This window comes from Niallia sp. 03133, from assembly GCF_052663225.1.
Map to the genome: position 1 here is coordinate 1 of NZ_JBQTCY010000001.1, position 461,373 is coordinate 461,373.

Here is a 461,373-nt window from a genome sequence, read left to right on the forward strand (position 1 = left end):
TGAGTGAAAGAGCTGACGAAGAAATTTGATGCTTAGCGAAAGTCGTAAATTAAGGCTCAGTAGCTCAGTCGGTAGAGCAAAGGACTGAAAATCCTTGTGTCGGCGGTTCGATTCCGTCCTGAGCCACCATCTAAAGATGGAGGGGTAGCGAAGTGGCTAAACGCGGCGGACTGTAAATCCGCTCCTTCGGGTTCGGCGGTTCGAATCCGTCCCCCTCCACCATTTATGATATAGGGGTATAGTTTAAAGGTAGAACAGAGGTCTCCAAAACCTCCGGTGTGGGTTCGATTCCTACTACCCCTGCCAATAAAATTATGGCGGATATGGCGAAGTGGTTAACGCATCGGATTGTGGCTCCGACACTCGTGGGTTCGATTCCCATTATTCGCCCCATATTTTCATAACAATACTTAAATAGTTGAATATATTATTAGTGGGCTATAGCCAAGCGGTAAGGCAACGGACTTTGACTCCGTCACTCGTTGGTTCGAATCCAGCTAGCCCAGCCATTTCGCGGAAGTAGTTCAGTGGTAGAACACCACCTTGCCAAGGTGGGGGTCGCGGGTTCGAATCCCGTCTTCCGCTCCAATTGTTTTATGGCGGCATAGCCAAGTGGTAAGGCAGAGGTCTGCAAAACCTTTACCACCGGTTCGAATCCGGTTGCCGCCTCCATTATTTGCTTATAAAATTATTTAAATAGTATTACGCCGGGGTGGCGGAACTGGCAGACGCACAGGACTTAAAATCCTGCGGTAGGTGACTACCGTACCGGTTCGATTCCGGTCCTCGGCATTTTAGACATTTTTAAAAATTATAAGCGCGCCGGTGTGGCGGAATTGGCAGACGCGCACGACTCAAAATCGTGTTCCTTCTGGAGTGTCGGTTCGACCCCGACCACCGGTATCAAATGGTCGAAAACCCAATTAAGTCAATGCTTTGAGCAATCAGAGTATTGGCTTTTTTGTTGTTTAAAGGACTAAAGTGGGTTGCAAATCGTGTGGACAACAACTTCGATTATTAAATGCCTTTAAGAATTTAAATATCTTAAAGGGAGTGTTATTGTAAATGGCTAAGATTCGATTACAAAGAGGAAAATATGAGAAATCGGTTAAAGAGTTATATGACGATTTTCAGTTAGAAAATAAGGTGAAGAACTTATCAGAAATGACGATTCGTTTCTATGAGCAAAACCTAATTCATTTTCTTCGCTATTTAGAGGGAATTGGTATTAGCAATGTAGGCGAAATCGAAAAAAAGATTGTTGATAGATTTATTTTGTTTTTAAAGAAAAAGGAATTAAAGGCTACAACAATTAACACCTATATGAGAGCTACACGAGCATTTCTTTATTTTGCAATGAGAGAAGATTATCTCAGGCAGTTTGAGATTAGCCTTATAAAAGCCGAAAAGGAACAAAAAGAGCCATACTCAGATGATGACATTAAGAAGTTAATTCAGAAGCCAAATATAAGAGAATGCGGCTTTGTAGAGCATAGGAATTGGGTGATGGTTAACTACCTACTAGAAACAGGCAATCGTTTGAATACTGTTCTAAATGTAAAGGTAGAAGACATTGACTTGGAGAATGGTATGGTAGTCTTAAATACAACAAAGAATCGAAAAGCACAGTACAATCCGATAAGCGAGTATATCGTCAAAGTCTTAACTGAATACATTAGAACATACAAGTTTCAAAAAAGAGATTTTCTTTTTATTAATGAGATAGGTGAACAAATGACAAGGAACTCCATGCAGCATACTATTCCTCGATACAATAAAAGAAGAGGAGTAGAGAAGACTTCTATTCATGCTTTTAGGCATACATTTGCAAAGCACTATATAACTAGCGGAGGGGATGCTTTTAAGCTTCAACGCTTGCTCGGTCATGCAACATTGGATGTTACTTTTAATTATGTAAACTTATATGCAAAAGATTTAAAAGAAGGATTTGAACAACATAGTATATTAGCAAATTATTCAAGTAACCCTAGAATGAATAGAGGAAGAAGAGGATAAGCATCATTATACAACACAGAAGGGCAAATATAACACCAGTTGGTTTTATCAGCTTTATTACTATAACTAATGAATGTTTTAGATATAGGGAGCCGTCTTCTTCTTAGAAAGCGGCTCCGGTTTATATAAATTATCGAAGAGTAATATAAATTGTTAACAAATTACTCCATGCCAATTGAAGGTGAGCTGGACTTACGATTATTCATTGTCCTCTAAATCCGGTTCTTCTGAATTAAAGTTTAGTACAGTGTCAACCTCTCTCATTAGTTTGTCTAACTCCTCTTGTTCCTGTGGAGTCCGTATCTTAGCTTGAAATTCGCTGCTTGTTGCTACTTCACTTAGTCTCTTCTGAATCTCCTTATGTTCTTCAAAAGATGGTATCATAGCTTGCTCTTGTTCCTTCTCTAACTTCTTCTGTTCATCCTTCCGCTGTTTTTCTATTTGTACTGTTGCTGTTTATGGGCAAGTTCTTCTCTTACCAGAACCAGATTGTGTGTTTCTAGGAAGGCCTGTCTTGCATAGTCGATGTCAGCTTTCAAATTATTTGTTACACAGGTGTGATGAACTGTACGGTAGTATTCAACATCCAACCATCTAGCCATATCTGTCAAATATACTTTCTTAATTTCAGCTCTAAATATGTGCATTGGTATCTTCTCGGCTGACGGGTAAATCTCCTTATACAGAGCAAGCTTATAGTTGATGAAGCTAGCCCATTGAGCGCGTGCCTGCTTGTCATACATGAAGGCTCTCTCTCCAGTTATCCAGCCCCCATCCCTTGTCTTCTTAACTCTATGGCTCTTCTTGTCCTCCGTACTTAAATAACTACAATCAAAAAGGTGTTTACGTACTCTTTTACATGTAGTATTTACAGCTTCTACGTTCATTCTGTGTTTCTCAGCCAGCTCACTTGTAATTTCAGTACTAAATCTAACAATAGTGTCATCATGTGTTTTCATTAAATCTCTGCGTTCAATTAGATAGTTAATGTAGTCTGCGCATACGGCTGTATAAGACATGGAGGGAATGAGCAGCAATCTCCAGAACTCAGGAGGGATAAGGAATGTGTAGATAGTCTTCTTTCCTTTTCCACTAGATATAACTTCCTACATCCCCATATTTGTAAGCTTATCTATTCTATCTTTAGCTGTCTGCTTTAAAGCATGGCGTTCACTCCAGCCGGTAAAATTCAGGTATGCTTCATGCATTAATGTTACTTTGTCCATTCTATACCTCCTAGCTTCTTTCTACAAAATCCCCCTTAGTTTGACCTGGATAGGCTACACTTAGTTGGACAGGTATTTTAAGGTCAAGTAGAATACGAATAAGACAATAAGAGGAGAATCTACTATGACCAAAAGAGCACGCCGAATTTTTACAGCGGAATTCAAACAACAAATGGTGCAACTATATCTGAACGGAAAACCAAGAAAGGATATTATTCGTGAATATGAGTTAACCCCTTCTGCGTTAGACAAATGGATTAAGCAACATCAAACATCTGGCTCATTCAAGGAAAGTGATAATTTAACTCCTGAACAACAAGAATTAAATAAACTTCGTAAAGAGCTAAAACAGCTACAGATGGAGAACGATATTTTAAAGCAAGCAGCGCTGATACTAGGACGAAAGTAAATGTGATCAAAAACAACCAGCACAAATATTCGATATCAGCAATGTGCAAAGTCCTGCAACTTCAAAGAAGTACCTATTATTATGAGACGAAAGAAAGGCTATCAGAAGACGAGATAACAACAAAAATCATCGAAATCTTTCACTTAAGTCGTCAAAACTATGGCACTCGCAAGATCAAGGTGGAGTTAAAAAAACAAGGATATAAGGTTTCCAGACACCGAATTGACCGTATCATGAAAGAACAAGGTCTAGTATCTTCCTATACAGTAGCACAGTTTAAACCGCAATCTACTAAGTGTAACGAGGCTAGCCAGCAAAACGAATGAAACCGTGAATTTGATCAAGAGAAAGAAATGACAGTGGTTGTAAGTGATCTAACATACGTAAGAGTAGATGGAAAGTGGCAATACGTATGTGTATTTGTTGATCTCTTTAATCGGGAAATTATTGGTCATAGTTGTGGTCCAAACAAAGATGCATCACTGGTTTATCGCGCCTTTTCATCGATCAAGAAAGACTTGCGTAAAATTCAGTATTTCCATACGGATCGGGGAAATGAGTTTAAAAATAAATTAATAGATGAAGCATTAGAAACATTTAATATTAAACGATCATTAAGCATGAAAGGCTGCCCTTATGATAACGCAGTAGCAGAAGCTACATTTAAAATCATCAAAACAGAATGTATTCGAAAAAGGCATTTTACTAGTTTAGAAGAATTATCTAGGGAATTATACGACTATGTGAATTGGTTCAATTACATACGAATTCATGGAACATTAGGATATTTAAGCCCAATTGAATATAAACTTGAACACCTTAAAAAAGTTGTCTAGTTTTGTGTTGACATACCAGAGACAAAAAAATAGCTCAAATTTCTCTGAGCAATAATGTAGTTGTGAATGGTTCCAACGACGTTACGAACCTTAGATCCACAAGGGTAAAGGGTGTAGTGGAAGCACCTAATTTGGTTCTTAAGTGTACATACAATCAAGTTATGAGAGCCCTAAAATCACAATATAGCATTCTACCTAAAATACAAAATCCTTACTACATTTCTAAAGAATTTAATAGGTTTCTTAACTCCTGAATAGATTTGTGAAACTCATCTTCTTTTCCATCTTCATAAAAGTCTTTCTTGTCCACCGTTTCAAGTAGAGCCTTTACCGCCTCGATTTTTAAATCATGTTTCCAGAATGCCATATCTGAAGTGCCTTCTACAGAAACACTCAATGTATTACCTTGTTCGTCAGACGATTCCATTTTAAAAGCTGTCTTTTCCGCCATATTAAAACCTCCATATATTTAGTGAAATCTCTATAATCAAACCTTAATTTAATAAACTCCGCTTGTCCATATGGAAACTAGAAATAATTTCACTATATAGGCAAAAAAATAGCTCAAATTCCTTAGGGCAGTAATATCCTTCCGAAAGGTTCGGATGACGTTTCATGCCCACCCCCCTCTCTGTAAGAAGCGAGTCGCAAATATGAGACACATTAAAAGGAGCAGCTAATCTGCTGCACAATATAAGAGCGTCAAATATGGCGTCCCTTTGTAAGCCTTCGGTTGGCCTTCGGCTTCTCACCATGCGCCATATGTAGAGAGTATTCGCTTATTCAGCACACACGCAAAAACCATAAAGGCGATAAGAGAAGCACATACCACAAGCCAGTCAAGGGTTGCTCGTACCTCGCAAAACTTTTTCAAACCGCTTCGCTGAAAAACTTCAAGCCCGTTGACAGCCTTGCCCTTTCCCGTTGTTGTCATCTTACCGACGGACACCAACTCAATAGGCAGTTAATAAGGCTTCCGTCAGTTCTTCTATTGTAACGGGAAAGGGAAGAGAGAGGACATACAAGGCTATTCCTTGCCCATATAAAACCTTGGGCTCTGCCCAAACCCGACCTCTGGAGCTTCCCCCTCAATAGGTAGGAAAAAACATTAATCACGCAGCAACCCATTAGGAGTAATGGAATAGCCATGTGCTAAGCGTTGTTGTACTGCATCATAAAAGACTGTTTTAGTCTTTGAAGGTTTTTCCCTATGGAGCATTTCAAGCCACATACAACGAAGCTCATTGGCTTCTCGTTGGCTTTGTGGGAGGTCAGGATTCATGTTTTGCTGTTTTAAGCGTTCAATTATCTGTTTATGGTCAGTCATTGTTAATCATCCTTTCTTATTTGTGCCATGTTTGGGCTAGTATTTTAGCTTCTCCACCTAATGCAGAGCGAGCATTCATCTTACTTGATTCAATGGCTTGTACCGCGGCTTGTCTCATTGTTAAGGCTCTTTGTGTATCCATGTAGTTACCGCCAAGTGTGCCTTGCAAGTGCTGCATATTCCATTGGTTAACCTTCTGTCTGTGAGTGTTATATAAAGCATCTCCTGCCATTGGTAATGTAGTAGCAGCTAAATGAGCCCCCATAACCCATGGAGCAAAAGCCCATAAAGCAGCACCAGCACCAGCTTTTAAGGCAGCCGTTCCAAAATCATCACCAGCACTCATATTCATAGCTGTGTCAAAAACAGCAAAAGCAGTGTTAGCCTTTGCAAATTTACTCATAGATTGCCTATTCATTGATTGAGTACCAGCAGGATTGCCGCCATGATGTTGTCTCCAGTTAGCCATTATTGCTCTATTTCTCCTACAAACTGTTTATCATGGTACATCTCATGGTAAAGGTAGGATTTTACACGCTCCAAGTATTTGTAAGGAACGCGGCGGCGGTTGTTCTCTATTTCCGATAGAGTAGAAACACCCATACCGAGAATGGCAGCCAATTCAGTTAAATTGAAGTTATCGTGAACTCGTTTAATTTTTAAACAGCGGTGTAATGGTAAGCCATCACAATACACTAAAACATGTTTGATTTCCAAAGCCCTAAGAAGGCTTTCTCTTTCTTCTTGAGTAATCATATATCATCATCCTTTACGGTAATTTATTAGGAGTTGCCGCCCCGTTAAGGATGGCTAGAGAGAGGAAACGAGGGGAGACCTCGACATAATACCTTGAACACTTGTAACATAACCACTTGATGACTGACTGTAAAGGGTTTTCTTCTACTTTTTAGAAATTTTAGATTAAATAAATTCTGATAAATGAAAGGAGGCGGTTGGCTCAAATATTACAATTGGATAGCAAAGAAGTTTCTGAATAAAAGGAGGTGATGCTATAAACGAAAGGCATAAAAAGGAATTCAAACACGTAATAAGGGGGTGTAATGCAAAAGGAAAGTAAGTGATTGGAGGAAAGTGAATGTTTGGTACAAAGAGCATATTTAATTGGAGCACTTGAATGCATTACGGCACTCTAAGGGCTGTTTTTTTTATGTGAAAAAAGATGAGCCGCAGGAACGAACTCATCAATAAAAAAATCAACTAACTACATCATACAGAAAAAGCTTATATCAATCAATTGGATGGACACTTTGTCTCTCCTTTTTTTATTTCAATTAAATGGAGGATTTAATAATGACAAACCAATAAGATAAATTAACTTTCAAACTTTTACTTGCTACTACGATCCGTGAAAAGGACGACAGCTATATTGTTAGTAAAATTTTCAGCCGCTTCCCATCAATTCAGGAGTTATTGGATGTTACTGAGGAAGAACTACTGTCTATTAAAGGTATCGGTAGAGTAAAAGCTCAACAGATTACCGCTGCATTAAGACTGGCGAGATTAAATCCAACCACAGCAGAAGAACGATTTGCTATCAGAAGCCCAAGGGATGCTTACAATTACCTTAAAGACATGCAGTATCTAAATCGTGAAGAATTTGTTTGCCTAGGACTTAACACCAAGAATGAAATTTTGTTTAGACAAACCATTTTCACAGGTTCATTGAATGCAACCATTGTGCATCCAAGGGAAACTTTCCTACCATTAATCAAGAGATGCTGTGCCAGTGCTATCTTAGCTCATAATCATCCTTCAGGGCAGCCAACTCCTTCAAGAGAAGATATAGAGGTTACCAAGCGGCTTGCGGAGGTGGGGAAAATAGTCGGCATAGAAGTCCTTGACCACGTAATAATCGGGCATGAAAAATACATCAGCTTAAAGGAAAAAGGGTACCTATAAGCAGTGCTGAGGGACTACCTGAATGGGTTTGTCCCCTTTCTATATATTCATTTAAGTATACTTTTACGAACAGTAAAGAAGGCATATAAAAACAGCGTTTTTCTTGTTCGTTAATGTTCAAAAATACTTTACGACTATTCACTAAGTTATAAGTACATTTTTGAATAGTTTATATAAATTAATAATGAAAATGGGGAGGAAAAGAAAATGAACATAAAAAAGTTTGGATATGTCCGTGTAAGCAGCAATGACCAGAACGAAGGCAGGCAAATTGAATCCATGAAGGCACAAGGCATTGAGGAAAGGGATATATTCATGGATAAACAGAGTGGGAAGGACTTTAACCGTGAAAAGTATCAAGCATTGAAACAATGTTTAAGGGAAGGCGATATTCTCTATATCCATTCATTAGACCGTTTCGGAAGGAACAAGGAAGATATACTCAACGAATGGCAACACATCACCAAGAATATTAAGGCAGATATTATTGTTTTGGATATGCCGCTTCTGGACACTACCAAGCATAAAGACAGCATGGGAACGTTTATATCCGACCTTGTTTTACAAATCCTTTCATGGATGGCAGACGAAGAACGGGAACGCATAAGAAAAAGGCAGCGTGAAGGCATAGACGTAGCTTTAAAGAATGGTACTCAATTCGGCAGACCTAAAGCGGAGCCAACAGATGAATTTTACCAGGCATACGGAAAATGGAAAGTAGGAATGAAGCGGACAACCTTTTATAAGATAGTTAGGGAGATTGAAGCGAAGGAGCAAGGAGCATGAAGCCGTTAAATCAAATAAATAAGGAGTATGAGGAGATTATTCAAGGGCAAGTAAAGGAGCCATACAGAAGTCGCAAATCGGCTGATTTATTGGATGACATGGCAACGTACCAGCAGCAAGAAATAAAGCATGAGAAAGCCAAAATAAAGTAGTTAAAGCCCAATATAGGAAAATCAGTATGAACAGGGATGTATTAACAACACTTCTTCTAGTCTCACTGACACTAACACACACCTAACAGAAAATGGATAAGCCCTTTAGTCATAAATGTAGTGATATCAATGGTTTGAGGGCTTATTTATCCTTGTGAGCACTTTATTTATGGAATACACCTGCTGATTCATCCTTGAGGGAATAGCGATAAAAAATCAAATTGTATAGAATCCTTGAAGGGATAACTTTGTAAGACCTCGAATGTAAAACAGGGTAAAGAGGTGAGAAAATGAACATTTTCCAGTATCAGGGGCAGGAGGAAGACCATTATACAAATATTTTAATGTGCATCTTAAAATATAAAAATTATTTAATCCTTCCCCAGTTTATTTATGGAGTAATACCAGAGGAATCCAGGGATTTTCAGTTTGCTAATTCATTGATACAAACTCGGACAAAAAATTGTCCCCAGCCACAAAAGCCTTATGAGTATATAATCGGGATTGCCCCTTATAAAAGCGGGATAACACACTCCGAGTTAGAAGACAACTCAGGTTCAATTCCAGACGCTTGGGTTTGCGGGAGCAACTTTAATTTACTTTTTGAATTTAAAATACGAGGTACATTGGACGAAGCACAAATATCGGCCCATAAGAGACTAATTAATAAAGAAAATATAGAGGTTATTCGCCTTACTTGGGATAAAATTATGGAAACCGTGGCAGCCATTCAAACTAATGATGAAGTACTTCGATTTCTTTTGCAAAACTTTTTGGAGCTTAAAAACAAATTTAAGTCTAAAAGGCGTTCTTCTGGAATGCCTAAAGAGATTATCAGCCATATAAATAGAAGTAATGAGCTTCATTTTATCATTACAGGAAGCAGAGTACATATGCCATACAAAGTTGAGATGGTATTTAATGAAAAAAAGGAATTACTAAGAGCTGATTTTACGGGCATTACTGCGGCTCGGAAATTTATTTCGCAATATGTATATCAAAATTGGAATTCACTTCCCATGGATTACATAGGAGATATTACTGAGATAAGTGATTATTGTGTTGCCCCTGGAAGAGCCGACAAAAAGAACCAATGGAATCAATGGAGGTTGGGTTCATATTTAAGTGTTTGTTGATTCAATAAGGGTGTTATAAAGAGCATTTAGTATAATATAAAGCAAAAAAAATTATTAATTTATGCTTGACCTTGCGGAATGAACTGGTTATTTTTCTTAAACCAGCTCAACGGAGGTCAATAATAATGGGATTATATAAACACGGATTATCAAAAACACGTATACATGCATTATGGAGAAAAGTTAGAGACAGGTGCAATAATCCAAATGCTTCGAATTACCAAAATTACGGAGGGCGGGCAATATCAATCTGTGATGAGTGGAATGGTGATTTCCTATGCTTTTATTCTTGGGCAATGTCCCATGGTTATCAAGAAGGATTAAGTCTAGAACGTATTGATGTAAATGGAAATTATGAGCCTGCAAATTGCAAATGGATAGAACCACGTGAGCAAAGCAGGAACAAGAGAGACACAATATATGCAGACATAAACGGTGTAACCAAGCCCTTGATTGAATGGTCTGAAATATATGAAGTACCATATAAAACTATAATGACCAGATGGTACAGGGGATGGCGAGGGACAAACCTCATTAAGCCATCAAAGGCAACAAGTAATGCATCTTGATTAACAATTACGAGCTTATCGAGGCCATCAAATAATTGATTGCTTTATATAGAAGTTATTTTTTGAAATTTTTCTGACTCGCAAGGTATATTCATTTATAAAGATTCACAGATGTTTGGCGGCCACCCCCTCTTTTTAAGAGGGGATTTTTTATTTACTAACTTGGAAAGGAGGTGAGATAAATGATTCGTCGAACCAAAAGGGCAATAATCGCAATAATTAAGAACAAAGGTGAATGGACAGGATATCTTGCTGTAAATAAAGTGCACCCAGCACATATTATCGAGTTAAATGTTTCTATAGTGCATCCAGGTGAAACATTTTTACCTTTAATAAAAATGTAGTTGTGCAAGTGCCAAAGTAGCACATAACCATCCTAGTGGGCAGCCAAATCCAAGTCGTGAGGATGTAGAAGGAACGAACCATCTAGCAGAGGTGGGAAGGTTGTCGGTGAAGAACTCCTAGACCATGTATAATTGGTCATGAAAAATACATCAGCTTAAAAGAAAAAGGATACCTTAAAAATTTAATTAAGAGTCAGTCAGATTTTGAATGTCTCCCGCAATGCAACTTTAAAACCATCGAGTAATGGAAATCTCTCTCCTTTGTGTATTAAAAGCATAATTTGAAAATACTTTACAGGTAAAACTAGTAAAGAAAAATAGATAAATAAAGTTTTTTGGAAATATTGTATTAAATTTCTAGTATTTCAATTAATATATGTAATAATTTACTAGTAGGAAGAAAAAATTATTATATGAGGTATAAAACAATGATTAAAACTAAAACTATTAAATCAAAAGAATTGCCATTATGGCTCCTTAATAATGTTAATGAGACAAATGATAAAAAGTACAGACATCGCTTACTAAAAGAAAATAATATAAAGCGAGTAGATGCAATTGAGGAACTTAGAGGGATTTTCGAAGAAGCTCATAATGATGCTAGATTACGCCTAAGAAAAGTGTTAAGTATATCTCTGCACCCACTTGAAAATGAAGAAAGTTTTGACCCCGCTGAGGGATATCCAGAACTATTTGATATGACTACCCTTAAAGGTTATTTTGGAGAAGTTTTTGCAGGTTTAATTGCTGAGAATTTCTTTCCATTTGAAGAGAAGGGATGGAGAGTCCCCGCTTTTTCATTTAGATACCATGAGATTGCATTTGACCAATTGGAAATGTACAGGCTTACTGGAAAGAAACTTAATACCATTCCAGGTAGAACTGGTGACGACTGTTTAGCCTTTGTTTTGGATAACAAAAACAAGATTGTTAAAGTGCTTTTTTGTGAAGCTAAGTGTACAGCCAGTCATCATGAAAGCATGATTTCAGATGCCCACAATAAAATAAGTAGCGAAAATCTAATACCAGTGGAAATCAGACGAATAATTGACATTTTGAGTGACTATGGTGACAGTGAATCGTTAATATGGATTCAATCATTACGCGAACTATATTTAAATGGTCAACAGTGTGAAAGATATGACCTAGTGAGTTATGTTTGCGGGCAGTCTCCTGTGAGACCTAAAACGAGGAAAAGTTGGATTCCGTTAGATACACCTCACCAAAAATACCTGGGGGAAAGGAAACTGGAAGCTGTTGAAATTCATTTAACTGACGTGGAAGACTTGATTAAAGAAATTTATAGAAAGGTTGATTAACTAAATGGCGAAAAATGATGATGAAGTAAGAGACTTATTTAGGGAAATTAGACATCAAATTAATAAAAATATACTTCCTCCTTCTGTTGCCAAATTATATAGTCAATTTACTAGACTTAGTATGAAACAGCCAGGATTAAAAGGGTGGAAAAATGAAGAGGAATTTTCCAATCGTTTAAATGATGCTGTGTCTCTAGTTGATGCAGGCTTATTCGAAAAAGATTCCGATGGTCAAGAGTGGAGAGGACTATTAAAAAGAGCTGGTGAAATATTAGAATGGTTATCTCATCCAACATTAAATTCTAATCAGTTACCACTTAGATTGCTGTCAGCATCAGCTTATCAATTAGCAGGGTATCCTGCTCTTGCTATGGGCTTATTAAAAACAAATTCGATTGAAACAAATGAATCCCTTTTGCTTGGTGCTCTATTAAAAGCTGACTTCCAAGAGCTAATGAACCTGCTAATAAAGTATTGGGAATCTGAAAAAGATGAAATAAAGCCAATAGATAACTATTCTATGAGTATCCATCATTGGATAATCAATGAAACTGTCAGAACTCTTGGAATTATTGCTGCTTACATACGTTGGGGTGATGACGGTAGAGTTGAAAAAGCTAAGGAAAAATTTATAGCAATAACTAATGTAGCATTGGATGGAAAAGACCCTTATTCATGGTTACTAGCAAAATTGTGTGGTGAAGTAATCTTAGAATTTAGCAAAAATTCATTGAGACGTCATGTAGGAGAGCTTTCTATTAATACACAACAGGCGGGACGAGAGGCTTTTCAAAGGTATTTGCGAAATAATTACTTAGAGGGTAAGTCATTAGCGTGGTATTCACAGATTAAAGGAATTGAGAGATTAAAGAAAGACGAATCTTTCGCTCTTTGTACTCCAACAGGTTCAGGGAAAACAACAATAGCGGAATTAGCGATTATTCAAAGTTTGTTTAGGCCTAAAAAGAACAATGTCGACACACCAACCGCAATTAATATTATGCTAGGGTCTGCTCCTATAGTAATGTATTTAGTACCTTCACGAGCACTTGCAACAGAAGTAGAAAATAAAATGGCAAAGGTACTTAATAACCTTAGTGAAAGTCCAATAAAAGTAACAGGATTATACGGTGGTCTTGATTGGGGGCCTACTGATGCATGGATAACTTCTGATGAACCAACAGTGCTGATATGTACATATGAAAAAGGAGAAGCATTACTAAGATTTTTAGGTCCATTATTCTTAAATAGGGTTTCATTAGTTGTAATTGATGAAGCACATTCTGTTCAATTTGATGGAAGATATGAAACTTTAATCACGACAGATAATCGTGGGTTACGTTTAGAAATGCTCGCTAATCGATTAATCTATAATCTGGAACAAAGGAAAATTATTGCCTTGTCAGCGGTAGCTGATGGTGGGATTCAAGAATTATCAAACTGGGTATCAGGAGTATTGGACTCAGAACCTGAAGTTACTCCTTATAGAAGTACGAGGCAATTAATTGGGCGACTTGAATGGATATCAACTGGTAACTTTGAAATTAGATATGACCTACTTAACGGAAGCAATTTAAATTTCTCTGAAAAGGGAGAAACAAATGATGTTCCTTTTATTCTAAATCCATTTGATACTTTCCCTAAATTATTCAGTGAATTACCAAAAAAGTATACAAATCAAACTGTTGGTAAAAGACAACGTCCATATTTATTTTGGGCTGCATTACAAATGGTTAATCCTGACGACCAAGGAAATCAACACACAGTATTAATCTCAATACCTCAGAACATAAGTGGCTATGCAGAAGACTTTGTATTTTTTTTTGAAAAAATATTGAAGGGAATAGAAATTCCAAAATTTTTTACTCCTCCGACCGAGCAGAACAAAGCTATGTTATGGGAAAAATGCATACGGTCATGTGAAGATTATTTTGGAATAGATTCATTTGAATACAAACTTCTGCAAAGAGGTGTTGTAGTACATCATGGAAATATGCCTGGTTTAATGTCTAGGCTTCTAATTGAAGTTATTAATGAACGGATTGTACATTTAGCTTTAGCAACTTCAACACTTTCTGAAGGAATTAATCTCCCCTTTGAAACAGTCATTATACCTACAATCATAAGGAACGGAGAACCACTTGGTGTTTCAGAATTTAAAAATCTGGTAGGAAGAGCGGGACGCCCTGGTACGGGAACAGAGGGAAAGAGTCTAGTAATGTTAGAAGCAGCTGGCTCAGATTATAGTTCACAAAATGCACGTAGGCAATATAATGCCATTATAAATGAATTAACTAACAATAATAAGCAAATTAACTCGGGTAAAAGTAAAAGTCCTCTTGCAGAATTAATTAGATACCTAGCAGAAAACTGGGCTAAACTAACTAAATCTAAGTCTATAGATGAGTTTTTAGATTGGTTAGAAGTTACAAGTCCCTTGAATAATGAATCTCCTATAGAAGTAGAAGGAGAATCATTATTCATGTCTTTGGATTCTTTAGACAGCATATTACTTCCAACAATTGTGGAATTTGAGCAGATGGAGAACATAGAAGGTAATATAGTTAAAAGGAGTCAAATTGAGGAGCATCTTAAAAGTGTATGGCAGAGAACTTATGCGTATTTTACTAATTCAAAAACCGAAGAAATGAAAAATGTTTTTTCTAGGAGAGGCGGAGCAATTTTTGAAAAAATATACCCTGATGAAAATATAAGACGGCGTTTTTACCGTACCAGTTTATCGCCACGAAATGCTAATCAATTAATAGAGGAGTATCAGAATATTAATGAACATTTAAAGGATGGGATTGATTATGCAGGATGTTCATCTGAAGAGAAAATTGCTTATATCTCAACAACAATAGAAAAAATTACAAAATTAAATAAGTTTCAAATACCTAGTAGCGAAGGAAAAATAGACTATAAAGAAATACTTCATTGGTGGTTAAGCCCAAGTACTACAAATAGTAAACCAAATAGTAAGCAAAAATCTAAATGGATAAGATATATAAAAAGGAACTTTGAATACATATTTAACTGGGGATTAGGGAGCGTTATTTCTTTATCAATTGATGATGCGCATGGAAATTCGCTGAGAGAAACGAAAATTGAGGATTGGCCAGAGACAGGATTACCTTGGATTGTTTTTTGGTTAAAAGAATTAATTGTATGGGGTACATTAGACCCTGTTGCAGCCTATTTAATGGCTCATGGAATAGACTTTACTCGTTCTGATGCAGAGGAAAGGGCATTGGATTATTATAAAAATGTTTCTGTTTTTGACTCAACAGATGATGTATTAAACGCTTCTAAAATTAGAACATGGGGAGAGGGCTTTATTTCAAAAAGTAAAAATAAGAGTCCATTACGAGTACAACGTAATATCAAAGCAGTGTTATCTCAAAACTTTAATAAAGCTCAGAAAAAAGAATGGAGAGTGCTTCCTTTACTTGTAGGGGAAATGATTAGTTGGATAGACCCAGCAGGCTATGAGTTAGCAACATCTTCAATTCCTGAAAACTGGACTAATGATGTTTTGGAAAAATACGATTTTGTATTAGATACTAGTGAATCTATTATTATTACTTCAAATTATATATAATGAGCATCATTCAGTATAATCCCAATTCAGATGGAACATATGAAGATAAGGCTTATTAATAGGGACATTTAATATTGCAAACTATACGATACGCAAACTATAATAAAACTGTAGCGACTACGATAAAACTGAACTAGATAACTTGATAAATCCGTTTGGGAGTGAAGATAAACGTTGATTTGCGGGCTTTCTTGCGATTGTGTACCCATTTGAATTAACGATACAGTCTTCAAAACCGCTGAGCACATAATTATTATAAAAAGATTAAACAGCGGGTATATAAGGTAGCTCAGCTGGATAGAGCAACGCCCTTCTATGGCGTCGGTCACTTTAAAAGCAATAGTGACTTGCTATAATTAAATAGATTTATTTACAAAAAAGGAGAATTGCCAAAAGAAAAAAGAATACCATTCAGAACTTTTGATAAATCTTGCTATTGCAAGAAAAGAGAGGGTTACTCCCTAGCTAATGCTGGTGAGGTAGCTCTTTCTTTTTTTATATTAAAAATATTACACCTTCCTTCTATATGCGTTCATTTATGTTATAATGTAAAATTTCGCTAGTTTTATGTTATCTTTAATATTAAGGTGAATTTTTTTTGAATAGGAGAGAAGTCATGCAAAATCTATTAAATGAGTTTATTCAAGTAATTAAAAGTGATGAACGCTTGGTAATTGATGGATTAGTGAATAAAGCTAAAATTGAGGATTTAGCACTAAACCTTGATTCAGCTTTCTTAAATTTGTTATTGGAACATGATGGACTTAAAAAGCACTTCTTCCAAGAAGTAGGTAGTGTTTTGGTGTTTGATAAGGTGAAATTTCAACGCTTTATTACCAATAAGTCTTTCCTTTCAGATAGTTACACTTCTTACAAAAATAAAATTGGCTTACTTAACACAGAAAACCAATTCATATCTCAGTCTAAAAATGTTTCATTAGTGTTTCCTCATAAGGATTGTGTTCTTGAAGGTGGACAGTCTGAAGAGGAAGCAAAGAGAAGCGAAGTTTTTTGGAATGAGCTTCTTGCTCCAGACCAGATTGACCAATTATTAGCACCAAAGGTATTGACCAATTTCAAGAGATATGACGAAAACGGTATTCATGAGGTCGAAAATATTTCAATCAAAGATAACTTTTTAGTAAGAGGAAATAACTTATTAGCTTTACATTCTTTGAAGGAAGTTTATGCTGGACAAGTAAAAGTCATATATATTGACCCTCCATATAATACTGAGAATGATACTTTCATGTATAACGATACTTTTACTCATTCTACATGGCTCACTTTCATGAAAAATAGACTGGAAATTGCTAAAAAGCTTTTAAGACCAGATGGAGTCATATTTATAAATACTGATGAAATAGAGCACGCTTATTTAAAGGTTCTTTGTGATGAAATTTTTGATAGGGAAAACTTTGTTGGCGACCTCATATGGAAGAAAAGAAAAGGTGGGGGTAATGATTCAACTTACCTAGCTTTAGACCATGATTATATTCTTGTTTATGCAAAAAACAAAAGTAAAGATGTTCATAAGAAAAAGTGGAGGGTTCCATACACCCCAGAATACTTAAAGAGATATAGAGAAACAGATGAAAATAATGGTCGGAGATTTTACTGGGATACCCTTTCAAGAGACGGATTACAAAATCCTATTGTTGTAGAGGTTGAATGTCCAGACGGAACTATGATTACTATAAATTCTCAGAAGTCAGCTAACACGATTAGGGAAGAGCGAGAGAGTGGTTTAATTAGGGTTATTGAGACCAGAAATGGTTGGACAGTTCATCACAGAGTCTATGAGCCAGAAGAGGGAAAGGTTTTACGTTCAATATTAGATGATGTAGGCACTAATAAAACAGCTAAAGACGAGATAGAAGCATTGTTTAATGATGATAAAGCTTTTAAACACCCTAAACCAGAACAATTATTACAAACACTTATAGCTTTAGCTTCAGAAGAAGGCGACCTCGTTATGGATTTTTTTGTTGGTAGCGGAACCACAGCTGCTGTCGCTCATAAGTTAAAAAGACAATATATTGCAGTAGAGCAGTTAGATTATATTGAAGATATTACAGCTAAAAGATTGCAAAAAGTTGTTGAAGGAGAACAAGGTGGCATTTCAGTAGAATTTAATTGGAGCGGTGGAGGTTCTTTTATTTACTGTGAACTAAGAAAACTAAACCAGCTCTGGGTAGATAAGATTGCGGAAGCTAAACAAGAAAATGAATTACTTGATACATGGCACAAAATGCAAGAAGAAGCTTTTTTAAGCTATAAAATTAACCCAAAAGATATTGATGAAAATATAAATGATTTTGAAGAGCTTTCATTTGATGACAAAAAGAAATTCTTAATTGAGGTTCTTGATAAAAACCTTTTATATCAAAGTTATTCAGAAATTGAAGATGAGGATTTTGAAATTAGTGAGGAAGATAAAATACTAAATGAAAAATTCTACTCATTAAAAGACTAATGATATTAGGGAAGTTAGGAGTTAAAAAATGAGTAATGAGCAATTTGAGCTATTAAATAATCTTAATTCGTTAAAAAAAATGGACATGCTCCCTAAAGAAATACCAGATTCAATTCTTCAAAATATTAACCCTAAATTTGAATTGAGAAAATATCAAAAAGAAGCTTTTTCACGATTTATGTTTTATATGGAAAAGTACAATAGACGAGAAAAGCCTTCCCAATTACTTTTTCAAATGGCTACTGGGAGTGGAAAAACACTTATAATGGCAGGCTCTATTTTATATCTATACGAGCTTGGTTATAGGAATATTATTTTCTTTGTTGATAGTACAAATATAATAGAAAAAACTAGAACGAATTTTTTAAATGAAGAGTCAAGCAAATATCTTTTTAATAACCGTATAAATATTGGAAGTAGAATTGTTACTATCAACGAGGTGGATAATTTCCAAGGGGTTAATGAGAATGAAATAAATATTCATTTCACTACTACACAAGGCTTACACACAAGAATGAATAACCCTAAAGAAAATTCAATAACCTATGAGGATTTTATTGACCAGAAAATTGTCATGCTTTCAGATGAAGCTCACCATTTGAACGCAGAAACAAAAGCGGTAAAGAATAAGAAGCTTACTCAAAATGAATTTAGGGAAGTATTGAGCTGGGAAGGTACTGTAAATAGAATTTTCATGTCAAATAAAGAAAATTTACTATTAGAGTTTACAGCCACAGCGGATTTGTCCGAGCAAGTTATAGCTAACAAATATAAAAATAAGCTTATTTATGATTACAACTTAAAAAAGTTTTATTTGGACAAGTTTTCTAAAGAGGTTAAGGTTCTCCAAGCTAACTTATCTACAATAGAAAGAGCTTTGCAAGCGATAGTTTTAAGCCAGTATAGATATAAGCTTTTTGCTGACCATAACAAAATAATTAAACCAGTCGTTATGTTTAAAGCAAATTATGTCAATCCACCAAAAAGACGAGACGAAAATACAATTGTCTCCTCAGAGTTTAAAGAGGAGTTTATTGAAAAAATCGAAAATCTAAATGTGACTGATTTGCAAAAAATTAGAGATAACGCTGAAGAGGATTCAATTATAAAGAAAGCATTTAATTATTTTGACCAAAGTGGTACAACTCTTGAAAATCTCGTTATACAGCTCAAAACAGCTTTCTCTGAGGATAAATGTATTTCTGTTGATAGCTCTTCAGAAAACAAAAGCAATCAAATTATTATTAACTCATTAGAGGATAACGATAATCAAATTCGTGCTGTGTTTGCGGTAGACGCATTAAATGAGGGTTGGGATGTCTTAAACCTTTTCGATATAGTTAGACTTTATGACACTCGTGACTCAAGAAATGGACAAGTAGGCAAAACAACTATGGCTGAAGCTCAGTTAATTGGTAGGGGAGCGAGAAATTGTCCATTTCAAATAGATAGCTCACAACCCTTGTATAAACGGAAATATGATGATGATTTAAAAAATTCACTTAGGGTATGTGAAGAGCTTTATTACCATAGCTCACACAACCCAAGGTACATACAAGAATTGAATAAAGCACTTGATACGATTGGTATTAAACCTTCAAATACTGTTGAGCGAAATTTTATATTGAAGGAAGAGTTTAAGAAAACCGACTTTTATAAACTAGGTGTCATTTGGGTGAATGAGCTTAAAATAAGGGATAACTCAGAGATTGTTGGATTAGCAAATAAAATCAAAGAGAAAACCTTTAAGTTATCATTAAACACTGGTTTCACTTCCGAGGTTATTTTAATAAGGGAAAGCGAAGAACTTGAGCAAGATTATGAGGTAGTTGAAAAAACTGAAAAGGAACTAGGCTGGTTTGGAAAGTCGATAATCCGAAAAGCATTACAAAGAAATTCTTTTTATAAGTTTTCCAACTTGAAAGGTCATTACCCTAACTTAAAATCCATTAGTGAATTTATAAGCTCAAAGGAATACCTTTCAAAACTTAGAGTTGAATTAACTGGAACGAAAAAGCAATTTATAAATTTAACCCCAGAACAGAAGCTTAATATTGTTTCAAACGTTCTTGAAGATGTTTCAAAAGATATTGGTAAAGAAACAAACAAAAAATATGGTTCCAAAACATTTATTGCTCATGGTATCAAGCATGTTTTCAAAGATAAAATATTAAACTTCAATTTGTCAGATGGTGAAGATGGTGAAACCGGCTTTCCAATGAAAGCTCCAAAAGTAGCTTCAAATTATTTAGATTTAAGTACAGAAGAGTGGTACGCATTTGAGGAGAATTTTGGCACTTCAGAAGAGAAAAAATTGGTGCTGTTTATTAAGTCAGCTTATGAGGAATTAAAGAAAACATACTCAGAGATTTATTTGTTAAGAAATGAAAGACACTTTAAATTATACAGATATTCAGACGGTAAAGCAGTAGAGCCAGACTTTGTACTATTCTTATCTAAGAAAGATGATAACAAACAAATTATATATCAAGTCTTTATTGAGCCAAAGGGTGGTCATCTTTTGGAAAAAGACGCTTGGAAAGAAGAGTTTTTACAAGAAATTAAAAATGATTATGAGGTAAAGACAATTTTCCAAAATAAAGATTATAATTTAATTGGCTTACCTTTTTATAACTCTGAAGATGTGAATAAAAGAGACGAATTTAAAAATGAATTTAACAACCTATTGAGTTAGCTTAATGCTAGCTCTCTTTTTTTTATAAAATCAGAGCCACCTCAAAGGGTGTCGCAGAGAAGCTCTCTGTTGCATTTATCTTTTATGGGGTGGATAACAAATCTCAAAATCATGTTCTAGTACCGTGGGATAAGTGGACCTGTGTTAGACAGGTTAATAAAATGGCGTCGGCCAATATTTAGGGACCTTTTAAAGAGGGTCCTTTTTTGGTTGTAGGAGAAATATAAGGGAGTATTAGTCGCTTGGACAACGGCGGGCGGGATAAACTCATAGTTGATTCATCTTCTTGTGTGTCAAATACACAGATGCTTTAGTTGTTGAATTACAAAGAATGTGCCATTATAATAGAAAATAAGTCAATCGGTCTAAGTTCGAAAAGTGACCGTTATACATAAAGGCTAATAAATAGCGTCAGTCTCAGTAGCACAGCTGGATAGAGCAACGCCCTTCTAAGGCGTCGGTCGGGAGTTCGTATCTATCCAGCAAGGCTTTCATTAATAAGGTTGATATATAATAATGATTATTGACAATAGTTTGGAATTTTGATTAACTTCATATCAAAGGTATTTAATAATCGTATGGACAATTAGATAATTAGCATTGACTAAAACTACTGTAAACATTGATATACCAACTGTGTGGCGGAAGTGGCAGACGCGCACGACTCAAAATCGTGTTCCTTCTGGAGTGTCGGTTCGACCCCGACCACCGGTATCAATAAATTGCTTGCCAATGCGATGAAATCAACGTTTCTTACACTTTGTAAGAAACGTTTTTTATTTATTTCAAATACGATTCTTATAAAAATATCGTGTACATAAAATCGTGTGCGTACCCTGTCATAAATAAGGAGGAATTAAAATATGGCAAGGCGTACAAATGAATTATCAATTAAAGAATTATCCGTTAACAACTCACCAAAGGTTGTAAAAGAAATTGATTTCAAAACCGCTTTTTCCTTATTTGTTGATGATTGCCAAATCAGAAATCTAAGACCGCAAACAATCCAATATTACAGAAATGAATTATCTGTATTCTTCAAATTCCTAAGAGAACAAGGCATAAATCCCTCATTAGACACCATTACAAAAGAGCATATTAAGCGTAATGTCATTCTTTTTATGAAAGAGATGGGATTGCAGACCGTCACCATTAACACTCGTTTAAGAGCCATTAGAGCATTCTTTAATTTCCTTCAACGTGAAAGACACATAAAAAACAATCCGCTTACCGATATTCAATTACTCAAAGACCGTAGAAAAGTAGTTGAAACCTTTACACACGAAAAACTTCAAACGCTTTTTAATCAGCCGAATTTGCGTTCCTTTGTAGGTGTGAGGGATTATACACTTTTATGCTTTTACTGCTTGAAACGGGCGTGCGTGTGAGCGAATTGGAAGGGGTTTGTGTACAAAATATTTTATGGAACGAATCTAAACTTCATATTCGGAATACAAAGTCGTATAAAGAGCGTATAGTACCGATACAAACCAAAATGAAAACGCAATTACAGAAATATATACAAATTCGTGGTGTAATGGAAACCGATTCTTTGTTTGTCACACTTGATGGTGAGCCGATGTCAAAAAGGCAATTCCAGAACAGAGTGAAATTTTACGGAAAACAAGCGGATATAAAAGGGGTTAGATGCTCCTGCCATACGTTTAGACATACTTTTGCAAAGTTGAGCGTTAAGAATAGAGCAGGAATTTTTGAGTTACAACAAATTTTAGGGCATACAAGTATGGAAATGGTAAGAGTGTATGTGAATCTGTTTAGTGACGATGTAATGGATAAACATAGACCCTTTTCACCTTTAATAAATTTAAAAATAAGGATGTAATGGTGTATAATAATGATTTATTATTTTATTTCCTTTGTTATAATATTCAAACGATGGTATAATTTTCTACAATTGATGAAAAGGAGAGGGATAACATGGAGCTAAATTCTTATAAAGAAAACTAATTATGGTGGTTATGCCTTTCAATAACCACCAATTTTATAAGATAGGTGGTTGGTAAAAATGACTAATAAAAATTATGAAGTTGTTAATCGTCCCCCAACTGTTGAGGAACATAAATTTTTGTGGGAATCCGTAGGATGGGGAACAGTGGATATATATAGCAGTAAACATTCAATTGAAAATTCTGTGTATGCTGTTGTTGCAATTAAGAACGAAAAAGTTATTGGCATGGGGCGTATTGTTGGTGACGGTGCGATGTACTTCTATATTCAAGATGTTGCAGTATTACCAGAGTATCAAAACAGTGGTGTAGGTAAAAAAATAATTGAACGGTTACTAGAATATATAAATAATATTAAGTCTGGTGCAGTTTTTGTTGGTCTTTTCGCATCACATGGTACGGATAATTTTTACGAACAGTTTGGATTTAAAGACCATTCTCCAGAGATGACAGGTATGTTCACTGTTTTTAGTTAAATAAATTGGTTTTCAATCCTTCATTAATTAAATGGAGAAGGATTTTTTTGTGTTTTTTGTAAAGAAAGACCATGCTTACACAAAAAATAATTGATTTTAGGATAAAGAACAGATATGTGTTTTAATATATACATTATCTTAGGAATATGTTGTAATTTGTATTTATATTAACTATAATTTAGTAAATTTTAATAAAATTTGTAATTTACTGGGGGTTATAGAAGTGCTTTCTTTTGTGATAATAATCACAGTAGCTATTATATTTTCTATCATATGCTCTATAGGATTAAATGCATTAAATAAAAGTATGTTAAAGTTATTTCTTCCAATTCAAAGATTAACAAGTAAATTTAAGAGAAAAAAGTTATTAAGTAACATAACTTTAATTATGTTTATTACTATTAGTATTGGTTTAAGTGATTACTATAAATTAAGTGATATTAGTTATGGGTTGTTATTAGGTTTCTTTTTTGCATTGAAAGATATAATTTTTGATAAATTAATATTGGAATAGATATAAGAATAGAGTAGGATAAGGCGGCTAACCTTTGACCACAATTTAGTTTTTATTCTGTTTTATTCGGTGCTTAATTCTGATTTTGATTTTGGCAGTGAGGTAAAATAGACTGGCGCACACGATTCAAAATCGTGTTCCTTCTGGAGTGTTGGTTCGCCCCGACCGGTATCAAAGAATAAGATTTTAAACCGTTTCTCATTTGTGGGAACCGGTTTATTTGTATATAAATATTTGCACGTATTAGAATATCCGCATAGTGTGTATGTACGTAGATTCTAGCACTAAAAAAGAAACATCACAAAGTACTAATAATCCCTCTATCCGTATGAATAACAACCGGGGTTGCAACAGAAACTTTATTTGAAAATATCCACCTTCTTCCTAGTGGTCCTAAAATAATGAAGGCCCCTTCTTCATACTCACCCATAAAATTCAAATAAGTGTCATAGTATAGCTGCCTGTTATTGCGGACAGGAATCCCCAGGGTTTGAATTTGTTCTGCGTATTTTTCCAGTTCATTAGTGGATAAGCCGATTTCGCTTATTGATAAGACATTACTGGTTGAAAATACTTTAGCAGCTGATGTAGGTGAAGTCTCTACTCTAGCAATATACTCCACTATATTTCCAGCTGGATCTTCCAAATAACATGCATTTGCTTTTGTTATTCCTTCAAAATAGACCTCATCTTCCCTATCTTCTTTTAACAGTTCCACCCGTTCTGCGAGCCATGTTTTTGCCTGTTTAAACAGGTTGCTATGTATATTAAAAGCGAAATGATAATAGTGATTATTCATTTCATCTTTATGAAATTCGAGTACACTTTCACCGATTTGAAAGGAAGCGCTGTTGCCAACATAGGATATTAGCTTGAATTGAAGTGTTTGTTCATAAAATTGAACCGTTTTTTCAAAGTTTGATATATATATTTCCACTTTGTTAATTATCATTAAAATTCCTCCTTATGAAAATTATGACAAAAATTTGATTGTTACACCATATATTTGCTTTCCAATACGAAGGGAACTGCCCTCTACCCTCTATCCTCATTCAAGAAGCTAGAAAACTCGCACTTAGTCGATATGAGGACTGGAAAAAGAATCAGAAAACGAAAGGCTTTCCTTCTTTTCACAGAAGAATATCCATTCTATTTAATAACCAGAATTGGAGGTTAAGACAGGATAATGGTTATCTTAAGTTGGGGATTCCTACCATGGAGAAAGGGAATCTTACAATAGATAAATACGTTCCTTTAAAGACCAATGCGTATACTCTTTTTTGGATTGGTTTTCTTTTGACGGGAGAAATGGACAAAACCTCTTCCTTCTTTCAAGCATCCTATGACAATATTTCTATATTGCCATTATAGTAACTAGGGTAAGCAACAGGAATTATCTGTTGTTGAGAAAACCAATGATTACACAAGGATCATTGGTTTTCTCTTTACAGCTTTCCTGTGAAAATTTGGGCTTCTCCTAAACCGAAGCTCCAATCGCTTTCACTGTTTTCTGTGATGGATACCATTAGGTCTTCCGGTGAGATGCCGCATTCTTCTTGCAGCTTTTCAGCTAATAGACGGTATAATGCTTGTTTTTGTTCAGGTGTTCTTTTTTTGCTTGTGACGCTTATTAAGACAAGGTCTTTGCTTCGGATAAACCCTAAGCCTGTATCCTCAATAATCATTTCATGTTCAGGATGTTGATGGACAATTTGATAACGATCTCTTTCTGGAACGCTAAATGCCTCCAGCATTGCTACATGAGCAGCATCTAATAATTTTTTAAGCTCTTCTTTGCTGCGGCCTTCTATTAAATCAAAACGTAATAATGGCATATAACAACATCCTCTCTTAATAAATCATCTACACTTAACTATTATTTTACCTATAAATGCCTTTTGTAATAGAATGAGGAGAATATCACTTTAAAAATTTTTGGCTTTTGTTTTACAATAAATAAAAACGGTTCCGACCATCACCTAAGGGAATGTTTTAATGGGTAAAGAGAGGTACAAGCACTTTTTGAAAAGCTGGAGGCAGATAATAAAGAAGTGCAGTATGAAGCATTAATGGAAATTCTGGAAAATACATAATTTAATAGAAAAAAAAGAGGATGCAAAGGATAAAAAGAAATATTCTGCTGTTTGGAAAAAAGCTTAAGGAAAAAATACATATTTCAAAGGAAAAGCGGAGGAGCTATGAGAACAAAATCACTCGTTATATTTTTAACCGTTATGGTTGCTTTTTTTCTAGCATCACCTAGCAAATCAGGTGTTATGGCGCAGGAAACGGTGCTATTTAAAGGGGAAACAACAGCAAGTTATTTAAATGTCAGAAAGGCTCCAGGCACCCAATCTAAAATAATTGGATCATTAAAAAAAGGATCCAAAGTAGAGATAGTGAAGGATGGCAGCTGGTTTAAGATAAAATATAAAACAACTTATGGTTACGTTTCGGCTAAATATGTGAAAAAAGTAAGTGTGCTGACATCAAAAGCGGAAAGCGAAAAAGCAGTAAATAAGATGAAGACAGTTGGCAAAAATCAGCAGTTTATTTTAGTAACAACCATTGGGGAAAAGGAAACAAATGCTTTGATTCAAACTTTTTCGAAAGATAATAATGGAAAATGGAAGCGTGTTTTATCTGTAAATGGAATTGTAGGAAAAAAAGGAATACAACAGCAGATTTCGGAAGGCTCACAAAGTACACCGGCTGGTAGATATACGATAACGACAGCATTTGGAAGACAGAAAAATCCGGGAACAAAACTTTCTTATCATCGAATTACAAGTGATGACGTATGGGTGGATAATATAAATTCCAAGTATTATAATACACTGCAGTCGAAGAAGAAAACGGGCGAAAAAAGTGAAGGCATGAATATCCCTCAGTACGATTATGGTTTTGTTATTGACTATAATACAAAAAGAGTAAAAGGGAAGGGCAGCGCGATCTTTTTTCATATTGCAAAAGGAAGCTATACATTAGGATGTACAGCGGTTAGCAATGATAACGTTGTATCGATTTTAAAATGGCTTGATCCTAAAAAGAAACCAGTGATTATCCAAACAGTTGAATCGGACATAAGCAAATACTGAATGAACATGAAAAGGTTTGTCAAATCAGCAGCAGATACGCTGATTTGGCAACCTTTTCTTAAAAGATAAGAAGTATAAGTTTTCTGAAGTCTGACAAGTGTCTAGCTCCAGCACCCTATCGACTTCAACACTTCCCTCACCTCGTCTACGATAAGTCAACATCGAATCACTACGTTCTTCGTGTTTCCTTTATCTCACTCGATTCAGTCCAGCTTATTCTGTCGATGAGCAAGGGCGCTTGCGCTTTTTTTCTTAATGTAAAAAATCGGGCTCTCCTTGTTTCAAAAGAATGTTCAAATATTTTCATCGAATTAACGATGGTCATATTTATATAAAATTTGTTCTTTCGATATTGAAGTAAGTAAAAAGATTGGTTTGCTGACTCCTGGTAAGATAAAAATGCATTTTATCAGCATACTTGTTGGCAGTGATAAATGTCGCAGTAAATATTTTTGTAGGCGGAGAGAGAATTATTATGATATTAGAAAAATAACCTTTCCTATTATATCCATGAAAAGAACTATTCGCAATTACATCACGTGAATTCATGATTTATAGTGATTCATTGTGAAAATAAAAAGAAAAAAAGAGCAAAAATAAAATTGCTTTTTTTTTACAAAAATGTAGGAAGAATTACTAGGATACAAAGTATGATAGCGTTTTCATAACAAATGTTATAAACTATGATTGTATCTATGCAGAGTAAATAAATTATTCTTATAAAACATCTCCAGTATTCAGATGTTGAGAGAGTAGTTGGTTTTTTAAGTTTAAAGAAGGGAGTGGTGCAATTAGCAAAAGTTTTATGAAATTCGTGATGTCCATTACTTGAAAAAATAAGAATTCATCATTTAAATGAAAGAATTTATCCATTTAATTAGCATTTTTCTCTTTGTGGTGCATTACTAGTCTCCGTATGAACAAAATACTTAAATGGGACTATTACTGCCGTCGGCAAACATAAAGATACGATGCTGGTTGCTCATTTATTATATAAAAAATAAGCTCGAAAAGAGTTTATCGAGCTGTTTTCTCCTTTATAAAAATGAAAGAGGGAATAAAATGAAAAAGAAATCGATCGTAATCAGCATATTGTTTCTTTTCATTATTTTGCTGCCAATGGCTTCTCCTGCAAGGGCCGCTGATACAGATTATTATAATGAAGAATACCGTCCTCAATATCATTTTACACCAGAAGCGAATTGGATGAATGATCCGAATGGAATGGTGTACTATGCAGGAGAATATCATTTATTTTATCAATACCACCCCTATGGTTTGCAATGGGGACCAATGCATTGGGGGCATGCAGTCAGCAAGGATCTTGTCCACTGGGAACAGCTTCCTATAGCATTGGCTCCAGATGATAATGGAACCATTTTTTCTGGAAGCGCTGTAGTAGACTGGAATAATACGAGTGGTTTTCAAACAGGAACAGAAAAGCCATTAGTAGCCATGTATACACAAGATAAAAATGGAACCCAAGTTCAGAGTATAGCTTATAGCAATGATAAAGGCAGGACTTGGACGAAATATTCTGAAAATCCGGTTATTCCCAACCCGGGGCTAAGTGATTTCCGAGATCCAAAGGTTTTTTGGCATGAAGATTCACAAAAATGGGTGATGGTTCTTGCCGCAGGTGACAGAATAAAAATCTATACATCTACCAATTTAAAACAATGGACATTTGCAAGCGATTTTGGGCAAGGACAGGGAAGCCATGGAGGAGTATGGGAATGTCCGGACTTATTCCAGCTACCCGTCGATGGAAGTTCGACTCAAAAGAAATGGGTGCTGCAAATCAGCTTAGGCAATGGAGCTGCTGCTGGAGGATCCGGCATGCAATATTTTGTAGGTACCTTCAATGGAACGACTTTTGTAAATGATAATGATGCCAGCAAGGTGTTATGGACAGATTATGGAAAAGACTTCTATGCTGCTGTTTCTTGGTCTGATATTCCAGCTTCTGATGGTCGGAGAATCTGGCTGGGCTGGATGAGCAACTGGCAATACGCCAACGATGTTCCTACAAGCCCTTGGAGAAGCGCCATGACGATTCCTAGAACGTTGGAGCTTAAGACGCTTTCTGAAGGAATTAGGCTGGTTCAAACACCAGTAACGGAGCTGCAATCGATTCGAGGAGCCGTAAATACATGGACAAATAAAACGATAACTCCTACAAGTAGCAATTTACTGACAGGTGTTACAGGAGACGCAGTGGAGATTAATGCAGAGTTTGATGTAAGCGGATCCACTGCGACGGAATTCGGATTTAATGTCCGCAAGGGAGGCAGCCAATACACAAAAATAGCTTATGATAAAAATACAGCACAGCTGTCCATTGACCGGACTAATTCTGGCAATGTAAGCTTTAATCCGACTTTTACAGGGAAGCATAATGCGACGATGCAGCCTGTTAACGGCAAAATAAAGCTTCGCATCTTTGTAGACCGTTCTTCCGTTGAAGTGTTTGGAAATGACGGCCAAAAAGTGCTGACAGATATTATCCTTCCAAACCTGTCCAGCAAGGACTTGGAGGTATACGCTGTAAATGGGAGTGCGAAAATCAATTCTTTAACTGTACACAAATTAAATAAAGTGTGGGGAACGACTCCATTTCAGTCTAATTTAACTGGCTGGACTACGGTTAATGGATTATGGGCAGATACGATAGAGGGAAAACAAGGACGATCCGATGGAGATTCCTTTATCATATCTTCAAAAACAGGCACGAACTTTACGTATGAATCGGATATAACAGTGAAAGACGGCAATGGAAAAGGTGCTGGCGCCCTTGTATTCCGCTCCAGTGATGATGCAAAAAACAGCTACCTTGCAAATGTTGACGCAAAAAACGATGTCGTCAAATTCTTTAAATTTGTAAACGGGACAGCAACCGTGTTAGCTGAATATCCAACTACGTTAGATGTAAATAAAAAGTATCATTTAAAAGTAGTGGTAGTTGGAGATAACTTTAAAATCTATTTAGATGACCGTTTAGTTATTGATAAAAATGATACGTCTTTCCAATCAGGAAAATTTGGATTGAATGTCTGGGATGCTACTGCTGTATTCCAGAACACACGACAAAAAAACTCTACATTGGAATTAACGAATCATGATTTTGAAAGCGGCAATTTGGACGGTTGGACGATCGTTGCTGGAAATGCGTTTAGCAATGGAGATGCAGCCTCGGATACTACTTTCTGGGGAGGACCATTTAATCAAAACGGAACATTTCATCTTTGGGGTTTTAAAGATGGAGGAGATGATCAAACAGGAACATTAAAATCTCAAAATTTTATTTTAGGTGATGATGGAAAAATTGATCTTTTGGTTGCTGGAGGAAATGATATCAGCAAATTATATGTTGCATTAGTCAGAGCTTCTGATGGCAAGGAGATTTTTAAAGAGACTGGAGCCAATACAGAAACCTATGCAAGAAAATATTGGGATGCTGCTGCCTATATTGGAACAGAATGTTATATAAAAGTCGTGGACAATGGGTTGGGAAGCTGGGGGCATATTAACCTCGATGATGTTAATGTTCCTGTTCAAAGCTTAAAATAATCAGTAAAAAAAGGAGATCTTAACTGCTTAGGCAGATAGGATTCTCCTTTTTTTTCTTATTACTTTTTGTTTTCTTCTTCCTCTAAATCCATAAAAGGTTTATTAATGAAGTAATACATCACACCCATAAAAAATACGCCGCCGATTAAATTCCCAAGTGTAACAGGAATGATATTTCGTATAACGCTGACAAAGTTAATAGCTGGATCCTGATCCAGTACTAAAGCAATTGCGAAGGTACACATATTGGCAATACTGTGCTCATAACCAGAGATGAAAAAGCAGAAGACAAACAGTACCATGGCAAATAATTTTGGTCCGTCGCCCTTTAAGGTCATTGGAATAAAGAAGGCTAAACAGACTAGCCAGTTACAAAGAATGGCACGGAAAAACAGTTCAGAAATTGGTGCATGCACTTTATGTTCTGCCACATATAATAAAAAGCCGTTCACATCCGGTGAATTAAATAATCCGGTCAAATAAATTAAAAGGGCAAAGCAGACAGCACCTAAAATATTGCCGATATAACTTGTCCCCCAAACTTTAACCACTTCTGACCACCTTATTTTTTTTCGGAGTGCGGCGTAAGTGAAATAAAAAGTATTTCCTGTAAATAAATCTCCTCCGCCATATGCAATAAGAATGATAGCTGCTCCAAAAACGATGGCTGCCATTGGATAGGCCATTGGAGATTGTACCATATAAAAGAAATTTCCAGTTTTAAATGCAACAATTACACCGAAACCAATAAACATACTAGCAACCATAGATCGAAGTATAGAGCGGAGACGGCTTTGTTTATAAATTTTCAGCTTTTTTAACGCCAAAGCTTCTACTTCTGTTAAATATTTTACTTCCAAAATGATACCTCCTGAACTAAAGACTGATTGCACCAGTGTTATGATTGCGCAAAAATTTGCTAAAGGGTGATAAAAGCTGCAATCCGTATTATTAGAATAAATTATGTCTTATATAGTGTACAAAATCTGTATGAATTTAGCTATGTAATTTTTAAAAAACAAGTTGTGATTATGTCTAATTTATGTCTGTATATTCATACAAAAATGAAAAAGAGAAGCGCATAATTAGAAACGATGTACTATTCCTTATACTTTCCAGTTTTAAATAAAATTATTTTACTGCGTGGAGGGGTGGAATTGTAAGAAAATATGCATAATTTTATGCAAGAATTTTCTGATAAATTAAACGATTTAATTTTTTATTCTAAAGATATGGAACGTATAAAGCTGTGATATAGCAAGGAATTTTCAGCTGGAAATTAACAAATAATTTTTAATGTTATATTTTCTTACAAATGTATAGACTTTATAATTATTCAATCTTACAATGTAAGTAAGTACTTTTTTGTCTAAAAAAGGGAGTGGAGCGCTTCATGATGTCAGTATATCGTATCTCGATGCTTGTCAAGGATCAGCCGGGAGTGTTAGCACGTATATCCAATTTATTTGTCACGCACAAAGTAAATATAGAACAAATTACAACAAAAAAATACAAAAAAGAAGAAATTTCAAGGATTCGAATTGCAAGCTGTGCTGAGGAAGGACAAGTGCAAAATCTTGTTATCGGCCTACAGGAACTAATGGAAGTGATGGAGGTGGATACAGCACAGCGATCCGCCTTTCAGCAAAAGCTAATCCATAAAGCAGATGCTATACAAGAACTTAGAGATAAGAAAACACTAAGTAAAAAAGTATCCTTTTGGCTCGTCGCATGCAGTTTATTTCTTACACTGTTTGGAACAAATATCCCAGCTTCTCTTTATACGCTGTATCGCCAAGAATGGGGCCTTTCATCTGGCATGATAACATTAGTATTTGCTTTTTATGCCTTTACCGTTATCCCAGCTATTGTTGTTGCGGGACAGTTGTCTGATCAGATAGGAAGAAAAAAAGTTCTTATTCCTGGGATCTTCTTTGCTATTATAGGCACTGCGTGTTTTACGATGGCAAACGGAGTAGGAATGCTGCTTATAGGAAGATTATTTCAAGGGCTATCTGTTGGAGTTTTAAACGGTGTTGCAGTTGCTGCACTCACGGAGTTGGATGAAAGGAGAAATAAAAAGAAAACGGCATTAATTTGTGCGTTGGCTGTAACCTTGGGAAATGCAATTGGACCGATTGTTTCAGGAGTATTAGGAGATTTTGCTCCATTTCCAACAAGGTTGTCTTATTATGTTCATTTACTTTTTATACTCCCATGTTTTGTTGGACTATTCTTTTTAAATGAAAATGTCCGCCCAGGGTTACGTCCAGTTCAATTGAAAAAACCTTATGTTCCAAAATCAATTATGAAACCATTTTTATTAGCAACAGGTACTTCTTTTTTAGCATGGTCTATTATCAGCATGTTTATGTCGGTTATCCCATCGAATTTATCAAGTTTTACAAATATAAGCAGCTTAACAATATCAGGAGTGGTTGTCGCTTTAGGACTTATTGCTGCAGCAGTTAATCAAATACTTGTTAAACAATTGTCGTTAAAAACAATGATCAGCATTGGATATATTTTATTATCAATAGGCCTTATTTTATTAGTGATAACATTAAGCACAAAATCACTGATTTTACTGTTGCTGTCAGCCATTTTAATAGGAGCAGGAAATGGTCCTGCATATGCTGGAAGTCTTGCTTTATTAAATGAGGCGGCACCTAATCATATCAAAGGAAATATTATATCGACCTTTTTTGTTTTTACTTATTTAGGTGTTAGTATTCCCGTCATTTGTCTAGGATTTTTATCTCAAATAATAGGGGTTGCAGCTGCAGTTAATTGTTATGTTTCACTGCTTGGAGTAATGATAATGTTCATTGTGATCTATGGAATAAAAGAGCAAAAAAATATTTTTACCAATTAATGAAAAGTATTTCTATCAAAAAAGGATGTCCCCTGGGACATCCTTTTTCATTAATTCTTATTCAATTTACGTGCCAGCACATTTCCAAATGACTGAATGCATTGAACAATAATTACTAGAATAAGAATAGTTGTATACATAACAATAGGCTCAAAACGTAAGTGACCATATTGATAAGCCACATCTCCTAATCCACCAGCACCGACTAATCCAGCCATTGCAGTGGCACCGATTAATCCGATTGTTGCGATAGTAAGACCAAGTACGATGGAGGAGCGTGCTTCTCTTATTAGTACACTCCAAATAATTTTGAATGTCGATATACCCATTGATTGATAAGCCTCAATTACACCACGGTCTACTCCAAGGATAGAAGATTCCATCAATCTTGCTATATAAGGTGCAGTATACACAACAAGAGGGACAATAACCCCTTCTACACCAATGGTTGTACCCGCTACAAGCTTTGTAAAAGGAAGAATAAAGAACAATAAAATAATAAAAGGAATCGAACGAATAACATTTATTATGGTGTTCATAATCGTATAAAAAACAACATTTTCAGCTTGCCCGCCTTTACGAGTCAATACAAGTAGAACACCTAAAGGCAAGCCAATAACAATAGAGATTAAAAGGGATATGCTTGTCATTTGTACTGTTTGCCAAAATGCCTCTTGAATGACTTCTCCCCAATTTTCCCAGAATGTACCCATATTATTGATTCACCTCTTCTACTAAAATATTTTTCTCGTTAAGGAAGTTAATAGATTTTTCTACTTCCGATGCTTCTCCATCGATATGAACAATTAATTTGCCGACTGATTGATCTTTTAATTGATCAATACCACCTGCAAGAATACTTGGAAGTACATCAAATTGTTTTGCTAATAAAGCTAAAAAAGGATCTTTTGATGATTCGCCGATAAAAGTTAAAGAAACAATCTTTCCGCTTTTTGGCAATTTATCTACAAAATGATTAGGTACTTTAATTCCTGCTTCACCATATACAAATTGTTTTGTCCGCAAGTGTTTTGGATTGGAGAAAATATCGAGAACTTTTCCTTCTTCTACAATTTCTCCATTTTGCATGACAGCTACACGATCACATATACGTTGGATTACATCTAATTCATGGGTGATTAAAAAGATAGTGATGCCAAGTTCTTTATTTACTTGAAGCAATAAATCAAGAATGGATTCCGTTGTATTTGGATCAAGTGCACTTGTTGCTTCATCACTTAATAAGATTTCTGGTTCATGCGCCAATGCCCGTGCAATTGCCACTCTTTGTTTTTGACCGCCTGATAATTGTCCTGGATATACATGATGCTTTTCACTTAACCCGACAATGTTTAAATATTTTTCTACTCTTGTTATTATTTCTTCTTTAGGCACACCTTCTAGTCTAAGCGGAATCGCAATGTTTTCATAAACAGTTGCGGTTTTTAACAAGTTGTACCCTTGGAAAATCATCCCGATTTTTTGGCGTACTTTTTGCAGCTCTTTTTTATTAATGGATGTGATATCCACATCATTAATAAGAACCTTTCCACTAGTTGGTCTTTCTAATAAATTGACACAGCGGATCAATGTACTTTTTCCAGCACCGCTGTATCCAATAACTCCAACAATTTCACCCTTTTGAATCGTAAGGGAAACGTCTTTCAACGCTTCCACTTTTTTCTTTCCAACATTAAATGTTTTTGATACATGCTGTAGACTTATCATGCTAGAACCTCCTTACCAGCTTGGAACAATAGATCCGTTAAATGTTTCTTGAATAAATTGTTTTACTTCGTCATTTTGGTAATATTCTTTTAATTTTTTAACTACTTCATCGTTTTTATTAGCATCACGAACTACTAAGTAATTAGAGTATGGGTTGTTTTCTGCTTCTTCATGGAAGATTGCATCCTTTTTAATCGTTAAACCTGCTCCCATTGCGAAGTTTGTATTGATTGCAGCTGCTGCAACTTCTCCTAATTGGGAAGGAAGCTGTGCAGAATCCAATTCTAAAATTTCCAGATTCAATTTATTTTCCACAACATCTCTTTTTGTTGCTTTTTCGCCAGTGCCTTCTTTTAATTTAATTAAACCAGCAGCTTCAAAAAGTTTAAGTGCGCGGTACTCGTTGCTTGGATCATTTGGAACAGCAATTTTATCGCCTTTTTTAATCTCGTCTAAACTTTTAACAGATTTAGAATAAATGCCCATTGGGAATGTTAGAGTTTTAAATACTTCACTAATCTTATAATCTTTATCGGCTTTTACGGCATCTAAAAACTGTTTTGTTTGGTAGCTGTTGATGTCAAGATCACCATCTGCTAATGCTGTATTTGGTGTATTGTAGTCGTTGAATACTTTAATTTTAATAGTAAGACCATCTTTTTTTGCAACTTCTGCTACTTTCTGCATTACTTGCTCATGAGGTCCACCTGTAACACCAACTTCTATTTCTTTTGTACTAAGTGCTTTTGAAGAATCTTTATCTTTTCCACAAGCTGCTAATACTAAAACGAATGATAATAATAATGCAAATAATGTAAATAATTTTTTCACTTTTGTTTCCCCCTTAATAGTAACTTATTTTAGTAGTCTTTTAAACCTATACGAAAAACCCCTTCTCCAGGAAGAGAAGCGGTACTTTTTAGTAAGTAACTTCTCTTATCTTTACAAAACATATTTGTTTTGTAGGAATTAGCACCAGAATTTATCATTTGGTTGCCGGGTTTCATAGGGCCTGTCCCTCCGCCGCTCTGGATAAGAATTAATTTGTATAAAGTTTAAGTTCAAACGATTAGTTAAAATATATATTTCTTATAAAAAAAAGTCAATGGTTTTTTCAGGAAAGTAAGAGGTGGAAAATAATTGCTTATTCAATATAGGGGGATGGATTAGTCTGTATTTTTCTTGAATGAGCGGAATGGGTAAGATGCGTTTCTATTTGTCCAGTCAAATCGTTAGAAAATTAAAATGGAGTAGCTAACATAAATTTCCTCTTAATATAATGGCTCTGTTAAATTTCAGTGTTGATTTATAATGGTCAGGAAATTCAATTGCTTTCCGCGGACGAACTGGCAAGCCCTCCTCGGTCGTACCTCCCTGCGGGGTCTTTCCAGCCCGTTTTTCCACAGAAGTCTCGCAAATTTCCTTCCAAAATCAACATTAACGTTTAACAGAGCCTATATAATAGTAAATGTTTTTAAAAGACAAGATTAGTTAATTGCGAAAAGTAAAAATAGCAAAATAAAAAGAAAAGTTTTTGTCATTCAAAAGAAAAAAATGTCGAAAAGTAGTTGCATTTTTAATATAACGGATATATAATAAAAAACGTGCTAAAAAAACAAGAAAAAATTAAATATGCGGGTGTAGTTTAATGGTAAAACCTCAGCCTTCCAAGCTGATGTCGTGGGTTCGATTCCCATCACCCGCTCCATACATAATTGGTCACAACGCAGTGTTTCGGTTCAACTAAAGAACGAAGCATTGCGTTTTTTATTGTGCCTAATTATGAATTTTTTTACTTCTTCTTCTGCTTCGCAGTTTTTATTTGCTGAAACTTTTTAAAGCAGAAGTTTTAGAAGCAATTAGTTAATAATTTGAAATTCGCCTTCTCCACCATGAACTTGTATAAACATATTCATTAACGACTCAACCATTTTATTGGCAGTTTCGATTGAAGTGGAAGGCTGTAAATATACGATTTGTACGGCATTTTTTGTCTCGAATGTAACTGGTGCGCGGTTAGAGTCGACAAAGGGGCTTCCGAATGGACCACTGTTATCTTCACTGATAATCAAATGTTCAATAGAATTAATTCTTCCGTTTAAGCCGGTGTATTGTTCCTCGTCTTTCCCAATGCGGATGTTTAGATTGCCGGAAAGATTGGCACAATCATAAATACCGATTGGTACACCAAATTGAAGGGAAAAGAAATTATTAAGGTCGATGCTGCTGTTTATTGGCTGCAGATAATTTTGTTTTTTAACCCGTCTAAATAGTGCTTCTGCCGAGTGGCGGTATCTGTTTGGATCTTTTCCTGTCGCCTTGAAAATTTGGCGCCACTCTTTAATAGAAGGAATATCGTTCACATTAGCATTTTCTAAATCAAAATAAGTCGATTCTTGAAAAAGCTGCAGGCGGCCTTTAATCATTTGTGGGGAAGGAATTACTTCGATGTTTTTATAAATTATTTGCCCGATTTTAAAATCTGGAATAACGCTTTTAAGCTCTTTATCAATCGAAATATACACTGTATGTACCTCCAAAATTATTATGTTATAGATGATGAAGTTTCTATAAGTCTTATTTTATCCCATTCTTAACGCGCAGTAAAACCCCCACCTCGGGGATGCTGAGAAATCGAGGAAGCAAGGTGGGGGATAACTGCCCGTAAAGATCCGATAAGTTTAACTAACCATAAGTGGGGGATGAACAAAACCCCCACTTATGGAAGATTCACTTTATCTTATTTAATTTTCAAATCCAATGTATAAGGAGGGGAATTCCGTGAACTATGATCAGTTAAAGCAGGATATTATTCAATACAGCCGAACGATTGGAATCGATAAAATTGGCTTTACGAATGCTAGTACTTTTGAGGAAATGAAAATACGATTAATTCAACAACAAGAATTAAATTATCAATCTGGTTTTGAAGAAAAGGATATTGAAAAACGTGTCAATCCATCCCTCCTGTTGGAAAAACCAAAATCTATTATTTCCATTGCCTTAGCATACCCATCAAAAATGAAGGAAAGAGTGGTAAGCAAAAAAGGAGAGAGAAGAGGGATTTTTTGCCGGGCATCATGGGGAACGGATTATCACGTTGTGTTAAGAGACAGGCTGCAGAAGCTGGAAAAATATATTATGGAAAGAGTTCCCGATGCACGTTGTAAATCAATGGTAGATACAGGTGAACTGGTAGACAGGGCAGTGGCTCAAAGAGCAGGCATTGGCTGGTCAGGTAAAAACTGTGCCATTATTACACCTGAATTTGGTTCTTACGTTTATTTAGGAGAAATGATAACTAATCTTCCGCTAACTCCCGATGCACCAATGGAAGATCAATGCGGAACCTGTAATAAATGTGTGGAAGTTTGTCCAACAGGAGCTTTAATACAAGGGGGACAATTAAATGCACAACGCTGTATTGCGTTTCAAACACAAACAAAAGGTTTCCTTGCAGAAGAATTTAGAGAAAAATTAGGAAACCGTATATATGGCTGTGATACATGCCAAACTGTTTGTCCAAAAAATAAGGGCATGGATTTTCATTTGCATGAAGAAATGGAGCCTGATCCAGAGATTGCCAAGCCTCTGCTTTTACCTTTATTGCAAATCAGCAACAGGGAATTTAAAGAAAAGTATGGACATATTTCAGGTTCTTGGCGTGGAAAAAAACCAATACAACGAAATGCCCTCATTGCACTTGCACATTTTAAAGAAGAACGTGCAGTGGACGATATAATAGAGGTAATGAATAAAGATCCAAGACCTGTCATTAGAGGAACGGCAGCATGGGCATTAGGGAAAATAGGCGGACAATCAGCAAAAGAGGCATTGGAAAACAGCAAGATAAGAGAAACAGATGATGAAGTCCAACAGGAAATAACGAATGCAATAGAAAGATTATCCTAAGGGATGACTATGATAAAAACACTTGGAAAGAAGGACAAGCGCTCCTTCTTTTTTTTGTGAAGAAAAGCGAGGTTTTTACATATCTATAGTAAGAGAAAGTATTGGTGGAAATAAGGGGGATGGCGAGAAAAAGGGATGCGACGGCGAGAAAAGGGGTGCGGCGGCAAATAAGCGGTCGCCTCAGCCGAAAAAAGCAGCATGTTGGTGGAAGGAGTGAATGAATTGAAACAGCAGCTACTCGAATTACTTCAAAAAAGAATGGAGCAATATGTCTCTTCCAAAAGAACTCCTACAACAGATGATAAAATAGCGAGGAAACAGACTTTATGTCAAAAGAGAAATGCAGACATTTTAAAGGTCAAAGCAAAAGGCAACATTACCTCAGTAAGAAAACTGTTTGAAACAGATGAAGTGTTTTATCAAACCCATTTACAATATCTTATAAAACAAAAGGAATCCTTTTATATGGAAGAAGAAATAGAACGAAGAAAAGCGGTTTTTTATAAAGAGATACTTATTGAAGATAAAGAAATGCCTGTTCCTTTTCTGGACGAAGTAGTTCCTTTTCTAGATAATTTTGAAATAGAAGCCGATCACAAAAGGGAAAGAAATTATACGTATAATCGATTAAAAGCTGTTCAGTATGCAGAAAAATGGTGGAATAGCTACAACCCTGCTTATAAAACATTTGAGGTAGATTGCACCAATTATATTTCACAATGTGTGCGTGCCGGCGGGGCGCCAATGCGGGGATATCCAAATCGAAATAACGGCTGGTGGATGCAAAACAATAATTGGAGCTACAGCTGGGCAGTGGCAAACGCATTTCCGAAATATTTGGCCACGTCGACAAGAGGCTTTAGAGCAAAGCAAGTAGCAAATGCATCAGACCTGCTGCTAGGGGATGTCATCTGCTATGATTTTCAAGGAGATGGAAAATTTGATCATACAACCATTGTAACCGCTAAAGACGAAAACGGAGAGCCGCTTGTTAATGCTCATACATATAATAGCAGAAATAGGTATTGGGCATATGAAGACTCGACTGCATATACACCGAATATTAAATATAAGTTTTTTTCCATAATAGATGGTTAAAAGAGGAATTCAATTAATACATTATTGTTTTCGGCAAACAAAGTGTATAATAGTCACTGAAAGCAATTATATAGAGGTGACATAGTTTTGGCAGTACATATTGTATTATATCAACCACAAATCCCATCTAACACTGGAAATATTGCAAGAACATGTGCAGCAACAGATACCAGTCTTCATTTAATCCGACCTTTAGGGTTTTCAACAGATGATAAAATGTTAAAACGTGCCGGTCTTGATTACTGGGAATTCGTAGATATTCATTATTATGATTCAATCGAAGACTTTTTCACAGAAAATGAAGGAGGAGAATTTTTCTTTTTAACTAAATTTGGAAAGAAAACATATTCATCCTTTGATTACAGTGATAAAGAGAAAGATTACTATTTTATTTTTGGAAGAGAAACAACTGGTCTTCCAGAAGAAATTAGAGAGGCAAATAAAGACCGGGCATTACGCATTCCGATGAATAATAATGTTCGTTCACTGAACCTTTCCAATACTGCCGCAATTCTTGTATATGAAGCATTGCGCCAACAAGATTATAGGGACTTATTGAAATAAACCATCTGTAGGGATGGTTTTTTCCATTTTTAAAGCGAAATACTAAACTAATATTTATATTTTGACTATAATGTGGGTAGATCAATATAATAAGAGGAGTGTACAAAATGAATGAAGTCATAAAAACTTTGTTGGAACATCGATCCGTTCGCAAATTCAAAGAAAAAGAATTAACCAAAGATCAAGTGAAACAAATAGTAGAATCAGCTCAAAGTGCATCTACTTCTAGCTTTATTCAGGCATACAGCATCATTGGGGTGACAGATAAAGAGAAGAAGGCAAAACTTGCTGAATTAGCAGGCAATCAATCCTATGTGGAAAATAACGGCCATTTATTTATCTTTTGTGCAGACTTTTACCGTCATCAAGTAGCAGCGGAGATGGAAGAAAAAGATGTTTCAGCAACGTTGGAAACAACCGAAAAATTTATGGTTACCGTAATTGATGCTTCACTTGCAGCACAAAATGCAAGTATAGCTGCAGAATCAATGGGTCTAGGCATATGCTATATTGGGGGATTGCGGAATAATTTGCCGGAAGTATGCAACCTTTTAAAAACCCCTGAACGTGTTATTCCACTATTTGCTCTTGTTGTCGGATATCCAGATCAGCAGACTGAGAAAAAGCCAAGAATACCATTTGAACATATTTACCATGAAAATGAGTACGAGCAAGATGCTGCAGCATATAAAAAAGAACTTGATGTATATAATGAGACGATTTCCGCTTATTATAAAGAAAGAACAGGAGATGCACGACAGGATACATGGACTGCCCAAATGGCAGGAATGTTAGAAAAAAAATCCCGTTTATATATGAATGAGTTTGTGAAAAGCAAAAAAATGAATTTGGATTAAATGGAGAAAGCAGGGGAAGTCCCTGCTTTTTTTTTGAGGATCGCTCTTAAGAACAAACTTGAGTGTTTTTTTAGAAAAAAGGTAAAAGAAAAGGTCCCCTTATGGACCCAACTGGAAGTAAACCCAATAAAAGGTAAAAGGAAAGCCCCCTGAAGACTCCAACTACAGTTAAAACCAAAAATATGGTCTTTGAAAGATCCCTTTAAGCCCCCCGACTACAGCCAAATATAAGAATAGGTTTATGAGCAGTGTTTTTAAGGCCAAAACCTGATTTTCTTCAAAAAACAGTCCATGAACCTCACTCTCAAGGACAAAGGTACTTTTTCTATTGCCGCATATATACCATTCATCGGATTTCGAACCTTCCTTATATGAAATTAGAAAAAAATAAAAATTAGTCTAATAATATAGAAAGCAGCAGCATAAGTTTAAACAAAGGCTTATCCATCTTCTTAAAAACTACCAAAGTTTTGCTGAGGAGTGATGCTTTTATAAAGAAAGGATTTTTGCTTTATAAGCAAGGCTTTAGAAAAAACTATTCTTTCTTTTCAGCATGTTCGTACACAGTAGTGCATACATTATATTAATCGTCTCTGATAATGTGACAGGGGAGGTCCATATGAATATATTAAAAAAAATCGAGATGTATAGACAAGAAGAAGAGTTGCTTAAATGGGAAGGGACATTTGGTGAGTACTTGGAAATCTTAAAAGAGAAGCCTTGGGTAGCCCAATCTGCACATTCACGAGTGTACAACATGATTAATGATGCAGGTATTGATGAAGTCGGCGGGAAAAAGATTTATAAATTTTTCTCTGATCAACTGTTTGGTCTAGAAGAGCCATTAGAAAGATTAGTAGAAGAATATTTTCATCCAGCAGCCAAGCGTCTAGATGTCAGAAAACGCATCCTGCTTCTAATGGGGCCGGTCAGCGGCGGTAAATCAACTCTTGTAACCATGTTAAAAAGAGGATTAGAAGCATATACGTATACAGAAAGAGGAGCAGTTTATGCAATTAAAGGCTGCCCAATGCATGAAGATCCGCTTCATATGATTCCACATAATCTTCGCAAAGATTTTTATGATGAGTATGGAATTCGAATTGAAGGCAATTTATCACCGCTTAATTTAATGAGGCTGCAAGAAGAATATAATGGAAGAATCGAAGATGTATTAGTGGAAAGAGTATTTTTTTCTGAAGATAAACGTACAGGGATAGGGACATTCAGCCCGTCTGATCCAAAATCGCAGGATATCGCCGATTTAACAGGAAGCATTGATTTCTCTACTATTGCAGAATATGGATCTGAATCAGATCCGCGCGCCTATCGTTTTGATGGGGAATTAAATAAAGCGAATAGAGGAATGATGGAATTCCAAGAGATGTTAAAATGCGATGAAAAATTCCTTTGGCATTTGCTGTCTTTAACACAAGAAGGAAATTTCAAAGCAGGCAGATTTGCCCTTATTTCAGCAGATGAATTAATTGTCGCTCATACGAATGAAACAGAGTACCGTTCATTTATTTCCAATAAAAAGAATGAAGCGTTGCATTCTCGCATTATCGTCATGCCTGTTCCTTATAATTTAAAAGTGACAGAAGAAGAACGTATTTATGAAAAAATGATTTTTGAAAGCGATGTTTCAGATGTTCACATCGCTCCGCATACATTAAAGATTGCTGCCATCTTTACGATCCTCACACGCTTAAGAGAGCCGAAAAAAGGGGATATTGATCTAGTTAAAAAAATGCGTCTTTATGATGGTGAAAGCGTGGAAGGATTTAGTTCAGCAGATGTAAAAGAACTGCAAAATGAATACGCAGACGAAGGAATGAGCGGCATTGATCCACGCTATGTGATTAACCGCATCTCTTCTACGATTATCCGTAAAGATATCACAAGCATTAACGCATTGGATGTTCTGCGCTCACTAAAGGATGGATTAGATCAGCATTCTTCCATTACGAATGATCTGAAGGAAAAATATTTAAACTGCATTTCTTTAGCACGAAAAGAATATGACGAAATTGCGAAAAAAGAAGTGCAAAAAGCATTTGTCTACTCCTATGAAGAAAGTGCTAAAACATTAATGGATAATTATTTGGATAATGTGGAGGCATACTGCAATAAAAATAAACTTCGCGACCCGCTGACAGGGGAAGAAATTAATCCAGATGAGAAGCTGATGCGTTCTATTGAAGAACAAATTGGCATCTCAGAAAATGCGAAAAAATCATTCCGTGAAGAAATACTAATCAGAATTTCTGCATATGCACGAAAAGGAAAAAGATTTGATTATAACTCTCATGACCGCCTTCGTGAAGCTATCCAGAAGAAATTATTTGCGGATTTAAAAGATGTTGTGAAAATTACAACATCTACAAAAACACCAGATGAACAGCAGTTGAAAAAAGTAAATGAGGTAGTTGCTCGTCTTATTGATGAACATGGCTACAATTCAACTTCTGCAAATGAGCTGCTGCGTTATGTAGGAAGCCTATTAAATCGATAAGCATAAAACAAAGGGGGGAACGAGCTAAGCATGTCGTTTCCCTCTTTTTATCCTACTCTTAACTGGCAGTAAGACCCCCACCTCGAGGATGCTGAGAAATCGAGGAAGCTAGGTGCTGAAACTCGCCCGTAAAGGTCCGATAAGTTCAACTAACCATCAGTGGGGGATGAAGAAAACTCCCACTGATGGAAAGGTTCACTTTATCCAAAAGTTAGTCTGATTTTGGATTTGAAAAAACAGTTAAAAACAAACGTGCCTAATTGCAAAAAGAATTATTAATTAATTATCGAAATAATTTGTAAATAATTTTTCTATATAGCATATGATAGAGTAATCACTATTTTTTTAGATGGATGTTACCCGAATTAGTGTATGCAGTATATAACTAATAGGTGCAATAAAACTTTTTTGAAAATTTTTATAGGAGGGGTAAGTATTGACAAAGCATGAGAATAATCATCAATTTGTAATTTCCCAAGAAGATTGGTCCCTCCATCGGAAAGGTCATGACGACCAACAACGTCATCAGGAAAAAGTGCAGGAGGCTATCCGCAATAATCTGCCGGATTTAATTACCGAAGAAAATATTGTGATGTCAAACGGAAGAGAAGTAGTGAAAATTCCGATTCGCTCCTTAGATGAATATAAAATCCGTTATAATTATGACAAAAACAAACATGTTGGGCAAGGAAATGGGGATAGCAAAGTTGGCGATGTAGTGGCCCGAGATGGAGATGGAGGACAAAAAGGACCAGGAAAAGGCCAAGGTGCAGGCGATCAGCCTGGAGAAGATTATTTTGAAGCAGAAGTTTCATTAATGGAATTGGAAGAAGCATTATTTAAACAGCTGGAGCTTCCCAATTTAAAAAGAAAAGAACAAGATCAAATTGTTGTAGAGAATATTGAATTTAATGATATTCGCAAAACAGGATTAATGGGGAATATTGATAAAAAAAGAACGATGATGTCTGCATTTAAACGAAATGCGATGACAGGAAAATCTGCCTTTTATCCCATTTATCCTGAAGATTTAAAATTTAAAACATGGAATGAAATCATAAAGCCGGAATCAAAAGCAGTTGTCCTTGCCATGATGGATACGAGTGGTTCAATGGGTTTATGGGAAAAATATATGGCAAGAAGCTTCTTTTTCTGGATGACCCGATTTTTAAGAACGAAATATGAAACGGTTGAAATAGAATTTATCGCCCATCATACGGAAGCGAAAGTAGTATCAGAGGAAGACTTCTTTTCTAAAGGAGAGAGCGGCGGAACTATTTGTTCATCCGTATATAGGAAAGCGCTTGAAATAATTGAAAGCAAATACGATCCAGGACGTTTTAATATTTACCCATTCCATTTTTCCGATGGAGACAATTTAACATCTGATAATGCAAGATGTGTAAAGCTTGTAGAAGAACTGATGAAGGTTTCCAATATGTTTGGCTATGGAGAAGTCAACCAGTACAACAGGTCATCATCTCTCCAAAATGCGTTTAAGAATATTCAGGATGAGAAGTTTAGAAGTTATGTGCTGCGGAGTAAGGGGGATGTGTTTAATTGTTTGAGGGCTTTTTTTTCAGAGACGAAAAGGAAAGAAGTTTTTATTTAATCAGAATGCCTTTCTTTTTGTGAGAAGGGCATTCTTTTCTTTTTAAATGAGGGGTGGTCTGAGATATAATATTAAATTGTATTGCAATCTCTATTTACTTATAATTAGGCTTTAGGGTTAAGATCGTTAAAAACATCTCATTAGAAAATTATTAAATTAAAATCTAACATAACTTAAATTCTATATAGGGGATGAACATTTATTAATGAAATATTTTACATATGAACTACTCACTTCATTAAACAATGACAGTTTAAGTGAAGAACAACTGCAAGTTATAGAAAAACAATGGGAAAATAATGGATTATTATATAGTAAAGTTTTTAAAGGGTTGCTGGGGAGAATACCAAATGAAATATTCACTAGTTTTATGAATAATGAATTTCATGATTATCTATTAGAAAAGATACAGGTTGAGCATACCAGTTTGCTTCATATGAATATCCATTTCATACTAACAAATAATGAAGACTCTTGGAAGCTTTCTTTTACAAATATCTCTTCATTAAGATATAACCATCTTAATGATTCTCCATTTCCAATTTTTAATCCAGAGGTTGATGTTTGGGTTAAAGAAGAGTTATTACCATTAGATGATAATAACTTATCTTTTGAAGTATTATTATCTTCTGGAGCAAATATACAAGTTTCTTTTAAAAATAAAAACATTCAATTGCAAAAATTAAAATAAGATGGGTAAGTTTTTTTAGAAAATTACTAAAAAAACTACTTTTTTAAGATGACTTATAAGCTGTTAAAGAAGCGGGATACATTCTTAAGGGACAAATCTCGCTTCTTTTCATTTTTTTATAAGCAACCATAGATTATGAGTCAGTCATATTTTTAAATGTACCTTTAATTCAAACTGATCTCTCTCTTTCCAATCTTTTTTTCTAAGAAAGGTAGCTTTTTTTATAATTGATTTTAATAGACGATTTTTCTTTTCTACATTGTCTGTTAAGTAATAGGACTGAATTACACTCTTTAATTTTGGTATGAAAGTATTTTGATTGTGAAGGCTATTTTTATATTTAATTAGATCATTTTCTACCTCTTGTATTTTTGTATCCATAGTATTTATTTTATCTTTAATGATCTGCTGCCGTTCCAGAAATGTCTTTATATCATATACCTTCTGCTCAAGAAAATCATGAATTTGATTATTTTGTAATTGTATAGTTTCTTTTTCTTTTTGTAATTCCAGTAGTATTTTTTCTTTTAATTTAATGTCATTTTTTTTATTTGGTTGAAGCTGTTTTGTAGGTATTTCTAATTGTTTCACAATTTCTTCTAATGCGATTAGTAATCTTTGCTCCACTAATGAAAAACCACAACCCATTTGTACTCCTTTACACTGATGATTTAAGCAACGAATAGCATCATCTGGACGATTTTTTCTAGGCTGCAGCACCATGGATTTTCCACAAATTTCACAAAAAAGGATTCCTGCCAATGGATTAGTAAGCTTTTTATTATTCACTACATGTGGTTTCCAGCGTCCTTTCATGGCTTCATTTGCCTGTTCAAATATTTCAACAGGTATAATAGCTTCATGGGCGTTCTCATGGATCTGCCATTGTTCTGGTGGCATTTTTTTTCGAATATATTTTCCATTTACTTTTTTGTATTTTAACTTTCCCCATATTATTTTTCCTGTATAGACTTCATTGTGAATAATGGAGGAAATGGTGCTAGGATCCCATGAGTCTTTTTCAGGAGGTTTAATATGCATTCTGTCTAGTTCTTCTGCTATTACCCTTCTGCCATGTCCTTCTATGACTTTATTAAAAATCATTTCTACAACCCAGTTCGTTTCTTGATCTGGATGAAGCTTTAAGTTATCGTCACGTGTATAGCCATATGGAGGCTTCCTACTAATGGATTTACCTTCTTTGGCGGATTGTCTTCTGCCTCGCTGCATCCGTTTTACAATGGATTTTAGCTCTTCTCGGGCAATTAGTGATTTTATGCTGAAGGTTAGTTCTTGGTTCTCATCTTGGGGATCTATTACTTCTGATGGGGTAACGATAATGGTTTCCGAGTTTTTTAGTATTCTATATAATGTTCCTTGGTCCACCATATCTCCACGGCCCAGGCGATCTAAATCCATGCACAGCACAGCATCTACCATGCCATTTTCAATTTCACGCAGCATTTTTTGCATTTGTGGACGTTCGGAAATATATTCACCAGAAACAACTTCTTCATAAATTCCCCTTACATGTAGCTGCTTAATTTTTGCAAGTTCAAGCAGCTGACTTCTATGGCGATCTAGCGTATCATATTCATTTCCCTGTTCAGCTTGTTTTCGTTCTTCTTCCAGGTCTTTCCTACTTTTTCGAAGGTATATGTAGGCATCCATGTTTGCAAGCAAAGAATCACCCCGTTCTTTTATATAACTATTATATTCCGAATAATTGACTATTTGTCCATTTTCTCATGCTTGATCTTTTCTGTTTATTTCTATGGATATGATTGATACGTTCCTGGCAAATGTCTTCGGAAATATGAAAGATTTTAGACATATCTTTTACAAGCGTAGGACTCTTCCAATCGAGGGTTTTTAACATATGAAAAGGAATAGCAGCATAGCGAGTAAAATGAGCAGCATCCCATTCTTGGAGATCTTTAAACGCTTTAGGCATATTATGTGATTGATTCCCAAAGTGTCGTAATATATGGCATAATTCATGGAAGAACACTTCTCTTTGTTCCATCTTATTAAGACTTGTATTTATATTGATTAGTTGAAATCTGCCTATCTTAGTAGAATAGGAGCGTTTTTCAGAGAAGGTTAAATGTATTCGGTAGAAAAATGCAATTTTTCTTATATCAATGTCTTCTGGTTTATCTATATTCATTAAATTATACATTCTTGTCACTTGTTTTTCGATTGAAAATGGTTGGTAAATATAGGACAAATGAATCACCTCATACATAAGTATAGGAACATTTGTTCTTTTTATCAATGGTTATTTTGAAAATAAAAAAAACAGGTTGTATTTAACAACCCGTTTAATAAGTATTATCCAATTTTTCTTTTAAGCGCTTCTTGTTCTCGCCAGCGCAATATTTTATTTTCTATCCAATCTTTTGAATAGCATTTAATGTTAAATTTATCTGCTTCTCTTAAAGCAGCATTTGTATAAGAAGAAGTGGTGATAAAGTCTGCAAGTATACAGTTATGGTTTTTCTTTGCTGTGGCCAATTCTCGGATATGTTTAACGGTTATTTGATTGCCATTTGCATATTTTTTTATTTGAATGGCAATATCTGTTTGATGATGCTTATTATATATGATAAGATCTACTCCACCATCAGCACCTTCTTTTGTTTCCCTAGGTTTGTATCCTTTTGCTTTAAAGTATAGGTAGCATAAACGTTCAAAATCTCTCCAAGTTAAGTCCTCAAAAGGTAATTTTATTATTTCATCATCATTATGTAATAAAGCATGTTTACTTGAATTGTTCTTTGTATTAGTAATTTTGGTTGCTGGGACATTTGTATTAGTTTTCTTGACTTTCTTTTTCTTAGAAGAAACTTTCTTTTTTTGTCCTGGAATTAAACTAATAATGAATAATCCAATAAATATGCTAATAAGTATTGATCCAAAAAGATAAATAATCGCATTATCAAAGATTGGGGAAATATTAATAACACTTTCCCTAATACTCCAAAGTCCAACAAAAATTAGTAATGCTATAAACGAACCTATAGCCTGTTTATCTTTTTCTTTCATTATTTCTTCCTTTCTTGCTCAGATTTCCATTTTACATAGTTGATATGACTTTTTATGTCCTCGATTTCTTCAACTGTTAATCCATCCATATCAAAAAAGAAGAGATTCCCATTATCGGTGTTTGTATTAGTGTTATCTCTCCCAGTTAGTAAATAATCAATTGTCACTTCAAAAAAATTAGCTATTCTCTTTGTGATCTCAAAAGAAGGTTCTCGTTCATTTCTTTCATACATACCAATAGCACTTTTACTAATATTTAGTTTTAAAGCTAAGTCTTCTTGTTTCAATTTTTTTTCATTTCTTAAAACCTTCAAACGCTCTCCAAATGTAGTCATAAAGCACACCTTCCTTGAAAAAATAATAACACATAATGTGTGAAATTTTAAAAAAACCACAAAAAGTGTTTACAAGACACGTAATGTGTTTTATAATCAAAAATATAGAAACACATTATGTGGTTTTGGGGGAGTTATCTATTGTATGGATAAGAAAAATATTGCTAGAAAACTATTAGATTTACGTGGTTCTAAGTCTAGAGAAGAAGTCTCTAATGAACTTGGAATTAGTGTTAGTGCACTTCAAATGTATGAAAATGGTCAGCGAATTCCTAAAGATGAAATTAAAATCAAGATCGCTAGCTATTATAAAAAAACAGTGCAAGAAATTTTTTTTGATTATTAAAACCACGTATTGTGTTTTTTGAGAAAGGAGGTTCCAAGATGTCATATGTAATACCAGCACATTTATCGAAAGATCGCTACTGGGCATCACTAATTCATTTATTTAAAAATCATGCCAAGTTGAAACAAGTTTTTACAACAAAATACTTTGATATGGAAGGTGAAACGGTCAGCATGCAGGCTTTAAAGCGAAATAGTGGTTCCTGGTCCCATTCGGAAAAAATCATGCTGAATTTGGCGCTGCATCTGTTTAATGAACGAAACAAATTTAATCTAACGGATATTGATTATTTGGACAGCAATAATAGGAAATTAGCTTTTGAAGCAATTCGCATCCGATTTTATGGATAAAAAATAGGGTTGTCCTTTCGTGTTTGACGCATATGTATAACTAATCAAAGGGAGGGACTGACATGAAAAAAGAATATGTTTTTGGTAATGCAAAAGTCATTGTTTATTCTCCATTAACTCAAATGACAACAGAAGAACAAAAGTCATTTTTTGAAAATGAATGGAAGAAAGAGAATCCCATTTTAAAAGATATTGCTCAAGCTGCATATGACTGCTTAATAGATAACGTATTAGAAAAAAAGCAGGCATAATTTTTCCCTAGTAATAACCATACCATTTAATAAGGAGTGTATTTGTCGAAATGTGCCAACAATCTAATTTTTTAGTCGAAGAAGAGAATCTAAAAACGAACGTACTTAAAACGATCTTTTATTTATTTGATTCAGTATGTGAGGAAGATTATGAAACAGTTGATTTGGAATTGGAAGAATTAAATGCTGCTGTTAGTAGATTAAGAGATTTCCATAGTAAGAGAGATAGAAATCACAAGCTCGTGGATCTGGTGGAAGAAATGAAGGAAAAGGGGATAAAAATTGATTTTGCCAAACGAGCTTTCTTTTTACATGATGAGGCGAAAAATGCTGCTGAATCTGGTCGAACGATTCATTTAGATAAAAAAAAGCAGCAAGCCTAGGGAGCTTACTGTTCAAAGAAAAATATTTGTATTGCTAGTATAGCAAAATCTAAAACGAAAGGAAAGAGTCGATGCTTGCAGCAGAAACACAAAAGAGAGAAACGGTCGAACTCGATCGGCTGTTTCCTTCTTCCAATATAAAAGTCATTAAGCTATTAGGCTATTCGTCCAATAATAGAGAACAAGATTACGAGAAGAGATATAGCATAGCAAAACGTCCATTTACGAATGGATGGCAGCATATGGACAAGCCTGGATTATCCAGAAGCGAAGAAAATACTTGGATCAATCAAGGAGGATGGACAGGCCTTGTTATACCGTCGGGATACATAGTTGTCGATATTGATGATCCACAAGAAGGGGAGCTGCTTTTTAACGCACTGCTTCATGACAAGTTAAGCTTTCATGCGATTAAAACGGTTCGAGGCTACCAATTCTTTTTCAAAGACAATAAACGAGTAAGAAAGCAAAATGCTTTGGTCCTGATGGCATGCGGCTGCGTAGGAGATTATCGCTTAGCAGAGAAAGGGCAGATTGTTCTTCCATCCAGTAATACAAAAGGCAGGGAATGGATTCATTTAGTAGATGGACAACTATCTGAAATGCCGATTTATTTTGATCGATTAAAAAATCTTAACAAAGAAGCGCGTCCTTTTCCAGTTCCCATGATGGAAGGTGGAAGAAATAACGCATTGTACGCCCATGCTTGTCGCTTAGTTGAGTTTGGATATGAACAAGACGAGATTCATGAGATTACTAGCTTTACGAATAAATATTTATTTCAGCCCTCATTAGAACATAGAGAGTATATAGCTACATACAAAAGTGCTTTGCAAAAAGTTGCGAGTGGAAAAGTGTATGGTGCCCCACCAAGTCCACCAGTTCAAACGAATCAGCCACAAGAACAGGAACCAACATTTAACCTAACGGAAATGGGAAATGCGGAAAGATTGGTTCATCGCAATGGAATGAACTTGCGGTATTGCATGGAATTTGATTCCTGGATGATCTGGAACGGCAGGACTTGGAAAGAGGACTACAAACGGCAGATTGAACGTATCGCAATTAAAACCTTTAGAGAAATGTATGGGGAAGCAGCCAAAGAAGAAGACGATAGACGAAGAAATGATCTAGTCAAATGGGCAAAAACGAGCGAAAGAAGTTCTGTCTTTCTAAACAGCATTAATCGGGCAGAAGCAATGCTTCCTATCTCCCAGGACGATTTAAATAAGGAAAAATACTTATTGAATTGTACGAATGGCTATATCGATTTACGAACAGGCAAGCTTCATCCACATGAAAGACAGCTATTTATGACAAAAAATACAAATATTCCTTATGATCCGACTGCTGCATGTCCCACATGGATGAAATTTTTAGAAAGTGTTTTTACAGAAAAAGAGGAAGTGCAGCATGAAGTAATCGACTTTTTACAAAAATCCATCGGCTATGCCCTTACTGGTGATACAAGTGAGCAAGTAGTTTTCTTTCTTTGGGGAACTGGTCGTAATGGGAAATCCACTTTTATTAATACGGTCAAAACACTTTTTGGAGATTATGCAAAGCAAACGAACAGTGAAACCTTTACGACCAAGTACAATGATTCAGGCATCAATAATGATGTTGCGAGATTAGTAGGCAGTCGGTTTGTTTCAGCAGTCGAAAGCGAAGATGGACAGCGTTTAAGCGAATCTCTTATTAAACAATTAACAGGTGGCGAGCCTGTAACAGCAAGATTTTTACGAAAAGAATTTTTTGAGTTTTTACCACAATTCAAGATATTTTTCACAACGAACTATAAACCAGTCATCAAGGGTGACGACGAAGGGATCTGGAGGCGTATTCGGCTGGTTCCGTTTAATGTGACGATTCCAAAAGAAAACATCGATAAGCATCTACCAGAGAAGCTGCAGGCGGAATTGCCTGGGATATTACGATGGGCAGTAGAAGGCTGCTTGAAGTGGCAGAAAGAAGGCTTAGGGGAGCCGACAACCATTAAAGATGCCACAGATGCCTATAAGGATGAAATGGACTTATTAAGTAATTTCATTAATGATACTTGTGTCGTTCATCCAGAAGCAAAGATCAAGCTGAATGACCTTTATAAAGATTATTTGGCTTACTGTGAGGAAAACAGTGAAACGCCACTGAAGAAAGTGAAGTTTTCCAATCGTCTTGTAATGCGTGGCATTGAAAAAAGAAAAAGTACAGGAAATCAGACTTTCTTTTTTGGAATTGGTCTTTTATCCAATCATAGTTACTTAGTTACCTCCAGTTACTCAAAATCCGGTAACTCTCCTATAGAAGAGAATATGGAGGAAAACAGGAAAACTAGTAACTTGAAAGTAACTAGTAACTCTGTTATTGAGGAGGATATTTAATGATAAATAACCTTTTAAATATAATGTATCACTTAAATATAGAAATAAAAATAATAAATAACAAAACAAAACTAATCTATCAAAATACCATTGATGAAAAATTAAAAGCAGAAATAAAAAAATACAAGTTTGAAATTCTACACCAGCTAAGAGAAAACGAAACAGCAAAAGAATTGGGCTTCCTTGTGTATCAGCATGGATTATTTTACGAATATCGATACGGAAGGGGGGCGTATCTCTTCATAGAACGCTATCCAAACGGCAGAGCAACAGCCTGGAGGGAAAACCACCGACCAGATCAAAACGGAGCGTATAAGACGAAAATAATCGTTCAAAATGTCTTGTTTGAAAGAGCATTTAAGGAAGCAGCTGGATTTATTGAATGGCTGCATAAAAGGCAGGGGAAGAGAGTAGGTTAATACTTGCTCTCATCCTTAATAAAGGAGGATTTACGTTGTATATCGATTTTGCACGGCTCATATGGGGAGTTTTAAATATGTTTCCTTATCCAGAATATATACTGATTGCCGCATTTGATATTTTCTTTTTCATCATGTTTTATCTCGTTTCTAGTTTATTAACTAGGGATAGGGGAGAAGAAATAGCTGATGATACGAAATGGAATAGAGTTCTTTTAAAAGCTTTCAATCTGATTAAGAAATTCCATGTACACACTGTTTTGTCCATCTGTTTAGCATTCTTAATGATTAATAGTCTGCTAGCTCAAGTCGGAGATCTCCTGGTCAATCAGAACATGACCTATTTACAAAAGGTCTTCATGATTAATCTTTCGTTTGTTGTGATAGGGATATTATTTCTCCTTATTTTCTTTGAGAAAATTCGACTGTTTAGAAAGGATGATTGATAAAAATGAAAAATCAATTCGGCAAAAAAGTAGTACCTATTCCTATTGAAGTGGATCTGCTGCTAGAGATACAGCGGCTGTCTGAAAACACGAATGAAATTTATGAGGATCAACCTGCAGAACATTTTGTTCACAATATTTTAAATATGGAACGATTGAGACTGCAAAAGCTCCAGAAGCCAGTGGAGCCTACCTATGAACAGGTTAAAGTGAAATTTTTAGAATTTGTACAATCCTTTTTATCTGACAATGAAATTATGGACAAGCATCATCTGGTAATGGAGCAGCTTACAGCAGGCGTAAAGGCATTTAATATAAACACTACTAATACTCAAACGATAAATCTAAAAAAAGGAATATGAAGGAGAGATTATAAATGTTAATCAGATATACATGTGAATTCTGTAATGAACTGATTGGATTGGTTGAAAAGGATTCGGAGCAAGAAAATTTCATTAAACAAGAACTGACTTGGGAGGATCTAGTCCTATGTAAGGAATGTCTTGATATGGGCAATGAACAGAAATTAGCTTTTCTAGAAGAAGCAGAGGAGCAGTTATTGGAATACTCAGGAGCACTGGATAATGCAGCACTAAATTGGTCCGAGCAGGTTTTTATAGATGAATTTGGTATGAATCTTGAATTTTACTATGAAACATACAGTAAAAAGATAAATGAAGATTTGGAGTATATAGAAGCATTGAAAAAGACAGTAGCAGAAAAAAATAATAGAAAAGAAGGGATAGGATGGCGTATTTAAGCCAAGTAAGATCAAATGGATATCAGTACATCTATTTAACTGAATATTGCAGAAATAGTGGCTATGGAATGAAGCTAGAGCGCCATATCTTTTCATTTGGAAACAGTAAAAAAGTGTTAGGGAAAATGCATGGGTGGCTAAATGATTTTGAAAAGAGTTTCCCAGCAGAGTTAAAAGAGAAAGGATACACAAAAGAAGATCTAAGTGGATGGATCAAAACATTAGAAACAAGAAGAACCGGACGAGGGAAAATTTTTAAGTTTGATTATGCTGGATGAAAGAAAAAGGGTGCGGTAATTTAATATAAATATATATTTTATTATGCACCCGGAAATTATCATAGTTCATAAATGTAATTTCTGATGATCAAAGCAATAAATGTTGCCTTTAAATCTTTTTTTATTTGAAAGACAAAATGTAGTAACTTTTTCAGATACTGTCTTACCACAACTTGCACAAGTTGTTTTTGATGTGGTTTCATTATATTTTTTTTGTAATTGTTCAACATGTTTTACTCTAACTTCTTGGGAAGTAACATTAGCCTTTTTTAACTGATCAAATAAAAATTGTATTTTATCATCTGAATATATTGGTCTTGGATTTTCAATCCTTAATACATTACACTTTCTTTTTATGTAATCCGATAATTCAGTGTCATATACAATTAAATCATTAGATTGTATTTTCCTTAGTTCTTCATTTACTTTAAATGTACATCTACGAGTAAAAGAAACGATAGAAATAAATCTAGTTAGATTATTACTTTTAAGAATACTTTTTATTGCTTGTATATGACCATAATTTTGATTATATGGGTTCATCATCGGAAATTTTCCGTTAAGATTCCACTGAGGTCTTTGTCTATCACCATATACAGTTCCATTGAAATTTTTTGTTTCGATAACAAAGATTGCATATGGAGTTAATACCACATGATCTATTTGCGAATAACCTGACTTTGCATGAGTATTAGCAATGACCAAATCACTAAGATATCTAAAGTTTTTTGGTAACTGATCAAGTTGAATATTAATTTTGTATTCCCCTAATTCTCCGATTCTTGACGGAGTTGGAGAGCTTTTTTTCTGATTGGATTCTTTTTTAATTATAATTTGCTTTTCGTTATTTGTTCTTTTAGAAAAAACTTTTAGTAATTTAGTTAGTAGCATTCTGTACTCCTTCCAAGAAGCAACACCTTTTAATAATTTATGTATTCAATATTTTAATATTTTTATGGGTATCTTTAGTTGAAATGAGTGTTTGGTTAATAATTTTTGGGATACAAATACTTATAAGACAGTAGTATAGTGAGAATTAAGAAGAGCAAATAAATATCGTTGCAGTCTTACAAAGAGCGCCAACTCTTTGTAAGGATCACTAGGTATTGGAGTACCGAGCAACCGATTTCTCACTACAACGATACTGTCATTATATCGATGATAGTTTCGTATGTAAATAGAAAAAGGGATAGGTACGTCTTTCACTTAGTGGAAAAACGTACCTATCCCTTTTTGCTTTTTCTTGAAGAAAGGAGAGTGATCTCATGAATGAGAATGACGTAACTATCACCAGTCCTATTGACCCAAGGGAAATGACCGTTTTTGAAACGGAAAAAGGCAGTATACATATTATTCATGAGATCACTTTAGGCGATTTGCTGATATCCACTTTGCTTGCTGCAACCCTTATTTTCTTAGTTATTACGAAAGTGATAAGGAGGTAGTCGCAATGTATGACATGGTTTCTTATACACCGAAAGAAATTATCTTGATGTATATCGTGTTCATGGGTGCCTGTGTGCTGACTTATCCGATTGTCGCTTTACTGATAAGTGCAGTTAAAAGGGGTGTTAGCAAATGGAGATAGGCGGCCTGATGGCTTATGCATTTAAAGTCTTCTTAGGGAATCCCGACATTATGGCAAGCCTGATCACGTGGACTGTTTTAATCACTTTGTTTTTTTCTATTTTAGAATTCTACAAAGATTTAAAGCAGTGAAGGGAGGACGAAGTCTTTGAATTTAAGTGGCGTGTGGGATTGGACTTTCTTCTGGAACTCTTTCGGCTACTTCTTAAAAACGGTGGCAGCATTTGTAATGATTATTGTTGCAATTTATGCAGTAGGTATTTTGTTGAATGCAGTCATTTCAGCTGTTAGGAGCAAAGGGAGTTAGGTGATTCCATGCCAAAAATCAATTTTTTTACAGAAGCAAGAATGAATGAGTTTTGGGAGTATGTGAAGATGCTGCTTTCAACGGCTTCACCAATGGTTTTGATCATGGTTGCAGTGTCAGCAGCAGGATTGCTGATTACGATTTTAGTGAGAATCTTTCGAAAGGCTGCAGCCGACGAGGAAGATAACGATGATTATGAGGTTAGACATTATTAACTTCTAGCTTTGCTAGTTTGAATAAAAAATAAGGAGGGCTTTCATTATGCCTGTATTAGGAGCAGCGATTGATTTCGCAGGAGTAACTTTACCATTTGATGTAGGTGATCTAGTTGGATCAGGTAGTGCATTACTAGGTTTAGTTGGATCATTTGTACTATTAGGATTAGCATTTAAATTCGTACCAAAACTAATCGGTTTAATTGCAGCAGCATTTAAAGGTGGAGCAGGAAAAGGTGCTTAAAAAAGAAATAATTCAGAATTAATAAGTAAATTTTATCATTATGAGGAGGGCGTTTATTATGCCGGTATTAGGAGCAGCAATTGATTTTGGAGGAGTAACTTTACCATTTAGTGTGTCTGATCTAGTTGGATCAGGTAGTGCGTTGTTAGGATTAGTTGGATCATTTGTGCTATTAGGATTAGCATTTAAGTTTGTACCAAAACTAATCGGTTTAATTGCAGCAGCATTTAAAGGCGGAGCAGGGAAAGGCGCTTAATAGTCAACTTAAAAAAAGAGTAGTTCAGACTACTTCTTTTTTTAACAAATAGGGGTGAGGTTTATTAAATGATAAGAAAGATAAGCGTCTTATCCTTGATCATAGCAATCTTTGCACTTCCGTTAAATACTTTTGCAGCCCAGAAAAGTTACCAATTATATGAATATACAGGAAATATATTCGAAAAGAGTTCAACACAACCAAACATAGATGCAAGCACTAATGGATACATGGCAAAGTATCTATCGACTGCAAATGTTGTAAAACATCATATTAAAAAATACAATTTGAATTTTTCTACAAAAGAAAGTGAATTTGATCAATCTGCAAGTGATTTTGGTTGGGAGAAGTTTTCTGGTATAGAATTCACCATAAATTATGCTTATGAAGTATGGATGTATGATAGCGCTGGGAATGAAGTAGGGTACATTAAAATTCGTTCCATGGATGGTACGGTACCAATTCCGCCAGATCCTGAACCAGAACCCGAGCCGGAACCAGAACCAGAACCAGAACCAGAACCAGAACCAGAACCAGAACCCGAGCTAGATCCACCGACTTGTACAATCGATTCTTGTGCAATATTTGAGTGTCCTGGGTGGGATGAGTATATGGGGAAGATTAGTGAGATTGCAAGTAACATACCCAAAATGCCAGATATAGAATCTATGTTAGGCAAGGCACCAGATTTGCCGAGTATACCGGAAATGCCGACGATACCCGGAAGTGATATGGATTTAGATCCACCAGAGGGGCAAGAAGCAGAAGGATTAGAAGATTCTACTTTCTCCAGTGATGATATAAAAAATGAAGCAGTAGAAATACAGGAAAGAGAAGATCCGACGGGAGGATTTAAGATCAATAATCCACTCGATAGTATAGAAGACCCTCCAATCAATACACCGTTTGAATTAGAAACTAGCGGTTCGTTTCCTAAGGATGAAGGAGTAACAGCGTCGTTTCCGAAAGACGAGGGGGCAGCAGCACCGTTTCCGATAGAGGAAGGAGCAACGGCACCCATACCAGAAGATAACGGAGCCAGTGCGCCAGTCCCAGAAGACACAGGAGGAAATGCTCCAATACCAGAACAACAAGGCGGAGCAGCACCAATCCCAAGTGGTGATAATTCGGCACCACCAATACCACAAGAAGATAATTCCTCCTTTCCAGTTCCAGCTCAAGATGGAGGCTCTGGACCAGTTCCGAATAGTAATTAAAGTAGGTGATAATTTTTGATTAAAAAGATCGTTTTAGTTTTGGGTTTGCTTTTTATGTTGGTTCCTATTAGTGGTGCTTTTGCAGCTATAACATCGGGCTATTCGAGTCCTGTTATAAATAATTATGCTGCTACTGCAAATATTCAATCGACTATTGATAGTAATTTATCAACATACTCAAATTTGCAAGGCAATGGTTATGTGGAATTTAATATTCCTCCGGCTCAAACTTTGAATTTTTGGACTGGTAATTCTGCGTCAGGTTCAGGAAATGCTTTATATAAGTATTCTTTTTATGATTCTAGTAATAAACTTATTTCTACTTCTGGTGATGTGATTACTATAAAAAATGTCAATAAAACAACTGTTACTATTCCAGAAGGGTCTACTAAATTTAGGATTGAATCTAAATCTTCTATTGATTCTTTTACTTATTATAATTTCTGGTTGTATGAAATAGAAGTTAGTGCACCAATAATAAAACATGATGAAATTTCAAATTTAAATGTAGAATCTAGTGGATTGAAAAACCAAATTACTTGGGGGATTCCGTCGAATAATAGTGGTTTTATTGGTTCTAAAATATATAGAAATGGCGAATTGATAAAAACTATTAATGGACAAACAACACAGTACAGCGATGAAAATGTGCAATATTCCACAACTTATAATTATAAAGTTACTGCGACGTATAGTGATGGATTTGAAACACAAGGTATTTCGAAAGATTTTACAACCGTACCTGAACCAGTTCCAGCTGGTGATGTTACCAATGTAAAAGCATCTACCACTTTTGAAAAAGTTAATATATCTTGGGTTCTTCCGACTGATGAAACTTTTAAGCATGTCAATATATATCGTGAAAAGTTAGAAGAAGATCAAACTAGCATGCTTGATAAATTGATTTTTGGTACAAAAGTATATGCTGCGGAGAAAACTAAGATTTTTGAAACAAACGGAACTTATTTTAATGATTTAACAGTTGAACCTTCTACGACATATGAGTATAAATTGACAACGTATTCTATTGATAATTTGGAAAGTGAAGGGGTTATAGTTCAAGCGACAACGGAAAAAGAGCCACCACCAAAAATAACAAAAGGAGGAATACAACAGCAAGAAAATGGTGACTACAAATATACTTGGGAAGAACCAACAGAAGGAACCGTAAAAATCATTGTTGGAGATAAGGAATACACTGCCAATGCAAGTGATAAAGAAATTGTGATTCCAAAAGAAGATATGAAGTATAACGGCATGGGTGATCCTGATATTCAAGCGATCCCTGTCTCTAAATATGGAAAAGAGGGAATTGTGGAAAAAGCTCCCTCCCTTACTTTAAGCGAAATTAAAATACCATTTCAAACGAATGATCTTATTTCTTCTGGAACACAACTTCTATGGCTTGTTGGTCCATTTGTATTATTAGCATTATCCTTCTTACTGGTACCGAAATTAAGAAAATTAATTGTACGAGCCTTTAAAGGTAAGGGAGATAGGGCGGATATTTCGGAAAGAAGGACTAAGTCGGAGAAAGTGAATAGTGCTGAAAATGGTTCGTCTTCCAGTGAGCGTATCCGTAAAAATAGGGAAACGCATAGCAATTCAAAAGGTCTTTCAGCAGATATTAGACAAAAGAAACCGAAAGAACCAAGAGAAGTAAAGATAAGAGAAAGGCAGATAAAAGAGCCGAAAGCAGCAAGAGAACATCCGGTACGGGAACGATTGGTAAAGGAGCCAAAACTAAGACGTGAACCAAGACAAGAGAGAGAACCGAGAGTGTTCACTCGTTCCAGTAGGATACCAAGGGAAGTAAGAAAAGGGAGGTAATCAACATGTCAAATGAACTTTTACAAGGAATGATAGATATTGTATTTAAAGGGAATTTGCTTTATTTATCTCCTATTCTCTTTATTCTAATGGTTGTATTGTTTTCAGAACGTATAATATCACTCATTTCACATGCTATAACGCCTAATGAAAGGCGCCGTTATTGATGGGCATTATTGGAGATGCTTTCGGAAAGCTGTTTAGTATCATATGGCAGGCTGTGCAATGGATAGCAAATTTCTTTGTCCAAATTTTCCAGAATCTATTTAAAGCTATAAAAGCTATTTTTGATTTTATTTTCGCTTTGGTGGATGCTGTCCTTTATTTGCTTTATATGATTGGATTACTTGCGGTTAAGTTGTTTCTCGTCATATTTAATGCAGCGAAAATTTTATGGTCGTTAGTAGTTGGTTTTGGAAGAACGTTAGGTAGCCTTCATTATTCTCCAAGGGGCGGAAGTGGAAATGGATATAGTGAGATTTTTGGGAAACTTTTTAATAGCTTAAAAGTGCTGCAACTAGATTCTGTTGCCTATATATTGCTGTTTGTTTTATGGTTTATCACAGCGATTACGGCGATTAAATTAATCAGTTCAATAAGGGTAGGTGGCGATTAATATGGAAATGAAAGAAGTCTTTCGCAGTTTTCTAGATAAAATATTTCAGCCACCCATCACTTTTTTAGATTTAGCGATTGAGAAATTAAGAGAAGTTCAATTAGTGACAGCGCAGGGATTGAATATAGGGAGCTATTTTTCGATATTCGGGGATTTGCCAACTTCATGGCAGCTAGTTATTTCGTCCATTTTAATCTCAACAGGACTATTAGGAACATTATTGATTTTTCGATCTGTTATGAGAATGTACTATAGCGTGAAAGAAGGTGTTAAGTGGTGGTAGATGCATTTATGTATATGTATATAGTGGGAGCAGGAACGGCATTTGGAGTGGCAACAGTAGCTTTTATTAGTTGGAAAATTGTAAAACGTTCGAACAATAAAAACAACAGAAGAAAAGGAGCAGTGGCAAGATGATGTTTAAAAAAAGGAAAGAGGATGACGAGTATTTATTTGAAACTAGAGATATATTAATAGTTTTTGATCATGAACAAAAAACGTCAGATATTTGTACGATTACGAATATTGATCAAGATAGTATCATAGCTGCTGGAAAATATAAAATCCCTTTGCTTGATTGTGTGGTCACAACCGGTTTAGATGGACGGAATTATTTTTATAATGCACCAACGCAATCTATCGTAGAAACAAGAAGATTAGCAGAATTAGAAAAGAATATGGTCTTGGAGCAAATTACTGCGTATCGTCCACCAATCCCGCCAGCAAGCATGGACTGGACAAAAGGATTATTGTTTGTTGGATTGTTCCTTTGTGTAATCGGGTTGATATTTTCTTAATTGGAGGATTGGCTAAATGAGTAATGAAACTATCAATAAACTATACGAGTTAAAAGGAATTATAAGTGCTGCTGAAAATTTAGTGAATCACGATTCGGAATTTGATCATCCATTAATAGAAGAGATTGCCGGGAAAATGCGTGAAGTAATCGGAATGATAGAAAACGAAAAATAGTGTGTTGGAGAAACGTTCTACAACGAAATGAAAAATAATTTAATGGGGAGTTGGTCACTAAATGCAACAGAATAACGCTGAAAAATTACAGTCTGCTATAGGAGATGATCTATTTCCGACGGTGTAGCATGTTTCCGATGTAAAGCAAGTTTTAGAAGAAATGAAAAGTACAGCTCAAAGTTTACGAGAGCCACAAATAAAGGCGCTGCTTCTTTTGAAAAACATGGGAGAAAACAAATATATACATCCAGGTGAAAATCCATATAAGAAGGTAATTGAATTTGTCATGGAAGGAAAAGTACATGTAGCTTCACCAGACTATTATTTAGATGCAATCGAAGCATTGATACCAAAACCACCAAAACCAATTATCATGGCTGAAAAAGGAGCGATGAAAAAGTAATGGCACATCATTTCGTAATACAAGGTGCTCTAGGTTCTGGGAAGACATTCTTAGCTTCTACTTTAGCGCATTGGTGGAAGTTGAAAACGGAAAGAAATGGCGGTCGTGTAGAGCTGTTTTCTAATTATGATCTACATGACAGCAGACCTATGACACATTTTACAGACTGGTACGAAGTTGCCAAGGCACAAGGAAGCATTTGCGTATGGGATGAAGCATATATAGCTTTTTCGAATCGGAAATGGACAAAGTATGGACAGGGGATTTTAACAGATGTGCTTATGCTCACCAGGAAGATGAAGTCCGTACAATTTTACTGTACACCTTCTATTAATTTTGTAGACTCTAGGGTACGACAGATTGCTGAAGTACTAATTACAGCAAGAAAAGTAGGGGACAAAGGGTTCTCATATCATTTTCAGGATTTTCAAACAGGGGAATTTATGATGAAACAATTTTTGCCAATGGGGAAAGCGAAAAAAATCATGGCATGCAAATTGTATGATACGGAAAATATGGTTCAATACTTTCCTGTTCCTCAGACGGAAAGAGAAGGAGACAAATTCTTTACAGAGTTAGAGGATATTCACGATAAGGCACGAGGTAAAGAAAGGAAGCTGGTTATATGAGTATTTGTTTGGATACTTTTTCATTAATTCCAATTGATTATAAAAAAGCAGATCCTAGAGGATTGCTTTATCTATATCCTAATTCGATTAATATAGTAGCTTATGCTCGTAAAATGCAGCAGTTTTCTTATTATCAGTCGTTAGAGATTGCAGAGATTTTAGCAAAAAGACAAGGATTTATTTTGTTACCATGGTCTTGTATTCACTGGAAGCGAGCGAAAAAACTTGGCAATGATCGAAAAATAAAAATCGGAAGAAATTCATTTTTTCTTATCAAGATCAATGAATTGACAAAAAAAGAAGAAATAAAGCTTCAATGCTATTTAGAAGAAATGAAACAAGATGAGAGAATAGGTTAATGGTTAATAAGTTATCGGTAGTATCGATTCTAACTATGATCCTTTTGTTTTTAGGGCAGGAAAAAATAGATGCTGCTTCTTTATCAGAATTAGAGCAAACAAAGCAGCAGATTGAAGAAGAACGTTACAACATAAAAATGGAACTGAAAAGAAAAAATACACCAGAATTAGTCATGAAAAATAGCAAACTAGTAGCAAAAGAGAATGCATATAAAATGGCAATAAAGTACTTAGAGGATGATGTGAAGAGAACAGAGTCAGAATCTTCTGTAATCAGAAGGGTAAGTATTAATCCTGGAGAGATACCAGAACCATATATTCCAATTTACCAAGTTGCTGCAGGAAGGTATGGAGTGGATTGGACAGTATTGGCAGCTATTCATCAGATTGAAACAAGATTTTCTACCATCAAAACAATGATAAGTAGTGTAGGTGCAATTGGGCATATGCAGTTCATGCCAGTAACCTTTGCAGCATATGGGGTGGATGGCAATGGCGATGGGAAAATAAGTCCTTGGAACATGGAGGATGCCATTTATTCGGCTGCCAACTATTTAGCGGCAAATAACTTCTCTCATGATATAAGAAAGGCAATATGGCACTATAACCATGCAGAATGGTATGTCAATGAAGTATTAGCAACAGCAGCAAGCTTTTCAATAAAAAATAATTGAGGTGATGAGAATGGAATTAATTTTAACAGGAGCACAAACGGAAGTATTATTAGTGCATTTACATGTGATGAGAAAAAGTATCAAAAAAGTTTTAAAACGCAATTATGGATTAAGCGAAGGGAAAAGGCTGCTAAAGTTATACGACAGGATAAAAGACGGCTTAAAAGCTGAAATAGAGAGTTTAACAGCAGATGGAACATTCCCTTTTCATATCAATAAAGAAGAACTAGCTATGCTGCATTCGTTTCTTTTTATGTTCTTTCAAAAGGTAGAGGAAGAAATAAAAGGAAAGGTTGGCATCAAACATGAGCAGGAACAGGTGAGAGAAAATATGCAGCTTGTTTTATTGGAAGAAGTGCAAGTAAAAGTTACCGGATTATATGCAATCGAAATAGGTGAAGAAAATGTACAGTAAGCAAGATATGATGATAGGAACCTTAATTGATGACACTACTGCTGTACGTTCTTATAACCAGCAAGTATTAAATAAAATTAAAAATTTGTATTTAAAAAGAAAAATCGATCAGTACGAATACAGCCATTTCGTTAATATATTGACTTGCGCTGATTTAAAATTCGACCAAATCAAAGGGAAGTTGAACGATTTTATCGATAAAAAAGAGACCAGGTTATCCAGTATCGATATAAAAATATGAAATGAATATGGAAGGAAAGGTGTATAATCAATGAAAAAAATTATCAAATCTCTTTTAAAAGCACTTCGAAATAAAAAACCTAAAGTAATCAATAACTTTTAGTGGAAAAAAGTTTAATTGTACAGTCGATTACCTTACCAAAAACGAACGTTTATGAAAAGAAAATAAGCAAGTCAAAAAATCGGTCTAAACAGCCGATTTTCTTTTATCAAAACTATTCTCAAAATCAAATTATCAAATGATGCAGAAATAACCGTTTTTGAAAGGAGAAAAGGATGATTATAGGGTATGCGAGGGTATCTACAACAGATCAAAATTTAAATTTGCAAATTGATGCTTTAGAGAAATACGGATGTGAACTGATATACCAGGAGAAGGTCACTGGAACTAAAAAAGATCGTCCGCAGCTGGCAGAGTTAATGACTATTTTAAGACCTGGAGATAAAGTTGTCATTTATAAATTGGATCGGATAAGCAGGAGTACGAAGCATTTAATTGAGCTCAGTGAGTTTTTTGAGAAAAAAGGAGTGGAGTTTGTTTCTATACAGGACTCTATTGATACCTCCACTCCGATTGGTAGGTTTTTCTTTAGGATTTTGGCGAGTATAGCAGAGTTGGAAAGGGACATCATTAGTGAGCGGACTTTAGCGGGATTGAAAAGTGCTAGAGCAAGGGGGAAGAAGGGAGGGAGACCAAGAGTGCCATTAGAAAATGTAACTATAGCATTGAAGATGTATAATTCTAAACAATACTCATTAAATGAAATTGTGAAAACAACAAATATTTCAATCTCTTCTCTATATAGGTATCTCGAGTACTAATCAATAGGGCTTTAGAAATAAATAAGTTTCTTTTGAAAAAGGGGTGTGTTATTAATTTTGATTTATATTAAAATTGCTAATTCGTATAAATTATCTGAAATTTACAAAAAATTATTAACCAAATTTTGTAAATGGTATAAACTATTAAAAGGTAAATATTTCATAAAATAGGTTAATAAAATATCTAATAGTAGGGGGAAAAAAATTGCGATTTAAAGCTTTTCTATCAATTGTTCTATTCTTCTTTGTATTATCTGTTGTAAATCCAAGTCATAGTCTAGCTGCTGAAAAGAATTTATCTGTACAGAATTATAGTCAAGAAAAATCCAATTGGTGTTGGGTAGCTGCTTCACAAATTGTAGCTAGGTATCTTACTGGTTCTTATACTTCCCAATGTACTTTTTACAAAGCAGGTAAACAAGTGTCTACTTGTTCAGGTAATCTTGCTGGTTCTTTCTACTCTGATGTAGCGAGGGCATTAGAAAAGGAAGGAGTATACACTGGAACTGTTGGTTATACTCTACCGCCAATGTACATGATAACTGATGAAATAAATGGGGGGAGTCCACTGCTTTCTAGGATTGGTTGGAAGAGCACAGATCTTGAAACAGGTCATATGTTAATTATATATGGATATAATACATCAGGTAGTTACGTAAGATATGTTTATCCTAAGCAATCTACATATGCTACAGACAAAACCTCACAGTATCGTATTTCTACTCATAGTTACTTGGAAGAAAATTCTTCGTGGAAACTAACTCATACGAGATATAATTTAGATTAGGAGGAATTTTATCATGCAGACAAGGTATATCTTTGGATTTATTTTTACTTTCTTAACCTTTTTTTACATGAACTTAAATACTTATGCTGCAGAAAATAATGTATCTAATTCAGCACAGCAGTATGCAGATAATAATTTTAAAAATATTGTCTTAGATATCGTTAAATCAGAAGAATCAACCACCTATAACTTATCAAAAAGTGAAAATATTACTTTCAGTAAGTTATACAGAGTAAATGTATTATCATCTGATTTTGTTACAACAAATGATGAAATTAACAATAGTAATAAAGGTATCGTTCCTAGTGATGAGTGGATTGCTGTAGTATATCAAGAGGAAAAGCCGGTAAATGTTATAGGGACTTTTAAAAAGGAAAATGGAGAGTTTGATTTATCAACATTTGGTTATGGAAAAGATTTAGCAGAAGCTATAGATAATAAGCAACCGAATGGAGGAAAACTAATTTATGAATTACCTACCGATTCTTGGTTTTTATTTAGTAATGGAAGGGTTTCAGCGGTAAATACTGCAGCTAAAGCAATTCTAAAAACAGATGTTAGTCTAGGGGAATTTCGTAAATTTGTAAATGAACGATATAAGAATCAAGAAGTTATATATGAAAATGGGGAAGCCGTTTCTGTTGGTGGGAATTACGCTATCCCATATAAAAAAGATTCTAACAGTAATTATTATTTTATTGGATTAGGAGTATTAGTTCTTGTACTTTCCATAATTGTTTTAATAAAATTAAAATCAAAGAAATTAAAACGAGACTAATATATTCAAGGTTGATAGTGTGTATATGATGGAGAAGTCAACCAGTACAACCGCCACAGCACCTTAATGTCAGCCTATAAAAATATTGAAGATGAAAAATTCCGCTATTATTTATTAAGACAAAAATCAGATGTTTTTAATGCGATGACGAGCTTTTTTAGAAAAGATGAAGAAGGACAATTGTATGCTTGAACTAAAATCCCCCAAAATGGGGGGTTTTTTCAGTTTATCGACAAATGCTTGATTTAGTAAAAGCAGCGTCAGTGAAAAAGTAGCAGATATCTATTGATTCTGTCCGCGATTCAGAAGCAGTTTTAAGTATATTTTGATAGATTAGTACGTAGGATAATGCAGAAGATGTTCTTCTTATCAACTTAACTCTTTGAAACATAAAAGATAAAATAGCTAGTAATAGATTTTAGTTAGGTACCAGTCTGGCCATATAAATTTCTATATTGAGCGATGTTATTTGAACAAAGCTCACTCCATATTCCTAGGTTTTATTATAATTGTGAAGGAATGTCTATATTTACATACTTGTAAGGTGCCTTTTTTGTAATAAGATATGTATAAACACACGGATGAGAGGAGATTTTCTTTGAAGCCTTTTTATAGATGGATTCATATTACGCTGGGAACAGTCTTTTTAGGAATCGGCATTGCCGGAATATTTCTGCCTTTATTGCCTACAACTCCGTTTCTATTGTTGACTTCTTATTTTTATACAAGAGGATCGGATAGAGTCAATAATTGGTTTCGATCCACTGCATTTTATAAAGAATATGTAAAGGACTTTAAAAGAGGCGGTTTAACTAAAAAACAGAAAATAAAAATCCTTGTTACTGGCTATTCCTGTTTGGCGATAAGCGCTTATTTTGTAGATCATTTTTATGCACGGATTTTTTTAGGATGTATTGCAATCGGCCAGCTGGCATCCATGTTTATAATAAAAACAAAAACAGAAGAGCCAACAGAAGCAATAATGAAAAAGTAGGCAGCAGTAAGCTGATAGCTGTTTCTTAAATCGAGATGATCATTTGGAAATAATAGAAATGGAGGGATGAAAAATTAATAGCTGGATGCCTGAATGGGTCGTTACAATAGAACTTGCAGTCAAATTAATTAATAATCAATTCCCGCATGTATCTTTGGAATCCATAGAGGAGTTCGGTGAAGGATTTGATAATACCATTTTTCTTGTAAATAAAAAATTTGTTTTTCGGTTCCCTAGGAGGGGAATTGCTCAGAAGCTATTGCAAACAGAAGCAAAACTATTGCCTTTATTGGCAGATGCATTGTCTTTGAAAATTCCTGAGCCTATCTATTTTGGAAGTGAAAGCAAGGAGTATCCATGGAGCTTCATTGGATATAAGCTTGTAAATGGAGATGTTCCCAAGCGGATAACTGCTGCTCAACGAATGGCTATGGTAAAACCGTTGGCGCTTTTTTTAAAGAAATTGCATGAAACACCATTAAATATAGTAAAACAAATTCAGGTTCCTTATGATGAACTTTTCCGTTTGGATATTAAACAAAGAAAAATAAAACTAGTAGAACATCTAGCATTGCTGAAATCCTATGAAAAGGCGGAGTTGTATAAGCGTGTAGAAAGTTATACATCTTCATTAAAACCAATACCCCAGGAGAAAATAGAGGTATTGACACATGGAGATCTGCATATCCGTAATATACTAGTAGATGAAAAGGGGAAGTTGACTGGAGTTATTGATTGGGGTGATGCACATATTGGTCACCCAGCAGTAGATTTATCCATTGTATATAGTATGCTTCCAGCTCCTGCAAGAACAGAATTTTTTCGACTATATGGAGAAGTGGATGGAAAGATACTCAATTTGGCCAGGTTTAAGGCGGTTTATACAACAGTTCTTCTTCTGCGTTATGCACTTGATAAAGGGGAGGCTGATTTATATATGGATGCAAAAGAATGCTTAAGTTATGCATTAAGTGAATAAAAGTACAGGCTGTCGACAAACGTTCGATTTCTTCGGTGTTCGCCTCACTCGGGTGCTCATTACTGGGTAACAGAGGATGAACGACTAAGTAGTTATGAAAGGAAAATCAACTAACTTCGCCACGGCCTTATGTCTTCGTCGATTGACTTGCATCCTTCAAGCCTTTGACAACATCGTTCTGACCAACTTCCTGCCGCCGCCGCTCCTCTCAAGGCTTCAAACCTCGAAATTCAAACGTTTTCGATAAGCCGTAAGTTTGTGCAATTAACATTTTGTCTATACTCTAAAATAAAAGTAGTTTTATCTCCGTTGAAGGAAGAATAAAGGGTTTTTCGAGAAGGAAAGGGCAATTATTTGACTGAAAGCGCTTAATAAACTATAATAGTATAAACAGCTAATGAACATAAACAGCTAATGAACATAAACAGCTAATGAACATAAACATCTAATGAACATAAACATCGAACTAATCGACAATTAAATAACATCACCTTTGATAAAAGGGGAGTAACAGTACAGTAAAGTCGTCAATACAGGTTTTGTTTACCTCGGCTTTATTGGCAACTTGTGTTGTTTGTGAGACCTTTGCCATTTATTTGGCGAGGTCTTTTTGGCTTTAAAATATGGCTCTGGTAAATGATCATGTTGTTTTGGGAAGGGAATTTGCGAGACTCCTGCGGAAAAACGGTTTGGCAAGCCCCGCAAGATTGGAACTTTTTCAGTAGGCTCACGGGTACGAGCGAGGAGGCTTGCCGGTTCGTCCGCGGAAAGCGAGTAGATTCCTGGCTATTCAATAATCAACAATGAAAATTTAACAGAGATTAAAATAAAAAAGTCCAAAATATATTAACGAAAGGAAGATGAATATGTCGTTAAAAAAGACGATAAAACAACTAATTAAAAAACAAGGAGTAAAGCTTTTAAAAGAGAAAGGACTGCCAATTATTAAAAAAGAGCTGGCAAAAAGAAAAGGCAAAAAATAAAGGAGGTACTATTTATGAAAAAATGGCTGTTAGCTATACCGATGTTTATTTTATTATTAGCTGCATGTTCTCCCCTTGAAAATACAAAAAATACATTAACTTATGTAAATAAAGCAACCGAATATATAGAGGATGCAAACCAATTTGCAAATGAGCTACCGACACTAACGCAAAAAGCGGTATCGGATGAAAAAGCAGCACAAGAATTGGAGGCAGAACTAAAGACTTTTCAAGAAAGTATTCAACAATTTAATGAGTTAGAAGCACCGAACATGATGCAGGATTTACATGAGCAAATTATAGAACAAAACAAGAATCTGGAAAAGGGAATAACACTCTATCTAGATAATATAGAGAATGGAAAATTAAATGCAGAAGTACTGGAAAACAATGAGTTAATACAGTCTATTCAAGAGATTCAAAGTATATATAATCAAATAAAGGAATTAGGAAAATAGATTTAGATAGGTGAATTTCACTGTAAAAATAAACTCCCATCAGTAAAAACACATGCTGATGGGAGTTTTTATCATTATTTAGAGATACGGTTACGATACTGATATTGTTTCCATTGAAAACGAATAAAGCATCCAATACAGAAGCCTAAAATAGCAACAATGGAAGCGAGGCTTACCATCAAGGTGAAAATATAACCTAAAACAGTCCAGCCTATTAAAAAGGAAATAAGTCCTCCTCCTAAACAAATAACTGCAATTACTTGATTAAACTGCTGTTGATCGAAATCTTCCTGTATATATGTTTGTAGATTTTTCTTTAGAAAAAGCTTGGCAATATTCATAATTGGATTCCAATGAAAAAGGAGACCGAATAAACCAGCAATTAAAGGAATAGCTAATATCCAATATTGCTTCGATAAGAGACTAATAATTGTTGCGGAAAAAATAAACCATTGATTTGTCCGAACGAGCGGGAGAGGAATTGTTTTTAATACGGCTGTCATTTAAACCAACCTTTCTTATAAGAATTATTATATATTATACTCCTAATTATCCTTCTTGTTAAGATTGATGCTTTGGTTAAATAATAGGTATAAAGTGAACCTTCCATCAGTGGGGGGGTTGTTCGTCCCCCACTGATGGAAGGTTGAACTTATCGGATCTTTATGGGCAAGTTATCCCCCACCTAGCTTCCTCGGTTTCCCAAGCATCCCCGAGGTGGGGGTTTTACTGCCCGTTAAGTGTGGGATAAATAAACTGCAGAAGTAAATCAATAGTAGTATTTTTTTACAAAGTTATGGAAATGTTGGTTCAAATAGACTAAAATAAAAATGTATTAAAACAGAATTTCTTTCGATAATGGCAAACCTATTGAAAAATAGGGACGCAAAGCTATGGGTCTAAAGCAGTATAGATAAAACTGCCATGACTGCCAGGTTACCGAAAAAGGAGATTATAGGAGTAATAATCTACCTTTATTTGGGTGGATTTTTTTGTTTTTTTAAAGAAAGGATGTGAAACCAATATGTTGGGAAATGCAAAGTTTAGCGGAATTAGTACTTTTCATCCAGAGCAAGCATATGATAATGATTTTTTTGTTCAGCATTTTAAGGAGCTTGGATTGCAAGCTGATGGTTTAATGAATCATTTAGGCAGAAAAACTAGATATTTAGTAAACCCAGAGAAAGAAAATACGATTACACTAGCGATAAATGCAGCCGAAAAAGTGCTTAAACAAACGAATACAGCACCTGAAACGATTGATATGCTTGTATTTGTTTCCGACACACCGGAGTATACATATCCAAGTAATGCACTCTTTCTTCATCAGAAGCTAAAAACAAATAATGCCCATATCGTATATGACATGAATGCAAATTGTATTGGATTACTTTCAGCTATTGATCAGGTAAGCACCTATGTAAAAGCACACCCTTCTGTTAAAAAAGCATTAATAATAAGCAGTGTACATATAAGCAATATTGCCCGAAAAGATGATACAATTACTCTTCCAAATTTTGCAGATGGTGCAGCTGCCCTTATTTTAGAAAAAACAGAGGAAAACGTGGGCTTGCTTTCATCTAATTATTATACAAATTCTAAGCTGTTCGAAACAGTAATGTATCCAACTGGAGGGTTTTCTTCTTTATATGAGAAAACAGGTATTGCATTAGAAGAGAAAAAACTAACGTTTATTCCTCATGATGTCAGTTATTTTTCAGATGATTGGAAAAGGTTGATTATTGAAATGCTAGAAAAACAAGGTTTAGAAGCAAATTCCATTAATCATTGGATTTTTTCTCAATTCTCCCGGCCGGAAATAGAAGAGACATTAACGAAGCTTGAGGTCGGTTTAGACAAATATACATTTGTAGGAGAAGATTATGGCTATACGGGAGTGACAAGCCCGTTATTTGCTTTAGAAGATGCATTATTAAAAGGAAATATTAAACCGGGAGATAAAGTAGTGTTATGTTCAGTTGCAATCGGATATAGCATGGCGGCGCTATTATATCAATTTTAAAGGAGAGAGAACGATGTTTACATTTGAAAAAAATCAAGTGAAAAAAGAATTGTATATTACCGTAAGTGGATTTATTAAAGAATCAGAAGGAGAAGCATTTTTAGCTGAATATCATCAGAATGTAAAGCAAATTGTTCCTTCTGCCTATACACTGATTGTTGATTCTACTAATCTTTCAGTATCTAAAGCAGATATGCTTCCAGTATTAGAAGGTTGTTTTAAACTTTATATGTCCAATAGATTTAAAAAGATTTTGATGATTAATCCATCTTCTGTTATTGCAAGAACACAAATGCAAAAACTGGCACAAAATATTAATTATACTGGTGTTTTTGTAGATTCTCTTGCTGAAGCAAAAAATCTATAATTTATAAATAAAAGCTTGTGCGAACTGAAACAAGCTTTTATTTATCCCACTCTTAACGGGCAGTAAGACCCCCACCTCGGGGATGCCGAGAAGTCGAGGAAGCAAGGTGGGGGATAACTGCCCGTAAAGGTCTGATAAGTGCAACTAACCGTCAGTGGGGATGAAGAAAAACCCCCACTGATGGAAGTTTACTTTATTTTTCCTTCTTCTTGGATAAAACTCCATAAATCCAAAACGTTAACTAAATACGTATTCCTCTTTCAAAAAAATTCGCATAAATTTTCTTCCTTAATACACATGTTCCAAAAATTAATTATCCAAAAACTATTATACTAAGCCAACGAAATATAAAGTTAATTCATTATTTTTAACATAATGGTGTTTTTTTCATTGATTTTGGGAAAAAGAAGGGAAAGATGCAGAAAAGAGGTTTTAGGATGAATAGTATGTTATTAGTAGGAATTATCCTGCTTATTTTATTTTTAATTGGTGTCACTTCAGTAAAAACATTAAATATACCTGACATTATTGTTTATATTTTACTAGGTGTAGCAGTTAATCTGACTGGATGGAACATTGAGAAAGAAGTCATCAAACAAATAGGTGAGATGGGACTCGTATTACTTTTTTTTATACTGGGCATGAAATATTCTATTAAACAATTGAAAAAGAATGGAAATAGAGTCTGGAAAGCGGGAATTTTAGATATCGGTTTAGCAATAGTGGTGACACCTGTGATTTGCTATTTGTTTGGATTATCCTTTATTGCCTCTTTATTTGTTGGTGGATTGGTTTTTGCCACCAGCTCTTCTATATCGGTAAAATTTCTAGAACACCATAAATTATTAGAAAACAAAGAATCAAAATTTATTTTAGCATTATTAATTTTTGAAGATTTAGTAACACCGATCATTATTACCGTTTTAATGGGACTGACTGGCGAGGGCTTAACGGTAGGTAAATTTGTATTATTGTTTATTAAGCTGGTTGGTTTAATTGTAATAGCATTTATTCTTACAAAAGTGGTTCACCATTATCAAGATAAATTAAAGCATATCATTAAGGAAGATGTTTTTATCTTTTTAATTGTAGGGATGGCTCTCGCATATGGAGGTTTAGCTATTTTTTTGGGATTATCTGAAGTAATGGGTGCTTTTCTTGGCGGTATGATGCTTGCAGATACAGGATGGAAGGAAAATATAAGTAAAAAGTTAACGCCTGTTAGAAACTTATTCCTGCCATTTTATTTTCTCTATTTTGGTTTGTCGATTGAATTTACTAAACAAATCCCTCATTTAGGCTTGCTTTTGGTTGTTTTGGCATGGTCTGTTCTATATAAAGTAGTTGTAGGATATATGGGCGGCAAATGGTATGGAGTGGATGGCCGGACTTCTTTTAAGGCGGGCATGATCTTAACGCAAAGAGGAGAATTTTCAGTCATTATTGCAGGTCTTGCTGCAGAGGCGCTGCAAATATTTTCAAGCTTGTATGTGCTTTTATCTGCTTTAGTTGGATTTTTGCTTTCCCATATTAGTGTGAAATATGTCCAATCAAAAAAAACTTCTTAATAGATGTATAAGAACTTGCTTTTCCAGATGAAAGATGAAGTTTGCACACCGGGCGGAGCAACGATTGAAGCAATTTGAACATTAGAACGAAAACAATTTAGAGGGACAATTCTGAAGCAATGAAAGTTGTGACAAGAAGAATCTATTTCTGGAAAAAAGATAATAAAGTAAAATTGTTCAAAAGATGGAAATCTATTTTCCATCTTTGTTTCATTGGCTATGCTAGAAAAATGTGTGATTCCATGTTTTAAGTGGGAATTTACTGTTAATATTTACATTTAATAAATGGCGAATATTAGTGAAAAGTGTTGCTTTTTTTAAAAGAAAAAAGTATGGTAAAATGGAGATATAATCAGCAAGGATGAAGTATCATTTATCCCACTCTTAACGGGCAGTAAGACCCCCGCTGATGGAAAGGTTCACTTTATCTTTCTGATAATTTGGATAAAGCAAAATGATGTTCATTAATTAGTTTGCATTTAAAGTTCATTATTAACGATGAGTGCAACCGGCCAAAAGTTTATGGGCTGGTTTTTTTGCATGAGAAAAAGTTTTTAAAAGCTAGAGCGCCACGTTTTTTTTGAGAGCCAACAATCGTGGGAAAGCGTTCCGGCTAGAAGTTTCACTTTATAATACATGCCATCTTAGAATAAAACATAAATAGTGAATTGTTTAATGGGGCTTTTTACTGCATGACTATTAACAAAGTAAAAATATAGTCTATATAATTGTTTGAATCGGAAACAAAGCCATAAGGAATAATTTTTTCTATTTCACTTTTGCCATGGGCGTAAATAAATGTTAAAGTAAAGCAATTTATCTGTTGGAGTATTTACATAAAGAGGTGCGATTTAATGTCGTTAGGAAAATATAGAAGCTTACTGATAAAAAAAATGAAAGAGCAAATGATGAATTGGCTTGAAAATGAAGATAAACCAATAATTGAAAACAAAGAAGTCTACCAATTTCTTCATTCGATAAAAGGTACATCTGGAACACTTGAATTAGATTTAATATACGTATTGTCTTCCAAATTGCTTCATAAAGCTGAAAAGAGAACAAAAGCATGGACTATTGAGGAGTTAAGAGATTTTCTTTTTGAATTGATGGAGCTTAGCTTTGAGTTTGAACATTTATCATTAGGGGTATCACAATCTGCAAGAGAACGAGTCATAAATGTCCCGCTTATTCAACTTATAGATGATGATATATCTATTTTAATTTATTTAAAAGATCAGCTCGAAAGCAAAGGTTGGATGGTCATTGCTAGTACAGAAGCTGATAAAGCGATTGATCAATATTATAATATGCATCCGGATTGTATTATTATTGATATAAATTTGCCAAAAAAATCTGGATTTGAAGTTCTTTATGATATACAGCAGCATTCCAATCGTTTTTTTATTCCAAAAATAATGTGCAGCATCAAAACAGATCGTTCTACACGTTTAAGTGCATATAAAATGGGGGCAGATGACTTTATCAGCAAACCGATCGATATTGAGGAATTTTTAATACGTGTTGAACGTCATTTGGAAAGGAAAAGAATATTTGATCAATCAGTCATTATTGATGAACTTACTCAAGCATATAACCGTAAGTTTTTGCAGGATTCCTACAACCGGTTTGTCAGTGATATAGCAAGAACCAATACTGTAGGTACACTTGCTATTATCGATTTAGATTATTTTAAAAAGATTAATGATACTTACGGCCATATTGTCGGTGATAAAGTATTAGCGGAATTTGCTCAATTTATGAAAAAAAGCATTAGGAGTACAGACATTCTATTTCGATATGGAGGAGAAGAGTTTGTTATTCTATTTCAGCGGGCAGTGGAAGCAGAAGTAAAAGAAGTGTTAGTCAGAATGCTGGAAGGATTTTCGAACATTTCCTTTAAAGAGGGGGAAAAGTCTTTTTCATTAACATTTTCTGCAGGAATTTATTGCATTGAACACCCTGACATTAATTTGCAAACAGCAATAAAAACGGCTGATGAAGCGTTATACTTAGCAAAAAATAGCGGAAGAGCTCGAATTGAAAGTGCAAATAAAATGCAGATCGGTCGAGCAAAAAAAGTTCTCAATATTTCCATTGTGGATGATGATGCCTTAATCCGGTCAATTTTAATAACAACCATTAATGGCATGTCATTTGATAATTTAGCAGTTAATGTTCAAGCGTATGAAGATGGCGTGCAATTTTTATCATCCGATCGGTTGGCGCATCCAGGCTTGCATTTTTTAATATTAGATGGAATTATGCCGGTTATGGATGGATTGGAAATTTTGCAGCAGGTGAAGAAAATAACGAATATTCAAGAAGTCCATGTGTTAATGCTGACAGGGAGAAAAAGTAAATCAGATATTGCACAAGCTTTAAAATATGGTGCAGACGATTACTTAACAAAGCCATTTAATATATCAGAGCTTGAAGCAAGGATAATGAGATTAATTAAAAGAATGGTTCGATAAAGTTATTCCAATCTGATAGAGGTAATTAAGCCATATTTACTCTAATCTTTGTGTTTATTAGCTGAAAATTATATCCGTGCAACCGATATAAAGGATGTACAAGTAAAACGATAAATGTCTCAACTATAAATAAATCTTGGGAGAAAATATGAAAAGAATATTATTAGCAGACGATGAAGATATTTTAAGAATGTTAATTATTGATACCCTTGAAGAGGAAGATTTTATTGTCGATGAAGCACAGGATGGAGAAGAAGCGCTAAGGCTGATTGGCCAACATGAGTATGATCTCCTCATATTAGATTACATGATGCCGGTCTTAACAGGATTGGAAGTAATTGAACAGGTTCGCAAAGGGGATCGGCATAATCTGAAAATTTTGATGCTAACCGCAAAAAGCCAAGCATTTGAACAAGAACATATTTTTAAAGCTGGTGCAGATTATTTTATGCCAAAACCATTCAGTCCGTTTGAATTGCTAAAAAAAGTTGAGGAAATTGTAAATGAAGATTAATTCCTATATTAAAGAAAGCATATCAAGGCAATTTGTAGCCTTAATATGCTTTTTCATTCTATTGTTTGTAGTAGGTGCAGCGGTCCTTGTTGGGTTTCAAAAATCTTTAAATGACAATTATATTAGCAACCGCGAAAAATTAGTTGCAAAAAGAACAGTGGTTCAAAATATTGAAATGCATTTTAACAACTCCGTTTCAAATGCAAGGGGGTATTACGCATTTAATAATGAATCGTTAAAAGAGCTTGCTCAAAATGACCAAGAAAAAACAAAAAAGCTTATTCAACAGTTTGATAAAATAACAAGAACAGACGATGATCGTTTTTTATTAAATGAAATGAATGATTTTTATACGTTTTATTTTGAGGAAACCATGCCAAAAGCTATTGCTTTTCATGAAGCAGGGAATTATAAAAAAGTAATGGAAATAGCCAATACTGGCGGAACTGCAAAAGTAGAAGCTTTTAAAGCACAGATAACAACCTATTTGGATGAGCTGAATAAGGTACTGGAACAAAAAGTGACCAACCTTTCTAATTCTATAACGAAAATACAGATAGGCTTCCTTTTTTATACAATCATTTTATTAATCCTTGTTACGGTAATAGGAAGAATTATGGTGAAAAGAATAGGAAAGCCATTGTCTGATTTTGCCTATGCTGCAAATGAGATAGCAAAAGGCAATGAGGCAGAAGTAAAAATAGAGAAAACACGGAAGGATGAATTGGCAACACTATCGATTGCTTTTTCCCGCATGTACCAAAGCATTCAGGAAAAAGAGAACGACTTGTTAACTCAAAATGAAGAGCTGATTGCGCAGCAGGATGAATTATATGCACAGCAGACCCAGCTAGAAGATGTACTTAAAACGATAAGATACAATGAGGAAACACTTTATCGCAGAAATCGATTAATAAATGATTTATCTAGTTCTTTTAATAAGGAAAAAGTGTTGGACAGCATTATTAAGAATATGTGTAATCTAATGCACGCAGATAGAGGCATTATTGTCATGATGAAGGAAGAGGCATACGCCGGATTTGGCATATCCATGAAAGGTGCTCAGCAGTTCAAGGATTATCTCTATTCAGATATGTATAATCGATTAGAGGAACAGCGAATACCAATTATCATTAAACGTCATCTAGAGATTCAGGAAAAAGGATATCATGAAGAAGATGGCTATGTGTATGATTTATATATTCCTGTGTTTTCTGCAAAAAAAGAGATTATTGCAATTATGATGCTTAGCCGCTTTAGCGACCGATTTACTGAATTTAAAATAGACGAATTTATTACGTTGGCAAAACAAATAGGGATTTCTTTAGATAAGATTCACTTATTTGAACAAACAGAAAAAGACAAATTATTAAATCAAGAGATACTAAATAATGTGCAAGAAGGGATACAGCTAGTAGGTATTAATGGAGAAATTTTACAAGTCAATAGCAAATTTTGCGATATGATGGGTTATCATAAAAATTTAGAATCGCTGGCAGGAAAGAGCTGGCATGAATGGACGAATCAATTAGCATTATTCCTAGAAGGGGATGAAGCTTTGATTACTTTTATAGAAAACTCACTTGGGAAGCGTTCCAATAGCTCCTTCAATACTTATCCGATTAAAAAAGAAAATAAAGTAATCAATGTTTATGCTGAAGGCTTATACAGGAACGAAGAAAAATTTGGGACCGTTTTTGTATATAGAGATGTAACAAAAGAATTTGAAGTAGATAAAATGAAATCGGAATTTGTCAGTACGGTAAGTCACGAACTTCGCACACCTTTAGCGAGTATACTAGGATTTACTGAGTTGATGATCAATCGTGAATTAAAGGAAGAGAGACAAAAAAAATATTTATCTACCATTTACGGAGAAGCAAAAAGGTTAACGGATTTAATAAATGACTTTTTAGATGTACAAAGAATGGAATCTGGAAAACAGACCTATGAAAAGAAATATATAGAAATTTTGCCGATTATCGAAAAAATAGTAGAAAACCAGCAAATCAATGCACCTAACCATGAAATAAATATCGTGTTATCTATAGACAATACCTGTATTGTAGGAGATAAGCTAAAAGTAGAACAAGCATTTACAAATATTATTAGCAATGCTATTAAATATTCACCAAAAGGCGGTCCGATTGAAATAACGATATATAAGGAGCAAGACAAATTAAATGTTTCCGTTAAAGATTGTGGACTAGGGATCCCTGAGGAAGAAATAAATAAGCTTTTTTCCAAATTTTATCGTGTGGATAATACAGATAGAAGAAAGATAGGTGGAACAGGACTAGGATTAGCCATTGTTCAAGAAATTATGAAGGCTCATGGAGGAGAAGCGTCTGTAAAATCAAAGCTCGGAAAAGGGAGCACTTTTACTTTATCTTTTCCATATGTTTCTGTTCAGTTAGATGATTCTACTCAGGATGGCCACATGGATAAATTTATTTCGTATAAAATAATGGTCGTTGAGGATGATTATAGTTTAGCCGAATTGATGATTCATGAGTTAAAGGATTTTGGTTTTCAAGTGCAATACTTTAAGAGTGGGAAAGAAGCATTAGAGAAAATAGGGCAGCAGATTCCTGATGCCATCGTTCTTGATATTATGCTGGAAGAGGATGATGTGAACGGATGGGAAATCATGAAGCAATTAAAAAAGAGACAGGAAATTAAAGATATACCAATCGTTATCTCCACTGCATTAGACGAAAAAGAAAAAGGATATTCGTTAGGGGCGATGGATTATTTAGTGAAACCATATCGACCGAGTGAATTATCGAGAACCATTATGCAGACTTTATTAAAAATGGGGAAAATTGGACAGGTTCTTATTCCAGATGCCCGAAAAAAAGATCCGAATTCAGAAAAATAATGTAAACTTCCAAACAAAGAAGAAGCTAAAAAATTAGCTTCTTTTTTGATCTTCATTTCTTTTTCCAGTTATTAATGTCGTAAAGATAGCCACAAACACAATGGTAAGAAAAGAAAACAGGAGTCTTTCAAATCCTACAATATTTATTCCACTAACTAAAATGAATCCATCGATAAAAAAGATGATTAAGCCAACATGAATGGAAGAAAAATTCGAAATAATTTGTGCCAATAAATCTGTTCCTCCCGTGCTTGTTTCAAAACGAAGCATGGTGCCAATGCCAACGCCAATAATTATGCCGCCAATAATTGAACTGGGGATCAGGGACAATGAAAAAGAATTTCTTAAGAAGGAAAGACTATCAATCATAAAGGATGAGGTAATAAAACCGAAAATTCCATAGAAAAAATACTGTTTATTATAAAACCATACAAATAGATAAAGAGGAGTACTTATTAAAATCATTGTCATGCCTGTAGGGATATGATAGTGATAATGAAGAATTAAACCAATGCCGATAATCCCTCCATCTAAAAGGTGATGAGGAACTAAAAAACCGTTGACTCCAATGCCGACAAGCATGCTTCCGATAAAAACAACTGCTAACTTTTCTGCCATTCCCTCATCACCCTAACTTGTCCATACTAGTACATATTTATGTCAGCAATATAAAATTAGAATCAAGACAGCTAGAAAAAATGTGGGGGCTAGCAAGAAGAGGAAACGTGTGTCTACTAAACTCCTTAACCGACTATTGCATCTTCTTGATTATTATTTGAATAAACAGAAAAAGTATTGTAAGACAAGCTCTCTAACCGCTAAACTTAATATAGTAGCTTGAGAAGAGTAGGGGATGAAGACGATGTATGATCAACTAAAGAATTTATCAATGCATAATCAAATTGAATATATAACAAAAACACTTGTACAAATGAAAAGCTATAATGGTACAGAAGGGGAAAAAGAAAAAGGGGAGTTTCTTTATAAAGCAATTCAAACTTTTCCCTACTTTAAAGACCACGAAGGTAATGTGTGGAAACAAACATTGGAGGATAATAGAATAAATGTATTTGCTTTTGTAGAAGGCACAAAAAAAACAAAAAAAACGGTTATTTTTCATGCACATATCGATACTGTTGGAATTGATGATTATGGGAGCATTACAGAAATTGCTCATGATCCAGATAAGCTGGAGGCTTTTTTTTCTACATATGAAGCAGATCGTGAAGTGCAAAAAGATGCTTTATCAGGCGAATGGATGTTTGGGCGAGGTACACTGGATATGCAAAGCGGCATCGGTATTCATTTGGCTAATCTTTTCTATTATTCTAGAAATCTTGAACAATTGGAAGGAAATATTTTAGTTCTTTTTAATGCAGACGAGGAAAACCAACATATAGGAATAAGAGGGGCTTTAAATGAACTCATGCGCTTAAAAGAGGAAAAAGGATTGCAGTACATTGCTGCAATTAATAATGATTTTATTTCTCCATTATACGAGGGGGACCCTCATAAGTATATTTATTGCGGAGGAGCTGGAAAGCTTTTGCCATGTTTTTCTGTTTTTGGAAAAGAAGCACATGTAGGAGAAAGTCTTGTAGGATTGGATCCGACATTAATCGGATCAGAAATAAATCGTGCTGTTAATCAAAATTTCTCCCTTGCCGAAACATTGGAAGATGAACTCGTTTTACCGCCAAGCTGTTTGTATTTTAAAGAAAATAAAACCAGTTATGACGTTCAAACCCCTGTTAGTTTAAGAATGTATTTTAACTATTTTATTTATAAAGCTAGTCCGAGTGATGTACTGGAGAAATTAAAAATGATAGCTGAACAAGCATCCGAAAAAATAGAAAAAGAGCTCTCTGCTCATTATCAGGCATATTGTAAAGCAAATAAGCTTCCAGAACGTGCTTTAGACTGGAAAACAGAGGTTCTTACATTAAAAGAATATATCCTACAGCTAAAAGATAAGAAGGTAGATCCCGATAAGAAAATGAACGAGATATTAGATAAAGCAAAAGCAGCTGCAGCCGATGACAGGTTAATAGCGTTTGAAATGGTAGAGGCATTGCAGCAAATGGATCCAGAGAAAAAGCCGCGGGTGATTGTTTTTTTTGCACCACCCTATTTGCCATCTAATACACTGCAAAAAGATAAACAATCTGTAAAAATAAAACAGATTGTTGAAAAGGTATTGAAAAACAGCAGCAAAAAGTATAAAGAAACATTTTCTTTTCGAAACTATTTTCCTTATTTATGCGATGGAAGTTTTTTGGCTTTTCACGGAGATACATCCGAAATAGAAACAGTGAAGGCTAATTTTCCAGGAATGGATCTTTTATTTCCATTAGCTTTAGAGAAAATGAAAGAGTTGAATATTCCGGCATTAAACATGGGTGTATATGGGAAAGGTGGTCATAAATGGACAGAAAGAGTGTATAAACCATATACATTCCACACGCTGCCATTAATCATTAGGGAATTAACAGAGAAGTTATTAATACCTGGAAAATAATACTTTCTTTTTCCTAATTAAAAAAGAGTCCGACCATTTAGAAAAATGATCGGACTCTTTAATAGAATATCTTTGCACCCACATGCACGGTGTTAGAAAATAAGATTTAATATATAATAAACAATTGCTGCACAAGTTGCTGAAATCGGCAATGTGATAACCCAAGTAATTAACATTCTTTGAGCTGTTCCCCACTTCACGCCTTTTAATCGATGGGAAGCCCCTACCCCTAAAATAGAAGAAGAAATAACATGTGTTGTACTAACTGGAAGATGAATAAATGTTGCACCGAAAATAATCATTGCTCCAGTAATATCTGCTGCTACTCCATTAACAGGACGAATCTTCATAATATTGCCGCCAACTGTTTTGATAATTTTCCAGCCGCCAACAGAAGTTCCAAGTCCCATTGCTGCTGCACAGGCAATTTGTACCCAAAAAGGAATATCTGTTGTAGAAACATAGTTATTAGCAATTAATGCCATTGTAATAATCCCCATTGCTTTTTGAGCATCGTTTGTACCGTGGGTGTATGCTTGCAAAGCAGCAGTGAAAATTTGAAAAATACGGAATCTGCGATTCGTTTTTGTTAAATTTAAATCCCTAAAAACAAACTTAAAGATTGTGTAGACTAAAAAACCAATAACAAATGCAATAATCGGTGACAAAATAAGTGCTTGAAGAATTTTTATAAATCCATTGTAATTTAAGGAACCAAATCCTGAAGAAGCAATGGCAGCTCCGGCAATGGATCCAATTATAGCATGAGAAGAACTGCTTGGTATTCCATAATACCATGTTAAAAGATTCCAAAAAATTGCTGCAATAAGTGCTGCTAAAATAACAAGTGAACCATTATTTAAAGTAAAAGGATCTACAATATCTTTTGTAATCGTTTTTGCAACCCCAGTAAATGTCATGGCACCTATAAAGTTCATAACAGCTGCCATAATAATGGCATGTCTAGGTTTTAAAGCCTTGGTTGAAACCGCAGTTGCAATCGCATTGGCCGTATCATGAAATCCATTGATAAAATCAAATGCTAAGGCAAAAAACACAATCAAGATCGTAATTATTAGAATAGTATTCATGAGTTAAAACTCCTTAAGCGTTCTTCATAATGATACTTTCAAGCGTGTTTGCAACACTTTGACAGTAATCAGCAATGTCTTCCAAGTTTTCATAAACTTCTTTATATTGAATAATACGAATAGGATCTTTTTCAACTGAGAATAAATGTTTAATGGATTGACGAAGAATACCATCGCATTTAGATTCAGTATCTTTAATTCTAATAGCATATTCTCTGATTTTCGGTAATTTTTTTGTAGATAAAAGCTCCACTGATTTTTGAATTTCAAGTGCACAGCTCTTAATGGCTTCCACAAAACGAAGCATGTATTCATCTGCGCTGATGATATTGTACATTTCAAGCAAGGCAGAGCAATGTTCCAATCCATCTAATACATCATCCATACTCATCGTTAAGGCAAGAATATCTTCACGTTCAATTGGTGTGATAAATGCTTTATTCAATTCAGTAATAACATCATGAACATATGTATCGCCTTTTGTTTCAATTTCTTTTATTGTTTCAGAAAAAGTTTTTAAATCACTGACGTTTTTAATTTTGAAATCTGCAAAATAATCAGCACCTTCTTTTAAATTGGATGCAATATTATTTAAAAGAATAGCAAATTTATCCTGTCTTTTGAAAACCATATTTGTAACCCCCATTTTTTAAACTAAGCCTTCCATATTGTAGCGAAACATTGTCGAAGTTAACAGCTTTTTATCGAAAAATTTACAAAAAATTAATATTTAATTTACAAAACTTTAAAATTAGTATGGTGCTTTTCAGTATTTTATCGATATTTTTCATTTATCCCACTCTTAACGGGCAGTAAGACCCCCACCTCGGGGATGCTGAGGAATCGAAGAAGCTAGGTTGGGAATAACTGCCCGTAAAGGTCCGATAAGTTCAACTAACCATCAGTGGGGGATGAAGAAAACCCCCACTGATGGAAAGATTCACTTTATTTTCCCTATTTTTAGTTGGCACATGTGATAAAGTTTTTCCATATTTGTTGTGTCTATTTTTCTATAATAGAATAAATTAAATATAAAAATAAGTTTGAGGTGAAAGTAGTGATAGAAAACAGCACCATTTTAATACGCAGGACGTTGGAAAGTGATCTTTCTTATATCATTACCACAGAATCACACAAAGATAACATTCCATTTATCATTCAATGGTCAAGGGAGGATCATTTACAAGCAATCCAGCAAGATGATAATTTATTGCATTTAATTGTCATGGAGAAAAAGGAAAATAAACCTGTTGGCTATTTGCTTATTAATGGTATAAATAGTAAGGATGAGAGTATTGAATTAAAAAGAACAGCATTTTCCGATAAAGGGAAAGGGTATGGCCGGCAAATGCTCCAGTTAATGAAAAAATGGGTATTTACAGAAAAAAAGGCAAATCGATTTTGGCTGGATGTTGTGGATCATAATAAAAGAGCAAAAGCATTATATGAATCAGAAGGATTTGTAGAAGAAGGACTCCAAAGAGAAGCAGTAAAAATAAATAATAAGTTTGAATCAATTTACTTAATGTCTATGTTAAAGAAAGAATACTTTACAAAATAGTAGTATAAGGGGAAAAAAAATTGAAAAAAGTAGTCGTGATAACAGGAGCAAACAGCGGTTTCGGTTTATTAGCTGCATTGGAGTTTGCATCAGAAGGATATCAAGTTATTGCAGCAATGAGAAATCTAAAGAAGGGCTCATCATTAATGGAGGAAGCAAAAATAAGAGCAGTAGATTCCTATATAGCCCTGTTTCCTTTGGATGTTACTTGTAAGGATAGTGTGGAAAATTTTCATCACTATATCGATAAAATTGGAAAAATTGATATTTTGATTAATAATGCTGGATATGCTGGAGCCGGATTTGTTGAGGAAATTCCAATTGAAGAATATAAAAATCAACTAGAGACGAATTATTTTGGAACGATAGCCATTACTCAAACGGTATTGCCATTAATGAGAAAGCAAGGATATGGGAAAATTATTATGATGAGCAGCATCAGCGGAAAAATAGGTTTTCCGGGACTTTCCCCGTATGTTTCTTCTAAATTTGCTTTAGAAGGATGGAGTGAATCATTGCGGTTAGAATTATTTCCCTTTTCTATTTATGTATCTATCGTAGAGCCTGGTTCCTACCACACAAATATTTGGAGCACAGGAAAGATGATAACGAAAAAATCCCGATTAGAAACATCTCCATATTTTTTATATATGAAAAAATTAGAAGCTTATCTAGAAAAAAGCAGCAAAAAGTATGGAGATCCAATAAATGTGGCGAAAAAATTAGTGCATATCGCTCGAAAAAGAAAGCCTGCTCTTCGGTATACGATTGGACAAGGGGTAAAACCAACCCTGATCCTTAAAACACTGCTGCCATGGAAATGGTGGGAAAAAATAGTTCTATTTTTGTTGAAAAAATAATACATATTTTTTATATCCTTAATGAAAATTAGAAAATATTGGTCGGTATTAACAATATGGACATAGGTTAAACAACGCTTTTTATTGGATTATCGATCATAGAAAATGATAATATATAGATAATTCAAAAATTTGGAGGTGTTTTTTTAATGATTAAAAGCATCGAAAATAAAGTAAAGCTACATAATGGAGTAGGAATTCCACAATTTGGATTAGGTGTTTATAAGGTGGATGAAGGAAAGACGATAGTTGAAACGGTAAAAACTTCAATTGATTTAGGCTATCGTTCCATTGATACAGCAGCATTTTATGCAAATGAAGAAGGAGTAGGCCAAGCTATAAAAGAAAGCGCTATCTCTAGAGAAGAGCTTTTTATCACAACTAAACTTTGGAATGACGACCATGGATATGATGCAACTCTTCACGCTTTTGAAACGAGTTTAAAAAAGCTCAATTTAGATTATCTTGATCTATATTTAATCCATTGGCCTGGAAAAGACAAATACCTTGATTCATGGAAGGCGTTTGAAAGATTATATAATGAAGGATTAGTAAAGGCAATTGGTGTAAGTAATTTTCATGAACATCATTTAGAACGCTTAGCAGCTTCTGCAAATGAAAAGCCGACAATCAATCAAGTAGAGCTACATCCAAGATTGGCACAAGAAAAATTAAGAGAGTATTGCAAAGTAAAGGATATTAAAGTAGAAGCTTGGTCTCCTCTAGCTAGAGGAAGAGTATTAAATGAACCGACCATAAATTATGTAGCAAAAAAACATGGTAAATCACCAGCCCAAATTGTTCTTAGATGGCATTTGCAGCATGATATCATTGTTATTCCAAAATCAGTATCTCCAGCAAGATTAAAAGAGAATGCCGATATCTTTGATTTTCAATTAAGCATGGAAGAAATGAATCAAATCGATCAATTAAATATGAATGAACGGACTGGAAAGGATCCAGATGAAGTAATATTTTAGATAACTAATAATGTTAAAAAAATAGGGGGAAATCTAACATTGTTTTTCAGCAGAATAAGCATGTTAGATTTTTTTTTGCATACCAATTTAGTATTCCATTAAGAAAAGCACAAGCGAACTGAAGGACAAAAAATAATGCATTCTCAAGAATAATTTTTAGAAAATTTAATCTTTTGTTCTCGATTTACAGTTTTGGTTTAAAACGAATAAATGGTGGTAAATATAAAGTACAAGCAGATAGTAACAACCAAGTAAGGATGTACATGATGCTGCAGCATTAATTGGTTAGAACTATCTTATATATAGTAATACTGTTAAACATAAAAAAAGGAGTGTTATATATGGGATTTCTATGGTCATTAATTATCGGTGGAATTATCGGGTGGATTGCCGGGTTAATTGTTGGAAGGGATATTCCTGGAGGCGTAATTGGTAATATTCTCGCAGGTTTTATCGGTGCATGGTTAGGATCATTAATTCTTGGAGATTGGGGACCGTCCATTGCAGATTTTGCAGTTATTCCAAGTATTATTGGTGCAGTAATTCTCGTGTTTGTATTAAGTTTAATTATGAAAGGCATGCGTAAAACAACATAATAAGAATATAAAAGTGGACGAAGCTATTGCTTCGTCCTTTTTAAATGGAATAAATATCAATAGAAGGAAAAATAGCAGGATCATCTAAAAAGGGAGCATAACATTCTATTTTTTCTTCTGTAATTGGATGGGTAAACTGTATTTTTACTGCATGCAAAGCTTGTCTTGGAAAAACGGCTTTGCCTCCGTACAATGTATCACCAGCTAATGGATGGTTGATTGAACTTAAATGAACACGTATTTGATGGGTTCTTCCTGTATCGAGTGAGCATGTTATCAGTGATAAATTATCTTTTTTTAATTGTTGTAACACTTTATAATGGGTCGTTGCGTTTTGTCCATTCACAGAGATTCTTCTTCTTGTTCCATGATGGCGATCGCGCCCGATGGGTTTATTAATGGTTCCAAATTTTGCTGAAAAAAATCCATGAGCCATGGCGACATAAGTCCTTTTTATTTTTCGTTCTCTCAGCATTTGATCGAGTATATTTCCAATTAGTTCGTGCTTCGCAAATAAAATGCATCCAGACGTATTTTTATCAAGACGGTGAATATGTTTAACTTGCCGTTCTTCCCCATTCATTAATACATGAAATACTACTCCATTCAGCAAGGAAGAATGGTCTTCAGGTGCATTTGGATGTGTATCGATGTATGCAGGCTTATTAACGACCAGTAAAAAGTCATCTTCATATAAAATAGGCAAATCCATATAGGTTGGCTGAATAGCTGTTGCATCATCATTAAATAATTTGATCTTTATAAGATCCTTCGTTTGCACAGTTGTTTTCCAGTTTTCATATCTATCATTTAACATCACTTTTTTTCCCATTTTAAACAAATGAATTTGTTTTTTAGAAGCGTATAAAACTGTATGAAAAATTTCTTCAATGGTCATTCCATTCCATTTAGAAGGAATATGAATAAATAGCCATTCTCCTTTTCGTTCTGTTTTTAGCATGTTTTTCTCCTTTCCTTATTAAATGGGCAAGTGGTAAACCCCCACCTTAAATCTTGAGGGCAGCAAGATGAATGGGTGGGAAATAACTGCCCGTAATGGTCCGATAAGTGCAACTAACCATCAGGGGGATAAGGAAAAATACCCACTGATGGAAGTTTACTTTATAAAATTTAGGCTCTTTTCGTATAGGTTGTTGTTATTTAATCCACAGCCTGAATACACTTCGCTTTCCGCGGGGCTGCGCCTGAGCTGCTTCGTCGTTTCACTCCTGCTTTCTTCTCTCCTGTTTCTCTAATCCGTAATGAGAGTTCTCCGTGTATTTAAAAAGCAACAAACTTTTAGAAAACAGCTAAAATTTAAAATTGGAAATATGTATTAAAATTACCCAAGACCTCATATCATGGTTTTAATTACCACGGAAAACAGCAGCTCTGTATGTTATCCTATTGATATTACTTTAAGTAAAAAAAACTAGCAACAAAAAATAAAGGGTGGTCCGTTTAAATGAAAGTAGTTTACGCATCAACACCTACACAGGCAGATAAAATTAACGAACTTATACAAACATTTTATTCCACGATTTTTCCATACTATTTCTCTGATGATGAAATCCAGCATTTTAAAAGTTTAAATGTGCTAAATCCCACATCTGAGCAAATGGATAGTATGGGTACATTAAAAACTTCTTATCAAGTTATTGCAAGCTTGCAGACAATTATTTCTATTTTGGAAGAACCTCAAAATAAAAACAGATACAAACAAATATTTGAAAAAAATGTCCGTATATTGGAAGAATTTGAATTGTTTTTTCCATTTAACTTGGAAAATTTTAATGAGGAAGAGGATTTTAATGGAACCAGTTTAAGCATTTTTTCTGGATCTGCTAATACATTTTTAATTTAATGACATAATAAAAACGGACTTCGGCATCTGTATGTCGAAGTCGTTTTTAAGTTCCCATCTGTCACAAACCGGGCACTTGCACTTATCTTATGAGATAAGAAAGTATAAGCTTTCTGAAGTCTGACGGGTGTCTAGCTCCAGTGCCTATTGCCTATCGAACTTCAGGTCATCTCCCTACGATAAGTCAACATCTACGCTTGCGCTCATCGTGTTTCCTTTATCTAAGCCCTTCCAGTTCGTACGGCAATGAGCAAGGCGCTTGCGCTTTTCTTATTTAAGGGTGTTTTCTTGGAACCATTTCTTAAATGTTTCGCTTTTCTGATAGCCGACGATTCGTTTTGTTTCTATTCCATCCTTATATTGAACAATTGTTGGAGTGGATTTAATATGATAATCATCCCAGCCTTGTTCAAATTCTAATAAATTATATTGAACAAGATCTATTCCCATGTCTTTTGCTACAGGATTAACAATCGGTGTGGTTTTCTGGCAGTGTATACAGGTCGGGCTGTAAAAATAAACAGTCGCATCTTTCTTTGACTCAATTTTTTCCTTTAAATCCTGCGGTTTAATGATGTTTTGATAATTAGTATCATCTAACTGTTCAATTGTTGCTGCATCTAAATTGCTTTTTCCGTACGGGTTATCCTCTGAAGCTTTTTCTTTTTTTAGATGAGATAAATAGGCAACACCAGCAAATAATAAAATAATGAATAGCAGAAAAAATAACACTTTTTTCATCTGTCAAGGTTCTCCTTTGTTTTTTTCCAAATAATCAAGCTGCATACAAAGATAATAATAAAACCAATTAAAGCAAGGAAGGGGATGGTAATAAAACCATACCAATTTATATATTCTCCCGAACAAGGTACTCGTCCGCATGATGGGGCAGAATTAGATAAAAGACTAAATTTCTGCAGAGAGTAGTGATACAAAGAAGTGAAACCGCCAATTGCAGAAATAATCATTGTATAAAAAGTAATTCGGTAATCTTTGCGGATGACAGCAAGTCCTAAAATAATAACAAAAGGATACATAAGAATTCGTTGGTACCAGCATAATGTACACGGTTCAAATTCTTTAATTTCAGAAAAATACAGGCTGCCAAACATACTGATGACAGCAGCAATCCAAGCAAGAAATAAAATATTCTCACGAGAATCTGTTTGCTTCTTATTTTTTTTATCCATAGAAGTCTCCTTTAGTCCAATTTCTTATAAAAAGTATAATGAAATTAATGGGTACTGTAAATAAAATTGGTTTAAACCTTATTTGATCTTTCTTCCTTTACTACCATGTTCTTTATCATTTGAATAAAACTTGAGAACGTGTAATAAAACATAAAATTAGCTATTTGGCTAATGCTTCCAAAAGAAGTTAAGATATAAGTACATCAAAGAGATTACTTTTTAGGAAAAAAGGGAATTGTAATGAAAATATTCAAAAATAAGGGGAGTAAAAGGTATGACAAAGTTGGATTTATCAAAATTTGAAAAAAAACTGATGATCAGAAATATGGAGTACCGTGACATTGACAATATTTTAGCGCTGCAGGCCATTTGTTTTCCTGGAATGGATCCATGGAAAAAGGAGCAGCTTGAAAGTCACTTGTACTTATTTCAAGAAGGGCAAATTGTAGCAGAATATGATGGAGAGGTAATTGGCTCCTGCTCGAGTCTTATTATTAATTTTGATGAATATGATGATAGGCATACATGGGATGATGTAACAGACAGCGGTTATATCACGAATCACAATCCTGATGGTTATAACTTATATGGGATTGAGGTAATGGTTCATCCAAAATTCAGAAGAATGAAAATTGGACATCGCTTATATGAGGCTAGGAAAGAATTAGTGCGCAGGTTAAATTTAAAAAGCATTATCATCGGCGGCAGAATTCCCAATTATTATAAATATGAAAATAAAATGAGTGCAAAAGAATATGTACAGGAAGTCTCCCATCATAAAATTTATGATCCGGTTCTTTCTTTTCAATTAATAAATGGTTTTACGCTAATGCGTTTAAATCCTAATTACATGCCAGATGATATTCAATCCAAAAAATATGCAACACTGATGGAATGGAATAATGTAGAGTATTTGCCACAATCGAAGCGCTTCTTCAAAAGCAGCTACCCTGTTCGAATATGTGTTGTGCAATATGCAATGAGGCAAATTGCAAGCTTTGATGATTTTGCCAATCAAGTCGAGTACTATACAGATGTAGCGTCAGATGCAGAATCAGATTTTGTTGTTTTTCCAGAAATCTTTACAACCCAGTTAATGTCGTTCCTAGATGAAAAAGTCCCAAGCATTGCTATTAGAAAAGTAACTGAATATACGGAGCAGTATATTGAATTATTCACTAATTTAGCCATTCGCTACAATATTAATATTATCGGCGGCTCTCATTTGGTAAAAGAAGATGATGATGAAATTTATAATATTGCGTATCTTTTTAGAAGAGATGGAACGATTGAGAAACAATATAAATTACATATCACACCGAATGAACAAAAATGGTGGGGAATCAACAAAGGAGATCAAATAAAAGTTTTTGATACAGACTGTGGAAAAATAGCTATTCAAATTTGCTACGATATTGAGTTTCCTGAATTGGCAAGAATAGCGACAGATATGGGAGCTAAAATTATTTTCACACCATTTTGTACAGAAGATAGACAAGGATATTTGCGGGTGCGCTATTGTGCACAAGCACGAGCTGTTGAAAATCAAATATATACAGTTATCGCAGGTACAGTCGGAAATCTTCCTCAAACGGAAAACATGGATATTCAATATGCTCAATCTGCTATTTTTGCACCATCGGATTTTGAATTTGCAAGAGATGGAATTGTAGGGGAAACAAACCCTAATATTGAGATGGTGATGATAGGTGATGTTGATTTAGAGATTTTAAGAAGACAGCGCCAGGATGGAACCGTGAGGCAGTTAAAAGATAGGAGAACGGATATATATCAAGTTCAATATAAAAGATAACAAAAACTCCAATTAAAAAGGGTGCCCATCATGGGACCCTTTTTTTGGTGGAATTCTACTTTTTAGCTTAAGTGTGTGTGAATCATTTCATCCATTGCAAATTCGTTGGCGTGTTCGATATAGCGCAATAGTGAATACAAATGATTTTCTATCACAGAATAATCATGTTCAAAGTTATAGGCATGCAGGAAAAGTTCTATTTTTTTCGATAAAAAATTGTCTTTTGTGCGTACCATTAATATTAGCAAATTGTCCCATTCGGAACGATGTGTATAATACAGGGCGCGATCGTAATCCATCTTATTCAATTTAGTGCCTCCTTTATTTGAAGGAGATGATAATAGTATATGAAGGATTATTAAAACGTTGCACCCTAAAACTTGGCTATGTTGATATAGAGGGATTATCATCTTTTACCTGTATATTTTTAGTTAGTTGAACTTATCGGACCTTTACGGGGAGTTATCCCCCACCTAGCTTCCTCGATTTCTCAGCATCCTCGAGGTGGGGGTCTTACTGCAATGTCATCAAGCTAAACTTCAAAAAAATGGAAAATCATTTAAGGAGTAGGGATAAGTGTTAGGTTTTCCGTGGCTTACCACTCGCTTTCCATGGGGCGAGCGCCGAGCCTCCTCGTCGCAGACGCTCCTGTGGGGTCTCGCCTGTCTCGCAATTCCCATAGGAGTCGAGCGGACGCCTCTCCAAACGAACAATTTTTATATTAATACAATTTATGGATTCTTAAGTTGATGACATTGGGTCTTACTGCCCGTTAAGAGCAGGATAAAAGACGCTTGACTTTCGAGATAAGCATGCTTATTCCGTTGTTCTAATGAATAAAATTTTCCGTATTCCACATGATAAGGGAAAAAGGTGTTTAAGATGAAAAAAATAATTGTTCTAACGAGTATATTGCTGCTGTTTTTTCCCTTGGGAACAAACGCAGAAGAAAGTATAATCGATAAAACAGAGCCTTATTCGTTTATTGAATTTCAAAATGATGTTTGGCGATTAAAAAATAAATTCAAAGCAAGCATCCAAGTCCAAACAATAGGAACATCCGAATATGGGAGAAAGCTATATGCAATAAAAGTTGGCGATGGCAGCAAAAATGTGTTAATGATTGGTGCACATCATGGAAGAGAATGGATTACTTCTTTGTTATTAATGAAAATGATTGAAAACTATGCAAATGCTGCGACTCTCCATCAAAATTTTGACGATGTATCCATTTGGTTTGTACCCATGTTGAATCCTGATGGAGTGACAATTCAACAAGGCGAATTATATAAATTCCCTTTTTTTGCGAAAAGAAATATAAAAAACATGAATAATAATTCTTCTGATTTCTCTCGCTGGAAAAGCAATGCAATGGGCATTGATTTAAACAGACAGTATCCAAGTGGATGGAATGAATTGAAAGAAACGAGCAAAATGCCTTCATATAAAAATTATAAAGGAAAGCAGCCGTTAGAGGCTAAAGAAGTGCAAGCAATCGTTCAGTTTACAAAAAAAATCAAGCCGACCATCGCTGCGTCTTACCATTCTTCAGGCCAAGAAATATTTTGGCAATACAAAAATGAACAAAATGTAAGCCGGGATAAACAAATTGCCGAAAAAATTGCCATTGCTACAGGGTATAAACTTAGTACCCCAAAAATAGATGCGATTGGAGGAGGCTACACGGACTGGTTTATTGACCATTACCATTTGCCTGCGGTAACGATCGAAATTTGTCCTCTAATTGAAGAGACAAGTCCGCCTCTGTCCACTTTATCTAAAGAATGGGAAAAAAATAAACAGGTTGCAGATATTTTAGTAAATCAAGCAAAAGAGATAGAAAATGCACATAAAAATTAGGAAGAAACAAATAATAGGAAAAAAACAAGCAGGAGGAAGTTATGAAAAATCGTTGCTTTCCTATTTTAGTTGCAAGTATTTTATTAATGGCAATTTTGTTTCCATCACATAATATTGCCGTACAAAAATTGGATTATGAAAAGTATGGAAAAATTGCTATTGCTGTTGTAAAAGCTGATTATCCAAAAGAAAATGTAACGGATTATGAATATTTAGGAAGAAAAAAAATCTCTACAATGGAAGTGCAAGATTCCTTTAAATTTATAGTAAAAGAAAATGGAAAAGAAAAAGCAGTAATTGTAACGATAAACCATAATATTAAAAAAGAAAAATTTTTATCTTTAGTAGTGAAGGAACAAGAAGATACAAATAAGAAATAAGGAACAGAATAAGACTGCCGTATGAGTAAATATATTAGTGAAAGTATACTCAAGCGGCAGCCTTTTACTATCAAATAGCCATTTTTAATACACCAGAAAGTATAAGTTTTTGGAAGTCTGAGAAGTGTCTAGCGCAAGCGCCCTATCGACTACAACGCTTCCCTCACCTCGCTTGCGTAGTCAACATCGAATCACTACGTTCTTCGTGTTTCCTATATCTATGAAAGGTACATAATCTAAAACCGCCACGTCCTTATGTCTTCGATTGTGTGATCCACATCCTGTGGACCTCACCTTATTCCGTCGATGAGCAAGGGCGCTTGCGCTTTTCTTAATATATATCTCGTTTTGTAAAAGCAAGAAAGGAAACTAACAAACTGGCAATGCCCCAAACAGCCAAAACGGTTAACGAAAAAGGAAGAGACATTCCTTCAATAGGTGGAAGATTTCCTTGTAAATAATCGGTTAAACGCAAATTTACCATAAATAAATATTTAGCTGCTTCCCATGAAGAAGAAATAGCGCTAATAATAGTTCCAGATATTAAAAATGCAAGCATGACGCCCATTCCTGCTGCAGTGCTTCTTATCAAGACAGAAAACATAAACGAAAGAGTGCCAACAACTAATGATACAAACCAGGCAAGTCCAAATACCATTAGTATATATTCCCATTGAGGAATAAGATGAACCCCTGCTGTATTTAATTCTCCTGCTTTTACAGTAAAGCCTGTTAAGATTGGAGCTGTCCAGCCTGCATAACCAAAAAATAATCCGGAAATAGCGTAGGAAAACAGTCCAAACATAAATAAGATCAAGGAAACAGATAAAACCAGCGTAATATATTTGCTGAATAATATTTTCCATCGTCTTACGGGCCTTGTGAGCAGCAGTTTGATCGTTCCGATGCTTCTTTCAGATGAAACCAGATCTGCTGAAACAATCATAACCATTAATGGGAGCAGCAATTGCATGGAATTATCAAGAAATACACGTAAAAAAGTGGGGGCCCCAGGATCCTGCGGATTAATATTATGGTCCAAATAATATTGAGACTGGCTGATACGGACTTTTATTTGATTTCTCCATTCATCAGAAATTCCGCTTGACCCTATTCGATTTTGCATATCGATGATTGATTGTTGCAATGTAGTGCGCCAATCGGCATCTCCCATCCGTTTTTTTACATTTTCTATTTCTCGATACTGAGCATATGTAAACATAGAAATCATCACGGAAATGATTAGGATAATAACAATTAACCTTCTGCTTTTAACTAATTTCAGCATTTCATTATAGATAAGCTTACTCAATGGATTCACCTCCAGTTAATTCTAAGAAGAGGTTTTCTAATGACGGAATCTGTCTATTCATTTCTGTTATTTCTACTCCTGCTTCGAAAAGTTTCCTGCTCCAATTGCCAACCTCGTTTTCAATATAAGGTGTTTCTACATATTCACCGTCTGCTTTAACTTCAGAATTCACTTGTTTAAGTATAGCTAAGCCTTTTTCTAATGGAGTAAACCGCCAAATTAGTTTTTCTTGTTCTGCCAACAATGTGTGCACATGTTCTGTATGAATAATTTTTCCGTTTAAAATAATGGACACACGATCACATAAAAGTTGGATTTCACTTAAAAGATGGCTGGAAACTAACACACTCAACCCTTCTTCTTTTGCTAAATAACGTATAAATTGACGCATTTCCCTTATTCCTGAAGGATCTAGTCCATTTGTTGGTTCATCCAAAATAAGCACTTTCGGGCTGCTTAAAAGGGCTTGTCCTATTCCTAATCTTTGCCTCATGCCTAAGGAGTATGTTTTCACTTTATCGTGAATCCGTTCTTTTAACCCGACTAATTCTACAACTTCCTTTATTCTGCCGTCATCCACATTTGTTAACATTCGGGCAAAAAACGTTAAATTCTCCCACCCTGTTAAATAAGGATAAAGCTCAGGATTTTCCACAATGCAGCCTAAACGTTCCATTGCTTTGGAGAAATGGGTTTTGACATTATACCCGCAAATATGAATCGTGCCGGAGCTTGGCTTAATAAGTCCAACTAACATTCGGATAGTTGTAGTTTTGCCCGCGCCATTTGGGCCAAGAAAACCAAATACTTCCCCACTTTTTAATTCAAAGCTAATATTCTTTATAATTTCTTTTTTGCCAATCTTTTTGTTTAAATTTTGCACTGATAATGTTATTTCACTCATTTTTTCTCTACCTCCCATGAAATAAGGGATGCAACTCTTTCAGCCATTAATTGATATCCTTTTGTATTTGGATGAAAATGATCACTATATAAAAATGTTTGTACGTTTTGCTGAAAAATATCATAAGTAGGAACAAAAATAATAGTAGAATAACCAGCACTGATTTCGGCTGATTCATTATTCCAGTCTCTAACTACTTTTGAAGTAGCTGCATGGTTGTCTAAATCGTTAAATGGATTATAAAGGCCCATTAAATAGATAGGAGCTTTTTTGTTTACAGAACGAAGTGTTGATAGGGTGGACTGTAAATTCTCTTTATATGCATTGCTTAATGATGCAATGGTTTTCTCGTTAAAATTGTTTAACGTTTGGCCACCTTGAAATAAATCATTTCCGCCAATTGTAATAAATAGAATATCTGCACTTTTTACTTGCCTTTGTATTTCTTGTTGTTTTACCTGCTTTGCCAATTGTTTAGAAGTAAGACCTTTTATGCCATAATTTGATAAGGTTATCGATGTTTTTGTTTTTTCTTGTAGCTGTTCTTTTAAGTAGCCTATATAACCTTTTCCTGCATCGTCCCCAGTGCCTCGGGTTAACGAATCACCAAGGGCAAGCATTTGGATGCCATCTTTTTTTTCTTTTTGAGTTATCGTCGATTCAGCAGTTAATGTTTCTTTATTTGAACTTGCAAAAGAGTAATCTGCTAAACATAAGCCTAAACCAATTATCCATGTAATACAAAAAAGGATGGAAAAAAGCAGTATGATAAATGTCCAGTTTTTTTTCAACGTTTATTCCTCCTAACAAAAGAATCATTCACCGATAGAAATAGAATTAAATTTAAGTATGAAGCCAATTTTTTATCTAAAGATAAGAAAATATAAGTTTTCTGAAGTCTGACAAGTGTCTAGCGCAAGCACCCTATCGACTTCAACGCTTCCCTCACCTCGCTTGCGTAGTCAACATCGAATCACTACGATCTTCGTGTTTCCTTTATCTCTTCAAGGAACACAAACTAAAACCGCCACGTCCTTATGTCTTCGTTTGTGTAATCCACATCCTGTGGACCTCAGCTTATTCTGTCGATGAGCAAGGGCGCTTGCGCTTTTCTTATCAATATTTTTTTGTTATGTACAAATATACACTAAAATAAAGGGAATCAAAAAAATATGTACTATTTTTTAGTAAAAGGCTGAAAAAAATCCGAGGAGAGAAAAATAGTGGTGAGGATGTAGGAGGAGAAGAGTTCGAAATTAGCAGGAATGTTTGTCGACAGCTTAATTTTTCTGTGAAAATAGTTAATTTCTATTAATAAATAAACGCTTCAGGCTGCCGACAGGAAATACGTAATTAATGAATATCTTTTTTCTTAAATCTTCCTCCGCGAACTTCTGCAATATTAGCAATTGCCAAAAAGGAGGAAGGATCCAACTCTTCAATAATTGTTTTTAACTTTGCTTCTTCCAGCCGGTTAATGATGCAAAAGATAACCTTTTTATTTTCGCCTGTATAGGCTCCTTCACCTTTTAAATAGGTTACTCCACGGCCAAGCCTTGCTAAAATGGTTTCACCGATTAAGTCGGCATGATCACTAATTATCCATGCAGATTTTGATTCATCAAGACCAGCCATGACGATATCAATTGCTTTAAAAGCGATAAAATAAGCAATAAGGGAGTACATCGCACGATTCCATGAAAAAATAAACCCTGCTGAAATAAAAATAAATACATTAAAAAACATGATGATTTCGCCAACAGAAAAGGGACATTTTTTGCTGAATAAAAGGGCAAGAATTTCCGTTCCGTCCAATGAACCGCCAAAACGAAGCACCATACCGACTCCTACACCAAGTATAATGCCTCCAAATACAGTTGCAAGCAGTAAATCATTTGTGAAAACAGGAAAATCATGAAGGAAAATGGTTGTAGCAGAAAGAACTGAAATGCCTAATAAAGTGGAGAAAGCAAAGGTTTTTCCAATTTGTTTATAACCAATGTAGAAAAAGGGAATATTTAATAAGAAGATGAAGTAGCCTAACTTTACATGTAATAGATGCGATAAAATAATGGAAATACCGACGATGCCGCCGTCTAGAATTTGATTAGGAACTAAAAACTCTTCAATTCCAATCCCCATTAATATGCTGCCGATAATAATAAAGAAAATGCGCCGAGCTAAAATTTTCTTTGGTAAAACTTTATGCTGCGTCTGCTTATAAAGCATAAGACCTGAATCTAAACTAGGTGATTCCATTCATAGATACCTCCTATAATTATGAAAATTTAGAATATTTCAATTGAGATAATTCCCAATAGAGTGATTAAGTTGAGGGATATTGTTTTCCACTTGTTATAAGAAAAGTTGTAAAAATAGCTGTTAAGAAGGCAGCCTAGAAGTAAAAAGATGTAAAGATAAAGAGTTATTAATTATAGTTTATCATAAGCAGGTAAAGATTACCTACTGATTGGTTTTGAGGATAAGAACTATTCAGACTGTCGACAATTGCTTTCGATCAGTCTGAAAGATGAAAGAATTGGTCCAAGATGATTCGAAGGCTTAAACCATTTATTTAAACCATTTATTTAAACCATTTATTTAAACCACCCTTTGCGTTTAAACCATGTAAACATACCAATTACAATAAGTATCATTACAGCCAATAAAAAGAAATAACCGTATCTCCATTGCAATTCAGGCATATAATGAAAATTCATCCCGTATAATCCAGCAAGAAAGCTTAAAGGCATAAATATAGTTGTAATAACCGTTAGAGTTTGCATTATACGATTGGAATGATGGGAATTATAGGATAAATAGCTGTCGCGAATGTCCGTTGTAATTTCTCGGTTTGATTCAATCAGTTCCGTTAATTTTAATAAATGATCATATATGTCTGAATAGTATTCACGTTTATTCCATACATCAGATAATCTATTTGTATTAATCATTTTATATAAAAGATCTCTCATCGGAACAACGGTATGCCGTAAAGATAATAAGTGATGTCTAGTCTTAAATAGATCATCCAGCAATACTTCCATCGTTTTTTTCTGTGGATTTTCATCAATTTCTGTTAAAAAATCTTCAATTTCATAAACAATCGGAAAGTAGTTGTCAACTATTTCATCCAACAGTCGATAAAGAACGGTAAATTGTGTCCAGTTTGATATATTATTTTCGTGTAAAAGTCTTTGTTTAACCTTATTTATTTCTATTAATGGATTATCATGAAAGGTAACAATATAGTTGTCCCCAACAAAAAAGTTTACTTCTCCTTTTTCAAATGTTTTGGCGTCTAAACTATGGGTAACAAAGAAAGTGTATTCCTCAAAATAGTCTATTTTTGGCCTTTGTAAATTATGCAGACAATCTTCAATCGAAAGGGGATGAAAACAAAGAGGGCTGCTCAAATACTTTATTTCATGTTCTTCAGGCTGATCAAAATCAATCCAATACCAATCATAAGACTGTTTATGCAATTGCTCTATTGAAATATTTGTTAAGATTTTTTGCTCCTTTGTAATCGCCATTATATTAATCATAAATAACTCCTTTTTCACACATTAAGAGTAATTTGCCGAAATCATTTATTATTATGCAATCCCTTTAGAATTTTGTAAACATTTTAAGGTAGTATATATTATGCAACTTATTTTAGAGTATAGAATCCGGTAATATTGCTTAAACTTCAGGTTGATTGAAAACATTAGTATGAAGAGACATAAAGTCATAGAAGGAGATGGTGGCCTCGGTTTTAGAAATGAAACATCTGAGTGAAACCAATACTTTTATAGTCTAAAGGATCTTACTTGACTAATCTTATTATTACAGCTATTATTTTAATTACTAAGTTACCAAAAGTAAGTGAAATATATTCTGGAGGGGAAAAAAATGAGTGCAAATTTAACGAATGTTGACATCTTTAATGTGCTTACAGAACGAAGAGCAGTAAAAGTTTACGATAAATCCTATAAATTATCAAAAGAAGACATTGAAGAACTGCTTACACTTGCAGGAAGAGCGCCTTCTGCTTGGAATTTACAACAATGGCATTTTGTTGTATTTCATGGGGATGAGGCACAGCAGAAATTAAGTCCTATCGCTTTTAATCAGGCGCAAATCACTGAGTCATCTGCCGTTATTGCTATTTTAGGCGATTTAGAAGCAAATAAGAATGCTGAAGAAATTTTTGCAAATGACATAGAAAAGGGAAGAATGACTCCCGAACTTGCGGAAGTAATTAAAGGACAAATTAATGGTGCATACCAAAACGCAGAATACAAAAGAGATGCAGCAAACCATAATTCGTCTTTGGCAGCGATGCAGCTAATGCTGGCAGCTAAAGGAAAAGGTTTGGATACTTGTGCAATTGGCGGATTTAATCGAAAAGCATTTGTAGAGGAGTTTCAAATTTCTGAAAGATATTTGCCAATTATGCTGATTACAGTAGGAAAAGCATTAGCTCCAGGTCGTGAAACAGATAGACTTTCGTTAGATAAAATAACAACATGGTTATAAAAAACATAAAAGAAACCTTTAGTATACTCTTATCAGGAACGAGAAAATCGATTGTAGATTTTCTCGTTTTTTGTTAAAAACAGCAAGTTTAAATGTTTAGATGAGAAGAAGAAAGGTGCATGCTGAATAATATGGTGCAAAAATCTTAATATTTAATTAATCTACTACCAGCCATTAGCTAGAATAATAATCTTTTTACTCTGTTCTTGTATTTAATTTACATAGCAGGAGATTCATTTTTATTTCATTTATTTAAAATAGACAGAGTGGAGTGATAAGTTTGGGAGGGAATTTTGCTATAATAAAGTCATGAAGCGTTTTGATGGGTAATGGGAGAAGATTAGTGAGGTTGAATAGGATGAAAATACTTGTTTTTGAAGATAATGAAAGTGTATGTTCAATGCTGGAAATGTTTTTCTTGAAGGAACAATATGAAGGGAAATTTATACATGATGGCAAAGAAGCTTTGGAATTTTTCTTAGAGAACCAGGAATGGGATATTGTAATAGTCGATTGGATGCTTCCAAGCATGGAGGGTGTAACAATCTGCAGAAGAATAAGAGAAGTAAGTTCTGTTCCCATTATTATGTTAACAGCAAAAGATAGTGAATCCGATCAAGTCCTAGGTTTGGAAATGGGGGCAGACGATTATGTAACAAAACCTTTTAGCCCCTTAACATTAATGGCTAGAATAAAGGCGGTAACTCGCAGATATCAAAAAGACACTCAACATAATGTAGAGCAGAATTTTCTGATAAGCGAGCATTTTAAAATCAGCAAAGAAACAAGAGAAGTTCGCTATAATGGACATCTGCTTTCGAACTTGACGCCAAAAGAGTTCGATTTACTCTATTATTTAATTAGCAATCCTAGACAAGTTTTTACAAGAGAACAATTGCTTGATCGGGTATGGGGTTATCAATTTTATGGAGATGAAAGAACGGTAGATGTTCATATTAAAAGACTCCGGAATAAAATTGGCACAAAGGAACAGCCGTTTATTCACACTATCTGGGGTGTAGGCTATAAATTTGATGAGATGGAAGATAAAGAAAAGTAAATCCGTAGTCGACAGCCGTTTATTTTAGTCTGATTGACTTGAAAGCAGTAATAGCATCTGTACAACAAAGAATAAGGTGTCCCAATAAACCATCAAGCAGGTTTTTGAGACACCTTATTTTCGTAATTATATTAAAATTAAGAAACGATTTCAGCTTCAGATGCGGCGGCAACAGTTGAGTTTTGAATCGGAAGTTCTATTGCTTCATTCTTTTCTAATGTTAAGCCTGGAATTTTAATCACTTCAACATATTTGATATGATGCTCTTCCATTTCTAAAATTTTAAAAGAATAGGTATCAAAGGCAATTGTATCTCCTTCAGCCGCTTCAAAGTTGGATGTTAATATCCATCCTCCTAAAGTATCAATGCTTTCATCGTTCATTTCTATATTTAATAAGTTATTCACTTGGGTAATAAGAACTTTTGCATCAATAATATAGTGATCTTCTTTTACTTTTTGAATACTTGGAATTTCATCACTATCAAACTCATCTCGAATATCACCGACAATTTCTTCGATAATATCTTCGACTGTTACTAGACCAGAGGTTCCGCCATATTCATCCATTAAAATGGCCATATGAATTCTTTCCTTTTGCATTTTAACGAGAAGATCCTGAATGGGAAACGTCTCAATTACACGAATTACTGGTCTTATATAAGGATCAAGTTTTTTTGTTGTTAAGTCCCTTGTTCGAAGTAATTCTGCCATAATCTCTTTTACATTAATCATTCCTATTATATGGTCTTTATCTCCATCGGTAATGGGGTATCTAGTAAATTTCTCTTCATGAATGACTTCTAATAAGTCTTCTAACGTACTAGATTGTTCAAGAGAGATAATCTCTGTACGTGGAACCATGATTTCCTTGGCAATACGGTTGTCAAATTCAAAGATTTTATTTACATACTTAAACTCTGATTGATTTATTTCTCCGCTTTTGTAACTTTCAGAAAGGATGATTCGAAGCTCTTCTTCAGAATGAGCGAGTTCTCGTTCGGAAACAGGTTTTAATCCAAATAATCCTGCAACAACTCTTGCTGAACCGTTTAGCAGCCAAATAAATGGATACAAAATTTTATAAAAAGCAATTAAAGGTCGTGCAGTTAACAGTGTTATCAATTCTGCTTTTTGAATGGCTAATGTTTTTGGCGCCAGCTCTCCAACTACCACATGTAAAAAAGTGATAATGGCAAAAGCTAAAGAGAAAGATAGGATTTTAATTGCTGCTTCTGGTACAGAAATCATCTCAAGAAAAGGGCCGATTATGTGCTGGATCGTTTCTTCTCCCAGCCAGCCAATGCCAAGTGCTGTAATGGTAATCCCCAATTGACATGCAGATAAGTATTCATCAAGATTACTTATCACTTTTTTTGCTGCAATGGCACTTTTGCTTCCTTCCTCTAAAAGCTGATCAATTTTTGAACTGCGAACTCTAATAATAGCAAACTCTGAAGCTACAAAAAAGGCAGTACAAGCAATCAAAATGGCTATAAACACCAAGTTAAATATGTCCAATAAGTTTCCTTATCCCGTGGGAACGAGTAAGGAGTCACCTCCTGATTAATACATCTATTAAGTTTTTACCCTTGCTAGACCCTGTTGTGTTAAAACAAACTCAAGTTTGCAAGGTCTAAGCTTTTTGATGTTTTGATGCACAATAAAACCGACTAATAATAAATACATTCAGCTTTTTGTATTACTCAATTCGTATGAGCTGTTACAAATTATACTTTAGCAGATGATGTTATTATTGAAAGTGGAGTATAATAATTAATCGTTTTATTGAAAGAAACTGTTATATTTATTCTTTCATATATTACAGCAACAATCCCATTATACCACCTCAAACCTTCATAAATGATTACCAATAATTATACGTTAAGCCAAACTATGGAGTCAAACTTTGTATTTTTTCAATTTTCAGTAATTATTTGCTTTTATAGCTATCTTTTTCATATTGTATGTTAAAAGCAGCTGAATATGAAAAAGATAGCTTGAATTTTAGCGCCTTTTTTATGGCCCTGTTAAATTTCATTGTGCATTTTAAAAGGGAAGGGAATTTACTCGCTTTCCACAGGGCGAGTGCTGATCCGCTTCGTTGCTGCGCTCCTGCTTTCTTCTCGCCTGACTCGCTAATCTAAGCAGGAGTCTGCGGATGCCTCTCCTGACCCAACGTGATAAGTGACCTCCATATAACAGCGCCTTTTTTAAGAAAACCTATTTAATATGTACACAAGAATAAAAATGGGTGACTATTTTGCCTGTTTTGCAATAATTTCTTTTACTTCTATACTGGAAACATGATGGTTTACCATTTTTACTGCTTTGAATTCAAAATGGTCATACAAAATGGATTGTCCTTTTTGCAAATCTGGATTTTGGGATAAAACCCATCCTCCTATTGTATGAATGCTGTCATGCTCTATATGGATAGGGAGAATATTATTTACTTCATCTAAAAGAAGCTTTGAATCGAAAATATAGTGATGATCGTTCACTTTTTGGATGTTTGGCAATTCATTGATGTCAAATTCATCCCGAATTTCTCCGACTATTTCCTCTAAAATATCTTCGACAGATATAAGACCTGCTGTTCCTCCAAATTCATCATGCAGTACTGCAATATTAATGCGCTCCTTTTGCATTCTCCTTAAAATATGCTGTATAGGGATGAATTCCATTACATGAATAATAGGCTGAATATAGGATTTTAACGGTTTTTCTTCCATGTTTTTATTTTTGATGAAATCTGATAGCAGCTGTTTTATATGTACAAAGCCGATAATGTTATCTTTATCATCATTTTTAGTAATCGGGTACCTGCTGTATCGTTCTGTTTGGATAATTTGCAAGACTTCTTCTAAATTCAAATCCTCGCATAAAGTAACCATTTCTATACGAGGAACCATAATTTCATTGGCAACACGGTTGTCAAACTCAAAAATATTATTCACATAACGAAACTCTGAAGTAGTTATTTCGCCATTTTTATAACTTTCAGCAAGAACTAACTGAAGTTCTTCCTCTGAATGAGCAGGCTCGCCTGATCGAGGGTTTTTGACGCCGTATAATCTGGCAACAAGTCTAGACGCATTATTTAATATCCAAATAAAAGGGTACATGCCTTTATAAAATAAGCGCAGCGGTTTTGCAAATAGCAGCGTAACTTTTTCCGTTTGCTGGATGGCAATTGATTTAGGAAAAAGCTCTCCAACCACAACATTAATATACGTAATAACAGAAAAGGAAATAATAAAAGCGACTATATGAGAAAGTGTTGGAGAGATGGCTAGTTTATGTAAAACAGGTAGGATTAATTTTAATACGGTTGGTTCCCCTAACCATCCTAATCCGAGAGAAGTCATGGTAATTCCCAATTGGCATGCAGAAAGGTAGCCATCCATATTAACAATTATTTTTTTTGCTGTCTCAGCATTTGAATTGCCTTCTGCAATTAATTGTTCTATTCGTGTAGGCCGTACTCTAACAATGGCAAATTCGGATGCCACAAAAAAAGCTGAAAAGGCGATAAGTAAACATATTAGTATAAGGTTTGCAATAATCATGTTCTTTCAACACCATTCATTTTAAGTTAATAACGACCGGTAAGTTTTTAAACTGAAGGATAAAAAAGAAAGTGTTTATCTGCAGAAAAATGATAAACACTAGCTTATTCGTTGTCTATCTTTCTTGGATATCCATCAACTGATTTGCCTTTTAAAAGGGTTTATCCATTGAAAAAATAATTCAGAATCAGCATGATAGTTAGCTGGAATTAATGAAATGAAAAGGGAGTCCTTCTGGCCGTTTTATTATATATAGTAAATTTCTCTTTTTTCACCATTCTAAACGTTTTTTAATCAAAGAATCGATATTTTTTGAAAAATTATGTTTGCTGATGCTTATTATTCAAAGCTATTAGACTCCATTTATCCCACTCGTAACGGGCAGTAAGACCCCCACCTCAAGATGCCGAGAAATCGAGGAAGCTAGGTGGGGGATAACTGCCCGTAAAGGTCCGAATAAAAGAACGCAGACTAAGAGCGCCACGTCCTGTGGCAACGTCTGCATGGCCTACTTCCTGTAGGTCTCAACTAACCATCAGCGGGGATGAGGAAAAACCCCCACTGATGGAAGTTTACTTTATTTTTTGAAGAAGGAATTTTCAAGGAAGCTGTGGTTTCTGTTGAGTAAAAAGTTTCTGTTTTTCCTTCCATTCACTGAAAAGCATACTAAACAAGGCTAAATCATGAAAATGGTCATAAAGAAACTCACCGTCTCTTATAATCCCTTCTTTTGTAAAAAGCAACCGTTCAGGAATGGCCATACTTTTTTTATTTTTTATACCACAACGAATTTCTATACGATGTAATTTTAAATAATAAAAAGCATAATTTAAAACAGCAATTACGGTTTTTTGCATAATTCCTTTTCCTTGTAATGCTTCTTCTAAAAAATAACCTATGCTTGCTTGCCGATTCTGCCAATCAACATGCTGCAGTGAAATCATGCCTATTAATTTCTCGTTAAAGAAAATTCCTGCCTCGAACCCATTGTTCTCAAAAAATTGCTTGTGCCATTGTGGGATAATGGAATGGTATTGGTAAGGAGAAATAATTTGATCAACCCAAGGAAGCCACTCTTTTAAATGGATTCTATTTTTATCTACAAGCTCAAATATGGCAGAGGCATCTTGAAGTTCAAGTAACCGAAGCTTAATATTGTTATCTACAAGTAAATGGAACATAAAATAAACGTCCTTTCTCTAAGAAAAGTGCAAGCACCCCTGCTCATCGACGGAAGCTTGAGTTCCACAGGATGAGGATCACATAACCGAAGGCATATGGAAGTGAAGATTTTAGTTTGATACCTTACAGTTGAAGGAAAATCGACTAACTACTTCCGGTATGTCTTCGTCGATGACTCGCATCCTGCGAGCCTGTGGCAACGCCGACACTAGTACATCCTGTTCGTCGGAGCTAGACAGTTATTTAACTTAATGTGATTCAAGATAGCTTATGCAAGAGGAAAAGATCTGGCTTATGGAGAATAAAAAAAGGGGGGATAAGATTACAGATAAGTTGGTTGATCTTTATTTTTTATGAAATCTTAGACTTTTTGTATATTTACATAGAAAAAGAGGAATAAATGGAAAAAAATCTAAAATAGTCTAAATGAAATGGTATTTTTACCGATGATAATAAAGAATAGGTAAGAATATCTAACATGTTTCTTCGTTAAAGATGTTAAATGAAAAAATGATAGCGCTTAAGTATGGTTGCCAAAGCGCTTGTGCTTTTCTTAGAAGGGAGAAAGTCTGAATGAGAAAAAGAGACAGCTTAATTTACAAAATTATCTTTATTTTTACTCTCCTTACCATGTTTGCTTCCATTGTGAGTGGAGGAATCGCCTATTATGCTGCAACAGATTCACTATTTAAAATTAGAAGCGAGGATTTAGGGGGAATTGGAGTTGTCATCACCCTGGCATCATTAGTTATCACCATAATAAATGGACTTATTTTTTACTTGCTTATGAAGAGGAAATTTAATCGCCTGCAATATCTAAGCAGCAAATTTCTACTAGCGGCCCAAGGGGATTTAACACAAGAATCCTTTTATGAAGGAAAAGATGAAATTGGAGAGTTGGGCAATGCTTTTAATAAAATGAAAGAGCAATTGAGGGACTTGCTGACAAGGACGCAGGACATTAGCAAAACGATTTTGGAGTCTTCTTCGGAATTATCAGCTGTCTCCGAAGAAACCTCTGCAAGTTCAGAAGAAATAGGTAGAGCGATCAATGAAATGGCTCAAGGTGCGGTAGAACAAGCTTCAGAATTGGAAGAAGTTAATCGCGAAATGACACAATTGAATCAATCTGTTCAAACGATGAATGAAAAAAATAAAACGATCAAAGAGGCAACACATTTTTCTGAATTAGCTACACAAAAAGGCCAAAAGATGATTACTCAATTAAAAAATTCCAATGAACAAACGAAAAGTGCTACTGATCATGTAAGCATTGGCATTTCTAATTTATATACGAAGATATTGGATATTTCGAAAATTACTGTAACTATAAATAGTATATCGGAACAAACCAACTTGCTGGCATTAAATGCAAGCATTGAGGCTGCAAGAGCCGGAGAGCATGGCAAAGGGTTTGCGGTAGTGGCAAGTGAAGTGAGAAAGCTTGCAGAAGGTACAAATCATGCGACGAAACAAATCCAAGAAATGATTAACAGTATTGAAAAAGAAACAGAAAAAACGGTTCAGGCATTATTTGAAACAACAACACAATCAGAAGCACTAAACAATGCTGTGTTGGGTACTGAAAATGAATTTTCTGCAATTGCAACAGCTGTTCACGATATTATTAATGCAGTAAATGAATTAAGTGAAGAACTGCAGATAGTAACTGAACAGAATAAACATATGCTGGGCTCAATCACTCATATATCCGAAGTCTCAGAAACTGCTGCTACTGCAGTAGAAGAAGTATCATCTTCTACTGATGAACAAATTACTGCCATAACAAATGTAACAATAAATGCAGAGGCAATGATCAAAAGCAGTGAACAATTAAATGAGATTTGGAGAAAATATACATTTTAAAAAACGAGAAGTTCCTCTCGTTTTTTATTTGAGCTCAGTCTAAGCCCTTTCGATATACAGAATGTACAAGTGCCGGTGTCGCGACAGGCTCGAAGGAGTGAGTCAATGGACGTTTCGCAGTTAGTCGATTTTCCTAATATACGTACTTAACGGGCCAGTCCGTACGGCGATGACCAAGGCGTTTCCGCTTTTCACTGTCTAGCTCCAGCGCCTATCTCCTAACGTACTTCAGGTCATCTTCCTACGATAAGTCAACATCGAATCGCACACGCTCTCCGTGTTTCCTATATCTCAGTCGAAGTCCTTCCAGTCCGTACGGCGATGACCAAGGCGTTTCCGCTTTTCACTGTCTAGCTCCAGCGCCTATCTCCTAACGTACTTCAGGCATCTTCCTACGATAAGTCAACATCGAATCGCTCACGCTCTCCGTGTTTCCTATATCTCAGTCGAAGTCCTTCCAGTCCGTACGGCGATGACCAAGGCGTTTCCGCTTTTCTATCTTAATTTTAAAAGTTCAGAAAATTGTCATATTATGACCGGAATTTCGATTGTTGCAGCTTTATTTTCTTGATATAACTATATTAAAGAATAAAGATAATCATTCTCATTAAGGAGGAATGGAAATGAAGTGGAAGCTGCAGATTGGAGAAAAAATAAAAATTACAAATATGTCGAAAGTAAATTCACTTGTAAAAAGAAGACTGCTTGATTTCGGAATTACAGAAGGAACGGTTGTATCCATTCAAAATATTATGCCGTTTAGTGGTCCATTTATTTTAGAGCATGAAGGTTCTATTGTTGGTGTGAGAAGGAAGGAAGTACAAAATTTAGAAGTGGAGAAAATATAAATGGAAGTAGCCTTATTAGGAAATCCAAATACCGGTAAAACTTCTTTATTCAATCATTTAACAGGATCCTATGAATATGTTGGCAACTGGAGTGGAGTTACCATTGAAAAAAAGGTAGGTTTATTTAAAAATAAAAAAGCAAATTTAGTTGATCTGCCAGGAATTTATTCACTTAATCCATTATCTGCAGATGAGGCTGTTGTAACAGAATATTTGTTGCAAGGTCATGTCGAAAAAATTGTTAATATTATTGATGCATCCCAATTAAGCCGAAACCTTCATTTAACACTTCAACTTATCGAATATGGAAAACCAATTAATATAGGACTAAACATGATTGATGTAGCAAAAGGGTATGGAAAAAAAATCAAAGTAGAAGAGTTATCAAAATTAATAGGCTTTTCTATTACTCCTATTAGTGCAAGAAACGGCCATGGATGCAAGGACCTTGCAGAAGCAGCTACTCAACAAAATAAAAATGGCTCACAGATCAAAGTGGATTACGGAGAAATAATTGAAAATAGTATTGGAGAAATGGATGTATTAATAGATAATAAAACAGCTATTTCTACGAGATGGCTGACATTACAGCTTTTAGAAGGAAATTCGACAGTTTATCTATATTTGCTTTCTCTTATAGGAGAAGAGAAGCTTCAGCGTTTTTTGAATAACACAGAAGAATCGATAAAAGGTACTGGAAAAAGCCTGGAGCAATTGGTATTTGAGGCGAGAAAAGCAGTTGTAAATCAATTGCTACAACAGGTGGAAGTAATTGAAGTGTATAATAGAAAAACTTTTACAAGCAGGGTTGACTGTATTGTCACAAATAAATACTTGGGAATGCCGATTTTTATTTCGCTGATGTATCTAATGTTCATGTTGACATTTGATTGGCTTGGCACTCCGCTTTCAGATTTAGTAGATGGTTTTATCTCTGGATTCTTAACGGATGCTGTCTCCAATCTGCTTGCAGCATTAAATGCTTCTGCATTTATTCATGCACTGGTAATTGAGGGTGTTATTGCAGGAGTTGGAGGGGTTTTAGTTTTTGTACCGCAAATATTTATCCTTTTCTCCTTTTTATCTTTTTTAGAGGATTCGGGTTATATGTCAAGAGTCGCCCTCGTTATGGATAAGATTATGGAAAGTGCTGGCTTAAATGGGAAGGCATTTATTCCGATGATAATTGGTTTTGGCTGCAATGTTCCCGGTGTAATGGCTGCTAGAACAATAGAAACACAAAAAGAAAGATTATTAACGATATTATTATTGCCATTCATGTCTTGTTCAGCCCGTTTTCCAGTTTACGCTCTATTTATCGGTGCATTTTTTGCCAAGAACGGCGCTTTAATTGTTTTATCGATTTATGTATTGAGCATTGTCGTAGTTCTTATTGTAGCGAAAATCCTTACTATAACCGTTTTAAAAGGAGAAAAATCATTATTCTTTATCGAGTTGCCGCCATATAGAATGCCTAGTGCAAAAGTTTTATGGAAAAGTACATGGGATAAAGGAAAAGGATTTTTGAAAAAAGCAGGAACCTTCATCTTTGCCGGATCTGTCGTGATTTGGACACTATCTTATCTTGGTCCAGCCGGTATAAATGTGGGTATGGATGATAGCTACTTAGCTGCTGTTGGAAAAGTTTTAGCTCCTATTCTTATGCCAATCGGTTTTGGGACATGGCAGGCAGGAGCATCCCTAATTACAGGATTTTTGGCAAAAGAAGCAGTAGTTTCCGCTATGAATATTATTTATGCAGTACCAGATGCGGATTCTTTGCAGCATTTAATGAGCAATGTGTTTACACCATTATCTTCTTATAGTTTTATGGTATTCATTTTACTTTATATTCCATGTTTAGCAACCTTAGCAACGATTTATAAAGAAACAGGTTCCAAGAAATGGTCGGCGTTTTCAGTTGGATATTCCCTGGCATTAGCCTATGCGATGGCACTATTAATCTATCAAGGAGGAAAGTTATTAGGACTTTCTTAATGAGGAGATGTAGAAATGGTTGTAAATATAGTAATTGGTGGATTGATTTTTCTTTATGCAGGGTATACCCTTTATCGTTTTGTGCAAAAATCAAAAGAAGGAAAATGTTCAAGCTGCTCTATTAGTAAATCTTGTGAAGCAAAAAGCTGCTGCAGCATAAATGAAAAGAATAGATTATCAAATAATTTAGTCGATAATAAATAATTGCATGGGGGGCTGAAAAAGGAAAAAAGTGTATGCTTTTTTCCTTTTTCTCAGCCTTTTTTGTCGTTCAGGAAATGATAGCAGTTTGGTCCGCATCCAGCTCCGACGTACAGGATGTACAAGTGCCGATGTTGCCACAGGACGTGGCGCAGTTAATCGGCCAGTTTGTACGGTGATGATCAAGGCGCTTGCGCTTTTGTTCTTTGTTTTATAATAATTAGCAGTAAAAAATTGAAATTTTTAGAAGAGAAGTTTATAATAAAAATAATAGTGTAAAATTACACATAACTAATAAGGGAATGAATGCATTTTGACTAGAGAAGAAATCATTTTTAATGTTTCAGAAAAAATGAGATTGATTCGTACAGAGGCAGGATACACACAAGATAAAATGGCTGAGGTAATTGGTTTATCGAAAAAAACTCTTGTGCAAATTGAAAAAGGAAGATTATATGCTGGATGGTCTACCGTTGTAGCTGTATGTGCTCTGTTTAGAGAAACAGAAACAGTCCGATTTTTATTTGGAAATGAACCGTTAGAAGTATTAGAAACAGTTGCTCGTGATGGAATGGATTATCGAAAAGAAAAAACCCTTGGCGGAAAAGTATGGTGGCGTGAAGTGGAAAGAATAAATGGATTTATTCTGCAGCAAAATATTATTAGCCAGCACTATAGAATTATAGATGAAGATCATTTTCGCATTTTCAGCAGCTTCGATGAAGCAGAATCAACCGAAAGATTTCAAGAATTAACAAATAAACTAGAGGGATAAAATTCCCCTTAAGAAAGCTTTGTCCTTATTTTCTTATAGTCATGTGCTGGTTAAGTGTATACGCCTTAGCAATCAGTCTTTGGATATATACTAAAATGTTCTCTCCAAAAAGAAGAAAGAGGATATTCCAAAATTCATCAACTTTGGAATATCCTCTTTCTTTCTATATTATAAAATCCATTTTTCAAATAGCAGTTGATTTTTACTTGTGAATTCCTTCCAGAATTTTTTTACTTGCTGTCCTTCTAGTTTTAAATGTACTGCTTGTTTTTTATTTGCCGTTAAGAAAAAAGAAACAAGATTTGGGAGGTTTGTTGTCTCGATGACATGTTTTTTGCATAATAATTGACATTTTCCATTAAATTCTTTTGAAGTCTCATAAAATGAAAGGATATCATCCATTGTTAATTTTTCTTGAAGTGTAAATTTTTTTAAAAATGTCTCCATTATGATTGCTCCTTTTTAATTTAAATTTGGATGGCAAGAGAATATACTATTCGAAAAGATTTAGGAATTTTCATCTTGTTAGAACAATAAATACCCAATATAAAGATAGGTAAACAAGTTTTTGTATAATAGAAATAAAATATGCCTAAATTCCTAGAATGCTTCAGCCTTTAGACGGAATAACAACCCATCAGGCGTACCTTATTATTCCAAAAAAACAATTGTAAAATTATCTCATCAAATACAAGATGAGGGATAATTTATGAAACAATTTAAAAGTATTTTTAATAATCATCAGTTCCAAAAACTTTTTCTTGCAAATGTAACATCTAAAATGGGCAGTGTTATTGGTTTAACAGCTTTTATGTATTATGTATTAGATCGTTTTTCAAGCCAGCCGTCCTATGCAGCTATCACGGAATTAATGTACTCTTTGCCAACATTGGCAGTGTTTTTTCTTGTTGGAGTAATTGCTGACCGATTGGATAGGCAAAAGATTGCCTATTACTGTGATTGGATTTCAGCATGTTTGTCTGTTGGTTTATTAGGAGCCATTTACCTTGGATGGATGCCACTTATCTTTTTTGTTCTTTTCTTTAGAAGTGCGGTTCAAAAATTCTTTTTTCCAGCCGAACAGGGTTTGCTTCAAGGCATCTTAAAGAAAGATGAATTTACAGCCGCTGCCGGAATTAATCAATTAGTTGAAAGTATTTTTATGTTATTTGGAAATGCATTAGGAATTTTTATTTATTGGTCTATGGGCATTTATGGAGCGGTAATAATTGATATTATTACGTTTATTATAAGTGGGCTTTGTATAAAAACGATGAAAATGGAAAGAAGTATACGGAATCCGAATGGAAGCCATACAATCAAGGATTTAAATCTTCCGATTGTTTGGAGAGATTTTAAACTTGGCTATACCTATATTTATAAAAACAAACTTTTATTCTCCCTCATTATTGGTTTTATTGTATTTGGTGTTGTAAATGGCGGTTTCAGTGTAATGCAAGTGTTTATATTAAAATATAAATTGGCTCCGGATGATTATGAGCAAGTCTCCATTTATTTAGGAGTTGTTTTTGGAGCTGGTGTATTAATTGGCAGTTTTATTTCATCTTTTTTCACACAAAAGATGAAATTATACCAATTAATTATAGGCAGCATTTTTCTAATTGCATTATTTACAATAATGGCGTCCTTTGCGACTAGTTTATTTTGGTTTATGTGTATTAATTTTATTATCGCATTTTTCTTGCCGCTGCTTAATATAGCAATTGGCGGATGGATGCCTGCAATTATTGAACCGAAAATGATGGGAAGAGTTCAAGGGTGGGTTAGTCCGTTGATGATGTTATCTCAATCGATTACGCTAGGCGTGATAACAGTTGGTTTTCCTGCTTATTTTTCAGTAGAAGCTATTTTTTGTCTAGTTGGCGGATGTTTTGTAATCGTTGGTATTTATTATAGTTTTGTTTTGCCTGGATTAGCAAAAAATGCAGAAGAAGAGGAAATCCAAAAGAGGAGTAGCAAAAAAGAGAGAAATATCCGTTTGAATTATTAGTTTTTCAAAATATTTGCAATTGACTTTATTATTTTAATATGGTAATCTTCACTTATATTGGAAAATAAATCTAAAAAAATGGGAGGGCTTACAATGAATGATGCTAAAATGATTAAAAAACAAAAATTGAATATTCATGTAGTCTCTCCATCTATTTATACATATAAAAAGTATGCATAGGCTACATTTAGTTTGTAGCCTATGCATATTGTAAAGCAAAAAGAGACAGATCGCATAGTTGTGGTCTGTCTCTTTTTGTTTTTTTGAAATAATGTATGGCAAGGAAGACGGGATTTATTCCCTTAAAAATAAATTTTTATTTTATCTAGCTCCAGCGCCTATTGCCAATTGTACTTCAGGACTACATCCTACGTCCGTACGACAATGATCTAAGCGCTTGTGCTTTTGTTATAAGGAGGAGGAAGATGTAAATGATTATCGGCAATAAAGAAAACGGAACAACGCTAAAGAAGGATTTAGAAAGCGGCTAGTACAATGACTTGGGGCGAATAGGAGTGAAAAAAAAATATGTTTTCAATATTATTTAAGTTAAAGTGGTTTTTTAAAGAAAATTGGAAAAGGTATACAATAGCAATTGGTTTGCTTATCATTGTTGGGGTAATTGAAATAATACCACCAAAATTATTAGGGATGTTTATTGATGAAATTGATGTCGGAACACTTACGGCAGCAAAATCTATTTATTATATTCTTGCTGTTTTTGGCATCACACTAATCACTTACTTTATCACATATGTTTGGATGTATAAGCTTTTTGGCGGTGCTTTTCTTTTAGAAAGAAAACTGCGAAGCAACTTTATGGGACATTTATTAAAAATGACCCCAACATTTTTTGAAAAAAACCGAACAGGAGACTTAATGGCAAGAGCCACTAATGATTTAAAGGCGATTTCAACCACTGCAGGATTTGGTATTTTAACATTAATAGACTCTACCATTTTTATGCTGACTATTTTAATTACCATGTGTGTATCCATCAGTTGGAATCTTACATTAGCAGCAATTTTGCCTATGCCAATTATGGCATTTATTATAAAAATATATGGAAATCGCATCCATAAGCGATTTACAGAAGCGCAGGATGCTTTTGGGGAATTAAATGACAGCGTATTGCAGTCGATTGCTGGCGTTCGAGTTATTCGTGCTTTTGTATTGGAGAAAGAGGATGAACAACAATTTCATCAGTTAACGGAAGATGTTTACCAAAAAAATATTTCTGTTGCAAAAATTGATTCCTTATTTGAACCTACCATTCGTATTCTTGTTGGATTAAGTTATTTAATTGGATTAGGATATGGAGCTTATTTAGTTTTTCAACAGCAGGTAACAATTGGTCAGCTTGTAACATTTAACGTGTACTTAGGAATGATTGTTTGGCCGATGTTTGCAGTTGGAGAACTGATGAATATTATGCAAAGAGGGAATGCTTCTTTAGATCGAGTTCAGGAAACATTAAATTACAAAGCAGATGTTTCAGATCCAACGAAGGCAAAGCTGGTGAAGTCACCAGACAATATTGTCTTTGATTCGGTGGCATTTCAATATCCATCTTCCAAAATAAACAATCTTCAAAATATTGATTTTACTATTAAGCAAGGGGAAACAATTGGGATTGTTGGAAAAACGGGAAGCGGGAAAACGACGTTGATTAAACAATTGCTTAGAGAGTATCCAAAAGGAGAAGGAGAAATCAGCGTTAATGGAATTGGGATTGACGAACAGCAATTAAAGCAGGTGCGAGGCTGGATCGGCTATGTTCCTCAAGACCACGTCTTATTTTCCAAAACAATAAAAGAAAATATAATGTTTGGACATAAAAATGCAACAGACGTGGAAATGAAGGAAGCCATAAAATTAGCATCCTTCGAGCAAGATATCGAAATACTCCCAGAGGGATTGGATACGCTTGTAGGAGAAAAGGGTGTAGCACTTTCTGGTGGGCAAAAACAGCGGATCTCGATAGCGAGAGCTTTAATAAGAAAACCGGAAATTTTAATATTGGATGATTCGTTATCTGCGGTCGATGCCAAAACGGAGCAAAATATTATCCAAAATATTAAAACAGAAAGACATGGAAAAACGACAATTATTACTACCCATAGAATGACTGCTGTTCAGCATGCGGATCAAATTATCGTATTAGAAGATGGAAAAATAGTAGAGCATGGAACGCATGAAGAATTGATGTCCCTTAATGGCTGGTATAAAGAACAGTTTGTAGTTCAACAAACAAAAGCTGAAGCTGCAAAGAAGGAGGTGCAGGCATGAGTACAGGAAGAAGACTGCTAAATTATGCATTTTCATTTAAACGTATCATTATTACAGCCCTTATTATGTTAACAATTGCTGTTATTGCAGATTTATCTGGACCTTTTATAGCAAAAAAAGTAATTGATAATCATATAATGGGCATTGAATCGGTTTGGTATGAAACGAAAGATGCAAATCAAGCTGTCCAATATAATGGAAAGCTGTATAAGAAAGAACGATATATTGATTCTAACGAAGAAAAAATCAGTCCAGCAAGAATTATACAGGTTGGCAGAGAATTTGTATTTGTGGATGGCAATATTTCTTATGATGGAGAAAGAACATTTAAAAATGGGGAACTAACCATTAGCAAGGCAGGGAAAGCAGCAAAATATACGGCAACACCTCTATCAAAAGCAGAAATAGTTGCTTTTTATAAGCCGGAGATACCTTATATTATCAAACTGATGCTGTTTTATCTTGCTTTAGTAATAATTGCTGCCGGATTTCAATATGGTCAGCATTTCTTTCTTCAAAAATCAGCAAATCGCATTATCCAAAAGATGAGGGAAGATGTATTTGCTCAAATACAAAGACTGCCGATCAAATATTTTGACAATCTTCCCGCAGGAAAAGTGGTTGCAAGGGTAACAAATGATACAGAGGCAATTCGAGAATTATATGTTACAGTCCTTTCTAACTTTTTCTCAAGCAGCATATATATAACCGGAATTTATGTAGCATTATTCCTGTTAAATGCTAAACTTGCTGGGATTTGTTTATTCCTGATTCCAATATTATTGATATGGATGAAAGGATACAGAAAATTTGCTGCACGCTACAATCGGATTATTCGGTCGCGAAATAGTGATATAAATGGAATTGTCAATGAGTCCATTCAAGGAATGAATATCATTCAGGCGTTTGGAAAAGAGAAACAAACACTAGAAGAGTTTGAATCCTTAAATAATGAACATTTTCGTTTTCAGAATAAGCTTCTGAATTTAAATAGCTTAACATCTCATAATCTTGTCAATGTGTTAAGGAACTTAATATTTGTTGCCTTTATTTGGTATGTGGCTGGGCAGTCATTAACAGCGACTGCTGCCATTTCTTTAGGTGTTCTTTATGCATTTATTGATTATATTAACCGCTTGTTTCATCCAATAGTTGGAATTGTCAATCAGTTGGCAAATTTAGAGCAGGCACTTGTTGCAGCTGACAGGGTTTTTGAATTGATGGATGTAGATGGAATAGAAGTAGAACAAGCGACGATAGACCGTTATAAAGGAAATGTGGTATTTGACCATGTCAACTTTGCTTATAAAGATAATGAATATGTATTAAAAGATATTTCATTTGAAGCAAAGCATGGAGAAACGGTTGCATTAGTAGGGCATACTGGGTCGGGGAAAAGTTCCATTATGAATTTATTGTTCCGGTTTTATGATATTCAATCAGGGAAAATAATGATTGATGGGAAAAACATTCAGGACATGTCGAGACAGGATTTGCGAAAGCATATGGGAATCGTGCTGCAAGATCCGTTTCTTTTTAAAGGAACGGTTGCCACAAATGTAACCCTTCATGATCCGTCGATAACAAAAGAAATGATGGAAAAAGCATTAAAAGATGTAGGGGCTGACCGTGTGCTGAAACATTTAGAACTGGGCTATGATGAGCCTGTTATTGAAAAAGGAAGCACCTTATCAAGCGGGCAGAGACAGCTTATCTCTTTTGCACGGGCACTAGCCTTCGATCCAGCCATTTTAATTTTAGATGAAGCGACTAGCAGCATCGATACAGAGACAGAACAAATTATCCAAAAGGCAATGGAAGTGCTTAAAAAAGGCAGAACAACATTTATCATCGCACACCGATTATCAACCATTCGCAATGCGGATCAAATAATCGTATTGGATCATGGGGAAATAGCGGAAAAAGGAAATCATGAAGAGTTGATGAAGAAAAAAGGCAAGTACTATCAAATGTATCAGCTTCAGCAAGGAAGTTCCTTAGTCGGATAGACTGTCAGAGTTATATGATACATCACAGTGAGAATATATGAAGCCCCCAAATAATTTTGGGGGCTTCAGCCATTATATAAAATTTTTCATTAAGCTTGTGTTCCGCCAAGTTGTTTTTCAGCCAATTGAACAAGGCGTTTTGTAATTTCTCCACCAACAGATCCGTTAGCGCGAGCAGTAGTTTCTGCACCTAAAGTTACACCAAATTCGGTTGCAATTTCATATTTCATTTGGTCTAATGCTTGTGATACTCCTGGTACTAAAAGTTGATTTGAGGAATTGCCTCTGCTTGATGTATTGCTCATTATGTTCCATCTCCTCAGAAATAAATTTTTTGGTTGGGTTAGCTGGATTTGCACCAGCGAATAAGAAATCTTACTGCCGCTTGGCATCACCCAATAGTTAAATATATTCTTTGCTGCTTTACTATTATTATTGGTGAAATTCTTTTTCCTATTCCTTTTTATTTACAGGGAATTAATCCCTTATTGATATTTAGAAACATGGAATTAGAGAGAATAGATTTTTATTATTATCAAAAAATAATAATAGAGAAAAGCGCAAGCGATTCGATAATGACTTGCCGCATGGAGAAATTCAATGTCTGTACGTCTGAGCTAGACACTTATTTAATTAAAGAACAGAGGTGGGTTATGGCAATTTGCCCGGTTTGCAATGGATGGAAACAATTAATCAAATCTTGTCCCAACTGTCACCAAGAAGTTGAAGACAAAGGAAGAATTATGGACTATTATGATGACTATAGTGCTTATATGCCAATTGATCAGCTGAAGCTGGAAGATGGATTTAGTGATTTAGCGGAAAATTTATGCCCTCATTTTGTAATGTGCAAAAAGTGTGGGTATGAAGGAATTGAGTTTGTTGAAGAATAAAAATCCACAGCCTTATTTAGGCTGTGGAGTCTGTTTAAAAGATAAGAAAGTATAAGTTTTCTGAAGTCTGACAAGTGTCTAGCGCAAGCACCCTATCGACTTCAACGCTTCCCTCACCTCGCTTGCGTAGTCAACATCGAATCACTATGTTCTTCGTGTTTCCTTTATCTCTTCAAGGAACACAAACTAAAACCGCCACGTCCTTATGTCTTCGATTGTGTAATCCACATCCTGTGGACCTCAGCTTATTCTGTCGATGAGCAAGGGCGCTTGCGCTTTTCTTATCGAAAACGCTTTTGATTGAGAAGCTTACAAAGATATTAACGAATTCTGCTTTCTGTATCTTTATCAAAGAAATGCGCTTTATTCATATCAAATGCTAATTGTATAGCATCTCCAGCAGATAAGTTTGCTCTTGAATCAAGTCGTGCGACAAACTCTTTTCCAGCCAAAGTCGAATAGATTAAGCTTTCTGCGCCTGTTAATTCAAATACATCTACTTTTGTGTTAAAGCATGTACCTTCAGAGCTTGATATAAATACTAATTCATCATGAATATCTTCTGGTCTAATGCCAAAAATCACATCTTTGCCAACATAATTTTGTTCTTTTAATGTTTTTAGTTTCCCTTCAGGAATGATAAAAGACGTTCCCCCAATAACAAGTTTGTTTTCTACAATTTTTCCATTAAAGAAGTTCATTGCTGGAGAGCCGATAAATCCGCCTACAAACACATTTTCTGGTTTTTCATACACTTCTTTTGGGGCTCCTACCTGTTGAATAATTCCATCTTTCATGACAACAAGTCTAGATGCCATCGTCATTGCTTCTGTTTGATCATGTGTTACATAAATTGTAGTTGTTTGCAGTCTTTGGTGAAGTTTTGATATTTCTGCACGCATTTGTACACGCAATTTTGCATCTAAGTTGGATAAAGGTTCATCCATTAAAAACACTTTGGCATCGCGGACAATGGCACGACCTAATGCAACCCTTTGACGCTGACCACCTGATAGCGCTTTCGGTTTTCTTTTTAAATAATCTTCGAGTCCAAGGATTTTAGCTGCATTTTGAACTCTTTCCTCAATCTCTGCTTTTGGAAATTTACGAAGCTTTAAGCCGAATGCCATATTATCATAAACTGTCATATGTGGATATAGGGCATAGTTTTGGAAAACCATCGCAATATCACGATCTTTAGGCGCAACATCATTAACTCGAAGTTCATCAATATAAAAATCACCTTTTGATATATCTTCTAATCCAGCGATCATTCTTAACGTAGTTGATTTCCCGCATCCAGAAGGACCAACAAATACAATAAACTCTTTATCTTGAATATGCAAATTAAAGTCTTTAACCGCTGTTACTTTTTCATCATAAATTTTATAAATACTGTTTAATTTTAATTCTGCCATTTTTTGTTCCTCCTCTGTTTTTATATACATACTGTATCATTTTTGAATGCGTTTTCATATTGGCGGGATGCATAAAAAATACTAGATAGAATTAAGCAAATTGCCTAAGCGCTTACATTTTATGAAAACATACACACTCTTACAGGTTCTCAAGGCCAAAATGAAGAGGAAATAAGAAAAAAGGACAATGAGAAAGGTACTCATGGTTTTAAGGATCATAAAGAGTTATGATCCTTAAAACAGTAAAAAACTAGTTCTTTGCATGAGTGGTGTTTTTATGTTTTTAGGACATCTTGCTTTTTTTATAAGATAAGAAAGTATAAGTTTTCTGAAGTTAGAGAAGTGTCTAGCGCAAGCGCCCATCGACTTCAACGCTTCCCTCACCTCGCTTGCGCTTTTCTTATAATTCCTTTGAGGACAAGGGTAAAAATAATTTAATGCCGCGTTTATTAAACGGCAAAAAGCGACAGTCACAAAATAAGTGGCTTATATATGCGAATAAACAAGTATAATAGACTCCCTCCACTTTAAGGGATTGTTCCAATAAAAAGGCTATGTATCCATAAAAGATAATTCCAAGAATAGAATGTGTATAGCTTCTATGAGAAACAAAAGAGGATATAATAATATAAATTCCTAAAAGCATCAGCCATTTTTCCTGTAAAGAAACCCCGCCTAAAAAAACACCAACCCCCGTTACGGCTAACATATGCCGCTGCTTTAAAAGATAGGAAATGAAAAAGATCCCGATTCCCAACCCTATTCCATACAGCTTTTCTGTTAGTGTCCCTTCATAAATGCTGTAGAAAACCATCATTAATCCAATAACTTGCGCCACTGTCCGAAATACTTTGTGGGATAAAGTGATTTTATTGCTTAATGTTCCATCAATATCCATATCAGGCATCAAGCCGGAGATTCCTCCTAATCCTACTAAGAATAGTGTCGTTTCCGGTGTAGTCTGCATCGAATTAGCAACGATAAATCCAGTTGCGGCACCTGCAACCGCATGTGATGTTCCATTCACTTTTTGTTCACCTATTTCTGATTAGTTTACTTTAAACCCCTAATAAATTCAGGATCTAATCTTTTATTATAGGTGATGTTTGGAATATCGAAAAGCATTTTTAGCGGATTCTGGAATCTGTTACGGCTGATTGCTGGGATTAAATAATAAACAAGCAAGGTAAGTAGTAAAAAAGCTGCTGAAATCTTTCAAATGAAAACCTGTTTTTTCTGTAAATTTATCTAGACGATACTGCAGTGTATTTCGATGGATATAAAGCTGCTTTGCTGTATTGGTGCTATGGCCATTATTTTCGATAAAGGTTTGAATAGTAAGAAGGACTTCTTTATCTTCTTTGAATATGGAAAAACAATGATTAAAAAGTTCCAACTCATCACTTGCCAATCGATGTATAAAAAGGGCAGGGAGAATCTTTTCTAATGATAAAACACTTTGGGAAGGGATGATGCTTAACCCTTTTGAAAAAATATTTTTTTCCTGGATAAATATAGTCGGCAATGCAGGGCTTAATTGGACTTCTTTTCCGATGAAAAAAGTAATCGTTGCAAAAAAATCCGTTTGAATTGCTTGAGCAAAAGAAACAAAAGCCTCTTCTTGAATATAGTGTTGATTTCTTTCGACTATAACCCCTTCATGATGGTTTTTCCAGATCAGCAGACTATCAGAGCAAATAAAATCTGCAAATGCATCACTCATTAGTCCTTTTTCCAAATCTTTTCCTTTAATATGAAACTGAATCATCCGAATGGTTCCTTGATCTTCTTGTGGAGGCATTTCACCTTGCAAATAAAGAAATTGGCTCCATACTAGTTCTTCTTGCTGGTTGTTTTCTTCTGGCAAAAAATAATCAAATAAGTTTTTAAGTAAATCGAGCTGTGAATCATCTACTTCTTTCTTGTGGATGCCGAACCATTCATTTTGGGCAGAAAGTGTAAACCAATAATATAGTTCTAATTGTGCTGGTGAAGGGGGAGAGGTTTGTTCCATTGTATGTTGGAAATAAGATAGTAATTTATGCTTCATAATTCCTCCTATAGCAATGAAGAAAGCGTTTGATTTTTATGTAAAATAAATAATAATAGTTTCTTTTTTATTTTATTATACAATGATGAGGACGGCAATAAGAAAAGCGCAAGCGCCCTTGCTCATCGACAGAATAAGCTGAGGTCCACAGGATGTGGATTACACAAACGAAGACATAAGGACGTGGCGGTTTTAGTTTGTGTTCCTTGAAGAGATAAAGGAAACAAGAAGAACGTAGTGATTCGATGTTGACTTATCGTAAACGAGGAAAGGGAAGCGTTGAAGTCGGTAGGGTGCTTGCGCTAGACACTTGTCAGACTTTAGAAAACTTATGCTTTCTTACTCTTTAAAGAAAAGAGAATCAGGAAGATGGATGATCATCAGCTGACTCTCTTTGTATACAGCAGCGTTCAGTCTTTATACGATAAACGGCCGCTTCCGTGTAGACTATTAAAGAGTAGTAGGGGGTTCTTCTTTTGGAAGTTCTCTCGCTTCTTCTATATTGGCAGAAGTGGAGCGCTGTACAACATGGCCTCCACTCATTCCTTCGTTAATCATTCGGTCAATATCGAGATAGGCTGATTCTCTGCCCTCATATTGCAGTTCTTTTTTCTTGTCACTCACGGCTATCCCTCCTTTACTTATTAGGATGGGTAGAATAAGTTGTTTTCATTCTTCAGAATTTTTTTGGCAGGGGTTGTTTTCATCTTCTTCTGCTCCTAGTCGATTTTTGTATAAGAAAGCTGATAAAAAAGCTTTATCAGTTGGGAACAACGATTGGATTCTATTTCTTCTTCATCAAACAGCATGGGCTTGCTATTGATTTCAAATAAATAGTAATTTCCTTTTTTATCGACACAAGCATCAATCGAAAATTCCCCAAAAAAGCCAAAATGCTCCGATAATGCAGGACCACAGTTTTCTACTAATAGCCGAATGAATTCATCATGTTTTTTTGTTCGAACCAAATCATACGAAAGCAGCGCTCCTCCATTCGGTATATGGGTAGTAACTTCTTGGGAAATGGATTGTCTGATTCCAACACCTGCTAATAAATAATTTTGCTGAAGAAAGGTGACAAGAATGCGAAAATCATAACGGTGATTTTGAAATGCTGCCGCATCGATTGTTTCTTGGGCAATAAAGAGTGTTTCCTCATAGTCCTGCTGGAACGCATCCCAAAATAGGTCATATGATGGAAATTTTACTGTTTGCGTTGGACTAGTGCATGTCATAGAAGCATCTTTATTGTATATAAGGTTGAAGATTTTTTTTCCTTTATACCCTTCTGTTGGTTTTATATAAATGTTTTCATGTTTTAGAAGAAATGAATATAACCTCATTTTTTCCGTTAGTAGGATAGTGTCAGGTAAATAGTTTTTTAGTAACGGATGTTTGCTTAGTAGTTGATAAAGTTCAAACTTATTTATAAAGGTAGGATTAAAGTAAGGAATATCATTTTTAGAGAAAATTGTTAAAGCTCGATGAAAAAAAGAATTTTTTTCTGTTTTTCGAAAAGGAATTCGATTATAGACGACATGTGGAAGGGGACTTCTTACACGAATCCAGCTATTTTCATGATATAGATAAGCAAATCCGATGATTTCATTTTCCGCCACATCTTCTGGTGCAAAGACAATGATAATTCCACCTAACGAACGGAGTTCTGTTTGAAGCCTGATAAATAATGGACCATTTCCGACGAGGTTCTTTTTTTTATTATAGGAAGTGATGATTCCTACAATGGGCCCTGCATTTTTTTCTGTTTCCAGGATAGGGAATGGGTGATGATGCTCCTCCACCGTTTCTATTGGGTGAAGCATTTCCTTGTTGCTTCCAATTGTTCTGTTGTTTTTATTTAAGATACTCCACCATTTATTGTTGGAGTCGTAAAAAATATTCATCTGTAAATATCCTCAGGCATTTTAATGCATTTTTCCATAAGGTAAATAGCATATTCTAAAGAAAGTCTTCTTGTTAAGAGATCATATTTTTTAAGGGAAGAGTCCTTAAACATACTTCTGCCTGGTTTGGAGTTTGCTTCAAACAGCCAAACTCTGCCTTTTCGATCTATTCCCATATCAAAGCCGATTTCCCCCACTATTCCTTCTAATTGTTTTTCCAGTGCAGTGCTAATTTGCAGGGAGGCAGTACATAATTTATCTTGCAGATCCTTTGTGTCTATTTCCAAATCGTTTAATTCGGCTACTGATTTAATGATTCCACCATTATTCATATGGGTAGTCACACTTCCTGCTCCAGCAATTTTAGCGGCTATTGCTGTAACTTCCCATTGTCCAGATTTGTTTTTATTTGTATGAATACGAAAATCGATTGGTTTATGTTCAGAACGAATTAAGTAAATCCCTTGTTGGATAATGAAGTTGGAAATGTTCTTTTTATGAAATATGTGATTCATTAGTTTTTCAAGGGAATCAAATTTTTGCAGCCTATTTTCTCCCGTACTATCATTGAAACGTACATAATAATTATTTTCTTTTTTATCATAAATGACTTGAAAAATTCCTTTCCCTAAACTGCCATTTTTGGGTTTAATATAGACATGATTGTAATTGCTCAGCATTCTCTCTACAGTAGAAAAAGACGTAAAGGAATGGGTTTCAGGCAAGTAATCAGAAATGCTGCTTTCTTGCAGCAATCGTTCATAAATATCCAGCTTATTAAAAAAACCTGGGTTATACCAAGGGATCAAGTAATCTTTTTGCAAGCGATTTTTGGCAGTCTTTATCCGTGAAAGTTTTTCGCTTTTTCGATTAGGAATTCGGTCATACACTACATTGGGAAAAGGAACTTCAATGATTTTCCAGCCTCCATCATAATAAAACAAGCCGTTTATTGTAGTCTTTTCCCAGTTGATATGCTGTTCACCAAATAAAAACGCGTGAACTCCAACCGTATTTTGCACGGAAAGAAGCTTGGAAAAATTAAGCGTGCGATCTCCAATTGGTTTCACTTTAATGGAAGAAAAACCAGAAGTAAATATCCCTACTAAAGGACCGAGATAGAGGGTGTCATGATCAAAGAAAAGATGCAAAGCTGAACAATGTGCTGGTATGTGAAGAGCATGAGCTAACCCCTGACTAATGCTGATGCATTGTTTTATTGACTCTTGTTTTTTTATGATGGCATCCATTTTTTTGGAGCCAAATGATACTTTTTGTAAAGGAAGGGGTATTTCGCATTCATTTGGTATAGAAATCGTGTTGGCTGCTTGTGAAGTAATCTCTAAGCGATAATGTTTTTTCATGAATTTTTCCTCCTTTTTCAACAGATAAGAAAGAGTTTTTGAAGCTAGAAAACGTCAGCGGACTTTTCTTTATTTTTTTGAATGAATGCTGCGAATAGGGTCGGTGCATTATATAATTGTTCCGCTAGATGAGGATAGGCGCTTAGTATTACTTTTCTGCCTGGCTTCGAATTAATATCAAGTATCCACAAAGAACCATTCTCTGTTACTCCAATATCAACTCCTAGTTCGAAAAGGGATGGAAATGACTTTTCTAAAACAGCAGGAATACTGGAAAGAATATCGTTTAATTCATTTTCTAAAAAGCTTTTCAGCTGAAAAGAAGTATTGTTTAGCCATTCAGGAAAGGGAATGACATCAGCACCAGCACTTACATTAGAAATAAGTCGATTTGGTTCGCCAATGCGTATACCTTTTCCCACTGTTTCCCATCTGCCAGAAGGGTTCTTTTGCAGGAGGGAACGAATATCAAACGGCTGCTTGTTTTTATTATAAAGCGGCAAATAAGGCTGGCTTAAATAATCATTTTTTTCCAACAAACTGTTCAACCAGCTGGAAAATTTCTTTTCATCTGAGAAACTATGTTCTACTTGTTTGTCTTTTTTGTCTGTTTTAACAAGGATTTCTTTTTTTCTTTTTTGGATAAAATAAATGCCGCTGCCTTGTGAACCGTTAATCGGTTTAATCATAATTGGCCGGCCAGAAGATAATTCTGACAGTAATTGTTTAGCATGCATCAAGCTGGTTGTCTTAGGAATGTATGCCTGTAAACTGGATTCTTTTAATACATGATAAAGAGATAATTTATTTGGCAGCCCATTGCCGATAAAATCAATGTCCTCTCGTTTTTTCAACCATGAGACAATATTTTTGCACTGATTAGAATGGGGATTATCTTGATAAAAACAACGGTCATAAAGAATAGTGGGGATTGGGAACTCCCCTGAGACCCATGAATTGCTTTCATGCTTATACATACGCCCCTTCACCTTTTCAGTAAAAGGATTGAAGGTGGATGGAACAAAATGATAAACAAGAAAGGAAGATGGATCTGCATGCTTAGCGATTTCATTAATATAAGTGGATTCATTTTCAAGGGAAAGCGTCATAATACCAAAATGATTCATTTTATTTTGTCTCCTTTTTTAATTGATAGGCTGTTTTCTAAAAGTTTGTTGCTATTTGATTAAGATGAAAAATTTCTGACAAGGTATACAGTTCTGATGTACAGGATGTACTAGTGTCGGCGCTGCTACTTCCAGTGGACCTCCGCTTTTTAAGGGCATTAGTGCTTTTCTAATATGGAAAAGATAGTCTTATAAAATATTCTAAAAGTGCTCTAGTAGATGGCCTTGTTTTGTCTGTACGTTCGTCAAGATTTTTAGAAGGTTTGGAGTTTGCCTCTATGATCCATAACTTTCCGAGAGTATCAACACCGATATCAATTCCCATTTCTCCTAAACAGCCTTCTGTATTCTCGGAAATAACGGCTGCTACCTCTTGAGCCAATTGTTTCAAATTTAGTAGTAATGCATGTGCCTTTTCTTGTCCGAACAGTTCCGTTAAAGCAGCTTTTGCCTGCATAATATCTGCTCCTTGTGCAAGGTTTGAAACAAAAGCATCCTTAGGAGCAGCTCGAGCTACAACAGAGGTTGCTTTCCATTGATACTGATAATTTTTATGGCATAGAACACGAAAATCCAAGGAACGCTGCTGAAATGGCTGAAAATCTATTCCTTGTTGAATAAGATAAGACTTATTTTTAGTAAAACGATTAATCCATTTCCAAAGTTCTTCCGTGGAAAGAAAGTTATGTTTTTTTCCTTTTTGTTTTCCAGAAGAGGATATAATCGTATATGTGCTGTCTGTTTTACTAATATGAAGAATGCCGCGGCCTTGGCTGCCATGTATTGGTTTAATATAGATAGAAGTATATTTTATGCCCATTGCTTTAACAGTTTCTTTTGATAAATTTTTTGTTTCAGGAAGATGTTTTTGAATATCAGCATCTTCTTTTAAAATTAGGTGAGTATCATATTTGGAGAAAAAATTTGAATTAAAGATAGGAATTGATTTTTCTACAAGTGATTTTTTTAATTCTTGGAAATAAGCACTCCCATCTAATTTTCGCGAATGAAGACGATTATAGATCACGTTTGGATATGGGAGTATGGTTTTTTTCCATTTGTTTTCAAAGTAAATATATCCTGAAATTGCATCATCAGAAAAATCCCTTAAACTACAAATGTATAAAAGGCCTCCGATTATGGATACTTCTTCTATTAATTCTTCACAAAGCTGATGAATTGAAGGAAAATGCGGAGTGTTGTGATGGTCTTCCTTTATTTCCGTAAGAATAGCAATAATCGGTCCTAAAAAAATCGTTTGTGTTTCAGCAAAAAATTGGCCAAGAAAAGATATGTTTTGCTTAGGGATTTTAAATTGCTCGATTAAATCAAGGCTAATGGAAATCTCTTGTTTTTTAAGAGACAGCATTTGTACTTTAACAGGAACGATCGTTATTCCGATGCAAATAAACAGTGGTTTCTGCTGATTAATCCCCCAGTAATGATGCAAAGAGGGACTTATATGAATGGTGGTTTCTGGAAGTTTGGAATCCTCTTTAATGGAAATCTGTAAAAAACGATTATTCATAATAATTCCTCATTTATCCAATAGTAACTTTCTTTAAGATCTCCTATTGATAGTGGAGCATGCACCAATCAATAAGGGAACCCCTCCTAAATAATTAGCATAGAAAAAGTGATGCATCCTTTTGAAGTAGGATTCATATTTTAGTTAGGAAGGAACGCTTGGAAAGGAAGTTCCTTTTAACAATTTCTTTAGGTGCTAATCTAGGCGAATGCTGATAAAGTATCGTATGAAAATAAAAGAAAAATGGTGCTAAGGGAAGCTGCAAAAGTGATGGGAAACTGCAAAAGTGATGGGAAACTGCAAAGTTAATATAAGAGAAACATTAGGATGGAAAGCTGCCTATTCCCCTTTATTTTCTATAAATCGAAATAAGTATATTTTTAAAAATAAAGCAAACGGCAGCGCTTTTGGGAGAAGGCGAGTGAGTAAAGTATAAAAAATTCGTCTTTCTGGCAATAAAACGCATAGTTTGTTATAGTGGAGACAATTGTTAAAAAGGGGTTGTTAAAATGACGGTAAATTTGCATGATTCTGCCTATTCCTTAGAAAAAGCGATTCGTCAAAGTGATGAATATAATAATTTGACGAAATTGTATGATGAAGTGAATGCTGATGTATCTGCTAAAGCAATGTTCGATAACTTCCGTACGATTCAAATGCAATTACAGCAAAAACAAATGACTGGTCAAGAAATTACAGAAGAAGAAGTAGAACAAGCTCAAAAAACAGTAGCGCTTGTACAACAGCATGAAAAAATTGCAAGGCTGATGGAAGCAGAGCAGCGTATGAGTATGGTAATTGGTGAATTAAACCAAATTATTATGAAGCCGCTAGAAGAGCTTTATGGTCCAGCTCAATAAAAAAGTAAACAAGAAGAGTGAATTATTCCTTTTGGATGTTTCGCTCTTTTTTTGTATTGTGTATGGAAGTAAGTGGTAAAGGAGGATGACTACTAGGAGTAAGTTGTTTATGAGATGAATCTAATGGCCAAAAAGGAGATAGAAAGCAGCAAATTAGTGGAAGAAAGAGGTTGTCAAAGTCTAAAGTGAGCAGAAAGCAGAAGAAATGTCACATAGAGAGACGGTCATATCATAAATATGACCTCAAAAATAAACCCGCTCCTAAAAAGGAGCGGGCATTTTATTAGCCATATAATTATTAAAATTTACTTCCGCCAAGTTGTTGTTCAGCCATTTGCACTAATCTTTTGGTAATTTCTCCACCAACAGATCCGTTAGCTCGAGAAGTAGTTTCAGCTCCTAGGCTTACTCCAAACTCAGTTGCAATTTCATATTTCATTTGATCTAATGCTTGAGATACTCCTGGTACTACAAGTTGATTTGAACTATTTGCCATGATGAATGTTTCCTCCTTTAAGAGTTTGTTATGGTGTTACATTTACTAGTTTAAAAAATTTGTCACATTTTATGCGTATATTTTTTATGTAAAGATTTCCAAGTAGAATAGCTAAAGCAAGGGGGGGATTTTCAAGTGAGTTTAAAACACCGAAGAAGGAAAATAAGCCGGTAAACAAGTGGCTAATGGTTTAATCTTTTGAAAAATGTGCGAAGTTAGGATATATTCACAAGCTAGGTTCTAATATGCTTGTTTATGACATACATGATATATAAAGACAATACAACCTAGAAATGGGGGAAAAAAATGATTTATCGCTTGCTGGCTTTAAATATTGATGGTACTCTCCTACAGTCAAATGGCCGTCTAAATAAATCAACAAAAGATGCAATTGAATATGTACAGCAAAAAGGCATATATGTGACATTAGTTACATCAAGAAGCTTCCCTTCTGCCAAAAAAGTGGCAAAAGCATTAAAACTAAACAGCCATATTGTGACACATCAAGGAGCTCTGATTACAAATAATTTAGAAAAAACAATATATATAAAAAGAATTGCAGAGGATCTTACTTTTGATATTGTCCGCTTTTTAGAAGGATTTATATGTCAAATTCGATTAGTACACGAAAAATTTTCCCTCGCTAACAAGTCAAAGCTTAATCATAATATGTTGGCAAAAACTGTTTTTTCATCTGGAGATCCTGTATTTTATTCCCATCAATTTGTGGAGGTGCTTAGTGAAGTATTATTAGAAGAACCTGTCAGCCCTCCTAAAATTGAAGTTTATTTCGAGGACAAAAAGGATTGCAAGGATGCACAAGAAGTGTTGAGTAAAATGTTTGATGACATAAATATTGTCCAAATAAACGAATTGCGTCTTGAAATTTTGCCGGAAACAGTCTCAAAATTAAACGGTTTATTATATCTTGGGGAGCATCTAGGGATAAAAACAAGAGAAATGGTTGTGATTGGAGACAGTATGGATGATTTAGAAATGATAAAAGAAGCGGGGCTCGGCGTCGCGATGGGGAATGCTTCCAATGAATTAAAAGTAGCAGCTGATTGGGTGACAAGATCAAATAATCAGCATGGGGTTGCATATATGGTGAAAGAACATTTCCGCAAACAGCATCCAATCGAATTTCTCCGTAAAATGAATATTATAAAGTAAACTTCCATCAGTGGGGGTTTTTCCCTATTCTCCACTGATGGTTAGTTGCACTTATCGGACCTTTACGGGCAGTTATCCCCCACCTAGCTTCCTCGATTTCTTGGTATCTTGAGGTGGGGGTCTTACTGCCCGTTAAGTGTGGGATAAAATAAATTGAAATTATTATTATTTTATTTGACTATTTTCTAAAAGTTTGTTGCTTTTTGATAAGTTGAAAAACCTTTAGAATTACTGAGCGGCCTGAATACACGTAGACTATCAGCACGGATTCGCGAGACAGGCGAGAAGAAAGCAGGAGTGAAACGACGAAGCGGCTCAAGGCTCGCCCCGCGGAAAACGAAGTGTATTCTGGCTGCGGGATGGATAGCAACAATCTATTGGAAGAGCCTTTATTTTTAAACAATAGTCCATAGCTTAAGCTGCTAAGGACTTTTTTAGTTTTATTTTTGTACAAAGAATGGGGTAAACTTTTGACCAGACTAGTTCCTTTCTGTAGACTAAAGTATAATTAGAATGAAGGATTCAAAACTAGTAAAAAGGTGAAGAAAAATGAAATTAATTTCAATTAGTGGTTTAACAGATGAACGTCTTATAAGACCGTTAGAACATATAGGCAATTTATTTTTTGAGGACACGAAAGTGGTATTCAACAAAGAAGAGGAAGCAGAGATTCAAATAAAGTTTAAAGCAAACAGCTCTGAAAAAAAATATTCAATCTGTGGGCAAGCAATCAACGATAAGGGGTCAAGCCCTTTTGAATGCAACAAAAAAATGGAGAATCTTTCAGAGAAAGCACGTTTTAAGCAAGAGAAAAATGCTATTTCCCAAGTTTATTTAAAGGTGCTTCAAGAGTATACTGGCATGGTGCAGAAGTGGGGAATTCTCACTGGGATACGCCCTACAAAGTTATTGCATCTTCATATGCAAAACCATGTTCCTATGGAAGAAGCACACCAGTCATTAAAAGATGAATACTTAATGTCAGATGAAAAAATAAAATTAATGCAAAAAATTATTGACCGTCAATTAGCGGTGATACCAGATCTATATGACTTGAAAAAAGAAGTAAGCATTTATATTGGCATTCCCTTTTGTCCAACTAAATGTGCTTATTGTACTTTTCCTGCTTACGCAATTAATGGCAGACAAGGTTCGGTAACATCCTTTTTAGGAGGACTTCATTATGAGATGAAGAAAATGGGAGAATGGTTAAAAGAAAAGAATATTTCGATTACCACTGTTTATTATGGAGGGGGAACGCCAACAAGCATAACAGCGGAAGAAATGGATATGTTGTATGAACAAATGCATGCATCTTTTCCAAATGTAGAAAATATTCGCGAGATTACGGTTGAAGCAGGACGGCCGGATACGATTACCCCGGAAAAATTGGCTGTCTTAAACAAATATAAGATTGATCGAATAAGCATTAATCCGCAGTCTTATACACAGGAAACGCTTAAAGCAATTGGCAGACATCATACAGTAGAAGAGACGATCGATAAATATCATTTAGCACGAGAGCATGGAATGAATAATATTAATATGGATTTAATTATTGGTCTGCCAGGAGAAGGGATACAGGAGTTTCGGCACACATTAGACAAAACAGAAGAACTGATGCCAGAATCATTAACGGTTCATACGTTATCGTTTAAACGTGCTTCAGAAATGACACGAAATAAAGCAAAGTACAAAGTGGCAGAAAGAAGCGAAATCGAACAAATGATGAAAATGGCAGAAGATTGGACAGAACAATTTGAGTATGTTCCGTATTATTTATATCGCCAAAAAAATATTTTAGGAAATTTAGAAAATGTTGGCTATTCCAAACGCAATCAAGAAAGTATTTACAATATAATCATGATGGAAGAATTGCAAACGGTAATTGGAATTGGCTGCGGAGCATCCAGTAAATTTATTCATCCTGTTACAGGAAAAATAACGCAGTTTTCCAATCCAAAAGACCCTAAAACATACAATGAAAGCTACAAAGAATATACGGATCGAAAAATTGAACTATTAAATGAGCATTTTTTATTGGAAGAATTAAAATAAACCAACTGGTAGAAAAGAGTTCAAGTAAAGCAGTCCTGAAGTAGGGCTGTTTTTTATAAAGAAAAGAAAGTATAAAATTTTTCACTGCCAAAGTCCTTGATATTGTGGTATTTTTCTTGTATGGAGACAAATATTTTAAAACGTATTTTTTTTGACGAACATCAACATTGGGAAAAATTCAAAACTAAATATGGCAGAAAGATTCGTCCAATTGTAATCAAAGAAGTAGAGAAATTTCGTGATTGTGGGAACATCAAAAAAGGATTCAAACTCTTTGTCTGCGAGGGTTGTCACGACGTTCGAAAGGTTCCTTATCGCTGTAAAGGTCGATTTTGTACTACTTGCTCTGTCGGAGAGAGTGAAGAGTGGAGTAGGTTACTTACGGAGGATGTTCTCCAAGTTAATCATCGGCACGTTATTTTTACAATAGATGAGGGTTTAAGAGATGTGTTTTTGCTTCATCGTCCTTTATTAAAAGATTTAATGGATGCTGCTTCCAAATTAATTACAGATTTCTTTCAAAAGAAAGCCAAAGTAACTCCTGGAATTATTTCTGGTCTACATACCTTTGGTTCAAGAGTTAACTTCAACCCACATGTTCATATGTTAGTTACAATGGGAGGCTTAACAGAAAAAGGGGAATGGAAACAGTATGATTTTTTGCCGTTTGCGATGCTTCGAAAACAATGGCAAACTGTTGTTTTAAAATTAATTAGAAACGGAGTTTCTGCGAAGGAAAGAAAAAAATTCAACCAAGACTTCAAAAAGCGTTCACCAATAATGGGGAAGGTTTCTATGTGTATGCCCCAAAACAGAGAGGTAACATAAAAGAGCAACTTCGCTATATTGGTCGTTATATCCGTCGACCCGCGATTGGTATCAATCGGATGGAGGGATATGATGGTCAATATGTTACATTTAAATATAAGGACAAAACGGACGGAAAAGAAAAGACGGAAACTATTTGCGTGGAAGAATTTATTTCACGTTTAATTCGTCATATTCCGGATAAACAATTTAAAACAATTCGTCATTATGGAATGTATGCCAGACGGTCAAAAAATCTGTGCAAGAGAGTATTGTGTGCCTGGCAACAAAAAGCAAAACGTTGGATTGTAAAAGTGAAAAATACTTTACGTCGTCAGACGTGGCGTGAAAGAATTGTAGCTAGTGGAAGAAAAGACCCTCTCGTCTGTCCAAGATGTGCGTGTTATTATGAATACAAGGGAGAAGTCTGTCTTGAGGATGGAAAAGCTAGAAATCAAGGTAGCTCTTTGTCAAACGACCAGAGCTTTTTTAGAAAGGGTGATTAATCATTTCAACGGGTTCAAAAAAGAAGAAAAAAGGGAAGAAAAAAAGCCAACTCCCTCCAAATACCTGTTAAGCAAACAGAGTGTCAGCTATGTTTGTTTAGCGTGTCATGAGAAGGAGGACATTCCGTTAAGTGTGGTAAGAGACTTTGATTTAATGGATGATGGAGATCCAACGACTCCACCCATGTTTTCATGTGAGAAATGTGGTGGACAGATGTACCCAGAATATTATAAAGGAGTACATGGGATAGAGTACAAAATTTCGGATGTCCTTTAAACAAAAAAGGACCGGGCGGTTTTTACCCGGTTTTTCTTACTGCGCGCCCAGCAAGCCGTTAATTGCTAATTGGTGAAAGTCCAATCTGATTAAGTGCCAGGACGCTCAGTAGCTGACAGGCATCTGGTGAAGAAATTCTAAGGATGAAGCCCTGTGACAAAGTAACTCTCTTGAAGAGTGCGAGCAAACTAACAGGTTGTAACATAAAGTGAATCCTGCCGTCTCGTCAAAAGAACCCATCATTGGTGGCTAAAGAGAAGTCGAGCCTTGAGATAATGGGCGAAGACCATGGAAGGTGTGAAGAACTTGGAACAGCAGCACCGATGAATCTCTCGGGGGGTAAAGGGAACGACATGTTAGGAAAGTAGTTAACGGAACTGGGGATACCCTCCTCGTCACTTTCTTACGAAAGTAAAGCAGAAACCTATAAGTGCAAACGAAGTGGTGGATGGATGAGAGGGAGTCGGAGGGGGTCATAGTACCAATGATGATAATGACAACACAACATTGTCTAGGGAAGGACGGCAGAAGCCAATACCCTACTTCGTTCATATGTCAGAAGGAGGTAAGAGTCAGTGAATGTCAAGAAAATGACTAACTACACCAATAATGCAAAAGCTCAAGAACTCTGGAAGACGTTATATCTTTGTGCCAAGGAAAGTCCAACTCGTAGATTTCACGCTTTATATGACAAAATCTATCGTCCTGATATTCTATGGGAGGCATGGCAACGAGTAAAACGTAAGAAAGGAAGTGGAGGTGTCGATGGACAGACGATTGAAAATATCGTTCTGGACTATGGGGAAACGAAATTTATGAACGAACTCTATTTAGAATTAAAAGAAAAGTGTTATCACCCAAGCCCTGTCCTAAGAACCTATATTCCGAAGGACGATGGAAAGAAACGTCCACTAGGAATTCCCACGATAAAAGACCGAGTTACACAAATGGCAACGAAAATGGTTATTGAACCCATTTTTGAAGCAGACTTTCATGACTGTTCGTTTGGTTTCCGCCCAAAACGAAATGCCCATCAAGCCATGGCGAAGATAAGGAAAGCTAGTAAGAAATGTTTTTGGGTAGTCGACGTCGATATCCAAGGGTATTTCGATAACATCAATCAAACCAAATTGATGAAAATATTAGAGCAACGAATTAGCGACCGTAGAGTCTTAAAATTGATTCGTAAATGGTTAGAGTCGGGCATTATGGAGGAAGGAAACGTACGAAACCCAATAACGGGTACTCCGCAAGGAGGGGTAATTTCTCCGCTCTTAGCAAATATTTATTTAAATACAATGGATATGCTTTGGAAAAAGAGATTTGAACATCTTGGGGAATTAGTGAGATACGCAGATGACTTCGTCATCATGTGTAGAACAAAACAACAGGCACTAGAGAGTATACAGGTCATTCAATCAATCATGGGAAAACTCGACCTTTCTATAAACCGAGATAAATCAAGACTTGTTAACTTATGGAACGACATAGATGGCTTTGATTTTCTTGGATTTCATAATCGTCAATTCCCCATCAGAAGAAAAGGTGGAAATACGTTATTTGTCATGTCACATATACCGAAAAAGAACGCAATGAAGAAAATGCGTTCAAAGATTAAAGCCTACACAGAGCCGAGAAATAAACTTTATCTGGATATTAGCGAATTGGTAAAAGGACTAAATAAGAAACTGCAAGGTTTTAAGAACTATTATCTTCTCTCCAAACACGCAAAGATATGGCTAAATCGCATTGATTGGTATGTGTTAGAACGCCTTACCTTGTTTTACAACAAGAAAAGGAATAATCGAAAGAAACATGGAAATTTGAAGGACGTAAGGAAAGAAATAGAACATATTTTAGTGAAATTAGCTAGTTAGATACCGTAAAGCCAAAGAAAGAAGAACGTCGGAAAGCCGTATGAGGGAAAACCTCACGTACGGTTTGATGAGGAGGAACTGAAAGTAAAAGAGATAGCGTAAGCTATCCCTTCGAAATCAGTTTCTTACTCTACTACGCATTGCTCTCTTTATCTTAATAAATTACGTCTTTTTAGAGGCATCGAACCTCACAAAGACGACTGTATGAAGAAAAGACCTTCATACAGAACGCTTTTTTTACAAATTAAAAAGCTATGTGCTAAACGGCAGCAGGCATCGAACCCTTGCCGTTTTTTCTGTTTGTTTCCGTTTTCTATCCTTCCTTCGTTCTCCTCATTGTAAAAGTTCGCTTATGACAGCGTGAAGGGCGGGCGTTTTGGGAAAGAAAGCGGAAAAGCCAAGTGGGCTAAACAAGCGTAACACTGCCAAATACGCAACGTAACGCTTGCTAAGTTATTGGGCTTTTCTCGATTTCTAACGGAAAAGTCCGGAAAGAAGAGACTTTTTCTTTGGTTTAATACTTTTATGGATGATTTTGCAACTCATCTAAATCTGACGACGGCTCTTTAAATCTAAGAAATAAACTTGACGATTAGGGTCTACATGAGGTGCATTTGAAGAATACATTTTTTCTGATCCATACTCACCTAATTTATCTACTTTAAACTCATTATATTGATTTACTTTTAGACTTAAATAGAATTAATTCGCACTTTTAAAAAGTGCAAATTAGAATTATTCTCAAAATACTCGTTCTTGTCTCCTTTATTCACTTAAGTAGATGCAAGAGAATAACCTAACCCAAAAATACTTATGAACAAAATAATAAATGGAACTAGTGTAATTACTTTTTTTAATTGTATTTCCTCCTTTCAGTGTCCTTAAATATAAATCACAAAAAAAGGCTTTTAATACTTCAGTAACATTTTTTGTGATTTATTTATCCGGAGGACTAAACATCCAAGGAACTTCCCATTTTCTTAAGGAAGGCAGAATCCAACTCATGGACTTATCAGGAATTTCTCAGGGAATTGCTTTCATACGAGGAAAAGCGTCGTGAAGAAAAGAAAAAATGATAAAAAAACACTTGAAGTGGGCCAAGTTTCCTTATCAAAAAACTCTTGATGAATTCAATCTGAAAGAGCTGCCATCTCTTAGTACAAGTCAATTAAGAACTCCGAGAGCTTACTTGGTTAGAGGAGTCATTTAATCTAATATTTTTGGGCCCACCTGGTGTTGGAAAAACGCATATTTCCATTGGTTTAGGGCTAGAGGCAATAAATAAAGGACATCGCGTATCATTTGTATCCATGGGAGAGCTAGTACCTTTATTAAAAACGGAAGAGTTTCTTCGAAAATCTCAACTACAAAAACGTATTAGAGAATCTGATTTAGTCATAATTGATGATTTAATGTATATGGCGATGGATCAAAATGAGGCAAATCTATTTTTTTATCTCATTAACCATCTTTATGAACGAAGTTCTATCATATTGACATCAAATAAGGGAGCAGATGAGTGGGGAGGATTGTTGGGGGTTCAGGGAATAACAACAGCGATTGTAGACCGGCTTCTCCACTGTTCTGAGGTTATCCATTTCGCTGGGTGAGAACTGTCCTAAACGTATTTTCACGGAACGATTTGAAGGGTTTTCTACCAACAGTCGCCGTACGTTAAGAGCAGATGTTCAACGAACAAATATTTCCTCGCAGGTGTCTCTCTTTTGTAGGGTTAGATGGCTTCGCTTTCCGAAAAGGGCATACGTACGGCACTTAATTTGTAAACTTGAAACGCATGCTCCTTTAGCTCTTCTGCCGGATCGTTTCCCAGAAACCATTACCGCTTGGCTTCAACAACACCCATTTATCAAGATAGTCAGCCGGGATGGATTTACAGGGTTCAAACAAGGGATTACAGATTCCAATCCCTCGATTAAGCAGGTATATGACAGATGGCATTTCATTACGAATGCAAAAAACAGTTGGATAAAGCCTTATCCTCTTTCATTCCAGCTACCATTACTTGGTCTACAAGAGAAAGAATAATCCACTATTACTCAAATTCCCATTGAACCGAAAATGACAAAATTACAGGAACAAAAGTGGGTACTAATCCAATCGATTCAGAAGGAACATATTCGAGGGAAAAGTATTTCCCAGTTGGCTAGAGACTATCATTTGAATTGGAGAACGATAAAAAAATACATTAATATGCGGGGCGTTCCATCCAATACAAGACAAAGAAAGAGACCAACAGATTTATATAAGCATGAAATCCCCCAGCTAGAAAGTAAGGTCACACTTTAAAAGAAATCTATTCCAGCATTCGGAAACAAGGATATACTGGCACCTATTCGGCTGTTCGGTCCGTAGTGGAAACGCTGCGAAAAGATCGGAAAAATAACTTCGAACGCGAGAGTATTATTTCTTTTTCACGACGAAAATTAAGTACCTGGCTATGGAAACTTCCTCATCAGCTAAATCAAGTAGAAACGGGTTATCTACAAAAATCATTAAAAGATTTCCTTGTTCTTCAAGATCTTTACGACATGACATAAAAAGCAGAGAGATAGAAAGTTTTCTAAAGTGGCTGCATAACCAGTTAACTACTAAGAAAAACCCTTTTTATTAGTATGCTTTTCGATTGCGAAGTGATATTCAAGCAGTAAAAAATGCATTATCCCTTCCATACAGCAAGGGTCTACTTGAAGGACAGATCAATCGCTTAAAAGCCATAAAAAGAATAACCTATGGACGTGCTAAGTTACCAGTTTTAGAAAAACGAATTCTTTATAAACTATAATATTATTTCAAGAAAATAAACAAAAAATGAAGAAAGGAAGTAGGTATCTCTTCACCTAATTAGCGTAAGAACCAAAGCTACTTGATGGTTACAATGGTCGGCTGGGCATTACATTGCTGTCCTTACAAATTTTGGATATCTTTTGATATATGATACAACAGTCCCTCCAAAAGAGGAAGATTATTCACAAACTGCTTTGATAAAAAAATTTCATTTTACAGAGTACCTTGATAAATGGGATGAAATTCGTAAGCCCGAATTATAAAAAATACGCGCACCTTCTGGTACGCATCACAAATAGCCGTTTATTCTGATTTTTTCAATTGAATATACGGCTTATTTCATTTATTTGCTACATTCTGCCTGAATCATTTTTGACCAGGGCATGTAATGATCTAAAATTTCAGGGTTTTGATGGATGCCAAGATTCGGTAGATCCGTCAAGAGTTTCTTTAAGTATTCGTAGAAATCAATGCCGTTACTTTTGGCTGTTTCTGCGATACTCAAACAGATGGCGTTCGCTTTTGCACCAGCTTCACTGACTGAAAAAAGCCAGTTTTTTCTACCCAAAACGTTGGGGCGAATGGCATTTTCGGCTGGATTATTATCAATTTCAATGCGCCCACATTCAGGAATGCTTTCAGTCCTTTTGCCCTGTTCATGTATTCAGCTGCTTTTGCGAGAGCATTTTTCCCGTAGAATGGTGACGTTTCAACCCATTTAAGGAATTTATCTACAATTGGCTTCGAGTATTTTTGGCGTTTTTTTCTACGCTTACTCGGAGACAAATGTTTAAATTTCCTTTCGAGTTGATATAAATCGTCACAATAGCTCACACCAATTCGGCCATTTTTGCTGTCCGCTTTCAGCCAATAACGCCGAACATGTGCCCAACAATTTGCGAAGGTAACGCCTTCCAACTTAGCATAGGCAGAATAACCATCACAAACAATCGTTCCACAATAGCCTTCAATGAAACTTTCAAGGACAGATCGTGCTCGTGATAATGCGCTTTGAAAGAGAGTCATTGGTGGTCCTAGCGATGGCACACTTCGATACACCCAATTATAGGCATTGGATTGACCAGATTTCCCATCGGAACGGTTGATGATTTGTCAATACGTTTCATCGACATGTAAAATCGATTTAGCCATCATCAAATGTTTCATTCGTTCGTAAATAGGCAATAGCCAATCGTGGGATGCGCGAATAACCCAATTCGAAAGGTTCTTATCATTGGTATTCAGGCCATAACGATCCCATTCCTTTACCTGACGGTAAAGTGGTAAGTATAATGTAAATTTATCATACATTACTTTGGCAAGTACGCTAGGACTTGCCATGCTTCGTTGAATGGGAGGCTGTGGTGCTTTACCACGTTTAATTTGCGCTTTTTGAAATGAACCGCCTTTGCAATTTATACATCCATAAGCGTGTTCAATGTGTTGAACTTTCTTCATTTTTGCAGGAATAAATTCTGCTTCTTCGCGTACGATTGTACTACCTATTTCAATCATTTGTCCTTGGCAACAGTCACATAGCGTATTTTCTGGATGATGGTGAAATACTTCTACTTCGACATCATCACGTAATGAATCATTTCGTTTTTTCTTTTGAATATATCGTACAACAGTATAAGAAATGGTCTGTTGGCTTTGTTCTTCTGTGTGCTCTGATTCGCTAAAAGACGGGTCATCATCAAATAATGACGCTTGCCCATCTGGTGTGTTATATTTCGACTTCTCAGTTTTTGATCCATATAAAAGCTTAGTTAAATGGCGTACTTGCTCGGTTAACGCTTCAATCTGTTTCGATAAGTCTTTGTTTTGTTGATTCGAATGAGCCACTTGCTCTTCGAGCAGCCGAATTAATTTCTCGTATTGATTTTCATTCTTAGAAGAAGCGTTCGCCACATCATTCACCACTTTTCGTTCGGTTTCGTTCTCCTTATTATAACTAGTTCGAACAGGGGAATAAAGATAAAATTAGTGGCTAAACGAATTTAGAACACACCATTTGATGACGGTTGAATCGCCTTTGGCTGCTGGATAGATAACCCTTCAAGGAGCCAGCGCAACTCCTGTTGTGAAAGATTGCGGACTTCCTTTTCATCTTTAGGCCATTGCAGTTTACCGTTATCTAAACGTTTATAAAGAATGGCGAAGCCATCACCATCGAAATACAAACATTTATAGCGATCTTTACTCCACCCTGCAAATAAGAAAATGGAATCACCGTATAGATCCAGTTCAAAAGAATCTTGAATCAGTGTGGATAATCCATCAATGCCTTTTCGCATATCGGTCTTTCCACAAATGATGTAAATATTTTTCACACTAGTATAGTCGTATTTCATAGATGTTTCAGCTCCCTCATAACCGTTTGGATGATGTGCTCATCCACGCCGTTGGAGAAAGATACTTCTACGTTTGCCGTTTTGATCGTGCAGGCGTTATTGGAAGAGGATGTTGATGAAATGGAGTTATATGAAACTTTATTTTCGGAATGTAATGTTACGGGGACAATTGTTAGTTTTTGTAGCGGCATATGAAAAGCACCTCCTTAAATTGATATTTTGATCATACCAGGAGGCGCTGTGTGTTTATATGCGTTATTTGATTGGGGGCTTACTGAAATTCAATGATATTATTTCAAAAAACACTCTTTATAGTGGTAAGTTTGATGATAATTTTAAACATTTGATAGTTTCTAGAGATTATAAGTCAATTGATAATTACTTCTTACAGGAAATTAACAGATGGAGAGTGATGTTAGCAAATGAATTATTGAATAATAAAGAATATATACCTTGGAGTATAATCAATGATATCACTCAAAATTTCATTAATCAGATGGTTTTTAAGGATATGTGAAGATCGAAGTTTGCCTATTTAGAGTGAACGAAAAGTGGTCTTGGTCTTTCTTGACCAATTGTGAGACATTCAAAAAAGTCTCAAAAGGGGAACGGAAAAGTTTATTCCGTTCCCCTTTTGGTGCGCCCAGCATGGGTGCAGTCTATAGGGTGAAAGTCCCGAACCGTGAAGGCAGAAGTAGCGGTAGCTTAACGCAAGGGTGTCTGCGGTGACGCAGAATCTGAAGGAAGCGAGCGGCAAACTTCCGGTCTGAGGAACACGAACTTCATATAAGGCTAGGTATCATTGGATGAGTTTGCCAAACAAAACAAAGTCCTTTCTGCCGAAGGTGATACAGAGTAAATGAAGCAGATTGATGGAGGGAAAGACTGTACTCTTACCTGGGGAGGTCTGACTGATGCGCTGGACTCATTCGGCAACTTATCTAGTGATAGATAATTGAACAGTCAGAAGTCAGCAGACGTCATAGTACCTTTCGGACTCGAGTACGAAAGGGAAGGACTGAACAAGTTAGGAAGAATGTGACCTAAGCGTTCGTAAATTGCATAGAAGCAGACAATCCCTTTCAGGACTTACTTGAAGGAGGAAGTGGTGAATCCACAAGGGACTTCAAGAGGGTGGAGCAATTTACGGCACAAATAGAACATCACATTCACGTAGAGAGGAAATATAGCATGTTGATGAAACGAATTCTATCACGAGGAAACTTACTGAACGCTTTAAAACGAGTGGAACGTAACGGAGGAAGTCACGGTGTAGACAAGATGTCGACTCAAAACCTGCGTTTATACATTGTTGAACATTGGGACGAATTAAGGAAATCCCTACAAATGGGAACCTATGAACCTCAACCCGTCCGTCGAGTCGAAATCCCGAAACCGAACGGTGGAGTTAGGCTATTAGGAATCCCAACAGTGATAGACCGTTTCATTCAACAAGCAATTACTCAAACCTTAACCCCAATCTATGACCCAACCTTCTCAGAGAATAGCTACGGGTTCCGTCCACAAAGACGAGGACATGACGCGGTGAGGAAAGCAAAAGGGTACATTGAAGATGGTTACAGATGGGTAGTTGATATAGACTTAGAAAAATTCTTCGATAAAGTGAACCATGACAAACTCATGAGTTTACTAGCTAAACGAATTGACGATAAAATCCTTCTCAAACTTATCCGGAAATTTTTGAGTGCAGGAATTATGATAGGTGGAGTGGTTTCACAGAATACCGAAGGTGCTCCTCAAGGTGGACCATTAAGTCCGCTACTTTCTAACATTATCTTAGATATATTGGATAAAGAACTGGAAAGAAGAGGACATAAATTCGTAAGGTATGCGAATGACTGTAATATTTACGTGAAATCTAAGAAAGCAGGAATTCGAACAATGGAAGGTGTTACAACCTTTATTGAGAAGAAACTCTGTTTAAAGGTAAACCGTGAGAAATCCGCAACAGACAGACCGTGGAACCGAAAATTCTTAGGCTTTAGCTTTACAAACCAAAAAGAGCCAAAGATACGAATATCTAAACAAAGCATTAAAAGATTTAAACAGAAAGTAAGAGAAATAACGTCAAGGAAATCTCCTATACCAATGGACATACGCATACAAAAGCTAAACCAATATTTAGTTGGTTGGTGTGGGTATTACGCATTGGCAGATACTCTAAGTATCTTTAAAGAATTGGACGGTTGGATTCGAAGAAGACTGCGATTGTGTTACTGGAAACAGTGGAAACTTCCTAAAACAAGAGTAAGGAAACTAATAGGATTAGGAATTAATAAACACAAAGCATATGAATGGGGAAATAGCAGAAAGGGCTACTGGCGAATAACTAGTAGTCCAATTCTTCACCGTGCCCTCAATAACGCTTTTTGGCGAAAAGAGGGTCTCAAAAGTCTATCTGAACGATATGAAACTTTACGTCTTACTTAATTTGAACCGCCGTATACCGAACGGTACGTATGGTGGTGTGAGAGGTCGGGGGTTAGTCACCCCCTCCTACTCGATTCGAAGTCTGAGATATTCTATTTTTATTAATTAATATGGTATTACTTTAAAAAGTTTTTGATTCCATCATAAATGACAATTAATCCAAGGATTAAGGAACTAGTTCTAGTAACAAATTCTCCTGTTAGTAAACTCCCCATCACTTTGCTTTCATCGTATGTACGCCCAGTAATAAGAATTGGTGCTATGGCAATTGTAATGCCAAGTATAATACTTAAGATTAATAGTATTGTCTTTGATTTTTGATTAGTCATAATAATCTCCAATATTTTTTAGTATTAAAAGTAAGTATAGCCAGTTTTATAACAATAAGCATACCAATTTGATGCATAACTAATATTGAAATTTATGGAAAGCGCACCACCTACTTTAATATCTACTGCGCCACCACCAGTGGTAGTACCATTATCATAAAAATCACCTTCTACAATCCAATATATTCTATTAGGATCTTCTAAATTAGTATATACTGAACCACCAAATGGATGAGATGTTCCATTATAACTTCTATTCATAGTTACTTTTTTTATGGCTACGATTGCTCTGAAACCCCCACCCTCGGTTGTTTGGCAATAAAAATTTAAAGTTGGTTTGTAATTTGTATTTACTGTAAATGAAGAACTTAACGTTCTATATGTAGCTGATTGTACACTTACTGCTGCGGATGTTCTAGCAGATTTAGAAGATAGATTTTTAGTAGAACTTGCAATCAATTCATCTTTAACGGCTTTTTCTGATTTATTTTCATCAGAAGCAATCTTTTTAACCATTTCGTCAAAAGTCATTACATCACTTACAATTGTATTTGATTCATCTAGATTATTAATGTCAATGGTGTTACTTATAGCTTGATTTTGGGTCTTGTTATTTTGTGAATTGTCTAATGGTGAAGCATAAGCTGTTATTCCTTGTGTTGATATTAAACCTACAATTAAACCTGGTATTACTAACTTTTTTAACTTCATAATTTCCCCCTTTTTTTTATATTCTAAAGATTATTAGTTAAAATTTAACTTAAATGTAAAAAATAACTTAAAACCTTTTAGTAGTTTTATATTATCATAAATAATTTATTTGTAAATTCAAAATAGTAAAAAAGTATCTGTTTGAACTTTTTTTATATTTTAAGGGAACCTTTATATATATAATAATTAGTTGCTTGATAAAATAAGAAGAAATATAAAATTTCTTCAGCCTTACTTTTTCGACACTCTGAAGAAATATAAAATTTTTACTTTATATTTTACTCCATTCATCAGCGATCAAGAGATATGCGTTGTTTCATCCCATATCTAGAGAAATTGGGGAAGTATTCTTTTCCTTACCTATTTCTAGAACAGAGCCTTCCGATGTGGGTTACGGAAGTGAAGTAAGCTATACATTATAAGGAACGATATAAAAAACGCAAAGAGCTGGCGTTGCGAAGAACAGGCATCCTTCTAACTTTTTGCACAAAAATAGACAAATGAAAAAGCAGGATAAAACTGTTCGTTTTTCCTCAGCTGCTTTTTTAGGGATTTATCGAACATCCCTGTCTTTAACTATTATAAAGTTTCATTAATCAAACCCTGCAAATATCACTTTTTCTACATTTGAAATTCCAGTTATTATTGCGTAAATTTCAGCTTTTTCACCGTCTTTAAAGGGTTCTACATTAAATGGATAAGAAAAAAATGAATTATTACCATAATATGTTCCTATTAATTCATCAGGATTATCATCCGGATCATCTTCATAAATATACACTTTGTATTGTGCTGGTGTACTTAAAGATATATCCAATTTAAAATTACCACCTTCAGAATAAAAGGGTCTACATTTTAATTGATTTCCACTTCCATAGTAAGTTTGAATACCAACATTTTGCCATCCAGCTGGATCAGCAGCGAGAGAAACTGATGGAAGTATAAATAAAAGACATAATAGTGTAAAAGATATTTTTTTTAACAATGTTCTTCCTCCTTTTCTAAAATTAGTATTATTATACTAGTAGGTAAGTTGAGTTTCTACAAATATTTGAAAAATTGTTAATTTTTTAAGGGGAATTCGATAAATCTCTTTTGTTGAATTATTAATTAACAGAATTGATACAATACTAAGTCTGGTAAAAATAACACTTTATAGTAAATTGGTTTTTTTTTTGAAAACAATAAATTTTGTCAAAAAGTGATTTTAAATTAATGCTTCTTATAAAAAAATTAATAAAAAGTGAAACCAAAAAATGTTTTAAAAACGTTTAAATATATATAAGGGCAAAAAAAGGAGCGTTGATTCTTGAGTGATGTACAGGAATTGATAAAAAAAGTTAAAAATGGAGATACAGAAGCATTTGGTCTATTAGTAAAAGACTTGTTACCATCTGCAATGAAAACAGCTTATTTAATACTTCGGTCTAAAGAATATGCAGAAGATGCACTCCAAAATTCTCTAGAAGGTGTGTATATAAGCATTATAAAAAAAGATGATTTACTTATGACCAATTTTAAAGCATGGTTTTATCGAGTAGTATACTCACGTTCTATAGATCTTTATAGGAAAAATAAAAGGGATCTGCATATCCATATAGATAGTTTAGAAGAATATGAGTATATTGGCAGTGACTTAACACAGTCAAAGGCTATTCAAAATGAAAACAAGAAAGAAATGATTAATAACATTTTAATTTTAAAAAAAGAACAAAGCTTGCCATTATTGCTATATTATTATGAGAATTTTACGATTAAGGAGATTTCAACCATCCTCAATGAGAATACAAATACAATAAAAACCAGAATGAAAAGAGGAAAAAATAAGCTTGCAAAGATAATGAAATCATCAACATTTTTTGAGGAGGCACAAAAGAATGAAATTTGAAAAAAATGATAGCTTCCATTCTTTAAACGAACTTAAAGTCCCAACCTCTGTTTATAAATTTATAGAAGAATTACCAAATCGCCATATAAGTGGGAATCTAAGCAAGGAAATAGAGAATCAAATTGACTTAGACTGGAAAGAGTTCAATAAAAATATAAAAAATAAGAAGAACAGAATATATATAAAAAAGTTGTTAATTTCAGCAATAACATTTGCTGCTGTAATTACTCTTTTTATTGTATCCACTTTTGTATCGCCTGTTATGGCAAAGGTAGCTTCCAATATACCATTTATCAATTTATTATTTGAATCAGAACAACCACTACAAAAAGAAATAACGAAAATACTAGATGAGAAAGGGTATAAATGGAGTGGAGTCGGCATTTCAATTCCTGAAAAGGTAATTGATGTAAGAATTAACGGGTCAGAGGAGTATTTTAAAAAAGTGAAACCAAAAGTAGAAGAAACAATAAGAGAAGTGTTGAGTTCGCGTAAATATGATGCTTATAAAATACAAGTTTCACTAGCCTCTAAAGAGGAAGAGGAGGATACGAATCCTGAAGAAAGGGGGCAAACAGTAGACCCTAAAATGAGAAAAGTTACTGAAGATATATCGAAGGCCGATCCAGAAGAAAGGTGGAGATCTATTGTTCGAACACTAACGGTAGGGCTAACTGGAAATAAGGAATATAAAGTAACAGGATTAGGGTACTCCTATAAAGATAATAAAATTAATATTTCTATTCGAACTTCCATCTCTTATTTAGATTCCGAAAAAGAGATAGTTAATGCAATAACTAAAATGATTAATGATTATTTGCAATCAACTGAAGTGAAAAACACAATAAAAGAGGATAAATTGGTTATAACTGTTTATAGTAAAGATAAAAAAGATAAGAAAATAATTCTAGAAAACTAAAAACAATTTCTTGTTTCAGTTAATTTTTGTATTTTAATTTATACAAGTTTAATGTGAATAAGTTTCTTAATAGATCTAAATAAAATAACCTTAGCCTTAGCTATAAATTGTTGCTAAGGCTAAGGTTATTTTTATGTATTCAGAGGGTATGTACTTGTCTATTTGATTGGAAAAAAGATAATCAAATAAATGTATCATTTTAATCCCATACCTCTATAGTAACAGTTTGAGTAGTCATAGAATTTCGTTTTAAATAAATTTCTGCTTTATTATTGTCACCATCTACGTAACTTCTAACATTCCATATTAATTCATAAACCCCTGGAGAATTAGGTAATTCAAAGTTATCGATATTATCATCAATTGTAGGATCTTCTTCCATTAATTGGTATAACCATCGGAAACCAGGACCAACATTCGGTTGTACAATATACATTTTCAGATCACCGCCACCGGAATAAAAAACTTTAGAGTAAGTTTTAACAAAATCTGAACCTATTAGGTCCCATTCATTTGCACCAAATGTTACCATTTGTTTTTGTAAAAAATATGGATCATCTGAAATTTTGGTGATTTTACGATTAACAGAAGAAGGGTCATTTTTTCCATCTTGTAATCCGTCATTAGCAACAACAGGATCTTCACTTTTCTTAACAATTTCTTCTTTTGAATCCTCTACCTCACTAGCAAAAGTATTATTGCTTGTAATTAAAAAACTAAAAAATGATATTGAGGTGATAAAAATAAATTTTTTCATACAAAAATCCTTTCTTTGATTTTAGATTTGTAAAAAATTAAAAAGGAAAAAAATCAAGTAATTTAGTGTATTAATCTACCGAAATGTATAAATGAAACGGTCTATTATACTATTTTTTTGAATATTATTATATTTCCTTTTTACTAAAATATCATGTTTTGGAGTATTCTGTAAACATTGTTTTTTAAAGGGTCCGAAAAATGAAAATAATAAAAGCTGGATTCAGGGGTAAAATACAGAAGAAAAATCAATGAGAAAAAAATAGAGAGAAAACATTCAATTGATGCTTGTTTAGTAGTTTTAGTGGTTGATTATTTTATAACACTAGCACCACATTAAAAGATTTTGTGACCTAGCATTTAGATATAAAAGACGTTCCCTTTTCTTGAATTGAAGTTTGTTTTCAGCCCATTTTTTTAAATCTGTATAGAGAGCATTTTCGGTCATCTCATGATTGGTTGTTATAATTTTTGTTTCAGGAATAAGCGAAAGTCCATGTGGAGTTTGTTATAATAGGTTTAGGTTGAACTCATTATCTACTGAAGTATCTGGTCTGCGTATACTACATGTGGAAAATTTATAAATAATAAAAAGTGAAGATAAATGAGTTGTTTATTCTATCCGATTTCTCTAAAATTCAGGAATTAGCAATGTTTACATCTATTCCAATCATTAACGCGATGACTTCTGAAAACCATCCTTGTGAAATTTTATCTAACCTACATTCTATTAGTAAAATAAGAGAGGAGTATAAAAAACTAGTTTATACATTCGTTGGTCCTGCGTGTAACATTTTTAAATCTTGGTTGGAGATTGCAAAAGTTTTGGATCTTCAATTTAATCATATCTGTACAAGAGGTAATGAACTGGACGAAGATAATCGTAATTATAAATTTTCTACAAATAATTTTGAAACAGTATTGATGAGTTGTGACGTGATTTTGACAGATTCCTTACCTAATAATTTACGGACAAGTGAGTATATAAATAAATATCAAATTACCTTAGAGAGATTGAAATTAACAAAGAAAAATGCCCTATTAAATCCTTGTCCACCATTTTTTAGATATGAAGAGGTAAGTGAAGGTTCTATCTCCTCAGATTATTTTGTTGGATATGAATTTAAAAAGAATTTGATAAATGTGCAACAAGCTATCATGTTATATTGTTTTGGAATAAAAAAATATTTGATCAAATAGAAACCTGTTTTTGTGTTCTTTCACAATGGTGCTTCCGTTCAATAAGACTTAAACAACTTTAATATCATTATACACTTTCAAAACATGTTCATTCTACATGTTATCTTTTATCAAGGTTATTAGCGCTAATTTGCTCAAACTTTATTTTAAAGCTAAATGAGCGACTTTAACCTAAATTTATTTAAAAGTAAAATGATTCCGTAAATTTATAATAAAAAAAGCTAGGATTTCTCCTAGCTAACATAGATATCGGCATTTTATATTATAACATAGGGAGCTAATTGTTTTGACCAATAGAACTGAATATGAAGTAATAGTTCTTTTTTTATATACATATATAGATAACATAAATAAAAGGATGTATTTAAAAGAGAATAAATAATGAATAAAGAAAATAAGAAAAAGGGATACTTTTTTCTCGTTTTCGCTTGCTTACGCATCGCTCTTTTCCCCCAATAAACCACGTCTTTTTAGAGGCATCGAACCTCACAAAGACGACTGTATGAAGAAAATATTTTCATACAGAACGCTTTTTTATTTATTTGCCATACCAAATAAATAAAGCTATGTGCTAAACGGCAGCGGGCATCGAACCCTTGCTGTTTTTTCTGTTTGTTTTCCGTTTTCTATCCTTCCTTTGTTCTTCTCATTGTAACAAGTTCGCTTATGACAGCGGGAAGGGCGGGCGTTTTGGGAAAGAAAGCAGAAAAGCCAAGTAGGCTAAACAAGCGTAAAACTGCCAACTACGCAATGTACTGTGCAAGAGAGTATTGTGTGCCTGGCAACAAAAAGCAAAACGTTGGATTGTAAAAGTGAAAAAAACTTTACGTCGTCAGACGTGGCGTGAAAGAATTGTAGCTAGTGGAAGAAAAGACCCTCTCGTCTGTCCAAGATGTGCGTGTTATTATGAATACAAGGGAGAAGTCTGTCTTGAGGATGGAAAGCTAGAAATCAAGGTAGCCCTTTGTCAAACGACCAGAGCTTTTTTAGAAAGGATGATTAATCATTTCAACGGAATCAAAAAAGAAGAAAAAAGGGAAGAAAAAAAAGCCAACGTCTCCAACTCCCTCCAAATACCTGTTAAGCAAACAGAGTGTCAGCTATGTTTGTTTAGCGTGTCATGAGAAGGAGGACATTCCGTTAAATGTGGTAAGAGACTTTGATTTAATGGATGATGGAGATCCAACGACTCCACCCATGTTTTCATGTGAGAAATGTGGTGGACAGATGTACCCAGAATATTATAAAGGAGTACATAGGATAGAGTACAAAATTTCGGATGTCCTTTAAACAAAAAAGGACCGGGCGGTTTTTGCCCGGTTTTTCTTAAAGATAAGAAAGTATAAGTTTTCTGAAGTCTGACGGGTGTCTAGCTCCAGCGCCCTATCGACTTCAACGCTTCCCTCACCTCGTCTACGATAAGTCAACATCGAATCGCTACGCTCTTCGTGTTTCCTTTATCTCACTCGATTCAGTCCAGCTTTTTCCGTTGATAAGCAAGGGCGCTTGCGCTTTTCTTAATTTTTTTGTCTCGGAAATTATTAACAAAATAGAGTTGTGAATAACTAAGCAGTATAGTCCGCGTCCAGCTCCGACGTACAGGATGTACTAGTGCCGATGTTGCAACAGGCTCGCATTCTTAGAGCCTGTTGCAACATCGATTTGATTCCATTTTTTGTTTTTTCTAAAAGTTCCCAATTACTTTGAAACCTTTTTTAACGTCATTCGTAAAAAGGATGAAGGAGGAGAGCGGAATGACGTTAGAATTAAAAAATGTATCAAAAAAATTTGGGTCTTTTCTTGCTGTTGACAATTTATCCCTTTCTATCCCTGAAAAAGAGATGTTTGGATTTTTAGGAGGAAATGGAGCAGGAAAGACAACAACCTTTCGAATGATACTCGGGATTTTGGAAAACAGCGAAGGGGAAATAACGTGGAATAATAAAAGGCTAGATTATGAAACAAGTCCTTTTATTGGATATCTTCCAGAAGAAAGAGGTTTATACCCAAAATTAAAAGTAAAAGATCAGCTTGTTTATCTAGCAAGGTTAAGAGGGATGGACAAAAAGACAGCGTTGTATGAGTTAGAGTATTGGCTAAATCGATTTAAGGTTCCGGAATATTTGAATAAAAAAGTAGAAGAGCTATCAAAAGGGAACCAGCAGAAAATTCAATTTATCAGTGCTGTCTTGCATAAACCTAAGCTGCTGATTTTAGATGAGCCTTTTAGCGGTCTTGATCCAATCAATGTGGAGCAGTTGAAAAGTGCTGTTATCGATTTAAAAGATACAGGCACAACCATCGTTTTTTCCAGCCATCGCATGGAGCATGTGGAAGAAATGTGTGAACATCTTTGCATCATGCATAAAGGGAAACCAGTTGTACATGGATCCTTAAAAGAAGTGAAAAGAAGTTTCGGAAAAAAGAATGTATTGATACATGCTGATTTTGATCTTGCCTTTTTAGCCGACTATCCAGGAGTGGTCAAATTAAAACAAACGGCAGAAGGTGTTTCTCTGCAAATCGAAGGAGAGGAAATTGCAGAGCAGATTCTAAAGGATATCGTGAATAAAGGATTTATTCGAAAGTTTGCACTAGAAGAGCCGTCGCTAAATGATATTTTTATTGAAAAGGTAGGTGCTTCTCTTGAATAATTTTTGGATTATTCTTTTTCATACATATGTAAGTAAATTAAAAACAAAATCCTTTATTATTACAACAGCGATAACCCTTGTACTTATCGTAGCTTTATCAAATATGCAATCCATTATCGATACTTTTGATGGTGATGACCGCACAAATGTTGCCATCATTGATCAAACAAATGAGTTATTTGCACCAATTGAACAAGCAACTAAGCAAACGAGCAGTGATGTTTTACTTAAAAAATATACAGATAGTGTAGAGAACGGAAAAAAAGCAGTCGAAAATGAAAAGTACGAAGGGTTATTAGTTATTGACTACAATAAGGAAAAGCTTCCAACTGCTACTTATTACTCTATGAATATCGCTGATTCTTCCGTTTCAAGCGATTTAATGGCCAATCTTCAAGCTGTAAAAGGGACATTAACAGCAGCCCAATTAAACTTGACGAATGAGCAGCTTGCCAAACTAAATGAACCTGTCTCATTCGATCAAGTGGCGCTTGAAAAAAATGCAAAAACTGCAGAAGAATTAAATCAAGCACGTGGACTTGTTTATGTATTATTATTCCTTATTTATTTTGCGGTTATTATGTATGCTAATATGATAGCGATGGAAGTAGCAACAGAAAAATCTTCCCGTGTCATGGAGATTCTTATTTCCAGTGTGTCTCCTATTAAGCATATGTTTGCTAAAATACTTGGAGTCGGCCTTTTAAGCTTAACACAGCTGATTCTGCTGCTTTCTGTGGGCTATTATTTTATGACAAATAATAAAGATTTAGGTTCAATGGGTGGGTTTTTAGGTTTTGCCGAAGTACCTGTTTCGACAATAATTTATGCAGCAGTCTTTTTTATTCTTGGCTACTTTTTATATGCAACATTGGCTGCGCTTCTTGGCTCTCTTGTCAGCAGAATAGAAGATGTGCAGCAAATGATCACCCCAATGACTTTAATGGTTGTTGCAGGATTTATGATTGCGATGTTTGGATTAAATGCTCCTGATACGGCGTTTGTAACAGTTACATCTTATATCCCATTTTTTACACCAATGCTTATGTTTATGAGGGTAGGAATGCTAAATCTTCCTGTATGGGAACCAATTTTAGGAATGGTGATTTTAATTCTATCTATTAGCATTCTTGCAGCATTTGGCGGAAGAGTGTATAAAGGCGGAGTCTTAATGTATGGAAAATCAAATTCCTATAAGGATATCAAAAAAGCATTACAGCTTACGAAGAAAGAATAAAAGGTAAGATGTACAAATGAAATAGAAAGCCGATCAATCATTGAAAGCTTGAGCACTTTTCACTAGTAGAAAAGTGCTTTTTTTCATATGGTAAAATATAAACTACTATAAAAAAGGCTATTTTCGTATAGATTGTTGTTATTTAGCCCTCAGCCTGAATACACTTCGCTTTCCGCGGGGCGAGCCGCTTCGTCGTTTCACTCCTGCTTTCTTCTCTCCTGTCTCGCTAATAAATGCTGAAAGTCTAAGTGTATTCAGACTGCTCAGTAAATCAAAAAGGTTTTTCAACTTATAAAAAAGCAACAAACTTTAGAAAACAGCCTAAAAAGAACAGATAAGGAGACGAACAGATGAGTTTATTAAAAAAGGGCGATGCAGTCGGTTTGATTGCCTGTTCTAATGGCAGACCAATAGAAGCTAAAACACAGCTGGAGGAGCTGGAAAAAACATTAATCCAATTAGGTTTGCAGCCTAAATTCGCTGATACCATTTATTGTGTTGATAATGGACCATTTAGCGGTACACCACAAAAACGGGGCAATGAATTAATGAAATTGTTTGCTGATCAAGAGGTTAAAGCAATTTTTGATATTTCAGGAGGAGATGCTGCAAATCAAGTTTTGCCGTATTTAGATTTTAAGGAGATTAGCAAAATCCAAAAACCTTTTGTTGGATTAAGCGATTTATCTGTGATTAATAATGCGATCGTGGCATGCAGCAAAATCCCAGCCTATCATTATCAAATCAGTAATTTAATTAAACAAGATAAGCAAAATCAGCTAAAGCTGTTTCAAGATGTATTCTTCTCTAGTCATTCGGACATGAACAGTTTTAAGACTTTCTCTTATAAGTGGCTTCGAGGAGAAAAAATGGAAGGGGAGATTATTGGAGGAAATACAAGATGTTTTCTAAAACTGGCAGGAACGAAGTATTTTCCAGATCCTACGAATAAAATCATATTTTTAGAAAGTTTAGGGGGCGGCCCTGCGACGTTAATGTCCTTATTTACGCAGTTGGAGCAGATGCGATGTTTCGAAAAATGCAGTGGGATTTTGCTCGGAACCTTTACTGAAATGGAAGCAAAGGGAAGTGTACCCTCAGTAGAAGAGCTTTTATTGGAAGTGACAAAAACATATCATATGCCAGTTGCTAAAACTTCCTTTTTAGGACATAGGCCTGACGCCCATTGTTTGCCTCTTGGAATAAAAATGATGTTTCATTAATGTGAAAAAGATAAGAACGTGCATTCGTTTTTTTGGCGTGATAGAATAGAATTAAAAGAAGGAGGGAGTGGTAGAATGAAAGAGATTTCCTTTATCCATTGTGCAGATTTGCATTTGGATAGTCCGATGACTGGGCTTAGAGATTTACCTTCTTCTATTAAAAAAAGGCTGCAGGAAAGCACTTTCACTTCATTTGCAAATATTATAGACAAAGCCATATCGCTGAAGGTTGATTTTGTCATTATTGCAGGGGATATTTATGATGGTGAGGACAGAAGCATAAGAGCGCAAATTCGCTTTAAAAAGGAACTGGAACGTTTGCAAAAACACGAAATTGCCGTATTTATTGTTCATGGAAATCATGATCATTTAGGCGGGAGCTGGTCACAAATAAATTGGCCTGCTAATGTTTATATTTTTCCTTCAGACGTAGCAAGAGCTTCTTTTTCGAAAGGCACTACCTCTGTCTCACTATATGGCTTTAGTTATGAAACAAGACATATTTATGACAGGAAAATAGAATGGTATAAAAAAGAGGAGGGGGCAGATTTCCATATTGGCATTCTCCACGGCAGCATGGAAGGGTCAAGTGATCACAGCCCATATGCTCCTTTTCGATTACAGGATTTAACCTCTAAAATAATGGATTATTGGGCGCTTGGTCATATACATAAAAGAAATATTTTGGAACAGAATCCACCGATTGTCTACCCAGGAAATATTCAAGGAAGGCATAAAAAGGAAACAGATGAAAAAGGCGCTTATTATGTAAAGCTGAATGAAATGGGTGCAGAATTAAACTTTTTTTCGACGGCTGACATCATTTGGAAAAAAGTAAGGATAGATGCTGCAAATGTCCAAATAGTTGATGAGCTTCTCCTGTTATGCAAGCAAGAAATAGAGAAAGAAAGAACAGAGTCGGCTTCTAGTATTCTGTTTTTAGAAATAAAAAATTGGATGCTGGATGAATCTGTTCATTCCTCAGAATTACTGGAAATACTGCAGGAAGGGGAAAAGGAGGAAAGCCAATTTGTATGGATTTCCTCGATCACCATAAGCAAAAATATTAGTTGGATAAAAGAAAATTTAAGAAATGAATCCGATTTTTACAAGGAGCTGTTTACAGTAACGGAAGATATATCTGCAGTGGAAAAGGGAGTAGCCTCTCTTTATCAGAATCAAACATTGCATCGCTTCTTAGAAGAGTTAACAGAGGAAGAGAAAAAAAGCTTGGCAGAAGAAGCAGAAAATTTATTGATTCAATTGTTGGAACAGTAAGGCAGGAGGTGAAGAGATGTTTATTAAATCGATCACTATTTATGGCTACGGCAAGCTGGAGAATAAATCGTTTACTATTCAAGATTCCCTTCAAGTTTTTTTCGGTGAAAATGAAGCAGGAAAATCGACTCTTATGAGTTTTATTCACAGCATATTATTTGGTTTCCCAACAAAACAGCAAACAGAACTAAGATATGAGCCAAAGCAGCAGCATAAGTATGGGGGCCAATTAATCGCATCATTCCCAAAGCATGGGCTAGCCACCATTGAAAGAGTCAAAGGAAAAGCAGCAGGAGACGTAACAGTTACATTGGAAAACGGCAGAAGAGGACAGGACGAATTGCTGGATGAGCTGCTGGATGGGATAGATAAAGTGTTATTTCAGTCTATTTTTTCTTTTAATCTACACGGATTGCAGAATATCCATCAATTAAAAAGTGAAGATCTTGGACGTTTTTTATTTTCAACCGGTGCTGTTGGTTCGGATGCTTTGTTAAAAGCAGAAAATGAATTGCAAAAGCAATTGGATCAACGATTTCGTCCTAGTGGCAAAAAACCGGAGATCAATGAAAAGTTAGCTGCACTTAAAGAAAAGCATCGACTGTTAAAAGTGGCAGAAAAATCAAATAGTCAATATCAACACCTGCTTGTTCAGAGAATAAACTTAGAAGAAGAGATAAAGGGTTCAGATGAAAAGAAATGGAGCCTAGAAAAAGAAAAGCGGCAATTAGAAGAATGGATAAAAATAAAGCCCTTGGTGATAGAAAAAAAGCATCTAGAAAAGCAAATGGAACCATTTAAAGAAATGGCTTTTCCATTAGATGGTTTAAACAGATGGGAAAAAATAAAAGAGCGTATCCTGGCGATTGAAAGCAGCATTCAGCATATTAGCAATAAAATAACAAAAATAGAAGAAGAAAAAAAGCATTTGGCGCCAGATTTTTGTTTATTGGATCGAGAAAATGAAATTGTTTATACACTCGAAAAGCTGCCGTTGATGGAGCAATCGCTCAACCGCAAAATACTGTTGCAAAATCAGGAAAGCGCTATTGAAAAAGAACTAAAAATAATGGAAGAAAAGCTGCATATTGTCGATATAAATGAAATAATGAAAAGCAATACAAGTGTATTTTTAAAGGAACAATGTGTAAACGCTGATGCCAAACAAAAAAAATTAAAAGCACAAAGGGAAGAGCTGGATTATCGGTTAAGTGAAGAGCAGAAGTTATTGGAGAAGCTTGAAAAACAAGTTCATGCGTATGAGGGGACATTATTGTCTGGCGAAAAAAGAACACAATTAGAAGAAAAGGTGGAATCAAACCGCCACTATTCTTTGCATAAAGAAAGAATGCGTTCACTTGAAAAAGAGTTAGCGGAAACAAAGCAACAAGTGAAAATGAATCGACAAAAAAAGAAGCAGGAACTGATCCAATGGAGTTTATTTTCCCTATTTTGGCTCCTTACAGCAGCGTATGGACTGTGGAATAATGGGGTCCTGTTTATAGTTGTCGGAATACTTGCAAGCGGTATTGGAGGATTACTGCTTTTTCGCAGCATACAACAAGGCAAGCAGGAATATTCGATCTTATTGAAAAAAAAGAAGGGGTTAACAAAAGAGTGGCAAACTGTTCAGCATACTTTAGATAGAGAGGACAGCAGCGACATTTCTTATGTGCTGCATTTATTAAAAGAGGACGATAATAATCGAGAAAAATATACTCGCTATCAAATCAAATTAGAGCAGCAAAATGAAAGTTATGAAAAAGTACTTCACGGTTTTGAAAAATGGGAGCATGATATGAAACGTCTTGAACTGCTGTTAACAAAGCTTGGAAAAGACATTGGGATTCCAAAAGAGCTGGCGATGCATTATATCCATGATGCCTTCTTATTAATAGAAGAGTGGAAGCAAAAAAGCAGAGAACATGAAAGCATACGAAAAGAAATAGCTGTAATCGAAGCAGAGAACAAGGAACTAAATAATAAAATAGAAGATTTGTATCAATCGTTTTTTCCAAACAAGACAGATACGTTGCAAAATATGTGTTTTCAGCTGAAAATGGCTGTGAAAAACGAAAATGAAAAAAATATTCGTTGGACTGCAAATGCTAGAAAGCTGGAAGAATATAAGAACGATAGACAAGGATATGAAGCAGAATTATGCATTTACTTATCAGAAAAAGAACAACTATTTCAGCTTGCAGAAGTGGACAAGGAAGAGAGCTTTCGAGAAAAGGGGGAATGGGATGCAGAGAAAAGACAGTGCATTTCCGAGCTGGCAACGATACAAATGCAGTTAGATCGTGCTGCTTTCCAAGCAGAATCGTTCGTGAAATATAAGTCGCTTGAGGAACCGTCTATTGAAATAGAGCGGATAGATAAGAAAATAAATGAGCTGGCTGAAACATATAAACAGCGGCTGGAAGAATTAGCTGCATTAAATTTTGAGATTCTACAAATTGAAAACGGTGGAACATATACGGAACTGCTTCATTCCTATAAACAATTAAAAGCAGAGTTTGATGAAGATGTAAAAGAGTGGGGGAAATATTCTGTTGCTAAACAATTCCTTTCTCAAACAGTGCAGCAGTATAAAAATAAACAATTGCCTAACATGCTGCAAAAAGCAGAAGAATATTTCACGTTTTTAACGGAAGGCAAGTATATCAATATTATCCCAAAAGAGAATGGTGCAGGGTTTTTAGTGAAAAGCAAAGAGCATACTTACTTTGAGGCAAAAGAGCTGAGCCAAGGGACAACGGAACAGCTGTATGTTTCTATTAGAATAGCACTTGCTAAAACGTTTTATGCAAAATATCAGCTGCCGATTATTATTGATGATAGCTTTGTAAATTTTGATGAAAAAAGAACAAGAAGAGTGATGCAATTGCTGAAAGAAAATACAGCAAATCAACTGTTGTTTTTTACTTGCCATCCGCATATTGTGCAATATTTTCAAAAGGAAGAAGTTTTATATCTATCTGCTGGGCAAGCAAAGTACAGCAGATAAGAAAGTAGAAACCTTTTCGTGATATGTTATACTACTCTTGTTGTAAATTACATTACAGCTATAGTCATTCATTAAACAAAAAGGCATTTCCTAAATAGAAAAGAATATCGTAAGGGAGCGGAGCTATTTGAGTAAAAAAGGAGTACTTCATTATGAGGTAGGAGAGCAAATTGAATTATTTTTATTGATAAAAAGCGCAACAAAAGCTATTGCAAGCAACGGAAAACCCTTTTTAACCCTTATTTTTCAAGATAAAAGCGGAGAGATTGAGGCAAAACTTTGGGATGCAACGGACATAGACGAAAAAAACTACCAAGCAGAATCAATTGTCAAAATCTTAGGGGATATTCAAAATTATCGAGGCAGATTGCAATTAAGAATACGTCAAATCAAATTAGCTAGTAAAGAAGATAATGTCCGATTAGCTGATTTTTTAGAAACAGCACCGCTAAGTCAAGATGAAATGATGGGGAAAATTACACAATATATTTTTGAAATGAAGAATTCCAATATCCAGCGCATTACAAGACATTTAGTGAAAAAATACCAACAAGCTTTTTTGGAATATCCAGCTGCTACAAAAAATCATCATGAGTTTGTTTCCGGATTAGCTTATCATGTTGTAAGTATGTTGGATTTGGCAAAAGCCATTGCACAACTTTATCCAAGCTTAGATAAAGATCTATTGTACGGAGGCATTATCCTGCATGATTTAGGCAAGGTATTAGAGCTTTCTGGACCTATTTCTACTGTTTATACGGTGGAAGGGAATTTGCTGGGTCATATAACCATCATGGTAAATGAAATTGGCAAAGCAGCAGATGAATTAGATATTCACGGAGAAGAAGTAGTCGTACTCCAGCATATTGTACTATCCCATCATGGAAAAGCGGAATGGGGGAGTCCTAAAGCTCCGTTAATTAAAGAGGCAGAAATTATCCATTATATTGATAATTTAGATGCGAAAATGAATATGCTTGACCGTGCTTTAGAAAGAGCGAAGCCAGGGGAATTTACAGAACGGATTTTCCCGTTGGAGAATCGATCCTTTTACAAGCCTGCATTTCATAAATAAGAGAGGATTTGACGCAATCAAATAAAGCAGAGGAATAATCTACTTTTTCTAGCATATGATGAAATATACTCATCATATGCTTTTTTATGGATGGAAGGAGTAGAGGACAGTGTTTAGTATTCCTATGTGGGTTGTATTTGTATTTGGAGGAATAGTGGTAAGTGCGTTTATGGCGGTGAAAACAGGCAAGGAAGAAAGAGAAATAGAAAATAAAGGAATCGAAAGAGAAGGCGAAGAATATATGAAACGATTAGCGAAAGAAAAAGAGCGCAGACATGGAAAAAATGAGGAGAAAGTGTTTGAAAATTAATAGATCCGTTTAAACGAATCGAAATTTTTGCAGAGAAAAGGCCAACAAAAGAGGAATATTCCTCTTTTGTTGGCCTTTTCTTCTATTGTTGAGTTGAAGCGTTTGAATCTAAAACACTTTTTAAGTCTTTATCCTCAACACTTACATCCGCATCTTTTAATTCTTTTTGCATTGCTTTGTTAATCTCTTCATTTGTAAGCTTGGACACTTTTAAGTCATAAGCCATTTTATCTTTTACATCTTCATACTTGCCTTTTTCTTTCTTGTCTGTTACTTGGATAATATGGAAGCCATTATCTGTTTTAACAGGATTGCTGATTTCATTTACTTTTAAAGCATATGCTGCTTTTTCAAATTCTGGAACCATTGCGTTAGCGCCAAACCATCCTAAATCTCCGCCTTTTTCAGCACTTCCCGGATCTTTCGAATATTCTTTTGCTAAGTCCTCGAATTTATCGCCATTATCTAATTTTTTCTTCACTTCTTTTGCTGTTTTTTCATCAGCAACTAAAATGTGGCGTGCTTTAATTTCAGGTTTGTAATCATCATAATATGCCTTCACTTCTTTATCTGTTACTTTCACTTCTTTAGCAGCAGCTTTTTGCTGTAATAAGCCTGTTTTAAACATTGCGCGAAGCTCATCTTCACTATTATAGCCGTATTGTTGAATAGCATTTAAAAAATTATCGCCATATTGACTTTTAATTTTATCTACTTGTTCGTCAACTTCTTTATCAGAAACTTTGTATTTTTTTTCTAATACTTTCTCATAAAGAAGTGTTTGAAGAACAGTTACACCATATTTATCTTTCATTGCATCATATAGTTGATCTTTTGTAATGTCCCCAGCATCCGATTTTACAACTGCCTCGGATTTTTCATTGCTGCATGCACTAAGACTTAATACACCTGCAGCTATAGTGAGGGATAATATCCATTTTTTCAAGTTAAACACTCCCAAGTTAGTTTTTAAATCTCAACAATCCCTACTATATCATAAAATGTAAAAAGAGCAAAAATTTATTGCCAATATTGTAAAAATTATTCTTCATTTTAATAATAGAGAAAAATGGGTTGATATCCTGTTCCGTTTCTGGGGCAAATACATAAGATACAGGGAACTGGAAACAAGTAAGAGAAAAACCTCTTACAGATTGGTTGTTAGGCAAAATTCACTTTAAGGGGTGTATATGATGACAGGATATAATAATTTTTTTCCTTTAATCGTTGTATTGTTCATCTTATTAATTATAGTTGGTACTGCCTTTTGCTAAGTAAATTTTTTTCTAGATGAATAAACGATTAATCAGAAAATGAATACAATATGGTAGCAACCTTAAAGGAGGTGTTACTGTGGGTAACTCATATGGCGGAGGTTTTGCGTTAATCGTTGTATTATTCATCTTATTAATTATCGTAGGCGCTACTTGGTTATAATGATTGGCTAAAGCCATGGTTAAATGGCTGTCTATTATTTTAGCTGCGATTTTAGTAGGTAAACGTAAACGAATCTTGGACGTTTTTTATCCCACGCTTAACGGGCAGTAAGACCCCCACCTCGGGGATGCTGAGAAATCAAGGAAGCATCTCCGAGGTGGGGGGATAACTGCCCGTAAAGGTCCGATAAGTTCAACTAACCATCAGTGGGGGATGAAGAGCCACCCACTGATGGAAGGTTAACTTTATATGAAGGGAGGCGTTCTCATGTCTGGTGCAGGTGTATATGGTGGGGGTTTTGCTTTATTAGTTGTGCTTTTCATACTATTAATAATCATTGGAGCATCTTGGTTATAAGAAAAATACTCTTGGGAAATATAAAAAGGTGAGCAGATGCTCACCTTTTTATAAATTATCCTGTATGAACAGTAAATAAAACTCCCAAAAAAGGAAGTTTTACTTTATGTTAATTAAAAAGGATATCAACATAGGAAGAAATCAAAAGAATGGTTATTAGAACATTAATGGTTCGAAATACCTTTGGTTGTTTTTCCTCTGGAATCTCTTTTTGTAAACATAAAGCATTCGTCATTCTATTAATATTATACAATATTAGAATAGCTAAAAGGATAAAAATGGAGATCATCATTGATTCCCTCCTTATCTAACGTATTGTTTGTATGTTATTTACAATATCAAATAACAGTATAAAAAGATAGTATTATCTCTTTTGAAGACCTATTCACTGTCTCTATCTTTATGGTCATCATTTATCCCACTCTTAACGGGCAGTAATCCCCCACCTCAAGATGCCTAGAAATCGAGGTGGGGGATTACTGCCTGTTAAGGTCCGATAAGTGCAGCTAACCATCAGTGGGGGATAAGGAAAAACCCCCACTGATGGAAGTTTACTTTATTATATGATGGATAACGCTATATATGAATAGGCCGTCAAGAAACGCTCTATTTTTGCCCTAATTAATTCAATAAAAGATCCATTATTATGATATTTTATTGACGAGTATTTCAAAACCATCTTCATTTTCTTCTACATAACACTTGCTTGGAGACCTCCAAAGGTTTTTCATTCTAACAGCATCTGGTACACAAATGCCAAAATGATAAGCAAACAAAATCAGGAAGTAATGGACATAGTGTGTAAAAAGAAAACAACAAGCAATTAAAAACACGTTTATAACAATAAATGGAGTAATGGAAGAAATAAGAAAATGGAATTTTCTTATTGGCTCATTTGCTCTAATATAAATAAGCGGTAAAAAGCGATACTGAATATCAAAGGTTTTTTCAATTTTATTGCCTAAAGAAAGCAACGGCAATAAATGAAGTAATTTATGAATAGGATAAATAAAAAACATACACAATAAAAAAAGTATAAAGTGGTTTCCATTTAAATTATTTTGTGCAAAAAAAGTAGTTATTGGCACATAAAGAAAAAGAAACGTCATAATCATCGTAAGAGACGATATAATGAAAAGCCGTTGTAATCCGTATTGCTTTTGTAAATTAATTGTCTTCCAACAATTCATATAATCAACCTCACAAAGGAGAATTTTCCAAGTTTTACACAACTCACTTTGATACTTTACGATGAAAAAAATAAAAAATCAATAGGTTTTTTCAGTTTTTTTCGTGTTATTAAATTGTTCCAATTTTCCTTATATATAAGGGAGCTGCTAAACGATGGACAGTGATTTTTAAGCAAGCAAAAAGCAGGAAAGAATTCTCTCCTGCTAAATAGTCCTTTTTTATTTATCTATTTGTTTTATTTGACTGGCACGGGATCGTTTTGTCTAAGCTGGCCGTTCACTTCCACAAAGTTATCTTCAATATTAGTGAAAGATTTTTCAAATATCTCCATAAAATCATCGCCATAGATATTTTTTACAACTGTCATTACTTCTAAGAGTTCAGGAAACTTGCCATATAACTCTTTAATAGGCAATGCAGCAGAGAAGGCAGAACTATTATTAGGATTAAACTCTGCCATAATGCTTAAAAACATAGATTCTCCTTTTTCCGTTAAACAGATGTACGTGTTTCTTTTATCGTTTTCTTTTTTTGAAAACGTTAAAAGTCCTCTTTCTTCCAGCTTTTTTGAAAAATTAAATGCTGTAGAAACATGCATTACGCCAAAATTTGCAACATCAGAAATGGATGCACCATTTAATTGGTAAGCAATACATAAGATATGGTGCTCATTAATATTTAAGTCATATGGCTTAATCCAATTCTGCCAATCTTTTTCAATCGATTTCCATAGTGCCTTGCTAAGTTGTCCAATTCTTTGCGTAAATAATAAAGCTTCTTTCATTGAGTACGGTCTTTCATTCATCTCCAAATCACCTACTTTTCTATTGTCTATAATCATTATGCCAATAAAACAAAAATTAATAAAGATATAAATAAACAAAATTTTAAAAAATATGAATATTTTTTAGTAGAAAGCGGTTACTTCGAATATTTATAATTAAAAATTTATAAATATTCGAATAAATGGAAAGCTGAACCATTAAAAATGGAAATTTTCATTAAATAATAATAGAAGAGAAAAAAGTCGAGATTGCCGTAAAAAGTTTTAAATTCGATGATAAATTCCATATATCACCTAATTATGTGAAAAAATATTTTTTAGTAGAAAAAATTATTCAATTGCGAGATTTATAAAATATTCATATTTTATAAATTGGTTAAAGTGTTATGGTAAATTTTATAGGAACATTGTAATAATAAATGAGATAAAAAATACTATATGTAAATAGAATTTTTATTCTTACTTTAACTTTTTATGTGAGTTTATATGACATAAAAAGTTAAAGTATAACATGAATTATATCGTTAAATGATTGATTTGTTAGAAATTCTACCTTATTATGTTGAATTGGTATATAAAAAACGTCATTTAGTTAATTGGTATTTAGAATTATTGGAAAATTTATAACATTACTTTGTTATGTTATAAATCTTTTAAATTGATTTTAAATGGATAAGATAATGCGAACAAATTAGTCATTATATCCTTTTGCTTTAGTTCATTAAAACAATAGTAAACTAAAGAATTCTATGTTACAATTTGTTTCATAGTATCTTAATATATAAGGCTTTGGCAATATGTTCTCATAGCAAAATCAAAAGGTTATCAATGTACAGAATCCTGATCTATTGATTAGGTTTTTTCTTTTTAAATAGATATAAATATAAGTGGAGGAGAATGTTAGTGAAAAAAATTGTTATTATTGGAAGCAGTGGGGGGAATCTCTTTAATTTAGGGGGAGCAAATCCTACTAAGCTGCTGCGGGAAATTCTTTTGCAAAGCGAGGCTGCTGGACTTCAAGTTTCCAATATTCAATTTATTGCAGCATCGGAATCGATGGATAAAGCAAAGGATACAACGAAGGCAGCAATATATAGTATAAATGAAAATCAACTGATAGAGATCTTTCAAGGCACTTTAAATGAAGCGAATATTGAAGCGAAAAGTCTTGATGAAAAAATAGCAGAGCAGATTAGACAAGGAGATATTGATGGTGTTATCACCATGAGCATAGATCCAAATATAGTTAATAAAGAGGTTATTGCTGCCTCTATTGAAATGAATATTCCGATTGTTGGGACTGGGGGAACATCCATGGCCCTTATTACATCACAGGGTGCGAACGTCATTGCATCTTCGGGTACTACAGGTACTACAAATCGAACAAGAGCTATAACATTTATTTCTTCACTTTGTAAGTATGGGGACTTGAAATATAATCCTATTATTGGTTCGCCAAAAGAAATACAAGGTTCTTCCAGTAGTAATGTATGGAAGAATATTAATATACGAGGCATTATGATCGCCTCATTGCCTGGGTTTATTGCGATGGCGCTTATTTTAGCTCTCAGTCGAATACCTGCCTTAAATGGATTAAGTGAAGTATTTGATATTATGATAAATGCATTGCCGATTATGCTCGCTGTCATAGCAGCTAAACAGGTGTCAGATCTAGACGAGGTTTCGATCATTGCAGGTGTAGTTGCTGGAGTATTATCGGTAAAAGGAGGAATAATTGGCGGGCTAATTGGTGGGATTGGAGCAGGAATTCTTGTCCAGTTTCTTTTTAATAAATGCCTTCAATGGAAATTTCCTATGACAACAATTAATATTGTGGCTGGAGGAATTTCCGGCTTGATTTCAGGATTGATCGTATTCTATTTAATTGGCCCAATCGCCTTACAGGCAGGAAATCTAATAAAATCTATTTTAGAACAAGCTGTGGCATTTAACCCGGTGGTAGCAGGAATTTTGGCAGGAATTCTAATCTGGCCTGCTATTTTAGGAGGAGTATATCATGCTGCTATTCTTCCTATTGTATTACTGGAAATGGAGAAAACAGGGAACAGCTTCCTGGGAGCTGTTGATATGGTTGGTTTAGTAATGGTTGCTGCTGGTATTAATTTAGCGAATATAATTGCCCCGAGAGATAAAGGAGAAGCAGCTGTTGCGACTCCAGGATTTCTTATTAATATGGGTTTTGGTACTTTTGTTGAATCAGCGTATCCTTTTATGTTCTCCAATAAAATTGTCTTTGGGGGAGCACTTATTTCTGCAGGACTCGGAGGAGCTTTAGTTGGCTTATTTAATGTACGGGGTACTGCCTATGTGCCAGCTTTTACAGCACCGCTGCTGTCGAATGACATAACAGGGTTTATCATTTCTATGCTTGCTCCAATGCTATGTGCATTCTTGATTACGTTTGTAGCAAATAAAATGCCGGTCAAAACAGTATACACAGAAGGCAAGCCTTCTGAGAAATAAAAAGATCAGGTGGAGGAATCAACTCCACCTGATCTTTTTAGGCTTCAGCAAAATGAAGCAAGTTCTCTATGTACATAAATAGAACTTATTTTAAGTTTGATTCTAGTTCATTTACAGTACTTTCTAATTCTTTTAACTCCAGTTGCAATTGTTCTTGGTGTGGTTGGATTTCGATCTTCCAATCATTTAATGAAACTTTAAGATCTTCAATAAAGGAAGCAATGATTGATTTTCCTTCTGCAGAAGCAGTTGAAATAGAGTCTTTTATTTCCAAGATACCCGCCTTTAGTTCTTTCATATCGGTTAAAAAAGCATTTGCATTATCACGACATGCTTTTCTAGCTTCTTTTCCAGAGATTGGGGTTGAAATGAGCGTTGTTACACCAGCTGCTATACCGCCAATAATAAACCCGGTTAAAAATGATTTTCCTCTCATGATATCACCTCATTTTTATAGTAATAAAAATTTTTGAACTTAAACAAGTGCCTAGCTTCGACGTACAGGACGTGGCGCTTTATCCGGTCGGCGTACATAGAGTACAATCGCCGAGTAAGACCTACCTTAGCATACATAGAGTGCATAATAGGACACTAAGCAGGATGCTTGCGTTTTTCTTATTATACCGCATACCTGTCTGCTTTTTCTATTTAGAGGATTAAGAGCAGAAGAACTATTATGCTTATTAAATGATGAATGATGAATGATGAATGATTGTTGGGAATTAGGGAAGGGATTTAGGGGGAAAATGGTAATTAGCTTATTTAAATAGAAATTTAGCTGAATTAAAAATCACGAGGGAAATTTCCTTTCCTCGTGATTTTTTAGCATTTAGCTACTTAGCTATGTTTTTGTTGGAAATTTTCCATAAAGGAAGCAAGTGCTTGTACATGTTCTAAAGGAACTGCATTGTAAATGGATGCACGGCAGCCGCCGACAGAACGGTGGCCATTCAGTCCAATAAATCCAGCTTCTTTTGCCTCTTTAAGGAATTCTTTTGTTATTTCATCAGACTGCAAAGTGAAAGTTACGTTCATTTTTGAACGGCTGTTCTTTTCTGCATGTCCTTTATAAAATCCGTTGCTATTGTCAATAACATCATACAAACTTTGTGCTTTTTTATCATTTATTGCAGCAATGCCTTCAACGCCACCTTGCTTCTCTACCCATTTTAGTACAAGAGATAATAAATAAATAGCTAGTGTAGGCGGTGTATTAAATAATGAATTATTGCTTGCATGCGTTTCGTAGCTTAACATGGTTGGCAGGGAAGGATTGGCTTTAATCAGCTCTTTTTTAATAATAACAACTGTTACCCCAGATGGGCCTAGGTTTTTTTGTGCACCAGCATAAATTAAATCAAATTGCTTAATGTCCAAAGGAGTGCTTAAAATATCACTAGACATATCTGCAATTAAAGGAACCTTTAACCCTTCAGGAAAAGAATGCCATTGTGTACCGTATATCGTATTATTGCTTGTTACATGAAGGTAGGCGGCATCTTCAGGAACTTTTATTTCTTTTAGCTCTGGTATAAATGTGTAATTTGATTCTTTACTTGATACTGCAACTGCAGCTTCTCCAATCTTGGAAGCCTCTTTAAGCGCTTTTTCAGCCCAAACTCCTGTTAAAGCATAATATCCAACTTTATTTTCGGTTAATAAGTTCATTGGAAACATGGTAAATTGAAGACTAGCTCCACCTTGAAGAAAAAGAATTTCATAATCTTCTGGAATAGAAAGCAATGAAGCTAAAAGAGCTTTTGCTTCATTATGTACTGCTTCGTACTCTTTGCTTCGATGGCTTAGCTCCATTACAGACATGCCAGTATTGTCGAAATTCAACAGATTATCTTGTGCTTCTTGTAATACCGATTCTGGAAGTGCAGCAGGTCCAGCGTTAAAATTATAAGCGCGTTTCATAATTATTTCCTCCCAATGCGTTTCCGCTTTGATTAGCGGTAAAGACTAAAAAGTTCACCTTTATACTAACAAATTGTGAAGATTTGTACAGATGAAAAATAAACCTTTTTTGAATTTTTATGATTTTTAAAAAGGTTTTATTTTTTTAGTAAAATGTGAAAAAACTCAATTAAGAATAAATTGTATATACCATAAGTAAAAAAGCTCGTTTACCAATAATAAAAGCTTTTATTGAATAATAAAATTATGTATAAAATCTGAAAAAATTTATCGTATTTTTTCATTTATTGCCGCAGCAATTTGGCCAAGCTCCTCATTTGAATACTTATCGAAATTTGTTTTCCAAACTGCACCAAAGCCATCGCCTTTCCCGTAGCGGGGAATAATGTGCATATGATAATGGAAAACAGATTGTCCTGCAGCTTCTCCATTATTATTTAACGTGTTTAAACCAATAGGCTTGTAAGCATCTTTTATGGCAGTGGCTATTTTGGGAACCGCCTCAAATAAATTTTTGGAAATTTCAGGTGTTAGCTCGTAAATATCTTTTACATGTGTTTTCGGAACTACTAATGTATGTCCTTTTGTTACTTGGCTGATATCTAAAAATGCAACTACATGTTCGTTTTCAAAAACCTTTTTTGATGGAATTTCTCCGGCAATAATTTTACAAAAAATACAATCGCTCAAAATATACATTCCTTTCTATTTTAATTTTATACTATTTTATCATAGCAGATTGCGTGCAGAAAAGGCGAAAAAAAGCGGTTTCGCTGCTGAGTATATTATCAGCTGGGGAGAAACAAGAAACAAATTTTGCGACAGCCTAAAAGGCAGGATCCAAACGGATTCCTGCCTTATGGAAGGGGAACTTCTAATATAACGTTCTATTTTCAGGGTTATTCTCTTTGACAAACACCTCATTTAATCATGATTTGTTTATATGAGAAATAGCGATCATTGTTCAACCGAACCATCTCCTTATTGCTTTATATGTTAGCTCAACGTATAAAGATTGGATGACAGTCTGCGACAAACACCTCATTTCAAAGTGGAAATGACATCATATTGCTTTTTCGTATAAAGCAACATATGGTGTTACTGATCTTTATGTTACGCTTATCACTTTGTGCAAGGCAACCATCCCCTTATTTTAGGAACGAATGAAGTTTACATATTAGGATTACTCGAAAATAATCTTTTGCAAACACCTCATTATTGAATAATTTGTTTCAATAAATTTAATGGTGCTCCCCTTCTCTAAATAGAATGTCCAGCAGAAAAGATTATATACAAAAGAAATTAAAATTTTATGAGGAATTATTTTTATTTAAAGAAGTTTGTTGTTACACTATAGATACTTATAACTTGGAGGTAACGTCCCATGGCGCTTTTGGAAATAAAAAATGTTACAGGAGGATACACAAGAAATCCTGTATTAAAAGATATATCTTTTTCTATAGAAGCAAACGAAATTATTGGATTAATTGGTTTAAATGGTGCAGGAAAAAGTACGACAATCCGTCATATTATTGGATTAATGGAGCCTCATAAAGGCGAGATTACGATTGATGGGCTTTCTTTTGAAAAAGATAAAGAAGCATATCGTAAAAAGTTCACCTTTGTGCCAGAAACACCGATTCTTTATGATGAATTAACATTGGAAGAGCATTTGAAAATAACTGCGATGGCTTATGGGATAACCGAAGAACAGTATAAAGAACGAATGGAAATTTTGTTAAAAGAATTTCGGATGATCAAAAGGCTGAAATGGTTCCCTGCCCACTTTTCTAAAGGAATGAAGCAAAAAGTGATGATTATGTGCGCATTTTTAGTACAGCCTTCCCTTTATATTGTAGATGAACCGTTTGTTGGATTAGACCCGCTAGGTATACAGTCATTATTAGATTACATGAAAGAAATGAAAGAGAATGGAGCAGGCATTTTAATGTCTACACATATATTGGCTACAGCAGAAAGATACTGTGACCGAATTATCATCCTTCATGAAGGGAAAATAAAATGTACTGGCACAATGGAGGAGCTGCGTAAAGAGTTTAATATGCCGAATGCAACTCTTGATGATCTCTATATTCAATTAACAAAGGAAGAAGATTATGTTTGAGTTTAATGAAAAGCAGTTATGGAAGGATCGGATTGGTCAGACAGCAAAAGAGTATATACAGTACTTAAAATATATATTTAATGGACATTTGCTTCTTGTGTTTGTTTTTTTATTAGGAACCGCAGCCTATTATTATCAAGCATGGCTGAAACGGTTGCCTGAACACTTTCCAGCAGGAATAATTATGAGCATCTTATTAGCCTTGCTTGTTACTAAAAGTCCCGTTTATACACTTTTAAAGGATGCAGATAAAATATTCTTAATTCCAGTTGAAGTAAGAATGGCTCGTTATTTTATTAAATGCATGATGATTAGTTTTATTGTTCAAGCATATTTCCTAATTATTGGACTTGGCGTCCTGATGCCGATGTATGCACAAATGAATAATCAAAATTTCCGCCTTTTTTGGTATTTTCTTGTCGTTTTATTTGTCAGCAAAGGATTAAATATGTTTATCCGCTGGCATGTTCAATATTTTATTAATACAAATTATCATTACATAGACAGCATCATTCGATATTGTATAAATATGATTTTATTATATTTTTTATTTTCCAATTCAAATCCAATATTTGTTGTCATGACGTTATTGATGCTTATTCTTTTATTGCTTTATTTTCACCATGCAACAAAATGGAAAGGGGTAAATTGGGAGTATTTAATTGGACAAGATGAGAAGCGTTTGTCTTCCTTTTATCTTTTTGCGAATATGTTTACAGATGTTCCAAAGTTGAAAAACCGGATAAAAAGAAGAAAACTGTTTGATCTTTTTGTAAAGCGGATTAGGTTTGATGGAAATAAAGCGTTTATCCATTTATTTTGGAGAACCTATTTTCGGTCAGGTGATTATTTTGGATTAACAGTGAGATTAACCATTATAGGAGGGGGAACTTTATATTTTTTATCCTTTGGGTTAGGGCAAGTTCTCCTTGCTTTACTATTTCTATTTTTGACTGGTTTGCAGCTTATTCCGTTGTGGAATGCATATCAAGACAAACTTTGGGTCGACCTTTATCCATTAGCAGGAGCGTTAAAAACGAAGTCGTTTAAAAGTCTTATCTCTACTGTTTTATTGCTGCAAAGTATACTGTTATCCCTGATTATTTTTCTAAAAGGCGATTTGGCAATTAGTCTGTTTTCAATAGTTGGCAGTTTTTTATTTATTTATTTGTTTGTTAGGTTTTATTTGAATCGTAAGCGTCTTTCTTAAATGGAAAGGCGTTTTTTTCGTCTAGTCAGGAAATTATAAACGAAATAGAGTGGTGGATAACTTAGCAGTTTGGTCCGCGTCGAGCTCCGACGTACAGGATGTACTAGTGCCGATGTTGCAACAGGCTCGCAGGATGCGGGTCAATCGACGTTGCAACAGGACGTTGCGTATTTAGTCGATTTTCCTCTTTTGCGTAGTTAATCGGCCAGTTTGTACGGCGATGATCAAGGCGCTTGCGCTTTTGTTCTTAGGCTGTCAAAAAACGCTCGCTTTCAGTATTGCTCGACCATCAAATAGGGAACAAATTGTCTCTTGTTACGTATGTATAAAGTAAACCTTCCATCAGTGGGGGGTTCATCCCAATGTCATCAACTTAAGATTCCATAAATTGTAATATTTTAAAAATGATTGGTTTGGAGAGGCGTCTGCTCGACTCCTACGGGAATAGCGAGACAGACGAGACCCCACAGAGCCAAAGCGACGAGGAGGCTCGGCGCTCGCCCCGTGGAAAGCGAGCGGTAAGCCTCGGAGAGCAGTGGGATAAATTAATGAGGGAGGAATATGCATGAATAATTATGAAGAACAGGTATACATAGAAGTAGGTGAATGGAAAAGAAAACTTTTTAAACGATCTACTTTATTCAATCGCATGTCCAAAAAAGCGCAAAATAAAATGAATAATTTTATTCCTGCCAAAATACATGATGTAATAACTGACTCAATAAAGCAAATGATTACTGCCACGCTGGCAGGATCGAATAAGTTAACGAAAAAAAATCAGCATGTGAACCTTTCCTTAATGGATAAAGATCAGTTAATGAACAAAAAAATAGATATTTACCGGAAAACAGCAGGGATAGAAGGGGCTGGAACTGGTGCTGGCGGCATATTATGGGGATTGGCAGATTTTCCTTTATTATTGTCTATTAAGATGAAGTTCTTAATGGAAGCAGCTTCTGTATATGGATATGATACCGATCAATATGAAGAGCGCGTTTTTTTGCTGTATATTTTTCAACTAGCCTATTCTAGTGAAGAAAAAAGAAAAGAAATTTATAATATTGTCGATAATTGGGAAGAGTGGAAATCAGAAGTACTGGAGCTTGATTGGAAAGAATTGCAGCAAGAATATCGAGATTTTATTGATTTTGTCAAAATGCTTCAGCTTGTTCCGGGAATTGGAGCAGCTGTTGGGGCGTATGCTAATTATAATTTAATCGATCAATTAGGTGAAGCAGCAAAAAATGTTTATAGGATAAGATATTTTAAAAAGCTGTCTTCAGATAAAATAGAGGACTTGTAATGGAAAACAGCAGCTAATGAGAATGCATTAACTCATTAGCTGCTGTTAAAAGTTATTTTACTGTTGATAAAGCAAACTTCCATCAGTGGGGATTTGCTTCATCCCCACTGATGGTTAGTTGCACTTATCAGACCTTAACGGGCAGTTATCCCCCGCCTATCTTCCTCGATTTATCGGAATCTTGAGGCGGGGTCTTACTGCCCGTTAAGAATGGGATAAAGCAGCGTTATCTGAAAACATCTGGTGATATTGTACAGCGGCAGAGCATAATGTTTTAGCAGCTATTAACATCGATTTTTCGTTTATATCAAATTTTGGGTGATGGTGCGGAAAGGCAGAATCATCTGAGTCAGGTTTAGCACCTGTAAAGAAGAATGTGCCTTTGACTTTATTAAGGTAATAAGAAAAGTCCTCTCCTGTTAAATCAGGATCCCCCTCTATTGCTTGGACGCCAGGTATGGCAGAAGCACATTCCGCAAGAAACTGTGTCTCTGCAGGATGATTGACTACTGCTGGATAACCTTTTTCATATTCGAAGATATAGGAGCTATTTGACGTGTAGCATGTCCCTTTAATTACTCTTTCCATTTCCTCAGCAATAAGATCTCGAGCTTCTTCCTTATATGTGCGCACCGTACCGGTTAATGTAGCAGTATCCGCAATGACATTATTAGCAGTGCCTGATTGAAAAGTGCCGATTGTCAGTACGGCAGCATCAATTGGATTTACTTTTCTGCTGACCACTTGTTGAAGGTTGACAACAAGCTGTGAGGCGGTAACTATAGAATCTTTTGTTTTATGAGGCTGGGCTCCATGTCCGCCTTGTCCTTGAATGGTTATTTCAAACCCATCTGCAGCAGCCATCATAGGTCCTTCCCGATACGAAATGGTTCCTGTTGGAATAGTCGCCCATAAATGTGTGCCGAAAATAACGTCAACGCCTTCCAAGCAGCCTGCTTCGATCATTGGTTTAGCGCCTCCGGGCGACATTTCTTCTGCATGTTGATGGATAAATACGAAATTTCCTGCTAGCGATTCTTTATTTTTTTCTAAAACTTTCGCTAATGATAATAATGTTGCTGTATGCCCATCATGACCGCATGCGTGCATAACACCTGGAACTTTTGATTTGTAGGGAACATCCTTTTCATCTTGAATTGGCAACGCATCAAAATCCGCACGAATGGCAACTGTTTTCCCTGGTTTGCCGCCATACACTTTTGCAATGACACCATTTCCGCCAATATTTCCCTTTACCTCGATCCCTAACTTTTCATAGTAGGAAATGATGTATTGAGCTGTTTTCTTTTCTTCATGAGATAGCTCCGGATATTGATGGAGATATCTTCTAGTTGCTACCATTTGCTCATAATCATTTTCTAAATCATGAAAAAGAGTTTCAATCATCCTATTCACCCCGCGAAAATTCAGAATATTAGTATTTAATATTATACCATGATAAGTATTGTCATAGGAGTTAAATTTCAATGCTGTTTGTACAGCAAATTCTATATTTTCTATTAAACGATATTTTGGTAAGATATTCTAGGAAAAGAAGATCGTTAATGGAGGAAAAAATGAATATAAAAAACTCTAAAATAGCCTTATCCATTGTCATTATTTTATTTATTGCAACTATTTATATGATTTCCATTATTTGCCATGGAGGATCTTTCGCTATCGATGGAAAGGCAGCAGATAGTATTACTGGAATTTTTAAGCATCCTACATTTCCTTTTTTTGAGACCGTTTCTAATTTAGGAGACAAAATAGGTATAGGCAGTGTTGCGTTAATTTTTCTTTTTTGGCTCCTGCTAAAGAAAAAAGACTATGTTGGAATGGCTGCATTTGTTTTTTCTATTGCATTAGGGAACGAGTTTAATAAAATAATTAAAGAAGCAATTTCTCGTCCTAGACCTACTTTTAATCACTTTGTTGATGCAGAAAATATGAGTTTTCCCAGCGGCCACGCAATGGTTGGTTTTATTCTATATATGTTTATAGCCTATCTTTTAATACAGGATATGAAGTCAAAGATAGGAAAAGGATTTATTGTTATCGGTGCTTGCTTGATATTACTTCTTATTGGCATAAGCAGAATTGTTTTAGGATTCCATTATGCAACAGATATTATAGCCGGCTATTTTATTGGGGCAATTTGGCTGTTTTTGTGGATTTCTTTATATGAAGTATTTAAAAGACGTTTTAATAAATAGATCGTTCTTTTTATATAGGCTCTTTTCATATTAATTGTTGTTATTTAATCCGAAGCCTGAATACACTTCCATTTCGCTTTCCGCGGGTGACTTGACGCCTCTCCAAACGAATAAATTATTTCTTTTTAAATCTTTCGCTGTAGGGTGGTCTCACATTGCTCACTTTTCTAAGCGGGAGTCTACGTGTATTCAGGCTGCTCAGTAATTCTAAAGGGTTTTTCAACTTATAAAAAAGCAACAAACTTTTAGAAAACAGCCTTAGTTTAAAGCTAGGTGATTATCTATCCCTGAACAGCGATAAACAAGGCGTTTGCGCTTTTCTTTATATAAGAAAGATTGCGACAATTGTTGTGACAGCCAATCCAATAATGACAGGCACTAGGTTTCTTCTCGCCAGCTCAAAAGGATCAATATTACATATGGCAGCAGCGGGAATTAATGCCCATGGCACAAGTGTACCGCCGCCGACCCAAATAGCCGCAATCTGTCCAAGGGCTGTTAAAGTGCTTATTCCTGATCCAATAGCATGTGCAAATAATCCTGCAATGGAACCTGCAAGAGAAATACCGGAGAAGCCAGATCCATCTAATCCTGTAATTGCTCCTACTGCTGTTAATGTAATCGCTCCAACCTCTTTTGTTAAAGGAACAGTGGATGCTAATGCAACACCTAAATCATTTACAATTCCGTGTGAATTTTTCGGAAGGAAGTCCCCTATAATGCTTGTAAAGCCAGCATCTCCAAGATAAAAAAATGCGGCTATCGGGATAACTGGACCAAATACTTTAAATCCAAATTGAAAACCCTCTATTAAATAACTTGTTGTTTCTTCAAAACCTTTATTTTTATAGCTTGTTAAAGTAATAAGGAGAAGAATAACAATAGAAGTCCCCCCGATTAAGGCTGTCGCATCACCACCTTGAAGCTTTAAAAAATACATTGCCGCAACATCAAGTGCAAACAAACAGGGAATAAGCATGGCAAAAATTCTTTTTTGAGATCTTGAAAGCAAATGTAATTGTTGTTCAGGAAGCACAGAGGCATAAGAGGATGATAAACCTGTTGATATAGTTAAAGTTCCTCTTTTTAAATCTCTTTTAATAAAATAAAATGCTGTTATGGTCGTAACCACACCCATAACGATGACTAAAGGGACACTTGCCTGCATAACATCATTAATTGGAATCCCAGCGGCATCTGCTGTAAGCTTAGGTGCTGCTTGAATAATATAGTCTCCTGACAATGCAATGCCATGCCCAAATAAGTTCATTGCCATTGCCACTCCAATTGCGGGCAAACCAACTCGCACGGCAACTGGCAGCAGAACAGCTCCAATTAATGCAACAGCAGGAGAGGGCCAAAAAAAGAAGGAAATAATCATCATAAGTATGCCGATAATCCAATACGCTAACCCTGGAGACCGGATTAATTTTGAAAAAGGAGAGATCATTACATCATTAATACCTGTTGTTGTTAATATTTTGCTCATTGCAACAATAATCGAAATGACCAATATAGTAGGAAGCAATTCAGTAATGGCGAAGATAAAGCTAGTAAAAATACTGCTTATCGAAAGGCTTAATGAACCAGTTGCTGTAATTGCCAATAAAAAAATTCCTACGATGCAAATGAAGGTAGTATCATGTTTCATCACCATAAACCCAATAATAAAAAGAATAAACAAAACATAGATCCAGTGAAGTGCTGTTAATTCTATACCCAAAGTCAACTACTCCCTTCTGCTCCGATTAAAAAACGGATAGGCATTTGCCACAAATTTGGATTTATTACAGATTATGAATAGAGCTGTAATTGGTGATAGGGAATAAACAATTTTCTTCATTAGGTATTGCAGAGAACTCCTGCTTAAGATGGAGAAAAAAACATCTATGGAATGAACAAATAGAGGTAAAATAGTAGTAAACTGTGAAGAGAGGTAGAAGAATGAAGGAGCTGGAATTGTACGCCAGCTACAAAATAATAGAGGAAATAGAAGGGAAAGGAGAAAGAATTTGCGAAGCAGATCATTATATCAAATCATGTTTGCCATCTGTTTATTAGCAGTTGGAGTGGCTTTATTGCTCGTAAATATAGGTGTCATTTCCTTGGAAATAAAACAGCTTTTTGTCGTATCTTATCCGTTTCTGCTATTCGTTTACGGTCTCATTTCTCTTATTGGAAATATAATGAATAAAATAACGAATTACTTTTTAACTTTATTTATTATTGTTTTTTCAAGCTTGTTAGTCTTGGATCGTCTGCATATAGTCACATTTCAATTTGTTGATTTTTGGAAACTATGGCCGGTAATTCTTATATATGGTGCAATAGCTTTTCTATTTGGAAATAAAAAATGGGGAAAAAAAGATTCTATTGACATAGAATTTGAAAAAAAGGATGAATTATTTCAACAATCGGTGATACGAATCAATAAAAATAGAAAAAAAGAAGGCAGATTTTCAAAAGCATTTTCCATTGGCGATATCAACCTTAATAACGATAATTGGTCCGTAGAACCAATGAAGTTGTTTAATAGTATAGGGGACTATTTTATTGATTTCAGCAAAGCGTATATCCCGGAAAAAGAAACCACCATTGAAATCAATGGCTGGATAGGTGATGTAAAAATATTAATTCCCGATGATTTGCCTGTTCAGATTGAAGGAGAAGTGAAGATAGGAGAGTTTCGAATTTTCAATTCTTCTAAAGATGGAATCAGCAACAGTCTAACGTATAAATCTTCTGAGTATGATCAAGCAATTAAAAAAATTAATCTGCAAATCTATTTAAAAATAGGGGATATTCGAATTGAAAGAGTATAAGAGTATAGAGGTGTTCTGTGAATAAAAGAAAAGGAATTCGCTGCTGGTATTTTCAAAGTTTTTTTATGACAAGCATCATCAGTTCATTGCTTCTATTTATTAGTACACAAATTTATTTGTACTTTAATGATAATCCAGTATTTACGACAAAGACATCATTTTGGCTTTTTGTCAGCAGTCTGCTCGTTACATTACTAGTTGGGTTGTACTTCGCGCTAAAGGAAAGCAGAATTTTAAGCAAACAGTTGGGAGATGTTTTGCTGTTTGTATCGGCATTAAGAAGAGGGAAGTTTGCAGAAAGAATCAATGTGTCAAATAAAGAAGCGGTTGGACATATTAGTGATGAATTGAATCAACTAGCCAACTATTTACAGGAGTTAGTACTGTCTTTGCAAAGATTGGCTAATGAAAAAGCAACATTGGCGCAGACAGCCCATACAGCGGCTGTTATGGAAGAAAGGCAGCGACTGGCAAGAGATTTGCATGATGTCGTAAGCCAGCAGCTATTTGCATTAAATATGATGTCTTCTTCTGCCTATCGAATTTTTGATACGAATCCAGAGCAGGCAAAAGTACAATTAAATGAAATCGTTTCAATTGCTGCAAAAGCACAAGGAGAAATGCGGGCATTGTTATTGCATCTACGCCCGATTGAATTAAGCAACGATAGTTTATGTGATGGAATCATTAAATTAATTCAAGAATTAAAAGGGAAAACGAATTTGCATTTTGCTGCAAGCATTGATGAAATTAGCGATTTATCTTCTGCTGTGCAGGAACATTTATTTCGTATTGTTCAAGAAGCTTTATCCAATATTCTCAGACATTCCCATGCAAAAAAGGTAAAAATGATCTTGGAGGAAAAAGATAGATTTGCCTCCCTGCATATAAGTGATAATGGAAAAGGGTTTGATCCAACGGTAGAAAGAAAAGCTTCCTATGGACTAAAAACAATGCGGGAACGCTGTGATGAGATAGGCGGCATTATGGAGATTCGATCAAAAATAGGAGAAGGGACGTACATAGATATCCGTATCCCGATAAGGAGAGAGCATAATGATTAAAGTGGCTGTTGTAGATGATCATGAAATGGTAAGGAAAGGAATTATTTCATATTTAGCAACAGAGTCTACAATAAAAGTAGTCGGAGAGGCGAATGGTGGAAATCATGCAGTTGAACTTGTTTTAAAGGAAAAGCCCGATGTGGTTTTAATGGACTTGTTAATGGAAAAAGGGAACGGCATTGAAGCAACGAAGGAAATTTTGAGAAATTCTCCATATTGCAAAGTTATTATTATTACAAGTTTTTATGACGAATCACAAGTAATTCCAGCGATTGAAGCAGGAGCCTTTAGTTATTTGCTAAAAACAGCAACTGCTTCAGAAGTAGTTGATGCCATCCATAAAGCATTTGCTGGCGAAACGGTTATTGAGCCCAAAGTAGCTAATGTGATGTTAAAAAAGCTTCGTCCTTCTGAAAGAAAACCGCATGACAATCTAACCGAAAGGGAATTAGAGGTGCTTATGTGCATCGGAGAAGGCATGACAAATCAAGCAATCAGTGAAGAATTATATATAGGAGTAAAAACAGTTAAAACCCATGTCAGCAATATCCTTGCGAAACTAGAAGTGTCTGACCGGACACAAGCAGCAGTTTACGCAAATAGAAATAGTTTATTAAAACCCTTCAAAAAAGAGAAAGAATTTTAATGAATGGCCTCGAGAAATGCTCGCTTTTCTAGTTGCAGCCTTGCTAAGATGCTCAGTACCAGGTAAAAGAGGATGAACGACTAATTTTATTCAGTAAAGGAAAATCGACTACTACGGCACGATCTTATGTATTCGTTGATTGACTTACAGCCATCAACGTCGTTCTCACCAATATTCTGTTTCAGCCGTTCATCCCAAGGGTCAAGCCTCTAATTACAAACAATTTTCAATCAGCCTGATAGTTTGCAAATAACATTTTTCTCCTTTTTATTTTGAAGGATTGCTCAATAAATAATCATATTATATTTTTTCTTCTGGAATGACATGATAGGTGACATATGATTTGCTGTAAAATAAATTATTTTCTTTTACTTTCCAATCATCTGGTGTCGCAGCATTAATCGGAAATGTTGGACCGAAAGCAGAATTTTCCCATTGTTTAAAAGAATTCGAGTCTTTCCATAAGGATAAAACTAAATATGTATCTCCTTTGATGGAACGAAGCAAACGCACAGCAGTAAACGGCTTGCTGCTTTTTTCTAATTTCTGAACAGTTTTATGTTCAAAAATTGGCTTCGATATATCTTCTAAGGAAAAATGATTTAGCACTACATAGCCTTTGTTATCCAATTGTCCAAATGAATGTAATATATCAAATTTTCTAGGGGCCTGAAAGAGGCTTTTGCCATCCGTTTCATGCACTAATGTTGCTTGGTCCTGCGTCGTGCTTTGCATAAGAATCATATTTTCTGTAGAGAAGTATTTTGCATATTTTTTTTCTAAAAATTCATATGTACCATTTGCAATAAAAATTTGCATGAAAATTCCCTCCTCTTGTTATTATTAGTATAATCATTTCTATTTGGAAAAAAAATATTATTAATTAAAGAAATTTTCCCATGCAGTCGACAACGCTCGCTTCTAAATACAAATGGTTTGTTTCAGTCCAAAAGTGTTTGAAATGGACGCTTATCTACACTGTGAATATTCCCCTCCTCTTCGTTCAAGAAACGTAAACGGGTAAATACGTCTATTTTGTGACAAATTAGAAGGTTATCTATACAATTATAGTGGAAAAGATATATAGTTGATTTACAATAGAAAACGTTATCTTTGTTAATGGACAGAATAGGAATAGTTAATATAAAATGAACTCTTTATAGAGTGTCTTCTATTGGGCATTCTTTTTATTTGTAATTTTATTTATAAATATTATAATTTAATAATGAATATAGTTAGTGTGTTTTTTGCAATTATAAATGTTCTTATAAGCATCTGAAAGGTGGACATATTAAAATATGAGTAAACAAATAGAAAAGACATTTTTAAAAGCGGCAAAAGGAGAAAAAACCGAATTTGTTCCTGTTTGGTATATGCGTCAAGCTGGGCGATCACAGCCGGAATATCGAGCAATTAAGGAGAAATATTCTCTTTTTGAAATTACCCATCAGCCGGAGCTTTGTGCGTATGTTACCAAACTTCCTGTTGAACAATATAATGTCGATGCCGCTGTTCTTTATAAAGATATTATGACACCTTTGCCTGCAATCGGCGTTGATGTGGAAATTAAATCAGGAATCGGACCAGTTATTGCAAATCCAATAAAATCGTTTCAAGATGTGGAGAAACTAGGGGTCTTGCAGCCAGAACAGGATATTTCCTATGTGCTGGATACGATAAAACTATTAACAACTGAACAGCTTACTGTTCCTTTAATAGGTTTTTCAGGAGCTCCTTTTACCCTTGCAAGCTATATGATTGAGGGAGGACCTTCGAAAAACTACCATAATACAAAAGCTTTTATGTATGCTCAACCTGAAGCATGGTTTGCTCTTATGGAGAAATTAGGCAATATGGTTATTACTTATGCAAAAGCACAAATTAAAGCTGGAGCGAATACTATTCAGATTTTTGACTCTTGGGTTGGTGCATTAAATGTAGAGGATTACCGTATTTTCATTAAACCAATTATGGAAAAGATTTTTTCGTCATTAAAAGAAGAGCAAGTTCCATTAATTATGCATGGGGTAGGTGCTAGCCACTTAGCTTTAGAATGGAATGACTTGCCTTTGGATGTTATTGGACTGGATTGGCGTTTATCCATTAATGAGGCAAGGGAAAAAGGAATAACAAAATCGGTCCAAGGAAATTTAGATCCTGCTGTTCTTTTAGCTCCTTGGAAGGTAATTGAAGAAAGAGCAAAGGTCATTATAGATCAAGGAATACAACAAAAAGGATTTATTTTCAATTTAGGACATGGAGTTTTCCCAGATGTAAATCCTGCTGTCTTAAAAAGATTAACAACATTTGTACATGAATATTCAGCAGAAGCTATAAAGAAATAAAGGATAAACTGACTACTGAAAGAGTGATAAAAAATGAGCAAAAAACAAGTTGGACTTTTAGTAATGGCATATGGAACTCCATATAAGGAAGAAGATATTGAAAGGTATTATACACATATTCGTCACGGCAGAAGACCTACTGATGAAATGCTGGATGATTTAAAAGGCCGTTATGAAGCAATCGGCGGAATCTCCCCTTTGGCAAAAATTACGATGGAACAGGCAAAAAGCTTAGAATCACACTTAAATACGATTCAAGATGAAATCGAATTTAAAATGTATTTAGGTTTAAAGCATATTGAGCCGTTTGTAGAAGATGCTATTACTAGTATGTATAAAGACGGCATCACAGAGGCAGTAAGCATTGTTCTTGCCCCTCATTTTTCAACATTCAGCATTAAATCTTATAACGGCCGAGCAAAAGAAATGGCAGATAAATTAGGCGGCCTTACGATTCATAGTATCGAAAGCTGGTATGATGAGCCAAAATTCATTCGTTATTGGTCGGAAAAAGTAAAAGAAATTTATAAAAGTATGCCAAAAGAAGAAAAAGAAAACGCCGCTTTAATTGTGTCGGCCCATAGTCTGCCAGAAAAAATTCTTCAATATGGCGATCCGTATCCAAATCAATTAAAAGAAACAGCGGATCTTATCGCGAAAGAAGCAGCTATCTCCTCTTATTATATTGGATGGCAAAGCGCCGGAAATACACCTGATCCATGGCTCGGACCAGATGTTCAGGATTTAACAAAGTCTTTGCATGAAACACATGGATATAAAGCATTTGTATATGTACCAGCTGGGTTCGTGTCTGACCATTTAGAGGTTCTTTATGATAATGATTATGAATGTGCTGTTGCAGCAAAAGAAGTGGGTGCTAAATACTATAGACCGGAAATGCCGAATGCTCAGCCAGAATTTATTGATGCGTTGTCTACTATTGTATTAAATAAATTAAAAGTTTATGCTGATTAATGAATTTACTTTAAAGGTATAAATAATAAAGTAATGAAGCAAGATGCCCGAGGGATATCATATAAGAAATCTTTTGGGCTTTTTTTGGTTGGCTGTATGTTTTTTTAATCTATATAATCAAAAGAAAATGAATCAGGATGAAGTAAGAATTTGTTATGTTTTTGTATGAAGGACAAACGGAGGAAACGGTCCAATAGAAGGCATCTCAAGGACAAAACAAGGAGGAAAGGAAGAAAATCTGGCTTTCATCTCGCCTCGTGGAAGGGCTTATCATCTCCTGCTAGGCATCTTAGAAGTAAACCTGTTATGAAGCTGATTCATTCATTTTTCAAATTATCCCACTCTTAACGGGCAGTAAGACCCCCACTGATGGAAAGGTTCACTTTATTGGATGACGCCTTTTCTTCTTGCGAGAGAGAAAAAGCTATGGTATATTTTAAATTGTACTAAATGACTTGAATGGTGTTTTGGTCATTTTTTAAAATTCATATAGTTAATCATATTAATATAAAACAATAGGTGTTTTCCACTTTTTTGTTGTATGGTATTAGGCGGATGCCTTCTTAAGTAACTGGACTTCATAGGTGGGCGGCCTGCCTGAATTTTTCTATTTCATGAGGTGATTTTTTTGGCAGTGGATCGGAAAAAACAAATTATTGATGCAGCAGCTAAATCCTTTACGATGTTTGGCTATAAAGCAACAACAATGGATCAAGTTGCGAAAATAGCGAATGTAGGCAAGGGAACGATTTATACTTTTTTTAAAAATAAGGAAGAGCTTTTTTCAGAAATTATTACAGGGCTGATTCAAGAAATGAAAGAGGCGGCGGATGAATGTTTTGATCCTAGCAATCGTTTTATGGAAAACTTGCATACAACCTTAATGAAAATGCTTGAATTCCGCAGACAGCATCAATTGACGATAAAGCTATTTCAAGAGCAAAAGGAAATGGGAACACTGGAAGTAAAAGAAGTAATAGACAGACTGGAGAATGCTGTTATTCATTATATTAAGATGCGTGTTCAGGAAGCTATTGATAAAGGTGAAGTTCAACAGTGTGATACAGAGCTTATTGCTTTTCTTATCTTTAAATTATATTTGGCGCTGATTTTTGATTGGGAGAGAAATCATTCTCCTCTTTCAGCAGAAGAAATAGCAGTTTTTTTTGAAAATACGTTATTTAAAGGATTGTCCATTTAAGATAATCCTCTTTTTAAAAACAAAAATGACTAATTGAACGTTATAGTCATAAAGGTGGAGTGGTGAGTTATGAAACAAAATTTATTAAAAGCAGAGCTATCTTCTATTTTAAAAAATAGAATGAAGCTTATCTCGATTATCGCCATTATTTTTATTCCGATTCTTTATTCAGGTGTTTATTTGTGGGCATTTTGGGATCCATATGGTCATTTAGAAAAGCTTCCAGTTGCTGTAGTAAATGAAGATATTGGTGCAAAAATGAATAAGGAGAAGCTGGAGCTTGGGAAAGATCTAGTGGCAAATTTAAAAGACAGTGATGAATTTGCTTTTACATTTGTGAATAAAAAAGAAGGCTATAAAAATATAAAAAATCAAAAGTACTATATGCTTATTGAAATTCCAAAGGATTTCTCTAAAAATGCAACAACTCTTATGGATAATGATCCGAAAAAATTGGATCTTATCTATGTTTCCAATCCTGGGTATAATTTTATTTCTTCGCAAATAGGAAATTCAGCAATGGAGAGAATTAAAGTAGGGATAAGCAAAGAAATAACCGAAACATATGCGGAGTCTGTTTTTGATAATATCGGTGAAATGACAGATGGACTGAAAAATGCAAGTTCAGGAGCAAAAGAATTACAAAAAGGAACTTCTAAAGTAAATGATGGTTCGAAAGAGGTTTATCAGAATCTAGCTACACTTGCTGAGAAGTCCATTCAGTTTAATCAAGGGGTTTCTTCCGCCAGTTCAGGTGCAAAAAAACTCTTAAATGGAGCTGGCAATTTAGCAGGAGGGTTGGAACAGCTGCAGAATGGTCAAAAAGATCTTGCCAACGCTTCTATTAAGTTACAAGATGGCGATCAAGCTATTTTAAACGGAATCACTCAGACTAGCGATGGACTAGATACGGTCAAAGGCAATATTCCTTCGTTAATTAATGGAACCAATACAATAAAACAAGGTTCCGATTCTCTTACTAAAAACCTTAAAACATGGAGCAGCAAATCAACAGAGTTGGCAGAAGGTGCAAAACAGCTGAATGCTGGCACGAAGCAGCTTCAGGAAGAGATTAATTCAATAATGCCTTTATTGCAAGGATTGCCAGAAGATAAACGAAATGAATTGATGGCAGCTTTTCAAGGGCTTGTTGATGGAAGTGAATCAATTTCAAGCAATACAGAAGCGCTTGCCCAAGGAGCAAACCAGCTGGCTGCAGGAAGTGAAAACTTATCTTCCGGATTATCACAGTTGAATCAAGGCCATGAAAAACTGCAGAATGGCGCTAATCAATTGGCAGATGGCAGCACTCAGCTGAAAAAAGGGGCACAACAGCAAGTGGCAGGACAAAAGCAGTTTGTGGAAGGGATGAATAAGTATACTTCAGAATTTTCAAAAGCTACAGAAGGCTCAACAGAACTCGTTGATGGAATGCAGTCTTTTTTAACAGGAATGAATACATTACAAACAGGATCTAATGCACTGACAAACGGAACTAGTCAATTAAAAAATGGTTCAAAAGAATTAACACAAGGCACTAGTTCGCTGTTAAATGGAAGTAAAGAGCTTTCTACTCAGCTTTCAGATGGAGCGAATGATGCAGGTTCTATTCATTCTGATGATAAAACATATAATATGATGGCAGAACCTGTGAAAGTTACGAATGCTAAATTAACAGATGTACCAAACTATGGAACTGGATTAGCTCCTTATTTTATCTCTTTAGGATTATTTGTTGGTGCTTTAATGTTATCGATTGTCTTCTCATTTAATGAACCAGCAGGAACTCCGAAAAATGGAATAAGATGGTTCTTGAGCAAAACAGTTATATTAATGGCTGTCGGCACTTTACAAGCTGTTGTTGCTTCCTTTGTTTTGTTGGAAGTATTAAAGATAGAAGTACAAAGTGTACCATTGTTTATGTTATTTACGTTTATAGTCAGTATGGTGTTTTTCTCTATTATTCAATTTTTGGTTACATTACTTGGAAATCCTGGGCGTTTTCTTGTTGTTCTGTTGTTGATCTTTCAATTAACAACAAGTGCAGGCACATTCCCATTGGAACTAATACCTAATTTTCTGCAGCATGTGCATGCGTTATTGCCAATGTCCTATTCTGTTGCAGGCTTAAAAGCAGTTATTTCCAGCGGCGACTTTGCCTTTATGTGGCATAATGCTTCTATTCTTGCGATTTATCCTGTTATATTTATTGTTGGAACGATCCTTTATTTTATCGTGTCATTCAAACATAAGTATGCAGATACTGCTGTTGAATAAGGAAGAATGCTAAAAGGGTCAGACTTTTCTTTGGAATGTCTGACCCTTTTTTTTAATCGCGGGATTGACACAAATAATTGACATTTAGAAAGGCTGTTTTCTCAAAGTTTGTTGTTTTTTACATAAAACATTTGGAAAAGTGTATGCAGGCTGCTCGCTTAAAAGCAACAATCTATACGAAAACAGCCTTTTGAAAACGTAAGAAACAGCAAAAATATAACTTCTTTTAGAGTTATGTTACTATTAGAAATAAAGAGACTAGAAACAGAAATAAGAGGGGTGTCAAAATTGCTTTTTATAGATAATAAAGGAATTACTGATCCAAGAATCAACTTGGCCATAGAAGAGTATGCTTTGAAGAATTTAGACATTAATGAAACGTACCTTTTGTTTTACATAAATCAACCATCCATCATTATTGGAAAAAATCAAAATACAATAGAAGAAATTAATACAGACTATGTAGATGCAAACGGAATTCATGTAGTAAGAAGACTTTCTGGCGGTGGAGCAGTCTATCATGATTTAGGCAATTTAAATTTCAGTTTTATCACAAAAGACGATGGTGACAGCTTTCATAACTTCAGAAAATTCACGGAGCCAGTTGTCAAGGCATTGCAAAGCATGGGAGTAAATGCAGAATTAAGCGGGCGGAATGATTTGCTCGCTGAAGGAAGAAAAATTTCTGGAAATGCACAATTTGCCACAAGAGGAAGAATGTTTAGTCATGGAACACTGCTATTTAATTCAGAAATGGAACATATTGTGTCCTCTCTTAAAGTGAAAAAAGATAAAATTGAATCAAAAGGGATTAAATCAATCAAAAGCCGAGTTGCTAATATAACGGAATTTCTTATAGATGAGATAACCATTGAAGAATTTCGCAAGCTAATATTAACTCACCTCTTTGAAGGGGAGGAAAATATTCAAGAGTATGTATTAACAGATAATGATTGGGAAAAAATTTATGCCCTATCAAAAGAGCGCTATCAAAATTGGGATTGGAATTATGGAAAATCTCCTAAATTTAACTTGCAGCATTCCCATCGCTTTCCTGTTGGGCAAATTGATGTGCGTTTTGAAGTATCTAAAGGCGTGATAAAAAACTGTAAAATTTACGGTGACTTTTTCGGTGTTGGTGACGTTGCAGATATAGAAAATAGATTAATTGGCGTTCGTTATGATCGGAAAGAATTAGAAAAGGCATTGGATGAAACACCAATTAAGCATTATTTCGGCAATGTAACAAAGGAAGATTTTTTACATCTTATTTATTAAGACGCCCTTTATGCTTTATAGAGATTTAGACTAACTGCAAACTGCTATTTTTACAGATGGATCGACATGGAGAGCCGATCGGCTTTCTGAATTTTAGGTATTCCTTATAGATTATTCTACAAGTACACACACACGTATTTACTTAAATTTTGGGATAGCTGGTAGGAATATTTTTGTTTTAATTAACTTCTAGTTCTAAACAGCAAAATTTGGACTAATTATTAATAGTAGGTTGTACAAGGTCAGGAGGGGGAATGATGGCTAGGAAAATTGGATTTTACACCGTTTTGTTTTATGTGGCGTACGGCTTATTTTTTTATTGGTATCTTTTTTACCATTCTCATGCCACGCTGCCGTTTGAATATCAGGATTCGGCAGCAGATCCATCGACTTTTTTAAATAGCAGGGAGCTAATGCTTACAGAAGAATATTCCAAAATACGAGACTTTTTATTTTTTATATCGACTCCTTTTGAAGGGCTTCTTTATATCTTTATTTTATTATTTGGTTTATCTAAATCATTTCAAAAATGGGGAGAAGGTTCTGTCAAATATAAGGCTCTGCAAAAAGCAATCTATTTATTTTGGCTGAATATAACAGCATTTATCGCAACATTTCCGTTAAGTTATATTAGCTACTCCCTAGCAAAAACATACAATATTTCTACGCAAAGCTTTGCTTCTTGGATGAAGGATGAGTTAATTGATTTTTGGGTGAACTTTGGTTTTATATATATTACTGTGCTGGTTGTATATTGGCTGATGAATAAAAGTGAAAAACGGTGGTGGTTTTATGCTTGGCTGCTTTCGATACCATTTACTTTATTTATTACATTTATTCAGCCGGTGGTAATTGATCCGCTTTACAGTGATTTTACGCCATTAAAAGATAAGGAATTGGAAACAAAAATACTCGGATTGGCAAAAAAGTCAAATATACCTGCCGAGCATGTATTTGAAGTAAACATGTCAGATAAAACAAATGCATTAAATGCTTATGTGACTGGTATTGGCAGCAACTCTAGGATTGTACTTTGGGATACAACTTTAACAAAATTAAAGGATAAGGAAATTCTTTTTGTCATGGCACATGAAATGGCTCATTATGTGGAAAAACATATTTATATAGGAATAGCTCTTTCCTTAGTTTTATCGTTTATCGGCTTATATCTTATTTATCTAGTAATGAACATCATTGTGGCAAAATGGGGAAAAGCACTTAAAATAGGGAAAGTGAAAGAAATACATTCGCTGCCATTAATGCTTGCATTAATTTCACTTCTCTTTTTTCTAATAAGTCCAATTACCAATACCATCTCGAGGTATGAAGAAAAAAGAGCAGATCAATATGCTATTTCTTTAACACAAGATGCTGATGCAGGGATATCCACTTTTCAAAAGTTAACAAAATCGGGATTAAGCGAGGTAAACCCTCCTTTATTAGTAAAAATATTTCGGTATAACCACCCAACTATGCTGGAAAGAATTACAGCTTTAGAGGAAGCAAGTGTTTTACAGAAAAATGGAAAGAAATAATAGTGCTCTGAAACTTGCGAGGTTAGGTAAGTGTTATTAGGAACGGAGAATCTTAAGAAGATTCGTGAGAATAAAGGATGTTCAGCATAGAATAGAATAAGAGAAGAAGATGCCATTAATAAAGAAATCCAAGAGAACACTGTTCTCTTGGATTTTCTATTTTATCCCACTATTAACGGGCAGTAAGACCCCCACCTCAAAATACTGAGGAATCGAGGAAGCATCTTGAGGTGGGGGAGAACTGCCCGTAAAGGTCCGATAAGTTCAACTAACCATCAGTGGGGATGAAGAAAACCCCCACTGATGGAAAGGTTCACTTTATATGGCATGTGTAATTATTGGTTTAAGTACCAAAGCGCTTACATAATTGGTTGAATTGCAAACTCAGCTCTTTGAATTTTTCTTTATTTTGTTCGTCTATGGCTTTATCAATAAGGGTCATTAAACTTGCTTTTTCATTTTTTAAAAGAATTTCTGAAATCAGCATATCAATGTAGAGGTCCATCACATAAGTTTCTTTTGACTTGCTTCTTTTCATAGCACTTAATTTTGTTAGCTCAGTGTACGACTTTTCATTCATATCATTCACCCCTGTGCCTTTTTAATATTATATGGAAGAATATATGAAATATCAATTAAATTTTTTAAAAATTAAGAAAATAATTATAAAGTATGAATAAATTGAGAAAAATTAGAACTATTATACATTTTATAGGAGTTTAGTGCTATTATGATCGCATACTAAAAAAGGAGTTGACTGTGATTTGAAGGATAGGAAAAACTTTATTACTAGATATGAAATTAACTTTTATACGCTTGCCATTGAGCCCTTTATTACAAAGGAAGGTAAAATTTATTCGAAAATATATGAAGGACCTAATGTATTTTTTTGTTCTTCAAGCCCTACTAAAATTGTAGAAAATAGTTGTATGTATTTGGGGTGTTCCTATAAAGGAAAAAGGGATGCTGTTCGTGCTCTGATGAACTATACTTATAAACTACCTATTTCCATTGATTCCCTTAATACTCTTTATTTTTTTCCTACACATTCGCCAACAAATTCTTCGTGTGTATGGATTTCCTTACATCATATTATAGACAAAAAGGAGATCACACCATTAAAATCGCGTATCACCTTCAAGAATCAAAAGCAATTATCCGTTGATATATCACCGCATTCACTTAACAATCAAATTATGAGAGCAAATTCCTTGCAAAATGTACTTACTTATAATCATAAAAAAATACAAAAACCCTTTTTTCTTTATGAAAATGATTATAAAGACTTTAAAAAGTGTGGAGAAGATAACATTGACTACGATCATGACGAAGAGGATTGATCGTTATGTAATGAGTTTTGGGATGGCTTCCATGGTAAAACGTTTATATAAATAGTACTGCAATAACTCTTGCACTTTATTACGCAGGCGAGGATTAAAATAATTGTGGTATTCCTCATATCCATTATATAAAAATAAAAACATCGTAAAAGCATCATCTCGTTTTGTTTCTTGTATCTTCATGTTGTGGCTTTTCATATAATTTTTCGTCTTGTGCAGCTCTGATTGTATTGTCTTCATAGTGATTTCAACAAGTTCAATATAAGGCTGTTTTAACTTAAAGCTGCTGTTTTTTATAACGAGAAGATCACGATTAAGTATGGTTAAAAGCATAGGCAGATAAATTGCTTGTTCCATAATATGTCTGTCTTTTTCAGGGATGCGAGTCATAACATCAGTCAACTCCTCTTTTGGTATAAGAACAAATGTTCTGTTTTAAATAATACAGGAAATTTAATTTACTTTCAAGTAGGCAGAAATTCGTATTCAAAAAATAACGGTGCTCTTTTTAACTGATGGCAGTATTATTTTTGGCAAGCATAAAAATAAAATACAGAAATACGAAGGAATATTATTTCTGTTGTCGAAATAATAGCTTACCTGTATACGAAAGGAAGAATAGAATGAGTCAAAAGAAGAAAATAGCTGCAGAGACCTTATATCAGTTAAACTCTATTGTGGATCCACAAGTAGCTGCTGATGGAAAAGACTGTATATTTGTTGTAACATCCATCTCTGAAGAAAAAAATACATATTATTCGAATCTCTATTATAAAAACGTAGACAGTACAGATGAATCTGTTCAATGGACATTTGGAGAAGACAGAAATCACTCTCCAAGATGGTCGCCAGATGGCAATCAAGTTGTTTTTGTATCGAATCGGACAGGGAAAAATCAGCTATATTTATTAAATCGAAATGGAGGAGAAGCAAACCAGCTTACCTTTGTTAAAAATGGTGCAGCAAATCCTGTCTGGTCTCCAAATGGCAAAGAGATAGCTTTTCAAACGACCATTGGAAAAGAGGAAAGCATTCAAGATAAAGATACGAAAAAAGAAAAAGAAAAAGAGCCGGTTCCCTTAGAAGTGGACAAAATGAAATATAAATCAGACGCTGCTGGGTTTTGGGATGGGAGTTATCAGCATATAGCTGTTTTGGATGTTCAGTCAGGAGACATAAAGGAAATTACTTCAGGAGAAAATGATTATTACTTGCAAAGCTGGTCTCCCAATGGAAAATACTTGGCAGTAACTTCAAATCTATCTGACGAAAAGGACTTTAGTTTTGTTTCAGATGTGTATTTATATGAAATGAAAACGAAAGAATGGAAGAAAATAACGGAAAGTACTGGCTATTTTGGAAATGTAACATGGTCTCCAAATAGTCAAAAAATCGGGTTGATCGGAAGCGAAAGAGAGTATGAAAATGCAACCTTATCTAAATTATGGATATATGATTTAGGAATAGAACAATTACAATGCTTAACAGCAGCTTGGGATGTACATGTTGGAGATATTGCAATAGGTGATTTTCAGCAAGGAAGTGTAACCCCAGGCATGCTTTGGGGCGAAGATAATGAGAGCTTTATATTTTTAGCCAGCGACCATGGAAATACGATTGTCTATTTTGGAAATGAATCAGGGGCCATATATCCGTCTTTAATTGATAATCAGCATGTGTATGGACTATCAACTGGCGGGAGCATAAAGCAAGCAGTTGTTGCAATCAGCAAACCAACCTATCCGGGAGATTTATTTTTATTAAATTTGGAAACTGGTGATCTTGCACAATTAACAGATGTAAATAGAATATTCTTGGACGAATACGCTTTGACAGTTGCAGAACCCCTGCAGTTTTATGCAAAGGATGGATGGGAATTACATGGATGGCTAATGAAGCCTGCTGGTTTTAAAGCAGGGGAAAAATACCCTCTTGTGCTTGAAGTTCACGGAGGCCCTCATGCTATGTATGCAAACTCTTATTTTCATGAATTCCAAACATTGTCTTCCAATGGATTTGCGGTATTGTTTATTAACCCTCGAGGAAGTCATGGATACGGTCAGCAATTTGTAGATGCAGTTAGAGGAGATTATGGCGGAAAAGATTATGAAGATGTCATGGCAGCAGTTGATTATGCAATAGCAAACTATGACTTTATAGATGAAACACGTTTAGGTGTGACAGGGGGAAGCTACGGTGGATTTATGACAAATTGGATTGTTGGTCATACCGACCGCTTTAAAGCAGCAGTTACACAGCGTTCCATTTCCAATTGGATCAGTTTTTATGGAGTAAGTGATATAGGCTATTATTTTTCCGAATGGCAAATGAAAGCAGATTTAAATGATATAGAAACCTTATGGAAACATTCACCGCTTGCCTATGTCCATCAAATAAAAACGCCGCTGCTGATTTTACATGGAGAAAAGGATTATCGCTGTCCTATTGAACAGGCAGAACAATTATTTATTGCGCTGAAAAGACAAAAGAAAACAACTAAATTAATACGTTTTCCTGATTCGAGTCATGAATTGTCTAGAAGCGGAAAACCAACATTGCGTATAGAACGATTGAATTATATTAATAATTGGTTTAAAGAGTATTTAGTATAGTATATATAGTAAAAACTACTTGCCATTTTAAACAAAAAATAACTATTAATCTACGGCAGTTTCCAAGGCATGAGTTCGGTATTAATTGAACTCATGCCTTTTAATTTTGCCTTCATTGTTTGTGCTTAACCAAAGTAGTGTTTGATTTTAAAGAAGGAAGGCAATCCTTTCTTTTGCATACAGGGGGAAGAAAAAATGTTGAAAAAAAGTATTTTCTGATATGATAATAATAAGAAACAAGAATAATACTATTTTTTTATAAAAATAAAGTTGATTTCGTGATGAAAAACAGTGTAATTCTTAGCATGTAAGGCAAGAATTATTTATAAAAGAACAAAAGTAAATATTGTGAATGAAAAGTAGCATATTTTACTGAATATGTCATATAGAAGAGAAAGGAACAAATAGGGAATGGAGAGAACTCAATATAAGAATAACAAGCGAAAAAGAAGAAGGCTGAGAAAAGGGAGAGTATTTGTTTTATTTCTTCTATTATTCATAATTGCAGCAACAGTTTATAGCATCTTTCAATATAAACAGGGTGTAAAGCAATCAATGGAAAATGGAGCAGGTAAAAAGGTTAATTATGAATTTAATGGGGAAAAGGACCGAGACGGAGGAACAAATATCCTTTTATTAGGAAGCGATGCTCGTCCAGGAGATGTCCATTCACGCACAGATACGATCATGATTGCGCAATACCACCCTGATAAGGGTACATATAAAATTATTTCTTTAATGAGGGATATGTATGTAACGATTCCTGGACATGGACAAGGCCGTATTAACTCTGCATTTAGTGTAGAAGGACCTGAATTATTAAGAAAAACCATTAAAGAAAATTTTGATATTGATCTGCAGTATTATGCCATTGTTAACTTTAAAGGATTTGAAGAATTGGTTGATGAGGCGTTTCCAGAAGGTGTAGAAATAGATGTAGAAAAGAGAATGTCCAAAAATATTGGTGTTACATTAGAACCTGGTTTACAAAAACTAAATGGAAAACAGCTGCTTGGATATGTTCGTTTTCGTCATGATGCAATTTCTGATTTTGGCAGGGTAGAGAGACAGCAAAAAGCCTTGAAAGCATTGGTATCTCAAGTCTCAGGTGTACAAACTGTTGCTAAATTTCCAAAGCTTGTTGGTGTTATAATGCCATATATTAATACAGATATGAGTACTGGCAAGTTAATCTCTGTAGGAAATAAGCTGGTAACGCACCGGGATACAGAGATTGAATCTTTAAGAATACCGGTGGACAACTCCTTTCAAAATACAACAGTAAATGGTGCGTCTGTATTAAGTATAGATTTAGAGCAAAACAGAAAAGCAATTGAAGAATTTCTCGCAAAATAAAACATAATTTGGAATGAGAAAAAAAGATTGCGTTAAAGTGGCAAGGAGTTTTTATTTATGGATATGGAAACAATTAAAGCATGGTTTACACTGGATAATATTATGGATTTAATTGATAGCTATCGTTCTTTTGGTCCATTTCCAGGAATTTTATTACCAATGCTGGAAGCGTTCATTCCATTTCTGCCATTGTTTTTATTTATTATGGCGAATGTAAATGCGTTTGGTTTTTGGTTTGGTTTTCTATATTCTTGGGTTGGTACATGCGGTGGAGCGTTGTTAGTGTTTTTATTGGTAAGAAAATATGGACAAAAAAGATTATTAAGCTTTATGCGCAATCACCAAAAAGTGCAGAAGTTGATGAATTGGATTGAAAAACATGGATTTGGACCATTATTTATTCTTTTGTGCTTCCCTTTCACCCCTTCGGCGCTGGTTAATATAGTGGCAGGATTATCAAGAATTGGAATTGGGCAATATTTTCTTGCCATCATTGCTGGGAAATTGGTAATGATCTTGACTATTAGTTTTATTGGATATGATTTACAATCGATGATTGCCCAGCCATTACGGATGATTCCAATAGCAATTGTCATATTCATTCTTTGGTATGTAGGAAAACGCGTAGAATCAAAGATGCATCATACAAGTGAAGAAAAGGAAAGAGAAAAGGCTTAGGATCAGGATTTGTTTAAAGTTTGGAGGAGATAGTCTTTGAAAGAAGCGTTTAAAAAAGAAAGCAAAGAATGGTTGAAGGCCCTTGTTATCGGAGGTGTTATCTTTATCCTTATTCGTGCTTTTTTCTTCTCCAATTATGAAGTCGAAGGCCAATCGATGATGCCTACATTACAGAATGGAAATAAATTGGTTGTCAATAAAATAAGCTATAAAATCCATGATTTTGAACATTTTGACATTATTGTCTTTCATGCGAATGAAAAAGAGGATTTTGTCAAAAGGATTATCGGTCTTCCTGGCGATAGAATGGTATACAAAGATGATCAGTTATATATAAATGGGAAAAAGTATAAAGAGAATTTTTTGAAACAATACCGAAGCGAAGTTGCAGCAGGAAGACTGACTGGTGATTTTACGCTTAAAGAAGTTACCGGTAAAGGCAAGGTTCCAGAAGATATGTTATTTGTATTAGGAGACAATCGTTTAGGAAGCTGGGACAGCAGACACTATGGATTTATTCCCATTAATCATGTGGTTGGCAAAGTAAACTTGCGATATTGGCCATTGAATGAACTTCAATTTTCTTTTTAAAAAAGAACTCAGACAAGAGTTCTTTTTTTGTTGGAAAATACTTAATCAGATGTACACCTGCATTTCGAAATTAATGAATGGTAAAGACAATAAAAAGTAGTAAACCGAGACAAAATGCTAGTAAATGGATAAAACAAAAATAGGAACTAAAGTTCTTTTTGTTTGCGTTTATCATTTCCCGACAGAAGACTCCCACTTCAAGGAATGTGGAGGGCAAAGCCCAATGAGTAGGTGGGAGAGGAATGTCGGTTGGCGTTAGCCAAAACTTTCCTTCTTATGATAAAATGGAAACAAATGTTCTTATCGGAAGGGGGATATCCATGCTAGTGAAAAAATCCTATAAATTTCGCTTGTATCCCAATAAAAAGCAGATGGAACTGATGGATAAAACCATTGGCTGTTCTAGATTTGTGTTTAACTTTTTTCTGGGGAAGCAAAAAGAAAAAGATACTTATTGGCATGTCTGCGAAGAAATACAAATACGAAACAGTAAAATCACTTCCTGCACTAAAGAAGCAGTACTCTTTTTTGAAGGAAGTGGATAGTATTGCATTACAAAAATCGGTGGAAAACTTAGCGGATGCTTATGATCGTTTCTACAAAAAGCAAACGAAACAACCAAGATTTAAGTCGAAGAAAAACCTGTTCAATCTTACACGACAAAGCACACAAATGGGAATATTGCGGTGGTGGAAAAGAAAATAAAGTTACCGAAACTCGGAAGCGTGCGCTTTGGTAAAAGTCGTGAAGTCAAAGGGAGAATCTTGAGTGCCTCCATTAGACGAAATCCAGCTGGAAAGTACTATATCGCTTTAACCACTGAAGTAGAAATAACGGAATTACCAAAAACGAACTCAGTTGTTGGGGTCGACGTCGGAATAAAAAATTTTGCTATTCTATCTATGGAACACGCTACTCCAATCCGAAGTTCTTCCGTTCCATAGAAGAAAAGTTAGCGAAAGCACAGCGAATCATGAGTAGACGAACCATTGGCGGTGCGAATTGGTATAAGGCTAAAAAGAAAGTTGCCTGTATTCATGAAAAAATAGCAAACAGAAGAAAAGATTACCTAGACAAAGTTTCCACCGAAATAGTCAAAAGTCACGATATCATCGGAATGGAAAATTTGTCGGTATCGAATATGGTAAAAAATCATCATCTTGCGAAAGCCATCAGTGAAGGATCATGGTCACTATTCAAAAAAATGATCGAATACAAGGCAAAATGGTACGGGAAACAAGTGGTGACTGTTGCCAAGCACTTTCCTTCCAGTCAACAGTGTTCTAGTTGTGACTATCAACACAAAGAGGTGAAAAATCTCGGAATGCGTGAATGGAAATGTCCAGCATGTCATACTCCCCATGATCGTGATGGGAACGCAAGCGTCAATATCAAAAACGAAACAATAAGACTTCTAACCGCAGGAACTGCGGGGATCGCCTAATCCATAACGGGTGGATTCACCGGTGTTCTTAGGAATCTCCCACTTCAAACAGACCGTAAGATTGTTAAGTGGTGAGTAGTTTAAGGAAACGGATGTTTGTATGATATGATGATAGAAAGTAAAAAAAAAGAAATGGGAGAGAGGCTAAAAATGTCCGTACGTTTATTAGTTGGTCGAGCTGGTAGTGGAAAAACGACGCTTTGTATAGATGAAATTCAAAAGCAGCTATTAGCAGATCCAGAGGGAAATCCTATTATTTATTTAGTACCAGATCAAATGACATTTTTATCCGATCAACGCTTGGTTGCAGGTGCTGGAGTGGAAGGAATGTTTCGTGCTCAGACGTATAGCTTTACAAGGCTGGCATGGAGAGTTTTACAAGAAACAGGCGGAATAAGCCGTTATCATATAAATAGTGTCGGAATCAGCATGCTGATTCGAAAAATTATCGAAGAAAATAAAGATAAATTAACGCTTTTTAAAAAAATGGCTGATAAAAACGGGTTTATTGGACAAGTTGAGCAGATAGTAACGGAATTCAGAAGATATTGTGTGACACCAGAAGAATTAGCTGCAAAGCAGCATGAATTAGCAAATCATGACAGCAGCAATAAAGTGCTAGAAGATAAATTGCATGATTTAGAGCTGATTTTTGAAAAATTTGAGGAAAATGTCATTGGAAAATATATGGACAGTGAAGATTATTTCCGTTTGCTTTCAGAAAATATTGCGGCTTCCACTTACTTGCAAAAAGCAGAAGTATATATTGATGGATTCTACAGCTTTACACCTCAGGAATATTTAATTATTCAACAATTAATGAATACATGCAAAAAAGTAACAATAACTTTTACTTTAAATAAACCATATAAAAACGATATGCCAAATGAATTGGATTTATTCCGCATGTCCGGAGAAACCTTCCAAACCATTTATATGATGGCAGGACAGTTTGGACTTGAAGTAGAAGAAGTCATTCTTAAAGAAATAAAAAGAAGCAAACAAAAGTCACTAAATCATTTAGAGGCTTATTTTGACAGTCGACCATCCATTGCATACGAAGGCGAAAATACTGTTCATTTTGCAGAAAGTGTTAATCCAAGAGCAGAAGTAGAGGGGGTAGCAAGGGAAATAGTAAAGATTATTCGCCAAAAAGGCTATCGCTACCGTGATTTTAGTTTGCTTTCACGAAATATAGCAGAATACCAAAATATTATTGAAACCATTTTTTCAGACTATAACATTCCTTTTTTTATTGATCAAAAGAGGACGATGCATTTCCATCCTTTAATAGAATTAATTCGGTCTTCCTTAGAAATATTTGATTCAAACTGGAGATATGAGCCAGTATTCCGGGCAATTAAAACAGAATTATTGTTTCCGTTGTATGAATCAAAACATATCTTGCGTGAAAAGGTGGATCAGTTAGAAAACTATTGTTTAGCATACGGAATAAAAGGAGATAAGTGGACAAAGAAGGAAAGGTGGAAATATAGAAGATTTCACGGACTGGACTGGGAGCAGGGCGTACAGACAGATAATGAAAGAAAAATAGAGCAAGAGTTAAACGAAACACGCCTTTCGATTACAGCACCGTTAAATCGGCTGGGAGGAAGATTAAAGCGGGCAAAATCAGGGCGTTCTAAATGTGAAGCATTATATTTATTTTTAGAAGAGCTGGAAGTACCAGAAAAATTAGAACGATGGAAAAATGAGTTAGAGCAAAAGGGAGATCTTGTAAAAGCAAGTGAACATGACCAGGCATGGAATAGTGTAGTAGATTTGCTGGATCAGTTTGTCGAAATACTAGGAGAAGAGCAGCTTAGCAATAAACAGTTTGCTGCTATTTTGGATGCTGGACTTGATACCCTTCGCTTTTCCCTCGTACCGCCGGCTATAGACCAAGTGCTGATTGCTGATTTGGAAAATTCACGCTTGGATAATATTAAAGCAGCGTTTGTGATTGGGTTAAATGAAGGAGTATTTCCGTCTAAATTTGCAGAAGAAGGTATATTTGCCGATCGTGACAGAGAAAGTCTTATCGAAAGCGGCATGAAGATGGCGCCGACAAGCAAAACAAGATTATTAGATGAAGAATTTCTTGCTTATAAAGCATTTACAACACCTTCAGAGCTTCTTTATTTATCCTATCCATTAGCAAACGATGAAGGAAAAGCTCTATTGCCTTCTGTGTATATTAAACGAGTAAGAGAGCTTTTTCCTCAAGCTCATACACTATATTTTATGACAGATCCGAAAGAGTTGGCAGAAGAAGGACAGCTAGATTATGCAGTTCATTGGAAAACTAGTTTATCTTATTTAACCGGGCAGCTGCAATTAAAGAAACGAAATTATCACATTTATGATTTTTGGTGGGATGTTTATAACGCTTATATGGACAATCATCAATGGAAAGATATAGCAACGAAGGTATTTTCCAGCTTAATGTATCAAAATACAGCAAAGTCATTGGAAGAAAAAACAAGTACAGAGCTGTATGGAGAAACAATCACGGCCAGTGTATCAAGAATGGAGCTGTTTCAGTCCTGTCCATTTTCCCATTTTGCCAATCATGGCTTAAAACTGCGAGAGCGGAAAGTATTCCGGCTGGAGGCGCCTGCCATCGGGGATTTATTTCATGCTGCCTTAAAATTTATTGCCGAAACGGTTCTCCATGAAAAGCTATTATGGTCCGATTTAACAAGAGAGCAATGTGAAAGCCTGGCGAGAGATGCGGTAGATATGCTTGCGCCAAAGCTGCAAAATGAAATTTTATTAAGTACAAACCGGCATCATTATATTAAAAGAAAGTTAGAACAAATTATTAGCAGAGCATCCTATATTCTAAGCGAGCATGCGAAATTCAGTGGATTTTCTCCTATTGATTTAGAATTGGAGTTTGGTCCAAAAGGGAAGCTTCCCTCCCTCTCTTTTCCGTTGAAAAATGGCAGCAAAATGGATTTGGTCGGAAGAATTGACCGTGTGGATAAAGGAGAAGTGGATAACGAGGTATTCTTGCGTGTTATTGATTATAAGTCCAGCGCACATGAATTGAATATGAATGAAGTGTATTATGGACTTTCTTTACAAATGTTAACCTATTTAGATTTAATCATTACAAACAGCAGCTTGCTGGTGGATAAAAAAGCGAATCCAGCAGGAGTTCTCTATTTTCATGTTCATAATCCAATGCTTACAAGCAAAAAGATCTTAACATTAGAAGAAATTGAAGAAGAGCTGTTAAAAAAGTTTAAAATGAATGGGTTAATGCTAGGAGAAGAAAAGGTGGTCCGCCTTATGGATGCAGCACTTGAAAAAGGCGATTCGCCAATTGTTCCAGCAGGCATTAAAACAGATGGAACATTATCAAAACGTTCAAAAGTAGCTTCGAAAGAGGAGTTTCAATATCTTCAGCAGTTTGTCCGCCGGAAATATATAGAAGCAGGCAATAAAATTACTGGTGGTACAGTTGATATATCACCGTATAAATTAAAGGAAAAAACTCCATGTACATTTTGTTCATTCAAATCTGTCTGCCAGTTTGATGAAACAATGGAGTCCAATCAATTCCGCCAATTGGCATCATATCCAAAAGAAGAAGTTCTTGAGTTAATGAAAAAGGAGGCGGATGAATAATAATGAAGAAAACGGATATCCCTGTAAAGCCGAACGATGTAGCGTGGACGGATGATCAGTGGCGGGCAATTATGGCAAATGGCCAGGACATATTGGTTGCCGCCGCTGCAGGATCTGGAAAAACTGCCGTTTTAGTAGAAAGAATGATTCGAAAAATAGTATCGGAAACACCTATTAATGTGGATGAATTATTAGTTGTTACATTTACGAATGCATCAGCTGCGGAAATGAAGCATCGAATTGGAGAAGTCTTGGAAAAAGAAATTAATGCCAGCCCTCATTCGATGCATCTAAAAAAACAGTTGGCGCTATTAAATAAAGCGCATATTTCAACGATTCATTCTTTCTGTTTAGAAGTGATAAGAAAATACTATTATTTAATCGATCTTGACCCAGGCTTCCGCATTGCAGATGAAACAGAAGCACAATTGCTTCGAGATGAATGCTTAGAAGATTTATTTGAAGAAGAATATGGAAACAGTGAAAATAATGCTTTTTTTGACCTTGTTGATGCATTTACAAGCGACCGCAGTGATGATGCGCTGCAAAGAATTATTCAGGAAGTATATGATTTTTCCCGGGCTAATCCATCTCCAAGCGCCTATTTATCCTCTCTTATTCACATGTATGAGCTGGATGAAGGATTTAATGTAGAGGACTTGCCATTTGCAAAAGAATTGCTATTTGATGTGGATCTCCATTTAGAAGGAGCGAAGCAGCTGTTGGAATATGGATTGGAGCTGACAAAACTTCCAGGAGGACCAGCACCAAGGGCAGCAAATTTCTCAGATGATCTGACATTAATAGAAGTATTGATGCAGGCGAAAAAGGATGGATGGAAAACGTTGTATGAAGCGATGCAATCGTTAAAGTTCACTCGGGCAAAGCCTTGTAAAGGAGACGATTATGATCCAATTGTAGTGGAAGAGGGGCAGCGGGTAAGAGAGCGGGCGAAAAAAATCCTGCAAGATGTGCAGGGGGAACTATTTTCAAGGATGCCAGAAAGCTTTCTAAAAGACATGAAGGAAATGAAGCCGTATATCGAAACACTTGTTGTGCTGGTACAAGCCTTTTCCAATCGCTTTCAGGAAGCAAAAGCAGAAAAAGGTTTAGTTGACTTTGCGGATTTAGAGCATTATTGTCTCGATATATTAAATGATCCTTCTGCCAAAAGGGAAAATCTCTTAATGCCATCTCTAGCTGCACTGGATTATCGGGAGCAGTTTAAAGAAGTGTTAATTGATGAGTACCAAGACGTTAATTTAGTGCAAGAGTCAATTCTTCAGCTTGTGACAGCAGATGAAGAAGCAAGGGGCAATTTATTTATGGTCGGGGACGTCAAGCAATCGATATATCGGTTTCGGCTGGCAGAACCTAATTTATTTTTAGCCAAATATCTCCGTTTTCAGGAGCGGGAGGATGCAGGCTATAAAATTGATCTGGCTAAAAACTTCCGCAGCAGAAAAGAAGTGCTCTACGGCACAAACTTTTTATTTAAACAAATAATGGGGGCAAAAGTCGGCGAAATAGAATATGACAATAGTGCTGAACTTGTTAAAGGGGCTGCTTATCCGGAAGAAACCTCTTATCCTATTGAAGTAATGCTTATTAATCAAAAAGCAGAAGAAAAGGAAAACAGCGAAGAGTCTGGCAGTGGTGAATTTGACGCACAAGATCTGGAGCAATCTCATCTGGAAGCTAGGCTTATCGCTAAAAAGGTAAAGGATCTTTTGGAAAGCAAGCAGGAAGTATATGACACAAAAACAAAAAGCTACCGGCCGATTAGGTTGAAAGATATGGTTATATTGCTTCGCTCTATGACATGGGCTCCGCAAATTATGGAAGAATTAAAGCAGTATAATATTCCAACATATGCCAGCTTAACAACAGGATATTTCGAATCAACAGAAGTGAGTATTATGATGTCCCTGTTAAAAGTAATCGATAATCCATATCAAGATATTCCATTGGCTTCTGTTCTGCGCTCCCCTGTTGTTGGACTGAACGAAGAGGAGCTTAGCCAAATTAGAATATCCAAAAAACAAGGTTCTTTTTATGAAGCGGTGCAAGCCTATTTTAATCAACCATTAAATAAAGAGGAAGCTTTATACGATAAAATAAAACCATTTTTTACGATGCTGGCAGATTGGCGCACACAGGCGAGGCAAGGAGCGCTGTCAGAGCTGATTTGGAAATTATACAGGGAGACGCATTTCTATGATTTTGCAGGAGGATTGCCTGGTGGAAATCAGCGGCAGGCGAACCTGCGTGCACTTTATGATCGTGCGCGGCAATATGAATCCACTTCTTTCCGCGGACTATTCCGCTTTTTGCGCTTTATTGAAAGAATGAGGGATAGAGGAAATGATTTAGGTGCTGCAAGAGCGTTAACGGAACAGGAAGATGTTATTCGCATTATGACAATACACAGCAGTAAAGGATTGGAATTTCCAGTCGTATTTTTAGCTGGAATCGGCAGAAATTTTAATACGATGGATCTGAAGAAATCATTTTTATTAGATAAAGATTTAGGATTTGCAACGAAATATATTCATGTGAAAAACCGCATATCCTACCCTTCCCTCGCGCAAATTGCCTTTAGGAAAAAGAAGAAAATGGAGCTGTTGGCAGAAGAAATGCGCGTATTGTATGTAGCGTTGACTCGTGCTAAGGAAAAATTACTAATAATTGGGTCAGTGAAAGATACGGAAAAAGCGAAGCAAAAATGGGCGCAAATAGCAAATCACGGAAGCTGGCTGCTAAATGAATTTGATAGGGCATCTGCAAGTTCCTATTTAGATTGGATTGGTCCTGCAATAGTCAGGCACAAAGACAGCACAGAGGTGCATACAGAAAAATGGCTTGCGCATGATGAAATAGCTCAACATCCTTCTTCTTGGGATGTAACCATTCACTCAAAAGAAGAGGTGCTCGCTTTTACAGAAAATCAGGAGGAGGAGCAGGATAATTGGCTGGAAAAAGTAACGAACGGCCGAAAAGTAGACGTTACATCACCCTATAAAGAGCAGATTGACGAAACCTTTGCATGGAAATATTCTCATATAGACAGCACTGTATTTCGTTCCAAGCAATCGGTTTCTGAGCTGAAAAGACAAGGAGAACGAATAGAAGAAGAAAGTGGGACAGAGCTGCTAAAAAAATGGAACAAGCCTATATGGAATAGACCAAAATTTATGCAGGAGAAAAAATTAAGTCCTGCTGAAAAAGGCACGGCTATGCATATGGTCATGCAGCATGTTGATTTGCAAGAAGACATTACGGATCAATCCATTCAAGAATTATTGACTGAGATGATAAGAAAGGAATTATTAACAGCGGAGCAAGCAGAAGTAATCGATTCAAATGCTGTCGTTTCCTTTTTTGAATCAAAGATTGGACAAAGGATGCTTAAGGCAAAAAAACTAGTCCGGGAAATTCCGTTTAATATTTCATATCCAGCAAGCCAAGTATATACAGGTTGGAGCGGAGAAGAAGAAGAACAAATCCTTGTTCAAGGGATCATTGATGTGTATTTTGAGGATGATGAGGGAACAGTTCTTCTTGACTACAAAACAGATACAATATCCGGAAAGTTTAAAGGCGGATATGAGGAAGCAAAACCGGTATTGGAAGCACGATATCAAAGACAAATCGAGTTGTACACAGAAGCTTTGGAGAAAATGCTGAAACGGAAAGTAGATGAAAAATATTTGTTTTTCTTTGATGGAGCACATATTTTAAGGAAATAAAAAAAGAGTATCCTCCAAATAATAAATAGATTTGATAATGTGGAGAAAAACCTAAAAACATAGTATATAATACTTTCATTAACAGTAAATACTCCATACCGATTAACATTCAAGAACGCTCAGAGAATTACCACTCTGAGCGAAAAAAATTTTGTTGAACTTTTCTGATAAATCCTCGTTATTTGAAGGCTGACATGCACATCTAGGAGATATTTCACATGAATGTTAAACAGAATTTCTTTGTTTTGTCATGTTCACATAAAGAATTAGATTCAGTACACATAAAATAACCAGAATTAGAAATAAACAGGAGATAAAAGCATCCCCACCTGGGTATATACCATCGGCTAAATATCCCCCTATTATTCCATTTATCACCGATACTACTATTGCGATACAAGAAAACATTCCAATAGTAAAACCATTAATAAGCTTCTGGTTTTTTAGTGGACCAATCATAAAAATGGAGATAACTAATGAACTAAGAATAAAAATAATAAAAATTGCTCTAATGAAAAAGTAGATTTCCATACCTTCCAAAGTCTACACTCCCTAATAATCTGATAGACAATAATGAAAAGTATTGCCGTTAGCTTCTTTTCTCAAACAACAATTTTATTTTAACATATAATGACAAATTTCATTTATCTCTGTTAATTTCAGTTAAATTAACAAAAATTAACAGAAGTATTAACATTACAAACTTATAGTGAAAAACAACAATTATTACTAATAAAACTCTTTTAAAAAAGTACTTATGATAAGATAGAAAAATAGTATCCATTGTAAAGCAATCATATAAAGAGAACCTTTCCATCAGTGGGGGTTTTCTTCATCCCACACTGATGGTTAGTTGAACTTATCGGGTTATCCCCCACTTAGCTTCCTCGATTCCTCAACATCTTGAGGTGGGGGTCTTACTGCCCGTTAAGAGTGGGATATATAACGATATTGCTGAAATTTTGTTTTTGTGGGGAGTGGTTATTTTGTTGATTAGAAAGGTAACAGAAGCAGATTTACAGGATATTTTGACCATTTACAATCAAGGAATTGCAGATAGAACTGCCACCTTCGAAAAGGATCAAAAAGATGAATCCTATATAACAAATTGGTTCGAAAAACATCAAAACCGCTATATTGCTATGCTTGCAGAAAACGAAGAAGGAACGGTCGTTGGCTGGGCCTCCATTAACCAGTATAATGCTCGTTCTGCCTATGATGGGGTAGGAGAACTATCTATTTATATTCACAGGAATCATAGAGGAAAAGGAATCGGTGAATCTTTATTAACAGAGCTGGAGAAATACGCTGTTTCCAATCAATTTCATAAATTTGTTTTATTCACTTTTCCTTTTAATAAATTGGGCCAAGGGCTTTACCATAAAATGAATTACAGAGAGGTTGGCATCTTTAAAAAGCAAGGGATGATAGATGGTCAATTTGTTGATGTAATGATTATGGAAAAGCTGTTCCTGCCTTCTGAAGCATAAACCTTCTAAATAGGAAAACAGCAGGAAACGTAAAAAAACACCCGTTGATTTGGATAGAATCATGGGTGTTTTGCAACTTATTGAAGAGTATTGCAACTTTCGTAATCTAGTTGTTTGAAACGTTTGGCTGATCAAGAAGACTAGTATCTATATAATTGCTGGCACTTAAACCATTATTTGTAATAATGAAAGCCCCAGTATTAGAAGTTCCCGAGCCTAATGTAGCTTTAGAGTTTCCTTTTGGAGATATAAAAAGGGAGTCTCCAAACTGTACTACTCCGTCTGCAATATTGACAATTTGTACAGGACCAATAATAGCTGGCAAAATAATTCCTCCTTTTAAAAAGTAAGAGAGTCTAAAATGTGTAGCTTAGATCGACGTCCAGCTCTCTGATTTCAAGTATTTAATCGGCAAGCATCATATTGAAGCAATGCTTCCTTCTCCTTGTCTAAGTTAACATAAGCTAACGCTTTTTCTTCACTATTTCAGATATTTGTCTAATGATAAAAGAACAAAAGCAGTTCCATTAAAGTGGGTTTTCTGGTTGTTCTAATTTCACGATAAAATCTCCTGTAGGGCTGGATGGTGAGGCAGATAGCTGCCTAATATGTTTGATTCTTGTTTCTGCTTGCAGATGCGAACAATTTCCAACTTGTAATAATGAAGATGCAGATACAGCAATGATGTTAATATAATTTACTTTAATAATAGGTTTCACATTTTCAAATTGACAGATAATCTCTTCTTGAATAGGCGGAAGCGGGATCGGTTCAGAGAAAACGGGGTAATGAAAAGATCCTTCAGACCCATAAAAAATATTCTTTTGTCTTTGCACTGCTAATGCTCGGGAAAATGCTTGAAAGTAAGAAGCATCCCCAATTTCTAAAAAAGAAGAAAAAGAAAGAATGTTTAAGGAAATTTTATCAACAACAGATGTTCTCTGCATTTGTTATTATCCTTTCGGAATTAATGGAACAAAGGGGCCAATAATCAAAGATTCAGCAGGAGTATCAAAGGATGATGCAAGTTGAATGGTCTGCGTATCACCAATTAAGCAGATGGATGAACTGGCGACCCCAATAATTCGTATTTCTCCCACTTGTAAATCTCTATTATAAACTTGAAAGTTCATACACCTTTTCTTCCCTTCATATTTTCTGGAATATTGCTTAAAAATAAATGAACACCATTCATAATCTCCTCTTTTAAAGAGGAAATGATTTTTTTAGAAAATTCAGCTGGATTTTCCTCATCTGATCGCTTTTGCTGTTGTAGATAAAAAGAAATTCTAGTCAGCAATTGTTTTGTAACATCTTCTTGGATAAACGTTATATATGCTTCATCCTCTTCCAAACCAAGTTCAGTTTGTTTGTTCATAATAAATTCAGGCAATTCCAGTTGAATAAATTGGTGCATTGTTTCCTCTATTTCCATGGAACGATTCATCATTTGTTTCGGATCGACAGGTGGATAAAAAGGGCCATTTTGATTGACAGGACCTTTTGGATTGACTGACAATTCTTCAATTTTTTCTAGATCGGAAGGGTTGAGGCCAATATTTAATGTTCCTTCTAATGTTTCAATTTTCAACTGGTCAAAGCTGTAATCAATACGATCTACATGAATAGACGGTTTTTGTTTCAGCAATGCAAGCTCATTGGTTAAGGATGCGACTGTTTGTTCTAAGCTTTTTATTCTATTTTCAAGGTATTGTAAGTAAGAACGCATCTTTTCACTGTATTGGTAAAAATCTTGGGACATAAAAGAGACCTCCTTTGTTACGCTTTAGAAGGAGCTTGCAAGGGAACAGAAGGTGAATAAATTAAGCTTTGATCAGCAAGATCTGCTCCAGGGGCAGTTTCGGCGAGTGGATTGGGTGCTGCTTGGCTAAAGCCTCCTGAATTATATAAATAAGAAGCAGGCTTAATAATTCCTGCACTCCCCACCTGAAAAACAGATGAGTTGGTTATTCCTCCAATTTTAATAGTATTTATTGTAATGGACTGCTGAATAAAATAATTCATTCCTATCACCTTATCTTATTAGGCATTAAAGAAATTTCCCTGGTCTATTCCATCATTATCAAAAGTGTTGGTGGAGCTTTGATAATTGGTAATCTTTAATCCATCTCCCGTATTAAAAGAACCCGATCCAGAAAACGTTTTTGCATTCGAGATGGGCATCATTTTATATACATCCCCAATATTAAAAATAGAGCTGCTCCCTACGGAAATAACTTGAACCACTCCAACAATAGCTGGCATGATCAACATCCTTTACATAAGATTCTTTTACATACTATGTTGTATATCGAGAGTGGTGATACATTCGCCTATTTCAATTATGTTCTCAAGTTATGATTATGCAGGGCAAAGGTTGGACTATGACCAAAAGGAGAATAGGTTTTAATTCGTTTGTTTAGAAGAAGCGGAAATTTGGAAAGAGGATAGAAAGAACAGCAAGACATGCAAAAGAAAGTGGTGTGATGCAATAGGAAAAGGGGAATAATGAAAAAATCATCCGCTGTAAATAGACAATAAAACACTGCTGCAGTTTCATTTATCATAAGCAGAAAAAGTTAGTCTATAGTGGAGGGATTGTACATATAAAAACTTAAATAGAGAAATAAGGAGTGTTCAAATTTGAAGAAAAAATTTAGTGGAATAATTATAGCGATAGTAGTACTAGTAGTCCTTGTCATTATCGTAATGTCCAGCTATAACGGATTTGTGAATGCAGAAGAGGATGTAGATCAATCTTATGCTCAAATTGAAACCCAGCTCCAAAGAAGAGTAGATTTGATTCCGAATCTTGTTAATACAGTAAAGGGATATGCTTCCCATGAAAAAGAAGTCATCGCTTCTGTATCGAATGCTCGTGCTAAGTTGGCAGGTGCTAATTCTCCAGAAGAAGAAGCAACAGCAAATGCAGAATTATCCAGCGCTTTAAGCAGATTGTTAGTTGTAGTGGAAAATTATCCGAATTTAAAAGCAGATAAGCAATTTACTCAATTAATGGATGAATTAGCAGGAACAGAAAATAGGATCGCCGTTGCAAGAAGGGATTATAATGCACAAGTTGCATCCTACAATAAAAAAGTAAAAAGATTTCCAGGTGTCATAATGGCAAAAATAACAGGATTTGATGAAAAAGAATACTTTAATGCAAGTCCTGGAGCAGAAAATGCACCAAAAGTCGACTTTGGAGATAATGGATAATGGTGTCCAAATTTTTTTCCGGACTATTTGCCATCTTTATTCTTTGCTTCACAAGTGGAAATGCACTAGCAGCAGGCAATGACATTCCAAAACCGGTTGGCGATATATATGTTCAGGATTTTGCAAATTTATTAAGCGATGCAGAAAAGCAGGAATTGAACAGCATTGGTCGTTCCATTGAAGATCAAACAACTGCACAAGTAGCTGTGTTAACAGTGAAAACGATCGGAAATGAATCGATTGATGACTATGCCAATAAAGCATTCAGGCAATATGGAATTGGCAATAAGCAAAAAAACAATGGTGTGCTTCTAGTAATAGCAACAGAAGAGAAAAAGGTACGAATAGAAGTCGGCTATGGTCTTGAAGGAAGAATCCCCGATGGAAAAGCAGGAAGAATTCTAGATGAATATACTTTGCCATATTTGAAGAATCAGGAGCCGAATAAAGCAATAACAGAAACCTATAAAGTGCTGGCAAATGAAGTCTACGCTGAGTACAACATAGATGAACAGCAGCAGCTGAAAGCAGACAAACCAGCTGCAGCACAGGATGACAATAGTTTTCCAAGTTGGATTATTATTATCATAGTGATTGTAGCATTGTTTTTGGATATTAAATTTTTTGGTGGAACATTCTCCTATGCCATTCTCTCCATTCTTTCCCGCGGAGGCGGAAGAGGCGGTGGAGGAGGAGGTCCAAAAGGAGGAGGAGGCGGTTCTTCCGGCGGAGGTGGTGCAAGCAGGGGCTGGTAAATAATGAAGCTTAAAGATCGTTGCATTATTATGACAATAACTTATCTGAAGACCAAATCATTACGATTTGGTCTTTTGTCATGCAAATAGAAAGTTCAAATGACAATAGTGGTTATTCATAGTACGTATAAAGAACATTTGGATTTTAATAGTCGCGTTATTTGTTTTAGTTCAGTTCTATTAGCAAAACTTGCTCTCCTTCGCATATAGACCATTACAAGGGTTCACTATCAACAACATGGCAAGCTAGATGAATAATACAAGATGTGATGAACATAGTGTTATATTGCGGAAAAAAGAATAAAAGCTATTATCCTCCAAATTTTTCTCGCCTGTATGGTTGGTTCCAGCATTGTTAATCTGCACATAAGATTCTTCGAAGGGGCTGGTGGATTTGAATCGAAATAGAAATATGCCTCTAATCCTGTTGTTTTGTATTTTCTTCCTGCTGTTTTTTGCTGTGAATGCGTTGAGACACATTAAAATATATATTGTGTATAGTTCGGGTGTCGGCCCTTTTTTGATGATTGGAATCGTTTTTGTGCTTATTATTGTTCTTTTTGTTAAGCGTTAGATGGGATGTTAAAGGAAGAGTTTTATACGTTTTGTAATAAAGAAAGATCCATGGAGGTACAGAATCATTTCTATGGATCTTTTCTTATTCTATTATCTTTTTACAATTGGTATCCATATTTCACTTCTGAAAGTCGGTGAGGTTACATCTTTATCTTGATTCCACAAGATTTCTGGACCTTCACTTTGTTCATAATTGGAAGATGGAAACCACTCCGAATAAATGCGTCCCCAGACATTTTGCAGCGTATCAGGAAATGGTCCAATTGCTTCGAATACTGCCCATGTAGAGGCAGAAACTTCAAGCTGTGTAAAATTTTCTGGGGATTCCTTTGTTGTTGCAACCCCAATATAGTGGTCAAGCTCTCCTTTTTCCTCCATCCTACCTTCCGAAAAGTTCGTGGATGCACTAAGAAGCCCCCTAGGCTCAATATTAGAAAGTTTTTTTAGATGATGGATTGTTTCAGCATCTAAACTCTTCCACATAGAAGCAATCTCCGGATTAACCCCATTGAAGAGAATCGGTACTCTTTTCTTTATACCAACGATGCGAAATTCTTCTTTTTTTTCGATGCGATAGTTCATTTCATTGCCTCCTTTAATAGATAACTGGAACGTCATTCGTGGATAGGCTTTCAGTGAATTGCCATTATTTCTGGCTTCTGATGGCGTTATGCCATGCAAATGTTGAAATGCTCTAGAGAAAGAATCTGCTGAGTTGTACCCATATTTAACGGCAATATCGATTACCTTTACGCTTCTGTCTTTAAGCTCAAATGCTGCAAGAGTAAGTCGTCTGCGACGGATGTATTCGGATAGTGAAATTCCTGCAAGGAAAGAAAACATTCTTTTAAAATGATATTCAGAGCAGACAGCAATCCTTGCTATCGCTTTATAGTCAATATCGTTCGTAAGGTTTTCTTCGATATACTGTATCGCTCCATTCATATTCTTAAGCAAATCCATCATATGACCTCCTTCATTAGTAGGATAGCAGGAGTGAAATCGATTCATCCGACTTTTTGTGCCGGATTGTGCAGGGTCCACACTACTAATAATTTTAATGCGCCAAATGCAGCATCACAAATAAAAACTAGTTTAAACATTGCTAGTATAGAAGGAGATCATTTCCTATTGCTTGCTGAAAGGATTGTAAGGAGCAAACTCATTGAAAATAAAAGCTTTTAAAAACAGGATAAAAAATATGAAACTTTTTTACCAGACATTCACTCTAATAAGCGAAAGGAGGTTAAAAGAGGAATGGAGATAAAAGAAATTGGGATTATATGTTTTATCCCACGCTTAACAGGCTGTAAGACCCCTGCCTCGGGGATGTCGAGAAATCGAGGAAGCTAGGTGGGGGATAACAGCCCGTAAAGGTCCGATAAGTGCAACTAATCATCAGTGGGATGAGGAAAAACCCCCACTGATGGAAGTTTGCTTTATAAAGACTTCGCTCGAATGATGTGACACTGTTCCAAGAATTAAGAAAGCACATAAATGAGTAATCAATTAAACATTCGGTTAAACCTACAGATAAAACAAGCTCCGCTTCAGCAGTAATTTTGATATTAGTAATGTGAAAGGTTTTAATAGCAGCAATTTTATCCCACTCTTAACGGGAAGTAAGACCCCCACCTCGGGGATGCTGAGAAATCGAGGAAGCTAGGTGGGGGATAACAGCCCGTAAAGGTCCGATAAGAGGTACACAAACTAAGGTCGCCACTTCCTGTGGCAACGTTTGTGTAATCCACATCCTGTGGACCGCAACTAACCATCAGTGGGGGATGAAGAAAACCCCCACTGATGGAAAGGTTCACTTTATTATAAGAGTGGGGATGGGAATTTTAAGTGTAAATATGCCTGTTGAATTTGAACGAATAAAGGCAAACTTAAATAAACAAAATTAGTAAAATGACTAAAGTTTAAGAATGAAGTTTTATCAAAGATTACTTCAACACGCTGACCTTCTCAAATACCCTTTATCCCGATGATAGAAGATAAGTGCAACAACTAAAATTCCTGATGCAATCCAGATGGAGGTGTTCCCGATATAAGTGGTGGAAAATGTCCCTATCAATGCGCCAAATAAAAAAGAAGCAATGATGCCAAAAAATTCTTTGCATTGTTTTTTCGCTTCGTGATTATGCTCGATAAATGCTGCATAGGCTGCTTGGGTTGCAGTCCGGAGATTTCCTGTTGTCATCGTTGAATTATAGGCCCACTTATCTAATTTGTTAAAAGTGGAAATCTGTAAAGAGGATACAAAGGATATACAGACGGTTACCACTATGTTCGGTATACTTGTTGGCATGATGCCGACTATGAATAAAACAATACATTCTAATATAAGAATGGATCGTCTATAGCTGTGCAAAAAATGTCTTATACAAGGAACTTTAACGATTTCTGATACTAACACACCTAAAATAAATGCAATGAGAGGTGGAATATAAAGCATCGCATCTTTCCATGCTCCATCAGCTGCTTTTACAGCGAATAAGACGATATTCCCTGTTTGGGCATTGGCAAACACTCCATCTCTGCTGATGAAAGTATAGGCATCCAAGAATCCACCAACAATTGCTAATAATATCGCCAAACGAACAGAGTTGGATGATAAGGAAGGGAGTGTTTTATGTTTGTCTGTCATACTAAAATCTCCTTGTATCTTTTCAGTTGTTCTTCTATTAAAGCCATGTCAAGTATTAGTCACAGCATTTCGCCTGCTCTGTTGCTTGAAGGCTAATAAGGTGTAAAATGCAAATTACAAATAAATTATACAACTTTTTAAATTCATTTAGTGCAGGAATAATGAAAAGTATATGAATTTTTTAGTAGAAATTTTTTTGGAATAGAAAAATATTGTTTGTATGGATATTGATATTAATATGGAATGTAAACTTTGGAGAGAGGAAGATTTTTCTCAAGAAATTGTTTTCTGATTATAGTTACCAATTTCAAATGTAAATAATGTTATTATTCATAGAAGCTCCTGGGTATTCGCCGTTTCACAGTGAAAATGCCTACATAATCTATAAGGTATTAACCCAAAAGGAGAGATGCTCAGATGTATCACTATGGAAATTATCAAATTCCACAAGCCCAGTTCGACTACAATTCATATGTATCGTATGATCAATATGACCCAAACAGACAAGTGCAGCAATCACAATTATTGCAGCTGCCTCAATGGCAGCAGCTTCAACGCAGAGTAAATCAGCTGGAACGTACAGTTAACCAATTGGAACGAACTGTCAATCAATTAGAACGCAGAGTGAATCAGCTGGAACGGCAAAATGAACAGCAGGAAAGAGAGATTAATCAACTTCAACGCAGTCTGCAAAGAGTAAATCAGCGGCTTAATGCATTGGAAAAAAGATAATATAGCTTAAAACGTGGGATATTGCTCGGAATGGGAATTTGTGGACTAATCGGTTAAAGTTTAATTGGGCTAGTCCACAAATTGGTGTTTTAGATCCAAAAAAAGGAATTGAGGGTTTTATCCAGTATAGCAGTGGAATAATAAAAGCGATATCATGTATTTGGAATTATGATAAGATAGGGGAAAGGAAAGGGGGAGAGACATAATGACACATGCTCACATCACTTCATGGCTGCTTGCACTGATTCTGTTTGTAATAGCATACGGGTTGCATAAAAGTGGAAAAGAAAAGGGCAGCAAGATTGTACATATGATTCTTCGTTTAATGTATTTGTTTGTTATAGGAACGGGGATATGGATGCTATACACTTTAGGAAGTCTTCCGCCAATGTATGTTCTAAAAACACTTGTTGGACTATGGGTAATTGTTGCGCTGGAAATGATTCTCGTTCGAACAAAAAAAGGCAGACAAACAACGATACTATGGACGCAATTTGTTGTCGCATTGGTACTTGTCCTGTATTTAGGCATGACATTGCCGATGGGATTATGGCATTTTGGCTAAAAGGGAGGGAGAAATCCTTCTCTTTTTCTTTGGATTTAGAAATGGTTTCAGTTTTGTCCCTTATTGTTTTAATTTTTCCTTCTATTGTTTCAGTTTTTTGCAATATTGTTTCAATTTTTCCGAAGTAGTTATTTTTCTTCAAAAATCGCCAAATTTCGTCATTTTGTTTATTCCAGATGCATTGGAAAAATTTTGTTGACCAGTTCCGTTTTTATTTGATACGTTAAAGTCAGATTATTATAGAAATGGAGAGATTGTGCTTGCGATCTTACTATATAAAATTTTTGCTGTTTTTACTATTAATGACAGGAGCTATTTCCGCTGCCTATCCACATACCGTTTCATTCATTATTCTTCTATTCTTTTCCACTTGCATTCTCGGACTCTATTTTCTCCTTCCGATTATTAAGAAGAAAATATTCATTTACTTGTCCATACTTTTTCTTATCCAATTGGTAGCATTAGCTGTGGAAAAGGAAGTATTTCTTTTTTTAGCAATACTTGTGCTCTTCATATTAATGGAGAGTAGTCAAGCAGTCTCAATTAAAGCATTCCGTGTGATCCTTTTAAGTACAATCATTATCCATTATTTTATCAGTATTTTAGTATTTCATTATCCGATCACTTTATATGGATGTGCAGCGTTAACCGTAGTTATATTGCTTTTTCTTTTAAATGAAAGCAAGCAAGAATATTTACAGATAAAAGATACATATGAATCATTATTGCAAGAATATCGGATCCAAAAACGGCAGGCATTTCAAAATGAAAGTACAGCAAGAATGGAAGAAAGGAATATGATTGCAAGAGAAATGCATGACTCTGTCGGGCATAAGTTAACAGCTCTTTTAATGCAAATTGAACTTCTTTCTATTCAAGAAAAAAAGGAATCGTATGCGATGCTGCAAAATATGGCATCTGAATCATTGGAAGAAACAAGAAAAGCAGTACGCATATTACAGGCGGAGGAAATGCAAGGGATTTCATCTGTTATTCATTTAATAAAAAAGCTGGAAAGTGAAAATGCCGTGCATGTTCATTTAACAACAAAACAAGGTGTATTAAGAATGCGCATCAGCAATATGCAAAGCGCCATTCTCTATCGAATTATTCAGGAAGGCATCACAAATGCTATGAAATACAGTAGTTCAAAAGAGGTTTTTATCACATTAGGAGTTTCGCCGATTAGACATCTAACAATTGAGATGAAAAATGCCTACTTACATAAACATCCTATTTACGACGGATTTGGCTTGAAAAATATGAAGAAAAGATTAGAGGAAATAGGCGGAAAACTAAATACGTTTCAAATAGAAAATCAATTTATTTTACAAGGAAATATGCCGGTAGAGGAGATAGAAAAATGATAAGGGTCTTAATCGCGGAAGATCAACAAATTGTAAGAAACGGCCTGAAAATGATTATTGAACAAGATGCAGAGGTTATAGTTGTTGCAGAAGCTGAAAATGGAAAAGAAGCGCTGCATTTACTAGACCTTCATGCTGTGGATATTGTACTAATGGATATTCGCATGCCTGAAATGGATGGAATAGAAGCAACACAGCAAATTAGAAAGAGGTTTCCGCAGGTGAAAATTCTTATCCTAACGACCTTTAATGATGAGGAATATGCTATTCAGGCTTTGAAAGAAGGAGCAAACGGATTTTTATTAAAAACTACGGACAGCGATTATTTATTGCATAGCATGAAAAGCTGTTTAGCAGGCGGAATCTCTATTCATGACCAAGTAGCTGCGAAAGTAATGCCAAAGCTGCTTTTAGAAAAGAAATCGAAAAAGCAAACAACAACTCTTTTTCCGATGACAAACAGAGAGAAGGAAATTGTCAAAAATATCGGCTTAGGCAAAACAAATAAAGAAATTGCCAGTGAATTGTTTTTATCTGTTGGAACGGTTAAAAATCATATCACCCAAATTTTAACGAAGCTGGAACTAAGAGACCGGACGCAGCTGGCTATATTTGCGGTGAAAAATGATTTTATATGAATGAAGAAAAACACAATTAAAGGATTTTACTAGTTGATTGTGAGGTGAGCACATGATTTTTTTTGATCTCGATGGAACATTAGTTGACCATGAGTTGGCAGAAAGATTAGGAGCACAGGAATTTTATGATAAGTATAAAGAGGATTTATTGATAGAGGATAACGAGTTTCCAAGATTATGGATCAGCTTGTCCCATGCTTATTATGAGCGATTTTTGGCAGGTGAACTTTCCTTTCAAGAGCAAAGAAGGATGCGAATAAAATTACTTTTTGGAGAAAGTGTAACAGATCAAAAGGCAGACCAATTATTTATGGAATACTTGCATTTTTACAAAGAAAATTGGACAGCCTTTCCTGATGCAGCCCCTTGCTTGCAGCAATTAAAAAAACTCGGATATAAACTTGGTGTGATCAGTAATGGCGATTATCAGCAGCAAGTAGAAAAGCTGGATTATACAGGATTGCATTCCTATTTTGATCAAGTGAACACCTCAAGTGAATTAGGCATTTCTAAGCCGAATAAGGATATTTTTATAAAAGCTTGTAAACAAGCGAATGCGAGAACAGAAGAATGTATTTATATTGGCGATAATTTGGAGATAGACGCACTAGCAAGCAATAATGCAGGCATGAATGGGGTTTGGTTGAATCGGAAGAAAAAGCCTTCCTATGCTTGTATTACAGAAATACATAACTTAGATAGTTTGATAGAAAAAAATTGTTTGATCAGTCAAATTTAGAGTAATGGGGTTAAGCAAATTAGATCTTAGTAATCCAAAAAGAAAACCTCGAAATTCAAGGAATTTCTTTTTGGATAGTATATCTATAATACATTTATTTTGCCCTACCTATGTAAACCAACCCATTAGAACGATTGCCATTCATCGTTGCATATTCTACTTTTTGGTATTCTAATTCTTCAAAATGATTCGTCCATTCTTTTACACGCTCTTCATTATGATGACGTAAAATGGCACCACCCGCTAATTCGAATACTCCATAAGTATGATACTTAGTATAATCTTTTGCGTAACGAGCTTTGTTTCTTTCATCATCATTAAGTAAAAAATCATTAATATAGATAATACCGTCTGGTTTTAATACGCGTTTAATTTCATTTAAAATAGCATTCTGTTCATCATTTTTATAAACACACGTTAAAACTGCAAAAAGTAAAACAGCATCAAAAGAATTATCGGGAAAAGGAAGACTGCCACTTCTTACAACCTGAAAATTAATTTCTGACTCATTGGACTTAGCTCTCTTAATCATTTCTTCTGAAAAATCTACACCATGTAAATTTTCAAACTTGTAATCTTTTAATTCAAATAATGTTCTTCCATAACCACACCCATAATCTAATATGGAAGCATTTTGATTCACATGTTTTAAAAATAGATCGGATTGAAAAGGGGTAGTAAATTCTTTTTGATTAGCGACTTTATTCCAATATCTCTTCTGTTTACTCATTATTTTTATACAACTCCTTATTGATTCCTTCTTTACTTTTTCTAAGTTCGGAGCGTTTCAGACTTGTATGCTGGGAGTTCCTTTATACAATACGTCTGTTCAAGTAATTTAGAATATTAGCATTCACTTTCTTGCTTCTATTTGAAAAATATTCCACTTATCAACAGTTGGGTTCTATTTTCTTTCATAAAATGGGGATGCCGTGCCAATCATATTTCCTCATCTTCATCCTTAAATTCATTATAGCGTTTTTTTCTTAGAAAATAGGCAAAGGTAAAGGTGCAAAAAAAACATAAAAATAATACAGATCCTACTATTATCCCAGTTTTTGTCGTACCATCAGGTGTTAGTACAGTAATGAAGGAAAAGATAATGCCAACTGCTAAAGAGTAGAAAATCGTTTTATAATAAGGGCCGGGCTTTTTTACATGATCGTCATATACATCAACAGATATCGTAATATTTAAGTAGCCAAGCAAAATCGATGTACCTAAAATCACTAAGTATAGTGGATTATCCATTACTGCATTTAATCCATACTTAACTCCATCATAAATTAAAATTCCTATAATGCAGATTGTTTGAAAAAGAAAGGCAATCCGTATATTCCGTAGATTTTTCAATTTTAAACGTTCATCTCTAATTATTTGCATTATAATTCCTCCTTATCGATCCAAAATAATTCATCTAAAGATTTGTTGACCGTATAACATATATCTAGACATAATTTTAATGTGGGATTATATTTTCCTTTTTCAATTAAGCTGATCGTCTGTCTCGTTACACCAGTTAATTCAGCTAATTGCTGTTGTGTTAAATTCATTTGAAGACGTGCTGTTTTCACCATATTCTTCATTTATTACCTCCTTCTACCAATAGTGTAACATATATATTACATAATGCAATATATATGTTACGTTTGTGGGAGGGAAAACATTTTTCATAAAAAATGATCTTTTCCCATGACCTAAGTCACTATTTTCCCAAAAGAAATGACCTTTAGGTATAGGAGATAAAAGGAAAAATCTTTATGATAGGTTGTAGAAAGGATGATGATAATATGTTAGAGATTATAGAGTTGTCCAAAGCATATAAACAAAAAAAGGTAGTAGATTCCATCAATTTTTATTTAGAAAGTGGAGAAACAGTTGGGTTGTTAGGACCAAATGGTGCTGGGAAATCGACGACGATCTCGCTAATTTCTTCTTTAGTTGCACCAAATAGCGGCGATATTCGCTTGCATAATGAAAGCATATTAAAATCACCACAGCATTTACGAGAGATTTTAGGAGTAGTTCCCCAGGAAATTGCCCTTTATATGGAATTATCGGCAAGAGAAAACTTAATCTTTTTTGGCAAAATGCATAAAATTCCAAACAGCCGTCTGCAGCAAAGAGTAGATGAAGTGCTTGATATTATCGGCTTAAAAGATAGGGAAAAGGATTTGGTGAAAACTTTTTCAGGTGGGATGAAAAGAAGATTAAATATTGGAGTAGCCCTTATTCATGAGCCGAAGATTATCATCATGGATGAGCCGACCGTTGGTATTGATCCGCAGTCGCGCAATTATATTTTAGAAACGGTGAAAAGGCTGAATAAAGAGCAAAACATGACTGTCCTTTATACAAGTCATTATATGGAAGAGGTAGAGTTCCTTTGTGACCGCATTTATATTATGGATCATGGTCAAATTATTGCCTCTGGAACAAAAGAAGAATTAAAAAATATTCTGTCTGCTGAAACGGCGATAAATATTAAAGTAGAAATGGTAAAGCATGAATTTGTAGAGGCATTAAAAAATCATGCCAATGTAAAAAATCTCTCTATCCAGCAATCTATTATTACAGTGATTGTCCCGAAGCAAATCAACTTGCTGAAGGATATTTTTAAACTAGCAGAAGAAAATGCAACAAATGTGCTTTCTGTAAATATTGAAACACCAACCCTTGAGGATGTATTTTTGCATCTTACTGGCCGGCAGTTAAGGGATTAAGGAGGGGTAATATGTTCTGGCAGCTGATAAAAAAAGAATTGCTTATTATTTGGAGACGGCCAAGAGAACTGGTTGTGCTGCTGTTAATGCCTTTTATCCTTATTACGATTTTAGGAAGTGCATTAGGAGCATTAAATGATAATGAAGTAACAATAGACGCAAAACTTGCTGTTTTGTTGCAAGATAATCCGAAAACAGCACAGGAAAAAGCAATAAATGACATTCAAAATTCGTCTTTATCGGAAAAAGAAAAAGCGGAAAAAACAGCTATTATTTATTCTTTTAATCCAGTTGATATTTTTTTTAAGGAACTGACTGAAAATAAAGAGTTAAAAAAAGTGTTGAAAGTTACAGTCATAAAGGAAGGCGCACTAAAAGCAAAAGAACAAAAAAAATATAGTGGTGTTTTGGAAATTCCTTCATCGTTTTCTGAACAATTTTATCAAAAGCTCGTGCAGGGAAATGGAGAAGTAGAAAAGTGGAAATTAACAGTAAGCGACAACACTTCCTTAGAAGCAACGGTTATTCAAGATATTATCACTAATTTTCAGAAAGAGTTAACTTATGCAAAAACAGCACAGCAATTAAAAGTTGATTACACACAGCTGTCTGCAGCCCAGACAAAGGTAGGCACTATCGAAAATATCACAAAGAAAAAAAAGATAGACGCCATTTCTTATTATACAGTTGGCATGTGTGTCATGTTTGTTTTTTATGTCGCTACAACCATAGCTGGATTTGCTTATCAACAAAAAGAAGAGTATATGTATCAGCGGACATTACTCGCAAATGTATCACGCTTTTCTTATTTTGCTGGAATATTCGCTGCAACCTTTTTGCTTTCTTTTGTTCAGCTCAATGTATTGTTTGGTTTAACAGCACTCATTTATGGGGTGACCTTTCCTAATATTATTAATTATTTATGTATAACATTAGCGTTAAATGCAATGACTGCAAGCTTTGCTGTATTTATAACAAGCATTTCTTATAAACTGAATTCAAGGAATGTCGCCAATATTTTTTCAAGTTTATTTATTCCTATTCTCTCGTTTATTGGCGGAAGCTTTTTTGATGTTAGCGCTATTGGCGGTTTTATGGAGACATTGGCACAATACTCGCCGGGTGGTGCAGCAATGACCGCTTATTTAAAAGTATTTCAGGATTACTCCTTTAGCGACATTTGGAATCAAATTCAAGCAATTCTGTTATTTACTGGAGTACTAATTGTGTTAACACTTGCTTTCATTAGGAAAAGAGGGGTAGCATCATGAAGGCGATACTATGGGGAAAATATAGACAGTTTATCCGCAAGCCAGGTGCACTTATCGTAACAACAATTATGTGTATGGCGTTTGCTTTTTTGCTTGGGAAATCTTCTTTTACAAAAATAGAAGTTCCTGTTTACAGTGTAAATGGGACAGAGGATATTCACAGCATTGTAAAGGACTTAAACAAAAGCGAAAGCTATACATTTAAGGTGTTTTCGGAAGAAGAAACAAAAAAGAAAGTAGAAGAAGGCACATCAGAAGCTGGTATAGCGCTGGCAGAAAATAATTACACTCTTTATCGTATTGCTGATAGTTCTAATGTAATTGTGATCAATCGCTTTTTAGAAAAATATTATCAAAATAAACAGCAAAAGGCAGCAATGATACAATTGGCACAAAATCATCAAGATGCGGAAAAAATTTTAGCAGATAATGAAGCAAATCCAATATTGCCAGTATCATTTGACAGTGATGTTTCGGAGAAAAAATCCACTTATAATCAGGCACTTCAATCATTATTTGGCTTTACCCTATTCTTCAGCATCTATACAATCGCTTATACGGTGGTGGAAATTTTACGAGATAAGCAAAATGGTATTTGGGATCGGTTTATTTTATCTTCTACGTCGAAAACACAGCTTTATTTAGGGCATTTGCTGTTTAGTTTTATCGTAGGCTATATTCAAATCATGTTGATATTCGCTATTTTTAAATACGGTGTTGGGATAGATTTTTATGGGAACTATTATTGGGTCTTTCTCCTGATCATCCCTTATTTGTTTGCCATCGTTGCATTGGCAATTTTACTTACCGGTTTAGTAAACACAGCGAGTCAATTTAATTCGCTTATCCCGCTTATAACAGTAAGCTTTGCAATGCTTGGCGGTGCCTATTGGCCATTAGAAATAGTAACTTCCAAATTTTTATTGCTTCTATCAAAAATTATACCCATTACGTATGGCATGGAAATGCTGAATAAAGTAATCACACAGGATGCTTCCTTGTCAGAAATTCTTCTGCCAGCTGCGGTACTTCTGCTAATGGGTACACTGATGCTGGGAGTCGGCATTCGTTTGATTGAAAAAAGGCATGTATAGAAATGCCGGGGAACAGATAATGTGAACATTGGCGATTTAAAAAAAAAAAAACTATATCGATAAAAATGAAACAATCAGAGAGAAAGGTGCAACAGTTATAGGGAAAAATGCCACAACTCTCAAATCAAAAAGGGTAATAGATCGGTTCTATTTACCCTTCGTAAGTAGACTTATGCTGTGCTTTAAACGATTGCAGCAGCAAAATAGTTGCTGGAAGGAAAATAATCATTCCAATAATAAAATAGTTTTGTCTAATAGTGAATGAAAAGAGGGTCGAGGATGCAAAGAGAATACCTAATGGCATCATGACCCTCATAAAAAGCAGGCGAACGGAGCTTAATTGGGCTAAACGGGCTTTGGGTGCTTCCTTTTGAAAAGCCGCTGCACTTTGTACATTAAAAATAGGAAAAGCTATTCCTCCAAAGACCTCGCATATCCAGGCAAAGGGAATCGTTTGAACAAAAAATAAAAGGATAAAAGAGAGGCCTCCTCCTATTAAACCAACATACATGCTGTAAAATGTTATTGGAATCTTTTTCAACAAGAGTGTTCCTATCACATATCCAATTGGAAAAGCACCAGCGAATATACCATACTCCCATGCTTGTCCATTCATTGTGCCGCGGATAAATGGAATATTTAAGACAAGTGTAGCTCCTACAGCAAAATGAACGGTGGAAGAAAGAAGCGTTAACTTTACTAGCTCGCAATATTGGAAAAAAAGCCGATATCCTTTTTGCAGTTCTTCCCACCATAATTTTTTTGACCAAGAAATAGCTCTGCTTTTGCTCGTCCTTGGCAAGTATGTAAGGGAAAAATAACTGAGCAGAAATAAAAAAGCAGAAACCCCGTAAAGACAATGAAGGGGAAATGAGATAAGCAGTAAGGAAATCGCTCCGGGAGCAAGGAAGCTCATCAATCGTATAGTGCTATCCAATAACCCATTAGCTTCCACTAGCTCCTTGTCTTTGCAAATTTCCGGCAATAAGGAAAAGGAAATGCTTGCATAAATAGGCTGAACCAATCCCAATAGGCATTGTAATACAATTAAACCAATAATGGCTCCTGTTTTATGAAAAGAAAGATAACCGATCAACGGCAAAATATAAGCTGTTGCACGAATTAATTGAACAGACGAAAGCATTCTTTCCTTTGATACATAGTTGAGAAAAGGAGCGCTTATATACTGTAAAAGGATAGACGGAATATAATAAACAAGCCAAAGCGTACCCATCCATTCTTTAGAGCCTGTTAGCTCATACAATAATAATCCATTCAAAATAGCCCCGGACGCCCCGCCGAATTCGGATATAATTTCTCCCATCCATAATGCTTTAAATGCTTTCGAGTACTTTTTCATACGCCGGTTCCCAGGTAGTGATTCAGTTTTCCTGAAAAACTTTTTATTTGCGATAAGTTGGCAGAATAGATGCCTTTCTCTACTTTAATAAATTTGGCTGCTTTTAATAAAGACAACTGATGGTGCAGAGAGGTTTTGGACATGGTAAATGCAATGCTTAATTCTTGAAGTGACTGTGGTCCTTGTAAAAGCTGATAAAGCAGTTTTAAACGAAGCTCCTCTCCTAATGCTTTATGGCCGCGAATGAGATCTTTTGATGGTATTCCTGGCTCAAGCAAATATTCATCTTTTAACGGATAAAAGAAAAGTTTTGTATCTGCTGTTCGTTTTTCTAAAATCCATGGACGGTAGGAAACATGAGGAATCAGCTTAATAGTCCAGACAGAAGGCTCCGGCGCATAACGAATTCCTGCTATTCGTTCTATTTCTGCTGTAGGATTCAAATGATCAATGGAAGTGTATTGCTTTTGTTCAAAAGTTAGAGCCTGCTTCCACTTTCCCCATACTTCCAGCCGAATCATCCAGTTGTACCATTCTTGTAAAATACAATGATATAAGTCTATTATTTTTTCCTTTGGATAGTGGGTAAGTGCAAGGACATAACTTTTTAGGAAAGCATGATCGTTAAAAAAACCAGCGTAGTTTTGAAGAGAATCAGATCGATGCTGATTGGCTGCTTCTAATCGGATTTCCTCTGTAAAACGATCTTTATAAGGAAGCAATATTTTATAAAAAGAAAGACGATCTAAGCTGGAAAGTTTATGAACAAAATCTTCTATCGAAATCGCAGAAAATTCATTTTGCAGCATAATCATTCCATACCATAAGTTTGTTTCTTCGATTATTTTTAAATTTTGGATGAATGATTCTGGCATGGATGAAAGAGATTCTGTCCATTGCTCATCATAATCAAATGTATGTCGAAGCTGCGCATATGTATATCCTGATATGCCAAGAATGACCTCCCAAACTGGTGACCACTCTACCTTTAATGAAACAGTTTCCGTTTGCTGTGCAGAAAAATGGTGTTCCATTCTATTCCTCCTATTCATGTATTTATTTGTAAATTCTAATATATTTGTATCGTTTATTCAACTAAATTCGAATTTTGTTTTTGAAATGGTCTCTTGCTTAATATGCTTATCAAATTTAAAACATTTTTGCAGGGAAAAGGAGAAGGGTATAGAAATATTTGGTTATAAAGAAATTTTGAAGGGGGAAACATGAGAAAAATCACTTTAGCAAATGGGAATACAGTTGAAGCAGATTGTTTAAGTTGTGCAATAACAAGTGGAGTAATTCATCCAGATGGTGGTGTCATTACAGAGACAGAATATTTTCATGCCCATCAGGATGTTGCCTATCCAATTGAAGGTTTGGTTATTTTAGCATCAAAACGTCATATTAAATGCTTGGATGAGTTAACAGAAGAAGAAATGACTGAGTATATCTTATTACTAACGAAAATTAGAAAAGCACAGAGGGAAGTACTAGGGATAGAGTATGTTTACTATTTTTACAACGAAGATACGTCTCACCACTTTCATACATGGATGGTGCCTCGTTATGAATGGATGAATGTTTTCGGACGATCTATTGAATCCGTTAGACCAGCTTTGCTTCATGCTAGAAATAATAGGAATATGGAGAAGCATGTAAAAAAAGTGGAAAATGCGATTGGAAAGTTGAAGAAAGAATTGAATGCTTGATATATAGCTGCTTCGCGAGTGGCATTGGAAAAGAGATTGAGGCGGCGAAAAAAGAGAATGCTACTACAGAAAAAGCAAGTGATTCGGCAAGAAAAAAACCCGAATGACAGTCAAAACAGGCATTTTACGTTCAATCCATAATATACCCAGCTAATCATCAGTTGATTTATCCTACAAAACGTCAAATGAAAGGAGACGAAATGCATGAAATCAGAAAAAAAAGATTATTATGATGAAAGGCTCCTAAGCATTGATGATGAAATATGTGCACTTTTAAAAAAAAGAAAAGAAATTGGCGGCAAGCAATCAAGTATGCCGCCTGCCCGTTTCATAAATATTTGGGCGGAACAGTATGATTCGCACCAGCATTTTTTGAATATATTCTTTGGCTTAATCAGAAGAGAGGAGCAATTAAGGCTGCCAATTAAGCCAAAAGGTTACTCTAAGCATATCCCTGTTTTAAAATCAGTGGAAATAGAAGAAGTCATGTATACAATTACCCATATTCTGCAATATGAAAATGTAAGTGTTTTGCATTTTAATCAAGATACGTACAATGCCAATACAGTGCTGGATGGACAGAATCCGCTTATGAACTTCGAATTAATGATTAATCAGAGGTATGATTGCCAAATAGTTCATGGTACTGGAACAGACGGACATCGCTGCTATACCTTCAACATAACACCACCCCTCCCGGAAGATTTATCAGGACTAACCTTCATTTTTAAAGAATATAGCAATCATTTAAAGGAAGCAGAAACAGGATTAAATATTTTATTTGATTTATCCCACACTTAACGGGCAGTAAGACCCCCACCTCGGGGATGGCGAGAAATCGAGGAAGCTAGGTGGGGGATAACTGCCCGTAAAGGTCCGATAAGTGCAACTAACCATCAGTGGGGGATGAGGAAAAACCCCCACTGATGGAAGTTTACTTTATACGGTCGTTTTCCTAAGACAGTACGCCAATGCAAGTGTAGTACATGCAACAATTGATTGGGATCCGACAGCACAAGCTTGCAATCCTCCGCTATTAGAACTATTTGTGGGAGAGGAATATCACTGCAGGCCATCAGGAGGAGGAGGCATGCATGGCCATATTTCCTATGATTTTATTATTTCTCCACCATTGCCTGACGAACTTTCAGGACTAACCTTCTACTTTTATCACCTTATGGAAAAAGACGGGCAAAATATCAGAACAGTATTCGTTATTTCAATAGATTAGCATGCTTAAAATCCTAGGTAAGAGAAAGGATCGCCGATATGCATACGTTACGCCTATTAAAAAAAGAGGAAAAAGAATTTCTTTTAGACATGATATACGAATCGGTCCATATATCAGAAAATAAAAAGCCATCTAGAGATGAATTGTTAAATGAAAAAGGTCTGAAAAAATATCATGAAGATTGGGGGAAAGAAGGAGACAAAGCGTTTATAGCATTAGACCAATATAAACAACCAATTGGTGCTGTTTGGCATCGTTTATTTGACAGCAGCAATAAAGGTTATGGGTTTATTGATGAAATTACACCGGAATTAGGCATTGCTATAATGAAAAACGCACGTGGGCTAGGAATAGGAACCGAGTTAATGAAAAAAATAATCGAAGAAGCAAAAAAAGACTGCTATCCATCCCTTTCACTAAGTGTAGATCCAGAGAATGAACAGGCCGTTCAGATTTATAAAAAATTAGGATTTAGAGAAGTGGAAATAGTAGGGACTTCCGTCACAATGGTATTATTATTCAGCTAGTGGTCCTATTTAGCTAGGGATTTTGCAAAATGAAAGTAACAGGTAAAAAAATAATTGTCAATTGTAAAATAAAGATAGATGGAGATGAAAATAGTTGGAACTAAAGGGGAAAACGGTGTATCTTATCCGCCATTGTGAGGCAGATGGCCAGGAGCCAGAAGCTGAATTAACAAGTATCGGTTTATTGCAGGCAAAAAAGTTAGCGGATTTTTTCAGAGATAAAAAAATAGAATCTATCATATCCAGCCCATATCAAAGAACCATTCAATCGATTACCCCTTTAGCAAAGAAATTAAATATAAGGATTACAACAGATAAAAGATTAACGGAAAGAGTTCTGTGTGCTACTCCTCATCCAAACTGGCTGGTTATGCTGGAAAATACTTTTTGGGATGAAGAGCTTGTTTACGAGGGTGGTGAATCTAGTAAGGAAGCGATGAAGCGAGGTGTATCAGTTCTTAAGGAATGTCTTTATCAAAATATTGACAATATAGTGATTGTGACACATGGGAATTTGATAACGTTAATATTAAGATATTTTGATGCCGAATTTGGATTTACTCAGTGGAGAGAGTTATCGAATCCAGATGTATACGAACTAATTTTTCTAGAGGAAAAAACCTTGATTAAACGACTTTGGCAAAGAGAAGAATAGGAAGGCTTCAGCATATGCACGATGGGATGTAACAGGGGGGATTTCTATGAAAATAGTAAAAAAAGTATATGGTTATATTACAAGAATGAAAGATTCCAGGCCACAGATTCTAGTCTTTGAACATTCGATTAGAGAAGCTGGAATTCAGATCCCAAAAGGTACGGTGGAAAGAAATGAAAACACGTTTGATGCAGTTATTCGAGAAGTAAAAGAAGAAACAGGGTTGAAGAATATAGAAGTAGAAGCATTGCTTGCAGATGATCATTGGGAATACAAAAAAGGGATTATTCATCATCGTTTTTTTTATAAAATAAATGTGATGGATGAGAGAGAAGGTTGGGAGCATCAGCCAACCGGCGGCGGATCGGAAGATGGATTGCTCTTTCGGCTTTTTTGGATTTCTTCCCCTGAAGAGGTAGATTTAGTCAGAGGGCATGGTGATTATTTGCATTTGATTTTTACATAGATAAATAGAAAGGAGAATAATCGAATGGAAGGTAAAAATAATTTTCACCGTGCATTTGGGGTGTATGGCATTCTCTATGAAAAAGGCAAATTGCTAGTGATCAGTAAAAAGCGTGGACCCTATGCTAATCGATTTGATATGCCGGGAGGAAGTCTAGAACATGGGGAAAGTCTCACTGCTGCTATGAAAAGAGAATTTTTGGAGGAAACAGGTGTAGAGATTACGGTGAAAGAAAACATCGGCGCAATTGATTTCATGTTTCCATGCAAATGGAGAGAATTTACACATGTCCACCATATTGCTGTTTTTTATACAGTAGTAAAAATAGGCGGGAAGCTTACGGAGCCAGTGCAATTTGAAGGCCAGGATTCTTTAGGTGCCTTATGGATTTCGGAAGAGGAAGCTACTATAGAAAATGCTTCGCCTCTTGTGCTAAAGGCTTTTGAGTGGCTGAAAACAGGAAAATTGGATATTCATGTGACATGGTTTGAACATTGGGAAGTAAAAAAAGTGTAAGCACCTAGTTTTTTGACGTACAAAACTAACGAAGGAGTTCTACATGTTTATACATAAAATAAACGAAAATTTATCATTAAAATTAATCGAATTAAGGGATGGAAATGAGCTATTTCAATTAACAAACAGCTCTAGAATCTATTTGCGTAAATGGCTTCCATGGTTGGATGCTACTGTTAAATTAGAAGATACACAGTCTTTTATTAATGGCTGTTTGCAAGGATATGCAGATAATAAGAGCATGAACACAGTGATTTTATGGAAAGGGAAAATTGCTGGAATAGCAGGGTATAATCAAATAAACTGGTCCAACCAAACAGCTTATATCGGCTATTGGCTTGGTAAAAGCTTTCAAGGACACGGGATTATGACACAAGTGGCTTCTGCGCTGACGGAGTACGCTTTAAAGGAACTAAATCTAAATAAAGTGGAAATAAGAGCAGCTGTTAAAAATTCCAAAAGCAGAGCAATACCAAAAAGATTAGGGTTCCAACAGGAAGGATGCATCCGGCAGGCTGAATGGTTGTATGATCATTATGTAGATCACGTTGTATATGGAGTTTTGCGAGAGGAATGGAAAAGGAGAAGTAAGGAATAAATAGAAGTAAAGGCATTATCTTGAAAAGGTATGAACGGACTAAATCCCCTTCAGGCTCAAAGGAAACCATCTTTTTAAATGATCGATTACACTTTTTGCTTGAAGGGGAGAAATGTTTAGTTATTTAATTTAATTGTATCCGCCTTGCGAAATCAGTAAATTTAAATTTATCAGGTCTGTGCCTTGATTCACTGTACTGAAACAAGCTTCCATCCTGCAGGTGAACGGTGCTCTTTACTACTGCAACCATATTATAATTCTCTAAGTCAAGCATACGTCGATCTTCTTCGCTGCATGGCTCTACTGTAATTTCTTTATTGGCAAATCCTATTTGCAGTCCTATTTCTTCTTCAATATGCTTGTAAATGGAGTCTTGACAACTTTCTTTTGTCAAAAAGGGAATGTAAGTATTATTAAAATAATCCTTATCCAAGATAATTTTTTTCCCTTCTATTTCTCTAGTCCTAACTACCTTCCAAACCATTTCATCGCCTGTTAAATCCAACTGCTTTTTCAAAAAGGAATTGGAGGGAACGAGCTCAAGCGTTTGCACGAAGGTATTAGTCCTCAAATTTAATTTTCCAGCAAGTTCCTTAAAACTGGTTAATCCTGATACTGGAAAATCGAATTTACTAAAATCCATGACAAAGGAGCCTTTTCCCTTGATTTTGAGAATATACCCATTTTGCTCCAATACATGCAAAGCTTTACGCACCGTATCTCTGGACATTTCATATTGTTCCATTAGGCAGCTTTCTGAAGGCAGCTTAGAGTTGGTAAGATAAGATCCATTTTCAATTTTAGAAACGATATCACTATAAAGCGTTACATATTTACTGCTCATTTCCATCACCATAACAAAGTATTTTATCCCACTCTTAACGGGCAGTAAAACCCCCACCTCGGGGATACTGAGAAATCGAGGAAGCTAGGTGGGGGATAACTGCCCGTAAAGATCCGATAAGTTCAACTAACCATCAGTGGGGGATGAACAAAACCCCCGCTGATGGAAGGTTCACTTTATAACGTCGATTTTTTAAAAAGATAAATAACAGATTCGTACGGACGGAGAATCATTGTTGGTTGTGGATCGCTGGAATTTTGATAGTTTGACAACAAAATCTGGCTTTCATAGCCAACAATATTTTGTTCAGGCATCTCGAATGTACTTTCTTGCCCGTAAAAGTTATTAATAACCAGCAATACCTCATCCTTGTAGCTTCGAGTATAGGCATAGATGTTCTCGTCCTCAGGCATGAGCTCGTTATAATCCCCATAAGCAACCACATCGTATTCTTTTCTTAAAGCGATTAATTTTTGATAATGGTAAAAAACAGAATCTTTCTCTTCCAGCGCCATTTCTGCATTTATGCTCTTGTAATTCTCCGCTAATGGAATCCAAGGAGTACCTGATGTAAAACCGGCATTAGTCGAACTGCTCCATTGCATTGGGGTTCTCGAATTATCTCTCGATTTTGTCTGAAGGATGGAGATAATTTCTTTCTCTTCTTTTCCTTCTGCTCTTAGGATATTGTAATAATTGATGGATTCAACATCCTTATATTGATCAATAGTTGAAAAATAAGGATTTGTCATTCCAAGCTCTTCACCTTGATAAATATAGGGAGTTCCTCTTAGCATTTGAATGCTCGTAGCAAGCATCTTTGCCGATTCCTTTCGATACTTTATATCATCACCAAAACGGGAAACGATGCGCGGCTGGTCATGATTGCACCAGAAGAGAGCATTCCATCCATTTCCTTCCTGCATTCCGTATTGCCAAGAACTAAGAATTTCTTTTAATTTTATAAAATCAAAGTCTATTGTTGTCCATTTTTCTCCATTCTCATAATCTACCTTTAAATGATGAAAGCTGAACACCATGGATAATTCTTTTTCTTCAGGATGAGAATATCTTACGCAATGTTCTATTGAGGTAGAGGACATTTCTCCAACCGTGATAATATCTTCAAATTTTCCAAAGGTCTTTTCATTCAGTTCTTTCAGATAATTATGGATTTTCGGACCATCTGTATAAAATCTGCGCCCATCTCCAACGATATCATCTTGGAATGCTTCCGGCTTCGAAATAAGATTAATCACATCAAGACGAAAGCCTTTCACGCCTTTTTCCAGCCAAAATTCTACAACTTCAAATATTTCCTGTTTCACCTTGGGATTTTCCCAGTTTAGGTCTGCTTGTGTCACATCAAATAAATGAAGATAGTATTCTCCATATTTTTCGGAATATTCCCAAGCTGAACCACCAAATTTAGATATCCAATTAGTTGGCGGGCCGCCGTCAACATTGGGCTCCTTAAAAATATAATAGTCTTTATAGGTTGGATCGCCTTTTTGTGCTTTTTGAAACCAATCGTGCTCTGTGGAGGTATGGTTAAATACCATATCCATCATAATATCCATGTTCCTTTTTTTTGCCTCGGATACTAGCAGGTCAAAATCTTCCATGGTACCAAAACGAGGATCAATGGAAATATAATCTGCTACATCATATCCATTGTCTTTCTGGGGAGAAACATAAAAAGGAGTAATCCAAAGATAGTCTACACCCAGCAATTTTAAATAATCGAGCTTTTCTATAATTCCCTTTAAATCGCCAAGTCCATCTCCATCTGAATCGTTGAACGACTTAGGATATATTTGATAAACGATGCTTTTTTTAAAATCCTTCATAGGTAAACCTCCTTAAAGTAAAAAAAGGGAGATTTCTCTCCCCACTTATATAGATTTTGCTTTTGAAAGCTTTGATCTTCCTTTTAACTGAAACTGTGGTTTTTTCGAAAGAATAATCGTAAGCAAGAAAGGAACAACGATTGCGACCAGCATAGCCACTGCAAACATTAGCATGTGCTGAGGCTGTATGGATAGGATTCCAGGAATTCCTCCAACCCCAATTGAGTTTGCCATTACACCAGATCCTACCGAGACTACACCAGCAATTAATGAACCAGTCATTCCTGCAATGAATGGAAATCCATATTTTAAGTTTATCCCAAAGATGGCTGGTTCTGTTACACCTAGGTAACAGGAGATAGTAGCTGGGATAGAAATTTGTTTTTCTTCTTCATTTTTTCTGTTTAAGTATACCATAGCCAAAACTGCTGAACCTTGAGCGATATTGGATAGAGCGATCATCGGCCAAAGGTTGGTTCCACCAAATTGCCCCATTAACTGAAGGTCGATTGCATTGGACATATGGTGCAGCCCTGTAATAACAAGGGGTGCGTAGAAAAATCCGAATACGGCGCCAAATAACCAGCCGAAAGAGGAAGTAAGACCAGCATATATACCAGCAGATACAACAGCACCTATTTTCCAGCCGATTGGACCAAGGACAGTGTGAGCAATAATAACAGTCGGCAATAAGGATAAGAAAGGAACAACAATCATGGAAATTGAGTTTGGCGTAATAACACGAAGCTTGCGTTCTAGGAAAGTAAGCAGCAACCCTGCTAAAATCGCCGGAATTACTTGTGCCTGATAGCCAATCATTTCGACCTGTGCAAATCCGAAATCCCAAACTGGTATGTCTTTTGCTGTTGCAACTGCATAGGCATTAAGCAATTGCGGTGATACTAGCGTTAGTCCAAGGACAATCCCTAGAATTTGGGTTGTACCCATTTTCTTAGCTATTGCCCATGTAATCCCAACAGGTAGGAAATGGAATATTGCTTCGCCAATTAACCATAAGAAGGAATGCACTCCACTCCAGAATTGTGAAATCTCAACAAGCGTTTTCGTACCGTCAGCCGCCAGCTTAATATCTCCAATAATATTTCGAAACCCAAGGATAAGCCCACCAACAACGATTGCTGGAATTAATGGAGAAAATATTTCTGCCAAATGTGCAATCATTCTTTGAATCCAGTTCATATTCTGCTTAGCTGCATCCTTTACTTGATCCTTCGAAGCTTCACTAACGCCAGAAACTTTGATAAATTCATTATAAAAAGTGGATACTTCGTTTCCAACGATAACCTGGAATTGACCTGCCTGTGTAAAAGTGCCTTTTACTAGTTTAATAGCTTCTATGTTGCTGACATCCGCTTTGCTTGGGTCATTTAAAACAAATCTCATTCTTGTCGCACAATGTGTAACGGTAGAAATATTTTCTTTTCCTCCGATATATTGAAGCAATTCTTTTGCAGGATCTGTATACTTGCTCATCCGGTTTTCTCCCCTTCATTTATTAATGAGATAACAAGTTTGTGAAACGCTTTCATAATAGATTAAAAAATAAGAGCGGTTTCATTTTTAAAAATATAACGCTTTCATAAGGATGTAAAAAATATAGTGTTTCTCATCATCCTGTACGTATAGGTTTTGTTTACGTTTTCATTTTATCTTGTACGTACAGCTTTGTCAACAAGTTTTAAGAAAATTTATAAAAATAAGAGGGGGGGGTTAAATCCAGTGTTTGAATAATTGGAAGTGGTTTTGGGTTAATGTACTTGAACTAAAACTAAAACATAATGTCCAACAGCAAAAACAGGCCGACAAATATCAGCCTGTCAAAATAGCGTTCAAATATAAAATTCAAGAAGATAATTTTTCAATAATCATTCGTTTGCCTGTATTTAATGTAAATTCAAAGCGATCAGTAATTTTTTCATTATAATAGAAGTGATGATTGACGCTACATAAACCGTCTTGATTGTCAAAAATCATCATGTTTACACCACTTTTGCGTTTTACATCTTTTAGGAATGTTAATTGATTGTAGCAGTAGATACAGTCATAAATGGAGAAATTCAGTGTGTTGAGCGTTGTTAAAAATTGATAAAAGCTGTCATCACTGATTTCTTCTAACAATCTTTCTAACGCGAAAACGAGGTGCTTGCGAATTCGAATAGTATCTTGGTTTTTAAGGGAAAGGATTGATCCTGAAGCGTTGACTCTTCCGTCATCCAACAATATACCTTTACGCCAATTATTTAATGATAAAAATTCAATTTCTTGATGCGTGTATTCATCTAAATTAGATGCTTCTTCTGTTTCGTCATCAAAAAAAATCCATTGATCATTTATATATTCAACAGTTCCCATGGTAAAAGCACGGGATTGATACTCAATCAATTTTAAACGCTGCTGTTTCATTATTAACCTCCTATTTATTCCCTTAAATTATTTGTAGACATAAGTTGCATTTTTTAAACTATAAATTAGTTGTTTTTTATTTCATACCGCTTAAACAGTGTGATTTCAGCATTTCTTTTATCCTAAAAAGAAGAGGATGAATTAGTTTCCTATGGACAAATAACCATTTTCATCTTTCCGCATAGAATACTGCATATTGATTGGTATCTTATCAAAAATTCCACGAAGAAGGGATGATAATCAATGTGTGGAATAACAGGTTGGGTTGATTACAAAAAAGACTTAAGAAAAGAAGAGGATACATTATCAGTAATGGCAGAAACATTGGCGAAAAGAGGACCAGATGACACAAATGTATGGTCTGCACTGCATGCAGGATTTGGTCATAAACGTCTAGTTGTAGTAGACCCACTCAATGGTATTCAACCGATGACGAAAGAGAAATCAGGTTTTCATTATACAATTTGCTATAACGGTGAGTTGTACAACACAGAAGACATAAGAAAAGAATTGCTAATAAAAGGATATTCATTTCAAGGTCATTCTGATACAGAAGTTTTATTAGCTTCTTATATCGAATGGGGTGAAGATTGCTTACAATACTTAAATGGAATATTTGCATTTGCGGTTTGGGATGAAAAAAGAAACAGCTTATTTATTGGAAGAGATCGTTTAGGGGTAAAGCCAGTATTTATTGCAGAAGTAGGAACTGGATTTATTTTTGGTTCGGAAATCAAAGCATTATTAGCGCATCCACATGTAAAAGCAGAATTAGATCGTGAAGGATTGGCAGAAGTATTTGCATTAGGACCTTCCCACACGCCAGGTTCTGGAATTTTTAAAGGAATTAAAGAATTGCGGCCAGGTCATGCGTTGAAATTTTCACAAGATGGTTTGAAAATCTGGCGTTATTGGAATGTGAAAAGTGAACAACATGAAGACTCTTTTGAAGAAACAGTAGAAAAAGTACGCTTCTTATTTAAAGATGCTGTGACAAGGCAGCTTGTTTCTGATGTCCCGCTTAGCACTTTTTTATCTGGAGGTGTAGATTCAAGTGCAATTACTGCGATTGCTTCAAATGAATATCAACAAACAGGAAAAGGGCCGCTCCATACTTATTCTATTGACTATGAAGGCAATGATAAATTTTTTAAAGCAAATGAATTTCAGCCAAATTCAGATGGTGTTTATATAAAAAAAATGACCGATACATTTGGAACCGTTCATCATAATTGTGTGATTACACAGGATACATTGGCGCAATTTTTGCATGAAGCTGTTATCGTTAGAGATGTCCCTGGAATGGCAGATGTGGACTCTTCTTTATTATGGTTCTGCCGGGAAATAAAAAAAGATTTTGTTGTTAGTTTATCAGGTGAATGTGCAGATGAAATTTTTGGAGGCTACCCATGGTTTAGAAGAGAAGCAGATTTAGCCCGCGGCGGCTTTCCTTGGATGCGGTCTATTCAAGAAAGACAGGGGTTATTAAAAGGTGATTGGGGCAAAAAATTAAAATTAGAAGAGTATATGCTGGATAAGTATAATCAGACATTGGCGGAAACTCCAAAATTAGACGGAGAAAGCAAGGAAGATGCAAAACGAAGAGAATTATTTTATCTGAATCAGCTCTGGTTTATGACCACATTATTAGAAAGAAAAGACCGGATGAGCATGGGGGCAAGCTTGGAAGTGCGTGTACCCTTTGCCGACCACCGTCTAGTAGAATATGTATGGAATGTACCTTGGGAAATGAAAAACTATCAAAATAGAGAAAAGGGATTATTGCGTAAAGCACTAGAAGGAATTCTCCCAGATGAAATTCTTTATCGCAAAAAAAGTCCTTATCCGAAAACGCATCATCCTGTTTATACAAAAACAGTGAAAGCTATGCTGACTGACATTTTAGCCGATAAAAGCTCTGCTTTATATGAATTCTTTGATAAAGAGCGGTTAACTCAAATTATTGAAACAGAAGGTTCTGCCTTTAAAGAACCATGGTTTGGCCAGCTGATGACAGGTCCGCAGCTCCTTGCTCATTTAACGCAAATGCATTATTGGTTTAAGGAGTATAATATTAATGTGGTAGATTGATGGCAAGGCTGTCGACAAGCGTTTGCATTAGTCTGAAAGTCTTCCCATCATAATAGTGCTGCTTGCTAAACCTAGTTCAAAAATGAACTAGGTTTTTTACTTTGAAAAGAATGTATGTTCGTTTATACTTGAAGGATAATAGACAGAAGAAGGAGTAGAAATGGAACCTTTAAAGAATATATATAATCAAACATTTATAGAAAGATTAGGGAAAAAGATAAAACAGCAATGCAGTTTTTTTGATGAGCAGCTTTTTTGTGCTTCCATCTATCAAAAAGATTGGGAAGAGCTTGCATTAAAAGAAAGAATGCGCAGGATTACGATTTCTATGCATGAGGCGCTGCCGCTGGATTATGAGGACAATTTAGCTTGTTTTTATAACATAGCTCCTTCCTTTAAAGGATTGGGGGGAATTATTTTTCCAGATTATGTGGAAGTTTACGGGTTAAATAACTGGGAGCAATCTATTGCTGCATTGGAATTTTTAACAGAGTATTCTACTTCTGAATTTGCTGTTCGACCCTTTCTATTAAAAGATCAAGAAAGAATGCTAGAGCAAATGCAAATTTGGACTCAGAGTGAAAATGAACATGTACGCAGGTTGGCAAGTGAAGGCTGCCGTCCAAGATTGCCATGGGGAATGTCAATTCCAAGCCTGAAGAAAGATCCATCTCCAGTTCTTCCGGTATTAGAGGCTTTAAAAACAGACGAATCTTTATATGTTCGAAAAAGTGTCGCAAATAATCTTAATGATATTTCGAAAACACATCCTGATTTAGTAATAGATCTGGCAACTGCTTGGCATGGGGAAAATACTTATACAAATTGGATTGTGAAACATGCGTGCCGAACGATGTTAAAAAAGGGGGAAGCTCGAGTCTTAGCTATTTTTGGATATGATGCAGGGGAGTCGGTAGAATTAACTTCTGTTCATTGCGAGGCGGAGCAGGTCTCCATTGGAGAAAGCATTTCTTTTTCGTTTGAGGTTTTCTCTTCCATACAAAAGAAAATAAGAGTCGAGTATGCAATAGATTACGTAAAGGCAAATGGAAAACGCAGCAGAAAAGTGTTTCATTTATCTGAAACAGTATTAGAAGAAGGAAAAAGGAAACGCTATTTCAAGACCCATTCTTTTAAAGATTTAACAACAAGAAGACATTATCCAGGAAACCATACCCTTACGGTCATCCTAAATGGAAAAGAAAAAGCTTCCTTTAATTTTGATATACACATGCAGACGAAATAAAAAAGACCATCTACTTGGATGGTCTAGTCAATCCAACAGCTTCTTCCTGTCTAATCTCACGTTTATGCTGCTGTTGGATTAGAAAAAAGAATACGCCTGCCAATACTAATAACCCGCCGAATATCTGCCAGCCTACTAACTGCTCTTTTAATAATAGGACTGCTAAAAGAGTAGCACCTACAGGCTCTCCTAAAATGCTCATCGAAATTGTAGTGGCATTCACGTAATTCAGCAGCCAATTATTGATAACATGGGCAAGGGAAGGCACGATAGCAAGAAGAAAAAAGATTCCCCATTCTTTTGCAGAATAGCCAGTTAATGATTCCCCAATTAGCAGGTTATAGACAGATAATAAACAGGCCGCGAAAAAAAACACACAATATGTATAGACCCAGTGAGACATTTTTTTTACAATGCTTTGTCCGATCAACAAATAGCCAACTACTGCAATAACACTTAAAAAGGAAAACATGTCTCCAATAATTGCCTTTCCATTTAACGATATATCACCCCAGCCAATCATCATGGCGCCAATAATAGCAATCCCCATCGTCATGATGGCAGAAGATGTCGTCCGTTCTTTAAAAAAGATAAACCCTCCTATTAACGAAATAATCGGCTGCAATGCAAGGATAATGGTAGAGCTTGCAACAGTGGTCAATTTTAAGGAACTGAACCATAAAGCAAAATGCAATGCTAAAAAGGTTCCAGAAAAGAATAAAAAATACCAATCCTTTTTGGACAACTTTTTAAAATCCTTCCTGTTTATATAAACCATTGGCACCATCAATGCACATGCCAGCCACATCCTGTACATGCTTAAAATGGTTGCAGATGCATCAGACCATTTAACAAAAATAGCAGAAAAAGAGATGGCAATAATCGAAATAATTAATGGTAGACCAATTGATTTTGAGCTGTCCGTCTTCCTCATAGATATCCCCCCTGTCTAATAATTCTTACATATAATAGTACTAATTGAATGGTTAGACAAGAAGTATTTTCAGAAAAATCGAAAACATATGAAAACAGTGGTATTTTGAACCCTATTAGATTGCAAATGATAAAACAATGCTTTCATATGGAGCCAGTGTTATAGAAAGTTCATCTGATTCTGCTGCATATTCCTGCTGAGTGAGAAGCAAAGTAATTTTTTTTCCTTTTAAAGAAAAAGGCAGAGTATAGTGGATTTCTATCTCGCTTTTATTTATTAATACAAGCACGATTTCATGCTCATTTTTTTTATAGTATGCAAAACAATTTTCAACTGCCGGCAGAAAATACAGGGTGCCATAACTTGTTAACAGTGGTGTGTTTTTGCGTACAGCAATTAATGACTTTATATAATTTCTTAGTTCAAGATCTTGCTGATTCTCCTGCCAAGGCATACATTTTCGGCATCCAGGGTCGCTGCCTCCATCTAAACCAATTTCATCTCCATAATAAATACATGGTGTTCCAGGAAAGGTTAACATAAAGGTAAACAATAGCCTGACCCGTTCCTTCCGATAGTGACATTCATTTAATACACGTGGCGTATCGTGACTGTCAATAATATTAAATAAAACATGGTTGATATTATCTGAATAGGAATGGAGAATAGTTGTTAAATCTTCTGCAAACTGTTGAGCTGAAATCATATCATAAGCAAAAAACTGCAAGGATTTGCTTAAAAAAGGATAATTCATAACAGAGTCGAATTGATCTCCTCTCAGCCAGGAAACAGAGTCATGCCAAACCTCACCTAGAATAAATAGGTCAGGATTTATTGCTTTAACAGTTGCACGAAATTCATACCAAAAGCGGTGGTCAATTTCATTGGCTACATCTAGTCTCCAGCCATCAATATTACATTCTTTAATCCAATAAGAGGCAGCTTTTAATAAGTAGCGCTTTACGTCTTCATTGGCAGTATTTAGCTTTGGCATATATTCATAAAAGCCGAATGTTTCATAATTTATTGTGTTTCCGTCTTTTAATGGGAAATTGCGGATATGAAACCAATCTTTATATAAAGAGTTTTCTCCTTTTTCAATTACATCCTGAAAAGGAGGGAATTCCACACTGCAGTGGTTAAAAACAGCATCAAGCATCACGCGGATGTCCCTGTTATGGCATTCTTTTACAAGCTCGCGAAAAAGGGAAATATCCCCGAATTGTGGATCAATCGTGAAATAATCTATCGTATCATATTTATGATTGGATCTAGCCGCAAAAATAGGTGTAAGATAGATTCCGTTTATTCCAAGGTCTTGAAGGTAATCTAAAGAATCCATTATTCCTTGAAAATCTCCACCGAAAAAATTTGTTAAATTAGGTTCTTCCTGTCCCCATTCAATTGTATGCTCGGGATTTATACTGCTGTCTCCATTGCGAAAGCGTTCAGGAAATATCTGATACCATATCGTTTTCCGAACCCAGTCTGGCGGAGAAAATACATCACATTTATGCATATACGGCAAACAGAAGAACAAGCCTGCATCTTCCGGAACAAATGGAAAAAATCCCTTTTCTGTTAATGTCATTTCCTGCTCCCAGTCTTTCAAAATGAAGCCATATCGTATTCTTTTATAATTTGTTTTAATAGAAACCTGCCAATAATCAAATAAACAATCAGATCCTGCTTTTTCCATCGTCTGGCGGAATGTTATCCATTTATAATCTACTATTTCATATTGATCACCGAATAATAAAACAATTTCTGCTACATTATCTTTTTTTGTCCGGATGCGGATATGAAGTGTTTCCTCATCATGAAGATAACAATAATTATCTACTGTTCTATGATAAATGGACGCTAAATCGATCATCCTCTTCCTCTCCCCTACATAAAACTTTTCACTAGCTTTTCCAAAAATAAAAGGTTTTAAAAGAAGGAATGGAAAAATAGTCTTATAGGATTAGATGGGCAATTGTTTGAATAAGAAAGAGGGAAAGGTTCAGTTTAAAGCTTCTATGAAAAAAAGTTGGAGTGTTTAATGAAAGTGCAGAAGTTGAATGGGAAGAAAGTGTATTAAGTGTAATAGTCAATATATTTAACTGTAATGAAAATAATCCCGCGATTCAGGAGATAAATCTGCGAATCCCAAAATAATCCCTCATTCCTGAAGGTAATTCCGCCAAACTCAAATTACTCATCCTAAAAAAGCAAAAAGCTGCCATATTCTAAATAGAAATATGGCAGCATATTTAACTAATCGACAAATCACAATAAATCGGATGATGAATTACCCGTTAACGACGGTTCCTCCATTCACGTGGATGACTTGTCCGCTTACATAGGCAGAATCTTCGCTTGCTAAATAAACATATGCAGGAGCAAGTTCATTCGGTTGTCCTGCTCGGCCAAATGGTGTGTTAGAACCAAAAGTCGACACCTGCTCACTGTCAAATGTAGCAGGAATTAAAGGGGTCCATATTGGTCCTGGAGCCACACCATTTACTCTTATTCCTTGTTTTGCAAGTGACTGAGATAAGGAACGAGTAAATGATGTAATTGCTCCTTTTGTGGAAGAGTAGTCAAGCAGTGTCGGATTACCTTTATATGCTGTGATGGATGTTGTATTTATGATGCTATCCCCTGATTTAAGATGAGGCAACGCTGCTTTTGATAAATAAAACATCGAAAAAATATTTGTTTGAAATGTTTTTTGCAATTGATCTGCGGAAATATCCAGCAAGCTTTGCTGCGGATGTTGTTCTGCCGCATTATTTACGATAATATTAATTGTGCCAAATTCAGAGACAGTCTTATCCACAACTGATTTGCAGAAACTTTCATCTCCGACATCTCCAGCAATGGTTAAGCATTTTACCCCTTCTGCTTCTACTAATTCTTTTGTTTTTTGTGCATCGTCATGTTCATTTAAATACACGATGACAACATTTGCTCCTTCTTTTGCAAAATAAATGCTCACTGAGCGGCCGATTCCGCTGTCTCCGCCAGTTATAATAGCAGCTTTTCCCTGCAGTTTGCCAGACCCTTTATAATTTGGATTTACTTCTATAGGGACTGGATTCATTTCTGTTTGAATGCCAGGCTGTTGATTTTGGTGTTGTGGGGGGAAGGTTTTATTTTGATTTTGACTGTTGCTCATGTTTCATTTACACTCCTTTGTCTTTTCATATTTTGTTATTTTTCCCAGAAGTCCATAATTAAACATGGAAAAATAAGGAGTGATCTCACGGGTTTTTGTTTTGAGGATAAGAGGGAATAATATCAGTTATCTTTCCTTGAAAAAGAATAAAACTCTCCCACAGAAAGTTGGGAGAGCTATACAGACCTTATCAGCGGTAATTAACAAACTGAACATCGACCGTGATTTTTGATTCTCTTACAGCAGCAATAATTTGTTGAAGATCATCTCGGCTCTTTGCAGTTACACGAATTTGATCGTCCTGCAATTGGCTTTTTACTTTTAATCCACTGTTTTTGATCAGCATATTAATAATTTTAGCATTTTCTTTATCAATTCCTTGGACAAGCTTGGCACGTTGACGAACGGTTCCTCCAGAGGCACCTTCTACTTTGCTGTAATCCAGATTTTTTATCGGAATGGAACGTTTAATCATTTTGCTGATCAATACATCTTTTAATTGTTCTAATTTATATTCGTCGTCCGAAACTAACACAAGTTCTTCTTTATCTAACGTTATGTCACTTTTGCTTCCTTTAAAATCATAACGGTTCTGAATTTCCTTTTTGGCAATTTGAATTGCATTGGACACTTCCGACATATCTACCTTTGATACAATATCAAATGAGCTTTCTTTCGCCATTTTTTACCTCCTGTTTGGCTGCCAATCCCAATGGTTGAGAATGAACCCCATTTCTTTTATGTTTGTATTATAGTAAAATATAGCAGTTGTCACAACTATGGATATAAATACAGGAAAAAATAGATAGAAAAATTAAGGAGGACAATCTAGTGTCTTTAAGAGATTATATAGGGCAAGAAGTATTAGCGACCGTTGTAAGAGAAGCATCATTCGGATATTTTCTGCAAGTGGAAGCAGGGGATGAAGATATATTGCTTCATTTTAATGAAACAGATAAAAAATTAGAAGTAGGGGATGATGTCCGCATTTTTGTCTATACAGATTCACAGGGACGAGCATGCTCCAGCACGTTTATTCCAACGATAGCTGTTGGCAAATACGACTGGGTGAAAGTAACAGACATTAAATCGGGTATAGGCTGTTTTTTTGATATTGGCTTAAAAAAGGATATGCTGCTTGGAGAAGACGATCTTCCTGTTCACGATGAAATATGGCCGGAAGTTGGCGATATGCTATACATTACATTAAAGGTAAACCGCAATAATTATTTATATGTAAAAGTTGCTACGGATCCAGTAATCGAAAGCATTTCAACAAAAGCAGAAAAAAAAGACTATAATAAAAATATTCATGGTCATATTTACCGGACGGCCAAGGTAGGAAGCTGGATCTATACGGCTGAAGGCTTCAAAGGATTTATTCATGAAACAGAGCGGGGCAAGGAGCCGAGACTTGGCGAAAAAGTAAATGGAAGAATTATTGATGTGAAAGAAGATGGAACAATCAATGTTTCTTTATTGCCGCGAAAAGAAGAAGCATTAGATGTAGATGCACAAAATATTCTTGCCTATATAGAAATGCGAAAAGGTGCAATGCCATACGGAGATAAAAGCATGCCGGAAGATATTCAAGAGCGGTTTGGAATCAGTAAGGGTTCTTTTAAACGTGCATTAGGAAAATTAATGAAAGAAAACAAGGTCTATCAAGAAGAAGGCTGGACCTATTTGAAAAAAGATTAATTCTATTCAGTAGAATGACGGCGTCAAAAGTTTGGAAATAAACTTTTGACGCCCTTTTTGTATAAAGAGCTTTTAAAAGAGGGAGAATTCTCTAAGTTTAAGTCTAATGAAAATTAGACCCAAACTTTAGTGTAATATTACATAATAACATGCATAGAAAATCTTATGAAAAATATGTTTGATTGTTGTCTTGAAACAAAATGGATAAATGCCCTGTTTAAGCGTATTACAAAAGTTTTTCTTAGTGCATTAAAGGACTTTAATTAGACTACTGAAAAATGCTCAATCTTCATTATTCATAAGAGAAGAATGCATCCTATTAGACATTAGTGACTTCCACTTCCACTCAGCTCCCATCATCTAATAGAGAAAAAACTGCACCCCATGTTTTTTACAAAATGGAGTACAGTTGGATAATCTTAAAAGGGAAATTACAAATGATCTGTTTTTTTGCTGTATTGATGTTTCCCATTTTTGCGGTTTTTTTCTCTCATCATATTTTTTTCATGTAGCAATGCATTATTATCTTTAGACTTTTTATCATTGTCAGAAGTATGTGGCATGATAATACTCCTTTCCTAAAACCAGATTTTAAGTTAAAAGGGTGTCCAATTTTCATCGAGTCAACTGAAGCTTCCGCTTTTTTGAACATTACTAGTATGGTTGGAAAGGGAAAAGAATATGTATCAGATGTCGACAAACGCTCGTATTGAAAAAAGCTTTCGATGTAATCGTTATTCTCCTGTCTGGTTTAAGAAGAAAAGAGCAATTGTGCCTGCACCAGTATGAGAGCCGATTGCAGCGCCGATTGCTGAAATATATACTTCTTTAGGCTGGTACTTTTCCATGATCAGGCTTTTTAATTCAAGTGCTGTTGTTTCATCATCGGCATGACTGATTGCAACCGTTTGAGCAGAGATTGCAGCTCCTCTTTCTTCCATTAAATCCAGCATTCTCCGAAGCAGCTTTTTCTTTCCACGGATCTTTTCTAAAGGAACAAGTTTGCCATCTTCTACATGAAGGAGTGGCTTTATTTGCAAAAGCCCGCCTATGAATGCAGAAGCTTTGGAAACACGTCCTCCTTGTGCTAAATAATCCAAATCCTCCACTGTAAATAGATGCTCCATATGAGCGCAGGAAGCTTTTATCACTGAAGTTGCCTCTTCTAAGGACTTGCCAAGGTTTCTTTGTTTTACTGCTTCTTGAACGACTAATCCGTGTCCTAAGGAAGCGCATTTGCTGTCAATAATCGTCAAGTCTAGGTGCGGATAATCTTCTTTGACTTGTTCATAGATCATTACTGCGGTTTGGTATGTTCCAGATAACTCAGACGAAAAGGCAATATATACGCCCTTCTCGCTATTTTCTGCCAATGCAGTAAATGCTTCTTTAAAAACTGTCGGTGATACTTGGGAAGTTTTTGGTATTTGTCCATTTCGAATTGCAGCATAAACAGTTTCTGGTGCAATCGTTTTTAAATCCTCATATTCTTCACCAGCAAGATAAACCTTTAAAGGAAACAGAACAACATTATTTTCTTTATAGAAGCTTAAAGGCAAATCACAAGCACTATCCGCCATGATCTTAAACGTCATTTTATCCATCTTCTTTCTTTATATATTTAAAAAAATTATTGTACGGTTAAATTTTTATGGTATATTGATAGCTGGCTTATGTATAGAATGTTTTTTAGCTAATAAGGTGGAATACATACATGTAGTGTATATTTATTTTTGTAAAAAAACAACGAATAGGAAATAGTAATATAGTAAAAATTACTATAAATGGAGGATAAATATGTATTGGCTGCCATTCAAAAAATTAAGTGTTGTTATATTAGGTTCGTGTTTAAATGCAATCGCGATGAATTGTTTTTTAATTCCAGCCCAGATTTATTCAAGCGGATTTGCTGGAGTTGCCCAGCTGATTGCTAGTGTAACGCCGCTGTCAACTGGAGTTTTGCTTTTCCTTTTAAATGTGCCTGTAGCTATTTTGGGTTGGATGAAAGTTGGAAAATCATTCACATTTTATAGTTTTCTGAGTGTAGCTTTTATGTCATTATTTCTTGAAATTATACCGGTGAATTCGTATGCTGACGACATTTTATTAAATGCAGTATTTGGCGGTGTTATTGCAGCTGTTGGTGTTGGTTTTACTTTAAAATGGGGAGCATCAACGGGTGGAATGGATATCATTGCAATGATACTTTCCCGGGTTCAAGATAAGCCTGTAGGCACTTACTTTTTTACATTAAACAGCGTCATCATTTTAACAGCAGGTTATCTGTATGGATGGGAAAAAGCGCTGTATACGCTCGTTACTTTATATGCAGCAACAAGGGTGATAGATGCTATTCATACTCGCCACCAAAAATTAACCGTGATGATTGTGACAAAAAAAGCAGATGAATTAAAAGTAGCGATCTACGAAAAACTAGTTAGAGGTATTACAATGATTCCTGCAAAAGGTGCTTTTTCCAATGAAGAACGGGATATGATGATGATTGTCATTACTCGTTACGAATTATTTGATTTAGAAAGAATTATAAAAGAAGTAGATCCCAATGCATTTACCAATATTGTACAAACAACAGCGATTTTTGGTTTTTTCAGAAAAGAGTAAAATAGAGGTGGAGTTATGGTGAAGCATGCTTTTATTGTATGCATCCTTCTTTTTTTCTGTCCTTCTTTTGTTGGAGATGCAGAAGCACAAACGAGTAATCAACTAGTACTTGCCATTCATGCAGCGGCTAGAACGGATGAAGCTGAAATCCAATTAAAATTGTCAAACCTGGATGACCGTCCAAAAAAATTACGATTTTCATCCTCACAAAAATACGAAATAATCATCAAGTCTGAAACGGAGGAAGAAGTTTACAGGTATTCTCTTAATAAAGCCTTTTTGCAGGCCATTCAGGAAATGACGATTAAGCCGCATGAAACATATACTTGGAAGGAAAATTGGAATTACATTTATAATGGAAGCAGAATAGAACCAGGTGAGTATAAAATTGAAGCTGTATTGCTTCCAACACAGTTGGATGAATCGACAGCGATATTAAAGGCATGTACAACAGTTGCTGTTCCAGCAGAAAACACTGTGTATAAGAACATAAAAGTGAAGGGGACGAATGGCAGCTACACCATAACAGGTTTAGCGAAAACACCGAATAAACTGCTATACACAGTAGAGGATGGGCATAATGAACTCCTTTCCAATCAAGTGGTTAACAAACAAGCAGATGGAAGTTTTCTTATTCATTTAGAGATTCCTAAACATATTCTTCCGAAAAATGGAACGCTTATTTTGTATTTAATAGAAGAAGCGGAAACGTTTATAAAACCCTTTCCAGTAGAATTAGAAGTATTCTCTTCTTCAAATTGTATAAAACATAGCTTCCACTTGCAGCAATGAAAATCATTGCTGCAGGGAAGCCATGTTTCTAGACAGCTCCTTATTAACGGACTTCTATTTGTTCAAGTTCTTTTTGCAGCTGTGCTAATTGCTGCTGTTCAGCAACGGTAGTATTGGCATAAGCTGAACTAATTGCGTTTTTTGCTTTTGCCACTAGATCGTTGATATCTTGTCCTTGTGATGCTTTTACGGATTCAACTGCTTCTCTAGCTTCTTGAAATATTCTGTTTCCCATTATATTCCTCCATGAGTAGATTCCTTCACGTTGGCCATTTTATAGCTTTCTGCTTCTGCATAGGTCATGTGAAAAGGGATACGTTCAGCATGCTTAGTTACGGAGTCTACACCCTGTTGTACAAAGCGTTTTGATTTATTACGTTTTCCCATAGGTAATCCCTCCAAATATAAGTGGTTTGAAACAGTGATTTTACAAAGATGAAATGTAAAATCACTGCTTCTCCTATAGTATGGAACAGGAAAGGAAGATTTAATGGCGGTAATGTTAACCACTTGTTTTATTTGTTAGATGGCTTCAGGAGCGCAGTTGCAGTGCTTGAGTAATGAACATCCGAGTAAGGAAGACAACGAGGAAATCAAGCGTTTGTCCACATTCTGTTGTCAATTGTTAGATGGCTTTTAAATTTAATGCTTCGTTTAAATAGAAAGCAATCCCATCTTCTTCATTGGTTAATGTCGTTGCATTGGCTAGAGATTTTAATTCCTGGATGCCATTGCCCATTGCAATGCCTTTGCCTGCAAATTCAATCATTTCAAAATCGTTATCCTCGTCCCCAAATGCGATAATATTATGCTGAGGTATTTGGTAGAACTCAGAAACTTTTTTCAGACCAACTGCTTTATTTAAGCCTGACTTTACAATTTCTATAACATGAAATGGATCTGCCCAGCGACGGTGGTCTATTAAATCAGCATGTACAGTTGATAAGTGGCTGCGGATGCTTTTTACATGTTCTTCTTCAGTATGAATTAATAAACAGGTTGGAGCAGCTTCTAAAAAGTTAAGAAGGTTGCCAGTTGTTGTCTTCGGATTCCCTAAAGAAAAAATATCTATGAGCTTTTCATCATGATAATGAAAATACACCTCATCGATTACTTCTGCCACAATATTATGAAAAGAAAAATCACTGCATGCCTCTACAATATCCTTTGCTGTTTTCATATCTAGCGGAGAGTGGTAAATACCCCAATTTCTATCTTTCGGATGATGAATAAATGCCCCATTAAAGTTGACAATTGGTGTATCCAGAGCTAATTCCTTATAAATTGCTTCACTTGCACGATAAGGTCTCCCTGTAGCAATCATCACAACATGTCCATCTTCTCGGGCTTTTTGAATAACTTTTTTTGTTAAGGGAGAAATAGTTTTGTCATTTTTTAATAATGTTCCATCAAGGTCAAGTGCTATTAGATGTTTTTCTGTCATAGTTTCTCCTTCTAGTATGTTTAATATGGTAATATTTAAAAGTCTTTAAAACCATGTTTTGTTTTCTATTTTCGACTTAAAGGAAGTAGGAATGCAGAATAACAAAATATTCCTATATTAATCTTCCAGTACGACGAAAAGCAAATATGCTTTCGCTTTTATCCCACTCTTAACGGACAGTAAGACCCCCCTTATGGAAAGGTTCACTTTATTTAGAAAAACAAAACACTTCATGATACACTTAATTTAGTATCATTATATACATATAAAATTTTATTATAATATATGCATCATTTCTACTTTATTGCTGTAAAGGTTTGTTAAATAGTTCGATTTATTATGAACCATATTTATTACATTTGGACGATTAAATAGAAGCGGAAGAACTTAGCATTATAATGTTAACCTATTTTTATCATTTTTCAAAAATTAAGGGTCGAAAAAAGCGTTGGAAAAATAGGAATGGCAAATTTTCAAGCAGAAACGAAGGGGTTATTTTGATGATTATAATAGAAAAAATATTCGTAAATGATATTCCATTATTACATATCGTAAAAAAAGATAATTACGATCAAAAGCTTCCTTATCTTCAATTTATTCATGGCTTTACAAGTGCAAAAGAACATAATCTTCATTTTGCCTACAATTTAGCTGAAAAGGGATTCCGCGTTGTTCTTCCAGATTGTTTATATCATGGAGAAAGAGAAACAGGCTTGAGTAAAATGGATTTGAATATGCGTTTTTGGGATATTGTATTAAAGACTATGGATGAGATTCCTATTATAAAAGAAAGCTTTGAAGAAAAAGGACTTATCGATGCAAATCATGTTGGACTGGTCGGGACAAGCATGGGAGGCATCGTTACGTTGGGAGCACTTAGAAAATATTCATGGATCCATGCTGCAGTCAGTTTAATGGGAATGCCTTATTATGAGAAATTTGCAAACTTTACAATCAATGAAGTGGAAAAAAGGGGATACAAAATTCCACTTAAAAAGGAAGAAATTAACGTGTTAATTCAACGCCTAGCACAACTGGATTTAAGTAAGGATCCAGAGAAGCTGAACAATAGACCATTGCTGTTTTGGCATAGTAAACAAGATAATGTCGTACCATATGAGTATTCTTATCAGTTCTACGAAGCAATAAAGCCATTGTATGATAAAACACCGGAAAACCTTTGTTTCATCAGTGATGAAACATCTGGCCATAAAGTCAGCAGACTGGCAATGCTAAAAACGGTGGATTGGTTTGAAAAGCATTTGCAATAAGATTCATTCGGTTTTATAAATAAGCGGTAAATCTTGTTCTTTTCCATTGCGTCGTATTTTTGTTATGATAAGTACAATACTTTAAAGTGTAGGCAAGGTATTTTTTTACAAACTTCAGGCTGATCGAAAACATTTTTATTTAGAGGCGTGAAGCGGCGGGCAACAGGATGTTGGTCAGAACGGCGTTGTCACAGGCTCACAGGATGCGGTCATTCGACGTTGCAACAGGCTAGCAGGACGGTAGTCGACGGTAGTCAATCGACGAAGACATAAGGACGTGGCGAAGTTAGTCGATTTTCCTTAAAACGTACTTAGTCGTTCATCCTCTTTTACCCAGTAATGAGCATTCGAGTAAGGAGAACAACGAAGCAATCGAGCGTTTTCGATTAGCCTGCAATACTTTAGTCATGCATACATTTTAAAAAGGAGTGGGATAAAATGAATGAAGAGTTAAAAGAAAGTATTATGGGAGCACTAGAAATGGTTATTGATCCAGAGTTAGGTGTCGATATCGTTAATCTTGGTTTAATATATGATTTAGACCTAAAGGAAGATAATACATTAATTGTTACAATGACTTTAACAGCAATGGGATGTCCTTTAGCTGGCGTGATAGTAGATCAAGTAAAAGCTGCTCTTGCCGATCTTCCTGAAGTGAAGGAGACGGAAGTAAACATTGTCTGGACTCCAGCTTGGACAAAAGATAAAATGTCTCGCTATGCAAAAATTGCATTAGGCGTTCAGTAAAAATGCATATTGAATTAACATGGTTAACAGGCCTCACGACTTAAAAGGAGAAGTGAGGTCTGGTTATGTCAATAAATGCACTTCATTATTTCCATTCGTTTTTATCAGAATATTTCTACTATTGTAATGTTGTGAAAGCAGTTTTATCTTCTAATATTTTTTACACAGAATGTCTCTAAATGGAGTTGAATAGTAATGAAAGCAGCAGGAATAAAAGATAAGTGGAATAGACCATTGAGAGATTTAAGAATAAGCGTTACAGATCAGTGTAATTTCCGTTGTCGGTATTGTATGCCGGCAGAAATTTTTGGACCAGATTATCCTTTTTTGTCCTCAAATGAATTGCTGTCCATTGAGGAACTAGAAAGGTTGGCAAAAATATTTGTATCGTTGGGAGTAGAAAAAATCAGATTGACTGGTGGAGAGCCATTATTGCGAAAAGATATTTCTACCCTAATTAATAAATTAACAAAAATACAAGGTTTACAAGATATAGCATTAACAACAAACGGTGTTTTTCTTCCGAAATATGCAAATAAGTTAAAAGAAGCTGGATTAAAAAGGGTAAATATCAGCTTAGATAGCTTAAATGATCAGCTCTTTGGAGAAATTAACGGCAGAAATGTAGGAGTTGCACCTGTTAAAAAAGGGATACAAGCAGCTAAAAATGCTGGGCTGGGCGTAAAAATTAATATGGTGATTAAAAAGGGGTTAAATGATCAAGAAATAATACCGATGGCACAATACTGTAAAGAGGAAGGGCTTGAGCTTCGATTTATTGAGTATATGGATGTTGGAAGCACTAATGGATGGAAATTAGATCAGGTCATAACGAAAAAAGAAATATTTGCTATACTAGACCAGCATTTTTCATTATTGCCTGTAGAAGCAGATTATTATGGGGAAGTTGCAAAAAAATACCAGTATGAAGAGGAAGAAGTATATGTTGGCTTCATCACTTCTGTATCAGAATCATTTTGTTCTACCTGCACGAGATCTCGACTGTCAGCGAATGGCAAGCTCTATACATGTTTATTTAACGGAAATGGACACGATCTACGGGATTTTATGAGAGCAGGAGCAACAGATCAAGAGTTGAGAAACTATATTTGTCGGATCTGGGAAAACCGAACGGATCGATATTCTGATGAACGGACAGAAGAATCTGCAGCAGCACGAAAAAAAGTGGAAATGTCTTATATTGGTGGATAATGTTTACCCATTTCTATCGTTATACATGAAAACGGAATAGGAGAAGGTGGAGAAATGCTTGTTGAAAAAAGAACTCCCATACAAGTGGATGAGGCAGTAAAAAAAGTGATGGAATTTAAAAAAGAAGGAAGAAAGGAATATGTTTCAATCGATGAAAGTAATAACCGCTACTTATGTGAACCTATAACAGCCAGTCATGATGTACCAAGATTTGACCGTTCTGGATATGATGGCTTTGCACTCCGTTCCAGCGATACAGTTGATGCATCAGAGCAAAATCCAATATGTTTTGAAATAATAGATGAAATTGGGGCTGGCCAAGTTTGCAGCAAAAGCATTGGAAAAAATCAGGCGGTTCGCATTATGACAGGCGCGATGCTTCCGGAAGAATGTGATGCAGTTGTGATGTTTGAACATGTTTCTTTCTTTAGCAGCAAGGAAAAGTCATATATAACGGTAAAGCATCATCTGGAAAAAGGAGTAAATATTTCTTTTCAAGGAGAAGATGTAAAAAATGGAACGGTATTAATTGAAAAAGGAACAAAAATAAATCCGGGAATTATGGCATTGCTTGCAACTTTTGGCTATGAAAAGGTGCCTGTTGCTAAGAAGCCAGTTGTTGGTATTTTTGCAACAGGCACCGAACTTTTAGAGGTATATGAAGAGCTGGAAGAAGGAAAGATTAGAAACAGCAATGCTTATATGATGAAAGCACAAGTGGAAAGAGCTGGAGCAATTCCTTTATATTTTGGAAAACTGGCCGATGTTTTAGATTCTAGTTACGAAGCGATTAGAGAGGCTGTAAATAATGTGGATCTCCTTATTACAACTGGCGGCGTGTCAGTGGGGGATTTTGATCTGCTTCCAGATATTTATAAAAAACTTGGAGCAGAGGTGCTTTTTAATAAGATAGCGATGCGTCCAGGAAGTGTCACAACGGTAGCACATCTTAATGGGAAATTATTATTCGGCCTTTCCGGGAATCCTTCTGCATGTTATGTCGGCTTTGAATTATTTGCAAATCCAATAATTAAAAGTATGCTATTTTCGCAAAAACCCCATCTGCAAATAGCAAAGGCTACTTTAAAAGAAGATTTTTTATCACCTAATGCTTTTACTAGGTTGATTCGAAGCAGAGTGACTATTACTGATGGAAGTTTGGAAACAAGGACAAGCGGGGTAGATAAATCGACCATTGTAAGCAGTCTAGCCTTTGCCAATGCCTTAACAATTTTACCAGGCGGAGATAAAGGATATAAATCTGGGGAGCAGGTGCGTGTCATCCTTCTTGAGGAAGATGCAGGAAGTGAGTGTCCCTGGTAAACAATGGGAGGGGAATAATCCTCTCCCGTTGTCAAAAAGTTTAAATGGAAAGCTCAGTCTGTATTCAAGTTAAGGAATCATCCAAGAAAGTATGCTGCTTTGCAGGAAGGTAATAATGCCAATTAAAATAACGAGAAATATACTATGCTTAATCGTAAACCGCAGCAAATCAGATTCTTTTCCGGCGAGGCCTACAGCTGCACATGCGACAGCAATGGACTGCGGAGAAATCATTTTTCCGGTAACTCCACCACTGGAATTAGCGGCAACCGCAAGGACTGGATCCATCCCAACAGACATAGCCGTAATTTTTTGCAGATTTCCAAAGAGTAAATTGGCGGAAGTATCCGAACCTGTTATAAATACACCAAGCCAGCCAAGAAAAGGAGAGAAAAATGGGAATAGTGCTCCAGTTTTAGCTAATGTCATCCCAAGTGTTGTAGACATTCCAGATGCATTCGTTACATATGCAAAGCCAACGACAGAGCTTATTGTTATAATTGGAAACTTTAGCTCATTTAATGTTTGCCCCATCAAGGTGAAGCAATTTTTCCAGGACAATTTCGCCATATATTTTGTAACAATGCAGGCAAATAAAATAGCTGTTCCAGCAGCTCCTAACAGTTCTATCTTATAATTTGCTGCAATTGCTTCACCAGAATCATTAAGAATTTTATTGTGAAGCAAAGGAACTTCGGGCATAAATGTAAGTGCCTCGCCAAGACAATTAATGACCTTTAATAGACTATTACTGCCTTCATAATGTCCCGTGAAAGCCAGCTTAATGGCTGGGATTCCCCAAATCGAAATAAATGCGGTCAAGATTAAAAATGGCGACCAAGCATGAAAAATTTGTTTTTTTGTATAGGAAGGTGTATCTGCTTTAATTGCTTCAACCGAGGCTGCAGCAAGCTCTACTTCTCCTTTAAATCGAAAAATTGTTTTTGGTTTCCAAAATTTCAAAAAGACCGTAAGAGCAAATAAAGAAACTAAGGCAGATAAAATATCCGGCAATTCAGGTCCAAGGAAATTGGAGGATGCATATTGAGTAAGTGCAAAGGAGACTCCAGATACAAGCACTGCTGGCGTTACTTCCCAAAGACGCTTAAATCCTGCCATAATAATGACTAAATAAAATGGAATAAAGATAGATATGAAAGGTAGCTGACGACCGACCATTTTTGAAATTTCTAATGCTGGTATTCCAGTGGGCCCTTCAACGGCTATGATGGGAATACCAATTGCTCCAAATGCAACAGGTGCAGTATTTGCTAATAAACAAATACCCGCAGCATACAATGGATTAAAACCTAGGCCAACAAGCAGTGCAGCAGAGATAGCAACTGGAGCTCCAAATCCAGCAGCACCTTCTAAAAAAGCGCCGAAAGAAAAGGCGACAAGCAGCGCCTGTAATCTGCGATCCTCAGTAATAGATAAGATAGAATTGCGAATGATGGAAAACTGACCGCTTCTTACTGTTAATTTATATAGTAGTACAGAGGTTACAATAATCCAGCCAATGGGAAGCAAACCGTAAACAATACCTTGACTGGCAGACATTAAAGCCATTCCAGATGGCATTTTGAAAGCGGTTGCAGAAATAAACAGAGCAATACCCAAAGTAGTTAGTCCAGCAATATGGCCTTTCATCCGTTTAATAGCTAATGCCCAAAAGAAGTACAAAATAGGAATTAATGCTACGATTGCCGATAGAGCTAAATTATCGCCAACCGCTGTGAAATTTTGCGTAAATGACATCAAAATTCATCTCCTTTGTTCATGCTTCCGATTTCAAATTTCTCTGTCCAACATTTGATATCAAATCATCTTTTTTTGGAGCTTGGTAACTAATTAATTTCTAACCCCAATGCCCATTTCACTTTATCAGAAAGCTCTGCAATGCACTCAGAGTAACTCCTTCAGATTTCATCCATCCTTTTCTTGTTCCTTCTAGGTAACCGTTTACAAAAAAGGATGAACTAAATGAGGTCATCTGATGACTTGATGAATTTAATTATAAATTTCAAAAATGGAAAAAACAAGATATTTTTGACAAAATTATGTCTTTTTTTATGTGTTTAGTAACTTTTGCGGTATAATTAATTTAAACAGAGTGTGCTCTGGAGGTACAGCCATGGAATTTAAACAGATTAAACCAAAAAAAATTTATGAAGAAGTGTCGGATGCACTTCATGACGCAATACGCTTAGGGCAGTTAAAGCCGGGAGACAGAATGGCATCTGTTCAACAGCTTTCAGAAAATTTCCAAGTAAGTCGTTCAGCAGTTAGAGAAGCTTTATCTGCATTAAAGGCAAAAGGATTAATTGATATAAGACAAGGGGAAGGCACTTATGTAAGGCAATTTGAACCGGATGAAATTGCGTTTTCTTTTCCTGCAGCTATTTTAATGAATCAAAAAGATGTTAATCACTTGCTTGAAGTAAGGAGAATAATGGAAACTGGAGCAGCAGCAGCTGCTGCCAAGCGACGTACTAAAGAAGATTTGGAAAAAATGAAAGAGGCGTTAAATGATATGAAAGCCGCTAACGGAGTCGAAGAATTAGGGGAAAAGTCTGATCTTCAATTTCATCTTGCTGTTGCGGAGTCATCACAAAATCCCTTGTTAACGAACCTGTTATTAAATGTTTCGGATTTAATGCAAGAGACGATGAAAGAAACGAGGCGATTGTGGCTATTTTCTAAACAAACAACAACAGAGAGGCTTTACGAAGAACATTTAGAAATATATCAAGCAATAGTAGACCAAGATGAGAATCGAGCAAACGCTGCAATGCTTTACCACTTGCAAAAGGTGGAAGCTGTTTTGCATCAATATTTTCACGAGAAAGAGCCTAAAGGGTAAAATTTTACCCTTTAGGCGGAAAAATCTTTCATTTTCTCCTAACATTTGCAACCCTCAGCTTAGATTATCTGCACAATTTACTTACTGCATCTTTTCAATAAATAAAATTATTGAAAAAGTGAAATACAATCATTGTAAAAAAATCTCCTTGATAATTGTAAAAAATAGTATTATATTTACGGAAACGCTTTAAAATGGTATAACTTGTTAAAACTGTGGGAATAGGTAAAAAACAGTCATCAGATGACCTGTTCATTTGTATATCTGATTATGATGAGATTTTTATCCCACACTTAACGGACAGTAAGCCCAATGTCATTAAGTTAAACTTCAATATATTGGGAATTTAATAAAAAGTGGGAGTATGCGTAGGGTTTCCGTGGCTTACCGCTCGTTTCCCATGGGGCAACGCTTGAGCCGCCTCTCCAAACCAATCATTTTTAAAATATTACAATTTATGGAATCTTAAGTTGGCATTGGCAGTAAGCCCCACCTCGGGGATGCTGAGAAATCAAGGAAGCTAGGTGGGGGATAACTGCCCGTAAAGGTCCGATAAGTGCAACCAACCATCAGTGGGAGATGAAGAAAACCCCCACTGATGGAAGGTTCACTTTATAAATGAAAATCTTAAGCTAATTCTAAAAGGGGATGTAAGCAAATGAAAGTGACATTATTTGCAACATGTTTAGTAGATATGTTTCAAAGCGATATCGGCAAAGCAACAGTGGAATTACTTGAACGCCTTGGATGTGAAGTAGAGTTTCCGACAAACCAAATCTGCTGTGGGCAGCCTTCTTATAACAGTGGATTTGTCGAAAAGTCAAAGGAAGCAATGAAAACAATGATGAAAGCATTTGAACATGCTGAATATATTGTTAGTCCTTCTGGTTCATGTGCTTATATGTTTCACGAATATCAGCATGTTTTTAAAGGGGATTCCGTCTGGGAGCCAAAAGCAAAGGAACTTGCTTCTAAAACATATGAATTAACGCAATTTATTGTAGATGTTTTAAAGATAGAGGATGTTGGTGCAAGCTTCTATGGCAAAGTAACGTATCATACATCCTGCCATATGACTAGATTGCTAGGTGTCAAAGAGGCTCCTATTAAACTGTTGAAAAATGTTAAAGGGATTGAGTACGAGGAATTGCCCAGCAAAGAAAACTGCTGTGGTTTTGGAGGAACTTTCTCCGTGAAGATGGGGCAAATTTCTGAGCAAATGGTAGATGAGAAGGTTCATTGTGTGGAAGAAACAGGTGCTGAATATTTAATAAGTGCAGATGCAGGCTGTTTAATGAATATTGGCGGTAGATTGGCAAGGAAAAAAAAGCCAGTAAAAGTGCTTCATATTGCAGAAGTTTTAAATAGTCGATCATAAGAACAAAAGCCCAAGCGCCCTTGCTCACAGAGGTATGTACTGTACGGTGAAGCAAGACTTTTATCTAAATTAAGAGGTGAATTATTAGTAGTATAAGGGGGATGCAGTTATGTCGATGAAAACAAGTTCCGTAAAATTTAAAGAACGAGTCAACAGTGAATTAAAAAATGAATTTATGCGCGGAGCCGTCTCTAAAGCACAGGAAACCATTCAAACGAGAAAAAATGCTGTTACAGAGGAAATGGGAAACTGGGAAGAATGGCGTTTACATGGAGAAGAAATTCGGCAGCATGTTTTGGAAAACCTCGATTATTATTTATATGAACTAAGTGAAAATGTAGCAAAAAAAGGCGGTCATGTCTTCTTTGCCAAAACCGCAGAGGAAGCAAGCAATTATATTCATGATATTGCGAAAAAGAAACAGGCGAAAAAAGTAGTAAAAGCAAAATCAATGGTAACAGAAGAAATTTCCTTAAATCAGAAGTTGGAAGATTCAGGCTGTACGGTCATAGAGACAGATTTAGGAGAATATATCCTTCAACTGGATGATCATGATCCACCATCCCATATTGTTGTTCCGGCATTACATAAAAATAAAGAACAGATTCGTGATGTATTTGCCAAAAAATTAAATTACACCAATACAGAAAGGCCTGAGGAATTAGCATGGCATGCCCGACAAGTGCTTCGCCAGGAATATTTGACAGCAGATATAGGCATAACAGGATGCAACTTTGCAGTGGCAGAGACAGGTTCCATAACATTAGTAACAAATGAAGGAAACGCTGATCTTGTTGCCGCATTACCGAAAACACAGATTGTCGTTATGGGCATGGAAAGGATTGTACCGACATTTGAGGAAATGGAAGTACTTGTCGGCATGTTGACGAGAAGTGCGGTCGGACAAAAATTAACAAGTTATATCACAACATTAACAGGACCAAAAGAATTGGATGATGTCGATGGTCCAGAAGAATTTCATCTAGTTATTGTCGATAATGGCAGATCTTCTATTCTAGGAGGAGAATTCCAGTCTGTACTGCAGTGCATCCGCTGTGCTGCTTGCATCAATGTCTGTCCAGTATACCGACAAGTGGGCGGCCATTCCTATGGATCCATATATTCAGGTCCTATTGGAGCAGTATTATCCCCGCTTCTTGGCGGATATGAGGAGTATAAAGAATTGCCTTATGCATCGACGTTGTGTGCAGCTTGTACCGATGCATGTCCGGTGAAAATACCTCTTCATCAATTATTGCATAAGCATCGGCAAATTATTGTGGAGAAAGAAGGAAAAGCACCTGTTTCTGAAAAGATGATTTTTAATGCATTCGGGCTTGGTGCCTCATCTCCAGTATTGTATAATATCGGTTCTAAAATAGCGCCTGCTGTTGTAAAGCCATTATCAAAAGGAGATAAAATTACAAAGGGGGTTGGGTTATTAAAGGAATGGACAGATAGTCGCGATTTCCCTGCTCCCACAAAAGAAAGATTTCGAGATTGGTTTAAAAATCGTCATAAAGGGGGCAGCAATCATGCAAGGTTCGATTCAGAACAGAGAGGCATTTCTTCAAACGATAGCAAGTAGACTTGGCAGAGAAAGAAAAACGGAAATAATGAAGCCAGTATGGGCATACAATCCACAAGAACAAGTTTTAAAGGATGCAACAAAAGAGGAGCTAGTAGATGTTTTAAAAACACAGTGTTTAAAAATTCATACAGATTTAACCATTGCCACTAAAGCCGAGCTTCCTGAAAAACTTCATCATCTAATTAAGGAATATGGCGGGAAATCAATTGTCACCTGGAAAGATGCCAGGTATGAAGAATATGGCGTAAATAAACTGTTAAAAGAAGAGTTGAAGATGGAGGATATAGAGGTATTTGAATGGGAATCCTCCATTGGAAAAGAAAACATTGATAAAGCAGACCATGCCAATATTGGCATTACGATAAGTGAAATGACGTTAGCTGAATCTGGCACAGTCGTCTTATTCAGCGGGAAAGATAGAGGAAGAACTGTAAGCTTCTTGCCCACCCATTCCATCGTTATTGTTCCAAAAAGCACCCTTGTTCCACGAATGACACAAGCAGCAAAAATGTTAAGAGACAAAGTGCAAAATGGGGAGCAAATAGCTTCTTGCATCAATTATATAACTGGACCGAGCAACTCAGCAGATATTGAAATGAATCTTGTTGTCGGAGTGCACGGACCAATAAAAGCAGCATATATATTGGTAGAAGATATATAAATTTTTAAGAGAGCCGGCCGCCTGAGGCTGCTCTTTCTTTTTTTGCTTGAAGCTGGATAAGCTACGGGGAAATCGGCATGAAAAGGAAACAAGATGCTGGAAAAAACAACATTGCTGTAAACAGCACTCATGCATGGAGTGGAAACTCACCAATTGCACCGCTTAAACTGTTTATTTTTTCTGCGTGTTATAAATTTTTATTATGAAATAACTGAATAATTAGAAAACAAATACTTTTAAGAAAAACTGTTGATTTTATAATATGAAGTTTTTATAATAAGAGAATCGAATATTAATAAATATAAAGACGAATGATTAAATATACATCATTTCCTGATGAAGGAGGAAATTATGAAGGCGGCAATTATTGGTACAACAGGCTATGGCGGGGTTGAGTTAATTAGAATCCTCCATACACACCCTGAAATTGATATACAATCAGTTCATACAACAAGAGATGAAGTTCCAGTTTGGAATGAATACCCTCATTTATATAATATTGTGGAAAAAAAATTAGAAAAAATACATCCTCATAAAATTGCTGAAGAATGTGACATTGTTTTCTTTGCTACACCATCTGGAGTTTCTAGTAAACTTGTAGAAGATTTTGCCGAGACCTCCATTAAAATGGTCGATTTATCTGGAGATTTAAGATTAAGGAATACGGAAGATTATAAAAAATGGTATAAAAAAGAGCCTGCGAAAACAGAGTTAATCAGCCAATTTGTATATGGACTTTCTGAATGGAATAAAGAAGAAATAAAACAGGCAAAATGGATATCTAATCCTGGCTGCTATCCAACAGCAACATTATTAGGACTTGCGCCAGCTGTTAAAGAGGGAATTGTAAAACCTGATAGCATCATCGTTGATGCAAAGTCTGGCATATCAGGTGCAGGAAGAAGTCCATCAAGAGGCACTATGCTTGCTGAGATGAATGAAAATTTTAAAATTTATAAAGTGAATCAGCATCAGCATATTCCAGAAATTGAACAGCAGTTGACAGACTGGAACAGTGATATACAGCCAATTACTTTTTCTACCCATTTGCTTCCAACAAACAGAGGCATTATGGCAACAATATACGCTTCATTAAAAGAAGGGTTTACTACGGCCTCCATTCACGAATTATATAAGGAAGCATATAAAGATCAGCCTTTTGTCCGTGTCCGTCCAGTAGATACATTCCCAACAATTAAGGAAGTCAGCGGATCGAATTATTGTGATATTGGCATTCATGCAGATGAAAGAACAGGAAGAGTAACCATTATCTCAGTTATCGACAATTTAATGAAAGGGGCAGCAGGGCAGGCAGTTCAAAATGCGAACATCATGAATGGGTTGCATGAAACAACTGGATTAAACTTTTTACCGCTGTACCCATAAGGAGGAGCAACCGTGCAGGTTATATCGAATATTAATGAAGAACAGTCATCCACAATAAAAGAAATCGCTGACGGATCCATCGTATCCCCAATCGGATTTAAAGCAGCGGGAGTGCATGCAGGATTAAGATACAACAAAAAGGATTTAGGAGTAATTGTAAGTGAAGTGCCAGCGAACAGTGCAGCAGTATATACAACAAGCCATTTTCAAGCGGCACCATTAAAGGTGACACAGGAATCTATTGCAGCGGAAAAATTAATCCAGGCTGTTGTTGTAAATAGTGCATGTGCAAATGCTTGTACAGGCGAAAAGGGACTGGAAGATGCTTATACAATGCGTCAATTAATGGCAGATCATTTAAAGATAAAAAAGGAATATGTTGCCGTTTCTTCTACAGGAGTAATTGGTGAATACCTAAAAATGGATAAAATAGATGCTGGAATAAAACAATTAGAACACAATGATACTCCAGGTCACGCAGATGCTTTTCAAGAAGCAATCTTAACAACTGACACAGTAATGAAAAAATGCTGCTACTCAAGTCAGATTGCGGGCGAAACAGTTACGATGGGCGGTACAGCAAAAGGGTCGGGAATGATTCATCCAAATATGGCGACAATGCTGAGCTTTATTACAACAGATGCAAATATTGATTCCGATTTATTGCAGGAGTCATTAAGTATGGTAATTCCAACAACCTTTAACCAAATTACTGTTGATGGAGATACATCCACAAATGATACAGTTTTAGTCATGGCGAACGGTTTAGCGAAAAACAGCCCGCTGACAAAAGAACATCCTGATTATCCCGTTTTCTTAGAATTATTAACAAAAACGTGTGAAAGCTTAGCAAAACAAATTGCTAAGGATGGAGAAGGGGCAACCAAATTAATTGAAGTGGAAGTGTCCGGGAGCGAATCAGAGGAAGAAGCAAGAATGATTGCCAAACAAATAGTAGGATCTAACCTAGTGAAAACAGCAGTATATGGATCGGATGCAAACTGGGGAAGAATTATAACAGCAATAGGACAAACAAAAACAAATGTAAATCCTTCTACCGTAGACATTTCTATTGGAAATATCGTAATGCTGAAAAAAAGTGAGCCACAGGCGTTTTCAGAAGAGGAAGCAATCAGCTATTTGAATGAAGATTTCATAAAAATTGCTGTTGATCTTCATAATGGAGAAGCAAAGGGCAAGGCTTGGGGATGCGATTTATCTTATGATTATGTAAAAATAAACGCAAGCTATAGAACGTAGGAGTGAGCCAAATTGAAAACAATTCTAATCAAATGCGGCGGAAGTGTAATAGATCAACTTTCAGATGATTTTTTTACTAGTTTAAAAGAATTAAAGAAAAGCGGCTATCAATTAGTATTTGTACATGGAGGCGGACCCGATATTAATGAAATGCTTAAAGTGATGGGAGTGGAGCCAGTATTTCATAACGGGCTCCGCAAAACGACAGCAGAAACGTTGAATATTGTGGAAATGGTGCTTTCAGGGAAAACAAATCGAAAGCTTGTGCAATTATTAAGCAAACATGGTTTATCTGCTGTAGGAATCAATGGAACAGACGATCAGTTAATCCAAGCATCCATTATTGATGAAGAAAATCTTGGTTTAGTCGGCAATGTGCAGCAAGTAAACAGCGATCTTATTCACTTGCTTTTAGAAAAAGACTATATTCCTGTTATCACGCCGCTCGGCAGTACAGAAGACAGCAAAAAGTTAAATATAAATGCAGATTATGCTGCAGCTGCGGTCGCAAAAAGCCTGAATGTAGAACATTGCATGTTTGCTACCGATGTAGAAGGAATTATCATTGACGGAAAAGTCGCTTCCCTTTTAGAAGAAGACGAAGTGACACATTATATTGAGGAAGGCCAAATTACTGGAGGTATGATTCCGAAAGTAACGTCGGCTCTTGCAGCATTGGACAGCGGATTGAAGAGTGTCATGATTGTTTCAGGGAAAAAAGCCTTTTATCAAGATGAAACGTTAAAGGGAACACAAATTGTAAAAAAGCAGGAGGTAATCAAATGAGTCATTTATTTCCAACCTATGCGAAATGGGAAGTGGAACCAGAATCAGCTAAAGGGAGCTATTTAACTGGAATAGATGGAAAGACATATTTAGATTTTACATCTGGAATTGGTGTATGCAACTTAGGACATTGTCATGAGGAAGTAAAAGCAGCGATTGAAGACCAGCTGTCGAAATTTTGGCATGTATCCAATCTTTTTCCAGTCGGAGTACAAGAGAAGGCCGCAGACCTTTTAGCAGCTGCAAGCGGAATGGATCTTGTCTTTTTTGCAAACAGCGGGGCAGAGGCAAACGAAGCAGCAATAAAATTAGCAAGAAAAGCAACTGGGAAAACGAAGATTATCACTTTCTTATCCTCCTTCCACGGCAGAACTTTTGCCACTATGTCTGCAACAGGACAAGATAAAATTAAGCACGGCTATGGCCCGATGCTAGAAACATTTGAATATGTTCCATTTAATGATATCGAGGCACTGGAAAATCAGTTAACAGATGATGTAGCGGCTGTTATGCTGGAAGTCATTCAAGGAGAAGGCGGCATTCATGTAGGAACAAAAGAATTTTTGCAAAAAGTAGAAGCACTATGCAAAGAAAAGGGAGCATTGCTTATTGTTGATGAAATTCAAACAGGAATCGGCCGGACAGGAACACCGTTTGCTTTTCAGCAATTTGGTATAAATCCAGATATTATTTCCTCTGCAAAAGGACTGGCAAATGGAATGCCAGTAGGTGCCATTGCAGCAAAAGAAGCATTAAAAGAATATTTTGGTCCAGGAAGCCATGGAACGACATTTGGCGGAAATCCACTGGCAATGGCTGCAGCCATTAAAACGATGGAAATCATTTTTAATGAGTCTTTCTTGCAAGAAGTGAATGAAAAAAGCGAGTATATAATGAGTGCCTTAGACGGAAAATTAGGGCAAAACATGCATGTGAAAGATATCCGCGGCAAAGGCTTGATGATCGGAATTGAAATGGATCAGCCAGTCGGAGATATTTTAAGCGAGCTAAGAAAAGACGGACTTATTGTCTTGCCAGCCGGGAATAATGTGATTCGTCTGCTTCCAAGTTTAACTTGTATAAAAGAGGATATCGACAAAGCAGTAGAAATACTAGAAAAACGGATAAATTTTTTCACAAAAGTGACAGTTTAAGATGAATTTTTTTGCAAATTGATGTATAATTATAAAAAATATCATATAAATATACATTGATTTTTCGAGAATATATTGGGATTTGACTGGTTGTCGAATAGGTCAAATGCCTGAAATAAAGAATATAGAGGTGTACAAAATGGAAGGATATTTGTACTTAAAGAATGGAGCGCAATATAAAGGAACATTTCTTACGGATACAGCAGAAAAAGCAGCTGTGAAGGGTGAAATTGTTTTTTTTACAGGAATGACTGGATATCAAGAGGTGCTGACAGATCCTTCTTATAAAGATCAAATCGTTGTTTTTACGTACCCTTTAATAGGTAACTATGGAATTAACAATGAAGACTTTGAAAGCAAAAAGCCCCATGTTGCAGGAGTAATTGTATATGAAGCGAATAAAGAAGCGTTTCATTATCAATCACAGCACTCTCTAGTAGAATATTTGCAAAAGTGGAATATTCCGTTATTAGCACATGTTGATACGAGAGCGATCGTAAAAAACATCCGTAATGAAGGATCCATGCCAGCTATCATGACAACAAAGACTGATGCAGGAGCATCAGACATCCTGCTTCAAAAGAGCGTGAAAGTTGCTCAAGTTTCCGATAGCAATATACAAACATATGGAGAAGGAGACTACCATATTGTATTAGTGGACTTCGGCAAAAAAGAATCCATGTTGGATGCTTTACTTGAAAGAGGATGCAAAGTAACAGTTGTTCCATTTAATACGTCGTTTGCAGAAATCAAAGACTTGGAACCAAATGGAATTCTATTATCGAATGGACCTGGGGATCCAAAAGAAATAGAAGAAGTGCTGCCTACAGTAAAAGAATTGATTAAGAACTATCCTACACTTGGAATCTGCTTAGGACATCAATTAGCAGCATTATCCCTTGGTGGCGAAACGTCCAAACTATCTTTTGGCCATAGAGGGGCGAATCATCCAGTAATGGATAAAACAAATAAAAAAGTTATTATGTCTTCACAAAATCATAGTTACGTAGTGGAAGAAGACAGTTTAAAGGATACAGGCTGCGCGATGCGTTTTTACAACCTGCATGATGGATCTGTTGAAGGGTTATCACATAAAGTCTATCCATTGTTAACTGTTCAATTCCATCCAGAAGCAAATCCAGGTCCTTCAGAAGGCCATTATATATTTGATGAATTTATCGAAAATGTCAAAGCAAATTATGGGAGAGTTTTTGCATATGCCTAAAGATACAGCGTTAGAAACAGTACTCGTAATCGGATCAGGTCCCATTGTAATTGGGCAAGCAGCAGAATTTGATTATGCTGGAACACAAGCATGCATGGCTTTAAAAGAAGACGGCTATAAAGTAATTCTTGTAAATAACAATCCAGCAACTATTATGACAGATCAAACATTTGCGGATTCGATTTACTTTGAACCATTAACAGTGGATGTATTAGAAAAAATCATTCAAAAGGAAAAACCAGATGGATTGCTTGCCACATTAGGCGGGCAAACGGGGCTGAACCTTGCATTCCAATTAAGTGAACAAGGAATTTTGGAGAAGTATAATGTAAAGCTTCTTGGAAGTTCTATAGAATCCATCAAAAAAGGGGAAGACCGAGAAGCTTTCCGCGAATTAATGTATGAATTAAATGAGCCGGTTCCTGAGAGCAAAATTGTACATGAAGTAGAAGAAGCAGTGCAATTTGCAGAAGAAATCGGTTTTCCAATCATTGTACGTCCTGCCTATACATTAGGTGGAACAGGCGGTGGAATTGCTGGAAATATGGAAGATTATAAGAAGCTTGTAGCTGGCGGTCTGCAAGAGAGTGCCATCGGACAATGCTTAGTAGAAAGAAGCATCGCTGGTTTTAAGGAAGTAGAATATGAAGTAATGCGGGACAGCATGAATACATGCATTACGATTTGTAATATGGAAAATATAGATCCAGTCGGCATTCATACGGGGGACAGCATCGTTGTTGCGCCATCCCAAACATTAACGGATGTAGAATATCAAATGCTTCGCTCTGCATCAATCAAAATAATATCTGCTTTAGGTATTATCGGGGGCTGTAATATTCAGTTTGCCCTTGATCCAAACAGCAAAAAATATTATTTAATTGAAGTGAATCCAAGGGTAAGCCGTTCTTCCGCATTGGCTTCGAAAGCAACTGGATATCCTATTGCGAGAATGGCAGCAAAATTGGCAGTTGGCTATACACTAAATGAAATTATCAACCCAGTAACAGGAGATACTTTTGCAAGCTTCGAGCCTGCACTAGACTATGTAGTCGTTAAATTCCCAAAATGGCCGTTTGATAAATTCCCAACTGTTTCAAGAAAACTAGGCACTCAAATGAAGGCAACTGGGGAAGTAATGGGCATCGACCGTAATATGGAAAGAGCCTTGCTTAAAGCAATCCGTTCCCTGGAAATTAAAGTGAATGACTTGAAACAGCCAAATCTAGCTCCATTATCAGTGGATGATTTAATGGTCAAGCTACACGAGCAGTCAGATGAAAGATTTTTTGTTGTAATGGAATTAATCAGAAAAAATGTTTCTTTAGAAGAACTGCATTCTTTAACAAAAATTGACTTATTCTTCCTTCATATATTCAAAAGACTTATCAAAATGGAAGAGGAAATTTCGAATTCCAATGCAGCGGATACGTCAAAAGAAATGCTGCATACATGGAAAGAAAAAGGATTCAGTGATGCTTTTATTGCAAGTCAATGGGGATGTTCGGAAAAACAAGTTCGGGAAAAAAGAAAAGAATTTAATATTCTTCCAATATATAAAATGGTTGATACATGTGCAGCAGAATTTGAAGCAAAAACAAATTATTATTATTCCAGCTTTTATGGCGAGAATGAACAAACAGAAAGCGATAAGCGAAAAGTACTTGTAATCGGAAGCGGACCAATCCGCATAGGTCAAGGAATTGAATTTGATTATTGCTCTGTACATGGAGTATTTGCACTTAAAGATGAAAATATTGAAACCATCATAATTAATAATAATCCTGAAACAGTAAGTACCGATTTTGCTACTGCTGATCGTTTATATTTTGAACCCCTTGTGACTGAAGATATCATGAACGTAATTGAGTCAGAAGGAATCAAAGAAGCAATTGTTCAATTAGGAGGACAAACTGCTCTTAATGTTGCCAAAGCATTAGAAGAATATGGCGTCGAAATTCTAGGAAATAGCAGCCATACTATTGATTTGCTGGAAGATAGAGATTTGTTTTATCAATTATTGGATGAAGAAAGTATTCCACATATTCAAGGTGATATTGTTTTTAAAGAAGAAGAGATCTTAGCTTCAGTTGAAAAGCTTGGATTCCCAGTTCTGATTAGACCGTCCTATGTAATTGGCGGAAAGGGAATGGAACGTATTGAAAATAACATTGATTTACAAAAATATTTAACAACAGATATTCCGTATCCTGTCCTAGTGGATCAGTTTATGTATGCTTTAGAAGCAGAATTGGATATTGCGGCGGATGGTGAAGACATTTGCGTCCCAGCAATTATGGAACATATTGAAAAAACAGGGGTTCACTCAGGTGACAGCTTATCTATCTTGCCTGCAAAAAATTTATCGGAAGCAGTAAAACAAAAAATGCTTGATTATGCGACAAAAATTGTACGCCATACAAAATATAAAGGATTAATGAATATTCAATATATAATAAACGAAGAAGATGTTTATGTATTAGAAGTTAATCCTCGCGCAAGCAGAACAGTTCCAATTATAAGCAAGGTCACAGGCGTACCATTAGTGCAAATTGCGACAAAAATATTGCTTGGGAAATATAAATTGTCAGAGCAGGAAAGTACATTTACTGAAAACATACCATTTACTTGCATCAAATATCCGGTATATTCCAATTATGCACTAAAAGGATTAGATTCCAAACTAGGTCCAGAAATGAGATCAACCGGAGAAGGAATTGCGCTTGCAGATTCCATTGAGGAAGCATTGAAAAAAGTGTTCCATCCAACGCTTAAGAAAGTGTCGGATAAACAATTGGTCATCAAAGCAGATCAAAGCAATAGCCTGTTAAAAGAAAAGGCAGAAGCTGCTGGATTAACGGTAATTGAGACAAGCGAAGAGGTAGAGAAATATTTGACGCAAAAAGAAACAGTTGCTTTTTATAATAATACAAAAGAGGAAAAGGACCAATCTTTGCGTGAATTAGCTACATTAAACAGAATTATAACATTTACACAAGAAGAAAGTGCAGAAGCATTTATTGATTCCTTTAAAGTGGATGATTTCACTGTTTCATCGATAAATGATTGGCATAATAAGTTGAAAAAGGACGTGAGTATTGTATGATTACAACTTCAGTTTTAGATTTAAAAGGCAAGGATCTGCTGACGCTTGCAGATGTGTCGCCTGAAGGTATTTTATTGCTTTTAGAAAAAGCAAAAGAAATTAAAGAAGCGAAATTGAGCGGAAAAGAATATACACCGTTAAAAGGAAAAACATTAGGGATGATTTTTGAAAAATCATCCACTAGAACAAGAGTATCCTTTGAAGCAGGCATGGTTCAGCTTGGCGGACATGCACTATTTTTAAGCAGCCGTGATTTGCAAATTGGGAGAGGAGAACCGATTTCGGATACTGCAAAAGTATTATCTGAATATGTAGATGCAATCATGATTCGTACTTTTTCTCATGATATCATCACGGAGCTGGCGGAGCACGCTTCCATTCCAGTTATTAATGGACTGACAGATCTTTACCACCCTTGCCAAGCATTGGCCGATTTACTAACGATTCTAGAAATTAAAGGAACGTTAAAAGGCCATAAGCTTGCTTACATTGGAGATGGAAACAATGTGGTTCACTCTTTATTAATTGCATGTTCAAAGGTCGGCATTGATATTGCCGTTGCGACACCAGTTAACTACGAACCGAATAAAGAAGTGGTTGCTTTAGCAGAAAAATTTGCAAAGACAAGTGGAAGCAGCATATTAATAACAACAAATCCTGTTGAAGCAGTAGAAAAAGCAGATGTTATTTATTCAGATGTTTGGACTAGTATGGGGCAAGAAGAAGAAAACGAACAACGTTTAAAAGACTTCCAAGGCTTCCAAATTAACAGTGAACTAGTAAAACATGCAAAAGATAACTATATCTTTTTACATTGTTTGCCTGCCCATCGTGAAGAAGAAGTAACAGCAGAAATCATCGACGGCAGCAATTCAGCAGTATTCCAGCAAGCAGGGAATAGACTGCATGCTCAAAAAGCATTGTTAGTAGAAATTTTAAAATAAACAAAAGCGGAAGCGCCAGTTTTAATCTAACTTCAAAGTTTATGTTCTTAGCGAAAACCTCCTGTTGTGGGAGGTTTTTACTTTTTAAAAAGTGTACAATCCAATCCCCTTTCTTGTCATTATCTCCAAAAAAATAAATAGAATTCTACTTAATGTAAACAAAAATTTCCTTCATGTAAGCAGAAAAAAAGGAAATAATAAAAAAGCAGTTAAAAAAACTGTTTTTCATTTCAAGGAGGAGTTTTATGGGACAAAATAGACAGTTTCGTTCAGGACAAAAAGCCCCAAATAATGGTTTATATATTGAAATCGGTGAAACCGGAAGCAATGTGAAAAATCCTCAAACATTAAAAATGAAAGCAGGAGACCGTTTTCCTGAAACTTCCAACCACAATAGGATCTGGACGTATCAAAGAAAACCTTAATTGAATTAGCTCAAGCCATCCGGTAACGCAGATCGGATGGCTTTACATATGGATAAAAAAGCCTATAATATAATTAAAGGTCAATAAAGGTCAAGGGAGGCTTTTATTAATGAATTTCGATAAAATGACGGAAAAAGTTCAATTAGCTTTTAGTGAAGCGCAAAATATAGCGATGAAAAAAAATCATCAAGATGTTGATGATATCCATTTATTTTTAGCAATAATAAAGCAGCAGGATAATATACTAACATCTATTTTAAATAGGTTGGATAAAGATTCAGATAAAGTTGTACAAAAATTAACAAATGAATTAGTAAAAAAGCCAGAAGTTACGTTCAGCAGTACGCAACAAGGAAATATTTATATTACAAATACACTGCAAAAAATAATGGTTCAAGCAGACGAGGAAAGAAAAAAGCTGGATGACGATTATCTTTCCATCGAACATTTCATGATTGCAGTATACACCGAAAAGAGTTCCACGGTTGGGAAAATTCTGAAGGAGATGGATATAAGCCGAAAGGATTTACTAAATACAATCATGCAAATTAGGGGGAATCAAAAGGTGACATCCAAAAATCCTGAAGCAACATATGAGGCATTAAAAAAGTATGGAAGAGATCTTATAGCTGAGGTTCGTTCTGGAAAAGTCGACCCTGTCATTGGAAGAGATAATGAAATCAGACATGTTATTCGAATTTTATCAAGAAAAACAAAAAATAATCCTGTTTTGATCGGTGAACCTGGAGTAGGAAAAACAGCAATAGTGGAAGGATTAGCTCAGAGGATTATACGGAAAGATGTACCAGAAGGGCTAAAAGATAAAACGATTTTTTCCCTTGATATGGGCGCTTTGATTGCAGGAGCAAAATTTAGAGGAGAATTTGAAGAACGGTTAAAAGCAGTCTTGCAAGAAGTAAAAAACAGCAATGGACAGATTCTATTATTTATCGATGAACTTCATACAATCGTCGGTGCAGGCAAAACAGATGGAGCAATGGATGCAGGCAATATGTTAAAGCCTATGCTGGCACGCGGAGAATTGCACTGTATTGGTGCTACAACTTTAGATGAGCACCGACAGTATATTGAAAAAGATCCTGCCTTAGAACGACGTTTTCAACAAGTCCTTGTTTCAGAGCCGACGGTTGAAGATACGGTTTCCATATTAAGAGGATTAAAAGAACGGTTTGAAATACATCATGGAGTCGCTATACAGGATCGCTCTTTAATTGCAGCGGCAACCATGTCTGACAGATATATAACAGATCGATTTCTTCCTGATAAAGCAATTGATTTAATCGATGAAGCATGTGCAATGATTCGAACAGAAATTGATTCTATGCCAATTGAAATTGATGAGTTAACAAGAAAAATTATGCAGCTGGAAATTGAAGAAGCAGCCCTTCAAAGAGAGGATGATGCATTAAGCCAAGAACGATTAAGTGCCATTGCAAAAGAACTGGCAGATCTTAGAGAAAAAGCGAATGCACTTAAAGCTAAATGGCAGCTGGAAAAAGAAGGATTGCAGAAAATTCAAGAGAAAAAAGAAGAAATTGAAAAGAAAAAAAGAGAACTGGAAGATGCAGAAAACAATTATGATTTAAATAAAGCAGCAGAATTAAGACATGGAACAATTCCAAAATTAGAAAAAGAATTGCAAAGTTTTGAAGAGAATGTGAGTAAAAGGAAAGAACATCGATTATTGAGAGAAGAAGTAACAGAAGATGAGATTGCAAATATTGTGGCAAGATGGACAGGAATACCTGTTTCGAAGCTGGTGGAAAAAGAACGGGAAAAGCTTCTGCGGCTGGAAAATATTTTGCATGAACGAGTTGTCGGACAAACAGAGGCAGTCAAATTAGTCAGCGATGCAGTAATAAGAGCACGTGCGGGCATTAAAGACCCAAATCGGCCAATTGGATCTTTTCTGTTTTTAGGACCAACTGGTGTTGGAAAAACAGAGTTGGCAAAAGCGCTCGCTGCTAGTTTATTTGACAGTGAAGAACAAATTATTCGCATTGATATGTCTGAGTATATGGAAAAACATGCCGTTTCCCGTTTAATTGGAGCACCCCCAGGATATATTGGCTATGAAGAAGGCGGTCAATTAACCGAAGCGATAAGAAGAAAACCATATTCAGTCGTTTTGCTCGATGAGGTAGAAAAAGCACATCCTGAAGTTTTTAATATTTTATTGCAAGTGCTGGATGATGGCAGAATAACAGATTCCCAAGGGAGAACGGTTGATTTTAAAAATACAGTCATTATTATGACGTCTAATATTGGCTCCCATCTTCTATTAGAGCAATCAAATCAGGAAGAAATAGCGAAGGATACAAGAGCAGGAGTAATGGGGCAATTAAAGGCTCATTTTAGACCAGAGTTTTTAAACAGAATTGACGAAATTATTTTGTTTAAACCATTGACATTATCGGAAATTAAAGAAATTGTTTCTAAGTTGGTTGCAAATTTGCAGGCAAGGCTTTTCGACCAGCATATTACGATTGCGATTTCAGATGCTGCAAAAGAATATATTGCCGTTAATGGATTTGACCCCGTATTTGGAGCAAGACCACTAAAAAGATTTTTGCAAAGATCGGTGGAAACGATTTTAGCTCGGGAAATCATTGCAGAAAAGATAAAAGAGCATGACAGTGTGCTAATTGATGTAAAAAACAATCAATTAGAATTAATTCACCAATAATAGCATTGATTGAAAAAACATAAAGTAGAAATCATAAAAAAGGATGACTCTAAAGTTCGTTTTATGTGAACTTTTTGGAGTCATCTTTTTTCTTTGCTTGTCCTTTTCTTCAGACCTATACAAGGCAGCGCTTGCGCTTTTCTTAAATGATAAGAAAGTATAAGTTTTCTGAAGTCTGACAAGTGTCTAGCGCAAGCACCTATCGACTTCAACGCTTCCCTCACCTCGCTTGCGTAGTCAACATCGAATCACTACGTTCTTCGTGTTTCCTTTATCTCTTCAAGGAACACAAACTAAAACCGCCACGTCCTTATGTCTTCGTTTGTGTAATCCACATCCTGTGGACCTCAGCTTTTTCTGTCGATGAGCAAGGGCGTTTGCGCATTTCTTATAGAAAGTTAAATTTTTCTAGTTTTACAGGTCTAAACGTTTTATAATATGAATTAATGGGCACCTTCATGATTTTTATCATTTGGAATAATTGCAGACATCAGAATAGTTAAAACGGTAAAAATAATACTTAAAATAACGCCTGTATTAAAGTTAAATGTATTCCCGTTCATTGAGCTTATAACGTATGTTAACATTTGAGAAAGCAGGAATGCCCAAAAGAATGTTACTAAATAACGCACTTTAATCACCTCACACTATTTCAATTCTTTTTTCATCTTATCATAATGGATCTAAATAATAAATGTCTATTAATTGAAGAAATAAATTTTTATCCCACTCTTAACGGGCAGTAAGACCCCACCACCTCAATATGCCGAGAAATGGAGGAAGCTAGGTGTGGGATAACTGCCCGTAAAGGTCCGATAAGTGCAACTAACCATCAGTGGGGATGAGGCAAATCCCCACTGATGGAAGTTTACTTTATCAACATTCTCCATTAATGTCTTTTAACGATGAATCCCCTATATTTTTGCTTAAACGTTCTTTTCTTTTATTAATGGTCAAGAAAACGAAAAAATATACTGTTATTTTAGGAAAATGGCGTTATATGATCTGATATTCAAAGATGGATATTGAATATCATTCAAAGTTTCTCCAGCGAATAGTGAATATGAAGTTAGACCCAAAGGATAGTAGTCGTTCGAAGAACCGTAATGATGAGGGTGCAGTTAGTCGATTTTTGCTTTTCTGTTTGTTTTATTGGCAGTTAATCGTCAATAACTAATGATAATTGCGCTTTTCTTTTATCCCACTCTTAACGGGCAGTAAGACCCCCACCTCAAGATGCTGAGAAAATCGAGGAAGGTAGGTGTGGGATAACTACCCGTAAAGGTTCGATAAGTTCTACTAACCATCAGTGAGGATGAGGAACCCCCCAACTGAAGGAAGGTTCACTTTATAAAACTATTTTATTTTGATAATTCCTAAAAGAAGTAGATAAATTTAGGCAGATTCCCTTACATTTTATTAAATTACTCATACATTATAAAAAGTAAAATGTAAAAAAAGGAGTTTTAGTGATGGAGAACCGGAACTTCCAACTAGATACCGAATGGAATATGATACACTATCCTCCTCAACCAAATGGTTTCGGTGTCTTAATAATCGGAGATGACAGACATTATGTTAATAAAACAAACAGTTTTTGGACACAAAATGAAGGGAAAAAACAGCTGGTTCAATCTCTTTTGGAAAAAGGCTATACGATTTTTTATTCCAATTTATACGGGAAAAATTGGGGAAGCAGCGAAGCATGTAATTTGGCAAAGCGCCTATATGAATTTATTATTCGAACTGAAATATTGAATCAAAAAATTCATATTATTGCAGAAGGAATGGGTGCATTAATTGCGATAAAATTAATGAATGAAATGAAGGGAAGTATTCGATCTATTGTCCTCTTTAACCCTATTTTATCATTAATAGAGCATCTTGAAAGAGAAAAAGAGCATAAATTCTTTTTTAAAAAGCTGTGTAATGAAATTTCCATTGCATTTCATCTAGACGAGGATGAATTATTTTCTTTTTTGCAAAAAAATAAAGACTTTAAATTAGAAGAGGCAGATCTGCCAGTAAAAATCTTTCATATTCTTCATGATGGAAAATCTTATTATCAATCCAACTCATTAAAAAAAACTTCCGCTAATTGGGAAAAACGAAAGCTGCCAATATTTGTTTCTTACGTTTTACCAGAAAAAAGAAGTGCTATTCCAAAACAAATTATCCTTTTTTTTCAAGAGTATGAAAAAGCTTTATAATCCTGAAGGCTTGCAAAATAACACTAAACGCTTACTCTCCATATAAGATCATGGAGAGTTTTTCATTTATAAGATAAGAAACTATAAGTTTTCTGAAGTCTGACAAGTGTCTAGCTCCGACGTACAGGATGTACTAGTGCCGGCGTTGCCACAGGCTCGCAGGATGCGAGTCAATCGACGTTGCAACAGGACGTTGCGTATTTAGTCGATTTTCCTCTTTTGCGTACTTTAGCCAGCCAGCACCCTATCGACTTCAACGCTTCCCTCACCTCGCTTGCGTAGTCAATATCGAATCGCTACACTTTTAGTGTTTCCTTTATCACGTTTAAGGTACACAAACTAAGAACGCCACGTCCTTATGTCTTCGTTTGTGTGATCCACTTCCTGTGGACCTCAGCTTTTTCTGTCGATGAGCGAGGGAGCTTGCGCTTTTCTTATTCCATTTCTTTTTGGAAAGTGATCCAGTTCTCAACAGGAAGAAATAATTGTTCTTTTTGTGCATAGGATACAATAATGAACATTTGAGGAGGCAGCGTAATGGAGAAAGCTGTAATTGTTGGAGCCTATCATTTTATTGGAATTCATCTTTGTTCTGCTTTATTAGAGAAAGGGTTCCAGATTTTTGGGATTTCCTATCCAAATATAAAAATTGAAAATCTGGACGATAAAAAATTGGTATTTGGAAGGAATGCAAACTTTGTTGAAACCGAATGGTCTGCTTTTTTAAAGGAGTGGAACGAAGAAGATATATTCACTATCTTTGATTTATATACTTTAGATAAAAGGGAGCAATTATGTTCTTTCCTTCTATCTGAATATGCTGCTGCAATCATGGAAAAAAAGAAGATTAGCCAAAAAGTAATATTAGTAGTTCCTATTACGATAAATTATAACTTATTAAATGAATGGAAAAATACAATGCTTTCAAATAACCTGCGCTATCAGATTATTTATTTACCGACCATGTATGGCCCTTGGCAATCAGGGGATTTCCTATTTAGGCAAATATTATCTAATACAGAAGAAACAATAAGAAAGCATGAAATGGAGTATACAAACGATGCCATTTTTATTGAAGATTCTGTGGAAGTAATAATAAATGAAGTTTTGCAGGGAGAGGAAAAGGAAATCTTATTAAAAAGTACAGTAGAACACCATTGGAAAAAATGCGCAGACCATCTTCAATGGAATAGGGACAGTGGTGAAAAGAATGATATTCGTTTTTTAGATGACACTATTACAACTATTATGGTCAAAAATAAAAATGACTTGTCACAAAACTTGGAATTACAAAGAAAGCATATTAATATGTATATAGATTTAAAAAATGATAGGAAGAATAAATAGGAGAAAAAGGAAAGGCGAAAAGAATGCAAAAGATAAAGAAAATGATATTAACCTCCTTCCTTTTATTTTCTTTTCTTCTTGTTTCTTGTGGACAGGCAGAACATACAGGAACTATTAAAAAAGTAGGGCTGCTTGTTGAAGGAACAGTGAGGGACCAGATGATGGGAACTAATAGCTATAAAGGATTGCTTACAATTCAGTCAAAGTATAATGTGGATATTTATTATAAAGAAGAAATTAATTCTGAAGCGATTACCGAAAGAGCAGTAGCTGAATTTGAAAGCAAAGGAGTAAATTTAATTTTTGGCAATGGACAGCTCTATTCAGAATACTTTAAGAAATTAGCGGATAAGTACCCTTCCATCTATTTTGTTAGTTTTAATGGAAATGCAACAAATAATAATACGACAAGTGTTATTTTAGAAGGATATCCTATCGGTTTTTTTGCTGGGATGGTTGCAGGGCATATGACGGACACCAATACTGTTGCAAGTATAGGGGAAAGGAAGTCACAGTCAGAAATAGAAGGCTTTCACGATGGAGTAAAATATGAGAACGAAAACATAAAAGTAATAACAGCATTTGTACATAATAATGACAATTCGGAAGAGGCATTGCAATTGTTGGAAAAACAGATAAAACAAAAAGCGGATATTGTATATCCAGCTGGAAATAGCTATAATATTGCAGGAATAGAGAAGTTGAAGGAAAAGGGGTTATATGCAATTGGTTATACTTCCGAACAAGCAGATTTAGGAACGTATACTGTTTTGACAAGCACAATTCAACAAATACCTGAGATATATGCTAAAATAGCAAAAGACTTTAATGAAGGCAAACTTCAGTCAGGCAACGTGCAAGTTGGCATGAAGGATGAGTTTATTTCGCTGGGAGAACTTAGTCCTAAAATAGATGAAAAATTTAAGGATAGAATCAAGAAGGAAATAAATCATTATAAAAAAACTGGAGAACTGCCGGAAAAGAAAAATAAATAATTGGAGGAATGCTATATGACAACACAAGATAAAACAATGATGTTTATGCAAATCGCGATGAAGTACTTGCCGGAAGCAAAGGTGGAATTAGAAAAAGCAGGTGTGGAGCTGTCTTTTGAAATGATGGAGCCGTTTTTAAACTTATTTACAAAAGTAATGAATGAAGCATATGATTTAGGAAAAGAAGAAGCAGAAAAGAAAGATAATTAATTTGAATAAAAGAAAAGGCTGGCCGTTAATGTTCTCCAAATTAGATGAGTTGGAGAATATTTTGTTCGGACAAGCCTTTTTTATTTTATCCATTTTTTTATAAGGGGAGTCACTTTTTTTATAAGGGGTTTTAGTTCATTCGCAGACGTCATAAAACTATCTACGTTTTTCATTAATAAATTGATATCGATTTGATCGAGAAAGTCAGTAATCGCTTCGAATTTTCCTTCATCTGCCTTCTTCTCCTCTTGTTCTTCGCTGCTTATTCCAAAAATCCATGAATCCCCGCGATTTCTTTTTCTTTGGAACCCATCAGGATTCTCCTCTTTTCTTCGACGAGCAGGGTAGTTTGTACCAAACATAAAATGGCTAAGAGGATCTGTATTTTTTGCGTGATCTAGTACTTCTTCCTGTTCTTCCTCCGCTCTTTCAATATCCTCATCCAAGATGTTCCCTCCTAACTATAAAATCCATAAATGCACTAATCAATGCTCTGTGCTTTTCTATTTATCCCACTCTTAACGGGCAGTAAGACCCCCAACCTCAAGATGCAGAGAAATCGAGGAAGCTAGGTGGGGGATAACTGCCCATAAAGATCCGATAAGTGCAACTACCCATCAGTGGGGATGAGGAAAAACCCCCACTGATGGAAGTTTACTTTATCTTATGAGGAATAAATGGGGATGATTAGACAATGGCATAGAGAAAGTAAAATATGTTGCAAAAGATCATAAAAATTTGATAAAATTAGTACCAAGTCATAATAATTGATAATAATATATAAGTACAGGTTTTTAGTAGCCGACCTCTTGCTGATAAATGTTCCCTCTTTGTTTATATGTCTTAAATAGAATGGGGAATGATTGGCTAAGGAGTAGTAAAAAATAAAACAATATATAAATGTTACTTTTTATTTTGCAAAAGGGAAGTTATACCGTATAATCGGTCATATTAAAGGAGCTGAGAGCTTTGAGTACAGGAATAATTGGCATTGGACGCGCATTGCCTGAAAAAATATTAACGAATTTTGATTTAGAAAAAATGGTAGATACGAATGACGAATGGATTCGTACAAGAACTGGAATCGAAGAAAGAAGAATTGCAGATGAAAATACGAATACATCAGATATTGGATATGAAGCTGCTAAAAAAGCGATTGAAGATGCAAATATTTCACCGGATGAAATTGATCTTATTTTAGTTGCAACTGTAACACCAGATCAACCATTTCCATCTGTTGCTTGCATGCTGCAAGAACGTTTAGGGGCAAAAAAAGCCGCTGCATTAGATGTTAGTGCTGCTTGTGCAGGTTTTATGTATGGCATGGTAACTGCTAAACAATTTATCGATAATGATGTATATAAGTATGTTTTAGTAGTTGGTGTAGAAAAACTCTCTAAAATTACGAATTGGGAAGATCGAAATACAGCCGTACTATTCGGTGATGGAGCAGGTGCAGTTGTATTGGGGAAAGTAACAGAGGGAAGAGGAATTCTTTCATTTGAATTAGGCGCTGATGGTTCAGGCGGCAAACATCTATATCAAGATGAATTTATTCAAATGAATGGAAGAGAAGTGTTTAAATTTGCTGTTCGCCAAATGGGAGAGAGCAGTGAAAATGTACTGGTTAAAGCAGGATTATCAAAAGAAGATGTTGATTTTCTTATTCCTCATCAAGCGAATATTCGTATAATGGAAGCTTCTAGACAACGTTTAAATCTGCCAGAAGAAAAACTTTCAAAAACTGTTCATAAATATGGAAATACAAGTGCTGCATCTATTCCAATTTCTCTTGTAGAGGAGCTGGAAGCTGGAAAAATTAAAGATGATGATGTTATTGTTATGGTAGGATTTGGCGGCGGTTTAACATGGGGAGCTTTAGCTATTCGCTGGGGGAAATAAATGATTATTAGTTGCTGCAAAGAAGGCAAAAAATGAATCGGGAAACCTAATTTTTCATAAAAATACGTGTTTAAAAAGAAGAACAATCAAAGCGTAGAAAGTTGGAGCATAGTCATGAGCTCAGAGCAGAAGTGCGCAATAGAATAAGCGGAGTGAAGAGATTCGACAGCGATGGTTTTCGAACTTTTTGAACGACCATTATAAATACAAATGAAAGAAAAGGAGAATTGTGATAATGAGTAAAAGAAGAGTTGTCGTTACAGGAATGGGAGCAGTAACGCCCCTAGGAAATGATGCAGCAACAACATGGGAAAATATCGTAAATGGCGTTTCTGGCATAGGGCCTTTAACAAGAGTGAATGCAGATGAATATCCAGCAAAAGTAGCAGCAGAATTAAAAGACTTTAATGTAGAAGACTATATGGATAAAAAAGATGCAAGAAAAATGGATCGTTTTACACAATATGCACTTGCAGCATCACTAATGGCTGTAAAAGATGCTAATTTAGAAATTACGGAAGAGAATTCTGCGCGTATTGGTGTGTGGATTGGTTCCGGTATTGGCGGAATGGAAACATTTGAAAATCAATATGAAATTTTTCAAAAAAGAGGCTATAAACGTGTAAGCCCATTCTTTGTACCAATGTTAATTCCTGATATGGCGGCAGGACAAGTGTCTATCACGCTTGGAGCAAGGGGAGTAAACTCTTGTACAGTAACGGCATGTGCAACAGGTACAAACTCTATAGGAGATGCCTTTAAAGTAATTCAACGGGGCGATGCAGATGCTATGGTAACAGGTGGAGCAGAGGCGCCTATTACAAAAATGTCTGTTGCTGGATTTTGTGCAAATACGGCGTTATCTACAAATCCTGATCCAAAAACAGCTAGCAGACCGTTTGATGCAAACCGGGACGGCTTTGTAATGGGGGAAGGAGCAGGCATCCTTGTTTTAGAAGAATTAGAACATGCTCTAAAAAGAGGAGCAACTATTTATGCAGAAATCGTAGGCTATGGATCAACAGGGGATGCTTATCATATTACTTCACCGGCCCCTGGCGGTGAAGGTGGAGCAAGAGCAATGAAAATGGCAATTAACGATGCTGGTCTTCAGCCAGAAGATGTTTCTTATATTAATGCACATGGTACAAGTACAGCGTATAATGATAAATTTGAAACAATGGCAGTGAAGGAAGTATTTGGCGACTATGCTTATAAAGTGCCAATGAGCAGTACAAAATCGATGACAGGTCATTTATTAGGAGCTGCAGGAGGAGTTGAAGCGATCTTTAGTATTTTAGCGATTAAAGATAGCGTCCTTCCGCCAACCATTAATTTTGAAACAGCTGATCCAGATTGTGACCTAGATTATGTCGTGAATACACACAGAAAACAAAATGTGGATGTTGCAATGAGCAACTCTTTAGGATTTGGCGGACATAACGCGACGATTATCTTTAAAAAGTATCAATAATAAACGCATACCATATATAGTTAGATAGAGGGCAGTTCTTTAGTGGAACTGCCCTTTTTTATATGGTTAAAAATAATTTTCTAATAAAAAATATAATTGATAATAATTATAAAATAAAATTGACTATAAAAAGAAAATATATATAATTAAGTATATAAGGAAATTTATAATAGCCAATGGAATGAAACTAAGAAGAAACAAAAGATCGATCAAGGATTTATTTTCTTAATAAGGAGGTTCCTATGTTAAGTGTTGATAAAGCAATAAAAATATTAAAGGAAAATAATATCCGCCTTACACCTCAGCGAATCGAGCTTATTCATATTCTTTCAACTGGAAACAAACATTGGACCGTCGATGAAATATATCAAATTTTGAATGAAAGCATGCCATCAGTCAGCATCACAACGGTTTATAATAATATTAAATTATTTTGCGAACTAGATTTAGTGAAAGAAATTCAGTTTGGCGAAGGCTTAAGCAAATATGAATGGAAAAAGGAAGATCATTATCATATCGTATGCAATTCATGCGGCGAAATGAAAGATGTTTGGTATCCTGAGTTAAAGGAGGTTGAAGTCTTTGCAGAATCAATATCCAAGTTCCATATCAGTTCCCACAACCTTCAATTTTACGGAATATGCAAAGAATGTGCAGAAGAATAAAACGAAGCGTCATGAACTTTGTTTACAATGCAACCAGCCGATAAAACGATTAAAACATTCTGTTACTTGCGGATGTGGATCGAAAATTCTAAAAGAAGCAAAAAAGAGATAGAAAAAGTCTGAATGAATCATTTTTAATGAATTCATTCAGATTTTTTCTTAAGATCAGAAAGTATAAATTTTCTGAAGTCTGACTGGTGTCTAGCTCCAGCGCCTATTGCCTATCGAACTTCAGGTCATCTCCCTACGATAAGTCAACATCTACGCTTGCGCTCATCGTGTTTCCTTTATCACGTTTAACGGGCAGTAAGATATCGGCTAAAATACGGATAGTGAATGAAAAACTACCCGTAAAAACCTGATCGACTCAACTAACCATCAGGGGAAAGATCATCCCCTGACGGAAGGTTCGTCTTATCTCAGTCGAAGCCCTTCCGAAGGACAGGATGTTTAAGTGCCGATGAAGACATAAGGCCGTGGCGAACTTAATCGGCCAGTTCGTACGGCAATGAGCAAGACGCTTGCGCTTTTCTTATTTTTACTTCACCTTTTATGAAGAGATGCATAAAGTATTAAAATCCGAAATTATCATGGCTAATTGCCGTTCTTTCATAGAAGCCTTTTATCTAAATGAATAAACATGAAAAGGGTGAAATAGCATGGGGTAATAGAAACAAAAAAATGGTTGGAAGAAGATTTCTCAGAGCCTATAAAAATTTGCAAAAATTTTCAATCCTTATTTGAAGACGATCATCCAAGAGCAATTTTTCGCTATTTAGCTAGCTACGGCATGTACCGGCCATCTCGCCAAACAAAAGAAACCTTTCATTTTTTAGTAGAAAAGGATGTCTGGAAGATTGTTCAAAAACTCTATGAAAAATACAAAAATAAATGGCATGGTCCTGAAATTAATATTTATATTTTTCCTTTTCAACCAGATAGAAAGGGAAAGGAGAATAAATCAGGTGTCTCTTTCAAAGACAAATTATTTCTTTTTGTTGGGGAAATAGAAGAGGATAAAGAAATAGAGGCATTGTTTATCCATGAATATCATCATGTTTGCCGCATGCATTATCAAAAGAAAAAAATAGAGGAATATACCCTCCTTGATTCCATCGTCATGGAAGGATTAGCCGAGCACGCTGTCAAAAAATATTGCGGAAAAAGATACAATGCAAGCTGGTGTTCCTTGTATCAAGAAGAGAAAATAAAAGAATTTTGGAAAGAAGATTTATATGAAAACCTCGACGTGAAAAAAAACGAACATTTGCATGATGTTTTATTATTCGGTTTAGGAAAATATCCCCATATGATGGGATATTGCAGTGGATATTATTTGGTTAATAGATTTTTAAAACAAAAAAACTTTCCTGAAAAAACATATTTTCTTTTGAAAAGCGAAATATTCGCGAATGAAATCATTGTATAAAAGGAGTAGAACCCTAATTTAATAGGGTTTCTACTTTATTTTTTTGTATTTGTATAAATTTTGAAAAAAATCTTGCAATTGTAATTAAGATGTAATAGTATTTTAAACAAATAGAAGGAATTGACAGAATTATCCCAATAAACTGTTAGAGGTGCGAAATGAAAGGGAATGCTTCTTTACATAATAAAGACCGTTCATTATTGGAAGTGAAAAATTTAGAAACCTCCTTTTTAATCGATGGACAACTATATAATGCTGTAGATAATGTTTCGTTTACTGTGAAACCACGCCAAATTGTCGGAATAGTCGGAGAATCAGGCTGCGGAAAATCTGTTTTAAGTTTGTCTATTATGAAGCTCCTGCCAAAAGATACTGGCATGATCCGTTCAGGTGAAATTGTATTTGATGGAAAGCACTTGGAACAAATGGAAGATGCAGAGATTAATAGAATTAGAGGAAATGAAGCTGCGATGATTTTCCAAGAACCCATGACTTCCTTAAACCCCGTTTTTACCATTGGTTTTCAACTAATGGAAGTACTTCTAAATCATATGAAAATCTCCAAAAAAGAAGCAAGAAGTAAAAGCATTGATTTATTAAAAAGTGTCGGCATTTCAAGACCAGAAAAAATTGTGGACGAATACCCGCATCAATTGTCAGGAGGGATGAGGCAGAGAGTAATGATTGCCATTGCTATCGCCTGTCAGCCAAAGCTGTTGATTGCAGATGAACCTACAACTGCTCTTGATGTAACGGTACAAGCTCAAATTTTGGATCTCATAAAAGGTATTCAAGAAGAAAGTAATATGGCAGTGATTCTTATTACACATGATCTTGGTGTAGTGGCAGAAATGTGTGATGAGGTAATCGTAATGTATGCAGGAAAAATAGTAGAAAAAACAGATGTAGATACATTGTTTTATCATCCAAAACATCCTTATACCAAGCTGTTGATGGAAGCAATTCCAAAAATGGATCAAGATGTGGAAGTGCTAAGCTCCATTAAAGGAATCGTTCCTTCATTAAAAAATATGCCAAAACAAGGATGCCGTTTTGCAGAACGCTGTCCAATGGCCATGGCAAAATGCAAAACAATTACACCAATTCTTGCAAATGTAGAAGATGGACATGAAGTATCCTGCCTTCTTTATGAAACAAGCAAGCCAAAAGAAGGAGTGAATGCATAATGGCAACAGATGTGAAGGACATCATCCTTAATAGAGATAAAAGCCAAAATGAAACATTGCTGGAAGTGAAAAATTTAAAAACATATTATCCTGTGAAAGCTGGATTACTTAGGAGAACAATAGCGGAAGTTAAGGCAGTAGATAATATATCATTTGAAATAAAAAAAGGGGAAACATTAGGTTTAGTAGGGGAATCCGGATGTGGAAAATCCACTGCTGGCCGAACAATACTTAGATTACTAGAGCCAACAAACGGAAAAATCATATTTGATGGGAAAGATATAACAAATGTGACAGGAGTTTCCCTTCGGAAATTAAGAAAAGACTTTCAAATGGTATTTCAAGATCCTTTTGCATCTCTTAATCCAACAATGATGGTTGGGCATTTAGTATCAGAACCTATAAAAAATTATTTTAAAAAGTCGGAAAAGGAGCTAGAATCTGAAGTTTTAGAATTATTGAAAAAAGTAGGGTTGCCTGAAGATGCATATTATAAATATCCTCATGAATTTTCAGGTGGTCAAAGACAAAGGGTAGGCATTGCTAGAGCGCTAGCGTTAAGACCAAAGCTGATAATAGCAGATGAACCTGTTTCAGCATTAGATGTATCTGTTCAATCACAGGTATTAAATTTACTAAAGGAATTACAAGCAGATTTTAATTTAACTTTTTTATTTATTGCACATGACTTAAGTGTTGTGAAACATATGAGTGACCGTATAGGAGTTATGTATTTAGGTGGATTAGTGGAGATAGCAGACAAAAGCAGCACGTATACAGAACCTTTGCATCCATATACAAAAGCATTGATATCTGCCATCCCAGAACCAGATCCAAGAAAGAAAAAACAGCGCATCATCTTAAAAGGGGATGTACCGAGTCCGATTAACCCGCCAAAAGGGTGCTCTTTTCATCCACGCTGTCCATTCGCAATGGAAGAGTGTTCCAAGGTAAAACCTGAATTAAAGGAGGTGAAGTCTGGACATAGAGTTGCATGCCACTTATATAAATAAAATAGTATATTCTTGGGGGGAAAACAATGAAAAAGAAGTCAGGATTATTATTGCTGTCGATCATCCTTGTTCTATCTGCATTCCTTGCAGCATGTTCTGATAAGACAAGTTCAGATGGAAAAGATAATGGAGAAAAGAAAACTGTTGAAGGCGGTACCGTAACTTTTGGTTTTACTCAACCATTTAAAGGGGTATTATCCTATGCATATTATGAAGGGGAAGATGATGCAAATGCTCTTCAATTTATGCATGAAGGTTTATTAAAAACAAATGATCAATTAGTATCCGAACCCAATTTAGCTACATACGAATTTTCCGATGATAATAAGAAATTAACATTTAAAATCAAAAAAGGTGTTAAATGGCATGATGGAGTGGAATTAAAAGCCGAAGATATGGAATATGCTTGGTACCTGATTGCAGATCCAGCCTATAATGGTGCTCGTTTTTCAAATGTTGCAATGATTAAAGGTGCACAAGAATACCACGATAAAAAAGCAGATAAAATTGAAGGGATTAAAGTAGTCGATGACTACACAATTGAAGTTACTTTAACAGAGCCACAAGTAAATGTTTTAGAAAATATTTGGACATATCCAGAACCAAAACATTATTATGGAGATTTAAAAGCAGATAAAGTGTCAGAAGCGGATCAAGTTCGTAAAACACCGATTGGGGTAGGGCCGTTTAAAGTGAAAAAAATTGTTCCTGGAGAAAGTATTGAATTTGAACGCTTTGATGATTATTGGCAAGGCAAGCCAGCATTAGACGGAGTCATTTATAAAGTTATTGATGGATCTTTAGCTTCTGGCTTAATTCAAAATGGTGAAGTAGATGTAATTGAAGCACCGAAAGATCAATGGGGTACAATTAAAGAATTAGATAATATTAATCCCAAAACGGTAGATGCAATGTCTTATTCTTACATTGGCTTCAAATTTGGCCATTATGATAAAAAAGCTGGAAAAGTAGTAATGGATAATCCGAAATATCAAAATAAAAACTTGCGTCAGGCAATGGTGTATGCAATTGATCGTCAAGCATTTATTGATAATTTTGCGAATGGACTTGGGAAACCATTAAATACTCCTTTTCCAACCGTTTCATGGGCTAAAATTCCTGATGATCAAATTAACGACTATAAATTTGACCAAGCGAAAGCAAAATCTCTATTAGATGAAGCTGGTTATAAAGATGTTGATGGCGATGGTTTCCGTGAAGATCCAGATGGAAAACCATTTACTATTAAATTCGATGCGATGAGTGGTGTAGAAACATCTGAAGCACGCGCACAATTTATTCTTCAATCATGGGAAGATGTTGGACTAAAAGCAGAGCTTAATGGTGGTTCTTTAAAAGAGTTCAACTTATTCTACGATACAGTAGAGGCAGATAAAACAGAGGTATTTATGGGAGCATGGGGCTTGGCGAACGATCCAGATCCTTCAGGTCTATGGTTATCAACAGATGTTTGGAACTATCAACGCTGGTTCTCCGAAAAATCGGATGAATTAATTAAAAAAGGCGTTCAGTATCCAAAAGATTCTAGTCAGGATATTCAAGATTACCGTAAAGAAATATACTATGAGTGGCAAAAAATTGTTAATGATGAGCTGCCAACTATTTTCTTTGAACAACGGGAAGATGCATGGGCTATCAACAAACGTGTGGAAGGTGTAAAAATTGATCCATTTGGTGTAACTCCTTCTGAGATCTATAAATGGCATCTTGTTAAATAATTAAAAGTATAAGGATAAGGGGAATGGAATATGTTGCAATATGCAATTAGAAGAATAATTGGTATGATTCCAATACTCTTTCTTATCTCAGTAGTGGTTTTTTCCCTGGCGAAATTGATGCCAGGGGATGCCCTATCTGGAAAAATAGATCCGTTAAATTCTGATCCGGCTTATATTGCAGAGATGCGGGATAAAATGGGATTAGATGATCCAATACATATCCAGTATTTCAGATGGATCGGCGGGGTATTGCAAGGAGACTTTGGAGATTCATTTCAGCATAAACAGCCCGTTATGGAGCTTATTGGCGAAAGATTGGGAAATACAATTATTTTAGGTGTTTCTGCTTTGATAATTACTTATATTCTAGCTTTCTTTATGGGAAGATATTCAGGTCGAAAGCCATACACGATCGGGGATTATTTTATATCAGGGTTAAACTATCTAATGTTAGCTATTCCAAGCTTTGTAGCAGCGTTGGTGGCTATTTATATCTTTGCGATACATCTCGGGTGGGTTCCGGCAAGTGGAAGTATCGGTTCAGGCGTTGAACCAGGAACTTGGGAGTATATTGTAAGTAAAGCAAAACATACTATTTTACCTGCTCTTGTGTTAGGGGCAATGTCTACGGCATCCTATACACAATTTTTAAGAAATGATATGATTGAAAGTTCTCGTAAAGATTATGTTCGTACCGCTCGAGCGAAGGGGACGAAAGAATCCACGATTTATAATAAGCATATATTAAGAAATTCGGTAATACCGATTATTACATTACTGGGGATTGATATAGCGAATATTATTGGCGGTGCCGTTATTACTGAATCCATTTTTACGTATCCAGGGATTGGGAATTTGTTTTATGAATCCGTGGGTTCGCGCGATTATTCCGTTATGATGGCTATTTCATTATTATTGACGGTTGTCTCTCTTCTAGGAAATTTAATTGCTGATTTACTCTATGGAATAGTAGATCCGCGAATTCGTTTAAGTTAGGGTGTGAACAGATTGGAACCATCATTTTCTCAAGAAACCACAGTTATGTCCAATACAGTTAAGCCCAATAAAGGCAAATCACCATGGGTGCTTGCACGTGAAAAATTCTTTAAAAATAAATTGGCTGTTATTAGTGTTATTTATCTTCTAATCATTATAATCTTATCTGTTTTTGCTGAGTCATTAACGATGTCTGTTAAAGAGGCAAACCGCATAAACTTTACTCAAATCAGTAAAATGCCATCAGCAGAGCATTTTTTTGGAACAGATAAATCGGGAAGAGATATCTTTGCTCGGACATTATTAGGGGGAAGAACATCTTTAACGCTTGCGTTTTCTATTACAGGTTTGGCTGTCCTTGTTGGAACTATAATAGGTGCAACAGCAGGGTATTTTGGCGGTTGGATAGATAATATCTTAATGAGATTTACGGACTTTGTTATGAATTTTCCATTATTAATTTTTATCATTGTATTAGCTGCAATTTTTCCAGGTTCAAGCTTATTTACCCTAATTTGTGTTATTAGTGTACTCAGTTGGACGGGGATAGCACGTTTAGTACGAAGTAAAATCATGGCTGAAAAAGAAAACGAGTATATACTAAGTTCTATATCTATTGGTTGTTCTTCACTAAAAGTTATTATAAAACATTTACTGCCCAATGTAATGTCAACAATTATAGTACAGGCTACCATAACATTAGCGACCATGATAGTAGTCGAAACAAGCTTAAGTTTTTTAGGATTTGGTGTTCCTCTAACAACGCCTACATGGGGCAATATGATGCAGGAAGCAAGAAGTCCAGACGTGTTGACAAATAAGTGGTGGATTTGGGTACCGCCAGCAGCAGTATTAACTTTAACCATTTTATCTATTAATTTTATAGGTGAAGGATTAAAAGACGCATTTAATCCGAAATCAAAACGATGAAAAAATTTGCCATTCTTTATTGGCAAATTTTTTTTTTGAAAGAATACCCTTGTATTATATAAAAAAATGCCCGTACATAAAATGAAAAAAAAATTCATATTTATATATATAGAAAGAAAAATACAAATAGCAGCTAGTGAATGTAATAAATTCTGATCCTGGCTCATAAAGAAACTTTTAATAGAATAAACAAAAAATAGGAATAATTTTACTTCTGTCTGCCCATACTGATTGACAAACAGCTGATGAAGTGAGGGGTAAAAATATGCAATATCTTCATGATGTTTGGGTAAATTGGTTTGAAGGGGAAGAAAATGGCTACAATGTCTGCCATTTTCATGAGTGGCGGAAAGATGATAGTGTAGAGTTATTAGATCAAGTTCCGCTTTTGAAAATAGATTCTGTTCTATTTGACTACATAGAAAACGACTTAGCGGAATTGCCACGACCATTGCTTGATGAAATTTATCAAAAAGCATATTTGCGAAAAAACCATGAAAGAATCCAGCTTGATTATTGTTTTGTAATTTCCGATGGTGTCGATATTCTGGTGGTAGATACTATTGGGTATTCCATTCCTATTAGAAAAAGCCGTATGATTCCTAGACAAGAACAATTAGCGTATGAGTTATTGGAAAACCAAGAAACAATTCAATATGAATATCATGTAAATGAAGAAAAAAAGGAATTTCATATTTTGTCTCCAGAACCTCTGGTTATGAATGGACTTACAAGAAAAGAAAGGCAGCTCAAGCAATTGCTCTTTATGGCTTTGGATCAGCTGCACTCTTCAGAGAATGTTGCAGAAGTAAGGTACTGGTATACCGAATGGAGCCCAGAACGTTATTTTGACATTCAGCATCTAACTTTTGAACATGCATGGATGGAACTATATGAAGCAACCAAACATGGATGGACGCAAAAGCATGAACAATTTTGCGAAAATATCATAAAAGGACAGCCCTTTTTTGAGAAGTTGTGGGAGATGGAGCATGGTCCAAAGGTAAATTAAGAAAAGTGCAGCCGCTGAGCTGAACATTTTTCCAAGTTCGAAATTATATTTTCTGTTTACATAAAAAAGAGCTGATTTTTTTCAGCTCTTTTTTTCGTATTTTGTATGATGGAAAACTATATTAACGGCGTTTGCGGCCAAGCCCCATTGCATTTTCCATTTTTTTAACCATTTTGCCTGCGACTTTATTTGCTTTTTCCGCACCCATATCCAAGATGTCATCAAGCTCAGAAGAAATCATTAATTCTTTGTATTTTTCCTGAATAGGCTTCAGCTTTTCAACCACTACATCTGCAAGATCTGCTTTGAAATCACCATATCCCTTTCCTTCATATTTTGCCTCTAGATTTTCGATGCTTTCTCCAGAGAGAATGGAGTAAATAGAGAGCAAGTTGGATACCCCTGGTTTATTTTCTTTATCATATTTTACGATGCCCTCTGAATCAGTAACAGCACTTTTGATTTTTTTCACTATTACAGAAGGTTCATCCAGCAATGTAATAGTTGCTTTTTTATTAGAATCTGATTTGCTCATCTTTTTTGTCGGCTCTTGCAAGGACATAATGCGTGCTCCGACTTTTGGAATTCGAACTTCTGGGATAGTCAAAATATCATTATATTTATTATTAAATCTTTGCGCTAAGTCACGTGTTAATTCTAAATGCTGTTTCTGGTCTTCTCCAACAGGAACAATATCTGTACTGTATAAAAGAATATCGGCAGCCATTAATGGGGGATAAGTCAGCAAGGCAGAAGAAACAGCATCTTTGCCAGCAGATTTATCTTTAAACTGTGTCATTCTTTCTAATTCTCCAATATAAGAGACGCATTGCATAATCCAAGCTCCTTGAGCATGTGCCGGCACTTCTGATTGAATAAATAGCGTTGCTTTAGCTGGATCAATGCCGACTGCTATGTAGAGTGCAGCTAAGCTGCGGATATTATTTCGTAGAACAAGGCGGTCTTGAGGAACGGTAATAGCATGCTGATCCACAATGCAAAAATAGCAGTTATATTCATTTTGCAATTCGACAAATTGACTTAATGCACCTATATAATTTCCTAAAGTTATTGTACCGCTTGGCTGAATGCCGGAAAATATTGTTTTCATTTTGTGTGTCCTCCAGTTTTAAAATAGTAGAATGGTGGTAATTAAAAAGAAATGAGCAGGAGTTTTCGTCATTAGCGTAAGTTTTGGCTGTTAATGTGAATGTAAAAAGGAAAATCGCCTAACGACACAGCGTCGATTGATTCGCATGCTCTGAGCCTTATGTCATTACGGTATTTGTTCATCCAGTACATCAAAGTCTCTTTCACCACATAATTTCAAATTATTATCCTTCTTAAATGCAAAAAGGACCATACGTCTCTACTGTTACATAGGGACGAATGGTCCGCGGTGCCACCCTAAATTGCTTAAAAAAGCCACTTTAGCCTTGTTAACGATAGGCATTCGCTGAAATATAATTTGCTTGCATAATAGCATTTCCATTTCAGTGCTCAAAAGTCCATTCCTTATATAAGGTTGTTTGTTTTCACCAGCCACAAACTCTCTATAAACCATGCTATATAAGTACTACTCTTTATCTATGCAGATATTCGAATAATATAAAAGTTATAATTTAAAATTAAACTAATTCAAAAAAAAAATCAAGTAAGCGAGAAAAAAATAATAGCAAGAGGGAAATATGAATAATCGATGAATTTTTTTAAGATAATACTATTTTAACATTGCATTATGATAAAAAACAAAGGATTAATTATCTTATTTTGTAAATTATTGCCTGTTTATAGTTATAATATTTTTAAATAGTTTTAATTCTACAAAATTCTACATAAATTCTTGCAAAATATATCCATTATATATATAATTATATATGCGAGTGGATTGTTTTGGAATATTTCAGACTATTGAAACAAAGAATATCTATTAATACATAATACTAATATCTATAATAAAATAATATTAATTTAATAGATATCTAGTAAGGATTAATAATTATAATTTAGGTATGTGTTTTCTTGGTATAGTATTTAGAATCAATTTTTAATATTGATTGACTATTTGGGAAATAAGCCTATGATTATTCTTGTTTTATGGATGGGGAAGCTAATTTCAAGGATCCACTAGTGGAAAAAGAATAGGGGGTAATACTATGAAGAAAAAGATGCTCGTACTTCTTAGTTTAGTACTTGCTTTAAGCGCTTTTCTTGCAGCGTGCAGCGGCGGAAAAAGCGATGGTGACAAAGAAAAAGTATCTCAAGATTTACACCTGAACCTAACTACAGAGCCATTTTCTTTAAACCCAGGTTTAGCAAATGATTCTGCATCAAGTAACGTGCTGCTTCAAACTTTTGAAGGTTTAACACGTATTGATAAAGACGGAGAAGCTCAACCAGCAATGGCTGAGGATATTCAAGTTTCAGATGATCAAAAAACATATACATTTAAACTTCGTGATGCAAAATGGACAAACGGAGATCCTGTAACTGCAGAAGATTTCGTGTATGCTTGGAAATGGGCATTAGATCCTAAAAATGAATCTCAATATGCTTATCAACTATACTATGTTAAAGGCGCTGAAGCTGCTAATATGGGCAAAGGCAAACTTGATGATGTAGCTGTAAAAGCAATAGATGATAAAACATTAGAGGTTACTTTAGCTAACCCAACACCATACTTCACACAATTAACAGCATTCTATACGTATTTTCCTGTTAATAATAAAGTAGCAAAAGCTAATCCAAACTGGTATAAAGATGCTGGCGACGATTATGTATCAAACGGTCCCTTCAAAATGACAGATTGGTCTCACTCAGAAAAAATCGTTCTTGAGAAAAACGATAATTACTGGGATAAAGATACTGTAAAACTTAATTCTGTTGAATTTTCTATGATTAATGATCCAAATACTACATTAAGCATGTTTGATAATGGAGAACTTGATAGAACTGGACTACCATTTGATTCACTGCCAACGGATTCTATGAAAGCATTAAAAGATAAAGGCAATTTGAACACACAGGCAATTGCAGGTACTTACTGGTACAAATTTAACACAGAAGTAAAACCGTTAAATAACGTAAATATCCGCAAAGCATTAACATATGCAATCGATCGTAAATCTATTGTAGAAAAAATTACACAAGGCGGACAAATTCCAGCAATGGCAGCTGTTCCTCCAAGTATGTTCCCTGATAATGAAAAAGGCTACTTTAATGATAATGATGTAGCAAAAGCAAAAGAATTTCTAAAAAAAGGCTTAGAAGAGCTTAAACTTAAAGATGCTTCTGAACTTCCTGCTATCACTTTATCTTACAATACAGATGAAGCACATGCTAAAATTGCTCAAGCAATTCAAGATATGTGGAAAAGGGAATTAGGAATCAACGTTAAATTAGGCAACGAAGAATGGGCAGTTTATATTGATAAACTACATTCAGGAGACTACCAAATTGGACGTATGGGCTGGTTAGGCGACTTTAACGATGCTATCAACTTCCTAGAGTTATACCGTGATAAAAAAGGCGGAAACAACGATACAAACTGGGAAAATCCAGAGTTCAAAAAACTTCTTAATGATTCTCAAACAGAATCAGATGCAACAAAACGTCAAAAATTGTTGAAAGATGCTGAAGCAATTCTTATGGACGAGCTTCCAATTGCACCAATCTACTTCTATACAGATACTTGGGTTCAAAATGATAAACTTAAGGATGTAGTAGTATCAGGGCTTGGAGATGCTCAATTAAAATGGGCTTATTTCACAAAGTAAAAATAAGAAGTAATTTATACGTTTTTTAAAAGTGAAAAGGTATATGAAGCAAAGCTTCATATACCTTCCTTTCTAATTGGAGCTGATTAGAAAATAATGGAGGTTAAACCATGATAAAGTATTTAACAAGACGTCTGCTGTTTATGCTGCTTTCTTTGTTACTAATCATAACAGCAACGTTTTTCTTCATGAGGTTGGCGCCAGGTAATCCTTTTACATCGGAAAAGCAGTTACCAGCAGCTATTGAAGCTAATTTAAATGAACACTACGGATTAAATGATCCATGGTATGTTCAATATGGAGAATATTTACTACGAATAGTACAGTGGGATTTCGGCCCATCTTTTAAATATAAAAGTCAAACGGTTAATGATTTAATTAATGAAGGTTTCCCAGTTTCACTTGTTTTAGGTTTAGAAGCAATCCTTATTGCTTTAGCAGTTGGGGTAACTTTAGGTATTTTCGCTGCATTAAAGCATAATAAGTGGCAGGATTATTTGGCTATGATTATCGCTGTATTTGGTATATCGGTTCCTTCTTTTATAATGGCGGCATTATTGCAATATGTATTTGCCATAAAATTAGGTTGGCTCCCTGTAGCAAGATGGGGAACTTTTGCACAAAGCATTCTTCCTGCGGTAGCCTTGGCTGCTGGACCAACTGCTTTTATTGCAAGGCTGACACGTTCTTCCATGCTTGAAGTATTAAGCAATGATTATATTAAAACAGCAAAAGCAAAAGGATTAGGCCAGTTTGTTATCACAGTGAAACATACAATTCGAAATGCCATTCTTCCTGTTGTTTCTTATATGGGACCATTATCTGCTGGGATTGTGACAGGTAGCTTTGTTATTGAAAAAATATTTGGTATTCCAGGGTTAGGCTCCCACTTTGTAAAAAGTATCGGGAACCGTGACTATACAGTTATTATGGGGGTAACAGTTTTCTATAGTATTATCCTATTAGCATCTGTTCTTCTTGTCGATATTTTGTATGGATTAATTGATCCTCGCATTAAATTAGCTGGCGGGAAGAAAGGAGAGTAAGCATGCAACAGATTTCAAAAGATAAATTCACAGTTGTTGGCAACAGTAAAGTGGAAGCAGAAAAGATTTCAAAACCAAGTCTTTCTTTCTGGAAAGATGTTTTTATGCGTTTTAGACAAAATAAGCTTGCAATTGCGGGATTAGTGATATTAATTCTCCTTATTATTATGGCAATTATTGGTCCATATTTAACTAAGTATGATTACCGTACAAATGATTTAAATATTGCAAACCAACCGCCAAGTGCAGAACATTATTTCGGGACAGATGACCTTGGCCGCGACGTATTTGCAAGAGTTTGGTATGGAGCAAAAATTTCCTTATTCATCGGTGTTGCTGCTGCAGCGATCGATTTGATTATCGGTGTTTTATGGGGTGGAATTGCTGGATATAGAGGCGGTAAAACGGATGAATATATGATGCGTATTGCCGATGTTTTATATGGGATTCCTTATCTGCTTCTTGTTATTTTGCTAATGGTCGTGTTAGGAAGTCAGAAAGGATCTATCGCTAGCTTAGCAACAATGATTCTTGCGATGAGTATTACAGGCTGGATTAATATGGCAAGAATTGTACGTGGACAAGTTCTTTCTTTAAAAAATCAAGAATATATTTTAGCTTCTCGAACTTTGGGGGCTAGCGTAACAAGAATCATGGGCAAGCATTTAATTCCAAATGCAATGGGTCCAATATTAGTAACGTTAACCTTAACGATTCCTAGTGCTATTTTTACAGAGGCATTTTTAAGCTATTTAGGATTAGGGCTGACACCTCCATTGGCAAGCTGGGGAACAATGGCAAATGATGGTATTGCAGCAATGACTTATTATCCATGGAGATTATTCTTCCCGGCAATATTGATCTGTTTAACTATTTTTGCATTTAACGTTATTGGAGACGGAATACGTGATGCATTAGACCCAAGACTACGTAAATAAGGAGTGAGATAGATGGAAAAGTTATTAGAAGTTAAGGATTTACACGTCTCATTCCATACGTATGGAGGAGAAGTGCAAGCAGTTCGCGGAGTTTCCTTTGATCTATATAAAGGAGAAACACTAGCGATTGTTGGTGAATCTGGTTCAGGTAAAAGTGTTACATCACAAACATTAATGAAGCTCATTCCGATGCCGCCTGGTGAAATTAAAAGCGGTCAGATTCTGTTTAATGGGGATGATATTGTTCCTAAAACAGAAAAAGAAATGCAAAAAATCCGCGGAAAAGACATGAGTATGATTTTCCAGGATCCTATGACTTCTTTAAACCCAACCATGCGTATTGGGACACAAATAATGGAAGTATTGATTAAGCATCAGAAAATGGCGAAAGAGAAAGCGAAAGCAAGAGCAGTTGAGCTATTAACACTTGTTGGCATTCCGATGCCAGAAAGACGTGTCAATCAATATCCACATGAATTTTCCGGCGGGATGAGACAACGTGCCATGATTGCCATTGCTTTAGCAGCTAGACCACATTTGCTTATTGCAGATGAGCCGACAACAGCGCTGGATGTTACCATTCAAGCACAAATTCTTGATTTAATGAAAGAATTGCAAAAAAAGCTGGAAACAAGCATTATATTTATTACCCATGACCTAGGGGTTGTTGCGAATGTAGCAGATCGTGTGGCTGTTATGTATGCTGGTCAAATTGTGGAAATGGGTACAGTAGATGAAATATTTTATGATCCAAGACATCCATATACATGGGGGCTGCTTGCATCGATGCCAAGCTTGGAAAACGACGGTGAAACAGAATTAGCTGCGATACCTGGTACGCCGCCTGATTTAACAAATCCTCCAGTAGGAGATGCTTTTGCACCTAGAAATCCAAATGCATTGGCAATTGATTATGAGCAGGAACCGCCTCTTTATCAAGTGTCTGAAACACATTTTGTGAAGTCATGGCTGCTGCATCCAGATGCTCCAGCAGTTGAACCGCCAGCATCTGTTAAGGAAAGAATTCGTCCTTTATCCTCTAATTTTCAAAAACCAGTATTAGTGAAGGGGGATAAAATACATGGCTGAAAAATTGTTGGAAATTAAAAATTTAAAGCAGTATTTTAATGTAGGGAGACCTAATTTAGTAAAAGCCGTTGATGACGTTACATTTGATATATATAAAGGTGAAACACTGGGGTTAGTTGGTGAATCTGGATGTGGCAAGTCAACAACTGGAAGAACAATTATTAGACTATATGATGCAACAGGTGGACAAGTTATATTTAATGGGGAAAATGTTCATGGGAAAAAATCTGCCACTGATTTAAAGAAATTTAATCGTAAAATGCAAATGATTTTCCAAGATCCATATGCTTCTTTAAATCCTCGTATGACTGTTGCCGATATTATTGCAGAAGGCATTGATATTCATGGATTAGTAAAATCAAAGAAAGAACGTATGGAAAAAGTTTATGAACTTCTCAATACAGTTGGTCTAAATAAAGAGCATGCCAACCGTTATCCACATGAGTTTTCTGGTGGACAAAGACAGCGTATTGGAATTGCAAGAGCATTGGCTGTAGATCCGGATTTTATTATTGCGGATGAACCAATTTCAGCATTGGATGTTTCGATTCAAGCACAGGTTGTAAACCTGATGAAAAAGCTGCAAAAGGAAAAAGGCCTGACTTATTTATTTATTGCTCATGATTTATCCATGGTAAAATATATAAGCGACCGAATTGGAGTAATGTATTTCGGAAAGCTTGTTGAAATAGCGCCTGCTGATGAGTTGTATAATTCACCAATTCATCCATATACACAAAGCCTGTTATCTGCTATTCCACTTCCAGATCCAGAAACGGAACGAACTCGGACTAGAACAGCTTATGACCCATCTGTTCATCAGTATAAGGATGGAGAAGAAGTGAAAATGCGCGAAGTAAAATCTGGGCATTTTGTTTTCTGTTCAGAAACCGAATTTAAAAAATATCAATTACAATATAACAAATAAAAAATAACGATCTCTACCATTGAGATCGTTATTTTTTTAATTCAAATAGGTTTTGCCATAGAAAAGAACGTCAATCTATTATCTTTGTAAAAGAGATCTTTTTAGAAATTGAAATAATTGTGCTTTTGATTCTTCCACAGTCATAACTTGATCATGTGCAATATAGAAGCGTTCTGCAGCATTTTCTACAAGGTTGATAAGTATTTTAGCAGTCCATTGCATATTGACTTCCTTTAATATTTCCTTTTTTCTATTGCTTTATTTAGAAGTTCTTCAAACCATTTGTAATACGGTGCATAAATGGTTTCCCATTTTTTAATCGAATATTCAAAGGCAAAACCAGAGTAGCATAATATAAGAACATCATTATATTCTTTTGTAATAGAATATGCTTTATTAATAAATACTTCTAATTTCCTCCACTGGATGAATTAGAGGAAATGGTAAAGGCATCTGTAAAAGCAGGTCTTAAAGTATTTGAACCAACAGGTGGCATTGATATGGAAAATGTCCATGGAATTGTCAAAACATGTCTTCAGAATGGCTCAGAAACAGTTATCCCGCATTTGTATACATCATTGGTGGATAAACAAACAGGAAAAACAGAAGTGGAAAAAATCCAGAAATTAATGGAAATGAATTGGGATAAGTTGGAGGTGTAATATGGCATTACAAGAAAAAGTGAAAATAAATACAGCAAATGGTCTGCATGCAAGGCCTATTACCCAGATTGTTTCCACTGCAGCAAAACTTAGTTCCGATATAAAAATCATCTATAAAGATGTAAAAGCTGATGCAAAAAGTATGATTGCTTTGATGAAATTAGGAGTTCGCCAATATGAGGAAGTTACTATTCAAGTTGATGGCGAGGAAGAAGCAAAAGATTTTGATCGAATGATGGATATTCTGAAAAAAATGAACTAAAAATATTATAGGTAAACAAAAAAGTTCAAACCTGCACACATAGCGAGGTTTGAACTTTTTTTATTATATGGAAAAGTAAATCCTCGGCTAGGCCTTTCGCTTTTTTTTCTGAGAGCAGAACTGTCAGGGCATACTACATGCTAAGTCGAGAGAAAAGGCTGTGGTTTTGTCTGAAAACAGGGGCATTAGTACCATAACCGGTGGGAAAAGCATAAAAAGTTTAGTTCGATAAAAGGATGATCTGGGCTAAAACCGAGAGAAAAAACATCCACTTTATCCAAATAAAAAAGGCAACAAAAATTACTGTTGCTTCCATATTGCCAAAATAAAAAAAGACCAAACCTGTAAATAATGCAGGGTTTGGCCTTATATCGTATTATTCCGGACTTCCTTCAGCAGCTTCAATGTCGTGGACAAGTTCAGCTCGATCAATGTCAGCATCAAAGAAATCTTTTGTTTCTGGAAGTCTTAAATTCATATACAGTTTTTTAGAAATTCGGATGGTTACTTTTTCCACAGTGTAATCAAATACATGGCCGCCGACGTTTCTATCATCATCAATAAAGTGAAGATGATAGCCTGCTACTGCGATTCCATTAGCGTATTGTGGGGTTCGAAATCCTGCAATGGTTCCATGGATATCTTTGAAGTCAAAGATAGGCTGTGTTTGCACAGCTTCTACCATTGGTACATATGGCTTTTCCTGCAATTCTACTGTTCTTGTTTGAACTTTTTTAAAGACACCGTCCATTCTGATGGCATAGAACAGATTCTTGCTTGGCAATATACGATCAAGTTCTTCGTGGAGCTCTTTCATGGTCATTGGATTATCGATTTGGTGTACCATTTCTGTATCGAAAAAAGCAAATGAACAAAACGGGGATTTATCCGTATCGCTGACAGGTATAGCAGTACCGTCTGAACGGAGTCGATAAAACGAACCGTCAAATCCAATTAATTCTCCATCTAATTTATTAAATGTACCAATTCCGAAATCACCATGCTCAGGTATTTCACTTAATGAGAAATCTCCATCATAAACGCCATCGAGCAGTGCTGTCATAGTAGAAACTTGATAAATTTCTTGTAATTTATTCAGGTGATCTGGCTTCTTTTCTTCATGTAAAGTTTTAGTCACACCCATGCAATATCACTCCTATTTTAAGTTTAAAGGTTAAGGCAGCATTTCATGTTTTTTTGAAAGATAAGAAAGTATAAGTTTTCTGAAGTCTGACAAGTGTCTAGCGCAAGCACCCTATCGACTTCAACGCTTCCCTCGCCTCGCTTGCGTAGTCAACATCGACGCTTACGTTCTTCGTGTTTCCTTTATCTCACTTAAGGTACACAAATTAAGAACGCCACATCCTTATGTCTTCGTTTGTGTGATCCACATCCTGTGGAACTCAGCTTTTTCTGTCGATGAGCAAGGGCACTTGCGCTTTTCTTGTGGCTAACCTTAGATGAAAAGCTATTTGTTATAGAAGCAGAGAGCACCTATGGCCTATTATGTTAACATAATAGGCAAACATAAAGGCCATATCGGCGCTTATGTGCTTTATTTTGAATGAGCTTTCTTTTTCATGTTCTGTTCAAAATAATTTGGCCATTTCTGACTGGCTAAATCTACGTTGTCGCTATAATCAACTGGAATGTCAATGATAACAGGTCCTTCTTGTTCTAATCCTTTTTGAAGAACTGTGGAAAGTTCTTCAGGAGAGTTTACTCTTAAGCCTGTTGCCCCGAAGCTTTCTGCATATTTAATGAGGTCGACTTGACCAAATTCTACACAAGAGCTGCGATTATATTTCATTACCTGCTGAAAGGAAACCATATCGTAAGTGCTGTCATTCCAAACTAAATGAACTATATTTGTTTTCATGCGTACAGCTGTTTCAAGCTCCATAGCAGAAAATAGGAATCCGCCGTCACCCGATACAGATACAACCTTTTTACCTGAATTCAGTATGGAAGCAGCAATTGCCCAAGGAAGAGCGACACCAAGTGTCTGCATGCCATTGCTGATTAGCAGTTTGTTAGGTTCATAGGAACGGAAATGGCGAGACATCCAAATCCCATGGGAACCAATATCACAAGTAACCGTTGTATCATCGTCAACCAGCTTGCGTAATTCGCTGACAATATTTAACGGATGAGAGCGGTCTGGAAGCTGCTTTGCAGGTGGTTCTTCTATTTTTTTTAGAAGTTCTTTAAGGTCAGATAATGTCTCTTTCTTATCTTGGTCAACAGACACACGAGCACTATGAGATTCTATTTGATCAACTGTAGAAGGAATATCTCCGATTAATTCCAGTTCTGGCTGATAATAATGGTCGGCATCTGCCTGCATTTCATCTAAATGAATAATAGTTCGTTTTTCATTTACATTCCAGAATTTTGGATCATATTCAATTGGGTCATACCCAATTGAAAGAACAACATCTGCCTGTTCTATTAATAAATCTCCAGGCTGATTATGGAATAAACCGATGCGACCAAAATACTGCGGCTCAAGTTCTCTTGAAAGCGTACCTGCTCCTTGATAGGTTTCTACAAACGGAATGCCAAGTGTTTCGAGAAGTCGTCTGATGGATTTTACAGCTTTTGGTCTGCTTCCTTTCATTCCTACTATGGCAATAGGAAGTTGAGCGTTTTGAATTTTAGAAATTGCTGAACTAATGCTACTATCCTGTGCTGGTCCAAGTATAGGAGAAGGGAGCGCTGCTAAGGCTTTTACCTCCGTTTTTTCTAGCACAACATCCTGAGGAAAACTGATAAATGCAGCTCCCGCCTGACCTGATTTCGCAGCACGGAAAGCATTAGTTAGTGCCTCGGGTATATTATTAACATCTTGTACTTCAACACTATATTTTGTAACTGGCTTAAATAACGCCGCATTATCTAATGATTGATGTGTGCGTTTTAATCGATCTGCTCTAATGACATTTCCAGCAATCGCAACAACTGGATCACCTTCTGTATTTGCAGTTAACAGTCCTGTTGCAAGGTTAGAAGCACCTGGGCCGGAGGTGACAAGACATACACCTGGTTTTCCTGTCAATCTACCAACAGCCGCTGCCATAAAGGCAGCATTTTGTTCATGTCTGCACAATATTAATTCTGGTCCTCTATCTTTAAGTACATCGAAAACTGCGTCAATTTTTGCACCTGGAATCGCGAAAACATGCGTAACGCCTTGGGTAATTAATGTATCAACAATAAGCTCTGCCCCACGTTTCGTAAGACTAGCTTTTTCCTGTATATTCATGGACTCTCACTCCTTTAATATAGAAATTCTTTATAGGAAGCTGAATTTCATGATATGATTTACTATACATTTCACATTCTATTTTTTCCAATATCCATTTAATGCTGTTATGATATGTTTTACGAATGATTGAGAAGTAAGGACGTGGTTATACAAAATGGAGCTAAGACATTTGCAATATTTTATTACGGTAGCGGAGGAGCTTCATTTCGGAAGAGCAGCAGTTAGGCTGAATATGACGCAGCCGCCGCTCAGTCAGCAAATAAAGCAGCTAGAGGAAGAGTTGGGTTTCCCATTATTTCATCGATCCAATCGTGCAGTAGAATTAACAACAGCTGGAAATGTGTTTTTAAGCCAGGTCCGTTCTGTTTTAAATCAGCTGGATAGAGCAATAGATCATGCACGCCACACGGCAAGAGGAGAGCTAGGGAAAATTGTGATTGGCTTTGTTGGAACTGCTTCTTATGAAATTCTACCACCTGCCATCAGCGAATTCAGAAGCATTTATCCATCTGTTGAAATAGAATTGCGTCAATTATCTAAACCTGACCAAGTCAAAGCGCTAGTAAATGGAGATATTGATATTGGATTTTTACATCCTCCTGTAGAGAGCAAAGAGCTGATTAGCCGAAGCATTAAAAAAAGCAGATGTATTTTTGCTGTCCCAAAAAAACATCCTTTAGCGGATAAACCCGCTATTTCGATAAAAGATATTAAAAACGAGCCGATTATCTCTCTATCAAAGGAAGCTTGGTCAACATTATATACTAATTTTATTCGGTTATGTGAAAATCATGGATTCTCCCCAAATATAGTACAGGAATCTACTGAATATCAAATGGTTATCGGATTAGTTACCGCGGGCATCGGCATTGCTGTCGTTCCTCATTCAGCTAAGCGTCTTTTTAACTTAGATGTCGTTTACAAAAAAATTGATCAAGATGACTTGATGGCAGAATGGATTATCTCCTATAAAAAAGAAAATCAAAATCCTGCCCTATTTCACTTAGTTCATCATGTATTGCATCGAATGGCCTCCAATTGATGGAGATTGAAAGTATGGAATCGGCTTGGACAGTGTCTAAAATAATGCTGTCAGGCTGATGACGCCTAGTATAATTAAATAGAAGCAAAGAATCACAATGTTTTTGCCCCTTAATAATCAAACGCTTTCACGAGGGAGTATTTTTGTTACAATATAAGGAAAAAAGCAAGTGTAATGGGATAAAAAAGAATGGTGAATAATAAAAAAGATAAAAGAAATAAGAGGAATGGAGGAACTATTATGTGGAGAAGAATAAATTTATTAACGGTTTTAGCAATAATAACAGCCGCTTATATTATTCCTGAGTCTAGTCTAGCCGAAAAAGTGACAGAAGCATCGAGCTTTACATTACATCCAGAAAAAAAAATAAGTATGGCCATGAAAAATATCCCAACTATTATTCCAAGATTAAAAAATTCTACTCTCACTTTTATATACCCAGATGCAGTTAGAGGTATTTATGTAAATGGACATGCTGCTGGAAGTGAAAAATGGAATACTTTAGTTCGTTTGATCAATGCAACGGACTTGAATGCAATGGTAATTGACGTTAAAGATGATTATGGAAATCTTACTTATAAAACCTCACAGGATTCCCCTATTTATGCTATAAGCAAACCCTATATTTCCAGCATGCCTGCTCTTTTAAAACAAATGGAAAAGGAAAATATCTATCCTATTGCAAGAATTGTCGTTTTTAAAGATACCCTGTTGGCAACAAAAAAGCCTCAATGGTCGTTTATGGATGGAAAGGAAATTTGGAAAAATGGAAGAAAAGAAGCATTTATGAATCCATTTCAAAAAGAAGTATGGGATTATAATGTAAGTATTGCAATAGAAGCAGCAAAGCTGGGTTTTCAGGAAATCCAATTTGACTATGTTCGTTTTCCTGAAGGATTTGAGACAAAAGAGGAAAAATTAAGCTATTCGAAAGGAGATTACGATAAATTAAACATAAACGAAGGGGAGAAGCGAGTAAAGGCTGTTTCCGATTTTGTAAAGTATGCGAAAGAAAAATTAAAACCCTATGGTGTTAAAGTTTCTGTTGATATATTTGGTTATACGGCAACATTGAAGGAAGCACCGGGAATTGGCCAGAATTTTTCCGAAATAAGTGAAAATGTAGATGTAATATCTTCTATGATTTATCCTAGCCATTGGAGTGCATACTTTGGTATAAATAGACCAGACCTACAGCCATATCAGCTTGTAGCTGAATATATAAAAGTAGAAAAAAGCAAGTTGCAAAATGTGAAAAATCCAACCATTTCAAGACCTTGGCTTCAAGATTTTACGGCTTCCTGGCTAGGGAAAGGAAATTTTCAGCATTATGAAAAGAAACAAATAGAGGATCAAATTAAAGCCTTGGAAGATAATGGTGTTAAAGAGTTCCTATTATGGAACGCAGGAAGTAACTATACAAAAAATGTTGATTACACTCCTTAATTAGCAGTGAATTTTTAATCTTTTGGAAAAATTAAGGGGGAAAACGGAGGAATTGAGCGTTTATCGACAGCCTGAATAATAATAGTAAGGGGGAAAACAATATGTATTGGTATGATAAATTAAATGAATATTTTCCTTTAGAAGAAATGAAATCGCAAGAGCATATGGAAGCATTGTTAAAGGATTTTCCTGACATCTATCATAAAGACGAAGGATATTATCATGTTTTAATGTACGTAGAATTAGATGACTTTATTTTTATTGATTATTTATATGTTTCTTCTGAAGCAAGGGGAAAAGGGATTGGCCGTCAATTAATCGAAAAACTAAAAAATAAAGACAAGCCGATTCTATTGGAAGTGGAGCCTGTTAACTATAAAGATACGGATACACAAAAAAGATTAAAGTTTTATCAAAGAGAAGGGTTTAAGCATGCAAAAACCATTGGCTATAAAAGAAAATCACTGGCAACGAATGAAGTAAACAAAATGGAGATTTTATATTGGGCGCCAAATAGTGAAGGGGAAGACATTGTTTATCATGCACTTGTTAAAACGTATGAAAAAATACATACATATAATGATAAACAGTTTTATGGACAATCCTATGAACCAGTGGAAAAAGTAGTTCGTGTAAATGAGCAGAAGGAAATAAAGGATATTTTTGATGAAATTTGACCTTTTTTGTCACAATAGGAAAAATAGTATGTATGTTTGTATCATATTTTCAATAAATTTGACGTAATTGAGAATTTAAAAGTGGTTTAAAAATGCCAGAACGGGGTAAATAAAGTTTATAACCAAAATAGTAAAGAATATTGCTTTAGGAATTAAGAAAAAATTGAAACCTTTTTCCTTTTCAATCGTCTATAATATTATCAAGAAAAAAATAATAGAATTCCTAAACAAAATTGGAAGGAATCTAAAAAAAGGAGGAAAAAACAACAAAAATTATCCTTATATGCTCAAAGAAGAAAAATGATGTATAGATCACACAAAATTTTATTAAACAACAAATGATATTTTCAAAAACATATATCCAATTAACGATATTTAGTGTATAATAATTAATATAAATTACTTGATTACATTAATTACAATTTAAGAATTTGGTTTACTCAAGTAGTTATGAAGTGGTTAAAGTAAATACATGTCTAAATAAAGGGAGTGTGAATTTGTAAAATGGTCACATTATACACTTCACCAAGTTGTACATCCTGTAGAAAAGCAAAAGCATGGTTGGAAGAACATGATATAGCTTACAAAGAAAGAAATATATTTTCTGAACCTCTTTCGATTGAAGAAATCAAAGAAATTCTTCGAATGACAGAAGACGGTACGGATGAGATTATTTCCACTAGAAGCAAAACATTTCAAAAATTGAATGTGAACTTAGAAACTATGCCTTTACAAGATCTATTTGGGCTGATTAAAGATAACCCAGGGCTACTGCGCCGCCCAATTATAATTGATGAAAAAAGACTTCAAGTTGGCTATAACGAGGATGAGATTCGTCGTTTCTTACCAAGAAAAGTACGTACATTCCAATTGCGTGAAGCACAGCGTTTAGTAAATTAATATAGTTTGATCACTTATGAAGAGGTCTGACAGTTTTTTATACCTAATTATATATTGGGTATAGGAATGTCAGACCTCTTCATTATATATGGCTGTTTTTTCAAAGTTTCTTGTTTTTTACGTAACAAAATGGGAGAAGAAGTACATTGCAGACTGAATACACGTAGACTCCTGTGGGAATGCGAGAAAGTCGAGACCCCACAGGAGCGTATGCGACGAGGAGGCTCGACGCTCGCCCACGGAAAGCGAAGTGTATTCAGTCCGTGAGTTTAAAAGCAACAATCAATAAGAAAATAGCCTTATATATTTATTGTACTATCATAAAAAGATGTATAAATAGGCTTAGAAATTTGAGATGCAAATAGGTTAATGTTAAAATACAGATTAACCATTCTTAGCGTACTTATATATAATAAGATAGAAGAGAATTTGGTTGTTTTATAGAAGATTTTTTTGCTGATTGAAATTTTTTATCAAGGTAATACTAATAATTATAAAAAGCAGTGAATACGTTATGTATGAATAAATATAATTGTGATAAATGTTTGAATAGGCATATATTGGTTTTTTAAATTCTCAGTATATTTTAATTCCATTTCACTCGCTTTTGTCATAGAATATATAAGTACAAGGTACAAATTATACAAATGATAGATGTATTAAACGTTAAGAATAAGGGTAAAGAATAAGACGAGTATCTGTATGGGGGTATTAGTCCCTTCCATCATAGCCTGAAGGGAGTGTTACAGAATGGAAATTGAACGTATTAATGATCATACAGTTAAGTTTTATATTTCGTATATTGATATAGAAGAACGCGGCTTTAAGCGTGAGGAGATCTGGTATAATAGGGAAAGAAGCGAAGAGCTTTTTTGGGAAATGATGGATGAAGTACATCAAGAAGAAGACTTTATATTAGATGGTCCCTTATGGATTCAAGTTCAAGCATTGGATAAAGGTCTGGAAATTTTGGTTACAAGAGCACAATTATCCAAGGACGGGCAAAAGTTTGAGATTTCAATTCCTGAAGAAAAGCTTAAAGAATTGCAAGTGGATGAGCGGTTTGAAGAATTAATGGATGAGCATTTTACTGTAAAAGACAGTGAAGATGACTTAGAGGATACATTAGAATTTATTATTGCATTTAGAGATTTTGAAGATCTTATCTCCCTTTCTAAATTGAAGGGAATAGATGGTATGGATACAAAGCTGTACAGCTATAAAAATCAATATTATTTATATGTACATTTTTTAGACGAAAAGATTGATGAAGAAGAAATGGATAATACATTAAGCATCTTATTAGAATATGGTCACGAAACACCACAAACGGTGCATGTTTTAGATGAATATGGAAATACGATCATCGAAAAAGAAGTGTTTACTGAGTTAAGAAAGTATTTTCATTAGAAAATGCCGATTTCATTAGAAATCGGTATTTTTTAACTAATTTTACTTATATTAAGGATAATAGGAGATCTATGTTTAATTGTAGGAGCCTCCTTCATCACCTGAAATAGGAGTGTTTTTTAGGTAAACGGATACATAATGATTGGAGTTTGTTATAAGCTTTCTTCATTTACAGAGAAGCAATGGGCAGGTGTTTAAATGAATCATACAGCAAGGTTAAGCATTTTCTTAGCAATTGCAGGACTTTTTGTTTATATCTCAAACTTTTTTATTACGATAAAAGGGGGAGTATATGGACAGTTAAGTTTATTAATTAGCTTGTCTGTTATTTTTATAGGATTTGTCATCTTTTTTGAAAATAGGCATCCAACCCAAACACTTACTTGGTTAATTGTGTTAGGAAGTTTTCCGATAGTAGGTTTTATATTTTATCTGCTGTTCGGAAGAAATTATCGGAAAGAGAGAATGTACCGTAAAAAATATTTCTTGGATAAAGAAACATATCTGAGAATTGAGAAGGAAATACGAATAGGAACAGAAGAAAAGATTGAAAAGTTAGAAGTGCATCAAAGAAATCTTTTTCGTTTAGCTGAAAAATTAGGGAATACGCCTATTTCTTTTGGAACCTCATCAAGTGTGCTTACAAATGGGGATCAAACTTTCTCTGCGATATTAAAAGCATTAAAAAAAGCGAAGCACCATATACACTTAGAATATTATATTGTACGACACGATAAGATTGGAGAAGAAATAAAATCGGTATTAATAAGGAAAGCAGAAGAAGGAGTAAAAATCAGATTTCTTTATGATGGCGTAGGCTCCTGGCAATTATCGAAAAAATATATTAACAAGCTCAAACATGCCGGTGTGGAGATGATCGCATTTAGTCCAGTGAAAATGCCGGTTTTAAACAGCAAATTTAATTTCCGAAATCATAGAAAAATAATTGTAATTGATGGCAATATTGGTTTTGTAGGCGGTTTAAATATTGGAGATGAATATTTAGGAAGAAAAAAATCAGTTGGATTTTGGAGAGATACCCACCTAATGGTAAAAGGAGGCGCAGTTCGCTCCCTGCAGTTGATTTTTCTTCAAGATTGGTTTTATATGACAAACAGTAGTTTTTTAACGGACGAATATTTATCACCTATTTCAGAAAAAAATACACATGGTGGAGTTCAATTAATTGCAGGTGGCCCTGATAATGAATGGAGCGTTATCAAAAATATATTTTTTAGCATGATGACATCTGCAACAAAATCAATTTGGATAGCCACTCCTTATTTTATACCAGATGAAGATATTTTTTCTGCTATAAAAATTGCTGCGTTAAGTGGGCTGGATGTCCGATTGCTTGTTCCGAATAAACCGGATAAAAGGATTGTGTTTCATGCATCACGTTCTTATTTTCCTGAATTGTTAGAAGCCGGCGTTAAGATATACGAATATGAAAAGGGTTTTATGCATAGTAAAATCGTTATTGTTGATGGAGAAATAGCTTCGATTGGAACATGCAATATGGATATGAGAAGCTTTCATCTTAACTTTGAAGTAAGCGCATTTTTATATAAAACAAAAAGCACAAAGCAGCTGGAAAATGAATTTATAAAAGATATCGATCATTCAAAAGAATTAGAATTAGCAATCTTTAGTAAAAGACATGTAGGTTTTCGAATTCTTGAATCTACTTCAAGATTATTGTCACCGTTATTATAAGATCCTTCAGAACAAATTATAGATTGTGTTGTATAGGTACAATGAAATTGTGATAGAAAAGAAGGAAAGCAGACAGGAAAAGCGAATATACTCTCTATAGAAATAATTCCAATTGAAAGGAGCGTATATTCGTGTTTACTGCCGTAAATGAGAATGGAAACTTTATTCATTTATATGAAATAAAAGACAAACATTATTTGAGAAAGCTTCGATCTGATTTTTCATTTTTTTGTCCAGAATGTATGGAAAGAGTAATATTAAAGGTTGGAGAAAAAAAAATAACCCATTTTGCCCATGAGAGAATGTCGATTTGTTCAGCAAATAGAGAGGCGGAATCTGAATATCATTTACAAGGAAAGCTTCAGCTTTACAGCTGGCTGGAAAACTTAGGGCTAAAACCTGTTTTAGAACCATATTTTTCTGCTATAAAACAGCGGGGAGACATTGGATTTAATTATCAGGATAAATATTATGTGATCGAATATCAATGCGCTCTAATATCACCTGAATTAATAGCAAAAAGAACAAATGGATACAGAAAACATCATTTGCATGCAATATGGATTATAGGAGAGAAAAATGTTAAAAGCATCAATCGAAATAAATGGCGAATATCTGCTTTTATCTATCAATTTATTACAACCTTTAAAAACCAATATATTTTACCTTCATACTGTCCTATAAGCAAAACATTCCATTTCTATCATTCATTATTTCCCATAACAATCAATCAAGTTTTTGCCACTTCCCATACACTATCCATTCATTCCATGCTTTCCCCTTTTTCTTGGACATTGCCAGCTCCCACTAACCCTTTTCAACAATGGAAAAAAGAAATAAGAAAACAGAAAATCCATCATATTCATTATCAGACTAAAAGCAATGAGCTTTTTTTAAAGGAACTGTATCAGAACAGACTGCATCCTCATTTTTTGCCTCCATATATTGGGGTACCTCTTCAATCAATGATTCATATTGAAACAAATCCTTTATTCTGGCAAGCATATATCATTTTAGATCATTTTATGGGAGAAAATAATAAAAAAATCTTCTCTATCCATAAAATAACAGAACAATTTCAAAAAAGAATTATAAGAGGGGAAATTAGAATCAGAGAACTTCCTATGTGTGCTGCAATATCATGGAAGCAGGCTGTATATGATTATATCCATTTTCTTTCTACTGCCAATATACTAATTGAAGTAAAGCCATTGTTTTACACATTAAAAAAGGAAGTGAAACTAGCAGTAAATTATGAAAAGCAGTTTCAGTTAGAAGATCAATTTTATCGAGAGCATGCCTTTATTATAAACAAATTGTTTTCTTTTATAGAATAGAAAGAAGAAGCAGTACAAATGCTAATTAAGTAAAAAAGTTTGTAAATAAGCAGGAATAATTAAACATATAATAGAATTATGGATGAATGAGAAAATATTCGCTTTGCAAAAGAAAAGCTGATGGGCCCTTGCGTATCTAAGGAAAAAGCTGAGGTCCACTGGATGTGCTAACTTCGCCACGTCCTGTGGAAACGCCGGCACTAGTACGTCGAAGCCAGACACTCATCTAATCTTAAAACTTTATTCTATCTTACTTTTAATAAAGAATCGGGGGATTTATATGGCAAGTGAAGCAACTGTAAAAAAACTGCCGCAACGAAGCGAGGTTTCTGTAGAAGATACTTGGAGGCTGGAAGATATATTTCCTGCAGATGCAGAGTGGGAATCAGAATATAAGGAAGTAAAAATACTTTCTGAACAGGCAGTGGAATATCAAGGGAAGTTATCAGAAGGTGCAGAAACATTGTACAAAGCTCTTTCTTTTCAAGATACATTACTTAGTCGATTAGAGAAATTGTATACGTATGCACATATGCGATATGACCAAGATACTACCAATAGTTTATATCAAGGATTTGACAGCCGAATTAAGAATCTTTATGCACATACTGCAAGTGCATTAGCATATATTGTTCCAGAAATTCTTTCTATTGATGAAAAAACCATCAAAAGCTTTTTGGAGGAAAAGAAAGAGTTGAAATTATATCAAAAGGCGTTAGAAGAAATTAATCTGCAGCGCCCTCATGTTCTTTCGGCAGATCAAGAAGCATTGCTTGCACAAGCATCAGAAGTTTTAAATGCATCAAGCAATACATTTGGGATGTTAAATAATGCTGATTTAGAATTTCCAAGCATAAAGGATGAAAATGGAGAAGAAGTGGAAGTGACCCATGGAAGATATTCTCGTTTTTTAGAAAGCGGGGACCAGCGTGTACGACATGATGCGTTTCAAGCGGTGTATGATACATATGGAAAATTTAAAAATACCTTTGCATCTACCTTAACAGGAAATGTAAAAAATCATACGTTTAATGCGAAAATCCGCAAGTATGATTCTGCACGGCATGCAGCACTTGCTGGTAATAATATTCCAGAGCAGGTATACGAAAATCTAGTAGAGACAATTCATGAGTATTTGCCATTATTGCACCGATATATCAAACTTCGCAAAAAAGTGCTTGGGGTTGAAGAGCTTCATATGTATGATCTTTATACACCCCTTGTAAAAGACGTAAAAATGGAAATAAGCTATGAAGAAGCAAAAGATTTAGTTATAAATGGGCTTGCACCTCTCGGAGAAGAATATGCATCTATTTTAAAAGAAGGTTTCGAAAATAGATGGGTGGATGTTCATGAGAATAAAGGAAAACGAAGTGGAGCCTACTCTTCAGGCGCCTACGGGACTAATCCATATATTTTAATGAACTGGCAAGATAATGTAAACAATCTTTTTACATTAGCACATGAATTTGGACATTCCGTTCACAGTTATTATACAAGAAAAACACAGCCTTACCCATATGGCAGCTATTCTATCTTTGTAGCCGAAGTTGCTTCCACATGCAATGAAGCATTATTAAATGATTATTTATTAAAAACAATTACGGATGAACAAAAACGTCTGTATTTGCTAAACCATTATTTGGAAGGTTTCAGAGCGACTGTTTTCCGTCAAACGATGTTTGCAGAATTTGAACATTTGATTCATGTAAAAGCACAAAACAATGAGGCACTAACTGCTGATTTGTTTACACAAGAATATTATAAATTAAATCAAAAGTACTTTGGCGAAGAAGATATTACAATTGATAAAGAGATAGGACTTGAATGGTCAAGAATTCCTCATTTCTATTATAATTATTACGTGTATCAGTATGCGACTGGGTTTAGTGCTGCAACAGCATTAAGCAAACAGATTTTAGAAGAAGGAAAGCCAGCTGTTGATCGATATATAGACTTCTTAAAAGCAGGAAGCTCCGATTATCCAATCGAAGTATTAAAAAAAGCTGGTGTTGATATGACAAGCAAAACACCAATTATTAATGCTTGTAAAGTATTTGAAGAGAAGCTAAATGAAATGGAAAGCCTGCTGTCATAAAGTGAACCTTTCCATCAGTGGGGGGGGGTTCTTCATCCTCCACTGATGGTTAGTTGAACCTATCGGATCTTTACGGGAGTTATCCCCCACCTAGCTTCTTCGATTCTTCAGCATCTTGAGGGGGCTTACTGCCCGTTAAGAGTGGGATAAAGAGAAAAATACCTTACAGAACGGACCGTAAAGTCTGCTTGTAAGGTATTTTTTCTTTATAAACCTTATGTTGATTACTTGGCTTTATAAGAAAATAGAACCAATATTGCTCTTAGCTCTTATTAGCCGTTGTCTGTTTTCCTAATCCGAACACAAAAAAACTAAAGGTAATCAATCCGAGGAAGATAATCCCTGCAATTAATGAAATTCGTGTATCATCATTAAACCACATACCGATTAATACTATGATTAAAAAAACAATGGTTGCATAGTTTGTCACTGGTGCAAATGGCATTTTAAACGGATGTTTGTCCATGGCTGCTCCCTTTGCTTGTCTAAATCGAATTTGACTAATTAAAATGACAAACCATGGAATCATTCCTGGAAGTACGCTGGCGCTGTAAACATAGACAAATAAATTCTTTGGTGCAATAAAACTTAAAACGACTCCAATACCAAGACCAAGAAGTACGCCCAATGTGCTAAATAACGGAACACCATTTGGGGAGATTTTTGCAAAAAATTTAGGGGCTTGTCCGTTCATAGCTAACGTATAAAGCATTCTTCCAGCACTGTAAATTCCACTGTTGCAGCCAGACATGGCAGCTGTAATAACAACAAAATTAATGATGCCAGCAGCAGCGGTAATACCAACTTTTGCGAAGGTAGCAACAAATGGACTGCCAATTGAATGGAGCTCATTCCAAGGATAGACAGTTACAATGACAAAAATCGCGCCAATATAAAAAATTAATATACGCCAAATAATACTTTGAATGGCATTTTTTATCGTGTCTTGCGGGTTTTTTGCTTCACCTGCTGTAATGCCAATTAGTTCGACCCCTTGATAAGCTCCAATTACTAATGATAAAGCAAAGAAAAAGCCGGACCATCCACCTGTAAAAAATCCGCCGTTGCTCCATAGATTTGATAATCCAATTGCGCTGCCTGAATTTCCAAAGCCAAAGAAAATTAGTCCAATGCCAGCGATAATCATTAAGATGATGGTAATAATTTTTATCATAGCGAACCAAAATTCAAATTCTCCAAATGATTTAACGGAAACGAGATTAGCTGCACCAAGAATAAGCATTGCGATAATACCTGGTATCCAGGCAGGTAAATCAGGATACCAGTACTGCATATATTCACCGACAGCGATGATTTCTGCCATCCCAACAATAACCCATTGAAACCAGTTGCTCCATGCAGTTAAATAACCTGCTAATGGATGGATGTATTTATGGCCAAATGTTGCAAAAGAACCTGTACTCGGCTCTAAATATAGCATTTCTCCCATTGCACGCATAATAAAAAAGATAAAAACTCCTGCAATTGCATAAGCGATCATGACAGAAGGACCTGTCCATTGAATAGTCTTGGCTGAACCGAGAAATAAGCCAACACCAATTGTTCCACCTAAAGCAATCATCTGAATATGCCTTGCTTCAAGGCCTCTGTTTAGTTGTTTGTTTGTCATTTTTTCTACTCCTTAATAATACAAAAATAGCAGCTATAGGGAATAAGCATTCATCTTTAGAAAAAGATAAGCCTAACTAAAGCTAATCTTTATCCCACTCTTAACGGGCAGTAAGACCTCTCCTCAAGATGCTGAGAAATCGAGGAAGGTAGGTTGGGGATAACTACTGCCCATAAAGGTCCGGGGGAGGTTCACAAACTAAGGTCGCTACTTCCTGTGGCAACGTTTGTGTGATCCACATCCTGTGGACCGCAAGCTTTCCATCAGTGGGGGATGAGAACCCCCACTGATGGAAGTTTACTTTATTGAACTCTAACTGGTTTCCTAATTTACCTAACTAATAATAATAAAATAATCCAAAGAATACAAATCCATTAAAAATAAACACAAATGCTTTAATTGTGGATAAAAATAAAGGCTATTGCAGCAGCTGCTGCTAAAAGCCTTTAAATTTTTTTCTGCTATTTAAAAAAGCTATAAATAGGAAAAAAGATAAAAAAAGCAAAGGGGAGCTGACCAATAGTGGAAATAGATTCATTAATCCGAATATATTTAAGACAAAGGAAAACACAATTAATAGGAGAAAGAATGTCAGCAGTATCTTTTTCAAATTATATTCCTCTCTTTCATTTATTTTTTGATCGGCTACTCTGAAAAAGTGGTGTTCTAGTGAGTAGTCCACAGCCGGCATACACTTCGCTTTCCATGGGGCGGGCGTCGAGCCTCCTCGTCGCTGGCGCTCCTGCGGGGTCTCGTCTGTCCCGCTAATCCCATAGGAGTCTTTGTGTATGCCGGCTGCTCTGCGCTAAAAAATAGAGATACTGCTTCTTTTCATTCTTCTGGGTTCAAATTTTTTTGCATGGGTGTCTACCCTGAAAATAAGTACATGAGTGTTAATAGGTTTTCCGAAACTTATCGCTCGCTTTCTGCAGGGCGAGGTACGAGGGAAGAGTCTCACAGGTCACCCGTGGAAGCGTATTCAATCTGCGGATTAAACAAACAAAAATCTATACGAAAAGAGCTTTTTTTTGATCATTGATTCTCGTGAATATCAACATTGTAGTTTAACAGATCCTTTTGATTAAGGAAGATGGAGAGAGACATGAAAAAATGGATAAGTTCTTTACTAGTAACTATATGTAAAAAAGAAAACGTATATGAAAAAAAGTGAAAAGTAAATGTGACTATTTTGTGAATAAAATCACAAACATATTGATATTAACCATATAGCTGTGTTATTATTATGTTGTGAAATTAATCACAAACAAACTTATACCCCTTTGTTTGACAGTGAAAAATTTCTCCCATCCCCTTTGTTCGTAATAATAAAAAAAGGCCTTGCCTTGAGACAGCAAGCCCTTTTTTATTGTTCATTTATTTTGATTGATCTCCCGTCACAATAACTAAAATGAAAGTTAGTATACTCTTTAAAAAAAAAGGATGCAGCATATTTAGAGCTGCATCCTTACGTTATTTCATTTAATGTATTTCCAAAACATTCCATATTTTGCGGGGATTTGTTCTACTAATTGCTTTAATTGAAGCTTTTTCATTTCTTTTTCAATTTCATGAATCGATTTATTGTAGACAACAGATAATTCTTTTGATGCAACAAGTTTAAAGCATTTTAAAAAGCTTTCCAATGGAGGAGGCTCTGCTTTTTCTGGGGAAACCTGCAGCATTTCTTCAATAATTTGAACATAAATCTCATAAGGATAATAGCCGGTAATCTTAATTCCTTCTTCTTCAATATTTTCATTAAAGAAAACAAGTGTTGGAATTTCGGTTACTTCCATTTCCGTTGTAATCCTTAAATCACATTGAAAAGCTTTTGCAGCACTAGCTGAATGGATGTCTGCAACAAATTCTATAACATCCAGGCCAACACTTTTTGCACAAGTTTTTAACACTTCAAATGTTGCGACATTTTGTTTTTCGAGAAAAAGCATTTCCTGCAATTTTCTTAAAAAACGGATTCCAGATCGCCTTCCTTGCAGTTCGGCAGCTTTTAGAGCAATCGAGGCTAGGTAAGGAGAGACGATGGGATTTTCCAGCCAAACAGACCCATCACATGACATGCCTGATCTACTCGCTGTTTTTTCCCATAACTCTGCAATATTTTCATACCTTGCTTTTCTGCTTAAGTTTAGCGATGCTAAGCTTCCGCTTAAAACATGTTTTAAAGAAAAATATCGTCCATATTCAATCTGCAGTTTTTTAATTATCGGTTCTAACGCCCAGCATTCAGGACATAAAGGGTCAATAAACATATAAATTTCAAGTGGTTTGCTGTCTTGGCAATTTTCATAAGCTGTGTTCGGGTTGGATGTGGACAATTCTTTTTCTATCACGAGTAATCACCTTTTTTATTTTCATTTTCCTCCGAATTAATCATGTGTTTTGCTGTTAAAGCAAGTCTTGAAAAAAGTCCTTCGCGAATGCTTGGATCCAATTGTATTTCCTCCATTGCAGCATGCATGCATGCTAACCAGGCATGCGCACGTTTTTCTGTAATGGCAAACGGCAAATGCCTCGCTCTTAACATTGGGTGACCGTGTTCCTCTGTATAAAGAGCGGGACCTCCTAAATATTGAGTAAGAAACTGCTTCTGTTTGCGGGCTGTTTCAGTTAAGTCTTTTGGAAAAATAGGAGCTAGATCAGGATGTTGACCTACACGATTATAAAAAGCATCTACAAGTCTGCTTAATGTGTTTTCACCAATAACTTCAAAAGGTGTGGGCATTTTCTCGACCATCAAAAAAACTCCTTTATGCATACATGTATTTTCTATCATTATTAATAATATCATGATAATTGCTAACAACTATTCCTATATATTTTAACAATGCCGAATTCATTGTACAAATAAATAGCTTTGAAATAAAAAGGAAATTAGCTGAGATTGTCGATTGATGTTAATTTTTTTGATAATAATTGATCGATTAATGCTTATTCAGGATAGAGGAATGATTCATTTTGTATGCTTCTATTTAGAAAGATAATGGCGACACAAAATATCCATTGTTAACTAAGATGGGACATTAGGTTGTAAATCGTCGCAGCAACAACAGGCTGATCGAAAAAATTTATATTTCGAGGCACGGATACTCGGAAGGAGCTAAATCTTAGTGTTTGGGTAATGGGCTCCGACCACGGTGAATAACGAAGAAATTGAGCGTTTCTCGACAGCCTGGATAATTAAACAATAAATTGCTGCTTCACTTTCGCAACATAGTTTTGTGTTTCTTTAAATGGTGGCAAACCGCCATATTTATCTACATTTCCTGGACCAGCATTATAGGCAGCAAGGGCTAATTCAATATTTCCATTATATTTAGTAAGCATTTGTTTTAAATATTTTGTTCCACCCATAATATTTTCGGCAGGATCAAAGATATTTTCTATTCCTAATGATTTTGCAGTTTGAGGCATTAGCTGCATAAGACCAGAAGCCCCTGCAAAGCTGGTTGCATTTGGATTATTATTGGATTCCACTTTAATAACAGCGCTAATTAGTTTTTCAGGTACATGATAGGCAGCAGCAGCTTCTCTAATAATATCTTGATAGTTACTTGGTGTATTGTTAAATTTTGTTAAGCTTTTAGGGAGCAAAGAGACATTATTATTCATGACGTTTGCTGAATAACCAAGTGTATTGCTTTGTATATTGATTGGCAGGATAGAAGTAGATTCATCCTTGGAAGTTATGGCGCTTAATAATTCTTGAAATAATGAATTGCCAGTATTATTTGAATTACCAGATGTTAAGTTTTGCAGTGCCTGTAATTCAAGCATAGTTTTTATTGAATTAATTTTCATGAACGTCCTCCATTACAGTCATGAAGATATTTTTTTGTATAAGAGTAGGAAAGAGCCTAATCTTGTTCTTACAATCTCAAGGCGATAAATGTTTTCATCAGCTTGGAAAGACTTGCAAATGGGATGATGCCTATTTTTTAAGCTTATTTTTGTTGTTCGTGCTTTTTTAAGTAAAATCGCTGTACTTTATTTTTTGCCTGTCGTACAGGTATTTGACAGGATTCCAGTATTTTGTTGAAAGAGGCTTGTCCTTCTTTTGCATCACTTACCTCATATTCTAACTCATAATCTTCTTCATTTAAATAAAAACTATGGTCCAAAACGAGTAAACCATTTCCAATTTCTTTCTCTGCTCTAATCGTTGTTAAGGACCCAAAGTAGCAAATGTTTTTCGGAGCTATATTCATTTTTGTTAAAATGGAAACAAATGGTTCGAAGATAATGCTCCCCGTTTGAAAAATGGCTTTGCTTTCCTCTTTTGTCAGCAGTTTGTTTGTTTCAAGCAATCCTTCTGAATGAGGCTGTTTCAATGTTAATTCATATGCATTCTGTTTTTTTCGGATCCTTAATGCTGATTTGTTTTGTTTTAGCAAAAAGTCAGCTGTATCAAAGTAATGATTTTCTTGTTGAAAAAAATCTTTTTCTTGTATTTGAAAATGTTCAATTAACCCCAAATATTCTTGTTTTGTTAACATATTTTTAAACTCAATTTCAATATTCTGCGACATAATAAAATCCTTTCCTTTTCCATTGATACTCTATCTTTTCTTATAATACCAGAAATTATATTATTTCAGACTTAGCCGAGTATCTAGCTCCAGCGCTCAACGACTGGCGTATTTTACGATAAGTCAACATCGATTCGCTATCGCTTCTCGTGTTTCCTTTATCTCAGTCAAAGTCCCTTTAGTCCGTACGGCAAAGATCAAGGTGCTTGCGCTTTTCATTGTCTAGCTCCAGCACCTATTGCCTATCGTACTTCAGGACTTTTCCCTACGATAAGTCAACATCGATTCGCTATCGCTTCTCGTGTTTCCTTTATCTCAGTCAAAGTCCCTTTAGTCCGTACGGCAATGATCAAGGTGCTTGCGCTTTTCATTGTCTAGCTCCAGCGCTCAACGACTGGCGTACTTTACGATAAGTCAACATCGATTCGCTATCGCTTCTCGTGTTTCCTTTATCTCAGTCAAAGTCCCTTTAGTCCGTACGGCAATGATCAAGGTGCTTGCGCTTTTCATTGTCTAGCTCCAGCACCTATTGCCTATCGTACTTCAGGACTTTTCCCTACGATAAGTCAACATCGATTCCCTATCGCTTCTCGTGTTTCCTTTATCTCAGTCAAAGTCCCTTCAGTCCGTACGGCAATGATCAAGGTGCTTGCGCTTTTCTTATTATCTCTTTGTTGGTTTTTAACTTCAATGTTTAGGAGAAATTAAATCTATGTGGTAAAATAGGGAATAGTATGGAGGTTGAAAAAATGAATCAAAAATTACAGCTGATTAACCTGGAAATAAAAAATAATGAACTTATTCTTGGGGTAGAAGAATCTACTTCCATTGATGAATATAATGCAAGTGGACAAATGCTTGTAGATTCGGATGCGCTAAGTTTTATTTATTTATTAGAAGAAAAAGATCGCTATGTCTATTTAGTAATTGGGAATAAATGGTGGAACGAAATAAAAGAAGGAAAAAAATTGGCATTGCCTGTGTTTTTAACTAATGGCACTCAAAAAGTTTTACTGGAGCAGTTTTTTGAGGAGCTAAACTACTTAGTGGAAAATATCGAAGGAAATAGCAATTATGGGGAAGAAATGGAAAAAGCAGTAGGAACTGTATTTTTAGAAAAATAAACATTTTTTGCTCATCCCTGTATAATGTTTAAATACAAAACATAACTAGGACCATGAAAAATGGGGTGTTATACATATGAAGCATTGGGAGCAGTTTTTAGCCCCATATAAACAAGCGGTTGACGAGCTAAAGGTTAAATTAAAAGGAATGAGACGCCAATTTGACCAAGAGGATGAACATTCTCCTATTGAATTTGTAACGGGAAGAGTAAAACCGATTGCAAGCATCTTGGATAAAGCCAATGAAAAAGGGATTTCACTCGATAAATTAGACACAGAAATGCAGGATATCGCTGGACTGCGTATGATGTGTCCGTTTGTAGATGATATTATAAGAGTAGTAGAGTTATTAAGAAAAAGAAATGATTTTGAAATTGTAGAAGAAAAAGATTACATTTTACATAAAAAAGAAAGCGGCTACCGCTCTTATCATGTGGTGATAACCTATCCTGTACAAACAGTAAACGGGGAAAAAAGAATTCTTATGGAAATTCAAATTCGGACATTAGCGATGAATTTTTGGGCAACCATTGAACATTCGCTGAATTATAAATATAAAGGCCAATTTCCGAAAGACATTCAAATGAGATTGCAAAGTGCTGCTGAAGCAGCTTTTCGTCTTGATAAAGAAATGTCATTAATTAGGGGAGAAATACAAGAAGCGCAAGCATTTTTTAATCGAAAAAAGGAAATTAAAAATAACCGCAAAAAATAGCCATTCATAAAAATGTCGAAAGAGGAGCTATAATACAATGAAATTTGCCGTTACCTCAAAAGGGGATTCAAAATCAGATAATCTAGCAGCTATTATAAAAACATACTTGCTCGATTTTGAACTAGAATACGATGAGGAAGAGCCTGACATTGTGATATCTGTTGGTGGGGATGGAACACTTCTATATGCATTTCACCGATACAGCAGCCGTCTAGATAAAACAGCATTTGTTGGTATGCATACTGGACATTTAGGCTTTTATGCAGATTGGACGCCAAATGATTTAGAGAAGCTTGTGATAGCCATAGCGAAAACACCTTATCAGCTTGTAGAGTATCCTTTATTAGAAGTAATTGTAAAATATCAAGGAGAAGAAAAAGAAACAAGATATTTGGCGTTAAACGAATCTGCTGTTAAAAGCATAGAAGGCACATTTGTGATGGACGTGGAAATTAGAGGAGAGCATTTCGAAAGATTCAGGGGAGATGGTTTATGTATTTCGACTCCATCAGGCAGTACAGCCTATAATAAAGCTTTAGGTGGAGCGATTGTGCATCCATCGCTCCAAGCGATTCAATTAGCAGAAGTTGCTTCGATTAATAACCGTGTATTTCGAACAGTCGGCTCTCCGTTAATACTGCCTGCACATCATACATGTGTGTTAAAGCCAGTAAATGAACCGAATTTCCAAATATCAATTGATCATCTTACTTTATTGCATAAAGAAGTGAAATCCATACAATATCGCGTCGCAGATGAAAAGATCCGTTTTGCGAGATTCAGATCCTTTCCATTTTGGAAAAGAGTGCATGATTCATTTATTTCAGAATAATGGTTTTGACAGGAGCAGATAAAGGTGGCATTTCAATTAAGTTGGTCCATTGATAAACAAGAAGAAGGCATTACAATTAAGGAATACTTAAAAATAAAAGAAGTTTCTAAAACAGCTTTAACAGCCATAAAATTTCAAGGTGGAAAAATTACAGTAAACGATAAGGAAGAAAATGTTCGTTATATTCTTCGCTGGCATGATCGTTTAAACGTTGTTTTTCCACACGAAGATCCTAGTGATGGCCTTATAGGTGAAAAAATCCCCCTAAACATCCTTTATGAAGATGAGTTATTATTAGTTGTTAATAAAAGGGATGGAATGAGCTCAATTCCTTCAAGAGATCATCCAAAAGGAAGTTTGGCAAATGGAGTAGTAGGCTATTATCAGGAAAAAGGAATACATTCTACCGTTCATATTGTGACAAGACTAGATAAAGATACATCTGGTCTTGTTTTAATAGCTAAACATAGGCATATCCATCATCTTTTAAGCAAGCAGCAAAAGCAGGGTACCGTAAAAAGGACTTATAGTGCTTTTGCTGAAGGGAAATTGCCATTAACAGCTGGCGTTATTGAAGAGCCTATTGGCCGTATGGACGATAGCATCATTAAAAGAGAGGTGCGAAGTGACGGTCAATATGCACGAACTCGTTATAAAGTATTTCGCAATTATTCTGATTTTACTTTCGTAGAACTACAATTAGATACAGGTAGGACCCATCAAATTCGAGTACATTTATCATATATAGGAAATCCCCTGATTGGCGATGACTTATATGGAGGAAGCAGAGATCGATTAACTAGACAAGCTTTGCATTGTTCAAGGCTTGAATTTAATCATCCAATCACTTTGAAGCCATTAACTTTTTCCGCTTCTTTGCCTGAAGATATGAATGATTTGATAGTGGAAGAGAAAGCCGATTAAATTGGATGATAACAAGAATAGGTGTTTTTTGGGGCTATAGGTCGATAACACAAACAAGCATATATAGAAAAAACTGCACTTTCTTTTTTGTTTGTAACAATAGGAAGTGCAGCTTTTTTATGTTTAGATGGTTTTTAGAACAGCTCTTTCCTACACAACCAACCATTTTAATAAACTGCCCGAAATTTCTCCTCTATGTAAGGCAGACTTGATGGCACCGATACACTTTCCATTTCTGGATAGCTCAAAGCTGTCAGTTTGCCGCCAAATACTGCTCCTGTGTCAATATTATATGTATTATGAATGATTCGTACTTCTTTAACGGGAGTATGACCATATACAATAGTGGCTTCTCCATGATATTCTTGTGCCCAATCTCTTCTTACAGGGAAGCCGTCTTCATGTGTATCTCCTGTAATATCTCCGTATAATACAAATGTTTTTACTTTACTAGAATAGTCTCCTATATAATCTTCTCGTATTCCTGCGTGAGCAATAATTAATTTTTTATCATCTAAAATATGATATAATGGTGCATTTTCATATAACTCCATAAATTTTTCTTTTATTCTTTTTTGCGCTTTACTTGTTAACTGATGCAATTCAGCAACAGTTGTTTCCAATCCATGCTTAATTTGAACAGTATTCCCTAAGAAATAACGGTAAAGTTTATTGCAATGATTTCCAGGCACATAAAATGCCTGCTCGTTTTTCACTAAATTCCATACTACTTCAATTATTTTAAGGGAAGCAGGACCCCGATCTGTTAAATCTCCAACAAATGCAAGATTCCTGTTATGAGGATGAACTGGGTAACCTTGTGCCCAATCATATCCCAATGTATGAGTAAGTTGCTTAAATTCCTCATAGCAGCCATGAATATCGCCGATAATATCTAATTTCATAAAAACCTCCATCTGTACAAGTTGTACTATTATCATAATATATAAAGCTGGCTGTCTACAAACGCTCGATTTCTTTGTTGTTCGCCTTGCTCGGGTGCTCATGACTGGATAACAGACGATGAACTACTCAGTATTCAACCTACTCAACCATGGATAATCGACTAATTCGCCACGTCCTAATGTCTTAGTCGATTGACTTGCACCCTTCAAGTTTCGATCAGCCTGAAGTTTGTACAAAAAATATTTTGTCTACAACTCTAAAACAAAAGCATTTGTTGTTATTATTTTAACCTTTCTGAATAAGGAAAAACTATTTTTGAAAAAGTCTTATCATGCTTTTTCAAAAATATAGTGGTTTACTTTTTTATTTATAGGGAAAATAATATTATTTCAGGCTGTTTTAATCTTTCATTTTCAACTGACTTCATTTTAGAAGTTATTATTGTCTATAGCAAGAATGCTATTCTTTTAAAAAAATTCGAAAAATTAAGCATAATAGTATTTTAACGACAAACAGAAAAAGATTTGTTACTATAAAAAACATATATTTTCTGAAAGGGTGATAAAAGGAAGAATTAATTATATTTTTTTTCCTCCACTCTTTACAAAATGTAAACTTAGAATTAATAGTGAATGATTTTTACAAATGATTCATTATTTCAAGCTGCATTTTTTAAGGAACTGGAGAAAACAGTTTTGAAGAAAGCCCGAGCAGTTAAAAAAATCCGCAATGGAGGAAGCTAATTATTTCTATGCGGCAGCATATGGGGAAAATTTATTTAATTAAAACAAGAATGAAGGAAAGTGAAAAGATAAGGGGGAAAAGAATGGAACATGGAGCATCCGTTATATCATTGATGATTGTAATTATCGTGGCATTGCTAACGCCAATTATACTTGTCCGACTAAAACTGAATGTAATTCCTGTTGTAGTTGCGGAAATCTTAATGGGCTTAATAATTGGAAAGAGTGGATTTGACCTCGTAAAGCAAGATATGTGGCTAGGGACACTATCCACATTAGGGTTTATTTTTTTAATGTTTTTAAGTGGATTGGAAATTGACTTTACAGCATTTTCAAATAGTAAAAAAAGAGAGAAGCTTCCGAATGGGAAGTTGGAGCCAAATTCGTTCTCAACATCATTTTTCATTTTTGTCGGAATTTTAATTCTTTCTATTGTGTTAAGTTTCTTATTTGTATTGGCTGGTTTTGTGGAAAGCACCTTTTTGATGACGATTATCATCTCGACAATTTCTTTAGGTGTGGTTGTACCAACATTAAAAGAAGCAAATATTATGAGGTCTGCAATTGGACAGATTATTTTACTGGTCGCGGTCATAGCAGATTTAGTGACAATGATTCTTTTAGCTGTTTTTGCATCAATTCATGAAAGTGAAGGGAATACATGGCTACTGCTTATTTTATTTGCTGCAGGAGTTCTTTTATATTTTGCAGGCAGAAAATTTAAAAATAATAAGTTAGCCGATTCCCTTTCAAGAGGAACCGTGCAAATCGGCACAAGAGCAGTATTCGCATTAATCATCTTTTTAGTAGCATTATCGGAGACAGTGGGAGCTGAAAATATTTTAGGCGCCTTTTTAGCAGGAGTATTAGTTTCGCTTCTTTCTCCAAATGAAGAGTTAGTTCATCAGCTCGATTCATTTGGCTATGGTTTTTTAATCCCTATTTTCTTTGTAATGGTCGGCGTTAAAATGGACATATGGTCCTTATTTACAGACATAAAGCTATTATTGTTTATTCCGCTTCTATTAGTGGCTTTGCTGGTAAGTAAATTGATTCCTGTCTATTATTTAAAAAAGTGGTACGATCCAAAAACAGTGATTTCATCCGGATTTTTGCTGACGTCTACTTTATCATTGGTAATAGCAGCTTCTACTATTGGTGAAAGAATGAACATTATTTCGTCACAAATGAGCGGGATCTTTATTTTAGTCGCTATTATTTCTTGTATTATTACTCCAATTGTATTTAAAAAGCTTTTTCCAAAAGAAAAGGTTGGCGAAAAAACTATCAAGGTTTCCATTATTGGCGTTAATAAAGTTACCATGCAAGTGTATCGAGATTTAAAATCTTCTTTATACGAAATAACTTTTTATCATAAAAAACAGGAAAAGCAGGATTTTCAAATTGCAGATTCTCTTTTTGAGGTCAATGAATTAGAAAGCTATTCAGAAGAGATAGTAGGGGATATGGAAATATTATCATCTGATATTGTAGTAGTATCAACAGGGGATATGAAAAAAAATGCAGAAATGAGCAGTTTTATAAAAAAAGCAGGTGTAGAGCGAGTTATTTGCCGGATGGAAGATATCGAACAAGAGGAGTCCTTGCGAAATGAAGGGATTGAAGTATTTTCTATGCTAACATCTACCAAAGCATTATTAGGAGCTTTAATTCAGTCGCCTAGAATTCTTTCTTTAATAGGAAATAATGAAGCATCCTTACATGAAATACGATTGAAAAATAAAGATTTTGAAGGAATGACATTACGTACATTTCCATTTACAGGCGATGTGATATTTGTTCGGATATTCCGAGGAAGTGATTCCGTTGTTCCCCATGGAGGGACGGAGCTTCATTACAATGATCATTTAATTGTAACAGGGTCAGAAGAATATGTCCGCGATTTAAAACGGAAGCTGGAATTTTGTGAATAAAAAGAGAGAAAGCAGCTGTGCATGGATGCAGCTGCTTTAACATTGGATGGAGATACTCTGGCATTTGCCGTTTTCCTATCCAAGGCAAAATGAGTGCTTAGAGGACAAACCATCCGTTTACCGCTATAGTTGAATGGAAATTATAAATAGTACAATAGGGAAGTAGCTTATTATTGTGAACATTCCAGGAAAAATAAGTAAAAACCCTATAGGAACAGTGCTTTTCTTTTTATTGTTTTTGTAGTAAAATTAGCACTAGGTACTAATAACTTGTAATAGTATATAGGAGGAAACAGAATGACTTTTTCATTAAAAGGCAAAACTTATGTAGTCATGGGTGTTGCTAATAAACGAAGTATTGCATGGGGAATTGCTACATCTCTTCATAAAGCGGGCGCTCGTTTAATTTTTACGTATGCCGGCGAAAGATTGGAAAAAAGTGTTCGTGATTTAGTGGAAACATTAGATGCAAATGACAGCATCGTTCTTCCTTGTGATGTAACAAAAGATGAGGAAGTTGCAAAATGTTTCGAAACCATTAAAGAAGATGTTGGTACAATCCATGGTGTCGCTCATTGTATCGCATTTGCCAATAAAGAAGAGTTGCAAGGCGACTATATGAATACAACAAGAGAAGGATTTTTATTAGCTCATAATATTAGTTCTTACTCTCTAACAGCTGTTGCGAAAGAAGCAAAAGGGTTGATGACAGAAGGCGGAAGCATTGTAACTTTAACATACCTAGGCGGAGAGCGTGCAATTAGAAACTATAACGTAATGGGTGTTGCAAAAGCATCTTTAGATGCAAGCGTACGTTATTTAGCTTCTGATTTAGGGAAAGACGGGATTCGTGTCAATTCCATTTCTGCTGGTCCGATTCGTACACTATCTGCTAAAGGTATCAGCGATTTCAATTCCATCTTAAAAGAAATCGAAGAGAAAGCACCGCTTAGAAGAACAACTACTCCAGAAGAAGTTGGCGATACAGCAGTATTCTTATTCAGTGATTTTGCAAGAGGAATTACTGGTGAAAATATTCATGTAGATTCAGGGTACCATATTATTTCTTAATCATAAAAAGCTTTATTTTTCGATAAGAGAAATAAAGTTTTTTCATTTTACCCCCATTTAAAATAATTCCTCTTTTCTTGAAATTCTCTTGCGGTAAATACATGTAAAACGTTAAAAGATCTAATAGAATGAATCATATCCCCCATCATTTAAAATGTTCTACGAACTAGTGCTGCTTCAATTATTAAAAATCCATTTAAAAACGAGGAAAACAACCTATTGAAAGCATGAAAAAAAGCTCCTTATGAATAGTATTAAATAGAGAACGATTTTAACGAATTGAAAGCTGTCAGCATACATTAAGAAGAAGTAGCGGATTCTGAAGAAAAGAAGATAGGCATTTACTTAGAAGATGGAGTTTAGGAGGTGATGTCATGTCAAAGAAAAAAGAAGAAAAAACTTCAGCGCTTTATGTGCAGAAAAATCATCCGGTTGTTAATAATACGATGCAGGCTACATTTTCAGTCAAAAAAGCTATGCAGGAAAAACAAAAAGCATTATTAAAGCAGCAAGAAGAAGAGAAAAAAATACAGGTTCAAAAAAAGGGAAAAGAGGAAAAAGAAAAAAAAGTCCTTCATGTAGAAACTGTATCTGATGTACAAAAACAAATTGAAGAATACAATAACAATACACAAAATGATGGAAACAACCAACAGCAAAAAAAACCTGCATTTAGAAGATTAAAAAGTTTTAAAGATATGAATATTGACGAAAAGCTTGCATATCTTCTTAATTTTCCAAAACAGCTTCCTCCTGTGCCTTGTATAATAATAACGGATAACCAGAATGTTCGTGGGTTTATCATTGGAAAAGATGAACAAACTGTTCAGCTTAAATTAATGAATGAATCCGTCATGAAAATTACTATGAAAAATATTCAAGAAGTAAAAATGATTGGGATATAACTGTCGATCAGTCATTTTGATGTTTCCTCATCTAATAATGAATTAGATGGGGTTTTTATTTTGTATAAAATTACATATAACACTGATCTATTTTATACAGACATCAATAAGAGGAATCAACTTCGCTTTAGAATGAATTATGACAATTTTATGTAGCTGTTATTTTCTAAGTTGTACATTAACATGAGGTGAAAAGAAAAAGCATAAAATGGATTACATAAAGATTTTTATTTGGAAAGGAGGTTAATAGCTATTTTTTTGCAATACAAAACAACCAGCCGTATGGGACTGGTTGTATAAAAGATCATCTCACAGATGATTAATCACAAATATCTAAGTCTACATCAGCAATACATTGTACTGCACAGAAGCATTTTAAGTCAACAGTGATGCAGTCACTTGTACGGCGGAAGGCGTCTACTGCACAGACTTTTTTTAGATCAATGCAGCAATCTTCTACAATATTTAGTGTTTCTTGTCCTGATGAAGTTCTTTTGACTGGAGCAAGAACACGCAATACAGCACAGCAGTTGTCAAATACATCTTCTACGCGGAAGAAGATAGACACACATGCGCAGTCGTCTCCTCTAAAGAATGCATGAAATGGTGATCCGTCAGCTGTTTTTAATACAAATACACGAGTATCTGCTTTTTCTCTTCTTGCTGGTGAAACTATCGAACCTAATGGCTCGGAAAAACAGTTTGCTTCACACTCGCAATTGTCTTCAGCATTATCTTGGATATCTTTAATGGCACGAACCACTTCGCAAACACAGCTAGATGTACCGTGAATATCGTCTTTTTTTCCACAACCCATAATTGATTTCCTCCTTGTTTGTTTCTTTCTTTGTGATACTACACTACTAACATATTGCTAAAGGGCCTTATGGGTTACGGACAGACGCCTTTTTTCTTGAAATTTAGGCATTCGCCTTTGTTTTTTTTCAAAATAATTGAAAAGGAGAGGGGAAGTGTGAATATTCATGCAATGGATTTTATTTTATTAATACTTGCAAGCTTCCGGATCACAAGATTAATGGTTTATGACAGAATTACAGAATTTATAAGAAATATGGTCGTAGAGGAAATAATGGAAAAAAATGAAACTGGAGAAGATGAAATATATTATGTTCCGAAGGCCGGCAAGGTTAGAGGTTTTTTTGGTGAATTGATTAGCTGCTATTGGTGTACTGGAGTTTGGTCAGCTATTTTTTTAACGTTTTTATATTTTTTTCTTCCAGCTATAGGCACTCCATTTATTCTTGTATTTGCGATTGCAGGAGCGGCATCGCTTATTGAAGCACTGCTCCAAAGAGTGCTTCCTGACGAATAAGGAATCTTTAAGAAAGTAGGGAAGATGTTTACACAAGCATATTTCATTTAACATAGAATATAAAAGCACCTTGATTATGTATCTAGGAGGGAAAGAAAATGAATTACAAGAAAAGCGAAAAAAATGCACAAGCAGTAAAAACAACATCTCAAAAGAAAAAGAAAAAGAAATCAGGCTGCGGCTGCGGAAGAAAAACATCAAAATAATAAGAAAAGCGAAAGCACCCGTTTAGCTACGAGCGGACTGGAGCGCTCTGAATGAGATAAAGGAAACACGAAGAACGAAGTGATTCGATGTTGACTTATCGTAAGGAGGAGAGGGAAGAACGAGAGTAGCTGGGTGCTGAAGCTGGACAATAAGAAAAGCGAAAGCACCCGTATAGCTACGAAAAGACTTTTATAAAAAAATTTAAATTTATATGTTCATGCCTTAAAGGAAAAGAATTCTTCTGAAAATTAGTGGAATTCTTTTTTTATGGGCTTCTTTTTGCAGTCAATTTACGAATTTCTTTTAACGATGTGCGGTTATATAAAAAGACTGTTTTCTCAAAGTTTGTTGTTTTTAATATAAAAAATGGGAGAAGGCACTTAGCAGCCTGTATACACGTAGACTCTTGTGGGAATGCGAGAAAGACTAGGGCGCTGCAGGAGCGAATGCAGGCTGCGAATTTAAAAGCAACAATCTGTACGAAAACAGCCTGAAAAAATTTACAAAAATTGGTGTTCTGTTGTTTTAAAAAACTTTCATAAAAAGTTTATTAATCGAAGAAAATATAAAAAGACAATTGACATTACGTACATAGGAAGGGAAGAATATGACGAATAAAAAAATATTTGTATACTTCACTGTGCTTTCAAGTATGCTGCTGATGCTTTCAGGGTGTGAAAAATATACTAGTCACAGCAGACTAGCGCTGTTTAAAATAGTAAATCAAACACCGATTATTATTGGGGACAATGGAAACGCAACAGACCAGGAAATGGTAAAAAAAATAAAAGCAGAAACAGAGTCATTTGATTCTATATATGATGTGGCGGTTATTAAAGGAAAGAAAGATATTTTAGTTGCTTATAAAGTAAAGCATCTGAAACGTCTTCAAATGAAAAAGATTGAGAAACGGCTAAAAGATAAACTAGAAAAGAAATTTCCTGATCAAACATTTACTGTATCAAGTGATTTGAAAATTTTCCTTGAAACGGCAAGACTTTGGGAAAAGACGAAAGATCCAAACTTTACAGAAAAACAAGCAAATAAACGATTGAAGCAAATTATCCGTTTGAATAATGAACTAACATAAAAAGGAGGGACAGGAAATGCCAAGTAAAAAAGATAAGCAAAAAACACCACAGCAGAAACAATATGAAAAATTAGAGCAGCAGTTTGAAACAAAACGTCCAGTTGCAAAAAATTGTCTAAAAGCCTTTTTTGTAGGTGGATTAATTTGTATGATCGGCCAAGTACTTTCTTATTTTTACCTTTATTTTTTCCACTTTACGGAGCAAACATCAGGAAATCCAACAACTGCAACCGTTATTTTCTTTTCTATGCTGTTAACAGGATTTGGAATATATGATCGCATTGGCCAGTTTGGAGGTGCAGGTAGTGCTGTACCTGTTTCAGGGTTTGGAAACAGCATTATATCTGCTGCAATCGAACACAAAACTGAAGGGTTTGTTCTTGGAGTAGGTGGAAATATATTTAAACTAGCAGGTTCTGTTATCTTGTTCGGAGTGTTTTCTGCATTTGTTGTGGCACTTATTAAAACCATCATTTTAACACTGACGGGGGGAATGTAAGTTGCTTAAAGGAAAACAATCATGGATATTTCCAAATCATCCAGTTATTCAAGCTACAGGTGTTTCGGGTGGTCCCTTTGAAGCAAATGGTCATTTAGCAAAAGATTTTGATGTGCTTCATGATGACTTATGGATGGGGAAAGATACTTACGAGCAAGCCCATCGATTATTGCTGGAAGAAGCTGCTCAAACGGCGTTGGGGAAAATAGATCTTAAACCAGAGGATGTCGAGTTTTTTGTTGCTGGTGATTTAATTAATCAAATTACACCAACAAGTTTTGCAGCAAGAACTTTAAAAATACCATATTTTGGGTTGTTTGGTGCTTGTTCCACTTCAATGGAAGGCTTGGCTCTTTCCTCTTTTTTAATCAATTATCAAGGTGCTGACAATATTTTAACAGGAGCATCCAGTCATAATGCCGCGGTTGAAAAGCAATTTCGCTATCCAACAGAATATGGGGGGCAGAAACCACCGACGGCACAATGGACGGTAACGGGGGCGGGAGTAGCCTTGCTATCCGCAAATAAGAATGCTTCCAATCTTCCATATACAACGTCTGCCACCATTGGAAAGGTAATGGACATGGGATTATCTGATCCTTTTAATATGGGGGGGGCTATGGCTCCAGCGGCGGCTGATACGATTGCTGCCCATTTTAATGATTTAGACATTGATTCGTCTCATTATGACTTAATTGTTACTGGGGATTTAGGAAAGATTGGCAGAGAAACAGCAATGGCGCTTTTAACGCAGAGTGGATGGGAGATAGACAAAAATAAATTTAAAGATTGTGGTCTTCTGCTCTATAAAGAAAATCAGCCGGTACAATCGGGGGGAAGTGGAGCTGGATGCTCTGCTACTGTTTTATATGGTCACTTGCTTAATGAAATGAAAAAAGGAAAATATAAAAGAATTTTAGTTGTTGCAACAGGTGCGTTATTATCCCCGTTAACTGTACAGCAAAATGAGTCCATTCCATGTATTGCACATGCGGTATCTATTGAAATAGATTGATTTTTTTATCCCACTTTTAACGGGCAGTAAGATCCCCACTGATGGAAGATTCACTTTATAAAGATCATACTTTTAAAATAGAGTTGATACAGCAAAAAAAGGAAAAGGATAAAAAGGAGGTGTAAAGCATGCTGCCTATGTTCTTTTGGGCTTTTGTCATTGGTGGAATAGTTTGTGTTATTGGACAGCTTATGTTTGATGTTGCCAAACTTACACCAGCTCATACGTTGACAACCTTAGTAGTAATTGGAGCAATTTTAGACGGAGTAGGCTTATATGAACCATTTGCAGATTTTGCAGGAGCAGGTGCAACGATTCCAATAACAAGCTTTGGGAATGCACTTGTACATGGAGCAATGCAGGAAGCAGAAATACATGGCATTATTGGGGTTTTAACAGGTATGTTTGAGGTAACAAGTTCAGGAATCTCAGCCGCCATTATATTTGGATTTCTTGGTGCTCTGTTTTTTAAACCAAAAGGCTAAATGCTGCCAACTGCATTCGCTATAGGAGATTGATGAAATGTCTGAAGTGGTAAATACTATTATTCGTTCCTTATTAATCATTATAAGCCTTTTCTTTATTACAAAACTCCTTGGTAAAAAGCAATTATCCAAACTATCTTTTTTTGAGTATATTGTTGGAATAACTGTAGGAGATATTGCAGGAAGCATAAGCATGGATTCAGAAATTAATATGAAAGATGGCGCAACTTCCATCCTTATATGGACATCTATTCCGTTATTCATTAGTTATTTCTCTTTAAAAAGCAAACGGTTTCGTGACTTTGTTGAAGGTACACCAACAATTTTTATTCAAGATGGCAATCTTATTGAGGACCATTTAAGAAAAGAAAAATACAGCCTTGATGAGTTGTTAGAGCAACTCAGAACACAAAGTATTTTTCGAGTGGAAGACGTTGAATTTGCGATGTTAGAAGCAAATGGAGAATTAAGTGTGCTTTTAAAAAAGTTAAAACAAACCGTATTAGTAGAAGATATTTTAGATGCACCACTAGTGGAAAAAGAAGTTTATTCCATTATTATGGATGGAAAATTAAATCGTCATGCACTAAACAATTGTAATTTGAGTGATGAATGGGTGAATAGTGCCTTGCTTAAAAGAGGGCTGACAATAGAGGAAATCTTTCTTGCTCAAGTAGATCGCAATGGAAACATTACATTTGATTTTTATGACATCATGAATGAAGAGCAAGATAGAAGCAAGTGAATGTTTTATCTTTCAGAAAAAGGAAAAAGTAGATGGGGATTTTCCGAATACAGGAAGGATGGTATTTGATAGACAATCGTACATTCTTTTCTATTCTAGTATCTTGCCTATACATTGATTCTTACAAGCCATATGCTATAGAGAATAAGGTATAAGCGAGGTGAAGAATATATGTGTTACGGCGGATATGGCTACAATGGCGGCGGATACAGCGGTGGTTCCTCCTTTGTATTGATTGTTGTTTTATTCATTTTATTAATTATTGTTGGCGCAAGCTTCTATAGCTAATTAAAATGAATACTTGCGGTCAATTTAACGGGAGTTGACTGCAGAGTGAAAAATCAGGAAATAAAAATGAAGCTGACTCCTTAATTTCGTTAACAATAATAGCGACTTTATGGAGGTCAGCTTTTTTATTTTATAAGATCAGAAAGTATAAGTTTTCTGAAGTCTGACGGGTGTCTAGCTCCAGCGCCCTATTGCCTATCGAACTTCAGATCTTCTCCCTACGATAAGTCAACATCGAATCGCTAACGCTCTTCGTGTTTCCTTTATCTCAGTCGAAGCCCTTCCAGTTCGTACGGCAATGAGCAAGGCGCTTACGCTTTTCTTATTCAGATAGAAGTGGACTTCCGTCCCAAACATTCAGAAGAATATTAGGGGAAATATATCAGATGGAAGCAACACCTTTTTCCTTTCTTTTCATACTATATAAAGTAGCTTATAAAGGAGGAAAAATAAGTATGAACAATAATTTCTTTAAAAATATAGAATCCAAAACCGGTGTAAATATGAAAGATATTTTTGAATTAGCCAATTCCTTGCAAAATGCTAATTTTAAAGATGAAAAAACGGTTAGGGGCGTCATTCGCAGAGTATCCCAAATAGCAGGAAAATCCGTTCCTAAAGAAACAGAAGATAAAATTGTTAAATCAATTGTAACAGATGGCAAGCAATTAGATTTTAACACTTTATCCAAAATGATTAATAAAAAATAAGATAAAGTAAATCTTCCATCAGTGGGGGGTTCTTCAGCCCCTACTGATGGTTAGATGAACTTATCGGACCTTTACGGGCAGTTATCCCCCACCTAGCTTCCTTGATTTCTCAGCGTCCCCGAGGTGGAGGTCTTACTGCCCGTTTAAGAGTAGGATAAATAAAAATGGGTCGCTCTATGAAGAGACTCAATATAGAAACCCATTTTTATTTATGCTAATTGATTTCGAGTTATACAGAAGAAAGGAAGCGCGAAGCATTCACTCTTCTTCCCCGCAGATGCATAGGAATAGATACATACAGCTCTTGCTGCGCTCTCGTCATGCCAACATAAAGAAGCCGTCTTTCCTCTTCCAATGGCAGAAAATCATTATTTCGTTGTGCCTCAAGTGAATAATCATGGGGAATGGAACCATCCACTGCTCCTAATAAATAAACGGTTTTGTATTCCAATCCCTTTGCTCGGTGAATGGTGCTTAATGTAATGGTATTGTTTGAATAGGCATATTGTTTTTTCATTTCCACATTCATCGCAATCATATGTTTAGTATGTGCAATGAATTCAATTATGGAGGAAAACTTTTTTGACACTACCTTTAAATCGCGAATATCATCCGAGCCTTTATCCCATTGGTTGCCTTCATTTCCCCGTTTTTTTATAAATTCTTGAAATCCTAATTCTTTTTCGATAATTGTTATGGCCTCAATTGGCTGTTTTTGTTTTAGCTTAACAAGAACGGATGGAATTTTTTTTAATCGAGATTCTTGGAAAGCAAAGCCTGTTTTCACTGTCGATAAACAATCCAATAAGCTGCAGTCTTGCAAGATGCTAGCTGCTTTCATATCCTGAAGAACAGATTTTTTTACAAATAAGGAAGGAAGAATATCTTTTACCGCATCAAGGTCATCTGGGTCGATGATCAATTTAAGAAATCCAAGCATGCTTTTTACAATAAAGCGGCTGTAAAAAGAACCAGCATCCTGCTCCAGTTTAAAAGGCAGACTTGAAGCAGAAAGACGTTCAAATATAGCTCGGCTGTTTGTATTTGTACGATAAAGAATAGCAAAATCTTTCGGTTTATATCCTTTTTTCATTTTTTCTTGGATATCAGTTACAATCATCGTTGCTTCTTCCTCTTCATCATATGGATAAAAAAGGAGTGGTGCTTTACCGGAATGGGTTGCAATCATTTTTTTCGTGCGTCGTTTTTTATTTTTGCTGATGACTTTATTTGCAGCAGAGACAATTTCATGTGCGGAACGGTAATTATGATGAAGAATGATTACTTTTGCACTTGGAAAATCTTTTTCGAAATCGAGAAGGTATTTCGGATCGCTGCCTCGAAATGCATATATAGCTTGATCGTCATCCCCAACTGCATACACACTCTTTGCTTTTTTTGACATCAGCTTAATCCATTCGTATTGGACCTTGTTAATATCTTGAAATTCATCCAGTAAAAAATGATGAAAACGATTTTGATATACTTCCAATATTTGTGGATTTTCTAAAAAATAATAATATCCTCCAAGAAGCATATCATCAAAATCATAAAGGTTCAGATGTTGTTTTTTCTCTTCATATTGTTTGTATAACAAAAGCACTTTTTCCTCCCAATCGTTTATGGGGGAAACTTCATGTGGAAACAGCAATGAGTTTTTCCATGCGCCAATTTGCTGAATGGCTGCGTCAAAGGGAAATTCTTTTGTATCCAAGCTTAATTCTTTACCGATCTCTTTTAATAAGGTTTCTTTTTGCCAATCTTTACTTAGTAGGTTTTGCCGCTGCCATTTATGTGGCTGATGAAAAGTTAATATTTGGTAAAGGATGCGATGGAATGTTCCAGAAACGATTTTGTTTACAATAGAAGGCGACATGAAAGGGTATTGCAACAAGCGTTCCTTCATTTCCTTCGCTGCTTTATTAGTAAATGTAACTAGCATGATCGATGATGGGTCCACGTTTTTTTCCTGTATTAAATAGGCCGTTCTTGTTGTTAAAACACGAGTTTTTCCACTTCCAGCACCAGCTATTACTAAAGCTGGTCCGTCAAGCATCGCAACAGCTTCCGCTTGTGATGGATCAAGTAGCACCCCATTAGTTTGAAGCAAATGGAGGTAGTTCTCCTCATAGGAAGGGACAGATGCTGCTGGTTCAAGAAAAGGCACTTTTATTTGCAGTTGCTTTGGTTCCTTATATACCGTTTTTGGCTGATTATCTGTAATACTTCGAGATTTCGGCATTCTAAATCCATTTTTTTCTTCATATTCTATTCCAACTGCTGTTTCCTCTGAAGCAGTGGAGTGAATTTCTCCGCAGTCCTTTTGTTTGGATGGATGAAAAAAATGAGGAGAATGTTCAATTCCTACATAGAGAAAAAGTGTTTCTCCGCATATAGGACACGCAAGCAATCCTTTTTTTCCATCTTCATATATTTTTTGGAGATCTTGTCTATTGATAGAATCTAAAAATATTAATTTGTCAACGTAAAAAGCTGATAGCATAAGCGACCTCAAATCTATTCATTCTAACTTTCAAAACTGTTGAAAACACGCAGCAATTCTACACTTAATCATATCAAAATAATAGAGGGGAGAAAAGGGAGGATGTAGGTTTAACATCTTTAAAATGGTGGAAAATAAAAAAACAATATACATATCGTAATGAAAGTATGAATGAATGGGGAGTGGATATGAAATGGGCTATATTCTTCCGATAACAAACTATCAATATGAGCAATACGCTTTACGAGAAATAGGCAGAAAAACAAACCCTTATAAACAAAAAGAAATTCCCAGTATCATACAAGTAGAGAACCGCTTACAGGGAAAAGAAGAAGAGGGAAGTGAAAATATTTTCATTTCGCCATATACATCCGCCAATCAAACGATTAAAAAAAAGGAGTACCACCTGCTGGCAGCAAAACTTACTGGAAAAGGCAGCAATTTTCATGCATGGATCTAAAGGGGGATACCCAATGTCATCAAGTGAAGAAAACCTCAACTGATGGAAAGGTTCACTTTATCCCACTCTTAACGGGCAGTAAGGCCCTCACCTCTAGATACTGAGAAATCGAGGAAGCTAGGTGGGGGATAACTGCCCGTAAAGGTCTCATAATTATTTCACCATCGAGAATAATGCCCAGAGGTAGAGACACTGTCTTAATAGGCAGGTTAAAATCTTGTTTTGTTGGTGTTGAAATTTGCTGACTTTTTCCTCACACTGACAGTGCCATCTGTTTCTAAAATAGCATAAGAGCATTCTGCAACAGAAAATATATCTTTTGCACGAAGAAGATGCTGCAGCTGATTGAAATCCAAATTGTTCTTTTTCATTTCTTTTTAATCAATCTGCTCTTTATTAATAATAATACATGGTTTCCCTTCTAATAGCTTTCGTGATGGTCGAAATTTTTGAGTTAAATATTCTGTGCAATAAATTAACATCCCCATATGGAGATGGCAAAAAGCATTTCCACTAATCCAATTTTTCCATCATACATAGTATTTCCCACTAATTCCCCGAGGACCAAAGAAGAAACAAAATCAAAGGTGGTAATTTGTGTGATTACTGTTTTTTCAAGAATTTACTTTAAGAATAAGAGGGGAAAAAATCCAATAATAAGCTCTACAAAGATATGGTAATAATTCAAAGAAATCATCCTTTCCCAATCAGTTTAGGCAAAATAGTAAAAATTAAACAAAAAACTCTTGTCTGATTCGACAAGAGTTTTAAGCGATAGATAGATGGAATAAAGACAAATTCCTAGTATACGGAAATGCTGTCTTTTTGCAGTCTGCAGTCTAAGTTTTCTTGGATGATGCATTTGGAGGAAGGCATCCAAGAAGACGACCGCCTGTTAAACTAGTTATGATAATTTTTTTTTCATTGTTTTATGAGGAATGCCAGCATCTAAAAATTCTTCTGAGACTACTTCATATCCCAGTTTAGAATAAAAAGGAATAGCTTGTATTTGTGCATTTAATTTAAGAGCGGGTGCTCCATTTTTTTTCGCATATTCCTCAATTTTATTCATTAAGGTCTTTCCAGATCCGCCTTTTCGGCTTTCTTTCAAGATGCAAATTCTTTCTACTTTTCCGTATTCATCAAAAATACGGTACCGTCCAGCTCCAATAGGTTTGCTTTCATCATATAAAACAAAGTGGATGCTGTCTTGTTCAAACTGATCGATTTCTTCTTCTTCCGGAACTTGTTGTTCATCTACAAAAACGGTACGGCGAACATACAATGCGTCTTTCATTTCTTTATCGTTTTTAACTACTACAACTTCCACTCGATTCACTTTTCCTTTCCTAAACGAAATGTTTCATATACCGTCCAAGATCCATTCTCTAATTCGTATAATAAATGAAAACGGTCCACGGTCTCTTCGTGCTTAAAAGAATGCATTCGCAAGCTGCTGTACATATCAAGATGCTCATCGTTGGTCAGCTGCTGCCCAATTGTTATATGGGGAACAAACGAATACTGTGGTTTTTCCAATCCAAGGGAGCTAGTCAGCTCGATATGTAAATCCTCTAAATCTGAAGTATGTTCTACTTTTAAATAGACAACATTATTGACAGGCTGAAACGTGCTTATTTTTAATATATTTAGGGCAATGGACTGAAAATGGCCAGCCACCTGCTCAAGCTTTTTGCTTATTTCTTTTATTTCTTCATTATTTGCTTCAAATTCACTTACAAGGGTAAGATGCGGTGGAATTAATGCATATTTAGGGTCATAACGTTTGCGCAAAGAATTTGCTCTATCTTGCAGCTCTTTGCCTGGGAAAATAACAATGCCATATTTCATATTGTTCTAACCTCCATTTTATTAAGAAGCGTTAAAGAAGCAATCGTACATCTTTATGGGTGGGTGTTATTAAAAAAATCACAGGATCATACGATTTTTTATTGCACGAGAGGAAAACGCTAGATTATCGAGTATCACTTTCTTAGCTGGAGACACCATCGATTCATATTACAAATTGGCGGTGAAGGCAAGAGCGCATTCGTAACCAATCCGCCTTATGCTTATCGCCGATAATCGCGCCTTTTCGCTTTTCTTACTATGTAAGATATTATAACAAATCTTTTGAAAAAGTTTAAAAGTTTATCATCGTAAATATCGAAGAATTAAAAAGTAATTTTTTTAAAGCATCCTTTCCATTATTGTTAGCACATATGGCTGCCAATGCTTCCATGTATGACCACCTTTAAATTCTTCATATATATAATCTGCATTTGTTTGGTCAAGCAGATGCGACAGTTCTCGATTTGGGGTCAGAAAATCCTCTATTGTTTGAATGGTTGTTTTAACAGCGGTTTCTTCTGTACCGATAATATGAAATATCTCCAAAAGATGGTAACGGTCAAATTGCTGAACAGCAGATAATACGTTTTTATTTACCAGCGGGGATTGAAGCATCACTTTGCCAAATGTATGAGGATATTTTAATGCTGTCATTAGTGAAACGGTCGCTCCTAATGAATCACCGATTAATCCTCTTCCAAGCCCCATTTGATAGGTTGGAAATTTTTCATCTATAAATGGAACAAGTTCATGCGCCATAAAGCGGATATAGGATTTGTTTTTTTGTCCTTCCGGGTGATATTTTTCCCTTCGGTCTTCAACGCTTTTATATGGAATGCCAATTATGATTGTATTTTGGATTTTATTCATTTGATGTAATTCATCTGCTATTCTTCCGATTCTTCCGAATTGAAAATAATCTTTTCCATCTTGAGCAAAAAGAACATTGTATTTGTAGAGTGGTGAATAAGATGGCGGAAGATAAACAAGCAGCTTTACGTCTTCCTTCAATTCTACGCTTGTTATAACCATTTCTTGTATAGTGCCTTTCGAAGATTGCATAGTAACTCCTCCAATGTTTCATCTGTTTTTTTCCTGCATAAACGGACAGTAAGCTTCTGGGAAAGGAAGCATTGTAATATATGGATAGTGTAACATATACCTCCTTTTGGAAGCGAAGTGTCTGTTTTTTCCCCTTATTTAAGAAATTAAAAGGAGATTTTTATCCCACTCTTTAACGGGTAGTAAAACCCCCACTGATGGAAGGTTCACTTTATAGAATAGCCAACATTAGGAGAGATGGAATTTTTTCTAATATTAATTAAGAGGAATAAATTATATGTAATCAATAAGGAAACAAAAGAATAATATTCATCACAACGTTATACATTCTAATGAGTAAAACTTGTGATGTAAACGCATTCATATTCTGTTTTTTTTACAATATGATAGAAGTATAAGAGGGAGTGAAAGAGGTGCTGTTGGATAATCGGAGTATTAGATTGTTAGAAGAAGTGCTGGCTTTTCCAGGCATAAAAGTAAAAACATTAGAGTTGCAGCTTCATTTGTCCAGAAGTCAAGTGAACTACAGCTTGCAGAAGGTAAATGAATGGTTAGTAGAAAATGGATTGGAAAAGGTTCAAAATAACCGGAAAACAGGATTAAAGATTGATAGGCAAGCACAAAAATTATTGCCTGTTCAACCGTCAAAAAAACAGCACAGCATCCAAATTCCAACTGAAATAGACAGAGTCTACTTAATCTGTATTTTACTATTAAGCCGTACTGAGGAATTATCCTTATTTCATCTGGCAGATGCCCTTGGAGTGAGCAGAAATACGGTGTTGAAAAATTTGAAAAAAGCAGAAGGAATAGCAGAAAAGTATAAAGTTTCTGTTCGGTATAATCGCCGTACTGGATATTTTATGGAAGGCTTTGAATTTAATAAAAGATACTTGTTAATGGCCTCTGTGCAAAAATTATTTCATTCGATAAATGGTGTTCTTTGGGTACAGGAAATAGCAGAATTATCCTCACAGGAAATTGACATTATGAGAAAAAGGCTGGAAAAGGTGGAAAAGCGCTTAAATGTAAAATTTACAGATGAAAGAATGCAAGAACTTCCATTTTCTCTGCTACTCTTATTAAAAAGAATTTCGATGGGGAAAAGATTGGAGAATCATGAACATCTTTTATCCGATTTAACCTTAACAAGGGAATATAACGTGGTGGGGGATTTAGTATGGGGCATTGCAGAAATCGAGCAAAAAGATCGATTATTTATTTGTTTGCAGCTTCTTGCAGCAAATGTAATCGAAGTAGAAAAAAATCTATACAATGACAAAATCATCCTGGATGCAGTTAAAGAAATGTTAACAGCCTTTGAAAATAATGCATGTATAAGGTTTCATGATCGAAGCATGTTGGAAAGCAAGTTATTGCAGCATTTAAAACCAGCTATTTACCGGATCAAATATGGACTGACGCTTGAAAATCCTCTATTGGAGGAAATAAGAAGAGAGCATGCGGATGTTCATCAATTAGTGATCAAAAGCTCAGCAGCAATAGAAAGGCTGGTTGAAAAAAAGATGGAGGAAGATGAAATAGCATATCTTACATTGCTTATTAAAAGCTGGATGTATAAATATGGTGATGAAATTCCGAATAAATGGAAGGCGGTGGTTGTTTGTCCAAATGGCATTTCTGTCAGCAAATTGTTATTGGAATCATTAAAGGACCTATTTCCTCAAATTATATTTTTAGAACATGTTAGCATCCGAGAGTTCGAAAAGTATCATCCGTTCGTTGATATCGTATTTTCCACTGTTTCCATTCCTACAAAGAAAAAATTTTTTTATATCAAACCATTTCTAAATAGCTTCGAAAAAAGAGAGCTACAGCAACGAGTAATAGAAGAAATTCATGGATGCAGAACTTCATTTATTTCGTTGGAGAGCCTTCTTCCGATTATTGAAAAACATACGCATATTATGAATGCTTATTCGTTAAAAAAAGAACTGAGAGAACTTATTAGTGGAAGCCAAGGACAAATGAATACAAAAACCACAGAGGCTCCTACACTTAAGGAGGTGTTAAAAAAAGAATCCATTCAATTTTTTAAAAAGGTTTCTTCCTGGGAAGAGGCAATCAGTTTGGCAGCACAACCATTAGTGAAAAATCAAGATATAGAGGAAAAGTATGTACATGCAATGATTGAAAAGTTTGATCCGGAAGAACCGTATATTATTATTGCACCTAAGGTTGCGCTGCCCCATGCTTCCCCGGAGGAGGGAGTGCATCAGATTGCGATGAGTTTACTAGTTTTAGAGGAAGGAATCGAATTTTCACCTGGCTTGCAGGTTTGGCTTGTTTTTGTAATGGCAGCAGTTGATCGGAAAAAACATTTGAAAGCGCTTTTTCAATTAAATGAACTAGTAAATAATGAAGACCAGATTACCCGCATACTCCATGCAAAAACAGCGGACGAAGTATATTCATTTATAAAAGAATCGGCACAGCTAGAGGTGGACGCGTAAAGGAGGTGGTTTGTCAAAAAAAATGGATACAGAGTATAGACAAAGTAGTATTTGCACAAACTGCAGGCTGATCGAGACTTGGAGGATGCAAGTCAATCGACGAAGACATAAGGATGAGGCGTAGTTAGTCGATTATCCTTTCATACGTACTTAGTCTTTCACCCTCTGATGAGCATCAAGGCGAACATCGAAAGAATCGGGCGTTTGTCGACAGCCTGACGGATAATCAGTTGGGTAATTTTAGTAAGGGAGATGTAAAAGTTGAAAGAAATGGATGAAACGATCATAGCAGCTAGCAGCTTATTTCAAAATTTGTTTTCAGATAAGCTTGTTTTTACAAAATTTGAAGCCGATTCGAAAGATGCTTTATTTAAAAAAATTTCAGAGCTGCTGGAAGAAAAAAAATATGTAAAGCCTAGTTTTTTTCAAGGACTTTTGGAAAGAGAAAAAAACTTTCCAACTGGGCTGCGAACAAAATCCTTTCATGTAGCTATTCCGCATACTGACCCAGAACATATTATTACGCCATTTATTGCTGTAATTAAACCAAACAAACCGATCTGCTTTTATGAAATGGGGTCTGATGATATTGATGTGCAAGCACAGATTATTTTTGTACTGGGACTTTATAAGTCAGAAGAACAAGTGCCGCTTTTGCAATGTTTAATGGAAATGTTTATGGAGGAGAAAACGATGGAGCATTTAATAGCTTCTGATGATGTAAAAGAAATCCTTTCATTCATACAAAAGCAAATGAAATAGAGGAGGAATAAGGATGAAAAAAGTTATTGTAGCTTGTGGATCAGGGGTGGCAACATCACAAACAGTGGCTTCAAAGGTGAAAAAATTGTTAGATGTGCAAGGAATTCGGGCAAATGTGGAAGCAGTGGATATTAAATCGATTGATACGTATATAAAAGACTGCTCTGTTTATATTGCCATTACAAAACCAAGAAAAGATTATAAAGTGCCTGTATTAAGCGGTATTCCTTTTTTGACAGGTGTAGGGATGGAGCAGGAGCTTCAAAAGCTGATCCAGGCATTAAAATAGGCAACAGACCTTTAGGAGGGAATTTGGATGGAACTATTACAATCGATTATTAATTATGTATTGGATTTTGGAGCAGCAGTATTTGTTCCAGTTATTATGATTATTGTCGGTTTGTTTGCAAGAATGAAATTTAAAGAGGCTTTTAGTTCCGGTTTAACATTAGGTGTAGCATTCATCGGCATGAATTTAGTGGTAGGTTTTATGATGAACAGCATGGGGCCTGCTGCCCAGCATTTTGTTGAAAATACTGGAATTGTTTTAAATATTATGGATGGCGGCTGGACATCTCTTGCTACGTTAGCATGGGCGTGGCCATTGGCATTTTTCTTATTTCCCTATCAGATATTGATTAATATTATTATGCTGGCAACAAAGCAGACAAATACGTTAAACGTAGATTTATGGAATGTTTGGGGAAAAATTTTAACGTCTGTTTTGGTAGTGGGAGTTTCCGGCAGTGTGCCGCTTGCTTTCTTAGTTGCCGGGATTCAAATTATATTGGAATTAAAAATAGCAGATGTAAGTCAAAAGCAAATTCAGCAGCTGACCGATATTCCAGGAGTTACTTCTCCTCACAGCATGATTTTATTCGGTGCCCTATTATGGCCGTTAAACCGATTGATGGATTTTATTCCTGGATTAAACAAAAAGATTGATGCAAACTGGCTAAAAGACAAAATCGGTGTATTTGCAGAAAATCATGTAATGGGATTTATTATCGGTGTTTTATTGGGGATTTTTGCTAGATACAATATTCAAGACACACTAACACTTGGTGTTCAAGCAGGAGCATCCTTAACATTGTTCCCGATGGTGGCAAAACTATTTATGCAAGCATTAGCCCCGTTGTCTGATGCCATTTCTGAATTTATGAGAAAACGTTTCTCCAACCGTGAGCTTCATATCGGTTTAGACTGGCCAATTCTTGCTGGATGTAATGAAATTTGGGTGACAACCATTATTTTGGTTCCGATTACATTAGTATTGGCTATTATTTTGCCGGGAAATAATGTATTGCCATTTGCAGGAATCATCAATTTATCCTTTGCTGTTCCGGCATTGCTAGTTACAGGAGGAAATCTATTAAGAATGGTTCTTCTCGGAATTGTAACAACACCTGTATTTTTATATGTATCTACTCTTTTTGCTCCAACCATTACTGATCTGGCGAAAGATACAAAGTTAATTGAAATACCAGCAGGACAGATGCTCTCTTGGAGTACACTGGAATATCCTGATTTCCGCTATGCATTTACCCAGGCAGCAGATATTGTAAATGGTAACTACTGGGGATTGGTGTTGGCAATTATTTGGATAGGACTATATGTGATGTATTACAGAGGAATGAAAGCAAGATCTTTAAAAATAGAAAAAGAAGAAGAGGCAAACAATTTGGCGTAATTGCAAGCCTCCACGATAAGGTATCTAATTTAAATATATAGAAAATTCAGTAAAAGGTCAATCCCAACTGTAAGGAAGTGTAAAAAAAGATGATTTATACTGTTACGTTAAATACAGCCATTGACCGTTTATTATATGTAAAAAGTCCGTTAACTAGAAAAAAAAATAATGTAATAGATACGATTGGCTATGATATAGGCGGTAAAGCAACGCATGTTTCTGTTGTGCTCTCGAAAATGAATATAGAAAATGTGGCAACAGGATTTATCGGGGAGCATAATAATGCCTTGTTATTATCCATGCTTCAAAATCATCATGTGAATAGCAGCTTTATTATGCAAAAAGGCTGCAGGACGAGAGAAAGCATCGTAATTATTGATGATTCTGGAAATGGAAGCTTTATGATAACCGAACATGGCTTTGAAATTACGGAGGCTTCTCATAAAAAACTAGTAAGCTATTTGCAGGAAAATGTGGAAAAAGACGATTTCGTTGTTTTTGCCGGGTCCCCGCCAAGCGGATATTCAGTAGATAACTATAAAGAATTGCTTCAAACGGTAAAATCCAAAGGAGGCTTGCTGATTGTTGACGCAGCAAAAGAATTTTTAAAAGAAGCGATTAAACAAAATCCATACTTGATTAAGCCAAATGAAGACGAAATAAAAGAGTATGTTGGAAAGTCGTTAATAGATGATCAGGAATATATAGATGAATTAAAAAAAATGCATCAAAAAGGGGTAGTGGTAGCGATTATTTCTCTTGGCAAAAAAGGCTGTTTTATCGGATTTGCACAACAGTATTTTAAAGTCACCCCGCCAAAAGTGAAAGAAGTGAACGATACAGGCTGCGGCGATGCATTTGTCGGAGGAATGGTGGCTGCTTTAGCAAAAGACAAAAAAGATGTAGTGTCTTCTGTCCGCTTCGCCACGGCAATCAGCGCATTAAAGGCTACACAAAAGACGAGCTCGCTTCCATCCTTGCATAATATACAGGATTGGATGGATCGTGTACAAATCGAAAGGATTGGTGAGGAAGCATGATGTATTTAGAAGAAAGAAAAGATCTTTGTGTTGTGACAAAAATGATGTTTGACCGATTTATTACAAATGCTGCTGGAGGAAATATTACCGTAAAAGTAAGCGATGAGCATTGGATTATGACACCTACCTTAATGTCCCAGGCAAAATTTTGCCGACTGGAGCCGAATGATATTTTAGTAATAGATAGAGAGGGAATTATTTTAGAAGGAGACGGCAGATTAACGAGAGAGTTTAATATGCATATGGCGGTATATGAAACAATGCAAGGGGCAGGAGCGGTGATCCATGCCCATCCAAAAGAATCGATGGTTTTTGCTTCCTTAGGATTAGATCTGCCACATTTATGTGAAGCTACGCAGAAATTAGGGGAAATAAAAACATTGGATTTTGCCCCGGCAACGTCACCTGAATTAGCAGAAAAGGTACAACAATATTTGCAGACAAGAAAAAATGATCTGCCGGTAGCAACCTTATTAAGAGAACATGGCATTCTTGTCATAGATAAATCCTTGCGCAAAGCATACGATATGCTGGAAAGAATTGAGTATAACGCCTATGTCAATATTCAAGCAAATATGTTTCAAGCACTTGGTAAAATCAATGGGAAAAAAACCGCATTTTCCTACAATATGGAGGAGTAAATATGGTTGGAAATAGATGGATATGGTATGTTGTTTTTATCTTTACCATCGTATTGCTTATTTATGGCATTGTTACTGCGAATATATGGGTAAGTGCGATTGCATTTGGGATTAGTTTATTGCTGAAAAAATATGTAACAGCCATTTTAACGAGTTATCGAAAGTAGCTATTTACTTTAAAATGATGTGAGCCGTTCTATTTGGTGGTGGGTGCCTAATTGGGTGCTTACCTTTTTTATTTATGTCTACCCTGAAAAGTATGGTGTACTTGCGAGTTGCCCGCAGCCGGCATACTCTTCGCTTTCCATGGGGCGGGCGTCGAGCTTCCTCGTCGCTAGCGCTCCTGCGGGATCTCGCTTGACCCGCTAATCCCATAGGAGTCTTCGTGTATGCCGGCTGCTCTGTGCTGAATTATTGGGATGCTGCTTCTTTTCAAGGGCCATGGTGCGATTTTTTGTTGCATGGGTGTCTACCCTGAAAAGTATGGTGTACTTGTGAGTAGTCCGCAGCCGGCATATACTTCGCTTTCCATGGGGCGGGCGTCGAGCTTCCTCGTCGCTAGCGCTCCTGCGGGATCTCGCCTGACCCGCTAATCCCATAGGAGTCGAGCGGACGCCTCAAACTAATAGGGTATTTTCTTTCAAACAAAAGCTATCACATAAAGTGAACCTTTCCATCAGTGGGGGTTTTCTTCATCCCCCACTGATGGAAAGCTTGCGGTCCAAGGATGTGGATCACACAAACGAAGACATAAGGAAGTGGCGACATTAGTTTGTGTATATCTATCGGACCTTTACGGGCAGTTATCCCCACCTAGCTTCCTCGATTCCTCAGCATCCCCGAGGTGGGGGTCTTACTGTCCGTTAAGAGTGGGATAAATAGGGATCTTAAAAAAGACAATAGGATGCCCGGTCGGATGTATATAAATTTCCCCCCCTTCCCTCGGTATCCTATTTTTGTAGCCATATTTTTTAAATTGAAGCTTGAGAGGTTAAATATAATCTTTTTTAGAAAGAAAAAATTCCATCTGAAATTTAGTCAATCTTTTTTTAAAAGAATTACTATATATTGTGTAAATTTAGTGAAGTATTGTCTATATATTGATAATAGAAGTTGCGACCATTTATAATACTATTGATGATACGTGATTTGGAGTGAAATTAAATGGGGAACTATACTGAATTATTAATGGAATTTGAAGAGATTGTCCGCAGTGACAACCAGGATTATATTCAAGAAAACGCAAATATAGATGGATTATCACCGATGAGTCATATGATGCATTTTGCTTCTTCCTCGTCGCGTCATTATACGATGGAAAAGCTTTTATCAGCCCAAGCAAAAGAAGCATTTCAACAAGGGTATATTCATATTCATGATCTCGATTTTTATTCTTCCGGGACGGCAACATGCTGCCAAATCCCACTAGGGAAAATTTTGAAAAATGGCTTTGATACTGGTCATGGATTTATGAGAGAACCGCAAACGATTATGAGTGCTATGGCACTTACTTCTATTATTTTGCAGGCGAATCAAAACCAGCAGCACGGTGGACAAGCCATCCCCATGCTGGATTATGATTTAGCGCCATACATACATAAAACATTTGAAAAAAATAAAAAGAAATTGAAAGAAATAATAGATGATGATGCTTTGATTGAAAAGAAAGCTTGGGAATGGACGGAAAAAGACACCTTGCAAGCTTGTGAAGCTTTTAGCCATAATTGCAATAGCATGCACTCAAGAGGTGGAGGCCAGACTCCTTTTGTGTCTGTTAATTTAGGGACAGATACGTCTAAAGAAGGTGCATTATTAACAAAGTGTTTACTGCTTGCTACACAAGCAGGCTTAGGGAGCGGAGAGACTCCTATTTTTCCTATCATTGTGTTTAAAGTAAAAGGAGGAATTAATTTTTTTCCAGAAGATCCTAATTATTATTTATTTGAGTTGGCGATCGAAACAACAAGCAAACGCCTCTTTCCGAACTTTGTTTTCCTTGATGCTCCATTTAATGCACAATATTATGATGGTACACCACAATCAGAAGTTGCGACTATGGGATGCCGGACAAGAGTAATGGGAAATATTCATGGAAAAGAGAAAGCGGTCGGCAGAGGGAATTTATCCTTTACCAGCATTAATCTGCCAATGATTGCACTTGAATCTTCTTCGATTGATCAATTTTTTGCAAAGTTGGATACATACTTAGACATTACGATTAAGCAATTGTATGATCGCTATCTTTATCAAGGGAAAAAAACAGTCGCAAACTTTAAATTTCTGTTTACACAAGGTGTATGGGGCAATGGAGAAACACTAAATATGGATGATTCCTTAGCTGATATTTTAAAGCAGGGCACATTATCGATTGGTTTTGTCGGATTGGCTGAGTGTTTAACTGCATTATTAGGTGTTCATCACGGGGAAAGCAAGGCAGCCTATGATTTAGGATTGAAAATCGTAAAGCATATGAGAAATGCTGCTGACCATGCGATAGAAAAATACCAACTAAATTATTCCCTTATTGCAACTCCGGCTGAATCATTTGCAGGAAAGTCACTGCGAATAGCAAAAAAGAAGCATGGTGTCATAAAAGGCGTGACAGACCGCGAATATTTTACAAACAGCTTCCATATTCCAGTCTATTATAAAATAAAAGCAATAGACAAAATTAAAAAAGAAGCTCCTTTTCATGAATTGACTAATGCTGGACATATCACATATGTGGAGTTGGACGGGGATGCCAGCAAAAATATGGATGCTATAAAGGCAATTGTTTGTGCCATGAGAGAAGCCGGCATCGGCTACGGAAGTATTAATCATCCGGTAGATCGATGTTTAACTTGCGGCCATAAAGGAATTATTGATAATCATTGTCCAAAATGCGGAGAAGAAGAAGAAAACCGCTTTGAACGAATCCGCAGAATTACAGGGTATCTCGTAGGTTCACTGGATAAATGGAATACAGCAAAACGTGCCGAAGAAAGAGAACGAGTGAAGCATTCATGAGAGTAATCAATATTATTCAAGACAGTATTGTAGATGGTCCGGGCTTAAGAAGCACCGTGTTTTTTGCAGGTTGTCCACACAAGTGTCCAGGCTGTCATAATCCACAAAGTTGGAATAGGAATGCTGGTGATGATATGTCTATTCAAGAAATTTACGATGAATTAATGGAAAATACGCTTACTAATATTACATTTAGCGGTGGAGAACCACTTATTCAATTAAACGACCTAACCATTTTGGCTAAAAAGCTGAAAACAGCTGGGAAAAATATATGGTGCTATACAGGATATACGTGGGAGTATTTGCTGAAATCAAATAAGGAGCCATTTATGAAATTATGCAGGGAGTTGGATATTCTTGTAGATGGGCCATTTATAAAAGAAAAAAGAGATTTATCTTTATTTTATAGAGGAAGCAGCAATCAACGGCTGATCCATTGTAGGAAAAGCATGGAAGAAAAGAAAATTGTCTTATTCGAACATTAAGCAATTTACTACTAATATAAAATAATCTGCTCTCCAATTAAACAAAAAATTTGATTGGTTTTTACATAACTATTCAGCAGTATGAATAGTTATTTTTTTTGTGGGGATTTCATCACCTTTGTTAACAATGGGAGAAGCACTTTTTGAACGATAACTATAAAAAATATTTATAGGTTGTTTTATATATTCCCTATTGTAATTGTATTTCTGTGTGATAATATATAACATAAATTTAGTGATTTAATATTGTGTATACCTAAATAACATATTATTTATGATTTAATGTTACGAAAAGTGACATAAGTGGAAGCGGGTGGCTTATGGTTGAGATTCGAAATTTAAAAACTTTTTATTATGCAGCGACAACGTTGAATTTTTCGGAAGCTGCAAAGCAAATGAATTATACGCAACCTGCAGTTACCTTACAAATAAAAAAAATGGAGGAGGAGTTTGGTTGTGAACTTTTTAAACAGGTTGGTAAGTACAAAGAGTTAACCGAAAGTGGAGTGATTGTTTTTGAAGCTACGAAAAAAATACTGAATATTCTTTCTTCAATGGAAAGTGACCTGAAGCACTCAGGTAAAAATGAAACACAAGTGTCGATAGCGTCAGACATTAATTTTTTAAAAAATCATTTATTAAAAAAACTCGAAGATATTTACTTAAATGATCAAGAGATAACGGTTGAACTAAACGTTGTAGAGGATTCTACGGATATTCTTTTGGGTGTGCAGAATAAGAAATACGACATAGGAGTGGTTCACGGGAAGTATGAAGAATGGAATATGAAATGTCTGGAAGTACAGAAAAATCAAGTGCTCGCAATTTATTCGAGCAAGATTGACATAAATAGTGACGATTATAATAGGTTACCTCTTATTAAATATAAAAAAAGAACCATGTATAGTTCCATTCTTTCTAGGTTTATTGAAGAAAATCAGTTGGATAATCGTAGAACGATTGAAGTGGACAGCATCGAAATGGTCCGCAATTCAGTAATGAAGGGATTAGGTATAGGTGTTTTAACGGAAGATGTGGTTAAAACGGATTTAGATAATCAGCGAGTAAAGATTGTGCCAACGCAGGTTGCTCTTTCGATAGATGCAAATTTAGTGTTTTTGCCAACGGCTTTAGAACGTAAACATGTAAAACGAGCGATTGAAACATTTGAAAAAATATGAAGATTTCGAAAGGGATGTATTAAAATGAAACTTTGGGGCGGAAGATTTACAAAGGAAGAAGATTTGGAGATGAAGGAGTTTGATAATTCCCTTCCCTTAGGAAAAAAATATTATGAAGAGGATATTACGGGAAGCATTGCCCATGCCAAAATGTTAGGAGAGGCTGGGATTATCAAGCCATCTGAATCACAAGAGATTGTTGAAGGTTTGCAAGAAATTTTAGACGAATTAAACGCTGGTGAATTATCCATTGATGAAGATGCATTTGAGGATATCCATAGTTTTACCGAAATTACCTTAACACAAAAAATCGGCGAAGTGGGAAAAAAACTTCATACTGCACGTAGCCGAAATGATCAAGTGGCAGTTGATACGAAATTGTATTGCCGTAAAAGAGGGAATCAGCTTATTCAAAAGGTAGAAGCGTTAGTTAAGACACTTGTTGAAAAAGGTAAGCAAAATCCTGTGCTTATGCCGGGCTATACTCATCTTCAACGAGCACAAGTTGTAACCTTCCAATATCACTTAGGTGCATATGCGGAGATGTTCTTGCGAGACAAAAAAAGACTATTGAACGCATTAGATATTATGAATGAAAATCCATTGGGTGCTGGAGCATTAGCCGGCAGCACACATGCTATTGATCGTAAACGAACGACAGAGCTATTAGGTTTCAAAAAGCCTTGTAATAATTTTATGGATGCGGTAAGTGATCGTGACTATGTCATTGAATTACTTTCAGCCTGCTCCCTCATCGCCATGCATTTAAGTCGGCTGAGTGAAGAACTTATCCTATGGTGTTCGCAAGAATTTCGCTTTGTTACAATGGATGACGCTTATGCAACTGGAAGTAGCATGATGCCGCAAAAGAAAAACCCAGATGCAGCAGAGTTAATTCGCGGGAATGCAGGTTTGACAATCGGTTCACTCGTTTCGATGTTGACCATCATGAAAGGTTTGCCTTTAACGTATAACAAGGATATGCAGCTTGATAAACAAAGCTTTATTGCTGCTTTTGATCGTACGGAAAAGACGTTAAGTCTTATGGAAAAAATGATTCGCACGCTACAGGTAAATCAAGAAAATATGCGAAATGCTGTAAAGGATGGCTTTTTAAATGCAACAGACCTTGCAGATTATTTAGTGAAAAACGGCATGGCATTTCGGGATGCGCATGATGTTGTTGGAAAGGTTGTCCTTTATTGTGAGAAAAACAAATGTACCATTGAGGATATTCCACTAGAAAAGATTCGAACGTTTAGTGAAACAATTGATGAAGGTATTTTTGACTATTTGGATTATGAAAATAGTCTGAAGAAAGGTGTTAAAAGCGAAATTATCTGGGGGGTTGACAATGAGTAAGAGAGGCATTCAGAAGCTTTTCGTCTATGTGGGGATTACTACTTTAACATTTCTTGTCTGTCTTTTCTTTACAAGTAGTTCCAATCATGCATATGCGGCAGGCTTGAACCTTGAGTTTGAACGGATTGTTCCGTTTAAAAAAGTCTTTATTAATGGGTTGGTTAATACCTTAAAAATTACATTTATATCCCTTATCGGCGGGTTAGTATTAGGGATTTTATTAGCAGTAATCAAGGTATCTAAAATTAAACTCCTAAAATTATTTGCCCAATTTTATACGTCTGTCTTTCGAGGAACACCGCTATTGGTACAGGTCTTTATCATATACTTTGCAACACCTCAGCTAACAGGCTATGAAATTCCAGCTTTCCACGCAGCTGTTATTGCTTTTTCACTAAATGCTGGTGCTTATATTTCAGAAATATTGCGAGGTGGGATTGAAGCGGTAGACAAAGGGCAAATGGAAGCAGCGATGTCTTTAGGGGTATCAAAAAGAGATGCCATGCTTGATATTATTATTCCTCAAGCAGTGAAGACGGTTTTGCCAGCAATGGTCAATGAAACCATTTCGCTATTAAAAGAATCTTCTTTAGTTTCAACCATTGGAATGCTTGATTTAATGCGTTCTGCTCAAGTTGCAATGAATTCGACATACTTGGCGTTTGAACCATTTATCGTCGTTGCATTAATTTATTATGTGTTAGTTATGATTTTAAACAGCTTCGCTGGAATTCTTGAAAGGAGGTTGAAACGTAGTGATCGAGGTTAAAGATTTGCATCTATCGTTTGGAACGGTTGAAGTGCTAAAAGGAATAGATTTAACCATTAATCGCGGTGAAATAGTCGCAATTATTGGACCCTCTGGTTCTGGTAAATCAACGTTACTTCGTTGCATGAATATGTTGGAGGTGCCTGATTCAGGTTCGATTCAAGTGGATGGAATAGACCTTATGGGAAAAAATGTGAACATCCAGAAAGTGCGTGAGAACACGAGTATGGTGTTTCAACATTTCAACCTTTTTCCGCATAAAAGTGTTTTAGATAATTTAACTTATGCACCTATAAAAGTAAAAAAAATGAGCAAACAAACAGCTATTGAAAAAGCCCGTGCGTTGTTAAAAAGAGTCGGTTTGAGCGATAAGGAAAATGAGTACCCATCCAAATTATCAGGTGGTCAAAAACAACGGGTAGCCATCGCCCGTGCATTAGCCATGGAGCCAGAGGTGCTATTGTTTGATGAACCAACGAGTGCACTTGATCCAGAAATGGTGAAAGAAGTTTTGGCGGTTATTAAAGATTTAGCAGATACCAATATTACGATGGCATTAGTCACACATGAAATGGGATTTGCCAGAGAAGTAGCCGATCGTGTTTGCTTTGTTGAGGCTGGGATTATTGAAGAAGTAAATACACCAGAATTATTCTTCACTAATCCCAAATCACAACGCGCGAAAGAATTTTTGGATAAAGTATTATAAGGTGTTGAAGGTTTGTTAAAGTAGAAGCCATTACGGTTTTTCTATAAAAAAAATAAAAAAGGTGGAGTATAGCATGAAAAGAATTTTACTTACGATGATGACGATTTTAGGAGTATTTTTGTTAGTTGCTTGCGGAAGCAAAAGTGAATCAGAACCGAAAGAGAGTTCAAGTGCAGATTCTGAAAAGGTTTATTCGGGAAAAACGTTTAAAATTGCGCTTAGTCCAAACTTTGCTCCATTTGAATCAGCTGAGTTGAATGATAAAGGGGAAACAGAAGTTGTTGGTTTTGACATGGATTTGATTGACCAGTTATCTAAGGATTTAGGCTTTAAATATGAAATTGTGGAAACGGAGTTTAATGGGTTAATTGGTGAGTTGCAATCAGGCAGAGCGGATCTTGTCATCTCTGGAATGACGGCAACGGATGAACGTAGAAAGAGTATTGATTTTTCAGAGCCTTATTTCTTTACCAAAACGGCAGTAATGTTCCCAAAAGATTCTCCAATTAGCTCGGCATCAAAAATGAAGGGCAAAAAAATTGTGGCAACTTTTGGTACAAACTATGAGCAACAAGCAAAAAATATGGGAGCTAAGGTTACTTCTTTAGATACGGGTGCGTTGGCAATACAAGAATTGTTTAGCGGACGTGTAGACGGGGCGATGATGGATGCGACAAAAGCGGCAATCGAAAGCGGAAAAAAACCAGATTATTCATACTTTATTTTCTCGGATAAAGAACTAGGAATTAAGGGTTCCAACTCATTTAATATTGCATTTCCTAAAGGATCGGATTTACAAGATGAGTTTAACAAATATATTAAACAGTACCAAGAAGATGGAACAATCGACAAACTGATGAAAAAATGGATGGGTGAAAAATTCGTGGAAGAAAGTAAAGCGAAAAGTAACTAAGCTGTAAGAAAAAAGGTGATAACCATGGGTGAATGCAATGATTCAAAAGTAAAAGCATCGATTTCTCTTTGCTTTGATGTGGATGGGGATACCATTTGGAAGCTGCGTGCAGCAAATTATCCGCAAGGTGAAACCTTCTTGAGATCCTTAAGCGTTGGTGAATATGGTGTGCGAAGAGGTGTCGATCGAGTACTTGATTTATTAGCAAAGTATTCATTTAAAGCGACCTTTTTCATCCCAGCTAACGTGATGAAAAGTCATCCCAAATTAGTAGAAAAAATGATGCAGTTAGGGCATGAAGTCGCTCATCATGGATTAGGGCATGAATATCATTATGGTGATACTTTTGAAGAGCAGTTGGCATATATTGAACAGTGTCAGTCGATTTTTCACTCCGTGACAGGAAGATTACCTGTTGGCTTTCGGCCAACAGGTCGCCTGCTTCCTGAAACGATCGAGTACTTAGAAGAAAATAATGTGAAGTATCTCATATCAGAAAAAGGAAATGAAATTCCGAAGTTTAAAGAAATAGAAGGAAAAAAATTACGAATTGTTGAACTACCTTCCCGCATAGAATTTGATGACTATTATCAGCTTTCCTATAATTATTACCCGGAGCAGCCGGGAAGTCAGGACCGGATTGCAAATTATTCAGATGTGTTAGAAAACATGCTAGCGGAATTAAAGGGAATGGCGCTTTACGGAAAATCAGCGGTTACTGCTTTTCATCCTCAAGTTTTTGGCTCTCCTGGAAAATCGTTAATTTTGGAAGAATTGTTACGCTTTTTAGCAAATCAAAAAGAAATCTATGTTTGTACGTGTGAAGAACAAGCAACACACTTTCTTTTCCTATCTGGAGTGGAAGGAGAGGGTAGAGATGGCGAATAAACCAACAGGTGTTTGTTTAACTTTCAATCTGGATGCAGAGTTTCGCTGGCTTGCACAATATGCAGTAGTACCAGAAGCTTCAATTAGTTCGTTAACGGATATTGGGAAAAAATCGATGGAGGAGCCTTTAGATCGAATTTTAACAATACTTGCTGAAAAAAAGATGAAATGTACCTTTTTTGTAGCTGGAAAGGTTGCTGAGAAGTATCCAGAGCAGATATTGCGGATTGCAAAGGAAGGGCATGAGATTGAAAGCTATGGTGTTGGCGGGGAAAATTATGCGTTGTTAGCGAAAGAAAAGCAAAAAGAATTGTTAGCTTCGAGTAAAAGAACGCTTGAGGATCTCTTGGGGAAAAGGGTACGTGGTTTTCGTGCTCCTGATGGAGAAGTAACGCAAGTAACATTAACACTTGCACAAGAAATTGGCTATGATTATACAAGTATTTTTTATGATGATTATCTTCCTTATAAAATGCTGGAGGAGCAGCTGATCGAAATTCCATCGTCGTATAGCTTGATCGATTTTCATTATTTTATTGCGAATTTAAGTCCTTCAGAACCAAAAGGACAGGTGAGAATTCCGAATTATCAAAAGGTTCTGGAAAATTGGAGATGGGAATTGGCGGCATTTAAAGAATTACAAGGACTAGCTGTATTCCAAATGAATTCGGAAACCATTGGCGGCATTGGGAGGGTTCAACTGCTAATTTCGCTGATAGAACAAATGGAAAAGAATGAGCAAAAACATTACTGCTGCGGAGAAATTGCCGACGCGATGAGGAGTGGATAAATGCATATTCGAATCATCCATCCAGATGCGGGTTTTACTGAAGAAGAATTGTTAGAACGTGCAGAAAAAATGAAGCAAGTAAGTCGTCCTGATACGCAAGTCTCTTTTGTTTGTCCCAAAGGAACAAATATTTATATTGATTCAAATGTAGACATAGCAATTGACGGACCAGAATTGTTAAAACTCGCTAAAGAAGCCGAAGCGGAAGGAATAGATGCTATTGGCATTTATTGTAGTAGTGATCCCGTTCTTTCTGCTATTCGTGAGCAAGTGAGTATTCCCGTTCTTGGAGCGGGGCAGGTCAGTGTTTCGGTTGCTTTGCTGCTTGGTGAGCGTTTTGCTTTTATTACGACAAGTGAAGAACGAGTATCTTCAAAATGGGCTTATTTAAGACAATTAGGTATCGCCATGGATCGTATTGCATCTGTATGTGGAATGTCAGAATCAGTGGAGAATACCCGAGAAGCGTTGCTTGCAGTTGGTGAACAAGTCGTGAAAGATGGAGCGGATGTGATTGTTTTAGGGTGTCTCGCTTACAATGATTATGTGGAAGAATTGCAGAGTGCTCTTGGAGTTCCTGTTGTTCATCCGGCGTATGCGTTAATTAACCAATTAGAATTGTTAGTATTACAACAACTTTCACATAGTAAAAAAACGTACCCAAGTCCCAAGAAAAAAGAAAGAATTTGGTCTCAAGGGAGTATTTGAGGTTCAAAGCAGTAGCAAAAGATAGCTCCAAGTAAAAAGATAAAGATTTAATGATTTTGAGTGAACAACAGAGGGGAGATAATAATGTTTGTACATAATGGAACAGGAAAATTAACAAGCGTTTTGATGTCAAAGCCAGAATATTTATCGAATCCTGCACCAATTAATGAAATTGCAAAAAAATGGCAAGTTGAGCCGCTAGATATAGAAAAAATGAAAGAAGAGCATAGTCGGTTGATGGATTTGTACGAAAAAGAAGGAATTACCGTTCATTTATTGCCAGCGGATAAAGAAATGCCTAATGGGGTTTTTGCAAGAGATTTTGGAGGATGTGTTCGAGAAGGTTATATATTGGGGAACTTTTCGAAAAACATCCGTTTTAAAGAAAAAGAAGCTTATCGGAAAAAAATGGAGGAATTAGGCGTTCCGCTGTTAGGAGAGGTTAAAACCGGTCATTTTGAAGGGGGCGATTTTGCCTTTATTGATGAAAAAACGATTGCTTTAGGAATGGTTGATCGCACGGATACTGAAGGGGTACAAGAAATTCGCGATATTTTGGAGCCTTATGGCTATAAGGTTTATGGAGTTCCCTGCAAAAAAGAGTATTTGCATTTAGATATGTGTTTTAACTTAATCACACCGACTATTGCAGTCGGATATAGAGAAGGCTTGCCAGATGATTTTTTGGAGCTTCTTAAAGAAAAAGATATTACCATCATCGGAGGTGGTGAGAAAGAGGTTTTCTTACATGGCTATAATGTTCAGTCCATTGGTGAGAATCGTGTGGTTTCGTTAGTGAAAAACGTAGCATTAAATCAGAAGCTAAAAGATAGCGGCGTGAAGGTTCTAGAAATTGATATTTCTGAAGTGTTAAAGGCGGGGGGGGGTCCTCATTGCATGACCTTTCCTTTGAAAAGAGAGTAATAAGTTGCTTTCAATAAAGTTATATACGAGGGGTCTTTGAATGAAATTATTAGTTAATATCGAAAAACATAAAGAAGAAAAACTTACATATATCGAAGGTTTTTTGCAAACGAAAAGTCAGGTGCCGCTTTCTATTGAATGGCTAGAGGATTGCAGTAAACAAGAGTTATGCCAAAAAATTGCGGATGTGGACATTTTTTTAACCTCTTTTATGGTAGTTGATGAGGAAGTCATGCAACAAGCGAAGCGTTTAAAATTGATTGTGATTTGTGCAACGGGATTTGGAAATATAGACGTTGAGGCAGCCAAAAAATTCGGTATTAAGGTTTGCCCGATTCGTGAATATTGCACGCAAGAAGTCGCAGACCATACCTTGTTATTGATGTTAGCTTCAGCTCGTAAGCTTAAGGCTTATGAGGAAAGAGTATATCAAGAAAAAAAATGGGATTACGAGTTGCCAGATGTCATTAGTTTACATGAAAAAACATTGGCGATTTACGGTTTTGGTCGCATTGGGCAAGCAGTTGCATGTCGGGCGAAGGCTTTTGGCATGCACGTAATCGTCTATCATCCTTCTTTTCCAAAAGAACTTGCAGACAAATTAGCGGTTGAATTAGTGGAGGAAAAAGAAATATTTCAGCGAGCGGATATTATTTCTAATCACATGAGTGAAAATCCATCAAATATAGGGAAATTCAACCAATTATTTTTTAGTCAACTAAAAAACAATCCAATTTTTATAAATGTCGGAAGAGGAAGTGCGGTTAATGAGGTAGATTTAATCGAAGCACTAGACAAGCATTATATTTCGTTTGCGGCTCTGGATGTCCTTTCTTCTGAGCATCCGAGTTTGGAGAACCATCCATTATTTTATCGCAAAGATATTTTACTAACACCGCATGCGGCTTTCTTTTCAGAAAACTCACAGAAAAAACTTTTAGACATTCCTTTGGGGCAGATCCTAAGCTTTGTAAACGGCAAGGAATCTGAATCATATAATGTTGCCAAGTAGTAGGTGATTTTGTGAACAACCATTAGAAGATGTTGCTAAATTTTTATGATTATTTAAAAGTGAACAAATACTCTTGTAAATCATTTTACAATTGATAGTAGTAACTTAATATAGGTTCAGTGCTCCCTTTATGACGCTGATTTTTTTTGAGCAACATGAAATAAAAAAATCAATGTTTATTTAGGAGGAAAAAATGAGTAATTTTATCAGTAATCGCTACAGAAATTTAAAAGTATATGAAGCAGGAGAACAGCTTGGCAAAGGCTATATTAAATTAAATGCAAACGAAAGCCCATTTCCACCGTCTCCTAAAATTGCCGAAGTTTTAATGGAACAAATGATTGACGACATGCGGTTTTATGGAGATATATCGTTTAGTAAACTTCGTCAAAAAATTGCCGAGCGTTTCGGTTTAACGATGAAAAACGTTGCGATTGGAAATGGCGCAGATGACATATTAGATTTAATTTTTCGTACTTTTTTTGATGAAGGAGACCAGATTGCTTTTCCAAGCATTACTTATCCATTTTATCGTACGTATGGACAGTCCTTTGCATTATATTACCATGAAGTTCCTGTTGGAGATGATTTAAAGATTGATGTAGAGGATTATATTTCTCTCCCATATGCTGTTGTTATCGTCAATCCCAACGCCCCTTCAGGTCATTATCTACCTGTTAAAGATATAGAGCGATTGGTTAAGAGTGATTTGAATCGCTTAGTGATTATTGATGAAGCGTATATTGATTACGGTGGTATTTCAGTAGCGCCTCTGGTGAAAAAATACAATAATCTTTTAGTCGTACAAACCTTTTCAAAATCACGCAATTTAGCGGGTGCGAGAATTGGTTTTGTATTGGGAGATGCTTCACTCATTCATGATTTGAACGGGGTTCGTGGAACGACGAATCCTTTTGCGATGAGTATGATTCAAGAAAAAATTGCTTGTGCATCATTAGATGATGAGGAATATTTTGTAAATTGTGTGCAAGAGCTTATCGCAACTAGAAGCTACTTTACAAAAGAACTTCGTCGTACGGGCTATACGGTGCTGGACAGTTTGACAAACTTTGTGTTGATTCAGCCACGATATGTAACAGCGAAAGAGTTGTATGAAGGTTTAAAAGAACAAAAGATTTTGACAAGATTTTATAAAATGCCACGTATTGAGCAGTATCTACGTATTTCAATCGGGACCAAGGAGGACATGGATAAAGTTCTCGCCACTATACTACAAATAGATGTACATCAGCCGAAATGCATAAAAATTTAATGATTTATCGAGTAAAACAGGCAATTTTTGAAAAAGAAAGTTAATCTTACTGATATCTTCCATTAAGGATTTTATATGAGAGGATGTCAATTGGGCTTAGAATAGAAAAAATGATTAAACTGAAAATTACGACATTATTTATAAAACACTAGTGTCTTTTGATACATATTTGAAAATATTACATTTAGCGGTGGAGAACCACTTACTCAATTAAACGACCTAACTATTTTGGCTAAAAAACTGAAAACAGCTGGGAAAAATATATGGTGCTATACAGGATAAACGTGGGAGTATTTGCTGAAATCAAATAAGGAGCCATTTATGAAATTATGCAGGGAGTTGGATATTCTTGTTGATGGACTATTTATAAAAGAAAAAAGGGATTTATCCTTATTATATAGAGGCAGCAGCAATCAACGGCTGATCCATTGTATGAAAAGCATGGAAGAAAAGAAAATTGTCTTATTAGAACAACAAGCTATTTATAAAAAATAAACTTTAATCAGCAGTCAAATGCAACATGCGATTTTAATGGTTTTTACATAACTATTCAGCAATTTGAATAGTTATTTTTTTTTGATTTCTAAAAATATATTGAAAATGAAGAATGAATAACATAAAATCAATGGAGTAAAATCTTAAATTATTGGACTGCAGAAATCTAGTTTTCTTATGTTTTCCTTATAAAGGAAGACATAATTTAATAAGAAAAAGGCGAAAATAATTGGGATTATTATTTTGTATAAATTGATGAATATTTAGTTAAGAGGGGTACATCATGAATCAAGAACAATACTTAAAAAAGAAAATGGGATTTTGGTCGCTTACAGCACTATCTCTTGGAGGAATAATAGGATCAAGCTGGCTTTTTGGTCCGTGGGCAACGGCGAAATTGGCTGGTCCTGCTGCGATTATTTCATGGTTGATTGGCGCAGTTGTTATCACTTTAATAGCTCTTGTCTATGCTGAATTAGGAAGAGTTAAGCCTGAAACAGGTGGATTAGGTCGCTATCCTCTCTATTCTCATGGGAAAATGCTTGCGACAGTTACTAGTTATTCGATTTGGCTTGGCTATTGTGCTACTGCACCAGTGGAATCGGCAGGCGTTATACAATACGCTAATCAGTTCTGGCCAGGGTTTTATGATGCAGCAAAGGATCAACTGACAACAACAGGCATTTTAGCATCAACTTTTTTGATGATATTCTTTGTAGTGTTTAACTATTTTGGAGTGAAGCTCTTTGCTGTAACGAACACCGTTATTACCATTATCAAATTTGTGGTACCGGTTTTGACTATTATTGCATTTTTTATGACAGGTTTTCATGAGGAGAACTTTACCAGTCAAGGGTTTGCCCCAAATGGGTATAGTGCGGGATTATCTGCGGTATTAACAAGTGGTATATTTTTTGCTTATACAGGATTTGGGAACGTTATTATGATGAGTGGAGAAGTGGTCAAACCTAGACGGAATATTCCACTAGCTCTGATCACCTCACTGGTAGTTGCAGCAATATTATATGTGCTGCTTCAAATTGTTTTTATTGGAGCAGTTCCGCCAGAAATGCTGGCTAATGGCTGGAGTGGAATTAAGTTTGATTCTCCATTTGCTAATCTAGCTCTTATGGCGAATATGGTTTGGCTATCTTGGATCATTACTGCGGATGCCATGGTTTCTCCAACAGGATCAGCGCTTGCTTATACGGCTGGTACTTCAAGACATGTCTTTGGTATGGCAAAAAGCGGATTCTTGCCATCTTTCTTTGGAACAATAAACAAAAGATTTGGTGTTCCAACTCGTGCCCTTGCACTTAATTTTTTTATTGGATTGTTATTCCTGTTTCCTTTAAAGAGTTGGACTGCCATTGTTGCAATAGTAGGAGCGATTGGCATTTTTAAATATGCTTCAGCCTGTGTAACCGTAATGGTTTTTCGTAAAATAGGTTTGACAAAAAACAACGGACTTCCTGGTATGCAAATTATTGCGCCATTAGCCTTTGTTTTTGCTACACTACTTATTTATTGGACAAACTGGAGCAGGGTGCAGCTTGCCATTACGGGATTAATTTTAGGAGTTGGCGGTTACTTAATTATTCATTTCATTAAGAAACATAAATCAGAAGAATTCTTTGGTGGTCTCTATCTAATTATTTATATTCTTCTCCTTGTTTTCATGTCTTATTTAGGAAATTTTGGAGGTAATGGTATTGTACCAGAGCCATTAATGTCTATAATTGCGGCAATTCTAGGATTTGTTTTTTACTATTTTGCAGTATATAACGGTGTATGGTATATGCGTAAAAAGGGGAATATTAAAGAATTGCAAGAGAGTGTTTCGAATAAATCTTAATTCTATGGAAAAAAACTAGGCGGTGCAGAATGCACCGCCATTTTTATTTGTTCTATAATTGTTTTGCAGATAGGAATAAAAGGGACAATGCTAATCGTCAGAAATAAAGAATGTAAAAGGGGTATATTGTAAATGTATTCCTTTTATTGTTGAAAAAAAGGAAGGAGTTGATATGACCCTCATTGAATGTAAAATGTGTTAAATTTGTGTGTGATGTTCCTAGGTTAATAGAACTTAAATGACGAGGGGGATATAAAGTGCAAAACTTCTCTTATGAAATTGTGGAGATACCTGCGTATCGAGGAATAGGATTAAAGTGGAATGGTCCATACGCAGAAGTAAGTACTTTGAAAAAACTTATTAATAGCATGAGTAGTAGAGTGGGAGAAATAGATAATGCCGTTAATCCAAACGTTCAATTAGGACTATCCTATCATCTTAGGGCGGATGGGTTTGTACATTATTCTGTTTATGAAGTTTGTGAAGAACAGCAACTACCCGATGGCATGATCGAAATATATGTACCGAAAATGACTTACTTGATGACGCATCACAAAATGGGTCAAAATATCGGTAAAACTTATTATAACATTTTACAATGGCTTAAGAAAAGTGAGTATGAGCCCTATAAAGAGTCTGGTGTGGAATATTACGATGAATTACCGATAAAACATGAAAGATACCCAAATGATCGTGATTTTAATAATCCCCATTTTGAGATCTTAATACCTATTAGTGAAAGGAAATAAATTTGGAGGTATTTTCAACTCTATCAATTTGTTGTTCCAAAATAGGAAGCGTTGCAGAACGTAATAAGAAAAGAATGTGTTAGGTGCTGGTGTAATCAATGTAATCAATAAAATACCCGATTACTCCCCACAAATACATTTGGGGGAAGAATCGGGTATTTGACGTTTTTCGAATTTCCCTGATAGGAGAAAGACTACTTGAACAAAACAATAATTTTAAGGTTCCAAAAATAACAAGGCTAAAGATAAACGGTTTTTGTCTCTTTTTATCCCACTCTTAAGGGGCAGCAAAACCCCCACTGATGGAAGGTTCACTTTATATTCTTGAGGAAAACAAGAGTTGGAAAAAGAGTGCTTAACAGAATGTTGACATGTAACCAAAAGGTGTTATATTATAAGTGTAACCAAAAGGTGTCATATTAACAGGAAGAGAAGGTGTTTTTCTTTGAGTGAAAAAGTGCAGGATATCGTACAAAAAGTTGAATTTAATGCCCCGATTGACAAGGTGTGGAAAACAGTATCCACTTCTGAAGGAATAGCAGCATGGTTTATGCCAAATGATTTTCAATTAGAGCTAGGACATGATTTTCATTTACAATCACCCTTCGGACCGTCTCCTTGTAAAGTGATTGAAGTGGAACCTCCGACTAAATTATCGTTTACATGGGATGTAGATGGATGGATCGTTTCTTTTTTATTAAAAGAAATCGACAGCACAAAAACGGAATTTACCCTTATTCATGCTGGATGGAAAGATTCAGATGAGATTATTGGGAAAGCAAATGAAAAAGCAGCAATTATCCGTGATCGCATGAATATGGGATGGACACAAATTGTTGCTAAACTGAAAGGCATTGTGGAATAATAATGGCTGATTCAGCAAAAAAGCATGATGTTTATCAGGCAATAGCTGATCCTACGAGAAGAGAAGTAATGAAATTGCTGGCAGAGAAAGAACTGCCCATTGCGGATATTACTAGTCATTTTCCGATAAGCCGCACCGCCATTGTGAAGCATCTTGCCATTTTGTCAGAGGCAAGACTGGTGCGTTCCAAAAAAGTAGGCAGAGAAAAAATATATACGCTCTCCCCAGAACCATTGGCAGATATAAAAGAGTGGCTTACTTATTATGAACGATTCTGGGAAAATAAGTTGTCTATTTTAAAACATATCGTGGAAAAGGACGATAGTGATGAGTGAGAGCATGTTATGTAAAAATAATTAAAAGCACCGGGTAAACACCATTATGGAGTGACCTTAGAGGTGCACATAATAAAAAACGCACAAGAGTTATTATATAGGATACTCTTGTGCGTTTTTATTTGAAAGTCACCATATTACAAGTGAATTATGCTTATTTCAATTTAGATGCTTTCGGCAAGGATCTTCTAATAAAAAATGTTAGAAATAATGCCACAGCAGTAATTCCTGTTGCAACAATAAAAGAATCGATAATGCCGTGTATTGTTGCTTGCTGTGCCATTTTTCCATATATAGTCGATACTGCCAACATTTGCCCGGAGCTCGAAGGGAGTCCTTAGTGCAGAAAAGCCTTGCCCCAGTTGTGTTAATTTCTCCGCGATATATGGATTATCGCTTGTGATGATATTACTGTAGTTAGCTGAGTGAAAAAGCGTACGATTAGTCATTACAGTGACTAAAAAAGCGGTGCCGAGACTGCCGGCAACGGTTCTAGCTGTGTTGGATGCAGCTGTTCCATGGCTGGTTAAATGAAGTGGCAGCTGATTCATTCCTTCTGTCATAACAAGTCATCATGATAAACGACATTCCAAACATCCGGAAAATATACAGCACCATAATATGGGCATACGATGTTTGCATATTTAATTTCGTAAAGCCCCATGTTGTTAAAACGGTAATAAACAAACCAACGATAGCAAGCGGTCTTGCACTCAATTTATCAAATAATTTTCCTGCGATAGGGGACGAAATCCCCATTATAACAGCACCCGGAAGCATTAATAAACCCGATTTAAGTGCGGTAAATCCACGAATGTTTTGCAAATAAATAGGAAGCAGCAGCATGCCTGCAAACATGGCCATATTAACACCATACTAACTACTGTTGTAAATGCATTTAAAACGAGATGTGGGAAAATTCTAAAAAAACAACCATTCTAAAGAAAGTTCTATTATACTTGTTGTAACAAGGTGAAAAGGAGCGGGATAAGATGGTTTATGAAAAAGAATTAGAAGAAAAGTTAATTGCTGTGAGAAGAAATTTGCATGAAGAGCCTGAATTATCGAATGAAGAAGTGAAGACAACGGAAAAAATAAAAAATTGGCTGAAAGAAGGGGGGATTTCTATTTTAGATCTTCCGCTAAAAACGGGAGTAATAGGGGAGATAACGGGTAGTTCATCTGGACCTATTGTTGCCATCCGTGCAGATATTGACGCACTTCCTATCCAAGAACAAACAGATTTTCCTTTTAAATCTGCTGTATCTGGAGTTATGCATGCTTGTGGCCATGATTTTCATACATCTGTTATTTTAGGGGCAGCTTATTTATTGAAGCAAAGACAGGAACGTTTAAAAGGAACAGTTCGTGTGCTGTTTCAACCGGCAGAAGAAACAGGGCATGGCGCAAAGTCCATTCTTTCTGCAAACGGATTAGACAAAGTAGAAGCTATCTTTGGTCTCCATAACGATCCACTTAGCGAGCTTGGTGTTATGGCAACAAAAGAAGGGATTTTTTCTGCTGGAGTAGACCGGTTTGAAATAGAAATAACCGGAAAGGGGTGTCATGCTGCCAAACCGGAGGAAGGAATCGATCCGATTATGATGGCATCTGAAATCATTCCTAGATTACAGTCTATTGTAAGCAGAGAAATAAAATCGATGGAAAGTGCTGTAATCAGCGTCACCCAAATACATGCTGGTCATACGTGGAATGTTATCCCGGAATCCGTTTATATAGAGGGAACAGTGCGCACATTTAAACAAGAGGTAAGGGAAGAGATTCCTGGAAAAATGGAAAGAATTATAAAAGGAATCGCTGCAAGCTATGGGGGAGAGGCTTTATTGAAATGGCACCCAGGACCTCCGTCTGTTCAAAATGATCCGGAATGGACACAGTTTGCGAAACAAATTGCAGAACAAAATGGCTATAAAGTAGAGGAAGTAGAACCAACTGCAGGAGGAGAGGACTTTGCCTTTTATCAGCAAAAAATAAGAGGTGCATTTGTCAATATTGGGGTTGCCGGCGAATACGGACTGCACCATCCAAAATATTATTTAAAGGAAGAGGCAATCCTGCCAGCCAGCTATTATTTTGCTAATTTAGCCGAACAGGCATTATCTCATCTTTATGAACTGACGCTAGCTTCTAAAGTGGCATCACCGAAATAACGAAAAAACATCCTATTCTATTCCGTGTTATTCGGAATAGAATAGGATGTTTTTTGTATTTGCCTGTTCGTATGATATGTTTTGCCATTTGTATCTTTTCAAAAGCGTTTACTTGCGTTTTCTCCAAATGAGTGATCCAGATCCATCGTGTGGATGTGCAAACACTTCATACTGATGATATTTTTCCTGCAGTTCATGAAGAGACAAGCTATTTAAGACAGCTAGTGTTTCGTTTCCAAAGCAGATTAATTTGTTGATTAGCAACTTTCTTTTTTTGTTTTGTGTAACCTCGTTTCCCATGTTCTTCCTCCTAAAAATAGCTTATTTATATTCCAATTGACTAACAACGTAAAGTTTTTTGGTTGCGGCATGTAATTTATTTAGAAATTAGCATCCTCTTTGATAAGTTCTTGATTGTACTTTTATTATAATTTAGAATATAAACTATTCCAAGCGGTTTAGGTGGTTTTTATGAAAAAATTTTTTCCGGAAACGGTTTCTAAATCTTCAACTGTTGTTTCTTTCCTTAACATATTGGATTCTTTTAATTTGAAAAAAAGATTCACTTACCAGTTAACTTCAATAGCTCGTCTAATTATTAAGTCGTAAATATCTATTTCACCATTCATAACATGTTTAAAATCAGCTGCAAATTTTTCCAAATCCACTACCATCTAATCTGTATATTAAGAATAGTAAACATTCACATTATTTTTACTAATTATACTTTTATTCATTGTTGTTATAAGATAAATACACATCCAACTATTCCAACGTATTTAGTTGGTTTAAATGAAACTTTATTGGATTTATTTTCTCAAAGATAATGACGCATTTATAAAGAGATAGGATGAAAGGATGTTTTAAAATGGCGAAAAAAAAGGAAGTACAGTTTGGGGTAATGCTGCATGGTCCAGGGGGGCATATGAATGCATGGAAGGATCCGTCTGTTCCAGCAGATGCTAGTGTAAATGTCGAGTATTATCAAAAAATTGCGCTGCAGGCTGAATCGGCCGGATTTCGGTTTGCATTTGTTGCTGATGGACTTTATATCAATGAAAAGTCAATTCCACATTTTTTAAACCGTTTTGAACCAATAACGATTCTTTCTGCTTTGGCTGCTGTAACGAAAAAAATTGGCTTAGTTGGCACGGTATCCACATCATACAGTGAGCCTTTTACCATCGCCCGTCAGTTTGCTTCATTGGATAAAATCAGCGGGGGAAGAGCCGGATGGAATGTGGTCACATCTCCCCTTGAAGGCTCAGCGGAAAACTTTAATAAAGGGAAACATCCAGAACATAGTCTGAGATATGATATTGCTGAAGAATATTTAGAAGTAGTAAAAGGACTTTGGGATTCATGGGAAGATGATGCATTTGTCAGGGATAGAGAATCTGGTCTGTTTTTTGATCGTGATAAGCTTCATACATTAAATCATAAAGGACGCCATTTTTCTGTAAAAGGACCATTAAATATTGAACGATCCAAACAAGGGCAGCCTGTAATTTTTCAGGCTGGAGCATCGGACACAGGACGAAGCCTTGCCGCAAAAGAGGCGGATGCTGTATTTACAAATGCGGATTCCTTTGAAAAAGCAAAAGCATTTTATGAGGATGTAAAAAGCCGGGCAGTTCGCTTAGGACGGAATAAGGATGAGATCAAAATATTTCCTGGAATACATCCAATTGCCGGAAAAACCTTGGAAGAAGCGGAAGAAAAATATGAAGCTATTCAAAATCTTGTTTCCATTGAAGAGGCTTTGAATTATTTAGGCAGATTTTTTGATCATTTTGATTTTAATGTGTTTCCATTGGATGAACCTTTCCCTGATATAGGAGAAGTCGGGAAAAATAGTTTTCAATCCACTACAGATGGAATAAAAAAGTTGGCAAGAGAGAATAACTTAACGCTTCGTGAAGTGGCCTTACAGGTAACCACATCAAAAGGTGCCTTTTTTGGTACATATGAACAAATTGCCGATCAACTTATCACTTGGATGGATGGTGGAGCTGCTGATGGATTTATTTTTGGGGCACCAGTTCTAGGAAGCGGTCTTTCAGATTTGATTGAACATATTATTCCGATTTTAGAGGAGAAAGGCTATTACCATAAAGCGTATCATGGGGAAACACTTCGAGAAAACTTAGGGTTTGCTTATAAAGAAAATCACTATACGAAACAACTCATTAAGTGAAGAAAGGTGTGGAAATGATGGCAGAAACTATAAGATTAGCAATGGTAGAGGATGCTTCCAAAATACTGGATGTTTCGTTAAGAGCATACAAACCAATTCGAGATTTAAATATCAAATTTTTAGCAGCAACAGCTGATATTCAACTAGTCCTAAATAATATTACCCGTATACATATGTTCTGGAGAAAGATCATACCATCATTGCTACCGTCACAGTGAGATTTCCCTGGGCAGACCCTGAACCAATTAGTCCTTATCCTTTTATTTGGTGGTTTGCAGTAGACCCTAAATATAAAAGAAAAGGAATTGGCTCTCGGTTATTAACATATGTGGAAGAGAAAATACTGCGCGACACAGTAAAAGCGCCAGCTGTTTATCTTGCAACAGCCGAACGTCACCCATGCTTGTATCGATTTATGAAAGAAGAGAATACACTTTTTATTCTGAAAAAGTGATCGAAAACCTGTGGCTGGAAAAAAAAATTACGACCATCTTAGTAACACATGATGTTAGTGAAGCAGTTGCATTAGCGGACCGTGTACTTTTAATAGAAGAAGGAGATATAGCAATGGATGTTTCGATTCCACTAGCAAGACCAAGGGTTAGAAATAATGAATTTATTTATTATGAAAAGTTGATATTAGATCGAGTTTTAGGAAAACAAGAAATGATCGATAATCATTTGCGAAAACTAGAGTATTCTTCTTAAAAGTCTATTATATATACTGTTAATAAATTTACTATTTGCTCAAGGGATTTTGGTTTGCTAATAACTAAAAGCAGGAATATTTTAACTAGTAGAAAAGGAGAAGATACCATTGATTTTGGATATTTTTACAAATAATGAAAGTGAATTAGAGCAAAAATTAATTGATGTCAGAAGAAATCTTCACCAAGAACCTGAATTATCGAATGAAGAAGTAAAAACCACCTTGAAAATAAGAAAATGGTTAGAAGAAGCGAATATCCCTATTTTAGACCTGCCTCTTAAAACGGGAGTCATTGGAGAAATAAGCGGTAATGCTGATGGTCCTATTATAGCAATCCGCGCTGATATTGATGCACTTCCTATTCAAGAACAGACAGATTCTTCATTTCAATCCGCTGTACCTGGTGTTATGCATGCTTGTGGACATGATTTTCATACTGCTGTTATATTAGGAGCAGCTTATTTATTAAAGAAAAGGCAAGAGAACTTAAAGGGTACTGTTCGCATACTCTTTCAGCCAGCGGAAGAAACGGGGCATGGCGCAAAATCAATCCTCGCTTCAAAAGGGTTGGACAATGTCCAGGCAATCTTTGGATTGCATAACGATCCGCTAAGCGAGTTAGGTATATTAGGAATAAAAGAAGGGGTATTAACCGCAGGTGTGGATCGATTTGAAATAGAAGTAAAAGGGAAAGGCAGTCATGCAGCGAAGCCTGAAGAAGGCATAGATCCTATTGTCATTGCCGCGGAAATTATCTCAAGATTACAGTCGATTGTGAGCAGAGAGACGAAATCCAGTGAAAGTGTTGTAATCAGTGTGACACAAATACATGGTGGGAATACATGGAATGTTATTCCTGAATCGGTCTATTTAGAGGGCACTGTCCGCACTTTTAAGGAAGAAATAAGAGAAACGATTCCGGCAAAAATAGAAAGGGTGTTAAATGGAGTAGCTGCAAGCTATGGCGGAGAAGCACGTTTAATATGGCATCCTGGACCACCATCTGTTCAAAATGATAAAGAATGGACACACTTTGCCAAACGCATTGCCGTGCAAAATGGCTATAAAGTCGTAGAAGTAGAACCGACTGCAGGTGGAGAGGACTTTGCCTTTTATCAACAAAAAATTAGAGGAGCTTTTGTTAATATAGGAGTAGCGGGAGAATACGGGCTTCATCATCCGAAATATTATTTAAATGAAGAAGCAATCTTGCCTGCCAGCTATTATTTCGCAGATATAGCAGAACAAGCATTGATAGAACTATATGGGAAAACGTTATCTGGTCACTATATTCCTCAAATATGAATCCTTATAAAAAAATCCATTCTCTTCCTGATGTTTTTTTCGAAGGAGAATGGATTTTTTTATGGAATTGGATGTCTTCATTTATACATGGATGAAAAACAATCAAATTCGGCTTGCAACAGCCTGAATTATTTGCGATTTCTCCATATAATGGATCCTGCCCCAAAATGTGGATGCGTACAGTTTTCGCATTGATGATATTTTTCTTGCAGCTCTTTTAGAGATAATTTATTTAATGAAGTGATGTTTTCGTTTCCATAGCAGATTAATTTATTGATGAGAATTTTTCTTTGTTGGCAAAGGGTATCTTCTTTACACATTTTTTATCCTCCTATTGAAAAAAATTAGAAATTCTCTTTTTTTTTTTTTGCCTAGTTAACGAATGATTTTTTTCTAGCGGTTTTATTTGCAAAATAATCTTCGATGATTTGAAGCAAACTGGCAGAAGCTTTGCCAAAATTACTATTATTTCTTCTTAACAGCCCAATTACTGGCGCTGCATCCATATTGTTAAGTTCGATTACTTTTGTTCCTGGTATAGGAAATGAATGGGCTGTTCGAGTAAAAAGGGAAATCCCTAATCCTTTTTGCACATAATGTTTATGGGACATGCTGCTGCTTATCTCCAATTTTTGATAGTTTGTTCCGATTGCTTCTACAATGGATTGTTCTATTTTAATCCGAATCGGACAATTATACGGTGTAAATAGTAGTGTTTCATCTTGTAAATCTTTTAGTTCAATTTCTTTCCTACCAGCAAGTCTATGAGACTCAAATACTAGCAAAACTATGTCGTCATAGTATAAAGGTTTATAAAAGTTTTCCATTGTCACTTCCGGAGCTCCGCAAATGGCAAAATCAATCTCATCATGATAAAGCATCGTACTTAAAGTATTCGCATCGGCTACATGGATAGACACCTCTACCTTTGGATGCTGCTTGACGAAAGTTGATAGTATGCGGGGGAATTCTAAACTAGCTGTTGGTTCAGAAACGCCTATTCGAATCAATCCTGCGTTTCCACCTTCCAAATCTTCCAATGTTTTGTCTAATCGGTCGTACTCCTTTAATAATGCATTCGCTCGTTCATAAAAAAGCCTTCCTGCTTCTGTCATCTTAAGTGTTTTTCCACGATCTAATAGTTTTTCACCAATTTCTTCTTCCAAATGCTTAATATGTAGGGTAATGGTTGGCTGAGAATAATTTAAAGCTTCAGCAGCTTTTTGAAAATTACCTAATTTAATGATCGTTGTAAAGGTTCTGATCGCTCGTATTTCCAATGAGTAACACCTCTTTAGAGAGAATTTAAAAATCTTAAAGTACAGCATTAAATTTACTGATTATACATATGCAGATATTTGCTTTATTATAATCTATATTAACAACTATTCCAAGTGGATTAGGTGGTATTTTGGAAGGGGATTGTAATTTTGGAAAAAATAACAATAGTATCCGGCGGTAATTCAATTTTTTCCAGGTTGACTGGAGTGTTAAATTATACGAACGTACAAATTAACGAAGCAAATCAAAAAGTTGAAAAAAGTGATGGAGTCATTTTACTTACTCCAGTATATAAAGCCTCGTATACAGGGATTTTAAAGACCTATATTGACCTTCTTCCGCAAAAAGGCTTAAAAGATAAAACGGTTTTACCATTGGTTTTAGGTGGAACATTTGGTCATTTGCTGGTAATCGATTATGCATTAAAACCTGTCCTTTCTAATCTTGGAGCAGCCAATATTCTTTCTGGTGCCTTTATTATTGATACGCAGGTTACAAAGCTTCAGGAGAACCGCTATTTGCTGGATGAAGAATCTCAAAATCGGCTGGAACATGTATTGGATGATTTTATCCATTCTGTTGGAGGAGTGAAAATATGACCATTAAATTAAGTATTCTTGATCAAAGCCCGGTGGGAGATGGGGAAAGTGCGGAACAAGGTTTGTTGAACACGGTTCGTCTAGCAGAAGCCGCAGAAGATTTGGGCTATCACCGTTTTTGGGTGGCAGAACATCATAACAGTGAAAAGATTTCCGGATCTGCACCTGAAGTGCTTATTGGCTATTTATTGGCAAAAACAAAAAAAATAAGAGTTGGCTCAGGTGGAGTGATGCTGCAGCATTATAGTCCATATAAGGTTGCAGAGACATTCCATGTGTTAGCTTCACTTGCTCCAAATAGAGTGGATTTAGGTGTGGGCAAAGCACAAGGCGGATTAAATTTATCCACCCAAGCACTTCAGGAGGATAAAAAAGAACAGCAGAAAAACTTTGAACAAAAAATTAAAGAGATAGATAACTTTCTATCAAATGATTATAACCTTTCAGATGCGGAGTTAAAGGCAACTCCTATTCCAACTGTCAAACCAGCGCTTTATTTGCTTGGAGGAAGTGCAGAAAGTGCAGAACTAGCTGCAAAGTTGGGAATTTCCTTTGTGTTTGCATTTTTTATTAATGGAGACGAGGAAGTATTAAAAGAGGCAAGAGCAAGATTTCAAAAATTCTCACCAAAAGATGCAGAAACGTCCTTTATTTTAGCGGCAGCCATTGCGGTTTCAGATAAGGAGGAAAAAGCACTTTCCTATATTAAACAGAAAGAAATTGTGAAGGTAATCTTTTCGAATGGAAAAAGTTTGAATGTAGGTACATTTGAACAAGCCGAGAAATTAATAAGTGAAAGTGAAGGACTCGATTATCAGATTAAGGTGCAGAAGGCTGGCTATATTGCTGGTACACAAGAAAGTGTAAAAAAAAGAATGGTTCAATTAGCCGAACAATATAAATTGGATGAAATTATGGCCATATTGCCCATTGAAGATATAGAGACTAAAATATACTCTTATAAACTATTAAAAGAAGCATTTCCAACAGACAGTAAAACGGAATCGAATAAAAAGGAAGGGGCAGAAGTAGGATGAGCCAAACAAAAAAAGTAGTGGTATGGAGCAAAGCTGGATGCAGTTATTGTGAGGAAGTAAAGTCCTATTTAACAGAAAATAATGTGGAATATTCAACGGTAGATGTTACAGAGAATGACCTGTTAAGAGATGTATTAGAGGTGAAATACGGCATTCGCTATGTTCCGGTTGTGGAAATCAGCAGCAGCGGGCAAGAATCGTATAAAGCAGTATTTAAAGTAGACTTGGAGGCATTGAAAGAAGCGTTATATACACCATAATAAAGTGAATCTTCCATCAGTGGGGGTTTTGTTCATCCCTCACTGATGGTTAGTTGCGGTCCACAGGATGTGGATCACACAAACGTTGCCACAGGAAGTGGCGACCTTAGTTTGTGTACCTCTATCGGATCTTTACGGGCAGTTTCCCCCACGTAGCTTCCTCGATTTCTCAGCAGCCCCGAGGGGAGGGTTTTACTGCCCGTTAAGAGTGGGATAAATAACGATATCATCTTTGGATTGGGGGAGATGGATGATGAACGAAATAGTTATTGAGGACTTATTAAAGGAAGATAAAGAAATAGTTCGAAAGCTTCTAATTGACAGCTATAAACAGTATGAACAAGGATTTTACAGTCCTGAAGCATGGAATGATTATATCGAACAAATCAAATTATCTGTTGATAATCCGAATATTGACCGTATATTGGTTGCAAAAAGCAATAGGAAAATTATCGGTACATTACAGATTTTCCATTCATCTGGAGAAGCATATAACAGACCTGAATTAAACATATCATCTCCTATCGTACGGTTGTTGGCCGTACAACCTGAAGCACGAGGAAAAGGAGTAGCGCAATTATTACTAAAAACAAGTTTAGAATATGCTAAATCTAAGGGAGCAGGCAGTCTCTATTTACACTCAAGTGATTTGATGCAAAAAGCGATTGACTTATATCAATGGCTAGGGTTTAAAAGAGACGAATCAAAAGAGTTTTATAATCGGGATGTGCTGGTCAAATGTTTCCGCTTTGATATAAAAGAAGGAGTTGTCAATTTATGAGGTCACTGAAAAAGTGAATGCTAGGAACCGATATATTCTGACAACCCAAGCAGTTCAGTGGTTTTCGCTCGGTTTTCCGAGGCTTACCACACGCTTTCCACGGGGCGATCGCCAAGCCTCCTCGAAGCAAAGCTCCTGTGGGCTCCTGTGGGGTCTCGGCTGTCTCGCTAATCCCGTAGGAGTCGTGTGGACGCCTCTCCAAACCAACAAGGTAGTGTTTTTTTAACACCTTTCAACCGTTTTTTTCTATTACATGCAAGGATTTTATCTATCATTCATCACTTTTTCAGTAGCTTCTATTTTACAGTACGGTTTGTTTTTCTATTCAATTCATAGAAATAGATACTGGAGGGATTTTCATGCGATTTGTTTTATTTTCGCTTATGAGCAATAATGGCAATCCAATCACTGGTGAAACATTTACAACACAGCAAAAGTTTAAAAATGTGATCAATCAAGCAGTCTTAGCAGAACAAAAGGGGTTTGACGGATTTGGGGTTGGAGAAAGACATGGTCCGCCTTTTCTTTCTTCCTCTCCAGCCATTGTTCTTACAGCTATCGCATCGGCAACTTCAAAGATTCGGCTACTTACAACCGTTGCTGTTTTAAGTGTGCTGGATCCAGTTCGAGTTGCAGAAGATTACGCGACATTGGATCATTTATCAGAGGGGCGCTTGGAGATGGTTATTGGCAAAGGAAATGATCCAAGACATTATCCCCTTTTTGGAATTACAGAAGAAGAACAATGGGAGTCCCTTGCGGAAAGATATGAATTATTAAAGCGATTATGGGATGAGGAGAACATTACATGGAACGGCAAATATCGAACAGCTTTAAATAATGTAACAACCGAACCGCGTCCATATCAAAAATCCATTCCGATTTGGCATGGCAGCGCCTCAAGCAAACTTTCTACCGAATTGGCTGCCAAAAATGGAGAGCCGATCTTTTCATCAAATGTTTTTCATCCGATGAGTAAATATAAAGATTTAATAGACCATTATAAAGAAAGACTCGCATACTATGGGTTTGATCCGAGTAAGGCCGTAATTGGATCAGGCGCCGGCAGTCTTTATTTGGCTGATACAAAAGAAGAAGCCATAAAAAAATATCGCCCCTATTATGATCTATTCAGCAATACAGATGCATCCAAACATAATCAATCCCCTTTTAAGGATTTAGAAGAGAACATCAACAACGGTCCAGCGTTGGTTGGTTCAGCAGATTCTATTATTGAAAAAATAATTCACTACCATAACGCTTACGGCCACCAAGTACAAAGCATTAGTGTAGACGGATTAAGCGAGGAGGAACAAAAGGAACAAATCGAACGGTTTTCTGAAGAGGTCATACCGGTTCTTCGCCGAGAAATTCCGGATGCGATTTGGACGAATGAAGCTATAGTAGCTGATTTGAGTTGAACCAGTGTGTTCATGATGCCAAAAATATAGAATGAGATCGGGAATGCTTTTCTCGCTTTATTTGAAGTTATGCGAGGTTGATAGAGGCAGCGACGGCGGAAAAAGCAGGTGTGACGGCAGAAAAAGGGTAATCTAGCAGGACAATGGCTGCTTCAGCATTATAAGAACACGTGAAGTTAGTTATATTTTCCTTTTGGAGTAGCAAAAGTTAATTATTTTATGCTATTATACAAAGGAAGAATTTCTTCCGTTTCATCTCCATACGATCTGATAGTTCAGCGGGAGAATACGTCCTTGACAGGGACGGGGTCGGGGGTTCGAATCCCTCTCAGGTCATATTCAATAAACATTGTTATAAAAGGGTTTCTCGACTAAAGAGAAACCCTTTTATTTTTGAATAGAATGTTAAACCGACCAAACAACTGACCAAATAACATTCCCCTTCTAAATCGCTGCACTGTATTTAATCCATTCAATATCTCATCCTTCTTATATTCCTAAGGTTTGTTTTATTCATAAACCATTAAATGCTTTTAAATGGCAACATAAGTATTCAACTCTTTAGTCTGCTAATATACTAAAAAATTTCATTGACATAAACTTTTACTTCATGATAGATTATATAAGTTCGTTCACTACTCTAATATATTATCGTGATAAAGTGTTTGTAGGAATATGTATGTTTTAATCCTAATTTGTAGGTTTTTATAGGAGGCTATTTGAATTCCTTAAATAGTAAGAAGTGTAGTTTTTTTATACTAGAAAATTTAATTCAACTAAAGGTGGTATTCAACAAGATGAAACGTTTGGCTACAATTGTTCTAAGCATAACAGCATTATTTTTAATTCTTACGGGATGCTCTAATTCCACAACGAATAACAAAGAAAATACATTAGTAATTGGCATCGACGATAAATTTGCTCCAATGGGATTTAGAGATGCTAATAATAAAATTGTTGGTTTTGATATTGACTACGCGAAAGCTGCTGCTGAAAAAATGGGTGTGAAAGTTACGTTTCAGCCTATTGATTGGCAAACAAAAGAATCAGAATTAAGCAGTGGTCGAATTGATCTTATCTGGAATGGCTATACGATTACAGATGAACGCAAAAAGAAAGTGCTGTTCACGAAGCCTTATTTGAAAAATGCACAAGTTGTTGTAACTTTGGCAGATTCTAAACTTGCTAATCTGAATGATTTAAAAGGAAAAGTAGTTGGTCTACAATCTCTGTCTTCTGCTGCAGATGCTTTGGAGGCAAATCCAATTAAGTCGAAAATCAAAGAAGTTACTGAGTTTTCGGATAATGTAATGGCCCTAAATGATCTAAAGTCTGGCCGTTTGGATGCAGTAGTAATTGATGAGGTTGTTATTGATTATTACATGACGAAAGAGAAAGGAAGTTTTAAAGTTCTAAAAGAATCACTTGCTCCAGAAGAATATGGAGTTGGAGTGAAAAAAGGGAATGAGGAACTGCTGGAGAAACTGCAAAAAGCACTTGATGAGATGAATACGGACGGCACTGCTGATAAGATCTCGAAAAAGTGGTTTGGACAAAAAAAAGTTTTAAATTAATAGAAACGACTGAATAAATATAGAGCAAAACAGGGTTCCTAGAGGAATCTCAGTGTGTAGACAAACTGGTTTTTGCAGTAACTTCTGGCTTATCGAAAACGTTTGCTTTCGAGGCGTGAAGCCTTGGGAGGAGCGGAGTTACCGTGGATGGGTAATGAGCATCCGAGCAAGGCGAACAACGAAGAAAGCAAGCGTTTGTCGACAGCCTGAGGGTTCCTAGATGAGTCCTGTTTTGTTTATTGGGGGAATTTTTTTCATGTCACTTGAATACTTAATCTCAATACTGAAGCCCATGTTGGAAGGGGCGCAGGCAACGATTCTACTATTTTTAATTGCTATTATCCTATCGATTCCATTAGGATTTCTTTTAACACTGGCTGTACGAAGCAGCATCAAGCCTTTATCCTGGTTTGCCCATACGTATATTTACGTGATGCGCGGTACACCGCTGCTGCTGCAGCTATTGTTTATATGCTTTGGATTGCCAATGATTCCTGTAGTTGGGGAATACATGGTGTTAGACCGTTTTGTTGCAGCATCTTTAGGATTTGTTTTAAATTATTCTGCTTATTTTGCGGAAATATTTCGAGGGGGGCTCTTGGCAATCGATAAAGGCCAATATGAAGCTTCTCAAGTACTTGGTTTAAATAAATGGCAGACGACAACACGTGTTATCTTGCCGCAAATGTTTCGAACAGCAATGCCTGCTGTTGCAAATGAATCTGTGACATTGGTTAAGGATACAGCATTGCTTTATGCAGTCGCCGTTCCAGAAATATTGCACTTTGCACAGACAGCAGTAAACAGAGACTTTACGATTGTGCCATTTTTTGTTGCCGGGATCATTTATTTAATCATGACGCTTGTATTAACGATATTTTTTAAATGGATGGAACGAAGATTTAAATTTGAATAAAAAGGGTGTGATGAATGATGGCTATTATGGAAATATCCAATCTTAAAAAGTCATACGGCAAGTTGGATGTATTAAAGCAAATAACGTTTGATATTAATAAAAACGATGTAGTGGCAGTAATTGGTCCTTCAGGTTCCGGGAAAAGCACGATGCTCCGCAGCCTTGTTCACTTAGAACAAATACAAGGAGGAAGCATTCGGATAGACGGCGATGATTTAGTGAAGGATGGGGTATATTCCAACTCGCAGGAAATCAAGAAAATTACATCGAAAATGGGGATGGTTTTTCAGCATTTTAATCTTTTTCCACATTTAACGGTAAAACAAAATTTGGAGCTTGCCCCTAAAATGGCGAAGAAAGAATCATCCACTCAAATTCAAGCTAGAAGCAAAGAACTGTTGGAGAAAGTTGGATTGACAGACAGGGCATCTGCCTATCCAGCAAATCTGTCAGGCGGACAAAAGCAACGAGTAGCAATCGCTCGTGCATTGATGATGAACCCAGAGATTTTACTTTTTGATGAACCAACATCTGCCTTAGATCCAGAATTGACCGGAGAAGTATTGAACGTGATGAAAGACTTGGCTGAAGAGCATATGACCATGGTTGTTGTCACACATGAGATGGGATTTGCAAAAGAAGTCGCAAACAACGTTATTTTCATGGACAACGGAGAAATTGTGGAATCAGGCCATCCAGCGGATTTATTTACAAATCCCCAATTTGAACGAACAAAAGCATTTTTAAAGTAAATTACATTCAAATTGGATGAGTTTCTAAACGGTTTGGTTGGGATGTCAGCCTGGCCAAAACTAAAAAAAGATAGGAATATGGTTTAAACAAGAGAAACAAAGAAATACCTATTCCTATTATTCAAGTAAATCTCCGCTATATTCAAATTGTTTTTTAGAAAATATTGCAATTCATAAGAATCTGCCGAAAGAGAGCGAGTTCTCATGAATTGCAATATTTATGTTTAACAGAGTTTACTATGCAAACAAATTTGCACCATGCAGGATGAAAAGAAGCAGCTTCCAATTTTGTTTTAACAGATAAGAAAGTATAAGTTTTCTAAAGTCTAACGGGTGTCTAGCGCAAGCGCCCTATCGACTTCAACGCTTCCCTCACCTCGCTTGCGTAGTCAACATCGAATCACTTCGTTCTTCGTGTTTCCTTTATCTCTTCAAGGAACACAAACTAAAACCGCCACGTCCTTATGTCTTCGTTTGTGTAATCCACATCCTGTGGACCTCAGCTTATTCTGTCGATGAGCAAGGGCGCTTGCGCTTTTCTTATTGTTTATGTTTGAAGCAGGGAGCAGTCAGAATACACGAAGACTCCTACGGGATTAGCGAGACAGGTGAGACCGCGCAGGAGCGCAGCGAGGAGGAGGCTCACCGCTCGCCCCGTGGAAAGCGAAGTGTATTCTGACTGCGGTGGGGACTAATCAGACATACTTTTCAAGGAATCCTCTCAAATTAAGTGAACTTCCATCAGTGGGGGGGTTCCTCCTCCCCCACTGATGGTTAGTTGCACTTATCGGACCTTTACGGGCAGTTATTCCCTGCCTATCTTCCTCGATTTCTCGGTATCTTTAGGCGGGAGTCTTACTGCCCGTTATGAGTGGGATAAAGAACCTCCTTCATAAAAATTGAATAAAAACAAAAATAATAGATGGCAACCAGAATCCTTTTATGTTACATTGAAAGAAAAGCGTTTTCTTTAGAGAAGGCAATCATATAAGTAAACATTCGCAACACGGCACATGAAAAGAAGCAGTATCCCTATTTTATAGCACGGAGTAGCCAGCATATACGAAGACTCCTATGGGATTAGCGGGACAGCAGAGACCCCACAGGAGTGAGCTTCGAGGAGGCTCGGCGCCCGCCCCATGGAAAGCGAAGTATATGCCGGCTGCGGACTACTCACAAGAACACCACACTTTTCAGAGTAGAATTTTAAAAGAGAAATAGAATGTTAGGTTGTTTTGGTATAGAATTATTTTCATTTAATAAAATGTAAGGGTTTTCTTTTTTTGGAGGAGGATGTATGTTTTTTTCGCTGCGGAATCGAATATTTCTTATTTTTACTTTGTTATTAACTGTCCCTTTTCTTATCGTATCTATCATGATTCCAACTAGATTTACGCGAATTATGGAAGAACAGACAAAAAATAACACGATTGAGAAGATGGATCAATATTCTTTGTATATAGATTCTATTACTGCGCAAGTGGAGGATTTAGGGAAGCAAGTGCTTGTCAACCAAGCAACTCGAGATTGGATCAATGCAGATAGTGATATATCGAATACTGAAAAAGTATTGTTGAAGAATCAATTGAAAATGCAATTATCGTCAATGATGGTCAATAATTCGAACTCTATATCTATTGCTGTTTTTTTGAATGATGGAACAGGAACTTGGGGAAATAATCACCAACTGAACAAGGCAGAGTGGTTTCAAAATTTTCAGGAAAAGGATCAAAAATGGGTAAAAGCACATATGGATCCTTATCAGTTGTCGCAAGAAATGAAAGAAAGCAGTGTAATTAGTTACCTTCTTCCGTTATTTAATATATCTACATTAGAAGCGGTTGGGGTTATTAAAGTAAACTTTCCTTCTAAAGCATTAGAAAATGCATTAACGAAAATTAAAGTAGGGGAAAAAGGACGTGTTTATGTAGTTGATCAAAGTGGAACCAATATCCTGCCGGGAAAAATCAAAACACCACGAAAAGTTCTTTCACAAAGTTTAGAAGAAATGTCGGAGTATCCGGAAGGAAAAGGGCTAATAGAAACAACGTACAAAGGGGAAGACTATCTAGTTTTTTATCAGAAATTAAGTGTAGGAAATTGGGTCCTTATCAGTGAAGTGACAAAATCAGAACTATTTGCAAAAATAGTCCACTTGCAGCGAAATTTATTCATCATATGTGCATTGATTTTTATTGCGACCATCCTAGCTTCTTATATGCAGTCTTCTACAATTGTTAAACCGCTTGAAATGCTTCGCAAAGCAATGGGGTATATAGAACATGGAGATTTTAATGGAGCAAAACGATTTATGAAAACGATCAAACCATATAAGCATGAAGTCGGATATGCCATCAATATTTTTGGTCATACCGTTGATCGGTTGAACCATTTAATTGCAACAGAGTATGAAGCAAACTTGCGCAGGAAAAATGCAGAATATAAAGCATTATTACTGCAAATAAATCCACATTTTCTGAATAATACCCTTGAAATTATGGGAGGATTAGCTGCGCAGGGAAAAAATGAAGAAGTAGTAAATGTGAGCGTATACTTAGGGAGGATGATGAGATATTCGCTTAATACGAGCAATGATATTGTTCCACTAAAGGAAGAGATCAGCTATATTCGCAATTTCACCAATATATTAAAACTAAGGTATGAAGATACGATTGATATAAAAATAGAAGAGGATCCATCAGCTAATGATATTCCCATAATAAAATTTATTGTTCAGCCCCTTGTAGAAAATGCCGTTAAATATAGTTTGCAAGGAAAAAGACCACCTGAAATCTTAATAAAAACGGAGTGCATTAAAGATACTTTATTCCTTTTAATACAAGATAACGGTATCGGCATGGCAAGCGATGTTTATAAAGAGCTTATGTATATGGAGCAAAATAATGAAAGCAGTAATGTATTAAACAGCAGCGGAAACAGCATCGGGTTAAAAAATGTTCTTGGAAGATTAAAACTTTATTATGGCGACAAGTTTACGTATGATATTCAAACAGAACATAACGAAGGAACATCCATCGTGTTATGCATTCAATTAACCAAGGAGGTGCAGCCTTGAAGAAGGTAATCATCATTGACGATGAAGTTCAAATCCGAAAAGGGCTCCGGATGAAAGTCAACTGGGAGAACTTAGGTTTAGAAATTGTTGGAGAGGCTTCTAATGGTTTGGAAGCGTTTTCTTTCCTGAAAGAGAATAAAGTGGATATTGCTATTACAGATGTAAGAATGCCAATAATGGATGGCATTGAATTTGTTAAGAATTGTCATTATACTTATCCATTGGTAAAAGTCATTGTTTTATCTGGATTTAATGATTTTGAATATGCACGGTCAACGATGAGAGAAGGAGTGAAGCACTATTTATTAAAGCCAGTAGCACCAGACGAATTAGTAGAAGCTTTAGAAGTAGCGCGAAATGAAATAGAGGAGGAGTCTAATCAGCGAAAAGAAGCGGATAAAATCATTCAACAAGCAGCTGTACAAAAGGAAGCAGAACAAGAACAGTTTCTGCTGCAGCTTGTAAAAGAAGACTGGATGGAACGATCTCTTTCCTTTGAAACTATTAAACAATTAAATCTAGAACATTTTCAATTAGAGGAAGGGGTATTTCAGTTTATCTCGGTAGAGCTGCGGGATTCCAATAAAAATCCCCATCAAGCAAAGGATCTTTGGAAGCCTTTTCGAATGCTTTGCCGAGAAATCGCCAAACAGCGTACACAGACGTATACTTTTTATGATCCTCAATACAGGAACATGATTCATTTTGTTCATCTAGTAAAAGCAGATAGCGAAAATAACCAAAAAAGCTTAGTGAGGGAAATTACTCATTATGTGAATACCTATATGAATCTAGAAGTAGTTATTGGGGTTGGCAATGTCATTTCCCATTATAAAAATATGAAAAATGGATATAGATCAAGTTTGCTGTCCTGGAGTCAAAGCGACATAGGGCTGCAATCGCAAATCTTAGATGAAACGGTTCATAAAGAAATGTTTAAGTTTACACCAGATCTAGAAAAAAAGATTACGAATAGCATTGAAAGCAATAAAAAAGACGCTTTTGATGAACATGTTTCTGCTATTTTAGGAAAAAGCCAAGCCCATTCGATTTTGTCTTACTTTTTCGTCTCCAACCGGTTGTTGTTTTTATTAAGTTCACTTGCTGATAAATATGAAGTGGAAAAAAAACTAATCAAACAATTTGTGTGGAATTGCCAGCAAAGTATATGGGAGCTTAATTCTCAAAATAGAGTGAGAGAAACATTGATTCTATTAGGAAATGCCATTATGGACCAAGTGCATAAATCAAAGGCAAGTGTTGGTGTTTCCATTGTAGAAAATATACGATTTTATTTAGAGGAACATTATGGAGAAGAGATTTCTCTTACCATGCTTTCGGAACAGTTTCATATCAATAGTGCTTATTTATCGGAATTGTTTAAAATGCATATTGGTCAAAACTTCAGCGACTATTTACTTCATTTACGAATGGCAAAAGCACTTGATTTTTTACAAGATCATGACTTGAAAATAATCGATGTTGCACAGTTGGTCGGATTTTCTAATTCCGGCTATTTCAGCACCGTATTTAAAAAGTATTTTGGTCAAACACCAGCAGATTTTCGTAAATCTGTAGTATAAAGAGCAAGGTACAAAAAGGAGACAGGGATAGAAGATGAGAAAAAAATGGATTTTAGCGATTTTATTCCTAATCTTTATTCTTTCAATTGGAGTGTATATATTAACTTTTGTTTCTCCCTTTTCCAATAAAAAGCAAATAGGAGATGAAAGAAAAGAGCTTGGCAAAAAGATAGAGTTAACATTTTGGAGAAATTATGGAACAAAGGCGGAAAATAATGCTTTTCAGGAACTAGTATCCTCTTTTGAGTCAGCCCACCCATCTATTCGCATAAAATTAGTGTCGATACCATTTGGGGATTATGAAATGAGACTGCGAACAGAGCTGGTCGCAGGAAATGCACCAGATATTATGTCAATAGACAGCCCGAATCTAGCTCTATATGCAGACTCTGGCTTGTTATTGTCATTGGATCCTTACATGAAAAAAGAAGACTATATTCAAGACATACCAAGTTCAACTTTAAAAGGGTTGACGTACAAAAACGAAATCTATTTAGCGCCAATAGTGGAATCCGGCATTGCGCTATTTTATAATAAAAAATTGTTTAAGGAAGCAGGCTTAGCGTTTCCATCAGAAGATCCTTATAAACCGTTGACATGGGTGCAGGTTTTAGATATGGCAAAAAAAATGACTGATTCTTCAAAGAACATATATGGCATCGATCCAGCGCAGGGATTTAGTGATGGAGAAGGCCCTGCCTATTTTAAAATGCCTTTATTATGGCAATTCGGAGGGGATATCTTAAATAAAGAAGGAACGACGGCTACTGGGTTTTTAAACTCGGATGAATCAATAGAAGCACTGCAATTTTATCAGGATCTTTACCAAAAATACCATGTTGCATCCATTGAGCTTCCAGAAGATCCTTTTGTAAATGGTCATTTGGCTATGTCTGTTTTAGGTTCGTGGACGTTGGCAGATTACAAGATTAATCATCCAGAATTTAAATTAGGAGAAGAATTTGGAATTGCTCCAATTCCAAAGGGGATAGAACAAGTTGTTCCTAATGGCGGGTGGGCTGTTGGAATTTCTGCAAAGACAAACTATCCTAAAGAGGCTTGGGAATTTGTTCAGTATATTTCGAGCTATGAAGGCATAAAAAAATATGTAAAAGAAACGGGAGATATACCGGCCAGATATTCGGTTGCGGAAGAATTGGCAGAGCTAAAAGTCTACCCGAAAAATATATTTGTGGAACAAGCGCAGTCCTTTTCAAAAAATCGCCCCGTTACTCCTGCTTATCCAGTTGTTAGTGATGAAATAAGAAAGTTGTTTGAAGAGGTTGGAATCAGTAATCAGAATGTAAAAATTGCAGCAGATAAAGCGGTGGAGAGAATAAATAAAGGCCTGCAAGAAAACATCAATCAATAAGAAAAGCGCAAGCGCTAGACACTTCTCTGACTTCAGAAAACTTATACTTTCTTATCTCTTAAAGCACAGCCAAAATCTCTTATTATGTTGAAGGTGATGGATATTATCTCCATTACTGACAAGATAATAGATGGTTTTGGCTATTTTTATCCCACTCTTAACGAGCAGTAATCCCCCACTGATGAAAGTTTACTTTATTGTTTATCAGCTATCTGTTTCATCCGAAAATTTTAAACAATCGAAGCCAAATATATTGAAATCACCCAATAATGAATTTTGTTATATTTAAATCAGAAAGAAGCTCATTGAATAAAGGAGTAAATAGTCTTCCATGATGCTGTAGAATATAAAATGAGTGAATTCATTTTTTTACAAACCATTTTGTAATCGCTTGCATTTAGCTTCTGTGCAAAAGATTGTAAATAGAAGAGATTCCGATTCATCATAGAAGACTAGGAAATTATGAAGAAAGGGAAAAGTTATGAATGTAGAAGAGTGTCCAGCTCCGACGTACAGGATGTATGAATAACGGTGCTGTCACAGGCTCGAAGTCGTCGTTGCAGCAGGAAGTACAGCGATGAGCAAAGCTATTACGCTTTTCTAATAAGGAGGGGAAAGCAGTTGGAACAAATGCTAAAAGTTCAAACAGAAGAAACCGTTATAAAGACTAAAACAAACAGCAAATTAAAAAAGAAAGTGCAGTATATAAAAAATAACTATTTTTTGTATCTGCTCATTGCACCAGCCGTTATCTTAACCATTATATTTAAGTATGTTCCTATGTATGGTGCTATTATCGCCTTTAAAGATTTTAGCCCGATAAAAGGAATAACAGGGAGTGAGTGGGTCGGCTTAAAGCATTTTGTTAAATTTTTATCTTCGCCAAACTTCGAAGCGATTTTTATGAGTACACTAAAACTTAGTTTATTTGGGCTAATCCTTAGTTTTCCTATTCCGATCATTTTGGCATTAATGATTAACCAAGTGCGCAGAGCTTCAATTAAGAAAAATATTCAATTGGTCTTATATGCACCAAACTTTATCTCGGTTGTCGTAATTGTAGGGATGATCTTTATTTTCCTATCGCCAACTGGTCCGATTAACAGCTTGATAAGCTATTTTACAGGAAAGCCGCTGATGTTTATGTCAGAGCCTGAATATTTCCGTTCCATTTATATTCTATCTGGTATATGGCAGACAGCAGGATGGTCTTCCATTATCTACGTTGCAGCACTGGCCAATGTGGATCCAGAATTGCATAATGCAGCAACAATAGATGGAGCAACGATTCTACAACGGATTATTCATATCGATTTGCCGGCGCTTAAACCATTGATGGCTGTTCTGTTTATTTTAGGGGCTGGAAGCATCATGGCAATTGGTTTTGAAAAGGCATACTTAATGCAGACTTCTATGAATATACCGGCGTCTGAAATTATTCCAACCTATGTATATAAAATAGGGCTGCAGGCAGGAGATTACTCGTTTTCATCTGCAGTAGGATTATTCAACTCCGTTATAAACGTAATCTTGCTGATTATTGTTAATGCAGTAGTAAAAAGACTAAATGAAGGAGAAGGATTGTATTAAGGAGGGGAGAAAAAATGAATATTAAGCATACAGGATTTGACCGGTTTATTATCACGTTAAATAGTATTCTATTATGTTTAGCTGTTTTAGTAGTACTTGTTCCACTAGTATATGTTGCCATAGCCTCTTTTATGGACCCAACCGTTTTGCTGAATAAAGGGCTGTCGTTAAAGCCTTCAGATTGGAGCTTAGAAGGGTACAAACTTATTTTATCAAACGATGCGATGATTAGAGGATTTTTTAACGCGATTCTTTATTCTGTGGGGTTTGCAGTAGTGACAGTCGTTGTTTCTATCTTTGCAGCATACCCTCTGTCGATTGATGGTTTTGTTGGAAAAGGGTTTTTTATGACATTGTTTATTATTACGATGTTCTTTAGCGGCGGCTTAGTTCCTACGTATTTAATTGTAAAGGATCTAGGAATGCTCAATACAATATGGGCCATTATTATTCCAGGTGCCGTGAATGTTTGGAATATTATTCTTGCAAGAACGTATTTTAAAGGACTTCCATACGAATTGAATGAAGCAGCGAAAGTGGATGGGGCGAACGACTTGCTTATTTTCTTTAAAATTATTTTGCCGCTGTCTAAACCGATTATTTTTGTGCTAGCATTATATGCTTTTGTTGGCCAATGGAATTCCTACTTTGATGCGATGATCTATTTAGAGGATCCAAAACTCCAGCCGCTCCAGCTAGTATTGAGATCCATCTTAATTCAAAATCAGGCTGATCCGGGAATGATCAGCGATCAATTGGCAATGGCAGAATTGAAAAGGCTTTCTGAGATGATAAAATATGCAGCAATCGTCATTTCTAGTCTTCCATTAATAATCATGTATCCATTCTTCCAGAAATACTTTGAAAAAGGTGTTATGGTGGGTTCTTTAAAATAAAGCTGTATGAAAAGCAATAAATAGCTGATATGGATACTTCATCATTCAAGCTGAGGATCCACTTTTCAAGGAAGACATCTATGCTAATAAAGATTCGCACCAGGCCTATGAAAAGAAGCAGTATCTCTATTCTTTAGCGCAGAGCAGCCGGAATACACGAAGACTTCTATGGGATTAGCGAGACAGACGAGAAGAAAGCAGGAGCGTAGCTCTGAGGAGGCTCCTCGGCGCCGCCACATGGAAAGCGAAGTGTATACCGGCTGCGGACTACTCATAGCAGCACCACTTTTTAAGGGTAGCCTACAAATAATGGCTTCAACAGCTAGCTTCTCTTGTATATAAGGTATAGTATTCAATCCATTTAGCTAAAGCGATACAAAAAGAAGCTAGTGATAAAAATATAAACTACAGATAGGGGATCACTTTTATGAAAAGAATGAGTAAAGTAATGCTGACTGCATTTGCATCTGTCTTATTAACAGCAGGATGTTCTGATAAAAATGAAAGCGCTTCAACAAATTATAAGCTATCAAATATTAAGTTTCCATTAAAAGAAGAAGTAACTTTAAATTTTCTGACGCAAAGCTCTGCATTGGCTCCAAAAGATCCGAATGATAAATTAATTTTTAAACGATTAGAAGATCAAACAGGCGTGCATATTAAATGGAAAAACTATACGAACGAATCATTTGTAGAAAAAAGGAACATAGCAATTGCCAGTGGAGATCTTCCTGATGCAATTTTTGATGCAGCGTATGGTGACTATGATTTATTAAAACTGGCAAAGGACGGCGTCATAGTACCTGTAGAAGATCTAATTGAAGATTATATGCCGAATTTGCAAAAAGTACTGGAAGAAGCTCCAGAATATAAATCTCTAATGACAGCCCCTGATGGACATATTTATTCCTTCCCGTGGATTGAGGAATTGGGAACAGGAAAAGAAGCGATTCAAGCAGTTGATTGCTTCCCTTGGATTAACAAAGAATGGCTAGATAAATTAGGGTTGGAAATGCCAAAAACAACAGATGAATTAAAGACCGTATTAAAAGCATTTAAAACACAAGATCCAAACGGAAACGGCAAAGCAGATGAAATTCCAATGTCATTCAGAATCAATGGGGGAGGAGAAGATTTATCCTTCTTGTTCGGTTCATTTGGTTTAGGAGACAACTGGGATCATACTGTTGTCACAAATGATGGAGAAGTAAAATATACAGCAGCAGATGAAGGATACAAAGAAGCGATCAAATTCTTTAATGAGCTGAATAAAGAAGGACTAATCGATGTGGAGGCATTTGATCAGGACTGGAATACGTATCTTGCGAAAGGGAAAGAAAATCGCTATGGTCTGTACTTCACTTGGGATAAAGCGAACATTACAGGCATGAACGATAAATATGATTTAATGGGACCATTAAAAGGTCCAGATGGCCAAATCAACGTAGCAAGAACTAATGGAGTAGGCTTTGACCGAGGCAGAATGGTTGTTACATCTGAAAATAAAAACTTGGAGTTAACGGCCAAGTGGATTGATCAACTATACGACCCAATTCAATCCGTGCAAAATAACTGGGGAACATATGGAGATGATTCCCAGCAAAATATTTTTGAATTAGATAAAGAAGCCGGAATGTTAAAGCATTTGCCATTAGAAGGAACTGCACCGGTGGAATTAAGACAAAAAACAAGTGTCAACGGTCCATTGGCAATATTAGATAGTTATTATGGAAAGGTAACAACAAAACCAGATGATGCTGCTTGGAGAATGGATTTAATGAAAAAAGTAATGGTTCCATATATGAAAGCAGATAATAATTATCCGAAAGTATTCTTCTCCATAGAAGAGTTAGATAAACTTACTTCCATTGAAACAGATTTAACTGCATACGTTAATAGAAAACGTGCTGAATGGATTACAAATGGAAAAGCAGAAGAAGAGTGGAATGATTATTTGAAAGAGTTAGACCGTCTTGGTTTGCAAGAATGGTTAAAAATTAAACAGGATGGATATGATCGATTCAATGCTCAATAAGTAAGAAGGAGGAGAGCGGTGAACAGTGTGCAGCTCTCCTTTTATACTGCGTAAATAAATCGATATAAAGGAGTGTATTTAGTATGTTAAACGTATTTACAGAAAAATTCCGCCCTCATTTTCATTTTTCTCCAAAAGAGTTCTGGTTGAATGATCCAAATGGAATGGTTTATTTTAAGGGGGAGTATCATTTGTTTTATCAGTACCATCCGACAGGCACGACTTGGGGGCCAATGCATTGGGGGCATGCAGTCAGTAAAGATTTAATCCATTGGGAGGAGCTGCCTATCGCCCTTTATCCCGATGAATATGGAGCCATTTTTTCTGGAAGTGCCGTTGTTGATTGGCATAATACAACTGGATTTTTTCCTGATGAACCAGGACTTGTAGCGATTTATACGAACCATGGCATGTATCCCAACTCAGACCGCCCTTTCCAAAGACAAAGTATTGCTTATAGCCAGGATAAGGGGAGAACATGGGGAAAATATGAAGGGAATCCTGTATTGACGGATGAAAGCATTACGGACTTCCGTGATCCAAAAGTATTTTGGCATGATGAAACAAATAAGTGGGTGATGATTCTCGCAACAGATCAAACGGTTACTTTCTATACTTCACCTAACTTGAAAGATTGGCAGTTTGCTAGTGAATTTGGAAAAAATGAAGGGTCTCATCTTGCTGTATGGGAATGTCCAGATCTTTTCAAGCTGTCAGTGGATGGAGATCCAGCAAATGAAAAATGGGTGATGATTGTCAGCATTGGCGATAATGCAAATTATAAAGAGGGATCGAGAACACAGTATTTTATCGGTAGTTTTGATGGAACAACATTTAAAAACGATCATTCAGAAGATACCATACTTTGGCTGGATTATGGCAGAGATAACTATGCAGGCGTCAGCTGGTCCGATATACCGAGCAGCGATAGCAGAAGAATTTATATTGGCTGGATGAATAATTGGCGATATGCCAATCAATTGCCAACAGAAAAATGGAGAGGTGTCATGACGCTGCCTAGAGAGTTGGATCTAGTTTCAACAGACGATGGAATTCGTCTTTTCCAGAAGCCTGTAAAAGAGATTTATACTATTAAAGAACAACAAAGTTATTTAAAGGAAAATACTTTGCTTTCCTCTAATACTCTAGCGATTGATCTAAGTCATTCTTTAGTGGAATTAAATGTAGAATTTGAGAAAATAAGTGCTGGCCAATTTGGCATAGAGCTTGTCTATAATGACGAAGAAAAAACGATTATAAATTATGATGTGTTAAGAAGTATCCTTGCCGTAGATCGAACAAAATCAGGAGAAATTGATTTTTCCGATTCCTTTTCTGCCATCCAAGAAGCGCCATTAACCAATAAAAATAATAGAGTAAAACTGCAAGTATTTATTGACATGTCTTCCATCGAAGTGTTTGCAAATGATGGAGAAGCGGCTATTACTAGTTTAGTATATCCAAAGAATGGGCTTCAAAAAGTGAATTTGTTCTCTAAAAACGGAGAAACGAAAGTAACCTTACTAGAATGCAACGAATTAAATTCTATTTGGAAGTAACTCTGGAAGATCCATCAGTGAATGAATTCACTGATGGATTTTTTTATAAAGGAGGTTTAGCAAAATTAAGAAGAGATCAGGAAGTGTGGTAGTAGATTGGAATGATTCTACCAAGTTTTTTGACGGAAAAGCCGGACTTGTCGCCATCTATACGAATACAGCAGGCGGACAGGCACAAAGCATCGCTTACAGCAAGGATAAAGGGAGAACATGGGAAAGGTATAAAGGAAACCCAGTAATAAAAAATCCTAATAGTAAAGATTTTCGAGATCCAAAAGTATTTTGGCATGAAGAAAGCAAAAAATGGGTCATGGTTGTTTCAGCAGATAAAAGTGTAGCATTCTATCATTCTGATAATTTAATTGATTGAACGTATTTAAGCAGATTTGGTGATAATCAAGGCTCTCAAGCTGCAGTCTGGGAGTGTCCAGATCTATTTAAATTAAACGTGGATGGGGAAGAAAAGTGGGTGCTGCATGTAAGTGTGGGGGATAATGAGATTACAAACGGTTCCACGGCGCAATATTTTATTGGGGAATTTAATGGAAAAGAATTTATTAAAGAAAATTATTCACAAACAGAACTGTTTACAGACTATGGGCAGGATTATTATGCAGCGCAAACTTTCTCCGATATTCCGGATAAAGATGGAAGAACCATCTGGCTTGGCTGGATGTCTAATTGGCGCTATCAATATCAATCACCAACAAAGCCTTGGATGGGGGCAATGTCCATTCCAAGAGAATTAAGCTTGTATAAAGGGGAGGATGGAATAGTAAAATTAAGACAGCAGCCAGTGAAAGAAGCGGAAAAGCTTCGGAAAAAACAAAAACATCAAAGCATTTTCGATTAAAAACGGAGAGAAGAAAATTGATTTTTTCGGAAGAACCTATGAAATGTAAGTAGAAGCAGAATGGGATCAATTAAGTGAATTTGGCATTCGCCTTCGAAAAGGAGGAGGAAGAGAAACAGTTGTCGGATATAATGCAGATGTGCAAAAAGTATTTGTAGATCGAACAAGGGCTGGTTTTGGAAAAATCAAAGATCGTAATCAAGGAGAGTTCCAGTTTGGAAGAACCTATGAAATACCAATGTCTGGTGATAGTAAGATAATAAAAATGCATATTTTTGTAGATGAATCCTCCATAGAAGTATTTGTAAATGATGGAGAACAAGTTTTTACGAATTTAATTTATACAAAGGAGGAGAATGATGGAATAGAATTATTATGTAGACAAAGGAGCACTTTCCGTTAAATCGATGAACATCTATCCATTAAAACTCTATTTGGTAGCGTTGATATATTAGTATATGTTTTTAATATCAATAATAGAGAAAACCCTCAACCCCCAATGAAGGAAGGTTCACTTTATAGTTTCATCTTTTAAGTGGCACCAATTTATTCTTTTTACTTCAGCATGTAATACCACCCTAATGGATTTAGTATAGACATACACTCTACTTGAAGAAATACATAATGTTATACAATTTTCAAAAAATTTTACATTGACATTGAGAATCATTCTCCATATAATCAAAACATAAATGAAAATCAATTTCAATTAAGTAATTATTTTATCTATTTTTTATTAAAACAGAAGAGGGGAAACAAAATGAAAAAGAAAGAATTAAAATCTATTTTTGCGAGCTTTATCATGGCTTCAGCTGTCTTAACAGCTTGTGGAGCGCAGGATAAAGCAGAAAAGCCAAAAGAGGAAAAACAAGAAGAGACAGCAGCAAAGAATGAATCTAAAGCATCAGAAGAAGTGGATTATGCTTCCGTTTATACAGAAGCTATTACAGAATTAGATAAAGCAAAAGAAGGAAAAGAAGTTGATTTCGGGAAAGTTACCGATCTTTACACAAAAAATCTTCAAACCCTCGTGCAGAACCGCGATGCAGAGTTTGAAGCGAAGAGCGACCAGCACATAACAGCTGCTCTTCAGGCAGGCAAAGACAAATCAATGGACCCAATCGTTGTCAGACAGATTTTCGATAAATTAATGCAAAAAGTTTTCTATACAACAGTTAAACATGAATTTACTGAAATTGAAGAAAACTGGGGCAAAAAGGATGAAGTGAACGAAGAAATCGAAGAAGCAAAAGCATTCTATTCTATCCTGCAGACAACGGTTGAAAAGCGTGATGCTGCATATGGAACAAATATGGTTTCTGTAATTGACGGCGGCTTCAATGAAATTGAAAAAGCTGCTGAGTCAGATGATCAGCTCGGATTCCTATTAGGAAAACAAGTGGTTGATAAAACATTAATGAAAACTTTTTATTTGGCAACAGGTGCAAAGCCTAATGGCTATGCAACAAAATCGGCTGCAGCTGCAAAAGAAAACGCAGAAGAGGCTAAAATTGAACAAGCGGAAGGCTGGGCATTCTACCAATCTATCTTCACCTACTTGGACAAGCATTCTGCAGAGGAAGCAGCTTTAATTGAAAGCCAATTTAACTTAGAAACAGATGTGGCAAAACTTGACCCTGAGGTTGTTAACAAGGCATTTATACGTGGATTCTCTAATATTGCCTTGGACGAATATAAGGAAAGTTTAGAAGCATGGGGAGAAGATAAGTCAGCTGTTACCGCGTTGGAAGGTGCACTGTTTATTGATATCATTGGGGAAGATATCAAAGGCCTTATTGGGGAAAAAGATTATCAAACTTTAACCGAACAAGCTCAACAATACCTTGAAGCAGCAAAGGCGAAGGATAAAAAGGCAGGAGAGCCAGTCTTAGCAAAAATCCAAGCCACATTGGAAAATGTTATTGAACAAGCGAAATAAACCATTTACACTAGTGGGAGAAACCTTGTCTTCAAACAAGGTTTTTTCTTTTGAATAAAACGTCTATAATTGGAATGATGAAATCCAATAAATAGATAGAGGTGTTATGTTGAAGATTATCATTACGGGTGGTGCGGGATTTATTGGCAGCCACCTAGCAAGAAAACTAATGTCAGAAAATCATGAAGTATATCTCATTGATTGTCTGCATCCATATTATTCAATAGAAAGAAAAAAGAAACAATTGAGTGCTATTAACTCTTTGAGCAAGGATGGATTTACTCTTTTAGATCTTTTAAATAGGGAGGAAACAATGACTTTCTTCCAATCCATTTCACCGGATGCGGTTATTCATCTAGCAGCCTTGCCTGGTGTCGCCTATTCGATTAAAAGACCGCTGGAGTATGTAGATTATGATATTAAAGCCACCATTAATGTTTTGGAAGCATGCGGACAAAGTGGTGCTGAGCAATTCATTTTTGCTTCTTCTTCATCTGTCTATGGCAATCAAAAGGGACCATTAAAGGAAGAGCTTGCCACTGGAAACGTTATTTCTCCGTATGCTGCTTCCAAATATTCTGCTGAGTCCTTTTGTCATGTTTATCGAAATTTATATGGATTTGAAACAAAGATTTTACGATTTTTTACCGTTTATGGTCCTTGGGTTCGTCCAGACATGGCCATTGGCATTTTTCTTAAAAAGCTGCTTAAGAACCAAGAAGTCACGCTGTTTGGTGAAGATAGGATTCGGGATTTTACCTATATAGAGGATATTGTGGACGGGATTTATTTATCGCTAACAAAATTACATAGCAGTGAAGTGATTAATATTGGTTCAGGTAAACCAATTTCTATGCTCTCTTTATTAAATGAATTAAAGCGATATTTTCCTGAAATGAAGATTAGGAGAGAAAAATCTCGTGCAGGAGATGTTGTACAAACATGGGCTGATATTCGCAAAGCTGCAGATCTTTTTGGATATAGACCTAATACAAGCTTTGAGAAGGGCTTAGCCGAAACCGTAAAGTGGGCGAGGGAAAATGAAGATTACCTTTAAAATGATAAAGTTAATAGGTTCACTGTCGATTGTAAGTTTTTTTGTTTATCTGACATTATATTACTTTGATGGTAAATGGATTTGGAACGGTATAAAGGCAATCATACAATCTCCCTTTATGCTGTTTACTATATTAACCGTATATTTTCTTTCTTTTTGTTTGAAATCCTTAGCTTGGAAAGTGTACTTAAATGGAAGACCTAGGTTTTCAACATGTTTAGTTGGAATTTTATATAGTTTGTTTGTGAACCACTTATTACCCATAAAAGCAGGTGATCTTGTTCGAATGAAAATCCTTAGCGCTAGGGATGGCATTGGTGCTGAGGATGCCGTGCATTCTGTCCTTGTTCTCAGGCTGCTTGATATGATTGTGTTATTAGCCTTTGCGATGGCTGGTTTTTTTATGCTTGGCATCGATTTTCAGCTTCCTATTCCACTTGTCACAATAGGAACTCTTATACTGATGGTTTCCATGATCGTGGTAATACGATATTTTCCAGCTTTTTTTAAGCGACAGATTAAATTATTCATAAGAGCGTTGCGTGGTAGAAATGGATTGATTATTTTTATTGCTATTGGTTTCAGTTGGATTTTAGAAGCAGCTGTCCTTTATGGAACGGTTATCGTTAACAGTGGGAACTTATCGGTTTTTGAAGCTGTTTTTGCCAACAGTATAACAGTCTCAGGACAATTATTCCAAATAACACCAGGCGGAATTGCCAATTATGAAAGCTTTCTTGTCTTTGCTTTAAGATTGTTCGGATTTACCGTACAAGAAGGTTATACAGTAGCCTTAATTACTCATGCTGTTAAATTCTTTTTTTCTTATGCTGCAGGGGGAATGGCTGTATTCCTATATCCCGTCCCATTTAAGACAATGTTAAGTTGGACAAGACTAAAGAGGAGTGAAGAGAAAATGAAAAGTGCATCAAAATTTGAAAAGACTGCTGCACGCTGCTGGAATTTATTAAATGAGGGGAAACCTTTTACACCAATCTTTGTGGTAGGAACGATGCTGTTATTTCACATTGGTGTTTTAACCGATTGGGAAGCATCCTTTGCCTTAATTCAATCTTTTTTGTATGTGATCCCATTGTTAGTTCTTTATTATCTTTTTGATTTTCCGCTATTTTTACGCAATTATCTTTGGGTTCCTTTTGTTGTCTATTTAATCATATGGAATCATACAAGTATTGGTCTTTTATTCTTTTCTATTGGTCTGTATTTCTTTTTTACCGTATTCTTTTGGGGAACGCTTTATTATCATTTAAGAATCGGTACGTCATGGTTAAACTTTACCCGTTTCTGGAAGCTTGTGATGAAAAATAGTGATTCAACAAGCGGAAACGCTCAAGAACAAATTCCTAAGTTTTTACTTTTGTTGTCTCTTTGGGAATACTTCTTTGTAAAATTAGATTCTGGCGCTTCAGTAGATTTTGTATCTATTGTCATTTTTTATTTAAGTGTGCTTGTCTTTGCTTATATTCTTCATCGCAATCTATTCGATTGGAAGCCGAAAATGTATAGCGGCTTTACAAGAGATCAGTTTGCACAGCCAGAAAAAAGCATTTCTGATAAAGCGATTGTTATTGTCATAGATGGAATGCGCAAGGAGCGTTTTTATGAAGCGGATACGCCATTTCTTGATTATTTAAAGGATAACGGTACAGAATATATGAATATGGAAACCGTCTATCCTGCAAGAACGGTTGTCTGTTTTTCATCCATGTTTACAGGAACATATCCTAAGGAACATGGAATTCACTCCAATATGGTTTGGAAATTAGGAATTAAGGTGGAGAGTATCTTTGATTCGTTAAGGAAGATTGGCAAAAAAGGAAGACTGCTAGGAATTGCCCATCTAGTTGATTCGATGGGAAGTGATGTTGAAACAGTAACGGCCGTTATGCATAATGATCAGGCGGATCCAAATATTATGGAAAGGGCTAAAAAAATCATGAAGGAACAGGATCCAGATTTGTTTATCGTGCAAATGATTGCAACAGACCAAACCGGTCATAGCCGTGGTGTGCTTTATGATGAATATCTGCAAAAAATACATGAAGCAGACAGACTTATTAAAGATTTTGTCGGTTGGCTCACTGCAGATGGGAAGATGGACAATACAACCCTTTTCATTTGTGCGGATCATGGGCAGGCTGATGGGATCGGCGGCCATGGTCATTTAGATGAAGGAGAAAGATTTGTTCCCTTTTTTATTCACGGACCCAATATTGCCAAAGGAAAGAAAGTGGAAGAAAAGCATAGTCTTGTCTCACTAGCACCGACATTAGCTCATTTACTAGGTGCGCCTTTTCCAAGTCATAGCAGAGGAAAAGTCTTAACAGATGCCATTGAACAGAAGGATGAGATGTGAAAATGAATAAACTTCAAGTGATTGTGTTTTTGCCAGCCTTTAATGAGGAGGAATCAATTGGAGATGTTATTAAAAATATTCCGCGGGAATTTCATGAAAAAGTGGATGTAAAAGTTTTGGTCATTGATGATGGCTCCAGTGATCAAACTGTTGAAGTAGCAAACAAAGCTGGAGCAGACTTTATTGTCAGTTTTTCAAAAAATCAGGGACTTGGTGCAGCGGTTCGCGCTGGTCTTCGTGAGTGCTTTGAAAGAGGAGCAGACATTGGGGTGATGATTGATGCAGATGGAGAATATCCTGCCAATCACATTCCTAATCTTTTGCAGCCCATTTTCCAGGGAGAAGCCGATTATACAATGGGATCCCGCTTTTTGGGTACGATAAAGGGCATGAAGCTCCATCGTCGTTTAGGAAACTATTGTTTTACCTTTCTTCAAAGTTTGTTATTGAGAAAATGGATTCACGACGGACAATCAGGGATGAGGGCTTTTTCGAGACAAGCCCTTCAGCATGCTGAAATTATTCATGACTATAATTATGCACAAGTACTTACATTAAACCTTGTTAGAAAAGGGTTTCGGATGAAGGAAGTCGCTATACCATACCAAGTTCGTTCTACTGGGGAGTCTTTTATTACGTTTAGAGGATATTTAACGTCTGTTATTCCAGTAATTTGGAAGGAATGGAATCGCAAGGTGGAAAAAGTTGATGTTCAAAAGAATGCATGTAATTTAGAAATATTGGAAAAGTCAGAAAAAATTCACAAACAAAGGCTGAATATCGCAAAATAATATTGACATAAATAATGATAATCATTATCATTAACAGTATCGATAGGAGGAAAAGAATTTGAAAAAACAAGTCATTTTAACTTTTGCATTTATTTTTCTTTTTACCAATTTGTTTTCTATAAAAGCGAATGCTTATTCATATGGTGATCCAAATAAAGAGGAATTGGCTGAATCCTATAAAGAAATGGTAATTGAATTAGATAAAAATCCTCCAGATTTCAATACAGCACGAAAACATTATGAAACCGTAAAAAAAGAAGTCGACATGCATATGGGACCGGATCCATCGAAAATTATTCTCCAAAACATAGAGGATAAAGATAAGGAACAGACGATTAAAAATATGGATGTGCTCCTCGTATTAAATATTGCTAGGCGTTTGGAAAATGTCGAAAAAAATTTCAAAGAGTTCGATACGAGTAAACGATTGTTGGCGAAGGGATTTGCTACATATGAAGCACTGTCTCCAAAAATAGAAGCAAAAAATGCTGATCGTGATAAAAAGCTCAAAGCAGAATTTGATAAAGCTTTAGATTCGCTGGGCAATCCTGGACTTTTTGGAGTAGGGCAGAAAAAGGCTGATTTAGACGCTTTTAAAGCAAGTAAAGAGACAATTCTTTCAAATCTTCAATCAGAATTTAAGATAAAAAGTTTAGAAGTAGGACATTTTTCTGAAAGTGCTACAGAAAAAGAACAAAAAAATAAGGATTGGACCGATCTATCCAATATTCGAAATTGGCTGCCAATCATCATTATCGTAGTTGTTATTGCAGCTGTTATTATTGTGGCAAGACGAAATAGAAAATCAAATAAATAAGTTGTTCCAATAGGGGAGAGGTGAAATTTTGTGGAAATACAAGCACTTTTAATTACATTTCGCGAGGTTCTTGAAGCGTTGCTGATTGTAGGAATTATCACGACATACTTGAAAAGAACGGATAACAAGAAATACACAAAATATATATGGGTGGGGGCCGGACTAGCTGTGTTGGCTAGTTTTGGCGCCGCTATGTTATTTCAGCTTGTATTTACTGGATTTGCGGCCATGGTCAGTGAAATGTATTTGAAAATAAGCATTATGATTATTTCGGCTCTCCTATTGACACAAATGGTATTTTGGATGGCTAGCCACAGCAGAGACATAAAAGGCAATACGGAAGACAAGATGAGTAAGTTCATTTCAACTGGAAATGTTGTTGGAATGGTCATTCACTCTTTCTTAGTAGTCCTTAGGGAAGGGATTGAGACCGTCTTTTTCTTTGCGGCTATTACTGGCGGGAATATTGGTGCTGCGATGCAGGGATGGGGAGCTATTACTGGCGTCATCATTGCATTCGTTGTTTCTCACCTATTCTTTAAAGGAACAATGAAAATATCGCTTAAAACATTCTTTAAAGTCACAGGGGTGTTTATCATTTTAATTGCTGCAGGGCTGCTGGTTCAGGCTATCTCGATGATGCAGGATTTAGAGATTATCGGAAGTGTCATTCCGCATCTATACGATTTGACTTGGTTCCTGCCGGAGCATCCAATTGATTATGATCATTATTTGCGAGATCATGGGACAGCACCGTTATTGTCTGGGGAAGTTGGAATCTTTTTGAAAGCATTGTTTGGCTACTCATCGATGCCATCTATAGAAGAAGTTATTGCATACCTTGGCTATTTTGCCGGAATTTATTTATTAACGTCTTATCGATCTACTGACGATGTAAAACAAAGCAGTAAAAAGGAAACAAAAGCTTTAAAAAACGCATAAGCAATCAAAAAAGATAAACATGTTTACAAAAAGTACTAGGAATGTCCTTGTACTTTTTTTCTATATGTTTGTTAGAAGGATGGTCATATGGATATACATAAAAAAGTTGAATGGCATCACAAAATTCTTGCCTTAACAAGTATAGCAGCTATAATCATTTTATTCTTGTACCAATTAAAGCATATAAATGCCTTCGCAGCTTCATGGGATGAGGTGGATTATTCTCTTGCTTTAAAACGATACGATATCATGGCAATGCAGCCCCATTTTCCTGGATACCCATACTTTATTCTTGGTGGAATGTTTATCCATCAATTTCTTGAAGATAAAACAGCTTCCTTAACCGTATTCAATATCCTTTTTTATTTCAGTGCGATCTTTCCAATCTATAAGCTGGCAAGAGGATATGTATCGAAGCCATTCAGTTTTTTAATTACCTCCATGATTTCCTCCTCCTCCTATGTGCTTGTAACGGTAAACCAACCAATGTCTGAAGGGGCAGGCTTAGCGGGGTTATGGTGGTATTTCTGGAGCTTAGATAGAGCAGTTCGAAAGGATGGACGCTTTGGTGATTGGCTGCCTCTTGTTCTTTTTAGCCTATTGCTTGGAATACGTCTGTCTTACATACCTTTTGGCGTAGGACTTATTTATTTGTTCTGGAAAAAATGGAATGACAAAACATATACACTGAAGCAACTGAATTTACGCATCATGATTGCTATCGTATTTCAGCTCATTTGGATATCGGGCATTGTTTTTTCTGAAGGAAGTATTCAAGGATTTTTAAAGCTTTCCATTGCATTTACGAGCGGCCATTTTAATGACTGGGGAAATACGGCAGTTTCAAGCGATCAATCTATTTTGGCAAGGGTATTTACATTGTTATTCAACAATCTTTTTTGGCATGGATTATCTTCGCTGTCAATTCTTATAGCTATTATCATGATCGTATTATTGCTTATTAGTTTATTGCATTTTAAGTGGAGTATAAAAACATTTTCGTTGGCTTATGTGATGGCTTTAAGCTATTTCATTTGGGCGCTGCTGGCTCAGAATGTGGAGAAGCCTCGGCATATTGTGCCTGTTGTTTTGTTTATTCTCTTTATCTTGTATGTAACGATTTTAAAGAAATGGACTCATCCAATAGCTTCTGTCATCTGCTTAATTTTGCTTTTTTCCAACTCGGTAAAATCAGTCCAAATGATTTATGCACAAGCCACCGAGAAGCCTGCCAGCTATCAATTAGCAGAATACACAAAAAAAATGAATAAAAGCTCTATTCTCTACACATGGGAAGAAACAAGGGTATTGGAATACTTGGACGCTCCAATTCACCATAAAAGGATTTTAACATACGAGATTTTCTTACACGATATGACTTATTATAAAAACAGTCAAATTTTTTTAACGAATAAAGTAATTGAAGGGTTTTCGAAGCAAGGGATTGATCTGTCAGGCAAAATCAAAAAAGTAAGAATTTTCAAATCCAACCCTATTTATGACCCTATTTATCATGAAATTACTTTGTATGAATGGATCAAATAGTATATGGCTGCTTAAGCTGTTAATAAAATAAAACTTATGAAAAAGAGTATTGCTAAACAATCAGATGAGGACAGTCGATAAGCCGGTATAGCCGACGTATCCGACTGTCCTATCTTTTTTAATTTACTAGTTTAATGAGTAAATTAGATAGTGCATCTCAGTCTTCTTCTTTGCTTTTCTTCCACTTTATTTTCTGCATGTGATTGTTCATTCATTTGTTCCATTCCAAACATCTCCTTTATATGAGGTTGGTAGTCTTTTAGCTTAATAAACGCTTCCTTTTTTTAGATGAATAGATATAGAAAAAAATAAGATAAAAAGAAATAAATATTTTTCTCCCAACGGTATTGCAATAAGAAAATTTTTTCCGTATAATGACATTAAAGAATGAATAAAACGCTTACAAAAATAAAAGAGAAATGGATTAACAAACGAAGGTGGGAGTTTCATGGATGCATATTTATTGATCATCACGTTAATTTCAATTGTTATTGTTATATTAGGAGTTTCAGTGTTTAAGTGGCACGCATTTATCAGTTTAACAGTGGCAAGTATGTTTTTGGCTATCTTATCCGGTTTATCTTGGGACAAAATTGTAAGCGCTTATGAAACAGGCGTAGGCGGCGTTTTAGGCCATTTAGTTGGAATTCTTGCGCTTGGCACTATACTTGGTAAAATGCTTTCTGAATCTGGAGCAGGTTTGCAAATTGCAAATTATTTTGTAAGGGTTTTCGGTGAAAAGAAACTTCCATGGGCCATGTTTTTATCTGGATTTATTATTGGTATTCCGGTATTTTTTGAAGTTGGAATTTTAATTTTACTTCCATTAGTAATTTCTATACAAAAAGCATCAAAGAAAAATATTTTATTAATCGCACTTCCTGGTATTGCAGGGTTATCTATCGTTCATGGACTAGTGCCTCCACATCCAGGGGCAATTGCAGCAATCGGAATTTACGGAGCTAATTTAGGGAAAGTATTACTTTATTCCTTAATAATAGCGCTTCCTGCCGGAATAATTGGCGGTCCATTATTTGCTAAATGGGTCAACAAACGGGTTGTTCCAAAAGGAGAGCCAAGTTTAATTCAAATTGAACAAAAAGATGCATCCGTTCTTCCGAGTGTTGGCATTTCCTTCTTGTCGATTTTATTGCCAGTAATTCTAATGGTGATTGGAACTTCTGCACCTTATTTAGACTTTTTATCTGCAGAATTTAAAAGTGCTTTATCGTTTATCGGAAGTCCGTTGATTTCTTTATTGATTGCTTGTTTTTCCGCTTATTATTTCCTTGGCTTCCGTCAAGGAATGGATAAAGATAAACTGAAAAAGTTTACAGAAGAATGTATTTTACCAGTTGGATCCATTGTATTAATCATTGGAGCTGGTGGGGCGTTTAAACAAGTACTAATCGACAGTGGAGTAGGAACAACGATTGGCCATATGTCTGAAAGTTTATCTTTATCGCCACTAGTGCTTGCCTTTTTAATTGCAGGACTAATTCGTATTGCAACAGGGTCAGCAACAGTTGCATTGACAACCGCTGCAGGAATTGTTTCTCCTATTATTGAGAGTATGTCTGGCGTTAATCTTGAATTGCTGGTAATCGCAACAGGGGCAGGATCTCTTATGTTCTCCCATGTCAACGATGCAGGATTCTGGATGGTGAAAGAATATTTAGGCTTAACAGTAGAAGAAACCTTCAAAACCTGGACTGTTTTGGAAACAGTATTATCTTTTGTAGCTTTTGGAGGAGCTTTATTACTAAGCTTATTTGTATAAAAATGAGGGGATGCCATTCCATTGACTGGCATCCCTATTTCTGTGGAAAAATGCATGATAGCTGTCTTAGATAGAGGGAAATGTATGAGAAAAACAGTGGAATTGTCTAGGAGAGTCAATCACAGAGACAAATCTCCCCGACATACAAACGTTTTCGATGAGCATTCAGTTAGTGCAAATCATGCCTCCTCGATACACTAAGGGATGCCACTGATTGCCATCCCTTTTCCCGTTTCCTTACATTCTTGTATCTGAAATTGCAGTGCGGATTTTATCAAGCGATTTATTCGCAACTTCCTTATTTAATATCATCATATTTACATATAGTGCATCAATTAAACTTAACTGTGCGATTCTGGAAGACAATGCTTCTGAACGATACTCTGTTTCCTCCGAGCTTGTAAAGAGTGCCACATCCGCATTTTGTGCAATCGGTGATTTAGGATATCCAGTTATACTGATCGTTTTCGCACCATTTGTTTTAGCTGTTTTTAATATATTTATCGTGTCTTTGTTGGTTCCAGAGTGTGAAATAACAACTGCTATATCAGTTTCGGAAAGCTGAGAAGCAGACATGAGCTGAAAGTGGGAATCTAAAAATGAAAACGCTTTTATTCCGGTACGCACAAATTTGTGAAAAGCATCCATCGCTATAACTGCTGAACCGCCCGTTCCGTAGAATTCTACTCTCTTTGCGTTGATAAGTAAATCCACTGCCTTTTGAATAGATGCTCCGTTTAAAATTTGCAGAGTATTCTCTAATGTACGTATATTGGAATGAAATACTTTTTCCGTTACCGTTTTTACATTATCGTCTTTATTAATTTCTTCATGAATTTGCTGAATTGGTTCAATGATTTCAGAAGCTAATGCAATTTTCATGGCTTGGTAGCCTTTAAAGCCAATCCGTTTACAAAAACGAAAAACTGTAGCATCTGCCACATTTAAATCTTCCGCCAATTCATTAATGGTACAGTGAATGATTTCTTCAGGGTTTTGCAGAATATAGTCAGCAATCTTTTTTTCTTTTTCACTTAATCTAGCATAATAGGACCGTATTTTTCCAATACAATTTTGCGCCATTGACTTCGTTCCTTTCGAATAAAATGGTAAGCATAGTATAGCATAAATTTAGCTTGAAAAAATATTTCTTAAAAAGGTTTTCATTCTGAAAAAAATTTCGTATAATAATAGTATAATATGAAATAAATTTTCAAAAAGGAGTGAGCTGAACATGCATATTGGTTTAATCGGTCTTGGGAAAATGGGATATAATTTAGCAATGAATTTAATCGATCATAAGTATAGTGTAACAGCTTTTGATCTAAATGTAAGCGCTGTAGAAAAAATAATTTTAGAAGGGGCAGATGGATCATCATCTATAGCTGAACTAGTAAGTAATCTGCCTTCTCCGAAAGTAGTTTGGGTGATGGTGCCATCAGGAGAAATTACAGAAAATATTATAAAAGAATTAAAAGAAGTATTAATCGCGGGCGACATTGTGATAGAGGGAGGGAATTCCCATTATAAAGATTCTATCCGCCGTTCAAAAGATTTAGCAGAGAAAGGGATTTATTTTCTAGATGTTGGCACAAGCGGTGGAACATCTGGTGCTAGAAATGGTGCTTGCATGATGGTGGGAGGAGACAAGGAAATTTTTGATCAGTTGGAAAGCTTGTTTCAAGACATCTGTGTAGAAAACGGTTACAATTATGCTGGGAAAAGCGGAAGTGGACATTTTTTAAAAATGGTTCATAACGGAATAGAATATGGCATGATGCAGGCTATCGCAGAAGGGTTTGAGCTATTGGAAAAAAGCGAATTTGAGTATGACAACGAAAGTGTAGCAAAGGTTTGGAATAATGGTTCAGTTATTCGTTCATGGTTAATGGAGCTAACCGAAAATGCCTTTTCAAAAGATCCTAAGCTAGAAGGAATAAAAGGAGTAATGCATTCATCTGGTGAAGGAAAATGGACGGTGGAAACAGCATTAGATCTGCAAGTAGCGATGCCTGTAACGGCATTATCTTTAATGATGCGCCATCGTTCACTTGAAGAAGATACATTCGCTGGTAAAGTAGTCGCTTCACTAAGAAATGAGTTTGGCGGACATAGTGTAGAGAACAAATGATGGTGCAGTATTCTAGGGTGGGGGGAGAAGTAAGGTTTCACAAATAGAATTCTGAAAATCGTAAATCAAACTTATAAAATCGCAAAAATATCTGCAAAGAGAGCCGATAATAAAGTAGAAACCCCAAGGAGAAAAAGTTCTCCTTGGGGTTTCTACTTTATTTCACCCATTTACGTTGAAAATCGGCTATTTGGTCGTATTCTTTTTCAAGCAGTCTGGAAACTCGAATATAAATCGAAGTTAAATCTTGATATATTTCCACATTTTCTTTGATTGGTTCATGAGAATGCGTACTTCCCACTAATTCTTTCATAATAGAGAAGTCTTTTATGTCTCCTAAAGCATACATGCCTAATACAATGGCTCCGAGGCAGGAGCTTTCAAATGTTTCTGGAACAGTAACTTCTTGATTGAATATATCTGCCATCATTTGGCGCCATAATTCAGAGCGGGCAAATCCGCCAGTTGCCTGAATTTGTTTTGGTTCGCCAATGACTTCCTGCAATGCCAGCATAACAGTGTACAAGTTAAAGATAACTCCTTCTAGTACTGCACGTACCATATGTTCCTTTTTATGATGCAAGCCAAGTCCAAAAAAGGATCCTCGTGCATTCGAATTCCATAACGGGGCTCTTTCACCGGCTAAATATGGGTGGAAAATAAGTCCGTTCGATCCCGCTGAAACGCGCGAAGCGATTTTTGTTAATACTTCATATGGATCAATGCCGAGGCGCTTGGCTGTTTCTACTTCAGAAGAAGCGAGTTCATCCCGGACCCATCTGAATGTCATGCCGCCATTATTTACTGGTCCGCCGACAACCCAATGGTTTTCTGTTAAAGCATAGCAAAAAATTCGTCCTTTTGGATCGGTAACAGGCTTATCTGTTACCGTACGAATGGCTCCACTTGTTCCGATTGTAACAGCTACAACACCAGGATCAATGGCATTTACACCAAGATTGGAAAGAACACCGTCACTTGCGCCAACCACAAATGGAGTTTCTGAAGAGATTCCTAATTCCTCCAAATAGTTTGTTTCTAAGCCTTTTAGATAATAAGTGGTTGATACTGGTTTAGAAAGTTGATCTTCTGAAATGCCAGCGATGTTAAGCGCTTCTTGATCCCATGTAAGTTCTTTTAGATTAAACATTCCAGTTGCTGACGCAATAGAGTGGTCGACAATGAATTTACCAAATAATTTATAGAAAATATATTCTTTAATGCCAATAAATTTAGCCGTTTTGGAGAAAACCTCTGGGAAATCTGTTCGCAGCCACGCTATTTTTGAAAGCGGTGACATTGGGTGAATAGGTGTACCCGTTCTACGGTAGATTTCCATGCCATTAAATTCTTTTTTTATTTTATTCGCCCAATCAGCCGAGCGACTGTCAGCCCATGTAATACAGCGAGTTAAAGGGGTTCCTTTTGAATCTAAAGCGATTACACTATGCATGGCAGAGCTAAAGGAAACAAGTTTTAAATCGTCTGAGTTGATTTTGCCTTTTTTGATAGCTGTTTTCATTGTTTCCCGCACTGCTTGAAAAATTTCCTCTGGATCTTGCTCGGCGATGTTCGCTGCTGGACTATAAAGTGGATATTCTACATGATGCATGCTAATCACCTTGCCAGCTTCGCCAAATAAAACAGATTTAGTGCTTGTTGTTCCAATATCAACGCCTAAGTAGAAGGAATTTTTTGACATATATAAATCTCCTTTGTATGGAAAGTCATCCAATAACGATAGAATAAAAAAATTTTACTAGCATTAAATTATATATAGAAAAATTTTTTCTTCTCTTTATTTTAAAGGAAAATTTATGGTATTGGAACTGTTTTCATAAAAAAGTTCCAATACTTTTTTAAAAGATAAATAAGGAGATATTTAGGAAGTCAGACGGGTATCCAGCTCTGAGAACAGTATGTGCCAATGTAGATGTTGTCACATACTTGAAGGTTGCAAATCAAATGACGTTGTCACAGGACAAGCGCAGTTAGTAGATTTTCCTTTATCTGTGTCTAGAATCGGCCAGCCTGTACGACAATGAGCGAGGCGCTTGCGCTTTTCTGATAGGCTCTGTTAAACGATAATGTTGTTTTTGGGAAGGGAATTTGCGAGACTCCTGCTTAAAAAACGGACTGACAAGACCTCAGCTCAGACGGGTACGAGCAAGGAGGCTCACCGCTCGTCCCACGGAAAGCGAAGTGTATACAGGCTGCGGACTATTTGAGAGCACCTATTTTCAGAGTAGCCTTCTAAAAAAAGAATTCTGAGAGTTTCAATGTTTTTATGTTAGTATTATAGTTTTTAGCGAAAAATGTAGAAAATTTCTAGAGAATTTTCTTGGGACCTGAAAAAAGCAACAGATTGGTTTTACCGTTATTCCAAAAGTGTAGACTATATTCGCACAGAACGAATTGCAAAAAATGAGCAATGGCTTGCAAAAACAGAATATGGAGACTTGGAAATTACCATTAATTTATCGAAGCCGGAAAAAGATCCTGCAGCTATTATAGCAGCAAAAAATGAAGTAGTCAGCAATTATCCAAAGTGCCTTTTATGTAAAGAAAATGCTGGATATGCAGGAAGACTGAATCATCCAGCAAGACAAAATCATCGCGTCATTCCTGTTTTATTAAATAACGAAAAATGGTTTTTACAATTTTATCCATTGTATATTATAATGAACATACGATTTGCTTTTCCAATGAGCATATTCCGATGAAAATAACGAAGAAAACCTTCAGTCATTTATTGGAGTTCGTCGAAAAATTTCCTCATTATTTTATCGGGTCCAATGCCGATCTGCCGATTGTGGGAGGTTCCATTTTGGCACATGAACATTTTCAAGGCGGTTTTCATGAATTTCCGATGGCAAAGGCAGAAATAGAAGAATATTTTGGGTTGGAAGATTTTCCGCAAGTGAAGGCTGGAATAGTGGAATGGCAGATGTCTGTAATCCGTTTGCAAGGGGATAATAGGGAGGATGTGGAAGAAGCCGCTGATTTTATTTATCAGAAATGGCAGCAGTACAGTGCTCCACAAGCGAATATTTATGCTTTCACTGATCTTACCTCGCATAATACGATTACACCAATTGCCAGGAATAAAAATGAATTATTTGAACTGGATCTTGTGCTTCGCAATAATTGAACAGATGAAGAGCATCCTTTAGGCATTTTTCATCCGCACAACGAAGTGCATCATATAAAAAAGGAAAACATTGGCTTAATTGAAGTGATGGGATTGGCTGTGCTTCCTGGCCGATTAAAAGAGGAAATGGATATTATTGGATATTGCATCGTTTCTGAAAATGCAGCAGAAAAAATAGCTGCAAATCCAATGGTCGAGAAACATCTTGATTGGGCACTAAACATTCAGAAAAAGCATCCGGAACTATCAAGCAACAATGTAAACGACATTTTACAAACAGAATTAGGGGCAGTATTTCTAACTATTTTAAACCATGCTGGAGTGTTTAAACGAACAAAAGCAGGAAAAGAAGCATTTCATAGATTTATAGATGACTTGAATAAACAAAATTAAATGCAGAACAAAGGGGATATCCGAGAAGTGGATATCCATTTTTAACGAATTTTTAAAGCAAGGTTCTGATTTTTAGTTGCATAAAATTGAAACATTTGTGAATGGTTATTTGTAATTTCGGTGTTGGAGGTGATTTTCAGCTGAACTTTATTATAGTTTTGATAGCGCAAATAAATAGTATAAACAGCTGTTGGCAAGGAAGTAAACCATGATAATGGCAATTCAAGCATTCCACTGCCGTTTGTATCCACTGTTATCTTTATAATAAACTCGTTGTTGATATTATTCCTATCGCGAAAAAGGACGTCTGTTATATCATTCAAAAAGTCGCCTGCCACTTTAAAAGGAAGAAAATAACGATCCTTTTCTTCAACACATTTTACTAATTCGACATACATAGGAACTCTTATATAGTTGTACGGTTCTTTTAAAGGAGATATCATATAAGGTTTATTATTTTGTATATGATGCTGTTTGACTTTTTCTGCAGCATTCCATCTAAGAAGCTCTTCTAATTGTTTATATTGTTTTGTTTGAAATAACTGACAGCAGACCTTGTTCATCGGATGAAAAAAATGTGCGGTAAAATCATAATCCAGCTTTGCGGTTGTTTTTAGCACTTTTTTGAATGTCCAAATATAGGCTTGTCTTTTCATAAAATCAGCTGTTCTTTCTTTAAGAGAAGAGCTCTTTTCCTTGCGAAGTGTATGATAATTATTGATAAAACGAATAAAACAATCAAATTCATATAATCGGTTTAAAATCATTTTCTTTAACGCATCATCTAATTTTTTTTGTTGAAAATAATGAATAACCTTTAAATTGCACTGCATTTTTTTTAGCACATTCGTCTGTTTTGTCAGGGATCCATTATTATTGTCATATCGATTGACAAAATAAACTGTTTCTTTAATGGTCGAAATTTTATCGGAACATAATAGATAATCCATAAAAAACTGTTTATCCTCTGCAAATTTCATTGCAGGAAAACGAAGGTTGTTTTCCTTTATTATTTCCGTTTTCATCATTCTTGCTCTAGGTCCTAAATGCTGAAAAATATGGGGAATGCTAGCAACGGAGACACTTCTTCGATCTATGCAGGATTCATGCTCGCCGATGATTTTTGTCTGTTTGGAGCCTGCTTGAATGGTTTTTCCTACAACATAATCATCGCCTGTTTCTACTAAGACGGAATATAGTTTTTCTAATCCGCTTTTTTCGAACCAATCATCTGCATCAAGGAAAGTGATGTAAGGAGCAGTAGCAAGCTTAATGCCAAGATTTCTCGGGGCAGCGGGCGTTCCAGTATTTCTTTTAAGAAACAAAAGCATAATAGAAGGATGCTGTTTCGCATATTCTAATAGAATGGTGCGTGTATTGTCAGAGGAACCATCATCTACTAGAATATACTCAATATTCTCCTTGCCGATGGATTGATTTAATACGGATTGGATACTTTTTTTTATTGTTTTTTCATTATTATAGATTGGGGTTATAACCGAAATGAATGGTGCAACTGAAGAGCGATTTTGCGTTATTAACTCATAATCGCTGTCACATATCTCGGGTGCCCTTTTTATTTTTGAAAACATATAGATTCCTCCCTTCATTTTCCTAAATTAATTGTATAGATCCATTATTTATCAATATATGAAATGATATACATTATTTATACCATAAGGAAGAAAGAGTTTGACAATTAGAAAGAGAATTTGTTTATCATTTTAGGATGCCGGAAAGTGGGCTTATATTGTATAATAAAAGGAATTATAAGGAATAACGGAGGTAGCAATGACAACAATCGCTGATATTGCAAAGCTTGCAGGGGTTGCCAAGAGTACGGTTTCCCGCTATCTTAATGATGGCTCTGTAAGTGAAGAGACAAAAAGAAAAATCGAACAGATTATTAAGGAAACCGGATATTCTCCAAACGCCTTTGCTCAAAGCTTAAAGGCTAAAAATACGAATATAATTGGAACAATCGTGCCAAGGCTGGATTCATATGCAACTTCCAGAACGCTTATCGGTATTGACGAGCAATTAAAAGAGTACCATTATCAAATGCTAGTATCTAATTCCAGTCAAAGTATAGAAAGAGAAATTGAGAATATCTATACATTGGCACATCAAAAAGTGGCTGGTATTATTTTGCTTGCTGCACAAATTACTCCCATGCATTTAGAAGCATTTAAGAAAATAAATATTCCAGTATTACTAGTTGGACAACAGCATGAAGAAATTTATAGTTTAATTCATAATGATTATGAAGCAGCTTATCAAATAGGTCAGCATGTACTTGCAAAAGGACATAAAAAAATAGCTTATTTAGGTGTGACAGAAAAGGATATTGCTGTAGGTATAAACAGAAAACAAGGCTTCAAAGACAGCATCAGCACTGATTCAGATTGTGAAGTTCAGTATTATGAGACAAGTTTTGCTATTGGCAGTGCAATTAAAATGTCGACAGAAATTATCGAGGCCTATCGTCCATCTATCATTGTTTGTGCTACAGATAATATTGCAATTGGTACAATGAAAGCAGCCTATATGAAAGGATTATCCATTCCAAAAGATTTATCTGTCACTGGTTTTGGAGGGTATGAAATAACGGGGATGATTCATCCAGGCTTAACAACCGCACAGTTTTATTATAAAGAAGCAGGACAATTAGCGGCCAAAAATATTGTCCATTTAGTTAGAGGAGATGTTATACCAGAATTAACTTATTCGGATTTTCAAATTATTCACAGAGAAAGTGTTGCTGCTATAGATTGATTTTACGACGGATCATTTTGAAATCGGTGCTTTTTTTCAGTTTTAAATAAACGGTAAAGAAGCTGCCAATTTCAAAAAGATTATCGCAATGTAATTGCTGTTACTATATTTTGATAATGAATGTAATCGGTTCCAATAATGCAAGTGAAGAAGGAGGGGTGTTATGAATCATCAAGAAATTGCGAAACAGATTTTAGAAAGCGTTGGCGGTAAAAAGAATCTTAAGGCTGCTGAACATTGTTCAACAAGATTACGTCTTGTATTGAGTGATGACAGCAAAGTAGATGAAAGAAAATTGGATAGCATAGAAGAAATAAAAGGTGCCTTTTCTACAGGTGGACAATATCAAATAATAGTAGGAGCAGGAATAGTCAACGAGGTTTATAAAGAATTAACCAAATTAATGGGCAGTTTGGAAAAGTCCCTTAATGACAAGAAAAGCGCAAGCAGTAAAAAGTTAAAACTTGTTCAACGTTTCGTACAAATGCTTTCGGATATTTTTGTTCCAATCATTCCTGCAATCGTGGCAGGCGGTTTGTTAATGGGAATCAATAATGTTCTAACAGCCCAAGATATGTTTATAAACGACAAACCTTTGATAGAAACAAATCCATCCTTAGCAGATTTAGCTGCACTTATTAACACATTTGCCAATGCAGCATTTGTCTTTTTGCCTATATTAATAGGATTTTCAGCTACCAAGAGATTTGGCGGCAATCCATATTTAGGAGCTGCTTTAGGAATGCTGATGGTGCATCCCGATTTATTAACGGGCTATAGATATGGTATAGCATCCCTAAACGGAGAAGTACCTGTTTGGAATATATTTGGATTTGAAATAGAAAAAGTCGGTTATCAAGGCACAGTGCTGCCTGCTTTAGCATCATCCTATATTTTGGCGAAAATAGAGAATAGTATAAGGAAAATAACACCGTCTGCACTTGATAATCTTTTGGTTCCTCTTTTTTCTATATTATTTACAGGAATTTTAACCTTTTCTATAATAGGGCCCATTACTCGATTTGCAGGCAACTTGTTAACAGATGGTTTAGTATGGCTATATGATTCTTCTGGTTTTGTGGGTGGTGCTGTTTTTGGACTATTGTACGCACCAATGGTTATTTCTGGAATACATCATAGTTTTATCGCAGTAGAAACACAATTATTGGCTGATAGTGCAAAAACTGGCGGCTCTTTTATTTTTCCCATTGTTGCAATGTCCAATATTGCACAAGGTGCAGCGACACTTGCTGTTTTGCTTATAACAAAAGATGCAAAAGTAAAAGGAGTTGCTTCTGCTGCTGGGATTTCTGCCATATTAGGTATAACAGAACCAGCAATGTTTGGCGTTAACTTAAAGCTGCGCTATCCATTTATAGGAGCGATTATTGGTTCTTCAGCAGGTTCTTCTATTATTGCCATGTTTAAAGTGAAAGCCATTGCCCTAGGTGCTGCTGGTCTGCCTGGAATCATTTCTATCTATCCAAACTCCATTATTTATTACATGATAGGTATATTGGTTTCTTTTGCAGTGGCATTTGCTGTTACGTTATTTCTAGCAAAAAGAGATACTTAGAAAGAAATCTTGTAGAGGAAAATGCAGTACAAGTAAAATGCGTATTGTAAGACGTGAAAATTCATATAATTAAAGGGGAATTTCCAAACTCACGATCATTGCTTAAAAAAGTCGCTCGAAACCTATAAAGAGTTTATCTCACTCTTAGCAGGCAGTAAAACCCCCACTGATGGAAGATTCACTTTATGGGTATCGGCTTTTTAGCACCTATCCTTGGAAGAAGCGTATACAAGAAAAGCAGGCATTTGTCATCAACCTGAGAAGGAGGGAAGAAATGAAGTGGACCAAAAATCATCTATACCGCCACCTTGATACAGTGGATGAAAAAGAATTGGCAGCCTTAGAAGATAAGGTTAATAATTGTTCGTGGAGGCAAGCTTATCATATTCAGCCAAATACAGGACTTTTGAATGATCCAAACGGATTTTCTTTTTATAATGGAGAATATCATTTGTTTTATCAATGGTTTCCTTTAGGGCCAGTCCATGGTTTAAAATATTGGTACCATGTTAAATCTGTTGATCTTGTTCATTGGAAAAATGATGGGGTTGCGATAAAAGCCGATACCCCTTATGATAGCCATGGTGCCTTTTCAGGAAGCGGAATTATTCATAACGATAAGCTTTATTTATTTTATACTGGCAATACACGGGATGAAGAATGGGTAAGACATCCCTACCAGTGCATTGCTTATATGGATAAAAAGGGATCTATTATAAAGTTGGAAAAACCTGTTATTTCAAAAGTGCCATTTGGCTATACGGATCATTTTCGTGATCCGAAAGTTTGGCGTGAAAATAATATGTTTTATGCTGTAATAGGGATACAGCGCATGAACCAAACAGGTACTGTGGTTTTGTATTGCTCTCCAGATCTATTGAATTGGAGCTTTTTAGGAGAAATTAAAACAGAGTTGCAAGATTTTGGCTATATGTGGGAATGTCCAGATTATTTTACATTAGGGAACAATGGTGTACTTCTATTTTCTCCGCAAGGTCTTTCGGCTGATGGGGATCGGTTCCAAAATATTTATCAAGCAGGATATTGTTTGGGCAAACCTTTAGATTTGGAAACTAGAGAATTCAAGCATGGCGATTTTGTTGAACTGGATCACGGCTTTGATTTTTATGCTCCTCAAACCACTTTAGATGAAAAAGGACGTCGTCTTTTGATAGGTTGGATGGGACTGCCGGATTTGGATTATCCAACAGATTCAAGTGGATGGGCGCATTGTTTAACATTGACTAGAGAGTTGTCTATAAAAAATAATAAATTGGTGCAGCAGCCAGTGGATGAACTGAAGCTATTGCGTCAAATGGAATGTTCGGTACAAGATATTGTTCAAAATGAACGAAAAACGTATGGGGAATTTAAAGGAAAGACTTATGAATTGATGGCTGAATTCTATGATATTCATGCAGAAAAGTTTGGCATTGAATTTCGAGTAGGACCAACAGAAAAAACGATTATAATGTATAATAGAATAGAAAAAAAATTGATTCTTGACCGAACATTATCTGGTGAAAACACTGCACTTTCCTATGGAACAATAAGGAAATGTCTGTTTGAAGCGGAAGCCATTAAATTACATCTATTTGTAGATGTCTCATCTGTTGAAATCTTCATAAATGATGGGCAGGAAGTGTTTACCAGCAGAATATTTCCACAAGAAAACAGCGAAGGGATTAACTTTTTCGCAGAAGCAGGAAGTACAAAGCTGAAAACTACCATTTGGCAAATTTAAGTATTATGTATAAGGGGAGTAAGAAAATGGCTCGTTTATTTTCAATTGGGGAAGTTTTAGTTGATTTTATTCCTTTGGAAAAAGGAAAGGCATTAAAAGATGTGGCATCTTTTGAGCGTGCTCCTGGAGGGGCTCCGGCGAATGTAGCTGCTGCAGTAGCAAAATATGGGGCAGAAGCATCGATGATTACAAAGTTAGGAAAGGATCCTTTCGGGGATTTTTTATTAGATAAACTGAACGAAGCAGGTGTTCATACAGATAAAATTACAAGAACATCTGAAGCGAATACTGGCTTGGCATTTGTTTCACTGCGCCATGATGGGGAAAGAGATTTCTCTTTTTATCGAAACCCATCTGCTGATTTATTGCTTACGGAAGCAGAAATTGATGAAAATTGGTTTTCAGAAGGAGATATTCTGCATTATTGCTCTGTTGATCTTGTGGAGAGTCCAATGAAGAATGCACATATTGCTGCTATACAAGCAGCTAAATCAAAAGGTGCACTTATAAGCTTTGATCCTAATGTACGACTGCCGTTGTGGAGCAGTCCGGAAGATTGCCGAAATACAATCTTGCAGTTTGTTCCGAAAAGTCATCTCGTTAAAATTTCAGATGAAGAACTGACTTTTATTACAGGTATTCTGGATGAAGAGCAAGCAATCCATTCTCTTTTTGTTGGCGATGTAAAAGCAGTGCTTTATACGAAAGGTGCAGATGGTGCAGTTCTATATACAAAAGGACAACAATTTAATTCCACTGGCTATAAAGTAAAGGTACAAGATACAACAGGTGCAGGTGATGCATTTATTGGCGGCTTCTTATATCAGCTTCTTGATAAAAAGGCGAATCAGTTGAATATAGAAAGTATCTTGTCGAAGCACCATGAAGGAATTTTAAGTTTTGCTAATGCAAGTGGTGCCTTAACGACAACAGGAAAAGGAGCTATTTCCTCGATACCTGACAAAATGAGAATTACTGAATTGATGGAAGGCACGAGAAGAGTTGGCAGCTAAATGATAATTTGTTAGGGGCTGTTTAAGATAGATAATAAGTTTTAAACACCCCTTTAACAAGAATTAAGAGGTGAATGTAAAATGGTTCCGTTCATTGAAAAGGCAGTTAGAAACGATAATAACCTATTTTGTAAGCGTTTGTTTAAAAGAATGTAAAAAAATATGTAAAATAATCTTACAAAAAACAAGCTTTTTTTGGGTTGTTTTATTAAGATAAAAATATCAAAGTACAACTGGTATAGACATCTAGTTGTATGGTTGCCGATTTAAAACAATACGAAAGAAGATAGAATGAGGAAGAAAGGATATTGAAATGACTAATAATAATGAAACATCCATACTTTTTCAAGAAATAGCTATTTATATAGAAGATAGAATAATCAACAATGGATATTTAGTTACAAAAAATGGTGCAATAGATTCGTATGGAGAAATGGCTGAGTATAAAGCAGATACTATACAAGCGGACCAAATTTTCACTTTCGAAGAAACCTATAAATTAATTCCGGGAATGGTTGATATTCATATTCACGGTGCAAATGATGCAGATGTAATGGATGCAGCACTTGATTCATTAAATAAGATGGCAAATATATTGCCGAAAGAAGGAACCACAAGTTTTTTGGCAACGACCATGACACAAGGTGAACAAGAAATTGAAGCGGCTTTAAAAAACGCCGCTGATTATATAAAACAAGAAAATCAGGCAGGAAAGGCAGAAATTGTAGGAATTCACTTGGAAGGTCCTTTTATCAATGCAAAAAGAGCTGGTGCACAGCCATTGGAAGCAATCCAAAAGCCGGATATAGATTTATTTATAAAATGGCAAAATATTGCTGAAGGAAATATTAGATTAGTGACAATGGCACCGGAAGAAGAAAATGGATTAAATTTAATTGCACATTTAAAAGAAACTGATGTAGTGCCTTCAATGGGACATACAGATGCGATTTATGAAGAAGTAAAGAGAGGGATGGAGGCAGGGGTTATTCACGTTACCCATCTTTATAACGGAATGAGAGGTCTGCATCACCGAGATCCAGGTGCTGCCGGAGCTTCCTTGCTGCATAAAGAGTTAACAACAGAAATCATTGTAGATGGCATTCATATACATCCAGAAGTAGTAAATTTGACGTTTCAGCAAAAAGGAAAAGAGGGCATAATTTTAATAACAGACAGCATGCGTGCCAAATGGCTCGAGGATGGCATTTCTTCATTAGGAGGGCAAAAGGTAATCGTCAAAAGTGGAAAAGCCTTGCTTGAAAATGGGTCACTTGCAGGCAGTACGCTAAAAATGAATGATGCCATTACTAATATGATGTCCTTTACAGGCTGTTCGTTAGAAGATGCTGTTTATATGGGTGCATATAATCCAGCCCGGCAAATTGGAATTTTAGATAGGAAAGGGAGCATACAATCAGGAAAAGATGCTGATTTAGTCGTATTAAATGGTGAAAATAAAGTAGTAATGACCATTTGCAGAGGACAAATTGCTTTTCATGACATGGAGGGAAACTAGATGAAGCTAATTGAAGTAGAAAATTATGAAGCCATGAGCAAAAAAGCAGGAGAAGCAGTGATCGAACAAGTAAAACAAAAACCAAATTCTGTCTTGGGACTTGCAACTGGTGGAACTCCAACAGGCATGTATCGATATTTGGTGCAAGATTACAAAAAAAATCAAACTTCTTATCACCAAGTTCATTCGGTGAATTTGGATGAATATATCGGGTTGGCGGCAGACAGTCCGCAAAGCTACTCTCGTTATATGAATGAAAATTTATTTGATCATATTAATATCCAAAAGGAACAAACCCACTTGCCTTCAGCGGGTGCATCTTCTGATAAAACAGAAGGTGAAAAATACGAAAATTTAATTGCTTCTCTTGGAGGGATTGATCTGCAGGTATTAGGGATTGGAGAAAACGGCCATATCGGTTTTAATGAACCTGGGACAGCTTTTTCTTCCGAGACAGGTGTTGTAGAATTAACCGCTTCTACTAGAGAAGCAAATGCACGTTATTTCAATAGCATAGAAGACGTGCCTACACATGCCATTTCCATGGGGATTGCTACCATCATGAAAAGCAGGCAAATTTTATTATTAGTATCAGGAGTGAAAAAAGCGAATGTTCTTTATAAGCTTTTAACAGGAGAAATAAATGAACAGCTGCCAGCTTCTATTCTGAAAAAGCATAAAAATGTAACGTTAATTGCGGATCGAGATGCCTTATCCGTTGTAAAAGAAAAAGAAGGAAGTGTTTCTAGGTGATTATAAAGGATTCCCATATTCCAATTTACTTTCAATTGGAGATGGAAATTAAAGAGCTTATAAAAGATCTGCAGCCAGGAGATCCCATCAGCTCGGAAAGAGAATTTTCAGAAAAATATGATATTAGCAGAATGACAGTAAGGCAAGCTATTAATAATTTAGTAAATGAAGGAATATTGGTTCGGAAAAGAGGAAAAGGCACTTTTGTAGCGGAGCCAAAAGTAGAACAGCCACTTTCCGGTTTAACGAGTTTTTCAGAAGACATGCGTTCAAGAGGATTAACACCAAAAACAAAAATTTTGGATTTTCAAGTAATTCCTTCAAATCGAAGTGTTGCAGGCAAGCTGATGATACAAGAAGGGGAATTTGTTTATGAAGTAAGAAGATTAAGACTTGCAGACGACATTCCAATGGCATTGGAAACTTCGTATTTACCTTTAAGCTTAATGAAAGACCTTACAAAAGAAATCGTAAATGCATCGCTATATGACTATATAGAGAATGATTTAAAGCAGCAGATAAGTCATGCAACTCAAACATTAGAATCTTCCCTTTCACAAAAACAGGAAAGCATGTTATTGCAGTTAAAAGACGGAGCACCAGTATTGCTGATTGAACGATATAGCTATTTAGGCAGTGGAATTCCTTTTGAATATGTTAAATCCATCTATCGAGGAGACCGCTATAAATTCGTAATCGACATGAAAAGGGCGAATCAATGAAAAAACTAAACGAAACGGAATTAAGAAATGATAATAGTGAAAATTTGGATGAGTGGACTTCTTTTGAAATAGTGCAATTTATGAATCAGGAAAATGAATCGATAGCGAAAGCGTTGACAGCTGCACTTCCCAATATAGCATCCGCTGTTGATGCTATCGTAGAGAAATGGAAAATCGGGGGAAGATGTTTTGTGATTGGCGCAGGCACAAGCGGCCGTCTAGGTGTAGTAGATGCAGTTGAGCTTGTCCCGACTTTTTCTATCGCAAAAGACAAATGGACAGGTTTGCTTGCTGGAGGCTATGAAGCCATGTGGACATCATTGGAAGAAACAGAGGATGATGATAAATATATTATTGAAGAATTAGAAAGCCGTTCCTTCTCTTCATCCGATGTTGTTATTGGTGTAACTGCCAGCGGATCGACGCCATTTGTGCTGGCAGCTGTTCAATATGCCAAACAAAAAAATGCCCTTACAGTAGGAATCAGCAATAATAATGATACTCTGCTGTCATCGCTTGCTGATTTCGAAATCGAAGTGCCGACAGGACCAGAAGTAATTCGGGGATCAACAAGACTAAAAGCAGGCACAGGGCAAAAAATGGTGTTAAATATGCTTTCTACTGCTACGATGGTTCGATTGGGGAAAGTATATAAAAATGAAATGGTTGATATGAAGCTAATTAACAAAAAATTAGTAAAACGGGCTGCCCACTCACTTGTAAATATTGCTAATATTACAGAAGAAGAAGCATTGCAGGCACTGGAGACGAATCGGTATGATTTAAAATCAGCGATATTTACTGTGCTTACAGATGGAACAAGCAAAGATGCAAGCTTTTATTTGGAAAAACAGAAGGACACTTAAAAAAAGCGATACAGCAATTTTTGAAGGATAAAACTAGCAGTTGAGAATTATATGCAATTTTATAGAAAAATCGATGACTGTAAAGGAGGGGATGGCCAAAAAACGGGTAGGGTGTTTTTTTTATGCTGCTGTTGGGGAAGTATTATTCAGGTTTTGGAGCTCTTATAAAAAATTCTTCATTAGTTATAGCATTCATACAAGATAAATAATTATACCATTCATTTAGGGGGATTAAAATGAAATCATACTTACAAAAACTTGGCCGTGCTTTAATGCTGCCAGTTGCAGTATTGCCTGCTGCAGCAATTTTGATGGGAATTGGCTATTGGATTGACCCTGCTGGATGGGGGGCGGGAAGCCCTGCTGCAGCATTTTTAATAAAAGCTGGTTCTTCCATTATTGATAATATTCCCTTCTTATTTGCAGTTGGGGTGGCATTGGGGTTATCAAAAGATAAAGATGGATCTGCCGCATTAAGTGGCTTGGTTGCCTATTTGGTTGTAACAACCTTGCTTTCCACCAATTCAGTAGCAATGCTGCAAGGGATAGATCCAAAAGATGTAAATATTGCTTTTTCGAAAATAGGAAATGCTTTTATAGGTATGTTATCAGGCATTGTTGCTTCTATTATGTATAACCGCTTTAGCAAAGTACAGCTGCCAGCCGCATTAGCTTTCTTCAGCGGCAAAAGACTTGTCCCAATTATGAGTGCTGTTTCCATGCTGATAATTTCTGTAGTGTTGTTATTTGCTTGGCCTGTTATTTTCTCTGGACTGGTTAACTTTGGAGAAGCAATCAGTAAATTAGGAGCAATTGGAGCTGGAATCTATGGCTTCTTCAACAGAATGTTGCTTCCAATAGGCCTCCATCATGCATTAAATGCTGTTTTCTGGTTTAATATCGCAGGCATTAATGATATCGGGAATTTCTGGGGAAATACAGGAACAAAAGGGGTAACAGGCATGTATCAAGCAGGCTTCTTCCCTGTCATGATGTTTGGTTTGCCTGCAGGTGCGCTTGCTATGTATCATACGGCAAAAACAAAACGCAAAAAACAAGTGGCATCCTTAATGCTGGCAGCAGGATTTGCAGCATTTTTAACTGGGGTAACAGAACCGCTTGAATTTGCCTTTATGTTTGCTGCTCCAATGCTTTATTTAGTACATGCTGTATTAACTGGTTTATCATTAATAGTTGCTGCGGCATTTCACTGGACTGCAGGATTTGGATTTAGTGCAGGACTGATCGACTTTGTCTTAAGTTCAAGACATCCTTTAGCGAATAAACCTTATATGTTAATTGTTCAAGGTCTGGTATTTGCGGTTATTTACTATACATTATTCCGTTTCTTAATCACTAAGTTTAATTTAAATACTCCTGGAAGAGAAGTAGAAGTAGAAGGAGAAGAAGCGGTTTTAGCTGCTGCCAGCAGTGAAGCAGCTGTTTCAGTTGAAAATAAATTTAGTGCGATGGCATCAGAGATATATGCCGGATTAGGCGGAGATGCCAATGTTACATCAGTGGATAACTGTGTTACTCGTTTAAGAATAGAAGTGAAAAATATGGATGTCGTCAACCAAAATAAAATTAAAGCAACTGGTGTTCCTGGCATTAATGTAGTAGGACCAAAAAGCATTCAAGTTATTGTTGGAACACATGTACAGTTTGTGGCAGACGAAATCGATAAAATACGAAATGCAGGATGATTGTTTAGTTGTTTGAAATATATTTTTTACAAGAGAAACAAGATGTCTTATGAATAAGAGATGTCTTGTTTTTTTCTGTTTTATGAATTTAGATGATAATGGAAATAATAGTAGCTGCTGATACAGAGTATTTAATTGGCAGCAGATTTTTTTTATAGAATATACACATATTCGTTTAAGAAATGTTATAATAATACAAATTTTAGTTGTCAGACCTCTAAGGAAAGTTGTATTATGCTGACAACAGAAAAAGCTTGAATGCTGTTATAGGTAAGATAGAGACGAATATCTCGTCCATTTTATAAAGTGAACCTTTTCATCAGTGGGGGTTTTCTTCATCCCCCACTGATGGTTAGTTGAACTTATCGGACCTTTACGGGCGAGTTTCAACACCTAGCTTCTTCAATTTCTCAGCATCCCCGAGGTGGGGGTCTTACTGCCCGTTAAGCGTGGGATAAAAAACTATTAATTTGTTATGGAGGGATAGGATGAAAACTGCTTATGTGAACGCTGCTTTTTTTACCATGGATAAGGATAATCAAATCTTTAAAAATGGCATGATGGTGGTGGAGAATCAATGGATCACTTATATAGGTGATCCTTGGAAAGAGATGCTGCAAGAGAGTGATGAGGTTGTTGACTTAGGCGGAAAATGGGTGCTGCCTGGGTTGGTAAATGCTCATTCGCATATTGTTATGACTCTTTTGCGGGGGATTGGAGACGATATGTTATTAAAGCCATGGCTGGAAACGAAAATATGGCCATTAGAGTCCCAATTTACGACGGAAATTGCTTCCGTTAGTACCGAGCTTGGTATTTTAGAGATGTTGAAATCTGGAACGACTACCTTTTCTGATATGTTTAATCCAAACGGCATTGATGCGGATGCTGTTATGCAGAAAATCGGGGAAACTGGAATTCGAGGAGCCTTCTCCTATACCATTTTCAGCTTAGGATCGGAGAAGGATCAGCAGGCAAATTTAATGGGAGCAGAGCGATTTGCCAAGAATTATAAAACAGCTGCAAATGGCCGATTAACAACAATGGTTGCACCGCATAGTCCATATGCTTGTACAACGGAAGCGCTTCTTGAGAGTGTCCGAATTGCGAAGGAAAATGATTTAATGATGCATATGCATGTTTCCGAAACGGACTATGAAATTGAAGATATTCAAAAAAGGTATGGAGATCGTCCAGTGGAATATCTTCGTCGTTTAGGCATATTTGATCAGCCAACTGTTATGGCGCATGGGGTGGTGCTGAATGATGAAGAACGGGAGATATTAAAGCAATATGATGTACGCGTTGCTCATAACCCAATCAGCAACTTAAAACTGGGATCTGGAGTAGCAGATGTTGTTCGACTTTTAGATAAAGGAATAAAAGTAGGAATTGCAACAGATGGAGTTGCTTCCAATAATAATTTTGATATGTTTGAAGAAATGAGAACCGCAGCACTGCTGCAAAAAGGCATCTATAAAGATGCAACAAAGCTTCCTGCTCAAACCGTCTTATCGTTAGCTACAAGAGTAGGTGCAGAAGCGGTTGGCATGAGCAGCACAGGCTCTCTGGAAAAAGGAAAAAAAGCCGATTTCATTACTATTTATCCATATGATAAAGAACATCTTCAGCCAATAAGCGAGGCATATTCCCATTTGCTTTATGCAGCAAATGGCCGCGATGTCAGTGATGTATATATTGATGGCAAGATGGTTGTAAAAGATCGCCATTGCTTAACAATAGATGAAGAAAAGGTAATTTCCGAAGTAAATCGCCTTCAGGCTGGCTTAAAGAGGTAAACACCTGTATTAGACGCAGCTTTTAAAGGACTTCTTTATTTTTTGGAAATGAAATGATAGATGAGCTAACTAAAAGGTGTAACATCCTCTGATTAAGTGGGTGTTATACCTTTTTATTATGTCTTCATGTTAAAGAATAGATTAATAGTTTTTTCATAACTAATAAGAAAAATCTGTAAAAAGTATTTATTCTCCTTTTATTTATGTTACAATTAGATTACAAAAATAATAAAAAATAGTTACTTTTTTGTAACTTTTCTTTACGGTGAAGCATATATGATTGTAAGAACAAATAGATTAAAGGGGAAATACATATGAAAACGGAAGTAAATCGTAGTATCGTCTCAACTTTATTAATATTTTTGTTTTTTGCAAGTTTGCTTTTTTATTTAAATATTTTTTTGGTGCAAGAAATAACCACTATTAAAGGAACTGATTCATTATATGAGTTTCATACGATTCAAAAAGAAGCAGGGATCAATCAAAAAGGCTAGTTATAAAAACTAATCTGTTTCAAGTCATTTTAATTGGAGAAATAATAGTGGTATATGTACGAATGAACTGACATATCTTTTTGTATTTGAGAGAAAAAAGAAGCAGCTGCAATTTGCTTCGTCTATAGATAGATTTTTCATAGGGGTGAAAGAGAGTGTCGTCTATAGAAGAGTTATATGTGAAGTATAATCATGATGTTTTTCATTTTTTAATCTATATGGGGGTTAGTCAAGAGCAAGCAGAGGATTTAGTGCAGGAAGTATTTATGCGAGTTCTTAAAACAAAAAGCAGCTTTAAGGGGCAAAGCAGCGAAAAAACATGGTTATGTACAATAGCAAAAAATATTGCCTTAGACTATTTTCGAAAGCAGAAAGGGACTCAAGTTAATAATTTTTATACGAATATATCATTTTTTACGGAAATGAAAGATAATAGTGCACTTCCAGAAGAGATCACTATGCAAAAAGAAGTAAGCGACTGGATTAACGATTCCCTTCAAAATTGCACCGTTGATCAACGAATGGTTATCCTCATTCGTTATATCCACGAAATGTCTATAGTGGAAACAGCATCCTATTTAGGCTGGACGGAAAGCAAAGTGAAAATTACCCAGCATCGTGCATTAAAAGCATTAAGAAAAACGATGCAAATGGGCGTAAATAATAATCGGCTGCAGCAAGTGCTCTCTACATAAATGAAATAGGATAAATAGCATTATAGTAATGAGGGAACTTCCAAATTGGGAGTTTTTTTGATTGCTTTTTAAAGAAAGGCTCTGTTAAAATTGATTGTTGATTTTTGAATGGTCTGGGAATTTACTCGCTTTCCGCGGACGAACCGGCAAGCCTCCTCGCTCGTACCCGTCTTACGGGGGCTTGCCTGCCCGTTTTTTGAGCAGGAGTCTCGCAAATTCCCTTCCCCAAAACAACATTATCGTTTAACAGAACCTAAAGAAAAAAATAATAGGAATAAAAAAATGTAAGAAATTCTAACAAAATAGTCGCTTTTTCAATCAGAAACAAATAAAATAATAAATTAAGTGAACTTCATTAAAAGATAGATTAGGATATATAGACTTTAATTGAAAAATATTGTTATATAATGTTCGGGAAATGAAAAATATGGACATATATTTCTTTGCTTTTTTTGATTTTTTAAAATAAATTCCGCACATTCTATTGTGCAATTAGAAAATAATATGTATAATGAGCCATATAATTTGTATGGCAGGTGATTTATCATAGATTCTAATGAGACAAAGAGGTTTCTTTCTCTAATCTATAATAAGGTATCGAAGGAATTATTCGGGGCTGGTACAACACTATTGAAAGTAACAGTCGATCAGAATGTAATTAGCTTGCAAGCTAAGCACCCTCGGGCATCAAGATCTGCTGCGTTAGAAGGAGAAGTACCAAGTTTAAAGCAAGAAGTTGATTTCCATCTGTCACTTTTATTTAAGAAGAAATTAAAACAAAAGCTTGAAGAACAAACAAACTGGAATATTGAAGCAATATTAAGAGATTATGATGCATTAACTCAATTTGCTTTTACGAATATAGTCCTTAATAAAAATAAATAATGGATTTCCAATTGGATAAATCTGAACGGAACGCCATATATAAGATAACCAAATGATAAGTTTTCGCTTTGTTTACAAAGAAAAGACAATCTTAGGTAGAATAACCATTCTATTTAAGATTGTCTTTTTTTGTTTTGCTGTATTAGAAAATAGTGAAGTGAAAGGAGTTGAGATTCATTACTTTTGTTAACCTGTTGTGATGATTGGCAAAATAAAAGGGAAGACTAGTAGCGCACTCTTTAGAATGAATAATTGCTTAAATAAAATGAAAATACGGAGGATGGAAGAAATGAAAAAATTAATCAGCTTACTTGTAATGGCTTCACTGCTTCTTTTAGCAGCTTGTGGTTCAAATGAAGGTTCAAAGGAAAAAACAAAAAAATTAGTTGTATCTACTTGGGGATTTAATGAAGATTTCTTCAATAAAGAGATTTATAAACCGTTTGAAGAAGAGAACCATGTAGAAATTGTTTTAGATACCGGTAATAATGCAGATCGATTAAACAAAATTAAACAAGGCAATTCAGATGTTGATATCATTTTCCTATCAGATTATTATGCACAGCAAGGTATTCAAGATAATTTATTTGAAACAATAGATCATGCGAAGCTTCCTAATCTAAACAATATTTACGATGTGGCAAAGGCGCCGCTTGGGGAAGATTATGGACCTGCGTATACTATTGCACAATTTGGTATTGCTTATAATCCAGATGAAGTGAAAAAGCCAATTACATCTTGGAATGATTTATGGAGTAAAGACTTAAAAGGGAAAATTACAATCCCTAGCATTACATCTACAACAGGTCCGATGTTTTTGGATGCAGCTTCAGTAATTGGCGGAAGCAAGACATTTAATGAAGATAAAGCATTTAGCGAAATGAAAAAAATTATGCCAAGCGTTGTAAAAGAGTATAGCCAAACATCAGAATTTGTAAATATGTTCTCACAAGGAGAAATTGCTGCTGGTCCAATTATGGGAATGTATTTTGCTAGTTTGCAGGAGGCTGTTCCAAATGCAAAATTTGTTATCCCTTCTGAAGGTGGATATGGAGTGATGAATACAGTAAATATCATTAAAGGATCAGATCAAAAAGAGCTTTCTGAAAAATTCATTAATTATATTTTAGGAAAAGAAGTGCAAGAGAAATCTGCAAAAAATAAAGTGGATTCACCAGTAAATAAAGAAGTGAAGCTTACAGATGAAGAGGCAGCTGGATTAACATATGGTGAGGAATTAATTAATAGTTTGCACATATTAGATATGAAGTTTGTAAATGAAAATTTAAAAGGCTGGATTGACCGTTGGAATCGTGAGCTAGTTCAGTAAGAAAAGAGGGGCAGTAATGAAAAAAAAGTTAATTCTCGATGTGGATACAGGGATAGATGATGCAATTGGCATCCTACTTGCAATAAAAAGCCGACAATTTGATATTTTAGGAATTACCACAGTAAGCGGTAATGTTTCATTAGAAAGTGCAACATTAAACACTTGCAAAATATTGGATTTATTAGAAGAGAAGGATATTCCAGTTATTAAAGGGGCAGACTCTCCCATTCTTAGAAAGCCGTTTTTTGAACATCGAATCCATGGGGAAGACGGATTAGGCGGTGCTTTAAAAGATGTTCCAATTACACATAAATATAGTGAAGGATTTGCTCCTGATTTTATCATTAATTCTATCTTAAGCTTTCCTGGAGAAGTGACATTGGTTCTTACCGGCCCTCTTACAAACTTAGCTTTAGCTGTAAAAAAATGCCCGCAAATTACGAAGCATGTAAAAGAAGTAATTTTTATGGGCGGTGTAGTTAAAGGGGTTGGCAATGTGACGCCAACCTCTGAGTTTAATACGTTTGTGGATCCGGAAGCAGCAAAAATTGTACTCCATGCTGGTTTTGAATCCATCATACAAGTAGGATTGGATGTTACGAGAAAAGCGTTATTAACGGAAGAGCATATTAAGTTGCTGAAAAATGAAAAGCTTGCTCGTTATATAAATGGAAGTACTGCTGATTATCAGCAAAAATATATGGAGCGTTATGGCATGCGCGCTTGTGCTATGCATGATCCTTTAGCAGTTGGAATTGCAATAAACCGGAACATTGTTTCTAGTGAAAAACACTATGTAGACGTTGAAACAAAAAGTGAACTTTGTGATGGACAATTAGTATGTGATTTTCAAAACCGCTTAAACAAGCCAGCAAATTTACAGGTTTGTTTACATGTTGATTCTGAAGCTTTTTTTGAATTATTTATTGCTATATTGAACTCATAATGTATAGACAGGGGGTTAAAAGGTTGAAAAAAAGATATCTGTACCTGCTGCTGTTGCCAGGCATTCTATTTCTCACCATTTTTATGGTAATTCCCATCCTATCTATGATTGGTACGACTTTTCATGATGAAGGGAATTTTACGTTAAAAGGATATACAGACTTTTTTAAAGATGATTATTTTATTAAGATTTTGCTGACCACCCTTCGAGTCAGTTTATTAACGACAATAATATGTCTTTTAATAGGATTTCCAACAGCCTATTTTATTTCGAAGCTTCAGACAAGGAAAAAGACGATTTTGCTATTGCTGACGATTTTCCCTTTATTAACAAGTCCAGTTGTTCGATCTTTTAGTTGGATGGTGATTATCGGGAAGTATGGTGTCCTTAATAAAGTTCTTTTAAGTATAGGTTTAGTGGAGAAGCCGCTGGATATATTGTATACTCCAACAGCTATTATCATTGGATTAGTGCACTTATTTTTACCGTTAGTAATTGTCACGTTAGTAGGGATAATGGAAAATATTGATTCTGATTTATTACGAGCTGCAGAAAGTCTTGGTGCATCGAGATTAGGCGTGTTTTTAAAGATAGTTGTTCCTTTATGTGTACCTGGATTAGTGATCGGCAGTATTTTAGTTTTTGTAGGAAGCTTTACCGCCTACACAACGCCAGCTCTGCTTGGTGGGAAACAACGGGTGATCTCGACGTTTTTATATCAAAATGCCATTACATTAAATGAATGGAAGCTGGCTTCCATTGTTGCAACCATTATGATTATTGTGACATTTATTATTATTTCGATTATGAATGGAGCAGCCAAAAAATTAAATCCAAAGGGGTAGAGATGTATGCAGGAAAAAAATAGAGGATTGGCCCTGTTTACATTTCTAGTGTTTATTTTTTTACTAGGGCCATTGCTGATTATATCGATTACTTCATTTGAAGGCGGAAATATCTTGAAGTTTCCACCTGATGAGTATTCTTTAAGATGGTATGAAAATATTTTTAAAGTAGATATGTTTATAAGCACCTTTAAAACATCCATTATTGTTTCACTTGCAGGGAATCTATTAGCACTGTTAATTGGAGTTCCTGCAGCATATGCACTTAGCCGATTCGATTTTAAAGGGAAAAATCTAGTAAATGCCGTTTTTGTGTCTCCGATATTAATTCCAGGTATAGTATTAGGGTTTTCTTTTTTACGCTATATAGTGGTAACTTATCAACTCCCTATATATGCAGGATTGTTTATTGGACATACCGTTATTATGCTGCCGTTTATCATCCGAGTCATTTCTTCGAGCTTAATCAATTTTGACTTTTCGATAGAAGAAGCAGCGGAAAGTCTAGGAGCTAGCAAGCTTGGAACATTTTTTACTATCGTTCTTCCAAATATCAAGTCAGGAATTATTGCTGCTGTTATGATCGCATTTTTAGAATCATTTAATAATGTGGATATTTCTGTTTATATGACAGGACCTGGGGTAAGTACGTTTCCAATTCAAATGCTGCTTTATGTAGAAAACTATTTTGATCCTACTGTTGCGGCCATTTCTGTAATGCTTATGGTTATCACTGCTTTTTTTATGTTTATAGTGGAAAGGCTTATGGGCTTGTCGTATTTTACAAAAAGATAAGGGGGAATGATAGAAATGGCTTTGTTCACATTACAAAACATCTCTGTAGCTTACAATAAAAAAGATATTTTAAAAGATTTTAATCTCGAAATAGAAAAAGGAAAGCTTGTTTCCCTTCTCGGACCAAGCGGTTGTGGAAAAACAACCACACTCCGATTAATAGCAGGCTTTCTGCAAGCAAATAATGGAAAGTTTTTATTTAAAGAGAAGGATTATACAAAAGTACCCGTTAATAAGCGGAATTTCGGTTTTGTTTTTCAAAATTATGCTTTATTTCCTCATTTAACCATATTCGATAATATTGCCTTTGGACTTCGGTTAAGAAAGGCATCAAAAAGTGAAATAGAGAAGCGTGTAATGAACATGCTGGAAATTGTAAACCTTAAAGGGTTTGAGAAACGATATCCACAGGAGCTTTCAGGTGGACAGAGACAACGTGTAGCAATTGCTAGAGCATTAGTTATAGAACCAGATATATTATTATTTGATGAGCCTTTAAGTAATCTTGATGCGAACTTAAGAGTAAACATGCGCGTAGAAATACGTCGTATTCAACAGGAATTAGGAATAACAACAGTTTATGTTTCACATGATCAAGAAGAATGTTTTTCTATATCAGATCAAGTAGCTATCATGAACAAAGGGGAAATTGAACAATTAAGCGACCCGGCTACTATTTATAAGTATCCTGAAACGAAATTTGTAGCAGATTTTATCGGATTTAAAAATTTTATTGAATTTGAGAAAAGAATAGATCATGCAACAGAGATTGAACTTAACAAGTCTGGATTAACCTTTACTATCAATAAACATGAACATATGAGCAATACGAATAAAAAAATAGGTGCTATTCGACCAGATGATTTGATTTTAACAGAGAACACATTGCAAGATGCTATTCCTCTAAATGGAATAGTTGGGAAGGTAAGAGTAGCGACGTTTCTTGGAAGAAGCTATCAATATGTGGTCGAAACGGCTATTGGAGATTTCACGGTAAATAAGGAGATGACAAATCCATATCATACCGGCCAGAAAGTAATACTTGTTATTCCGAAAGATCAGATGGTGTTAGTAGATTAGCTGGGAGGATTAAAATGAATATGGATATGCTAGTGGTAGATGCTTTTGTCTATAACAGCTATTATAAAAAGTTTATAAAAGGAAATGCAGCAATTAAAGATGGAAAGGTTTTTTATGTGGGAAATCGAGGATTAGAGACTTTCCAAGCGAAAGAAGTAATAGATGGCAGCGGGAAATATATGGTACCAGGCTTAATTGATATCCATCTTCATATCGAAAGTACGATGGTAACGCCTGCTACTTTTTCATTTGGATTAATAAAAAATGGAGTAACTACTATCATACCTGAGCCGCATGAAATGGCGAATGTGTTTGGAATAGCAGGAGTAAAAGAAATGATAAAGGCAAGCAGGAACTGTTTGATTGATATGTTCTATGCTATTCCAAGCTCTGTTCCAGCCACTTCAATGGAAACAACTGGCGGAGCGATTGAAATTCAGGATATTGATGATTTAATGCAAACAGAACAAATAAAATGTTTAGGCGAAATCATGAATTATTATGATGTTATTACAGATCCAGAATGTAAAACAAATCAAATACTTTCTCATATCAAAGAAAACTATCCAGAATTAATAATTGAAGGACATGTGCCAAGATTAGTAGATTTGGATTTGCAGACATTAATATTTGCAGGAGTTAATTCGGATCATACTCATCAATCAGTAGAAGGAATGAAAGAACGTATTGCGGCAGGAATGTTCTTGGAAATTCAAGAGAAATCGATGACAAAAGACGTGATTGACTATTTGAAGGAAACTCTAGTTGATGAACATTTTTGTTTTGTAACAGATGATGTGATGGCAGATTCGCTGCAAAATAGAGGGCATCTCAATGTATTATTAAAAAAGGCAATAAAAATGGGGATGACTCCGGAAAAAGCAATCTATGCATGTACCTATACACCTGCACAGCGGATGAGAATGTATGATAGAGGCGTGATTTCCTCTGGCAAAGTGGCAGATTTTCTTCTTGTTTCGGATTTGCAAAGTTTTCAAATAGAAAAAGTGTATAAAAAGGGGAGCCAGGTGTATGATTGTTCCCATATTTACAAACAGCCTGAAATAAGCAGACAATTTCCCGAGCATTTTTATCAAAGTATTAAGCTTAATGAGTTAAAGGAAGATGACTTTACTTTCGACGTACCTTATAAAGAAGGCAAGGTGAATGGCCGAATTATTCATGTACAGAATGGTTCCACTTTTACAGAGGAAAAACAGGATAGTTTTGCGGTTAAAGATGGTTATCTTCTTTGGGAAGATAGTTCCTGCTGCTTTATTAAGACATTTGAACGATATGGGAAAAATGGCAACTCTGCTTCTGGACTAATTAACGGAGATATAATAAAAAAAGGGGCGGTTGCTACCACTTACTCTCATGATAATCATAACCTGTTAGTAGTTGGAAAAAATAAACAAGATATGGTACTAGCAGCAAATGCTGTGATTAAACAGCAAGGCGGAATCTGCTGTGTAGAGAATGGGGAAATTCTATCCATGGTTCCTTTGCCTGTTGGAGGGATTCTTTCAGAGGAGCCTTTAGAAGTAATAGCTCGACAAGTAGACGAACTGACAGCTGCATTAAAGTCATTAGGATATGAGCATTATAATGTCATTATGTCTTTAAGCACTTTATCACTTCCGGTCAGTCCTGCTATAAAGATTACTGATCATGGACTAATTAATGTAAATGAAGGAAAAGTAGTTCCTTTTATAATAGAAGAATGACGTACTAGAAAAAACCTCACCTTAGTAAGAGGAAACTGAAAAAGATAATGCTATAAAATATAGGTAGTGACAATCCAAGCAACGTAGAGGTTTTCGTTTGGTTTTCCGAGGCTTATTACCACACGTTTTCTGCGGGGCTACGCCTGAGCCGCTTCGTCGCTGCGCTCCTGCTTTCTTCTCGCCTGTCTCGCTAATTTAAGCAGGAGTCGTGCGGACGCCTCTCCTAACCAAAATGATATTCATTTTCAAACTCTCTATACCATTTTTACCCTACTAAATTTAAGTGTTTCACCTATAATTTATCTAATAAAACACTTTTTCAGCGGCCTCCTTAGTAAATGAGGTTTTTTCTATTTCTAATTTAACGCATTTCATATGACCTTGAATCTTTGAAGAAAGGATAAATAGAATGATAAAAACATCAAAATACAGCAAAGCTTAGATAGGTGGCGCAAACATAAGATGAAATCGGTAAAAAGAGGGATTATCGAAATTGACATTAATATTTCGGGTTCCTATAATTATGAATATATGATAAATGGATAAAATCTTGTGAATAAATCAGTATTTTAAGAATAATTAAATTTTTATTTGGAAAAGTTGCACTTATCGGACCTTTACGGGCGAGTTTCAACACCTAGCTTCCTCGATTTCTCGGAATCTTGAGGTGGGGGTCTTACTGCCCGTTAAGAGTGGGATAAACAAAAAATTAAGGAGAATCGACTGAAAATATTGATATGTTCAGTAAGATTCTGTTTTCCTTAGTAAAAAACAATGGAGATGATTTACTTTGCATAAATGAAAGAAAAATTTAATGATACTTTGTTTTGGACAGTTTTTAGCAATGGCCGCAATGAGTTGTATTTCCCCGTTTTTACCATTATATATTTCAGAATTAGGTATTTCTGACCCTGATAAAGTAAGCTTCTGGTCCGGTATCATTTTTGGCGTGAACTTTTTAACTGCATTTCTCTTTGCTCCAATATGGGGAAAGCTGGCGGATGTGCATGGACGAAAAATCATGGTTATTCGTTCAGGTCTTGGAATGGCAGTTATAACGGTTCTGATGGGAGTGGTAAACAGTCCGGTGCAGCTGCTTATTCTTCGCTTATTAAATGGTGTAGTTGCAGGCTTTATTCCTGCTTCTATTGCATTAACTTCAACCATCACACCTAAAAAAAGAGTTGGCCATTCACTAGGCATTCTTCAAGCTTTTGCAGTATCTGGCTCCATTTGCGGTCCGATTCTAGGGGGATTAATGGCAGATGTCTTCGGCTTCAGTGTTGTTTTTTATATGATGGGAATTTTATTATGTTTAGCTACTCTGCTTATTCTATTTTTTGTAAAAGAAGATTTTAAAAAAGGAGATATAAAAGAAAAATCCAGTCTTGCAGAAGACTTTAAACAAATTACGAAAGATAAAACGATTCCTGCTTTATTTATTGCAGCCACTATTATTCAATTGGCGACTGTTGGGATAACACCATTAATTTCGGTGTTCGTCCAAGAATTATCGCACTCCAGTAAAAACTTGGCCTTTTTATCCGGTGTAACCATTGCAGTAATGGGGGTTTCCAATATGCTTGCCTCTCCGAAACTCGGAAAGTTAGGGGACAAGTGGGGCGCGCAAAATATTTTATTATATTCGGTTATTTTAGCCGCGATTTGTATGATTCCGCTAGTGTTTGTAACAGAAATTTGGCAGCTTTTCGTTTTTCTGTTTGGAATTGGATTATCTTTAGGAGGCATGCTTCCTTCTATTAATGCCTTGATTCGATTGCGTGCGCCAATTGGGATGGAAAGCAGGGCATTCGGCTATTCTAATTCAGCGATTTTTCTCGGAAATATGCTGGGACCAATTATCGCAGGGACATTTTCTACTCATTTTGGCATTCGCAGTATGTTTGTATGGGGCAGCCTGCTGCTGATGACTAACGCTGTTTGGGTAAAATATGGTATTATTCACAAGTTAAAAGAAAAGTCATTTATAATGAAAGAACAGAATTTCTATAAATAAAAGATAAAGTAAACTTCCATCAGTGGGGGTTTTCCTCATCCCCCACTGATGGTTAGTTGCACTTATCGGACCTTTACGGGCAAGTTTCAACGCCTATCTTCCTCGATTTCTCGGAATTTGAGGCGGGGGTCTTACTGCCCGTTAAGAGTGGGATAAAAGCAGAGAACACTTGGTTTGCATTTACAATGCCGAGTGTTTTTTCATGAAAGGATAAAAGGTTATGACGATTATTTTATTTCTATTGGCAGGATTAGCGGAAATTGGAGGGGGGCTATTTAATTTGGCAGTGGCTTCGCGAAGGAAAATCAGGATATTTAGGTTTATTGGGAGGAGTAATATTAGTATTATATGGAATTATTGCCACTTTTCAATCATTTCCTTCACTTGGAAGAGTATATGCCGCTTATGGAGGAGTATTTATCGTATTATCCATTCTTTGGGGATGGGGAGTTGATAAGAAAACACCCGATTTATATGATTGGATCGGAGCAGTCATTTGTTTAATTGGCACTTCTGTCATCTTGTTTGCACCAAGACAATAGATAAAGAGAACCTTCCATCAATGGGGGTTTTCTTCATCCCCCACTGATGGAAAGCTTGAGGTCCACAGGAAGTGGATCACACAAACGAAGACATAAGGAAGTGGCGATCTTAGTTTGTGTACCTCCCTCGGACCTTTACGGGCGAGTTTCAAAACCTAGCTTCCTTGATTTCTCAGCATCTTGAGGTGGGGGTCTTACTGCCCGTTAAGCGTGGGATAAATGAGAAGAACCCCAGAAATCCACTATTTCTGGGGTTCTTCATTAGCTAGGAAAATGCCCTTATTGCTTCATAATAATTTGCAATTGGATGATAGTCTGTTTTATTAACTGGGCTTTTTACATTACTGTATTTATGATTTTCCCTATTTAGCAGCTGATACCAGCCGCCGTATTTTTGATCGACAAAATATTTGCCTGCATAAGTGAGTAGAGTCTCGTAATTTTTTTGGCGGGAAGCAGATTGCAGTCGTTTTGCTGAAAGAGCGGATGCTCCAATGCTTTCTGCAATCACCCAGTAAGTTTTATCTGTATCTAGGAGTTTTTCTTCTTTGGTTAATGACATGTAAAGACCGCCATATGTGGAATCATAGCCTTTTTTGAATCCCAGTTCATATAATTCTGAAGATTTTGCTGTAATCCATGGTTCAGAAATATGTCTTTCCAGCATTAAAAGCAATTTGCTCCATTCAATCGAGTGCCCTAAAATAAATCCGTTTGGACGGAATTCCTTTAAGGATTGGTTTTGTTCTTTATAATCCCAATCAATTTTCCAATCTGCGTCATAATGCTCCCAAATTAAGCCGCCGGATTGAGAGGTTAAATGGACGGTTACATTTTTAGCAAGTGTGTAGGCTCTAGTTAAATATTTTTTTTCAGAGGTAGCTTCATATGCTGCAATCATTGCTTCACACATATGCATATTGGCATTTTGTCCTCTATAGGAAGATGGGGTGCTCCAATCTCTATTATATTCATCTAAATATAGCTGGTGTTCTTCCTCAAATAAATAGTTTTCTGCTATATCATAAAGATACTGCATGAGAGGATAGGCAGCTTTCACTCCTGCTTGATAGGCCTTCGAAACCGCTAAAAATGCAAAAGCATGACCATATGTAAGTTTGGAGGAATCACTTGCCTTTGTTCCATCTAATGTCCAAAAGAGACCGCCATATTTTTTATCTAAATGATGTTCTTGCATAAATTTTATGCCATGTTCGATTGCAGGAATACACCATGATGCATGACCTATCATAGCTCCTATACTGAATATATAAATAAAACGCGACGTTCCAATTAAGTTTTTGGTCTGATAATCACAAATGGTTCCGTCATCAAGGAAACATTGAAAAAACCCTCCATTTTCTTTATCGATGCATCTCGGATAATAAAAGCCAAGAATATCTTCTATTTGCTGTTTCAGCCATTCTGGATTAGAGTACACAAAGGGTATATCATATTGAGTATTCATTTGTTTCACCACCATAATGTTAATTTTTGAATATATCTGTTTATATAGACTAAAATTTGCAGTTTAAACATATATGGTAATAATTATGAGTTGGGGAGCTTAATTCATTCAACTTTTCCCATAAAGTAAACTTCCATCAGTGGGGGTCTTACAGCCCGTTAAGCGTGGGATAAAAAAACGCTTCAGATTGTCGACTAATCTGAAGCATGTCTGTTCTAAGCATTATATGATTTCTTAGGCTCTTAGGGCTTTAATTGCCTCCCCACGGTCAGGATTGCCATAAATAAAGGAGCCGGCAACTAGTACATTTGCTCCCGCTTCTATACAGATTTTTGCTGTTTCGGCATTAACGCCGCCATCCACTTCAATTTCCAACTCAGGATTAAGTTCATCAGCAAGTTTGCGGACTTCTGTAATCTTTGGAACAACATTGGAAATAAATTTTTGACCTCCAAAACCAGGGTTAACCGTCATTAATAAAACCATATCAATATCTTCTATTATATGCTTAATCGTATCGACAGGAGTGCTTGGATTTAATACAACCCCTGCTTTAACCCCTAGTTCTTTTATTAACTGAATCGTGCGATGCAAATGTCGGCATGCTTCCACATGCACCGTGATAATGTCTGCTCCAGCCTTTGCAAATGCTGGAATATAGTGATCTGGGTTTTCAATCATTAAGTGACAGTCTAAAGGCAGTTTCGTAATAGGGCGGATGGCTTCTACTACGAGCGGTCCGATTGTAATATTTGGAACAAAATGTCCATCCATTACATCAATGTGAATATAATCTGCGCCGCCGCGTTCGACATCTTTTATATCTTCTCCTAAAGTGGCAAAGTCTGCTGATAGGATAGAGGGTGCAATTTTAATCATAGAGTATACCTCCAATATTTGTTAAGTAGCTAAAAAAATTAATGCTTGTTTCTATGTTGATTATGTACACAAGGAATTATATCAAATGTAGTAGGGGAAGAACAGAAAGAGTATTAGAAAAAAGATCCCCTTCTTTCAACAAATAAGAGAGAATGGGATCTTTTATAGTAGACTGTTTTCTAAAAGTTTGTTGTTTTTAACAGAAAAAAAGAGTGGAAGTAGTTCTTAAAGCAGCCTGAATACACGTAGACTCCTACGGGAATGCGAGAAAGGCGAGACCCTACAGAAGTGAAACGACGAAGCGGCTCGTCGCTCGCCCGTGGAAAGCGGAGTGTATTCAGGCTGCGAGTTCAAAAGCAACAATCCATACGAAAACAGCCTTATAGTATAAACGAGACGCAAATTCCTTGAAGGAAGTTTATCCTTATCCCACACTTAATGGACAGTTAGCCCTTCGCCTGATGATTGTGAGAAAACAAGAAAGGTAAATACATAAGGAGAAACTATCCGTAAAGGTCCGATTGGCCCAATTAACCGTTAATGGGAAAACCTCTGCTGAAGAAAGTTTCGCCTTAAATGAAGCGTTCTATTTTTTGTTTTGTTTCCGCAGAACAAGATTGGAAGTTTGAAGAGATGCATTGGATTAGAAGCTCTTTATTTTTATATTGCTCCGGTTTATTTTTATTGTAGTAGAATCGAACACATTCTTCTTCTTTAAAAAATTCTTTCCCTATTTTTAATAGAGTTGTAACAGGAAGCGCGGAGAAATCAACTGTTGATGATGCTCCCGTTGGTGTAATTTCTTCATTTTGATGAAATTCTTCTACCACTTTATTTAGCAATGTTTCTTGTTCTATAACTTGTTTAAAAAGTTTTTTTTGAACTCGCTTCTTTTTAGAATGAAGTCCGAACATATCAAAAATAAAATGATGAAGTTCACTGTTGTTAATAACGTCTTCCTTTGTTTTATATGTAGTATTCATTTTATAGCTCCTTTTCCTTTAAGAGGATGTTCAAAAAGCAACTAAATTAAAGCCTCGAATCTCTTCATTGTCATGCTTCTCATGTGTTCCTTTTTTGAACAACCATTATTACTGCATCATCCATACCATTTGGATATTCGCACGGAAACTATTATATACTAAACTAGGAAAAGAACAAACTCGCAAATTTTTCAAGTTGACCAAGTTTTTGCATCATTACCGTATAAACCCCTAAGATAATAGGATTTCAGCTGTTGAGAAACCCATTATTTTGTCGATGAAAAAGGAGCTGTCTGCTTGTTTTTAAGAGAAAGTATAAAATTTTCAACTTAGATGAGTGTCTAGCTCCACCGCCCTATCGACTTCAAGGCTTCCCTCACCTCGCTTGCGTAGTCAACATCGAATCACTACGCTCTTCGTGTTTCCTTTATCACGTTTTAACGGGCAGTAAGAAAGTACAATAAAAATGAATAGCGCACAAAAAACTGCCCGTAAAAACCTGATCGACTCAACTAACCATCAGGGAAAGATCATCCCCTGATGGAAGGTTCGCCTTATCTCACTTAAGGTACACAAATTAAGAACGCCACGTCCTTATGTCTTCGTTTGTGTGATCCACATCCTGTGGAACTTACCTTATTCCGTCGATGAGCAAGGGAGCTTGCGCTTTTCTTAAGAGACAGCTCCGGCTGAACAAAAATAAAAAATAGATAAGGAAACTATTGATATATACTGCTTGAAAGTTAATTTCCTTTTTGTTCAAATAATTTCACAATTTCTACTAGTACATCAACAGATTTTTGCATATTTTCAACAGAGATAAATTCAAATTTACCGTGGAAATTTTCTCCGCCTGTAAAGATATTTGGTGTTGGCAAGCCCATATAGGAAAGTTGTGATCCATCAGTACCGCCGCGAATCGGCTGAACAATCGGCTTAATTCCTAGATTTTCCATTGCGTTATAGGCAACATCCACAATTTCTTTAACTGGTTCAATTTTTTCCCGCATATTAAAGTATTGATCTTGAAGTTCAAGCGTTATCGTACTCCCACCATGCTTTTTATTAAGATCCTCTATGATTTGTTCGAGGAAGCTTTTTTTCTTTTCAAATTCAGCTCGATCAAAATCACGAATAATATAATAAAGCTTCGTTTGTTCCACATTTCCTTCAAAAGATAGTAGATGATAAAAGCCTTCATATCCTTCTGTAAACTCAGGAGATTCAAAAGCAGGCAGTTTATTTTGCAATTCCATGGCAATTTTCATCGAGTTTACCATTTTTCCTTTTGCTGTGCCAGGATGAACATTTGTACCATTAACGGTTATTTTTGCTCCTGCTGCATTAAAGCTTTCATATTGAAGTTCGCCGATGGGACCACCATCCACTGTATAAGCAAAGTCGGCAGAAAAGGCATCTACATCGAATTTATGCGGACCTCTTCCTATTTCTTCATCTGGTGTGAAGGCAACACGAATTTTCCCGTGTTTTACTTCTGGATGTTGAATCAAATAAATAAGTGCAGTCATAATTTCCGCAATTCCTGCTTTATTATCTGCTCCTAGCAGTGTTGTACCATCTGTTGTAATTAAAGTATGCCCAACATAGTTTTTTAGCTCAGGAAATTCTTTTGGCGATAAAACAACCGATAAAGATTTATTTAACATAATTTCGCCGCCGTTATAATTTTCAACAATCTGCGGACGAACATTTTTTCCTGTAAAATCGGTAGCAGTATCTAAATGGGAAAGAAATCCAATTGTTGGTATATGTTTATCGGAATTTGCTGGGAGGGTAGCCATTACATATCCATTTTCATCGATTGTTACTTCCGTCATTCCAATCTCTTTTAATTCTTCAACCAACATGCTGGCTAATGTGAGCTGACCAGATGTAGATGGACATGTTTCATTATCCGCATTTGATTGTGTATCTACAACTGCATAAGAAATAAAACGATTTATTATACTATTGCGCATCGTGTTTCCTCTCCTTTATTAAACTAAATAAATTTTATCATAGAAAAATGTTAAGTTGTAATGTGGAGCATCATCAGTATGATAAAAGTCACTTTAATCATAAAATATCCAAAAAATACACAAATAAATGAACCATTGCTTGCTATTACAATAAATAGTATAAGCTTCACCAATTTTTAATAAGGAGAGAAAGCATGAAAAAAAGACCATGGATTACGGTAATTACGATCATTTTAGTAATTAGTATTTGTTTTATTGGTATAAGGTTTTTAAACAATCATAGGGGAAATACCTCCATCGATGAGATGGGAAAAATAAATGTGCAAAATACGTTTACACAACGGGAGGACGAGTATATTGTTTACTATTGGCAAGCAACTTGTTCGTATTGTAAACAGATAGAAGAAGAGGTAATACAATTTAGCAATAAGGGGAAGATTCCAGTTTATATTGTCGATATGCAGGATCCAACAAATACTGGAAGCTGGTATGATTGGGAGAAGCATCATAAAAAATATGATAAGGTCATTGGGAAAATAGAAAATGGTAAAGAAGTTTTAAATGAAGGAGTAAGCCTGGACCAGTTTAAGAAGGATCGGAAAGTTGCCTGGAGTTTGGAAACAACGGAAGATAAGCAAATTATCGCAAAGCATAACACGCCATATGGAAATTTATCTCCAGCTAATGGAGATGAAATAGAAATAACAGGAACTCCAACCATGATAAAAGTAAAAAATGGGAATTTTGCAGAATATGCTGTAGGTGTGGATGAAACGGTTCAATTAATGAAAAAAAACGAATAAAACATAAATGGGATCATTTAGACTGGGAAGAACGTCTTGCTTTTCTTTATCCAAACCTATTCCTAGAGAATCGTATTATAAGAAGAAAGCGAGCTTTTCCCCAGTCTAAATTTGATGTTTATTACAAAACTCTTTTAACGCCAAGACTTGCTAATGCAGTATGTAAATTAGCGCAAGTAGTAACTGTGCTAAAATCTATACCTAATGAGATAATGGTTTGGGCAATCTCTGGGCGGATGCCAGACACGATTGATTTAACTCCTATTAAATCAAGTGCATGAACTACTTTAAATAGATTATCAGCCACCATTGTATCAACAATAGGTACACCGGAAATATCAAGAATCAAATATTCTATCCTAAGCTTGGCAGCTTCCTCTAATGCAACTTCTAAAATTAATTGTGACCGCTGTGTATCAATTTCTCCTATCAATGGAATAATTGCAGTTTCTTTCGCAATTGGAACAACAGGAACAGAGAGCTCTTGCAGTGCACTGTAAGCAATTTTCATTAATTTTTTATTATGTTCTTCATATACATCCCCAAGAAAAGCACTAATTTCATCAAGTATAGGATCAATTATTTTTCCAACATCAAGCATGGTAATGGGAGCAAATGATTTTTGCTCTAACTCTTCTGTAAAAACATCCCAAATAACATTCCGATAAATAGTCAAGGAACGAAGCGCTATGGATAGTGGAATATGGTGATTAACAAAAGTTTCTCCAGTTTGAGTTGCCCATATGTTGATTGCTTTCGGTTTAATATTAACGCCTTTAAGAGCTTCTCCTAAAATTGTGAATAATTTTGCGTTCCATTTTTGGATGATATCTTCATTTATTTTTGAATAAATGGCAGTTGTTTCTTCCGAAAAAAACTGACTTAATAATGTATAAGTATTATCAGCTAGAATAAATTTATTATTGATTACTTTGCTGCCTATGTATGCTAACTCGTCTTTCAAGTAGAATCATCTCCTAATTCTTCGTACTATTATATTATTATACATCGAATGGAGAGGAAAATGGAGTAAAGGAGCTTGTACAAATAATGGTATAGAGAGAAAAGCGAAACATAGTTGTGATTATAAAATTGTTTTTTGATTTTAAATTTTCGCAGATACAAGTAAGAAGTGAAACAATTGCTGTTTTCATTCGTATCTAATAGGCATAGGGAAAGAAAGGGGATCACGCAGTAGGGAATCAGAGGAATTATTTGTAATTATTTCACCGAAACAAGCAAGTGAAATAATTATTGACAATCTCACTCAATCAGGAAATACCGCCAGTCTTGTGGAGCGATATCATCGAATAAGCGACGATCAGCAGCATGAAATAATGGTGTTGGTGTTGGAGAAATATTTTATCCCACTCTTAACGGGCAGTAAGACCCCCTCGGAGATGCTGAGGAATCGAAGAAGCTAGGTGGGGGATAACTAACTGCCTGTAAAGGTCCGATAAGTTCAACTAACCATCAGTGGGGGATGAAGAAAACCCCCACTGATGGAAAGGTTCACTTTATGCGAAATAGCAATTATGGAAGTTTAACCATTACAATTGATAATTTTAGTATGCACACAAAAGTACATTGTGTTTCTTCCGGTCATTCCCAAGGAGTATTCTTTAAATTTGATTGGGGAGCAGGCAATGATTTTATTAATAGTGTCTGTAATGCTTTAAAACCATATGAAGTAAAATAACTTAATTTTACTATTTTTCAGACAAAAAGGATTCTGCATAATGCATGCTTGATAATAAAAAATGCTTCATTTCATAAATAATCTTCCTGTTATTCATTCTTTTTTATATATAAGGCTTGCATTTTTTATTCTATCATTAATATAGATATCATTACTGATAAGAATAATTTATGTAAGGAGAAATCAATGACAAAGTTATTAAAAATAATAATAGGATGTACGATTGCAGCAATTGGATTGTATGTTTTAAGGCATTCCAATGTTGTTACAGGTGGAACAGCCGGTTTATCGATTAGTATCTCATATTTAACAAATATTCCATTTTCATGGCTGTTTTTTCTTATTAATCTCCCTTTTTATATTTTTTCTTTCTATAGAATGGGTGCGAAATTTACACTTTCCACTATATTTTCTATCACGCTTTTATCCATTTTATCAGGATTAGATCACTTTTTTCCAGTATTTACTATCCCATCCTTTATAGGAGCCATCCTAGGCGGAATCGCAATAGGATTAGGTTTATCCATTCTATTCATGAATCAAGCATCACTAGGCGGAGCAAATATTTTGGCATTATTTCTGCAAAAAAAATACAATTGGAATCCCGGGAAAGTAAATTTTATTTTTGATTTTACAGTCGTATTAGTGGGACTTTACTCCATTGGACTAGTAAAAGGATTATATTCTATTTTGTCAATTGCAGTAACTTCCATCCTTATTGCTTACTTCAAAAATATTATCTCTGAAAAAAATTATGCAGTACATTCCAAAATAACCCTGCAAACGGAAGTTTCTGCAAATTAATTGAAAAGCATCCATTAAAAGCTCTCTTGAATAAAGCTTTTAATAGATGTTTTTTTATTTTTTGATTACTTTGTGAAAAAAAATATAATATAATATAATGGGAATGATTGGAATTTTGTTGACTGAAAAAAGGTATCGTGATTGGAACAAGAGGCGTAAAGGAGTAAAAAAGGAAGTGACAACGATAAAACATGGAATTATCGCTAATATTAAGCCCAAATACATAATAATTTCAGTCCTGAGACCTAGATTCAAATACAGCGTCAGACAGTCCAATGTTTTCCAATTACTAACTAAAATAGGTGAAGTAAAGAAAATAAAAATATAAAAAGTTAGGGGAAATGTACATTGTCTTGGTTTACAAAGTGGGCTTTTCGAAATAAGGCTGCTGTAGGTTTAATCGCTATTATTCTTTTAATTACCGGTACAGTCAGCTATTTTAAATTACCTATGGAATTATTGCCTTCTGCTGATCAGCCATTTTTATCGGTTGTTGTGCTCGGAGAAGGAATGGATACAAAAAGTATGGAAGACCAAGTAACGAAGCCTGTTGAAAATGCTTTGGACACGATTGATGGAAAAGTCAATCTATTTTCTACAACAGGTGATGGTTATTCCACTGTAGAACTTCACTTAGATTCCAAAAAAGATAAAAAAGAAGCAAAAAGAGAAATAGAAGAAGCTTTAGCTAATCTGTCACTTCCTAAAATGGTTTCAAAACCACATGTTGTACTCTTAAATACATCGATGATTCCAGTTTCTTATGTGTCTGTCAGCTTCGATAACGAAGTAACACAAAAGAATATAGAATTTGCAAAAGAGAAAATCATTCCAGAATTTAAAGATATAGACGGTGTATCCAGTGTGCAAACATATGGGACAGTACCTTCCTATGTATCTGTTCAATTAGATCAAACGAAATTATTGAAAAGTCACGTATCATTAGAGCAAGTCATCTCCATTCTACAAGGACAAAATGCTTCTTATTCGATTGGAGAAAAAGTAATTGATAATAAATCAATCAATATGAAAATAGTTGGTACAATTGACAGTTTAGAAAAACTAAAAGATGTAAAAATGAATGATTCTACTTCATTTGATGACATTGCAACCATTCAATTAAAAAAGCAAGAAAATAGTCTAACAAGAGTAAATGGGAAAGACTCGCTTCTATTAGTTATCTCAAAAGACGGAAATTCCAATGCAGTAGCGGTCAGCGATGAAGCAGAAAAAACAGCGAAAGAAATCAGCAAAAAATATAAAGATGTAGATGCAAGGGTGATGATTACTTTTGCTGATACAGTTAAATCCTCTGTTAACAGCATGATGAGGGAAGTATTATTAGGTGCAGCATTTGCAACCATTGTTATCATGCTATTTTTAAGAAACATTCGTTCAACTTTGATCACGATTGTCTCCATTCCGTTGTCACTAGCAATCACTTTATTTTTATTAAAAGTATCTGGTGTTACGTTAAATATATTAACATTAGGTGGAGTTGCGGTAGCGGTCGGAAGGCTTGTTGATGATAGCATTGTTGTTATCGAAAATATTTTTAGAAAAATGCAGCAAAATAAATTTTCCGTCTCGATGATAATAGAAGCTACAAAAGAAGTTGGAGCTGCTATCACGTCCTCCACTTTAACAACAGTTGCAGTATTTTTGCCAATGGGATTATTAGGAGGAAGCTTACAAGATTTTATTTTGCCATTTGCCTTGACGATCACTTATTCGCTATTGGCATCCCTGTTAGTGGCATTAACGGTTGTACCGTTAATGAGTGCAGGCTTATTAAAAAATGCGAAGCTGCATGAACACAAACCATCAAAACGGTTAGAGAAAATTGTAAACTGGTCATTAAACCACAAGGCAATCGTGTTAATTACGGCAATTGTTGTTTTTGGAGGAAGTGTTGCTTCTTATATGCTTCTGCCTAAAGGAACAGTGGATAATTCAAAGCCAGAGTTTGCATCAGTTTTATTAACCTATTCAAATGAAACACCGATAGAAACAGTAAAATCAGAATCAATAAAATTAGAAAAATATATTCTGAAGCAAGAAGGAATAAAAGATGTTTATTTACAGCTTGGAAATGCAGAAGATGCAGCACAATTTGGCCAGGTTAATTCCTCTACTCAGTCTCAGCTGTTAGTAACATTTAAAGATGAAAAGGACATTAGCAAGTTTGTAAAAAACATGCAGAAACAGAAGGGAAATTATCCTAATGCAACCCTAGAAGCCAGCGAGTCTACATTAATGGGAGGAGGACAAACAAGTATCACGATCGATATCGTTGGTGAAGACAGCAAAAAACGTGAAAATACGGCAGAAATGGTAGAAAAAGAAATAGCCGGAATTTCTGGAATTGAAACGCTTACAAGCAATCAGGAAGATAAGAAGCAAATTTACTCATTTGAAGTAAAACCTGGACTAGGAAAAGTGGATCAAATTGCGCAATCAACATCCATGTTAATAAACAGCACACCAATTGGAGCGGTTAACATCAATGGCGAAACAACCGCTGTTCAACTCGAGCCAATGTATAAAATTAATTCAGAACAAGACTTAAAGAAGCTTCCAATCACAACAGAAGCTGGTCCAAAAATATTATCTGATTTAGTTGATATTAGTAAACAAGAGGAGCCTGTTAAGCTTTATCATAAAGACGGCGATCCTTATATTCGTTTAACAGCGGTTATTAATCCAGAAAAAGTATCGGTTATCTCAGATGAAATTAACAAAAAAATAAATGGAGATGGTAAAAGTAAAGGGTTAAAAATACCATCTGATGTAAAAGTATTGATAGGAGGAGCAAGTGCAGATCAGTCAAGTGACTTTAATGATTTATTTATGACAATGCTTGTTTCCATTGGAATTGTGTTTATCATTATGGTCATTACTTTTAAATCAATAAAAGCACCAATTGCGATACTAGCATCTTTGCCGCTTGCTGCAATCGGAGCAATAGCTGGAATTATTATCAGCAGAATATCTGTTGATATAACCGCATTGTTAGGGGCATTAATGCTGATTGGAATCGTTGTAACTAACGCAATCGTACTTTTAGACCGTGTGAAACATAACGAACAGACAATGAAGATAAGAGATGCGGTTGTAGAAGCAGTGCTTGTCAGAATGAGACCAATTTTTATGACCGCAATCGCCACTATTTCTGCGATGCTTCCACTGCTGTTTAAAAAATCGGAAAGCATGAATTTAGTTTCCAGCAGTTTAGCAATAGTCGTTATCGGCGGTTTAGCAGTTGCAACAGTATTAACATTAATTATTATTCCAGTTATATATGAACTTCTTTATTTTAAAAAGTCAAAAAAGCAGCGAATGAATAACAATGCGGTAATAGAGAATAGAACAGAAAATATATAAGCAAAATAGTGATGGTAAGGAAAAAAAGGCTGTTACAAGGAGGTTTTTCACTAGCACAAATAGGGTGGAAACTTTCCAGTAGCAGTCTTTTCTATTTTCATTTAAGTGGTACATCTAACCTTATGCTTTTATCCCACTCTTAACGGGCAGTAAACCCCCGCCTCAAGATTCCTAGAAATCGAGGAAGGTAGGCGTTGAAACTTGTCTGTAAAGGTCCGAACAAAAGAACACAGACTAAGAGCGCCACGTCCTGTGGCACCGTCTGCGTGCCCTACTTCCTGTAGGTCTCAACTAACCATCAGTGGGGGATGCGGAAAACCCCAATGTCATCAACTTGAAATTCCATAAATTGTATTAATATAAAAATTGTTCGTTTGGAGAGGCGTCCGCTCGACTCCTATGGGAATTGCGAGACAGGCGAGACCCCACAGGAGCGTCTGCGACGAGGAGGCTCGGCGCTCGCCCCATGGAAAGCGAGAGGTAAGCCTCGGAAAACCTAACACTTATCCCTACTCCTTAAATAATTTTCCATTTTTTTGAAGTTTAACTTGATGACATTGAGGAAAACCCCCACTGATGAAGTTTACTTTATCCCAATTACGCGAATTCGTTTATAATCAGCTATCCATTCACCATCCGAATATAAAATATCTTTTAAACGATTCACTGTATTTTCAATAACGTGTTGCTGTGCTGCTTCGTCCACCTCTTTAAAAAAGTCGTTCGCAAACATGATTATCCAATTTTTTAAGCCATCTTCCCCGTCTAATTTCGTTGGTCGATCAAAGTGATGGGCAAAAGCAACTCGGAATCCTGCTTTCTCCATAAGGGTGGTATACTCGGCGATGCTTGGAAAATACCATGGAAATAATTCAGATCTGTAGGTTAATCCAGCTTCTTTCATTGAATGAATGACAGCATCGGTTATGGATTGCACATTTCCTTTTCCACCAAATTCAGCTACAAAACGTCCTCCAGGTTTTAAACTTTTATAAATGCAGCTTAGTGCCCCTTCCGGATCTTTTATCCAATGAAGGGTGGCATTTGAAAATACTGCATGAAAATCATGATTAAATTCCATCTCAGTAGCATCTTGTACAAAAAAAGGAATAGTTGGATATTTACTTATAGCCTGGAAAATCATTCTTTCTGATTTATCGATCCCGACAGTATCAATCCCGCAATCTGTTAATTTTTTTGCTAAATCCCCTGTACCGCACCCAAGGTCAAGAATTTTTTCTCCTTGTATTGGATTTAATAACTCGATAACATCATTCCCATATTTTGAAACAAATGAATGGTTTGAATCATATAAAGTGGCATTCCAAGCATCTTTGTAATTTTTGTTTTCGCCCATTATGAAATCTCCTTTGATTTAGCTGTATATTTTTGCTAATTCGATTATAATAAAGAAAATAGATAATGAACATTAACAATAAAAGTAGTTATTAATAACAAATGGTTATTATAAGGAGCATTACAGTGGAAATCAACTTGTTAAAAACATTTATTGTGGCAGCGAAAAATAAAAATTTCCGAAAAACATCAGATGAGCTTTTTTTATCCCAGCCTGCTATTACAAAGCAAATAAGAAAATTGGAAGAAAATCTTAATGTTCCATTGTTTGATCGGACTGGAAAAACGATTTGTCTGACGGAAGCTGGCTATAGCTTTTTGCCATATGCAAAGGAAATCGTCACAAAATATGAGCAGGGATTAGACGATTTTGAATCCTGGAAACAAGGATATAAACGAAAATTAATCATTGCAGCTGCCCCGCAAATTGCTTCCTCTATTTTGCCATCTATATTAAGAAGTTTTATGGATGAAAATCCCGATATAGAAGTGTTGGTTAATGTCCTGAGTTCATTTGAAATAGGGGAGGAAATCAGTGCTGGAAAAGCAGATATAGGCTTGTCCAGAATAGAACCTGTCCAAACAAATATAGATTGCCGCGTAATACACAAAGATCCTGTTTTATTAGTGGGACCAGCTGAAGAGAAAGAATTTCCTTTAGATGAAAAAAATGTTTTGCAAAAATATCGTTTAATTACCCATAATCACCCAGCCTATTGGAACAGCCTTTTAAATGATATTAAGAGAAGCTATCCGGCTGTCCGATTGTTGAAAGTGAATCAAATGGAGGTAACAAAACGATTTATCGAAGCAGGACTGGGGATTTCCTATTTGCCATATTCGATCGTGCAGGAAGAATTGAAGTGGAATAAATTAGTAGAAATAAAAGCGGATAAGGTGATGCTTCCAACTTCCTATACGTATCTTATAACAAAGTTAATTACAAGGGAAGCAACGCCTTTTATTGCGTTTTTACAAGAAAAATTAGAAAGATAGTAAGTAGAATTAGTATAAATATAAAGGATATTGGTGGTAGTAATTTATGAATAAAGAAATTATTGTAAAAGAATATTGCAATGAATATCAAAGTCAAGTGGTTGATTTAATATTGTCGATTCAACAACAGGAATATAATATTTCCATTACAGTAGAGAGGCAGCCGGATTTATTTGCGATAGAATATTTCTATCAAACTGGAATAGGGAATTTTTGGGTGGCTCTATATGATAATAAAGTAATTGGCACAATCAGCCTTTTTGATATTGGCAATAATCAAGCAGCATTAAGGAGAATGTTTGTTCAGAAAGAATACAGAGGCTCCGAATATGAAACAGCCAAACTATTGTTAAATAATGCGATAAAATGGGCGAAGGACAAGTCGATTGAAACGATTCATTTAGGAACAACCATCAACTTTAAAGCAGCTCAGCGTTTCTATGATAAGAATGGTTTTAAACGAATACCCGCAAAAGATTTACCAGATTCTTTTCCGAAAGTGGCAATAGACGACATATTTTACGAGTATATTGTCTCCATAAACAATATTCACAGCATCGAAGAAGTACGAGAAAATATTGATCGAATAGACCGCCAAATTGTCAGCTTAATAAGTGAAAGAAGTGATTATGTAGCCCAAGCAGCACGATTTAAAAAGGATACAGAAGAAGTAAAAGCACCTGATAGAGTGGAAGCAGTGATTGGAAAAGTGAGAACATTAGCAGAGCAGAACAATGTAAGTCCATCTTTAATTGAGCAAGTCTATCGAACGATGATTGCTTGTTTTATTGAAGAAGAGTTGGATGAGCATTCAAAGATCATACAAGAGAAAAAAGCATAGTGATGTTATTGGTTAAATATGGATGAATATAGGGTGAAGGTAAATGAAAATACTTGGTTTAGCTTTTAGTTCAAGAAAAGCAGGGAATTCTTCCAAAATGCTTTATTATTGTCTAAGTAAATTGAAGCATAATATGCATGAAACGGAACTTATTCATGTGCATGATTTAGACATGAATCCATGCGGTAAATGTAATTATGAATGCTGTAAAAAAGAAGATTGTCCTATTCACGATGATCTTCCTGCACTATTTGCAAAATGTTTAGATGCTGACCTATTGCTGTTTGCTTTGCCGACCTATTGTGGACATTTGCCTTCCACCTATTTTATGTTTTCAGAAAGATCACAAGCTCTTTTGGCAAATGAAACAATCTATGAAGAGGGAATTCTAAAAAAAGTAAATTTTATATTCATTGGAAATATAATTGCTGGTGCAGATATGTCTTCACATGAAGCCCTTTATTCTTTTGCTGGGAAAAGCTTTTTTCCGGAAACTATTTTAATTTCTTCTAGGGATTATAATCGAAAACCAATTAATGGAGATTTAATAGAATTAGAGCAGGTGCAAGATAAATTGGAGCGATTTGTTGATAGGTTATTGCAAAAGTAGGCTGAAAGCATAAAACAATATGGGAGGATGCCATGCTTAAATTTTTCGAATATAACTGGCAAGTTAGAGATGAATGGTTTGACTGGTGTCAGCAACTAACGATAGAAGAGCTGTTAAAGAAACGAATTGGTGGAATAGAAAGCATCTTACATACCCTTTTTCATATTATGGATGTGGAATATAGTTGGATTCGAGCGATTCAAGGAAAAGAAGATGTTGTCCTCTCCTTTAATGAATATCAAAATCTAGAAAAACTTAAAGCTCTTTCCGATGTATTTCGGAGTGAAATAGTGAGCTTTTTACAGGCTAGTTCTTCTGAAACCCAAGATAAGCTTATTTCTGTCGCATGGGAAGAAGAGAAACATAGCAGAAGTGCTATATTGCACCATGTCATTGCACACGAAATTCATCATATTGGCCAGCTGTCTGTTTGGGCAAGAGAAGTGCAATTAGAACCAGTATCGGCGAATTTTATTCGAAGGGGATTACTATAGTTTTTGTAGGTTAATAGGCAACGGCAACATTCCTTTTTTTTAAATGAATGGATAAGAGTACCTTATGCTGCTTGAGAAGAAAAAGCTGTTTTTCTTCTTGAATACGGTGTTCTACTATTTAAGGTAGAAAAGTAGATAGGGGGAATATGATGAGTTTTCATATTAAAGCGATTGATCATATTCAGCTTGCGGCACCAAAGGAAAGTGAAGAGAAAGCCAGACAATTTTTTCGTGATATTCTGGGAATGAAAGAAATAGAAAAACCAGAAGAGTTGCGAAAAAAAGGCGGTGTTTGGTTTGTTTTTGGGAACTACCACTCCATATAGGTGTAGAAGATCCTTTTTCACCAGCAAAAAAAGCACACCCAGCATTTGAAGTAGAACAAATTAACGAATTAAAAGCTTATTTAATAAAAAATCATGTAACTATTATAGAAGATGAGATGCTGCCAGGTGCAACTAGATTTTATGCCGCAGATCCATTTGGAAATCGTTTGGAATTTTTAGAGTGGATAATAGATGCATAGGGTTTAAGTGAATTTATTTATCCCACTCTTAACGGGCAGTAAAACCCTCACCTCAAGATGCAGAGAAATCGAGGAAGCTAGGTGGGGGAAAACTGCCCGCAAAGGTCCGATAAGCTCAACTAACCATCAGTGGGGGATGAAGAAAATCCCCACTGATGGAAGGTTCACTTTATGCAATAGGAGAATACAAGATTAACTAGAGCGATGCTAAACAGAATAGGCATTGCTCTTTTTATCCCACTCTTAACGGGCAGTAAGACCCCCACCTCGGGGATGTTGAGAAATCGAGGAAGCTAGGTGGGGGAAAACTGCCCGTAAAGGTCCGATAAGTTCAACTAACCATCAGTGGGGGATGAAGAAAACCCCCCTGATGGAAAGGTTCACTTTATACAATCATTTTAATAAAAAAGAATTGATTTAGTAAATAAAGGAATTTGCTTATAAAGAAAGATTACTAACTGATTATCCTATTTTGAATAAGAGATGGCATCAGGTATGGAAATATGCTTGAAAAGGGAAAGAACGTATTGGGATTTATGTAATGAACAGCTGAAGTGAATACATATGATAGCAATTGAAAGGAAGGATAGAATGCAAATAACTACGGAAGAACAAATAACCCAATTAGTTCAACAAGATAAATGGATGATGGTTATATTAAATGCAGCAAAAACTTTAGATTTGCCAGATTGGTGGATATGCGCAGGCTTTGTACGGGCAAAAATTTGGGATGCATTACATGGATTTCATGAAAGAACTTCGATTCCAGATATTGATGTTATCTATTTTGATCCTGCAAATATAGATGAATCAGCAGAAAAGAAATTAGAGTTGGAGCTGCGTTCCATTCTTCCAACTATTCCATGGTCGGTAAAAAATGAGGCTAGAATGCATGTGGCAAGCAATATGCCGCCTTATAATTCTTCTGTTGATGCCATATCAAAATTTCCAGAGACGGCAACAGCTTTAGGAGTAAAATTAGATAACGAGAATAAAGTTGTTTTAACTGCTCCGTGTGGAATTGAAGATGTTCTTCGTATGGAAATCAGACCAACAGTTTATTTTATAGAAAATAAAGAAAGAGCAGCAATTTTTAAAGAGAGGATCGAAAAAAAGAATTGGATATCCACTTGGTATATGGTGAAAGTGGTGGAGGAAAATTTTTAAGACGACGGCGAGAAAACCGAGTGCAAAGGCAGAAAAACCTGAGGAACGCGGAAAAAAATCAAGGCATCGGGGAAGTAGCTAATTTATTCGTAAATTTTGAGCATAGAGTTTTGTATAATTGCCATAAAATAATGCAAAAAAGCTTCTTCTGCATAAGAAAGAAGCTTTTTTGTGATCACATACTAATTTAAATCATTTCTGCATCCGTTACAGCAACCTTTTCTTCTTTTTTCTTTGGAGCTGGTTTTAGCACAGATACGAACAGAATAATCAAGCTAACAATCCCAATTCCTGTTAATGCGGCTACTGGGTGGTTCCAGCTTAATCCTTTATGAAAGAAAAATAATTCTCGAAGTCCGTCTACCATAAATCGCATTGGCAGCCAAGGATGGATCCAATCCTTATAAAAAGCGGGCATAAGTTCTGGAGCCATTGCCAACAGCGGAGCACCAAAGAAAAGGGTAAGTGCAGAGATAGGGATAGCAATAAAACCGATCCAAGACATAAGAGCAGAAATCATAAAGTAAAAGCTAAGATACGTAATAGAGATAAATAAAGCTGTATCGAATAATTGAGGTACTTCCAGTCCAAGCACTCCATCAGCAAACCATGTTAATCCAAAACCAACAATAAGTGAGAGGGCCAACCCAATAACAACCTGCATTAGTTTAGCAAGCAGTTTTGCTTTGCGATTGGATAAAATGGTCTTTTGCAGCCCGAGAAAAACTAAAACAGAACCAATCAAGCTCGCCATCCATACAGGCTGAAACAAGGATACAGGCGCATTACCATTTGCACTGTGAGAACCTACTTTATTAACATTGATTAAATTCGTTTTTATTGGATTAAACAATGTGGAAACTTGTTGTGTTGTAAGTGTCATGCCTGCTTTTTCATAATTCTTTAAAGCTTCATCACGAATATTACTGTTGATATTTGCTACTACTCCATTAAGTATTTGTACTGCAATATTGGAGACAGTATAGTTCATTCCTTGATTCACATATAATGTAATACTAGGCAAGGAAGGATTTTCTGTTTGTAGCGTTAGTTGTTTTTGGCTGAAATCACTTGGAATAATAAGCGCTGCATAATAATCCTGGTTATTAAGTCCTGATTTTACCTGTTTCTCATTATCTACTTGGATCCACTTGATAGCTGGGTCATCATTCGATTTTGCATTGCTTGCTTTTTTTATGCTGCTGACAATATTTTCACCCAAATTTACCTTCGTTTGATTGGGAAAATCCGCTCCTTTATCTGCGTTTACAATTGCTATAGGCAAATTTTTTGGAGCAGGGTGAATAGAAGGAATGAATGTAAGGCTGAAAATCGCCATTACAGCAATGACAATAATGGGTGTTAAGGCAATTATTTTTTGCTTAAAAATAGTCAAAATAATAAACTCCTCTCATAAATGGACATGATGTTGATTAATTATCACTATGTTAATTATAATAAGTTTAGAATGGAAAACAATAATCAAAAGCATGGTGAGTTGTTTAATAATGAACATAAAATCGCTTTCTTGTTCATTAAATATGAATATAAGGAGAAATTAAATTGTCAGAGCCAACAATAGATCGCAGAGTACTTCGAACGAAAAGGATGATAAGAGATGCATTAACAGAGCTAATGGAGAATAAAGGATTTGATGGTATTACAGTACGTGATTTAACAGAAAAAGCAGATATAAATCGAGGTACCTTTTATTTGCATTACCGAGATAAATACGATTTGCTGGAACAGAGCGAAGAGGAGATTTTAGCAGTTTTAAAAATAAAACAAAGTCGTATGAAAGAACTAAGTATTGAAGATGTTTATGAATATCATGCCAAAAATGAACCACTGCCATTTGTAGTTCAAGTATTTGAATATTTAAAAGAAAATGCTGCGTTTATGAGGGTGGTATTAGGGCCAAAAGGGGATCCTTCTTTCCAGGAAAAATTAAAAGATGTAATGAAAAATAATTTGCTCCTTCATATCATTAATAAAACAAAAAAAGAGGAATTGCTTGTTCCTATAGAAATTTTTTCTGCTTATGTCATGGCGGCACATATCGGTGTTATCCAGCATTGGCTAAACAGCGGGATGGAAGAATCACCAGAAGAAATTGCTTCTATTTTATTTAAAATGACTTTTATGGGACCACGAACTGCAATTGGCTTGTAACTAGAAAGTGAACCTTTCCATCAGTGGGGATGAAGAAAACCATAGGAAGGTGAAATATGTGAAGGCACTCTTAGTTATTGATGTACAAAACGGTATCGTTAATATTGGGGATTTCAAAGAAGAACTTTCATTGATGGAAAGTGTGATTAAGGGTTTCAAAGAAAGTAGCAGTCCAGTAATCTTTATGAGACATTTTGATGATTCGGAAGAAAGTCCGCTGTATAAGGGGTCTATTGGTTCTGAATTACATAGTTCATTAAAAGGCTATGCTGACTATGTACTTGAGAAACAAACACCAAGTTCATTCTTCCGTACTGAACTATCTAAAACGTTAGAAAAATTAGGAGTAAATCATCTTTTTATTATTGGTTTTGAGACAGAATTTTGTTGTATGTTTACGGCTATTTCCGCATTTGATAGAGGGTATAAAGTGACATTTATTGAGAATGCAACTGGAACAGGGAATACAGAGGAAACATACGACATGCAGGGGTTAGACATTAAAGATTTTGTTGGAAAAGTGCTACGCTGGTCAAATGTTATGGAAGTATTAGACTACACGGAATATGTAGAAAAATACAAAGCTGAGAATACTAATTGAGAAAAGGGATGTTCATTCATCCTTTTTTTAAAACAACAAAGTTTACTAAATTAGCTTTCTATAAAAAACGACAGGAAATAAGTGACTTCAATTATTGAAAGTATGGTAAAATAAGGATTTATATGAAAGTTCTGTTAGTAAAAATAGAAAGAAGAGGGGAAGGGGGATAACGATTAGAAAAAAATCTAAGAAAATATGGTTCGTTTTAACAGTGCTATTATTGATTGCCTTCAGTGCTTTGTTTTTATCGATTTAAACGTATTTAACGGAAATGCAAAAGAATTCGCTGAGTATGGAACTGCAAAAAAAAATAGATGAATAGATAGATAGGAGGAAGACGATATGATTCATTATGATGGCAGAAAATTTGTTTCCGTTCAAAATACGGAGAACGGAGAAGTTTCATCGCAAACATTTTTCAACTATAAGCAGGAAGGTAATATTCTATCTGCAGCATACAGCGGCGGTGAAATTATTCAAGGAACACTGATTGGTATTGTAAAGGAAGATGGTAGTTTAGAGTTTCGATATAATCATGTAAACAAGAAAAATGAAATTAGAGGAGGTAAATGCATATCAACTCCTGAAATCCTAGAAGATGGACGCATTCGATTACATGAAAATTGGAAATGGATGGATGAAGATGAAACAGAGGGAAATTCCATTATTGATGAAGTGAAGGCTTAAAGTTTGTCTCATTAGAAATAAGGTATAAAGGAAGAAGGAAGCATGAAGGAGCTTGAACAGAAGGAAACAAATCCTAGTATGGAAGACTATATTCTACTGCATCAAACAACTGGCTGGAATGCGAATGGGCTTTATACATATGAACAGCTTTATCAGGCAATCTGCAATAGTTGGTACAGCATTTCTATCTATCATCATAAGAAATTAGTAGGGTTTGGGAGAATTGTTTCTGATGGCATCTACCAAACATTTATTTGCGACGTAATGGTTCATCCAGATTACCAAAACCAAGGAATTGGAAGAAAAGTAATGGAAATCTTACTGGGAAAATGCAATGAAGAGGGAATTAAATGGGTGCAGCTCTTCTCTGCAAAAGGAAAACAAGAATTTTATAAAAAACTCGGGTTTACAGAAAGAGACAATGAGGCTCCTGGAATGTCGCTATTTTGGAATGAATAATCCCCGCTCTAACGCGGGGATTATGTTTTGGAGGCAAATAAAAACGAATCTTTTATTTTTTAACTTCAACCCAAGCTAAATTAATACCAGATGTGTTTGAATGACAGCAAAATAGCATTTCCATCAATAGATTGAGGCAGTTAATCATAAATAGTGATTTAGCTATTTCAGGGGTGCCAAGAGCAATGCGGTATTAAAGTGTGAAAATGCCTTAAGGTACACTTCCTCACAATGAAAGAAAATAACGATGCAGAGAAGAAAAATATATTTTTTACTTCTATGCAGGAATTAAGAAAAATTAAGCGAACCAATTTAAGTAGAAAGAAAAAAGTGCAGGAGGTTTATTCATGTTTAAAAACTTTTTTAAAAGAAAAGAAGAAAATAAACTAGAATTTTTACAACCTTTGGAAGGAAAATTACTAGCTATTGAAGAAGTTCCAGATCCTGTATTTTCTCAAAAAATGATGGGAGATGGCTTTGCTATCGATCCTGCAAATGGAATATTAATTGCTCCTTTTGATGGGGAAGTAATAAGTGTATTTCCGACAAAACATGCGATAAGTTTATCTTCTTCAACTGGGAAAGAGCTGCTGATTCATGTAGGACTTGATACGGTAACGTTAAAAGGGGAAGGTTTTACGACGTTTGTAAAAGAGGGAGATAAAATAAAACAAGGGCAAAAGCTAATGGAAATTGATTTTGATTCGATTAAAACAAAAGTTCCATCCATTATTACACCGATCGTTTTTACAAATTTACAAGAAAATGAAAAGGTTATGATGGAAGAGGGAACAATTACACTTTCGTCATGAAGTAAAAAAGTGTTATAGAGCTGATCTCTGTAACACTTTTTTCATCCATCATCATCATTATTTTGCTTCGTCTTTTACTCTCACCACTTTTTTCAAAAAGATAGAAACTAGTGTGGCATCTAATTTTTTTCCTGCCATATTCCTTAAAATTCCCGCTGCTATTTCTGCCGGCATGCCTTTTCGATAGGGGCGGTCTGAGGTAAGAGCATCCCATACATCAGCAACAGCGATAATTTTTGCCTGAATTGGTATTTCTTCTCCTTTTAGGCCAAACGGGTAACCGGTACCATCAACTGCTTCATGATGGTACTTAATTCCAGGCATGATTACAGAAAGATTTTCAATCGGTTCAATGATTTTTGCGCCAGTCAGTGGATGTTTTTGAATAATTTTATATTCTTCTTCTGTTAGTTTCCCAGGTTTATTTAATACTTCT

426 protein-coding genes, 13 tRNA genes, 19 pseudogenes, 2 riboswitches and 1 other annotated feature (1 of these 461 only partly in view) are annotated in these 461,373 nt (G+C 35.7%); of the genes and pseudogenes, 331 read left to right on the forward strand and 127 right to left on the reverse strand.

All coding sequences use genetic code 11. The features are described 5' to 3' along the window. The first annotated feature begins 53 nt into the window (after positions 1 to 53). The 10 genes from ACTYBU_RS00005 (at position 54) to ACTYBU_RS00050 (ending at position 2,016) form a co-directional block, all read left to right on the forward strand. Positions 54 to 129 (forward strand) — tRNA-Phe (locus ACTYBU_RS00005). 9 nt (positions 130 to 138) lie between these two features. Then, positions 139 to 222, forward strand: a tRNA-Tyr gene (locus ACTYBU_RS00010). A 10-nt stretch (positions 223 to 232) separates the two neighbouring features. Next, positions 233 to 306: transfer RNA gene (locus tag ACTYBU_RS00015), tRNA-Trp, on the forward strand. 11 nt (positions 307 to 317) lie between these two features. Further along, positions 318 to 393 (forward strand) — tRNA-His (locus ACTYBU_RS00020). A 41-nt stretch (positions 394 to 434) separates the two neighbouring features. After that, positions 435 to 509 (forward strand) — tRNA-Gln (locus tag ACTYBU_RS00025). A gap of 4 nt (positions 510 to 513) precedes the next feature. After that, positions 514 to 588: transfer RNA gene (locus ACTYBU_RS00030), tRNA-Gly, on the forward strand. A 10-nt stretch (positions 589 to 598) separates the two neighbouring features. Then, a tRNA-Cys gene (locus tag ACTYBU_RS00035) sits at positions 599 to 672 on the forward strand. A 34-nt stretch (positions 673 to 706) separates the two neighbouring features. Beyond that, a tRNA-Leu gene (locus ACTYBU_RS00040) sits at positions 707 to 792 on the forward strand. A gap of 29 nt (positions 793 to 821) precedes the next feature. Then, positions 822 to 903: transfer RNA gene (locus ACTYBU_RS00045), tRNA-Leu, on the forward strand. Positions 904 to 1,065: 162 nt separating this feature from the next. After that, the gene (locus ACTYBU_RS00050; protein ID WP_445486423.1) at positions 1,066 to 2,016 is read left to right on the forward strand and encodes a tyrosine-type recombinase/integrase; all 951 of its coding nucleotides are present in this window, start codon (positions 1,066 to 1,068) and stop codon (positions 2,014 to 2,016) included. Positions 2,017 to 2,214: 198 nt separating this feature from the next. On the opposite strand, the gene ACTYBU_RS00055 is transcribed toward ACTYBU_RS00050, so the two are convergent. Both ACTYBU_RS00055 and ACTYBU_RS00060 read right to left on the reverse strand, forming a co-directional pair. Beyond that, the gene (locus tag ACTYBU_RS00055; RefSeq protein ID WP_445486424.1) at positions 2,215 to 2,400 is read right to left on the reverse strand and encodes a hypothetical protein; all 186 of its coding nucleotides are present in this window, start codon (positions 2,398 to 2,400) and stop codon (positions 2,215 to 2,217) included. 53 nt (positions 2,401 to 2,453) lie between these two features. Continuing rightward, entirely contained in the window at positions 2,454 to 2,975 is a 522-nt protein-coding gene (locus ACTYBU_RS00060; RefSeq protein WP_445486425.1) for a hypothetical protein, read from the reverse strand. A 391-nt stretch (positions 2,976 to 3,366) separates the two neighbouring features. On the opposite strand from ACTYBU_RS00060, the pseudogene ACTYBU_RS00065 reads away from it, so the two are divergent. Beyond that, positions 3,367 to 4,487 (forward strand): annotated as a pseudogene (locus tag ACTYBU_RS00065) (IS3 family transposase). Between the two features lie 214 nt (positions 4,488 to 4,701). Here the strand turns inward: ACTYBU_RS00065 and ACTYBU_RS00070 are convergent. The 4 genes from ACTYBU_RS00070 to ACTYBU_RS00085 form a co-directional block, all read right to left on the reverse strand. Beyond that, complete coding sequence (locus ACTYBU_RS00070; protein ID WP_445486426.1) at positions 4,702 to 4,938, reverse strand: hypothetical protein; 237 nt, start codon at positions 4,936 to 4,938, stop codon at positions 4,702 to 4,704. Positions 4,939 to 5,595: 657 nt separating this feature from the next. After that, positions 5,596 to 5,814: a hypothetical protein gene (locus ACTYBU_RS00075; protein WP_445486427.1), complete on the reverse strand. Its 219-nt coding sequence runs from the start codon at positions 5,812 to 5,814 to the stop codon at positions 5,596 to 5,598. A 16-nt stretch (positions 5,815 to 5,830) separates the two neighbouring features. After that, complete coding sequence (locus tag ACTYBU_RS00080) at positions 5,831 to 6,283, reverse strand: hypothetical protein (protein WP_445486428.1); 453 nt, start codon at positions 6,281 to 6,283, stop codon at positions 5,831 to 5,833. Then, positions 6,283 to 6,570: a helix-turn-helix domain-containing protein gene (locus ACTYBU_RS00085; protein ID WP_445486429.1), complete on the reverse strand. Its 288-nt coding sequence runs from the start codon at positions 6,568 to 6,570 to the stop codon at positions 6,283 to 6,285. Before ACTYBU_RS00085 ends, ACTYBU_RS00080 begins: the two co-directional genes overlap by 1 nt. Before the next feature lie 597 nt (positions 6,571 to 7,167). Here ACTYBU_RS00085 and radC point away from each other — a divergent pair. From radC to ACTYBU_RS00160, 15 genes and pseudogenes are all read left to right on the forward strand, one after another. After that, positions 7,168 to 7,734: pseudogene (gene radC, locus ACTYBU_RS00090) on the forward strand (RadC family protein); the annotation flags it as partial. A 207-nt stretch (positions 7,735 to 7,941) separates the two neighbouring features. After that, a complete protein-coding gene (locus ACTYBU_RS00095; protein WP_445486430.1) occupies positions 7,942 to 8,520 on the forward strand; it encodes a recombinase family protein in 579 nt (192 codons plus the stop codon). Then, on the forward strand, positions 8,517 to 8,672 hold the full coding sequence (locus ACTYBU_RS00100) for a hypothetical protein (RefSeq protein WP_445486431.1): 156 nt from the start codon (positions 8,517 to 8,519) through the stop codon (positions 8,670 to 8,672). The genes ACTYBU_RS00095 and ACTYBU_RS00100 overlap by 4 nt, the downstream gene beginning before the upstream one ends. Before the next feature lie 290 nt (positions 8,673 to 8,962). Then, positions 8,963 to 9,808, forward strand: a complete 846-nt coding sequence (locus ACTYBU_RS00105; RefSeq protein ID WP_445486432.1) for a hypothetical protein — start codon at positions 8,963 to 8,965, stop codon at positions 9,806 to 9,808. A gap of 125 nt (positions 9,809 to 9,933) precedes the next feature. Further along, positions 9,934 to 10,377, forward strand: coding sequence for a hypothetical protein (locus ACTYBU_RS00110; RefSeq protein ID WP_445486433.1), 444 nt, complete (start codon positions 9,934 to 9,936; stop codon positions 10,375 to 10,377). 182 nt (positions 10,378 to 10,559) lie between these two features. After that, positions 10,560 to 10,721 carry a hypothetical protein gene (locus tag ACTYBU_RS00115; protein ID WP_445486434.1) on the forward strand — a complete coding sequence of 54 codons (162 nt, stop codon included), beginning with the start codon at positions 10,560 to 10,562 and terminating at the stop codon, positions 10,719 to 10,721. Positions 10,722 to 10,767: 46 nt separating this feature from the next. Further along, positions 10,768 to 10,842, forward strand: a pseudogene (locus ACTYBU_RS00120) (hypothetical protein); the annotation flags it as partial. A gap of 307 nt (positions 10,843 to 11,149) precedes the next feature. After that, positions 11,150 to 12,040 carry a hypothetical protein gene (locus ACTYBU_RS00125; RefSeq protein WP_445486435.1) on the forward strand — a complete coding sequence of 297 codons (891 nt, stop codon included), beginning with the start codon at positions 11,150 to 11,152 and terminating at the stop codon, positions 12,038 to 12,040. A 4-nt stretch (positions 12,041 to 12,044) separates the two neighbouring features. Continuing rightward, positions 12,045 to 15,641: a DEAD/DEAH box helicase gene (locus ACTYBU_RS00130; RefSeq protein WP_445486436.1), complete on the forward strand. Its 3,597-nt coding sequence runs from the start codon at positions 12,045 to 12,047 to the stop codon at positions 15,639 to 15,641. Between the two features lie 616 nt (positions 15,642 to 16,257). Further along, on the forward strand, positions 16,258 to 18,117 hold the full coding sequence (locus ACTYBU_RS00135) for a DNA methyltransferase (RefSeq protein ID WP_445486437.1): 1,860 nt from the start codon (positions 16,258 to 16,260) through the stop codon (positions 18,115 to 18,117). 28 nt (positions 18,118 to 18,145) lie between these two features. After that, a complete protein-coding gene (locus ACTYBU_RS00140) occupies positions 18,146 to 20,812 on the forward strand; it encodes a DEAD/DEAH box helicase family protein (RefSeq protein WP_445486438.1) in 2,667 nt (888 codons plus the stop codon). 422 nt (positions 20,813 to 21,234) lie between these two features. Continuing rightward, positions 21,235 to 21,294 (forward strand) — tRNA-Arg (locus ACTYBU_RS00145). A gap of 150 nt (positions 21,295 to 21,444) precedes the next feature. Continuing rightward, positions 21,445 to 21,523 (forward strand) — tRNA-Leu (locus ACTYBU_RS00150). A gap of 152 nt (positions 21,524 to 21,675) precedes the next feature. Next, a pseudogene (locus ACTYBU_RS00155) lies at positions 21,676 to 22,655 on the forward strand (tyrosine-type recombinase/integrase). Between the two features lie 183 nt (positions 22,656 to 22,838). After that, positions 22,839 to 23,255, forward strand: a complete 417-nt coding sequence (locus ACTYBU_RS00160) for a GNAT family N-acetyltransferase (protein WP_445486439.1) — start codon at positions 22,839 to 22,841, stop codon at positions 23,253 to 23,255. Between the two features lie 812 nt (positions 23,256 to 24,067). Here ACTYBU_RS00160 and ACTYBU_RS00165 read toward each other — a convergent pair. Then, positions 24,068 to 24,721, reverse strand: coding sequence for a VOC family protein (locus tag ACTYBU_RS00165; protein WP_445486440.1), 654 nt, complete (start codon positions 24,719 to 24,721; stop codon positions 24,068 to 24,070). A gap of 263 nt (positions 24,722 to 24,984) precedes the next feature. On the opposite strand from ACTYBU_RS00165, the gene ACTYBU_RS00170 reads away from it, so the two are divergent. Beyond that, the gene (locus tag ACTYBU_RS00170; protein ID WP_445486441.1) at positions 24,985 to 25,140 is read left to right on the forward strand and encodes a hypothetical protein; all 156 of its coding nucleotides are present in this window, start codon (positions 24,985 to 24,987) and stop codon (positions 25,138 to 25,140) included. Between the two features lie 74 nt (positions 25,141 to 25,214). Here ACTYBU_RS00170 and ACTYBU_RS00175 read toward each other — a convergent pair whose 3' ends face one another. Further along, on the reverse strand, positions 25,215 to 25,604 hold the full coding sequence (locus ACTYBU_RS00175; protein WP_445486442.1) for a tautomerase family protein: 390 nt from the start codon (positions 25,602 to 25,604) through the stop codon (positions 25,215 to 25,217). Between the two features lie 363 nt (positions 25,605 to 25,967). Between ACTYBU_RS00175 and ACTYBU_RS00180 the strand changes: the two genes are divergently transcribed. Continuing rightward, on the forward strand, positions 25,968 to 26,867 hold the full coding sequence (locus ACTYBU_RS00180; RefSeq protein ID WP_445486443.1) for an SH3 domain-containing protein: 900 nt from the start codon (positions 25,968 to 25,970) through the stop codon (positions 26,865 to 26,867). Between the two features lie 1,062 nt (positions 26,868 to 27,929). After that, positions 27,930 to 29,963: pseudogene (locus ACTYBU_RS00185) on the forward strand (GH32 C-terminal domain-containing protein); the annotation flags it as partial. A 533-nt stretch (positions 29,964 to 30,496) separates the two neighbouring features. Here ACTYBU_RS00185 and ACTYBU_RS00190 read toward each other — a convergent pair. Continuing rightward, positions 30,497 to 31,297 carry a formate/nitrite transporter family protein gene (locus tag ACTYBU_RS00190; protein ID WP_445486444.1) on the reverse strand — a complete coding sequence of 267 codons (801 nt, stop codon included), beginning with the start codon at positions 31,295 to 31,297 and terminating at the stop codon, positions 30,497 to 30,499. A gap of 536 nt (positions 31,298 to 31,833) precedes the next feature. Between ACTYBU_RS00190 and ACTYBU_RS00195 the strand changes: the two genes are divergently transcribed. Beyond that, complete coding sequence (locus tag ACTYBU_RS00195; RefSeq protein WP_445486445.1) at positions 31,834 to 33,312, forward strand: MFS transporter; 1,479 nt, start codon at positions 31,834 to 31,836, stop codon at positions 33,310 to 33,312. Positions 33,313 to 33,362: 50 nt separating this feature from the next. Here the strand turns inward: ACTYBU_RS00195 and ACTYBU_RS00200 are convergent, their stop codons facing one another. The 3 genes from ACTYBU_RS00200 to ACTYBU_RS00210 are packed head-to-tail and all read right to left on the reverse strand — an operon-like array spanning position 33,363 to position 35,871. Continuing rightward, the gene (locus ACTYBU_RS00200; RefSeq protein ID WP_445486446.1) at positions 33,363 to 34,025 is read right to left on the reverse strand and encodes a methionine ABC transporter permease; all 663 of its coding nucleotides are present in this window, start codon (positions 34,023 to 34,025) and stop codon (positions 33,363 to 33,365) included. 1 nt (position 34,026) lies between these two features. Next, entirely contained in the window at positions 34,027 to 35,040 is a 1,014-nt protein-coding gene (locus ACTYBU_RS00205; RefSeq protein WP_445486447.1) for a methionine ABC transporter ATP-binding protein, read from the reverse strand. A gap of 12 nt (positions 35,041 to 35,052) precedes the next feature. Continuing rightward, positions 35,053 to 35,871, reverse strand: coding sequence for a MetQ/NlpA family ABC transporter substrate-binding protein (locus tag ACTYBU_RS00210; RefSeq protein ID WP_445486448.1), 819 nt, complete (start codon positions 35,869 to 35,871; stop codon positions 35,053 to 35,055). Between the two features lie 102 nt (positions 35,872 to 35,973). Next, positions 35,974 to 36,079, reverse strand: a riboswitch (SAM riboswitch). A gap of 595 nt (positions 36,080 to 36,674) precedes the next feature. Here ACTYBU_RS00210 and ACTYBU_RS00215 point away from each other — a divergent pair. Beyond that, positions 36,675 to 36,748 (forward strand) — tRNA-Gly (locus ACTYBU_RS00215). A 151-nt stretch (positions 36,749 to 36,899) separates the two neighbouring features. Here the strand turns inward: ACTYBU_RS00215 and ACTYBU_RS00220 are convergent. Further along, entirely contained in the window at positions 36,900 to 37,565 is a 666-nt protein-coding gene (locus tag ACTYBU_RS00220; RefSeq protein ID WP_445486449.1) for a B3/B4 domain-containing protein, read from the reverse strand. Between the two features lie 256 nt (positions 37,566 to 37,821). Between ACTYBU_RS00220 and queG the strand changes: the two genes are divergently transcribed. The 7 genes from queG to ACTYBU_RS00255 all read left to right on the forward strand — a co-directional run bounded on the left by queG (position 37,822) and on the right by ACTYBU_RS00255 (position 46,289). Then, positions 37,822 to 38,952, forward strand: a complete 1,131-nt coding sequence (gene queG / locus ACTYBU_RS00225) for a tRNA epoxyqueuosine(34) reductase QueG (RefSeq protein WP_445486450.1) — start codon at positions 37,822 to 37,824, stop codon at positions 38,950 to 38,952. Positions 38,953 to 39,174: 222 nt separating this feature from the next. Beyond that, the gene (locus ACTYBU_RS00230; protein ID WP_445486859.1) at positions 39,175 to 40,050 is read left to right on the forward strand and encodes an amidase domain-containing protein; all 876 of its coding nucleotides are present in this window, start codon (positions 39,175 to 39,177) and stop codon (positions 40,048 to 40,050) included. An 87-nt stretch (positions 40,051 to 40,137) separates the two neighbouring features. Then, entirely contained in the window at positions 40,138 to 40,614 is a 477-nt protein-coding gene (gene trmL / locus ACTYBU_RS00235; protein ID WP_445486451.1) for a tRNA (uridine(34)/cytosine(34)/5-carboxymethylaminomethyluridine(34)-2'-O)-methyltransferase TrmL, read from the forward strand. 107 nt (positions 40,615 to 40,721) lie between these two features. After that, positions 40,722 to 41,471 carry an oxygen-insensitive NADPH nitroreductase gene (gene nfsA / locus ACTYBU_RS00240; protein ID WP_445486452.1) on the forward strand — a complete coding sequence of 250 codons (750 nt, stop codon included), beginning with the start codon at positions 40,722 to 40,724 and terminating at the stop codon, positions 41,469 to 41,471. 619 nt (positions 41,472 to 42,090) lie between these two features. Beyond that, complete coding sequence (locus ACTYBU_RS00245) at positions 42,091 to 43,986, forward strand: PrkA family serine protein kinase (RefSeq protein ID WP_445486453.1); 1,896 nt, start codon at positions 42,091 to 42,093, stop codon at positions 43,984 to 43,986. Positions 43,987 to 44,422: 436 nt separating this feature from the next. Beyond that, entirely contained in the window at positions 44,423 to 45,598 is a 1,176-nt protein-coding gene (gene yhbH, locus ACTYBU_RS00250) for a sporulation protein YhbH (protein ID WP_445486454.1), read from the forward strand. Between the two features lie 205 nt (positions 45,599 to 45,803). After that, positions 45,804 to 46,289: a hypothetical protein gene (locus tag ACTYBU_RS00255; protein WP_445486455.1), complete on the forward strand. Its 486-nt coding sequence runs from the start codon at positions 45,804 to 45,806 to the stop codon at positions 46,287 to 46,289. A gap of 144 nt (positions 46,290 to 46,433) precedes the next feature. Here ACTYBU_RS00255 and ACTYBU_RS00260 read toward each other — a convergent pair whose 3' ends face one another. The 4 genes from ACTYBU_RS00260 to ACTYBU_RS00275 form a co-directional block, all read right to left on the reverse strand. Next, positions 46,434 to 47,960, reverse strand: a complete 1,527-nt coding sequence (locus ACTYBU_RS00260) for a recombinase family protein (protein WP_445486456.1) — start codon at positions 47,958 to 47,960, stop codon at positions 46,434 to 46,436. A 40-nt stretch (positions 47,961 to 48,000) separates the two neighbouring features. Next, complete coding sequence (locus tag ACTYBU_RS00265; protein WP_445486457.1) at positions 48,001 to 48,537, reverse strand: ImmA/IrrE family metallo-endopeptidase; 537 nt, start codon at positions 48,535 to 48,537, stop codon at positions 48,001 to 48,003. Between the two features lie 86 nt (positions 48,538 to 48,623). After that, the gene (locus ACTYBU_RS00270) at positions 48,624 to 49,337 is read right to left on the reverse strand and encodes a restriction endonuclease (RefSeq protein ID WP_445486458.1); all 714 of its coding nucleotides are present in this window, start codon (positions 49,335 to 49,337) and stop codon (positions 48,624 to 48,626) included. Next, complete coding sequence (locus tag ACTYBU_RS00275) at positions 49,337 to 49,672, reverse strand: helix-turn-helix domain-containing protein (RefSeq protein ID WP_445486459.1); 336 nt, start codon at positions 49,670 to 49,672, stop codon at positions 49,337 to 49,339. The genes ACTYBU_RS00270 and ACTYBU_RS00275 overlap by 1 nt, the downstream gene beginning before the upstream one ends. A 145-nt stretch (positions 49,673 to 49,817) precedes the next feature. Between ACTYBU_RS00275 and ACTYBU_RS00280 the strand changes: the two genes are divergently transcribed. From ACTYBU_RS00280 to ACTYBU_RS00325, 10 genes are all read left to right on the forward strand, one after another. Continuing rightward, a complete protein-coding gene (locus tag ACTYBU_RS00280) occupies positions 49,818 to 50,018 on the forward strand; it encodes a helix-turn-helix transcriptional regulator (protein ID WP_445486460.1) in 201 nt (66 codons plus the stop codon). Between the two features lie 38 nt (positions 50,019 to 50,056). After that, positions 50,057 to 50,368, forward strand: coding sequence for a hypothetical protein (locus ACTYBU_RS00285; protein WP_445486461.1), 312 nt, complete (start codon positions 50,057 to 50,059; stop codon positions 50,366 to 50,368). A 62-nt stretch (positions 50,369 to 50,430) separates the two neighbouring features. Beyond that, positions 50,431 to 50,619 carry a hypothetical protein gene (locus ACTYBU_RS00290; protein WP_445486462.1) on the forward strand — a complete coding sequence of 63 codons (189 nt, stop codon included), beginning with the start codon at positions 50,431 to 50,433 and terminating at the stop codon, positions 50,617 to 50,619. A 50-nt stretch (positions 50,620 to 50,669) separates the two neighbouring features. Then, positions 50,670 to 51,002, forward strand: coding sequence for a hypothetical protein (locus ACTYBU_RS00295; RefSeq protein WP_445486463.1), 333 nt, complete (start codon positions 50,670 to 50,672; stop codon positions 51,000 to 51,002). A gap of 71 nt (positions 51,003 to 51,073) precedes the next feature. After that, complete coding sequence (locus tag ACTYBU_RS00300; RefSeq protein WP_445486464.1) at positions 51,074 to 53,383, forward strand: phage/plasmid primase, P4 family; 2,310 nt, start codon at positions 51,074 to 51,076, stop codon at positions 53,381 to 53,383. After that, positions 53,383 to 53,802 (forward strand): hypothetical protein, encoded by a 420-nt coding sequence (locus ACTYBU_RS00305; RefSeq protein ID WP_445486465.1) that lies wholly within the window; start codon positions 53,383 to 53,385, stop codon positions 53,800 to 53,802. The genes ACTYBU_RS00300 and ACTYBU_RS00305 overlap by 1 nt, the downstream gene beginning before the upstream one ends. 35 nt (positions 53,803 to 53,837) lie before the next feature. Next, the gene (locus ACTYBU_RS00310) at positions 53,838 to 54,248 is read left to right on the forward strand and encodes a hypothetical protein (protein WP_445486466.1); all 411 of its coding nucleotides are present in this window, start codon (positions 53,838 to 53,840) and stop codon (positions 54,246 to 54,248) included. A gap of 5 nt (positions 54,249 to 54,253) precedes the next feature. Next, positions 54,254 to 54,610, forward strand: a complete 357-nt coding sequence (locus ACTYBU_RS00315) for a hypothetical protein (protein WP_445486467.1) — start codon at positions 54,254 to 54,256, stop codon at positions 54,608 to 54,610. Positions 54,611 to 54,624: 14 nt separating this feature from the next. Next, positions 54,625 to 55,008, forward strand: coding sequence for a hypothetical protein (locus ACTYBU_RS00320; protein WP_445486468.1), 384 nt, complete (start codon positions 54,625 to 54,627; stop codon positions 55,006 to 55,008). After that, positions 54,996 to 55,286 carry a hypothetical protein gene (locus tag ACTYBU_RS00325; RefSeq protein WP_445486469.1) on the forward strand — a complete coding sequence of 97 codons (291 nt, stop codon included), beginning with the start codon at positions 54,996 to 54,998 and terminating at the stop codon, positions 55,284 to 55,286. Before ACTYBU_RS00320 ends, ACTYBU_RS00325 begins: the two co-directional genes overlap by 13 nt. A gap of 66 nt (positions 55,287 to 55,352) precedes the next feature. Here the strand turns inward: ACTYBU_RS00325 and ACTYBU_RS00330 are convergent, their stop codons facing one another. Then, positions 55,353 to 56,177 carry a nuclease-related domain-containing protein gene (locus ACTYBU_RS00330; RefSeq protein ID WP_445486470.1) on the reverse strand — a complete coding sequence of 275 codons (825 nt, stop codon included), beginning with the start codon at positions 56,175 to 56,177 and terminating at the stop codon, positions 55,353 to 55,355. 374 nt (positions 56,178 to 56,551) lie between these two features. Here ACTYBU_RS00330 and ACTYBU_RS00335 point away from each other — a divergent pair, with 374 nt between their 5' ends. The 27 genes and pseudogenes from ACTYBU_RS00335 (at position 56,552) to ACTYBU_RS00465 (ending at position 71,051) form a co-directional block, all read left to right on the forward strand. After that, a complete protein-coding gene (locus ACTYBU_RS00335; protein WP_445486471.1) occupies positions 56,552 to 56,731 on the forward strand; it encodes a hypothetical protein in 180 nt (59 codons plus the stop codon). A gap of 133 nt (positions 56,732 to 56,864) precedes the next feature. After that, positions 56,865 to 57,005, forward strand: coding sequence for a hypothetical protein (locus tag ACTYBU_RS00340; protein ID WP_445486472.1), 141 nt, complete (start codon positions 56,865 to 56,867; stop codon positions 57,003 to 57,005). Positions 57,006 to 57,021: 16 nt separating this feature from the next. Beyond that, a complete protein-coding gene (locus ACTYBU_RS00345; RefSeq protein ID WP_445486473.1) occupies positions 57,022 to 57,180 on the forward strand; it encodes a PTS ascorbate transporter subunit IIC in 159 nt (52 codons plus the stop codon). 8 nt (positions 57,181 to 57,188) lie between these two features. Continuing rightward, complete coding sequence (locus tag ACTYBU_RS00350; RefSeq protein ID WP_445486474.1) at positions 57,189 to 57,395, forward strand: hypothetical protein; 207 nt, start codon at positions 57,189 to 57,191, stop codon at positions 57,393 to 57,395. A gap of 46 nt (positions 57,396 to 57,441) precedes the next feature. Beyond that, positions 57,442 to 57,639, forward strand: coding sequence for a hypothetical protein (locus ACTYBU_RS00355; protein ID WP_445486475.1), 198 nt, complete (start codon positions 57,442 to 57,444; stop codon positions 57,637 to 57,639). A gap of 58 nt (positions 57,640 to 57,697) precedes the next feature. Further along, the gene (locus tag ACTYBU_RS00360; RefSeq protein WP_445486476.1) at positions 57,698 to 57,895 is read left to right on the forward strand and encodes a hypothetical protein; all 198 of its coding nucleotides are present in this window, start codon (positions 57,698 to 57,700) and stop codon (positions 57,893 to 57,895) included. A gap of 68 nt (positions 57,896 to 57,963) precedes the next feature. Beyond that, positions 57,964 to 59,112, forward strand: a complete 1,149-nt coding sequence (locus ACTYBU_RS00365) for a hypothetical protein (protein ID WP_445486477.1) — start codon at positions 57,964 to 57,966, stop codon at positions 59,110 to 59,112. Positions 59,113 to 59,127: 15 nt separating this feature from the next. After that, entirely contained in the window at positions 59,128 to 60,942 is a 1,815-nt protein-coding gene (locus tag ACTYBU_RS00370) for a hypothetical protein (protein WP_445486478.1), read from the forward strand. Between the two features lie 5 nt (positions 60,943 to 60,947). Then, positions 60,948 to 61,109 carry a hypothetical protein gene (locus ACTYBU_RS00375; RefSeq protein WP_445486479.1) on the forward strand — a complete coding sequence of 54 codons (162 nt, stop codon included), beginning with the start codon at positions 60,948 to 60,950 and terminating at the stop codon, positions 61,107 to 61,109. Then, entirely contained in the window at positions 61,109 to 61,558 is a 450-nt protein-coding gene (locus ACTYBU_RS00380) for a hypothetical protein (RefSeq protein ID WP_445486480.1), read from the forward strand. The genes ACTYBU_RS00375 and ACTYBU_RS00380 overlap by 1 nt, the downstream gene beginning before the upstream one ends. Before the next feature lies 1 nt (position 61,559). Beyond that, positions 61,560 to 61,841, forward strand: coding sequence for a hypothetical protein (locus ACTYBU_RS00385; protein WP_445486481.1), 282 nt, complete (start codon positions 61,560 to 61,562; stop codon positions 61,839 to 61,841). After that, positions 61,832 to 61,975 carry a hypothetical protein gene (locus tag ACTYBU_RS00390; protein WP_445486482.1) on the forward strand — a complete coding sequence of 48 codons (144 nt, stop codon included), beginning with the start codon at positions 61,832 to 61,834 and terminating at the stop codon, positions 61,973 to 61,975. Before ACTYBU_RS00385 ends, ACTYBU_RS00390 begins: the two co-directional genes overlap by 10 nt. Further along, positions 61,972 to 62,355, forward strand: coding sequence for a hypothetical protein (locus ACTYBU_RS00395; protein ID WP_445486483.1), 384 nt, complete (start codon positions 61,972 to 61,974; stop codon positions 62,353 to 62,355). Before ACTYBU_RS00390 ends, ACTYBU_RS00395 begins: the two co-directional genes overlap by 4 nt. Positions 62,356 to 62,371: 16 nt before the next feature. Next, positions 62,372 to 62,530 (forward strand): hypothetical protein, encoded by a 159-nt coding sequence (locus tag ACTYBU_RS00400; RefSeq protein ID WP_445486484.1) that lies wholly within the window; start codon positions 62,372 to 62,374, stop codon positions 62,528 to 62,530. A 160-nt stretch (positions 62,531 to 62,690) separates the two neighbouring features. Further along, positions 62,691 to 62,933 carry a hypothetical protein gene (locus tag ACTYBU_RS00405; protein ID WP_445486485.1) on the forward strand — a complete coding sequence of 81 codons (243 nt, stop codon included), beginning with the start codon at positions 62,691 to 62,693 and terminating at the stop codon, positions 62,931 to 62,933. Beyond that, positions 62,933 to 63,562, forward strand: a complete 630-nt coding sequence (locus ACTYBU_RS00410; RefSeq protein ID WP_445486486.1) for a zonular occludens toxin domain-containing protein — start codon at positions 62,933 to 62,935, stop codon at positions 63,560 to 63,562. Before ACTYBU_RS00405 ends, ACTYBU_RS00410 begins: the two co-directional genes overlap by 1 nt. Continuing rightward, a complete protein-coding gene (locus ACTYBU_RS00415; RefSeq protein ID WP_445486487.1) occupies positions 63,559 to 63,921 on the forward strand; it encodes a hypothetical protein in 363 nt (120 codons plus the stop codon). The genes ACTYBU_RS00410 and ACTYBU_RS00415 overlap by 4 nt, the downstream gene beginning before the upstream one ends. Then, complete coding sequence (locus ACTYBU_RS00420) at positions 63,921 to 64,595, forward strand: lytic transglycosylase domain-containing protein (protein ID WP_445486488.1); 675 nt, start codon at positions 63,921 to 63,923, stop codon at positions 64,593 to 64,595. The genes ACTYBU_RS00415 and ACTYBU_RS00420 overlap by 1 nt, the downstream gene beginning before the upstream one ends. Positions 64,596 to 64,605: 10 nt before the next feature. Beyond that, positions 64,606 to 65,010 (forward strand): hypothetical protein, encoded by a 405-nt coding sequence (locus ACTYBU_RS00425; RefSeq protein ID WP_445486489.1) that lies wholly within the window; start codon positions 64,606 to 64,608, stop codon positions 65,008 to 65,010. After that, positions 65,000 to 65,251: a hypothetical protein gene (locus ACTYBU_RS00430; RefSeq protein ID WP_445486490.1), complete on the forward strand. Its 252-nt coding sequence runs from the start codon at positions 65,000 to 65,002 to the stop codon at positions 65,249 to 65,251. Before ACTYBU_RS00425 ends, ACTYBU_RS00430 begins: the two co-directional genes overlap by 11 nt. Positions 65,252 to 65,526: 275 nt before the next feature. Next, on the forward strand, positions 65,527 to 66,072 hold the full coding sequence (locus tag ACTYBU_RS00435; protein ID WP_445486491.1) for a recombinase family protein: 546 nt from the start codon (positions 65,527 to 65,529) through the stop codon (positions 66,070 to 66,072). 205 nt (positions 66,073 to 66,277) lie between these two features. Further along, positions 66,278 to 66,859, forward strand: coding sequence for a papain-like cysteine protease family protein (locus ACTYBU_RS00440; RefSeq protein ID WP_445486492.1), 582 nt, complete (start codon positions 66,278 to 66,280; stop codon positions 66,857 to 66,859). Between the two features lie 13 nt (positions 66,860 to 66,872). Then, a complete protein-coding gene (locus ACTYBU_RS00445; RefSeq protein WP_445486493.1) occupies positions 66,873 to 67,637 on the forward strand; it encodes a hypothetical protein in 765 nt (254 codons plus the stop codon). 30 nt (positions 67,638 to 67,667) lie between these two features. Further along, positions 67,668 to 67,829, forward strand: a pseudogene (locus ACTYBU_RS00450) (sporulation protein YhbH); the annotation flags it as partial. A gap of 406 nt (positions 67,830 to 68,235) precedes the next feature. Then, positions 68,236 to 68,631, forward strand: a complete 396-nt coding sequence (locus ACTYBU_RS00455) for a YbaN family protein (protein ID WP_445486494.1) — start codon at positions 68,236 to 68,238, stop codon at positions 68,629 to 68,631. A gap of 85 nt (positions 68,632 to 68,716) precedes the next feature. Continuing rightward, positions 68,717 to 69,610 (forward strand): phosphotransferase, encoded by an 894-nt coding sequence (locus ACTYBU_RS00460; RefSeq protein WP_445486495.1) that lies wholly within the window; start codon positions 68,717 to 68,719, stop codon positions 69,608 to 69,610. Between the two features lie 997 nt (positions 69,611 to 70,607). After that, a complete protein-coding gene (locus ACTYBU_RS00465) occupies positions 70,608 to 71,051 on the forward strand; it encodes a DUF6376 family protein (RefSeq protein ID WP_445486496.1) in 444 nt (147 codons plus the stop codon). Positions 71,052 to 71,125: 74 nt separating this feature from the next. On the opposite strand, the gene ACTYBU_RS00470 is transcribed toward ACTYBU_RS00465, so the two are convergent. Further along, positions 71,126 to 71,554: a DUF4395 domain-containing protein gene (locus ACTYBU_RS00470; RefSeq protein ID WP_445486497.1), complete on the reverse strand. Its 429-nt coding sequence runs from the start codon at positions 71,552 to 71,554 to the stop codon at positions 71,126 to 71,128. A gap of 347 nt (positions 71,555 to 71,901) precedes the next feature. Beyond that, positions 71,902 to 71,995: riboswitch (cyclic di-GMP riboswitch) on the forward strand. Between the two features lie 80 nt (positions 71,996 to 72,075). Between ACTYBU_RS00470 and ACTYBU_RS00475 the strand changes: the two genes are divergently transcribed. The 6 genes from ACTYBU_RS00475 (at position 72,076) to ACTYBU_RS00500 (ending at position 80,878) form a co-directional block, all read left to right on the forward strand. Further along, positions 72,076 to 73,074, forward strand: a complete 999-nt coding sequence (locus tag ACTYBU_RS00475) for a 3-oxoacyl-[acyl-carrier-protein] synthase III C-terminal domain-containing protein (protein ID WP_445486498.1) — start codon at positions 72,076 to 72,078, stop codon at positions 73,072 to 73,074. Positions 73,075 to 73,087: 13 nt separating this feature from the next. After that, complete coding sequence (locus ACTYBU_RS00480) at positions 73,088 to 73,441, forward strand: hypothetical protein (RefSeq protein WP_445486499.1); 354 nt, start codon at positions 73,088 to 73,090, stop codon at positions 73,439 to 73,441. A gap of 437 nt (positions 73,442 to 73,878) precedes the next feature. Beyond that, on the forward strand, positions 73,879 to 75,009 hold the full coding sequence (locus tag ACTYBU_RS00485) for a cation:proton antiporter (RefSeq protein ID WP_445486500.1): 1,131 nt from the start codon (positions 73,879 to 73,881) through the stop codon (positions 75,007 to 75,009). A gap of 854 nt (positions 75,010 to 75,863) precedes the next feature. Beyond that, complete coding sequence (locus ACTYBU_RS00490; protein ID WP_445486501.1) at positions 75,864 to 77,483, forward strand: GGDEF domain-containing response regulator; 1,620 nt, start codon at positions 75,864 to 75,866, stop codon at positions 77,481 to 77,483. 148 nt (positions 77,484 to 77,631) lie between these two features. Beyond that, positions 77,632 to 77,997 (forward strand): response regulator transcription factor, encoded by a 366-nt coding sequence (locus ACTYBU_RS00495; RefSeq protein ID WP_445486502.1) that lies wholly within the window; start codon positions 77,632 to 77,634, stop codon positions 77,995 to 77,997. Continuing rightward, positions 77,987 to 80,878, forward strand: coding sequence for an ATP-binding protein (locus ACTYBU_RS00500; RefSeq protein ID WP_445486503.1), 2,892 nt, complete (start codon positions 77,987 to 77,989; stop codon positions 80,876 to 80,878). The genes ACTYBU_RS00495 and ACTYBU_RS00500 overlap by 11 nt, the downstream gene beginning before the upstream one ends. 33 nt (positions 80,879 to 80,911) lie before the next feature. On the opposite strand, the gene ACTYBU_RS00505 is transcribed toward ACTYBU_RS00500, so the two are convergent. Further along, on the reverse strand, positions 80,912 to 81,496 hold the full coding sequence (locus ACTYBU_RS00505) for a YitT family protein (RefSeq protein ID WP_445486504.1): 585 nt from the start codon (positions 81,494 to 81,496) through the stop codon (positions 80,912 to 80,914). 244 nt (positions 81,497 to 81,740) lie between these two features. Here ACTYBU_RS00505 and ACTYBU_RS00510 point away from each other — a divergent pair, with 244 nt between their 5' ends. Continuing rightward, entirely contained in the window at positions 81,741 to 83,396 is a 1,656-nt protein-coding gene (locus tag ACTYBU_RS00510) for a M20/M25/M40 family metallo-hydrolase (RefSeq protein ID WP_445486505.1), read from the forward strand. A 92-nt stretch (positions 83,397 to 83,488) separates the two neighbouring features. Here the strand turns inward: ACTYBU_RS00510 and ACTYBU_RS00515 are convergent, their stop codons facing one another. Continuing rightward, positions 83,489 to 84,487, reverse strand: coding sequence for an anion permease (locus ACTYBU_RS00515; RefSeq protein WP_445486506.1), 999 nt, complete (start codon positions 84,485 to 84,487; stop codon positions 83,489 to 83,491). A 13-nt stretch (positions 84,488 to 84,500) separates the two neighbouring features. After that, positions 84,501 to 85,118: a DUF47 domain-containing protein gene (locus tag ACTYBU_RS00520; protein WP_445486507.1), complete on the reverse strand. Its 618-nt coding sequence runs from the start codon at positions 85,116 to 85,118 to the stop codon at positions 84,501 to 84,503. Positions 85,119 to 85,535: 417 nt separating this feature from the next. On the opposite strand from ACTYBU_RS00520, the gene ACTYBU_RS00525 reads away from it, so the two are divergent. The 4 genes from ACTYBU_RS00525 (at position 85,536) to ACTYBU_RS00540 (ending at position 88,484) form a co-directional block, all read left to right on the forward strand. Next, positions 85,536 to 86,048, forward strand: a complete 513-nt coding sequence (locus tag ACTYBU_RS00525; RefSeq protein ID WP_445486508.1) for a GNAT family N-acetyltransferase — start codon at positions 85,536 to 85,538, stop codon at positions 86,046 to 86,048. A gap of 20 nt (positions 86,049 to 86,068) precedes the next feature. Next, positions 86,069 to 86,908, forward strand: a complete 840-nt coding sequence (locus tag ACTYBU_RS00530) for an SDR family oxidoreductase (RefSeq protein WP_445486509.1) — start codon at positions 86,069 to 86,071, stop codon at positions 86,906 to 86,908. Between the two features lie 149 nt (positions 86,909 to 87,057). Beyond that, positions 87,058 to 87,888: an aldo/keto reductase gene (locus ACTYBU_RS00535; RefSeq protein WP_445486510.1), complete on the forward strand. Its 831-nt coding sequence runs from the start codon at positions 87,058 to 87,060 to the stop codon at positions 87,886 to 87,888. Positions 87,889 to 88,229: 341 nt separating this feature from the next. Beyond that, entirely contained in the window at positions 88,230 to 88,484 is a 255-nt protein-coding gene (locus ACTYBU_RS00540; protein ID WP_445486511.1) for a GlsB/YeaQ/YmgE family stress response membrane protein, read from the forward strand. Positions 88,485 to 88,524: 40 nt separating this feature from the next. On the opposite strand, the gene ACTYBU_RS00545 is transcribed toward ACTYBU_RS00540, so the two are convergent. Beyond that, complete coding sequence (locus tag ACTYBU_RS00545) at positions 88,525 to 89,445, reverse strand: RluA family pseudouridine synthase (RefSeq protein ID WP_445486512.1); 921 nt, start codon at positions 89,443 to 89,445, stop codon at positions 88,525 to 88,527. A 504-nt stretch (positions 89,446 to 89,949) separates the two neighbouring features. Between ACTYBU_RS00545 and ACTYBU_RS00550 the strand changes: the two genes are divergently transcribed. Further along, on the forward strand, positions 89,950 to 90,348 hold the full coding sequence (locus tag ACTYBU_RS00550) for a DUF5365 family protein (RefSeq protein WP_445486513.1): 399 nt from the start codon (positions 89,950 to 89,952) through the stop codon (positions 90,346 to 90,348). A 270-nt stretch (positions 90,349 to 90,618) separates the two neighbouring features. On the opposite strand, the gene ACTYBU_RS00555 is transcribed toward ACTYBU_RS00550, so the two are convergent. Together ACTYBU_RS00555 and ACTYBU_RS00560 are read right to left on the reverse strand one after the other, a co-directional pair. Continuing rightward, positions 90,619 to 91,089: a thioredoxin family protein gene (locus ACTYBU_RS00555; protein WP_445486514.1), complete on the reverse strand. Its 471-nt coding sequence runs from the start codon at positions 91,087 to 91,089 to the stop codon at positions 90,619 to 90,621. Continuing rightward, on the reverse strand, positions 91,086 to 91,538 hold the full coding sequence (locus tag ACTYBU_RS00560) for a disulfide oxidoreductase (protein WP_445486515.1): 453 nt from the start codon (positions 91,536 to 91,538) through the stop codon (positions 91,086 to 91,088). The genes ACTYBU_RS00555 and ACTYBU_RS00560 overlap by 4 nt, the downstream gene beginning before the upstream one ends. 274 nt (positions 91,539 to 91,812) lie before the next feature. Here ACTYBU_RS00560 and ACTYBU_RS00565 point away from each other — a divergent pair, with 274 nt between their 5' ends. Beyond that, positions 91,813 to 93,351, forward strand: a complete 1,539-nt coding sequence (locus tag ACTYBU_RS00565) for a GNAT family N-acetyltransferase (RefSeq protein WP_445486516.1) — start codon at positions 91,813 to 91,815, stop codon at positions 93,349 to 93,351. Between the two features lie 62 nt (positions 93,352 to 93,413). Here ACTYBU_RS00565 and ACTYBU_RS00570 read toward each other — a convergent pair whose 3' ends face one another. Then, positions 93,414 to 93,659, reverse strand: a complete 246-nt coding sequence (locus ACTYBU_RS00570; protein ID WP_445486517.1) for a YhdB family protein — start codon at positions 93,657 to 93,659, stop codon at positions 93,414 to 93,416. Positions 93,660 to 94,233: 574 nt separating this feature from the next. On the opposite strand from ACTYBU_RS00570, the gene ACTYBU_RS00575 reads away from it, so the two are divergent. Both ACTYBU_RS00575 and ACTYBU_RS00580 read left to right on the forward strand, forming a co-directional pair. Beyond that, the gene (locus tag ACTYBU_RS00575) at positions 94,234 to 95,211 is read left to right on the forward strand and encodes a M14 family zinc carboxypeptidase (protein WP_445486518.1); all 978 of its coding nucleotides are present in this window, start codon (positions 94,234 to 94,236) and stop codon (positions 95,209 to 95,211) included. A gap of 41 nt (positions 95,212 to 95,252) precedes the next feature. Next, the gene (locus ACTYBU_RS00580; protein ID WP_445486519.1) at positions 95,253 to 95,591 is read left to right on the forward strand and encodes a DUF3889 domain-containing protein; all 339 of its coding nucleotides are present in this window, start codon (positions 95,253 to 95,255) and stop codon (positions 95,589 to 95,591) included. Between the two features lie 331 nt (positions 95,592 to 95,922). Here the strand turns inward: ACTYBU_RS00580 and ACTYBU_RS00585 are convergent, their stop codons facing one another. The 5 genes from ACTYBU_RS00585 to corA all read right to left on the reverse strand — a co-directional run bounded on the left by ACTYBU_RS00585 (position 95,923) and on the right by corA (position 101,355). Further along, positions 95,923 to 96,903 (reverse strand): ABC transporter permease, encoded by a 981-nt coding sequence (locus ACTYBU_RS00585; RefSeq protein WP_445486520.1) that lies wholly within the window; start codon positions 96,901 to 96,903, stop codon positions 95,923 to 95,925. Then, positions 96,896 to 97,807 (reverse strand): ABC transporter ATP-binding protein, encoded by a 912-nt coding sequence (locus ACTYBU_RS00590; protein ID WP_445486521.1) that lies wholly within the window; start codon positions 97,805 to 97,807, stop codon positions 96,896 to 96,898. The genes ACTYBU_RS00585 and ACTYBU_RS00590 overlap by 8 nt, the downstream gene beginning before the upstream one ends. Further along, positions 97,804 to 98,598 (reverse strand): SGNH/GDSL hydrolase family protein, encoded by a 795-nt coding sequence (locus ACTYBU_RS00595; RefSeq protein WP_445486522.1) that lies wholly within the window; start codon positions 98,596 to 98,598, stop codon positions 97,804 to 97,806. The genes ACTYBU_RS00590 and ACTYBU_RS00595 overlap by 4 nt, the downstream gene beginning before the upstream one ends. A 562-nt stretch (positions 98,599 to 99,160) precedes the next feature. Beyond that, positions 99,161 to 100,036, reverse strand: a complete 876-nt coding sequence (locus tag ACTYBU_RS00600; protein WP_445486860.1) for a YitT family protein — start codon at positions 100,034 to 100,036, stop codon at positions 99,161 to 99,163. 368 nt (positions 100,037 to 100,404) lie between these two features. Beyond that, positions 100,405 to 101,355 carry a magnesium/cobalt transporter CorA gene (corA, locus tag ACTYBU_RS00605; RefSeq protein ID WP_445486523.1) on the reverse strand — a complete coding sequence of 317 codons (951 nt, stop codon included), beginning with the start codon at positions 101,353 to 101,355 and terminating at the stop codon, positions 100,405 to 100,407. Positions 101,356 to 101,704: 349 nt separating this feature from the next. Here corA and ACTYBU_RS00610 point away from each other — a divergent pair, with 349 nt between their 5' ends. Both ACTYBU_RS00610 and ACTYBU_RS00615 read left to right on the forward strand, forming a co-directional pair. Beyond that, positions 101,705 to 102,331 carry a nitroreductase family protein gene (locus ACTYBU_RS00610; protein ID WP_445486524.1) on the forward strand — a complete coding sequence of 209 codons (627 nt, stop codon included), beginning with the start codon at positions 101,705 to 101,707 and terminating at the stop codon, positions 102,329 to 102,331. A gap of 358 nt (positions 102,332 to 102,689) precedes the next feature. Further along, a complete protein-coding gene (locus ACTYBU_RS00615) occupies positions 102,690 to 103,391 on the forward strand; it encodes a winged helix-turn-helix domain-containing protein (protein WP_445486525.1) in 702 nt (233 codons plus the stop codon). 137 nt (positions 103,392 to 103,528) lie between these two features. Here ACTYBU_RS00615 and ACTYBU_RS00620 read toward each other — a convergent pair whose 3' ends face one another. From ACTYBU_RS00620 to ACTYBU_RS00630, 3 genes are all read right to left on the reverse strand, one after another. Next, positions 103,529 to 104,911, reverse strand: coding sequence for a hemolysin family protein (locus ACTYBU_RS00620; protein ID WP_445486526.1), 1,383 nt, complete (start codon positions 104,909 to 104,911; stop codon positions 103,529 to 103,531). A 737-nt stretch (positions 104,912 to 105,648) separates the two neighbouring features. Then, on the reverse strand, positions 105,649 to 106,962 hold the full coding sequence (locus ACTYBU_RS00625; RefSeq protein ID WP_445486527.1) for a hemolysin family protein: 1,314 nt from the start codon (positions 106,960 to 106,962) through the stop codon (positions 105,649 to 105,651). 599 nt (positions 106,963 to 107,561) lie between these two features. Continuing rightward, complete coding sequence (locus tag ACTYBU_RS00630) at positions 107,562 to 108,143, reverse strand: GNAT family N-acetyltransferase (RefSeq protein WP_445486528.1); 582 nt, start codon at positions 108,141 to 108,143, stop codon at positions 107,562 to 107,564. Between the two features lie 574 nt (positions 108,144 to 108,717). On the opposite strand from ACTYBU_RS00630, the gene ACTYBU_RS00635 reads away from it, so the two are divergent. From ACTYBU_RS00635 to ACTYBU_RS00655, 5 genes are all read left to right on the forward strand, one after another. Beyond that, entirely contained in the window at positions 108,718 to 110,010 is a 1,293-nt protein-coding gene (locus tag ACTYBU_RS00635; RefSeq protein WP_445486529.1) for a methyl-accepting chemotaxis protein, read from the forward strand. A gap of 623 nt (positions 110,011 to 110,633) precedes the next feature. Then, positions 110,634 to 110,858 carry a FeoA family protein gene (locus ACTYBU_RS00640; RefSeq protein WP_445486530.1) on the forward strand — a complete coding sequence of 75 codons (225 nt, stop codon included), beginning with the start codon at positions 110,634 to 110,636 and terminating at the stop codon, positions 110,856 to 110,858. Further along, a complete protein-coding gene (feoB, locus tag ACTYBU_RS00645; RefSeq protein WP_445486531.1) occupies positions 110,859 to 112,856 on the forward strand; it encodes a ferrous iron transport protein B in 1,998 nt (665 codons plus the stop codon). A gap of 15 nt (positions 112,857 to 112,871) precedes the next feature. After that, complete coding sequence (locus ACTYBU_RS00650; RefSeq protein WP_445486532.1) at positions 112,872 to 113,060, forward strand: FeoB-associated Cys-rich membrane protein; 189 nt, start codon at positions 112,872 to 112,874, stop codon at positions 113,058 to 113,060. A gap of 310 nt (positions 113,061 to 113,370) precedes the next feature. Next, positions 113,371 to 113,832, forward strand: a complete 462-nt coding sequence (locus ACTYBU_RS00655) for a helix-turn-helix transcriptional regulator (RefSeq protein WP_445486533.1) — start codon at positions 113,371 to 113,373, stop codon at positions 113,830 to 113,832. Positions 113,833 to 114,000: 168 nt separating this feature from the next. Here ACTYBU_RS00655 and ACTYBU_RS00660 read toward each other — a convergent pair whose 3' ends face one another. Continuing rightward, on the reverse strand, positions 114,001 to 114,279 hold the full coding sequence (locus ACTYBU_RS00660; RefSeq protein WP_445486534.1) for a hypothetical protein: 279 nt from the start codon (positions 114,277 to 114,279) through the stop codon (positions 114,001 to 114,003). 262 nt (positions 114,280 to 114,541) lie between these two features. Here ACTYBU_RS00660 and ACTYBU_RS00665 point away from each other — a divergent pair, with 262 nt between their 5' ends. The 3 genes from ACTYBU_RS00665 (at position 114,542) to ACTYBU_RS00675 (ending at position 120,141) form a co-directional block, all read left to right on the forward strand. Next, a complete protein-coding gene (locus tag ACTYBU_RS00665; RefSeq protein WP_445486535.1) occupies positions 114,542 to 115,843 on the forward strand; it encodes an MFS transporter in 1,302 nt (433 codons plus the stop codon). Positions 115,844 to 116,371: 528 nt separating this feature from the next. Then, positions 116,372 to 118,132, forward strand: a complete 1,761-nt coding sequence (locus ACTYBU_RS00670; RefSeq protein WP_445486536.1) for an ABC transporter ATP-binding protein — start codon at positions 116,372 to 116,374, stop codon at positions 118,130 to 118,132. Continuing rightward, complete coding sequence (locus ACTYBU_RS00675; protein ID WP_445486537.1) at positions 118,129 to 120,141, forward strand: ABC transporter ATP-binding protein; 2,013 nt, start codon at positions 118,129 to 118,131, stop codon at positions 120,139 to 120,141. Before ACTYBU_RS00670 ends, ACTYBU_RS00675 begins: the two co-directional genes overlap by 4 nt. A gap of 89 nt (positions 120,142 to 120,230) precedes the next feature. On the opposite strand, the gene ACTYBU_RS00680 is transcribed toward ACTYBU_RS00675, so the two are convergent. Continuing rightward, positions 120,231 to 120,446: a small, acid-soluble spore protein, alpha/beta type gene (locus ACTYBU_RS00680; RefSeq protein ID WP_445486538.1), complete on the reverse strand. Its 216-nt coding sequence runs from the start codon at positions 120,444 to 120,446 to the stop codon at positions 120,231 to 120,233. A 198-nt stretch (positions 120,447 to 120,644) separates the two neighbouring features. Between ACTYBU_RS00680 and ACTYBU_RS00685 the strand changes: the two genes are divergently transcribed. Next, positions 120,645 to 121,034 carry a hypothetical protein gene (locus tag ACTYBU_RS00685; RefSeq protein WP_445486539.1) on the forward strand — a complete coding sequence of 130 codons (390 nt, stop codon included), beginning with the start codon at positions 120,645 to 120,647 and terminating at the stop codon, positions 121,032 to 121,034. Positions 121,035 to 121,354: 320 nt separating this feature from the next. On the opposite strand, the gene ACTYBU_RS00690 is transcribed toward ACTYBU_RS00685, so the two are convergent. The 8 genes from ACTYBU_RS00690 to ACTYBU_RS00725 form a co-directional block, all read right to left on the reverse strand. Next, positions 121,355 to 122,452 (reverse strand): ABC transporter ATP-binding protein, encoded by a 1,098-nt coding sequence (locus ACTYBU_RS00690; protein ID WP_445486540.1) that lies wholly within the window; start codon positions 122,450 to 122,452, stop codon positions 121,355 to 121,357. Between the two features lie 400 nt (positions 122,453 to 122,852). Next, positions 122,853 to 123,479, reverse strand: coding sequence for a metal-dependent hydrolase (locus ACTYBU_RS00695; protein ID WP_445486541.1), 627 nt, complete (start codon positions 123,477 to 123,479; stop codon positions 122,853 to 122,855). Positions 123,480 to 123,599: 120 nt separating this feature from the next. Continuing rightward, a complete protein-coding gene (locus tag ACTYBU_RS00700; protein ID WP_445486542.1) occupies positions 123,600 to 124,502 on the reverse strand; it encodes a PucR family transcriptional regulator in 903 nt (300 codons plus the stop codon). A gap of 450 nt (positions 124,503 to 124,952) precedes the next feature. Further along, a complete protein-coding gene (locus tag ACTYBU_RS00705) occupies positions 124,953 to 125,126 on the reverse strand; it encodes a hypothetical protein (protein WP_445486543.1) in 174 nt (57 codons plus the stop codon). A gap of 95 nt (positions 125,127 to 125,221) precedes the next feature. Beyond that, positions 125,222 to 126,406 (reverse strand): YheC/YheD family protein, encoded by a 1,185-nt coding sequence (locus ACTYBU_RS00710; protein WP_445486544.1) that lies wholly within the window; start codon positions 126,404 to 126,406, stop codon positions 125,222 to 125,224. After that, positions 126,403 to 127,770: a YheC/YheD family endospore coat-associated protein gene (locus tag ACTYBU_RS00715; RefSeq protein ID WP_445486545.1), complete on the reverse strand. Its 1,368-nt coding sequence runs from the start codon at positions 127,768 to 127,770 to the stop codon at positions 126,403 to 126,405. Before ACTYBU_RS00715 ends, ACTYBU_RS00710 begins: the two co-directional genes overlap by 4 nt. Positions 127,771 to 127,814: 44 nt before the next feature. Beyond that, positions 127,815 to 128,897: a YheC/YheD family endospore coat-associated protein gene (locus ACTYBU_RS00720; protein WP_445486546.1), complete on the reverse strand. Its 1,083-nt coding sequence runs from the start codon at positions 128,895 to 128,897 to the stop codon at positions 127,815 to 127,817. A 169-nt stretch (positions 128,898 to 129,066) separates the two neighbouring features. Further along, positions 129,067 to 130,425 (reverse strand): YheC/YheD family endospore coat-associated protein, encoded by a 1,359-nt coding sequence (locus ACTYBU_RS00725; protein WP_445486547.1) that lies wholly within the window; start codon positions 130,423 to 130,425, stop codon positions 129,067 to 129,069. A gap of 509 nt (positions 130,426 to 130,934) precedes the next feature. Here ACTYBU_RS00725 and ACTYBU_RS00730 point away from each other — a divergent pair. Next, positions 130,935 to 131,285, forward strand: coding sequence for a YlbF family regulator (locus tag ACTYBU_RS00730; protein WP_445486548.1), 351 nt, complete (start codon positions 130,935 to 130,937; stop codon positions 131,283 to 131,285). A gap of 298 nt (positions 131,286 to 131,583) precedes the next feature. Here ACTYBU_RS00730 and ACTYBU_RS00735 read toward each other — a convergent pair whose 3' ends face one another. Then, positions 131,584 to 131,781, reverse strand: a complete 198-nt coding sequence (locus ACTYBU_RS00735) for a small, acid-soluble spore protein, alpha/beta type (RefSeq protein WP_445486549.1) — start codon at positions 131,779 to 131,781, stop codon at positions 131,584 to 131,586. A gap of 306 nt (positions 131,782 to 132,087) precedes the next feature. Here ACTYBU_RS00735 and ACTYBU_RS00740 point away from each other — a divergent pair, with 306 nt between their 5' ends. The 7 genes and pseudogenes from ACTYBU_RS00740 to ACTYBU_RS00770 all read left to right on the forward strand — a co-directional run bounded on the left by ACTYBU_RS00740 (position 132,088) and on the right by ACTYBU_RS00770 (position 140,786). Then, positions 132,088 to 132,954: a Cof-type HAD-IIB family hydrolase gene (locus ACTYBU_RS00740; RefSeq protein WP_445486550.1), complete on the forward strand. Its 867-nt coding sequence runs from the start codon at positions 132,088 to 132,090 to the stop codon at positions 132,952 to 132,954. Positions 132,955 to 133,503: 549 nt separating this feature from the next. Further along, positions 133,504 to 135,012, forward strand: coding sequence for a coproporphyrinogen III oxidase (locus ACTYBU_RS00745; RefSeq protein WP_445486551.1), 1,509 nt, complete (start codon positions 133,504 to 133,506; stop codon positions 135,010 to 135,012). A gap of 120 nt (positions 135,013 to 135,132) precedes the next feature. After that, positions 135,133 to 136,436, forward strand: a pseudogene (locus ACTYBU_RS00750) (IS91 family transposase). Between the two features lie 741 nt (positions 136,437 to 137,177). Further along, a complete protein-coding gene (ltrA, locus tag ACTYBU_RS00755; protein ID WP_445486552.1) occupies positions 137,178 to 138,479 on the forward strand; it encodes a group II intron reverse transcriptase/maturase in 1,302 nt (433 codons plus the stop codon). A 956-nt stretch (positions 138,480 to 139,435) separates the two neighbouring features. Further along, positions 139,436 to 140,089: pseudogene (gene istB, locus ACTYBU_RS00760) on the forward strand (IS21-like element helper ATPase IstB); the annotation flags it as partial. 103 nt (positions 140,090 to 140,192) lie between these two features. Further along, positions 140,193 to 140,525 carry a transposase gene (locus tag ACTYBU_RS00765; protein WP_445486553.1) on the forward strand — a complete coding sequence of 111 codons (333 nt, stop codon included), beginning with the start codon at positions 140,193 to 140,195 and terminating at the stop codon, positions 140,523 to 140,525. 33 nt (positions 140,526 to 140,558) lie between these two features. Further along, positions 140,559 to 140,786, forward strand: a complete 228-nt coding sequence (locus ACTYBU_RS00770) for a hypothetical protein (RefSeq protein WP_445486554.1) — start codon at positions 140,559 to 140,561, stop codon at positions 140,784 to 140,786. An 841-nt stretch (positions 140,787 to 141,627) separates the two neighbouring features. On the opposite strand, the pseudogene tnpC reads toward ACTYBU_RS00770, so the two are convergent. The 3 genes and pseudogenes from tnpC to ACTYBU_RS00785 all read right to left on the reverse strand — a co-directional run bounded on the left by tnpC (position 141,628) and on the right by ACTYBU_RS00785 (position 143,829). Continuing rightward, a pseudogene (gene tnpC / locus ACTYBU_RS00775) lies at positions 141,628 to 143,195 on the reverse strand (IS66 family transposase). A gap of 89 nt (positions 143,196 to 143,284) precedes the next feature. Then, entirely contained in the window at positions 143,285 to 143,638 is a 354-nt protein-coding gene (gene tnpB / locus ACTYBU_RS00780; protein WP_445486555.1) for an IS66 family insertion sequence element accessory protein TnpB, read from the reverse strand. Continuing rightward, complete coding sequence (locus ACTYBU_RS00785) at positions 143,635 to 143,829, reverse strand: hypothetical protein (RefSeq protein WP_445486556.1); 195 nt, start codon at positions 143,827 to 143,829, stop codon at positions 143,635 to 143,637. Before ACTYBU_RS00785 ends, tnpB (ACTYBU_RS00780) begins: the two co-directional genes overlap by 4 nt. A 59-nt stretch (positions 143,830 to 143,888) precedes the next feature. On the opposite strand from ACTYBU_RS00785, the gene ACTYBU_RS00790 reads away from it, so the two are divergent. Next, positions 143,889 to 144,155: a hypothetical protein gene (locus ACTYBU_RS00790; protein ID WP_445486557.1), complete on the forward strand. Its 267-nt coding sequence runs from the start codon at positions 143,889 to 143,891 to the stop codon at positions 144,153 to 144,155. A 674-nt stretch (positions 144,156 to 144,829) separates the two neighbouring features. Continuing rightward, positions 144,830 to 146,089 (forward strand): group II intron reverse transcriptase/maturase, encoded by a 1,260-nt coding sequence (gene ltrA / locus ACTYBU_RS00795; protein WP_445486861.1) that lies wholly within the window; start codon positions 144,830 to 144,832, stop codon positions 146,087 to 146,089. 116 nt (positions 146,090 to 146,205) lie between these two features. On the opposite strand, the gene ACTYBU_RS00800 is transcribed toward ltrA (ACTYBU_RS00795), so the two are convergent. The 3 genes from ACTYBU_RS00800 to ACTYBU_RS00810 form a co-directional block, all read right to left on the reverse strand. After that, the gene (locus ACTYBU_RS00800; protein WP_445486558.1) at positions 146,206 to 146,418 is read right to left on the reverse strand and encodes a hypothetical protein; all 213 of its coding nucleotides are present in this window, start codon (positions 146,416 to 146,418) and stop codon (positions 146,206 to 146,208) included. Between the two features lie 24 nt (positions 146,419 to 146,442). Further along, positions 146,443 to 147,129, reverse strand: a complete 687-nt coding sequence (locus ACTYBU_RS00805; RefSeq protein WP_445486559.1) for a hypothetical protein — start codon at positions 147,127 to 147,129, stop codon at positions 146,443 to 146,445. A gap of 592 nt (positions 147,130 to 147,721) precedes the next feature. Then, the gene (locus ACTYBU_RS00810; RefSeq protein ID WP_445486560.1) at positions 147,722 to 148,114 is read right to left on the reverse strand and encodes a hypothetical protein; all 393 of its coding nucleotides are present in this window, start codon (positions 148,112 to 148,114) and stop codon (positions 147,722 to 147,724) included. 324 nt (positions 148,115 to 148,438) lie between these two features. Between ACTYBU_RS00810 and ACTYBU_RS00815 the strand changes: the two genes are divergently transcribed. Then, the gene (locus tag ACTYBU_RS00815; RefSeq protein WP_445486561.1) at positions 148,439 to 149,017 is read left to right on the forward strand and encodes an RNA polymerase sigma factor; all 579 of its coding nucleotides are present in this window, start codon (positions 148,439 to 148,441) and stop codon (positions 149,015 to 149,017) included. Next, positions 149,007 to 149,936 (forward strand): DUF4179 domain-containing protein, encoded by a 930-nt coding sequence (locus tag ACTYBU_RS00820; protein WP_445486562.1) that lies wholly within the window; start codon positions 149,007 to 149,009, stop codon positions 149,934 to 149,936. The genes ACTYBU_RS00815 and ACTYBU_RS00820 overlap by 11 nt, the downstream gene beginning before the upstream one ends. Before the next feature lie 199 nt (positions 149,937 to 150,135). Here the strand turns inward: ACTYBU_RS00820 and ACTYBU_RS00825 are convergent, their stop codons facing one another. After that, entirely contained in the window at positions 150,136 to 150,693 is a 558-nt protein-coding gene (locus tag ACTYBU_RS00825; protein ID WP_445486563.1) for a hypothetical protein, read from the reverse strand. Between the two features lie 593 nt (positions 150,694 to 151,286). Here ACTYBU_RS00825 and ACTYBU_RS00830 point away from each other — a divergent pair. The 9 genes and pseudogenes from ACTYBU_RS00830 (at position 151,287) to ACTYBU_RS00870 (ending at position 162,679) form a co-directional block, all read left to right on the forward strand. Beyond that, positions 151,287 to 151,892 carry a hypothetical protein gene (locus ACTYBU_RS00830; protein ID WP_445486564.1) on the forward strand — a complete coding sequence of 202 codons (606 nt, stop codon included), beginning with the start codon at positions 151,287 to 151,289 and terminating at the stop codon, positions 151,890 to 151,892. A 755-nt stretch (positions 151,893 to 152,647) separates the two neighbouring features. Then, positions 152,648 to 153,016: pseudogene (locus tag ACTYBU_RS00835) on the forward strand (IS91 family transposase); the annotation flags it as partial. 630 nt (positions 153,017 to 153,646) lie between these two features. Further along, positions 153,647 to 154,546: an ABC transporter ATP-binding protein gene (locus tag ACTYBU_RS00840; RefSeq protein ID WP_445486565.1), complete on the forward strand. Its 900-nt coding sequence runs from the start codon at positions 153,647 to 153,649 to the stop codon at positions 154,544 to 154,546. Beyond that, positions 154,539 to 155,783, forward strand: a complete 1,245-nt coding sequence (locus ACTYBU_RS00845) for an ABC transporter permease (protein WP_445486566.1) — start codon at positions 154,539 to 154,541, stop codon at positions 155,781 to 155,783. The genes ACTYBU_RS00840 and ACTYBU_RS00845 overlap by 8 nt, the downstream gene beginning before the upstream one ends. A gap of 350 nt (positions 155,784 to 156,133) precedes the next feature. Then, entirely contained in the window at positions 156,134 to 157,006 is an 873-nt protein-coding gene (locus ACTYBU_RS00850) for a S66 family peptidase (protein WP_445486567.1), read from the forward strand. A 75-nt stretch (positions 157,007 to 157,081) separates the two neighbouring features. After that, positions 157,082 to 158,284 (forward strand): metallophosphoesterase family protein, encoded by a 1,203-nt coding sequence (locus tag ACTYBU_RS00855; protein ID WP_445486568.1) that lies wholly within the window; start codon positions 157,082 to 157,084, stop codon positions 158,282 to 158,284. A gap of 16 nt (positions 158,285 to 158,300) precedes the next feature. Beyond that, the gene (locus tag ACTYBU_RS00860) at positions 158,301 to 161,294 is read left to right on the forward strand and encodes an AAA family ATPase (protein WP_445486569.1); all 2,994 of its coding nucleotides are present in this window, start codon (positions 158,301 to 158,303) and stop codon (positions 161,292 to 161,294) included. A 127-nt stretch (positions 161,295 to 161,421) separates the two neighbouring features. Further along, positions 161,422 to 162,369: a 3'-5' exoribonuclease YhaM gene (yhaM, locus tag ACTYBU_RS00865; protein WP_445486570.1), complete on the forward strand. Its 948-nt coding sequence runs from the start codon at positions 161,422 to 161,424 to the stop codon at positions 162,367 to 162,369. A gap of 124 nt (positions 162,370 to 162,493) precedes the next feature. Then, positions 162,494 to 162,679, forward strand: coding sequence for a sporulation YhaL family protein (locus tag ACTYBU_RS00870; protein ID WP_445486862.1), 186 nt, complete (start codon positions 162,494 to 162,496; stop codon positions 162,677 to 162,679). An 82-nt stretch (positions 162,680 to 162,761) separates the two neighbouring features. Here the strand turns inward: ACTYBU_RS00870 and ACTYBU_RS00875 are convergent, their stop codons facing one another. Next, on the reverse strand, positions 162,762 to 163,625 hold the full coding sequence (locus ACTYBU_RS00875) for a peptidylprolyl isomerase (protein ID WP_445486571.1): 864 nt from the start codon (positions 163,623 to 163,625) through the stop codon (positions 162,762 to 162,764). A 247-nt stretch (positions 163,626 to 163,872) separates the two neighbouring features. Here ACTYBU_RS00875 and ACTYBU_RS00880 point away from each other — a divergent pair, with 247 nt between their 5' ends. The 3 genes from ACTYBU_RS00880 (at position 163,873) to ACTYBU_RS00890 (ending at position 164,473) form a co-directional block, all read left to right on the forward strand. Further along, positions 163,873 to 163,953: a YjcZ family sporulation protein gene (locus tag ACTYBU_RS00880; protein ID WP_445486863.1), complete on the forward strand. Its 81-nt coding sequence runs from the start codon at positions 163,873 to 163,875 to the stop codon at positions 163,951 to 163,953. 79 nt (positions 163,954 to 164,032) lie between these two features. Beyond that, positions 164,033 to 164,116, forward strand: coding sequence for a YjcZ family sporulation protein (locus ACTYBU_RS00885; protein WP_445486864.1), 84 nt, complete (start codon positions 164,033 to 164,035; stop codon positions 164,114 to 164,116). Between the two features lie 267 nt (positions 164,117 to 164,383). After that, entirely contained in the window at positions 164,384 to 164,473 is a 90-nt protein-coding gene (locus tag ACTYBU_RS00890; protein ID WP_248560394.1) for a YjcZ family sporulation protein, read from the forward strand. A 109-nt stretch (positions 164,474 to 164,582) separates the two neighbouring features. On the opposite strand, the gene ACTYBU_RS00895 is transcribed toward ACTYBU_RS00890, so the two are convergent. The 3 genes from ACTYBU_RS00895 to ACTYBU_RS00905 all read right to left on the reverse strand — a co-directional run bounded on the left by ACTYBU_RS00895 (position 164,583) and on the right by ACTYBU_RS00905 (position 166,469). Then, the gene (locus tag ACTYBU_RS00895) at positions 164,583 to 164,762 is read right to left on the reverse strand and encodes a hypothetical protein (RefSeq protein WP_445486865.1); all 180 of its coding nucleotides are present in this window, start codon (positions 164,760 to 164,762) and stop codon (positions 164,583 to 164,585) included. 355 nt (positions 164,763 to 165,117) lie between these two features. Beyond that, positions 165,118 to 165,663 (reverse strand): DUF3267 domain-containing protein, encoded by a 546-nt coding sequence (locus ACTYBU_RS00900; protein ID WP_445486572.1) that lies wholly within the window; start codon positions 165,661 to 165,663, stop codon positions 165,118 to 165,120. 236 nt (positions 165,664 to 165,899) lie between these two features. Further along, positions 165,900 to 166,469 (reverse strand): HTH-type transcriptional regulator Hpr, encoded by a 570-nt coding sequence (locus ACTYBU_RS00905; protein ID WP_445486573.1) that lies wholly within the window; start codon positions 166,467 to 166,469, stop codon positions 165,900 to 165,902. A gap of 882 nt (positions 166,470 to 167,351) precedes the next feature. Here ACTYBU_RS00905 and ACTYBU_RS00910 point away from each other — a divergent pair. After that, positions 167,352 to 168,932, forward strand: a complete 1,581-nt coding sequence (locus ACTYBU_RS00910) for a PTS sugar transporter (RefSeq protein ID WP_445486574.1) — start codon at positions 167,352 to 167,354, stop codon at positions 168,930 to 168,932. Positions 168,933 to 169,017: 85 nt separating this feature from the next. Here the strand turns inward: ACTYBU_RS00910 and ACTYBU_RS00915 are convergent, their stop codons facing one another. The 3 genes from ACTYBU_RS00915 to ACTYBU_RS00925 form a co-directional block, all read right to left on the reverse strand. Beyond that, complete coding sequence (locus ACTYBU_RS00915) at positions 169,018 to 169,368, reverse strand: YtxH domain-containing protein (protein WP_445486575.1); 351 nt, start codon at positions 169,366 to 169,368, stop codon at positions 169,018 to 169,020. A 401-nt stretch (positions 169,369 to 169,769) separates the two neighbouring features. After that, positions 169,770 to 170,852 carry a 3-phosphoserine/phosphohydroxythreonine transaminase gene (gene serC, locus ACTYBU_RS00920; protein ID WP_445486576.1) on the reverse strand — a complete coding sequence of 361 codons (1,083 nt, stop codon included), beginning with the start codon at positions 170,850 to 170,852 and terminating at the stop codon, positions 169,770 to 169,772. Between the two features lie 267 nt (positions 170,853 to 171,119). Next, on the reverse strand, positions 171,120 to 171,551 hold the full coding sequence (locus tag ACTYBU_RS00925; protein WP_445486577.1) for an HIT family protein: 432 nt from the start codon (positions 171,549 to 171,551) through the stop codon (positions 171,120 to 171,122). Positions 171,552 to 172,236: 685 nt separating this feature from the next. Here ACTYBU_RS00925 and ACTYBU_RS00930 point away from each other — a divergent pair. The 3 genes from ACTYBU_RS00930 to ACTYBU_RS00940 all read left to right on the forward strand — a co-directional run bounded on the left by ACTYBU_RS00930 (position 172,237) and on the right by ACTYBU_RS00940 (position 175,490). Further along, entirely contained in the window at positions 172,237 to 172,977 is a 741-nt protein-coding gene (locus ACTYBU_RS00930; protein WP_445486578.1) for an ABC transporter ATP-binding protein, read from the forward strand. Beyond that, on the forward strand, positions 172,970 to 174,187 hold the full coding sequence (locus tag ACTYBU_RS00935) for an ABC transporter permease (RefSeq protein WP_445486579.1): 1,218 nt from the start codon (positions 172,970 to 172,972) through the stop codon (positions 174,185 to 174,187). Before ACTYBU_RS00930 ends, ACTYBU_RS00935 begins: the two co-directional genes overlap by 8 nt. A gap of 565 nt (positions 174,188 to 174,752) precedes the next feature. Beyond that, positions 174,753 to 175,490 (forward strand): EcsC family protein, encoded by a 738-nt coding sequence (locus tag ACTYBU_RS00940; RefSeq protein WP_445486580.1) that lies wholly within the window; start codon positions 174,753 to 174,755, stop codon positions 175,488 to 175,490. Between the two features lie 204 nt (positions 175,491 to 175,694). Here ACTYBU_RS00940 and ACTYBU_RS00945 read toward each other — a convergent pair whose 3' ends face one another. Further along, complete coding sequence (locus tag ACTYBU_RS00945) at positions 175,695 to 176,897, reverse strand: M20 family metallopeptidase (RefSeq protein WP_445486581.1); 1,203 nt, start codon at positions 176,895 to 176,897, stop codon at positions 175,695 to 175,697. A gap of 170 nt (positions 176,898 to 177,067) precedes the next feature. On the opposite strand from ACTYBU_RS00945, the gene ACTYBU_RS00950 reads away from it, so the two are divergent. Beyond that, positions 177,068 to 177,706, forward strand: coding sequence for a phosphatase PAP2 family protein (locus tag ACTYBU_RS00950; RefSeq protein WP_445486582.1), 639 nt, complete (start codon positions 177,068 to 177,070; stop codon positions 177,704 to 177,706). Positions 177,707 to 178,028: 322 nt separating this feature from the next. Here ACTYBU_RS00950 and ACTYBU_RS00955 read toward each other — a convergent pair whose 3' ends face one another. Further along, positions 178,029 to 179,429 (reverse strand): hypothetical protein, encoded by a 1,401-nt coding sequence (locus ACTYBU_RS00955; RefSeq protein WP_445486583.1) that lies wholly within the window; start codon positions 179,427 to 179,429, stop codon positions 178,029 to 178,031. Between the two features lie 289 nt (positions 179,430 to 179,718). Here ACTYBU_RS00955 and liaF point away from each other — a divergent pair, with 289 nt between their 5' ends. Genes liaF through ACTYBU_RS00970 form a run of 3 tightly spaced genes read left to right on the forward strand, consistent with a single transcriptional unit; the run spans position 179,719 to position 182,238 of the window. After that, on the forward strand, positions 179,719 to 180,528 hold the full coding sequence (gene liaF, locus ACTYBU_RS00960) for a cell wall-active antibiotics response protein LiaF (protein ID WP_445486584.1): 810 nt from the start codon (positions 179,719 to 179,721) through the stop codon (positions 180,526 to 180,528). Positions 180,529 to 180,545: 17 nt separating this feature from the next. Continuing rightward, the gene (locus tag ACTYBU_RS00965; RefSeq protein ID WP_445486585.1) at positions 180,546 to 181,592 is read left to right on the forward strand and encodes a sensor histidine kinase; all 1,047 of its coding nucleotides are present in this window, start codon (positions 180,546 to 180,548) and stop codon (positions 181,590 to 181,592) included. Then, entirely contained in the window at positions 181,585 to 182,238 is a 654-nt protein-coding gene (locus ACTYBU_RS00970) for a response regulator (RefSeq protein WP_445486586.1), read from the forward strand. The genes ACTYBU_RS00965 and ACTYBU_RS00970 overlap by 8 nt, the downstream gene beginning before the upstream one ends. Before the next feature lie 300 nt (positions 182,239 to 182,538). Here ACTYBU_RS00970 and ACTYBU_RS00975 read toward each other — a convergent pair whose 3' ends face one another. Beyond that, the gene (locus ACTYBU_RS00975) at positions 182,539 to 183,057 is read right to left on the reverse strand and encodes an antibiotic biosynthesis monooxygenase family protein (RefSeq protein WP_445486587.1); all 519 of its coding nucleotides are present in this window, start codon (positions 183,055 to 183,057) and stop codon (positions 182,539 to 182,541) included. A gap of 479 nt (positions 183,058 to 183,536) precedes the next feature. Here ACTYBU_RS00975 and hemE point away from each other — a divergent pair, with 479 nt between their 5' ends. The 6 genes from hemE to ACTYBU_RS01005 all read left to right on the forward strand — a co-directional run bounded on the left by hemE (position 183,537) and on the right by ACTYBU_RS01005 (position 191,849). After that, positions 183,537 to 184,583: a uroporphyrinogen decarboxylase gene (gene hemE / locus ACTYBU_RS00980; protein ID WP_445486588.1), complete on the forward strand. Its 1,047-nt coding sequence runs from the start codon at positions 183,537 to 183,539 to the stop codon at positions 184,581 to 184,583. A gap of 33 nt (positions 184,584 to 184,616) precedes the next feature. After that, the gene (gene hemH, locus ACTYBU_RS00985; protein WP_445486589.1) at positions 184,617 to 185,558 is read left to right on the forward strand and encodes a ferrochelatase; all 942 of its coding nucleotides are present in this window, start codon (positions 184,617 to 184,619) and stop codon (positions 185,556 to 185,558) included. Positions 185,559 to 186,186: 628 nt separating this feature from the next. Beyond that, positions 186,187 to 186,759 (forward strand): TetR/AcrR family transcriptional regulator, encoded by a 573-nt coding sequence (locus tag ACTYBU_RS00990; RefSeq protein ID WP_445486590.1) that lies wholly within the window; start codon positions 186,187 to 186,189, stop codon positions 186,757 to 186,759. A gap of 69 nt (positions 186,760 to 186,828) precedes the next feature. Continuing rightward, positions 186,829 to 189,036, forward strand: coding sequence for a YhgE/Pip family protein (locus tag ACTYBU_RS00995; protein ID WP_445486591.1), 2,208 nt, complete (start codon positions 186,829 to 186,831; stop codon positions 189,034 to 189,036). A gap of 288 nt (positions 189,037 to 189,324) precedes the next feature. Continuing rightward, positions 189,325 to 190,314 carry a lipoate--protein ligase gene (locus tag ACTYBU_RS01000; RefSeq protein ID WP_445486866.1) on the forward strand — a complete coding sequence of 330 codons (990 nt, stop codon included), beginning with the start codon at positions 189,325 to 189,327 and terminating at the stop codon, positions 190,312 to 190,314. A 257-nt stretch (positions 190,315 to 190,571) separates the two neighbouring features. Further along, the gene (locus ACTYBU_RS01005) at positions 190,572 to 191,849 is read left to right on the forward strand and encodes a M48 family metallopeptidase (RefSeq protein ID WP_445486592.1); all 1,278 of its coding nucleotides are present in this window, start codon (positions 190,572 to 190,574) and stop codon (positions 191,847 to 191,849) included. A gap of 343 nt (positions 191,850 to 192,192) precedes the next feature. On the opposite strand, the gene ACTYBU_RS01010 is transcribed toward ACTYBU_RS01005, so the two are convergent. Further along, complete coding sequence (locus ACTYBU_RS01010; protein ID WP_445486593.1) at positions 192,193 to 192,429, reverse strand: IDEAL domain-containing protein; 237 nt, start codon at positions 192,427 to 192,429, stop codon at positions 192,193 to 192,195. Between the two features lie 184 nt (positions 192,430 to 192,613). Between ACTYBU_RS01010 and ACTYBU_RS01015 the strand changes: the two genes are divergently transcribed. Then, positions 192,614 to 193,189 (forward strand): competence protein ComK, encoded by a 576-nt coding sequence (locus ACTYBU_RS01015; protein ID WP_445486594.1) that lies wholly within the window; start codon positions 192,614 to 192,616, stop codon positions 193,187 to 193,189. 3 nt (positions 193,190 to 193,192) lie between these two features. Here ACTYBU_RS01015 and ACTYBU_RS01020 read toward each other — a convergent pair whose 3' ends face one another. Beyond that, positions 193,193 to 193,579 carry a hypothetical protein gene (locus ACTYBU_RS01020; RefSeq protein WP_445486595.1) on the reverse strand — a complete coding sequence of 129 codons (387 nt, stop codon included), beginning with the start codon at positions 193,577 to 193,579 and terminating at the stop codon, positions 193,193 to 193,195. Positions 193,580 to 193,812: 233 nt separating this feature from the next. Here ACTYBU_RS01020 and ACTYBU_RS01025 point away from each other — a divergent pair, with 233 nt between their 5' ends. The 7 genes and pseudogenes from ACTYBU_RS01025 (at position 193,813) to addA (ending at position 207,255) form a co-directional block, all read left to right on the forward strand. Then, entirely contained in the window at positions 193,813 to 195,801 is a 1,989-nt protein-coding gene (locus ACTYBU_RS01025; RefSeq protein ID WP_445486596.1) for a prolyl oligopeptidase family serine peptidase, read from the forward strand. 411 nt (positions 195,802 to 196,212) lie between these two features. Beyond that, positions 196,213 to 197,157 carry an LCP family protein gene (locus ACTYBU_RS01030; protein ID WP_445486597.1) on the forward strand — a complete coding sequence of 315 codons (945 nt, stop codon included), beginning with the start codon at positions 196,213 to 196,215 and terminating at the stop codon, positions 197,155 to 197,157. A 57-nt stretch (positions 197,158 to 197,214) separates the two neighbouring features. Next, entirely contained in the window at positions 197,215 to 197,835 is a 621-nt protein-coding gene (locus tag ACTYBU_RS01035) for a TVP38/TMEM64 family protein (RefSeq protein WP_445486598.1), read from the forward strand. A 36-nt stretch (positions 197,836 to 197,871) separates the two neighbouring features. Further along, positions 197,872 to 198,426, forward strand: a complete 555-nt coding sequence (gene lepB, locus ACTYBU_RS01040) for a signal peptidase I (RefSeq protein WP_445486599.1) — start codon at positions 197,872 to 197,874, stop codon at positions 198,424 to 198,426. 320 nt (positions 198,427 to 198,746) lie between these two features. Beyond that, a pseudogene (tnpB, locus tag ACTYBU_RS01045) lies at positions 198,747 to 199,870 on the forward strand (IS200/IS605 family element RNA-guided endonuclease TnpB). Between the two features lie 150 nt (positions 199,871 to 200,020). After that, positions 200,021 to 203,506: a helicase-exonuclease AddAB subunit AddB gene (addB, locus tag ACTYBU_RS01050; protein ID WP_445486600.1), complete on the forward strand. Its 3,486-nt coding sequence runs from the start codon at positions 200,021 to 200,023 to the stop codon at positions 203,504 to 203,506. 2 nt (positions 203,507 to 203,508) lie between these two features. Beyond that, positions 203,509 to 207,255, forward strand: coding sequence for a helicase-exonuclease AddAB subunit AddA (gene addA, locus ACTYBU_RS01055; protein ID WP_445486601.1), 3,747 nt, complete (start codon positions 203,509 to 203,511; stop codon positions 207,253 to 207,255). Between the two features lie 225 nt (positions 207,256 to 207,480). On the opposite strand, the gene ACTYBU_RS01060 is transcribed toward addA, so the two are convergent. Further along, the gene (locus ACTYBU_RS01060) at positions 207,481 to 207,795 is read right to left on the reverse strand and encodes a hypothetical protein (RefSeq protein WP_445486602.1); all 315 of its coding nucleotides are present in this window, start codon (positions 207,793 to 207,795) and stop codon (positions 207,481 to 207,483) included. 449 nt (positions 207,796 to 208,244) lie between these two features. Here ACTYBU_RS01060 and ACTYBU_RS01065 point away from each other — a divergent pair, with 449 nt between their 5' ends. Next, positions 208,245 to 208,745, forward strand: a complete 501-nt coding sequence (locus ACTYBU_RS01065; RefSeq protein WP_445486867.1) for an arsinothricin resistance N-acetyltransferase ArsN1 family A — start codon at positions 208,245 to 208,247, stop codon at positions 208,743 to 208,745. Between the two features lie 106 nt (positions 208,746 to 208,851). On the opposite strand, the gene ACTYBU_RS01070 is transcribed toward ACTYBU_RS01065, so the two are convergent. The 6 genes from ACTYBU_RS01070 to ACTYBU_RS01095 all read right to left on the reverse strand — a co-directional run bounded on the left by ACTYBU_RS01070 (position 208,852) and on the right by ACTYBU_RS01095 (position 211,010). Next, positions 208,852 to 209,070 (reverse strand): spore germination protein, encoded by a 219-nt coding sequence (locus tag ACTYBU_RS01070; RefSeq protein WP_445486603.1) that lies wholly within the window; start codon positions 209,068 to 209,070, stop codon positions 208,852 to 208,854. A gap of 202 nt (positions 209,071 to 209,272) precedes the next feature. Beyond that, positions 209,273 to 209,692 carry a spore germination protein GerPE gene (locus ACTYBU_RS01075; protein WP_445486604.1) on the reverse strand — a complete coding sequence of 140 codons (420 nt, stop codon included), beginning with the start codon at positions 209,690 to 209,692 and terminating at the stop codon, positions 209,273 to 209,275. A gap of 6 nt (positions 209,693 to 209,698) precedes the next feature. Continuing rightward, positions 209,699 to 209,878 carry a spore gernimation protein GerPD gene (locus ACTYBU_RS01080; RefSeq protein WP_445486605.1) on the reverse strand — a complete coding sequence of 60 codons (180 nt, stop codon included), beginning with the start codon at positions 209,876 to 209,878 and terminating at the stop codon, positions 209,699 to 209,701. Continuing rightward, entirely contained in the window at positions 209,875 to 210,507 is a 633-nt protein-coding gene (gerPC, locus tag ACTYBU_RS01085) for a spore germination protein GerPC (protein WP_445486606.1), read from the reverse strand. The genes ACTYBU_RS01080 and gerPC overlap by 4 nt, the downstream gene beginning before the upstream one ends. Before the next feature lie 17 nt (positions 210,508 to 210,524). After that, entirely contained in the window at positions 210,525 to 210,770 is a 246-nt protein-coding gene (locus ACTYBU_RS01090; protein ID WP_445486607.1) for a spore germination protein GerPB, read from the reverse strand. An 18-nt stretch (positions 210,771 to 210,788) separates the two neighbouring features. Next, a complete protein-coding gene (locus ACTYBU_RS01095; RefSeq protein ID WP_445486608.1) occupies positions 210,789 to 211,010 on the reverse strand; it encodes a spore germination protein in 222 nt (73 codons plus the stop codon). A 378-nt stretch (positions 211,011 to 211,388) separates the two neighbouring features. On the opposite strand from ACTYBU_RS01095, the gene ACTYBU_RS01100 reads away from it, so the two are divergent. Both ACTYBU_RS01100 and ACTYBU_RS01105 read left to right on the forward strand, forming a co-directional pair. Next, on the forward strand, positions 211,389 to 211,964 hold the full coding sequence (locus ACTYBU_RS01100; protein ID WP_445486609.1) for a LemA family protein: 576 nt from the start codon (positions 211,389 to 211,391) through the stop codon (positions 211,962 to 211,964). Then, on the forward strand, positions 211,964 to 212,719 hold the full coding sequence (locus tag ACTYBU_RS01105) for a TPM domain-containing protein (RefSeq protein WP_445486610.1): 756 nt from the start codon (positions 211,964 to 211,966) through the stop codon (positions 212,717 to 212,719). The genes ACTYBU_RS01100 and ACTYBU_RS01105 overlap by 1 nt, the downstream gene beginning before the upstream one ends. Before the next feature lie 666 nt (positions 212,720 to 213,385). Here the strand turns inward: ACTYBU_RS01105 and ACTYBU_RS01110 are convergent. Together ACTYBU_RS01110 and ACTYBU_RS01115 are read right to left on the reverse strand one after the other, a co-directional pair. After that, positions 213,386 to 214,258 carry an AraC family transcriptional regulator gene (locus ACTYBU_RS01110; RefSeq protein ID WP_445486611.1) on the reverse strand — a complete coding sequence of 291 codons (873 nt, stop codon included), beginning with the start codon at positions 214,256 to 214,258 and terminating at the stop codon, positions 213,386 to 213,388. 988 nt (positions 214,259 to 215,246) lie between these two features. Then, entirely contained in the window at positions 215,247 to 215,945 is a 699-nt protein-coding gene (locus tag ACTYBU_RS01115; protein WP_445486612.1) for a YoaK family protein, read from the reverse strand. Between the two features lie 417 nt (positions 215,946 to 216,362). Here ACTYBU_RS01115 and ACTYBU_RS01120 point away from each other — a divergent pair, with 417 nt between their 5' ends. From ACTYBU_RS01120 to ACTYBU_RS01140, 5 genes are all read left to right on the forward strand, one after another. Continuing rightward, positions 216,363 to 216,677 (forward strand): hypothetical protein, encoded by a 315-nt coding sequence (locus ACTYBU_RS01120; protein ID WP_445486613.1) that lies wholly within the window; start codon positions 216,363 to 216,365, stop codon positions 216,675 to 216,677. Positions 216,678 to 216,882: 205 nt separating this feature from the next. Then, positions 216,883 to 217,242 carry a YisL family protein gene (locus tag ACTYBU_RS01125; protein WP_445486614.1) on the forward strand — a complete coding sequence of 120 codons (360 nt, stop codon included), beginning with the start codon at positions 216,883 to 216,885 and terminating at the stop codon, positions 217,240 to 217,242. A 260-nt stretch (positions 217,243 to 217,502) separates the two neighbouring features. Continuing rightward, positions 217,503 to 218,609 (forward strand): sensor histidine kinase, encoded by a 1,107-nt coding sequence (locus ACTYBU_RS01130; RefSeq protein ID WP_445486615.1) that lies wholly within the window; start codon positions 217,503 to 217,505, stop codon positions 218,607 to 218,609. After that, the gene (locus ACTYBU_RS01135; protein WP_445486616.1) at positions 218,606 to 219,247 is read left to right on the forward strand and encodes a response regulator transcription factor; all 642 of its coding nucleotides are present in this window, start codon (positions 218,606 to 218,608) and stop codon (positions 219,245 to 219,247) included. Before ACTYBU_RS01130 ends, ACTYBU_RS01135 begins: the two co-directional genes overlap by 4 nt. Positions 219,248 to 219,299: 52 nt before the next feature. Continuing rightward, on the forward strand, positions 219,300 to 219,986 hold the full coding sequence (locus ACTYBU_RS01140) for an HAD family hydrolase (protein WP_445486617.1): 687 nt from the start codon (positions 219,300 to 219,302) through the stop codon (positions 219,984 to 219,986). Between the two features lie 94 nt (positions 219,987 to 220,080). Here the strand turns inward: ACTYBU_RS01140 and ACTYBU_RS01145 are convergent, their stop codons facing one another. From ACTYBU_RS01145 to ACTYBU_RS01155, 3 genes are all read right to left on the reverse strand, one after another. Further along, a complete protein-coding gene (locus ACTYBU_RS01145; protein ID WP_445486618.1) occupies positions 220,081 to 220,716 on the reverse strand; it encodes a class I SAM-dependent methyltransferase in 636 nt (211 codons plus the stop codon). 209 nt (positions 220,717 to 220,925) lie between these two features. After that, a complete protein-coding gene (locus ACTYBU_RS01150) occupies positions 220,926 to 221,369 on the reverse strand; it encodes a branched-chain amino acid ABC transporter substrate-binding protein (RefSeq protein WP_445486619.1) in 444 nt (147 codons plus the stop codon). Next, the gene (locus ACTYBU_RS01155) at positions 221,369 to 221,572 is read right to left on the reverse strand and encodes a helix-turn-helix transcriptional regulator (RefSeq protein WP_445486620.1); all 204 of its coding nucleotides are present in this window, start codon (positions 221,570 to 221,572) and stop codon (positions 221,369 to 221,371) included. The genes ACTYBU_RS01150 and ACTYBU_RS01155 overlap by 1 nt, the downstream gene beginning before the upstream one ends. 204 nt (positions 221,573 to 221,776) lie before the next feature. Between ACTYBU_RS01155 and ACTYBU_RS01160 the strand changes: the two genes are divergently transcribed. The 3 genes from ACTYBU_RS01160 to ACTYBU_RS01170 are packed head-to-tail and all read left to right on the forward strand — an operon-like array spanning position 221,777 to position 225,074. Then, a complete protein-coding gene (locus tag ACTYBU_RS01160; protein WP_445486621.1) occupies positions 221,777 to 222,709 on the forward strand; it encodes an ABC transporter ATP-binding protein in 933 nt (310 codons plus the stop codon). An 11-nt stretch (positions 222,710 to 222,720) separates the two neighbouring features. Further along, positions 222,721 to 223,980, forward strand: a complete 1,260-nt coding sequence (locus ACTYBU_RS01165) for an ABC transporter permease (RefSeq protein ID WP_445486622.1) — start codon at positions 222,721 to 222,723, stop codon at positions 223,978 to 223,980. Next, positions 223,977 to 225,074, forward strand: coding sequence for an ABC transporter permease (locus ACTYBU_RS01170; RefSeq protein WP_445486623.1), 1,098 nt, complete (start codon positions 223,977 to 223,979; stop codon positions 225,072 to 225,074). The genes ACTYBU_RS01165 and ACTYBU_RS01170 overlap by 4 nt, the downstream gene beginning before the upstream one ends. Positions 225,075 to 225,225: 151 nt before the next feature. Here the strand turns inward: ACTYBU_RS01170 and ACTYBU_RS01175 are convergent, their stop codons facing one another. Continuing rightward, complete coding sequence (locus ACTYBU_RS01175; protein WP_445486624.1) at positions 225,226 to 226,434, reverse strand: MFS transporter; 1,209 nt, start codon at positions 226,432 to 226,434, stop codon at positions 225,226 to 225,228. Further along, positions 226,431 to 227,468 carry an ArsR family transcriptional regulator gene (locus ACTYBU_RS01180; RefSeq protein ID WP_445486625.1) on the reverse strand — a complete coding sequence of 346 codons (1,038 nt, stop codon included), beginning with the start codon at positions 227,466 to 227,468 and terminating at the stop codon, positions 226,431 to 226,433. Before ACTYBU_RS01180 ends, ACTYBU_RS01175 begins: the two co-directional genes overlap by 4 nt. 189 nt (positions 227,469 to 227,657) lie before the next feature. On the opposite strand from ACTYBU_RS01180, the gene ACTYBU_RS01185 reads away from it, so the two are divergent. The 8 genes from ACTYBU_RS01185 to ACTYBU_RS01220 all read left to right on the forward strand — a co-directional run bounded on the left by ACTYBU_RS01185 (position 227,658) and on the right by ACTYBU_RS01220 (position 232,136). Next, on the forward strand, positions 227,658 to 228,143 hold the full coding sequence (locus tag ACTYBU_RS01185) for an HIT family protein (protein WP_445486626.1): 486 nt from the start codon (positions 227,658 to 227,660) through the stop codon (positions 228,141 to 228,143). Positions 228,144 to 228,347: 204 nt separating this feature from the next. Beyond that, positions 228,348 to 228,944 carry a hypothetical protein gene (locus tag ACTYBU_RS01190; RefSeq protein ID WP_445486627.1) on the forward strand — a complete coding sequence of 199 codons (597 nt, stop codon included), beginning with the start codon at positions 228,348 to 228,350 and terminating at the stop codon, positions 228,942 to 228,944. 289 nt (positions 228,945 to 229,233) lie between these two features. Then, positions 229,234 to 229,374 (forward strand): hypothetical protein, encoded by a 141-nt coding sequence (locus tag ACTYBU_RS01195; RefSeq protein ID WP_445486628.1) that lies wholly within the window; start codon positions 229,234 to 229,236, stop codon positions 229,372 to 229,374. A gap of 38 nt (positions 229,375 to 229,412) precedes the next feature. Beyond that, positions 229,413 to 229,901 carry a GNAT family N-acetyltransferase gene (locus ACTYBU_RS01200; RefSeq protein WP_445486629.1) on the forward strand — a complete coding sequence of 163 codons (489 nt, stop codon included), beginning with the start codon at positions 229,413 to 229,415 and terminating at the stop codon, positions 229,899 to 229,901. Positions 229,902 to 229,995: 94 nt separating this feature from the next. Further along, the gene (locus ACTYBU_RS01205; protein WP_445486630.1) at positions 229,996 to 230,556 is read left to right on the forward strand and encodes a histidine phosphatase family protein; all 561 of its coding nucleotides are present in this window, start codon (positions 229,996 to 229,998) and stop codon (positions 230,554 to 230,556) included. A gap of 46 nt (positions 230,557 to 230,602) precedes the next feature. After that, positions 230,603 to 231,022 carry an NUDIX hydrolase gene (locus ACTYBU_RS01210; RefSeq protein WP_445486631.1) on the forward strand — a complete coding sequence of 140 codons (420 nt, stop codon included), beginning with the start codon at positions 230,603 to 230,605 and terminating at the stop codon, positions 231,020 to 231,022. Positions 231,023 to 231,046: 24 nt separating this feature from the next. Further along, on the forward strand, positions 231,047 to 231,538 hold the full coding sequence (locus ACTYBU_RS01215) for an NUDIX hydrolase (protein WP_445486632.1): 492 nt from the start codon (positions 231,047 to 231,049) through the stop codon (positions 231,536 to 231,538). Between the two features lie 43 nt (positions 231,539 to 231,581). Beyond that, positions 231,582 to 232,136: a GNAT family N-acetyltransferase gene (locus ACTYBU_RS01220; RefSeq protein ID WP_445486633.1), complete on the forward strand. Its 555-nt coding sequence runs from the start codon at positions 231,582 to 231,584 to the stop codon at positions 232,134 to 232,136. A gap of 124 nt (positions 232,137 to 232,260) precedes the next feature. Here the strand turns inward: ACTYBU_RS01220 and treR are convergent, their stop codons facing one another. The 4 genes from treR to ACTYBU_RS01240 all read right to left on the reverse strand — a co-directional run bounded on the left by treR (position 232,261) and on the right by ACTYBU_RS01240 (position 237,257). Then, entirely contained in the window at positions 232,261 to 232,980 is a 720-nt protein-coding gene (treR, locus tag ACTYBU_RS01225; RefSeq protein WP_445486634.1) for a trehalose operon repressor, read from the reverse strand. 176 nt (positions 232,981 to 233,156) lie between these two features. Further along, a complete protein-coding gene (gene treC / locus ACTYBU_RS01230; RefSeq protein WP_445486635.1) occupies positions 233,157 to 234,830 on the reverse strand; it encodes an alpha,alpha-phosphotrehalase in 1,674 nt (557 codons plus the stop codon). A gap of 45 nt (positions 234,831 to 234,875) precedes the next feature. Beyond that, positions 234,876 to 236,324: a PTS system trehalose-specific EIIBC component gene (treP, locus tag ACTYBU_RS01235; protein WP_445486636.1), complete on the reverse strand. Its 1,449-nt coding sequence runs from the start codon at positions 236,322 to 236,324 to the stop codon at positions 234,876 to 234,878. Between the two features lie 369 nt (positions 236,325 to 236,693). Then, a complete protein-coding gene (locus ACTYBU_RS01240; RefSeq protein WP_445486868.1) occupies positions 236,694 to 237,257 on the reverse strand; it encodes a DUF2777 domain-containing protein in 564 nt (187 codons plus the stop codon). A 240-nt stretch (positions 237,258 to 237,497) separates the two neighbouring features. Here ACTYBU_RS01240 and asnB point away from each other — a divergent pair, with 240 nt between their 5' ends. Then, positions 237,498 to 239,345: an asparagine synthase (glutamine-hydrolyzing) gene (gene asnB / locus ACTYBU_RS01245; RefSeq protein WP_445486637.1), complete on the forward strand. Its 1,848-nt coding sequence runs from the start codon at positions 237,498 to 237,500 to the stop codon at positions 239,343 to 239,345. A gap of 160 nt (positions 239,346 to 239,505) precedes the next feature. Then, on the forward strand, positions 239,506 to 240,591 hold the full coding sequence (locus ACTYBU_RS01250) for a DNA alkylation repair protein (RefSeq protein ID WP_445486638.1): 1,086 nt from the start codon (positions 239,506 to 239,508) through the stop codon (positions 240,589 to 240,591). Between the two features lie 10 nt (positions 240,592 to 240,601). On the opposite strand, the gene ACTYBU_RS01255 is transcribed toward ACTYBU_RS01250, so the two are convergent. From ACTYBU_RS01255 to ACTYBU_RS01270, 4 genes are all read right to left on the reverse strand, one after another. Further along, complete coding sequence (locus ACTYBU_RS01255) at positions 240,602 to 241,525, reverse strand: DMT family transporter (RefSeq protein ID WP_445486639.1); 924 nt, start codon at positions 241,523 to 241,525, stop codon at positions 240,602 to 240,604. Positions 241,526 to 241,640: 115 nt separating this feature from the next. Then, positions 241,641 to 243,401 (reverse strand): alpha-glycosidase, encoded by a 1,761-nt coding sequence (locus ACTYBU_RS01260; RefSeq protein WP_445486640.1) that lies wholly within the window; start codon positions 243,399 to 243,401, stop codon positions 241,641 to 241,643. A 417-nt stretch (positions 243,402 to 243,818) separates the two neighbouring features. Then, complete coding sequence (locus ACTYBU_RS01265; RefSeq protein ID WP_445486641.1) at positions 243,819 to 244,688, reverse strand: SDR family oxidoreductase; 870 nt, start codon at positions 244,686 to 244,688, stop codon at positions 243,819 to 243,821. Positions 244,689 to 244,878: 190 nt separating this feature from the next. After that, complete coding sequence (locus ACTYBU_RS01270) at positions 244,879 to 245,370, reverse strand: YajQ family cyclic di-GMP-binding protein (protein ID WP_445486642.1); 492 nt, start codon at positions 245,368 to 245,370, stop codon at positions 244,879 to 244,881. 149 nt (positions 245,371 to 245,519) lie between these two features. Between ACTYBU_RS01270 and ACTYBU_RS01275 the strand changes: the two genes are divergently transcribed. After that, positions 245,520 to 246,389 (forward strand): CvfB family protein, encoded by an 870-nt coding sequence (locus tag ACTYBU_RS01275; protein ID WP_445486643.1) that lies wholly within the window; start codon positions 245,520 to 245,522, stop codon positions 246,387 to 246,389. A gap of 431 nt (positions 246,390 to 246,820) precedes the next feature. On the opposite strand, the gene ACTYBU_RS01280 is transcribed toward ACTYBU_RS01275, so the two are convergent. Next, entirely contained in the window at positions 246,821 to 246,952 is a 132-nt protein-coding gene (locus tag ACTYBU_RS01280) for a DUF3941 domain-containing protein (protein ID WP_445486644.1), read from the reverse strand. A 171-nt stretch (positions 246,953 to 247,123) separates the two neighbouring features. Beyond that, complete coding sequence (locus tag ACTYBU_RS01285) at positions 247,124 to 247,984, reverse strand: DegV family protein (RefSeq protein WP_445486645.1); 861 nt, start codon at positions 247,982 to 247,984, stop codon at positions 247,124 to 247,126. Positions 247,985 to 248,186: 202 nt separating this feature from the next. On the opposite strand from ACTYBU_RS01285, the gene ACTYBU_RS01290 reads away from it, so the two are divergent. Together ACTYBU_RS01290 and ACTYBU_RS01295 are read left to right on the forward strand one after the other, a co-directional pair. Further along, entirely contained in the window at positions 248,187 to 249,011 is an 825-nt protein-coding gene (locus ACTYBU_RS01290; RefSeq protein ID WP_445486646.1) for a YitT family protein, read from the forward strand. Positions 249,012 to 249,029: 18 nt separating this feature from the next. Then, on the forward strand, positions 249,030 to 249,803 hold the full coding sequence (locus tag ACTYBU_RS01295) for a BsuPI-related putative proteinase inhibitor (RefSeq protein WP_445486647.1): 774 nt from the start codon (positions 249,030 to 249,032) through the stop codon (positions 249,801 to 249,803). A 43-nt stretch (positions 249,804 to 249,846) separates the two neighbouring features. Here ACTYBU_RS01295 and ACTYBU_RS01300 read toward each other — a convergent pair whose 3' ends face one another. The 3 genes from ACTYBU_RS01300 to ACTYBU_RS01310 form a co-directional block, all read right to left on the reverse strand. After that, complete coding sequence (locus tag ACTYBU_RS01300; RefSeq protein ID WP_445486648.1) at positions 249,847 to 250,038, reverse strand: DUF3813 domain-containing protein; 192 nt, start codon at positions 250,036 to 250,038, stop codon at positions 249,847 to 249,849. Further along, the gene (locus tag ACTYBU_RS01305; RefSeq protein WP_445486649.1) at positions 250,038 to 250,190 is read right to left on the reverse strand and encodes a hypothetical protein; all 153 of its coding nucleotides are present in this window, start codon (positions 250,188 to 250,190) and stop codon (positions 250,038 to 250,040) included. The genes ACTYBU_RS01300 and ACTYBU_RS01305 overlap by 1 nt, the downstream gene beginning before the upstream one ends. Before the next feature lie 238 nt (positions 250,191 to 250,428). Further along, complete coding sequence (locus tag ACTYBU_RS01310) at positions 250,429 to 251,247, reverse strand: Cof-type HAD-IIB family hydrolase (RefSeq protein WP_445486650.1); 819 nt, start codon at positions 251,245 to 251,247, stop codon at positions 250,429 to 250,431. A 500-nt stretch (positions 251,248 to 251,747) separates the two neighbouring features. Here ACTYBU_RS01310 and ACTYBU_RS01315 point away from each other — a divergent pair, with 500 nt between their 5' ends. From ACTYBU_RS01315 to ACTYBU_RS01330, 4 genes are all read left to right on the forward strand, one after another. Then, complete coding sequence (locus ACTYBU_RS01315; RefSeq protein ID WP_445486651.1) at positions 251,748 to 252,518, forward strand: prolyl oligopeptidase family serine peptidase; 771 nt, start codon at positions 251,748 to 251,750, stop codon at positions 252,516 to 252,518. Positions 252,519 to 252,956: 438 nt separating this feature from the next. Further along, on the forward strand, positions 252,957 to 253,265 hold the full coding sequence (locus tag ACTYBU_RS01320) for a metal-sulfur cluster assembly factor (protein WP_445486652.1): 309 nt from the start codon (positions 252,957 to 252,959) through the stop codon (positions 253,263 to 253,265). 195 nt (positions 253,266 to 253,460) lie between these two features. Further along, positions 253,461 to 254,477 carry a GTP 3',8-cyclase MoaA gene (moaA, locus tag ACTYBU_RS01325; protein WP_445486653.1) on the forward strand — a complete coding sequence of 339 codons (1,017 nt, stop codon included), beginning with the start codon at positions 253,461 to 253,463 and terminating at the stop codon, positions 254,475 to 254,477. A 54-nt stretch (positions 254,478 to 254,531) separates the two neighbouring features. Then, positions 254,532 to 255,800: a molybdopterin molybdotransferase MoeA gene (locus ACTYBU_RS01330; protein WP_445486654.1), complete on the forward strand. Its 1,269-nt coding sequence runs from the start codon at positions 254,532 to 254,534 to the stop codon at positions 255,798 to 255,800. Between the two features lie 69 nt (positions 255,801 to 255,869). On the opposite strand, the gene ACTYBU_RS01335 is transcribed toward ACTYBU_RS01330, so the two are convergent. Next, a complete protein-coding gene (locus ACTYBU_RS01335; RefSeq protein ID WP_445486655.1) occupies positions 255,870 to 257,558 on the reverse strand; it encodes an L-lactate permease in 1,689 nt (562 codons plus the stop codon). A 376-nt stretch (positions 257,559 to 257,934) separates the two neighbouring features. On the opposite strand from ACTYBU_RS01335, the gene ACTYBU_RS01340 reads away from it, so the two are divergent. From ACTYBU_RS01340 to clpB, 14 genes are all read left to right on the forward strand, one after another. Further along, positions 257,935 to 258,663, forward strand: a complete 729-nt coding sequence (locus ACTYBU_RS01340; protein WP_445486656.1) for a FadR/GntR family transcriptional regulator — start codon at positions 257,935 to 257,937, stop codon at positions 258,661 to 258,663. A gap of 658 nt (positions 258,664 to 259,321) precedes the next feature. After that, on the forward strand, positions 259,322 to 260,041 hold the full coding sequence (locus ACTYBU_RS01345; protein WP_445486657.1) for a (Fe-S)-binding protein: 720 nt from the start codon (positions 259,322 to 259,324) through the stop codon (positions 260,039 to 260,041). A gap of 109 nt (positions 260,042 to 260,150) precedes the next feature. Continuing rightward, the gene (locus tag ACTYBU_RS01350) at positions 260,151 to 261,629 is read left to right on the forward strand and encodes a LutB/LldF family L-lactate oxidation iron-sulfur protein (RefSeq protein WP_445486658.1); all 1,479 of its coding nucleotides are present in this window, start codon (positions 260,151 to 260,153) and stop codon (positions 261,627 to 261,629) included. Continuing rightward, positions 261,577 to 262,293, forward strand: coding sequence for a LutC/YkgG family protein (locus ACTYBU_RS01355; protein ID WP_445486659.1), 717 nt, complete (start codon positions 261,577 to 261,579; stop codon positions 262,291 to 262,293). Before ACTYBU_RS01350 ends, ACTYBU_RS01355 begins: the two co-directional genes overlap by 53 nt. Positions 262,294 to 262,370: 77 nt before the next feature. Continuing rightward, the gene (locus ACTYBU_RS01360; protein WP_445486660.1) at positions 262,371 to 262,499 is read left to right on the forward strand and encodes a hypothetical protein; all 129 of its coding nucleotides are present in this window, start codon (positions 262,371 to 262,373) and stop codon (positions 262,497 to 262,499) included. Positions 262,500 to 262,644: 145 nt separating this feature from the next. Then, the gene (gene argC / locus ACTYBU_RS01365) at positions 262,645 to 263,679 is read left to right on the forward strand and encodes an N-acetyl-gamma-glutamyl-phosphate reductase (protein WP_445486661.1); all 1,035 of its coding nucleotides are present in this window, start codon (positions 262,645 to 262,647) and stop codon (positions 263,677 to 263,679) included. A gap of 12 nt (positions 263,680 to 263,691) precedes the next feature. Further along, positions 263,692 to 264,939 carry a bifunctional ornithine acetyltransferase/N-acetylglutamate synthase gene (argJ, locus tag ACTYBU_RS01370; RefSeq protein ID WP_445486662.1) on the forward strand — a complete coding sequence of 416 codons (1,248 nt, stop codon included), beginning with the start codon at positions 263,692 to 263,694 and terminating at the stop codon, positions 264,937 to 264,939. Between the two features lie 12 nt (positions 264,940 to 264,951). Beyond that, complete coding sequence (argB, locus tag ACTYBU_RS01375) at positions 264,952 to 265,725, forward strand: acetylglutamate kinase (protein WP_445486663.1); 774 nt, start codon at positions 264,952 to 264,954, stop codon at positions 265,723 to 265,725. Then, positions 265,722 to 266,879, forward strand: coding sequence for an acetylornithine transaminase (locus tag ACTYBU_RS01380; protein ID WP_445486664.1), 1,158 nt, complete (start codon positions 265,722 to 265,724; stop codon positions 266,877 to 266,879). Before argB ends, ACTYBU_RS01380 begins: the two co-directional genes overlap by 4 nt. A 139-nt stretch (positions 266,880 to 267,018) precedes the next feature. After that, complete coding sequence (locus ACTYBU_RS01385) at positions 267,019 to 268,104, forward strand: carbamoyl phosphate synthase small subunit (protein ID WP_445486665.1); 1,086 nt, start codon at positions 267,019 to 267,021, stop codon at positions 268,102 to 268,104. Beyond that, a complete protein-coding gene (locus tag ACTYBU_RS01390; protein ID WP_445486666.1) occupies positions 268,097 to 271,210 on the forward strand; it encodes a carbamoyl phosphate synthase large subunit in 3,114 nt (1,037 codons plus the stop codon). Before ACTYBU_RS01385 ends, ACTYBU_RS01390 begins: the two co-directional genes overlap by 8 nt. Then, a complete protein-coding gene (gene argF / locus ACTYBU_RS01395; RefSeq protein WP_445486667.1) occupies positions 271,207 to 272,154 on the forward strand; it encodes an ornithine carbamoyltransferase in 948 nt (315 codons plus the stop codon). Before ACTYBU_RS01390 ends, argF begins: the two co-directional genes overlap by 4 nt. A gap of 245 nt (positions 272,155 to 272,399) precedes the next feature. Beyond that, complete coding sequence (locus tag ACTYBU_RS01400; protein WP_445486668.1) at positions 272,400 to 272,579, forward strand: YjzC family protein; 180 nt, start codon at positions 272,400 to 272,402, stop codon at positions 272,577 to 272,579. Positions 272,580 to 272,688: 109 nt separating this feature from the next. Continuing rightward, on the forward strand, positions 272,689 to 275,286 hold the full coding sequence (clpB, locus tag ACTYBU_RS01405; protein ID WP_445486669.1) for an ATP-dependent chaperone ClpB: 2,598 nt from the start codon (positions 272,689 to 272,691) through the stop codon (positions 275,284 to 275,286). Positions 275,287 to 275,729: 443 nt separating this feature from the next. Here clpB and ACTYBU_RS01410 read toward each other — a convergent pair whose 3' ends face one another. Further along, positions 275,730 to 275,927: a YjzD family protein gene (locus ACTYBU_RS01410; RefSeq protein ID WP_445486670.1), complete on the reverse strand. Its 198-nt coding sequence runs from the start codon at positions 275,925 to 275,927 to the stop codon at positions 275,730 to 275,732. 831 nt (positions 275,928 to 276,758) lie between these two features. On the opposite strand from ACTYBU_RS01410, the gene ACTYBU_RS01415 reads away from it, so the two are divergent. The 4 genes from ACTYBU_RS01415 to ACTYBU_RS01430 all read left to right on the forward strand — a co-directional run bounded on the left by ACTYBU_RS01415 (position 276,759) and on the right by ACTYBU_RS01430 (position 280,048). Further along, complete coding sequence (locus tag ACTYBU_RS01415; RefSeq protein ID WP_445486671.1) at positions 276,759 to 277,496, forward strand: hydrolase; 738 nt, start codon at positions 276,759 to 276,761, stop codon at positions 277,494 to 277,496. Between the two features lie 537 nt (positions 277,497 to 278,033). Next, a complete protein-coding gene (locus tag ACTYBU_RS01420; protein ID WP_445486672.1) occupies positions 278,034 to 278,843 on the forward strand; it encodes a hypothetical protein in 810 nt (269 codons plus the stop codon). 23 nt (positions 278,844 to 278,866) lie between these two features. Continuing rightward, the gene (locus ACTYBU_RS01425) at positions 278,867 to 279,838 is read left to right on the forward strand and encodes a BMP family ABC transporter substrate-binding protein (RefSeq protein WP_445486673.1); all 972 of its coding nucleotides are present in this window, start codon (positions 278,867 to 278,869) and stop codon (positions 279,836 to 279,838) included. Between the two features lie 15 nt (positions 279,839 to 279,853). After that, on the forward strand, positions 279,854 to 280,048 hold the full coding sequence (locus tag ACTYBU_RS01430; protein ID WP_445486674.1) for a ComZ family protein: 195 nt from the start codon (positions 279,854 to 279,856) through the stop codon (positions 280,046 to 280,048). Between the two features lie 80 nt (positions 280,049 to 280,128). Here the strand turns inward: ACTYBU_RS01430 and ACTYBU_RS01435 are convergent, their stop codons facing one another. Then, positions 280,129 to 280,494 carry a hypothetical protein gene (locus ACTYBU_RS01435; protein ID WP_445486675.1) on the reverse strand — a complete coding sequence of 122 codons (366 nt, stop codon included), beginning with the start codon at positions 280,492 to 280,494 and terminating at the stop codon, positions 280,129 to 280,131. A gap of 523 nt (positions 280,495 to 281,017) precedes the next feature. Between ACTYBU_RS01435 and ACTYBU_RS01440 the strand changes: the two genes are divergently transcribed. The 10 genes from ACTYBU_RS01440 to ACTYBU_RS01485 all read left to right on the forward strand — a co-directional run bounded on the left by ACTYBU_RS01440 (position 281,018) and on the right by ACTYBU_RS01485 (position 292,395). Continuing rightward, entirely contained in the window at positions 281,018 to 281,950 is a 933-nt protein-coding gene (locus tag ACTYBU_RS01440; protein ID WP_445486676.1) for a beta-ketoacyl-ACP synthase III, read from the forward strand. 235 nt (positions 281,951 to 282,185) lie between these two features. After that, positions 282,186 to 283,424, forward strand: coding sequence for a beta-ketoacyl-ACP synthase II (gene fabF, locus ACTYBU_RS01445; RefSeq protein WP_445486677.1), 1,239 nt, complete (start codon positions 282,186 to 282,188; stop codon positions 283,422 to 283,424). 242 nt (positions 283,425 to 283,666) lie between these two features. Further along, positions 283,667 to 284,089: a Fur family transcriptional regulator gene (locus ACTYBU_RS01450; protein ID WP_445486678.1), complete on the forward strand. Its 423-nt coding sequence runs from the start codon at positions 283,667 to 283,669 to the stop codon at positions 284,087 to 284,089. A 685-nt stretch (positions 284,090 to 284,774) separates the two neighbouring features. Next, complete coding sequence (locus ACTYBU_RS01455; protein WP_445486679.1) at positions 284,775 to 285,518, forward strand: DUF2268 domain-containing protein; 744 nt, start codon at positions 284,775 to 284,777, stop codon at positions 285,516 to 285,518. 158 nt (positions 285,519 to 285,676) lie between these two features. Next, on the forward strand, positions 285,677 to 286,705 hold the full coding sequence (locus ACTYBU_RS01460) for an ABC transporter ATP-binding protein (RefSeq protein WP_445486680.1): 1,029 nt from the start codon (positions 285,677 to 285,679) through the stop codon (positions 286,703 to 286,705). Beyond that, positions 286,705 to 287,718: an ABC transporter ATP-binding protein gene (locus tag ACTYBU_RS01465; RefSeq protein WP_445486681.1), complete on the forward strand. Its 1,014-nt coding sequence runs from the start codon at positions 286,705 to 286,707 to the stop codon at positions 287,716 to 287,718. Before ACTYBU_RS01460 ends, ACTYBU_RS01465 begins: the two co-directional genes overlap by 1 nt. Before the next feature lie 26 nt (positions 287,719 to 287,744). After that, on the forward strand, positions 287,745 to 289,457 hold the full coding sequence (opp4A, locus tag ACTYBU_RS01470) for an oligopeptide ABC transporter substrate-binding protein (protein WP_445486682.1): 1,713 nt from the start codon (positions 287,745 to 287,747) through the stop codon (positions 289,455 to 289,457). A gap of 30 nt (positions 289,458 to 289,487) precedes the next feature. Beyond that, complete coding sequence (gene opp4B, locus ACTYBU_RS01475) at positions 289,488 to 290,453, forward strand: oligopeptide ABC transporter permease (RefSeq protein WP_445486683.1); 966 nt, start codon at positions 289,488 to 289,490, stop codon at positions 290,451 to 290,453. 12 nt (positions 290,454 to 290,465) lie between these two features. Then, the gene (gene opp4C / locus ACTYBU_RS01480; RefSeq protein WP_445486684.1) at positions 290,466 to 291,383 is read left to right on the forward strand and encodes an oligopeptide ABC transporter permease; all 918 of its coding nucleotides are present in this window, start codon (positions 290,466 to 290,468) and stop codon (positions 291,381 to 291,383) included. Positions 291,384 to 291,648: 265 nt separating this feature from the next. Next, positions 291,649 to 292,395, forward strand: coding sequence for a YjbA family protein (locus ACTYBU_RS01485; RefSeq protein WP_445486685.1), 747 nt, complete (start codon positions 291,649 to 291,651; stop codon positions 292,393 to 292,395). Between the two features lie 121 nt (positions 292,396 to 292,516). Here ACTYBU_RS01485 and trpS read toward each other — a convergent pair whose 3' ends face one another. After that, positions 292,517 to 293,506, reverse strand: coding sequence for a tryptophan--tRNA ligase (gene trpS, locus ACTYBU_RS01490; protein WP_445486686.1), 990 nt, complete (start codon positions 293,504 to 293,506; stop codon positions 292,517 to 292,519). 267 nt (positions 293,507 to 293,773) lie between these two features. After that, positions 293,774 to 293,994, reverse strand: a binding site (T-box leader). A 557-nt stretch (positions 293,995 to 294,551) separates the two neighbouring features. Between trpS and ACTYBU_RS01495 the strand changes: the two genes are divergently transcribed. The 5 genes from ACTYBU_RS01495 to ACTYBU_RS01515 all read left to right on the forward strand — a co-directional run bounded on the left by ACTYBU_RS01495 (position 294,552) and on the right by ACTYBU_RS01515 (position 300,172). Then, complete coding sequence (locus ACTYBU_RS01495) at positions 294,552 to 296,171, forward strand: peptide ABC transporter substrate-binding protein (RefSeq protein ID WP_445486687.1); 1,620 nt, start codon at positions 294,552 to 294,554, stop codon at positions 296,169 to 296,171. Positions 296,172 to 296,281: 110 nt separating this feature from the next. Then, complete coding sequence (locus ACTYBU_RS01500) at positions 296,282 to 297,217, forward strand: ABC transporter permease (protein WP_445486688.1); 936 nt, start codon at positions 296,282 to 296,284, stop codon at positions 297,215 to 297,217. Positions 297,218 to 297,219: 2 nt separating this feature from the next. Next, positions 297,220 to 298,155 (forward strand): ABC transporter permease, encoded by a 936-nt coding sequence (locus ACTYBU_RS01505; protein ID WP_445486689.1) that lies wholly within the window; start codon positions 297,220 to 297,222, stop codon positions 298,153 to 298,155. Between the two features lie 12 nt (positions 298,156 to 298,167). Beyond that, positions 298,168 to 299,244: an ABC transporter ATP-binding protein gene (locus ACTYBU_RS01510; protein WP_445486690.1), complete on the forward strand. Its 1,077-nt coding sequence runs from the start codon at positions 298,168 to 298,170 to the stop codon at positions 299,242 to 299,244. After that, positions 299,237 to 300,172 (forward strand): ABC transporter ATP-binding protein, encoded by a 936-nt coding sequence (locus tag ACTYBU_RS01515; protein WP_445486691.1) that lies wholly within the window; start codon positions 299,237 to 299,239, stop codon positions 300,170 to 300,172. The genes ACTYBU_RS01510 and ACTYBU_RS01515 overlap by 8 nt, the downstream gene beginning before the upstream one ends. A gap of 78 nt (positions 300,173 to 300,250) precedes the next feature. Here the strand turns inward: ACTYBU_RS01515 and ACTYBU_RS01520 are convergent. Then, positions 300,251 to 300,600 (reverse strand): annotated as a pseudogene (locus tag ACTYBU_RS01520) (hypothetical protein). Here ACTYBU_RS01520 and ACTYBU_RS01525 point away from each other — a divergent pair. Beyond that, on the forward strand, positions 300,595 to 300,834 hold the full coding sequence (locus tag ACTYBU_RS01525; RefSeq protein WP_445486869.1) for a KDGP aldolase: 240 nt from the start codon (positions 300,595 to 300,597) through the stop codon (positions 300,832 to 300,834). The pseudogene ACTYBU_RS01520 and the gene ACTYBU_RS01525 sit on opposite strands and share 6 nt — an antisense overlap. Before the next feature lies 1 nt (position 300,835). Then, positions 300,836 to 301,096, forward strand: coding sequence for an HPr family phosphocarrier protein (locus tag ACTYBU_RS01530; RefSeq protein ID WP_445486692.1), 261 nt, complete (start codon positions 300,836 to 300,838; stop codon positions 301,094 to 301,096). 376 nt (positions 301,097 to 301,472) lie between these two features. Here ACTYBU_RS01530 and budA read toward each other — a convergent pair whose 3' ends face one another. After that, a complete protein-coding gene (gene budA / locus ACTYBU_RS01535; RefSeq protein WP_445486693.1) occupies positions 301,473 to 302,240 on the reverse strand; it encodes an acetolactate decarboxylase in 768 nt (255 codons plus the stop codon). A gap of 411 nt (positions 302,241 to 302,651) precedes the next feature. Beyond that, positions 302,652 to 304,361 (reverse strand): acetolactate synthase AlsS, encoded by a 1,710-nt coding sequence (alsS, locus tag ACTYBU_RS01540; RefSeq protein ID WP_445486694.1) that lies wholly within the window; start codon positions 304,359 to 304,361, stop codon positions 302,652 to 302,654. A 157-nt stretch (positions 304,362 to 304,518) separates the two neighbouring features. Here alsS and alsR point away from each other — a divergent pair, with 157 nt between their 5' ends. From alsR to pepF, 8 genes are all read left to right on the forward strand, one after another. Beyond that, a complete protein-coding gene (gene alsR, locus ACTYBU_RS01545; RefSeq protein WP_445486695.1) occupies positions 304,519 to 305,406 on the forward strand; it encodes an acetoin biosynthesis transcriptional regulator AlsR in 888 nt (295 codons plus the stop codon). A gap of 240 nt (positions 305,407 to 305,646) precedes the next feature. Then, on the forward strand, positions 305,647 to 306,852 hold the full coding sequence (locus tag ACTYBU_RS01550; RefSeq protein WP_445486696.1) for a putative glycoside hydrolase: 1,206 nt from the start codon (positions 305,647 to 305,649) through the stop codon (positions 306,850 to 306,852). A 101-nt stretch (positions 306,853 to 306,953) separates the two neighbouring features. After that, positions 306,954 to 307,529, forward strand: coding sequence for a GNAT family N-acetyltransferase (locus ACTYBU_RS01555; protein WP_445486697.1), 576 nt, complete (start codon positions 306,954 to 306,956; stop codon positions 307,527 to 307,529). 504 nt (positions 307,530 to 308,033) lie between these two features. Further along, positions 308,034 to 308,429 (forward strand): transcriptional regulator SpxA, encoded by a 396-nt coding sequence (gene spxA, locus ACTYBU_RS01560; RefSeq protein ID WP_248560495.1) that lies wholly within the window; start codon positions 308,034 to 308,036, stop codon positions 308,427 to 308,429. A 750-nt stretch (positions 308,430 to 309,179) separates the two neighbouring features. Then, positions 309,180 to 309,839 (forward strand): adaptor protein MecA, encoded by a 660-nt coding sequence (gene mecA, locus ACTYBU_RS01565; protein WP_445486698.1) that lies wholly within the window; start codon positions 309,180 to 309,182, stop codon positions 309,837 to 309,839. Between the two features lie 198 nt (positions 309,840 to 310,037). Then, entirely contained in the window at positions 310,038 to 311,555 is a 1,518-nt protein-coding gene (cls, locus tag ACTYBU_RS01570; RefSeq protein WP_445486699.1) for a cardiolipin synthase, read from the forward strand. Between the two features lie 131 nt (positions 311,556 to 311,686). Next, positions 311,687 to 312,892, forward strand: coding sequence for a competence protein CoiA (locus ACTYBU_RS01575; protein WP_445486700.1), 1,206 nt, complete (start codon positions 311,687 to 311,689; stop codon positions 312,890 to 312,892). A 280-nt stretch (positions 312,893 to 313,172) separates the two neighbouring features. After that, positions 313,173 to 314,990, forward strand: a complete 1,818-nt coding sequence (gene pepF / locus ACTYBU_RS01580; protein ID WP_445486701.1) for an oligoendopeptidase F — start codon at positions 313,173 to 313,175, stop codon at positions 314,988 to 314,990. A gap of 262 nt (positions 314,991 to 315,252) precedes the next feature. On the opposite strand, the gene ACTYBU_RS01585 is transcribed toward pepF, so the two are convergent. The 5 genes from ACTYBU_RS01585 to ACTYBU_RS01605 all read right to left on the reverse strand — a co-directional run bounded on the left by ACTYBU_RS01585 (position 315,253) and on the right by ACTYBU_RS01605 (position 321,167). Then, positions 315,253 to 316,620, reverse strand: coding sequence for an amino acid permease (locus ACTYBU_RS01585; protein WP_445486702.1), 1,368 nt, complete (start codon positions 316,618 to 316,620; stop codon positions 315,253 to 315,255). A 1,475-nt stretch (positions 316,621 to 318,095) separates the two neighbouring features. Then, positions 318,096 to 318,968 (reverse strand): ClpXP adapter SpxH family protein, encoded by an 873-nt coding sequence (locus tag ACTYBU_RS01590; RefSeq protein WP_445486870.1) that lies wholly within the window; start codon positions 318,966 to 318,968, stop codon positions 318,096 to 318,098. Beyond that, a complete protein-coding gene (locus tag ACTYBU_RS01595; RefSeq protein ID WP_445486703.1) occupies positions 318,968 to 319,375 on the reverse strand; it encodes a globin domain-containing protein in 408 nt (135 codons plus the stop codon). Before ACTYBU_RS01595 ends, ACTYBU_RS01590 begins: the two co-directional genes overlap by 1 nt. A 443-nt stretch (positions 319,376 to 319,818) precedes the next feature. Then, positions 319,819 to 320,439: a lytic transglycosylase domain-containing protein gene (locus ACTYBU_RS01600; RefSeq protein ID WP_445486704.1), complete on the reverse strand. Its 621-nt coding sequence runs from the start codon at positions 320,437 to 320,439 to the stop codon at positions 319,819 to 319,821. A gap of 143 nt (positions 320,440 to 320,582) precedes the next feature. Next, positions 320,583 to 321,167, reverse strand: a complete 585-nt coding sequence (locus tag ACTYBU_RS01605; protein WP_445486705.1) for a CYTH domain-containing protein — start codon at positions 321,165 to 321,167, stop codon at positions 320,583 to 320,585. Between the two features lie 749 nt (positions 321,168 to 321,916). On the opposite strand from ACTYBU_RS01605, the gene ACTYBU_RS01610 reads away from it, so the two are divergent. The 4 genes from ACTYBU_RS01610 (at position 321,917) to ACTYBU_RS01625 (ending at position 324,762) form a co-directional block, all read left to right on the forward strand. Then, positions 321,917 to 322,291, forward strand: a complete 375-nt coding sequence (locus ACTYBU_RS01610; RefSeq protein ID WP_445486706.1) for a UPF0738 family protein — start codon at positions 321,917 to 321,919, stop codon at positions 322,289 to 322,291. A gap of 76 nt (positions 322,292 to 322,367) precedes the next feature. Next, a complete protein-coding gene (locus tag ACTYBU_RS01615) occupies positions 322,368 to 323,006 on the forward strand; it encodes a GTP pyrophosphokinase (protein WP_445486707.1) in 639 nt (212 codons plus the stop codon). A 37-nt stretch (positions 323,007 to 323,043) separates the two neighbouring features. Continuing rightward, a complete protein-coding gene (locus ACTYBU_RS01620) occupies positions 323,044 to 323,838 on the forward strand; it encodes an NAD kinase (protein WP_445486708.1) in 795 nt (264 codons plus the stop codon). A gap of 24 nt (positions 323,839 to 323,862) precedes the next feature. Continuing rightward, entirely contained in the window at positions 323,863 to 324,762 is a 900-nt protein-coding gene (locus ACTYBU_RS01625) for an RluA family pseudouridine synthase (RefSeq protein ID WP_445486709.1), read from the forward strand. A gap of 167 nt (positions 324,763 to 324,929) precedes the next feature. Here ACTYBU_RS01625 and prpE read toward each other — a convergent pair whose 3' ends face one another. Continuing rightward, positions 324,930 to 325,667, reverse strand: a complete 738-nt coding sequence (gene prpE / locus ACTYBU_RS01630; RefSeq protein ID WP_445486710.1) for a bis(5'-nucleosyl)-tetraphosphatase PrpE — start codon at positions 325,665 to 325,667, stop codon at positions 324,930 to 324,932. Between the two features lie 827 nt (positions 325,668 to 326,494). Between prpE and ACTYBU_RS01635 the strand changes: the two genes are divergently transcribed. From ACTYBU_RS01635 to ACTYBU_RS01645, 3 genes are all read left to right on the forward strand, one after another. Next, positions 326,495 to 328,345 (forward strand): cation:proton antiporter domain-containing protein, encoded by a 1,851-nt coding sequence (locus tag ACTYBU_RS01635; RefSeq protein ID WP_445486871.1) that lies wholly within the window; start codon positions 326,495 to 326,497, stop codon positions 328,343 to 328,345. A gap of 297 nt (positions 328,346 to 328,642) precedes the next feature. Then, complete coding sequence (gene fabI / locus ACTYBU_RS01640) at positions 328,643 to 329,416, forward strand: enoyl-ACP reductase FabI (RefSeq protein WP_445486711.1); 774 nt, start codon at positions 328,643 to 328,645, stop codon at positions 329,414 to 329,416. A 374-nt stretch (positions 329,417 to 329,790) separates the two neighbouring features. Next, positions 329,791 to 330,321 (forward strand): CotO family spore coat protein, encoded by a 531-nt coding sequence (locus ACTYBU_RS01645; RefSeq protein WP_445486712.1) that lies wholly within the window; start codon positions 329,791 to 329,793, stop codon positions 330,319 to 330,321. 319 nt (positions 330,322 to 330,640) lie between these two features. Here the strand turns inward: ACTYBU_RS01645 and ACTYBU_RS01650 are convergent, their stop codons facing one another. After that, positions 330,641 to 331,138, reverse strand: coding sequence for a CotY/CotZ family spore coat protein (locus ACTYBU_RS01650; RefSeq protein ID WP_445486713.1), 498 nt, complete (start codon positions 331,136 to 331,138; stop codon positions 330,641 to 330,643). A gap of 156 nt (positions 331,139 to 331,294) precedes the next feature. Here ACTYBU_RS01650 and ACTYBU_RS01655 point away from each other — a divergent pair, with 156 nt between their 5' ends. The 8 genes from ACTYBU_RS01655 to ACTYBU_RS01690 all read left to right on the forward strand — a co-directional run bounded on the left by ACTYBU_RS01655 (position 331,295) and on the right by ACTYBU_RS01690 (position 336,693). Continuing rightward, a complete protein-coding gene (locus ACTYBU_RS01655) occupies positions 331,295 to 331,654 on the forward strand; it encodes a DUF1360 domain-containing protein (RefSeq protein ID WP_445486714.1) in 360 nt (119 codons plus the stop codon). 814 nt (positions 331,655 to 332,468) lie between these two features. Then, on the forward strand, positions 332,469 to 332,951 hold the full coding sequence (locus ACTYBU_RS01660) for a YhcN/YlaJ family sporulation lipoprotein (RefSeq protein WP_445486715.1): 483 nt from the start codon (positions 332,469 to 332,471) through the stop codon (positions 332,949 to 332,951). A 16-nt stretch (positions 332,952 to 332,967) separates the two neighbouring features. Continuing rightward, positions 332,968 to 333,450, forward strand: coding sequence for a stage V sporulation protein AC (gene spoVAC, locus ACTYBU_RS01665; RefSeq protein ID WP_445486716.1), 483 nt, complete (start codon positions 332,968 to 332,970; stop codon positions 333,448 to 333,450). A gap of 1 nt (position 333,451) precedes the next feature. Beyond that, positions 333,452 to 334,465 carry a stage V sporulation protein AD gene (gene spoVAD, locus ACTYBU_RS01670; protein ID WP_445486717.1) on the forward strand — a complete coding sequence of 338 codons (1,014 nt, stop codon included), beginning with the start codon at positions 333,452 to 333,454 and terminating at the stop codon, positions 334,463 to 334,465. A 128-nt stretch (positions 334,466 to 334,593) separates the two neighbouring features. Beyond that, positions 334,594 to 334,950 carry a stage V sporulation protein AE gene (gene spoVAE / locus ACTYBU_RS01675; protein ID WP_445486718.1) on the forward strand — a complete coding sequence of 119 codons (357 nt, stop codon included), beginning with the start codon at positions 334,594 to 334,596 and terminating at the stop codon, positions 334,948 to 334,950. A 37-nt stretch (positions 334,951 to 334,987) separates the two neighbouring features. Beyond that, a complete protein-coding gene (locus ACTYBU_RS01680; RefSeq protein WP_445486719.1) occupies positions 334,988 to 335,695 on the forward strand; it encodes a DUF421 domain-containing protein in 708 nt (235 codons plus the stop codon). Between the two features lie 171 nt (positions 335,696 to 335,866). Further along, positions 335,867 to 335,983: a YjcZ family sporulation protein gene (locus ACTYBU_RS01685; RefSeq protein ID WP_445486720.1), complete on the forward strand. Its 117-nt coding sequence runs from the start codon at positions 335,867 to 335,869 to the stop codon at positions 335,981 to 335,983. Between the two features lie 455 nt (positions 335,984 to 336,438). Further along, the gene (locus tag ACTYBU_RS01690; RefSeq protein ID WP_445486721.1) at positions 336,439 to 336,693 is read left to right on the forward strand and encodes a stage VI sporulation protein F; all 255 of its coding nucleotides are present in this window, start codon (positions 336,439 to 336,441) and stop codon (positions 336,691 to 336,693) included. 229 nt (positions 336,694 to 336,922) lie between these two features. On the opposite strand, the gene ACTYBU_RS01695 is transcribed toward ACTYBU_RS01690, so the two are convergent. Further along, positions 336,923 to 339,196: a UvrD-helicase domain-containing protein gene (locus ACTYBU_RS01695; protein WP_445486722.1), complete on the reverse strand. Its 2,274-nt coding sequence runs from the start codon at positions 339,194 to 339,196 to the stop codon at positions 336,923 to 336,925. Between the two features lie 175 nt (positions 339,197 to 339,371). Between ACTYBU_RS01695 and ACTYBU_RS01700 the strand changes: the two genes are divergently transcribed. Beyond that, positions 339,372 to 339,656 carry a hypothetical protein gene (locus ACTYBU_RS01700; protein WP_445486723.1) on the forward strand — a complete coding sequence of 95 codons (285 nt, stop codon included), beginning with the start codon at positions 339,372 to 339,374 and terminating at the stop codon, positions 339,654 to 339,656. Between the two features lie 209 nt (positions 339,657 to 339,865). On the opposite strand, the gene ACTYBU_RS01705 is transcribed toward ACTYBU_RS01700, so the two are convergent. The 5 genes from ACTYBU_RS01705 to ACTYBU_RS01725 all read right to left on the reverse strand — a co-directional run bounded on the left by ACTYBU_RS01705 (position 339,866) and on the right by ACTYBU_RS01725 (position 342,569). Next, positions 339,866 to 340,027, reverse strand: a complete 162-nt coding sequence (locus ACTYBU_RS01705; protein ID WP_445486724.1) for a YetF domain-containing protein — start codon at positions 340,025 to 340,027, stop codon at positions 339,866 to 339,868. Positions 340,028 to 340,131: 104 nt separating this feature from the next. After that, a complete protein-coding gene (locus ACTYBU_RS01710) occupies positions 340,132 to 340,278 on the reverse strand; it encodes a hypothetical protein (RefSeq protein WP_445486872.1) in 147 nt (48 codons plus the stop codon). Between the two features lie 282 nt (positions 340,279 to 340,560). Next, a complete protein-coding gene (locus ACTYBU_RS01715; protein WP_445486873.1) occupies positions 340,561 to 340,986 on the reverse strand; it encodes a GNAT family N-acetyltransferase in 426 nt (141 codons plus the stop codon). Between the two features lie 5 nt (positions 340,987 to 340,991). Next, entirely contained in the window at positions 340,992 to 341,507 is a 516-nt protein-coding gene (locus ACTYBU_RS01720; protein WP_445486725.1) for a 2'-5' RNA ligase family protein, read from the reverse strand. Between the two features lie 339 nt (positions 341,508 to 341,846). Further along, positions 341,847 to 342,569: an alpha/beta hydrolase gene (locus ACTYBU_RS01725; protein ID WP_445486726.1), complete on the reverse strand. Its 723-nt coding sequence runs from the start codon at positions 342,567 to 342,569 to the stop codon at positions 341,847 to 341,849. 419 nt (positions 342,570 to 342,988) lie between these two features. Between ACTYBU_RS01725 and ACTYBU_RS01730 the strand changes: the two genes are divergently transcribed. From ACTYBU_RS01730 to ACTYBU_RS01850, 25 genes and pseudogenes are all read left to right on the forward strand, one after another. Further along, entirely contained in the window at positions 342,989 to 345,043 is a 2,055-nt protein-coding gene (locus ACTYBU_RS01730; protein ID WP_445486727.1) for a BglG family transcription antiterminator, read from the forward strand. 270 nt (positions 345,044 to 345,313) lie between these two features. Beyond that, positions 345,314 to 345,805: a PTS sugar transporter subunit IIA gene (locus tag ACTYBU_RS01735; RefSeq protein ID WP_445486874.1), complete on the forward strand. Its 492-nt coding sequence runs from the start codon at positions 345,314 to 345,316 to the stop codon at positions 345,803 to 345,805. A 13-nt stretch (positions 345,806 to 345,818) separates the two neighbouring features. Further along, positions 345,819 to 346,094 (forward strand): PTS sugar transporter subunit IIB, encoded by a 276-nt coding sequence (locus ACTYBU_RS01740; protein WP_445486728.1) that lies wholly within the window; start codon positions 345,819 to 345,821, stop codon positions 346,092 to 346,094. Positions 346,095 to 346,121: 27 nt separating this feature from the next. Continuing rightward, positions 346,122 to 347,495, forward strand: coding sequence for a PTS galactitol transporter subunit IIC (locus ACTYBU_RS01745; RefSeq protein ID WP_445486729.1), 1,374 nt, complete (start codon positions 346,122 to 346,124; stop codon positions 347,493 to 347,495). 89 nt (positions 347,496 to 347,584) lie between these two features. Then, the gene (locus ACTYBU_RS01750) at positions 347,585 to 348,535 is read left to right on the forward strand and encodes a 1-phosphofructokinase family hexose kinase (protein WP_445486730.1); all 951 of its coding nucleotides are present in this window, start codon (positions 347,585 to 347,587) and stop codon (positions 348,533 to 348,535) included. Next, the gene (locus ACTYBU_RS01755; RefSeq protein WP_445486731.1) at positions 348,532 to 349,176 is read left to right on the forward strand and encodes a class II aldolase/adducin family protein; all 645 of its coding nucleotides are present in this window, start codon (positions 348,532 to 348,534) and stop codon (positions 349,174 to 349,176) included. The genes ACTYBU_RS01750 and ACTYBU_RS01755 overlap by 4 nt, the downstream gene beginning before the upstream one ends. A 2-nt stretch (positions 349,177 to 349,178) precedes the next feature. After that, complete coding sequence (locus ACTYBU_RS01760) at positions 349,179 to 349,343, forward strand: hypothetical protein (RefSeq protein WP_445486732.1); 165 nt, start codon at positions 349,179 to 349,181, stop codon at positions 349,341 to 349,343. 997 nt (positions 349,344 to 350,340) lie between these two features. Then, positions 350,341 to 352,185, forward strand: coding sequence for an anaerobic ribonucleoside triphosphate reductase (locus tag ACTYBU_RS01765; protein ID WP_445486733.1), 1,845 nt, complete (start codon positions 350,341 to 350,343; stop codon positions 352,183 to 352,185). After that, a complete protein-coding gene (gene nrdG, locus ACTYBU_RS01770; RefSeq protein ID WP_445486734.1) occupies positions 352,182 to 352,670 on the forward strand; it encodes an anaerobic ribonucleoside-triphosphate reductase activating protein in 489 nt (162 codons plus the stop codon). Before ACTYBU_RS01765 ends, nrdG begins: the two co-directional genes overlap by 4 nt. A 320-nt stretch (positions 352,671 to 352,990) precedes the next feature. After that, positions 352,991 to 353,851: a LysR family transcriptional regulator gene (locus ACTYBU_RS01775; protein ID WP_445486735.1), complete on the forward strand. Its 861-nt coding sequence runs from the start codon at positions 352,991 to 352,993 to the stop codon at positions 353,849 to 353,851. A 24-nt stretch (positions 353,852 to 353,875) separates the two neighbouring features. After that, on the forward strand, positions 353,876 to 355,213 hold the full coding sequence (argH, locus tag ACTYBU_RS01780; protein ID WP_445486736.1) for an argininosuccinate lyase: 1,338 nt from the start codon (positions 353,876 to 353,878) through the stop codon (positions 355,211 to 355,213). Positions 355,214 to 355,316: 103 nt separating this feature from the next. Next, positions 355,317 to 355,982 (forward strand): amino acid ABC transporter permease, encoded by a 666-nt coding sequence (locus ACTYBU_RS01785; protein ID WP_445486875.1) that lies wholly within the window; start codon positions 355,317 to 355,319, stop codon positions 355,980 to 355,982. Next, positions 355,969 to 356,691 (forward strand): amino acid ABC transporter ATP-binding protein, encoded by a 723-nt coding sequence (locus ACTYBU_RS01790; RefSeq protein ID WP_445486737.1) that lies wholly within the window; start codon positions 355,969 to 355,971, stop codon positions 356,689 to 356,691. The genes ACTYBU_RS01785 and ACTYBU_RS01790 overlap by 14 nt, the downstream gene beginning before the upstream one ends. A gap of 73 nt (positions 356,692 to 356,764) precedes the next feature. Beyond that, on the forward strand, positions 356,765 to 357,604 hold the full coding sequence (locus tag ACTYBU_RS01795) for a transporter substrate-binding domain-containing protein (protein WP_445486738.1): 840 nt from the start codon (positions 356,765 to 356,767) through the stop codon (positions 357,602 to 357,604). A 24-nt stretch (positions 357,605 to 357,628) separates the two neighbouring features. Then, positions 357,629 to 358,492, forward strand: a complete 864-nt coding sequence (locus tag ACTYBU_RS01800; protein WP_445486739.1) for a polysaccharide deacetylase family protein — start codon at positions 357,629 to 357,631, stop codon at positions 358,490 to 358,492. After that, entirely contained in the window at positions 358,482 to 359,282 is an 801-nt protein-coding gene (locus ACTYBU_RS01805) for a polysaccharide deacetylase family protein (protein ID WP_445486740.1), read from the forward strand. The genes ACTYBU_RS01800 and ACTYBU_RS01805 overlap by 11 nt, the downstream gene beginning before the upstream one ends. After that, on the forward strand, positions 359,283 to 359,990 hold the full coding sequence (locus ACTYBU_RS01810; RefSeq protein ID WP_445486741.1) for an aspartate/glutamate racemase family protein: 708 nt from the start codon (positions 359,283 to 359,285) through the stop codon (positions 359,988 to 359,990). It abuts the gene before it with no gap. A gap of 84 nt (positions 359,991 to 360,074) precedes the next feature. After that, entirely contained in the window at positions 360,075 to 360,914 is an 840-nt protein-coding gene (locus tag ACTYBU_RS01815) for a dimethylarginine dimethylaminohydrolase family protein (RefSeq protein WP_445486742.1), read from the forward strand. A gap of 40 nt (positions 360,915 to 360,954) precedes the next feature. Beyond that, complete coding sequence (locus ACTYBU_RS01820; RefSeq protein WP_445486743.1) at positions 360,955 to 361,926, forward strand: 2-hydroxyacid dehydrogenase; 972 nt, start codon at positions 360,955 to 360,957, stop codon at positions 361,924 to 361,926. 193 nt (positions 361,927 to 362,119) lie between these two features. After that, a complete protein-coding gene (gene hisC, locus ACTYBU_RS01825; RefSeq protein ID WP_445486744.1) occupies positions 362,120 to 363,199 on the forward strand; it encodes a histidinol-phosphate transaminase in 1,080 nt (359 codons plus the stop codon). A 177-nt stretch (positions 363,200 to 363,376) separates the two neighbouring features. After that, positions 363,377 to 363,694 (forward strand): annotated as a pseudogene (locus ACTYBU_RS01830) (4Fe-4S single cluster domain-containing protein). Positions 363,695 to 363,977: 283 nt separating this feature from the next. Then, the gene (locus tag ACTYBU_RS01835) at positions 363,978 to 365,549 is read left to right on the forward strand and encodes an APC family permease (RefSeq protein ID WP_445486745.1); all 1,572 of its coding nucleotides are present in this window, start codon (positions 363,978 to 363,980) and stop codon (positions 365,547 to 365,549) included. Between the two features lie 257 nt (positions 365,550 to 365,806). Further along, positions 365,807 to 366,298 (forward strand): GyrI-like domain-containing protein, encoded by a 492-nt coding sequence (locus ACTYBU_RS01840; protein ID WP_445486746.1) that lies wholly within the window; start codon positions 365,807 to 365,809, stop codon positions 366,296 to 366,298. Positions 366,299 to 366,743: 445 nt separating this feature from the next. Further along, positions 366,744 to 367,163: an SRPBCC family protein gene (locus tag ACTYBU_RS01845; protein WP_445486747.1), complete on the forward strand. Its 420-nt coding sequence runs from the start codon at positions 366,744 to 366,746 to the stop codon at positions 367,161 to 367,163. Between the two features lie 2 nt (positions 367,164 to 367,165). Further along, positions 367,166 to 367,498, forward strand: coding sequence for an ArsR/SmtB family transcription factor (locus ACTYBU_RS01850; protein ID WP_445486748.1), 333 nt, complete (start codon positions 367,166 to 367,168; stop codon positions 367,496 to 367,498). A gap of 154 nt (positions 367,499 to 367,652) precedes the next feature. Here the strand turns inward: ACTYBU_RS01850 and ACTYBU_RS01855 are convergent, their stop codons facing one another. Together ACTYBU_RS01855 and ACTYBU_RS01860 are read right to left on the reverse strand one after the other, a co-directional pair. Then, the gene (locus ACTYBU_RS01855; protein WP_445486749.1) at positions 367,653 to 367,811 is read right to left on the reverse strand and encodes a hypothetical protein; all 159 of its coding nucleotides are present in this window, start codon (positions 367,809 to 367,811) and stop codon (positions 367,653 to 367,655) included. A gap of 179 nt (positions 367,812 to 367,990) precedes the next feature. Beyond that, a complete protein-coding gene (locus ACTYBU_RS01860; protein ID WP_445486750.1) occupies positions 367,991 to 368,362 on the reverse strand; it encodes an MFS transporter in 372 nt (123 codons plus the stop codon). 128 nt (positions 368,363 to 368,490) lie between these two features. Here ACTYBU_RS01860 and ACTYBU_RS01865 point away from each other — a divergent pair, with 128 nt between their 5' ends. Further along, complete coding sequence (locus ACTYBU_RS01865) at positions 368,491 to 369,669, forward strand: amidohydrolase (RefSeq protein WP_445486751.1); 1,179 nt, start codon at positions 368,491 to 368,493, stop codon at positions 369,667 to 369,669. Positions 369,670 to 369,777: 108 nt separating this feature from the next. Here ACTYBU_RS01865 and ACTYBU_RS01870 read toward each other — a convergent pair whose 3' ends face one another. Continuing rightward, complete coding sequence (locus ACTYBU_RS01870) at positions 369,778 to 369,969, reverse strand: hypothetical protein (RefSeq protein ID WP_445486752.1); 192 nt, start codon at positions 369,967 to 369,969, stop codon at positions 369,778 to 369,780. A 568-nt stretch (positions 369,970 to 370,537) separates the two neighbouring features. Here ACTYBU_RS01870 and ACTYBU_RS01875 point away from each other — a divergent pair. The 5 genes from ACTYBU_RS01875 (at position 370,538) to ACTYBU_RS01895 (ending at position 373,880) form a co-directional block, all read left to right on the forward strand. Next, a complete protein-coding gene (locus tag ACTYBU_RS01875) occupies positions 370,538 to 371,866 on the forward strand; it encodes an LLM class flavin-dependent oxidoreductase (protein ID WP_445486753.1) in 1,329 nt (442 codons plus the stop codon). A gap of 17 nt (positions 371,867 to 371,883) precedes the next feature. Further along, complete coding sequence (locus ACTYBU_RS01880) at positions 371,884 to 372,084, forward strand: hypothetical protein (RefSeq protein WP_445486754.1); 201 nt, start codon at positions 371,884 to 371,886, stop codon at positions 372,082 to 372,084. Next, complete coding sequence (locus ACTYBU_RS01885) at positions 372,081 to 372,320, forward strand: GNAT family N-acetyltransferase (RefSeq protein WP_445486755.1); 240 nt, start codon at positions 372,081 to 372,083, stop codon at positions 372,318 to 372,320. Before ACTYBU_RS01880 ends, ACTYBU_RS01885 begins: the two co-directional genes overlap by 4 nt. Next, positions 372,317 to 372,574: a hypothetical protein gene (locus ACTYBU_RS01890; protein WP_445486756.1), complete on the forward strand. Its 258-nt coding sequence runs from the start codon at positions 372,317 to 372,319 to the stop codon at positions 372,572 to 372,574. The genes ACTYBU_RS01885 and ACTYBU_RS01890 overlap by 4 nt, the downstream gene beginning before the upstream one ends. A 115-nt stretch (positions 372,575 to 372,689) precedes the next feature. Then, the gene (locus ACTYBU_RS01895) at positions 372,690 to 373,880 is read left to right on the forward strand and encodes an amidohydrolase (protein ID WP_445486876.1); all 1,191 of its coding nucleotides are present in this window, start codon (positions 372,690 to 372,692) and stop codon (positions 373,878 to 373,880) included. Positions 373,881 to 374,008: 128 nt separating this feature from the next. On the opposite strand, the gene ACTYBU_RS01900 is transcribed toward ACTYBU_RS01895, so the two are convergent. Both ACTYBU_RS01900 and ACTYBU_RS01905 read right to left on the reverse strand, forming a co-directional pair. Next, positions 374,009 to 374,200 carry a Fur-regulated basic protein FbpA gene (locus tag ACTYBU_RS01900; RefSeq protein WP_445486757.1) on the reverse strand — a complete coding sequence of 64 codons (192 nt, stop codon included), beginning with the start codon at positions 374,198 to 374,200 and terminating at the stop codon, positions 374,009 to 374,011. Between the two features lie 51 nt (positions 374,201 to 374,251). After that, positions 374,252 to 375,160 carry a LysR family transcriptional regulator gene (locus tag ACTYBU_RS01905; protein ID WP_445486758.1) on the reverse strand — a complete coding sequence of 303 codons (909 nt, stop codon included), beginning with the start codon at positions 375,158 to 375,160 and terminating at the stop codon, positions 374,252 to 374,254. A gap of 150 nt (positions 375,161 to 375,310) precedes the next feature. Between ACTYBU_RS01905 and ACTYBU_RS01910 the strand changes: the two genes are divergently transcribed. From ACTYBU_RS01910 to ACTYBU_RS02040, 27 genes and pseudogenes are all read left to right on the forward strand, one after another. Then, positions 375,311 to 375,760 (forward strand): NAD(P)H-dependent oxidoreductase, encoded by a 450-nt coding sequence (locus tag ACTYBU_RS01910; protein ID WP_445486759.1) that lies wholly within the window; start codon positions 375,311 to 375,313, stop codon positions 375,758 to 375,760. Next, positions 375,757 to 376,797, forward strand: coding sequence for an LLM class flavin-dependent oxidoreductase (locus ACTYBU_RS01915; protein WP_445486760.1), 1,041 nt, complete (start codon positions 375,757 to 375,759; stop codon positions 376,795 to 376,797). Before ACTYBU_RS01910 ends, ACTYBU_RS01915 begins: the two co-directional genes overlap by 4 nt. Beyond that, the gene (locus tag ACTYBU_RS01920) at positions 376,794 to 377,057 is read left to right on the forward strand and encodes a glutaredoxin family protein (protein ID WP_445486761.1); all 264 of its coding nucleotides are present in this window, start codon (positions 376,794 to 376,796) and stop codon (positions 377,055 to 377,057) included. The genes ACTYBU_RS01915 and ACTYBU_RS01920 overlap by 4 nt, the downstream gene beginning before the upstream one ends. A gap of 250 nt (positions 377,058 to 377,307) precedes the next feature. After that, positions 377,308 to 377,838 (forward strand): GNAT family N-acetyltransferase, encoded by a 531-nt coding sequence (locus tag ACTYBU_RS01925; protein WP_445486762.1) that lies wholly within the window; start codon positions 377,308 to 377,310, stop codon positions 377,836 to 377,838. Positions 377,839 to 378,197: 359 nt separating this feature from the next. Beyond that, positions 378,198 to 379,259 carry an LLM class flavin-dependent oxidoreductase gene (locus ACTYBU_RS01930; RefSeq protein ID WP_445486763.1) on the forward strand — a complete coding sequence of 354 codons (1,062 nt, stop codon included), beginning with the start codon at positions 378,198 to 378,200 and terminating at the stop codon, positions 379,257 to 379,259. A 264-nt stretch (positions 379,260 to 379,523) separates the two neighbouring features. Next, a tRNA-Val gene (locus tag ACTYBU_RS01935) sits at positions 379,524 to 379,595 on the forward strand. A gap of 461 nt (positions 379,596 to 380,056) precedes the next feature. Then, positions 380,057 to 380,833: an amino acid ABC transporter substrate-binding protein gene (locus tag ACTYBU_RS01940; protein ID WP_445486764.1), complete on the forward strand. Its 777-nt coding sequence runs from the start codon at positions 380,057 to 380,059 to the stop codon at positions 380,831 to 380,833. Positions 380,834 to 381,089: 256 nt separating this feature from the next. Beyond that, positions 381,090 to 381,749: an amino acid ABC transporter permease gene (locus ACTYBU_RS01945; protein ID WP_445486765.1), complete on the forward strand. Its 660-nt coding sequence runs from the start codon at positions 381,090 to 381,092 to the stop codon at positions 381,747 to 381,749. A 17-nt stretch (positions 381,750 to 381,766) separates the two neighbouring features. Further along, a complete protein-coding gene (locus tag ACTYBU_RS01950; protein WP_445486877.1) occupies positions 381,767 to 382,501 on the forward strand; it encodes an amino acid ABC transporter ATP-binding protein in 735 nt (244 codons plus the stop codon). 1,297 nt (positions 382,502 to 383,798) lie between these two features. Then, the gene (locus ACTYBU_RS01955; RefSeq protein ID WP_445486766.1) at positions 383,799 to 385,577 is read left to right on the forward strand and encodes a cache domain-containing sensor histidine kinase; all 1,779 of its coding nucleotides are present in this window, start codon (positions 383,799 to 383,801) and stop codon (positions 385,575 to 385,577) included. After that, complete coding sequence (locus ACTYBU_RS01960; protein WP_445486767.1) at positions 385,574 to 387,160, forward strand: response regulator transcription factor; 1,587 nt, start codon at positions 385,574 to 385,576, stop codon at positions 387,158 to 387,160. Before ACTYBU_RS01955 ends, ACTYBU_RS01960 begins: the two co-directional genes overlap by 4 nt. 34 nt (positions 387,161 to 387,194) lie before the next feature. Further along, positions 387,195 to 388,532, forward strand: coding sequence for an ABC transporter substrate-binding protein (locus ACTYBU_RS01965; RefSeq protein ID WP_445486768.1), 1,338 nt, complete (start codon positions 387,195 to 387,197; stop codon positions 388,530 to 388,532). 630 nt (positions 388,533 to 389,162) lie between these two features. Continuing rightward, positions 389,163 to 390,122 carry an ABC transporter permease gene (locus tag ACTYBU_RS01970; RefSeq protein ID WP_445486878.1) on the forward strand — a complete coding sequence of 320 codons (960 nt, stop codon included), beginning with the start codon at positions 389,163 to 389,165 and terminating at the stop codon, positions 390,120 to 390,122. Between the two features lie 14 nt (positions 390,123 to 390,136). Then, positions 390,137 to 391,018, forward strand: coding sequence for a carbohydrate ABC transporter permease (locus ACTYBU_RS01975; RefSeq protein ID WP_445486769.1), 882 nt, complete (start codon positions 390,137 to 390,139; stop codon positions 391,016 to 391,018). A 427-nt stretch (positions 391,019 to 391,445) separates the two neighbouring features. Further along, positions 391,446 to 393,053 (forward strand): ABC transporter substrate-binding protein, encoded by a 1,608-nt coding sequence (locus ACTYBU_RS01980; RefSeq protein ID WP_445486770.1) that lies wholly within the window; start codon positions 391,446 to 391,448, stop codon positions 393,051 to 393,053. Between the two features lie 83 nt (positions 393,054 to 393,136). Next, positions 393,137 to 394,612: a glycoside hydrolase family 32 protein gene (locus ACTYBU_RS01985; RefSeq protein WP_445486771.1), complete on the forward strand. Its 1,476-nt coding sequence runs from the start codon at positions 393,137 to 393,139 to the stop codon at positions 394,610 to 394,612. 85 nt (positions 394,613 to 394,697) lie between these two features. Continuing rightward, a pseudogene (locus ACTYBU_RS01990) lies at positions 394,698 to 395,465 on the forward strand (glycoside hydrolase family 32 protein). Positions 395,466 to 395,550: 85 nt separating this feature from the next. Continuing rightward, positions 395,551 to 395,868: a GH32 C-terminal domain-containing protein gene (locus ACTYBU_RS01995; protein WP_445486879.1), complete on the forward strand. Its 318-nt coding sequence runs from the start codon at positions 395,551 to 395,553 to the stop codon at positions 395,866 to 395,868. A 357-nt stretch (positions 395,869 to 396,225) separates the two neighbouring features. Next, positions 396,226 to 397,404: a hypothetical protein gene (locus ACTYBU_RS02000; protein WP_445486772.1), complete on the forward strand. Its 1,179-nt coding sequence runs from the start codon at positions 396,226 to 396,228 to the stop codon at positions 397,402 to 397,404. A 109-nt stretch (positions 397,405 to 397,513) separates the two neighbouring features. Further along, the gene (locus tag ACTYBU_RS02005; protein WP_445486773.1) at positions 397,514 to 398,461 is read left to right on the forward strand and encodes an NAD-dependent epimerase/dehydratase family protein; all 948 of its coding nucleotides are present in this window, start codon (positions 397,514 to 397,516) and stop codon (positions 398,459 to 398,461) included. 1 nt (position 398,462) lies between these two features. After that, a pseudogene (locus tag ACTYBU_RS02010) lies at positions 398,463 to 399,287 on the forward strand (lysylphosphatidylglycerol synthase transmembrane domain-containing protein); the annotation flags it as partial. A gap of 90 nt (positions 399,288 to 399,377) precedes the next feature. Continuing rightward, entirely contained in the window at positions 399,378 to 400,838 is a 1,461-nt protein-coding gene (locus ACTYBU_RS02015) for an alkaline phosphatase family protein (RefSeq protein ID WP_445486880.1), read from the forward strand. 2 nt (positions 400,839 to 400,840) lie between these two features. Beyond that, entirely contained in the window at positions 400,841 to 401,629 is a 789-nt protein-coding gene (locus ACTYBU_RS02020) for a glycosyltransferase family 2 protein (RefSeq protein ID WP_445486774.1), read from the forward strand. A gap of 58 nt (positions 401,630 to 401,687) precedes the next feature. After that, complete coding sequence (locus ACTYBU_RS02025; protein ID WP_445486775.1) at positions 401,688 to 402,446, forward strand: hypothetical protein; 759 nt, start codon at positions 401,688 to 401,690, stop codon at positions 402,444 to 402,446. A gap of 30 nt (positions 402,447 to 402,476) precedes the next feature. After that, entirely contained in the window at positions 402,477 to 403,388 is a 912-nt protein-coding gene (locus ACTYBU_RS02030) for an FTR1 family iron permease (protein ID WP_445486776.1), read from the forward strand. An 87-nt stretch (positions 403,389 to 403,475) separates the two neighbouring features. Further along, complete coding sequence (locus ACTYBU_RS02035; RefSeq protein WP_445486777.1) at positions 403,476 to 404,933, forward strand: hypothetical protein; 1,458 nt, start codon at positions 403,476 to 403,478, stop codon at positions 404,931 to 404,933. A gap of 448 nt (positions 404,934 to 405,381) precedes the next feature. Beyond that, on the forward strand, positions 405,382 to 406,713 hold the full coding sequence (locus ACTYBU_RS02040) for a GntT/GntP/DsdX family permease (RefSeq protein ID WP_445486778.1): 1,332 nt from the start codon (positions 405,382 to 405,384) through the stop codon (positions 406,711 to 406,713). A gap of 237 nt (positions 406,714 to 406,950) precedes the next feature. Here ACTYBU_RS02040 and ACTYBU_RS02045 read toward each other — a convergent pair whose 3' ends face one another. Then, the gene (locus tag ACTYBU_RS02045; RefSeq protein ID WP_445486779.1) at positions 406,951 to 407,796 is read right to left on the reverse strand and encodes a MurR/RpiR family transcriptional regulator; all 846 of its coding nucleotides are present in this window, start codon (positions 407,794 to 407,796) and stop codon (positions 406,951 to 406,953) included. Between the two features lie 151 nt (positions 407,797 to 407,947). Between ACTYBU_RS02045 and gnd the strand changes: the two genes are divergently transcribed. Beyond that, entirely contained in the window at positions 407,948 to 408,844 is an 897-nt protein-coding gene (gene gnd / locus ACTYBU_RS02050) for a phosphogluconate dehydrogenase (NAD(+)-dependent, decarboxylating) (protein WP_445486780.1), read from the forward strand. A gap of 157 nt (positions 408,845 to 409,001) precedes the next feature. Here the strand turns inward: gnd and gntK are convergent, their stop codons facing one another. After that, on the reverse strand, positions 409,002 to 410,546 hold the full coding sequence (gene gntK, locus ACTYBU_RS02055; protein WP_445486781.1) for a gluconokinase: 1,545 nt from the start codon (positions 410,544 to 410,546) through the stop codon (positions 409,002 to 409,004). A 649-nt stretch (positions 410,547 to 411,195) separates the two neighbouring features. On the opposite strand from gntK, the pseudogene ACTYBU_RS02060 reads away from it, so the two are divergent. Continuing rightward, positions 411,196 to 412,388, forward strand: a pseudogene (locus ACTYBU_RS02060) (UDP-glucose--hexose-1-phosphate uridylyltransferase); the annotation flags it as partial. Positions 412,389 to 412,429: 41 nt separating this feature from the next. Here ACTYBU_RS02060 and ACTYBU_RS02065 read toward each other — a convergent pair. Further along, entirely contained in the window at positions 412,430 to 413,980 is a 1,551-nt protein-coding gene (locus ACTYBU_RS02065; protein ID WP_445486782.1) for a glycosyltransferase family 2 protein, read from the reverse strand. 199 nt (positions 413,981 to 414,179) lie between these two features. Here ACTYBU_RS02065 and ACTYBU_RS02070 point away from each other — a divergent pair, with 199 nt between their 5' ends. From ACTYBU_RS02070 to ACTYBU_RS02170, 21 genes and pseudogenes are all read left to right on the forward strand, one after another. Beyond that, positions 414,180 to 415,163, forward strand: a complete 984-nt coding sequence (locus ACTYBU_RS02070; protein WP_445486783.1) for a LacI family DNA-binding transcriptional regulator — start codon at positions 414,180 to 414,182, stop codon at positions 415,161 to 415,163. Between the two features lie 163 nt (positions 415,164 to 415,326). After that, positions 415,327 to 416,739 carry a sucrose-specific PTS transporter subunit IIBC gene (locus tag ACTYBU_RS02075; RefSeq protein WP_445486784.1) on the forward strand — a complete coding sequence of 471 codons (1,413 nt, stop codon included), beginning with the start codon at positions 415,327 to 415,329 and terminating at the stop codon, positions 416,737 to 416,739. A 274-nt stretch (positions 416,740 to 417,013) separates the two neighbouring features. Further along, positions 417,014 to 418,483, forward strand: coding sequence for a glycoside hydrolase family 32 protein (locus ACTYBU_RS02080; RefSeq protein ID WP_445486785.1), 1,470 nt, complete (start codon positions 417,014 to 417,016; stop codon positions 418,481 to 418,483). Between the two features lie 26 nt (positions 418,484 to 418,509). Then, the gene (locus ACTYBU_RS02085) at positions 418,510 to 419,496 is read left to right on the forward strand and encodes a carbohydrate kinase family protein (protein ID WP_445486786.1); all 987 of its coding nucleotides are present in this window, start codon (positions 418,510 to 418,512) and stop codon (positions 419,494 to 419,496) included. Between the two features lie 313 nt (positions 419,497 to 419,809). Then, positions 419,810 to 421,015, forward strand: a complete 1,206-nt coding sequence (nagA, locus tag ACTYBU_RS02090) for an N-acetylglucosamine-6-phosphate deacetylase (protein WP_445486787.1) — start codon at positions 419,810 to 419,812, stop codon at positions 421,013 to 421,015. After that, positions 421,016 to 421,768 (forward strand): glucosamine-6-phosphate deaminase, encoded by a 753-nt coding sequence (nagB, locus tag ACTYBU_RS02095; protein WP_445486788.1) that lies wholly within the window; start codon positions 421,016 to 421,018, stop codon positions 421,766 to 421,768. Next, complete coding sequence (locus ACTYBU_RS02100; RefSeq protein ID WP_445486789.1) at positions 421,765 to 422,490, forward strand: GntR family transcriptional regulator; 726 nt, start codon at positions 421,765 to 421,767, stop codon at positions 422,488 to 422,490. The genes nagB and ACTYBU_RS02100 overlap by 4 nt, the downstream gene beginning before the upstream one ends. After that, positions 422,487 to 423,356 carry an N-acetylmuramic acid 6-phosphate etherase gene (gene murQ, locus ACTYBU_RS02105; protein WP_445486790.1) on the forward strand — a complete coding sequence of 290 codons (870 nt, stop codon included), beginning with the start codon at positions 422,487 to 422,489 and terminating at the stop codon, positions 423,354 to 423,356. Before ACTYBU_RS02100 ends, murQ begins: the two co-directional genes overlap by 4 nt. A 236-nt stretch (positions 423,357 to 423,592) precedes the next feature. Further along, positions 423,593 to 425,062 (forward strand): N-acetylglucosamine-specific PTS transporter subunit IIBC, encoded by a 1,470-nt coding sequence (gene nagE / locus ACTYBU_RS02110; protein WP_445486791.1) that lies wholly within the window; start codon positions 423,593 to 423,595, stop codon positions 425,060 to 425,062. A gap of 488 nt (positions 425,063 to 425,550) precedes the next feature. Further along, positions 425,551 to 426,861: an amidohydrolase family protein gene (locus ACTYBU_RS02115; protein ID WP_445486792.1), complete on the forward strand. Its 1,311-nt coding sequence runs from the start codon at positions 425,551 to 425,553 to the stop codon at positions 426,859 to 426,861. 314 nt (positions 426,862 to 427,175) lie between these two features. Beyond that, positions 427,176 to 427,355 (forward strand): hypothetical protein, encoded by a 180-nt coding sequence (locus ACTYBU_RS02120; RefSeq protein WP_445486793.1) that lies wholly within the window; start codon positions 427,176 to 427,178, stop codon positions 427,353 to 427,355. A 155-nt stretch (positions 427,356 to 427,510) separates the two neighbouring features. Next, entirely contained in the window at positions 427,511 to 428,050 is a 540-nt protein-coding gene (locus ACTYBU_RS02125; protein WP_445486794.1) for a sigma-70 family RNA polymerase sigma factor, read from the forward strand. A 543-nt stretch (positions 428,051 to 428,593) separates the two neighbouring features. Further along, on the forward strand, positions 428,594 to 428,935 hold the full coding sequence (locus ACTYBU_RS02130) for a DUF2294 domain-containing protein (protein ID WP_445486881.1): 342 nt from the start codon (positions 428,594 to 428,596) through the stop codon (positions 428,933 to 428,935). A gap of 289 nt (positions 428,936 to 429,224) precedes the next feature. Further along, positions 429,225 to 430,265, forward strand: coding sequence for an ABC transporter substrate-binding protein (locus ACTYBU_RS02135; RefSeq protein WP_445486795.1), 1,041 nt, complete (start codon positions 429,225 to 429,227; stop codon positions 430,263 to 430,265). Between the two features lie 16 nt (positions 430,266 to 430,281). Beyond that, positions 430,282 to 431,211, forward strand: coding sequence for a nucleoside hydrolase (locus ACTYBU_RS02140; RefSeq protein ID WP_445486796.1), 930 nt, complete (start codon positions 430,282 to 430,284; stop codon positions 431,209 to 431,211). A 23-nt stretch (positions 431,212 to 431,234) separates the two neighbouring features. Beyond that, positions 431,235 to 432,056, forward strand: a complete 822-nt coding sequence (locus ACTYBU_RS02145; protein ID WP_445486797.1) for an ABC transporter permease — start codon at positions 431,235 to 431,237, stop codon at positions 432,054 to 432,056. 6 nt (positions 432,057 to 432,062) lie between these two features. Then, positions 432,063 to 432,851, forward strand: a complete 789-nt coding sequence (locus ACTYBU_RS02150) for an ABC transporter permease (RefSeq protein ID WP_445486798.1) — start codon at positions 432,063 to 432,065, stop codon at positions 432,849 to 432,851. A 15-nt stretch (positions 432,852 to 432,866) separates the two neighbouring features. Further along, a complete protein-coding gene (locus ACTYBU_RS02155) occupies positions 432,867 to 433,931 on the forward strand; it encodes an ABC transporter ATP-binding protein (RefSeq protein ID WP_445486799.1) in 1,065 nt (354 codons plus the stop codon). A 14-nt stretch (positions 433,932 to 433,945) separates the two neighbouring features. Next, positions 433,946 to 435,658 (forward strand): adenine deaminase C-terminal domain-containing protein, encoded by a 1,713-nt coding sequence (locus ACTYBU_RS02160; protein WP_445486800.1) that lies wholly within the window; start codon positions 433,946 to 433,948, stop codon positions 435,656 to 435,658. 814 nt (positions 435,659 to 436,472) lie between these two features. After that, positions 436,473 to 437,675 (forward strand): MFS transporter, encoded by a 1,203-nt coding sequence (locus ACTYBU_RS02165; RefSeq protein WP_445486801.1) that lies wholly within the window; start codon positions 436,473 to 436,475, stop codon positions 437,673 to 437,675. A 220-nt stretch (positions 437,676 to 437,895) separates the two neighbouring features. Then, positions 437,896 to 438,217, forward strand: a pseudogene (locus ACTYBU_RS02170) (YnfA family protein). A 265-nt stretch (positions 438,218 to 438,482) separates the two neighbouring features. Here ACTYBU_RS02170 and ACTYBU_RS02175 read toward each other — a convergent pair. From ACTYBU_RS02175 to pepT, 4 genes are all read right to left on the reverse strand, one after another. Then, positions 438,483 to 439,685 (reverse strand): AGE family epimerase/isomerase, encoded by a 1,203-nt coding sequence (locus ACTYBU_RS02175; RefSeq protein WP_445486802.1) that lies wholly within the window; start codon positions 439,683 to 439,685, stop codon positions 438,483 to 438,485. A 234-nt stretch (positions 439,686 to 439,919) separates the two neighbouring features. Continuing rightward, positions 439,920 to 440,564: a ribulose-phosphate 3-epimerase gene (rpe, locus tag ACTYBU_RS02180; RefSeq protein ID WP_445486803.1), complete on the reverse strand. Its 645-nt coding sequence runs from the start codon at positions 440,562 to 440,564 to the stop codon at positions 439,920 to 439,922. Positions 440,565 to 441,136: 572 nt separating this feature from the next. Further along, complete coding sequence (locus tag ACTYBU_RS02185) at positions 441,137 to 441,547, reverse strand: hypothetical protein (RefSeq protein WP_445486804.1); 411 nt, start codon at positions 441,545 to 441,547, stop codon at positions 441,137 to 441,139. A gap of 743 nt (positions 441,548 to 442,290) precedes the next feature. Beyond that, positions 442,291 to 443,526, reverse strand: a complete 1,236-nt coding sequence (gene pepT, locus ACTYBU_RS02190; protein WP_445486805.1) for a peptidase T — start codon at positions 443,524 to 443,526, stop codon at positions 442,291 to 442,293. A gap of 194 nt (positions 443,527 to 443,720) precedes the next feature. On the opposite strand from pepT, the gene ACTYBU_RS02195 reads away from it, so the two are divergent. Then, positions 443,721 to 444,329 carry a hypothetical protein gene (locus ACTYBU_RS02195; protein WP_445486806.1) on the forward strand — a complete coding sequence of 203 codons (609 nt, stop codon included), beginning with the start codon at positions 443,721 to 443,723 and terminating at the stop codon, positions 444,327 to 444,329. A 121-nt stretch (positions 444,330 to 444,450) separates the two neighbouring features. On the opposite strand, the gene ACTYBU_RS02200 is transcribed toward ACTYBU_RS02195, so the two are convergent. Next, the gene (locus ACTYBU_RS02200; protein ID WP_445486807.1) at positions 444,451 to 445,293 is read right to left on the reverse strand and encodes an STAS domain-containing protein; all 843 of its coding nucleotides are present in this window, start codon (positions 445,291 to 445,293) and stop codon (positions 444,451 to 444,453) included. Positions 445,294 to 445,848: 555 nt separating this feature from the next. Between ACTYBU_RS02200 and ACTYBU_RS02205 the strand changes: the two genes are divergently transcribed. From ACTYBU_RS02205 to ACTYBU_RS02215, 3 genes are all read left to right on the forward strand, one after another. Beyond that, on the forward strand, positions 445,849 to 446,028 hold the full coding sequence (locus ACTYBU_RS02205; protein WP_445486808.1) for a DUF6054 family protein: 180 nt from the start codon (positions 445,849 to 445,851) through the stop codon (positions 446,026 to 446,028). Positions 446,029 to 446,214: 186 nt separating this feature from the next. Then, positions 446,215 to 446,832 carry a YitT family protein gene (locus ACTYBU_RS02210; protein ID WP_445486809.1) on the forward strand — a complete coding sequence of 206 codons (618 nt, stop codon included), beginning with the start codon at positions 446,215 to 446,217 and terminating at the stop codon, positions 446,830 to 446,832. A gap of 348 nt (positions 446,833 to 447,180) precedes the next feature. Next, positions 447,181 to 450,216 (forward strand): efflux RND transporter permease subunit, encoded by a 3,036-nt coding sequence (locus ACTYBU_RS02215; RefSeq protein WP_445486810.1) that lies wholly within the window; start codon positions 447,181 to 447,183, stop codon positions 450,214 to 450,216. 583 nt (positions 450,217 to 450,799) lie between these two features. Here ACTYBU_RS02215 and ACTYBU_RS02220 read toward each other — a convergent pair. Further along, complete coding sequence (locus tag ACTYBU_RS02220; RefSeq protein ID WP_445486811.1) at positions 450,800 to 451,573, reverse strand: class I SAM-dependent methyltransferase; 774 nt, start codon at positions 451,571 to 451,573, stop codon at positions 450,800 to 450,802. A 101-nt stretch (positions 451,574 to 451,674) separates the two neighbouring features. Between ACTYBU_RS02220 and ACTYBU_RS02225 the strand changes: the two genes are divergently transcribed. The 7 genes and pseudogenes from ACTYBU_RS02225 to ACTYBU_RS02255 all read left to right on the forward strand — a co-directional run bounded on the left by ACTYBU_RS02225 (position 451,675) and on the right by ACTYBU_RS02255 (position 456,206). Further along, the gene (locus ACTYBU_RS02225) at positions 451,675 to 452,568 is read left to right on the forward strand and encodes a LysR family transcriptional regulator (protein WP_445486812.1); all 894 of its coding nucleotides are present in this window, start codon (positions 451,675 to 451,677) and stop codon (positions 452,566 to 452,568) included. Positions 452,569 to 452,614: 46 nt separating this feature from the next. Beyond that, positions 452,615 to 453,103: pseudogene (locus ACTYBU_RS02230) on the forward strand (GNAT family N-acetyltransferase); the annotation flags it as partial. Positions 453,104 to 453,145: 42 nt separating this feature from the next. Continuing rightward, positions 453,146 to 453,409: a chorismate mutase gene (locus tag ACTYBU_RS02235; protein WP_445486882.1), complete on the forward strand. Its 264-nt coding sequence runs from the start codon at positions 453,146 to 453,148 to the stop codon at positions 453,407 to 453,409. 43 nt (positions 453,410 to 453,452) lie between these two features. Continuing rightward, complete coding sequence (locus ACTYBU_RS02240) at positions 453,453 to 454,019, forward strand: flavodoxin family protein (protein ID WP_445486813.1); 567 nt, start codon at positions 453,453 to 453,455, stop codon at positions 454,017 to 454,019. A gap of 32 nt (positions 454,020 to 454,051) precedes the next feature. Then, positions 454,052 to 454,513, forward strand: coding sequence for a DinB family protein (locus tag ACTYBU_RS02245; protein ID WP_445486814.1), 462 nt, complete (start codon positions 454,052 to 454,054; stop codon positions 454,511 to 454,513). Between the two features lie 149 nt (positions 454,514 to 454,662). After that, positions 454,663 to 455,039: pseudogene (locus ACTYBU_RS02250) on the forward strand (VOC family protein). 591 nt (positions 455,040 to 455,630) lie between these two features. Continuing rightward, positions 455,631 to 456,206 carry a nucleotidyltransferase family protein gene (locus ACTYBU_RS02255; RefSeq protein WP_445486815.1) on the forward strand — a complete coding sequence of 192 codons (576 nt, stop codon included), beginning with the start codon at positions 455,631 to 455,633 and terminating at the stop codon, positions 456,204 to 456,206. A gap of 187 nt (positions 456,207 to 456,393) precedes the next feature. Here the strand turns inward: ACTYBU_RS02255 and ACTYBU_RS02260 are convergent, their stop codons facing one another. Beyond that, a complete protein-coding gene (locus ACTYBU_RS02260; protein ID WP_445486883.1) occupies positions 456,394 to 457,596 on the reverse strand; it encodes a YhgE/Pip domain-containing protein in 1,203 nt (400 codons plus the stop codon). A gap of 173 nt (positions 457,597 to 457,769) precedes the next feature. On the opposite strand from ACTYBU_RS02260, the gene ACTYBU_RS02265 reads away from it, so the two are divergent. The 5 genes from ACTYBU_RS02265 to ACTYBU_RS02285 all read left to right on the forward strand — a co-directional run bounded on the left by ACTYBU_RS02265 (position 457,770) and on the right by ACTYBU_RS02285 (position 460,937). Beyond that, the gene (locus ACTYBU_RS02265; RefSeq protein ID WP_445486816.1) at positions 457,770 to 458,378 is read left to right on the forward strand and encodes a TetR/AcrR family transcriptional regulator; all 609 of its coding nucleotides are present in this window, start codon (positions 457,770 to 457,772) and stop codon (positions 458,376 to 458,378) included. 58 nt (positions 458,379 to 458,436) lie between these two features. After that, positions 458,437 to 458,979, forward strand: coding sequence for an isochorismatase family protein (locus ACTYBU_RS02270; protein WP_445486817.1), 543 nt, complete (start codon positions 458,437 to 458,439; stop codon positions 458,977 to 458,979). A 342-nt stretch (positions 458,980 to 459,321) separates the two neighbouring features. Continuing rightward, positions 459,322 to 459,666, forward strand: a complete 345-nt coding sequence (locus ACTYBU_RS02275; protein WP_445486818.1) for a n-acetylglutamate synthase — start codon at positions 459,322 to 459,324, stop codon at positions 459,664 to 459,666. A gap of 42 nt (positions 459,667 to 459,708) precedes the next feature. Further along, positions 459,709 to 460,125: a GNAT family N-acetyltransferase gene (locus ACTYBU_RS02280; protein ID WP_445486819.1), complete on the forward strand. Its 417-nt coding sequence runs from the start codon at positions 459,709 to 459,711 to the stop codon at positions 460,123 to 460,125. A gap of 347 nt (positions 460,126 to 460,472) precedes the next feature. Next, complete coding sequence (locus tag ACTYBU_RS02285) at positions 460,473 to 460,937, forward strand: PTS sugar transporter subunit IIA (RefSeq protein ID WP_445486820.1); 465 nt, start codon at positions 460,473 to 460,475, stop codon at positions 460,935 to 460,937. 57 nt (positions 460,938 to 460,994) lie between these two features. On the opposite strand, the gene ACTYBU_RS02290 is transcribed toward ACTYBU_RS02285, so the two are convergent. Beyond that, a protein-coding gene (locus ACTYBU_RS02290; protein ID WP_445486821.1) for an HD-GYP domain-containing protein crosses the window boundary here: on the reverse strand, positions 460,995 to 461,373 show its 3' portion. Its footprint extends 437 nt past the window's final position; 379 of the gene's 816 nt are visible here — the last part of the coding sequence; its start codon lies off the right edge, out of view; its stop codon occupies positions 460,995 to 460,997.

Bases quoted from the DNA above. Each gene is read 5' to 3' on its own strand.
- ACTYBU_RS00050 (WP_445486423.1), top strand. From the start codon at position 1,066: ATGGCTAAGATTCGATTACAAAGAGGAAAATATGAGAAATCGGTTAAA.
- ACTYBU_RS00055 (WP_445486424.1), bottom strand. From the start codon at position 2,400: ATGATACCATCTTTTGAAGAACATAAGGAGATTCAGAAGAGACTAAGT.
- ACTYBU_RS00060 (WP_445486425.1), bottom strand. From the start codon at position 2,975: ATGAAAACACATGATGACACTATTGTTAGATTTAGTACTGAAATTACA.
- ACTYBU_RS00070 (WP_445486426.1), bottom strand. From the start codon at position 4,938: ATGGCGGAAAAGACAGCTTTTAAAATGGAATCGTCTGACGAACAAGGT.
- ACTYBU_RS00075 (WP_445486427.1), bottom strand. From the start codon at position 5,814: ATGACTGACCATAAACAGATAATTGAACGCTTAAAACAGCAAAACATG.
- ACTYBU_RS00080 (WP_445486428.1), bottom strand. From the start codon at position 6,283: ATGGCTAACTGGAGACAACATCATGGCGGCAATCCTGCTGGTACTCAA.
- ACTYBU_RS00085 (WP_445486429.1), bottom strand. From the start codon at position 6,570: ATGATTACTCAAGAAGAAAGAGAAAGCCTTCTTAGGGCTTTGGAAATC.
- ACTYBU_RS00095 (WP_445486430.1), top strand. From the start codon at position 7,942: ATGAACATAAAAAAGTTTGGATATGTCCGTGTAAGCAGCAATGACCAG.
- ACTYBU_RS00100 (WP_445486431.1), top strand. From the start codon at position 8,517: ATGAAGCCGTTAAATCAAATAAATAAGGAGTATGAGGAGATTATTCAA.
- ACTYBU_RS00105 (WP_445486432.1), top strand. From the start codon at position 8,963: ATGAACATTTTCCAGTATCAGGGGCAGGAGGAAGACCATTATACAAAT.
- ACTYBU_RS00110 (WP_445486433.1), top strand. From the start codon at position 9,934: ATGGGATTATATAAACACGGATTATCAAAAACACGTATACATGCATTA.
- ACTYBU_RS00115 (WP_445486434.1), top strand. From the start codon at position 10,560: ATGATTCGTCGAACCAAAAGGGCAATAATCGCAATAATTAAGAACAAA.
- ACTYBU_RS00125 (WP_445486435.1), top strand. From the start codon at position 11,150: ATGATTAAAACTAAAACTATTAAATCAAAAGAATTGCCATTATGGCTC.
- ACTYBU_RS00130 (WP_445486436.1), top strand. From the start codon at position 12,045: ATGGCGAAAAATGATGATGAAGTAAGAGACTTATTTAGGGAAATTAGA.
- ACTYBU_RS00135 (WP_445486437.1), top strand. From the start codon at position 16,258: ATGCAAAATCTATTAAATGAGTTTATTCAAGTAATTAAAAGTGATGAA.
- ACTYBU_RS00140 (WP_445486438.1), top strand. From the start codon at position 18,146: ATGAGTAATGAGCAATTTGAGCTATTAAATAATCTTAATTCGTTAAAA.
- ACTYBU_RS00160 (WP_445486439.1), top strand. From the start codon at position 22,839: ATGACTAATAAAAATTATGAAGTTGTTAATCGTCCCCCAACTGTTGAG.
- ACTYBU_RS00165 (WP_445486440.1), bottom strand. From the start codon at position 24,721: ATGATAATTAACAAAGTGGAAATATATATATCAAACTTTGAAAAAACG.
- ACTYBU_RS00170 (WP_445486441.1), top strand. From the start codon at position 24,985: ATGGAGAAAGGGAATCTTACAATAGATAAATACGTTCCTTTAAAGACC.
- ACTYBU_RS00175 (WP_445486442.1), bottom strand. From the start codon at position 25,604: ATGCCATTATTACGTTTTGATTTAATAGAAGGCCGCAGCAAAGAAGAG.
- ACTYBU_RS00180 (WP_445486443.1), top strand. From the start codon at position 25,968: ATGAGAACAAAATCACTCGTTATATTTTTAACCGTTATGGTTGCTTTT.
- ACTYBU_RS00195 (WP_445486445.1), top strand. From the start codon at position 31,834: ATGTCAGTATATCGTATCTCGATGCTTGTCAAGGATCAGCCGGGAGTG.
- ACTYBU_RS00200 (WP_445486446.1), bottom strand. From the start codon at position 34,025: ATGGGTACATTCTGGGAAAATTGGGGAGAAGTCATTCAAGAGGCATTT.
- ACTYBU_RS00205 (WP_445486447.1), bottom strand. From the start codon at position 35,040: ATGATAAGTCTACAGCATGTATCAAAAACATTTAATGTTGGAAAGAAA.
- nfsA (WP_445486452.1), top strand. From the start codon at position 40,722: ATGAATGAAGTCATAAAAACTTTGTTGGAACATCGATCCGTTCGCAAA.
- ACTYBU_RS00245 (WP_445486453.1), top strand. From the start codon at position 42,091: ATGAATATATTAAAAAAAATCGAGATGTATAGACAAGAAGAAGAGTTG.
- ACTYBU_RS00255 (WP_445486455.1), top strand. From the start codon at position 45,804: ATGAAATATTTTACATATGAACTACTCACTTCATTAAACAATGACAGT.
- ACTYBU_RS00260 (WP_445486456.1), bottom strand. From the start codon at position 47,960: ATGGATGCCTACATATACCTTCGAAAAAGTAGGAAAGACCTGGAAGAA.
- ACTYBU_RS00265 (WP_445486457.1), bottom strand. From the start codon at position 48,537: ATGTATGAGGTGATTCATTTGTCCTATATTTACCAACCATTTTCAATC.
- ACTYBU_RS00270 (WP_445486458.1), bottom strand. From the start codon at position 49,337: ATGAAAGAAAAAGATAAACAGGCTATAGGTTCGTTTATAGCATTACTA.
- ACTYBU_RS00275 (WP_445486459.1), bottom strand. From the start codon at position 49,672: ATGACTACATTTGGAGAGCGTTTGAAGGTTTTAAGAAATGAAAAAAAA.
- ACTYBU_RS00280 (WP_445486460.1), top strand. From the start codon at position 49,818: ATGGATAAGAAAAATATTGCTAGAAAACTATTAGATTTACGTGGTTCT.
- ACTYBU_RS00285 (WP_445486461.1), top strand. From the start codon at position 50,057: ATGTCATATGTAATACCAGCACATTTATCGAAAGATCGCTACTGGGCA.
- ACTYBU_RS00290 (WP_445486462.1), top strand. From the start codon at position 50,431: ATGAAAAAAGAATATGTTTTTGGTAATGCAAAAGTCATTGTTTATTCT.
- ACTYBU_RS00295 (WP_445486463.1), top strand. From the start codon at position 50,670: ATGTGCCAACAATCTAATTTTTTAGTCGAAGAAGAGAATCTAAAAACG.
- ACTYBU_RS00300 (WP_445486464.1), top strand. From the start codon at position 51,074: ATGCTTGCAGCAGAAACACAAAAGAGAGAAACGGTCGAACTCGATCGG.
- ACTYBU_RS00305 (WP_445486465.1), top strand. From the start codon at position 53,383: ATGATAAATAACCTTTTAAATATAATGTATCACTTAAATATAGAAATA.
- ACTYBU_RS00315 (WP_445486467.1), top strand. From the start codon at position 54,254: ATGAAAAATCAATTCGGCAAAAAAGTAGTACCTATTCCTATTGAAGTG.
- ACTYBU_RS00320 (WP_445486468.1), top strand. From the start codon at position 54,625: ATGTTAATCAGATATACATGTGAATTCTGTAATGAACTGATTGGATTG.
- ACTYBU_RS00325 (WP_445486469.1), top strand. From the start codon at position 54,996: ATGGCGTATTTAAGCCAAGTAAGATCAAATGGATATCAGTACATCTAT.
- ACTYBU_RS00330 (WP_445486470.1), bottom strand. From the start codon at position 56,177: ATGCTACTAACTAAATTACTAAAAGTTTTTTCTAAAAGAACAAATAAC.
- ACTYBU_RS00335 (WP_445486471.1), top strand. From the start codon at position 56,552: ATGAATGAGAATGACGTAACTATCACCAGTCCTATTGACCCAAGGGAA.
- ACTYBU_RS00340 (WP_445486472.1), top strand. From the start codon at position 56,865: ATGGAGATAGGCGGCCTGATGGCTTATGCATTTAAAGTCTTCTTAGGG.
- ACTYBU_RS00350 (WP_445486474.1), top strand. From the start codon at position 57,189: ATGCCAAAAATCAATTTTTTTACAGAAGCAAGAATGAATGAGTTTTGG.
- ACTYBU_RS00355 (WP_445486475.1), top strand. From the start codon at position 57,442: ATGCCTGTATTAGGAGCAGCGATTGATTTCGCAGGAGTAACTTTACCA.
- ACTYBU_RS00360 (WP_445486476.1), top strand. From the start codon at position 57,698: ATGCCGGTATTAGGAGCAGCAATTGATTTTGGAGGAGTAACTTTACCA.
- ACTYBU_RS00365 (WP_445486477.1), top strand. From the start codon at position 57,964: ATGATAAGAAAGATAAGCGTCTTATCCTTGATCATAGCAATCTTTGCA.
- ACTYBU_RS00375 (WP_445486479.1), top strand. From the start codon at position 60,948: ATGTCAAATGAACTTTTACAAGGAATGATAGATATTGTATTTAAAGGG.
- ACTYBU_RS00380 (WP_445486480.1), top strand. From the start codon at position 61,109: ATGGGCATTATTGGAGATGCTTTCGGAAAGCTGTTTAGTATCATATGG.
- ACTYBU_RS00385 (WP_445486481.1), top strand. From the start codon at position 61,560: ATGGAAATGAAAGAAGTCTTTCGCAGTTTTCTAGATAAAATATTTCAG.
- ACTYBU_RS00395 (WP_445486483.1), top strand. From the start codon at position 61,972: ATGATGTTTAAAAAAAGGAAAGAGGATGACGAGTATTTATTTGAAACT.
- ACTYBU_RS00400 (WP_445486484.1), top strand. From the start codon at position 62,372: ATGAGTAATGAAACTATCAATAAACTATACGAGTTAAAAGGAATTATA.
- ACTYBU_RS00405 (WP_445486485.1), top strand. From the start codon at position 62,691: ATGAAAAGTACAGCTCAAAGTTTACGAGAGCCACAAATAAAGGCGCTG.
- ACTYBU_RS00410 (WP_445486486.1), top strand. From the start codon at position 62,933: ATGGCACATCATTTCGTAATACAAGGTGCTCTAGGTTCTGGGAAGACA.
- ACTYBU_RS00415 (WP_445486487.1), top strand. From the start codon at position 63,559: ATGAGTATTTGTTTGGATACTTTTTCATTAATTCCAATTGATTATAAA.
- ACTYBU_RS00420 (WP_445486488.1), top strand. From the start codon at position 63,921: ATGGTTAATAAGTTATCGGTAGTATCGATTCTAACTATGATCCTTTTG.
- ACTYBU_RS00425 (WP_445486489.1), top strand. From the start codon at position 64,606: ATGGAATTAATTTTAACAGGAGCACAAACGGAAGTATTATTAGTGCAT.
- ACTYBU_RS00430 (WP_445486490.1), top strand. From the start codon at position 65,000: ATGTACAGTAAGCAAGATATGATGATAGGAACCTTAATTGATGACACT.
- ACTYBU_RS00435 (WP_445486491.1), top strand. From the start codon at position 65,527: ATGATTATAGGGTATGCGAGGGTATCTACAACAGATCAAAATTTAAAT.
- ACTYBU_RS00445 (WP_445486493.1), top strand. From the start codon at position 66,873: ATGCAGACAAGGTATATCTTTGGATTTATTTTTACTTTCTTAACCTTT.
- ACTYBU_RS00460 (WP_445486495.1), top strand. From the start codon at position 68,717: ATGCCTGAATGGGTCGTTACAATAGAACTTGCAGTCAAATTAATTAAT.
- ACTYBU_RS00465 (WP_445486496.1), top strand. From the start codon at position 70,608: ATGAAAAAATGGCTGTTAGCTATACCGATGTTTATTTTATTATTAGCT.
- ACTYBU_RS00470 (WP_445486497.1), bottom strand. From the start codon at position 71,554: ATGACAGCCGTATTAAAAACAATTCCTCTCCCGCTCGTTCGGACAAAT.
- ACTYBU_RS00475 (WP_445486498.1), top strand. From the start codon at position 72,076: ATGTTGGGAAATGCAAAGTTTAGCGGAATTAGTACTTTTCATCCAGAG.
- ACTYBU_RS00480 (WP_445486499.1), top strand. From the start codon at position 73,088: ATGTTTACATTTGAAAAAAATCAAGTGAAAAAAGAATTGTATATTACC.
- ACTYBU_RS00485 (WP_445486500.1), top strand. From the start codon at position 73,879: ATGAATAGTATGTTATTAGTAGGAATTATCCTGCTTATTTTATTTTTA.
- ACTYBU_RS00490 (WP_445486501.1), top strand. From the start codon at position 75,864: ATGTCGTTAGGAAAATATAGAAGCTTACTGATAAAAAAAATGAAAGAG.
- ACTYBU_RS00495 (WP_445486502.1), top strand. From the start codon at position 77,632: ATGAAAAGAATATTATTAGCAGACGATGAAGATATTTTAAGAATGTTA.
- ACTYBU_RS00500 (WP_445486503.1), top strand. From the start codon at position 77,987: ATGAAGATTAATTCCTATATTAAAGAAAGCATATCAAGGCAATTTGTA.
- ACTYBU_RS00505 (WP_445486504.1), bottom strand. From the start codon at position 81,496: ATGGCAGAAAAGTTAGCAGTTGTTTTTATCGGAAGCATGCTTGTCGGC.
- ACTYBU_RS00510 (WP_445486505.1), top strand. From the start codon at position 81,741: ATGTATGATCAACTAAAGAATTTATCAATGCATAATCAAATTGAATAT.
- ACTYBU_RS00515 (WP_445486506.1), bottom strand. From the start codon at position 84,487: ATGAATACTATTCTAATAATTACGATCTTGATTGTGTTTTTTGCCTTA.
- ACTYBU_RS00520 (WP_445486507.1), bottom strand. From the start codon at position 85,118: ATGGTTTTCAAAAGACAGGATAAATTTGCTATTCTTTTAAATAATATT.
- ACTYBU_RS00535 (WP_445486510.1), top strand. From the start codon at position 87,058: ATGATTAAAAGCATCGAAAATAAAGTAAAGCTACATAATGGAGTAGGA.
- ACTYBU_RS00540 (WP_445486511.1), top strand. From the start codon at position 88,230: ATGGGATTTCTATGGTCATTAATTATCGGTGGAATTATCGGGTGGATT.
- ACTYBU_RS00545 (WP_445486512.1), bottom strand. From the start codon at position 89,445: ATGCTAAAAACAGAACGAAAAGGAGAATGGCTATTTATTCATATTCCT.
- ACTYBU_RS00550 (WP_445486513.1), top strand. From the start codon at position 89,950: ATGAAAGTAGTTTACGCATCAACACCTACACAGGCAGATAAAATTAAC.
- ACTYBU_RS00555 (WP_445486514.1), bottom strand. From the start codon at position 91,089: ATGAAAAAAGTGTTATTTTTTCTGCTATTCATTATTTTATTATTTGCT.
- ACTYBU_RS00560 (WP_445486515.1), bottom strand. From the start codon at position 91,538: ATGGATAAAAAAAATAAGAAGCAAACAGATTCTCGTGAGAATATTTTA.
- ACTYBU_RS00565 (WP_445486516.1), top strand. From the start codon at position 91,813: ATGACAAAGTTGGATTTATCAAAATTTGAAAAAAAACTGATGATCAGA.
- ACTYBU_RS00575 (WP_445486518.1), top strand. From the start codon at position 94,234: ATGAAAAAAATAATTGTTCTAACGAGTATATTGCTGCTGTTTTTTCCC.
- ACTYBU_RS00580 (WP_445486519.1), top strand. From the start codon at position 95,253: ATGAAAAATCGTTGCTTTCCTATTTTAGTTGCAAGTATTTTATTAATG.
- ACTYBU_RS00590 (WP_445486521.1), bottom strand. From the start codon at position 97,807: ATGAGTGAAATAACATTATCAGTGCAAAATTTAAACAAAAAGATTGGC.
- ACTYBU_RS00600 (WP_445486860.1), bottom strand. From the start codon at position 100,036: ATGCTTTATAAGCAGACGCAGCATAAAGTTTTACCAAAGAAAATTTTA.
- corA (WP_445486523.1), bottom strand. From the start codon at position 101,355: ATGATTAATATAATGGCGATTACAAAGGAGCAAAAAATCTTAACAAAT.
- ACTYBU_RS00610 (WP_445486524.1), top strand. From the start codon at position 101,705: ATGAGTGCAAATTTAACGAATGTTGACATCTTTAATGTGCTTACAGAA.
- ACTYBU_RS00615 (WP_445486525.1), top strand. From the start codon at position 102,690: ATGAAAATACTTGTTTTTGAAGATAATGAAAGTGTATGTTCAATGCTG.
- ACTYBU_RS00625 (WP_445486527.1), bottom strand. From the start codon at position 106,962: ATGATTATTGCAAACCTTATACTAATATGTTTACTTATCGCCTTTTCA.
- ACTYBU_RS00630 (WP_445486528.1), bottom strand. From the start codon at position 108,143: ATGTTCCATTTACTTGTAGATAACAATATTAAGCTTCGGTTACTTGAA.
- ACTYBU_RS00635 (WP_445486529.1), top strand. From the start codon at position 108,718: ATGAGAAAAAGAGACAGCTTAATTTACAAAATTATCTTTATTTTTACT.
- ACTYBU_RS00640 (WP_445486530.1), top strand. From the start codon at position 110,634: ATGAAGTGGAAGCTGCAGATTGGAGAAAAAATAAAAATTACAAATATG.
- feoB (WP_445486531.1), top strand. From the start codon at position 110,859: ATGGAAGTAGCCTTATTAGGAAATCCAAATACCGGTAAAACTTCTTTA.
- ACTYBU_RS00650 (WP_445486532.1), top strand. From the start codon at position 112,872: ATGGTTGTAAATATAGTAATTGGTGGATTGATTTTTCTTTATGCAGGG.
- ACTYBU_RS00660 (WP_445486534.1), bottom strand. From the start codon at position 114,279: ATGGAGACATTTTTAAAAAAATTTACACTTCAAGAAAAATTAACAATG.
- ACTYBU_RS00665 (WP_445486535.1), top strand. From the start codon at position 114,542: ATGAAACAATTTAAAAGTATTTTTAATAATCATCAGTTCCAAAAACTT.
- ACTYBU_RS00670 (WP_445486536.1), top strand. From the start codon at position 116,372: ATGTTTTCAATATTATTTAAGTTAAAGTGGTTTTTTAAAGAAAATTGG.
- ACTYBU_RS00675 (WP_445486537.1), top strand. From the start codon at position 118,129: ATGAGTACAGGAAGAAGACTGCTAAATTATGCATTTTCATTTAAACGT.
- ACTYBU_RS00680 (WP_445486538.1), bottom strand. From the start codon at position 120,446: ATGAGCAATACATCAAGCAGAGGCAATTCCTCAAATCAACTTTTAGTA.
- ACTYBU_RS00685 (WP_445486539.1), top strand. From the start codon at position 120,645: ATGGAATTAGAGAGAATAGATTTTTATTATTATCAAAAAATAATAATA.
- ACTYBU_RS00690 (WP_445486540.1), bottom strand. From the start codon at position 122,452: ATGGCAGAATTAAAATTAAACAGTATTTATAAAATTTATGATGAAAAA.
- ACTYBU_RS00700 (WP_445486542.1), bottom strand. From the start codon at position 124,502: ATGAAGCATAAATTACTATCTTATTTCCAACATACAATGGAACAAACC.
- ACTYBU_RS00710 (WP_445486544.1), bottom strand. From the start codon at position 126,406: ATGAATATTTTTTACGACTCCAACAATAAATGGTGGAGTATCTTAAAT.
- ACTYBU_RS00715 (WP_445486545.1), bottom strand. From the start codon at position 127,770: ATGAAAAAACATTATCGCTTAGAGATTACTTCACAAGCAGCCAACACG.
- ACTYBU_RS00720 (WP_445486546.1), bottom strand. From the start codon at position 128,897: ATGAATCATTTTGGTATTATGACGCTTTCCCTTGAAAATGAATCCACT.
- ACTYBU_RS00725 (WP_445486547.1), bottom strand. From the start codon at position 130,425: ATGAATAATCGTTTTTTACAGATTTCCATTAAAGAGGATTCCAAACTT.
- ACTYBU_RS00730 (WP_445486548.1), top strand. From the start codon at position 130,935: ATGACGGTAAATTTGCATGATTCTGCCTATTCCTTAGAAAAAGCGATT.
- ACTYBU_RS00735 (WP_445486549.1), bottom strand. From the start codon at position 131,781: ATGGCAAATAGTTCAAATCAACTTGTAGTACCAGGAGTATCTCAAGCA.
- ACTYBU_RS00740 (WP_445486550.1), top strand. From the start codon at position 132,088: ATGATTTATCGCTTGCTGGCTTTAAATATTGATGGTACTCTCCTACAG.
- ACTYBU_RS00745 (WP_445486551.1), top strand. From the start codon at position 133,504: ATGAAATTAATTTCAATTAGTGGTTTAACAGATGAACGTCTTATAAGA.
- ACTYBU_RS00770 (WP_445486554.1), top strand. From the start codon at position 140,559: ATGACAAAATTACAGGAACAAAAGTGGGTACTAATCCAATCGATTCAG.
- tnpB (WP_445486555.1), bottom strand. From the start codon at position 143,638: ATGAAATACGACTATACTAGTGTGAAAAATATTTACATCATTTGTGGA.
- ACTYBU_RS00785 (WP_445486556.1), bottom strand. From the start codon at position 143,829: ATGCCGCTACAAAAACTAACAATTGTCCCCGTAACATTACATTCCGAA.
- ACTYBU_RS00790 (WP_445486557.1), top strand. From the start codon at position 143,889: ATGCGTTATTTGATTGGGGGCTTACTGAAATTCAATGATATTATTTCA.
- ltrA (WP_445486861.1), top strand. From the start codon at position 144,830: ATGTTGATGAAACGAATTCTATCACGAGGAAACTTACTGAACGCTTTA.
- ACTYBU_RS00800 (WP_445486558.1), bottom strand. From the start codon at position 146,418: ATGACTAATCAAAAATCAAAGACAATACTATTAATCTTAAGTATTATA.
- ACTYBU_RS00805 (WP_445486559.1), bottom strand. From the start codon at position 147,129: ATGAAGTTAAAAAAGTTAGTAATACCAGGTTTAATTGTAGGTTTAATA.
- ACTYBU_RS00820 (WP_445486562.1), top strand. From the start codon at position 149,007: ATGAAATTTGAAAAAAATGATAGCTTCCATTCTTTAAACGAACTTAAA.
- ACTYBU_RS00825 (WP_445486563.1), bottom strand. From the start codon at position 150,693: ATGAAAAAATTTATTTTTATCACCTCAATATCATTTTTTAGTTTTTTA.
- ACTYBU_RS00840 (WP_445486565.1), top strand. From the start codon at position 153,647: ATGACGTTAGAATTAAAAAATGTATCAAAAAAATTTGGGTCTTTTCTT.
- ACTYBU_RS00850 (WP_445486567.1), top strand. From the start codon at position 156,134: ATGAGTTTATTAAAAAAGGGCGATGCAGTCGGTTTGATTGCCTGTTCT.
- ACTYBU_RS00855 (WP_445486568.1), top strand. From the start codon at position 157,082: ATGAAAGAGATTTCCTTTATCCATTGTGCAGATTTGCATTTGGATAGT.
- ACTYBU_RS00860 (WP_445486569.1), top strand. From the start codon at position 158,301: ATGTTTATTAAATCGATCACTATTTATGGCTACGGCAAGCTGGAGAAT.
- ACTYBU_RS00870 (WP_445486862.1), top strand. From the start codon at position 162,494: ATGTGGGTTGTATTTGTATTTGGAGGAATAGTGGTAAGTGCGTTTATG.
- ACTYBU_RS00880 (WP_445486863.1), top strand. From the start codon at position 163,873: ATGACAGGATATAATAATTTTTTTCCTTTAATCGTTGTATTGTTCATC.
- ACTYBU_RS00890 (WP_248560394.1), top strand. From the start codon at position 164,384: ATGTCTGGTGCAGGTGTATATGGTGGGGGTTTTGCTTTATTAGTTGTG.
- ACTYBU_RS00895 (WP_445486865.1), bottom strand. From the start codon at position 164,762: ATGATCTCCATTTTTATCCTTTTAGCTATTCTAATATTGTATAATATT.
- ACTYBU_RS00900 (WP_445486572.1), bottom strand. From the start codon at position 165,663: ATGAATTGTTGGAAGACAATTAATTTACAAAAGCAATACGGATTACAA.
- ACTYBU_RS00905 (WP_445486573.1), bottom strand. From the start codon at position 166,469: ATGAATGAAAGACCGTACTCAATGAAAGAAGCTTTATTATTTACGCAA.
- ACTYBU_RS00915 (WP_445486575.1), bottom strand. From the start codon at position 169,368: ATGAGAGGAAAATCATTTTTAACCGGGTTTATTATTGGCGGTATAGCA.
- serC (WP_445486576.1), bottom strand. From the start codon at position 170,852: ATGAAACGCGCTTATAATTTTAACGCTGGACCTGCTGCACTTCCAGAA.
- ACTYBU_RS00925 (WP_445486577.1), bottom strand. From the start codon at position 171,551: ATGTATATTTTGAGCGATTGTATTTTTTGTAAAATTATTGCCGGAGAA.
- ACTYBU_RS00930 (WP_445486578.1), top strand. From the start codon at position 172,237: ATGGCGCTTTTGGAAATAAAAAATGTTACAGGAGGATACACAAGAAAT.
- ACTYBU_RS00935 (WP_445486579.1), top strand. From the start codon at position 172,970: ATGTTTGAGTTTAATGAAAAGCAGTTATGGAAGGATCGGATTGGTCAG.
- ACTYBU_RS00940 (WP_445486580.1), top strand. From the start codon at position 174,753: ATGAATAATTATGAAGAACAGGTATACATAGAAGTAGGTGAATGGAAA.
- ACTYBU_RS00945 (WP_445486581.1), bottom strand. From the start codon at position 176,897: ATGATTGAAACTCTTTTTCATGATTTAGAAAATGATTATGAGCAAATG.
- ACTYBU_RS00950 (WP_445486582.1), top strand. From the start codon at position 177,068: ATGAATATAAAAAACTCTAAAATAGCCTTATCCATTGTCATTATTTTA.
- ACTYBU_RS00970 (WP_445486586.1), top strand. From the start codon at position 181,585: ATGATTAAAGTGGCTGTTGTAGATGATCATGAAATGGTAAGGAAAGGA.
- ACTYBU_RS00975 (WP_445486587.1), bottom strand. From the start codon at position 183,057: ATGCAAATTTTTATTGCAAATGGTACATATGAATTTTTAGAAAAAAAA.
- hemE (WP_445486588.1), top strand. From the start codon at position 183,537: ATGAGTAAACAAATAGAAAAGACATTTTTAAAAGCGGCAAAAGGAGAA.
- hemH (WP_445486589.1), top strand. From the start codon at position 184,617: ATGAGCAAAAAACAAGTTGGACTTTTAGTAATGGCATATGGAACTCCA.
- ACTYBU_RS00995 (WP_445486591.1), top strand. From the start codon at position 186,829: ATGAAACAAAATTTATTAAAAGCAGAGCTATCTTCTATTTTAAAAAAT.
- ACTYBU_RS01005 (WP_445486592.1), top strand. From the start codon at position 190,572: ATGGCTAGGAAAATTGGATTTTACACCGTTTTGTTTTATGTGGCGTAC.
- ACTYBU_RS01010 (WP_445486593.1), bottom strand. From the start codon at position 192,429: ATGAATGAAAAGTCGTACACTGAGCTAACAAAATTAAGTGCTATGAAA.
- ACTYBU_RS01020 (WP_445486595.1), bottom strand. From the start codon at position 193,579: ATGACTCGCATCCCTGAAAAAGACAGACATATTATGGAACAAGCAATT.
- ACTYBU_RS01025 (WP_445486596.1), top strand. From the start codon at position 193,813: ATGAGTCAAAAGAAGAAAATAGCTGCAGAGACCTTATATCAGTTAAAC.
- ACTYBU_RS01030 (WP_445486597.1), top strand. From the start codon at position 196,213: ATGGAGAGAACTCAATATAAGAATAACAAGCGAAAAAGAAGAAGGCTG.
- ACTYBU_RS01035 (WP_445486598.1), top strand. From the start codon at position 197,215: ATGGATATGGAAACAATTAAAGCATGGTTTACACTGGATAATATTATG.
- addB (WP_445486600.1), top strand. From the start codon at position 200,021: ATGTCCGTACGTTTATTAGTTGGTCGAGCTGGTAGTGGAAAAACGACG.
- addA (WP_445486601.1), top strand. From the start codon at position 203,509: ATGAAGAAAACGGATATCCCTGTAAAGCCGAACGATGTAGCGTGGACG.
- ACTYBU_RS01075 (WP_445486604.1), bottom strand. From the start codon at position 209,692: ATGCAGAGAACATCTGTTGTTGATAAAATTTCCTTAAACATTCTTTCT.
- ACTYBU_RS01080 (WP_445486605.1), bottom strand. From the start codon at position 209,878: ATGAACTTTCAAGTTTATAATAGAGATTTACAAGTGGGAGAAATACGA.
- gerPC (WP_445486606.1), bottom strand. From the start codon at position 210,507: ATGTCCCAAGATTTTTACCAATACAGTGAAAAGATGCGTTCTTACTTA.
- ACTYBU_RS01090 (WP_445486607.1), bottom strand. From the start codon at position 210,770: ATGAATTATTTTATTCAGCAGTCCATTACAATAAATACTATTAAAATT.
- ACTYBU_RS01095 (WP_445486608.1), bottom strand. From the start codon at position 211,010: ATGCCAGCTATTGTTGGAGTGGTTCAAGTTATTTCCGTAGGGAGCAGC.
- ACTYBU_RS01105 (WP_445486610.1), top strand. From the start codon at position 211,964: ATGGTGTCCAAATTTTTTTCCGGACTATTTGCCATCTTTATTCTTTGC.
- ACTYBU_RS01110 (WP_445486611.1), bottom strand. From the start codon at position 214,258: ATGGATTTGCTTAAGAATATGAATGGAGCGATACAGTATATCGAAGAA.
- ACTYBU_RS01115 (WP_445486612.1), bottom strand. From the start codon at position 215,945: ATGACAGACAAACATAAAACACTCCCTTCCTTATCATCCAACTCTGTT.
- ACTYBU_RS01120 (WP_445486613.1), top strand. From the start codon at position 216,363: ATGTATCACTATGGAAATTATCAAATTCCACAAGCCCAGTTCGACTAC.
- ACTYBU_RS01125 (WP_445486614.1), top strand. From the start codon at position 216,883: ATGACACATGCTCACATCACTTCATGGCTGCTTGCACTGATTCTGTTT.
- ACTYBU_RS01135 (WP_445486616.1), top strand. From the start codon at position 218,606: ATGATAAGGGTCTTAATCGCGGAAGATCAACAAATTGTAAGAAACGGC.
- ACTYBU_RS01140 (WP_445486617.1), top strand. From the start codon at position 219,300: ATGATTTTTTTTGATCTCGATGGAACATTAGTTGACCATGAGTTGGCA.
- ACTYBU_RS01145 (WP_445486618.1), bottom strand. From the start codon at position 220,716: ATGAGTAAACAGAAGAGATATTGGAATAAAGTCGCTAATCAAAAAGAA.
- ACTYBU_RS01150 (WP_445486619.1), bottom strand. From the start codon at position 221,369: ATGCAAATAATTAGAGATGAACGTTTAAAATTGAAAAATCTACGGAAT.
- ACTYBU_RS01155 (WP_445486620.1), bottom strand. From the start codon at position 221,572: ATGAAGAATATGGTGAAAACAGCACGTCTTCAAATGAATTTAACACAA.
- ACTYBU_RS01160 (WP_445486621.1), top strand. From the start codon at position 221,777: ATGTTAGAGATTATAGAGTTGTCCAAAGCATATAAACAAAAAAAGGTA.
- ACTYBU_RS01165 (WP_445486622.1), top strand. From the start codon at position 222,721: ATGTTCTGGCAGCTGATAAAAAAAGAATTGCTTATTATTTGGAGACGG.
- ACTYBU_RS01170 (WP_445486623.1), top strand. From the start codon at position 223,977: ATGAAGGCGATACTATGGGGAAAATATAGACAGTTTATCCGCAAGCCA.
- ACTYBU_RS01175 (WP_445486624.1), bottom strand. From the start codon at position 226,434: ATGAAAAAGTACTCGAAAGCATTTAAAGCATTATGGATGGGAGAAATT.
- ACTYBU_RS01180 (WP_445486625.1), bottom strand. From the start codon at position 227,468: ATGGAACACCATTTTTCTGCACAGCAAACGGAAACTGTTTCATTAAAG.
- ACTYBU_RS01185 (WP_445486626.1), top strand. From the start codon at position 227,658: ATGAGAAAAATCACTTTAGCAAATGGGAATACAGTTGAAGCAGATTGT.
- ACTYBU_RS01190 (WP_445486627.1), top strand. From the start codon at position 228,348: ATGAAATCAGAAAAAAAAGATTATTATGATGAAAGGCTCCTAAGCATT.
- ACTYBU_RS01195 (WP_445486628.1), top strand. From the start codon at position 229,234: ATGCATGGCCATATTTCCTATGATTTTATTATTTCTCCACCATTGCCT.
- ACTYBU_RS01200 (WP_445486629.1), top strand. From the start codon at position 229,413: ATGCATACGTTACGCCTATTAAAAAAAGAGGAAAAAGAATTTCTTTTA.
- ACTYBU_RS01210 (WP_445486631.1), top strand. From the start codon at position 230,603: ATGAAAATAGTAAAAAAAGTATATGGTTATATTACAAGAATGAAAGAT.
- ACTYBU_RS01215 (WP_445486632.1), top strand. From the start codon at position 231,047: ATGGAAGGTAAAAATAATTTTCACCGTGCATTTGGGGTGTATGGCATT.
- ACTYBU_RS01220 (WP_445486633.1), top strand. From the start codon at position 231,582: ATGTTTATACATAAAATAAACGAAAATTTATCATTAAAATTAATCGAA.
- treR (WP_445486634.1), bottom strand. From the start codon at position 232,980: ATGAGCAGTAAATATGTAACGCTTTATAGTGATATCGTTTCTAAAATT.
- treC (WP_445486635.1), bottom strand. From the start codon at position 234,830: ATGAAGGATTTTAAAAAAAGCATCGTTTATCAAATATATCCTAAGTCG.
- treP (WP_445486636.1), bottom strand. From the start codon at position 236,324: ATGAGCAAGTATACAGATCCTGCAAAAGAATTGCTTCAATATATCGGA.
- asnB (WP_445486637.1), top strand. From the start codon at position 237,498: ATGTGTGGAATAACAGGTTGGGTTGATTACAAAAAAGACTTAAGAAAA.
- ACTYBU_RS01250 (WP_445486638.1), top strand. From the start codon at position 239,506: ATGGAACCTTTAAAGAATATATATAATCAAACATTTATAGAAAGATTA.
- ACTYBU_RS01255 (WP_445486639.1), bottom strand. From the start codon at position 241,525: ATGAGGAAGACGGACAGCTCAAAATCAATTGGTCTACCATTAATTATT.
- ACTYBU_RS01260 (WP_445486640.1), bottom strand. From the start codon at position 243,401: ATGATCGATTTAGCGTCCATTTATCATAGAACAGTAGATAATTATTGT.
- ACTYBU_RS01265 (WP_445486641.1), bottom strand. From the start codon at position 244,688: ATGAGCAACAGTCAAAATCAAAATAAAACCTTCCCCCCACAACACCAA.
- ACTYBU_RS01270 (WP_445486642.1), bottom strand. From the start codon at position 245,370: ATGGCGAAAGAAAGCTCATTTGATATTGTATCAAAGGTAGATATGTCG.
- ACTYBU_RS01280 (WP_445486644.1), bottom strand. From the start codon at position 246,952: ATGCCACATACTTCTGACAATGATAAAAAGTCTAAAGATAATAATGCA.
- ACTYBU_RS01285 (WP_445486645.1), bottom strand. From the start codon at position 247,984: ATGACGTTTAAGATCATGGCGGATAGTGCTTGTGATTTGCCTTTAAGC.
- ACTYBU_RS01290 (WP_445486646.1), top strand. From the start codon at position 248,187: ATGTATTGGCTGCCATTCAAAAAATTAAGTGTTGTTATATTAGGTTCG.
- ACTYBU_RS01300 (WP_445486648.1), bottom strand. From the start codon at position 250,038: ATGGGAAACAGAATATTTCAAGAAGCTAGAGAAGCAGTTGAATCCGTA.
- ACTYBU_RS01305 (WP_445486649.1), bottom strand. From the start codon at position 250,190: ATGGGAAAACGTAATAAATCAAAACGCTTTGTACAACAGGGTGTAGAC.
- ACTYBU_RS01310 (WP_445486650.1), bottom strand. From the start codon at position 251,247: ATGACAGAAAAACATCTAATAGCACTTGACCTTGATGGAACATTATTA.
- ACTYBU_RS01315 (WP_445486651.1), top strand. From the start codon at position 251,748: ATGATTATAATAGAAAAAATATTCGTAAATGATATTCCATTATTACAT.
- ACTYBU_RS01320 (WP_445486652.1), top strand. From the start codon at position 252,957: ATGAATGAAGAGTTAAAAGAAAGTATTATGGGAGCACTAGAAATGGTT.
- moaA (WP_445486653.1), top strand. From the start codon at position 253,461: ATGAAAGCAGCAGGAATAAAAGATAAGTGGAATAGACCATTGAGAGAT.
- ACTYBU_RS01330 (WP_445486654.1), top strand. From the start codon at position 254,532: ATGCTTGTTGAAAAAAGAACTCCCATACAAGTGGATGAGGCAGTAAAA.
- ACTYBU_RS01335 (WP_445486655.1), bottom strand. From the start codon at position 257,558: ATGTCATTTACGCAAAATTTCACAGCGGTTGGCGATAATTTAGCTCTA.
- ACTYBU_RS01340 (WP_445486656.1), top strand. From the start codon at position 257,935: ATGGAATTTAAACAGATTAAACCAAAAAAAATTTATGAAGAAGTGTCG.
- ACTYBU_RS01345 (WP_445486657.1), top strand. From the start codon at position 259,322: ATGAAAGTGACATTATTTGCAACATGTTTAGTAGATATGTTTCAAAGC.
- ACTYBU_RS01350 (WP_445486658.1), top strand. From the start codon at position 260,151: ATGTCGATGAAAACAAGTTCCGTAAAATTTAAAGAACGAGTCAACAGT.
- ACTYBU_RS01355 (WP_445486659.1), top strand. From the start codon at position 261,577: ATGCAAGGTTCGATTCAGAACAGAGAGGCATTTCTTCAAACGATAGCA.
- ACTYBU_RS01360 (WP_445486660.1), top strand. From the start codon at position 262,371: ATGAAAAGGAAACAAGATGCTGGAAAAAACAACATTGCTGTAAACAGC.
- argC (WP_445486661.1), top strand. From the start codon at position 262,645: ATGAAGGCGGCAATTATTGGTACAACAGGCTATGGCGGGGTTGAGTTA.
- ACTYBU_RS01380 (WP_445486664.1), top strand. From the start codon at position 265,722: ATGAGTCATTTATTTCCAACCTATGCGAAATGGGAAGTGGAACCAGAA.
- ACTYBU_RS01385 (WP_445486665.1), top strand. From the start codon at position 267,019: ATGGAAGGATATTTGTACTTAAAGAATGGAGCGCAATATAAAGGAACA.
- ACTYBU_RS01390 (WP_445486666.1), top strand. From the start codon at position 268,097: ATGCCTAAAGATACAGCGTTAGAAACAGTACTCGTAATCGGATCAGGT.
- argF (WP_445486667.1), top strand. From the start codon at position 271,207: ATGATTACAACTTCAGTTTTAGATTTAAAAGGCAAGGATCTGCTGACG.
- ACTYBU_RS01400 (WP_445486668.1), top strand. From the start codon at position 272,400: ATGGGACAAAATAGACAGTTTCGTTCAGGACAAAAAGCCCCAAATAAT.
- clpB (WP_445486669.1), top strand. From the start codon at position 272,689: ATGAATTTCGATAAAATGACGGAAAAAGTTCAATTAGCTTTTAGTGAA.
- ACTYBU_RS01415 (WP_445486671.1), top strand. From the start codon at position 276,759: ATGGAGAACCGGAACTTCCAACTAGATACCGAATGGAATATGATACAC.
- ACTYBU_RS01420 (WP_445486672.1), top strand. From the start codon at position 278,034: ATGGAGAAAGCTGTAATTGTTGGAGCCTATCATTTTATTGGAATTCAT.
- ACTYBU_RS01425 (WP_445486673.1), top strand. From the start codon at position 278,867: ATGCAAAAGATAAAGAAAATGATATTAACCTCCTTCCTTTTATTTTCT.
- ACTYBU_RS01430 (WP_445486674.1), top strand. From the start codon at position 279,854: ATGACAACACAAGATAAAACAATGATGTTTATGCAAATCGCGATGAAG.
- fabF (WP_445486677.1), top strand. From the start codon at position 282,186: ATGAGTAAAAGAAGAGTTGTCGTTACAGGAATGGGAGCAGTAACGCCC.
- ACTYBU_RS01450 (WP_445486678.1), top strand. From the start codon at position 283,667: ATGTTAAGTGTTGATAAAGCAATAAAAATATTAAAGGAAAATAATATC.
- ACTYBU_RS01460 (WP_445486680.1), top strand. From the start codon at position 285,677: ATGAAAGGGAATGCTTCTTTACATAATAAAGACCGTTCATTATTGGAA.
- ACTYBU_RS01465 (WP_445486681.1), top strand. From the start codon at position 286,705: ATGGCAACAGATGTGAAGGACATCATCCTTAATAGAGATAAAAGCCAA.
- opp4A (WP_445486682.1), top strand. From the start codon at position 287,745: ATGAAAAAGAAGTCAGGATTATTATTGCTGTCGATCATCCTTGTTCTA.
- opp4B (WP_445486683.1), top strand. From the start codon at position 289,488: ATGTTGCAATATGCAATTAGAAGAATAATTGGTATGATTCCAATACTC.
- ACTYBU_RS01485 (WP_445486685.1), top strand. From the start codon at position 291,649: ATGCAATATCTTCATGATGTTTGGGTAAATTGGTTTGAAGGGGAAGAA.
- trpS (WP_445486686.1), bottom strand. From the start codon at position 293,506: ATGAAAACAATATTTTCCGGCATTCAGCCAAGCGGTACAATAACTTTA.
- ACTYBU_RS01495 (WP_445486687.1), top strand. From the start codon at position 294,552: ATGAAGAAAAAGATGCTCGTACTTCTTAGTTTAGTACTTGCTTTAAGC.
- ACTYBU_RS01500 (WP_445486688.1), top strand. From the start codon at position 296,282: ATGATAAAGTATTTAACAAGACGTCTGCTGTTTATGCTGCTTTCTTTG.
- ACTYBU_RS01505 (WP_445486689.1), top strand. From the start codon at position 297,220: ATGCAACAGATTTCAAAAGATAAATTCACAGTTGTTGGCAACAGTAAA.
- ACTYBU_RS01510 (WP_445486690.1), top strand. From the start codon at position 298,168: ATGGAAAAGTTATTAGAAGTTAAGGATTTACACGTCTCATTCCATACG.
- ACTYBU_RS01515 (WP_445486691.1), top strand. From the start codon at position 299,237: ATGGCTGAAAAATTGTTGGAAATTAAAAATTTAAAGCAGTATTTTAAT.
- ACTYBU_RS01530 (WP_445486692.1), top strand. From the start codon at position 300,836: ATGGCATTACAAGAAAAAGTGAAAATAAATACAGCAAATGGTCTGCAT.
- budA (WP_445486693.1), bottom strand. From the start codon at position 302,240: ATGGGTGTGACTAAAACTTTACATGAAGAAAAGAAGCCAGATCACCTG.
- alsS (WP_445486694.1), bottom strand. From the start codon at position 304,361: ATGAATATACAGGAAAAAGCTAGTCTTACGAAACGTGGGGCAGAGCTT.
- alsR (WP_445486695.1), top strand. From the start codon at position 304,519: ATGGAGCTAAGACATTTGCAATATTTTATTACGGTAGCGGAGGAGCTT.
- ACTYBU_RS01550 (WP_445486696.1), top strand. From the start codon at position 305,647: ATGTGGAGAAGAATAAATTTATTAACGGTTTTAGCAATAATAACAGCC.
- ACTYBU_RS01555 (WP_445486697.1), top strand. From the start codon at position 306,954: ATGTATTGGTATGATAAATTAAATGAATATTTTCCTTTAGAAGAAATG.
- spxA (WP_248560495.1), top strand. From the start codon at position 308,034: ATGGTCACATTATACACTTCACCAAGTTGTACATCCTGTAGAAAAGCA.
- mecA (WP_445486698.1), top strand. From the start codon at position 309,180: ATGGAAATTGAACGTATTAATGATCATACAGTTAAGTTTTATATTTCG.
- cls (WP_445486699.1), top strand. From the start codon at position 310,038: ATGAATCATACAGCAAGGTTAAGCATTTTCTTAGCAATTGCAGGACTT.
- pepF (WP_445486701.1), top strand. From the start codon at position 313,173: ATGGCAAGTGAAGCAACTGTAAAAAAACTGCCGCAACGAAGCGAGGTT.
- ACTYBU_RS01585 (WP_445486702.1), bottom strand. From the start codon at position 316,620: ATGACAAACAAACAACTAAACAGAGGCCTTGAAGCAAGGCATATTCAG.
- ACTYBU_RS01595 (WP_445486703.1), bottom strand. From the start codon at position 319,375: ATGGTCGAGAAAATGCCCACACCTTTTGAAGTTATTGGTGAAAACACA.
- ACTYBU_RS01600 (WP_445486704.1), bottom strand. From the start codon at position 320,439: ATGAAAATTAATTCAATAAAAACTATGCTTGAATTACAGGCACTGCAA.
- ACTYBU_RS01605 (WP_445486705.1), bottom strand. From the start codon at position 321,167: ATGTCGCAGAATATTGAAATTGAGTTTAAAAATATGTTAACAAAACAA.
- ACTYBU_RS01610 (WP_445486706.1), top strand. From the start codon at position 321,917: ATGAATCAAAAATTACAGCTGATTAACCTGGAAATAAAAAATAATGAA.
- ACTYBU_RS01615 (WP_445486707.1), top strand. From the start codon at position 322,368: ATGAAGCATTGGGAGCAGTTTTTAGCCCCATATAAACAAGCGGTTGAC.
- ACTYBU_RS01620 (WP_445486708.1), top strand. From the start codon at position 323,044: ATGAAATTTGCCGTTACCTCAAAAGGGGATTCAAAATCAGATAATCTA.
- prpE (WP_445486710.1), bottom strand. From the start codon at position 325,667: ATGAAATTAGATATTATCGGCGATATTCATGGCTGCTATGAGGAATTT.
- ACTYBU_RS01635 (WP_445486871.1), top strand. From the start codon at position 326,495: ATGGAACATGGAGCATCCGTTATATCATTGATGATTGTAATTATCGTG.
- fabI (WP_445486711.1), top strand. From the start codon at position 328,643: ATGACTTTTTCATTAAAAGGCAAAACTTATGTAGTCATGGGTGTTGCT.
- ACTYBU_RS01645 (WP_445486712.1), top strand. From the start codon at position 329,791: ATGTCAAAGAAAAAAGAAGAAAAAACTTCAGCGCTTTATGTGCAGAAA.
- ACTYBU_RS01650 (WP_445486713.1), bottom strand. From the start codon at position 331,138: ATGGGTTGTGGAAAAAAAGACGATATTCACGGTACATCTAGCTGTGTT.
- ACTYBU_RS01660 (WP_445486715.1), top strand. From the start codon at position 332,469: ATGACGAATAAAAAAATATTTGTATACTTCACTGTGCTTTCAAGTATG.
- spoVAC (WP_445486716.1), top strand. From the start codon at position 332,968: ATGCCAAGTAAAAAAGATAAGCAAAAAACACCACAGCAGAAACAATAT.
- spoVAE (WP_445486718.1), top strand. From the start codon at position 334,594: ATGCTGCCTATGTTCTTTTGGGCTTTTGTCATTGGTGGAATAGTTTGT.
- ACTYBU_RS01680 (WP_445486719.1), top strand. From the start codon at position 334,988: ATGTCTGAAGTGGTAAATACTATTATTCGTTCCTTATTAATCATTATA.
- ACTYBU_RS01685 (WP_445486720.1), top strand. From the start codon at position 335,867: ATGTGTTACGGCGGATATGGCTACAATGGCGGCGGATACAGCGGTGGT.
- ACTYBU_RS01690 (WP_445486721.1), top strand. From the start codon at position 336,439: ATGAACAATAATTTCTTTAAAAATATAGAATCCAAAACCGGTGTAAAT.
- ACTYBU_RS01695 (WP_445486722.1), bottom strand. From the start codon at position 339,196: ATGCTATCAGCTTTTTACGTTGACAAATTAATATTTTTAGATTCTATC.
- ACTYBU_RS01700 (WP_445486723.1), top strand. From the start codon at position 339,372: ATGGGGAGTGGATATGAAATGGGCTATATTCTTCCGATAACAAACTAT.
- ACTYBU_RS01705 (WP_445486724.1), bottom strand. From the start codon at position 340,027: ATGAAAAAGAACAATTTGGATTTCAATCAGCTGCAGCATCTTCTTCGT.
- ACTYBU_RS01720 (WP_445486725.1), bottom strand. From the start codon at position 341,507: ATGAAATATGGCATTGTTATTTTCCCAGGCAAAGAGCTGCAAGATAGA.
- ACTYBU_RS01725 (WP_445486726.1), bottom strand. From the start codon at position 342,569: ATGCAATCTTCGAAAGGCACTATACAAGAAATGGTTATAACAAGCGTA.
- ACTYBU_RS01735 (WP_445486874.1), top strand. From the start codon at position 345,314: ATGGATGAAACGATCATAGCAGCTAGCAGCTTATTTCAAAATTTGTTT.
- ACTYBU_RS01740 (WP_445486728.1), top strand. From the start codon at position 345,819: ATGAAAAAAGTTATTGTAGCTTGTGGATCAGGGGTGGCAACATCACAA.
- ACTYBU_RS01745 (WP_445486729.1), top strand. From the start codon at position 346,122: ATGGAACTATTACAATCGATTATTAATTATGTATTGGATTTTGGAGCA.
- ACTYBU_RS01750 (WP_445486730.1), top strand. From the start codon at position 347,585: ATGATTTATACTGTTACGTTAAATACAGCCATTGACCGTTTATTATAT.
- ACTYBU_RS01755 (WP_445486731.1), top strand. From the start codon at position 348,532: ATGATGTATTTAGAAGAAAGAAAAGATCTTTGTGTTGTGACAAAAATG.
- ACTYBU_RS01760 (WP_445486732.1), top strand. From the start codon at position 349,179: ATGGTTGGAAATAGATGGATATGGTATGTTGTTTTTATCTTTACCATC.
- ACTYBU_RS01765 (WP_445486733.1), top strand. From the start codon at position 350,341: ATGGGGAACTATACTGAATTATTAATGGAATTTGAAGAGATTGTCCGC.
- nrdG (WP_445486734.1), top strand. From the start codon at position 352,182: ATGAGAGTAATCAATATTATTCAAGACAGTATTGTAGATGGTCCGGGC.
- ACTYBU_RS01775 (WP_445486735.1), top strand. From the start codon at position 352,991: ATGGTTGAGATTCGAAATTTAAAAACTTTTTATTATGCAGCGACAACG.
- argH (WP_445486736.1), top strand. From the start codon at position 353,876: ATGAAACTTTGGGGCGGAAGATTTACAAAGGAAGAAGATTTGGAGATG.
- ACTYBU_RS01795 (WP_445486738.1), top strand. From the start codon at position 356,765: ATGAAAAGAATTTTACTTACGATGATGACGATTTTAGGAGTATTTTTG.
- ACTYBU_RS01800 (WP_445486739.1), top strand. From the start codon at position 357,629: ATGGGTGAATGCAATGATTCAAAAGTAAAAGCATCGATTTCTCTTTGC.
- ACTYBU_RS01805 (WP_445486740.1), top strand. From the start codon at position 358,482: ATGGCGAATAAACCAACAGGTGTTTGTTTAACTTTCAATCTGGATGCA.
- ACTYBU_RS01810 (WP_445486741.1), top strand. From the start codon at position 359,283: ATGCATATTCGAATCATCCATCCAGATGCGGGTTTTACTGAAGAAGAA.
- ACTYBU_RS01815 (WP_445486742.1), top strand. From the start codon at position 360,075: ATGTTTGTACATAATGGAACAGGAAAATTAACAAGCGTTTTGATGTCA.
- ACTYBU_RS01820 (WP_445486743.1), top strand. From the start codon at position 360,955: ATGAAATTATTAGTTAATATCGAAAAACATAAAGAAGAAAAACTTACA.
- hisC (WP_445486744.1), top strand. From the start codon at position 362,120: ATGAGTAATTTTATCAGTAATCGCTACAGAAATTTAAAAGTATATGAA.
- ACTYBU_RS01835 (WP_445486745.1), top strand. From the start codon at position 363,978: ATGAATCAAGAACAATACTTAAAAAAGAAAATGGGATTTTGGTCGCTT.
- ACTYBU_RS01850 (WP_445486748.1), top strand. From the start codon at position 367,166: ATGGCTGATTCAGCAAAAAAGCATGATGTTTATCAGGCAATAGCTGAT.
- ACTYBU_RS01855 (WP_445486749.1), bottom strand. From the start codon at position 367,811: ATGTTGGCAGTATCGACTATATATGGAAAAATGGCACAGCAAGCAACA.
- ACTYBU_RS01860 (WP_445486750.1), bottom strand. From the start codon at position 368,362: ATGGCCATGTTTGCAGGCATGCTGCTGCTTCCTATTTATTTGCAAAAC.
- ACTYBU_RS01865 (WP_445486751.1), top strand. From the start codon at position 368,491: ATGGTTTATGAAAAAGAATTAGAAGAAAAGTTAATTGCTGTGAGAAGA.
- ACTYBU_RS01870 (WP_445486752.1), bottom strand. From the start codon at position 369,969: ATGGGAAACGAGGTTACACAAAACAAAAAAAGAAAGTTGCTAATCAAC.
- ACTYBU_RS01875 (WP_445486753.1), top strand. From the start codon at position 370,538: ATGGCGAAAAAAAAGGAAGTACAGTTTGGGGTAATGCTGCATGGTCCA.
- ACTYBU_RS01880 (WP_445486754.1), top strand. From the start codon at position 371,884: ATGGCAGAAACTATAAGATTAGCAATGGTAGAGGATGCTTCCAAAATA.
- ACTYBU_RS01900 (WP_445486757.1), bottom strand. From the start codon at position 374,200: ATGTGTAAAGAAGATACCCTTTGCCAACAAAGAAAAATTCTCATCAAT.
- ACTYBU_RS01915 (WP_445486760.1), top strand. From the start codon at position 375,757: ATGACCATTAAATTAAGTATTCTTGATCAAAGCCCGGTGGGAGATGGG.
- ACTYBU_RS01920 (WP_445486761.1), top strand. From the start codon at position 376,794: ATGAGCCAAACAAAAAAAGTAGTGGTATGGAGCAAAGCTGGATGCAGT.
- ACTYBU_RS01925 (WP_445486762.1), top strand. From the start codon at position 377,308: ATGATGAACGAAATAGTTATTGAGGACTTATTAAAGGAAGATAAAGAA.
- ACTYBU_RS01930 (WP_445486763.1), top strand. From the start codon at position 378,198: ATGCGATTTGTTTTATTTTCGCTTATGAGCAATAATGGCAATCCAATC.
- ACTYBU_RS01940 (WP_445486764.1), top strand. From the start codon at position 380,057: ATGAAACGTTTGGCTACAATTGTTCTAAGCATAACAGCATTATTTTTA.
- ACTYBU_RS01945 (WP_445486765.1), top strand. From the start codon at position 381,090: ATGTCACTTGAATACTTAATCTCAATACTGAAGCCCATGTTGGAAGGG.
- ACTYBU_RS01950 (WP_445486877.1), top strand. From the start codon at position 381,767: ATGGCTATTATGGAAATATCCAATCTTAAAAAGTCATACGGCAAGTTG.
- ACTYBU_RS01955 (WP_445486766.1), top strand. From the start codon at position 383,799: ATGTTTTTTTCGCTGCGGAATCGAATATTTCTTATTTTTACTTTGTTA.
- ACTYBU_RS01965 (WP_445486768.1), top strand. From the start codon at position 387,195: ATGAGAAAAAAATGGATTTTAGCGATTTTATTCCTAATCTTTATTCTT.
- ACTYBU_RS01970 (WP_445486878.1), top strand. From the start codon at position 389,163: ATGCTAAAAGTTCAAACAGAAGAAACCGTTATAAAGACTAAAACAAAC.
- ACTYBU_RS01975 (WP_445486769.1), top strand. From the start codon at position 390,137: ATGAATATTAAGCATACAGGATTTGACCGGTTTATTATCACGTTAAAT.
- ACTYBU_RS01980 (WP_445486770.1), top strand. From the start codon at position 391,446: ATGAAAAGAATGAGTAAAGTAATGCTGACTGCATTTGCATCTGTCTTA.
- ACTYBU_RS01985 (WP_445486771.1), top strand. From the start codon at position 393,137: ATGTTAAACGTATTTACAGAAAAATTCCGCCCTCATTTTCATTTTTCT.
- ACTYBU_RS02000 (WP_445486772.1), top strand. From the start codon at position 396,226: ATGAAAAAGAAAGAATTAAAATCTATTTTTGCGAGCTTTATCATGGCT.
- ACTYBU_RS02015 (WP_445486880.1), top strand. From the start codon at position 399,378: ATGAAAAGTGCATCAAAATTTGAAAAGACTGCTGCACGCTGCTGGAAT.
- ACTYBU_RS02020 (WP_445486774.1), top strand. From the start codon at position 400,841: ATGAATAAACTTCAAGTGATTGTGTTTTTGCCAGCCTTTAATGAGGAG.
- ACTYBU_RS02035 (WP_445486777.1), top strand. From the start codon at position 403,476: ATGGATATACATAAAAAAGTTGAATGGCATCACAAAATTCTTGCCTTA.
- ACTYBU_RS02040 (WP_445486778.1), top strand. From the start codon at position 405,382: ATGGATGCATATTTATTGATCATCACGTTAATTTCAATTGTTATTGTT.
- ACTYBU_RS02045 (WP_445486779.1), bottom strand. From the start codon at position 407,796: ATGGCGCAAAATTGTATTGGAAAAATACGGTCCTATTATGCTAGATTA.
- gnd (WP_445486780.1), top strand. From the start codon at position 407,948: ATGCATATTGGTTTAATCGGTCTTGGGAAAATGGGATATAATTTAGCA.
- gntK (WP_445486781.1), bottom strand. From the start codon at position 410,546: ATGTCAAAAAATTCCTTCTACTTAGGCGTTGATATTGGAACAACAAGC.
- ACTYBU_RS02065 (WP_445486782.1), bottom strand. From the start codon at position 413,980: ATGTTTTCAAAAATAAAAAGGGCACCCGAGATATGTGACAGCGATTAT.
- ACTYBU_RS02070 (WP_445486783.1), top strand. From the start codon at position 414,180: ATGACAACAATCGCTGATATTGCAAAGCTTGCAGGGGTTGCCAAGAGT.
- ACTYBU_RS02075 (WP_445486784.1), top strand. From the start codon at position 415,327: ATGAATCATCAAGAAATTGCGAAACAGATTTTAGAAAGCGTTGGCGGT.
- ACTYBU_RS02080 (WP_445486785.1), top strand. From the start codon at position 417,014: ATGAAGTGGACCAAAAATCATCTATACCGCCACCTTGATACAGTGGAT.
- ACTYBU_RS02085 (WP_445486786.1), top strand. From the start codon at position 418,510: ATGGCTCGTTTATTTTCAATTGGGGAAGTTTTAGTTGATTTTATTCCT.
- nagA (WP_445486787.1), top strand. From the start codon at position 419,810: ATGACTAATAATAATGAAACATCCATACTTTTTCAAGAAATAGCTATT.
- nagB (WP_445486788.1), top strand. From the start codon at position 421,016: ATGAAGCTAATTGAAGTAGAAAATTATGAAGCCATGAGCAAAAAAGCA.
- murQ (WP_445486790.1), top strand. From the start codon at position 422,487: ATGAAAAAACTAAACGAAACGGAATTAAGAAATGATAATAGTGAAAAT.
- nagE (WP_445486791.1), top strand. From the start codon at position 423,593: ATGAAATCATACTTACAAAAACTTGGCCGTGCTTTAATGCTGCCAGTT.
- ACTYBU_RS02115 (WP_445486792.1), top strand. From the start codon at position 425,551: ATGAAAACTGCTTATGTGAACGCTGCTTTTTTTACCATGGATAAGGAT.
- ACTYBU_RS02120 (WP_445486793.1), top strand. From the start codon at position 427,176: ATGAAAACGGAAGTAAATCGTAGTATCGTCTCAACTTTATTAATATTT.
- ACTYBU_RS02135 (WP_445486795.1), top strand. From the start codon at position 429,225: ATGAAAAAATTAATCAGCTTACTTGTAATGGCTTCACTGCTTCTTTTA.
- ACTYBU_RS02140 (WP_445486796.1), top strand. From the start codon at position 430,282: ATGAAAAAAAAGTTAATTCTCGATGTGGATACAGGGATAGATGATGCA.
- ACTYBU_RS02150 (WP_445486798.1), top strand. From the start codon at position 432,063: ATGCAGGAAAAAAATAGAGGATTGGCCCTGTTTACATTTCTAGTGTTT.
- ACTYBU_RS02155 (WP_445486799.1), top strand. From the start codon at position 432,867: ATGGCTTTGTTCACATTACAAAACATCTCTGTAGCTTACAATAAAAAA.
- ACTYBU_RS02160 (WP_445486800.1), top strand. From the start codon at position 433,946: ATGAATATGGATATGCTAGTGGTAGATGCTTTTGTCTATAACAGCTAT.
- ACTYBU_RS02165 (WP_445486801.1), top strand. From the start codon at position 436,473: ATGATACTTTGTTTTGGACAGTTTTTAGCAATGGCCGCAATGAGTTGT.
- ACTYBU_RS02175 (WP_445486802.1), bottom strand. From the start codon at position 439,685: ATGAATACTCAATATGATATACCCTTTGTGTACTCTAATCCAGAATGG.
- rpe (WP_445486803.1), bottom strand. From the start codon at position 440,564: ATGATTAAAATTGCACCCTCTATCCTATCAGCAGACTTTGCCACTTTA.
- ACTYBU_RS02185 (WP_445486804.1), bottom strand. From the start codon at position 441,547: ATGAATACTACATATAAAACAAAGGAAGACGTTATTAACAACAGTGAA.
- pepT (WP_445486805.1), bottom strand. From the start codon at position 443,526: ATGCGCAATAGTATAATAAATCGTTTTATTTCTTATGCAGTTGTAGAT.
- ACTYBU_RS02195 (WP_445486806.1), top strand. From the start codon at position 443,721: ATGAAAAAAAGACCATGGATTACGGTAATTACGATCATTTTAGTAATT.
- ACTYBU_RS02205 (WP_445486808.1), top strand. From the start codon at position 445,849: ATGCGAAATAGCAATTATGGAAGTTTAACCATTACAATTGATAATTTT.
- ACTYBU_RS02210 (WP_445486809.1), top strand. From the start codon at position 446,215: ATGACAAAGTTATTAAAAATAATAATAGGATGTACGATTGCAGCAATT.
- ACTYBU_RS02220 (WP_445486811.1), bottom strand. From the start codon at position 451,573: ATGGGCGAAAACAAAAATTACAAAGATGCTTGGAATGCCACTTTATAT.
- ACTYBU_RS02225 (WP_445486812.1), top strand. From the start codon at position 451,675: ATGGTTATTATAAGGAGCATTACAGTGGAAATCAACTTGTTAAAAACA.
- ACTYBU_RS02240 (WP_445486813.1), top strand. From the start codon at position 453,453: ATGAAAATACTTGGTTTAGCTTTTAGTTCAAGAAAAGCAGGGAATTCT.
- ACTYBU_RS02245 (WP_445486814.1), top strand. From the start codon at position 454,052: ATGCTTAAATTTTTCGAATATAACTGGCAAGTTAGAGATGAATGGTTT.
- ACTYBU_RS02255 (WP_445486815.1), top strand. From the start codon at position 455,631: ATGCAAATAACTACGGAAGAACAAATAACCCAATTAGTTCAACAAGAT.
- ACTYBU_RS02275 (WP_445486818.1), top strand. From the start codon at position 459,322: ATGATTCATTATGATGGCAGAAAATTTGTTTCCGTTCAAAATACGGAG.
- ACTYBU_RS02280 (WP_445486819.1), top strand. From the start codon at position 459,709: ATGAAGGAGCTTGAACAGAAGGAAACAAATCCTAGTATGGAAGACTAT.
- ACTYBU_RS02285 (WP_445486820.1), top strand. From the start codon at position 460,473: ATGTTTAAAAACTTTTTTAAAAGAAAAGAAGAAAATAAACTAGAATTT.